The following is a 461,373-nucleotide window of genomic DNA, read 5'->3' as shown; positions in this document are numbered from 1 at the left end:
GGCGAGCGGGTACCGCAGCGACCACGGCTGGACGAGGCGCACGAGGGCGTCATAGATGGGCGCGTCACCGTGCGGGTGATAGTGGCCCATCACCTCGCCGACGACGCGGGCGCACTTCGAGAACGACTTGTCGGGACGGAAGCCGCCGTCGTACATGCCGTAGATGACGCGACGGTGGACCGGCTTGAGGCCGTCCTCGACGCGCGGGAGCGCGCGACCGACGATGACGCTCATCGCGTAGTCGAGGTAGCTGCGCTGCATCTCCGACTGCAGGTCTACCTGGTCGATGTGACCGTGGTTGTGCGCGGGAGCGGCGGGGCGGTCTTCGTCAGTCATTCGTGTGTCTCCGTTGTGCGGTCCTCGACGTCGTCAAGGGCACGCGGCGCTCGATCGCCGGCACGTGCTCGGCGATCGATGTTGTTCAGATGTCGAGGAAGCGGACGTCTTTGGCGTTGCGCTGGATGAACCCGCGGCGGGACTCGACGTCCTCGCCCATCAGGATCGTGAAGATCTCGTCCGCCGCGGCGGCGTCGTCGATCGTCACCTGCTTGAGGGTGCGGGTCTCGGGGTCCATCGTCGTCTCCCAGAGCTCCTTGTCGTTCATCTCGCCGAGACCCTTGTAGCGCTGGATGCCGTTGTCCTTCGGGATCCGCTTGCCGCCGGCTGCGCCATCGGTGAGCAGTGCGTCACGCTCACGGTCGCTGTAGACGTACTCGTGCGGCGCATTCGACCACTTGAGACGGTAGAGCGGCGGCTGCGCGAGGTAGACGAAACCGGCCTCGATGAGACCGCGCATGTAGCGGAACAGCAGGGTGAGCAGCAGGGTCGTGATGTGCTGGCCGTCCACGTCGGCATCGGCCATCAGCACGATCTTGTGGTACCGCGCCTTCTCGATGTCGAAGTCCTCGCCGATACCCGTGCCGAAGGCCTGGATCATCGCCTGGACTTCCTTGTTGCCGAGCGCGCGGTCCAGCCGTGCACGCTCGACGTTGAGGATCTTCCCTCGCAGCGCCAGGATCGCCTGGGTGTGCGGGTCGCGTCCCTGCACGGCCGAGCCGCCGGCCGAGTCTCCCTCGACGAGGAAGATCTCACTGATCGACGGGTCCTTGCTCGTGCAGTCCTTCAGCTTGTCAGGCATCGCGGCCGACTCGAAGACGCTCTTCCGGCGGGCGGTCTCACGCGCCTTGCGGGCGGCGAGACGCGCGGTCGCGGCGTCGATCGCCTTGCGGATCACGTTCTTCGCCTGCACCGGGTTGCGGTCGAACCAGTCGCCGAGCTGATCGCCGACGACCTTCTGCACGAACGCCTTCGCCTCCGTGTTGCCGAGCTTGGTCTTCGTCTGACCCTCGAACTGAGGCTCGGAGAGCTTGACCGACAGCACGGCCGTGAGCCCCTCGCGGATGTCTTCACCCGTCAGGTTGTCGTCCTTCTCCTTGAGCAGGTTGTTCGCGCGCGCGTACTTGTTGACCAGCGTCGTCAGCGCGGCGCGGAAGCCCTCTTCGTGGGTGCCGCCCTCGTGCGTGTTGATCGTGTTCGCGTAGGTGAACACGTTCTCGGTGTAGCTCGTGGTCCACTGCATCGCGAGCTCGAGGGCGATCTTGCGGTCGGTGTCCTCCGACTCGAAGTCGATGATCTCGTCGTTGACGACATCCGCGTGGCGCACCTTGTTGAGGTGCTCGACGTAGTCGACGAGGCCCCGCTCGTAGAGGAAGCTGTCATGCCGCTGCTGCAGGCCCTTGTCGGTCTCGCCGGGCTCGGTCACGTCGACGAGGCCCTCGGGGCGCTCGTCGCGGAGGGTGATCCGCAGCCCCTTGTTGAGGAACGCCATCTGCTGGAAGCGCGTGCGGAGGGTGTCGTAGTCGAAGTCGACGGTGTCGAAGATCGTGGCGTCGGGCCAGAACGTGATCGTCGTTCCGGTCTCGCTGCTCTTCTCGCCCTTCTCGAGCGGGGACACGGGCTGGCCGCCGTCGCGGTACGACTGACGCCACACGTGGTCCTCGCGCTTGACCTCGACCTCGAGGCGGGTCGACAGCGCGTTCACCACCGACGAGCCGACGCCGTGCAGTCCGCCCGAGACCGCATAGCCGCCACCGCCGAACTTTCCGCCGGCGTGGAGCACGGTGAGGACGACCTCGACGGTCGACTTGCCCTCGGTGCGATGCATGCCCACGGGGATGCCGCGGCCGTTGTCGATCACGCGCACACCGCCGTCGACCAGGATCGTCACGTCGATCGTGTCGCAGAACCCCGCCAGCGCCTCGTCGACGGAGTTGTCGACGATCTCCTGCACGAGGTGGTGGAGGCCGCGCGCACCGGTGGAGCCGATGTACATACCGGGTCGCTTGCGCACCGCTTCGAGGCCCTCGAGCACCTGGATGGCGTCGGCCCCGTACTCGTTCGGAACCGTCTCAGCGGATCGTGCGTCGGGTTCTTCGGGAACGCTGTCGGGGTTCACGGACGTCATAAGTCAGGGCGCTCCAGATCGTTCGGTGCGGGCACTGACAGTCTATCAAGTAAAGGCCTCGGTTCAGGGGTTCTGCGCCCCTGTGGCGAACGGAAATCGTTCCGGACGATATCTGACGTGGATCAGCCGTAGGTATCGCGCGGGCCACGCCCTGGAATCGTTCTGGGACCCCATTTCCAGGAGGGGACGTCCGGCCCGATGAAGCGGATCGCGTCGACGCCGGCGTCGGGGAACCGCCGGACGATCTCCGACAGGATGTGCGCGCGCATCAGCTGCAGCTGCTTGGCCCATGCCGTGGAGTCCGCCTGAACGGTCAGCGTGCCCTCCGAGAACGCGACCGGCCGGGTGTGCCCCGCGGTGTCCTCGCCGGCGACGTCGGACCACGCGCGGACGACGTCCTCTCGGGCGAGCTCCTTGTCCCAGCCCGCTTCTCGGGTGAGCGCCGAAAGCACATCGGCGACGCCGCGGGGGTCGCGCCCGGGCGTGAACGGGGCGTTCTCATCGTCGTCGGCGCGTCGGCGGCGCTTGCGATACGACCGCGCGGACGGCTCGAGTCCGCGCAGGCGGAGGTACGTCGCGACGGTCTCCGGGATCGCTTGTGCCGGTACCGACGGAACGGATGCCGCGTCCCCCTGACGCGCGCCGGGATCAGGCATCCTCCGCCTCCACGATCGTGCCGCCCTCGACACGCACGATGCGCGCGCGAAGTGCCGCGGGGACATCCTCCTCCACCGCGGCGGTCACGACCACCTGCTCGTAGCCGCCGGCGAGCTGGGCGAGCCGCGCGCGACGATCGGTGTCGAGTTCGGCGAAGACGTCGTCGAGGATCAGGACGGGGTCGCCGAGGCGGGACTCCGCACGAAGGAGCTCCGCCGAGGCGAGGCGCAGCGCGAGGGCGACCGACCACGATTCGCCGTGCGACGCGTATCCCTTCACGGGAAGGCCCCGGACGCGGAGGACGAGGTCGTCGCGGTGCGGGCCGACCAACGTCAGTCCGCGGTCGAGCTCTGCGCTGCGACGGGCGGCGAGCGCCTGGCGGAAGAGATCCGCGATGCGGGACCCGGATGCCTCGGCCACCGGAGCATCGGTGCCCTCTTCGGGATCGGAGCCCGACACCGACAGTGCCCACTCGGCCTCGGGGCGGTGGTCGGCGCCCGCGATGGCCGTGTACGCCGCCGCCAGGGGTGCCGCCAGATCGGCGGCGAGTCCGAGGCGGGCCTCGATGAGCTCGGTGCCCAGCGCCACGAGCTTGTCGTCCCAGACGTCGAGGGTCGTCAGCGCGTCACCGCGGATTCCGCGCGCCTTCGCCGACTTCAGCAGGGCGGTGCGCTGTCTGAGGACGCGATCGTAATCGGCCAGTACCCCGGCCATCCGAGGGGAACGCTGCACGAGAAGCTGGTCGGCGAACCGTCGACGTGCCGACGGATCGCCGCGGACGATCTGCAGGTCTTCGGGGGCGAACAGCACGACCTGCGCGTAGCGGGGAAGTTCTGCCGGCTTCACGGGTGCGCCGTTGACCCGGGCCTTGTTCGAACCCTGGCGATTGAGTTGGACCTCGAGGAGCACCTGCCGGTCGCCGTGGGCGAGTCTCGCCCGGATGATCGCGGCATCCGCTCCGTCGCGCACCATCGGTGCGTCGTTCGACACGCGATGAGACCCGAGGGTCGCGAAATAGCCGATGGCCTCAGCCAGATTGGTCTTGCCCTGCCCGTTGCGGCCGACGAAGACGTTCGGACCCCGACCCAGCGAGACCTCGGCGACCGCGTAGTTGCGGAAGTCCACGAGACTCAGCTGCTCCACGATCACCGGTCAAGCCTAATGACGGCCGCGGACTCCGGCCGGATCGCCGTCAGCGGAGGAGCAGGTTCGGCTGCAGCAGGTAGCGGAACGAGTCCGCGCCGGCCTTGTCGACCGACGTCTGCGGCGTGATGAGCACGGGGCTCAGCTTGTTCGCGTTGTCGCTCGAGGTGAACGTGATGCGGGCGAACTCGCTCTTGACCGCACTCAGCGACTCGAGCAGGTACTGAGGATTGAGACCCAGCGTGACGTCCTCGCCGACCAGGTTCGAGTCGACCGACTCGGTCGCACGTGCCTGCTCGGTGCCCGAGGCATCCATCGACACGCTGTCGGTCGTGAAGGTGAACCGCAGCGGGGCGGACCGGTCGAGCACGAGAGACACGCGTCGCACCGCTTCGGCCAGCTCGGCGGTGTTGACGACCGCGTGGTGCTCGGTGGCCTCGGGGAACAGCCGCCGCACGGGCGGGAAGTTGCCCTTGATGAGCAGGGAGGTGACCGTCTTGTTGCCCGCGGTGAACGCGATGATCTCGCGGTCTCCCGATCCTGAGAACGCGATCGAGATGTCGCCGCCGTGGGCGAACGTCTTGCCGACCTCGGTGAGCGTGCGGGCCGGGACGAGGGCCGTCGTGGGCTCGTCGGACGAGGTTCCGCCGCCATCCCACGGGATCTCGCGGAGCGCCACACGGTAGCGGTCGGTGGCGACGAGGCTCAGGCCCGTGCCCGACACCTCGAGCTGCACTCCGGTGAGGACGGGGGTCACGTCGTCGCGCGAAGCGGCGAAGGCGACCTGTGCGATCGCCGTCGCGAAGTCTTCCGCCGGCACGAGCCCGGAGTCGCCGGTGACCTCGGGGATGGCGGGGTACTCCTGCACCGGCATCGAGGCGAGTGTGAACCTGGCGGAGCCGCAGGTGAGCAGGATCCCGCCGTCTTCGTCGACCTCGACCTGGATGGGCGCATTGGGCAGGCGGCTCGCGATCTCGGAGAGCAGCCGGCCGTGGACCAGGATCGTGCCCGGCTCGTCGACGGTCGCCTCGATCGTGGTCCGCGCGGACGCCTCGTAGTCGAACGCCGCGAGTGACAGTCCTGCATCGGATGCCTCGATCAGCACCCCCGCCAGGATCGGCTGCGGGTTTCGCTGCGGCAGGAGCTTGACGACGAATGACACGGCTTCGCTGAACACATCGCGATTGACGTGGAACTTCACGAATGCTCCCTCGACTGCGGTTGGGCCTCCCATGCTAGTGGCAGGCCGTGTCGATGCTAGTCCCGATGGGATGCGGCATCCCGTCCACCGGTCTTTCCACCGTCAAGGTGATCGGACGGGGAATCTTCAAATACTTCTTGTCATGGTGTTAACGGCTGTGGAAACTGTGGACAACTCGGCCGATCCCTGTCGGGACACCGGAATCACATCTTTGTGAGTTGTGGAGCAGCTGCGGAACCAGCTCAGGAAGGTGTCGGCGGCGGCGGCCCGTTTTCGACATCCATCCACAGGCTCCGGCTCCGCACCCACAATGTTTCCGCAGGGTCGGAGAGTTATCCACAGGTTTTCCACACTGTGAAGAACGGAAATAATGGCCCCGCCCGGAGCATGTGTCAAGCACTTCTTGCGGCATATGTCCGCACGAGCGGTCAGCGGCCGTTGCGGCCCAGCTGAGTGGTGATCTCGGACACCTGGTTGTAGATGGAGCGACGCTCCTTCATGAGGTCGCTGATCTTCTTGTAGGCGTACATGACCGTGGTGTGGTCGCGGTTGCCGAACAACTGGCCGATCTTCGGGAGCGACAGGCTCGTGCGCTCACGGCACAGGTACATGGCGATCTGGCGGGCGGTCGCCACGGACTGTGAACGGCTGGAGCCGTACAGGTCGTCGACAGTGAGCTTGAAGTAGGCCGCGGTCGCCGTGATGATGTCGGTCGGCGAGATGACGTTGGCGTCGTCCTGATCCACGATGTCACGCAGCACGGTCTGCGCGAGCGACATGTCGAGCGTCGAGCGGTTGAGGCTCGCGAACGCGGAGACGCGGATCAGGGCGCCCTCGAGCTCGCGGATGTTCGACGACACCACGGTGGCGATGTACTCGAGCACCTCGTCGGGAATGTGCAGACGCTCGCTCTGCGCCTTCTTGCGGAGGATCGCGATGCGCGTCTCGAGGTCGGGCGCCTGAACGTCCGTGATGAGGCCCCACTCGAACCGGCTTCGCATGCGGTCCTCGAACCCGGTCAGGTGCTTGGGGGGCACATCGCTGGTGATCACGACCTGCTTGTCGTGGTCGTGCAGCGTATTGAACGTGTGGAAGAAGGCTTCCTGGGTCTCGGCGCGACCCTGCAGGAACTGGATGTCGTCGATCAGGAGGATGTCCACATCGCGGTAGCGCGCCTGGAACGCCGACCCGCGGTTGTTCGCGATCGAGTTGATGAAGTCGTTCGTGAACTCCTCGCTCGACACGTAGCGGACGCGGATGCCGGCGTAGAGGCTGAGCGCGTAGTCGCCGATCGCATGCAGGAGGTGCGTCTTGCCGAGACCGGAGTCGCCGTAGATGAAGAGCGGGTTGTACGCCTTCGCCGGCGCCTCTGCCACGGCGACCGCCGCCGCGTGAGCGAACCGATTCGACTGTCCGATGACGAAGTTGTCGAACGTGTACTTGGGGTTCAGCCGCGTGTCGCTGCGCGAGCCCGACGATGCCGCCTCGGCTGTGTCTTCGCGGGGCTGACGGCTGATCGGGGCGGGCGCGGGCGCCGCGCTCGCCGCGCCCTGGCTCTGGACCGGGATGGGCGCCGTGAGGTGCGCATCGGCGAGATCGGGATTCACGACAACCCGGAACGTGGTGGCGCGGTTCACGTCGTCCTGGGGCACCTGAGCCAGGGCTTCCATGATCGGCGTGCGCATGCGCTTGGTGAACTGCGCTGCGGTGAGGTCGTTCGGAACGTCGAGGTACAGGGTTCCGCCCATGACGCCCTGCGGCACCGCGAGGCTGAGGAACCCGTGGAGCTGCGGGGTGATCCGCTCGTCCCCCACGAGCGCATCGAGCACCGCCGTCCAGACCGGAACATCTGGATTCTCGTGCGGTGACATGGCCCCCCCGGGTTGTTGATGATTCCACCGGAGGCCCCGGAATGAGTGAGCCGGGCCTGTGGATAACTGCCGGAGCCACGCTAGTCAGCGGGCGTCCCGGGAGCAAACTCCACTGTAGATCGGGTGGGTGTGTCGTTGCCAGGATGGATGCCGCGACCCGGGCATAATGCCACGTCCCCGTCGCTCGGTTTGAGTTCTCAGGCGGTCCGGCGTACCCTAAATCGGTTGACTTATGCCCTCGCGGCAGTCCCTTTGTACGTAGCGTCTCCGGTCTCAGACTCCCGGTGACACCCGATCCGGAAGCGATCCCCATGAGCAAGCGCACCTTCCAGCCCAACAACCGCCGTCGCGCCAAGAAGCACGGCTTCCGTGCCCGCATGCGCACCCGCGCCGGCCGCGCCATCCTTTCGGCTCGTCGCGGCAAGGGCCGCACCGAGCTCTCGGCCTGATCCCCGAGCGGTGCTGGCGAGGCCGAACCGACTCACCCGCGGAGCGGAGTACAAGGCCGTCGTCCGTCGGGGTCGTCGGTGCGCCGGTGCGCACACCGTGACTTATGTGAATCCCGCCGTGGCCGATGGCCCGGCGCGGTTCGGTTTCATCGTCAGCCGCCAGGTCGGCGGTGCCGTTGTACGGAACACCGTCCGCCGACGCCTGAAGGCGCTCTGCGCCGAGGTGCTCCCCACCCTTCGTCCCGGGAACGACATCGTGATCCGCGCCCTTCCGAGCGCCGCGACCATCCCGTTCAGCGAACTGCGCGACGAGGTCGCCGGCTGCCTCGCACGGAGGGCGGCGTGAGCGTCCTGCCGGCGTACGCGCTCGGCGACGCGCGGTTCGAGGCATCCGGTTCTCTCCGAGCACTTCCGCTGCTCCCCCGCAATGCCGTCCTCGCCCTCTTGCACGGCTACCGCGCGACGATCTCTCCGACTTACGGGGACGTCTGCAAGTACTACCCGTCGTGTTCGGCATACGCCGTCGGCGCGGTCCAGCAGCACGGCGCCGTCAAGGGAGCCGCTCTCACGGCCGCCCGGCTCGCCCGCTGTCACCCGTGGGCCGTGGGCGGCGTCGACGACGTCCCGGCGCACAAGCACTTCCGGCACGGACTGACCCCGCACGGGTTCGTCGTGCCTGCACCCACTGGAAAGGACTGATCCTCCGCATGGATCTCTTGCTGGCCTCCACCCCCGCCGCGCAGCCGAGCGGCGGGTTCGATCTCATCGGGATCATCCTCTGGCCCCTCAAGTGGGCCGTCGAAGCCGTGCTCGTCGCATGGCACTGGTTCTTCACCGCGATCGGCCTTCCTCCGGGAGACGGCATCACGTGGGTGCTGTCGATCGTCGGCCTCGTGATCGTCGTCCGCTCTGCGCTCATCCCGCTCTTCGTCAAGCAGATCAAGAGCCAGCGCAAGATGATGGAAATTGCTCCTGAACTGCGAAAAGTTCAAGAGAAGTACAAGGGCAAGCGTGATCAGCTCTCTCGCGAGGCGATGAGCCGAGAGACGATGGCCCTGTACAAGAAGCACGGCACCACCCCGGTCTCGAGCTGCCTGCCATTGCTCGTGCAGATGCCGATCTTCTTCGCGCTGTTCAGCGTGCTCAACGACGTGACCAAGCATGCCTCGGCGGGCATCGGCGGTGTGGGACTACTCAACGCGGAGCTCACCCAGGAGTTCTACAACGCGAAGCTCTTCGGTGTCGCGTCGCTGCACGAGACGCTCATCGACGCCGTCAACACCGGCAACACCGCAGCGATCGCGATCCTCGCGACCCTCGTCGTCCTGATGATCGCGTCGCAGTTCTTCACCCAGCTGCAGATCATCTCGAAGAACCTCTCCCCCGAGGCCAAGACCGGCCAGGCGTACCAGATGCAGAAGATCATGCTCTACGTCCTGCCGTTCGCCTTCGTGTTCTCGGGCGTCTTCTTCCCGCTCGGTGTCGTCATCTACTGGTTCGTGTCGAATCTGTGGACGATGGGCCAGCAGTTCCTCGTCATCCGTGAGATGCCCACCCCGGGCTCGGAGGCGGCGAAGGCTCGCGAAGAGCGCCTCGCACGCAAGGGCAAGGCCATCGACTCGTCGGGCAAGGTCGTTCCCATGGAGAAGTACCTCGCCGAGCAGCAGCGCCTGTACGAAGAGGCCGAGAAGGCTCGCGCAGCCACCCCGAAGCGTCAGCAGCCGGTGAACAAGCAGCGCGCCAAGAAGCAGGCGCAGAAGAAGCCCGGTGGCGGTGACCCGTCGGCAGATGCCGCGGGCGCGGCATCCTGACCCCCTCTTCGCCTCCGCCCATGACGACCCGACGCACCCTGAGGACACCATGACGACTACGCCCGACTACGCCCCCACCGATGTGGTGCCCGCCGAGCGCGAGCCCGCGACCGTGGAGCAGCTCGAGCAGGAGGGCGACATCGCCGCCGACTTCCTCGAGGGTCTGCTCGACATCGCCGACATCGACGGGGATCTCGACCTCGATGTCCGTGCCGGCCGCGCTTACGTCTCGGTGGAGGCGCCCGAAGGCGGCTCCGTGTCGCTGATCGCCGACCCCGACACGGTTCAGGCGCTGCAGGAGATCACGCGCATCGCGGTGCAGAACCGCACAGGTCGGTTCTCGCGTCTCATCCTCGACGTCGGCGGCTCGCGCGACACGCGTCAGCGTCAGCTCGCGACCCTCGTGGACCGCGCGATCGACAGGCTCGAAGAGGGCGCATCGCAGGCCTCGCTCCCCGCGATGTCCAGCTACGAGCGCAAGCTCGTGCACGACATCGTGTCGGAGCGCGGGTTCATCTCCGAGTCGTACGGCGAGGGCGCCGACCGCCACACGGTCATTCGTCGTGCGTGACGTGACGTTTCACGTGAAACACCGATGATCGAGATCGAGACCGAGCCCGCTGTCGCCGAAGTGATCTTCGGCGACAGGATCGACCTTGCGCGGCGGTTCACCGATGCGCTTGGGCAGCACGGCGAAGAGCGAGGCCTCATCGGGCCGCTCGAACCCCCGCGGCTCTGGTCGCGTCACATCTTGAACAGCGCGGTCATCGCCCCGCTGTTCTCCCCGGGCCGTGTCGGTGACGTCGGGTCAGGTGCCGGGCTGCCGGGGCTCGTCCTCGCCATTGCCCGTCCGGACGTCGAATGGGTTCTGATCGAGCCGATGGAGCGCCGCGTCACCTGGCTATCCGAGCAGGTCGACGCGTTGGGTCTGTCGAATGTCGAGGTCGTTCGTGCCCGCGCCGAGGACTGGAAAGGCGGTGCCGCGCTGGACGCGGTGACTGCTCGTGCGGTCAGCGCGCTGCGCACGCTCGTGCCGATCACCGCTCCCCTGGTTCGCGACGGCGGTGAGTTGATCCTCCTCAAGGGCGCGAGTGCGTCCAACGAGATCGAGGCCGCCGAGAAGCAGCTCCGCAAGTTCCGTGTGACGAACGCACGCATCGAGATGGTCGGTGAAGGACTGCTTGCGGAGCCCTCCCGCGTGGTGCGCGCGACGGTTCGCTGACTCGGCGCCTCACCCCCGGCCCATGAGCCACGCTCGGCCTCGAGGTCGGGTCGCGCGGGAGTGATGGCGAACGGCCATACCTCCCCGACGATGGCTCCGTACTGATGCGGACGCGTCACCACCGAGATGATCACGATGCGTGGCCAAGTCCGCCACCCTCAGTTCTCCGCACGAGGTGCTCGGCGCTCGCGCCCGGCGTGGGTCACGGCACGCGTGCGATGGCGTGGCTCCGCAGGCACTCGACGATGGTGCGCGCCGAACGCCGGTGAGTGCTGACGATCACCCCACGGGGGAATGCCACGGCACACGGATGCCCGAACCGCTGATGCCTGAGGGCACCCACTGCCGGACGGGCGCAGCTTCGAGCTCTCGTCATCTTCGGGCTGCCACAGGACGAGTCGCCCCCGGGCCGGCGTCGCGCCGAGCTCTATCGCGGCTAACCTCGCGGGTCGGTGGATTCGAGCGCACAGCGAGCCCGAACGGTCGACGGCCGAGGCTTCCTGACGCAGGTTTCGTGACCAGTCGGGCCTTCGTCATGGTGCTGTACTTCCGCGACGAGGACCACGTAGCGATCGAAGACTGGAGCGCTGCAAGGGTGGGCAGGCGGGTGTGTGCGGCGCCCCCGAGCCGTCGGTTCGAATCGGGTGGAGTTCGACCGTCGCGTGGTTGGGCTCGATGAGGGTGTGAGGAACGGGACGCAAGCACGCGCATGTTTCACGTGAAACACTCCGTTTCGGTGCGGCCCCTCCTCCCCAACACGCCACGTGCGCAAGCCCTCCCCGAAAGCACGATGTGTCAGATCGGGCTGATCAGCACGCGACCATGCTGGTCACATGCTGATGATTCTCGCGATTGACGGACTCTGTCGTCTCCTCCGAATCGGAGACGCGCGCACCAGACGTCGCAAGACGAAGGAGCGCGGGGGCTAGCAATTGGACGCGCGCTGGACATGGTTGTGTTCGCGCTGAGCGGTAGTGCATGTCCGCGTGCGGGCCCGACTCGCTGGTCCGCGCGCGCTGCATGTTTCACGTGAAACATCTCGTGATCGTGATCGTGATCGTGATCGTGATCGTGATCGTGGTCGTGGTCGTGGTCGTGGTCGTGGTCGTGGTCGTGGTCGTGCTGCGGCTGCTCGTGCTCGCGTTCGTGCGGGTACTCGTGCTGGTGTTCGTGTGCAGTGCTGCGAAGGCCTGTGAAGTGTCGTGTCCCGACCTGGCGGCATGGATGATCCGTTGCTCCATCGACGGCGGGCGTTCGCGCGGGAGGTGCAGGCGGGTGCGGACGGCGGATTGCGGATCACGTTGCCGCTCGGTCAAGGACAACACCCCAGACGTGGTTACTCCGACGCGCGGTCCCGTGCGTACGGTGGCGACGAGTCCTCCCATCCGCGTGGTCGAGGGGCGTCAGCCCGCCGCGATGCGGGCACGCGGGTGGCCTCTGGCTCGGCGGTTCGGGTGTCGCATGCCCTTCCCCACCCCGATGCGTCGGGGTGAATCCTGGTCGGCGCGGCCGGGTGTCGAAGTGCGTCCAGGTTGAATCACGACCATCCGAGGGAGAGTCGGCGACCTGGGTGGTTCCAGGCTCGGGCGGTCCCTCGCGCCGGAATGCGCGGCGCTCGTGACTGGGACGGCGCTCGCGGGAGAGTTTCACGTGAAACATCACACCGCTGGTGACGAACCGGTCGATGCAGGCGCCAGCGGACAAGCCGATGGTCGCTTGTTCGGGGAGGTCAGATCCACGGGTCATCGCACTGCGCAGATTCGCCACGGCCCGCCCCCATAAGGGGCGCCCGCGAAGCCCGCGCGGGTCACGCGACGATGTGGGTCGAATGATCGCGAGCCTGTTGCGAACGACCGGGCTCTGGCACGACTGGGCAGGGCGCGACAGTGATCCTCTCGCGCGTCAAGGAGACATCTCGACCGAACTCCGTCGGCGGGCTGCAGCTCTACAGAGCGCCCGGAAGATGATGGGCCTCGGTGAGGTGTTCCTATCCTCGGTTGGTGCACCAGTGGACAACCGCGCGGCTACATGGCTGTCCATGGTGTAACCCCCGAGCAGTCGGCGCGCGGGTCACGTTGCCACAAAGTGAGGGTCCTCATGTTTCACGTGAAACGGCCTGTTGTCTCGATTCACGTGTGACGGGCGCTGCCTACCGCGCGACGATGTGGAGTAGGCAAGCTTCGTCTCACGCGGATCAGGCGAGTCGGACCTCCGCGGTGGAGGGTGGCCGCGGCCACGGCGTTCCACCGCCGGGCGCCTGCGCACTACGGGGGTTGCCGGCCGTCGCCCGTCACGACGGCGTGACTGTTCGACGGCTGCCCGTGGTCAGTCCGCGATGCGCAGACGGGCGGCGCACCGCCGGCCGTGAGCGGTCGCCCCGTGGGCTTGGACGCTCGTGGGCGGTCGACCCGTGGGCGCCGCCGCTCGCGCGGGCGGCGGGCGGATTGGCAGCGAACTGCCCGAGCGAGGCACTTCGGACGGGATCGTCGGTGGGGGCGAGATAGAGTGGAGGGCGTTGTGATCGGCTCGCGAAAGGGAGAGTGTTTCACGTGAAACAGCCCGACGAGGCGGCGGCCGCGGCATCCTTCTCGTTCGACGACACCCCTCTCGCGCGTGAACTCGCCGACCTGTCTGCCCGACGCCGCGCTCTCGAGGCCGCTGACGTCCGCCTCACGGGCCGGACTCGCGTGTTGACCGTCTCGAACCAGAAGGGCGGCGTCGGCAAGACGACGACCACGGTGAACATCGCGGCCGCCATGGCCGCGGTCGGTGCTCGCGTTCTGGTCATCGACCTCGACCCGCAGGGGAACGCTTCGACTGCGCTCGGTGTGCCGCACACCGCCGACGTTCCGAGCGTCTACGACGTTCTGATCGACGAGTTCCCGCTTGCCGACATCGTGCAGGTCAGCCCGGAGTCCCCTAACCTGCTGTGCGCGCCGAGCACGATCCACCTCGCGGGCGCGGAGATCGAGCTCGTCTCGCAGGTCGCCCGTGAGCACCGGCTGCGCACCGCACTCGACGAGTACCTCGCGAACCTCGAGGAGCACATCGACTTCGTGCTCATCGACTGCCCGCCGTCGCTCGGGCTCCTCACGATCAACGCGTTCACCGCGGCTGCCGAGCTGCTCATCCCGATCCAGTGCGAGTACTACGCACTCGAGGGCCTCAGTCAGCTCCTCGGCACCGTGCGGATGATCCAGAAGCACCTGAATCCGGCGCTGACCCTCTCCACGATCCTGCTCACGATGTACGACGGGCGTACGCGCCTCGCACAGCAGGTGGCCGAGGAGGTGCGCGAGCACTTCGCGAAGGAAGTGCTCGAAACCGTCATCCCGCGATCCGTCCGCGTCTCAGAAGCCCCGAGCTTCGGGCAGACGGTCATCGCCTACGATGGGCAGTCGGCTGGTGCGATCGCGTATCGCGAGGCAGCCGTCGAGATCATCCGCCGCGACGCCGACCGCGCCGCAGTGAACGTCGAATCGAACATCGAAGGGGGTGCCTGATGGCCAAACGCACAGGATTGGGACGGGGGATCGGGGCGCTCATCCCGACGACGGAGCCCGCCGAGGACCGCCCCTCCGATGTCTTCTTCCCCCGTGTCGTCACGGCGGAGGACATCGCCGTGGCCGAGGCGACGACCGATGAACTCATCCAGGTCCCCGGCGCGCGCCTCGCGCACATCGACCCGCACTCGATCGTTCCGAACCCGCGCCAGCCGCGCACGCACTTCAACCCCGAAGATCTCGCAGAACTGGTTCACAGTGTCCGCGAGTTCGGTGTCCTTCAGCCCGTCGTCGTCCGCGCGAACGAGGACGGCGACTACGAGCTGATCATGGGCGAGCGCCGCACCCGCGCGGCGCGTGAAGCGGGACTCACCTCGATCCCCGCCGTCATCCGTGAGACCGCGGACGAGCACCTTCTCCGCGACGCGCTCCTCGAGAACCTCCACCGTTCCGAGCTCAACCCGCTCGAAGAGGCATCCGCGTACCAGCAGCTCCTCGAGGACTTCGGCATCACGCAGGAGGAGCTGGCCACCCGCATCGGCCGCTCGCGTCCGCAGATCAGCAACACCATTCGTCTGTTGAAGCTCCCGGTTCCGGTGCAGCAGCGCGTCGCCGCCGGCGTGCTCACCGCCGGCCACGCCCGGGCCATTCTCTCGCTCGAGACCCCCGAGGCGATGCAGCGCCTGTCCGACAAGATCGTGAATGAAGACCTCTCGGTGCGTGCAGCCGAGGCTGCCGCGAAGATGCCGGATGCCGGGGGCAATCGCGCTGCGAAGCCGCAGGCCGGCGCCCGTCGTGCACACCTCGACGAGGTGGCCGAGCGCCTGGGAGACCGGCTCAACACACGCGTCCGAATCTCGCTGACAGCAAGAAAAGGCCAGATCAGCATAGATTTCGCCAGCATCCAGGATCTCAATCGCATTCTCGAGGAGCTCGGCGAGTCAGGCTACGGCGCGGCCTGAGACCCGTCTGGCGCGAGCGCCTCGGCACGACGCAGGAGCACGGCGGTCTCGGCCTCGTTTCCGGGCAGCCCCGCGGCGACGGTGAACTCCGCGGCCGCGGCCTCCGTCCGTCCCAGGCGTTCGAGCAGCTCGGCTCGAACCGCGTGCAGCGGCCGAAACCCGGTCAGTTCGGGCTCGAGTGCGTCGACGATCTCCATCGCCCCCTCCGGCCCATCCGACATCGACACGGCCACGGCGCGGTTGAGTCGCACGACCGCGGACGGGGCCAGCGATTCGAGGGCGTCGTACAGGCGCACGATCAGTCTCCAGTCGGTGGACTCGAACGACGGTGCCACCGCGTGGCATTCCGCGATGGCAGCCTGGAGGCCGTAGTACCCCAGGCCGCGGGCTGAGGCATCCGCTCTCCGCATCGCCGCGCGTCCGCGCGCGATGGCGGAGCGATCCCAGCGCTGCCGGTCCTGTTCGGCGAGGGTGAGAGGCAGTCCGTCCGCGTCGATCCGTGCGGCGAAGCGCGACGACTGGAACTCCATGAGCGCGATGAGCGCGTCGACCTCGGGCTCACCGGGCATGAGCGCTCGCAGCTGACGGGCGAGCCGCACGGCCTCGCGCGCGACGTCCGGCCGCACCGGCCGCTCACCCGCAGCTGCGGCGTATCCCTCGGTGAAGAGCAGATAGATCACCTGGAGGACGCTCGCGAGCCGGGCAGGGCGTTCAACGCGGTCGGGCACCTCGAAAGGCACGTGCGCTTCGGTCAGAGAACGCTTCGCGCGCACGATGCGCTGCTGGACGGTGGGCACCGTCATGAGGAGCACCCGGGCGATCTCCTCGGTCGTGAGCCCCGAAACCGTGCGCAGGGTCAAGGCGAGACGGGCCTGTGCCGGCAGCACGGGGTGGCAGGCGACGAACACGAGCCGCAGGACGTCGTCGTCGATGCGGTCGGGATCGCCGAGCTCGGGGACGGCATCGTGCCGCTCGGCCTCCGCGACGTCGGCCACGAACAGCGGCTCACGCTGCGCGAGCCGCTCGCGACGTCGCCATCCGTCGATCGCGCGCCGCTTGGCCACCGCGAGCAGCCAGGCCCCGGGATTGTCGGGGATGCCGCTGCCGGGCCACTTCGCGACGGCCTCGACCAGCGCATCCTGCGCGAGATCCTCCGCCCAGGCGAAGTCGCCCGTCTGGCGGGTCAGTGCGGCGACGATCCGCGCGGATTCCGCGCGCCACACGGCCTCCACCGCGCGAAGCGCATGGGTGTCGGCCGAGGTCATGGAGCCAGCGTAGGCGTGGAGCGCGTCGTCGCGTCGGCGGGGCGTCGTACCCTGGATGGGTGGCGAACGCAGACCAGCTCCCCCGGCGACGGGCCAGCCTCGAGCTTCTGCGTGCCGAGGCATCCGATGAGCTCGCCGTCGTCATCGCGGAGCGCCTGCGCGCCGGAGAAGACCCGTGGGACTTCATGGACGATCTGCCCACCGTCGACGAGCTCGTCGTCTTCACACTGCGGGCTGAGAACATCGAGGAGAACGGCGGTTCGCGTCCGAACGCGGCGCGCCACTACCGCGTGCTGCGCCAGATCGCGCTCGAGTACCCGCCCCTGACGCACGCGGTCTGGCGTCTGCTGGGCGAAGCCAACACGCACCGTCGCTGGGATGCGACGGTGCGTGTGGATGCTGCGTCCTGATGTCACGCGTGAACGCTCAGGCGTTTGCCGCGCGCCACTCCTGCTCCTTCGAGATCCACTCGTTGTCGGGCATGTCGAAGTCGCTCAGCTCGTTGACGCGGCGGACCTCGAGCGCGACCCCCGGCCCGAGCGGGCACTTCTTGGCCCAGTGCTCGGCCTCTTCACGGCTGGCGACCTCGAGGATCCAGTACCCCGTGAACACCTCGCGAGCCTCGGCGAACGGTCCGTCGGTGACCGCCGGGGGCACGGACGTGAAGTCGACCCGGAACCCCTCGCTCGCATCGGAGAGACCCTCGGCCGAGAGGAAGACTCCGGCCTTCTGCAGTTCCTCGTTGTAGGCGCCCATCGCCGCGATGACCTGTTCGATGTCGAGCTCTTCGGCCGCCCGCGCGGCTGCTTCGGGCTCCACCTGCATGATCAGCATGTAACGCATCTTCTGCTCCTTGTCGTTGCGAGCCTCCGGCCCGTGAGAGCCGCTCCGGCCCCTTCACTTCGTGCGTCGAACGACGAAGCCCGCGATCGACATCCTCCCCGAAAAAAGGTCGCCTGAGAATGGATGCCGCGACCGGCATGCAACAGAAAACCCCGCTGGTCAGGGATTTAAGTCCTAGACCAGCGGGGGTTGCGTCCGTGGAGCGCTTACGCGATGTACGCGGCGAGATCCTTCTCGAGGGCGAACTTCGGCTTGGCGCCGATGATCGTCGTCTCGACCTCGCCCTTGTTGAACACCTTCATCGCGGGGATGGAGGTGATCTGGTACTTCATGGCCAGGTCGGGGTTCTCGTCGACGTTGAGCTTGAGGATCGTGATCTTGTCGGGGTGCTCCGACTGGATCTCGTCGAGAACGGGCGAGACCATGCGACACGGGCCGCACCACTCCGCCCAGAAGTCCACGAGCACGGGGCCCTCGGCCTGAAGCACATCCTGCTCGAACGTGGCCGACGTCGTCGCCTTGGCGGTCATCTTGTCTCCTTCGATGGGAAAGTCTGTCGCTGTGTGGAACGCACGGCACCGCCGGAATGTTCCGAGGGCCGCACGAGGGGATCAGGCCGCGTCGGCCTCGGACTCGCCGGTGACCTCGGGCAGTCCTTCGATCTGGTCTCCGACGACGTCGGGCGCGCCCGCCTCGCCGAGCGACGCGAGGTAGTGCTCCACGTCGAGGGCTGCGACGGTGCCGCTGCCGGCCGCGGTCACGGCCTGCCGGTAGGTCGGGTCGATCACGTCACCGGCCGCGAAGACGCCTGCGACCGAAGTCCGCGACGAACGGCCGTCGACCCAGATCGTGCCCTCGGGCGTGAGGTCGAGCTTGTCGTGCACGAGGTGGGTGCGGGGGTCGTTGCCGATCGCGACGAAGAGGCCGTCGAGGGCGAGGTCGCTGCGCGTGCCGTCGACCGTGTTCTCGAGCACGACGCCGGTCACGGCATCCTCTCCGAGAACGTCCACGACCTCGCTGTTCCAGACGAACTCGATCTTCTCGTTCGCGAACGCGCGCTCCTGCATGATCTTGGAGGCGCGCAGCTCGTCGCGGCGGTGGATGACGTAGACCTTCGACGCGAACTTGGTGAGGAAGGTCGCCTCCTCCATCGCGGAGTCGCCGCCGCCGACGACGGCGATCACACGCTCACGGAAGAAGAAGCCGTCGCAGGTGGCGCAGTAGGAGACGCCGCGGCCAGACAGTCGCTCTTCGCCCTCGATGCCGATCTTGCGGTGCGCGGATCCGGTGGCGTACACGATCGAGCGGGCGTCGTACTCCTTGCCGCTGCCGAGCACGATCTTCTTCACGGCACCGTCGAGGTCGAGCGAGACGACGTCGTCGAAGAGCACCTCGGCGCCGAAGCGCTCGGCCTGCTCCTGCATCTTCGTCATGAGATCGGGACCCTGGATGCCCTCGGGGAAGCCCGGGAAGTTCTCGACGTCGGTGGTGGTCATCAGGTCGCCGCCGGCTTCGACCGAGCTCGCCACGACGAGCGGCTCGAGGTTGGCGCGTGCGGCATAGATGGCCGCCGTGTATCCCGCAGGACCCGAACCGATGATGATGACGTGACGCACTGCGACCCCTTCTGTCTCGGGGCCCTCAGCCCCGCATTACTCAACACATGGTAGCCGCGGAGCATTCCTCCGACAGGGTCGGTGTCGGCCCGCCGCAGACCGCCGGTGCTCAGCGTCCGCCGGGCAGGAACCGCTTGACGAGGCCGACCGCCGTCGACAGCTCGGGCGCGCGCAGCAGCGCCAGGAATCCGACATACACGACCAGCACGACCGAGCCGATGACGGCGGCGCCGAGCGCGCCGAGCAGTTTGTCCGACACCGTCCAGCCGTCGACGCCGCCGAGCAGCTGGAACGTGAGCCAGCCGGCGCCGGCCGCGGGGACGGCGGCCAGCGCGAACCGGCCGAGGGCCAGCATCCACGACCCGATCCGCAGGCCGCCCAGCCGGCGCTGGAGCAGCCACGTCGCCACGATCACCTGGATGACGCTCGCGACGGACTGGCCGAGTGCGACGGCGGCGGCCAGCTGGGACAGCGCGATGCTGTCGGCGGCCACCGCCCACGAGGCGAGCAGGGCGGTGAGCACGACGATCGTGCACTGCATCAGGGTGAAGAAGAACGGCGTGCGGGTGTCGTCGTACGCGTAGAACGTGCGCTGGATGACGAACAGCACGGCGAGCGGGATGAGGGCCACGAGATAGCACACGAGCACACCGGCGGCGGCGACGGCGTCGTCCGCGGTGTTGGTGAAGATGCGCGAAGCCGGCACCGCCGCCACGAGCAGGGCGGCGGTGGCGACCACGATGAACAGGCCGAGGATGCGGATGCTGCGGCCGACGTCGCCGCGGACGTCGTCGTCTCGTCCGGCCGCGGCATGCTCACTCAGCTGGGTGAAGTAGGGCGTCCCGATCGACAGCACGATGATCGAGTAGGGGAGCATGAAGATGAGCCATGCGTTCGCCATCACGGTCACCGATGCCCCGTCACCGGACGCCGCCGACACGATCCGCGTCTGCACGAGGCCGGCGAGCTGGCCGGCGACGACCATGAGGAACGTCCACCCGGCGAGGCGGCCGATATGGCTGAGCCCCACTCCCTTCCAGCGGAAATCGGGACGCAGACGGATGCCGGAACGGCGCCAGAACGCGAGAAGGACGATCGACTGCACGACGATCCCGAGGGTGGCAGTGCCGCCGAGCACCGCGATCATCGTCGAGTCCCACTGGTCGACCTTCGTGAGGTCCGATCCGAACAGCGCGATGAAGATGCCGAAGCCGATGATCGAGACGATGTTGTTGACGATCGGCGCCCACGTGTACGGACCGAACACGCGGCGCGCGTTCAGCGTTTCACCGACGAGGGCATAGAGCCCGTAGAAGAACAGCTGAGGCAGGCACCAGTACGCGAACGCCGTCGACAGCGCGAGCTGGTCGGGCGTGAACTTGTCGGCGTAGAGCTGAATGAGCCAGGGGGCGAGCAACATGGCCACCGCGGTCGTGCCGACGAGGATCACCGTGCCGAGCGTGAAGAGCTTGGAGATGAACTGCCGGCCACCGTCGGGGTCCGAGCTCGCCTTGACGATCTGCGGCACGATGACTGCCGTCAGGATGCCGGTCGAGATGATCGCGTAGATGTTGTTCGGCAGCTGGTTGGCGATTGTGAAGGCGTCGGCCGCGCGGCTGCCGACGGAGCCGATGGCGGCGACGAGCACGATCGTGCGGACCAGGCCCGTGACGCGCGAGACGATGGTGCCGGCGCCGATAAGGACGCTCGCCCTGCCGATGCTCACTCGTGATCCTCCGTATCGGTGATGGGCGGCGTCTCGGCGTCGGCTTCGGCGTGGGTCTTCGGCTCCGACGTCGCCTCCGTGGCCGGTTCGGCTGCGGCATCCGCGCCCCGGCGACGCGCGCGGATGCGCAGCACCGTGCGCACGATTCCGAGGAGCAGCAAGCCTCCGACGACGATGGCGAGGGCGGTCAGGCCGAACGTCTCCCATTCGGCGCGGACGTTGACGTCGACCGACTCGGGGTCGCCGATCGCCACGCTCGCGCGGCTGCGCAGCTGCAGGTCGAGCGTGACCTCGCCGTTGCCGACGCGCGCCTGCACGGGCACTTCGACGCGACTGTTGCTGCTCGCCTGTGCCACCACCGGGTTCGCGCGCTGGACGTCGAGCCGGAGATCGTCGGGGGTCACGTACAGCACGAGGTTCACGGGATACGGCAGGTCGTTGCGCACCCAGAACTGCATTCCGGCGTTCGAGCCGTAGAGGTTGACCGTGCTCGAGGGCACGAGGCCCACCGCGTCGAGCGTGGCCCGGGTGCCCGTGCGATGCTCGCCGACCGCGGCCGTCCACGCGGCATCGTCGCCGAGCCAGCCGAGGCCCAGGAGCTGCAGGATCTCGGCGCGCTCGGGTCCGGTGATGAGGCTCGTGTCGTCGAGGATCGTCGCGAAGCGTGCGAGCTCGGCCTCGTCGGTGAAGAGCGCGGATGCCACGTCCGCCCGCGCGGTCTCCTCCGGGGCGTCCTCGATCTCGACGTCGGTGACCGCGGAGTTCGCGAGCCCGCCCAGCGTGAACGGCGTCACGTTCGGAGCGGTCGATGCGGCGCTGACCGTGGTGCCGATGGCCACGCGGGATCGCTCGGGATTGCGGCCGATGCTGACGAGGAGGGGGGCGCCGTCCGTCTCCTGCGTGGCGAAGGCGAGGTAGGCGGTGGCCTCGGCGAGGGCGGCTCCGCGCAGGGAGAGCTCCTCCAGGCTCGACGCGGACTCGAGCGCGGCCGACACGTCGGCGTCGTAGACCAGGAGCTCGGCGTCGCCGGCCCGTCCGTGCGCAGCCACGGTCTCGCCTGCGGCGCCCGCGGCGGTCGATGCCGAGGAGAGAACGGTCAGCGAAGCCTGATCGTCGACGCGGATCGTGCCGAGGTCGTCGAGGACCCCGGGTCCGGCGGTGCCGGCCGCCGGCCAGTACAGTCCGCCGCGCGCGCCGGGCCCGACGTCGAGCAGCTCGGCCGTCGTCGGATACACCGGGACGTCGGGGTCGACGTCGGCGGTGGGCGTCGGGGCGGGCGTGGGGTCGGCGTCGGGCACGAAGTCGACGGGGTCCATGTAGGCGGTGAGCGATGTCGGCGCGAGGGGCCGCGTGGCACCGGCCTCGAGCTGGGCCGCGACATCCGCGTCGCCGAACTGCAGGGCGAAGCGCGAGTTGGGGAGAGCCTCGAGGGCGGCGAGCCACGCGGTCGCCGACTCGGGTGCGGCGGTGCCGAGGACGCGGATGGATGCCGGGATCGCCGGGTCGACCGCGAGGATCGCCGCCGTGCCCGTTACGCCGTCGAGCTGCGCGGTGAGCGCACCGCCGGGGGCGGTCAGCGTCGTCAGTTGGGCGGCGGTGAGAAGGCCCTCGGCGATCGGGCTGGCCGTGATGGGGACGAGCACGCCGATGCCGATGTCGTCGTCGCCGGCCGGTGGGACGATGATCGCACTGGTCGAGGTCACCCTGCCGGTGGTCGACTCGTACGTGGCGCTGAGCGGATAGACGCCGGGTGCGAGCCCGGCGAGGGCGGGATCGGCGGCGTCGACGCGCGCTGACGTCACGGTCTCGGCGCTCGCGGGAACCGATTCCATCGCCGCGGTGGTGACCGCTTCGGTGCGCACACCCGCCGTCTCGCCGTCGAGCCAGGCCGTCAGCGCCGACCGGTCGGCGAGAGGGGTCCGCCCGAGCGACAAGGTCGCGGTCGCGGGCGGGGTCGGGGCATCCGTCTCGTTCTGGAGCGTCAGCGACACAGCCAGGGCCTCACCCGGGCGGACGATGCCGTTCGAGATCGGAGCCAGTGTGAACGCGGTCGTCCCGGCGGGGATCGGAGGCGTGGGCGTGGGCGTGGGCGTCGTCGTGTCGGCGAGCGCCGTCGCGGGGACGACGAGGGCGGCGATCGTCGTCAGGATCGCCACGACAGCCGCGGCGGCGCGTGGGGCGCGGCGACGGGCTGGCCATCCCGAGGGGGTCACGGTCATGCTGTGTGGTTCGCTCCTGTGCGATGTCCGGACCGCACGATCGTGTCAGATTCTACGGTTCGACCCTCCGAGGTCCCGGTACCCGGACGCCGCGCGGCGGCGCAGGGTTGAATGGACGCGTGCTCCCCGAACCCGATGCCGCCCTCTGCCGGGGCCTCGCCGATGATCTGCGCGACGCCGGATACACGCCCGAGGCGCTGCGAAGCGCCTGGGGCGCCGCAGCCGACGACGCCATCGCGCGCGGCCTCCGCGCGCCCGCAGATCGGGCACTGGGCGGTCGAGGCGGCGCACTCGCCGTGCTCGGCCGGCTCTTCATGCTCGGGATGCCTCAGCCCGCGGCATCCGTCGCCCGCGCGCTTCCCCGCACCGCGCCGGACGGACTCGTGCGCCTCGGTCTGGCCGTCGCCGCCGGCGACGACGTGCGTCCCCTCGCAGTGGTGCGGCCCCAGTCGTACGCAGACGCGGGAGCCGCCGACGGCGGGAGCGTGTGGTGGATCGCGAGCGACCTCGACGAGGCCGCGCTCGGCGGACCCCTGCCCGAGGATCACGTGCTCGGGGTGGGCGGGGCATCCCTCACGCTCGCCGCGCTGCAGCTGCCGACGCCGGCGATCCGCGGCCTCGACATCGGCGCGGGTTGCGGCATCCAGGCGCTGCGGGCGCGGCGCAGCGTCGAACGGGTGGTCGCGACCGACATCTCGCAGCGGGCGCTCGGGTTCACTCGCCTCAACGCTCTGCTCAACGGGGTGGACGGCATCGAGGTGCGCCTCGGCAGCCTGTTCGATCCGGTCGCCGGCGAGCGGTTCGATCGCATCGTGTCGAATCCGCCGTTCGTCATCACCCCGCGGGTCGACGACGTGCCGGCGTACGAGTACCGCGACGGCGGGATGGAGGGCGACGACGTCGTCGCGGCGTTCGTGCGCGGCGTGGGCGAGCATCTCGAACCCGGAGGGGTCGCCCAGCTGCTCGGGAACTGGGAGACGCGAGCCGGAACGGCGGGGCTCGACCGTGTCCGCGAGTGGGTGGAGTCGTCATCGGTGCCGCTCGACGCCTGGGTGGTGGAGCGCGAGAGCCTCGACCCGCTGTCGTACGCAGAGCTCTGGGTGCGCGACGGCGGGACCCTTCCCGGGACGCCCGGCTTCGCGCGACTGATCGACGCATGGCTCGACGACTTCACCTCCCGGGACGTGTCGGAGGTGGGCTTCGGCTACCTCCTGCTCCGTCGTCCGGCGAGCGGGGCGCCGACCCTCGCCCGGTACGAGCTGCTGCACCAGGCGCTGCCCGGCGACGGCATCGGCGCGCACCTGGCCGACGCCCTCGCCGCCCACGACCGGCTCGCCGCACTCGACGACGACGGGGTCGCAGCATCCGTGTTCGCCGTCGCGCCCGACGTGACCGAAGCCCGTCACCACGTCCCCGGGCAGGAGGATCCCACCGTGATCGAGCTGCGTCAGGGCGGCGGCTTCGGTCGCGCGCTCGGGGTCGATCCCGGCCTCGCCGCGCTGGTCGGGGCGTGCGACGGCGACCTTCCGGCAGGAGCGCTGATCGATGCGATCGCCCAGCTGCTGGGGGTGGATGCCGCGGCCCTCCGCGCCGACCTCGTGCCGCGGGTGCGCGAACTGGCCTTCACCGGCTTCCTCCGCATCGTCTGACGCCAGACCGCGTCGACGTTCGGAGCAAGGACGGCTCGGTAGGCTCGAAGCATGCTCAACATGGCCGAGGGCATCGCGCGCCTCGGCGCGCTCGCCGAGTCTCCCGTCGTCTCCACGCTCGCCGACGCCTTCGCCGCGGCGGGCCACGACCTCGCGATCGTCGGCGGCCCGGTGCGCGACGCGCTGCTCGGGCGTGCGGTCAACGACCTCGACTTCACCACCGACGCGCTGCCCGACCGGATCCTGCGGATCGTCAAGCCGATCAGCACCGCCCAGTGGGACATCGGACGCGCCTTCGGCACCATCGGGGCGAAGGTCGCCGGCGAGCAGGTCGAGATCACGACCTACCGCGCCGACAGCTACGACGGCGTCACCCGCAAGCCGACGGTCGAGTTCGGCGACACGCTCGAGGGAGACCTCGTGCGGCGCGATTTCACCGTGAACTCGATGGCCCTGCGCGTTCCGGGCCGCACGCTCGTCGACCCGACCGGCGGCGTCGAGGACCTAGTCGCCCAGCGCCTTCGCACCCCCGCCGACCCGTCGGTGAGCTTCGGCGACGATCCGCTCCGGATGCTCCGCGCGGCGCGCTTCTCGTCGCAGCTCGGGTTCGAGGTCGACTTCGCCACGGTCGAGGCGATGGCCTCGCTGCGCGCGACCCTGTCGATCGTCAGCCCCGAGCGCATCCAGGGCGAGCTCGTGCGCCTGCTGCAGACCGACGACCCGGTGCGGGGCATCCGACTCCTCGTCGAGACCGGGCTCATCGACCAGTTCCTCCCCGAGATCCCGGCACTGAAGCTCGAGGTCGACGAGCACCACCACCACAAGGACGTGTACGAGCACTCGCTCACCGTGCTGAAGCAGACGATCGACCTCGAGGCGTCCAGGAATCCGGATGCCGCGCCCGACGTCCCCTTGCGGATCGCCGCCCTTCTCCACGACATCGGCAAGCCCGCGACCCGCAAGCTCGAACCGGGCGGGGGCGTCACCTTCTACCATCACGACATCAAGGGAGCGCGGCTCGCGCGAAAGCGGCTGCAGGCGCTGCGGTTCGACTCCGACACGATGTCGTCGGTGACCCGCCTGATCGAGCTGCACCTGCGCTTCTTCGGCTACTCCGAGGGCGCGTGGACCGACTCGGCCGTGCGACGCTACGTGCGCGACGCCGGTGACGAGCTCGAGCGCCTGCACATCCTCACCCGCGCCGACGTGACGACGCGCAACGCGAAGAAGGCGGGGCGGCTCGCGCGCGCCTACGACGACATCGAGCGCCGGATCGCCGAACTGTCGGCCGACGAGGAGCTCGCCGCCATTCGGCCCGAGCTCGACGGCAACCGGATCCAGGAACTGCTGGGCATCGGTCCCGGCCGGGAGGTCGGCGAGGCGTACCGGTTCCTGCTCGACCTGCGCCTCGACGAGGGGATCGTCGGCGAGGACGAGGCCGCACGACGCCTCGTCGACTGGTGGGCCGCCCGGGCGTGAGGTCCCGCACCTACACTGGACGCACGCTCCACCGACGTCGATCGGAGCCTCCATGTCATCGCCGTGGTCGCAGCGGCGCGAGGTGTCGCCCGAGACCTCCCGCCTGCTGATCGAGCGCGCGCACGAGGAGCTCCTCGCCGGCAACGCGGGGGACGAGCGCCTCGCCGACGTGCGTGCTCTGGTCCGGGAGTCGTGGCGCCGCTCGCTCGAGAGCCTCGTGGGAGCGGAGGCCCTGCCCCCGCTCGACCTCGACGCCGACGCCCTCGACGAGTACCGCCGCCTTCACCCGCTCGCCGGGGTGATCGAGATGGTCCGCGGCCTGCTCCTGCCGGGCGGATCCGACGACTCCGGCGTCGCCGTGGCGGTGGGTGACGCCGCCGGGCGCCTGCTGTGGGTCGAGGGTGATCGGAGGGTGCGCACCCTCACCGGCGACATGGGGTTCGTGGAGGGGGCGAACTGGTCGGAGCGCGCGGTCGGCACGTCGGCGCCCGGGACGGCGATCGCGCTCGACCGATCCGTGCAGATCCGCGGTGCCGAGCACTTCAACCGTCTCGTCCAGCCGTGGTCGTGCACCGCGGCTCCCGTCCACGACCCCGAGACGCGGCGCCTCCTCGGCGTGATCGACGTGACCGGCGGCATCGAGGCGGTCACCCCGCAGGCTCAGCTGCTCGTGGATGCCACGGCCCGCGCCATCGAGGGCGAGCTCCTGGTCGCGCGGCTCCGCGCTCGCGCCGACCCCGCGCCGCCCGCTCGCCGCCGGACGCGCCGCGTGGAGGCGACCCGAGCCACCCTGCGCGTCCTCGGCCGCGACCGCGCGCTGCTCGAGGTCGCGGGCGACGATGCCGAGACCGTATCCGAGCTCGGGCCGCGGCATGCCGAGCTGCTGCTCATGCTCGCCGTCCATCGGCAGGGGCTCTCCGCCGAGAGACTCGGCGAGCTCGTCTACGGCGACGTGGAGGCGACCGTCACGCTCCGCGCCGAGATGGTGCGCCTGCGCAAGGTGCTGGAGCGTGTCGCTCCCGCGCTCGTGCCCGAGTCCCGGCCGTACCGGCTGGGCGTCGAGGTGGAGACCGATGCCCACCAGGTGCTCTCGCTCCTCGACCGCGGGGCGCATCGCGTCGCCCTTGCGGCGTACCGCGGCGACGTGCTGCCCGACTCGGTCGCCCCCGGGATCGAAGCGTTCCGCGACACCGTGCGCACCGCCCTGCGCGAGGCGCTGATGGCCGAGGCATCCGTCGAGGTGCTCCTCGCGTTCGCGGAGACGGATGCCGGATCCGTCGACGTCGACCTGCTGAGGCTCTGCCTGTCGATGCTGCCACCCCGGTCTCCGAAGCGCGCCGGCCTCGTCGCGCGCATCGAGAAGCTCCAGGCCGAGTGAGGCGGTCGAGAGTGCGCGAACGCCCGTTCGCGGCGAAGCGAATGCGTCATTCGTGCGCTCTCGACCGCCGTTGGCTGCGGCGCGCAACATCGTGCAACGTCGAACGGCCTAGCTTCGACGCAACGCGACGACGGATGTCGCGACAGCGTCGAAGGAGACCATCATGACCATCGTCGAAGAGGGCGTCTCGAGCATCTACGCGGCCCCCGGGCAGCGCGGCTCGGTCGCCGACTACCGTCCCCGCTACGGCCACTACATCGGCGGCGAGTTCGTCGAGCCGATCAAGGGGCAGTACTTCGAGAACATCTCGCCGGTCAACGGCAAGCCGTTCACCGAAGTCGGGCGAGGCACGGTGGAGGACATCGACCGCGCGGTGGATGTCGCGTGGCAGGCGTTCGAGTCCTGGAAGCGGACCACACCGGCCGAGCGCTCCGTCATCCTCAACAGGATCGCCGACCGCATCGAGGAGAACCTCGAGAAGATCGCGGTCGCCGAGACCTGGGAGAACGGCAAGCCGGTCCGCGAGACGCTGGCGGCCGACATCCCGCTCGCCGTCGACCACTTCCGCTACTTCGCGGGCGTGCTGCGCGGCCAGGAAGGGTCTCTCAGCCAGATCGACGAAGACACCGTGGCGTACCACTTCCACGAGCCGCTCGGCGTGGTCGGGCAGATCATCCCCTGGAACTTCCCGATCCTGATGGCCACGTGGAAGCTCGCCCCGGCGCTCGCGGCCGGCAACTGCGTCGTGCTGAAGCCGGCCGAGCAGACGCCGGCGTCGATCCTCTTCCTGTTCGAGATCATCGGCGATCTGCTCCCGGCCGGCGTCGTGAACATCGTCAACGGATTCGGCATCGAGGCCGGCGCGCCACTCGCACAGCACAAGCGGATCCGCAAGGTCGCGTTCACGGGCGAAACGACGACCGGGCGCCTGATCATGCAGTACGCGTCGCAGAACCTCATCCCGGTGACACTCGAACTCGGCGGGAAGAGCGCCAACGTCTTCTTCGAGGACGTCGCGCGCGACACCGGCGACGCGTACTACGACAAGGCCCTCGAGGGCTTCACGCTCTTCTCGCTGAACCAGGGCGAGGTGTGCACGTGCCCGTCCCGGGCGCTGATCCAGCGGTCGATCTACGACCGGTTCCTCGGCGACGGCCTCGACCGCGTGGCGAAGATCGTGCAGGGCAACCCGCTCGACCCGGCGACGATGATCGGTGCGCAGGCATCCAACGACCAGCTCGAGAAGATCCTGAGCTACATCGACATCGGGAAGCAGGGCGGCGCGAAGCTGCTCGCCGGCGGTGAGCGCGTCGATCTCGGCGGCGACCTCAGCGAGGGCTACTACGTCGCGCCGACGGTGTTCGAGGGCACCAACGACATGCGGATCTTCCAGGAGGAGATCTTCGGTCCGGTCGTGTCGGTCACGTCGTTCGAGGACTTCGACGACGCGATCTCGACCGCGAACGACACCCTGTACGGGCTCGGCGCCGGCGTGTGGAGCCGCTCCGGCGACATCGCGTACCGCGCGGGCCGTGCCATCGAGGCCGGCCGCGTCTGGACGAACACGTACCACCAGTACCCCGCGCACGCCGCGTTCGGCGGGTACAAGCAGTCCGGCATCGGCCGCGAGAACCACCTCAAGATGCTCGACCACTACCAGCAGACGAAGAACCTCCTCGTCTCGTACGCCGAGGGGGCGATGGGCTTCTTCTGAGCCGACCACGGCCGCGGGTCCCCGGGGGCGGCGCGCGGCATCCCGGACCCGGGCGGAGCTCCCCAGACTCCGCCCGGGTCATCCCCCGTCCACCCCGGGGCGTCGAGCGAGCGGAGCGAGACGAAACGGGCCCGGACCAACGAGAGACGGTGAGGCGATGACCACCACTCAGACACCGCGGCGCGTCGCGGTGACGGATGCCGCGGCATCCCTCCTGCGCGACCTCACCGTGCAGCACGGACCACTGATGTTCCACCAGTCCGGCGGCTGCTGCGACGGCAGCGCGCCCATGTGCTATCCCGTCGGGATGTTCATCACGGGCCCGAGCGACGTGCACCTCGGCGCCGTCGACGTGGGTCTCGACGAGCCGATCGAGGTCTACATCTCGGTGGCGCAATTCGAGTACTGGAAGTACACGCACCTCACCATCGACGTCGTGCCGGGGCGCGGTGCGGGCTTCTCGGTCGATGGCCCGACCGGCAATCGGTTCATCATCCGATCGCGCATGCTCGACGAGGCCGAGCTCGTCCACTTCGGGCTGAAGCCGGCGGGCTGATGCCCTTGCCGGGACGGCGGCGGCGTCAGCGGAAGAACAGGCCGAGAACTCCGGTCTGACTGAGGATCCAGAACAGCGCGACCCCGCCGATCAGGAGGATCGAGACCCACGGCACGCCGCGCCGGAGCCGGCGTCCCTGGGGCGCGACCCCGGGCGGCGGCCGCAGCGGATCGAGGGGTGCGACGAACGGGACAGCGGATGCCTCGCTCCCGGCGCTCGCCGCCGCGACGGCATCGGCCGGGGCCGGGGCATTCGTCATAGCCGCCGCCTGCGCGCGCAACCGGTCATCGCGCCAGCGCGCCCACTGCGCGAACTTGTCGAGCAGGGCGCCGACGACGGAGAACAGCCACGCCCAGGTCGCCGGGTCGAGCGTCGAGAAGTCGCGTTTGGAGTACAGGAACAGCCAGTCGTCCACGATCTCGACGTCGAGCGCGGCCGCGTTGTCGATGAATCGCGCCATGATGTCGGGCGTGAAGAGGTACAGGGCGTCGGGCTCGTAGCCTTCGGGGCAGGAAAGCGAGAAGTACCTGTCGAAGTCGCCTTCGAGCCCGAGGCGCTGGTCCTTGTCGAAGGTCGCCGGCAGGTTCGACCCGAAGAGGCCGTTGTTGCCGGTCGCATCGAGCACGATGTGCGGCAGCGGGGCGTCGAGCCGTACCGCCACGTAGCCCCACGTGTGGGTGGTGCGGTTCTTGCCCGATCCGGTCGTGTACCGGTAGTTGGCGAATTCGACGAAGCGCGGGCGATCGCCGCGCACGAGGTCGGTGGACTGGCGTGCGTCGCCGACGCCGAAGATCATCCCGGGAAGGCCGGGGCTGTCGAGCCGCGGTTCGTAGCTCATCCCGTTCGCGCGGGCGAAGCGGTCGAGCCGGTACATCCGCTGCGCGCTGGCGCGGGTGCCCGCGACGAAGGCCACGGCCACCACCGCCACGACCACCCCGACGATGAGGAGCGGCGCGAGGCCGACCAGCATCCCGAACCCGCCGGCGCCCGCGTCGACCACGCTGAACGCCACCGTCAGGAACACAGACGCGAACATCACCACGGCGATCGCCATCACGACGATGCCGACCACGGTCGAACCGGTGAACCCCGACGGCAGGCGGCCGCCCATCTGCAGCTGGTGGGTGAACGCGCGGGCGGCGGCGGGATCGACGGGCTCGACGAGAGGCCGGGCGTCGAACGGGTACGCGGGCGAAGGCATCCCGCTCATCGGTTGACCTCGTCGGCGTCCCACTGCAGCGAGGCCCCCTCGCGGATCCCGAGCGCCTCGATGCGAGGGTCGGTGCACAGGGCGTGCTGCAGCTCGGACGACCCGGCGACGATCGTGGAGTCCCAGTCGATCTCGCTCACGACCACCCACGCACGGTCGGCGGGCCAGATCAGGCTGGGCGACTCGGCGCTCGGAGCGAAGCCGTGCTCCTCCATCTTCGTGTCGCGCCACGGCGCGCGGAGGATCCAGTCCTCGCGGGCGAGGTCTGCCGCTCCGCCGCGGAACAGGACGTAGTCCCGGTTCGGCAGCTGCAGGCGCGGCCCGCGCGAGATCTCGTCCGACAGGATGCCGGGCTGCCAGGTCGGCGGACGGAAGACGTCGTTGAACACGTCGCGCGTCGAGTGCGCGAGGAACTCGAGGTGCTGGGCGGTCGCGGCATCCGGGGTCTCGTCATCGGTCACGGTGAGAAGCGCGCGCGACGGTCCCCAGCCCATGGCCCCGACGAGGCCGCCCCATCCCTCCCACAGCCCGACGAATCCGTCGGTCGGGGTCGTCGTGTGCGCGGCGGCGATCTCGGCGACGACGCTCAGTTCGGCCGCGTCGAGCTGCCCCTCCGAAGGCGCGTCGAACTGCCAGCCGTCGGGCGACTGCGACTGCCGCCAGGCGTTCGGGTCCCAGTCCGTGCCGCGGGCGCGCACGAGCGCTCCCCACTGCGCACCGGCGTGCATCTCGGTGCCGAAGGCGGCCGCCGCGTCGCCCCACCGTGCCGGGACGGTCTCGACCTCGACCTGCTTCTCGGCGAATGCCTCCCACGCCCGCCGGTTCGGTTCGTACGGCAGGGGTGGCCAGTCCGCGCCGATGGGCTTCGAGCGCGTCGCCGGATGGAAGATGCGCGTGTAGAAGGGGAACCCGCGCGGCACCATGTCGTGGATCGTCCCGAGCCACGGGTCGTCGAGCCGCTCGCGGATCCAGTCCCCGGCACCGACGTCGGCAGTCCACTCCATGCGCCCACGCTACCGGCGCCGCGGGCTCGGGCCGAAGGCGTCCACGATTCAGTCTCGACGTGCAGTGCGCGCACGCCGGCTCGCGGGATTCCGCGGCCCGGCCGCCCGAACCCGCCGTCTCAGGCGGAGTTGTGACACAGGCTCGGGCCGCAATCGGGGCAGAATCGGTCGGGACGGCTCGAACGAAGGAGTGGCCGATGTCGCAGCGGGACCCCGACGACCTCGACGCGCTGCGCGCGGCATCCGACGTCCTCGGCATCGATGGTCTGCTCAGTCCCGAAGAGCGCGCCGTGCGCGACCGCGTGCGCGCCTTCGTCGACTCGGAGATCCGTCCGCACATCGGCGGCTGGTTCGACCGCGCGCACTTCCCCGTCGAGCTCGTGCCGGCGTTCGGTGAGCTCGGCGTTCTCGGCATGACCCTGGAGGGGTATGGATGCCCCGGCCGCACCGCCGTCGAGTACGGGCTCGCGGCGCTCGAACTCGAAGCCGGCGACTCGGGCCTGCGCACGTTCGTCTCCGTGCAGGGGTCCCTCGCCATGGGCTCGATCCACCGGTGGGGCTCCGAGGAGCAGAAGCAGGAGTGGCTCCCGCGCATGGCCACGGGCTCGGCGATCGGATGCTTCGCCCTGACGGAGCCCGGTGCCGGCTCCGACCCCTCGAGCATGACGACGTTCGCCCGACGCGACGGCGGCGACTGGGTGCTGTCGGGCGCGAAGCGCTGGATCGGGCTCGCGACGATCGCGCAGGTCGCCGTGGTCTGGGCGCAGACCGACGACGGGGTGCGGGGATTCGTCGTGCCGACGGATGCATCGGGGTTTCACGCGAGGGTGCTCGAGCCGAAGGGCTCGATGCGGGCCTCGATCCAGACGGAGCTGCACTTCGACGAGGTGCGGCTGCCGGCATCCGCTCTCCTCCCCGACGCCCGGGGCCTGAAGGGTCCGTTCTCGGCGCTGAACGAGGCGCGGTACGGGATCGTCTGGGGCGCGCTCGGCGCCGGACGCGACAGCTACGAGGCGGCACTGCGCCACGCGCTGCGGCGCGAGCAGTTCGGAGTGCCGATCGCGTCGTTCCAGCTGACGCAGCAGAAGCTCGTGAACATGGTGGTCGAGCTTCAGAAGGGCGCGCTGCTCGCCCTCCACCTGGGGCGGGCGAAGGATGCCGGCACCCTCACGCCCACGCAGGTCTCGCTGGGCAAGCTCAACAGCGTGCGGGAGGCGATCGCCATCGCGCGCGAGGCCCGCACCATCCTCGGAGGAGACGGCGTGCTGCTCGAGCACTCGCCGATCCGCCATGCCGCGAACCTCGAGTCGGTCCGCACCTACGAGGGCACCGACGAGGTGCACACTCTGATCCTCGGGCAGCATCTCACCGGCATCGGCGCCTTCCGCTGAGGACGATTAGCCGCGTGACCAGGCATCCGGTACCATTGGAGGGTTGTCCGCATGCGCCCCTGTGCGCGAGAAGCCGGATGACGTGCACCACACCCTCCTGCTGCCGGGAAATGCCCGACAGCCGTTCAAGTCCGAAGGAGGTGGGTTAGTGACGCACCAGTACGAACTCATGGTCATTCTGAACCCTGAGATCGATGAGCGCCAGGTCGCCCCGAATCTCGACAAGTTCCTCAAGGTCATCACCAATGATGGTGGCTCGATTGAGAACATCGACATCTGGGGTCGCCGCCGTCTCGCCTACGAGATCCAGAAGAAGACCGAGGGCATCTACGCCGTCGTCAACTTCACCGCCACGAGCGAGACCACTCAGGAGCTCGATCGCCAGCTGAACCTCAGCGAGCAGATCATGCGCACCAAGGTCCTCCGCGCCGAAGAGGCGATCGCCATGATCGCGTCCGAGAAGCAGCGTGCCGAGGAGAAGGCTGCCCGCAAGGCCGCCCGCCCCGCGAAGCCCGTCAAGCAGGACGCGTAACGACGATGGCCGGCGAGACGATCATCACCGTCGTGGGCAACCTCACGGCTGATCCCGAGCTGCGCTACACGCAGAACGGTCTCCCCGTCGCGAACTTCACGATCGCTTCGACGCCGCGCAACTTCGACCGCGCCGCCAACGAGTGGAAGGACGGCGAAGCGCTGTTCCTCCGCGCGTCGGTGTGGCGCGAGTTCGCCGAGCACGTCGCGGGCTCGCTGACGAAGGGCTCCCGCGTCATCGCGACCGGTCGCCTCAAGCAGCGCTCCTACGAGACGCGCGAGGGCGAGAAGCGCACCGCGATCGAGCTCGAGGTCGACGAGATCGGCCCCTCGCTGCGCTACGCGACCGCTCAGGTCACGCGTGCCGCAGGCGGCGGCGGTCAGTCTCGCGGTGGTCAGGCGCAGGTCGCCGACGAGCCGTGGTCGACCCCCGGTTCGGCGAACGCGGGCGGCAACGCCGGCGGCGCCGACGCGTGGAGCGCGCCCGGCACCTACGGCGACGACACCCCGTTCTAAGACATATCGGATGCCTCGGCATCCGGTGAATCTCACATCTCAGTAAGGAAACACCCATGGCTGGAAAGGCAACCGGCGATCGCCGGAAGCCGCGGAAGGGCGCGAAGAACGCTGCCCCCGCGAAGGCGATCCGTGTCGGTCTCATCGACTACAAGGACGTCGCGACTCTTCGCAAGTTCATCTCGGAGCGTGGCAAGATCCGCGCCCGTCGTATCACCGGTGTCTCGGTGCAGGAGCAGCGTCTGATCGCCAAGGCGATCAAGAACGCGCGCGAAATGGCGCTCCTGCCCTACGCCGGCGCTGGCCGCTAAGGAGCACCCAATGGCAAAGCTGATTCTCACGAATGAGGTCGCCGGGCTCGGAAGCGCCGGAGACGTTGTCGAGGTCAAGAACGGGTTCGCCCGCAACTACCTCATCCCCCAGGGCTTCGCTGTGGCCTGGACCCGCGGTGGCGAGAAGCAGGTGGCGTCGATCCGCGCCGCCCGCGAGTCCCGCGCGATCCACGACCACGAAGAGGCCGTGGCCCTCAAGAACGCGCTCGAGACCAACAAGGTCAAGCTGTCGGTCAAGGCCGGCGCCGAGGGTCGCCTCTTCGGCTCGGTGAAGACCGAGGCCGTCGCAGACGCCGTCAAGGCCGCAGGCCTGGGCGACCTCGACAAGCGCAAGATTCACATCACCTCGCCGATCAAGTCGGTGGGCGAGCACGAGGCGACGGTCCGTCTGCGCGACGACCTCACCGCCGTGATCACCCTTCAGGTGGTCGCCGCCAAGTAAGGCAGCGATTCGAGAACGGATGCCGCGGACCTTCGGGTCCGCGGCATCCGTCGTCTCCGGTGTGCGCAGAAGCATCGCCGGGCAAGCATGAAGACGGATGCCGCGAGCCCCCCGGGTCGCGGCATCCGCCTTGTCTCTGGGCCTCAGGTCACGGGACGGCCGGTCCAGGCACGGCGGCCGTCCCGGGAGCGAGAGGCGAGGGGTGGGGGAAGCGGGAGGGCCGGTGGGGAACGGCCCCCCCGCCACGCTCACGCAGGAGCGCGGTCGGAGGCACTCTGGGGGAACCTCCGACCACGGCTCACGCGGAGCGTCGCCGCGACACGAACGCGAATGCGCCGGCTGCCAGGAGCATGAGCCCCATAAGCAGCGCGGGCATCGCGCCCATCCCTCCCGTCACGGCAAGCACGGTGGCGCCGGCGCCGGCCGGCGAGCCGGTCACGTCGTCACCGTCCGACGACGAGCCCGAACCGCTGGGGTCGGTCGGGTCGGTCGGGTCTGTGGGATCCGTCGGGTCCGTGGGGTCCGTGGGGTCCGTGGGGTCCGTCGGGTCCGTGGGGTCCGTCGGATCGGTGGGGTCGGTCGGGTCCGTGGGATCCGTCGGGTCGGTCGGGTCGACCGGCTCGGTGGGCGCGACCGGCGCCTGCGTCGTGGTGTCGCCGATCACCGAGACGGCGTTGCCGCCGACGGTGAGGGGAAGCTCGATCGGCGCGAGGATCTGGGTCCCCCCGAGGATCGAGTCGGCACCCGACGTGGAACCACCGGCGCCGCCGCTGCCGGCGGGCGCTCCGGCGGTCCCCGTCGACGAGCTGTCGCCGACGACCGAGATCGCGTTGCCGACCGCCGAGACCGGCGCGGTGACCGGGGCGAGCACCTGAGTCCCGCCGGCGATGCCGCCGGCACCGTCGGTCGATCCCGCAAGCACGCCGCCCGAACCGCCGGCGCCGCCGGTGCCGGCATTCTCGCTCGAGCTGTCGCCGACGACCGAGACGGCGTTGCCGCCGGCGGTGATCGGAGCGACGACGGGGGCGAGCACCTGAGTGCCGCCGACGACCGAGTCGGTGCCGTCGGTCTCCCCGCCGGCGCCGCCCGCACCGGCGGTGGAGCCGGTGGCTGCACCTTCGGTCGAGCTGTCGCCGACGACCGAGACGGCGTTGCCGACCGCCGTGACCGGGGCCGTGACCGGAGCCACGACCTGGGTGCCGCCGAGGGTGCCGTCCGTGCCGTCGGTCTCGCCGACGGTGACGCCGGACGTGCCGGTCGAGGGTGCCGCGGTGGCGCCTTCGGTGGTGCTGTCGCCGAGGACCGAGATGGCGTTGCCGGATGCCGTGACCGGGGCCGTGACCGGGGCCACGACCTGGGTGCCGCCGAGGATCGAGTCCTCGCCGTCGGTCGCCGCACCGGATGCCGATCCGGTGTCCGCTTGCGCGGCCGGTGCGGTCGAGGCATCCTCGCTCGCGCTGTCGCCGGCGACGGAGATCGCATTGCCGCTGACCGTGATCGGAACGGCCGCCGACACGAGACCCTGCGTGCCGGACAGCACGCCGTCGTCACCCGAGGTCGATGCCGGGCTCGTCGCCGCGCCGGAGGGCGCGGGGGCCGAGGTGGCGGCATCCGCCGACGAGGAGTCGCCGACGACGGAGATCGAATTGCCCGCTACCGTCACCGGAACGGCTACCGAGACGAGGGCCTGGGTCCCAGACGCAGCCCCGTCCTGGCCGCTCGTGGTCGGAGCCGCGGCCGCCGCAGTCGGGGCCGGGGCCGCGGCCGCCGGAGCGGGCGCCGACGCCCCTTCGCTCGCGGAGTCGCCGATGACCGAGAGCGAGGTTCCGCTGATCGTCACCGGGAGTGTGACGTCGAGGACGGCCTGGGTGCCCGAGAGCAGCCCATCCTCCCCCGTCGTCTCGGCCGCGTTCGCGACCGTCGCGCCGAGCAGCGTGATGCCGCCGGCGAGGAGCGTGCCCAGAAGGGCGCGCTTGACGTAAGTGCGCATGATGTTTTCCCCTTAAGTTGACTGATGTGGCGCAGCGCGTGAGGGTGCGCTGACGCTCTGCTCTGCCGCCTTGAGAAGGCGACGGCGAGCCGATCAGTCAGGGGAGACGTCGGTGGATCCTGCGGGCGCCGGTGGCGCGTGCTCGTCCTCCGGTCCGGCACGACGCACCCAGGCACGGAGAGCGGCGAACGGACCGAGGGCGACGAGCGCCCAGGCGCCGAGACCCGTACCACCGGGTCCCGAGGAAGATGCGGTCGGCGGGCAGAGTCCCCCCGCCGGAGTGAAGGGTCCACGCGCGTCGGACGGCGTGGCGGAGGACACAGCGGAGGCGGAGGGGGCGGAGCCGGGCTCGTACGCACCCTCGAAGACGGGAAGAGCGGATGCCGAGGCCGCTGCCGAGGACGCGACGACGGCCACGCCGTCGGTCGGACCACCGGCCGCGTCGCCGGGCGCGGGGTTCGCCGAACCGGGTGCGCTCTCGGTGCCGGGGATCTCGGCACCGGGAAGGCTCGGGATTCCGGGCAGGACCGGCGGCAGTCCGGGAGTGCCCGTGGAGGGCGCCCCGATCGAGGAGCCGGCGTCGGCCACGGCTCCGGTGAGTCCGCCGAGGGTCTCGTCGACCGTGCCGGCGATGTCGGCGACCGCGTCGTCGGCACCGACGCCGGTGACGATGTCGCCGACGATCGGCACTTGCGTGACGACCTCGACGATCGGCTCGGCGACATTGCCGACCACGCCGTCGTCTGCGGCGTCGGCCACCGGCTCGGTGACTGCGGTGACCGCTTTGCTCACCGTCTTCACGACCTCGCGAACGGGCTCCTGGACGGGGGCGGGGGTGGCGTCGACCACGGTGTTCCCGACATCCGTGACCGACCCCGTCACCGTGGTCACCGTGTCGGTCACGGCGGTGGCCGTGTCGTCGACGACGGAGGTGACGGCACCCAGCAGACCCTTGCTGTCGTCTGCGCCGTCCTCGGCGTGCGCGTGCCCGGAGCCGAGCCCCAGCAGCAGGGAGAGGACGATCCAGGCGAACGCGGTTGCGGCCCCGACAAGGGCCAGTCGCCAGATCCTCGACAACGACTGCGAGGTTGCGATCTCCACGTTCACCTCCCACGACGAACAACGCCACGCAATCCGAACGGATGCGCTGAGGGTGCCTGGACTGACAGGCTAGCGCTCTCCCACGCGGGTGTCCAGACGTCGTGGCGAACCCCCGGGTCTCGAGTCGGTGCCACCGGGGCGCCGCGGAATTGTGCACAGGCACCCTCCGAACACGCAACCTTCAAGCGGGACTTCAACCACATCGCCCTCCACAGGCTGTGGAACCGGTAAAGGCTGATCAAAGGGCAATACTGAAGTCGCACTGAGGGAAACTCACGTAGTTCTCCACAGGTGTTGTTCACAGGTCTGTCGGCGTTTCTCGCAGACTTTCCACATAGTTATCCACAGGCACTGTTGCAGGTGTCGGGGGCCCTGCCTACCGTGGGGTTCGGCCCTTCGAGGGTTGGCATCGAGCGTCTGCGACCAGAAGATGGGCGGATCGGCGCCGCATCGCGTCGGCAGATCGGCGGTCGCCTTCTGTCTTCCCGGCCGAGCCTGTGCAACGTCCTCGGCGAGCCGCCGTGACGCAATCGAACGACGTGGAGGATCCTGCACCTATGTCGATCGCCGACATCTCCGAAGAGCGCATGGGCGGACCGCGCGAGTTCGAACGCACTCCTCCGCATGACCTGCTCGCCGAGCAGAGCGCCCTCGGAGGCATGCTTCTCTCGAAGGATGCCGTCGCCGACGTCATCGAGACGCTCCGGGGTCCCGACTTCTACATCCCCAAGCACGAGCTCATCTTCGAGGCGATCCTCACCCTCTACTCGCACGGCGAGCCGACCGATGTCGTCGCGGTCACCGACGAGCTCATCAAGTCCGGTGAGCTGCAGCGCGCCGGAGGGGCCGACTACCTCCACACCCTCACGTCGATCGTGCCGACAGCGGCCAATGCCGGCTACTACGCGTCGATCGTCTCGGAGCGCGCCCTGCTGCGCCGGCTCGTCGACGCCGGCACACGCATCGTGCAGATGGGCTACTCCGGCCAGGGCGAGGCGCTCGACCTCGTCAACAACGCCCAGGCCGAGATCTACTCGGTCACCGGCGCCGAGGCCGCCGAAGACTACGTTCCGCTCACGATCGCCGTAGACGCCGCCGTGGAGGAGATCGAGGCCGCCCGCGGTCGAGACGGTCAGATGACGGGCATCCCGACCGGGTTCTCCGGTCTCGACCAGCTCACCAACGGTCTGCACCCCGGCCAGATGATCATCATCGCGGCGCGACCCGCGATGGGTAAGTCGACGCTCGCCCTCGACTTCGCACGCGCCGCCGCGATCAAGAACAACATGCCGACCATCGTCTTCTCGCTGGAGATGGGGCGCAGCGAGATCGCGATGCGTCTGATGAGCGCAGAGGGCTCCATTCCTCTGCAGGCCATGCGCAAGGGCACGCTCGACTCGCGTGACTGGACGACGATCGCCGCGACGCGCGGCCGCATCAACGACGCCCCGCTCTACATCGACGACAGCCCGAACATGACACTCGTCGAGATCCGCGCGAAGTGCCGGCGTCTCAAGCAGAAGGTCGGACTGAAGATGGTCGTCATCGACTATCTGCAGCTCATGACGAGCGGCAAGCGCGTCGAGTCGCGCCAGCAGGAGGTCTCGGAGTTCTCGCGTGCCCTCAAGCTCCTCGCGAAGGAGCTCCAGTGCCCGGTCATCGCCCTGTCACAGCTGAACCGCGGCCCTGAGCAGCGTGCCGACAAGAAGCCGGCGCTCTCCGACCTCCGTGAATCCGGCTCGATCGAGCAGGACGCCGACATGGTCGTGCTCCTGCACCGCGAGGCGGCATACGAGAAGGAGAGCCCGCGCGCGGGCGAGGCCGACCTCATCGTCGCCAAGCACCGCAACGGTCCCACCGATACCATCACGGTCGCATTCCAGGGGCACTTCTCGCGCTTCACCGACATGGCCCCCGGCGGCGACTTCCAGTAGTCGTCTCGCTCGGCCTCCCTTCGGCCCCCAACGGCGGCGTCGCGAGACGATGTGCGTCACCCGGACGAAACACCGCGTCCCGCCGAACCGGTCGTGACCGGCTCGACGGGACGCGGTGACCCCGACTAGTCGCGCAGCGCGGCGGGGATGCTCAGCAGCACCGTGCTGGACTCCGCCCCGTTCGCTCCGCCCTCGCCGTAGAGCATCACCTGGTGCTCGTTGTTGATGTCGAAGCTGTAGGTCGGCATGAACCAGCCGCCCTCCTCGATGGGGACCATGCCCGAGACGTCCCAGAGTCGCCCCTGGGGGTCCCACAGCGCCGAGATCGCGTAGTACGGCGCGAGCTCGACCGTGCCGAGCACCCAGCCGTCATCGGACACCTTCTCCGCGGTCGCGTCGTACCCGTAGTCGGCGAGACGCTTCATCCCGCCCGCCTCGGTCCACACGAATCCGTCATGACCGCTCGTGCCGACGACGGTGCCGGACGCATTGACGTCCATGGCCATCGCCCACCCCTGCTCGGGAAGCGTGCCGAGGTCGCGCACCGCGCCGGTGGCGGCATCCCACATCACCGCGTTCGGTACGTGATCGGCGGTGAGCGAGCTTCCGACGATCACCCCCGCGGCGTTGATGGCACGCGGCTGCGTCTCCGACGGGACGTCAGAGAGGTGCTCGAGCGCGCGGAACGCGCCGTCGGGCGTGCGTGCGAACGCGTCGTTGTAGCTGTGCCACGTGCCCTCGGCATCCTTCTCGAGGAGTTCGGCGAACCCGGTGACGATGCCGCCGTCGTTCACCGCGGTCGCGAAACCGCCGGTGTACGGACGCCAGTCCGGCACGCCGATCATCGTGAGAGAGCCGTCGGCCGCCCACATCGACGGGACGAAGTTCCAGTCGGCGTCCGTGACGACCCCGACCGCGGTCCGCTCCTCGTTGACCCCGAGGGCCGAACCCCACTGCTCGCCGTCGACGGCCAGGTTCACGAACCCGCCCTCCTCGGTCCAGGTGGTCGGCGTCATCCGGCTCTCGAACTGCCGGTCGCCCGCCACGAGGCCATCGTCGGTGAGCCCGGCGCCGACGAACGGCGGAGCCCAGGTGACGAGGTCGAGCTGGGGAACGTCGACGGTGGTGATCGCGACGCTCGCAGCGCCGATGATCGTGCCGTGTTCGTTCGCCACCCGCACGCGCCCGACCATCGGCTCGCCCGTCAGCTGGCGGGCGCTGACGGTCAGCGCTCCGTCGACCGGCATGGATTCGCCCGCGGAGAGGTCGTACGTCGCGTCGGACTTGGGCGTGACGGTGCCCTGGCCCTTCGAGAACATCTCCTGGTGGTAGTCGAACGTCACGCCTTCGCCGGCGACACTGACACCGGCGACGACGATGTAGTACGTACCGGGGTCGGGGTTGTCGATGACGATGCGCTCGGCCGAGTCCCCGGTCGTGGCGCTCTGTCCGACGGGCATGCCGTTGAACACGACGTAGAAGTCCAGGTCCGCGGCCTCCCTCGGAGTGAGGCTCACATCGAGCCTCGTGGTGTCGCGCGGGACGTACAGCTGGTTGGCCGTCGTCTCACCCTGGGCGACCGTCGAGAACAGGTTGGCGACCGTTCCGATCTCACCGGTCGCGACGTGGGCGTCTACCGGACCGAAGGTGTTCGTGCCCGCCATGCTGACGTCGGTGGGCTCGTTCATCGTCACCGAATCGAGCGTGGTCGATCCCGGTGCCACCGACATGCCCTGCAGCGAGATCTCCGCCGAGTACCTGTTGGCATCGGTGCCCGAGGTGCGACGCGCCTCGATGACGAACTCCCAGATGCCCGGCTTGGGCCGGTACACCGCCCGTGCGGTGGCATCGCAGCTCGCGGGATCGGCGTAGTCCGTGTAGCAGTGGTTGCTCGCGTTCGAATCCGCGGGCACGCCGTCGGGGTCGATCGGAAGGATTCGCACCTGGCTGCCGTCGACGACGCCCTCGAGCGTCATCTGCAGCGCCTCGACGCCCTCGGGGACCGGGACGAGGAGCGACGTGCTCCCACCGCGCGGAAGCGTGCCCGAGCCCGTCACCGAGTAGTCGGGGCGCGCCAGCGCCTTCGTGGCGAGGACGGTGACCGGAACGAACTGGTCGATGCCTGCCGTGGACGGGTCGTCGATCGTCATGATCGCGCTGTGGATGCCGGACTTCTTCGCCGTCGCGGTGACGGTGATGTCGGTCTCCCTGCCCTTCTGGAGGGGCAGGCTCGAGCGGGCGCTGAAGGTTCCGTCATTGCCGATCCAGCCGACACGGTGGGCGACGCTCTTGCTGCTGCCGCTCGTGCGCGTGATGCCGACCTCGTAGGTCTTCTTGGAACCGGTGACCTGACCGCCCTCGGTCGGGAGGCACCGGTTGTAGACCCCGGCCCCGGCGTGGGGCGTCTCGAGGAGGCCGGAGAGCGAGCTGCACACCGGCGCGGAGACCTCGAGGGTGTTGACCGAGACCTTTCGGGCCAGTTCCTTCCAGGCGGCGACCGTGTCGATCACGCCGGCGCCCTGCGCCGTCGTGGACACGCCGCGGATCAGGTCCGCGGTACCGATCAGGGCCGTCTTCAGCCCTGCTGCGGAGACCGGCACCGACGTCGCCTTGGCGGCGGACAGGAGGAGGGCCGCGGAGCCTGCCACCTGCGGCGCCGCCATGGAGGTGCCGTTGAGCATCCCGTATCCGGCGGGCAGCTGGTAGCCCGTCTCGGGCACCGCCTGTCCGGCCAGCCACATCGGGATCGGCGCGACCGCCGAGCCGGGGGCGGAGATCTGGGGAGCCAGAGCGCCGTTCTCAGCGGGGCCGCGGGAGGAGAACCCGAAGATCCCCAGCTCGGTCGACACCTTCGAGCCGTAGTTCGCCCACCACGTGCGCGAACTGACCGACGCCGCGACGGAGATGGCCTCGCTCGACACAGAGGGCGAGCTGACGGTGTTGCTGCCGAGGCCGTCGTTGCCGGCGGCGACGATGATCTGCACGTCGTACGCGTCGATGAGCTGGTCGTACAGCTGCGCGATCACGTCCGACCCGTCGTTGAGGGCCGGCAGCCCTCCGATCGACAGGTTCACGACGTCGACGTTCCGGTTGACGACCAGATCGATCATGCCCTCGGTCAGCGCTGCCTGCGTGCAGCCCCCTTCGAACGTGCAGGCGCGGGCGGAGACGATCTGCGCACCGGGCGCGGCACCGTGCATCTTGCCGCCGAACATCGAGGTCGCGGCGACGATGCCTGCCACGTGCGTTCCGTGCTCGCCGGCGGGCAGCCCGATGTTGACGAACGTGCCGGTCGAGCCGTCGCCGTAGCCGAGGTCGACGTCCTCGCGGTACTCCACCACGAACGGAATCCGTTCGTTCTCCGGCGTGGCGGCGTCATCGGCGCCGAAGTAGCCCACCTGGCGGTCGACGCCGTAGGGCGCCATCGCCGGCGCGTCGGTGAAGTCCTGGTCGTTGTCGGCATCCACCCACATCTTGTGGGTCGAGGGCTCGTAGAGCACCGCGTAGGTGTCCCAGACGTCGCCGTTGCCGTTCAGATCGCCCGCGAAGTCGCTGTACAGCGTCGCGTACTCGTAGAAGGAGCCGATCAGGAAGTCACCGGCCGGCGCGGTCCAGGTGCGGCCCCCGTAGGTGAACGACGGCCCGGTCCGGGTCGCCGACAGCTCGACCCACGTTCCGTCGCCGTCCTGAACGGGGTCGGTCGCGGTGACCCAGTCGACGATCTTCGGCTTGCCGTCCGTCGTCTTCTGCAGCGCCGGGTGCCCGACGTCGATGCCCGTGTCCAGCACACCGACGACGGTGCCCCGACCGTCCCACTTCGGGTTCTCCTTGACGAACGCGGCGGCGCGGGTCTCGTCGATCGGCATGTACGGGTTCTCGGCGGGGGTCTTCGCGCTCGGCGCGCTCGGCGCGCTCGGGCCGGCGTGACGCGACGACAGCACGGCGGTCTCAGCCGTTCCCACCTCGGGCGCAGGGACGCGGTACGTGCGGTTGAGGTCGATCGCCTTCACGGTCGACATCCCGGCGAGGTCGGCCACGCTGTCGGTGGGCACGGTGGCTCGCACGTAGCCCAGCTTCTCGGTCACCGAGCCGACGGTGCCGCCGGCATCCCGAACCGCGGCGATGACGTCGTCGGCGGCCCCCTTGCCGGCGAGCATCATGACGGTGACGGTGCTCGCCTCCTCGGCTTGGGCCTGCTGGAGCAGCCTGGTGTCGGCCTCGCCGAGCTTGTCGGTGGCATCGTCCGTGGATCCGATCGAGTCCATCGGCTGGAAGCCGTCCTTCGACGCAGGCTCGTACAGCTCCTTCTCGCCCCCCGACCGGGTGGTGGCGGCGGTGAAGGGATCGCGGAGGTCGGCGATCGCCTCCCGCGCCTCGGCGTACGGGCCGTCCGGGTCCGGCGCCGACGAACCCTGTTCGGGCGGCGGCGCGGGCGCCGCGGCTGCGGTGCCGATCGGCGCGATCATCATCGCGGTGGAGATCAGTGCCGCTGACGCGGCGCCGACCAGTTTCGTGCGTGTGCTCATCGTGCTCCTAGACGGGGGGACGTCGGGACGGGCGTCACGGCGACGCCCCTCGAGTGCGGAAAGGGCCTTCCCGAATCTCCGCACTCGCGTCCGAATCTCCCGCGCCGCGCCACGGGGGGTCAATCGACCGGGGCGGCGGATGAGCGACATGGCGTGTAACCGCCTCATCCGGTGCGGCCGTTGACCGGGCTCCGGCATCCCGGAAGGATGTCGGGATGGTCGACCAGCAGCGGATCTGGGATGAGGACGCCGCCCGGCGCTACGACACCCCCGGCGAGGGCATGTTCGCCGAGGAGGTGCTCGGGCCCACCGTCGAGGTGCTCGCCGAGCTCGCCGACGGCGGGCGCGCCGTCGAGTTCGCGATCGGCACCGGTCGCGTCGCGATCCCGCTGGCGGCGACCGGGGTGGATGTCACCGGGATCGAGCTGTCGACCGCGATGATCGCGCGCCTGCGAGAGAAGGCCGACGCGGAGGCGATCCCCGTGATCGAGGGCGACATGGCCCGTGCTGACGCGGGGCGCGGCTTCACGCTCGCCTACCTCGTCTTCAACACCATCTCCAACCTGCTCACACAGGACGAGCAGGTCGCGTGCTTCCGCAATGCCGCGAGGCACCTCGCTCCCGGCGGCCGTTTCGTGATCGAGCTCTGGGTGCCGCAGCTGCGCGCGCTCGCGCCGGGGCATCGGGGCACGGTGGAGGTGAGCGATCCGGGCTACCTTCTGGTCGACACCATCGACACGCTCCAGCAGCTGCTCATCTCGCACCACGTCAGGTTCGATCCCGACGTGACGGGCAGCCGCGAAGCGCAGATCGGGCGCTCGCCGCACCGCTACATCTGGCCGAGCGAGCTCGACCTCATGGCGCGGCTCGCGGGCTTCGAGCTCGAGTCGCGGTGGGCGGGCTGGGACCGCGGTGCCTTCACGGCGGAGTCCACGAGCCATGTGTCGGTGTACCGCCTGGTCGATCCCGCCTGAGCTCGAACGCGTGCCGCTACGCTTCCCCCATGGAGGACTGGGAGGAGGGCGCCGCCGAGGCGCTCGAGCGCATGGGCGGCTTCCCGATGGCCGATGCGCATCGCGGCACGATGAGGATCGTCTCGCTGTCGGAGCCGCGCGGGCGCTCGCGCTACCAGACCTGTGCGATGGAGGTCGTCCTCGAGGCGCCCGACCTGCCGCCCGAGCCCCTGTCGACCGAGGTCGTGCTCGACCGCCGCTACTGGCCGGCCCCGGGAACCGTGCTCCGGGCGAGGATCTCCCGCAGGCGGCCGCGCATGCTCGAGGTCGACTGGGACGCGCTCGCCCGCTGACCCCGTCGGTGCGTCCGCATCGCCAATTCGGTTGATGCGCCCGTCGCGCGCACCGGGTGGACTGTCCTCCCAGGATCGCACGAGCCCACGGGAGGATGATCGGAGGATGCCGCAGCAATCCCCTTCGCTCGAGCCGGCGACCGCCGACCGGGGCGCCGGCGCCGGGGGACGGCGGCCGAGGTCGTGGGCCGGGCTCCTCGGATCGATCCGCATCGGGCAGTCCGTGATCACGGTCGTGCTCGTCGTGGTCGGCGCGATCCGTGCGACCGCCGACGGCACTCCGCTGCCGTGGGCCATCGCCGTGTCGGTGATCTTCGCCGGATGGTACTTCGGCGGCCTGATCCTGAGCGAGCGGTCGTCCGATCGCCGCCTCGCGTCGTGGTGGCTCGTCGGCCTGACGCTCATCTGGTTCGGCGCCGTCGCCGTGTCGCCGGAGTTCGTGTGGCTGGCCTTCCCGCTCTGGCTGCTCGCGGGCTTCGTCCTCCGGATGCGCTGGGCGATCCTCCTCAGCGTGGTGGTGTTCGCGGTCGTGGTGGCCGCGCCGATCCTGCATACCGGGGAGACGACGTATGCGGACGTCATCGGCCCGCTGGTCGGCGGCGTCTTCGCGCTCGGCATCTCGCGCGGCTATCTCGAGCTCGTCCGCGACGGCGAGGAGCGCCGCCGGCTGATCGCCTCGCTCGTCGAGGCGCAGGACGAGATGGCGGCACTCCAGGACGAGCTCGCCCGCACGCAGCGCGAGTCGGGGGCCAGCGCGGAGCGCGCCCGGCTGTCGCGCGACATCCACGACACCGTCGCCCAGAACGTCTCCTCTGTCGGGATGATCGCGCGCGCCGCGCTCGAGAGCGACTCCGACGAGGAGCGCACACGCTCCCTCGAGCAGATCGGCGCGCTGTCCGCCGAGGGCCTGGGCGACATCCGCCGCATCGTGAACGCGCTCATGCCCCTCGAGCTGGAGGGATCGCCGCTGGCCGACGCCATCGGCCGCATGCTCGATCGGCTCGCCGCCGACACCGGCATCGGCACCGAGCTGCACGCGGATGACAGCATCCCTTCTCTGCCGACCCTCGCCGAGGTCGCGCTGCTGCGCACTGCGCAGTCCGCGCTGGCGAACGTGCGCGCGCACGCCGCGGCGAACCGGGTCGTCGTCAACCTCGTCGACGCCGAGGATGCGGTCCGCCTCGACATCGTCGACGACGGCGTCGGCTTCGACGCCGCCCGCTGGGACTCCCCTGCGTCGCGCGCCGACGACAGCGGGTACGGGCTGATCGCGATGCGCGCGCGCCTGCGCGAGCTCGGTGGCGGACTCGAGGTCGAGAGCGCGCCGGGCGACGGCACGGCGCTGTCGGCGTTCGTGCCGCTCGGCGGTCAGGCGGCGAGCGGATGACGGAAGTCACGGTGCTGCTCGTCGACGACCACCCGATCGTCCGGACCGGCCTGCGCTCGCTGCTCGACCGGCGCGACGACGTGTCGGTCGTCGGCGAGGCGTCGTCTGGCGAAGAGGCGGTCGCCATCGCCGCGCACCTGCACCCGGACGTGGTGCTGTGCGACCTGCGGCTCGGCGCCGGGATGAACGGCGTCGAGACCACGGCAGCGCTGCGGGCGCAGCATCCGGCCCCCGCCGTGGTGATCCTCACGACGTTCGACCGTGACGCCGAGATCCTCGGCGCGATCGAGGCGGGAGCCGCCGGCTACCTCGTGAAGGACGTGTCGCCGGACGCGATCGTGCAGGCGATCCGGCAGGCCGCCGACGGGCGGATGGTCCTGTCTCCCGAGCTCTCGGACCGTGTCGTCGCGGGGATGCGCGCACCTCGGGTGCGGCTGACCGCGCGCGAGCTCGACGTGCTGCGGCTCCTCGACACGGGCGCCTCCAACCGCGAGATAGCCAAGACCCTGTTCGTGACCGAGGCGACCGTGAAGACGCACCTCGTGCACGTCTTCGCGAAGCTCGGCGCCGACAGCCGCGCGCGGGCGATCGCCGTCGCGCGCGAGTCAGGGCTGCTGTGACATCTCAACCGTTCGGTTGATCCGCGATCGGCGGAGAGGACGAAGGCTGGAATCAGACTCGAAAGGAATCTGATGCGCAGACTGTTCAACGCCGCGTTCGCCTACATGCTCGCCGGGGTCGCCTCCGGCCTGTTCTACCGGGAGTTCACGAAGCTCAACGACTTCCCCGAAGGGCAGTTCACACAGCTCGGGCTCGCCCACACCCACCTGCTGACCCTGGGCTTCATCATCCTGCTGATCGTGCTCGCGCTCGAGAAGCTGTTCACCCTGTCGAACAGCAGGCTGTTCGGGTGGTTCTTCTGGATCTACAACGCCGGCGTGATCGTCACCTCGGCGATGCTCGTCTGGCACGGCTCGCTCACCGTCCTCGGGGGGGAGTCGTCGAAGATGATCTCGGGCATCGCCGGGACGGGCCACATGCTGCTGACGGCCGGCATGGTGCTGCTGTTCCTGGCGCTGGGCAAGGCGATCAAGAGCGATCGGATGCCGGGGGCCGGGGCATCCGTCACCGCCACGTCGCCGGAGGTCGCCGCGCGCGCCTGACGCGAGGGCGGGCCCGCCGGCCGGGAGGCTTCCCGGCCGGCGGACGTGCGAGGCTGGGGTCGTGCTGACCGACGACGCCCTCGAGTTCCTCCGCGAGTACCACCTCGCGACGCTGTCGACGCTCGGCCGCGGTGGCCGCGTCCACGCCGTCCCCGTCGGGTTCACGTACGAGGCCGGCGTGGTGCGCGTGATCGGCACGCGCGGCTCGCAGAAGTTCCTCAACGCGCAGCGCAGCGGCCGGGCCTCGATCTGCTCGGTCGATCGCGGCCGGTGGATCAGCTTCGAGGGTACGGCGCGCATTCTGGAGGAGCCGGATGCCGTCGCCCACGCCGTCGAGCTGCACGCCGCGCGATACCGCCGGCCCCGGGTCAACCCCGAGCGGGTGGTGCTCGAGATGAGCGTGGAGCGCGTGCTCGGCTCGCCGCAGTTCAGGGGGTGAACGCCCGAGCGGGAGCCGCCCGATGGGCGACCCCCGCTGCGACGACCGGCTCTCCTCAGGAGACGGCGGCCTTCACGAGCTCGGTGAGCTTCTTCTCGGTGATCGGCGTCAGCGCGAGGAGTGCGAACGCGGTCGCCCACATGTCCCCGTCGTCGAGGTGCGCCGGACCCTCGAAGCCGACGGTCGAGTAGCGCGTCTTGAACTTCCCGGCAGGCTGGAGGAACACGACGATCCTGCCGTCGGCGTTCGCATAGCCCGGCATGCCGTAATACGTCTTCGGCACGAGGTCGGGGGCGACATCGGAGACGATCCGGTGCAGACCCTCCGCGAGGGCCTTGTCGTCGTCGCCGAGGGCCGCGATGGCGTCGAGCACGGCCTTCGTGCCGGCCTCGCGGCTCTTGCCCGCCTTCTCCTGCGCCCGCAGCTCCTTGGCGCGCTCCTTGACGGCTGCGCGCTCGTCCGCCGACAGTCCGCTCGACGTGGTCTTCTCTGCCATTGCCTTCTCCTTCACGGTGTGCGGCCGTTGCCTGCCGGCCTGTGATCCACACGCTACGCGGGGCCCTCGGCATCCGCTTCTCCATTCCTGATCGGTTCGCGCGGTCGCCGAGCGAGCCTGTCGGCAACCTCGATGCGACGCCGACGGCGAGTCCCCTGGACGATCGCGTCGCTCCGTCTCGGAGTGACAACGCGCTGTCGCGCATCTACCGTGGGGTGTCACCCGAAACGTGGAGAAGCCATGACCTCGCCAGCCCGCCCCGAGCAGATGCATGCGATCTCGGACGAGACCCGTCACACCGTCGAGGACGTGCTCGAGTACGCCCGCCGCCGCGCGCTGTACGAGGACGTCCCGCTCGACAAGCCGATGCGGCCCAACGACCTCGCACGCCTGGCGTCGGGCTCGATCACCGAGGACGGCATCGGCGCGCGCCGCGCGATCGCCCTCTTCGAGAACGTCCTCGCCCCCGCCTGCATCTCGACGGACCATCCGGGCTACCTCTCCTTCATCCCGTCCGCGCCGAGCAAGGCCTCGCTCGCATTCGACGTCGTGGTCTCGGCATCCGCCATCTACGGCGGATCGTGGATGGAGGGAGCAGGCGCGGTCTTCGCCGAGAACGAGGTGCTCCACTGGCTGGCGAAGGAGTTCGGGCTGCCCGCGACCGCGGGCGGCGTGTTCGTGCAGGGCGGCACGATCGGCAATCTCTCGGCCCTGGTGACGGCCCGGGATGCCGCGCGCCACCGCAATCGCGAGGCCGGGCGCCCCGACCCGGCGCGCTGGATCGTGCTGTGCAGCGCCGAGGCGCACTCGTCCATCGCGTCGGCCGCCGCCGTCATGGACGTCGACGTCGTCACCGCCGCTCCCGACGCCGACGGGCGACTGCACGGCGACGCGGTCGCCCGCGCGCTCGACGAGCACGGCGACGCGGTCTTCGCCGTCGTCGCGACGGGCGGCACCACGAACTTCGGGATCGTCGACGACATCGCCGGTGTCGCCGCCGCCACGAAGGAGCGCGGCGTCTGGCTGCACATCGACGGCGCATACGGCCTCGCCGCGATGCTCGTCGAGGACATGCGCCCGGCGTTCGCAGGCGTCGAGCTCGCCGACTCGGTGATCGTCGACCCGCACAAATGGCTGTTCGCTCCGTTCGACGCGTGTGCGCTGATCTACCGGGAGCCGGCGCTCGCGCTGCGCGCACACACTCAGAAGGCGGAGTACCTCGACACCCTGACGGAGTCGCCCGACTGGAACCCCTCCGACCTGGCGGTGCAGCTCACCCGTCGCTCGCGCGGCCTGCCCCTGTGGTTCTCGCTCGCGACGCACGGCACCGAGCAGTACCGCGCGACCATCGCCCACGGCATCGACCTCGCCCGCCGCATCGCCGACGAGATCAGCCGTCGCGACGGACTCTCGCTCGTGCGCGAGCCGCAGCTGTCGGTGGTCGTCTTCCGCCGCGAGGGCTGGACGATGGCCGATTACCAGGCGTGGTCGGACCGGCTCCTCGACGAGCAGCGCGGGTTCGTCGTCCCCAGCTCGCACGCGGGCGAGGCCGTGCTCCGCTTCGCGATCATCTCGCCCCTGACGACCTACGAGCTGCTGGTCGAGATCCTCGACTCGCTCGGCTGAGCGCCGATGCGGGGCGCGACGGTGCCGCTCAGGCAGCGCAACTAGACTGAGGGCATCCCTTTCGCTTCGCAGGAATCCGCCGTGACCTCAGCTTCTTCCGCTCGCACGTTCGACGTGCGACACGTGCAGCTCGCGCGTGCCGCGTTCGCGGCGCTCGCCGCGGCGATGATCACCTTCTCGCCCGACCACTCCGCGCTCGTGGGGATGTCGGTGTTCAGCGGGTTCGCGATCGCCACCGGGCTCGTTCTGCTCCTGGCCGTGTGGCTCGTGTATCCCGCGGGGCGCCGGTGGCCGGCGGCTACGCTCGGCGGGGTCACCCTCGTCGCCGGCATGGTGAGCGGGCTCGGCCCCGTGCGCACCGTCGCGGGGTTCTTCGCCGTCGTGATCGCGTGGGCGGTCGTCAGCGGACTGCTCGAGCTGATCGCCGGGCTTCGGGGCCTCCGCGGCCCTCGCGCGCGCCGCGAGATCGCGCCCGGAGTCATCGACGCGCGTCCGATCGTCGACCCCGGACCGCGCTCCGACAGCCGCGACGCCGTCGTGATCGGCGCGCTCGGGGTGCTCCTCGGCATCGCGCTGGCCGTCGTCCCCGCCGGGTACTCGCTCCCGTACACGATCGAGGACGCCCACCAGACATTCACCCTGACGGGGATCACCATCGGCGTCGGCGTCTTCGGGGCGTACGCCGCGATCGTGGCCGTCTACCTCGGCATCGCCGGCTTCTCGCCGCGCAAAGATGCCGTGGCGATGACCGAGGCTCCGGCATCCGCCCCCTCCGACCAGAAGGATCCCGCGTGAGCGACGACCGCCCCACCCGCCGCGACCTCATGAAGCCCGTGCAGCTGCTCGGGCTGGCGTTCGGCGCCGCTCTGTTCGCGGGGATCGTGACGCTCGTCTCGATGGGCTTCTTCCAGCAGGGCGGCGCCGAGAAGGCCCAGGCCGCGGTCGTGTTCGCCCTCGTCGTGGCCGGCATCACGTTCATCGCCGTGCTGCTGATCGTCTCGCTGCTGCTGCTCGCCATCGACCCCGCGCAGGTCGCGAAGCCGGTCGACAAGCCCGTGCTGCTCCCCGACGAGCAGGACGGGACGGATGCCGCGGCCGACGGCGACCCGAAGGCCTAGGCCGCCGGCCGCACCCGCGTCGTGCGGGCGCGGCGTCGGGACGGCTCAGCCGAGCTCGTCCACCAGCTTCGACGCAAGGCCGTCGTACGTCGCCGGCGTCAGCGCGAGCAGGCGCTCCTTGGCGGCGTCGCCGATGTCGAGTCCGCGCACGAACTCCGCGAGCTCGGCGGCGCCCACCCGGCGGCCGCGGGTGAGGTCCTTGAGGAGTGCGTAGGGGTCGCTGATCTGCGAGCGGCCCGCGGCGATCTCGGCGCGCACGACGGTCTGGATCGCCTCCGCCAGAACCTCCCAATTGCCGTCGAGGTCGGCCAGGAGCACGTCCTCCGCGAGCGATATCTCGCCGAGGCCGCGCTGCAGGTTGTCGAGCGCGAGCAGCGAGTGGCCGAGGGCGACGCCGATGTTGCGCTGGGTCGTCGAGTCGGTGAGGTCGCGCTGCATGCGGCTGGTGACCAGCGTCTGCGACAGCGTGGCCAGCAGTCCGCCGGCGATCTCGAGGTTGGCCTCGGCGTTCTCGAACCGGATCGGGTTGATCTTGTGCGGCATCGTCGACGAGCCCGTCGCCCCCGCGACCGGGATCTGCGTGAAGTACCCGATCGAGATGTACGTCCAGATGTCGGTGGCGAGATTGTGCAGGACGCCGCCTGCGTGACGGACGCGGTCGTAGAGCTCGACCTGCCAGTCGTGCGACTCGATCTGCGTGGTGAGGACGTTGAAGTCGATGCCGAGACCCTCGATGAAGGAGCGGCTGAGCCCCGGCCAGTCGACGTCGGGCTCGGCCGAGAGATGCGCCGACCAGGTGCCGGTCGCACCCGAGAACTTGGCGAGGTAGTCGCCGCCCTCGATCTGACGGGCGATGCGCTCGAGGCGCCACGCGAACACCGCGAGCTCCTTGCCCATCGTCGACGGAGTCGCGGGCTGTCCGTGCGTGCGCGACAGCATCGAGGCATCCCGGTGCTTCACCGCCAGCCCGCTCAGCGTCGCGATGACCGTCCGGAGCTTCGGGAGCCACACGCGCTCGACGGCGCGCTGCACGGTGAGCGCGTACGACGCCGAGTTGATGTCCTCGCTGGTGCAGGCGAAATGCGTCAGCTCGGCGATCGCGTCGAGGCCGAGCGACGACAGCCGGTCGCGCACCAGGTACTCCACGGCCTTGACGTCGTGGCGGGTCACGGCCTCCTTCTCGGCGAGCCAGTCGATCTCGGCCTGGCCGAACTCGAGGTACAGAGCGCGCAGGCGGGCCTTGTCGTCGTCGGAGAGAGGCGACGTGCCGAACAGCGAGCGGTCGGTGAGGGCGACGAGCCACTCGACCTCCACCTCGACGCGGGCGCGGTTGAGGCCTGCCTCGGACAGGTAGTCGGCGAGGCCGGTCACGGCGGCCTGGTAACGGCCGTCGAGCGGGCTGAGGGGCTGAGGGGGGAGGGTGGTCACGGGGCTCCCGTCGGAACGCAGAGGGCGACGCCGGCGTCAGTTCGCCGGTCGGATCGCGGGTTCGAGCTGCCGGAAGAGCGCCCGGCTCGCACTCTCGATCATACCGAGCACCTCGTCGAACATTCCGGGCCCGGCATAGTACGGGTCGGGGACGTCGAGGGTCGTGGCCGACGGATCGAACGACAGGAGCAGCGCGATCTTGTCGGCGTCGGACTCGTGCCGCGCCCAGCCGCGGAGGATCCGCTCGTGACTGCGGTCGAGCGCGATCACGAGGTCGCTGTGGGCGAAGTCGGCGTGGGTGAACTGCCGCGCGCGATGCTTCGTTCCGTCGTAGCCCGCGCGGTCGAGCGCGTCGATCGTGCGCTGATCCGCACGCTCCCCGACGTGCCAGTCGCCCGTGCCCGCGCTCGTGGAAGCGACTCGCATGCCGAGCCCCGCCGCATCCGCGTATCCACGGAAGACCACGTCCGCCATCGGTGAACGGCAGATGTTGCCCGTGCACACGAACACCACGCGAAAGGGATCGCCGGTGGTCGCCGTCATGCGCTCCATTCTGGCCCGGCGGAGGCGAGCGCCCAAGAGCGCGGAGCCACTGCGCTCCCGCCGCCGTCACCGAAAGTTAATGAACTCTCCTCGATGGGGCCTTCCCCGAGGGGTGCTGCTCGCCTAGCCTGGCGCGGAAGGCCTACCGGCCTTCTTCCATGTCCAGGAGGACCCGTGCGCCGTTCCCACCGAGCAACCGTCGCCGCCGTCGCCGCCGCTGCCATCGCCCTGACCGGGCTGATCGCACCGTCGGCGGTCGCTGCCGAAGCCCCCACTGAGATGTTCCTCAGCGAAGTCGTCGAGGGCTCGGGCAATGACAAGGCGATAGAGATCTACAATCCGACGGGAGCGGCCGTCGACCTGGCCGCCGCCGGGTATGCGATCAAGATGTACTTCAACGGCGGGGCCGCTGTCGGCCTCACGGTGAATCTCACCGGCACGCTGCCCGCGAACGACGCGTACGTCCTGGCCAACGGCGCGGCGACCGCGACGCTCAAGGCCTTCGCCGACCAGATCTCCGACGGCGGCTGGTTCAACGGCGACGACGTGATCGTGCTGACGAAGGGCGACGCGGTCGTCGACTCCTTCGGGCAGATCGCGATCGATCCGGGTACCGAATGGGGCTCCGGCGCCACCGGCGGCGCCGATGCGACACTCCGGCGCCAGGCGGATGTCTGCGTGGGCGACGCCGACGCGACCGACGCGTTCGACCCGGCCGACGAGTGGGACGGCTACCCCATCAACACCTTCGACGGCCTCGGCGCGCACACCGCCGACTGCGGAGACGTCGAGCCCCCTGTCACGAAGGTCGTCATCAACGAGTTCTCGGCGAGCACCGCCGGTGACGACGTGGAGTTCGTCGAGCTGCTCTCGACGCCCACGAGTGACCTCTCGGCCTACCGCGTGCTCGAGATCGAGGGCGACTCCTCGACCACGCCCGCCTTCGGCGTCGTCGACGAGGTCGTGTCGTTCCCGGCCGCCGACGCGTCCGGGCGCGCACTCGCGTCGCTGGCCAACGGTGCGCTCGAGAACGGCACCATGAGCCTGCTGCTCGTGACGGGGACGATCCCCGCGCTGGGCTCCGACATCGACGCGAACGACGACGGCGTGATCGACGACGGTCTCGGGATGACGGTGGTCGACGCCGTCGCCGTGACCGACGGCGGGGCGACCGACCGCGCGTACGGCGGCACGATCCTTGGCGTGAGCTACGACGGTCTTCCGTTCGCGCCGGGAGGGGCATCCCGCATCCCGGACGGCACCGACACCGACACCGCGGCCGACTGGGTGCGCAACGACTTCGACCTCGCGGGCATCACCGGCTTCGCCGGCTCGCTCGTCGCCGGCGAGGCGGCGAACACCCCGGGCAAGGCGAACTCGCTCACCGTTCCCCCGGTCGATCCGCCTGAGGTCGAGGCCGGGTGCGACCTCACGCCGGTGCCGATCGCCTCGGTGCAGGGCTCGGGCGCGGCATCGCCCATGGTGGGCACGGACGTGCTCATCGAGGGCACGGTCGTCGGCGACTTCCAGACGGGCGGCTTCAACGGCTACTTCGTGCAGGATGCCGGTGACGGCGATACCGCGACCTCCGACGGCGTGTTCGTCTATGCGCCGAACGGCGAGGCGGTCTCCGTCGGCGACGTCGTCAGCGTTGCCGGTGAGGTCAAGGAGTTCGAGGGACTCACCGAGATCGCCGCGGCCGACATCGAGGTCTGCGCGACCGGGACGGCACTCCCCGCGCCGATCTCGTTCTCGCTCCCGGCGACGAGCGCTCAGCGCGAAGCGCTCGAGGGCATGTACGTGACGCTGCCGCAGAGCCTCGCCATCCTCGAGTACTTCGACTACGCCCGCTACGGCACGATCGACGTGGGCCTTGACCGCCAGTCCGTCCCCACCGCGACGTACCTGCCGACCGATCCCGCCGCTGCGGCGCTCCGGGCGGCGAACCTCGCGGAGCGCATCGCGATCGACGACGGACGCAGTGCGCAGAACCCCGACCCGGCGATCCACCCGAACGGCGAGGAGTTCACCCTCGAGAACACGTTCCGCGGCGGCGATCTCGTCACGAACGTGACCGGCATCCTCGACGAGCGCTTCGGCACCTACGCGATCCAGCCCACCGAGGGCGCGGACTTCACGGTGGCGAACCCGCGCCCCGAGGTGCCCGAGGTCGGCGGCGACCTCGTGGTGTCGAGCTTCAACGTCCTGAACTACTTCACGACGCTGGACGACCCCGACACGAGCGCCGACGACGACATCGCTCGCGGTGCGAACACCGCCGAGGAGTTCGACCGCCAGGAGGCGAAGATCGTCTCCGCGCTCGCCGAGATCGACGCCGACGTGTTCGGTCTGATCGAGATCGAGAACAACGCCGACTCGCAGGCGCTGGCGACCCTGACCGATGCGCTCAACGACCGCCTCGGCTCCGACGTCTACAGCTACATCGAGACCGGCAAGATCGGCACGGACGTGATCACGACGGCGCTGATGTACAAGCCCGCCTCGGTCACGCCGGTCGGCGACTTCGCCCTGATGAACCAGGAGAAGGATTCCCGCTGGCTCGACAACCGCAACCGCCCGGGTCTCACGCAGACCTTCCGGGACGCGGACGGCGCGACGTTCACCGTCGTCGTCAACCACCTGAAGTCGAAGGGGTCGGCCTGCGCGGGCGAGACGGAGGACCCGCTGCAGGGCAACTGCAACATCGTCCGCACGAACGCCGCGAAGGCTCTGGCCGACTGGCTCGCCACCGACCCGACCGGTCAGGGCACGGTCGGCCGCGAGCTGATCATCGGCGACCTCAACGCCTACGACAAGGAAGACCCGATCGCGGCGCTCCTGGCCGCGGGCTACACGGACCTCAACCTGAAATACCAGGGGGAGGATGCCTACAGCTACGTGTTCGACGGCGAGAACGGATACCTCGACCACGCGCTGGCCGGCCCCGACCTGGTCGCCGACGTGCGGGGTGCGTCGCCGTGGAACATCAACGCCGACGAACCGAGCCTGATCGACTACGACATGTCGTTCAAGCTGCCCGCGCAGGACGCGCTGTTCGCGCCCGACCCGTACCGGTCGAGCGATCACGACCCGGTGCTCGTCGGTCTCGACCTGACGCCGCCCGACACGACGCCTCCGACGATCGAGGCGATCGCGATCCCGTCGTTCATCCTCGTGCCGAACAACAAGGATCGCAGCGTCTGGGTCCATGTCGACGCGGAGGACGAGAGCGGAGACGTGACAGTCGAGCTCACCGACGTGACGAGCAACGGCAAGCCGAAGGCCGCCTGGACCGTCGTGGACGACACCCACCTCAAGGTCAAGGCCGTGAACGGCGCGATCTACACCTTCACCTACACGGCGACGGATGCCGCAGGCAACACCGCGACCGACACCGCCACGGTGATCGTGGGTGTGAGGGGCCTCCTCGAGTTCCTCTGATCCGCGACCGACCGAGAGACGCCGTCCCGTTCGCGGGGCGGCGTCTCCGCGTGCGCGGAGAGCGGATGCCGCGGCATCCGATCTCCTCCTGCACAGGTCCGGCGCGGCCCGGCGTCGTGCACAGCTCGGGCGGGCGCCGTCTGAGCAGGCTCCGCGCGGCGCGAGCATGGGCGCATGATGCACGACTCCATGAGCGCCGCGATGACCGCGTCGCAGCTCGATGTCGTGGCTCGAGAGCTCGCGATCGTCAACGAACGCATTCTCGATGCCGCGTCCCGCGCCCGCTCGCTCGCCGCGGCGACCGACTGGCGCGCCCGCGCCGCCGAGGCCTTCCACGCGCGCGCCGAGGAGTGGGCGCGCGAGATCTCGAGCCTCGTGTGCCTGGCCGAGACCGCTCGCCTCGCCGCCGCCCAGGCGAGAGACGCCGCATACCTCCGCCACGACGGAGGGTTCTGATGGCCGATGACCTCCAGCTGATCGGCGGCGGCGCCGTCGCCGTCGACACCGAGACCCTCCGGCACACCGCCGTCCGCTTCCTGGAGGCCCGTGACGACCTCGAGGCGCTGTCGAGACGAGTCGGATCGCTCCAGCTCATGCTCCTTGTCGAACGGGCCCACGCGTGGCACGCGGCCGGTGCCGCCTCCGTGCTCGGCACGCGCCTGGCCGAGACGCTCGACGGCGCGTCGCGCATCGCCGAAGCGCTCCGCGAGGCAGCCGCCGTCTACGAGCTGGTCGAGCTCGACGCCGCGCATCATGCCGCCGTGCTGTCCGCCGACCGCGTCGCGGCCGAGCGGATCGCCGAAGCGCGCGACGCCCTGATCGCGCGGCATCCCGAGGCGGTCGCGGCCGCTCTCGCCGCCGCGGTGGAGCGCTCCGTCCTGTGGCCGTCCGACCTCGTCCGACAGGCCACCGAGATCGGGGTCGTGGCGGGCAAGGAGATCGGACCGCAGTCGGCGGTCGTCGTCGGCGCGGGCCTCGGGCTGCTGACCCTCGGGCTCGGTGCCACGACGGGCGTCGGAGGGATCGGCCGGCTCCCGGCCGATGCGAGGCTCACCGGTCGCGGCGTTCCGGTCACGCTCGCGGCAGTCGATCCCGTGCGCACGGCGACCCCGGCGCCGACCGGCCTCGCCGGCGTCGCCGATCGCATGCCCGGTGCAGGAGCGTCCCGCGTTCGGGTGGAGCGCTACACGATGCCCGACGGCACGCGCCAGTTCGCGGTGTACGTCGCGGGCATGCAGTCCTTCGCCGTCGGCGGCGACGACCCCTGGGACAACCTGTCGAACGCTCAGCTCTACTCCGGCGCGTCGTCGGCATCGTACGAGGCGACGGAGGCGGCCCTCGCCGCGGCGGGGGCCGAACCGGGCGACGTCGTGCACGCCTTCGGCCATTCCCAGGGAGCGATGATCGCGGCGCACCTGGCCCTCGAGGGCGGTTACGACATGCAGACGCTCGTGTCGTTCGGCTCGCCGGTGGAGGCCGACGTCGGCCCGGCCACGCTCAGCGTCGGCATCCGGCACACCGACGACCCCGTCGCAGCGCTCGCCGGCGGCGGGCACCTCGCCCCGGTCGGCGCTGCGGGGAGCTTCGTCGCCGAGCGCGAGGCCGACCCCGCCGCCGGCATGCACGACGCGGGGGTGCCCGCACACCGGATGAACGCCTACGCCGAGACGGCCGCCCTCGTCGACGCCTCGTCGGATCCGCGCGTCGCCGCGGTGAACGACGTGTTCACCGGGCTCGCCGGCGCCGAGTCGGTCGAGGTCCTCGAGTTCGCCGCCACGCGGGGCGACGGCGGCGTCAGTCCTTCTTCCGCGGGCGGAGGATGATGCCGAAGATCCAGTTGATGAGCGAGATGATGATCGCCGCGACGACACCCCACCAGAAGTCCTCGACCCGCAGGCCCCAGTTCCAGAAGCTCGTGAACCACGCGGTGAGCCAGAGCAGGAACGCGTTGATCAGCAGGCCGATGAGGCCGAGCGTGAGGATGTACAGCGGGAACGCGAGCACCTTGATGACCGTGCCGATGATGGTGTTCACCAGCGCGAAGATCGCCGCGACGAGCAGCAGCGTGAGGACCAGCTGCAGAGTCTCGCCGGGTGGGAAGGGGATGACCTCGACCATGAGCGCCGGGATGAGGGTGACGACCCAGATCGCGAACGCATTGACGACGACGCGGATGAGAAAGCCCATGATCGGGCCAGTCTGCCACGCCGCCCGTCCGGGTGCGAGGACGCCGTGACGTGTGTTCGGACGTCCATGTATCCTCCCGCGGGCATACGGGGCGCTCGTAGACTCGCAGGGTGACCGACGCCTCCGACATCCCCATTCGCGTCCGCCCCGAGATCGCCGCGCTCCCGCCGTACAAGCAGGGCCGGCAGGCGGGTGGCGATGCGTTCAAGCTGTCGAGCAACGAGAATCCGTTCGATCCGCTTCCCGGCGTCGTCGAGGCGATCCGGTCCGCGACCGCCGTCAATCGCTATCCGGATGCCTCGGCCGCCCGTCTTCGCGAGCGCCTGGCCGAGCGGTGGGGGCTCACCGCCGACTCCGTGCACATCGGTGCGGGAAGCGTCTCGATCCTCGCCCAGCTGGTGCTCGCGACGTCCGGTCCGGGTGACGAGGTGATCTACGCGTGGCGCTCCTTCGAGGCCTACCCGTGGCTCGCCGTCGTCGCCGGCGCGACCGCCGTCGAGGTGCCCCTCACCGATGACGCACGCCACGACCTTCCCGCGATGGCGGCCGCGATCACCGCCCGCACCCGCGCGATCATCGTCTGCAGCCCGAACAACCCCACCGGGCCGATCGTCACCCAGTCCGAGTTCGACGCCTTCGTCGAGCAGGTCCCGGCCGACGTCCTCGTCGTCCTCGACGAGGCGTACTCCGAGTTCGTGACCGATCCCGACGCCGTCGCGGGCGAACGCGCGCTCGCCGGCCACCGTCACCCGAACGTCGTCGTGCTCCGCACGTTCTCCAAAGCGTTCGGCCTGGCCGGGCTCCGTGTCGGGTACGCCATCGGCCACCCTCGGATCCTCGACGCGGCGCGGAGCACCAGCATCCCCCTGTCGGTCACTGCGCAGGCCGAGGTCGCGGCTCTCGCGAGTCTCGACGCCGAGGACGAGCTGCTCGATCGGGTCCGTGCGATCGCCGAGCGTCGCGACCGGCTCGTGGCGGCACTTCGAGAGACCGGATGGCGCGTCCCCGACGCCCAGGGCAACTTCGTGTGGCTCCCCGCGGGCGCCGAGACCCTCGCCGCCGCGCAGGCGTTCGACGAGGAGGGGCTCATCGTCCGTCCGTTCGCCGGTGACGGCATCCGCATCTCCGTCGGCGAGGAGGAGTCGGTCGACAGGATCGTGCGGATCGCGGCATCCGTCGCCCGCACCCTTCCCGAGGACCACCTCGGCGCCCGGGCGGGCGCTGAGCGATGAGCACCCTCGAGGGGGCCGTCGCCGCTGTGCTTCCCGACGACCCCGCTCTCGTCCGCTTCCTCGAGGCCGACGGCACGTTCGCTCCGTCGCCGGGGGCCGAGCCGTACCGCGCCCTCGTCGACGGTCTCGCCGACGCCGAGCTCGAGACCTTCTACCGCGACATGGCCGTCATCCGCGCGTTCGACGTGCAGGCGACGAACCTGCAGCGCCAAGGCCAGCTCGCGCTCTGGCCGCCGAGCTTCGGCCAGGAGGCGGCGCAGGTCGGCTCCGCGCGCGCCGCCCGCGCGCAGGACCACCTCTTCCCGTCGTACCGCGAGCACGTCGTCACGCGCATCCGCGGCGTCGACCCGCTCGACATCATCCGGCTCATGCGCGGGCTCACGCACGGCGGGTGGGACCCGACCGACCCGAAGAACGGCAACACGCACATCTACACGCTGGTCCTCGGCGCGCAGACGCTGCACGCGACCGGGTTCGGCATGGGCCTCGCGCTCGACGGCCGCTGCGGATCGGGCGACCCCGAGCGCGACGAGGCCGTCATCGTCTACTACGGCGACGGCGCCTCGAGCCAGGGCGACGTGCACGAGGCGATGGTCTTCGCCGCCAGCTACCTCACTCCCGAGGTCTTCTTCCTGCAGAACAACCAGTGGGCCATCTCGGTGCCCGTGGCCACGCAGTCCCGCGCGCCGCTGTTCAAGCGCGGCGAGGGCTACGGGATGCCGAGCATCCCGATCGACGGCAACGACGTGCTGGCGAGCTGGGCCGTCACCCGCGTGGCGCTCGACGAGGCACGGTCCGGTCTGGGCCCGCGGGCGATCGAGGCCATGACGTACCGCATGGGTGCGCACACCACGAGCGACGACCCGACGAAGTACCGCACCTCCGCCGAAGAGGAGTCGTGGCGACGCCGCGACCCGATCGCACGCATGGAGCGCTTCCTCCGGTCGCGGGGCGCGTCGGACGCGTTCTTCGCCGACGTCGTCGCCGAGTCCGAGGCCGTCGCCGACGACGTGCGCACGCGCACCAACGCGCTCGGCGGGATCGACACCGACATCATGTTCGACCACGTCTACTCCGAGGCCCATCCGCTCGTCGAGGAGCAGAGGCAGTGGCTCGCCGGGTACGAGGCATCCTTCGAGGAGGGCGCATCGTGAGCGACGTGACCACCATGCCCATCAGTCGCGCACTGAATGCAGGACTCCGCGCCGCGCTCGCCGGCAGCGACCGCGTCCTGCTCATGGGCGAGGACATCGGCAAGCTCGGCGGGGTCTTCCGCGTGACCGAGGGGCTTCAGGCCGAGTTCGGCGACCGGCGCGTGCTCGACACCCCGCTCGCGGAGTCCGGCATCGTCGGCACCGCGATCGGTCTGGCGATGGCCGGGTTCCGTCCGGTGTGCGAGATCCAGTTCGACGGGTTCGTCTTCCCCGCCTTCGACCAGATCACCTCGCAGCTCGCGAAGTTCACGAACCGGCACGAGGGCGTGCTGCAGATGCCCGTCGTCATCCGCATCCCTTACGGCGGTCACATCGGCGCCGTCGAGCATCACCAGGAGAGCCCCGAGGCGTACTTCACGCACACTCCGGGGCTCCGCGTGGTCAGCCCGTCGACCGCGAACGACGCGTACTGGATGATCCAGGATGCGATCTCGTCGCCCGATCCGGTGATCTTCCTCGAGCCGAAGAGCAAGTACTGGCAGAAGGGCGAGGTCGACACCGCCTCGCGGGCCCTCCCGCTCCACGCCAGCCGCGTGGTGCGCCGCGGCACCGACGTCACGCTCGTCGGGCACGGGGCGATGGTCACCACACTGCTCCAGGCGGCCGCGCTGGCCGAGTCGGAGGGCACCAGCTGCGAGGTCGTCGACGTGCGCTCGCTGTCGCCGATCGACTACGGCCCGATCCTCGACTCGGTGCGGCGCACCGGTCGGATGGTCTACGCGCAGGAGGCCCCCGGGTTCACGAGCCTCGGCAGCGAGGTCGCCGCGACCGTCATGGAGCGCGCGTTCTATGCGCTGGAGGCGCCCGTGCTTCGCGTGTCCGGCTTCGATGTCCCGTTCCCCCCGGCCAAGCTCGAGGGCACCTACCTCCCCGACGCGGACCGCATCCTCGAGGCCGTCGACCGCGCCCTCGCCTACTGACATGAAGGATCGCGCATGAGCACCCAGACGTTCGTCCTCCCCGATGTCGGCGAAGGACTCACCGAGGCGGAGATCGTGTCGTGGCACGTCGCGCCGGGCGACACCGTCGCCGTCAATGACGTCCTCGTCGAGATCGAGACCGCCAAGTCCCTCGTCGAGCTGCCTTCGCCGTTCGCCGGCACGGTCGGCGAGCTCCTCGTGGGAGAGGGCGACACCGTGAACGTCGGCGCCGCGATCATCACGATCGCCTCGGCAGCGGATGCCTCGGGCCCCGCGACCGTCGGGCAGACCGAGCACGGCGCGCCCGCCGAGGCGGCCGCGTCCGAGGGCGACGGTGCGGTGCTCGTCGGCTACGGCACCGGCGGCCCGGTGCAGTCCCGGCGCCGCAAGCCCGCCGTGACGGCGCAGGAGCGGGTGGAGTCGTCCGTCGGTGTCGTCGCCAAGCCGCCGATCCGCAAGCTCGCGCGCGATCTCGGCGTCGATCTGGCCGCCGTCGTCCCGACGGGTCCGGCCGGGGAGGTCACGCGGGAGGACGTCGTCAAGCAGGCGTCGCAGGCCAGCGTGTTCCGCAACATCGAGACGCCCGAATGGGGCGCCGTGCGTGAAGAGACGATCCCGGTCGCAGCGCCGGCCGCGGCATCCGCTCCTCCCCGTGACCCGGCCCCTCCGGCCGACGACGCGCGCGAGGAGACCATCGCGGTCAAAGGTGTGCGCAAGGCCGTGGCGAGCGGAATGGTCCAGTCGGCCTACACCGCCCCGCACGTCTCGGTCTGGACCGATGTCGATGCGACGCGCACGATGGAACTCGTCAAGCGGCTCAAGGCCTCGCCGGACTTCGCCGACATCAGGATCTCTCCGCTGCTGATCATGGCCCGCGCCGTGATCTGGGCGGTCCGCCGCACGCCGATGGTCAACGCGGCGTGGATCGACGCCGACGGCGGCGCCGAGATCCGGGTTCGGCGCTACGTCAACCTCGGGATCGCCGCGGCCACGCCGCGCGGGCTCCTCGTGCCGAACATCAAGGACGCGCAGGACCTGTCGATGCGCGATCTCGCCAGGTCGCTCGAGAAGCTCACCATCACCGCGCGCGAGGGGAAGACGACCCCGGCCGACCAGCAGCAGGGCACGATCACGATCACCAACATCGGTGTGTTCGGGATGGATGCCGGAACGCCGATCATCAACCCGGGCGAGTCGGGCATCATCGCTCTCGGCACGATCAGGCAGAAGCCCTGGGTCGTCGACGGCGAGGTGCGTCCCCGCTGGGTGACGACCGTCGCAGGCTCGTTCGACCATCGCGTGATCGACGGCGACGGGATGTCGCGGTTCATCGCCGACGTCGCATCGATCCTCGAGGAGCCGGCGCTCCTGCTCGACTGAGGTCGGCCGCGCGTGCGAGGCAGGCGACTCGACCCCCGGCGCCCCACGTGCCGGGGGTCGAGCGCGTCCCCGCACTCTGCGGCCCGTTCGGGCCGGTCCCCTGAGTGCAGCCCCGCCCGGGCGGGGAGCTGGGGTCTCCCACGCGAGCGGGGGCTCGTCATCCGGGCGGGACTGCTGTCTGCCCGGTCCCCCCTGGCAGACCGGCCGCGCGCACTGGGGAGCGCCGCAGCCTGAGGAATCTCTCCCTCTGCGGGGGAAGAGTGCGGATACCCCCGGTCGTTACGCGGGAATCCTCGACTCCAAATTTGAGAACGATTATCAATAACGTTAGAGTGGACTCATGACCTCCGCACGACGCTCCACGACATTTCTCGGCCTGGCCGCGGCATCCACTCTCGCCCTCGCGGGCTGCGCCGGCGGCACGGCCGCGGACCAGGGTGGCGGAGACGTCATCTCGGTCGTCGCGTCGACCAACGTGTACGGGCAGATCGCGGAGGCGATCGGCGGCGACCTCGTCGAGGTCACGTCGATCGTGAGCAACGAGTCGCAGGACCCGCACTCGTTCGAGGCGAGCGCCCGCGACCAGCTCACGGTCGCGGACGCCGATCTCATCATCGAGAACGGCGGCGGCTACGACGCCTTCATCGACGCGCTCATCGACTCCAGCGGCAGTCAGGCGCCGGTCGTCACGGCGGTGGAGCACTCGCACGACTGGCCCGAGAACGATGGCCACGCCGAGGAGTCGGACGATGAGGACGACACCGCCGGCGAGGCGGCCGAGGCCGATGACGCGGCCGACAGTGAATCGGACGACCACGACCACGCCGATCACGAGCACGTCGAAGGCTTCAACGAGCACGTCTGGTACGACCCGCACACCGTCGCGCACCTGGCCGAGGAGATCGCCGAGGAGCTCGCCGAGCTGAGCCCCGAGAACGCGGCCGCGTTCACCGCGAACGCCGACGCCTTCGTCGCCGAGGTCGAGCAGCTGGAAGCGTCGCTCGCCGAGATCGACGCCAACCATGCCGGCGCGCAGGTGTTCCTGACCGAGCCCGTGCCCGCCTACCTCGTCGCCGCGGCAGGGCTGGTGAACGTGACGCCCGACGCCTTCAGCGAGGCCGTCGAAGAGGGGCAGGATGTCGCGCCCGCCACCCTCCTCGAGTCGATCGCGCTCTTCGAGGACGACCAGGTGAGCGTCGTGATCACCAACGCGCAGACCGCCGGCGCCGAGACCGCTCAGATCGTCGGCGAGGCCGACGGCCGCGGCATCCCGAGCATCGCGTTTTCAGAAACCGTCCCCGAGGGCCAGACTTACATCTCGTGGATGCAGGCGAACATCGAGGCGCTGAACGGCGCGCTGACGGAGTGAGCACCGCGCGCCCCGCACTCGAGATCCGGGATGCCTCGCTCCGCCGCGGCGACCGCGAGCTGTGGGCCGGCCTCGATCTGACGGTCCGCCCCGGCGAGCTGATCGCGATCCTCGGGCCGAGCGGCTCGGGCAAGACGACACTGCTGCGGGCGATCCTGGGGCTCGAGCCCCTCAGCGGCGGCGAGATCACCGTGCTCGGCGAACCGGTGCGGGCGCGCGGGAACCGTCATGTCGGGTACCTTCCCCAGTCCCGTCCGCTGCCGCCCGACACCGCGCTGCGCGGACGCGACCTCGTGACGCTCGGAGTCTCGGGGCACCGTTTCGGCCTTCCGTTCCCGCGTCGTGGCGACGCCGCCCGCGTCGACGCGCTCATCGACGCCGTCGGCGCGCGGTCGTTCGCGGACCGCCCGGTGGGCGAGCTCTCCGGCGGCGAGCAGCAGCGGCTCCGCGCGGGGCAGGCGCTCGCGGACGAGCCGGGCCTGCTCCTGTGCGACGAGCCGCTGACGAGCCTCGACCTGGCCAACCAGCAGGCGGTCATCGGTCTCATCGACCGGCATCGCCGGGAGAAGGATGCCGCGGTCCTCCTCGTGACCCACGACATCAATCCGGTCCTCAGCAAGGTCGACCGCATCCTCTACCTCGCCAACGGCCGCTTCACGCTGGGCACGCCCGACGAGGTGCTGAACTCGCGCGTGCTGACCGACCTGTACGGTGCACCGGTGTTCGTCCTGCGCGCGGGCGACCGGCTCGTCGTGGTCGGCGCGCCCGATGCCGAGGCATCCCACCACCATCACGCGGACGAGGACCACGTATGAACTGGGACGACATCGCCGACGCGATGTTCGGCGGGCTGCCCGTGTACGGCCAGATCCTCGGCCTCGTGTCGAACTCGGTGTGGGCGGGCGCCGTGCTCGGTCTCGTCGGCGGTCTCATCGGCGTGCTGGTCATGCAGCGCGACATGGCGTTCGCGGTGCACGGCATCAGCGAGCTGTCGTTCGCGGGTGCGGCGGCGGCCCTGCTCATCGGTGTCGACGTCGTGACCGGCTCGATCGTCGGATCGATCCTCGCCGCCGCGATCATCGGCTGGCTCGGTGCGCGTGCGAGGGACCGCAACTCGATCATCGGCGTGCTGATGCCGTTCGGGCTGGGCCTGGGCATCCTGTTCCTCTCGCTCTACGACGGCCGCAGCGCCAACCGGTTCAGCCTGCTCACGGGCCAGATCGTGTCGGTGCAGTCCGATCAGCTCGGCTGGCTCATCGCGATCAGCATCGTCGTGCTGCTGGGCCTGCTCGCGATCTGGCGTCCGCTGCGCTTCGACTCCCTCGATCCTCAGTCGGCGGCCGCGCGCGGAGTGCCCACGACCGCGGTCTCGCTCGCGTTCATGCTCCTGCTCGGACTCATCGTCGCCGTCGCCGTGCACATCATCGGCGCACTGCTGGTCATGGCGCTCCTGGTCACTCCCGCCGCCGCCGCCATGCGGATCGCGACGGGCCCCCTGTCGGTGCCGGTGCTCGCCGCCGTCTTCGGCTTCGTGTCGGCGGTGGGCGGAATCCTCCTCGCGATCATGGGCACGCTGCCGGTCAGCCCTTACATCACCACGATCTCGTTCGTCATCTACCTCGTCTGCCGCGGCATCGGCTCCCGGCGCGGGCGCGTGACCCGCGAGCCGGTGACCGCGTGACCCGCCCGCCTCGCCGCATTGTGTGCGGGGACGGATGCTTCGACCGCGCCGGGTTGCGCGCCGCGGCACGCGGTCGCGACACTCAGCCGCGGGTGAGTGACAGGACGGATGCCTCATGAGCGCGGCAGCCCCGGGTCGGCGCACAGACCCCGCCGGTAGACTCCCGGGCATGGTCCAGCGCAACACGTGGCAGCGCGAGCGCGTGCGCGAAGCGCTCTCCGACGCCCGCGGATTCGTGAGCGCCCAATCGCTCCACGCCACGCTGCGCGACGAGAACACGGGCATCGGACTGGCGACGGTGTACCGCGCCCTCGCCGGCCTCGCCGCGCAGGGCGACGCCGACTCGCTCCAGAGCCCGGAGGGCGAGGCCCTGTACCGCGCCTGCACGAGCGCCGGTCACCACCACCACCTGATCTGCCGCAGCTGCGGACTGACCGTCGAGATCGAGGCGACGGACGTCGAGCAGTGGGCGAAGCGCACGGCCGAGCGCAACGGCTTCCGCGACGCCGAGCACATCGTCGACATCTTCGGGCTCTGCGCCTCGTGCGCCAAGGCCCAGGACGAGCGTGACGCGGACTGACCTCCGCCCGGCGGCGCCGACGCGCACGGCCCGCACCCTCGTCGCGCTCTCGATCGGCGCGGCGGTGGTCCTCGCCCTGTTCGTCGTCGACTGGCTGGCGCCGACGCTGTTCCCGGCATCCCTCCCCACCCGCGCGCAGGACGGGCTGACTCTCGCGATCAGCGTCCTGATCGAGTCGCTGCCGTTCGTGATGCTCGGCGTGATCCTGTCGATCGCCGTGCAGGTGTGGGTGCCGCCCGGGGTGATCGAGCGGTGGATGCCGCGCCGCGCCTGGGCCCGCAGGGCGGTGCTGTCGCTGCTCGGCATGGTCGTGCCGGTGTGCGAGTGCGGCAACGTGCCGTTCGCCCGCGGCCTCCTCATGCGCGGCTTCAGCGTGCCGGAGACGATGACGTTCCTCATCGCGGCGCCGATCGTGAACCCGATCGTCATCATCACGACCCATCAGGCGTTCGGCTTCAGCGACGGCATCCTCGTCGCTCGTCTCGTCGGCGGGTACCTCATCGCGAACCTCATCGGCTGGCTGTACAGTCGCCATCCGTCACCCGATGCCCTGCTCACCGACCGGTTCCGCGTCACGTGCGAGATCGTCGTCCACGAGCCCGGCGGCAAGGGCCGGCGCAGCCTCGCGCAGTTCGTGATCGAGCTGCGGGCGGTCATGCCGGCGCTCGTGATCGGCTCCGCGCTCGCCGGGGCGGTGCAGGTGCTGATCCCGCGCGAGGCCCTGGTGGCCATCGGGTCCAACCCCGCCCTGTCGATCGTCGCGATGATGGCGCTCGCGATGGTCGTGTCGATCTGCTCGAACGTCGACGCGTTCTTCGCGCTCTCGTTCGCCTCGACGTTCACCCCGGGCGCGATCGTCGCGTTCCTCCTCGTCGGTCCCCTCATCGACGTCAAGATGCTGGCGCTCATGCGCACGACCTTCACGACCCGCACGCTCGCGGGGATCGTCGTGGTGGTGCTGCTGTCGGCCTTCGCGATCGGGACGGTGGTGAACCTCCTTGCGTAGCGCGGAGCGGGTCGGCTGGATCAGCACGCGGTGGCTCGGCGTCGGGCTCGCCGCGATCCTCGCCGTCGTCACGATCGGCCTCGCGGTGACCGGGCGCCTGGGGCTGTACATCAACCCCGATTCGACGTGGTTCGCGGTGTCGATGGCCGTGGTGGCGCTCGTCGGCGCGGTGGCGTCCTTCGCCCTTCCGCTCGGAGCCGAGGCCGACCACGGGCACGACCACGGCTCCGAGCACGGCGCCGAACCCGCCGACCACGACCTCCACCGGCACCCGCTCGGTGCGGCGGCGACGATGGTCGGCGGGGTCACGGCATCCGGCGTCGTCGTCCTCACGCTCGTGCTGCCACCCGCATCGCTGTCGGCCGACCTCGCCATGTCGCGCGACGTCGGCGCGACCCCGCTGTTCGCCGGAGCGGATGCCGTCACCCTCGCGGCGACCGGAGACACGTCAACATTCGGGGTCGGCGAGTGGGCCACCGTCTTCGCGACCGCCACCAACCCCGACGCGTTCGACGGCGACCCGATCGAGCTGACGGGGTTCGTCACCCCCGGTGAGGGCGGGGACTTCGACCTCACGCGGCTCGTGATCACCCACTGCGTGATCGACGCCCAGCCGGCGAGCATCCCGGTGTCGGGTGAGCCGATCCCCGAGACCGGGCAGTGGGTCACGGTGACCGGCACCGTGCGCGCGTCGTCCGGCGGCACGCTCGAGATCGAGGCCGCGTCGATCGAGGAGATCCCCGAGCCGCAGGACCCCTATGAGTACTGAGCCGGCGACGCGACGTGTGCACGGCCGTCGGCGGCGCGGACGCGCCTTCGCGGGAGCCTTCACCATCGTCGTGGCGGTGCTCGCCGCGGTCGGGCTCGCCGGCGCAGCGGCGACCGTCGCCCAGGGACCCCGGGTCACCGACGTGCAGGTCGATCCTGCGGCGGCGGTCGCGGCATCCGGCTCCCGCCTGATCGTCACCACCACGCAGTCGCTCGCCGACGTCGCCTCCGAGCAGGTCACCGTCACACCGGCGACGCCGTTCGCCGTCGACACGGCAGGGCGGAGCGTGGGCATCCGGTTCGCGCTGCCGCTGTGGGACGACACCGAGTACACGGTCGTGATCGACGACGTCGAGCCCGCAGGAGGTGGCCCGGCCTCGACCATCACGGAGACGTTCCGCACCCCGGCGGCCGAGATCGAGCTGCTGCAGCGCGGCGGAGCCGAGGGCGACACGATCTTCCGCACCGACCTCTCCGGCGAGAACGCGCAGCCCGTGTTCACCCACCCGCACATCGAGGACTTCCGGGCCACGACGACGCACCTCGTCGTGTCCGTCCGCACCGACGACGACCGGGCCGGGCTCATCATGACCGACCTGGACGGCTCCGATCCCCGCGAGCTGCGGCTGCCCGGTGACGGCTTCGTCTCGAATCTGCAGAGCGCGGACCGCGGCGACGTGATCGGGTACACGTTCTCGGATGCCGAGCTCACCGCCGACAGTGGCCGCGAGAGCATGCTGTTCACCATGTCGCTGAAGGACCCGGAGGCCGAGCCCACCGCGGTCACGGTCGACGGCGCCGATGCGCGCATCGCGGAGTGGCGCTTCGTGCCCGACACCGACAGCATCCTCCTGCTCTCGTTCGACGGATCGCTGCTGCTCGCCGGGTCCAGCGGCGAGGGGGCGACCGCGCTCGGCACCGCGATGGCGATCGAGGGCATCGCCCGCGGCTCTTCGGAGGCCGTCGTCGAGAGGACCGACGCCATGGTGTCCATCGACCTCACCGATGCGACCGAGGCTCCGCTCGTCACGCCCGACGAGGATCCCGGCCCCGTGAGCACCGTGACCCCGCTCCCCGACGGGTCGACGATCCGCACCGCCGCCGTCCTCGACGCGGACGGCGCGCCGACGGGACGGACGTCCATCACGCTCGTCGCGCTCGACGGCGCGACCCGCCTGCTCACCGAGGTGCCGGAGACGGATGCCGTGCTGCAGGTCTGCGTGTCGCCGAGTGCCCGCTACGCGTCGCTGCTGATCGCACCGGACGCGGTCGTGAACCCGTACGACACGTACCAGCTGCCTCTGCCGGAGCGCACCGAGACGCGCGTGCTCGAACTGGCGGACGGCGCCGAGGCCGTGGCGCTCGCGGGGTCGTCGATCTCGTGGTGTCAGACCCCGCCGGTCTGAGCCCTCTCGTCGTCCCCCGGGCCGTATGCCGCTTCGCCGGCCTCGGCCGGGACGGGGATCGTCGCAGGCAGTCCGCGAGCGAGCACGATCGCGATCAGCGTCAGCGCGAAGACGAGGAACAGGGCCTGGCGCAGGGAGTCGACCTGCGTGTCGGCGTAGACCTGCCCGATCTCGGCGGCGACCTCTTCGCTGCCCCCGGCATCCAGGACGGCCTGCTCCGCCTGCTGCTGAGAGATGATCGGGGCGCCGCTCGCCGTCGCCTCGGCCACCTGCTGCTTGACGTCGTCGGTGAGGGTCGTGCTGCCCTGCACGGCCGCGCCGAACCCGGACGTGAGCAGGAGGATGAACACGGAGCCCACGATCGCCGTGCCGAACGACGAGCCGAGGTTCTGGAAGGTCCCCTGCAGGCCGCCGACCTCGGACGTGTCGTCCTTCGAGACCGCCGACATGTTCACGTTGCCGAGCTGCGACGCGAGCAGGCCGAAGCCTGCGCCGACCACGAACATGCCCGCGGCGAACAGCCAGTCGTTGAGGTCGGGCTGCACTGCGATGAACACGAACAGCAGACCGAGGCCGAGGGTGAACTGCCCGATGCGCGCGATGTTGCGGGCGGAGCGCACCGTCGACAGCCGGGATCCGATGATCGAGAAGATGATGAGCCCCACCGACAGCGGCAGGATCTTCAGGCCGGTCTGGAGGGCGTCGTAGCCGAGGATCGTCTGCAGGTACACCGGCACAACGAAGAAGAGCGCCGCGATCGCGAAGTACTGCGCGAGGAACATCGTCAGGCCGCTGCGGAGGGCCGGGATGCGCAGCATGCTGACCTTGAGGAGCGGCACGCGCCCGATCGCCTCGAGGTGCTGCTGACGCCGGACGAACCACCACAGCACGATGATCGCGATCAGGATCAGGTATGCGACCGGCGAGACGCCGAACGGAGCGATCGTCACGCCGCCGATCTCCGGCGGGTCGAGCGGTACGAGCCAGCCCCAGGTCTTGCTCTGCAGCATCGCGAAGACGAGGATGGCGAGGCCCGCGGCCGAGAGGATGACGCTCAGCAGGTCGATGCGCAGCTTCTTGTCGCCCGGGATGTCCTTGATCCGCCCGGAGAAGATGAGGACGAGCACCATGACGACCGCCTCGCCCACGAAGACGTAGCGCCATGAGGCGTAGGTGGTCATGAGTCCGCCGATGAGGGGGCCGGCAGCGGCGGCGAAGCCCGTGATCGCGCCCAGCGCCGAGAACGCGATGACCCGGTCGCGGCCGGTGTAGTTGATCGCGGCCAGCGCCGCGATCGCCGGGATGACGAGGATCGCACCGAGGCCCTCGACCAGCGACCAGCCGAACAGCAGAACGGTCAGGTTCGGGGCGAGAGCGGTGGTGAGCGATCCGATGCCGTAGACGACGGAGCCGATCCGGAACGCCGCGCTGCGACCCCACTTGTCGCCGAGCTTGCCGCCCGTGAGCATGAACGCCGCCATCGTCAGCGCGTAGAACGTGATCGCCGCCTGCATCCCGCCGATGTCGGTGCCGAGGTCGGCCGCGACGGTGGAGATCGACACGTTCATGACCGTGCTGTCGAGCACCATGACGAACTGCGAGACCCCGAGGATGATCAGGACGAACCAGCGCTTCATGAGCGAAGGCTAGTGCGATCGCGCGCGTCGCGTATCGCCCCGCGTGGGTGACCCGGCCCATGCGTAGACTCCCGGCATGGCCCTTCCCGAGCTGTCACGCGCTCGCCGCGAGGACCTCGCCGGGCTCCCGGCGGACGTCGCCCCGCGCCTCCTCGGCGGACACCTCACCACCGTCGTGGGCGGGGAGACCGTCACCGTCCGGCTGACCGAGGTGGAGGCGTACCACGGCCTCGGCACCGGGCACATCGCCGATCCCGGCTCGCACGCCCGCATGGGTCCGACCGCCCGCAACGCGACGATGTGGGGCGAGCCCGGACATCTGTACGTCTACCTCAGCCACGGCATCCATTCGTGCGTCAACGTCGTGTGCGGCCCGGTCGGCGTCGCGGGCGGAATCCTCCTCCGCGGCGGCGAGGTGATCGAAGGAGCGGATGCCGCGGCCCGGCGCCGGCCCGCGGCGCGCAGCGCCCGAGACCTCGCACGCGGACCGGGCAGGCTCGGCGACGCGGTGGGGCTGCGGCATCCGGTGCACGACGGCATCGACGCCATCGCCGGTGATCCGTGGCATGGCGCGATCGCCCGACTGCGCCTGCTCACGGAGCCGCTCGCCGAGGTGGCCGCCGGTCCCCGCGTGGGGGTGGCCGGCGCCGCGGGGACGGCGGCCTTCCCATGGCGCTTCTGGATCGACGGCGATCCGACGGTCTCGGCCTTCCGGTGGGGGCGCGGCGCCGGGCCACTGGACTGATCCGGGATCAGCGCAGGGAGGTGGCGGGGCGGGGCCGGGGCATCCACCGTGCTAGACTGACTCTTTGTCTGCGCGCACTCCAGCACGCAGTTCGCATCCCAACTCCTCGGCAGACCGGAAACGGTTCGCTGTGGCGTGGGGTGCAGACAAGGGATCTTGGGTGGGGCCGTCCGGCTTCACGGTACTAAGGAGAATTCACTATGGCAGCAGTGTGCCAGGTGACTGGAGCTGTTCCCGGCTTCGGTCACAACATCTCGCACTCGCACCGCCGGACGAAGCGCCGCTTCGACCCGAACGTGCAGAAGAAGACCTACTTCGTTCCGTCGCTGGGTCGCAACATCAAGCTCAACGTCTCGGCCAAGGGCATCAAGGTCATTGATGCACGCGGCATCGAGTCCGTCGTCAAGGACATGCTCGCGAAGGGTGTGAAGCTCTGATGGCCAAGAAGGCTCAGGACGTTCGTCCGATCATCAAGCTGCGTTCGACCGCCGGCACGGGGTACACCTACGTGACGCGCAAGAACCGCCGCAACAACCCCGACCGCATCGTGCTCAAGAAGTACGACCCGGTCATCCGCAAGCACGTCGAATTCCGAGAGGAGCGTTGATCCATGGCTAAGAAGAGCAAGATCGCACGCAACGAGCAGCGCAAGGTGGTCGTCGACCGCTACGCCGCGAAGCGCGCCGAGCTGAAGAAGGCGCTCGTCTCGCCCGAGTCGACCGACGAGCAGCGCGAAGCCGCTCGCGTGGGCCTGCAGAAGCTGCCCCGCAACGCGTCGCCCGCCCGCGTGCGCTCGCGCGACGTCATCGACGGCCGTCCCCGCGGTGTCCTCACGAAGTTCGGCATCTCGCGTGTCCGCTTCCGTGACATGGCGCACCGCGGCGAGCTGCCCGGCGTGACCAAGTCGAGCTGGTAAGCACCACAGCATTTCCGCAAAGGGCGGGGTTCTCCGGAACCCCGCCCTTTGCGCATTCGCCTACACTCGTTCTCCCGGACAGCGAGGAGTGAAGGATGCCCCTGGATCCGTTCTTCGCCGAGCGCCTGCGCGTGCATCGGCGATACCTCCTCGAGAAGAACCTGCGCCAGGTGGGTGCGCGCGTGTCCGCGCTCTGGCCCTTCACGCGGGAGTCGCCGGCGTCGTCGGACTCGGCGGCGGAAGGACCGGGGCGAGAAGACGTGCGGGCCGAGCTCCGCCGCGGACCCGTCACGCACGATGCGCGATCACGCGCGCGGGCCCGCCATCGACGAGCGGCCCTCGCGTGGGACCGCACCGAATTGCGCACGGTGGGCACGCCGGGCCCCGGCATCCGCACCACCGAGCACCGGGTGGACGCGCCCGGACTCCCCGCAGTGCGCGTGCGCGTCTACCACCCCGACGAGACGGGAGCCCCCGTTCCCGCCGTCCTCGCGTTCTTCGGGGGCGCCTTCCGCATCGGGGGCATCGACTATCCCACGACGGATGCCGCGTACCGCCGCCGAGCAGCGGACTCGGGGGTCGCGATCGCGGCCGTCGACTACGCGCTGGCGCCCGAGCATCGGTACCCGGTCGCGGTCGGGCAGGCGACCGCCGCGCTGGACTGGCTCTTCGCCCAGGCGGGCGAGCTGGGCATCGACCCGGAGCGGATCGGCGTCGCCGGGGCGTCGGCGGGGGCGAACATCGCGGCCGCTCTGACCCTCGCCAACCGTGACGGCGCCCGGCACCCGCTCCGGCTCCAGGTGCTCGAAGTCCCGGTGGTCGACCTGACCGGGAAGCACCTCGACCTGCGCGCGACGCGGGCGCTCGGCATCCCGAGCATCATCGCGCTGCGCGAGCTGCGCTCCGTGGCGCGCACCTACCTCGCCCGACCCGCCGATGCGCGCGAGCCGCTCGCCTCTCCGCTGCGGGCGACATCCCACGAAGGACTCCCTCCGGCGGTGATCCTCACGGCGGAGTACGACCCGCTCCGCGGCGACGGCGAGGCCTACGCCGCAGCGCTGCGCAGAGCAGGGGTCGAGGCGAGTGCCGTCCGCTACCTCGGCGTGACCCACGACGCCGCGATCTTCACGGCCGTGCTCCCCGCCGCGCGTCGCTGGCACGCGGACGTGCTGACGGCCCTCCGCCGCCTGCACGACTGACCACCGCAACGCGGGCTCCGGCCGAGAGCGCACGAACGGCTACGCGACCGCTGCTGCCGCCGTGATTTGCGCACTGTCGGCGCCGGGCAGCGGAAGGGCCCGGAGCTCTCGCGAACTCCGGGCCCTGTGTCCCACCACGGACACCGGCCGAGACACCACTCGACCGCCGGGACCCCAGCAGGGCTGGCGTCCCGGCGGCGGAGTGGTTCCCCGTCGGCGCCGGGGGGCATCCGATTACTGTGCCGCCTCGGTCTCGGGGGCGGCCGCCTGCGCCTCGCGCACCTGGTGGGTGGTGGCCCACTCGAGGGCGTAGTCGGCGATCTCCTCCCAGCCGTCCTGGCTGACGAGGCGGTGGGTGCGACCCGGGTACGTCTTGTAGTCGACGATCGCGGGGCTGCCCGACTTCTGGTACTTCTTCACGATGGCCTCGCCGATGGCGGGCGGCACGACGTGGTCGATCTCACCCGTGATGATGAGGAGCGGTGCGCGGTCGGTGCGGCCGTAGTCGACGTGGGTGACGCCGCCCTTCTCGTTGAGCACGGACAGCACGCCCTCGAAGAAGACCCGGTTGTACGAGTTCACCGCGAACTCCTCCCAGAGCTTGTCGGACTCCTCGCGGGGCAGGTCGTTGCCGAAGGTGAAGTGGAAGTGGCGCTTCGACAGCGGCTTCGCGCCGTTCCGACCGAAGGGGTTCGCGAGGATCGGCGTGCCGGTCCACAGCGTCGAGAGCGGGAGCGCGGTGACGCCGGCGGTCTGTCCGGGTGCGACGCCGACGTACGCGACTCCGAGGCCGCGGTCGGCGAGCATCTGGGTGAGGACTCCACCGAACGAGTGGCCGATGATGATCGGCTTCTGCGGCAGCTCGCGGATGATGCGCTCGTAGTTGTCGGCGATCTGCTTCAGGCCGATCCCCTTGAGTGCGGCGGGGTTGCGGCGGATGTCTTCGACGGTGCGGTCGTCGATGCCGGGCCATCCCGGGACGATGACCTGGTGGCCGGCGGCGCGGAAGCGCTCGGCCCAGGTGTCCCAGCTCTTCGGGGTCATCCAGAGGCCATGGATGAGGACGATGGGGGTCTTGGTCGTGGTGTTCATGTCGATCTCCTGTGTGGTGTCGCGGTGGGCTTTGTGTTGAGTTCCAGATTCCGGATCCTGTGCCGTCCGGTTGATGTAATCTGATAGTAGACCGAACGTTCTATCTACACAAGAGTATTCCCAAAGATTCTCAAATCAGTTCGAAGTGGCACGATGGACCCCGGAGGAGAACCATGAGCACCACCCCCGCGCAGGCCGCGAGCACCCGCCCCTCCCCTGCCAGAGGACGGCTCCTGGATGCCGCGACCGACCTCTTCTATCGCGAAGGCATCCACTCGGTCGGCGTCGATCGCATCATCGAAGCGGCCGGCGTGACCCGCGCGACGATGTACAAGCAGTTCGAGGGCAAGGAGGGTCTGGTCCTGGCCTATCTGCGGGGCGAGGACGAGGGCCTTCGCGCACTGTTCGCCCAGGCCGGCGCGGCATCATCCGATCCCGACGTGCTGCTCGAGCTCGTCATCGGCGGCATCGAGCAGGACATCCGCGAGCGCCACACGCGCGGTTGCCCCTTCATCAACGCGGCCGCGGAGTACCCCGACGCCGGTCCGGTGCGCGACCTCATCGACGCTCATCGCGAGTGGTTCCGCTCGACGCTGGAGCAGCTCGCGACCGCCGCAGGCCTCGTCGACCCCGCCGATGTGGCATCCTCCCTCGTGCTGCTGCGCGACGCAGCGCTCGTCGGCGGCTACCTCGACGGTCAGGATCGGGTCGCTCCCGCGTTCGCCCGGACGGCCCGCGGAGTCATCGCCTCGCACCGCCGCTGAGCCCACGTTCCCGTCACGGATCGGGCCTGAAACGGGCGTCACATCGGTCACACAGGCCACTTTGACCCCCGACACGCCGCCCGGAACGGCGGAAAACCCCGGAAATACGCGGATCTGCGCGCGAAGTCAGGTACATTCGAGGCGGTCGATCCGACCAGCCGGGGGGCGAATGCCGTCCGGTCCGAGCAATGAAAAGGACGGCGATTCCGCCGCCTTTTGGAGGACAATCCCCATGGCCGACAAGTCCATCACCAAGACCGAACTCGTCGCGAGCATCGCCAGCGCGACCGGGCAGAGCCAGTCCGCCGTGTCGGGCGTGCTCGACTCCCTCTTCTCCACCGTCTCCGAGGCGGTCGCCAAGGGCAGCAAGGTCTCGATCCCCGGCTGGATCTCGTTCGAGCGCGTCGAGACGTCGGCTCGCACCGGCCGCAACCCCCAGACGGGCGAGGAGATCAAGATCCCCGCCGGCCAGCGTGTGAAGGTCACCGCCGGCTCCAAGCTGAAGGCCGCCGTCAAGTAACGACGACCACACAAGAAGGGGGATGCCGCGGCATCCCCCTTCTGCTTTGCCCGGGGTCGGCGATCAACGCTCCGGCGCACGCCTAGGCTTGAGGTGTGATCCCCACGCCCACTCCACACGGCGCCGGCGCGCCGCGCGGAGCCTCGGGGCGCATGGGTCCAGCACGGGCCCTGCGGGCCGCGGGGCCGGTGATCCTCGTCGTCAGCGCGCTCGTCGTGCTCGTCTGGGCGCTGGCGTACGGCGGGGGGGCCGCGCCGTTGGCGATCGGCGATCCGGGGCCCTTCGCGCGCTGGGGACTCCCCGTCGCCAAGCTCTTCGTGAACCTGTCCGCCGCCGGCATGGTGGGTGCACTCGTCACCGCCCTGTTCGCCCTCAAGGCGGGCGAGCGAGAGTTCGACGTCGCGCTCGATGCGGCATCCATCTCGGCCGCCGTGTTCACGGTCTCCGCCGCCGCAACTGGCTTCCTCACCTTCATCGACGCCTTCAACCCGGCGATCGACGCCGGTCCCGAGTTCGGGGCGCAGCTCGGCCGTTTCCTCATCGAGACGGAAGTCGGACGCACCTGGCTCATCACCACCGTCGCCGGTGCCGGGCTGACCGTCCTGACCTTCGCCGTGCGCTCCTGGACGGCGACGTTCGTCGTGGGGATCCTCGCCGTCGCCGCGCTCGTGCCGATGGGCACCCAGGGGCACTCCGGCGAAGAGGCGTTCCACCACGAGGCCATGACGGCGCTCATCCTCCACATCATCGCCGCAGCCGTGTGGCTCGGCGGGCTGATCCTGATGGTTCTCGTGCGCCCGCTCCTCGGCCGCGACCGCCTCCCGCCGGTGCTCTCGAGGTACTCGAGCATCGCTCTCGCGGCGTTCGTCGTCGTGGCCGTGTCGGGCACCGTGCGTGCGGCGATCGGGCTGCAGAGCTGGGACGCGCTTCTGTCGCCGTACGGCGTCATCCTCGGCGTGAAGATCGTGGCGCTGATCGGGCTCGGCGTCTTCGGCGCCTGGTATCGGCTGCGTCTGATCGGGCGACTCCGGGAGGATGCGGCATCCCGCACGTTCTGGACCCTGATCGTGTTCGAGATCGTGCTGATGGGCGCGGCGAGCGGTGCGGCGGCCGCCCTCGCCCGCACGCCTCCGCCGGTCTCGGCAGGTCTCCCCGCCGTCCGTACCCCCGCGGAGGTGCTGACGGGCGCCCCGCTGCCGGTCGAGCTCACCCCCGACCGCTGGCTCACGGCCTGGAACATCGACCTGCTGTGGGCCGTCGCGGCAGGGTTCGGAGTGTTCTTCTACCTCGTCGGCGTATGGCGCCTGCGTCGCCGCGGCGACGAATGGCCGATCTACCGGACCATCATGTGGGTAGCGGGGCTCGGGCTGCTCGTCTGGGTGACCGGCGGCGTGATCAACGTCTACCAGGACTACCTGTTCAGCATGCACATGGTCGGGCACATGCTCCTCACCATGGCGATCCCGCTGCTGCTCGTCGCCGGCGCCCCGGTCACGCTCGCGGCCCGGGCGATACGCAAGAGGGACGATGGCACGCGCGGTGGGCGCGAATGGATCCTGTGGGCGGTGCACTCGCCCGTCGCCCGCGTGCTGACGAACCCGCTCGTCGCGGCCGGCCTGTTCATCGGCTCGCTGTGGATCTTCTACTACACCGATCTCTTCCGCTGGTCGCTGTACGACCACCTCGGTCACGAGTGGATGACCGCGCACTTCCTCTTCACCGGGTATCTCTTCGTGCTCACGCTCATCGGAATCGATCCGGTGCCGTATCGACTGCCGTACCCGGGGCGCCTCCTGCTGCTCATCGGCATCATGGCGATGCACGCGTTCTTCGGGATCGCGATCATGATGCAGTCGGGCCTGATGGTGGCCGAGTGGTTCGGATCGATGGGGCGCACGTGGGGCGCGACTCCGCTCGACGACCAGTACACCGGCGGCGGCGTCGCCTGGTCGATCGGCGAGATCCCGACGCTCATCCTCGCCATCACGGTGGCGATCCAGTGGAGCCGCAGCGATGCCCGTGACCAGAAGCGCCGGGACCGCCACGCCGACCGCACCGGCGATGCGGAGCTCGAGGAGTACAACGCCCGCCTCGCCGAGCTCGCCGAGCGGGATGCCCGGGCGGGTCGCTGACGCCTACTGCGTGTCAGGGCCCGACACGACGATCGATGCCCGGCCGTCGGGCTGCACCGTGATCTGGCCGGTCACGATGAAGGGGACGTCCTCGCTCACGTGGCTGATGGACCCGTCGTACAGCGACTGGATGTCGACCTCGATGTGCGCGGTCGCATCGGCCGGCTCGATGCGCCAGCCGGCGCCCTCGGGCGTGACCTTCACGCTCGGCTGCTTCACCATCGACCACTTCGGCAGCGAGTCGATGCGATCCTGAACGACGTATCCGAACGGGCACGCAGTGGGCTGCAGCACCTCCTGCGTCGCGCACGCCGTGAGGAACTCCTCCACCTCTCCCTGCACCACCGCGATGAACTCGTCGGTGGCCTCCGCCTGGATCTCGACGGGGATGTCGTGGAATGGGCTGTCGGAGAGGACCGCCACGCCCGGCGTCGCCGAGATGGCCGTGTCGACCGACACGGAGTACAGGCCCGGTGAGAACACCAGGAGCGGGACGGCGGCGAGCGGATCGGCATCCGCTCCGTCCACCGAGACCTGACGCTTGTCGATCTCGAACCCGTTCACCGAGAAGACCATCGACCCCTTCACGACGAGGTCCATCACCGCCAGCGGGCTGGTGGCGAAGCGCCACGTCGGGGCGAGGCCGATCGATCCGTCGCGCGCCACGGCGAACGTGGTCGTGCCGGGATATCCGCCCGCCTCGTACTCGACGCTGACGCGGGTGATCTCGCCGTCGACGGTCTCCGACACGACGCGAGCGTCGGCGAGCGGTGCGAGCGCCGCCTCGCGCAGCAGCGCCTCCGATGCGGTGGCGGGCAGCCCGGCGGCTTCCAGCGCCGCCGAGTCGACGGCGACGCCGGGCACGGTGAGGGCCTCGGCCGCGTCGCCGTCGGCGAGCATCGAGAGGTAGCGCTCGACGAAGGCCGTCGGGCTGTAGAACTCCTTCTGGATCGCGCCCACCGCTGCGGCGGTCGCACCGACGAGGAGCACTCCGACCACGCCGAGCAGCGTGAGGTCGAGCGCGAGGCTGCGCCGACGGCGAGGCTTGCGGGGCGGCTGGATCGGTCCGGGGGTGCCGTCGCCCGGGCTCGCGGAGGGCGCCGGCGGCGCCGACGCGCGACCAGCCGTGGTGTCCACCGCCCCTTGGTCCACCGCTCCAGTCTAGGAAGTCGCCGGCGTTCTCCCCGAACCTCCGTCATACGGAGATGCGCGGTGCGGTCAGGCCGTGGCGGAGGTGAGGTCGCGCACGACCCCCGCGGCCGCCATCTGACCGGCCGCGATCGCCGCGGCGAGCGAGACCATCGGGCCGGCGGCCGCCGCCGTGTGGGCCATGTCGCCCGCGGCGTAGACGCCGGGCACCGAGGTGGCGCCGACCAGATCGACCTCGACGGCGCCGCTCGGCAGCATCCGGCACCCGAGTCGTTCGGCGAAGGGCGCCCGCTGGCTCGGCGTCGGAGCCACGAAGAGGCCGGCCACGGACCGGGCAGTGCCGTCGCGGGTCTCGATGCGAAGACCTTCGGCCTCGGCGACGATGCGTTCGATCGACCCCGGTGGGATCACCACGACCTCCGACGCCAACGGCGCCAGCATCCGCCGGATCATCTCGGCGTGCTCGCCGTCGAGCGCCACCGCGACCGCCCGCCCGGCGAACTCGTGGCCGTGGCAGAAAGGACATTGCGCGACGCGCCGACCCCACTCGGCCGCGAGTCCGGGAATCGGCGGCAGCTCGTCGCGGACCCCGGTCGCGAGCACCACGCGAGCGGCCCGCACGACCTCCCCGTCCGCGAGGGCGATCGTGAACCCGCCGTCGGCGGCGACCACGCTCTCCACCGCGGCATCGCGCACCTCGACCGTCGGGTACGCGACGAGCTCCGTCCGAGCGCGGGCGCGCAGCTCGGCGGGTGCGACGCCGTCGTTCGCCAGCAGATTGTGGGCATGCTCGACGGTGCCGTTGCGGTACTCGCCGGAATCGACGAGCAGCGTTCGCCGATGCATCCGTCCCAGTGTCAGCGCGGCCTGCAGACCCGCGGGTCCGCCCCCGATCACGATCGCTTCGTACACGGCGCGTCCTCCTTCTTGCTTGTGTTCTCCTCGATCCTGTGACTTCATGTCGACATGAAGTCAAGTCGCCTTCCGATCGGGGATGCCGCCAATCGGTTCGGGCTCGCCACGCACGTGCTTCGCCATTGGGAGGACGTCGGTCTGCTGCATCCGGAGCGCGATAGCTCCGGCCGCCGGCTCTTCTCCGACGACGATCTCGTCCGCGTCGGGGTGATCGTGCGGAGCAAGGCGGCGGGGATGAGCCTCGAGCAGATCGGCGTCCTGCTCGACGAGCAGGCGCCCGAGCGTCACCGTGTGCTCGCGGAGCACCTGGCCGACCTCGCCCGGCGGATGGCGGACATGGAGCAGTCGAGACGCATGACCGAGCACGCGCTCCGCTGCCGTTCGCACGACATCACGACGTGCCCGCGCTTCCGCGCCATCATGGACGAGGTCGTCGCCGGCACGGGTCGGTGGCGGGATGCCGAACCGCCTGTGGACGGGGAGGCGTCGTCCACCGATCCGCCCGTCGCCGGCCGGGGTCCGGCATCCGCTGGCTAACATGAATCGGTGACCACGCCGCCGCTGTCCGCCGAGCAGGAGTCCCTGTTCCGGCTCATCGAGGACACGCGGGAGCACGTTTTCGTCACCGGCCGCGCCGGCACGGGCAAATCGACCCTGCTGCAGCACCTCGCCTGGCACACCAGCAAGTCGATCGCGGTGTGCGCTCCCACCGGGGTCGCCGCGCTCAACGTCGAAGGACAGACGATCCACTCGCTGTTCCGTCTGCCGATCGGGCTGATCGCGAACGGCGAGATCGACCAGTCCGATGCCGCGCGCAAGATCCTCAACGCCATCGACACCCTCGTGATCGATGAGATCTCCATGGTCAACGCCGACCTCATGGACGCCATCGACCGGTCGCTCCGGCAGGCGCGCGGTCGCCGCGCCGAGCCGTTCGGCGGGGTCCAGATCGTGATGTTCGGCGATCCGTACCAGCTCGCCCCGGTGCCGCCGCGCGGCGACGAGCTGCGCTACATCCGCGACCACTACCGCTCATTCTGGTTCTTCGACGCGAAGGTGTGGGTCGGCGAGACCGCGAGCGACGGCATCATCGACATCGGCTCCTACGGCGCCGACCTGCACATTCGCGAGCTCGTCGACATCCATCGTCAGTCCGACCCGGCGTTCAAGGCGATGCTCAACGCCGTGCGGTACGGCAGGGTGACGGCCGACATCGCGCAGATCCTCAACGACACCGGTGCGCGCACGCCTCCCGACCCGGCCGACGGCGAGCATCCGATCATCACGCTCGCGACGCGCAACGACATCGTCAACGGCATCAACCGCCGCCATCTCACTGAGCTCATCGGCCGCGAGCAGACCGCGACCGCCGAGATCAACGGCGACTTCGGGCGAGGGGATGCCTCGTACCCCGCCGACGTCGACCTCAAGCTCAAGGTCGGGGCACAGGTCATGTTCCTGCGCAACGACACCCAGTCCTTCGGCGAGCCGCCGCGCTGGGTCAACGGGACGATCGGCACGGTCACGCGCATCGCCGGCGGCACGGTGAGGGTCGACGTCGAGGGCGAGGAGTTCGATGTCGAGCCGGCGGTGTGGGAGAGGTTCCGCTACGCCTACGACGCCGGATCGAAGTCGCTCTCGCGCGAGATCGTGGCCGAGTTCACCCAGTTCCCGCTGCGCCTGGCGTGGGCGGTCACGATCCACAAGTCGCAGGGCAAGACGTACGACAGGGCGATCGTCGACCTCGGGTCGGGCGCGTTCGCACCCGGACAGACGTATGTCGCGCTGTCACGGTTGACGTCGCTCGACGGGCTCTACCTCTCACGGCCGCTCCGGCCGAGCGACATACGCGTCGACCCCGACGTGCAGCGGTTCATGGCCGGGGTGCGCGCGCAGGCGCAGGCGCAGACTCAGGCGACCTGAGCGGCCTTCGCCTGGGCCAGGTCGTCGAACAGCTCCGTGTTGAACCGATACGCGAGCAGCACCTCGTCGATCACCCGCTCCTGCTCCGCGGCATCCCATGGTGCCGCGTCGAGCTGGTCGCGGTAGACGTCCTTGAACGCCCGCGGATCGGCGATGTCCTCGAAGAGGTAGAAGCCGATGCCGTTGGTCTCGAAGCCGAATCGGCGCGCCATGAGCCGGCCGATGAACTGGCCGCCGGACAGGTCTCCGAGGTAGCGGGTGTAGTGATGGGCGACGAATCCGCCCGGCCACGTCGCGCCCACCTCGTTGATGCGGTCGACATACCGCTGCGTGGTCGGCAGCGGTGTGATCGCCGACTTCCAGTCCGGGCCGACGAGGAACTCGAGGTCGGCCTCGAGCGCGGGCAGGCGCGTCAGCTTGTCGCTGATGAAGACCGATGCGACGGGATCGCTGCGCATCTGGCCTGCGGTGCGCTCGAGCGCCTCGTAGATGAACCAGTGCTGGGCGACGAGCGCGACGTAGTCATCGCGCGTGCCCTCCCCCGTCATGAGGTCGGCCATGAAGCCGGCGTGCTCACTGGACGAGTGGGCACGGCTGGATCGCTCCCGCAGGGCGGCGGAGAACGGGATCGGGTCGCTCATGGGCCCATTGTAAGAGATTTAGGGTCGCCTAACCTATCCCCATTTCGAACTAGGCGTGCGGACGCGGTTCGATGCCGAGGCGCCGGCACGCCTCGTCGTAGAGGGCGACGATCTCACGCCGCACCTCCGGGCGCTCGGTGATGGGCCCGCCGGGCCACGCTGCGGCGATGTCCGCGGTCGTGCCGTCGGCGAGAGTCGCCCGCCACGTGCCGCCGTCGCCGTCGAATCCGGTCATGACGGCGTCCACCACGTCGAACCCGACGCCGAATGCCCGGGCGATCAGGACGTTGTCATCCCCGTGGTCGCCGTTCATGTGGCCGAGCACGCCGGCCAGAGCGGAGTCGTCGAAGTGGTGCGTCATCGTTCCAGCCTAGGCAGTGAGGTGGGTCTCCCACGGCCGGGTGTGTTTGAATCTATGGACGATCATCGGGGGGTGAGCATGCGGGCCCAACCCAGGAAGCGGCGAGCCGTCGCTGCGCTGTCGGCCGCCCTGATGTTCGCGCTCGCCGTCACCGGCTGTTCGGCGGAGCGCCAGGTCGATCTCGGGGCATCCCCGCAGGAGGACGTCGCGCTCGCCGACGGCTCGATCGAACAGCTGCAGGATGCCGTGTCCAACGCGATTCGCGCGACGGGCTCGTCCGGCGCCATCGTGGGCGTGTGGGTGCCGTGGGCGGGCAGCTGGGTCGCCGGCATGGGGACGCAGGGTCCCGGCGACGACGCCGAAGTGACCGCGGACATGCAGTTCCCCGCCGGTCGCATCGCCCGCGCGATGACCTGCGACGTCCTCTACGCCGCCGCCGCCGAGGGCAAGGTCAAACTCGACGATGCCGTGACCACCTGGGTGGCGAGCGTTCCGGCCCTCACCGACATCACTCTCGAGCAGCTGTGCGACGGCACATCGGGCATCGGGGCGTACGGTCCGCATCTCACTCCGCTCTTCCTGGCCAACCCGTCCCGCACCTGGACCCCTCGCGAGCTCGCCAGCTTCGGACTGGGTGAGCCGCGAACCACCGAGCCGGGCGCGGCGTACCGCGACTCCGATGCCGGGTATGTGCTGCTCGGCCTCGCGCTCGAGCGCGCGCTGGGCATGTCCGCCGCCGAGCTCATCGACGAATATGTCGCCGGACCGCTCGATCTCGAGTCGACCCGCCTCGGGGCGCCCGCATCCGAGTCCGTCCTGCAGGGGCTCTTCGCACGTCCCGCCAAGGGTGGGAAGCGCGACTGCGTCGATCCCGTCATCGCCACCGATGTCTCACCGAGCGTGGGCTACACCGACAGTGGCGTATCGAGCGACATCGACGACCTGGGCCGCTACGCGCGCGCCCTCGCCACCGGCGCGCTGCAGCCCGAGAACGACGACCGGTTCTCCGATCCCCTCCCCGCGACGGCGAGCGCGCCATCGTGGTACACGACGGCGGGCGGGGCCGTGCTGGCCGGGTCGCTCATCGGACAGTTCGGGACGGCCCCCGGCTACACGAGCGCGGCGTTCTCCGACCCCGAGACCGGATTGACGATCGCCGTCGTGCTCAACAACTCGTCCGGCGGTGCGGGCTTCGGCGCGTATCTCGCGTGGGAGCTTGCGGCGATCGCCTCGAAGGTGCCCGCCTCCGAGGGGAAGACCGCGCCCGAGGCCGGACTGCCGTGGACCGCAGAGCAGTACCACACGGCGATCAGCAACGCGGCTGTCTGCGCGGCGCCGCCGGAGTGAGTTCGTGACGACCCGCGCGGGCACGACGCCGGCGGTGCTGCTCGTCGTGGTCGGCCTCGCGTGCCAGGAAGTGGGCGCCTCGCTGGCCGTCCTGCTCTTCCCCACGGTCGGCCCGCTCGGCATGGTGATGCTGAGGCTGGTGTTCTCGGCCGTGCTGCTGCTGCTCATCGCCCGTCCGGCGATCCGCGGCCACTCGCGCTCGGACTGGACGGGAGTCGTCTGGTTCGGTGTCGTGCTCGCCACGATGAACGCCCTCTTCTACCTGGCCCTCGAGCGCCTTCCGCTCGGGGTCACCGTGACGATCGAGGTCCTGGGGCCCCTGGCGCTGTCGATCGTCGCCGCCCGGCGCGCATCGGCGTGGCTCTGGGCCCTGCTCGCCCTCGTCGGCGTGGTCTCGCTCGGAGGCGGCGGCTGGGACCGGCTCGACCCCCTCGGTGTGGTGTTCGCCCTCGGAGCGGCGGCGAGCTGGGCGTTCTACATCCTCGCCTCGGCCCGCGTGGGGCGCGCGTTCCCCAAGCTCGACGGACTCGCTCTCGCGATGACCGTCGGGGCGGTGATCGCGCTGCCCTTCGGCATCGCCGATGCCGGTACGGCGCTCCTGCGGCTGGAGATCGTGGCGCTGGGCGCGGCGGTGGCGGTCCTGTCATCCACCATCCCGTACGCACTCGAGCTCGTCGCCCTCCGGCGCCTGCCCGCGGCGGTCTTCGCGATCCTCATGAGCCTCGCCCCGGCAACCGCCGCGATCGCCGGATTCGTCTTCCTCGGTCAGCACCTCACGTGGCCGGAGATCGTCGGCATCTGCCTCGTGATCGCCGCGAGCATCGGCGCCGTGCTGTCGTCGGCGCGCGCCGCTCGCGAGGCGGCCGAGCCGCTCGCCTGACCGGGTCGCCGATGTAGCGGCTGGTTGGTACATGTGTGTATCGTCTGAGTGACACAAATGGGAGGCCCGACGATGGTGTGGTTCTACGCTCAGATGTTCGGCTGGCTACTGCTCGGGGTCGTGCTCGGAGTCACCTGGAGGCTCGCGCGTGGCCGGAGGTACGCGTTGGCGGGAGGGGTCGTGGCCGCTTGCACGGGGCTCGCTGTCGTCCCTGTGATCCTGGTCGAGGTGCTCCCGGATCTGTTGCTCATGGCTCCGATCAATCAATCACCGACGGCAGTGGTGTGGTACTTGGATAACCGCTACCTGCTGACGATCCTCGCGGGAATCCTCGGAGTGGCGTTGCTCGCCCTCCCGGTGCGCCGACGCTCAAGCGGAGGATCCGCCGACCTCGCTCCACGGTCGCTCGGAACTTTCACGGACTCACGGCGCTTCATCGCGCCGATCATCTTCATCGCGATCATCCTCATCATCACGCTCACCACCGGCGCGCTCTCCGAGGCCGATCCCCAGACGGGACGCTACGACCAGATCATGGTCGACGGCGGCGTGATGGCGATCGGCACCACGATCTACGGCTGGTTCTACTCGGTCCCCGCGCTGATCGCCCTCTTCGGACTGATCGCGGTCGCCGCCATCGTCCTCAGTCTGATCGCCCGTCCCGCGTTCATGGAGGATCGTGAGACGGACGTGCGCATTCGCTGGATCCGCTCACGAAACGTGGTGACGGCTGTCACGGCGACGCTGGTTCTTCATCTCGGCATGCTGTTCACCTCCCTGTCCGCCACCGCCTCGGTCACCGGGACGTTCGCCACCCCGGATGGGCAGGTCTCGATGTGGAGCCCGATCGCGGCCTTCGGGCCGGTCTTCACCATCGCCGCATACTTCTCCGGGATCGCTGGTGTCGCCCTTTGGACCACCGTCGCGCTCACCGCGATCCCTGCACGCCGACCGGCACTCGTCGCGGTGCCGACATGATCATCCGACTGTCCGGCTCCGCCCCGCCGACGGAACAGATCCGCGATCAGATCCGCGGTCTCATCGCCTCGGGTCACCTCGCCTCCCCGGACAGACTGCCGTCGGTGCGGCAGCTTGCGAGCGACCTCGGTGTCGCCCCGGGAACTGTCGCGAAGGCGTACCGCGCTCTGGAGGCCGACGGCCTGCTGGTCACACGGACAGGTGCCGGGACGCGAGTCAGTCCGGACGCGTCCACCACGCCCCGGAGCGTTCTCGATGCCGCGCGCGCCCTCAGTCGCACGAGCATCGCCGCGAATGTCGACCTCGACGCCGCGATCCAGGTCCTCCGAGCGATCTGGCCCGCAGACGCACGGCAACATGAGGACCCGTCAACCGCAGGGCGCGCGAGCTTGACGAAGGAAGACACCAGAGGGGATGACGGGAATCGAACCCGCGCTATCAGCTTGGGAAGCTGAAGTTCTGCCATTGAACTACATCCCCGGCAGGCCTTTCGGCGTCTGGACAGGATAACAGAGCGGATGCCGCGACCCGAAGCCGCGGCATCCCTCACCGCCGCTAGGCTGGCCTCGTGCTGCTCTCCGACCGCGACATCCGTCAAGAGATCGACGCGGGCAGGATCGGGCTCGATCCGTGGCAGGCCGAGATGGTGCAGCCCTCGAGCGTCGATGTCCGGCTCGACCGCTACTTCCGGCTGTTCGACAACCACAAGTACCCCTTCATCGACCCGGCGCAGGATCAGCCGGAGCTCACGCGTCTGATCGAGGTCGCCCCCGATGAGCCGTTCGTGCTGCACCCGGGCGAGTTCGCGCTCGGATCGACGTTCGAGCTCGTGTCGCTGCCCGACGACGTGGCCGCACGGCTCGAGGGCAAGTCGTCCCTCGGCCGGCTCGGCCTGCTGACCCACTCGACGGCGGGCTTCATCGATCCGGGCTTCTCGGGGCACGTGACCCTCGAGCTGTCGAACGTCGCGACGCTGCCGATCACGCTGTGGCCCGGGATGAAGATCGGACAGCTCTGCTTCTTCCGGCTGTCGTCGCCTGCCGAGAACCCCTACGGCTCGGGGCCCTACGGCAATCGCTACCAGGGGCAGCGGGGGCCGACGGCATCCCGTTCGTTCCAGAACTTCCACCGCACGGATGTCGGATCGTCCGACGCAGGATCGCTCGGCGGCTGAATCGCCGACGGACGCGGGCGCAAGATCGGGGTGGGCCGGCCACGAGTGCCCGGCACCACCCCGATGGCGGCCCCAGCGCCATCGGGCGCGAGTCAACCTTCCGATCGAACCGCCCCAGTACGCGGCCCGTGTCCCCACACGATGCGGCCGCGATCGAACCCGAAGGCTACTGCATTTTGCAGTATAGGGTTCTGAGGCCGCCGCGTCGATGATTTTCTGTCCTCGAGTCGCCCGGCAAGGAGTCCGCCCCGCTGGTGATCACCCTGACGAAGCCGCAGCTGCTCGCGGTGCTCGCCCAGGGACCCGACGCGGTGGAGCATTCGGGCGACGTGAGCCAGTTCACGACGCTGATCGGACTGCTCGACACCGTCGCTCACCGGTTCCCGATCGTCACGCCCTGACTCGGCGGCCGGAGGCGCAGGTTCAGACGCCGATCACAAGAGCGAGCGAGGTGTCGCCGCACGCCAGAACGGCGGCTCCGCTGCGCAGCATCACAGGGCTCTCGCCTGCGTTCCGGACCGCCTCGATGAGCCCCTCCCCTCGCAGGATCGCTCCGGGCTCGCGGCGTGCGTCCGTCGAGGTGACGACGCGGCCGGATGCATTCACGAGAGTCGCCGGCGTCCCGCCGGACCGCATCGCGGGCAGCAGCTCGCGCTCGAGGCGATCGACCAGGGCGTCGGCGCCGACGACACCCACCATGGCGCCCTGGACCATCACGGGAGTGGTGATCGTCACGGTGTAGTCGTCGGTGCACACGTAGTCCACATACGGCCCGGTGAGGTGCCGACTGCCCGTCTGGGCGGGTACGCGCCACCATTCGAGCCCGGTGTAGTCGCGGAACTGCTCGTGCGAGGGATCGTCGATCGTCGCGAGCCGTCGGACGGCGCGTTCGACGCCGGATCCGCCCAGCCACCACGCCAGGTGCCACTCCGCGTCGCGGAGGGTGCCCGGGGTCGCGACGAAGCCCGCGCCGGTGAGCAGCGTGCCACCGGAGACGGCGGGAACGGCGAAGGACTCGACGAGCGGATCGACGGTGGCCGCGGCAAGGGCTCCATCCTGTGACAGGCCGTGTTCGAGCACGGCGCGCCACCCGTCGATCATGGCGAAGATGTCGTCGATCGTCGCCGCGACGTGGCCGGCGACCTCCGTGGGGGGCCGGATGGCGATGCTGCTCATGGGCTTGCCTTCGGTGAAGGGGGCGACTCGTCCTGCGTGAGCGCCTCGGCACGGGATCGCTCATCGACGAGCCATTCGAAAGCGCCGTCCACATGGGCGATCGTCGCGGTGCGAGCGGCGTCGGGGTCGGCGTTCCGGATCGCGTCGATGACCCTCGTGCGTGCGAGGGCGCTGCGGTCACGGTACTCCTGTTCGCGCAGGCACATCCACAGCAGTGGGCCCGCCTCGCTCTGGAGGCGCATCTCCTCACGCACGAGCCGCGGCGACTGACTGATCGCGGCGACCTCGAGCTGGAACCGGCTCACTGCCCGCCGCGAGCCGCCGGCCGACACGAGATCGGCGGCGGCGGAGATGCGCGACAGGCTCTCGATGTCGTCGTCGCTGGCGCGATTCGCCGCGGTCTCGGCGGCCGTTCCCGCGATCGCGGACACGTGGAGTGCGAGGTCCCGCAGTTCGATGCGGCTCGTGTCGCGCAGCCGCCGATCGCCCGCGCGAGCAGCGGATTCTCGATCGAAGACCACGAAGCTGCCGCCGTCGCGTCCGCGCCTCGTGCGGACGAATCCCTTGTCACGCATGCCCTCGAGGGCCTCTCGAGCCGTCACCAGTGCGACGCCGAGGCTGCGGGACAGGTCGGACTCGCTGGGCAGCCGCTCGCCGTCGTGCAGGACGCCGCTGACGATCGCGTCGGTGAGTCGCTGCTCCACCAGCTCGGCTCGACCGGCGCCCTCGAGGGGCGCGAACACGACGGCACGGGCGGCGTCGAGCCGACCTGTCGCATGCGGCATCCGGCGCTCCTTCCCGGCGCGGCGCGCCCGTCCGCGCCGACCGTGACAAGACCGTAACACGAGCCACGATCTTTTGACATATGGATCCATATGATTTAGTTGCATCGACATCGAAGGAGAGGTCAATGACCGAACCGCAGCCGGCTATCCGCCTGACCGGGCTCACCAAGGAGTTCGGGAGCGTGACCGCCGTGGACCACGTGGATCTCGAGATCGCTGCGGGGGAGTTCTTCTCCATGCTCGGCCCGTCGGGGTCGGGGAAGACCACCGTCCTGAGGCTCATCGCGGGGTTCGATCAGCCCACGTCCGGGTCGATCGAGCTGTTCGGCCAGGATGTGACGAAGAAGGCGCCGTTCGACCGCGACGTGAACACCGTCTTCCAGGACTACGCGCTCTTCCCGCACATGAGCGTGCTCGACAACGTCGCATACGGGCTGCGCGTGCGTGGAGTGAGGCGAGCCGAGCGACGGAACCTCGCGATGGACGCCCTCGGATCCGTCAGGCTTCAGCAGATGGCCGACCGCAAGCCCTCGCAGCTGTCGGGCGGCCAGCGGCAGCGCGTCGCCCTCGCACGCGCGACCGTCGTGCAGCCCAAGGTGCTTCTGCTCGATGAGCCGCTCGGAGCGCTCGACCTGAAGCTCCGAGAGCAGATGCAGGTCGAGTTGAAGCAGATCCAGCGTGACCTCGGGATCACGTTCATCTTCGTGACACACGACCAGGAGGAGGCGCTCACGCTCTCCGACCGCGTGGCCGTGTTCCATGACGGTGCGATCGAGCAGCTCGGCACACCGCGCGATCTCTACGAGCGACCCGCCTCACGGTTCGTCGCCGACTTCGTCGGCACGTCCAACCTCTTCGACCTCGAGCGGTCAGCGTCTCTCATCGGCCGTGAAGGCGAGCACTCCATCCGTCCCGAGAAGCTCACGCTGCGCTCCGAGGCTGCCGTCGGCGCCGGCGAACGTTCCGCCCCGGGCACGGTGGTCGAATCCATCTACGTCGGCAGCGGCATCCGACGCGTCATCGATCTCGACGCGGGCATGCGCGTGACGGTCCTCGAGCGCAACGACCGCAGCCGCGCCGGTGACGAGGACCGCGGTGACCGCGTCCACGTCGCGTGGCACGACGAGGACGTCGTCTCGTTGATCCCCCCCGGCACCTGAGCCGGCCGCAGACCTGGGCGCACGCCCCGGAGAACACAGCACCACAGCACCCGAGAGAGGAACACCCATGATGCACACGACACGCGCGGGGCGCATAGCCACCACCGCGCTGGCGATCGGCGCGATCGCCGTCCTGGCAGGCTGCGGCACGTCCAGCGGAGGCGGCGCTGCGCCGTCGGAAGAGGTCGACGAACTCGGCGACTACGAGGGCTCGGTCTCGATTCTGGCTTGGCCCGGCTACGTCGAGGACGGCAGCAACGACCCTGCCGTGGACTGGGTCAGCGGATTCGAGGAGGAGACCGGCTGCGAGGTGACGTCCAAGACCTACGGCACCTCCGACGAGGCCGTCAGCCTCATGAAGACCGGTGACTACGACGTCATCGCTGCGTCGGGTGACGCGACGTTGCGGCTCATCGCCGCCGGCGACGTGGCTCCGGTGAACACCGACCTCATCCCGAGCTACGAGGGGATCTACGACTTCCTCAAGGAGAAGGAGTGGAACTCGGTCGACGGCCAGTCCTACGGCGTCCCCCACGGCTACGGCGCGAACCTGCTGCTGTACAACACGGAGGTCGTCTCGCCGGCACCCACCTCGTGGGACATCGTCTTCGATGAGGCGAGCGCCTACTCAGGCAAGATCACGGCCTACGACTCGCCGATCTACATCGCCGACGCGGCGGTCTATCTCATGACGCATCAGCCCGAACTCGGCATCGAGAACCCGTATGCGCTGGACGAGACGCAGTTCCAGGCCGCAGTCGACCTGCTGAAGGCACAGCGCGAGCACGTGGGCGAATACTGGTCGGACTACCTCAAGGAGATCCAGGCCTTCGAGACGGGCGACTCGGTCGCCGGAACGACGTGGCAGGTCATCCAGAACGTCCTCGCCGGGAGCGACGCGACGACCGAGGTCGTCCTCCCCGAGGAGGGCGCGACGGGATGGTCCGACACCTGGATGATCGCCTCCGAGGCGAAGAGCCCGAACTGCGCGTACGCGTGGCTCGACTGGATTGCCAGCCCTGAGACGAACGCGCAGGCCACCGCCTACTTCGGCGAGGCGCCGTCGAGCCAGGAGGCATGCGACTACCGCGACGACTGCGCGGCGTACCACGCGGGCGATGAGGAGTACGCGTCCCAGATCTGGTACTGGACGACGCCGATCGCGGAGTGCGTCGACGGTCGCACTGACGTCGAATGCGTCGACTACTCGACCTGGACGCAGGCCTGGGCCGAGATCAAGGGCTGACGCGCCCCCCGGGGGCGGCCCCGTGCCGCCCCCGGGATTCCCCGGCGCCACATCGGAGAGAACATGACCGACACCATCCCCGCACAGCGCACACGTGCCGTGCCCGCACCTCGTGCGACGCTCGCGCGGCGTGCTTCGGCGTGGCTCAGCGCGCATCCGAGGTTCCGGCTCGCGTTCCTGCTGTCAGCGCCGCTGTTCTGGCTCGGTGTCGTCTACATCGTGGCCCTCGCCCTCCTGCTGGTGACCGCCTTCTGGAAGGTGGACAGCTTCACCGGCGAGATCATCACGGAGTGGACGCTCGACAACATCGTGACCGTGCTCACGGGCGCGCTGTACCAGACGGTCACCCTGCGCACGCTCGGCGTCGCGATCCTCGTCACGGTCATCGATGTGGCGATAGCCCTGCCCATCGCCTTCTACATGGCCAAGGTCGCCTCGCCACGGGCGCAGCGCATCCTGGTCATCGCCGTCCTCATGCCGCTGTGGGCGAGCTACCTCGTCAAGGCCTATGCGTGGCGGTCGGTTCTGTCGCAGGAGGGGATCCTCGAGTGGATCCTCGCCCCCTTCGGACTGCATACGCCCGGATACGGCCTCACCGCGACCATCATCACACTGTCGTATCTCTGGCTGCCGTATGTGATTCTGCCCATCTACGCGGGCCTGGAGCGCGTGCCCGACTCGCTTCTGGAGGCATCCGCCGACCTCGGCGGCAAGACCTGGCGGACCCTGGGAAGCGTCGTGCTTCCGCTGACGTTCCCGGCGATCATCGCCGGCACGATCTTCGCCTTCTCGCTCTCGCTCGGCGACTACATCACGGTGAACATCGTCGGCGGCGCGAACCAGATGCTCGGGAACCTCGTCTACACGAACGTCGGGGCGGCAAACAACCTGCCGCTCGCGGCAGCCATCGCGCTCATCCCCATCGTGATCATCTTCGGCTACCTCGCGCTCGTGCGTCGCACGGGTGCGCTGAACAACCTCTAGGACGACGGATGCGACTCGGAACCCTCGCGCGGACGACTCTGGCGATCGTCACGGCGATCATTCTGGCGGTGGTGTATCTGCCGCTGTTCGTCGTCTTGGTGAACTCGTTCTCGACCTCGACCTCGCTCACATGGCCACCGCCCGGATTCACGCTCGAGTGGTGGGGCAAGGCATTCCAGAGCGCGGGAGCCCTCGAGGCCGTCGCGACGAGCCTGTTCATCGCTGTTATCGCCACGGTGATCTCGCTCGTCCTCGGCACTCTGATCTCCCTGGCGCTGCAGCGATTCGAGTTCTTCGGACGCGACGCGATCTCGCTGCTGATCATCCTGCCCATCGCGCTCCCCGGCATCATCACCGGCATCGCGCTCAACAACTTCTTCCGCACCATCATGGGCGTCCCGCTGTCGATCTGGACGGTCGTCATCGCCCACGCCACGTTCTGCATCGTCACGGTCTTCAACAATGTCATCGCGCGCCTCCGACGGACGGGGACGAGCCTGGAGGAGGCATCCGCCGATCTCGGAGCGGGGGTATGGACGACGTTCCGGCTGGTCACGTTCCCGCAGCTGCGTTCGGCGCTGCTCGCCGGCGGCCTCCTCGCCTTCGCGTTGAGCTTCGACGAGATCATCGTGACGACCTTCACCGCGGGCTCGGGTGTCACCACGCTGCCGATCTTCATCCTCAACAACATGTTCCGCCCGGCGCAGGCGCCTATCGTCTCGGTGATCGCGGTCGTGCTCGTCATCGTGTCGATCGTGCCGATCTATCTGGCGCAGCGGATGTCGGGGTCCGAGCAGACGCGTCGCTGACGCATGCGGGTCGGCGCCGTCAGTGCGCGGTGCGGACGCCCACGAGGTCGTGCACGAGGACGGCGGCCGAGCGCGCGCCCTGGCCCGCGGCGACGATGAGCTGCTGCGGGCCGGGGGACGCGGCATCCCCCGCGGCGTACAGCCCGGGAACGGACGTGCGCCCCGACCGGTCGACCGCGAGGGTGCCGTCGGGCTCGCGGTCGACGTCGTGCCCCGACAGGAAGTCGAGTGCAGGCTGCCAATGCGGACGCACGAACCCGCCTTCGACCTCGATGCGCGTGCCGTCGACGAGCCGCACGGCGGCCACGGCACCGCGGTCGCCCTCAAGGTCGTCGATCGCCCGCCGTTCGACGACGATCCCGGATGCGGCGAGCTCGGCCTCCTCGACGGTGTCGACGACATCGGCCCCGTTCGTGAAGACCGTCAGGCGATCGGTCCAGCGGGCGATCAGCCGGGCGCGGATCGCGAGGTCGGGCGTCTCGCCGATGAGGGCGAGCGGGCGATCCTGAAGCTCCCACGCATCGCACGCAGCGCAGCTGAAGATCGTCATGCCGTAGAAGGCGCGCAGGCTGGGGATCGCGGGGAGCGTCTCTCGCAGGCCCGTGGCGACGAGCACGGAGCGCGCGGCCACCGCCGGAGGCGTGCGCTCGCGGGTGCCTTTGAGCGCCGCGATGAAGCGCATGCCGTTCGCGGCATCCGTGGGCAGCAGACCCGTGACGACGGCGCGATCGAGGACGTTCACGGCCGGGTAGGCGTCGAGCTCCGCCCGCGCGAGCTTGCGCAGCTCAAGGGGTGACACCCCGTCCCGCGTCAGGAAGCCGTGGGAGCGGAGGGTCGCGGCGTTGCGCGGGCGACCTGCGTCGACCACGACCACCGATGCGCGGGCGCGGCCGAGGTTCAGCGCGGCGGACAGACCCGCCGGACCTCCTCCGACGACCACCACGTCGACCTCGACCGAAGGGCCGACAGGGTTGTATGCCGATTCACTCATGTCCTGCTCCCTCCGGAGGAAGAGCCGCGATGACCGGGTGATCCTTGTGGATCACCCCGATCTTGGCCGCACCGCCGGGCGAGCCGATGTCGTCGAAGAACTCGACGTTGGCCTTGTAGTAGTCCTGCCACTCGTCGGGCAGGTCGTCTTCGTAGTAGATCGCCTCGACCGGGCAGACGGGCTCGCAGGCGCCGCAGTCGACGCACTCGTCCGGATGGATGTACAGCGACCGGTCGCCCTCGTAGATGCAGTCGACCGGGCACTCGTCGATGCAGGCACGGTCCTTGACATCCACGCACGGCAGCGCGATGACGTACGTCACGATCGGATCAGCGCCCCGGACCGCGAGATGTCGACCTGCTCGTCGCGGGGGACGACCTTGACGCGCTCGCGGGTGTGCCGGTGAGTCGCGCCGAGCTCGCGCTCGTGCGCGTCGAGGGCGAGCCATCCGTCCCACGTCGTGTACGCGACCTCGCGCGCGTCGAGGAGCTCGAGCACGTCATCGTCGACCACGGGTGCCGAGAGCCGACCTCCGGCGGCATCGGCCACGAGATGGGCGATCGTCTCCATCGCGTCGGACTTCGTGTGACCGATGAGTCCGACCGGTCCGCGCTTGATCCAGCCGGTCGCATAGAGCCCGGCGACGGGGGAGGAGGCATCCTGCACCCGTCCTTCGATGTTCGGGATGACGCCGCGCGCGTCGTCGAACGGCGCGTCCACCACGGGCGTGCCGTAGTACCCGACCGCGCGGTACACCTGCTGGACGGGCACCTCGCGGATCTCGCCGGTGCCGCGGACGGCGCTGCCCTCGCCGGTGGGCTCGGTGCGCTCGAAGCGGAGACCCTCCACCCGATCGGTGCCCAGCACCTCGAGGGGCGAGTGGTAGAAGTGCAGGTGCAGCCGGCGGCTCGCGCCGGTCGACTCGCGGGCGCGCCAGCTCTCGAGGATGCGCAGCATGACCTTCAGCTGGTTGGTGGCCGGCGTCATGCCCTCGAGGTGCGCGAAGTCCTCGTCGTGGACCACGATGTCGACGTTCGGCACCTCGCCGAGCTCGCGCAGCTCGATCGGGGTGAACTTGATGTCGGCCGGACCGCGCCGTCCGAACACGTGCACGTCGGTGACGACGGATGCCTCGAGTCCGGCCAGCACGTTGTCGGCGATCTCGGTCGAGCGCAGGTCGACCGGGTGCTTGGCGAGGATGCGGGCGACGTCGAGGGCGACGTTGCCGTTGCCGATGACGGCGACCTCGGCGGCGTCGAGCGTCCAGTCGCCCGGAACGTCGGGGTGGCCGTCGAACCACGCGACGAAGTCGGCGGCCCCGTACGAGCCCGGAAGGTCGATGCCGGGGATGTCGAGGGCCGCGTCGCGGATGGCTCCGGTGGCCAGGATGACGGCGTCGTAGCGCTCGTGCAGCTCGTCGAGCGCGATGTCGCGGCCGACCTCGACGTTGCCGACGAAGCGGATCGTGCCGACGTCGAGCATCTCGTGCAGCGACGTCACGATGCCCTTGATGCGCGGGTGATCGGGAGCGACACCGTAGCGGATGAGCCCGTACGGGGCGGGCAGCGACTCGAACAGGTCGATCGCGACCCGGCCGCCGGCATCCTGGACGGAGTTGGCGAGGATGTTGCCGGCGTAGATGCCGGCGGGGCCGGCGCCGACGATCGCGACGCGGAGGTTGTCGAGGGTCGAAGAGGTCACGGGGCGGGGGCCTTTCCGGTGGCGTCCCCGCGTGGTGCGAGGGGGGCGAGGGGGTCGAAAGACGACAGATCGGTCGTGGCGATCTCGTCGGGGGCATAGGGGCTGAGGCGCACGACGTCGCCGACGACGACGACGGCGGGGGAGCGCACGCCGCGGAGCGCGGCCTGCTGTGCGATGGTCGCAAGGGTGCCGACGGTGACCCGCTGGCCGGGGCCGAAGCCGTCCTCGACGATCGCGACGGGGCAGTCGGCGCCGCGATCGCCGCGGGCGAGGATGAGAGCGGAGTTCGCGAGGGTGCCGACTCCCATGAGCAGGACGACGGTGTGGTCGCTACCGCCGCCGAGCTCGCGGATCTGGTCGTGCCCGGTCGCGACGGTGAAGGCGGTCGCGACGCCGCGGTGGGTGAGCGGGATGCCGGCGATCGCGGGCACCGAGATGGCGCTGGTGATCCCCGGCACGACCTCGACCTCGACCCCGGCCTCCTGGCACGCGGCGAGCTCCTCCCCGCCACGGCCGAAGACGTACGGGTCGCCGCCCTTGAGCCGGACGACGGTCTTCCCATCCCGGGCGAGCTGCACGAGGAGGGCGTTGATGGCGTCCTGAGGGACGGCGTGGTGGCCCGGGAGCTTGCCGACGTCGACGACGTCGGCGGTGAGCTCGACGCCGTCGGCTGCCAGCCCGTCGAGCACGCCGCGTGCGCCGAGGCGGTCCGCCACGATGACGTGCGCGCGCTCGAGGGCGCGCAGGCCCTTCACCGTCAGCAGCCCGGCGTCGCCCGGCCCGGCTCCGACGAGCCACACCTTGCCGGCGGCGGTCATCGCGCACCTGCCGTGACGAGGAGGCCTCGGCGGCGCAGCATCCGTCGCTCCAGCGGCCCGAAGAAGACGAGCTCGATGAGGACGCCGATCACCAGGATCACGATGATCGTGCCGAGCACACCGGCCAGGTCGGCGAGCTCACGGGACTGCTGCAGCATCGAGCCGAGGCCGAAGCCGATCGTGCCGCCCGTCGCGATGATCTCAGCCGCCATGAGCGAGCGCCACGAGAAGGCCCAGCCCTGCTTGAGCCCGGCCAGGTAGCCGGGGAGCGCGGCGGGGAGGATCACCACCGTCGCCAGCTGCCAGCGCGATGCACCGAGCACCGTCCCGACGCGGCGCAGCTGCGGCGGCACCTGGTCGACGCCGGCGATGAGACCGTTGACGATCGACGGGATCGCGCCCATCAGGATCACGAAGTAGACCGTGGCATCGGAGAGTCCGAACCAGATGATCGCCGCGGGAACCCACGCGACGGACGGGAGCACCTGGAGTCCCGAGATGATCGGGCCGACCGCGCGGCGGATCGGACGCACCTCGGCGAGCAGCAGGCCGATGGGCGTCCCGACCGCGATGGCGATGAGGAATCCGACGATGCCGCGCTCGAGGCTCGTCGCGACGGCCTCCTGCAGGCGACCCGAGTCCCACGCGGCGCCGAGGGCGTTCGCAACGGCCAGCGGGCTCGGCACCTTGTCGGGGCGCGGCTCGGCGATCACGACGTACAGCTGCCAGACGACGAGCAGAAGGAGCACGAACACGATCGGCGGCACGACACTCTCGGCGAAGCGCCGCCAACGGCTCGGCGCCTGCTCGGCGTCGGTCTGAAGGCGGTCGAGTCCGGCGGCGAGGCTGCGGAGGTCGTCGGAGGCGGATGCCTCGGCCCCGGTGGCGGTGCCCACGAGGGCGGTGGTGTCACGCGGCATTTCGGCGGATCTCCTTCCGCAGCTGGTCGGTGATCTCGACGGAGAGCGCCGCCACCTCGGGCGACTCGATGCGACGCCCGACCGTCTGCGAGATGCGCCATTCGCCGGCCACGCGCCCCGGGCGGCTCGAGAGGAGCACGACGCGCTGGCCGAGTCGCGCCGCCTCCCGGACGTTGTGGGTGACGAACACGATGGTGCGGCCGGTGGCCCGCCAGACCCGCTCGAGCTCCTCGTGGAGCAGGTCGCGGGTGATCGCGTCGAGGGCGGCGAACGGCTCGTCCATGAGGAGGACGGGGCGGTCCTGGGCGAGTGCCCGGGCGAGCGCGACGCGCTGGCGCATGCCGCCCGAGAGCTCGTGCGGGCGTTTCTCCGCGGCATCCGCGAGGTTCACCGTGTCGAGCAGCGCGAGCGCCTTCTCCTTGCGCTGGCCGCGAGGGACGCCGCGCAGGCGCAGCGCCAGCTCGACGTTGCGACGCGCCGTGAGCCAGGGCATGAGCGCCGACTCCTGGAACATGACGGCCGAGCCCGCGGTCGGCGTCTCGATGTGCCCGGCAGTGGGACGGTCGAGACCCGCGATGAGGTTCAGCAGCGTCGACTTGCCGCACCCCGACGCGCCCAGCAGGCACACGAACTCGCCCGGCGCGATGTCGAGCGCGACGTCGTCGAGCACGAGCGGTCCGCCGCCGAACCGCTTGGACACCCCGTCGATCCGCACTGCGGGCGCGGGCGCGGGGGCGGGGGCGGGGACCGGCGCGACCCCGTCGAAGCTCGGCCCGAGGTGGTTGGGCGCGGCGGGGAGCGGTGCCGCGTCGCCGACGGGCGGCGACGTGACACCGGATGCCCTCCGTGCTGCGGTCACGGCGAGTCCTCTCCGAGCCCCGCCGCCGACACCGGCTGCGCACCGGATGCCTCGAGCAGTCCGTTCAGCAAGCGCAGGTCGAACAGCCCGTCGATCGAGCCCTCCTTCTGCGTGCCGGCGTCGAGGCCGTCCGCGACGAGGGTCTCGAAGGTGTCTGCGTGCGGGTCGACCGAGAACGTGACGTGCTGGAGGGCCCGCTCGATCACCGCGTCGCTGAGCGGCTTGCCGGTCTCGGCCTCGATGGCCGCGTTGATGACGCCGGGCGCCTCCGTGGGGTTGTCTTCGATCCACTGGACCGCGGCGGCATGGCCCTCCAGCAGCTGCTCGACGACGTCGGGGTGCTCCTCGAGGAACTCCGCGCGGACGAGGAGCACCGTCGTCGGGAACTCGCCGTCGGGCCACAGGTTCGCCTCGTCGACGAGCACCTCAGCGCCCTCGTCGATGACGAGGCGCGACACCCACGGCTCGGGGAGCCAGGCGCCGTCGACCGCGCCCTGCTGGAAGAGCGTCAGCGTCTGGGCGTTCTCGGTCGGCGTGACCGAGACGTCGCCGCCGCCCGAGGTGTCGGTCTCATACCCCTGATCGGCGAGGTAGACGCGGAGCGCGACATCCTGCGTGTTGCCCAGCTGCGGCGAGGCGAGCGTCGTTCCGGCCAGGTCGTCCGGGCTGTCGATGCCGGGCCGGACCACCAGCGCGGCGCCGCCGGTGGCCGCACCCGCGACGATGCGCGCCGACGCACCGCCGGACTGGATGAACGTGTTGATCGACGGGTTCGGGCCGATGTACGTCGCGTCGATCGCCCCGGCCGTGAGCGCCTCGATCGCGGCCGGACCGGCGTTGAAGACCGACGTGGTCACATCGATGTCGCCGAGCGCGTCCTCGAAGAGGCCTTCCTCCAGTCCCACGAGCGCGGGGGCGTGGGTGACGTTCGCGAAGTAGCCGAGGCGCAGTTCGGTCACCTCTTCGGCCGCGGGGCTGCTGCCCGCCGCGGAGGCGCAGCCGGCCATCATCGCGGCCACAAGCCCAAATGTGGTGAGCGTTGTCGCGGTGCGGATGGTGTTCACGGTTCGCCTCCTTCGTGGCAGTGCGGGATGGGTGATGTGCGCGGTCAGACGCGCGCGATGCCGGCGGCCAGCGTGGCGCCGTCGGACGGGTGGATGACGAGGAACGAGCCCCCGTGCCGGCTCGTGCCGTACGGCTCGAGCGGAAGATCGGCGGCCAGGCGCAGCCGCACGCGGCCGATGTCGTTGGTCTGCAGCGTCTGCGCCGGCTCGTGCGTCAGCGCGTCGAGGTCGTAGCGCGACTCGATCTGCGCGACGACCGCCTGCGTCGTGGTGGTGCCGTGCTTGACGAGCACCCGGACCCCCGGCGTGAGGGGACGCGCGTCGAGCTGGAACAGCTCGGCGTCGACCTCTCGGCGCGCGGCGGGGAGGGTTCCTTCGGCCACCACGAGCGCGCCCCGGGCGGTGTCGAGGTCGTCGGCGAACTCCAGTGACACCGACTCGGGTGCGGCGGCCGCGTCGACCGACGCACCCGCTGAGCGGATGCCGGTGACCGTCGTCGCGATGCCGGACGGGAAGATCTCGACCCGGTCTCCGACCCGGACGGTCCCCGACGAGATGCGTCCGGCGACGGCGCGGTAGTCGCGCAGGCGCTCGGCCGCGGCCGGGTCGGCGGCGACGTCGGGGGCGAGCCCGCCCTGCGGGCGGAGCACGAGCTGGACGGGAAGGCGAAGCGGCTCCAGCGCCAGCTCGAGCTCGTCGGCCGCGGGGAGGGTCTCGAGCAGCTCGAGGAGGGCCGGGCCGTCGTACCAGGGGGTGCGCCCGGACCGCTCGACGATGTTGTCGCCCTCGAGGGCCGACACCGGGAGCACGTGCAGGTCTGCGATTCCGAGGTCGGCGGCGACGGATCGCGCCTGCTCGGCGACGGCGGCGAAGGCATCCTGCGAGAAGCCGACGAGATCGATCTTGTTCACCGCGACGATGACGTGCGGCACGCGCAGCAGCGCCACCACGGCGAGGTGGCGGCGGGTCTGCTCGAGCACGCCCTTTCGGCCGTCGACCAGGACGATCACGGCGTCGGCCGTCGTCGCGCCGGTGACCATGTTGCGCGTGTACTGCACGTGGCCAGGGCAGTCGGCCAGGATGAACGACCGCGAACCCGTCGAGAAGTACCGGTAGGCGACATCGATCGTGATGCCCTGCTCCCGCTCGGCGCGGAGCCCGTCGGTGAGGAGGGCGAAGTCGAACTCGCCGTGTGCGAAGCCGCGCTCGGCGGACGTGCGCGCGACCTGCTCGAGCTGGTCGGCGAGGATCGCCTTCGAGTCGTGCAGCAGCCGGCCGACGAGGGTGGACTTGCCGTCGTCGACGGAGCCCGCGGTGGCGAAGCGGAACAGCGTTCCCTCGGACGTCAGCGTCGCGGTCATCAGAAGTACCCGTCCTTCTTGCGGTCCTCCATGGCGGCCTCGGAGAGGCGGTCGTCGGCGCGCGTGGCGCCGCGCTCGGTGAGCGTGGAGACGGCGACCTCGGCGACGATCGCGGCGAGGTCGGAGGCATCCGAGTCGACTGCTCCGGTGCAGCTCATATCGCCGACCGTGCGGTAGCGCACCGTCCGCACCTCGACGGTCTCGTCCGCGCGGGGCGGGGAGAACTCACCCACCGGACGCCACATGCCGTCGCGGGCATAGACCTCGCGCTCGTGGGCGAAGTACAGCGGCGGGAGGGGAATGCCCTCGCGCTCGATGTAGCGCCAGACGTCGAGCTCGGTCCAGTTCGAGATGGGGAACGCCCGCACATGCTGCCCAGGAGTGTGCCGGCCGTTGTACAGGCTCCACAGCTCGGGGCGCTGGTTGCGCGGATCCCACTGCCCGAACTCGTCGCGCAGCGAGATGATGCGCTCCTTGGCCCGGGCCTTGTCCTCGTCGCGCCGCGCTCCGCCGAAGACGGCGTCGTGCCGGCCGGCGGCGATGGCGTCGAGCAGGGGGAGCGTCTGCAGCGGGTTGCGCGTGCCGTCGGCGCGCTCCTGCAGCCGGCCGTCGTCGATGTAGTCCTGCACCCGGGCGACCTCGAGTCGCACGCCGAGGCGGGCGACCGTCTCGTCGCGGAAGGCCAGCACCTCGGGGAAGTTGTGGCCGGTGTCGACGTGCAGCACCGGGAACGGGACGCGCCCCGGCGCGAACGCCTTGGTGGCGAGGTGCAGCACGACGACGGAGTCCTTGCCGCCGGAGAACAGCAGCACCGGGCGCTCGAACTCGGCGACGACCTCGCGGATCACGTGGATGGCCTCGGCCTCCAGGAGGTCGAGGGTGTCGAGGCGCGTCGCGGGACGCGCGATCGTGTCGGTCATACGTGGAGCCCGCATTCCGTCTTCGAGAGGCCGGCCCAGCGGCCGGACCGGGGGTCTTCGCCGGCGGCGACCGGCTTGGTGCACGGCTCGCAGCCGATCGAGGGGTATCCGTTCGAGACGAGGATGTTCACCGGCACCTGGTGGTCGCCGGCGTAGTCGAGCAGGTCGTCGAACGTCCAGGCCGCGACGGGGTTGACCTTGACCAGGCCGTTGCGCTCGTCCCACTGCACGAGCGGGGTGTTCGCACGCGTGGGTGCCTCCTCGCGGCGCACGCCCGTGAACCACACCTCGTAGCCGCCGAGTGCGTTCTTCAGGGGAGCGACCTTGCGTCTCTCGCAGCAGAGGGCAGGGTCGCGGTCGTGCAGCTTCGCGCCGAACTGGGCGTCCTGCTGGGCGACCGTCTGCTCCGGAAGCACGTCGACGATGCGGACGTCGAGCACCCGCCCGACCTCGTCGCGCGTGAACCGGGTCTCGGCGAAGTGGTAGCCCGTGTCGAGGAACAGCACGTCGACGCCGGGCAGCTGCTCGGCGACGAGGTGGGGGAGCGCGGCGTCGGCCATCGAGCAGGCGACGGCCGCGGCATCCGCTCCGAAGTTGCGTGCGACCCACGCGACGACCTCGGCGGGGGATGCCTCGCCCTCGGCCAGGCTCCGCAGCTCCGCCTCGCCCTGCTCGGCGATGGCACGGAGCTCGTCGTGCGAGCGCTTCACCGCGATGCGCGGCGCGAGGGAGACGGTCATTGCAGGACCTCCTCGTCGGCACGGTGGGCCCATTGGGCGAAAGTCTCGTCGGCGGCGGCGTCCCGGTCCGCGAGGAACCGCTTGACCACGCGGTCGACGTAGTCGGCGATGCCGTCGGCGGCGACCTTCAGTCCCCGCACGGTGCGGCCGAGGCCTGCCTCGTCGCGATCGGCGCCGACGAGTCCGCCGCCGAGGTGCACCTGGTAGCCCGGCACCTGCTCGCCGTCGATCGTGACGAGCTGCCCCTTGAGTCCGATGTCGGCGGTCTGGATGCGCGCGCACGAGTTGGGGCAGCCGTTGACGTGGAGCGAGATCGGATGCGGCAGCTCGAACTGCTCGAGACGCTTCTCGAGGTCGAGCACGGCCGCCGTCGCGTACGCCTTCGTCTCGACGATCGCGAGCTTGCAGAACTCGATTCCGGTGCAGGCGATGGTGCCGCGGCGGATCAGGCTGGGGCGGGCCGACAGGCCGAGCTCGTCGAGCCCCGCGATGAGCGACTCCACCCGGTCCTCCGGGATGTCGAGGATCACGAGCTTCTGGTGCGGCGTCGTGCGCAGGCGCGTCGAGCCGTGCGCCTCGATCAGGTCGGCCAGCTTCGCCAGGGTCGGGCCCGACACGCGGCCGACGATCGGCGTGACGCCGACGTAGAACCGGCCGTCCTTCTGGCGGTGGACGCCGACGTGGTCGCCGTGGGCGAGTGGCTTCGGCGCGGCCGGGCCGTCGGGGAGCGCATAGCCGAGGTACTCGTCCTGGAGCACCTGGCGGAACTTCTCGGTGCCCCACTCGGCGAGCAGGAACTTCAGCCGGGCCTTGTTGCGGAGGCGTCGGTAGCCGTAGTCGCGGAAGATCTGCGCGACGCCGTGCCAGGCATCCGCCACCCGCTCCGGCGAGACGAACACGCCGAGGCGCTCCGCGAGACGCGGCGTGGTGGAGAGGCCGCCGCCGACCCACAGGTCGTAGCCGATGCCGAGCTCCGGGTGGTCGACCGCGACGAAGGCGACGTCGTTGATCTCGTGGACGACGTCCTGGCTGGGGTGCCCCGTGACGGCCGACTTGAACTTGCGCGGGAGGTTCGCGAGCGACTCGTCGCCGATGAAGCGAGACGTGATCTCGTCGATCTGCGGCGTCGGGTCGATGAGCTCGTCGGCGGCGATGCCGGCGACGGGCGAGCCGAGCACCACTCGGGGCACGTCGCCGCACGCCTCCGTGGTGCCGAGCCCGACGGCTTCGAGGCGCCGCCAGATCTCGGGCATCGACTCCACCTCGATCCAGTGCAGCTGGATGTTCTGGCGATCGGTCAGGTCGGCGGTGTCGCGGCCGAACTCCTGCGAGATGCCGGCGACGACGCGCAGCTGCTCCGTCGTGAGCTGGCCCCCGTCGATGCGGACGCGCAGCATGAAGAACGCGTCCTCGAGCTCGTGGGGCTCGAGGGTCGCCGTACGGCCGCCGTCGATGCCGGGCTTGCGCTGCGTGTAGAGGCCCCACACGCGGAAGCGGCCGTGCAGGTCGGTCGGGTCGATCGAGGCGAACCCGCCCTTCGAGTAGATGTTCTCGATGCGCTCGCGGACGGCGAGGCCGTTGTCGACCTGCTTCCACTCCTCGTTGCCGTTCAGGGGAGCGGTGCCGTCGATCTTCCACTGCCCGTTGGGCTTGGTCGACGGGCGCGGCGGACGCGCGCGGGCGCCCTCAGGGCGCGTGTCGGCATGCCGCGGGTTCGGGGTGGAACCCCGGTCGGGCTGCGGCGCGCCTGCGCGCGTGTCGGTGTCGCTGATGCTCACGGTGGCCTCCGGATGACCCCGGGCGTCCCCGGGGCGGACTCTATCGAGCCCATGCCGCGAGAGTAGAAGCGGCTTCAGCGACGACCTATCCGGGCGTCAACCTGCGTCACCGTGCGTAACGGTGCGACACACAGTTGCACCGGCCCGGGTTGTCGGGCCGGGTGCAGGAATCAGCGCGCGTCGCGGTAGCGGTCGACGACGACGTCGACGAGGGATGCCGCGGGCTGGTCGTCGTCGAGCAGCGGACGAGCCACGGGGGAGCCGTCGGCGAGTCGCACCGCGAGGTCATGGAAGTAGCCGGGCGCGAGGAGGTAGTTCGCGACGACGACGCGCGCGGGGGAGGTCGCCCGTGCGGCGGCGACGGCCGCGCCGAGGCGGGGCTCTGCCGCTGCGAGGAATCCGACCGTGACGTCGCGCCCCAGGCGTTCGCCGAGCATCGCGCCGATCGCACGGCAGTCCTCGTTCGCCCGGTCGTCGCTCGACCCCGCCACCGCGAGCACGACCGCGTCGTCGGCGGCGAGTCCCAGAGGAGCCAGGCGCGCCAGCAGGACGTCGACGAGCCGCGGATCGGGACCGAGGGCCGGAGCGATCGACACGTCGTCGCGGCTGGCGGACTGCTGCTTCAGGTCGACGCGCACGTGGTAGCCCGCCGACAGGAGCAGGGGCACGATGACGATCGGCAGCCCCGCGGGGAGGGCGTCGAGGGAAGCCGCGACATCCGGCTGCTGCACGTCGACGTGGCCGAGCCGCACCGTCACATCGGGCAGTCGTGCGGCCACCGCGCCGACGAGCGCCGAGACGGCCGCCTGGCCCTCCGCCGAGGCGGTGCCGTGCGAGATCGCGAGGAGTGCCGGAGTCGTCATCCCGACCATTCTGCTCCGGCCGTGTGGCGGGCGTGTTACGCAGGTCACCCGCCTCCGCGTGGTGCGCGTCACGGATTCAGGAGACACGCCGTTGCCCGGCGGTGTCCGAGCGCGCGCGGACGGCGTGTCTCCTGATTCTTTGACACTCTGCGGGCACGACCCGGCGCGGCCGGGCCGAGACACAGGTCAGACGGCGGATGCCGGTGCCCGCCTCGCGGCGGGCCCCGGCATCGCTGGGGCGGCGCTGTCAGGCGGCGCTGTCACGCCGCGCCGTCAGGCGGCGCTGTCGGCCGCGCCGGCGTCGCCGCCGGCCCGCGCCGCGCCGAATCCGGCCACGAAGCCTCGCTCGTAGGCGGATTCGGCGCCGTGCCCGTTCCCGGAGTCGTGACCGCGGTGGTCACGGCCGTGGCCGTCGCCGTGGCCGTCGTGGCGGAAATGGCCGCCGCGACCGTGGCCTTCGTGGTCGTGCCGGTCGTGGCCGTGGTGTCCGCGCGGGCCGTGCCCGCGGCATCCCTCGTCGTCGTACCGGTGGCCCCAGGGGCCGTCGTGCGACATGCCGTGGCCGAATCCGGCGCCGTGGCCGAATCGGGCGGGCCCGAAGGCGCGAGGTCCGCCGAACCTGCGGCCCCAGCCCCGGCCGCGAGCGGCGGGCGTGCTCTCGTCCCAGCCGAGCTCGCGCGCGATCGCCTCGAGCGAAGCCATGGTCGTCGCATAGTCGTCGGGCGGGACGGCGCCGGCCACGCGGGAGCGGATGCCGCCCACGACGGTGCCGAGGCGCTCCTTGGCCTCCCGGCCGGCGTCGGTGAGGGTCCACGTGCCGTCGCCCTGCTCCTCGGCCCAGCCGAGGTCTTCGAGCCGGCGCAGGCGCTTGCCCTTGTGGGCCAGGCGGTCGGCGAAGCCCGGGGTTTCACTGTCGCCGGAGAGCAGGTTGAGCAGCATCCAGTCGCGTCGCGTGACGCCTTCCTTCTCGAAGGCGGCGGCGAACTCGCCGGTGAGGAGGCTGTCGACCGCGCGGAGCCAGTAACCCAGCGGGCGGCGGTCGGTCGGGGTGGCGGCTGTCTCGCCGTCGGTGTTGTGGTCGTCGATGTCGTGGTCGTCGGTGTTCATGAGAAGTCCTTTCGGGGCGGCATGGGAGCCGCGGAAGATTACATGTCGAAGTGCATGTATATGTAGTGTGACATGCGCTTCGGATCTATGTCAAGTCACATGTAAATTGGTCCCATGCCGAACACCCCCGCAGATCCTGCCGACGTCATCGCCGCAGCACTGGCGCGACTGCGCGGACGACGGATGCCTCGCCCGCCGTGGGATCAGGGCCCGGGTTCGCACGGCCATCCCCTGCACGGGGGAGGCCACGCCCACGGCGACGGCCGCTGGGGGCACGGCGGACCGAACCACGGTCACGGACACGGCGCCCCGCCGTGGGCTGGAGCGGCGCGCATCGGCGGCCCGGCGCGCATGCGCCTCCTCGACGCGCTGGCGGCGGCATCCCACCCCCTGTCGGTGGGCGAGATCGCCGACGCCGTCGGCGTCGATCAGCCGAGGGCGTCGCGCCTCGTTCAGCAGTCCTTCGAGCTCGACCTCGTGCGCCGCGAGGCCGATCCCGACGACGCCCGACGCACCCGGGTGGCGCTGACGGATGCCGGAGCCGCCCTCGTGCGAGGGTTCCGCGGGGAGCGGCGCGAGGCCATCGACACCGCCCTCGCCGGCTTCACCGACGAGGAGCGCGCCGACCTCGCACGCCTGCTCACCAAGCTCGCCGAATCGTGGCCCCGCGGCTGATCGGCGCTGCGCGGGTCAGAAGCTCGTGACGAGATCGCCGAGCACGGCCTCGACCTTGGTCGGGTCGGTCGCGTCGTAGTAGTGGGCGCCGGTCGCCCCCGAGATCGACTGCAGGGTCGCGACATCCGCGTCTGCACCGTAGGCGAGCGTGAACACCAGCACCGGCGTCGTGTGGTGCAGCGCGCGCAGGTTGTCGAGCATCGCCTCCGCCCCGATGGTCGGAGCGTTGGGCGCGTCGTTCTCGCCGTCGCTGAGCAGCACGACGGCGTTGATGCGGTCGGGCGACCATCCCGCGGCCTGCTGGGCGGCGAACGTGTCGACCGCCTGGAAGAGAGGGGTATCGCCCATCGACGACAGGTCGTCGAGCGCCGCGAGCAGTTCCGGCCGCGACGACCCGATGTCGGCGACGGGCGAGACCGTGCCCGGCAGCATCGAGCCGTCCGCGCTCTGCGCGAACGCGGCGAGCCCCACCTCGTCGCCGGCGGTGAAGTGGTCGAGCGCCAGGGCGATGGCGTTCTTGGCCGCGGTGAGCTTGGTCTGCGACCCGGCGATCGGCTCGTCCATCGAGCCCGACACGTCGATCAGGAACAGCACGTTGGTGCGCTTGCGCACGTCGGGGAAGGCTCCGTGCACGGCAGTGACGACGTCGGCGTCGGGCAGGGCGAGGACGCCGGCCGGCGCGGCGGCGGCGACGTGCGCGACCTCGGCGACGCCGTCGTCGAGCACGCCGTTCAGGTCACGGTAGCCGGAAGCGCGAACCGCCGTCTGCCCCTGGGCGGTGCGGGCGAACCGGATGAAGTCGGCGGCCGCCTCCGCCTCGACGGGATCGATCCAGTCGCCCGTCAGCCGCATGGCCGGGTTGTCGGCCGCGTAGTGGCCGTCGGTCGGGTAGATCGGCACCAGCTGCTCCTGCGGTGGGTCCGACTCGACCCGGGTGACGCCGTCACGGCTCGTGATGCCGCGGTTGTAGTCCCACACCGACTTCTCGTCGACGATCACCGCCGACAGGAAGTCCGCAGACGTGCCGCCGTTCTCCTCGGCCTGTCGCGCGTGCCACAGGAAGTGCTCCGGCGTGGCCATGTAGTGGCTCGTGGCCAGCTCGTGCTGACGCACCTCCTCGACGACGGTCGCATCGGCGACCTGCGCGGGCGACAGCTCGGCCACCGATCCGGCCGAGGCGCCGAACGACGCGAACATCGCCGCCTCGCCGGACGTCGCGACGAGCGGGCTGGTCTTGCCGAGCTTGAAGGCGCCCCACTCGGGGTAGCCGAGGCCGCTCCACAGGTCGGCGTCCTCGGCGGCGGCGAAAACGTCGGCCCACGTCGGGGGAGCCGTGTCCCAGCCGACGGCCTGGGCGAGGGGCGCCGGCATCGCGAGCACGACGTTCGACGAGCCGACGCTCGTGCCGTCCGCGCGAAGGGCGGTGGCCCCCTGCGAGCGGGCGACGTCGAGCCAGGTGGAGGCGTCGGGCAGCCACACCGTCGGCTTCGTGTCGGCGGAGTGGGTGGGGAAGTCCTCGGCGACGAGGGATGCCGCGACCCCGGACTTGTCTCTCGTCGTGGTCACCGTCACGCACGATCCGGCGACGTTTCGCGGCTTCTCGTTGTACGCGGCTGCGAGCGCCGCCACCATGTCGGCGTTCTCGAACGACGACATCACCGGAACGGTGACGCACGGCTCCGCGCCGGGCGTCGCGGCCGGCTCGTCCTGCGCGAACTCGATCAGCTCGGCCTGGGGCTCGGGCGCCGGCTGCTCCGCGGTGGACGGCGATTCCTCCGAGGCCAGGGCCGACACGATCAGCGTCGACACGGTGCCGATGGCCGCGACGAGGGCGACGATGCTCACGACGGTCGTCCAGAGGAGGAACTGGCGGCGACGCCGGCGGCGGCGCTGCCGGCGCTCTTCGATCGCAGTCGTCGCCTGGGTGCTCATCGAAGGCGCTCCTGATGTCTCGCGCGCGGCGCGAGGGCAGGACGCGCGCCGCGCAGGACGTCGCGAGATGACTCGGGCATGTCGGGAAACCTCAGGTGGGGGGACCTGAACCGGCTCGGGAGACCGGCATTCCTGGAGCCTAGCCCGTGGGGGTGACGCGCGCGACCCTGGATCTTCATGCCGACGAGGTGTTCAGCATCCCGATGACGACCGCCGTCCACCAGCCTGCCTGCGAGACCGACGCGCTCCACACGCACCAGAACCGGAACCGCTGCGGAAGTCGCGCGAAGGCGACCGAGCCGGGGAGCCGTGCGAGCTCACCGGTGAGGCGTGTCATCGCGACGCCGTTCATCGCCACGATCAGGACGGCCAGCATCTTGATGTCGGTGAGCGGATCGGCGAGGTCCGGCTCGAGGAGCGCGCCGCTCGCGAGAAGACCGGCGATTGCGAGCCAGGCGAGACCCGTGACCGATCGCTCGATGCGACGCAGGTCGTCGAGCGTCGCGCGGCCGCGCGCCCACTGCAGTCCGTAGAACTCGAGCAGCACCGCCGCGCCCAGCCCGACGATGACCGAGGCCAGATGGACGAACAGCGCGCTGTAATGGATCCCGGCCGGCGGCCGCAGGGTGCTGCCGAGGGCGAGCGACGCGTACATCGCGATGAGCACGCACCAGTAGCCGAGCGCTCGGCGGTGTCGGGAACGCCGATGTCGCTCGATGAGGGGGGTCGTCACGGGGGGTCCGGGGGCTTTCCGTTCGGGTACGGGCGCGTGCGATGTACCCCCCACGAGTGAGGCTAGCCGAACTCCGGGGTCGTGCCGAACCGCGGGTCCGGTCTACGGGTTCGCCGCCCGCGGCGGAGCCTTGACGAGGGCGAGGAGGACGAATCCGATCGCGAGGACCAGCGCGATGGCGAGGATGCCGTACAGCGTCTGATGCGCGGCTGCCGCGATGAACGTGCCCCACAGCAGCGGCGCGAGCCAGCTCGCCGCGCGTCCGGTCGTCGCGTAGAGGCCGAAGATCTCGCCCTCCTGCCCGGCGGGGATGACGCGGGCGAGGAAGGATCGCGACGCGGCCTGGGCGGGCCCGACGAACAGCGCCAGGACGATGCCGACGACCCAGAACAGCGCCTGGCCCGTCGCCGCGCCGAGGAACACCGTCAGACAGCACGCGATGATCCCCCCGAGGGCGACGAGGATGACCGGCTTCGGCCCGAAGCGGTCGTCGAGCCGTCCGGCGAAGATCGTCGAGACCCCGGCCACGAGGTTCAGCGCGATGCCGAAGATGACGAGATCCGTGAACCCGAACCCGAAGACGCGGGCCGCGATCACCGAGCCGAAGGTGAAGACGGCGGCGAGGCCGTCGCGGTACACCGCCGACGCCAGCAGGAACCAGAACGTGGGTCGGTGCTCGCGCCAGAGGCGCGCGATGGAGCGGAAGAGCTCGATGTAGCCGCGGAAGAAGTTCACGCGCTTCGCCCCCGAGGCGGGCGGCGGCTCCGGCACGTTCAGGAAGATCGGTATGGCGAACACCAGCGTCCAGACGGTCGCGCCCGCCGCGATGAGCTGGAACGTCAGCGCCTGCGTGCCGTCGAGCACGCCGCCGAGGATGAGCCCGACGACGATCGCGAGGGCGATGATCCCGCCCAGGTAGCCGAACCCCCAGCCGAGCCCCGACACCCTGCCGACGGTGCGCGGGGTCGACACCGATACGAGCAGCGCGTTGTAGTTGGCGCCCGCTATCTCGCCGACGATGCTGCCGAAGGCGATCATCGCGACACCGAACCAGAAGAAGGAGGGGATGCCGGTGACGAAAGCCATGGCGAGCTGGCAGGCGATCAGCAGCCCGGTGAAGATGCCGAGCATGAACTTCTTGCGTCCGGTGGCGTCCGCCCGCTGACCGAGGACGGGCGCGAGGAGTGCGATCAGGATCCCCGCGGCCATGATTCCCCAGCCGAGGTTGGCGTCGAGCACTCCCAGCGCTCGGCAGTACTCCGTGACGGTGTTGGCGGGGGTGTCGCAGTCGATGGTCGCTCCGTCGACGACGCCGAGCTCGGCGACGGCCGGATCGAGGAAGAACGGCGACACGAGGAAGCTGGGCACCCACACGAATGTGAGGAGCACCGTGTTGAACGGCTGGGTGGCCCAGTCCCACAGCGCCCACGAGAAGACGCGCTTGCGGGGGACGACGCGATCGTCGGGCTGCGCGACGACGGCGGCCGTCGAGAACCGCGGGTCCCGGCTCTCGGGACCGGTCGCGGGAGGTTCGGGCGCACTCATGTCGGTCACGCTAGGACCCTTCGGTGAACGGCGGATGGCGCCTGGACGCGCGTCGCCTCATCGCGACGCCCCGCCAGAGTACTCGTCGCGACAGCATGCAGGCGTCTCACCCGGGTGATCCGTGCTGCGCGCTCTGGATGCCGCACCTCTCGTGTGCTTTGCTTCGGGCATGACAGCAGCAGACCCCGCGCCGACGCCCGCGTTCAACGGGCGTCTCGCGATCCTGCTCGCGATGGCGATGTTCGTGCTCGTCGTGGACACGTCGATCATGAACGTCTCGATCTCCGCCGTGGTGACGGAGCTCGGCACGACCGCGAGCGGCGTGCAGGGGGCGATCGCCCTCGAGGCGCTCGTGTCGGCCGCGTTCATCCTCCTCGGCGGCAAGACGGGCGACCTCATCGGCCGCAAGCTGGCATACACGCTCGGCCTGCTCGGCTATGCCGTGGGCGCGGTGGCGATGACGTTCGCGCAGAGCCTGACCGCCGTCATCATCTTCTGGGCGGTGATCGGCGGCATCGGCGCCTCCCTCCTCCTGCCGGCGATGCAGTCGCTCATCCACGGCAACTTCGTCGGCGCGCACCAGAAGCGCGTCTACGCGCTCGTCGGCGCGTCCGCGGCCATCGCGGCCGCAGTGGGCCCGCTGCTCGGTGGCTTCATCACGACCTTCTGGTCGTACCGGGTCGCGTTCGCCCTCGAGGCGGTCATCATCCTCGTGGTGCTCCTCGGCCTCGGTCTCGTGAAGGACGTCAAGTACACCGGCGAGCGGTCGATCGACCTCGTGGGTGCAGGGCTGTCGGTGGTCGGCATGGGCGGCGTCGTGCTCGGCATCCTCGTTTGGCAGGAGGGCGGCGGGTACGTCGGCCTGATCATCGGCCTCGGCGCGGTCGCGCTCGGCGGACTCGCGTGGTGGCTCAACTCGCGCAAGAAGAGGGGGAAGCCGGTCCTGCTCGACCCGGCGCTCTTCTCGTCGAAGCCGTTCCGCACCGGCGTGAGCGGGCAGCTGCTGCAGCAGATCGCCCTGGGCGGCACGATGATCGTGCTTCCGCTCTACCTGCAGATGGTGCTCGAGTACAACGCGCTGCAGGCGGGTCTGTCGATCGCGCCGCTGTCGCTCAGCATGTTCGCCGTGGCGATCTGGGCCGGCCGCCGAGCCAAGGGGCGGCCCGCGAACCTCATCCTGGTCGGATTCTCGCTCGCACTCCTCGGCCTGGTCGCGATCGTGCCTCTCGTGCCGATCGCCGATTCGGGCTGGTACCTCGCCGTCCCGCTCATCATCGCCGGCTCCGGCCTCGGCCTGCTCGTCTCCCAGCTCAACAACTACACACTCTCGCCGATCTCCGACGAGCGGGTCAGCGAGGCCGCGGGCGTCAACTCTGCGGCGGGGTCGTTCGGCCTCTCGTTCGGCCTCGCCTTCGCCGGTGCCATCATGCTCGCGACGCTCGCGACGGCGTTCACCTCGCTCGCGTACTCGAGCACGGTGCTGTCGGCGGATCAGCAGGAGCAGGTCGCCACGGTGCTCGAGGACGATGCGCAGCTGATGTCGAACACGGGACTCGAGGAGCTCCTCGCCGACGAGCCGCCCGCGGCCGCCGCCGAGGTCGTCCGCATCAACACCGAGGCGCGTCATATCGCCCTCCAGGTGGCGCTGCTCATCCCCATCTTCGCCGCGCTGCTCGGCGTGCTGAACGCGTTCCGAATGAGGCGGCTGCCCGACCCGAAGGCATCGTCCTCCGCCGAGGGGAGCCTGCTGGGCTGAGGCGCGGTCAGCCTTCGCCGGTCGGCGCTCGGCCTGCTGGTGGTGCTCCTCCAGACGCTCGCGCACCCCGTCGGACCAAACTTGAGTCGAGTCATATCAAGTTCATTTGACACGCTCAGGGTCGCCGAGTAGCCTTGAGTCATCACGGCTCAACCTCGTCTCCTCGAGGGGATGCCGCGAGCATACTTCCCATCAACCACGGGCCGAGGCATCCGCCCCGCCCATCAGAAGGAGAGATACACATGGCACGTGCTGTCGGAATCGACCTCGGTACGACCAACTCGGTCGTCAGCGTCCTCGAGGGCGGCGAGCCCAAGGTCATCGCCAACGCCGAAGGCTTCCGCACGACCCCGTCGGTCGTCGCGTTCACCAAGGACGGCGAGGTGCTCGTCGGCGAGACCGCCAAGCGCCAGGCCGTCACCAACGTCGACCGCACCGTCTCGTCGGTCAAGCGCCACATGGGCACCGACTGGGGCTTCGACGTCGACGGCAAGAAGTGGACGCCGCAGGAGGTCTCCGCGCGCATCCTCCAGAAGCTGAAGCGCGACGCCGAGCAGTACCTGGGCGACACGGTGACGGATGCCGTCATCACCGTCCCCGCGTACTTCAACGACGCCGAGCGTCAGGCCACGAAGGAGGCCGGCGAGATCGCGGGCCTGAACGTGCTGCGCATCATCAACGAGCCCACCGCGGCCGCCCTCGCCTACGGTCTCGACCGCGGCAAGGAGGACGAGCTCATCCTCGTCTTCGACCTCGGTGGCGGAACCTTCGACGTCTCGCTGCTCGAGGTGGGCAAGGACGACGACTTCTCGACGATCCAGGTCCGCTCGACCGCCGGTGACAACCGTCTTGGCGGCGACGACTGGGACCAGCGTCTCGTCGACTACTTCATCAAGCAGTTCAAGGACACCACCGGCGTCGACGTCTCGGGCGACAAGATCGCCCTGCAGCGGCTCAAGGAGGCTGCCGAGCAGGCGAAGAAGGAGCTGTCCTCGTCGACCTCGACGAGCGTCAACCTCCCCTACCTCTCGCTGACCGACTCGGGGCCCGTCTCGCTGTCCGAGACGATCACCCGCGCGAAGTTCGAGGACCTCACCAAGGACCTCCTCGACCGCACGAAGAAGCCGTTCGAGGACGTCATCCGAGAGGCCGGCATCAAGGTCGCCGACATCGACCACGTCGTGCTCGTCGGCGGTTCGACCCGCATGCCCGCCGTGAGCGAGCTCGTGCAGCGCGAGGCCGGCAAGGAGCCCAACAAGGGCGTGAACCCGGACGAGGTCGTCGCCGTCGGCGCCGCCTTGCAGGCCGGCGTCCTCAAGGGCGAGCGCAAGGACGTCCTCCTCATCGACGTCACCCCTCTGAGCCTCGGCATCGAGACCAAGGGCGGCATCATGACGAAGCTCATCGAGCGCAACACCGCCATCCCGACCAAGCGCAGCGAGACCTTCACCACGGCCGACGACAACCAGCCGTCGGTCGCGATCCAGGTCTTCCAGGGCGAGCGCGAGTTCACCCGCGACAACAAGCCGCTGGGCACGTTCGAGCTCACCGGCATCGCGCCGGCGCCCCGAGGCATCCCGCAGGTCGAGGTCACGTTCGACCTCGACGCCAACGGCATCGTCCACGTGTCCGCCAAGGACAAGGGCACCGGCAAGGAGCAGTCGATGACCATCACCGGCGGCTCGTCGCTGCCCAAGGAGGACATCGAGCGCATGGTGCGCGAGGCCGAGGAGCACGCCGCGGAAGACAAGAAGCGCCGCGAGTCCGCCGAGGTCCGCAACCAGGCCGAGACGCTGTCGTACTCGATCGACAAGCTCATCAAGGAGAACGACGACAAGCTCCCCGAAGACGTCAAGAACGACGTCCAGGCAGATGTCGACGCGCTCAAGACGGCGCTCGCCGGTGACGACGACGACGCGGTGAAGGCTGCGTTCGACAAGCTCAACCAGAGCCAGGGCAAGCTCGGCGAGGCGATCTACGCCTCCAGCCAGGCAGCCCCGCAGGACGCTCCGACCGCCGATCAGCCCGCCGAGGGCGCCGGCTCGGCCGACTCCGATGAGGATGTCGTCGACGCCGAGGTCATCGACGACGAGGACGAGAAGAAGTAACCATGGCCGACAAGGACTTCGAAGAGCCGAACGGCGACGAGGTCCGCCCTGACGAGGAGGGGTCGGAGGCTCGCGCCTCCGGCCCCGTCCCGCAGGACGGACCGGATTCCGACGGTGAAGAGCTCACGGTGGACGACATCCTCGGCGCGGCGCAGAACGCGGATGCCGCGGCCGAGGACGCCGTGATCGCCGACCTCGAGTCGCAGCTGCTTAACGACCTCAAGCGCCTGCAGGCCGAGTACGCGAACTACCGGCGCCGCACCGAGGAGCAGCGCGAGGTCGAGGTGGAGCGCGCCCAGGGCGCGGTCGCCAAGGGTCTGCTGCCGGTGCTCGACGACCTCGACCGCGCCGACAAGCACGGCGACCTCGAGGAGGGCACGCCGTTCGCCGCGATCGCCGTGAAGCTGCGCGGCGTCGCCGAGCGGATGGGCCTGTCGACGTACGGCGAGGCGGGAGAGCTGTTCGACCCGCAGCACCACGAGGCCATCTTCCAGGCCCCGACCCCCGGCGTGGAGGCGGCGACGATCCTCGAGGTCGTCGAGGTCGGCTACCGCCTCGGCTCGGTCGAGCTCCGCCCGGCGAAGGTCGTCGTCGCGGTGCCCGCCGAGTAGGCCGGAGGAGCATCGATGGCCAGTCAGGACTGGTTCGACAAGGACTTCTACACGATCCTCGGCGTCTCGAAGGACGTCAGCGACGCTGATCTCAAGAAGACGTACCGCAAGCTCGCGCGGAAGTACCACCCCGACTCCAACCAGGGCGATGCCGCGGCAGAGGCGAAGTTCAAGGAGGTCAGCGAGGCGTACTCGGTGCTCTCCGACGCGGAGCAGCGCAAGGAGTACGACCAGATCCGGGCCATGGGCTCCGGTGCGCGCTTCACCGCGGGCGGCCAGGGCGGTGCGGGCGGCTTCGAAGACGTCTTCAGCATGTTCAACCAGGGCCGCGGTGGCAGCAGCTACCAGAGCGAGGACTTCGACGACATCTTCTCGATGTTCAACCAGCAGCAGGGCGGCGCCGGCTTCGGCACGGGCCGCTTCGGTCAGTCCACCGGCGGCTATCGCGGCTACGGCGGTCCGACCCGCGGTGCGGATGTCACGGCGCGCACGACGATCGACTTCATCACGGCCACGAAAGGCGAGACGATCACGCTCCAGGGCGAGGACGGTCGCCCGTTCAAGGTGAAGATCCCTGCCGGCGTGTCCGACGGGCAGAAGATCCGCCTCCGGGGCCGCGGGCATCCGTCTCCGGACGGCGGCGAGACCGGCGACGTGGTCGTGCAGGTCGCCGTGCGGCCGCATCCGGTGTTCGCCCGCGACGGCCTCAACCTGCGCGTGACGATCCCGGTGACGTTCACCGAGGCGGCGCTCGGTGCGACGATCGAGGTGCCCACGCTCGGGGGAGACCCCGTCAAGCTGCGGGTGGCGCCGGGAACGCCGTCGGGTCGCGTGCTGCGGGTGAAGGGTCGTGGCGTGCAGACCGCGAAGGGCACCGGAGACCTCCTCGCCGAGGTCCAGGTCGCGGTGCCGTCGCACCTCGACGATGCCGCGCGCGAGGCGCTCGAGCGATACCACGAGCTCGAACCGAAGGAGAATCCGCGTGCCGACCTCATGGCGAAGGCACGCGGCTGACCGCAATGGGAGACTGAAGCGACAGGGAGGCGGGTGACATGGGCGAGCAGCACGACATCGACGACGACGCTCCGATCTTCGCGATCGCCGTAGCCGCCGAGCTGTCGGGCATGCACCCGCAGACCCTCCGCCAGTACGACCGGCTCGGGCTGGTGGTGCCCGCTCGCACGCCGGGCGGCTCCCGCCGCTACTCGCTGCGCCACGTGGCGCAGCTCCGAGAGGTCGCGCGCATGTCGTCCGACGGCATCGGGCTTCCCGCGATCGCGCGCATCCTCGAGCTCGAAGACCGCGTCCGCGAGCTCCACGTGCGCGTGCGCGACCTCGAGGAGCGCGTGCGCACCGAGCTCGAGCGTCGCCCCGGAGCGCGCGTCTTCGCGGCGGGAAGCACCGGGTCGGTGGTCACGCTCCGCCACGGCACCCGCGTGCGTCGCGCCACCGAGCTCGTCGTGTGGCGGCCGCGTCAGCAGCTCGAGCGGGGCGAGGCGGATGCGGGTGCCGCACCCGGCGACGCTCCGCCGCAGGGCTGAGCCGCGGCATCCGCTCGCCCTCCGGCGCGTCGGACGCACGGGCCACGACTCAGGCCTGCCGACCTTCGACGACGTGCGGGCGATCGTGCGGGCGCTGCCCGAGACGCACGAGGGCGTCGACGGCCATCGCGGTGGCGCGATGTGGCGCACGACCCCGACCACCTGTGCGAGGTCGTCATCGACGCGTGGCTGCTGCGGGCGCCCAAGCGGGTCGCGACGGAGTGGCTCGCCGTGAACCCGTCCTGACTGCTGCGCCCGGTGCGCACGCCGCGCGTCAGGCGGCGTCGACGCTCCGGTGCTTCCGGAACAGCTGCCAGTCCGCGCGGGACAGATCGGCGTAGGCGTACGACCACTCCAGGATCGCCTCTCCGGCGACGCGCCCGCCGCCGATGTATCCGGCGACCACGGCGGCGTTGGGGGACTGGCCGTGGGCGCGGGCGAGCGTGGTGGCGCAGGCGTCCGCGTACCACCCGAAGGCGGCGTCCTCGAGGGTGTCGACGTCGAAGCCGCCCTTCTTGTCGTGGAACTGACGCACGTAGAACGAGCGCTCCGGGGCGCCGTCCGGGGGCGAGCCGGTGAGGTGCCCGAGGAAGGGATCCGACACCGCCTGCAGGATCCGCTGCATGGCGACCACCCGGCCGCCCTCGCCGTTGGCCTCGATGAACCGCCCGACGCCGTCGGGCTGCTCGACACCGCCGTACTCGATGAGCACGCTCTGCCCGGCCTCCTTGGCCTGGAGGATCAGCGCGTTGTCGTCGCCGTCGGCGAGCGAGATCAGGTAGCAGCGAGTGCCGACGCTGCCCACGCCGACCACGCGCCGGGCGATGTCGGTCACGTGGTACTTCTGCAGCAGCACGCGGATGTCGATGTTCGCGGACTGCTGGTAGACCTCCACGTACTCGTTGATGCGCAGCTCGATGCGCGGGTCGACGTGCGTCATCGTCGGGGGAAGCTCGATGAACGTGAGCCGGCCGGACTCGTCGCGGGTGGTGAGCTTCTTCACGGCACGGGCGGCTGTGCGCTTCTCGGCGTCCTTCACCGCCTTATGGAGCGCCTCCGCGGACTCGGGGTCGAGGGAGTCTGACCCGGCGGCGGCATCGAAGTGGTCGTAGTACCGCTTGAGCGGGCTGCGCTTCGCGCCGTTGCCGAGGGCCCGCGCGTAGGTGCGCACGGCGCCGAGCGCGGCATCCCGCACCACCTTGTCGTCGCGGGAGGTCGACTGTCCTGCGATGACGATGCTCGTCACGAGACGCTTGACGTCCCACTCCCACGGCGCCCACGCCGACTCGTCGAAGTCGTTCAGGTCGAACACGAGCGTTCGCTGCGGCGAGGCGAAGAGCCCGAAGTTCGAGACGTGCGCGTCGCCGCATGACCCGACGTCGAGGCCGCTGCTGGGCGACCGTGCGAGGTCGGCCGCCATGAGGGCCGCCGTTCCCCGGTAGAACGCGAACGCGCTCTCGGCCATGCGCTGCGTGCGAATGGGCACGAGCTCGGGCACACGCGTCGAGTCCTGGCGATCGAGGATCGCCATCGGATCGCGCTCGCCGCCGGGAAGGATGGCGAGCTCCTCGCGCGGGACGGCGTCGCGCGCCGCTCGTCCTTCCTCCAGGTGCTCCTGCAGGGTGGGCGGAGCAGACCAGGTCTCCGCCAGCGGCCTCACGTCCGTCGTTGACATGGCCCCAGTGTGGCACCGCCCGGCGGCGCGCGGGGGTGAGTTCACGGGTGAAATCCCATCGACGCCGCCGGCCGTCGATACCCTGGCGGCGTGACCCGCGCCGTGACCCCTCCGCCCGCACCGGTGCTCTCGCCGAGCCTGCGCACCCTCCTGGGCCTCGCGGCGGCGGCGGTGGTGCTCGCCGGCGTGTACTTCGCGCGCGACCTGGTGGGGCCTCTCGCCCTCGCCGTCGTGCTCGTCGTCATCTGCGAGCCGGTGCGCCGCCCGCTCGAGCGAAGAGGGTGGCCGCGCTGGACGGGCACGACCTCGGTCATCGTCGTCGCGTACCTCGTGCTCGTGCTCATGGGAGCGCTGCTGTGGCTCGCGGGCACGCAGTTCGCCCGCCTCGTCGCCGACTTCTCCGACGAGCTGCAGGCGAACGTGCAGAGCCTCCTCGCCTGGCTGCGGGCGGCCGGGCTCGACGATCAGGCAGCGGATGCCGCGGCCTCCGTCCTCGATCCCGGAACCCTCGTCAGCCTGGTGTCGAGCCTCGGCAGCACGATCCTGGGCATCGCCACCGCTCTGTTCTTCGTGTTCGCGTACATCATCTTCATGGCCGCCGACGCGGCCCGCTACCGCGAGGCGGGCCGGGTGTTCGGCCCCGCCAAGGCGCCGGTGCTCGGACGCATCCGCCACCTCAACTCGGGCATCCGCCGCTACTACGTCGTCAACGCCAGCTTCGGCGCCGTCGTCGCCGTCATCGACGGACTGGCGCTGTGGTGGCTCGGCGTCCCCGCCCCGCTGGTGTGGGCGATCCTCGCGTTCGTGACGAATTTCGTGCCCAACATCGGATTCGTCCTCGGCCTGATCCCGCCCGCGGTGCTGGCGTTCGTCGTCGGCGGGTGGCCGATGCTCCTCGCCGTGATCGCGATCTACTGCGTCGTCAACGTCGTGCTGCAGGTGCTCGTCCAGCCGAAGTTCGTCAGCGACGCGGTCGACCTGAGCCTCACGCTGAGCTTCTTCTCGGTGATCTTCTGGACGTTCGTCATCGGCCCGCTCGGCGCCATCCTCTCGATCCCGCTGACGCTGTTCGTGCGGACCCTCGTGCTCGAAGGAGATCCGGGCGGGCACTGGCTCCGCTGGCTCTCCGGCGACCGCACCGCGGTGCCGCCCGGAGACCCCGATCCCGCATCGACACAGCCCCGGAGGCGGCCATGACCCAGACCCCACCGACCATCGAGCCCGAGACGAGGCGCGGGCGCGCGGCATCCCGCCTCGTCGACACCTCCAGCGAGCGGTCGCTCGAGTCGCTCGCGATCGGCATCGCGGCGCTCGCCTTCGTGGTCGTCGCGCTCGTCGCGCTGGTGGCGTTCGGGTTCCAGGCGGCGCCGATCGCGGGCCCCGGGTCCGTGGGTCAGTTCGCGGCGATCTCCTCGGCCGTGGTGGCCCTGCTCGCCGTCGTCGTCGGCCGCTATCTCCTCCACGAGCGGGGGCCGCACGGGCGCCTCCACGTCCTGGATCACCTCGACATCTTCGCGCTCGCGATCGCCCACGCCATCATCGCGCTGCTCGGCTGGACCCTGCTCGCCGTCATCCTGGAGCAGGCGTTCATCGGCGCGGAGGTGTTCGCCCTGCCGACGCTCGTCCTCTCCGGCGCCGCGGCGGCGATGACGGCGTACATTGCGTTCTACTCCACCTCGCACATGGACCTCCAGCTGCTCGCGGTCGTGCTCGCCGTCTTCCTCGTGTTCGGCGTGCTCGCGAGCATGCTCACCGCGAGCGACCCGACCTGGTGGAAGGACAACCTGAGCGCGCTCGGCATGACGACGAACGTCTCGGCTCTCGCGTTCAACCTCACCCTGATCGTCGCGGGCTTCCTGGTCACCACGCTCGCGCGCTACGCGACCCGTGGAATCCCCACCGCGAACCCCGTCGGCGTCGGGCGGGTCCGTGTCGCGCTGATCGTGGTGGGTGTCTTCCTCGCCCTGGTCGGCGTGTTCCCCGTGAACCTCTTCTTCGGCATCCACACCGGCGTCGCCTCGGGGATGGTCGTCGCATACGGCGTGCTCGTGATCGGCCTGCCGCGGTGGATCACCGGGATGCCTCGCGCCTTCGTGCTGATCGGCTGGCTGTTCCTCGCCGTCACGCTCGTCCTCGCGCTGCTCTTCGCGATCGGGTACTACACGCTGACGGCAGTCGAGCTCGTGGCGGGCATCCTCGTCTTCACCTGGATCGTGCTGTTCATCCGGAACGCGGCCGCCCTCGAACAGGACGCGCGCCCGGCCTGAGATCCGCGCGCCCTCGCGGCTGCGCCGCCGGCGTGGGGCATGATTCGCCTGTGGACGAGAAGACCTGGCATCGCCGCACGCAGGTGCCGCTCATGCTGGCGTCGCTGCTGTACCTGGTCGCCTACTCGTGGCGCGTGATCGGCGACCTCACAGGGCCTGCCCACCTCGTGATGACGATCATCATCCTGGCGACCTGGGCGCTGTTCATCGTCGACTACCTGGTGCGGCTCTCGCTCGCGAAGAACCGGTCGAAATGGTTCCGCACCCACCTCGGCACCCTCGCGATCGCGCTCATCCCCGTCTTCCGGCTGGTGCTGCTGCTGCAGGCTCTGACCCGCGTGCCGGGCTTGCGCCCCTCGGCGGGCACCCGGCTTCGCACCCAGATCATGGTCTACGGCGCCGGGGCCGGCATCCTCTTCATCTACATCGCCTCCTTGGCCGTGCTCGAGGCGGAGCGCCGCTCGCCCGACTCGAACATCCACACCTTCTTCGAAGCCGTGTGGTGGTCGTGCGTCACGATCACCACGACGGGCTACGGCGACTACTACCCGGTGACCGCCGAGGGGCGCCTCGTCAGCGTCGGCCTGATGTTCGGCGGGATCGCCCTGTCGGGCATCATCACGGCGACCCTGGCGTCGTGGGTGTTGGAGCGCGTGGCGCGCAACCACGACGATGCCGAGCCGGCGACCCGCGGACAGATGCGTCAGCTGATGGCGAAGGTCGAGGCGCTCGCCGCGCCGGATTCCGGCGAAGGAGACGAACGCCGGGAGTGAGGCATCCGCTCCTCCTCACCCTGCGGGGGTGACGTGCGCTCCGCCCGGCGGTCGTACGTTGCGGGGGCCAGAGCAAGAGGAGGACGTCTCATGACCGCCGACCGCCACGCCCGCACGATGCTCCCCATCCCGGATCGCCCGACGCCGTCCCTGACGACGTACGACGCGAAGGACCCCGACACCTCGTACCCGCCGATCACGCCGCTGCTGCCGCCGAAGGGCGCGCCGAACGTGCTCGTGATCCTGCTCGACGACGTCGGGTTCGGTGCGTCGAGCGTGTTCGGCGGCCCGTGCCGAACCCCCGCGGCCGAGAAGCTCGCCGCGGGCGGACTCCGGTACAACCGGTTCCACACGACCGCGCTGTGCGCACCGACCCGGCAGGCTCTGCTGACCGGTCGCAACCACCACTCCGTGGGAATGGGCAGCATCACCGAGACGGCCACGTCGGCGCCCGGCAACAGCTCCCTACGGCCCAACACCAAGGCTCCGCTCGCGATGACCTTGAAGCTCAACGGCTACTCGACCGCGCAGTTCGGCAAGTGCCACGAGGTGCCGGTGTGGCAGTCCTCGCCGATCGGGCCGTTCGACGCGTGGCCATCGGGCGGAGGGGGCTTCGAGACGTTCTACGGATTCATCGGCGGCGAGAACAACCAGTGGGAGCCCGCGCTCTACGACGGCACCACAGCGGTGGAGCCGCCGGCGACGCCCGAGGAGGGCTACCACCTCACCGAGGACCTCGCGGATCGGGCGATCGGATGGATCCGCACGCAGAAGGCGCTCGCGCCGGATCGCCCCTTCTTCGTCTACTTCGCGCCCGGGGCGACCCACGCGCCGCATCACGTGCCCGTCGAGTGGGCCGACAGGTATGCCGGGGAGTTCGCCGACGGCTGGGATGCTCAGCGCGAGAAGACCTTCGCCCGGCAGAAGGAGCTGGGGGTCATCCCCGCCGACGCCGAGCTGACTCCTCGCCACGACGAGATCCCCGCGTGGGACGACATGCCGGATGAGCTCAAGCCGGTGCTCGAGCGCGAGATGGAGGTCTACGCCGGCTTCCTCGAGCACACCGACCACCACGTCGGCAGGGTGCTCGACGCCGTCGAAGACCTCGGCGTCCTCGACGACACGCTGGTCTACTACATCATCGGCGACAACGGCGCCTCGGCCGAGGGCACCGTCAACGGCGCGTTCAACGAGATGGCGAACTTCAACGGCATGGCGGCGCTCGAGACGCCGGAGTTCATGCGCTCCAAGATGGCGGAGTTCGGCACGCCGACCTCGTACAACCACTACGCCGTCGGCTGGGCATGGGCGATGGACACCCCGTTCCAGTGGACCAAGCAGGTGGCGTCCCACTGGGGTGGGACGCGCAACGGCACCGTCGTGCACTGGCCGAACGGCATCGAGGAGAAGGGCGGGCTGCGCTCGCAGTTCACGCACGTCATCGACATCGCCCCGACGATCCTCGAGGCGGCCGGGCTCCCCGAGCCGACGACGGTCAACGGCGTGCAGCAGTCGCCGATGGAAGGCGTCAGCATGCTCTACGCGTTCGGACGGGCGGATGCTCCGGAACGCCACGATCTGCAGTACTTCGAGATGTTCGGCAATCGCGGGATCTACCACAAGGGCTGGAGCGCGGTCACCAAGCACCGGACGCCCTGGGACATGGTGGGAGGAGGCAAGATCGCCTTCGACGACGACGTGTGGGAGCTGTACGACGGTGCCGGCGGTGACTACAGCCAGGCCAGGAACCTCGCCGCCGAGCAGCCGGAGCGCCTCCACGAACTGCAGCGGCTGTGGCTCATCGAGGCGGTCAAGTACAACGTGCTGCCGCTCGACGACCGCACCGCGGATCGCGTGAATCCCGACATCGCGGGCAGGCCGACGCTCATCCACGGCTCCACCCAGCTGTTCTTCCCCGGCATGGGCCGGCTGTCGGAGAACAGCGTGGTCAGCATCAAGAACAAGTCGTTCTCGGTGACGGCGGAGATCGTCGTCCCCGTCGGCGGCGCGAACGGCGTCGTCATCGCCCAGGGCGGCCGATTCGGCGGGTGGAGCCTGTTCCTGCATGAGGGGCGCGCGAAGTTCGTCTACAACGTCCTCGGCATCCATGAGTTCGCCACCGTGTCGGAGGCGCCGTTGGCCGAGGGCACCCACCAGCTCCGCATGGAGTTCGCCTACGACGGCGGGGGGCTCGCGAAGGGGGGCGGGGTCACCCTCTTCTCCGACGGCGAGCCGGTCGGCACCGGCCGGGTCGAGGCGACGCAGGCCATGGTCTTCTCGGCCGATGAGACGACCGACATCGGGTACGAGTCGGGGACGCCGGTGACCGACGACTACACGCCGCAGACGAGCCGGTTCACGGGGAAGATCTCGTGGGTCCAGATCGACCTCGGCGTCGACGACCACGACCACTTCATCGATCCCGACGAGCGGTTCCGGATCGCCATGGCGCGGCAGTAGGGCCGGACGCAGGAAGGCCGCACCCGATCGGGTGCGGCCTTCTCGCGTGACGGTTCGGTCAGGACAGCAGCTTGGCCTTCGCCGCAGCGAACTCCTCGTCCGACAGGATGCCCTGCGAGTGGAGGGTCGCGAGCTGCGTGAGCTGCGCCATCATGTCGTTCGCGGGCGGCGCCGCTGCAGCCGGTGCCGGCGCCTGTGCGGCCTGGGCGTTCGCGACGGCCTGGGCGGCCGCGGCATCCATCGCAGCCTGGTTCTGCTGCGCCTCGTACTGCTGCTGCTCGTACTGCTCGTTGGCCTTGCCCTGCTGGTGCCGGGCGACGCTCCCCGAGACCGCGGTCGCCGTGCCGGCGACGACGGCGGTGCGTGCCGCCATTCCGACGAGGCCGGGACGGCCCATTCTTCGCATCATGTCAGTCTCCTTCAGTCGACGTTCTCGGCGAGGAACGCGTTGACGATCGGTGCCGGGATGCCCTCGCGAGCGATCACCGCGCCACCGGCGTCGTACAGGGCCGCCGCGAACGCCTTCGCCCAGAGGAGCTCGACGACCAGGATGGCCGCGGATGCTCCCGGGGGCACCTGCTCGGCGAGCGCCTCGATGTCTTCGAGCCCTGCCAGGCCCTCGAGGTCGAGTGCGGGCACACCGGCGTCGTCGGTCGTGTCGGAGAGCTCGACGATGGTGAGCTCTCCCTCCGGCGAACGCGTGGCGTAGACCAGGTCGAGCACGTTCACGGTGCCCGCTGCGACCAGGTCGTCGATCGCCTGCAGCACACCCGGACCTGGCCGGTCCCCGTCGAAGCCGATCGCGTAGAACTCGATGGGCCCGTAGTCGAAAGTCGTCATGTCCCTATCCTGTCGCGCGACGGGTCAGCCCGCGAGGGCCTTCGTCTTGAGAGCGTCGAATTCTGCCTGGGTGATGGCGCCCGAGTCGAGGAGCGACTTCGCCTTGGCGATGTCGTCCGTGGCGCTCGCCGATCCGGCCGTGGCCCGGATGTAGGCATCCTGCTGCGAACGCATCTCCTGTGCCTGCTCGATCGCGCGCTTCTGCATGCTGCCGCCGCGAGCGATGAGGTAGATCAGCGCGGTGAGGAAGGGCACGAAGATCAGGAAGATGATCCAGACGGCCTTCCACCAGCCGCTCAGGCTGTGGTCGCGGAACAGGTCGCCCAGGATCGAGAACAGCACCATCAGGTACGCGGTGAACACGAAGACCCAGAAGAACCACCAGAGCAGGTCCATTTGTCGTTGCCAATCTTCAGTGGACGGACCGAACGCCCGTCGCACCTCGAAAGCTACGAGTGCGGAAGGGGTGCGACGTCACCCGCAGTGGGTGAGAATCAGGCGATCGGCCCGACGACCGGATTGACCGAGACGACTTCGATGTGGAGCTCGTCGAACATCTCGAGCAGGCCGATGAGCCGAGCCTGGTCGGGAACCGGTCCTCGGATGCTCGTGCAGCGGTCGGGGGCCGGTTCCACCTCGAACCCGTCGAGCGCCGCGACGAGGTCCGGACCGAGCTTTCCCCGGACCACGATCCGCACGATCTGAGAGCCCATCATGGCGGATCCTCCCGGCGTGGTCGCGACCGGGGCGCGGAGCCCGGCGGTGTCGCGTGACATTGTGTCCGGCGCCTGCTCGCACGGACGTCACCCCTGTGGGATGATTCCCCCGAGCTCGGACCCACCTCGCCAGGGAGGCTCGGCACGTGACAGAGCATCGTCGGATCCCTCCGCACGCGGTCGACAGGCCGCCGCTGCGGCTTCAGCTCGACGCCGGCGTGAGTTCGCCGCTGTCGTTGATCGTCGCGCCCGCCGGAGCGGGCAAGACGGTGCTGCTGTCGCAGTGGGCGCAGTCGCGCGCCGACATGGCGGTGGCGTGGTTCGACATCACGGCCGCCGACGACGCACCGGTGCCGTTCGCACGCCGCCTCGTCGACGGTGTGATCGCCGTGGCCCCGGACTTCCACCCGCCGACCGCGCCGATCGACACGTCGGAGGGCCGACTCGGCGAGGCCTTCCTCGAGGAGTTCGCGAGCTCGCTCGCCGATGCCGGCCCGCTCGTGCTCGTGTTCGACGATCTCGATCGCATCTCGGGCACGTCCGTCCTTCCCGACCTCTGGCGGCTGGTCGATCTGCTGCCCACCAACGCGCACGCCGTGTTCTCGTCGCGGGTCGACCTTCAGCTGGGCTGGAGCCGCCACCGGCTCGAGCACGGGCTGGTCGAGATCCGCCAGCGCGAGCTCGCCTTCGACGATGCGACGACCGCGCGCGTGATCGAGCGGATCGCGGGCAAGCCGATCACCGAGAAGGCGGTCGCCGCCGTCACGGCGCGGACCGAGGGATGGGCCGTCGGCGTGCAGCTGACGGCGCTGACGCTGCGCTTCTCCGACGATCCCGAACGCACGATCGACACCCTCGCCGATACCGATCGGCTCGTCGTCGACTACCTGAGCGAGGAGGTGCTCGATGCGCTCGAGCCCGCTCGCCGCGACGCCATCGTCCGGCTCGCCGTGCTCGACGAGGTGTGTGCGGGGCTCGTGGAGGCAGTGGCCCACGTCGACGGTGCGGCGTTCCTGTCGGGACTCGAGCGCGACTCGATGTTCATCGTGGCCGTCCCGGGCCGACCGGGCTGGTATCGCTTCCACCGGCTCTTCCGCGATCTGCTCCTGTACCGCCTGCGCGCGACCGACCCGAAGGCCGAATCGCGCCTGCTCGAGTCGGCGGCCGACTGGTACCTCGCCGACGGCGACACCGGCGCGTGCGTCGAGTACCTCATCCGTGCCCGCTGCTGGGAGCGCGTGCTGGCGCGCGTGCTCGCCAGCGGCCGCGACGTGTTCGAGGAAGTCCGAACGGCGACGATCGTGAGGTGGCTGCGCCAGGTGCCGCCCGACGTGCGTGCCGGCAGCGTCGACGCCGAGCTGCTCCTCGGGATCGCCGAGGGGATGAGCGGTCACGGCATGATCGCCGTGGACGCGATGCAGGCCCTGCTCTCGGGCGGGTCGCTGTCGATCGGGCAGCGGCAGGTCGCGCTGAGCTACCTGGCGGCCTGCGTGCAGTTCCACCCGCACGCCGAGGCGTTCCAGGGCGCGGCGCGCGACGCGCTCGCCCTGCTCGAGGAGGAGCCCGATGCGGCGCTCCCGGATCTGCTCGGGCTCACGACGCGCCCGCTGCTGCGCTACATGGCGCAGGGGTCGCTCGGTCGGGCCCACCTCTTCCTCGGCGACCTCGTGGGGGCACGGGCGGCGCTCAACGCGGCGGTCGACGGTCAGGGCTTCGCCTACACGCCGTTCCGGGTGCACCTGCTCGGCAGCCTCGCGCTCGTCGACGCACTCTCCGGCCGCCTCGTCGCCGCGAGCGAACGGGCGGACGAAGCGCTCGAGACGGCGCGCGAGGCCGGGCTCCTCGCACATCCCGCCCCCGGCGACGCGTACGTCGCCCGCGCGATCCTCGCGATCCAGCGCGGCGAGCCCGACGCCGGAGCGCTCGCGCTCGCGGAAGGCCTCGTGCGCGCCTCCTCCAACCAGCGGACGCAGCTGATGTGGGTCGCCCATCTCGCGAGCGTGCTCATCGATCCCGACGACGAGCACGTCAAGGCGGAAGAGCCGCCCGGTCCGCCGCCGCCGCTGGTGCGGCAGGCGCTCGTCGCGCTCGGAATGCGCCGGTCGCGCCTGCGCGGCGCGCCGGCCCCGGCCCCGTCGATCGCGTCGTCGTGGTCTCCTGTCGCGTTCGAGGAGATCGCCGGCCTTCTGGTCGAGGGCCGCACGGGGGCCGCGAGACTCCGCTTGGCGCAGGTGCGAGCCGACGGCGATCCCCGCGAGGTGGTGCCCGCGGTCGAGCGCGAGCTGCTGCTTTCGTGGACCGGCGCCGTCGAGGGCCGCCGGTCGCAGGCCCGCGAGCACCTCGAGTCGGCGTTGGCGATCGCCGCGCCGGAGGGTGTCGTCGACCCGTTCGTGAGGCTCGGACCGCCGGCGGCCGACCTGCTCGAAGACCTTCTCGGGACGCGCACCGAGTTCGTGCGCTACATCGTCGGCCGTGTCCGCGCGGCGGTCGCCCCGAACGACGGGAAGCTGATCGACGAGCTCACTCCGCGCGAGCTCGAACTGCTCGCGTTCCTCCCGAGCCGGCTCACGATCGCCGATATCGCGGTGCGCTGCTTCGTCTCCACCAACACGATCAAGACCCACCTCGGGCACATCTACCGCAAGCTCGGCGTCTCGGGTCGGGATGCGGCGATCGAGCGCGCGGTGGAGCTCGGGCTGATCGACGCCCGGGAGATCGCCCGCGTGGGGTGACGTCGCGGCCCATCCGTGCGGCCATCATGACCGCATGGATGAAGCCGACCGCGGGGATGCCTCGGAGCCGAACGTCACCGCTGCCGACGCGATCACTCCGAGCGAACCCGGACACGCGGACTTTCCGATCCCTGCGCCGATCCCACGGCCCGGCCACTTCGCCGGTGTGCTGGCCGTGCTCGACAAGCCGCTCGCCCTCGGCTTCCTGACGACCATCGGCGTGATCGGCGCGCTTCTGCTCGGCAGTGCACTGGGCTCGATCTCGACGATCCTCGTCTACATCGTCCTCGCGATGTTCCTCGCAGTCGGTCTCGACCCGATCGTCCGCAGGCTCGAGCGCCGGCGGATGAAGCGGGGCGCTGCGATCGCCATCGTGTTCGGCGCCTTCGCCCTGCTCTTCGCCGCGTTCCTGATCTGGGTGCTGCCGCCCGTGCTCGCGCAGATCGGCGAGTTCGTCGAGGCGATCCCGGAGACGATCCTCGGCATTCCGTCGACCGAATGGTTCGGCGCGCTCGACGCCGACACGCAGGACGCGATCCTCGTCGGCATGCACCAGCTCGGCGACTGGATCTCGAGCCCTTCGACCATCGCCGCACTGAGCGGCGGGGTGCTGGCGGTCGGCATCGGCATCGTCAGCGCCATCTCGGCGTCGTTCGTCGTCGTCGCCCTGACGCTCTACTTCCTCGCGTCGCTCTCCTCGATCAAGGGCGCCTTCTACGCGCTCGCTCCCGCCCACAGCCGTCCGCGGCTGAGCAACATCACCGAGCGGATCACCGACTCGGTGGGCGGTGCGCTCATCGGGTCGGTCATCCTCGCGGCGCTCAACGCCGGTGTCGTGTTCGTCCTGCACATCGTGATCCGACTGCCCTTCCCGGCGCTCATGGCGGTGGTCGCCTTCGTGATCACGCTCATCCCCCTGTTCGGCTCGGTGATCTTCCTCGTGATCGGCACCGGGGTGGCGCTGTTCACCAGCCCGACGCAGGCGCTCATCTTCGCCGTGTGCTATCTCATCTACATCCAGCTCGAGTCCTACGTGGTCAGCCCGCGCGTGATGAACAAGGCGATCGCGATCCCGGCGGCGCTCGTGCTGATCGGGGCGCTCGTCGGCGGCGCGCTCATGGGCATCATCGGGGTGCTCGTGGCGCTGCCCGTGATGGCGTCGATCCTGCTGATCATCCGCGAGGTGGTCGTGCCGAAGCAGGACCTGAAGGTCTGAGCGCCGCAGCGCGCGGCGTCAGTTCAGGGCGGACGTCAGACGTGCGAGGCCGTCGAGGAACGTGGCCTTGCCCGGCTGGTTGCGCCATTCCTCGAGGGTGAGCTCGCGGCCGGCATCCCGGTACCCCTGCTCGACCTCGCGCATGGCGTCGACGAACGACTTCCCGCGCACGAGCATCGAGACCTCCATGTTGAGGCTGAACGAGCGGATGTCCATGTTCGAGGAGCCGATGACGGCGATGTCGTCGTCGATGGAGAAGTGCTTGGAGTGCAGGATGAACGGCGCCGGGTACAGGAAGATCTTCACGCCGGCCTCGAGCAGGGGCGTGTAGTACGACCGCTGCGCGTGGTAGACGAGTCCCTGGTCGCCGATCTCCGAGACGAACAGCTGCACCTCGAGTCCGCGCTGGCAGGCGGTGGTGATCGCGTAGACCATGGCCTCGTCGGGCACGAAGTACGGCGAGGTGAGGATGACCTTCTCCGTTGCGCCGTAGATCAGGGAGAGGAACAGCCGCAGGTTGTTCTCGGTCGGGTAGCCGGGGCCGCTCGGGACCACCTGGCAGAGCAGCGCGTCGGGTGACGACGAGCGCTCGAGCTGGGTCGCGGGCACGTGCGCCGTCGCCCGGAGGTCCTCGCCCGTCTCGATGAGCCAGTCCGAGAGGAAGACCCCGTTGAGCGATGCCACGACCGGCCCGGTGAGCCGCGTGACGAGCTCCTGCCACTTGAGGCCGCGCTTGATGTTCTTCTCGGAGTCGTAGTCGCGCGAGATGAGGTTCTGCGAGCCCATGAACCCCGCGCGCCCGTCGACCACGACGATCTTGCGGTGGTTGCGCAGGTCGGGGCGCTGGTACTTGCCCTTCAGCGGCATGACGGGCAGCATCCACGCCCACTTCACGCCGATCCGGTCGAGCTCGGCGAGGGTCGCCTTGCAGTTGCCGAGGCGACGGGTGGCGACGTAGTCGGCGAGCAGCCGGACGGTGACGCCGCGAGCGACGGCACGCTCCATGGCGGCGAAGAACTCTCGGGTCGTGTCGTCCCACGCCACGATGAAGAACTCCACGTGTACGAACGTCGTCGCCGTGTCGATCTCGGCGGCCATGGCGTCGATCGACTCCTGGTAGTCGCCGTGGAGGGTTGCCTCGTTCCCGAACGACGCGGGGAGCGCCGTGAGCGCCTCGTTCTGCTGCACGACGCGCTGGAACCAGCGCGGCCAGTCGGACCCGGTGGTGTCGAGATTCTGCGCGGTGACCGCGCCGCGGATCAGCCCGTCGATGCGGGCCTGCTCGTCGCGGCGCTTCTTCGGCAGGTGGAAGCTGCCGATGAGGAGGAACACGACGATGCCGACGAACGGCAGCAGGATGATGAGCAGCAGCCACGCCATCGCGGCGGTCGGCTTCCGCCCTCGCGGGACGAAGATGAGGGCGGCGATGTCGATGGCCACGACCGCCAGGAGCATCAGGGGCCAGAACGGCCCGGACTCGGCGATCGTGAACATGCGGTGCTCCTTCAGGCGGGGGTGACGCGGTTGACGGACACGACCTCGATGTTGAGACCGTCGAAGACCCCGAGCAGACCCCGCAGCTCTGCTTGATCCTCGATGACGCCGGTGACGCTGGAGGTCCCGTCGTCGCGAGTCGTCACATCGTAGCCGTCGAGCGCGACGAGGAGCGAGGGGCCGAGACGGCCGGTGACGACGACTTCGACGAGATGCGCGGACATTGCCGTCCTTCCAGCGCGAGCGGTGAACCGGTTCCTGCCAGCGTGCGGGAAAGAGAGCGCGCATTCTTCACCCGCGAGGGATGATTCGCCTCAGATCTCGCTGTTGACGCGGTCGCGCCACTCGAGGAGCGGGCCGAGGGGGGAGAGGTCGTAGTCGGGTCCGTCGATGGCGGGGATGATGAGACGGAAGCCCAGCTCGTACAGGCGGGCCGGGGCATCCGTCTCGAGAAGCGGTCCGAAGCCGCGGATCGTGTAGCCGGTCGAGAGCTCGATCTCCGCGGGGTCGCGGCCCTCGCGGGCGCACCACTCGTGCAGCACGCCGATCTTGCGGGGCATGTCGTCGAGCTTCGTGAAGGTGTGCCAGATGTCGGCGTGCTGTGCGACGAGCCGCAGCGTCTTGCGCTCGCCCTGCCCGCCGATGAGGATCGGGATACGTCGCGTGGGCGCGGGGTTCAGCCGGTCCCAGCGGGCGCGGATGCGCGGCAGGTCGTCCGCGAGGGCGTCGAGGCGCGACCCGACGGTGCCGAACTCGTAGCCGTACTCGTCGTAGTCGGGCTCGGCCCAGCCCGACCCGGTGCCGAAGATCAGGCGGCCCGTCGCCCCCGCGCGGGCGCTGATGTGGTCGACGGTCCGGGCCATGTCGGCTTGAAGGTCGGGATTGCGGTACGAGCTGCAGTTCACGAGCGGACCGAACTCGACACGCTCGGTCTGCTCGGCCATGGCGGCGAGCACCGTCCACGCCTCGAAGTGCTCGGCCTCGAGCGGTGACGTCAGAGGGAAGAAGTGGTCCCAGTTGAAGACCGCATCCACGCCGAGGTCCTCGGCGCGCAGCACCGCGTCGCGGTACGCGCCGTACGACGCGTGCTGGGGCGCGAGCTGCACCCCGATCCGCAACGGACGGTGGGCGGCAGGATGCCGGGTGTCGGTCACGCGGATGCTCCTCAGCTGCTCGGCTCGATGCGCAGGACGGACGGCGACTCGCCCACCGCGAGGTCGTCGACGATGCGCACCGTGCGGGCGAGATCGTCGACCGAGCCGATGACCGTGCCGAACCGCTCACGGTCGGAGCAGACCGCGGTGACCGTCACGAAGTGCGTGCCGGTGTCCCAGGTGTAGGTCGCGAACGGTGGAGTGCGCGGGTCCGACGGCAGCGCCATCTCGAGCTTCTCGCCGACGCCGAGGTAGGCGCTGCGGAACGACTCGGTGTCGTCGTACTCCATGGGCATCATGGCGCGGGCGGTGCGCAGCTGCGCCGTCGCCTCCTGCACCTGCGCCATGACGACGACGAGCTCGGCATCCGCCTTCCACACCCACACGAGGACGCGTCCGGCGGCGCGGCGCATCAGGAAGGGCGCGGCCTGGCTCATCGCCCACGCGGCGATCCCGCTGCCGGGCCGCTCGGCGGCGCCCATCGCGGTGTTCGCCTGCGAGAGCAGCATCCGGATCGCGGCCTTGCGGTGGCGGCGTCCTCTGAAGCCGATGGATTCGGTCACCGGCACCCAGAGAGTCGGATCGGCGTCGGCCTGCAGTCGGGGCATGCCTCCAGCGTAAAGGGCCTTCGGAACCCCCTCGGGTACAGTGGATGCCGCGCGATCACCTTCTTGTCCGCCGCGCAGCCCCCGCCGCACAGACAGGCCCCCGCATCCCCGTGACCGAGTCCGCGACGCCCGACGACACTCCCGCCGACGCCGTGAGTAAGCGCCCCTTGACGATCCTGATCGGCGCCGACACCTGGCTCCCCCACGTCAACGGAGCGGCCCGCTTCGCGGAGCGCCTCGCGGCGGGTCTCGTCGCGCGCGGCCACGTGGTCCACGTCATGGCCCCGAGCGCGACCCACCGTCAGCACGGCACCTTCACCGAGGTGATCGAGGGCGAGCCCATGACCATGCACCGCCTCCCGGCGTGGCGGTGGTACCCGCACGATTGGCTGACCTTCGTGCTGCCGTTCCGATCGAAGCACTACGCACGCCGCGTGCTCGACGAGGTGAAGCCCGACGTCGTGCACATCCAGTCGCACATCGTGATCGGGCGCGGTCTCACCCGCGAGGCACGCAAGCGGGGCATCCCGATCGTCGCCACCAACCACGTGATGGCCGAGAACGTCCTCGACTTCACCGTGCTCCCGGCGTCGTGGACGAGGTACGCGATCAAGCTCGCGTGGGAAGACGCGGCGCGCACCTTCAGCATGACGCGCGCGGTCACGACCCCGACCCGCAAGGCCGCCGACTTCCTCGAGCAGACGATCGACATCGAGGGCGTCATCCCGATCAGCTGCGGGATCGAGGCCTCGAACTACACCGCCGACCTCACTCCGCGCGACGCGAACCGGCTGGTCTTCGTCGGCCGCCTCACGACCGAGAAGCAGATCGACGTCGTGCTGCGCGCGATGACCAGGCTCGACCCCGCACTGAACGTCACGTTCGACATCGTCGGCAAGGGCGACCAGCGGCGCAACCTCGAAGACCTCTCGCATGAGCTCGGTCTGGCCGACCGCGTCACGTTCCACGGCCACACCACCGACGAGGAGCTCAAGGGGTACCTGACGGGCGCGAGCCTGTTCGTCATCGCGTCGATCGCCGAGCTGCAGTCGATCGCGACGATGGAGGCCATGGCGTCGGGTCTGCCCATCGTCGCCGCCGACGCGGTGGCGCTTCCGCACCTCGTGCACGACGGCGAGAACGGCTACCTGTTCGAGCCCGGCGACGTCGACGACCTGGCCGCCAAGCTCACCGCGGTGCTCACGCTCACGCCCGAAGCCCGCCTGCGCATGCAGCGGGCGTCGCTCGAGGGCGTGAAGGTGCACGACATGAAGCGCACCCTCGAGACGTTCGAAGCCCTCTACCGCGACGAACCCCTCCCCGAGTAGCCGCCGTGCACGTCGTGATGTTCGGCGATCAGCACGTCGAGACGCTCGGCGGGGCTCAGGTGTCGATGCGCCTCCAGCGCCGGTTCCTCGAACTCGCCGGGCACACGGTCACGATCGTGGCGCCCGCCGTCCACGGCCCTCGTGGGCGTGCGATCGCGCCGGATGCCGCGTACCTCGACGTCCCGTCGATTCCGATCACGCTCGATCGCGAGTACTCGATGTCGTGGCCCGGCCGGGGCACGGACCGGTGGGTGGATTCCGCGCTCGACGCGCGTCCGCCAGTCGACGTCGTGCACATCCAGGGCGACTTCTGGGGTGCGTTCATCGGCCATCGCTTCGCCGCCCGGCACGGACTGCCGATCGTGCACACGATGCACAACCGGGTCGACGTCGGCATCGAGGCGACCGCGCCGTTTCCGTCGCTCGTGCTGCGGGTGCTCAACTCCTGGCAGCGCCGGGTCCTCGGCGTGCAGTCCGGCGCCGACGCCGAGGGCGACGACGGCTGGGCGTACCTGGTGCGGTTCGCGACGCGGGCGGATGCCGTGACGGCTCCGTCGACGCACTTCGCGCGCCGGCTCGAGGAGCACGGCGTCGTGCCCACGGGCGACCACGGACGGGCCCGCCGGCTCGATGCGCCGCTGACCGGCATCGGGGTCGACGTGGTCTGGAACGGCATCGACGACGAGATCCTCGATGGCGCGCTCGACGCCGCGTCCGCGGATCGCGCGCCCGGACCTCCGCGGTTCGTGTGGCTCGGCCGCATGAGCCCCGAGAAGCGCCTGCTTCCGTTCCTCACGGCCCTCGCCGAGTCAGGCGTGCGCGCCGACGTCGAGGTGATCGGCGGCGGCGGACAGCTGCGCGCGGCAGAGAGGCTCGTCCACAGACACGGGCTGACGGCATCCGTCTCCTTCGCCGGCCGGCTGCCGTATCACGTGACCCTGAGGCGCATCGCGGCCGCGGACGCCGTCGTGCAGACCTCGATCGGCTTCGAGACGCAGGGCATGACCCCGTTCGAGGCCGCATCGCTCGGAACGCCCTCGATCATCAGCGATCCCGACATCGCCGCCGAGCTGGGCACGGGCTTCTGGCCCGTCGGCGACGGTGCGACGGCGGATGCCTCGACCGCCGCGCTCGCCGCGGCACTGCGCCGCGCGGCCGCCGACATCGAGGCGGGTACCGCGCCGGCGGTCGACCGGTCGATCCGCGAGCGGTTCCGTCAGTCGTCGCGCACCGCCGCGATGGTCGAGGTCTACGCCCGCGTCACGTCCTGACCGCGGGATCCTCCCGCCCCTCTTCCCCCCTCTCGTGCCCCTCGCGTGCCCGGCGGTTTGTGTGGAGAAGGTGCCGCTCGCCTGGCGTGGAAGGCGGCGTGTTCTCCACACAAACCGCCGAGGGCGAGAGGGGCGGGAGGGGGCGGGGGGTCAGGGGTGGGGGAGGCGGGCCGGATCGGTGGGGAGACGGTGGTAGCCGTCGTTGCGGAGTGCCGTGATCGTCGAGGCGACCGCGACAGCGGACAGGGCTGCGAGAAGAATCACCATGAACATGGCAGTAACGCTACGCTTGCGGTTGTACTGCCAACAGTGGCAGGATGGACACACATCGCACGAATACTGCCATGGCGGTTCGACGCAGGAGGTACGACATGAAGACGGTCGCCGTCATCGTCCAGGACGGGTTCGCGCCGTTCGAGTTCGGCGTCGCATGCGAGGCCTTCGGGCTCGACCGATCGGATGACGGCATCCCGAACTTCGACTTCCGCATCGTGACGCCCGAGCCGGGTGTCGTGCAGTCGAAGATGGGCTTCTCGATCAACGTCGACCTCGACCTCGCCTTCGCGTACGAGGCCGACCTCGTCGTGGTCTCGCCCACGCCCCGCCAGTACTGGGCGAACGCCGACGAGCGCGTGCTCGACGCCGTGCGCGCCGCGGTCGCCCGCGACGCCTGGGTGCTGAGCGTGTGCAGCGGATCGTTCATCCTGGGGGCGGCCGGCGTGCTCGACGGGCGCAGGGCCACGACCCACTGGATGTACGCCGACATCATGGCGAAGATGTACCCCGCCGTCGACGTCGACCCCGACGTGCTCTACGTGCAGGACGGGAAGGTCATCACGAGCGCCGGCACGGCCGCCGGGCTCGACGCCTGCCTGCACCTCCTGCGCCAGGAGCTCGGAGCCGAGCTCACCAACAAGATCGCGCGCCGCATGGTGGTCCCGCCGCAGCGCGACGGCGGTCAGGCGCAGTTCATCGATCGGCCGCTGCCCGAGGTGGCGTCGCTGTCGCTCTCGCCGGTGACCGACTGGATGGTCGAGAACCTCCGCCTCGAGCTCACCGTCGATCAGCTGGCCGCGAAGGCCCACATGTCGCCGCGGACGTTCGCGCGGCGATTCAAGTCCGACTACGGCGCGACGCCGGCGGCCTGGCTCGCCCGGCAGCGGATCATCCACGCACAGCGCCTGCTCGAGAAGACCGACCTCGGCCTCGACCGCATCGCATACGAGAGCGGCTTCGGCTCCGCCGCCGTCCTGCGGCAGAACTTCGCACGCGTCCTCGACACGACGCCGACCGCATACCGCGCCCGCTTCTGCTGCACGCGTGAGGCGATGGATGCCGCGGGCCGGCCGGCCTCGTCGATCGGCGAGCGGCGGCGCGACGAGGCCGGCGTCCTCGAACCGGTCGCCTGAACCACCCGCCTCGGGCGACGACCGCACGACCGGCGCTCGCTACGGTGTGACCGTGCGGATCGATCCGAAGCGGTGGTTCTCCCGCAAGACGCTGGGGAAGGATGCTTCCGCGGGCCTCGTGCTGGGCGTGGAGGCGGTGCCCGACGGGCTCGCCGCCGGGCTGCTCGCGGGCGTCAACCCCCTCGCGGGTCTGTACGCGTATCTGTTCGGGATGGTCGGCGCGGCGGTCTTCACCAGCAGTGCGTTCATGGCGGTCCAGGCGACGAGCGCGATGGCTCTCGTCGTCTCCGACGCGGGGCTCGACGCGACGCCCGATCCCGATCGGGCGCTGTTCACGCTCGCGATCCTGACGGGCATCGTGATGGTCGTCGCGGGACTGCTCCGCGCCGGGCGGCTCGTGGCGTTCGTGCCGACGCCGGTGATGACGGGCTTCATCACCGCGATCGGCGTGAACATCATCCTGGGTCAGCTCTCGAACTTCACCGGCTACGCCGCACGCGGCGCCAACCGCCTGACGAAGACGTTCGACGTCCTGCTGCACATCGGGCAGTGGAGCATCGCGTCCATCGTCGTCGGGACGATCACGATCCTGATCATCGTCGTGCTCCGGCCGACCCGCGTAGGGAGTCTCGGGCTGGTGGTCGCCGTCGTGGTCGGCTCGGTGTGCGCCGTGGTGCTCAACATCTGGGTGGGCGACCCCGTCGGGCAGCTGCGTGACATCGTGGACGTGCCGCGCGGGCTGCCGGCGCCCGTGCTGCCGAGCGTCGCGGACATCCCCGCCCTGATCGTGCCGGCGATCTCGCTGGCGTTCATCGGGCTCGTGCAGGGTGCTGCGGTCTCGGCCGGGATCCCGACGGTCGACGGCCGGCCCGCCGATGCCAACCGGGACTTCATCGGCCAGGGCGCGGGGAACCTGGTCGCCGGGCTCTTCCAGGGAATGCCCGTGGGCGGCTCGATGTCGGGATCGTCGATCATCGTCCAGTCGGGGGCGAAGACCCGCCTCGCCCTCTTCATCGCAGGCGCCGTCATGGCGGTCGTGGTGTTCGTCGCCTCCGACCTCGTCGCGTTCGTCGCGATGCCGGCGCTCGCCGGCCTGCTCATGGTCGTCGGGTTCGGTGCGATCAAGCCCAGCCGGGTGTATTCGGTCATCAAGTCCGGGCCGCTGCCGACATCGATCATGGCGGTGACCTTCGGTCTGACACTGATCATCCCGCTGCAGTTCGCGGTGCTCGCCGGGGTCGGCCTGGGGATCATCCTCTACGTCGCACAGCAGTCCAATCACGTGCGCGTGCGGGCCGTCGACATCGCAGCCGACGGCCGGCTGCGCGAGTCGGACCCACCTCCTGTCGTGCGCGGCGGCGAAGTGCTCGTCCTGCAGCCCTACGGCAGTCTCTTCTTCGCGAGTTCGCCGATCTTGGAGAAGCAGCTGCCCGAGGTGAGGCGCGAGTCGCGCAACGCCGTCGTGATCGTGCGGCTGCGGGGCACCGACCAGATCGGGCTGTCGCTCGTCGACGTGCTGCGGCGGTTCGCGCACCGTCTCGCCGACGCGGGCTCGAGCCTCAAGGTCGTCGCGACGGAGGACCGAGTGATCGACCAGCTCGAGGCGGGGGGCCTGCTCGACGACATCGGCGAGCGGAACATCTACAAGGGCACCGAATGGGTCGGCGCGACGCTTCGGCAGGCGTATGCGGAGGCTCGCGACGAGATCGACCGCGGGGCCCGCTGAGACGCCGACGCCGACGACGGATCGATCATCGAATCGTCCATCTATCCCCGCGTTCTCCCCATACTCGGCGCGACGGCATCCGCCTACCGTCGAAGGTGCGCGACATGACCCCCTCGTGTCGCCCTGACTTCAGCTCCCGTCCGATGGAGGACGCCACGCCGTGAGGATGCACCGATGACCGCCGACCCAACGCTGATCGCGGCCGCGCTCGACGCGGCAGCCGGGACGCTCGGCAAGGGCGTCCAAGCCGGCGCCGACGAAGCGGACGGGAAGATCGTGCTGCCCGAGCCGCCCGCGGACGTCCGCACCGCGCTGGACGAAGGTGGCGCCGTCGCGTGGAGCGAACCGCTCACCATCCGGACCTACGAGGCGCAGGATCCGAGCGTCTATCCCATGTATCTCGACCATCGGGTCTACCAGGGGTCGAGCGGAAAGGTGTATCCGATCCCCTTCACCGAGCGCGTTGCCGACGACGCCGCTCCTCGTGCATGGCAGGCGATCCATCTCGAGAACGAGCACGTTCGCCTGGTCGTTCTTCCCGAACTCGGCGGCCGCATCCACATCGGCTACGACAAGACGACGGACTACGACTTCTTCTACCGGAACAACGTGATCAAGCCGGCGCTCGTCGGGCTGGCAGGGCCCTGGATCAGCGGCGGCGTCGAGTTCAACTGGCCGCAGCACCACCGCCCTGCGACGTACCTGCCGGTCGAGACGGCGATCGAGAACGGCGACGACGGGTCGGTGACGGTGTGGTGCCACGACCACGAGCCGTTCAACCGCATGTCGGCGCAGCATGGCGTGAAGCTCAGCCCCGGAAGCTCGGTCGTCGAGCTCGTCGTGCGGCTCCACAACCGTACGAGCGAACGGCAGACCTTCCTCTGGTGGGCGAACGTCGCCGCGCGGGTGAACGACGACTACCAGTCGTTCTTCCCCGAGGACGTCCGGTACGTCGCCGATCACGCCCGGCGCGCGCTGACGGCCTTTCCGGCAGCGGATCGTCCCTACTACAACGTCGACTATCCGGCGCTCGCCGCTGAAGAACCGGGTGCGGACCGCATCGACTTCTACCGGAACATCCCGGTCCCGACCTCGTACATGATCGTCGACTCGCAGGAGGACTTCTTCGGCGGATACGACCACGGTGCCGGAGCGGGGTTCGTCCACTGGGCCGAGCGCCGGCTCTCGCCGGGCAAGAAGCAGTGGACGTGGGGCGATGCGCCTTTCGGTCACGCCTGGGACGACCAGCTGACGGACGGCGACGGGCCATACGTCGAGTTGATGGCCGGCGTCTACACCGACAACCAGCCGGACTTCTCGTGGCTGCTGCCCGGAGAGACGAAGGTCTTCTCGCAGTACTGGTACCCGATCCCCGCGATGGGGCCCGCTCATCAGGCGACCCCGGACGCCGCCGTCAACGTCGACCGTGACGGCGGGATCGCCGCCACCTTCGCCGTCACTTCCGCGCAGCCGGGTGCCGTCCTGCGGATCCTGCGCGATGCCGAGGTGGTTGCATCTGCGACGCACGACCTCGTGCCGGGCATCCCGGAGTCGGTCAGAGCCGGCGGTCTCGTGGCGGACGAGCGCGTCGCGGTCGAACTCGTCGATGCAGCCGGCCGGCTCCTTGTGCGGTGGACGCCGACGGAGTTCTCGGATGAGGAGCCCTGGGTGGCTGACGAGCCTCCCGTCCCCGAAGAGATCGACTCGGTCGAGGAGCTCTACCTCACCGGCCTGCACTTGAGCCAGTACCGGCACCCGACTCGCTCGCCCCTGCCGTATTGGGAAGCTGCCCTCTCCCGTGATCCTTCCGACGTCCGTACCAACCTCGCGTTCGCAGACTTCCACTACCGCTCCGGCCAGTACGTGAGGGCGCTCGACTTCGCCCGCACCGCCGCCGCCCGGCTCACCCGCCGAAACGCCAACCCGCCCGACGCCGAGGTGTTCTACCTCATGGGTCTGATCCTCCATCGGCTCGGTCGTGACGGCGAGGCCGAACAGGCGTTCGGAAAGGCGGGATGGGATGCCTCGTGGGCCCCGGCCGCAGGAGTCGAACTGGCTCGGCTGCTCGCACGTCGTGGCCGCAACCGCGCAGCGCTGCGCGTCCTCGACACGCTCGACGGCGTCGTGAGCCACGACACCCGTCGGACGGCCCTGCGCGCCATGCTCCTGCAGAGGTCGGGTGACCACGCGGCTGCGTCTGCACTGGTGCACCGTGCGCTCGCCGTGGATCCGCTGGATGCCACCCTTCGGTCGCTCGCGGGCAGTCCGATCGACGACGACCCGGGGCTGCTCCTCGACATCGCACTCGACTTCGCCCGCGCGGGGGAGACCGATCCGGCGCTGCGCCTCCTTGAGCGGGCTGCGGACGCGCCGGTCACCGGAGCCGGCAATGTGCGACCCATCGCGCACTACATCGCTGCTGCGATGCTCGACAGGCATGGCAGGAACGACGAGGCAGCGGCCTACCGCGAGAGGGCGCGTCATGCCGACCGCACGTGGGCGTTCCCTCATGGCCTCGATGCATTGGACGCACTCGAATGCGCCGTGCGCGCAGATCCTTCGGATGCCGTCGCGCTCTCGCTGCTGGGCATGCTGCTCTATGCATGCGGGCGACGGCGCACGGCCCTCGCGGCCTGGGAGCGCGCCATCGCGCTCGGCCTCGCGGACCCGGTCCTGTTGCGCAACTCGGCGCTGGCGGCATACAACATCGCTCACGATGACGAGCGGGCGCTGGAGCTCTACGAGCGAGCCATCGACCAGGCACCCGACGATGCGCGGCTGCGATACGAGCACGACCAGCTCGTCATTCGACTCGGCGAGACAACGGCCCGGCGCCTCGAATCGCTGCTTCCCATCCGGGAACTGATCCTCACGAGGGACGACTTCACAATCGAGTTCGTCCGCGCCCTCGTGGCGGAGGGCCGGGCTTCCGATGCACACGAGATCCTCGCGACACGGTCCTTCCATCCGTGGGAGGGCGGCGAGGGGCAGGCGATCGGCGCATGGGACACGACCATCGCCGCACTCGGGCTGCCGCCGACCGAGCCGCCGGCGACGCTCGGGGAGAGGCGGTCGCCGTACACGCCGCCCGCGCCGGTGCGCGACGACGGAGTGACCGAGTACTTCGCGACGAGCCATCCCGAACTGCTGCTCTTCGCTCGGCAAGACACGGATGAGTGACGGTGCCGACACCGGTCTCCGGCACTCAGCACGTTCTCCGCGCGGGAGACCACGTGGCGCACGTCGCCAGCATCGGCGCGTCGCTGCGCGCACTCCGTCGCGGCGACCGCGACCTGATCGCGCCGTTCGGTGCGGATGAGCTGAGGCCTTCGATGCGAGGCGCGCTCCTGGCGCCCTGGCCGAACCGGACGGCGAACGGCGAGTACGAGTTCGGCGGGCGTACACACCGCCTGCCGCTGACTGAACCCGAGCTCATGAACGCGGCGCACGGCCTCGTTGCCTGGCTCGACTTCGTCGCCGTCGCGAAGAGCGCCGACGCACTCACGCTTCGCGCGACCATCGAACCACAGCCCGGGTATCCGTGGCGGGTCCGAGTCGACACGATCTTCCGGCTGAGCGCGGACGGACTCGACCAGGAGGTCGTCGCCCTCAATGAGGCCGATACGGCGGCGCCCTTCGGCATGGGCGGTCATCCGTACCTCGTCGCAGGGCCGGCCCGTCCGCGTGCGATCGACGCGTGGTCGTTGCAGATCCCCGCGACGGAGATGGTTCTCGTCGATCCGGAGCGACTCCTCCCGGTCGGCTCCGTCGATGTCCGCGATGGGGATGCGCGGTTCGACTTCCGCACCTCGCGGACGATCGGCGACACCACGCTCAACCATGCGTTCACCGGGCTCGTGCGCGACCCCGACGGGGCTGCGAGAGTCCGAGTGCTCGATGCGGACGGCGACGGCGCCGAAGTCGTCTGGGACGAACGCTGCCCGTGGGTTCAGATCTACACCGCAGACGGGCCCGGCACCGGCAGCCATCGGCATGCGGTGGCCGTCGAGCCGACGACCTGTCCCCCGGACGCCCTCAACTCCAAGCGCGACCTCGCGACCGTCGAGCCGGGAGCGACCGTCAGCGCAGCGTGGAGCATCCGCGCGGTCGACGGGCAGCGGATGCCGCGCGCCTGAGCATTGCGGTCCTTCCCGGTGGTGTGTCCGGCCGCGCTCCCGGCCATGCCTCTGCGGCTCGCCTCCGGTCCGATCGCCCCCGGACACGGATCAGAGGAACGTCTATGTTCTCCGTTCGATCGTCCTGTGGCTCGAGGGTCTTCGCGCCCTACGGTCGGACCTGTCCGAACCGGACACTCGCCCCGGCATGAGGCCGAAGGATCATCGGCGATGAAGCCCGATCGGCGAGTCCGCTCTCAGTGAAGAGGTGTGTGCATGGTGCGTGGTGTGAATCGATGGGCGAGAAGAGGGCTGGCGCGACGCGGGGTGGCGATGTCTGCAACCGCCGCGCTCGTGTTCGCGGGGCTCGCCGTGGTCACGGCTGCGCCGGCCCTTGCGGCGGGATCCACGACGGCGGCGGATCCTGACGTGATCTCCTCGCCGGACGCCGGCGACGTGGCGAAGTTCTGGATCGGGGACGACTCTCTCCCCCACTACTCCGTCCTGCACGACGGCAATGTCGTCGTGGAGGACTCGCTCCTCGGATTCACGACGACGGCGGCTGACTTCAGCGAAGGCGTGGAACTGCTCGCGACTCCGACGGTCACGACCGTCGATCGAACCTGGGTGGACAATCTCGGTGCACAGAAGGTCGTGCCCGAGAAGCACGCCCAGTACACGGCATCTCTGAAGACGAAGGCGAACGACTTCGCCTTCGACGTGGTCTTCAGGGTCTCCGACGAAGGCGTCGCCTTCAAGTACGTCTTCCCGCAGAAGTCCGGAACGTCGTTCACCATCAGCCAGGAGACCACCCAGTTCAACCTGGTGAACTCGGCGAATGCCTGGGTCCACACGACGTCGCAGCAGACCGCTCCGAAGAAGACGGCCGTCAGCGCGATGACCTCCACTGCGGCCACCTACGCGCGCCCGCTCACGGTGGTCGGAACCGGGTATGCCGCGACGATCACGGAGGCGAACCAGCTCGACTACACCCGGATGTTCCTGAAGCCGACGGGCACCGCCGGAACACTCAAGGCGCATCTCGACGGTGCGACGGGGACCGACAGCACCCTCACCGCCTATCGCCTCACCCCGGCCACGGTCGACGTGAGCGCCTCTGCGTTCTCGACGCCGTGGCGTGTCGTGCTGACCGGCGACGACGAGGGCGAACTGGTCGAGAACGGGCACCTTCTGAAGACCCTCTCGCCGGCGCCCGACCCGGCGATCTTCCCCACCACGTCGTGGATCCAGGCCGGGACCAACGTCCGTCCGATGCAGCTCAACACGGCAGCCGCCCAAGGCGTCGTCGACACCATGGTCGCGCGCAAGATCGACTATCTCGCGGTGGACGCGGGCTGGTACGGGAGCGAGTACGACTACGCCAGCGACCCGTGGACGCCGATCGCCGGTTTCGACCCCGAGGCGATTGCGGACTATGCGGAAGCCCGCGGCAAGAAGGTGATCCTGTACATCAACTGGCGTGCGCTGCTCACGCAGTACAACAACGGCATGCTGGACGATCTCTTCGCGATGTACGCCGACGAATGGGGGATCGACGGGCTCAAGCTGGGATTCGTCCCCGTCGGATCGCAGAAGACCACCAAGATGGTCTACGACTGGGTGAGGCTCGCCGCCCAGCAGCAGCTCGTCATCAACATCCACGACGAGATGCTGACGACGGGTCTCGAGCGCACGTTCCCGAACATCCTCACCATGGAGGGCATCCGCGGGGATGAGGAGGCGCCCACACCCGCCGTCGACATCAAGTCGCTCTTCACGCGGGGCGTGGTCGGCACGGCAGATCACACGTGGAGCGACCGCAACATCACCATCCCGGTCGCGGGCCTGGGCGGCCACTACGAAGAGGGCCCGAATCCTCGATCGTTCCGATTCGCCGCGCCGATCGCGTTCTTCAGCGCGCTCACGACCCTGTACTGGTACGACACCCCGGCGTCGATGAAGGAGTCCCGCGAGCAGTGGGAGGACCTTCCGACGACCTGGGACACGACCGTGGTCCTCGAGTCCAAGATCGAGAGCCACGCGACCGTCGCCCGCAAGTCGGGTGACGAATGGTGGGTCGCGAGTCTCACGAACGGCGCCCGGACGGCGACGATCCCGCTGTCATTCCTGAGCTCAGGTGTCGACTATCGTGCCGCGATCGTCGAGAGCGATCCGACGAACGTGTCCGCCGGGGTCGTTGCGAACGAGGCGATCGTCGACTCCGCCTCGGTGCTGCGCCCGGCACTGCCGGCCGGCACGGGGTACACGGTGCGCCTGACGCCGGTGAAGAGCCTCGCCGAGGGCATCACGCCGACGCAGTCCTCGACCTACAAGACAGGCGCTGCGTCTCGGGCGACGGATGGGAACCCGGACGGGGTATACGCCAACGGGTCGGTGAGCCACACGAACGACACCGCGCAGCCGTGGTGGCAGGTCGATCTCGGCGCGGTGACCCCGGTGACGAACGTCGAGGTGGCCAACCGAACGGACGGCGGATGGGGCACGCGCCTTTCGAACTACTGGGTGTTCGTCTCCGACACGCCGTTCAACACGGCGCAGACGCCCGGCCAGCAGGCGGCGGCGGCGGACTGGTCGACGCATCAGACCGTCGCGGCGGGGTCGCCGTCGAGCTTCTCACTGCCCGCGGGAGTCGCCGGACGCTACGTCATGGTGAGGCTCGATGGGTCCGGCATCCTTTCGCTCGCCGAGGTCTCCGTGCACGGTCCTCGCGCTGTGAACCTCGCCGCCGGAGCCGTTGCGTCCCAATCGACGACGTACAACTCGAACGCCGCCTCCAAGGCGATCGACGGAGACGACAACGGCGACTGGGCAGGCGGGTCGATTTCGCACACCGACCCCAGTGCGACGACGGCACCATGGTGGCGGGCAGACCTCGGGGCCGTGAAGCCGCTGTCGAGCATCGAGCTGTTCAATCGCACGGACGGCGGGTGGGGGTCGCGGCTCTCGGACTACTACGTGTTCGTCTCGGACACGCCGCTTGATGCGAGCGCATCGGCAGCGACCCTCCAAGCCGCCGCCGACTGGTCGACGCATGCGAGCAAGCGGGCGAGCAGTCCGTCGACGTTCACGCTCCCGTCGGGCACGACCGGACGCTACGTGCTGGTCAGGCTCGCATCACCGGGGATCCTGTCGCTCGCCGAGGTGAAGATCTGGGGAGCGCCGCTCAGCATCTGAGCGATGTGCGAAACGCGAAGGGGGCGCGCGAGCGCCCCCTTCTGCGGTTGACGGCCGGCCCGCTCGGATCCTGCACGGCGCTCAGCCCTTGTGCTGAGCGCGGTAGGTCGAGGGGTTGACGCCGTGCAGGCGTCGGAAGTGTCGCGAGAAGTACAGCGGATCCGCGTACCCGATCGCCGTCGCCACCTCGCTGATGGAGAGCGAGGTGGTATCGAGCAGGCTCCGTGCGCGTGCCATCTTCAGCGAAGAGTGGAAGGCCGCCGGTCCTCCGCCGGTCGCCTGACGGAAGAGTGCGCTCAGGTGGGAGGGTGACATTCCGACGATCGCGGCGAGTTCGCCGACCTGGATGTTTCCATCCGGCCGTGCTTCGAGATAACGCATGGCCCTCTCCAGCGGGGATCCCTCGGCGGGCAGCACGCTGTCGGCCGCGATCCGGGTGAGGAGATGCCACGCGATCCCCGACGCTGTCAGCAGCTGGGCCGGCGACAGACGACGCTCGAGGGCGGTCACGAGTTCGTCGAAGAGTGCTGCGACGCGGTCGAGCGAGCGCAATGACGTGACGGGTGATTGCTGTCCGAGCACCGCTCCGGTCAGGTCCGCCACGTCGCTGCCACGGACGTGGAGCCACCAGATGCTCCACGGGTCGTCGAGGGAGGCCTCATACGCGTGGGGGGCGTTCGCGGGGATCGTGATGCACATCGAACGGGTGAGCGAGTACGTCTCGCCCGCGATCGTGACGCTGCCGCGGCCGGTGACGCAGAGCAGCAGGATCGTCTCCGCGGCGCCCTTCGACCGGATCCTCCGGTGGCCCATGGCGGCGGGGAAGTACCCGGCGTCCGTCACCGTGAGCCGCCGGGTGCCCGGGCGGGCGAGCGCCGCGTCGACCTGCGGTCGCGGCACGACGCAGAGGCGCTGATTGGCGAAACCCTCGATGCGATAACTCGGTGCCGACGGCTCCGGCGATTCGTCCATAGCCTCTGCCACGTGGCCCACCCTATCGAGAGCGCGGATCCCGACGATCAGGTGAGATTCGGTGTGAGCGTTAACAGTCGGGCCGACGCCGGGCTGCGGGCAGCCGGGTCAGGCTGCTCTCATCCTGACCGCGCCCCGACGGTGCAGGCGAGATCGCCGTGCTCGCGTAACGATCGGCAGAACGCCGACTCTCCTCCATACGTCGGACGGGCAGATTGCGACGCGAAGTGAGTGTCGTCCTCCGGCTCCAGATGATTGTCCATGTACTCCGTTCGATAGTCCTACGACGAAGGCCATGGGCGGTTCTAGTTTCGAAAATGCCCGAAGTGGACATCCACCCGGCCGGACGGTCGGCAGATCAACGAAGATGAAGGAACGCGGATGAAGAATCAAGAACGTCGCGCACACTGGCGCCGCGCGCTGGCCACCGGTGCAGCGACTCTCAGCCTCGTGGCGCTGACCGCCTGTTCGAGCGGCATGGAGACGTCGAGCGCTCCCGAGGCACAAGGTGCCGACGACGGACAGCTGACGATCGCGTTCCTGCAGAAGCAGGGTGACCAGCAGTACTTCATCGACGAGGCCAACGGTGCCAAGGAAGCCGCCGAGGCAGCCGGCGGTGTGAGCGTCAACGTCGTCGACCTCGGGACGGACTCGAACAAGGCGATCTCCGAGGTCGAGGCCGCCATCGCTCAGAACGTGGACGGCATCATCATCGTCGTGCCCGACCAGCAGATCGGCCCGCAGGTGATCCAGCTGGCCGAGGAGGCCGGTATCCCGATCATGGCCGCCGACGACACCATCGAGGACAGTGACGGCAACGCGGCTCCGTTCACGGGCTTCGACGGCACCTCGATGGGCGAGAAGGTCGGTGGGGAGGCGGCTCGCCTCTACCAGGAGGCCGGCTGGACCGCGGCGGACACCCGCATCCTCTCGGCGTACAAGGAAGACCTTTCGGTCTGCCAGCAGCGCGTGGAGGGAGCAGCCGAGGCCTTCAGCTCCGCCGTCCCCGACGGGCCCGAGGTGATCGACGTCGGAACCGACAACTCCGCCACGGACGCGCAGGACAAGGCGGGCGCCGTCATCACGGCCAATGCGGGTGTCAAGCACTGGATCGTGTGGGGCTGCAACGACGAGAACGAGACCGGCGTCGTCACCGCCCTCCAGAACTCGGGCGTCGCTCCGGCTGACATCATCGGCGTCGGACTCGGCGCCTACCTGACGTGCAAGGACTGGAAGGCCGGGCAGGACACCGGCAACAAGGCCGCGCTCTTCATCTCCGGAGTCGAGGTGGGCAAGGCGGCTGTGAACTCGATGGTGGACCTGCTCAAGAACGACGTCGAACTCCCGCCGCAGACGATCGCCAACACCGAGATCGTCGACGCGACGAACTGGGAAGAGGCCGGAGTGGTCTGCACCTGACCCGCGCCTTCCTGTGGGGCGGCCGCGTGGTCGCCCCACAGGAACACCCATTGCCGTCGACGATGAAAGGCACGAACGTGGTTGTCGAACCGATTGCGCTGCGAGCAGCGGGGATCACCAAGAGCTTCGGCCCGGTGCGCGCGCTTCGCGGCGTGGACCTGGAACTTCGCGCCGGCGAGGTGACGGCCCTCATGGGTGAGAACGGCGCGGGCAAGTCCACTCTCCTCAAGATCCTCAACGGTGACTACCGCCCCGACGACGGCGAGCTCGCCATCGGCGGCGAGCCGGTCGTGTTCGACGACCCCGCGGACGCCCGTCGCGCGGGACTGCGAGTGATCGCCCAGGAGCCGGAGATCCTCGCGGCTGTGTCCGTCGCCGAGAACATCTACGTCGGAAACCTCGGCGGCGTCGTGTACAACAGGCGGGCGCTGCTCGAGAAGACCCGCGCCGAGCTTCGCCGTTGGGGCTTCCATCGCGTGATCCGCGCCGATGCGCTCGGCTCCGAACTGTCGCCGGCTCAGCGCCAGATCGTCGAGATCATGCGGGCGGTGGTCAGCCGCCCGCGCATCATCTGCTTCGACGAGCCGACCTCGTCGCTCGGTGACGAGGAGGTCGACATCCTGTTCGACCTCATCCGCAAGCTCCAGTCGGAGGGCGTCGCGATCGCATACGTCTCCCACCGCATGGCCGAGATCTTCAAGCTCGCCGACCGGATCACGGTCCTGCGAGACGGTGCGTTCGTCGGCACGAAGATCGCGGCTGAGACGAACCACGCGGAACTCGTCCGACTCATGGTCGGCCGCGACCTCACCCAGTTCTTCCACCGCGAGCCCGCGGCCCTCGGGGGTGCGGTTCTCGAACTGCGCGGTGTCGGCAACGAGTTCGTCTCCGACATCGATCTGACCGTGCGAGCGGGCGAGGTCGTCGGCATCGCCGGGCTGGTCGGTGCCGGCCGGAGCGAGCTCATGAAGACGATCGCCGGCGACTACGGCGTGCGATCGGGACAGATCCTCGTCTCGGGTCGCGAGCGCAGGATCCGGCAGCCCGCCGACAGCATCCGCGCCGGCATCGGATTCGCTCCCGAGGAGCGCAAGGCGGAAGCGCTCCTGATGCAGCGATCCGTGCGCGACAACGCCGCGCTCGTCGTGCTCCGGTCGCTCTCGCGGTGGATCTTCGTGAACGACCGCGCGGAGAAGGCGCTCGCATCGGACTACATCTCGCAGCTGCGGATCCGCACCCCGTCCACAGAGCAGCTCGTCGCGAATCTGTCCGGCGGGAACCAGCAGAAGGTCGTGCTGGCCCGCTGGCTCGCGACCAAGCCCAAGATCCTGCTCCTCGACGAGCCGACCCGTGGCATCGACGTGGGTGCGAAGTCGGAGATCTACGCCATCATCGATCGCCTCGCGCACGAGGGCGTCGCCGTGCTCGTCGTGTCCAGCGAACTTCCCGAGGTGCTGGGCATCGCCGATCGGATCTACGTGATGAACAACGGTCGCATCGCCGGGGAGCTGCCTCGCGCCGAGGCGACCGAAGAGAACCTCCTGGCGCTCGCGATGGACGAGGCGGTCCCCGCGTGAACGCCGCCACCCGAAAGGAACACCGAGTGACAACCACAGCCGAACGGCCGCCCGCCGCCGTCGCCAGCGAACCGGAAGCCGAGGCGGTGCCCGCGTTCAAGCGGGTCGTGCGGGCGATCGGCGTGCAGAACATCTCGCTGCTCATCGCGATCGCACTCGTCGTGGCGATCATCGGCCTGCAGAATCCGCTCTTCTTCACCGTCGCCAACCTCAAGGTGATCGGCACGGCCATCGCGATCGTCGGCCTCCTCGCGGTCGTGCAGACGGTCGTGATCATCCTCGGTGCTCTGGACATCTCCGTCGGATCGATCGCGGGACTCACCTCGGTCACGTCGGCGATGATCTTCACCGCGAGCGGCTCGGCGGCCGTCGGTGTCGTGGGTGCCATCGCGATCGGCGTCGCGTGCGGTCTCCTGAACGGCTGCATCATCGTCTTCGGGCGGGTGAACCCGGTGATCGCCACGCTCGCGACCCTCGCCGCGTACAAGGGGATCGCGCAGCTGATCTCGGACGGTCGCGCACAGGGCTACACGGGCGCCGATCCGTTCTTCGTCTTCCTCGCGCGCGGAGCGATCGTCGGCGTTCCGATGCTGATCCTCGTGCTGGTCGTGATCGCCGCCCTGACGCACGTCGTCCTGCGGTACACGTCCATCGGCCGCAACATCTATGCGGTGGGCGGCAACAACATCGCCTCGCGTCTCGCGGGCATCAACATCAACCGCTACATCCTCGGCGTCTACATGATCACGGGCGCCGTCGCGGCGATCGCGGGCATCCTCATCACCGCCCGGACGGGTTCCGGCCAGCCGATCTCCGGCTCAGAGGGCCTCGAGCTGCAGGCCATCACCGCCGCGGCACTCGGCGGCGCGGCGCTGAAGGGCGGCAAGGGTGCGGTCGCCGGAACGATCCTCGCGGTCATCCTCCTGGGCGTCCTCACCAACGGCATGACGCTCGTCGGGGTGAACACCTTCTGGCAGAACGTCGCCCAGGGCACGCTGCTCGTGATCGCGGTGATGATTCAGCAGCTCCGCTCGGGGGAGCGGCGGATCGGCATCCCGGACTGAAGTCCCCGCTTCTGACGAGCGACCGGTCCACCGCCGCGCAGGCATCGCCTGCGCGGCGGTTCCGTTGCCGGCCGCGGATCGGGCGCGGCGAGGCCGCAACGAGCCGCTCAGTCGTCGAGGACGAACGTCACCTCGAGGGCGACCTGGTACGAGGTGATCGCGCCGTCGGTGCACTCGACCTTCTGCTCCTTGACCCAGGCCCCGCTCACGTTGCGCAGGGTCGAGTGGGCGCGCGCGACGCCCTCTCTGACTGCCGCCTCGAAGCTCTCCGGGGACCGGGCGGTGATCGTCGTGATGCGCGCGACCGTCGTATTGCTCATGATGAACTCCTCTGTTCGCCTGTACGTCCACAGTTCTCCCGACCTGCCGGTGAAACAACCCCTGGACAAACGCGCCGTGCCGTTGCTGAGGCATCCGCTCACTGCTAAACTTGAGTCATCACGACTCAACTTTTGACGTGAGCTGATTTCAGGAGACCAATGAACGCCACGCAGCAGCCCGGGCAGGAGGACGCGCAGAGCGCCCTCGAGCAGTTCGGGATCAACCTCACCGACCGCGCCCGCCAGGGCAAGCTCGATCCCGTCATCGGGCGAGACAGCGAGATCCGCCGGGTCAGCCAGGTGCTCACCCGCCGCACCAAGAACAACCCCGTCCTCATCGGCGAGCCCGGCGTCGGCAAGACGGCCGTCGTCGAGGGTCTCGCCCAGCGCATCGTCGCGGGCGATGTCGCCGAGTCGCTGAAGGACAAGGAGCTCGTCACCCTCGACATCTCGGCCCTCGTCGCAGGTGCCATGTACCGCGGGCAGTTCGAGGAGCGCCTCAAGAGCGTCCTCAAGGAGATCACCGAGTCCGACGGACGCGTCATCACGTTCATCGACGAGCTGCACGTGCTCATGGGCGCCGGAGGCGGCGAGGGGTCGGTCGCGGCATCCAACATGCTCAAGCCCATGCTGGCGCGCGGCGAGCTCCGCCTCATCGGCGCGACGACGCTGAACGAGTACCGCGAGTTCATCGAGAAGGATGCCGCGCTCGAGCGCCGCTTCCAGCAGGTCTACGTCGGCGAGCCCTCGGTCGAGGACACCGTCGCGATCCTGCGCGGGCTCAAGGAGCGCTACGAGGCCCACCACAAGGTCGCCATCGCCGACGCCGCGCTCGTGGCCGCGGCATCCCTCAGTCATCGCTACATCCCGAGCCGGCAGCTGCCCGACAAGGCCATCGACCTGATCGACGAGGCCGCGTCGCGCCTGCGCATGGAGATCGACTCCGCCCCGCTCGAGATCGACGAGCTGCGCCGCCACGTCGACCGCCTCAAGCTCGAGGAGCTCGCGCTCAAGAAGGAGAAGGACGACGCCTCGAAGGAACGACTGGCCGCGCTGCGCGAGCAGCTGGGCAAGGAGCAGGCGAGCCTCGACGACCTTCAGGCGCGGTGGGAGCGCGAGCGCGCGTCGCTCAACCGCGTCGGCGACCTGAAGACCAAGCTCGACGCCGCGCGCATGGAGGCCGAGCGAGCGCAGCGCGAGGGCAACCTCGAGAAGGCCTCGCGGCTGCTGTACGCCGAGATCCCCGCGCTCGAACGCCAGCTCATCGACGCCGAGCGCGACGAGCCGGCGGGTGACCGCATGGTCAACGACCAGGTCACCGATGAGGACATCGCCGCCGTCATCGCGGCGTGGACGGGCATCCCGGTGGGGCGCCTGATGCAGGGCGAGACCGAGAAGCTGCTGCACCTCGAGGCCGAGCTGGGCCGGCGTCTCATCGGGCAGAAGGAGGCCGTGAAGGCCGTCTCCGATGCCGTGCGACGCTCGCGCGCGGGCATCAGCGACCCCGACCGGCCGACCGGCTCGTTCCTGTTCCTCGGTCCGACCGGCGTCGGCAAGACCGAGCTCGCCAAGGCGCTCGCCGAGTTCCTCTTCGACGACGAGCACGCCATGGTGCGCATCGACATGTCGGAGTACGGCGAGAAGCACTCGGTCTCGCGCCTCGTCGGCGCCCCTCCCGGCTACATCGGCTACGAGCAGGGCGGGCAGCTCACCGAGGCGGTCCGCCGGCGCCCCTACAGCGTCGTGCTGCTCGACGAGGTCGAGAAGGCGCACCCCGAGGTGTTCGACGTGCTGCTGCAGGTCATGGACGACGGTCGCCTGACCGACGGGCAGGGCCGGACCGTCGACTTCAAGAACGTGATCCTGATCCTCACCTCGAACCTCGGCTCGCCGATCCTCATCGACCCGACTCTGTCGGTCGACCAGAAGCGCGAGCAGGTGCAGGGCCTCGTCCGCCAGGCCTTCAAGCCGGAATTCGTGAACCGTCTCGACGACATCGTGATCTTCCAGGCGCTGACCGAGGACGACCTCGCGCAGATCGTCGAGCTCGCGGTGTTCGCGCTGCAGCGCCGGCTCAAGGACCGCCGGCTCACCCTGGCGGTCACGCCGGACGCCCGCGGCTGGCTCGCCGAGCGCGGGTACGACCCGGTGTTCGGTGCGCGGCCGCTGCGCCGGCTCATCCAGTCCGAGATCCAGGACCGCCTCGCGATGGCGATCCTCGGAGGCGGCGTGCACGACGGCGACGTGGTGCGGGTGGATGTCGCGGCCGACGGCTCTGGACTCACGCTGGTGAGCGACGGCCCGTCGGCGCCCCCGGAGGCCTGACCCCTGCGTCTTCTCGCCGAGCGGGCGCCCTTCGCCCGAGCCGGCGCGGCTTCGCCTCGCGCAACGCGCCCTGCGGGGGTGGACCGTGCCCGCTCGCGCGGGGCCGGGCGTGAGAGCATCTGAGCGTGCGCACCGTCCGGGGTCTGTGGGGATCGTCGCATCCCGGGCCGTCGCTGGTCGTCACGGCACTCGCATTCGCGCTCGGGCTGTCGATCGGCCTCGAGCCGTGGCGGCTCGCCCTTCTCACCGCCGCGGTCTTCTTCGGTCAGCTCTCGGTCGGCATCTCGAACGATGCACTCGACGCCGCCCGCGACCGCGCCGTCGGGAGGAGCGACAAGCCCCTCGCGCGCGGCGACGTCAGCGTGCGCGCGGCGTGGGCGGCGGCATCCGTCTGCCTCGCGCTCGCGCTGGTGCTGTCGACACCCCTCGGATGGCGGATGCTGGCAGCCCACGCGGTCACGCTCGGCTCGGCGTGGGCCTACAACGCGGGCCTGAAGTCCACCGCATCGTCGGTCGTGCCCTTCATCGTGAGCTTCGGGCTCTTCCCCTCGCTGGCGACCCTGTCCGCCTCCGACCCGGCGTTCGCGGCGGGCTGGGCATGGATCGCGGGCGCGGCGCTGGGCGTGGCGGTGCATCTGACGAACGTGCTGCCCGATCTCGACGACGATGCGCGCACCGGCGTCCGCGGCCTGCCGCACCGGCTCGGCGCGCGGGCCTCCGCCGTGATCGCGGCAGGGGCTGTGCTGACCGGGGCCGTCGCGGTGCTGCTCGGCACGTCGGGCGGCGAGCTCGCGTCGGTGTCGATCGTGTCGTGGCTGTTCTTCGGCGCAGTGGTGCTCGTCGCGATCTGGACCATCGTGCAGGCGATCGCGCGCCCCCCGGGTCGCATCCTGTTCCGGCTCGTCATGCTCGCCGCGCTGCTGCTCGCGGCCCAGCTCGTGGCGAGCGGCGCGGCGCTCGCCGGCTGACGCCGGGCTCGGCCGTCGTCCCCGGACCCGGCCCGCCCCACGGCTCACGCGTGCCGGTCGAACCCCATCGAGTACGCGCGGGCGAACACCTGGCCGGTCGGCGGTGCGAGCATGGTGCGCACGAGTGCGCGGCGCGCGGCGTCGGCGGCGCGGGGGAGCGCCCGGCCGAGCGCCGTGTTCGCCGCCGCCATCCGCGCGGCGGTGCGGGCGGAGGCGACCCGGTCGCGCTCCCACCGGCTCAGCTCCGCGTCCGGCGCGATGCCGGTGCGCACCCACTCCGCGAGGAGCGGCGCGAGCGTCGCGGCGTCGAGCAGGCCGAGGTTCATGCCCTGGCCGCCGATCGGGCTGACCTCGTGCGCGGCATCCCCGATCACGATCGCGCGCCCGTTCCGCAGCCGGGGCGCAATGACGCGGCGCACCCCGAACGCCGTCGCCTCGACGATGGCAGCGGATGCCTCGCCCTCGCCGCGCGCGTCGAGGGCGTCGCGCAGCCGGGCGAGGCGCGCGCCGGGATCGGCATCGGCGCCCGGGCGGTCCCAGGCCACGAACCGCCGCCACCCGTTCGGAAGGGGAAAGGATTCGAGCACGCCGCGGGAGTCGAGGTCGACGACGGCGACGTCGTGGTCATCGCGGGGGGCGAGCGGGGCATCGGCCATGAGATATCGGTCGCGATACTCGCGCACGCGCACCGCACGGGGCCGGAAGACGAGGTCGCGGCCGCCTGCCCCGGAGGCCACCACGACGATCGGACTCGTCAGCTCGGTCGGCCGGCCGCCCACGCCGACCCTCACGCGCACGCCGTCGCGGCGGGGAGCGACCGACATCACGGTCGCGCCGCGCGTCGGCTCCGGGGCCTCCGCTGCCAGCACCGCCTCAGTCGCGGCCTGGGGAAGCGTGGCCACGAACGGGAACCGCGTCGTCAGCCGATCGAACCTCACGACGCCGAGCGTGCGCCCGCCGGACCGCGCCTCGCCGCGCGGCACCCGGGCGGCGACCGAGAGCAGACGCTCCGTCACACCGCCGGGCTCGAGCGCGGCGAGCACCGGAGCATGCACGCCGATCGCCCGTGTGCCGCCCCCGGCGGCCGGACGTCGCTCGAACATCTCGACGTCGACGCCGCGTCGGGCGAGCTCGCCGGCCAGGAGCATGCCCACCGGGCCCGCGCCGACGACGACGACGTCAGGCACGCGCCGGACCTCCGCGACCCGGACCCACGGCCAGCAGGCGGAACGGAACCGGCGTCTCCACCGCCCACGCCCCCGGGTCGGCGGAGTCGAGCATTCCGCGCAGCTCCGCCGGGGTGAAGCTCCGCCGGATCGAGCGGAGGCCGTCGGTGCGGAGGAAGGTTCCCGGCGCGAAGGGGGTGATGCCGACGGCGTAGAGCCCGAAGGCGCGGCGGCTGCGGGCGATGTCGCCGTGCAGCACGATGCCGTGCGAGAGGTCTCGCGTTTCCGCGAGGAACGTCGCGGCGTGACTGCCGAGGTGGTGCAGGACGTGGTTCGACAGCACGGCGTCGAACGTCTCGCCCGCGGAGACGAGGGCCGCGGCATCCGCACACCGGAAATCGACGTTCTGCGGCGCTCCGCGCTCCAGGGCGACGGCGTGCGCGCGTTCGTCGGGGTCGATGCCGGTCCAGTGCACGTCGAGCCCGTCCGCGGCGGCGAGCCCGGCGAGGCGCATCACGACGTCGCCGCCGCCCGAACCCAGATCGAGGACGCGGGCGGGTCGTCCGAGCGCGCGCAGGTGCGGCGCCAGCCGGGTGCGGTAGACGGTGCCCCAGCCCGAGACGAGCCGGTTGATCGTGCCGAAGCGGCGGAGGGTCGCGCGCAGGCGCGCGGGGTCGCACGCCGGATCGTCCATGAGCTCCTCGAGCTCGACGTCGCGGACCGCGAGGCTCATGCGCCGGCGGCCGCCCCGACGACCGCATCCACCGACGCTCCGTCCCGCACGGCGGGAGCGGCCGCCACGGCGCGCTTGGTGAGCAGAGCCGACTCGACGGTCAGGCCGGGGCCGAACGCGAGGGCGGCGAGGCGCGTTCCGTCGGCGACGGCGTCGTCGTGCAGCATCCGTCGCAGGATGAACATCACCGTCGCGCTCGACATGTTGCCGTAGTCGCGCAGCACCGCACGCGACGCGTCGAGTGCGGCGGAGTCGAGATCGAGACCGGCCTCGACGCGGTCGAGGACGCTGCGCCCGCCGGGGTGCACCGCCCACGCGTCGGGGGCCGTCTCGCCGGCGAGGAACCGGTCGACGGCGCCGCGGATCTCTCGGCCGACGATGCGCGGCACCTCGGCCGAGAGGATCATCTCGAAGCCGTGGTCGCCGATCGTCCAGACCATGTCCTCCTCGCCCTCGGTCGTCAGGGCGGTGGCGAACCGGTCGATCTCGAGCCCTCCCGCACGTCCGACGCCGGGATCCGCGGTGACGATCGCGGCGGCGCCGCCGTCGGCGAAGACCGACCCCGCCACGATCTGCTGCGGGTCGGCCGACGGCCGGATGTGCAGGGTGCACAGTTCCACGCAGACGACGAGCACCACGGCTTCCGGGTCGGCCGCGGCGATGCGTGTCGCGAGGCGCAGGCCGGGCAGCGCAGCCGCGCATCCGATGAACCCGAGGTGGTAGCGCTCGACGGCCGGATCCAGGCCGATGTCGCGCACGAGGCGGAAGTCGGGACCGGGCGCGAAGAATCCGGTGCACGAGACGGTGACGACGTGAGTGACGGCGGATGCCTCGACCGCGGCATCCCGCAGCGCCGCCCGCGCCGCCTCGGCGTACAGGCCCGGCGCTTCACGGATGTAGACGTCGTTGCGGGTGCCGGTCGTCGGCCGGAGGAGGGTGCCTGCCGCGTCGATGAAGCCGTCGTCGTCGCCGACGGCGGCGCCCGGCTCGGCGAGCTGCGACAGCACGGTGTGCCGATGCTCGATCGCCGCCGCGTCGAACGCGGCGCGGATCAGACGCTGCGTCAGCCGGTCGACCCCGGGCTGCAGCGCGAACAGGTCGCGGGCGTGGTCCTGGCTGACGCGGGTCGCCGGAACCGAGGTTCCGATCGAGACGATGCGCGGGCTCATGATCACACCTAAGCACCCCGACGCCGTTCACGGTGCGGTCTTGTGCGAAGTGACAGGTTCGGGCATGCGGCGGACGATACGGTCGGGGCATGCACATCGAGGGGACCGGCCGCTTCGTCTACTACGCGCAGTGGCCGGTCGCCGTGTTCCTGCCGGTGTTCTTCTTCATCGGGCGCGGGAACGTCGGCGCCGGGGTGGGAAACCTCGGCTTCTTCGGGCTGGTCTACGGGGTGGTCGTCATCGCCCTGCTGCTGGTGCCGCCGCTGCTCACCCTCTTCGACCCGGAGGTGCGACGTGCCCGCGCGACGCGGATGCACTACGACATCGCGAGCGCGGTGCTGTGGCTCGGCTTCCTCCTCGCCGGCGTCACGGTGCCCGATGCCGACGACAGCGGTCAGCTCGACTCGGTGCTCATGGCGTGGTTCGGCATCACGGCGCAGACGTCGGCCGCCCTGTTCGCCGTCTCGGCCGCGCTGATCGGACTCGCGTACCTCGTCGCGCTCGCGTTCGCGATCCGGGGCATCGCCCTCGGGCGCGCGGCGGTGGCGAAGGGCTGAACCCTCGCGTCAGGCGCCGGGGTCGCCGGGGCCTGCCGCTGCGGGCTCGGCGGATGCCGCGTTCGTGTGCTCGTCGGGGAGCTCGCGCATCGTCCAGAACGGCCCGAAGACCACGAAGCCGGCCGACAGCAGCTGTCCGATCGCCCCGATCCACATTGTCGGCACGACGCCGAGCCAGGTGCCGAGGCCGCCCGCGAGGAGCGCGGCGATCGGCATGACGCCCCACACCACGAATCGCACCGAGGCGTTCATCCGGCCGAGGAGCCGCGGGGGTGTGATGCGCTGCCGGAACGTGACCTGGGTGATGTTGTAGAGCAGCACCGTGAAGCTCATCACGAAGAACTGGGCGACCAGGAGCGGGAAGGCGACGCCCGGCACGAGCGCGGCGACGGGCACGCCCAGGCCGACGATGCTGAAGCCCATGGCACTGACGGGGATCGCGCGCGCCTCTCCGATCCAGCGGACGATGTGCGGCGTCGCCATCGCACCCAGCAGTCCGCCCACCGCGCCGAGCGAGAAGATGAGGCCGAGCGATGCCGGCGAGAAGCCGAGCTCGCGCAGGAGGAACAGCGGCAGCAAGGTGGTCGAGACCGTGTTGAAGAAGTTCGACGTCGCGGTCGTGCCCACGATGCGGCGGAGCAGCTTCTCCGTGAAGACGAAGTGGAGCCCCTCCCAGATCTCGCGGAGGATCGGCGCGCGGTCCTCGTGCGCCCGCGGCGGCTCGTGGTCGCGGGTGAGCAGGAGCGCGACAGCCGACACGAGGTACGTTCCGGCCGTGGCGAGCACAGCGAGCGGAGCCGTGATGACGCCGACGAGCCATCCGCCGATGCCCGGGCCGGCGATGTTGGCGAGCTCGTACGTGGACTGCAGCTTGCCGTTCGCCTCGGCGATCTGGTTCGGCCGCACCAGTGACGGCACGATGCTCTGGTATGACACGTCGAAGAACACCGTCGCAACGCCGACGATCGCCGCGATCACGATGAGATGCCAGATCTGCAGCATCCCGAGCATCCACAGCAGCGGCACGCACGCGAGCGCGATGGCCCGCACGACGTCGGCCGCGATCATGACGTGACGCTTGCGCATGCGGTCGATCCAGGCGCCGGCCGGCAGCCCGACGAGCAGGAACGCGGCGACGTTCGCGGCGTTGAGCACGCCGACCTGGAACTCGGTCGCGTTCAGCAGCAGCACAGCGAGCACCGGCACGGCGAGCTCGGTGATCTGCGCGCCGAACTGGCTGAGCGTCTGGCCGCTCCACAGCGTGAGGAAGTTGCGGTCGCGCCACAGCGATCCGCGGGGACCAGGGGCGGCGTCGGCGTCGGCACGGTCGGCTTCGACCCCTGCCCCCTCCTTCGCGGCTGAGGAGGGACCGGATGCCTCGGCCCGCGCCTCCGCCAGGACGGCGTCGTCGATGTCGAGCGCCTCCTCGTGATCACGTGATTGGGACATGTCAATCAGTTTCCGTCACTGATTGAGGAATGTCAATCGGTGCCCTAGCCTGGGGAGGTGTCGAAGAATCGCGAAGCGGGCGTCGAGTCCGCGCCGGACGATCCCGACGCCGAAGCGCGACTGCGCGCACTCAGTTCGCCGCTGCGGCTGCGCGTGCTCCGGCTCTGCGCCTTCGAGCCGCGGACGAACAAGGAGCTCGCCGAACTTCTCGGCCTCAACCCGGGCACGATGCTCCACCACGTCCGCACTCTGGTGCAGACCGGGTTCCTCGCCGCCGAGCCCGCGCGCGCCGGTGCGCAGGGCGCCCGCGAGGTGCCGTACCGTGCGACGGGCGCCTCCTGGCGAGCCCCGCTGCCCGAGCGGAGCCGCGTGCTGGTCGAGGTCTTCCTGCAGCAGATCGAGAGCGTCGATCCGAAGGACCTCCACACGGCATGGCTCGGCCTCAAGCTGACCGACGAGCACCGGGACGAGTTCGAGCGGCGGCTCCACGAGCTGCTGGTGGAGTTCAAAGAGCGGGAGGCGGATGCCGACGGTGAGACGTACTCGGTCTTCACCGCCTTCCACCCCGACCTCAATCCGCCGTCCGGCCGCGACGGCGGCACCTGACGCCCCGGCCGGACGAAGCTTCTCGCGGAGTGAAGAATGCGGCATCCTTCTCACTCGGCCGGAGCCGGATCTGCCCTGACCCGGCATAGCGTGGCGCCATGACGATCGCCACGGCCGACCTGTACGACGAGCGCGGTGACGCGCTCGCCTCCCTCTCGCTGCAGTTCCACGACCTCGGCGGGCACGTCGCGTTCGACGGGCCGGTCCGCACCGTGCGCTGCCACCGCGACAACGCGCTCGTGAAAGCGGTGCTCGCCACACCGGGCAACGGCGCCGTGCTCGTGATCGACGGCGGTGGCTCGCTCGAGTCCGCCCTCGTCGGCGACCTCATCGCCGCGTCGGCCGTCGCGAACGGCTGGGCGGGGCTCATCGTGCACGGCGCGATCCGCGACCGTGCAGCGATCGCCGGGCTGCCGCTGGGCGTCAAGGCGCTCGGGTCGAACCCGCGCAAGAGCGCGAAGGAGGGCGTCGGCGAGGTCGACGTGGCCGTCACCATCGCCGGCGTCGCGTTCGCGCCGGGGAAGCACGTCTGGGCCGACGCCGACGGCGTGCTCGTCGAGCGCTGAGCCCCCGGCGTGGGCCTTCGTCGAAACGGCGATGCAGCTCCGCGTGAGCCGGCGAACTGCGGCGTGAAACGGGCGGGCGATTTTGACCCTCTTCGTGCCGGCGCCGGGCAACACGCCGAAGATCGCCCGCCGCTTTCACGCGCCCGGCCCGCCACCCCGGCCCCGCCCCCGCCCCCGCCCCCGCTCGCCGGTGGCACGATGGAACCGGAGCGATCGAAGGAGACGCGATGACCGAGGCCTACGTGTACGACGCGGTGCGCACGCCCCGCGGACGCGGCAAGTCGACGGGCGCCCTGCACAGCGTCCCGCCGCACGAACTCGTGGTCGGACTCGTCGATGCGCTCCGCGCGCGGCACCCCGGCCTCGACCCCGCCGAGATCGACGACGTCGTGCTCGGATGCGTCACGCCGATCGGCGACCAGGGGTCCGACATCGCCAAGGTGGCGGCGCTCGCGGCGGGGCTTCCCGACTCGGTGCCGGGCGTGCAGCTCAACCGCTTCTGCGGATCAGGACTCGAGGCCGTCAACCAGGCGGCCGCGCGAGTGCGCTCGGGCTGGGAGGACCTCTTCCTCGCCGGCGGCGTCGAGTCGATGAGCCGCGTCCCCATGGGCAGCGACGGCAGCGCCTTCTCGAAGGACTCGGCCGCCGCCGTGACCCCGGACTCGGTGCCGCAGGGCATCAGCGCCGACCTCATCGCGACGCTCGAGGGCTACACGCGGGAGGACGTGGACCGGTTCGCCGCAGTGTCCCACGAGCGCGCCGCTCGAGCGTGGGCAGAGGGCCGGTTCGACCGCTCGGTCATCCCCGTGGCCGGACCCGACGGTGCCGTGCTCCTCGAGCGCGACGAGATCATCCGTCCCGGCACCAGCGTCGACACCCTCGCCGCGCTGCCGCCCGCCTTCGCCGAGATCGGCCGCGCCCGGTTCGACGAGGTCGCGCTGCGGAAGTACCCGCAGGCCGGCGCGATCGACCACGTCCACCACGCCGGCAACTCGTCCGGAATCGTCGACGGCGCCGCGCTCGTCGTCGTCGGCAGCGAACGGGCGGGGGAGCGACACGGGCTCACGCCGCGTGCCCGCATCCGCTCGGCCGCGGTCGTCAGCACCGAGCACACGATCATGCTGACCGGTCCCGGACCCGCATCCCGCCTCGCCCTGGAACGGGCCGGACTCGGCATCCACGACATCGACCTCGTCGAGATCAACGAGGCGTTCGCGTCCGTCGCGCTCAGGCTCATGCGCGACCTCGACGACTTCCCGCATGAGCGCACCAACGTCAACGGCGGCGCGATCGCGATGGGGCATCCACTCGGCGCGACGGGCGCCATGATCCTCGGCACCCTGATCGACGAGCTCGAACGCACCGGTGGGCGCTACGGCCTGGCGACGCTGTGCATCGGCGGCGGAATGGGCGTCGCCACGGTCGTCGAGCTCGTCTGACCCCGCCGTCTGACCGCCGCAGCCCCTCTGGACACGCGCCCCGCGCGGGCGGAGGCTTGCTGCAGCCACGAACGAGCCACGACCCAGGGAGGCACCATGTTCACGCCCGACCGCGCATTCAGCGGCTTCGCCGTCGCCGACATCGATGAGGCCAAGACGTTCTACGGCGACATCCTCGGCATCCCGGTGTCGCTCAACGAGATGGGGATCCTCGAGCTCACTCTCGGCTCGGGGGCGACGGTGATCGTCTATCCCAAGCCCGACCACGAGCCGGCGGGCTTCACGATCCTGAACTTCGACGTCGACGACGTCGAAGCCGCCGTCGACGACCTCAACGCGCGGGGCGTCACGACCAAGATCTACGACGACGCCGACTTCCCCACCGACGAGAAGGGCGTCGCGCGCGGGATGGGGCCCGAGATCGCGTGGTTCCGCGACCCGTCGGGCAACGTCCTCTCCGTTCTCAAGGGCAGCTGACGACGGATGCCCCGCCCCGCGAGGACCGCGGGAACGGGGCATCCGGAATCGTCCTCAGCGCGCCAGCGCCTCCGAGAGCTTCACGCGCCCGCCCATTCGCAGCAGTGAGTTCTCGTAGATGCGGGCCCCGACGAGGATCGCCGCGATGCACGTCGCGATGAGGATCGCGAGCGACAGGAGCGGCTCCCACCACTGCGCCGTCCCGAGGAAGAGCCGCATCGGCATCCCGACCGGCGCCGAGAACGGCACGTACGACATGATGCCGAGCACGAGCGGGTTGTCGAAGAAGAAGATCACCAGGAAGTAGGGCGCCATGACGAGCATCGTCAGCGGCGTCGTGGTCGATCCGATGTCCTCCTGACGCGACACCATCGACGCCGCCGCCGCGAACAGCGACGCGAGGAGGATGAAGCCGAAGAGGAAGAACACCGCGAACCAGGCGATGGGTCCGCCGAGTCCCTGCAGCAGCGCGGTCTGGTCGGTCACGGTGAGGCCGACGATCGCGACGGCCGCGAGGATCAGGATCTGCCCCATCGCGAGGACCGTGTTGCCGATCACCTTGCCGGCGAGCAGCGACCGAACCGGGATCGCCGAGATGAGCAGCTCGACCACGCGGGTCTGCTTCTCCTCGACGACGCTCTGCGCGATCGTCCCGCCGAACATCGACGCGGCGAACAGGAACACGACGCCGAAGCCGATCGCGGCGATGTAGCCGAGCGCCTCGTTGCCCGATTCAGGGTTCAGCAGCTCGACCGGCGGCGTCTGCGCGAGCTGCAGCAGCAGCTGCGACGGAGCGCTCGAATCGGCGATCACGGCGACACCGACCGGCGACTCCGGGTCGGCGACGATCGCGGCGTCGACGTCGCCGCTCTCGACGAGCGCCTCCGCCTCCGCGCGGTCGGCGACCTCGGTCACGTCGAGCCCCTGCGCCTCCGCGACGTAGGAGGCGGCATCCGGGGTCACCGCGACGGGGGTTCCGGCGTTGTTCGCCGCCGCGAAGCCGCCCCAGATGACGAGCACGAGGGCGCCGAGGACGAGGATCGCCGTCGAGATGACGAAGGCCTTGCTGCGCAGCTTCGAGCCGATCTCGCGTTCGGCGACGAGCCAGACGCCCTGCGCGGCGCTGGGTCCGGCGGTGCGGGTTGCGATGCTCACTGGATGACCTCCTTGAAGATCTGGGCGAGGGTGGGATGCTGCGGCGCGAAGCTGGCGACGTCGCCCTGGTCGACGGCCCGGCGGAGCACCCGCTGCGCCGTCTCGTCGCTGTCGGCGTCGAAGACCGCGTAGCCGCCGTCGAAGTCGAGCACATCCACGCCCGGCTCGGAGCGGAGCCACCCGGCGTCGCCGGACGAGACGAGCTCGAACCGGCGCGTGGAGTGCTGGGCGCGCAGTTCGTCGCGAGCACCCGCGGCGCGGATGGTTCCGCCCGCGATGATCACGAGGTCGTCGCAGAGGCGCTCGACGACGTCGAGCTGGTGCGAAGAGAACAGCACGGCGGCGCCGGCGGCGGCCCGCTCCTGCAGAACGCCCGCGACGACGTCGACCGCGAGCGGGTCGAGGCCGGAGAACGGCTCGTCGAGGATGAGCACGCGCGGATCGTGCACGAGCGCGGCGGCGATCTGCGCGCGCTGCTGGTTGCCGAGCGACAGGGTCTCGACGTTGTCGTTCAGCCGCTCGCCGAGCCCGAGGCGCTCGAGGAGAGCGGTGGCGCGGGCTGCGGCATCCGTCTTCGAGAAACCGTGCAGACGGGCGAGGTACACGATGTGCTCGAGCACCTTCATCTTGGGGTAGAGCCCGCGCTCCTCCGGCATGTAGCCGAATCGGCGGCGATCGGATGCCGTGACCTCGGCGCCGTCGAGCGCGACGACGCCGTCGTCCTTGCCGAGCACTCCGAGCACGATCCGCATGGTCGTGGTCTTGCCGGCGCCGTTGCCGCCGACGAACCCGGTGAGGCGTCCCGGCCGCACCTGGAACGACACGTCGTCGAGCACGCGTCGCCCCCCGTAGCTCTTGGTGATCCCCGTCAGCTGCAGCATTCCGCTCCTCCTGTGTCCACGTCCCCCGTGTGGTTCCACGCTAGGGATGCGGGAGCCCCGGGGCATCCCCCCTGAGACGGGTACGCCGGCTCCGTCCGGGGGTGGAAGATGAGGAAGTCTTCATGCACGGGAATAGATCCATCGGCCGTGTCCTTTCACGTGAATGGAACGTCCACGGTGGTCCCCACCGGGGGCGCCTTTCATCTCACGGAGGAACAACCCATGTCCGATCGGACCATCGGCTACATCGTCGGCAGCATCTCTTCGACCTCGATCAACCGCCGCCTCGCCAAGGCGCTCGAGCGCCTCGCCCCCGAGGGCACGACCCTCGTCGAGATCCCGATCACGGACCTCCCCTTCTACGCCCCCGACTTCGACGCCGACTACCCTCAGGTCGCCCGCGACTTCAAGCAGGCCATCGAGGACGTCGACGGCGTCATCATCGTCACCCCCGAGTACAGCCGCTCCATCCCGGGTGTGCTGAAGAACGCGCTCGACTGGGCCGCCCGCCCCTGGGGTCAGGGCTCGTTCAACGGCAAGCCCACCGCCGTGATCGGCACGTCGGGCGGCGGCATCGCCACGGCCGCCGCGCAGCAGCACCTGAAGGCGATCCTCAGCCACTACAACGCGCCGACGCTCGGACAGCCCGAGGGCTACGTGCAGTCGACCCCCGGCCTCTTCACCGATGCCGGCGAAGTCACGAACGACCAGACGGCCGAGTTCCTCGTCGGCTACCTCGAGGCCTTCGGCGCCCTCGTCGACCGCTACGCGCAGGTTCCCGTCGCCGCCTGATCCCCGCGACGAAGGGATGCCCCGGCCACTCCGGCCGGGGCATCCGTCGTCCTCCGTGGGTTCAGGCGAGGCCGTGGCGGTGCGCGTAGACGACCGCGGCGACGCGGTCGCGGGCGCCGAGCTTCTGCAGCACGTTCGACACGTGCGTCTTGACCGTGGCCTCGCCGATGTAGAGCCGCTCGGCGATCTCGGCGTTGCTCATCGCCTGGGCGACGAGCTTCAGCACCTCGTCCTCGCGCTCGGTGAGCTCGGGCATGCCGTCCGGCGTCGCCGTCCGTGCGGGAGCGTATGCCTCGCCCTCGGCGAATCGCGCGATCACGCGTCGCGTCACCTCAGGGGCGAGCAGCGCGTCGCCGGCGGCCGCGACGCGCACCGCGGCGACGAGCTCCTCGGGCCCGGCGTTCTTGAGCAGGAACCCGCTCGCCCCCGCGGAGAGCCCCGAGAACAGGTAGTCGTCGCGGTCGAACGTGGTCACGATCACGACCGCCGCCGAGACGGACGGGTCGCCGACGATGCGACGGGTGGCCTCGAGACCGTCCATGTCGGGCATCTGCACGTCCATGCACACGACGTCGGGGTGCAGAGCGGATGCCGCGGCCACCGCCTCGACGCCGGAGGCCGCCTCGCCGACCACGACGATGTCGTCGGTCGCCTCGAGGATCATGCGGAACCCGGCGCGCATCACGGCGTGGTCGTCGACGAGGAGCACGCGGATCGGCCCGGCGCTCACGCGACGACCCGCTCGCTCAGGGGCACGCGAAGGCGCACGAGGAATCCGCCGCGCGCCCGAGGCGTCGCTTCGAGCGATCCGCCCGACGCGGCCGCGCGCTCGCGCATCCCGACGATGCCCAGCCCGGGGCGGATCGGCGTCGCGGTGCGCCCGGTGTTGACGATCTCGAGCTCGACCGCGTCGTCGCCGTAGCGCAGGCGCACGTCGGCCGCGGCATCCGGTCCGCCATGGCGGCGGGCGTTCGTCAGGGCCTCCTGCGCGACGCGGTAGACGTTGACCTGGACGAGGTCGGGGACGGGGACGGGGTCGCCGATGATCGTCAGGGTCACCGACAGGCCGTTGTCGTTCGCATGGGCGACGAGGTCGGTCAGGCCGGCCAGGCGCACCGTCGAGGCGTTCGGCGCATCGCCGTCGGGCGTGCGCAGGGTCTCGAGGAGATGACGCAGGTCTTCGAGGGCGGACCGGGCGGATGCCTCGACCCCGGCGAGCGCGGCCCGTGCCGCCTCGGGATCGCGGTCCATGACGGCCCGGGCAGCGCCGGCCTGCACACCCATCGCCGACACGTGGTGCGCGACCACGTCGTGGAGCTCGCGGGCGATGCGCACGCGATCGAGTGCCACGGCCTGCGCCGCCGTCACCTCGCGCTCGCTCTCGAGTTCGCGTGTGCGGTCCTCGAGCGCCGCGCGCTCGAGCGCCGACGCGTGCGCGCGATCGCCCATGTAGTACGCACCGCCGAAGAAGGCGGCGTTCACGAGGAACTGGATGAGCATGAACGCGACGAACGGCGAGAAGAGCCCTTCGCGGGAAAGGCCCTCGTCGGTCGGCGCCGTCGCCGACTGGAACGTCGTGACGAGGAGCCACAGAAACATGCCGACGATGATCGCGATCCTCACGTACATCGCCCGGCGGCGGTCGTCGACCCAGGCGCCGACGGTGTACATCGCGATGAACACGGCGATGTTGCCGACGTACAGCTCGGGGATGCGCACCGAGACGCCGACGAAGAAGACGATCGCGATGGCGACCGCGACGATCTCGGGGTAGCGGCGGCGCACGGCCAGGGGCGCGGTGAGGCCGAGGGCGTAGAGCAGCGACCACTGCATGCCCTGTGCGGTCTCGTCGCCGTAGACGCCGGCCACCGAACCGAGTGCGGCGCTCAGCACCGCGCCGAGGAGGAGCGCGAGCGCGAGCCACACGTCGTTGCGCAGCTCTCGCGGCGACGCAGGCCGGCGCCGTCGTGGGGAGGCGATTTCGGACATCCCTCCACGGTACGGGGGAGGGAGGGGCGCGGCATCCCCCGCCAGGCGGATGCTTGCCCTCCTCGCCCCCGCGCGCAAGGGGGTGGCGGTGCGGTCGCCGCGACCGTGGGATGGAGGGACCACGACGACAGGAGCAACCATGCCGCCCTCGAAGGATTCGTACAGCGTCGCCGTCATCGTCGGGAGCGTCTCGCAGCCGTCGCTGAACCGGCGTCTCGCCGGCGCGCTCGCCGTGCTCGCACCCGAGGCGGGTCTCGAGCTGACCGACGTCCCCATCGACGACCTGCCGTTCTTCGGCGCGCACATGGAGTCGAAGGAGGACTACCCCCAGGTCGGGCGGGCGTTCAAACGCGCCGTGGACGACGCCGACGGGCTGCTGATCGTGACCCCTGAGTACAACCGGTCGATCCCGGGGGTGCTCAAGAACGCGATCGACTGGGCCTCGCGCCCCGATGGAGAGAGCTCGTTCCCCGGGCGCCCCACGGCGGTGATCGGCGCGAGCGGCGGCGAGATCTCGACCGCGGTGGCGCAGAACCACCTCAAGGCGATCCTCACCTCGCAGGGCGCCGTCGTGCTCGGCGAGCCCGAGGCGTACATCCACTGCGAGGACGGCCTCATCGACGACCAGGGGCGGGTGACGGATGCCTCGACGAGGACCTTCCTCGCCGGCTTCCTCGCCTCGTTCCGGGACCTCATCGAGCGCTTCTGAGATCCGAGTTACTTGCTATTGACAAGCATGATTGTTTTTTGCAAGGATCGATGCATCGCCGGGGATGAAGCCTCGGGAAGCGACCGGCAAGGAGCAAGGCAATGACGCACATCTTCGTCAACATCCCGACGAACGACCTCGAGAAGGCCAAGTCCTTCTACACGTCGCTCGGCTGCGACATCAACCCGCTGTTCACCGACGAGAACGCCGCCTGCGTCGTGTGGGACGAGAACGTCTTCTTCATGGTGCTCACCAAGGAGTACTTCGCGACCTTCACCGACAAGACGCTCGCCGACCCGAGAACGCACGCGCAGACGCTGATCGCCCTGAGCCGCGGATCCCGCGAGGAGGTCGACCAGATCATCGAGGCCGGCCTCGCGAACGGCGGCGTCGAGCCCAACGAGGCGAAGGACTACGGCTTCATGTACAGCCGCGACCTCGAGGACCCGGACGGGAACGGCATCGAGTTCGTCTACATGGAGCCGCAGGCCGCCGCACAGGGTCCCGACGCCTACATGGCGGAGCAGGCGCAGGCGTAGGGTGGCGTCCCGCAGCTACGGGCAGTACTGCGGGGTCACGACGGCCGTCGAGCTGATCGGGGAGCGATGGGCGCTGCTCATCGTCCGCGATCTGCTCGTCGGGCCACGCCGCTACACCGACCTCAAGCAGGGCCTGCCCAGGATCCCCACCAACATCCTCTCCACGCGGCTGAAAGAGCTGCAGGAGGGCGGCGTCGTGCGCCGTGTGCCGCTGATGAACTGCGGACTCGTGTACGAGCTGACGCCGTACGGCCGGCAGCTCGAACCCATCGTCCTCGCGCTCGGCCGGTGGGGCTTCGTGCAGATGGGCGACCCCGGTCCCGACGACGTCGTGACCGCCGACTCGCTCACGATGGCGCTGCGCACCGCCTTCCGACCGGATGTCGCGGCATCCCTCCCTCCCGCCGACTACGAGGTGCACGTCGCCGACGTCGCACTGCGTGTGCAGGTCGACGGCGAGGAGCTCCGCATCGCCCAGCTCGCGCCGCCGGCCCCACCGGTCGGGGGCGCGCGACCCGCGGGGGAGCCCGAGCTCGTCTTCGCGGCGGGCCCAGGCATCCGCCGGGTGATCTCCGGCGAGCTGACCCCGACCGAGGCGATCGACCAGGAGGCGCTGGCCGTCGTCACGGGCGACGCGATGCTCCTCGAGCGGTTCGCCGCCACGTTCCACATCGACCCGGCGGGCGCGTCCGCGCTCGCCGCCTGAGAGGAGACGGCCATGACCGGTCGCATCCAGATCGACCTGTTCACCACGCTCGACCTCGTCGCCCAGGCGCCGGGCGGCCCGGAGGAGGACCCGAGCAACGGCTTCCCGTTCGGCGGCTGGCAGGCGCCGCTGATGGACGAGACCGTCGGGCGCAACATCGGCGAGGGCATCTCGCGTCTCGACGCCCTCGTGCTCGGCCGGCGCACCTATGACATCTTCGCGTCCTACTGGCCGCAGCACTCCGGCCCCGACAACGAGATCGCCGACGTGTTCAACCGCGTCCCGAAGTACGTCGCATCGCGCGGCACGCCCCCGCTCGACTGGGCGGGGACGACGCAGCTCGGGCCAGACCTCGCGGTGGCCGTGGCCGAACTCCGCACCCGCCACGAGAACATCCACGTCATCGGCAGCGTCGATTTCGTGCAGACGCTCCTTGCCGAGCGGCTGTTCGACGAGCTGGCGCTGTGGGTCTATCCGATCGTCCTCGGACAGGGAAAGAGGGTGTTCCCCGACGGAGCCGTGCCCGCGAACCTCGAGCTGCTCGCGCCGCCCGTCGTCGGCACCAGCGGCGCCGTGCTGCTGCGCTACGGTCCGCTCCCGGGCGTGCCCGCGACCGGCGACATGGGAGCTCCCGACCGCGGCGCCTGACTGCTCTTCCTCGCGCCCGTCCCAGAAGTCGCCGAGAGCGCACAATTGACCACCCGGCGGTGCGCGCCGAGGTCATTCGTGCACTCTCGGGCTTCGCTGGGATCGCGCTGAGCGCCTAGAAGATCATCGGGCGATCATCGTCGTCCGGGCCCTCGAGGTCGAGGTCGACGACGACGGGCACGTGGTCGCTCGGCGCCTCGCCCTTGCGCTCGTTGCGGTGGATCGCGGCGCCGGCGACGGCGTCGGCCACGGCGTGCGAGCCGAGGATGAAGTCGATCCGCATGCCCTCGTTGCGGGGGAAGCGCAGCTGCTTGTAGTCCCAGTACGTGAACCCGGTGGGCACGAGCGGTCGCACGACGTCGTGCAGGCCCGCGGCCTCGAGGGCGGCGAAGGCCTCGCGCTCCGGCGGTGAGACGTGGGTCGCGAAGCCCTGGACCACCGTCGGATCGCCGTTGTCGGCATCCGTCGGTGCGATGTTGAAGTCGCCCACCAGCGCCAGCGCGAGGTCGGGGTTCGCGGTGAGCGACTCGCGGGTGTACTGCTCGAGCGCCGCGAGCCAGTCGAGCTTGTAGAAGTAGTGGGGGTCGCCGAGCGAGCGGCCGTTGGGCACGTACAGGCTCCACACCTCGACCCCGCCGACGGTCGCCCCGAGCGCACGGGCCTCCTGCGGCGCATCCGGCCCCTCGTGGCCCTTGGAGAAGCCCGGCATGCCGGGGAACGCGGTGCGCACGTTCTCGACCGGCTCGCGGCTCGCGATCGCGACGCCGTTCCACTGCGAGAAGCCGTGCGCCTCGACGTGGAATCCCGCCTCTTCGAAGCGGTCGAACGGGAACTGCTCGACCTTGCACTTGATCTCCTGCATCGCGAGCACATCGAGATGCTCGCGCACCGCGAAGTCGACGATGCGGTCGACTCGGGCGCGGATGGAGTTCACATTCCAGGTGGCCAAGCGCATGGGAACCAGCCTAGGACGGGGGAGCGACGCCGCAGCACCGGGCGATCCGCGACGAGTCCTTGTCTTCCGGAACCGCCCCTGCCATGCTCTTCGCAACCCAGGGAGAGGGGTATTCCATGCGCCACAAAGCGCTCGCCGCGGTCGTCGCGGCACTCGCACTCATCGGATTGAGCGCGGCACCGGCCCAGGCCATCACCGACGGCGTCCCGGACGGGGACGGCCATCCCGAAGTCGGACTGATGGTCGCCTTCGTCGACGGCGCGCCTGCGTGGCGCTGCAGCGGCACGCTCATCTCGCCGACCGTGTACCTGACGGCGGGCCACTGCACGTCGGGCGCCGACCACGTCGAACTGTGGTTCGACGACGACGTGCGGGATGCCGCGGCCCACGGCTACCCGTTCACCGGTGAGGTCAGCGGCACCCCGTACGCGCACCCGCAGTACGACGACGCGGCGTTCTACCTGTACGACCTCGGAGTCGTCGTACTCGACGAGGCCGTCGAGCTCGACCGCTACGGCGCGCTCCCGGCACTGAACCAGCTCGACGCGCTGGCCAAGACCGGCAAGAAGGCGGCCACGTTCACCGCCGTCGGCTACGGGCTGCAGAAGAGCTTCCCCGACGCAGCGTCGTGGAAGGACGAGGCCGTCCGCCTGCGCATGGTCTCGACGCCCAAGCTGAACCAGATCAACACCGGCTTCACCGGCGACGGATCGCTGCTGCTGTCCAACAACGCCCACACCGGCGGAACGTGCTCGGGCGACTCGGGCGGTCCGAACTTCCTGGGCTCGACGAACGTGATCGCCGGCGTGACCTCGTTCGGCCTGAACAGCGCGTGCGCCGGCACCGGCGGTGTGTACCGCGTCGACCGCGCCGACGACCTCGACTGGGTCGCGACCTTCCTCGACTGACCGACTGGCGCGGAAGCCGGTGCGACGAATCGTCGCACCGGCTTCTGCGTGCCGGGGGCATCCGTAGAATCATCCCCATGACCGCCGCGTCCACGCCCGAGCTCGAAGCCGACCGCCAGTACCTCATCGCCCTCATCCAGGACGAGGCCGTGTTCCATGGCGACTTCACGCTCTCGAGCGGCAAGAAGGCCACCTACTACGTCGACATGCGCAAGCTCACCCTCGACCACCGCGCGGCGCCGTCGATCGGGCGCATCATGCTCGACCTGATCCGCGACGTCGACGACATCGTCGCGGTCGGCGGCCTCACGCTCGGCGCCGACCCGATCGCGAATGCGGTCATGCACGAATCGGCGCGCACGCACAAACCGCTCGACGCCTTCGTCGTCCGCAAGGAGCCCAAGGACCACGGTCGCGGGCGCCAGGTGGAGGGGGCGGATGTCGCGGGCAAGCGCGTCGTCGTGCTCGAAGACACCTCGACCACGGGTCAGTCCGCGCTGAAGGCCGTCGAGGCGCTCCGACGTGAGGGCGCAGAGCCCGTCGCCGTCGCCGTGATCGTCGACCGCAAGACCGGCGCCCAGGCCGCGGTCGAGGCGGAGGGCCTGCAGTGGCTCGCCGCGATCGACCTGGACGACCTCGGGCTGGCCCCGCAGTAGACCTCGCGCGGGGCCGGGCTCAGCCGTCGTCGCGGCCGCGCCCTCGCATCCACTGCCAGACGAAGACGATCAGCGTTCCTGCCAGGATCACGGCGGTCACGCCGTACAGCAGGTTCTGCTCCAGTTCGGTCATCCCGGCCTCTTCCCGTGCGCGGCATCCGCCACGATCTTCACGACGCGCGCCGCCCGGGTCTCGGGCCGGCGCGCGGCGTCGACGAACGCGATCCCGAACTTGCGCGCCGACGGCGGGAAGGCGTCCCATGCCTCTCTCGCCGCCGCGTCGGCGTCGAGCGCCGCGGCGAGGTCGTCGGGCTCGATGAGGGCCTCGGCATTGTCGAGCACCGTCCACGCCCCGTTCTTCTTCGCGACCTCGACCGCGCGGACACCCGCCTCGGTCATGAGCCCCGACGCCTCGAGCTCGATCAGCCGCGCCTTGTTGGTCGCCGCCCAGCCGCTCGAGGGTCGGCGCGGCGCGAACCACAGTCCGCCGGTGGCTTCGTCGAACGTGCGCACCGGGCCGTCTATCCAGCCGAAGCACAACGCCTGGCGGATCGCATCCTCGTAATCGACGTAGACGAGGCCGGAGTCGCGGCGGGCGCGGACCAGCCACGCGCCCTTCGAGGTGCGGTGGTTGCGTTCGAGCCAGTCACGCCAGGCCCCGGCGTCTGCGGCCTCCACCTTCTCTCCGTCGTCGAGCGCACCCATGCCGCGACCCTATCGGGCACCGGCGACGTCGTGCACGACGCCCGCCAGCCGCGCGACCGCGTCGTCGATGAGCGGATCCGCGAGGTCGCCGTAGCCGAGGACCAGGCGCTCGGCGTTCGGTGAATCGGGTCGAACGCGATAGCGGCGGATGCCGGTCACGCCGACCTCGATCGCGGCTGCGGCGTCGACCACATCGGCCGCGCGGCACCGAGCCGGCAGGGCGAGCACGACGTGCAGCCCCGCCGCGATACCCGAGACCTCGCAGGCCGGGAGGTCTCGAGCCAGAGCCGCGAGCAGAGCCTCGACAGCAGCTGCTCGCGGGCTAGAGGATGTCGGCCTCTTCGCTCTCGATCGGGCCATCGGCGAGAAGGTCGGCGACAGAGTTCAGCACCTCGTCGGGCCGGAACGGGTAGCGCTGGATCTCGGCGGGGTCGCTGATGCCCGTGAGCACGAGCACCGTGTGGAGGCCGGCCTCGATGCCGGCCACCACGTCGGTGTCCATGCGGTCGCCGATCATGCCCGTGTTCTCCGAGTGCGCCCCGATGCGGTTGAGCGCCGAGCGGAACATCATCGGGTTGGGCTTGCCGACGACGTAGGGCTCCATGCCGGTGGCCTTCGTGATGAGCGCGGTGATGGCCCCGGTTGCGGGCAGCACGCCGTCCGTCGACGGGCCGGTCGCGTCGGGGTTGGTCGCGATGAAGCGGGCGCCGGCGCCGATGAAGCGGATGGCCTTCGTGATCGCCTCGAACGAGTAGTTCCGCGTCTCGCCGACGACCACGTAGTCGGGATCGGTCTCGGTCATGATGAACCCGGCCTCGTGGAGCGCGGTGGTCAGCCCCGCCTCGCCGATGACGAAGGCGGTCCCGCCGGGCATCTGGCTGCGCAGGAAGTCCGCCGTCGCGAGCGCCGACGTCCAGATCCGCTCCTCCGGGACGATGAGTCCCGACGCGCGCAGCCGGGCACTCAGATCGCGCGGCGTGAAGATCGAGTTGTTCGTGAGCACGAGGAACGGGGTGCCCGAGTCGCGCCACTGCTCGAGCAGGGCGGATGCCCCGGGGATCGGCGTGTTCTCATGGACGAGGACACCGTCCATGTCGGTCAGCCAGCATTCGATCTCGGCACGGGTCCGCATGGGCCCAGCCTAGGGCCGCGGGGGTTATGGTCGAAGTCGTGCGCACGACGTGGGATCCCCGCAGCCTCCCCGACCTCTCGGGGCGCACCTATCTCGTGACCGGGTCGAACGCGGGGCTCGGATACTTCGCGTCGGAGCAGCTGGTGCGAGCGGGAGCTCGCGTCTACATGACGGGTCGCCACCCGAATCGCCTCGCGGCAGCGCGCGCCGCGGTGCGGCGGCGGGTTCCGGATGCTCCGCACGGCGCCACCGAGACGCTCATGCTCGACACGAGCAATCTCGGGTCGGTGCGCTCGGCCGCGGCGAGCGTCCGAGGCAAGGGCGGCCTCGACGGGGTCCTCCTCAACGCCGGGATCGTGCATCCGCCGAAGGAGCGCGAGACGACCGTCGACGGGCACGAGGTCGTGTTCGCCACCAACGCCCTCGGGCACTTCGCGCTCGCGGGAGAGCTGCTGACCGCGCTGGCGGCGCGGTCGGGTCGGATGGTGTGGGTCGGCAGCATGTCGACGGCGCTCACGCCCTACGACCCGGTCGACCCGCAGCTCGCCGAGGGGTACTCGGCGTGGCGCGCGTACGTGCAGTCGAAGATCGCGACGACGGCCCTCGGATTCGAGGCCGACCGGCGCCTGCGCGCCGCCGCGGTGCCGGTGCGCAGCATCGTCGCCCACCCGGGCTACTCCACGAGCGGCCGCACGCCCGGCATCGCGGGAGTGAACGCCCCGTCGAGGGGAACGCGGTTCGCCGACAACCTGCAGGCCGCGATCACGCAGTCGAAGGAGCACGGCGCCTGGTCGCTCGTGCGGGCGCTGATCGATCCTGGGATCGAGGGCGGCGAGTTCTGGGGGCCCCGCACGGTCGCGCGGGGAGAGCCGAGGCGCCAGCGGGCGGCGAGGATCACGCGAGATGCCGAGGTCGGCGCGCGACTGTGGCGTGCCGCCGAGGACGCGACCGGGGTCCGCTGGCCGTTCGAGCGGGCCGCCCGGGCCGGCGCGGCCTGAGCCGTCCTGAGGACTCCCGCACCACGCAGGGCACTCCGTAACGTCAGGAGGTCAGGGGAACGTCAGGAGGTCAGGCGCTGAGCCAGACCGCCTCGGCGGCGGCGGTGGGCAGCGCGACATCGGCTCCCGCGATGCGGAGGGTGGCTGCATCCCGCACGGTCGCCTCGGCGCCCACGGCGACGCCGGCGGCCTCGACGGCGCGGAGCAGTTCGGGGTCCCGGTCGCTCACGCGCAGCACGCGGCCGATGTGGCCCGCGGCGGCCGTGCCGAGGAGCACGAAAGGCACGCGGTCGACGCGGCCCGAGGCATCCGGGATCGCATCGCCGTGGGGGTCGTAGCGCGGACGCCCGAGCCGCTCGTCGATGCCCTCGAGCAGCCGGTCGCTGATCGCGTGCTCGAGGACTTCCGCCTCGTCGTGGACCTCGTCCCACGCGTAGCCGAACTCGCGGACGAGCCAGGTCTCGATGAGCCGGTGCCGGCGGATGATCGACGCCGCCCTCTGCTCGCCCGCCTCGGTCAGCGCGATCGGTCCGTACGGGCGGTGCGTGACGAGGCCCTGCGCCGCCAGCTTCTGGACCATCTCCGTCACGCTCGACGGGGCGAGGCCGAGCTCGGCGGCGAGCTGCGAGGGCGTGATGCGCTCGGTCTGCCACTCGGTGTGGTGGTAGATCGTCTTGAGGTAGTCGTCGACGGCGGGGGAGGGCACGGCTTCAGGCTACCGGCCCTCCCTCACGAGCCCGTGAGCACCAGCCACAGCAGGATCGCGTTGAGGGCGATGAGGAAGACGGATGCCGCGACCCCCGCGACCGTGGTCATCACGCGGTTGCGGAACCTGCCGAGCACCTCGGTCTTCGCGGTGAGGGCCACGAGCGGGATGAGCGCGAACGGGATGCCGAACGACAGCACGACCTGGCTGAGCACCAGGGCGAGCGTCGGGTCGACGCCCGCCGCGAGGATCACGAGTGCCGGGATGAGCGTCACGAGGCGGCGGGCGAGCAGCGGCACACGGATGTGCAGCAGGCCGTGCATGATCTCGGCGCCGGCGTAGGCGCCCACTGAGGTCGAGGCGAGCCCGCTCGCGAGCAGTCCGACGGCGAACAGCGTCGCGACCGCGGGGCCGAGGCCGGCATCGAGCGCGGCGTACGCGCCCTCGAGGGTGTCGGTCCCCGGGACGCCGGCGAGGTTCGCGGCCGCCAGGAGCAGGATGCAGAGGTTCACGGTTCCGGCGATCAGCATCGCGATGGTGACGTCCCACTTCGTCGCGCGGAGGAGCCGCGCGGTGCCGATGCCTCGGAGCTCGTCGAGGGGCGCCTCGACCCGGGCGCCCGGGGAGACGTCGCCGGCAGGGGCGGGCGCGCCGGTGCCCGGACGCGGCGCGAAGCGGTCCCGCGCGAGCGCGCTGTGCGCGTAGATCGCATGAGGCATGATCGTCGCGCCGAGGATCGAGGCCGCGAGCAGCACCGAGCCGCTGTCCTCGAAGCGCGGCACCAGTCCGGCCGCGATCCCGGAGGGGTCCGGCGGCGCGACGAAGACGCCGTACGTGAAGCCGATCGCGATGATCGCGACCATGCCGATCACGACGAACTCGAACGTGCGCGGGCCGCGCCGGGACTGCACGAGCAGCAGCACGATCGACACCGTGCCCGTGATCACGCCACCCCACAGCAGAGGCACGTCGAAGAGGAGGTTGAGCGCCACCGCACCGCCGATGACCTCGGCGATGTCGGTCGCCATCGCGACGAGCTCGGCCTGCAGCCAGTACGTGCGCCTGCCCCAGCGGTTGCCGATGCGCGCCCCGAGCGTCTCGGGCAGGCTCCGCCCGGTGACGATGCCGAGCTTCGCCGACAGGTACTGGATGAGCCAGGCCATCACGTTGCCGAGCACGACGACCCACACGAGCAGGTAGCCGTAGACGGCTCCGGCGGTCATGTTGCTCGCGACGTTGCCCGGATCGAGATAGGCGACGCCCGCGACGAGGGCCGGGCCGATGAGCCACGCCGCTCGGGGCGTCGTCAGCGAGCGCCGGGGCGCTCTCGGCGCGGCGGCACGCACGCGGTCCTCACCGACCGCACCTGCATTTTTCGGCATACCGAAACCGTACCCGAATTTCGGCGTACCGAAAAGTGGCGCGCGCTCCCGCTCCGGGTAGCCTGAGCCGGTGACTGACGCCCTCGAATCGGACGAGCCGACACTGCCCGTGGGCGTCGGCCCGTGGCCAGGAGGAGCGGATGCCTGGCCCGACGACCCGCGCTACGACCGGAGCCTTCTCGAGCACGGCGACCGGCGCAACGTGGTCGACGCCTACCGGTACTGGACGATGGACGCGATCGTCGCGGATCTCGACGAGCATCGCCACGGTTTCCACGTCGCGATCGAGAACTGGCAGCACGACATGAACATCGGCTCGATCGTGCGCAGCGCCAATGCGTTCCTCGCCGCAGAGGTGCACATCATCGGCCGGCGCCGCTGGAACCGCCGCGGGGCGATGGTCACCGACCGTTACCAGCACGTGCGCCACCACGAGTCCGTCGCGGCGTTCCAGGAATGGGCGGATGCCGCATCCCTCCCCGTCATCGCGATCGACAACGTCGACGGGTCGGTGCCCCTGGCCCGCGCCGACCTGCCCGAGCGCTGCGTGCTGCTGTTCGGGCAGGAGGGCCCCGGGCTCTCGCCCGAGGCGGTGGCCGCGGCATCCGCCGTCGTCGAGATCACCCAGTACGGCTCGACGCGCTCACTCAACGCGAGTGCGGCCGGCGCCGTGGTGATGTACGAGTGGTGCCGGCGCTGGGCGTGAGCCCCGACGTCGTCAGGCTCGCCCGGGGCGCAGCACCGGCCGGGCGTCGCCGGGATGCGCAGCGGCCGCCGGAGTCCTCCGCACGCGCACGAGGTCGGACACCACTCCAGCCGCGCGGCGTCGCTCGGCGTCGATGCGGACGGCGCGTCCGAGGATGATCTGCGCGAGCGGCATCGCCTCGTCCACCGGCGTGCAGGTGGAGTCGCGGTCAACCCCAGGCCTCAGAGACCCGACTCGCGGAACGGGGGCTGCGATACTGAGGACATGAGTTCGGGACGGCGGTTGGCGCTTGGCGCGGTCGCTGCAGTGGCTGCGATTGCAGCCACGTGGGCCGTGCGGCGCGCGTCCCTCCGTTGGGGCGCGAGCGACGGGGAGCTTCGGATGCCGCTGCCGGGCGACGAGTTCCTCCCCGCGCCCGACCTGAAGGCCACCAGGGCGATCACGATCAACGCCCCGATGTCGCAGGTGTGGCCGTGGGTCGCACAGCTCGGCCAGAATCGTGGCGGCTTCTACACGTACGACTGGATGGAGAATCTCGTCGGCATCGACATCCACAGCTCGAATGTCATCGTCCCCGAGCTCCGCATCCGCGCCGTCGGCGACGAGGTCAACCTCGCCCCTCCCGTCGCACTCAGGGTCGTCGCCTTCGAAGAGGGCCACCACCTCGTGCTACGCGGCGCCGTCGGTCCAGACGGCACGGATGCTGGGGCCCCCTACGACTTCACATGGGCCTTCGTGCTCATCGAAGGCGCACCGGGCACCACCCGCCTCATCGTGCGCGAGCGTTACGCGTATCTCGCCGGATGGGCGGCCGCACTCGTCGAGCCTGTCGAGATGGTGAGCTTCCTCATGTCAGAACGGATGCTCCGCGGCATCCGGGAGCGCGCCGAGCGCCCGACGCTGCCCGTGGCCTGAGTGTCGAGCCATGCGCCCACCACGCTGCGCCTGCCGCCCGGTCTGAGGCGGACTACCGCCGACTGGAGCACTCCGCTGACGCCTGCCTGCGCGGTCGTCGTGTTCTTCCTCGCGACGCGGCCGGCAGGTCGCGGTCGTGGTGTGAGAGTGCGCCTGGCCGTCTGGCTTGCCGCGGCATGCGATGGCTCGTTGCCGTCTCCCAAGGCCTGAGCGCGACGGCTCCTGCGCACGGCGAGGAGAAGGTCTAGATTCACACTGTGGCGCACAACGAAGTGACGCAGGATGCGTCCGGCGCGCCGTCGCGAATGCGGAGGCTGGCGCCGCTCTGGGGCGCAGTGGAGGGCGCGCTTGTGGGGGGTGCCGTGGGGGTCGCGACGTACCTCCTCCTGACGCCCGTGCTCGAGGCGAGCACCGGCTTGGTCCGAGAGCTCCAGGGGTTCTCGTGGAACCTGGTCCCCGGCCTCCTGATCGTGGGCGCCCTGCTCGGCGCCGGCATCGGCTTCGCCGCACGGCGGCGGAGGTCACGCGGATCGATCCCGGATGCCGGTACGACGCGCCCTCCCGGCACGCGCTGAGCGATCTCGACGCGGTCTCGACTGAGGTGCGCGATGAGCGCTGTACCGCAATCCAGAAGGGCCCGGCCGTTCAGCGTCTCGGTTCCGCTCATCATCGAGGCGGGAACGCGCACCTGCCATTCATCAACACCAACACCGACCAGACTTCGGGCGGCCGGCCGCGTCTCGTGATACCGCGGCCTGCGGATGCCTCATGCCCCCGCCGTGGTCCACGCGGCACCCCGCACGCGCCAGCCCAGCGTCGCGAGGCGTGCGAGCATGTAGACCCCGAAGAACGCCACCGACAGCCACGCGAGGCCCGCGGCGCCGGTGGGGTGCACCATCGCGACGATGACCAGGGCGGGCACGTACGGCACGAGGTTGAGGCCGCCGGCGATCGCGAGGTACTTCGCGTCGCCCGCGCCGATCAGCACGCCGTCGAGCACGAAGACGACGCCGCAGATCGGCTGGGTGACCGCGAGCACGATGAGGGCAGGCTGGACGAGCGCTGCGATCGCGGGGTCGCCCGTGAACAGCAGCCCGATCACGCCCGAGAGCGCGCCGATCACGACCCCCACGATGACCCCGAACCACGCGCCCCACGCGAGCGTGCGGCCGAGCACGCGCCGCACCAGCGGGGTGTCTTCGGCGCCGAGCCCCTTGCCGATGAGCGCCTGGGCGGCGATCGCGAGGGCGTCGAGGGCGAACGCGGCGGTCGAGAAGATCGTGAAGGCGACCTGCCAGCCGGCGAGCTCCTCGGTGCCGAGCGCGGTCGCGACGGCGACCGTGGCGAGCAGCGCGACGCGCAGCGACACCGTGCGGAGGAACAGCCAACCGCCCGATCGCGCCGATCCGCGCACTCCCTCGCGCTGGGGACGGACGGATGCCTCGTGCCGCCGCGCCAGTCTCCCGACGACGATCGCGTACGCGGCCACCATTCCCCACTGCGCCAGCACCGTGCCGACGGCCGACCCGGCGATGCCCCACCCGAGCCCGTAGATGAACAGCCAGTTCAGGAGCGCGTTCGCGGCGAAGCCGATGCCGGCGATCCACAGGGGCGTCACGGTGTCCTGCATGCCGCGCAGCAGGCCCGTCGCCGCGAAGACGATGAGCATCGCCGGCAGTCCCCACATCGAGATGCCGAGGTAGATCTCGGCCTGGTCGGCGACGAGCGGGGTCGCGCCGAACAGCCCGACGAGGAACGGGGTGGCGATGTAGCCGGCGAGCGCGAGCACCGCGCCGAGGCCGAGGGCGAGCCACATCCCGTCGATGCCGACCGACACAGCCTTCGACGGATCGCCCGCGCCGAAGCGGCGGGCGACGGCGGGCGTGGTCGAGTACGCGAGGAAGACCATCAGCCCGACGATGGTCTGCAGCACCGCCGAGGCGATCCCGAGGCCCGCCAGCGGGGTGACTCCGAGGTGCCCGACGAGGGCGGAGTCGACGATCAGGAACAGAGGCTCGGCGACGAGCGCGCCGAGGGCGGGCACGGCGAGCCGCAGGATGTCGCGGTTCAGCGTGTCGGGCATGCTCGTCACGCTCCGAGCCTAGGCGCGCCCTGCGACGCCCGAGGCTCATCACGATGCGATCACGGCGAGAATTCCCCGGTGGATCGGCGGGTCGAGGGGGTCCGGACGCATATCCTGGAACGCATGACCGACGCCCCCCGTTCCGGTCTCGCGCTCGAGGAGCTCAGCGCCGAGATCCGCCCGCAGGACGACCTCTTCCGCCACGTGAACGGCGCGTGGCTGGAGCGCACCGACATCCCCGAAGACAAGGCCCGCTGGGGGTCGTTCCACCTCATCGCCGAGCAGGCCGAGAAGGATGTCCACGCGATCGTCGAGGAGTCGACGGATGCCGACCCGGGCACCGAGACCCGCAAGATCGGCGACCTCTACACGAGCTTCATGGACACCGCGCGCATCGCCGAGCTCGGCGCCGCGCCGCTCGCCGGTCAGCTCGCGCGAGTCGACGGTATCGACAGCATCCCCTCGTTCCTCCGCACCGTGGGCGAGCTGGAGCGCGACGGCGTCGCCGGACTCGTCCACCTCTACATCGAGCCCGACCCGGGCAACCCCGAGCGCTACGTGGCGTTCATCATCCAGGGCGGCCTGTCGCTCCCGGACGAGAGCTACTACCGCCTCGAGAACTTCGAGGCCACGCGCCTCGCCTTCCGCGCGCACGTGCAGAAGATGCTCGAGCTGGCCGGAGTGGCGGATGCCGCGGCATCCGCTGACCGCATCATCGCGCTCGAGACCGAGCTGGCCACCCACCACTGGGACAACGTCAAGAGCCGCGATGCGGTCGCGACCTACAACCTCAAGCCGTGGGACGACGTGCAGGCGCTCGCCGGCGTCGATCTCGGGCCGTGGGTCGAGGGCGTCGCACCCGCGCACCCCGCTGCGCTCGCCGAGGTCAACGTCTACCAGCCCAGCTTCGTCGAGGGCCTCGGATCCCTCCTGACCGAAGACCGGCTCGACGACTGGAAGGCGTGGCTGCGGTTCTCGATCGTGCACGGCTCGGCCGCGTTCCTGTCGGACGAGTTCGTCGACGAGAACTTCGCGTTCTACGGCACGCAGCTCACCGGCGTGCCCGTCAACCGCGAGCGGTGGAAGCGCGGTGTCGCACTCACCGAGGCGGCCCTGGGAGAGGCGATCGGCCGCGTCTACGTCGAGCGGCACTTCCCGCCGGCGTCGAAGGTCGCGATGGACGAGCTGGTCGCCAACCTCATCGAGGCCTACCGCCGCTCGATCACGGGCCTCGAGTGGATGACGCCCGAGACGCGTCAGCGCGCGCTCGCCAAGCTCGACGCGTTCACGCCCAAGATCGGCTACCCGGTCAAATGGAAGGACTACTCCACGCTCGAGGTCGATGCTGCAGACCTCGTGGGCAACGTGCGCCGCGCGCACGTGTGGGAGCACGACCGTCAGCTCGACAAGATCGGCAAGCCGATCGACCGCGACGAGTGGTACATGACGCCCCAGACGGTCAACGCGTACTACAACCCGCTCATGAACGAGATCGTCTTCCCGGCCGCGATCCTGCAGTACCCGTTCTTCGAGGCCGACCGCGATGCGGCGGCCAACTACGGCGGCATCGGCGCGGTCATCGGCCACGAGATCGGCCACGGCTTCGACGACCAGGGCAGCCGGTTCGACGGCGACGGGTCGCTGCGCGACTGGTGGACCGACGACGATCGTGCGGCGTTCGAGGAGCGCACCAAGAACCTCATCGCGCAGTACGACGCGCTCACGCCCGTGGGACTCGAGGGCGACCACAGTGTCAACGGGGCCCTCACGATCGGCGAGAACATCGGAGACCTCGGCGGTCTCGGCATCGCGCTCAAGGCCTACGAGGTCTCGCTCGACGGCCAGGAGGCGCCGGTCATCGACGGCTTCACCGGTGTGCAGCGCCTGCTCCTCAGCTGGGGTCAGATCTGGCAGCAGAAGGGTCGGGATGCCGAGACCATCCGCCTGCTCACGATCGACCCGCACTCGCCCAACGAGTTCCGCTGCAACCAGATCGTCCGCAACATCGACGCGTACTACGATGCGTTCGGCGTGACGGAGTCCGACGCGCTGTGGCTCGACGAGGACCAGCGCGTCACCATCTGGTGAGTCTGCGGGCGTCGCCCGCAGTCCGTCCTGCGCCCTGGGGGCGCACACCACCCCACTCGAATCCACCGGAAGGAACCCCGCCCGTGGGCACTGAGCCCAGAAGGGATGCCGAGTCGCTACGGGGGTCGCGACGAAGCAGCAGCAGAAGACCGCCGAGGAGGGCGGCGGTCGGACGCCGATCGTTCACGTCGACGCTCAAGTCGCTCGACGACCTCGCCGCGTCCGGCGCGAAGATCTCGGTGCGCATCACCGACCTCGACCGCGGCGGCTCGGTCCTCGCCGGCGACGACTTCGTCACACTCCCCATCGCGGGGCTGGGCGTCGTGCCGCTCCTCATCGAGCTGGCCGCCGCCTTCGAGTCGGGGCGGCTGGATCCGCTGGAGATCATCGACCGGTCGCAGGTCGAGCCGGTCACCGTCGGCGGGGTCTGGCAGCACCTGAAGGCTCCGGCCCTGCCCCTGTCCGACCTCGCGGTGCTGGCCGCCGCGACCGGCGACGCGCTGGCCGCCAACGCCCTGCTGTCCCGCGTCGGACTCCCGGCCGTGCGCGGCCGCATCGAGCAGCTCGGACTCGCCCGGTCGGCCATGCTCGATCGCTTCCGCGACTCCCGCGGGCCCGACGACGCCCCGCACTTCGCACTCGGCTCCGCGCGCGAACTCGCCGAGGTGTTCGCCGCGCTCGTCAACTCGCAGATCGTGTCGGCGAGCGTCAGCGCACAGGTCGCCGAGTGGCTCAGCCTCAACCACGACCTGTCGCTCGTGGCATCCGCCACCGGCCTCGACCCGTTCGCCCACGAGAACGACGAGCACGGCCTGCTCTTCATCAACAAGACAGGCCGGGATGCCGGCATCCGCGTCGAGGCGGGTGTGCTGGCGGGCCCGCGCGCCGGAGTGTCCTACGCGCTGATCGTCTGCTTCGACGATCTGTCGATCATGCACCGCATGCGCGCGCACGAGGCGTTCCGCACGCTCGGCATGGAACTCATGGAGTACGTGTTCTAGCTCCGAAGGACCTGCGCCGGGGCGCAGTGCGGCCTACGCTGGCTGTGTCGCCGACCGAAGGATCCGCCGTGTCCACATCCGATCAGGGCCCCCCTCACCCTCACCCTCACGTTCCCGGCCCCGATGAGCCGACGATCCCCGAGCTGGAAGACGATGAGAACGTTGCTCCGCGCCCCGAGGAGGCGATCGCCGACCTCCTGCGCGCGAAGCCCGACGTCGAGAACCATGGATCGGGAGAGGCGGGCTGATGGCATCCATCGACGGAAGATGGGCGATCGAGATCGCGACACTCGCGGGCTCACGACGTTTCGACCTCACTCTCGCGACGGTCGGCACATCGCTCACCGGCACGGCGGTCGGCGCCACGGGTCCGATCCCGATCCGGAACGGAACGGCGACGGCGGACAGCGCCGAGTTCCGGCTCGACGTCGCTGCACCTGTGCCCTCGACGCTCGTCCTCGCGCTGCGTGTGGACGGCGACCGGCTGACGGGCACCGCGACACCGGGACCGTTCCCTCCGATGAGCGTGGTCGGCGTCCGCACCCGGTGACGACGCCCGAGCGCCGTGCCGGAGGGGGTGGCGGTCGCGCGGCTCAGCCGATCGGGATGAGGAAGGCCACCACGGCGACGACGGCGGCGATGGCGAACGCCAGCACGGTGATGAGCGCCGCCTTGCGCTGGTCCTTCTTCCGGAACTCGGCCTCGTAGACGGCTTCCTCCGTGCCCAGCTCCCCGAAGTTGTAGAGCCCCCGCGACGCGAAGCCCACGCAGAAGTGGAACGCCGCCTGCAGGAAGCCCTGTGCCGCGAGGAACACGGGGAGCGCCACGAGCAGTCTCCACGGCGCTGCCCAGCCGAGCGCGAACGCCAGGACGAGGAAGACGGCGGCCACGACCAGGCCCAGGTATCCCGACAACCGGCGTCTGCGGATCTCCGCCGGGCCGATGTTGCACACGCCCGGCTGGTACACCGCGGTCTTCTCCATGGCGCCATTCTGACGCACCGCGGCCCCATCGGCGCGGAATCGCTCATCGCACCCGGGCGATGCGACGGCGCGGTGGGGTCGGCTCGGCCTAGGCTGTCGGCGTGAGTCGAGCGCTGGACGAAGGGCCGTTCTTACACGGCACGAAAGCCGACCTGCGGGACGGGGATCTGCTGACCGCGGGCCTCCGAGAGCGCCGGCACGTCGGTCGTTCGTAGTTACATGGGTCCCATGCAGAGCACAGACGCCTTCTGGCACGACGCCGAGAGGCACCTCATCCGCTACTCGTCGTCGTTCACGCCGCGCATCATCGAGCGTGCCGAGGGCTCGTACGTGTACGACAGCGACGGCACCGCGATCCTCGACTTCACGTCCGGCCAGATGAGCGCCGTCCTGGGGCACTCGCACCCCGACATCGTGCGTGCGGTGAGCGAGGCGGTCGGCTCGCTCGACCACCTCTTCAGTGGGATGCTGTCGCGCCCGGTGGTGACGTTCGCCCGGCGCCTGTCCGACACGCTGCCCGCGAACCTGACGAAGACGATGCTTCTGACCACCGGCGCCGAGGCGAACGAGGCTGCCCTCAAGATCGCCAAGCTCTACACCGGCAGGCACGAGGTCGTGTCGTTCGACCGCTCGTGGCACGGCATGACGTCGGGCGCCGCGGCGGCGACGTTCTCGGCGGGCCGCCGCGGGTACGGACCGGTCGTGCCGGGCAACTTCGTCCTCCCCACCCCCAACGCCTACCGCTCGCCCTTCCGCCGCGCGGACGGCTCGTACGACTGGGAGTCCGAGCTGGCGTACGGATTCGCGTCGGTCGACGCGCAGTCCACCGGGGCGCTCGCCGCCGTGATCATCGAGCCCATCCTGTCGTCGGGGGGCATCATCGAGCTGCCGCTCGGCTACCTCGCCCGGCTGAAGGAGCTGTGCGAGGCGCGCGGAATGCTGCTGATCCTCGATGAGGCGCAGACCGGGCTCGGACGCACGGGCACGATGTACGCCTTCGAGCGCGACGGCGTGGCTCCCGACATCCTGACTCTGTCGAAGACGCTCGGAGCAGGCCTGCCCGTGGCCGCGGTCGTCACCGGCGACGAGATCGAGCGCGCGTGCGCCGAGCGTGGGTTCCTGTTCTACACGACGCATGTCTCCGACCCGCTCGCCGCCGTCGTCGCGGGCACCGTCCTCGACGTGATCGAGCGCGACGGACTCGTCCAACGGGCGGCGGTGCTCGGCGGCCAGCTCGCGGAGCGCCTCACCGCGATGAAGGAGCGATTCGAGGTCGTCGGCGACGTCCGAGGGCGCGGTCTCATGCAGGGGATCGAGCTCGTGGTCGACAAGGAGTCGAAGGCTCCCGCAGACGCCCTGGGCTCGGCGGTCACGACCGCCTGCCTCGAGCGCGGCCTGCACATGAACATCGTGCAGCTGCCCGGCATGGGCGGCATCTTCCGGGTCGCCCCGCCCCTCACGATCAGCGAGTCCGAGCTGCACACCGGCGTCGACATCCTCGAAGACGCGCTCGCGGCCGTGCTGGCGCAGCGGAGCTGAGCGCTAGAAGACGATCGTGTGGTTGCCGTGGCGGATCACACGGTCCTGCGCGTGCCACAGGACCGCGCGCGAGAGCACCTGGCGTTCGACGTCGGCGCCGCGTCGAGCGAGCTCGGCGACCGAGTCGGCGTGGGTCACCCGGATGGTGTCCTGGTCGATGATCGGCCCCTCGTCGAGGTCGTCGGTCACGTAGTGCGATGTCGCGCCGATGAGCTTCACGCCGCGGTCCTTCGCCTTGCGATAGGGCTCGGCGCCGATGAATGCCGGCAGGAACGAGTGGTGGATGTTGATGACCGGCACGCCGAGCTTCTGCAGGAAGTCCGACGACAGGATCTGCATGTAGCGCGCCAGGACCACGAAGTCGACATTGCCCTCGAGGAGCTTGAGGATCTCGGCCTCGGACGCCGACTTGTCGGGTCCGGGTGCGGACGGCACGTGGAAGAAGGGGACGCCGAACGACCGGACGTCCTCGGCCGCGGTGGTGTGGTTCGAGATCACCATGGGGATCGTCACGGGCAGGTCGCCGCGACGGTGGCGCCACAGCAGGTCGAGCAGGCAGTGGTCCTGCTTCGACGCGAGGATCGCCATGCGCTTCGGGGCGGACTGGTCGGTGATCGTCCACTCGAGGTCGAACCCGTCGCCGAGCGTGCGCGCGAGGTCGGCCTCGATCGCCGGGAGGGCCGCAGCGAGATCGGGCCGGTGGAACACGACGCGCTGGAAGTACGCGCCGCCGGTCGGGTCGTCGGAGTACTGGTCGAACGCGACGATGTTGCCCGCGTTGCGCGTGATGAGGGCCGACACCGCGGCGACGATCCCCGGCCGGTCGCTGCCGTGGACGATCAGGCAGGCGTGGTCGGGCAGAAGGTGCGGGCTGTGGGCGGCCATGGAACGATTCTGCCCTGTCGTGGGCGGGCGGATGCTCCTACGCGGCGCCGGCGGACGCGACGAGGTCGCCGTTGCGGGTGAGTTCGAGATAGCGGGCCACCGCTCCGCGACTCTTCGTGAGGCATGCGATGCGGTCGTCGAGCGTCGAGAGCTCGGTGGCCAGCATCTGCGCGAGGTCGCGGGCGCACGGCGGGGGAGCCTCCAGCTCGCACTGCCGCTCGACGTCCAGCACGACCTTGGCGAGCCGCGTCGACAGACCGGCCTGCACGAGCCCCCGCGCACGGGTGGCCCGGTCGACGTCGCCCTCGGCGTACGCGCGGTAGCCGTTCGCGGACCGCTCCGACGTCAGCAGACCCTGCTGCTCGTAATACCGCAGCATCCGGGTCGGGATGCCGGTGCGCTCCGACAGCTCGCCGATCTTCATGACGGATCTCCCTGCAGCAGAGCTTGACATTGACATTGATGTCAAAGTCTACCGTCGCCTCATGACCACGTCCACGGCATCCGTCGCCCTCTCCACCACCGCCGCGCCGCGCTTCCCGCTCGGAGTCCTGCTCCTTCTCTCCCTCGGCGTCTTCGTCACGGTCACCGCCGAGTCGCTTCCCGCGGGACTCATGCCCGAGATGGCCGCAGACCTCGGTGTCGACCCGCTCCGCATCGGGCTGCTGGTGTCGGTCTGGGCGCTCGTCGTCATCGCGACCAGCCTCCCGCTCACGCGGGCCACGCGCGCGATCGATCGCCGTATCGTCGTGGCCGTCTCCCTCGCGGTCTTCGCGCTCGCGAACGTCGCGACGGCCTTCGCCCCGACATACGAGTTCGCGCTGACCACCCGCGTGGTCGCGGCGATCGCGCACGGCGTCTTCTGGGCGATCGTCATCGTCTACTCCTCGTCGCTCCTGGCCGGTGCCCACCTGGGCCGCGGCCTCGCGCTCGTCACCGGCGGAGGCACGGCCGCAACCGTCCTCGGACTGCCGGCCGCCACCGCGCTGGCACAGCTCACGAGCTGGCGGGTGGCGTTCGCCGCCATGGGGGTGGGGATGCTGCTCCTCGCCGTCGTCGCCCTGCGATGGCTGCCCCACTCGGTCGTGAACCCCGTCCCCGTGGAGGAGCGTGCGCCGCTGCGCCACGATCGGTCGATCCCCCCGCTGCTGGTCTTCGGCGTCGCGGGCCTGCTGCTCGGGCTCGCCCAGTTCATGTCGTTCGTCTACATCCGCCCGTACCTCTCCGACGCCGCCGGCATCCCCGGGGAGTGGGCGAGCGCGCTGCTGTTCGTGTTCGGGGCCACGGGGCTGGCGGGCGTCGCCGTCGCCGGAATGCTCGCAGACCGCTTCCCCCGCGGCGCGCTGACCGCGGCGTTCCTCCTCTACGTCGTCGCGTTCGCCGCGCTCGCCGCGGCACCGGGCAGCCTCGCGGTCGTGATCGCGGCCCTCGCCCTGTGGGGCGCGGCGACGGGCGCCGTGTTCCCGCTGATCCAGACGGCGCTCATGCGCGCGGCATCCGATCGCCTGCGAGACCTCGCGAGCGCCGCGATCATCGTCCTGGTGAACGTCGGGATCGCCGCCGGCTCGTGGATCGGCGGACAGCTGACGGACGCGTTCGGCCCGACCGCGAACATGGCCGTGGCGGCGGGGGCGATGCTGCTCGCTGCGCTCGCGAGCGTGGTCGGCGCCCGGCTCGCCTCGCGCCGTCCTCAGCGCGATCTCGCCCGCGCGCGGGGTGACGAGCACGCGGGATAGACGCTCGATCCGTGACCGTCAACCCCCTCGGGGTCAGGGCCTGGCGATGCCTACGGTGGGTCGACCGCACCAGCCACGGGAGGAATCATGGCCAAGCCGAGCACGATGAGCGCCGAGGTCGACGTCGATGCGCCGATCCGCGCCGTCTACAACCAGTGGACCCAATTCGAGTCGTTCCCGAACTTCCTGCACGCCGTGAAAGAGGTGACGCAGCTCGACGCGACCCGCACGCGGTGGGTCGTGAGCGTCGGCGGCGTCCGCCGCGAATTCGAGGCCGAGATCACCGAGCAGGTGCCCGATCACCTCATCGCCTGGGCGAGCGTCGACGGCAAGACCCACACCGGGCGAGTGGCGTTCGGACCGAACGAGGACGGCGGCACCCACGTCGACCTCGAGATGATCTGGCTGCCCGAGACCGTCGTCGAGAAGGTCGGCGCCGCACTCGACATCGACGTGCGGCAGGCCGAGATGGACCTGCAGCGGTTCAAGGCCTTCATCGAGGAGCGTGGGCGCGAGACCGGAGGCTGGCGTGGCGAGGTCCACGACGGCGTCACGGAACGGGATGCCGGACTCTAGCCGGCGGACACCGCTCGCCGGGGCTCCGCCCCAGACCCCGCGTGCTCGGCGCACATCTCGCCCGATGGGGTCCGCCCGCAAACCACCCGGTGCGTCCTAGCGGACGCCCTTCATCAGGCCCAGAACCGGCTTGACGGAGGCCAGCATCGCGATGCCGAGGAGGATCGCGATCGCGCCGAGGATCGAGAAGTAGGGCACCTCGTCGTCGGGGTCGTAGAACTGTGCGAGCCAGCCCGCGATCGCTGTGCCGAGGGCGACGGACAGGAAGAAGAGCGCGACCATCTGCGTGTGGAAGACGTTCGGCGCGAGCTTTGTCGTGACCGAGAGGCCGACGGGCGAGATCAGCAGCTCTGCGACGGTGAACACGAACAGGATGCCCACGATCGCGAGCAGCGGCGTCGAGTTGGGCCCGCCGTTGGCCCACGGCAGGAACAGCAGGAACGCGATGCCCATGATGATCACGCCGAGTCCGAACTTCACGGGCGTCGACGGCTGGCGCGATCCCAGCTTGGTCCACAGAGCGGCGAAGACGCCCGACAGGATGATGATGAAGATCGGGTTGATCGACTGCACGAACGGGACCGGCATCTCCCACCCGAAGATGTCGCGGTTCAGCTTCTTGTCGGAGTAGATCGTCAGCACCGTGAACTGCTGCTGGTAGAGCGACCAGAAGCCGACACTGACGATGAACAGCGGGATGAACCCGAACACCCGCGACCGCTCGATCGCCGAGATGTGCCGGCTGGCGAGGATCACCGCGAAGTACGCGATCGTGGCTCCCAGGGTGACCAGGATGACGACGCCCGCCAGGTTGTCGGCGCGGATGATGCCCGAGAGCACGAGCACGACGATCACCGCGATCGCCCCGAGGGCGACGCCGATCATCAGACCGCGGCGGTTGGCGGGCAGGGGATTGGGCACCTTCTTCGACTCGGCGGGCAGGTTGCGTCGGCCGAACGAATACTGCGTGAGGCCGATCGCCATCCCGATCGCGGCGAGCAGGAACCCGGCGTGGAAGCCCCAGGCGGCCTGGGCGGCTCCGGTCAGGATCGGGCCGAGCAGGGCGCCGAGGTTGATGCCGAGGTAGAAGAGCGAGAAGCCGGCGTCGCGCCGCGTGTCACCCGGCGAATAGAGCGTGCCCACCACCGACGTCGCATTGGCCTTGAGCCCCCCGGAGCCGACCGCGACGAGGACGAGCCCGACGCCGAGGCCCCAGAAACGGGGGATGAGCGCGAGCCCGACATGCCCCGCCATGATGACGATCGCGCTGAAGAACAGGACCCGCTCCGACCCGAGCAGGCGGTCGGCGACCCAGGCGCCGAGGATCGTCGACAGGTACACCGTGCCGCCGTACGCGCCGACGATTCCGGTGGCGACGGCCTCCGGCATCCCGAGCCCGCCCTCCGCCACGGAGTAGTACATGTAGAGGAGCAGGATGCCCTGCATGCCGTAGAAGCTGAACCGCTCCCACATCTCCACGAAGAAGATGTGCACGAGGTCCCACGGCTGCCCGAAGAAGCGGGTGTCGTTGTTCCCGCGTCCGGTCGTCGCGGCGGCGTCGGTGCCGCTGAGCTCCGCAGCGAGAGCGCCTGTCGCAGTTCCGGATGCCCCGGCCCCTGTCGCACCCTCCGGTGCGCCGACCGGCACCTGATCCGGCTCCCGCTCGTCGCGCTGATCCATGATGGCTCCTGTCGCCGCCCCCCGATGGATGACGTCAGGCTAGCGGGAGGTGCGCTCCCGCGTCAGCACCCGCTTCATTCCGGCAGGGACGGATGCCGCTCCCGCGGTGAGTGGTGCCGAGGGATGAACAGGGCGACGACCAGGGCGACGATCGCGGCCGCGCCGCCGAGGATCAGCGACAGCGTGAAGCCGGTCGTGGTGGGCACCGGGATGCCTTCGAAGTCGATCGCGTAGGTGGCCAGGACGGCGCCGATGACAGCGGCCGCGGTGCTGGTGCCGAGCGATCGGAAGAGCGCATTGAGGCCGTTCGATGCGCCTGTCTCGCTCTGCGGCACCGAGCGCATGATGAGCATCGGCATCGAGGCGTAGCCGAAGCCGATGCCCGCGCCGATGAGGATGTTCGCGACGAGGATGTGCCAGACCTCGGACGAGAAGAGCAGCGTGAAGCCGTACGCGGCGATCAGCGAGACGGCGCCCAGGAGGAGCAGCAGCTTCGGACCCGTCCGGGCGGCGATGCGCCCGGCGACGGGGGAGAGCACCATCATCACGAGCCCCGAGGGCATCACGATGAGGCTTGCGGCGAGGAGCGACAGCCCGAAGCCCGCACCGGTGGCGACCGGCAGCTCGAGCATCTGGGGGTAGACGACGTTCGAGGCGAACAGCGAGAAGCCCATCGCCACCGATGCGATGTTGGTCAGCAAGACGGCGGGACGCGCGGCGACGCGGAGATCGAGGAGCGGCTCGTCGATCCGCAGCTCGTACCATCCCCACACCAGCAGCACCACGAGCCCGCCGAGCCCGAAGGCGAGCACAGGCGGCGACCCCCAGCCCCATTCGTTTCCTCGCGAGATCGCGAGCAGCAGGCCGATCAGGCCCACCGCCAATCCGGCCGCGCCGACGTAGTCGAACCGGCCGGCGGTGCGCAGCACGCTCACCGGCACGATCCACAGGACCAGGCCGAACACGATGACGCCGAGGCCCGCGGCCATCCAGAACAGCACGTGCCAGTCGCTGCGCTCGGTGACGAGGGCGCTGATCGGCAGGCCGAGGGCGCCGCCGACGCCGAGGGTCGCGCTCATGAAGGCGATTGCGGAGTCCACTCGGTCCTCGTGCAGGACGTCGCGCATGATCGAGATGCCGAGGGGCACGACGCCGACGATCGCGCCCTGCAGCGTGCGCCCGACGATGATCCCGATGATCCCCGTCGACAGGGCCGCCACGATCGACCCGGCGATCATGACACCCACGAGCACGAGAAGGATCCGGCGCTTGCCGTACATGTCGCCGAGGCGTCCCGCGATCGGCGTGATCACGGCGGCCGCGAGCAGCGTAGAGGTCACCACCCAGGCGGTGTCCTCGCGGCTCGCGTCGAGGAGCTCGGGCAGCTTCGACTGGATCGGCACCATGAGCGTGAACATGAACGACGAGGCCAGTCCGGCGGTCGCGAGCACCGCCACGATGGCGCCCTGCCGAGGCATCCGGGTGAGTCGTCTTCTCGCGTCCTCATCCTTCGTGCCCATCCGACCAGGCTATCCGCGGTCCGACCGGCCCGGCTCGGGAGTACCGTGATTCGCATGCCCGACACCGCCGCCCCGCCCGGGATCGACATCCGCCCCCTCGACACCGTCGACGACGTCCACACCGCGTCCGAGGTGCTCGCCGAGGTGTGGGGCGGCGACCGGGGCGGAATGCCGCCGAATCTCCTCCGCGCGCTGGGGCACTCCGGCAACTACGCCGTGGGCCTGTACGACGGAGATCGGATGGTCGGGGCATCCGTCGCCTTCTTCGCCGCGCCCGCGGCGCGCTCGATGCACAGCCACATCACCGGCGTGCTGCCGCACCACCAGAGCAAGGGGCTCGGGCGCGTCCTCAAGCAGCACCAGCGGGAATGGGCGCTGGCCCGCGACGTCGGGCACATCACCTGGACGTTCGATCCGCTCGTCGCACGCAACGCCCACTTCAACCTGCGCACGCTCGGCACGCGCGTGACCGAGTACCTCGTGAACCACTACGGCGCGATGGACGACGGCATCAACCGCGGTGACGAGACCGACCGCATCATGGTGTCGTGGGCGCTCGCCGCTCCCCCCGTGCCCACACCCGGAGACGACCGGGTGGTCGCGTCCGTCGCCGTGCCTCACGACATCGAGGCCCTGCGCACGAGCGATCCGGCGGATGCCGCGGCCTGGCGCGCGCGCGTCCGCGACCAGATGGTCGGGCACCTCGCCGACGGCCTCGTGATCGGCGGGTTCGACGACCAGCGCGGGTACCTGCTCGTGCGGCCGGCGTGACGGCGCTGGCCCCCTCCTTCGCGCGGCGGCCAATCGCGGAGGTGCGTGGCTTTCGCGGAGGATTCCTGCCGAAAGCTCCGGCATGCGTGCCATCCTCCGCGCGAGCCGTGGTCGAGGCATCCGCTCGGTTCTAGGCTGACGGCCATGCCCGATTACCGCGCCCACTTCGACTTCGACATCCGCTTCGCCAACGGGGGAGGGCTGTCGGGCGCGGGATTCCGCCTCGATCTGCCGTCGGCGGAGCTGTCCGAGGCGGAGATCGGACGGCTGCTCGTCGCCCACCTCGGCCTCGCGCTCGTCGACGAGGTCGAGCTGCGCGGCGTCCGCGTGATCGAAGAGCCGCACCGCGGCAGCCGCGGTGTGGCGACGGATGCTCCGCCCCTCGTCGCGGGCGCGACCCGCGTCGTCGACCTGAGTCACCCGATCCGCGCCGGTCTCGTGACGTACCCGGGCCTGCCCGCCCCGACGATCACGCCGCATCTCACGCGGGAGGCCTCACGCGCGAAGTACGCGCCGGGCACCGAGTTCGCCATGGACATCCTCACGATGATCGGCAACACGGGCACGTACCTCGACAGCCCCTTCCACCGCTATGCCGCCGGTCCAGACCTCGCCGGGCTCGATCTCTCCACGCTCGTCGGCCTGCGCGCCGAGGTCTTCCACCTCGAGGACGCGTGGACGCCCGACCGCCGAGGCATCCGTCCGGAGACGCTCGCCGACCGCGACGTGCGAGGTTCCGCCGTGCTGCTCCACACGGGATGGGACCGGCTGTTCGGCACGGCCGAGTACGGCCGCGGCGCGCCGTTCCTCACGGGGGAGGGAGCGCAGTGGCTGATCGACGCGGGCGCCGCGCTGGTGGGCATCGACTCGCTCAACATCGACGACACAGAGTCCGGCGGCGAGCGTCCTGCGCATTCGCTCCTCCTCGCAGCGGGCGTGCACGTCGTCGAGCACCTGACGAACCTCGGTGCGCTGCCGCCGCGCGGGGCCCGGTTCACGGCCGCCCCGCCCGCGGTCGAGGGGTTCGGCACGTTCCCCGTACGCGCCTTCGCCGAGATTCCTTCCTGACAGAGGTATCTGGATGCCATGACCGTGCTCCTGGTCTGTGGAAACGCAGGCGAGGAGACGATCATGCGCGAACACATCGAGATCCTGATGGTGGGTCTGGCGGCGTCGCTGCGCCGTGAGAGCCGCCGGGCAGCCGTCCGGCGACTCGGACCCCGCCGCGCGCGGGGGACGTTCGTGCCGATCACTCCTGCCGCACCGGCGCCGATCATGTCGCACTGACCTCGTCGCGCGGGGCGTAGCCTGAGCGCATGCCCATCGCCTCGCCCGCGGCATCCGTCGCCCTCGAGGGGTTCGAGCTGAGGGTGCTGCACCTGCCGCTCGTCTCCCCGTTCACCACCTCGTTCGGCACCGAGACGGTGCGCGAGGTCATCGTCGTGCGGGCGCTCACCGACGGCCCGGATGGCTGGGGCGAGATCGTCACCGGAGCTGCGCCGCTCTACTCGAGCGAGTACACGCAGGGCGCGTGGGACGTCGCACTGCGCTTCCTCGCGCCGGCGCTCCTCGACCGCGGCCGGCTCGCGCCCGAAGAGGTCGCCGATGTGCTCCGGCCGTTCGTCGGGCATCGGATGGTCAAGGCGGGGCTCGAGCTCGCCGTCCTCGACGCCGCTCTGCGCGCAGAGGGACGCGCCCTGGGCGAGTACTTCGGCGCGGTGCACGACCGGGTTCCCAGCGGGGTGTCCGTCGGCATCCAGCGCGATCCCGCCGCGCTCGTCGACGCGGTGGGCGGCTACCTCGACGAGGGATACGTGCGGATCAAGATCAAGATCAAGCCCGGCCGGGATGTCGCCGACACGGCCGCGGTGCGCGATGCGTTCGGAGCGATCCCGCTGCAGGTCGACGCCAACTCCGCGTACACGCTGGCAGACGCCGACACTCTCGCCGAGCTCGACCGCTTCGACCTGCTGCTCATCGAGCAGCCGCTCCAGGAGGACGACCTCGTCGACCACGCGACGCTCGCCCGGCGCCTGCGCACGCCGGTGTGCCTCGACGAGTCGATCGTGTCGGTCAAGGCCGCCGCCGACGCCCTCGCACTGGGCTCGGCATCCATCATCAACATCAAGGCCGGGCGCGTCGGCGGCTACCTCGAGGCGGTCGCGATCCACGATCTGTGCCGGGATGCCGGCATCCCGGTGTGGTGCGGCGGCATGCTCGAGACCGGCATCGGCAGGGCCGCGAACGCGGCGCTCGCCGCGCTGCCGGGATTCACGCTGCCGGGCGACGTGTCGGCGTCGAGCCGCTTCTACACGCGCGACATCGTGACCGAGCCCGCCGTGCTCGAAGACGGGCACGTGCGCGTGCCGACCGGACACGGGCTGGGCGTCGACATCGACCCGATCGCCCTCGACGACGTCACCGTCGTCCGAGAGACGATCACCCGATGACCGTGGCGCGTGCGGGCATGCGTTCGGTCGCGGCGGTGGCCGCAGTGCTGCTCGCGCTGGCGCTCGCGGCGTGCGCCCCCGGCGCCGCGCCCCCTGGTGCGACGGAGGAGCCCGGCGATCTGCCCGCCGGCGTCACCGCCGAGTTCCAGCAGGGCCGGTCGGACGTCGCTGCGCGTCAGGCTCAGGTCGTCGTGACCAACGGCACCGACGAGACGCTCGTCATCGGCGGTGTCGAGGTGGAGGATGCGCGCTTCGACGGCCCCGCGGTCCGCGTCGAGGACCGCGACAGCACGATCGGCGCGGGGCGCACCGTCGGCATCCGCGTGCAGCTCCCCGCGGTCGCGTGCGACGACGACGACCCGCCCGCCGATGGCACGACGCTCACGCTCGAGTACACGCTCGAGGGTGCCTCGTCGTCGGCGACGGTGCCCATCGACGATCCGTTGGGATTCGTGGGTCCGCTGCATGAGCGCGACTGCCGGGCCGAGGCGGTGGCGGATGCGGCCCACGTGTCGTTCACCGACTTCGATCCGTCGCCGCCCGGCGAGCCGGCGGCGCTGATGCTCGGCGTCGCGCCCACCGGCCGCGCGGCGGTCCTGATCGCCGGCATTCAGACCACGAACCTGATCACCTTCGAGGACGGCACCGGTGCGACCATCGAGTCGCACCCGATCGGGCTGCAGGTCGAGGAGGGCGGGAACGGGCTCGTCGAGATCCAGCTCCCGATCGTGCCGCTGCGCTGCGACCCGCACGCCGTGCAGGAGGACAAGCGGGGCACGATCTTCGACGTCGAGGTGGAGATCGACGGCGAGCCGGGTGAGATCGAGCTGGCCGCGTCCGAGGACGTCCGCGGTCAGATCCTCACCTGGGTCGCGGACTGGTGCGGGTTCGGCGACTGACGACGGAAGGCGGACGATTGTCAACCCACTCGACCCCGGCCCCGGATGCCGCGACCCTGAGGACATGACCGGACTCGCAGTCATCCTCCTCATCGTCGGCATCGTGCTCCTGCTTCTCGGAGTGTTCATCGAGGCCGCGAAGTTCCTCCTGTGGATCGGCCTCGTCATCGTGATCATCGCGGTGATCGCCTGGCTGATGCGGTTCATCCGCCGCCAGACCTGACGTCGTCGGGGGGCCGGGGTTAGAGCCCGTGTCGATCGATCAGCCGCAGCAGGGTGGGCAGGCCGCGCGACGTCGCCGGAGTGCCCAGCGCGGCCTCGATGGTGGGCGTGCCGTTGCTCTGCCGATCGGCGTCGTTCTCGACGACCGCCCAGCCCGCTCCGTGCTCCACGACCGCGCAGCGTCGTCGCATCGCCTGCGCGCCGGCCGCGCGGTCGTCGGCGATGAGCGTGTCGACGTCGAAGAGCGTGAGCTCCCGGCGGGTGAAGGACGAGGCATCCGCATGCCGCTCGACCACCTGCGCGACGAACGTCAGCGGGCGCACGAAGACGACGGTGTCGATGCCGCAGTCGAGGGCGAGATGGCCGCGAGCCGATTCGGCGACGGCGTCGGGATCGACCGCGGTGAACAGCACGGTGCCGTTGCTCTGAAAGGGCCGGACGTCGTGCGCTCCCGCACGCTCGAATGCCGCGACGATGTCGTGCGTGGCGGGCTGCCCGCGCTGGCCCTGATTGACGTTCCGCAGAAACGCGACACTGTCCATGGCACGAGTCTGGACCGAAGAGCCGACCCGTCGCGACCGAGCACGTATGGAGAAGCGCGACGCTCCCGCGGCTCGTAGCGTCGACGTCATGCGAACCATCGACTCCGTCACCATCCTGACCGACGATCCGGCGGCTTCCGACCGCTTCCACGAGGCCGCGTTCGGCCTCGGCTCTCGAGTGCGCTCCAGGGAAGCGGATGCCGAGGCCGCCGGATTCCGCGGCTTCACCCTCTCCGCGATCGTCGCCCAGCCGGCCGACGTCCACGCCCTCTACGAGGATGCGCTCGCCGCCGGCGCGACCTCGCTCAAGCCCGTCGAGAAGTCCCTGTGGGGCGTCGGCGGAGTGGTGCAGGCGCCGGACGGCACCATCTGGCAGATAGCCACGTCTGCCAAGCAGGACATCGGGCCCGCCATGAAGTCGATCGAGAGCGTCGTGCTGCTCCTCGGTGTCGACGATGTCGTGGAGAGCCGGAAGTCGTACGTCGAGCGCGGCGCGGTCGTGGCGAAGAGCTTCGGCCGCGCGTACGCCGAGTTCGACATGCCCGGGAGCCCGATCACGCTGGGGCTGAACCGCCGGAAGGCGCTGGCCAAGGTCGCCGGGGTCGCGCCGGAGGGCTCGGGATCGCACCGCGTCGAGATCAACGCCGCGGCGGAGTCGTTCACCGACCGCGACGGCTTCGTGTGGGCGCAGGCCGTGGCCTGACCCCGGGCTGCATCGACCGGCCGACACGAGATCGGGCCGACCCCCGAGGAGGGCGGGTCGGCCCGATCGGCGATCGAGACCTGTCGATCAGGCCCGTCGGCGACGCACCGCGAAGAGCGCCGCGCCTGCGGCGATCAGCAGCGTTCCGAGAAGCGTCGGCAGGAGCGGGGCCGTGCCGCCGGTCGGCGGCAGCCCCGTCCCCGTGTCGACGGTGATCACCACCGGGTCGGACGGGACGCTCACGTTGCCTGCGGGATCGGTCGCCGTCGCGGTGATCTCGTGCTCGCCGTCGGGCAGCGGGGTCGTCGGGGTCAGCGTCCAGTTGCCGTCCGCGTCGGTGGTCGTCGTGCCGATGGGCCGCCCGTCCACGCTCACCTCCACCTCTGATCCCGGCTCCGCCGTTCCCGTGATCGGCGGAGCCGGATCGGTGACGGTCGTCCCGTCCCCGGGGCTCGTGATCACGGGCGGCTGCGGGGCCACCGCGTCGATCGTGAACGCGACCGTGTTGGACTCCAGACTGACGTTGGACGCGGCATCCGTCGCCGTCGCAGTCGCCCGGTGCAGGCCCTCGGAGAGCGGAGTCGTCGGAACCAGCGTCCACGAGCCGATGGCCGCAGCGAAGGTCGTCGGTCCGTCTGCGATCATCGACGCCACCGCCGGACCCGCGATCGTCGTGCCGATGACGACCCCGTCGACCATGACCGTCACGGTCGCGCCGGCCTCGGCGGTGCCGACGATCGGCGGGGTCGTGTCGCTCGTCACCGATCCGTCGGGCGGGCTGGTGATCACGGGCGGGGTGGGCGCCGTGGTGTCGATCGTGAAGACGACCTCCTCGGACGCGGGGCCCACGTTGCCGAGCGCGTCGGTGGCGGTCGCCGTGACGGTGTGCTCCCCCTCGGCGAGCGGAGTCGGGGGCGTGAGCGTCCAGCTGCCTGTGCCGTCGGCGGGCGTCGTGCCCACCACGGCACCGTCGATCGAGACGGTCACGGTCGAGCCGGGCTCGGCGGTGCCGACGATCGGCGGAGTGGTGTCGGCCGTGCTCGAGCCGTCCGCCGGACTCGTGATGACCGGCGCGGCCGGCGCGATCGAGTCGACCGTGAACGCGACGATGTTCGAGACCGGACCGGTGTTGCCGGCGCCGTCGGTCGCGGTGGCGGACGCCGTGTGCGGACCCTGCGCGAGCGGTGTCGGCGGCGTGAACGTCCAGTCGCCCGAGCCGTCGGCATCGGCCGTGCCGACAGGAGCGCCGTCGATGCTCACGTTGACGGTGGCGTTCGCTTCGGCGGTGCCGACGATCGGCGGCGTGGAGTCGTTCGTGGTCGAGCCGTCGGCGGGAGCGGTGATCACCGGGGCCGCGGGCGCGGTGAGATCGATCGTGAAGGTCACGGTGTTGGACTCCGGGCCGGTGCTGCCGGCCGCGTCTGTCGCGGTGGCGGATGCCGTGTGGGCGCCCTCCGCGAGCGGGGCCGTCGGCGTGAGCGTCCACGAGCCCGTGCCGCTCGCCGTCGTCGTGCCGACCGGGGCGCCGTCGATGCTGACGTTGACGGTGGCGTTCGCTTCCGCGGTGCCGACGATGTCGGGCGTGGTGTCGTTCGTCCGCGATCCGTCGGCGGGCGCCGTGATGACCGGCGCGAGCGGAGCGGCCGTGTCGACCGTGAAGGTGACGGGGACGGCGCCGTCGCTGACGTTGCCCGCGGCGTCCTCGGCCGTCGCGGTGACGGTGTGGGCGCCGTCGTCGAGCGGGGTCGACGGGGTGATGCTCCACGCGCCGGCGCCGTCGACCGGCACCGTGCCGACCAGGGCACCGTCGATGTAGACGGTGACCTCCGTGTTCGCTTCGGCGATGCCGACGATGGGCGGGGTCGGGTCGCTGGTCACCTCGTCCTGGACGGGGCTCGTGATGACCGGCGGGGCCGGGGTTGCCGTGTCGACCGTGAACGTCACGGGGGTCGAGTCGAGGCTGGTGTTGCCGGTCTCGTCCGTCGCGGTCGCCAGCGCGGTGTGCGGTCCTTCGGCGAGAGGCGTCGTGAGCGGGAGCGTCCACGCTCCCGCGCCGTCGGCTGCCGTCGTGCCGACCGAGGCGCCGTCGATGAAGACCTCGACCGTGGCGTTCGCCTCGGAGCTGCCGACGATGTCAGGCGTCGCGTCGTCGACCGTCGAGCCATCCGCCGGCGCCGTGATGATCGGGGCCGCCGGCGCCCCGGTGTCGACGGTGAAGGCCACCGTGTTGGAGTTCCCGCTCGTGTTGCCCGCGGCGTCGGTCGCGGTCGCGACGGCGGTGTGCTCACCGTCGCCGAGCGGGGTGGTGGGTGTGAAGGTCCAGGCCCCGGTGCCGTCGGCCGTCGTCGTGCCGACCGACGCGCCGTCGATGAACACCTCGACCGTCGAGTCCGCCTCGGCCGTGCCGACGATGTCGGGTGTGGTGTCGTTCGTCGTCGATCCGTCGGCGGGCGCGGTGATCACCGGAGCCGGGGGCGCGGTCGCGTCGACGACGAAGTTGACGGGGACGGACGGCGCGGACGGCGTGCCTGCCACCGTCTGGATCGCTGTCGCGACGTGAGGACCCTCCGCGAGGGGGACCGACGTGAGGTTCCAGTTGCCGGTGCCGTCCGCTGCCACGCCGCCGACCGAGGCGCCGTCGACCAGCACGGTGACGAACGCGTTCGGGTCGGACGTGCCGGAGATGACCGGCGTGGAGTCCGTCGTGGCGCCCTCGGCCGGGACAAGGATGACGGGCGGCGCCGGCGGGCAGTCGATGCCGCCGGTCGGGGCGGTCGCCGAGGCGCTCAGCGGCAGGACGTCGACCGACACCTCGGCGACGGGAGGCAGCGGGAAGACGCCGAGCACCGACACGTCGATCGTGAGCAGCGACGAGGTCGCCGCCGCCGACGTCGCGGTCGTCGAGACGGTGGGGTCGTTGAGGGTGATCGTGACATCCGCGACGAGCGGGATGCTGACCACGGCGGTGGGGTTTCCCGGGTCGAGGATCACCGGCCCGCCCGGGGTGTTCACCGTCACCGCCGACGGCGCGTAGTCGACGGTGCCGGCGGACGTCCCCGTCGCGGTCGCCGTGAGGGTGGTCTCACCGTCCACATCGACGGTGATGGCGCCGCCGAGGAGGCTCAGGCTCTCGATGGTGCCAGTCGCGACGGACTGCACACCGTGGTTCAGCCCGACGTTCTGCACGAGGCTCGTCTCACCCTGCGACTCGGAGACACCGAGGTCCAGCACGCCCCCGCCGAGCAGGGGCAGCAGCGACAGCCCGGCCGTCTGGGTCGAGGCGAGCGACAGCGCGCCGTCGGTGACGCAGGCGGTGTCGACGTCCCAGTGCGCTTCATTGGTCGTGGTCAGCGCTCCGATGTCGAGGAGACCGGGAGCGCTGAGCGCGGCGAGTGAGCCGGTCTCGGGCCCGCCGGCGTCCGGCGGCGCGGTCTGGTCGTTGCTCGCGACCGTCAGACCGAGGCCGGCGACATCGGCCGAGATGTTGCTCGACACCGAGTTGGCCCGGGGCGTCTGAGCCGACCCTGCGGAGGCGTCGCTGACCGCGACGCCCAGACCGGCGAGCTGGAGACCGACGGCGTCGGTCGTGAGCGAGACGACCTCGCCTCCTGCGGACCCGTCCCACGGGTCGGTCGGCGGCGCGGCCGCCGCCGGGGAGGCCCCCACGGCTCCGATCGCGATGATGAGTGCTGCTGTCGTCGCGACAACGAATGGACGCTTCATTGACTCCCCCTCGGCCATGGCACATGCCACCCCCGGGGGAACGGTATACCCGTTCAGGAGAGCGCTCCATAGGCTCTTCGGGGGACGGCGGGGACTGAGATTCAGCCCCGTCGACGCCCCCGTGTCCACCGTTCGGGGGACACTCGGATCCCGGTGCTCCCGCCGTAGGCTGGCCGCATGACTGAGAGCATCCCGACGCCCCCTCCGGCCGGCGCCGGCGCGTCGCCCCGGGCCTCAGGGCGTGGGGCGCCGGCCGCTCCGCAGGATCCGGCCGCCTCTCGCGGCATCTCGCGGCGCACGCAGTCCGACATCTACCGCGCCGGGATCAGCGGTGCCAAGCCGCGAGTCCCGGTCGATCCCGATCGCCTCGAGAACGCCGCCCGCAGGGCGCTCAGCGCCGAGGCCTTCGCCTACATCGCGGGTGGCGCGGGCGCGGAGCGCACGATGCGCGCGAACACGGAGGCCTTCGCCCGCCATCAGATCTGGCCGCGTCCCCTGCGCGACGTCTCGACGCGCGACCTCTCGATCGACTTCCTCGGCCGGCGCCGCCCGACCCCGCTCCTGCTCGCACCGCTCGGGGTGATGGAGATGGCTCACGACGAGGCCGACCTCGCCGTCGCGCGGGCCGCGGCATCCCTCGGCGTCCCCTACACGCTCAGCAATCAGGCCTCGTTCGCCATGGAGGAGGTGCGGGATGCCGCACCCGACGGCGCGCGGCTCTTCCAGCTGTACTGGTCGGCCGACGACGAGCTCAACGCGTCGCTGCTGCGGCGGGCCGAGGCATCAGGGTGCGAAGCCGTCGTCGTGACGCTGGACACACACCTGCTCGGCTGGCGGACGCGCGATCTCGACCTGGCGTACCTCCCCTTCACGCGCGGCATGGGGATCGCCCAGTACACATCCGATCCCGTCTTCCAGCAGCTCGTCCGCGACCGCGTGCGCAGAGGACCGGATGCCACGGCCCCGCCGGCCGCGCCCGTCAGGCTCACGCCGAAGACCGTCGCCGCAGGCGTGAGGATCGCCCGCAAGGGGGCGCCCCTCACGGGCGCGGGTCTGCGCGAGAACCTGCGCTCGCCGCTGCCCCGAGCCGCGGTCGAGACATTCCTCGACGTCTTCTCGACGCCGGCCCTCACGTGGGGCGATCTCGCGAAGGCGAGGCAGTGGACGAGCCTTCCCCTCCTGCTGAAGGGCATCGTGCACCCGGAGGATGCCTCGCGCGCGCTCGACGCGGGTGCCGACGGCGTGTGGATCTCCAACCACGGCGGGCGCCAGATCGACCAGTCCGTTCCGACGCTCGACGCGCTGCCCGCGGTCGTCGATCGCGTGGACGGGCGGGTGCCGGTGGTCTTCGACTCGGGCGTGCGACAGGGTTCGGATGCCTTCATCGCCCTCGCCCTCGGTGCGACGGCCGTCGCCCTCGGCCGGCCCTACGCGTACGGGCTCGGCATCGCCGGGGAGGCGGGTGTGCGCGAGGTCGTGCGCAACGTCCTGGCCGAGCTCGACATCACTCTCGGGCTGTCCGGCCACACCTCGTTCGCCGAGGTCGGGCGAGACGCGCTGCGAGGCGCCTGAGACCGCCGTTCGGGGGACAGCCCCCGTGCGCCGAGCGGATGCCTCGCCCTAGGCTGATGCGGTGACCACGCCTCCGCCGTACCCGCCGGCCTCCCCGTACGCCGCCGCGCAGCCGATGAACCCGTCCGACGAGAAGATGTGGGCGACGCTCGTCAACGTCGGCGGACTGTTCTTCAACTTCCTCCCCGCCCTGATCGGCTACATCGTTCTGAAGGATCGCGGACCGTTCGTGCGGGCGCACACGGCGACGGCGCTGAACTTCCAGCTCACGCTGCTGATCGCCTACCTGGTGGGCGGCGTCCTCAGCATCGTGTTCATCGGGTTCTTCATCATCTTCGCCGCGTACATCCTCAACATCGTGCTGTGCATCGTCGCGGCCGTGAAGTCGAACCGCGGCGAGTGGTACCAGTACCCGATGGCGATCAGGTTCGTCTCCTGACGGAATCGCCGTGAGCGCACCGGCGGGCCGCCCGGGGACTCGTCCACAAAGTCGCTCCGCCGCACTGCGATGTTGCGGCGGCGAGCCTTAGGCTGGCCCCATGCCAGCCCGACCTCGGCGGGTGCCCGCCGACTCCTCGCCCTTCCTCCCCGTGCGCTCACGGGCGCGTGCCCGGCGCGCCGTCTTCGGTGCGGGCGTCCTCGCCGTCGCCATCGTGCTGAGCGCGTGCACGGGCGACGGCACCGAGGGGGGCGACTTCGGTGACGGCGACTTCGCCGACGACGGCTGCACCAGCGTCGTCGTCGCGACATCCTCCGAGAAGGTCAACATGCTCGACGCGCTGGCGGACGCGTTCAAGGAGTCGCCCGAGCACGACGCGCTCGACGAGTGCGCCACGGTGCGCCCGATCAACGTCTCGTCGGGCGATGCGACGCGGTTCCTCACCTCCGGGCAGGACTGGCCCGACGACGACACGCGCCGCTGGCCGACCATGTGGTCCCCGGCTTCGACGGTGTGGACCGAGCGGGTGGCGGCCGCGGCATTCCCCGCCCTCGTCGGCGAGCCCGAGTCGTTCACCCACACGCCCGTCGTGTTCGGCGTGCCTGAGACGATGGCCAAAGCGCTGGGGTACCCGGGCAGCGAGATCGGCATCACCGACTTCGAGCGTCTGTGCCAGGATCCCGAGGGCTGGGGCAGCGTGGGCAAGGACCTCTGGGGATCGTTCAAGATCTCGAAGACGAACCCCAACACGTCGACCACCGGACTCTCGGCGATCCTGATGCAGTCGTACGAGGCGGCAGGCAAGACAGAGGGCCTCACCGCCGCCGACGTCGCCGCGGCCGCGGACTTCTCGCGTGTGTTCGAGGAGTGCGTCATCCACTACGGCGACACCACGGGCAAGGTGCTGACCACTCTCTACGACGAGACGCAGAACGGTGCGGGCGGGTCGGGATACGTCTCGGCGGTCGCTCTCGAGGAGACCTCGCTCCTCAACTACAACCAGGGCAACCCCGACTCGCACACGGTGCAGCCCGGCGAGACGCTGACGCCCCCGAAGGAGAAGCTCGTCGCGGTGTATCCGGCGGGCGGCTCGATGTGGTCCGACAACCCCATCACCGTCCTCGGCGCCGACTGGGTCACCGACGTGCAGGCCGAGGCGGGCGCCGCGTTCGCGGCTTTCGTGCAGACGGCCGCGGCTCAGGAGATCCTCCCCGAGTACGGCTTCCGGCCGCTCGACGAGTCCGTCCCGCTGGGCGACCTGTTCACGGCCGAGTACGGCGTCGACCCCGCCGGGCCCGCGGTGACGCTGCCCCGCCCCGAGGTCGATGTGGTGTCGGCCGCGATCGACCAGTGGACGCAGATCCGCAAGCCCTCGTCGGTGCTCGAGGTCATCGACATCTCGGGCTCGATGGACGAGCCGATCGGCGACGGCCGGTCGAAGCTCGACGGAGCGATCGAAGGCGCCCAGGCGACGCTCGGCCACTTCCGCTCGACCGACGAGGTCGGGGTGTGGGCTTTCACGACCGGCGTCGAGTCCGAGGCGGGCGAGAACCTCGTCGTGCTGCGCGACGTCACCCCGCTGGCGTCCGACCGCGAGTCCGTGGAGTCCTCGCTCGACGATCTGCGCTTCGCGACCCGTGAAGGCACGCCCCTGTACGACGCGATCGCGGTCGCGTACGACGAGATGACGGCGCGCGCCGAGCCCGGTCGGATCAACGCGATCGTCGTGCTCTCGGACGGGCAGGACACCGACTCGAGCATCTCCCTCGACTCCCTCGTCGCCAAGATCGGCAAGGCATCCCGCGAGGGCGGCGACGACGCTCCCGTGCGGATCTTCCCGATCGCGTACGGCGAGGGCGCCGACACCGGCGCGCTGCAGCGCATCGCCGAGGCCACCGGCGGCCAGTGGTTCGACGCGTCGGATCCCGCGAAGATCGACCTCGTCTTCGCGTCGGTCATCAACAACTTCTAGGCCACGGAACGACGGATGCGCACCGCGATGGACGGACAGAGCTACGTCGACGACGCCGTCGAGGCGCTCGGCACGGACGGCGTGTACGTGTCGTCCGAGGTGCCCGGCGCCGCGGCGCTCCACGACCAGCTCGCCGCCGAGATCGGCGACGCCTCGATCGGCGTGGCGGTGTTCTCCGACAACGCCGGGCTCGAGGCATCCGGATCCGAGATCCTCTCCGAGCTCGCCGGCGCGCACCCGGAGTACGACACGATCGTCATCGCGGTGGGCGACGACCTCTCGGCCGGATCGAACGTGCTCGAGCGGGGCGAGGCGCTGCGGATCGCGAACGAGGCGGAGGCGTCGGCCGCCGACGTCGACGCCGCGCTCACCGAGACGATCCAAGGCGTGATCGCCGTCACGCCCGAGGCGCCCGCACCCAGCTCGGGTGATGCGGGTCCGTTCATCGGCATCGCGCTCGGCGTCGCCGTGCTCGCCGCGGCCGGGGCCGTGGTCTTCGGGGTCGTGCGGTCGCGCCGGCGCTCGCGTCCCGTCGTGGGCCGTCATCAGCTCCCCGACCTCGTGCGCACCCATGTCAACACGCTGCAGGCGCTGGTGCCCGAGTACGACCGCGCGGGTGCCGGGGGGATCGCCGGTGCGAGCGAGTTCGCCCGGCACGTCCAGACGATCGCGAGCAACACCACCGAGCTGTTCGCCCGCCTCGACCGCAAGGGGGAGGAGGGCCAGCGCGCGACCGCCGCCGTCGAGTACGGCGAGACGCTGCGCAAGCTGACGGGCGCGCTCGACCGGGACTACCTGCTCGACATCCTCACCCATCCCGACCTGTGGGACGACCCCGCCGAGCGCGTCGACGAGGTGCGCACCGCCGTGTCGGCGTTCTCCGTCGAGCTGGTCGAGAACATCAAGCAGGTCAACGCCCGCCGGGGGCTGCACTTCCAGGTCTCCCTCGACGGACTCATCGGCCGGCGCAAGGAGCTGCGGGAGTGGGACCGCGAGTTCGACCAGGCGTCGGACGACACCGGTCCTACACCCACCTCCGCGCCGCGCGACTGATCGCGCGGACGAGGCCGGGCGACGTCAGCGCCCGATGACCCCCGAGCGGCGCAGCTCGTCGATCTGCAGCGCCGACCACGGGCTGAAGACCATCGGCGCGGCGGTCGCCGCGGCACAGAAGCGCCTCACAGAGGAGCGGCGGTTCGACCGCCCCCGGCTGGCTAAACTTGACGGATGCCGCGTTCCGCGGCCCCGCGATTCCGCACTTCTCCCTCCCGACCATTGGAGCCACCGTGGCCGAGCAGTCCCGCCTCGACAAAGTCATCGCCCTCGCCCGCCACCGCGGGTTCGTCTTCCAGGCGGGCGAGATCTACGGCGGATCCCGTTCGGCGTGGGACTACGGTCCCCTCGGAACCGAGCTCAAGGAGAACATCCGCCGCCAGTGGTGGCAGACGTTCGTCCGCGGCCGCGGCGACATGGTCGGCCTCGACTCGTCGATCATCCTGCCCAAGCGCGTGTGGGAGGCATCCGGACACGTCGCGACCTTCACCGACCCGCTGGTCGAGTGCCTCCACTGTCACAAGCGCTTCCGCGCCGACAACCTGATCGAGGACTTCGAGGCGCGCAAGGGCCGCCCGGCCGAGAACGGTCTCGCCGACGTTCCCTGTCCCAACTGCGGCAACAAGGGCCAGTACACCGAGCCGAAGGCGTTCTCCGGCCTGGTGAAGACGTATCTCGGCGTCGTCGACGACGAGTCGGGCCTGCACTACCTGCGCCCCGAGACCGCCCAGGGCATCTTCGTGAACTTCTCGAACGTCCTCACCGCGTCGCGCAAGAAGCCGCCGTTCGGCATCGGCCAGGTCGGCAAGGCGTTCCGCAACGAGATCACGCCCGGCAACTTCATCTTCCGCACGCGCGAGTTCGAGCAGATGGAGATCGAGTTCTTCACCCCTCCGGCCGACGCCGACGAGTGGTTCAAGGCGTGGGTCGAGGACTGCTGGAACTGGTTCACCGACCTCGGCATCGACCCCGGCAACATGCGGCGCTACGACGTGCCCGAAGACGACCGCGCGCACTACTCGGCCGGCACGATCGACGTCGAGTACCGCTTCGGCTTCCCGGGCAAGGAGTGGGGCGAGCTCATGGGCGTCGCCAACCGCACCGACTACGACCTCTCCAGTCACACCGGGGCGTCTGGCCAGAGCCTCACCTACTTCGACCAGGCGTCGGGCGAGAAGTACACCCCGTACGTCATCGAGCCGTCTTTCGGTCTCACGCGCGCCATGATGGCGTTCCTCGTCGACGCGTACCACGAGGAGGAGGCGCCGAACGCGAAGGGCGGCACCGACACCCGCACGGTCCTCAAGCTCGACCCGCGTCTGGCGCCGGTCAAGGCGGCGATCCTCCCGCTGTCGCGCAACGAGCAGCTGTCGCCGATCGCCCGCGAGGTGGCCGAAGACCTGCGTGGCGAGTGGAACATCGACTTCGACGACGCCGGCGCCATCGGCCGCCGTTACCGTCGCCAGGACGAGATCGGCACGCCGTTCTGCGTCACGGTCGACTTCGACTCGCTCGACGACCGCGCCGTCACCGTGCGCGACCGCGACACGATGGGCCAGGAGCGCGTGCCGCTCGACGGCCTGCACGCGTATCTGGGGGAGCGTCTCCAGGGCGCCTAGCCCCCCGCGGATCCCGCCGAGCGTCCACGAACGACCGATCGCCCGGGCGCTTGTCGTGATTCGTGCACCCTCGGCGGTCGGTGCGCGGCCGGGCGGGCCTAGCCTGGCTGGATGGCCATGAACTATCGCGGCACGACCGCGCTCATCACCGGTGCGAGCGCCGGGCTCGGCGTCGAGTTCGCGTCGCAGTTCGCCGCGCGGGGGGCCGACGTCGTGCTCGTCGCGCGCCGCGAGGACCGGCTCCGTGACCTCGCCGGGCGCCTCGCCCGCGAGCACAGCGTCACCGCGACGCCGATCCCGCTCGACCTGGCGACGCCGGACGCGGCGACGCGGCTGCGCGAGGAGCTCGAGGGACGGGGCATCCGGATCCAGACGCTGGTCAACAACGCGGGCTTCGGCATGCGTGGTGCGCTCGTCGACGCGGATGCCGCGCGCACGGCCGAGATGGTGCAGGTCAACGTCGCGACGCTGACGGCGCTCACGCGCGAGTTCCTGCCCGACCTCGTCGCCGCCGGCACCGGCGCGCTCGTGGGCGTCGCGAGCACGGCCGCATATCAGCCGTGCCCGAACATGGCCGTCTACGGAGCGACGAAGGCGTTCGTGCTGAGCCTCACCGAGGCGATCGCGTACGAGACACGCGGGTCGGGGCTGCGCGTGCTTGCTGTGAGCCCGGGGGCGACGCGCACCGAGTTCTTCGAGGTGGTCGGCACGTGGGATGCCTCGGTCGGCCGATTCGAGACGTCCGAGCAGGTCGTGACCAGGGCGCTGCGCGAACTCGATCGGCCGAACGGGCGGGCGAGCTTCGTCTCGGGCCGGCTCAACGCGGTGGCGTCGACGCTCGCCCGGCTGATGCCCCGCCGGCTGACGCTCGCGGCGAGCGGACGCGTCCTGCAATAGCCCTGGCGAGAGGTCGCGAACGGCGAGTTCCGCGCCGGCGGCGCGGTGATTCGTGCACGCTCGCCCGACGCTCAGTCGGTGACGGTGTATGTCGCGGTGCCGGTGTCGCCGTCGAGCACGCGCCGGTAGTCCTCGGCGATCATTCCACGGAGCACGTCGGCGTCGACCGCCTCGAGATCCTTGAGGTACAGGCATCCGGCGCCGGTGTCGTGCGGTCCGAGCCGGGCGAGCTCGTCCGCGTGCGCGCCGGTGTCGAGCAGGTAGACCGTGGTCGCCTGGCGGCGAGGGGCGAACGCGGCGATGGGCACGTCGCCCTCGGTTCCGGTCGGGTAGCGGTAATGGCACGAGCCGAAGCCGATGATCGTGCCCCACAGCTCCGGCTCGCGGCCGGTGATCTCCCGCATGAGAGCGACCATGGTCGAGGCATCCCGCTGCCGCTTCGCCGGCGTGACCCCTGCGATGAACGCGGCCACGCTGCCGCCGGTCTTCTGCATCAGACGCCTCCGCCCCCGGACTTCGCCGCGGCCTTCATGGCCCGCTTGTGCTCGCGCACCAGCGTGAGCGACTCCGGCGAGACGATGTCGGCGACGCTGCGGTGCGATCCTTCTTCGCCATAGGGAGCGGATGCCTCGCGCCACCCCGCGCCGTCGTACCCGTACTGCTTGCCGAGGAGCGCGAGGAAGATCTTCGCCTTCTGCTCGCCGAAGCCCGGCAGCGCCTTGAGCCGGGCGAGGACCGTCGGGCCGTCGGGGTCGCCGTCCGTCCAGATCGCCGAGGCGTCGCCGTGCCAGTCCTGCGCGATGCCGGCGCACAGCGACTGCACGCGACCCGCCATCGATCCGGGGAACCGATGCACGGCGGGTGTCGCCTTGAAGAGCTCGGCGAACGCCTCGGGATCGAAGGTCGCGAGCGCGGCGGCGTCGAGGGTGCCGGCGCGCTCCGAGATCTTGAGCGGACCGGCGAACGCCGTCTCCATCGCCACCTGCTGGTCGAGCAGCATGCCGATGAGGAGCGCGAGGGGGTCGTCGGTGAGCAGGCGGTCGGCGGTGTCGTCGCCCGTGATGTGGAGGCTCATGTGGCCAGTCTCGCACCCGCCCGTTTCGCGGCGCGACCCCGGCGGTGATCGCGGCGGATGGGAGGATGGAGCCCATGCCCGAGACGCCCGAACCGTTCGACGAACTCGTCACCCACGCGCACGAGACGAAGGTCGTCGTCATCGGCGGCGGCGTCGCGGGTCTGGTCGCCGCTCTCGAGTGCGCGAAGGTCGGGATGCCCGTCACGGTGCTGGAGGCGACGGGATCGTTCGGCGGCACGGTCGCCGAAGCCGAGGTGGACGGGCTCCGTGTCGGCACCGGGGCGACGTGCTGGTCCACCGCGGGCGGCGCCGTGCGCACGCTCGTGGACGAGCTCGGTCTGAGCGACCTCGTCGTCGCGCCGCGCGACGATCGCACCTGGATCGCCGGACTCGACCGCGGCGCGGCCGCCCCGCTCCCGGGCGAATCCGTTCTCGGCATCCCGGCGAATCCGTGGGCCGAGGATGTCCGCCCGTTCATCGGACTCGGCGGCGCGTGGCGCGCGTACCTCGACCGGCTGCGTCCGCCGCTCACGATCGGCAAGGAGCGCAATCTCGGCAGGCTCGTGCGCACCCGCATGGGCGACGCCGTGCTCGACCGCATCGTCGCGCCCCTCGCCTTCGGCCGCTTCGGAATCGGCCCGGGTCACGTCGACGTCAGCGTCGCCGCGCCGGGCCTTGGCTCGGCGCTCACCCGCACCGGTTCGCTGGGCGGCGCCGTCGCCGACCTGCTCGTCGACCGCCCGACGGGCGCTGCGGTCGAGAGTCTCGAGGGCGGGATGCCGCGCCTCGTCGACGCTCTCGTGCAGCGGCTCGGCGAACTCGGCGCCGACCTCGTCACCGACGCCCGCGCGTCGGCGCTCGAACGCGACGGCGATCGGTGGGCCGTCACGCTCGATCCGACCGGCGACGGCGCTTCGCGGGAGGTCCTCCCGGCCGACGTGGTCTTCGTCGCGACGGACCAGGCCGCCGCACGGACGCTCCTGTCGCCGCTCGTCGCCGATGCCGTGGCCGAGGCGACGGATGCCGCGCCCACCCGCGAGGTCGTCACGCTGGTCGTCGACGCCCCGGCCCTCGACGTCGCCCCACGCGGCGCGGAGGTCTACGCCGTCCCCGGTGCGCTCCGGGCGTCCGGCCTCGTCCATCAGACCGCGCGATGGGAATGGCTCGCCCGCGCTGCCGGCCCCGGCCGGCACGTGCTCAGCGTCGCGTTCGACGGCGCCGACGGCGCGTTGCCGACCACGGGCCTCGGCGACGCCGAGATCGCCGCGATGGCGCGGGCGGAGGCATCCGCGCTCCTCGGCGTCGAGATCCCGGCAGACGCGGTGCGCGGGGTCCACCGGTCGGTCTTCACCCTCGCGCGACCCCCCTCGGCGTGGGGTCACGCCGAGGCCACGGCCGCCGCACGCGCCGCCGTCGCGGCCGAGCGCGGCCTCGCGGCGGTCGGGGCCTGGCTGTCGGGAAGCGGGCTCGCCCGGCTCGTCCCGGATGCTCAGGACGAGGCCGAACGGGTGCGCCGGGGAGTCCTGTGGGGGGCGTCCGACGCGTCGTGAGGGCCGCATGACCGCTCTTGTCAAGGGTGGATGCCGGAATCGGAATACAGGGCTACCCTGGGAGGGTCATCCACCGCACCACCGAGCGTGAGGAGACCCCATGAGGGGCAAAGCAGGACTCGTCGTCGGACTCGCCATCGGGTACGTGCTCGGCACCCGGGCGGGCCGTGAGCGCTACGAGCAGATCAAGACCCAGTGGCTCAAGGTCTGGAATCTCGACCCCGTCCAGCAGCAGGTCGGAAAGGTGAAGGATTTCGCCACGTCCGCCGCCATGGCGCTGCCGACCACCCTCTGGGACTCGGCCGTCAAGGTGACCAAGGCGGCGTCGTCGAAGGGCACGCCTGGGCAGAAGCTCGACGCGGCCATCGACGTGACCAAGGACCAGGCCGATGACGTCGGCCGGGCGGCGAAGACCACCGCGAAGGCCGCGAAGGACGCCGTGGACGACCTCATCGACGACGCCACCGATTCCTCGTCCGCCGGGCGCGGCGGAGCGTGACGTGACGTCGCCGCGCGGATTCCGCGACCGCGCCGATGAGAGCCTGCTGACGCTCCTCGGCGAGGTTCCGGAGCTGATCCGCAACCTCGTCATCGCCGAGATCGAGTCGGCGAAGAAGTGGGCGGCGCGCACCGCCAAGGACGGCGGATGGGGCGCGCTGTGGATGTTCGCCGCGCTCTTCGTGCTCTTCTGGTCGGTCCCCGTGCTCGGCACGTTCGTGATCGCCGGCCTCTCGTCGTGGTGGCCGGTGTGGCTGTCCGCCCTGGTCGTCTTCTTCGCGATGCTCATCGTCACCGCGATCCTGGCGCTGCTCGGCATCCTGCGGTTCCGCAAGATCGGCAAGAGTCAGAACCCGGTCCAATCCATCGCCCAGGACGTGAAGGAGGTGCGCGATGAGCTCTGACGCGCCCGTGCCGATGCCCCGCACCGCTGTGCCGCTCGGGATCGCCGACCCCGTCGAGAAGGCGCGCGCCGAGCTGAAGGCGACGCTCGCCGCGATCGAGGTCAAGGCGAACGTTCCGCGTCGGCTGTCCGTGAAGATCGACGACTCGGTCGAGAAGGCCCGTGCCTTCCAGCGGCGCAGCCCGGCGCTGGCCGCGGCGGCTGTCGTCGCCGGTGCCGCCGTCGTCGGCGCCGTCGTGTGGGGACTCGTCCGCGCCTACACGCGCTGACGCCGCCGTCCACAGCGTCCGGAAACCGACCGGACACACGCCCTGAGCGTGGGGGTATGCTCGGGGAGAGGCAGTGCAATGGTGCGATGCTGCCGAGCGCGCGAGCCCGATTCGCATCGCGCATCGGCCGCTCGAACGTTTGGGGCGGCCGACCGAGCACCACGAGAGTCGACCCCCCATGAACACAGCCTCACAGCACGTACCCGCCAAGCCCCTCGCGGGATGGCGCGTCCTCGTGCCCCGCGGCGGTCCCTGGGGTGATGGTGTCGCGGCGACGCTGCGTCGTCAGGGCGCCACCCCCGTGATCGCGCCGCTCATCAACTTCGCTCCGACCAACGACCAGGCCACGCTCGAGCAGTCGCTCGCCGACCTCGCCGCGGGCTCGTTCGACTGGCTCACGGTCACGAGCGCCACAACCGTCGACGTGCTCTACGCGTATCGCGCGATCGTGCCCCCGACGACCAAGATCGCAGCCGTCGGAGAGACGACCGCGGCGGCGCTCCTCGCGGTCGGGTACCGGGTCGACCTCGTGCCGGAAGAGGACAACTCCGCGGCCGGCATGGCCGAGCAGCTCATCGGTCTCGAGCCCGAGCCGCGCGACATCCTGACCCTGCGCAGCGAGATCGCCAAGCCCGTGCTGACCCGCATGCTCGCCGACGCCGGTCACCGCGTCCGCAGCGTGGTGGCGTACCGCACGGTGGGCGTGCCTGTCACCGATCGCATCGCCGAGGACGTGCGCTCGGGTCGCATCAACGCGATCCTCGTGACCAGCGGGTCGGTGGCCGAACAGGTCCACCTCCAGTTCCCCGCCGTCCCCGAGACGACTCTCATCGCCGCGATCGGTCCGCGCACCGCGAAGGACGCCCGTCGGGCGGGCCTCTCGGTCGACGTCGTCGCCGACGCGCAGACCGTCGACGCGCTGATCGACGCAGTGGCGCGATTCTCTCTCCCTCACGCAGCGGACGAGTTCGCGCCGCGCACCGGTGCTTTCCCGCTTCCGCGCCAGGACTGACCCGAGGTGGGTCCGAGCTCGGCTCCCCGCGTCGTCGTCCTCGCCGGCGGCGTCGGCGGGTCTCGCTTCGTGCTCGGAGTCCGCGCTGCGCTGCGCGATCGTGGCCTCACCGACACGGCCGCGGCGCTGACGGTCGTCGTCAACACCGGAGACGACCTCTGGCTCTCGGGCGTGCGCTTGCAGCCCGACGTCGACTCGATCACCTATGCACTCGCCGGCGTCAACGACACAGAGCGGGGCTGGGGTCGCAACGGCGACAGCGAACGCGTCAACCGCGAGCTGCAGGAGTGGGGAGCGGGCTGGCCCTGGTTCACCCTGGGCGACCTCGACCTCGGCACCCACCTCGCCCGGACCGGATGGCTTCGTGACGGCTCGACCCCGACGCGGGTGCTCGAGCGGATGTCGCACCGCTGGGACCTCGGAGCGCGCCTGCTGCCGATGACCGACGCCGAGGTCGACACCGTCGTGACCGTGCGGGAGGGCGACGGCATCCGCTCGATGCACTTCCAGGAGTGGTGGACCCGGCATCGCGCGACGCTCGAGCCGGTGCGGTTCGACAACCCCGGCATCGAGGAGGCGCGTCCCGCGCCCGGCGTCGTCGATGCGATCGCGCAGGCCGACATCGTGCTGCTCGCGCCGTCGAACCCGGTCGTGTCGATCGGGCCGATCCTTTCGGTGCCCGGGGTCCGCGAGGCGCTGCGGGCCGCCCCCGCACCCGTCGTGGGGGTCTCGCCGATCATCGGCGGACGCGTCGTCCGGGGTATGGCCGACGTGTGCCTCGCGGCGATCGGTGTCGACACCTCCGCGCTCGCGGTGGCCTCACTGTATGGAGCGCGGGCCGGCGACGGCCTGCTCGACGCCTGGCTGATCGCCGAGGAGGACGGGGCGGTCGCCGACGAGGTGGCGGAGCTCGGCATCCGCTCGCTCGTAACGCCGCTGTGGATGACGGATGCCGCGCGCTCGGCCGCGCTCGCCGAGTCGGCGTTGGGCGTCGCAGGAATCTGACGTGCCCGACCTGACGTGGCTCGCGTGGGCGCTACTCGGCCTGGCGGCGCTGATCGTCGGGTTGTCGAAGACCGCGGTGCCCGGCGCCGGCACGGTCGCGGTGGCGATCTTCGCCGCCGTCCTTCCGGCGAAGCAGTCGACGGGGACCCTGCTGCTCCTGCTCATCGTGGCCGACCTGTTCGCCATCACGATGTACCGGCGGCAGGCGAACTGGCGCGCCCTCCTGCGGCTCGCTCCCGCGGTCGTGGTCGGCGTGCTGCTCGGCGTCGGGTTCCTGGCGATCGCCGACGACGCGTGGGTGAAGCGGACGATCGCGGTGATCCTCCTCGCGGTGATCGTGATCACCCTGGTGCGCCGCCGGATCAGTGCGCCGGTCGCCGACGCGGGCCCGCACCGCGTCGCCGCGGTGACCTACGGCACGCTCGGCGGGTTCACCACGATGGTCGCGAACGCCGCCGGACCGGTGATGTCGATGTACTTCCTCGCGGCCAGGTTCCCGGTGAAGGAGTTCCTCGGCACGGCGGCGTGGTTCTTCGCGATCGTCAACGTGTTCAAGGTGCCGTTCTCGATCGGGCTCGGGATCATCACCGGACCGGGTCTCGTGCTGGACGCGGTGCTGCTTCCGATGGTGATCGCGGGCGCGCTCCTCGGTCGGTGGATCGCCGGGCGTCTGCCGCAGCGGGTGTTCGAGCGGCTGGTGATCGGCTTCACGATCGTGGGAGCTGTGTACCTGCTGGTGGGGTGAGGCGGACGGGGCTGGGCTCTGTGGGGCTGCACGAGGCCCGTGATCAGCAGGAGGGGGCCGAGGATGGGGGTGATGTCGGCGAAGGACTGCCACCGCTTCGGCGAGCTCATGCGGCGACGCCGGCAGCGCCTCCGTTCTGCGGTTGGATGTTCTATTCCACAGCTGTGGACAAGGCTGTGGAATCGAAAACAATGTCGGTGGTCAATGCGACCATGAGACATGGCGATCCTCGCGGCCCCCGTTCTCGACGAAGAGTTCGAGGCGTTCCTGTGCCGGGAGCGCGAGCGTGTCGCCGACTCGTGGTGGGAGCCCGACGTCGAGCGGCTGACGATCGCCGACGGCCCGGAGGTCGTTCGCGAGCACCGCTGGGACACCGCGCTCTCCGATCGCGGGAAACTGCTCTACGAGTGGTCGAACACCGCTGTGCAGATCGCGCGGTGGCAGGGCGTCCAGGTTCGGCTTCTTGCGGAGGCGATGCAGCTCGCGCTCGACGACGGCACCCTTCGGTCCGATGCGCAGCTGTCGGTGCGCAGTCTCGCGGCAGAGCTCGCCTGCGCGGTGGGCGTGTCCGACCGTACGATCGAGCAGCGGATGAACGACGCGCTGGGGCTCCGCGACCGGTTTCCCCGATCGATGGCCGCGCTCGCAGAGGGGCGGCTGTCGCTCGCACACGTGGCCGTGGTCGCTGACGAGGGCACACGGCTCGACGACTCCGCCCGGGCCGCGTACGAGGAGCTCGTGCTCGACCGTGCGGCAGGTCTCACGACCGGGCGACTCCGCGTCGTCGCCGCCTCGATCGCCGAGGAGCTCCTGCCGACGATGATCGCCGAGCGCCATCTCGAGGCGCGCGCACATCGTCGCATGACGGTGCGCGACGTGGACGACGGCATGGCCGAGCTCTGGGCACTCCTGCCTGCGGCGCTGGCTCACGGCATCCACGACCGGGTGACGCGGATCGCGCGGGGGGTGAAGGATGCCGCGGCCACGCCCGCGCTCGCTGTGGACGGCTCGGGCGTCTCCGGTGGCTCGGGCGTCTCCGGCGTCGCGGGCGTCGACGCGTCCGACGCGGCCCGGGGGTGCCCTTCGCCCGCCGCGCCTTCACCCCCTCCCGCCGATGACCGGACGATGGATCAGTTGCGAGCCGACGCGCTGTGCGACCTCCTGCTCACCGGGCATCCGACCCTCGCAGCGATCGACCGGGACGGCGGAGACGGTCTCGACGCGTTGCGGGCGATCGTCCAGATCACGGTGCCGTTCCAGACGCTCCTCGGTGACGACGGCCCGCCGCCGTCGCTCGCGGGGCGCGGTCCGATCGACCCTGACACCGCACGGCGACTGCTCGGCGCCGCGACGCTGTGGGACCGCGTGCTCACCGACCCGGTGAGCGGCGACGTCCTCGCCGTCGACCGGCGGTTCCCGACCGAGGCGCAGCGGCGGCACCTGCGCGCGCGCGACGAGCACTGCCGATTCCCGGGTTGCCGCATGGCGGTGTGGCGGTCCGACGTGGACCACACCATCGACCATCAGCACGGCGGCCCGACCGAAGCCGGCAACCTCGCGCACCTGTGCCGAAGACACCACACGCTGAAGCACCACACGGCTTGGCGACTCGAGCAGCATCCGGGCGGAGTCCTCGAGTGGACGAGTCCGCTCGGCCGCTCCTATGTCGATCGTCCGCCTCCCACCCTGCGGTTCGTCGAACATCCCCCGAGCGGGTGACGGCGCGTCGGGTGGATGTCGAGGCGTCGGACATCTGCCGCGTGCGTGACGTGGCCCCATCGTTGTATCCGGCGGGTCAGCCCGGCGCCGGCCCTCCGTTGCGGGCGATCAGCGTGATCCATCGCTCCGCTGACTCCACGCCGGTTGACTCGAAGGCTCGCACGGCAGTCCATCCCACCTGATGCGCGACCGCCGCCAGATCGTCTTCTTGCCAGTATGTGAAGTGGCGCGCGTCCTCCAGCTTCGCGACGGACCAGGCTTCGCCGCGCCCCTTCTTGAAGCTCGCAATGAGAGGCCCACCCGGGCGGCAGGACCGCCGCGCGACCTCGAGCACCACCGCCAGAGCCGGCCTCGGCACGTGCAAGAGCACCGCGTTGGCGAAGATCGCGTCGTACGGGCCGCCGAAGTCGTCGGCGCGGACATCGAGCAGTCGCGCGGTGTGCCCGTCCTCGCGGAGCATGGCGACGAAGCTGGAGGACCCGTCCGTGCGATGCACTCGGACGCCCCCGGATTCGAGCGCTGCGGCATCCCTCCCCGGTCCGCTCCCGAGCTCCAGGACCTCCGCGCCCGGCGCCACCGCGCCGAGAAGATCGTCGACGAGTGCGGACCGCCCCATCGGCGTCAGCGCGGCGTAGCGTTCCGCTCCGCGTTCGTAGGCGGCGAGGGTCAGCGACTGGTCGTCGTCGGCCGTCACGTTCGTCGCCACCGCAGTCGGCCCGGCGCTCAGTCCGCCCAGGGCGACGGGCGGTCGTTGTCGCGCTCGCCGTCGTCGGGGAAGTGGGGGAGCTCGTATCCGCCGGCGCGGATGCACAGCCATCGCAGCTGGTCGCCGGCGTCGGGCCTCGCACGCCACGTGCGCCACACGCCCTGGCCGACGCGCACGACCGAGCCCGGTCCGACCTCGACGACATCGCCGTCGAGCCCCATCTGACCGCGACCGCCGAGGAACACGTAGAGCTCCTCCACCCGCGCGTGCCGGTGCCAGTATCCGGCCTCCTCGCCGGGCTCGAGAGCGTTCGCGGTCATGCCGATGTACTGCATCGTCATGTCGTGGTCGACGACGCGCCTGCCGTCTCGCGAGCTCTCGGGGCGGAACCCACCGAAGTGCTCCCGCCACTCGTCCGGTCCGCCCATCTCCAGCAGTTCGTAGTCGCTCACGTCGTCACCCTAGCCCGAGGATCTCGGCCGTGCGCGTCCCGACGCCGAGCTGCACGGCGGCCTCGAGCTGCTCGGCGGTGTCGACGTCGCGGCGGAGGGAGGAGGCATCCGGGATCTCGAGCGCGACGCACCCCGACGCGGTGTGCCGGGCGAAGGAGCCCTCGCCGAACGACGACGTCCAGGGGGCGCCCGCGCGCGCCGTCACGAGGGTCGAACCCGTGCCTTCGGCGTCGGCGACGACACCCCGGTCGACGGATGCCGCGGCCCGCAGCGCCGTCGCGAGGTCGTCGGGTCGCAGCGCCGGGAGGTCTCCGAGCAGCGCGGCGCGAGGCATCCGCCCGAGGGGGTCCACCGCCGAGATTCCGGTCGCCACCGCTGCGTCGAGTCCCTGCGCCTCGCCCTCCGAGACGAACCGCAGCGCCGGGATCGTCGCGGCCGCGCGCGCGAGCGCGGGGTCGTCCGTCACGACGACGACCTGCAGGACGAGATCGCAGGCGGTCGCGGCCGCGAGCGTGTCGAGAGCGACGGACCGCGCCAGTGCGGCACGGTCGACGCCGGGCACCTCGAGCCGCGACTTGCCGCGAGCCGACGGCTTGACCGGGACCACGACGATCCACCGCGCCGGCTCGGACCCGCGCGAGGAGACCGACGCGCCGGGCTGCCGCATCGGCTCCGGGCCCAGTGTCGGCTTCGGTTCCGGCGCGGGTTTCGGTTCCGGCGACGGAGCAGCAGGCCCGGTGCGTCCCCGCCGCCGGAACAGCGGGCTCACGCGCCGTACTTCGCGCGCAGGCGCGGCAGGATCTCCTCGCCGTACCGGCGCAGGAACGCGGCCTGGTCGTGCCCGGGGTCGTGGAAGACGAGGTGGCGGAAGCCGAGGCCGATGTACCAGCCGATCTTCTCGACATGCTCGTCAGGATCGTCCGACACGATGAAGCGCGACGCGGCGCGCTCGATCGGGAGCGCTTCGCCGAGGCGCTGCATCTCGATCGGGTCGTCGACGCCCATCTTCTCGTCGGGCGTGAGGGCCAGCGGCGCCCAGAAGCGCGTCTTCTCCTGCGCGGCGGCGAGCGACGTGTCGAGCGAGACCTTCACCTCGATGAGCGTGTCGATCGCGTCCGGCGCGCGCCCGGCCTTCGACAGGCCGTCCTCGAGGGCGGGGAGGAGCGTCTCCGTGTAGAGCTCGCGCTTCTTGCCGCTCGTCGTGATGAAGCCGTCGGCGATGCGCCCGGCGAGGCGCGTCGCGGCCGGCCCGGCCGCGCCGATGTAGATCGGCACCGGCTGGTCGAGCTTGTCGTAGATCGTGATGTTGCGGGCCGTGTAGTACGTGCCTTCGAAGTTCACGCGGTCCTCGGACCACAGCCGGCGGATGAGGCCGATCGCCTCCTTCAACCGCTGGAACCGCTCCGGCGGGTCGGGCCACGCGATGCCGAGGTTCGCCTCGTTCAGCGCCTCGCCGGTCCCGACGCCGAGGATCACGCGCCCGGGGTACATCACGCCGAGCGTCGCGAAGTCCTGCGCGACGACGGTGGGGTTGTAGCGGAACGTCGGCGTGAGCACCGACGTGCCGATCAGCACCTTCGAGGTCTTCGCGCCCAGGGCGCCGAGCCACGGGACGGATGCCGGCGCGTGACCGCCCTCGTGCAGCCAGGGCTGCAGGTGGTCCGAGATGAAGACCGAGTCGAACCCGACCTCCTCCGCGAGGATCGCGTAGTCGAGCAGCTCGGTCGGGCCGAACTGCTCGGCCGAGGCCTTGTACCCGAAGCGCAGGGGAACGGTCATGCGAGTCTCCTCTCGAGCGGCGCCGGAAGCGCCGAGAACTCCGAGCCGTCGGCCCGGGCGAGCCGCGCTCGGAACGCGTCGACGGTGCCCGGCCACAGCAGCGTGAGCCGCCCCGAGCGCTCGTCGACGTACCAGTTGCGGCATCCGCCGGTGATCCAGGGCGTGGATGCCGCGGCCGCGGCGATCTCGTCGGTGTACGCGGCTTCAGCCGACGCCTGCACGCGCAGCACGCCGCCGATCGTCTCGCGCAGGTCGAGCGCGCGCACCGCGTAGGCGGCCTGCTCCTCGATCATGAGGACCGACGACGAGTGGCCGAGCGATGCGTTCGGGCCGTTGAGCACGAACAGGTTGGGGAAGCCGGCGACCACCGTCGAGGCGAATGACGTCATGCCCCGCGACCAGTGCCCGTCGAGCGTCGCGCCGCTCTCGCCGCGCACGAGGTCGGCATAGGGCTGCCGCGTCGAGGCGAAGCCGGTTGCGAGCACGATCGCGTCGGCCTCGTGCCGTGTGCCGTCGGCCGCGACGAGCGTCGATCCCTCGACCGAGGCGAGGGCGTCCGGGACCAGGGTCACCGTGTCGGAGGCGACGGCCGGATAGAACTCGTCCGACAGCAGCACGCGCTTGCAGCCGAACGCGTAGTCGGGCGTGAGCGCCGCGCGCAGCGCCGGGTCGGCGACGTGCGCCTCGAGGTGGGCGAGGGCGATCGCGCGCGCGGACGCGGAGGCTGCGGCATCCCCGGACCGTGACGCGAACCGGGCCTCGCCTTCGGCGTAGAGGTCCGCGCGGAGCCCGGCGAGCCCGGCCGGCTCGGCGGCGAAGCCGGCGCGCTCCGCGTCGGTGTAGGCCGTCCCGCCGCGCGGCACGATCCACGCGGGAGTCCGCTGGAACAGCGTCACGTGCGCCGCCGTGCGGGCGAGCTCGGGGACGAGCTGGACCGCGCTGGCGCCCGTGCCGACCACGGCGACGCGGGCCCCGCCCAGCCGGGCGGCGTGATCCCAGCGGGCGGTGTGGAAAAGCGGTCCCGTGAACGTACCGAGGCCCGCGATGTCGGGGATCGACGGCTCGGTCAGGCGCCCGCACGCGAGCACGAGGGCATCGGCGACCACGGTGCCGTCCGACGTCCCGACCCGCCACACCTCGTGCTCGGCATCCCAGTCCGCGGACTGCATCGCCGTGCCCAGCCGCAGCCGGTCACCGAGACCCTCGACGGCGGCGACGCGCTCGAGGTAGGCGTGGATCTCCGACCCCTGCGCGTACGTGCCCGACCAGTCAGGATTCGGGTGCGACGCGAAGCCGTACAGGTGCGAGGGCACGTCGCACGCGACGCCCGGATACGTGTTGTCGCGCCACGTCCCCCCGAGCGAGGCGGCCCGTTCGAGCACGACGAAGTCCTCCCGGCCCGAACGGCGCAGGGCGATCGCCATGCCGAGGCCCGCGAAGCCGGCCCCGACGATCGCGACCTCGACCCGCGTCGTGGAGGGCATCATCGGCCGGACTCCCGTCGCGGCGGCTCGCGGTAGTCGGTCGTGCGCAGGCGGAACGGCCGGAACAGACGTGCGGCGATGGCCGAGGCATCCGCCACCGGCAGCTCGAGGCCGTGCTCGATGCCCGCCGCGGGCTTCACCCGCCCGTCGAGCAGGGTGCCGCCGAGGCCGTCGCCGCCCGACTGGAGGAGGACGGCGGATGCCTCGCGCCCGACGCGCGTCCACGGGATCTGCACGTGGGGGATGCTGCCCGACAGCAGCAGCCGCGACACCGCGACCATCGCCCGGTGCTCGTCGAGGGCGGCGCGCCCCGCGACGAGCGGAACGCCGCCGGCGGGGCCGGGGAGCGGGATGGGCACGAACTCGGTGAATCCGCGGGCTCGGTCCTGGATCGCGCGCAGCGCGCGCAGGTGCGCGACACGCTCGGCCGCGGTCTCGACGTGGCCGTAGAACAGCACCGACGTGGAGCGGAGGCCGGCACGGTGCGCGGCGGTGATGCCCTCGATCCAGAGGTCGATCGCGAGGTCGCCCGGCGCGACGAGCGCGCGCACGCGCTCGCTCAGCACTTTCACGCCCGTGCCGGGGACGGTGTCGACGCCGGCGTCGCGCATGGCCGCGAGAGCGCCGTCGAGACCGAGCCCGCTGCGGTCTGCGAGGTCGCGCACGTCCTGCGGGCGGTATGCGTGGAGGTGGATGCCGGGGGCGGCGTCCTTCACCACGCGGGCGATGTCGAGGTACCCCGACGGGTCCTCGCCGGCCGGGAGCAGACCCTGCACGCAGAGCTCGGTGGCCCCGAGGTCCCACGCGTCGGCGGCGATGGCGGCGACGTCGTCGAGGGTGAAGGTCGAAGGGTCGGCGGTCGCGGTGCGGCGGAGACCCGACGAGGTGAGATTGCGGTTGACGACGAGGCTGACGGCCTCGCCGACGGTGTACCGCCGCACGTCGTCGGCCGTCGAGGTGAGCGCGTCGAGGTCTGCGCCGGTCGCCTCGAGCAGCAGCGCCCACTCGGCGTCGTCGAGCGCCAAGGGGTTGGCGGCGGCGGTCTCGGCGAGGCTCGACACGCTGCGGTCGCGCGTCGGCGCGGCGCGCGTCGGTGTCGGTGTCGGTGGCGGCGGCGGCATCCGTGTCCCGGTTTGTCCCGGTTCGGCGGTGCTGTCGGGTGTGTGTGTCCCGGTTCGTCCCGGGTGGGTGGTGTCGCCGGGTGTGTGTGTCCCGGTTTGTCCCGGTTCGGCGGCGCTGTCGGGTGTGCGTGTCCCGGTTTGTCCCGGGTGGGTGGTGTTGTCGGGTGTGCGTGTCCCAGTTTGTCCCGGGTGGGTGGTGTTGTCGGGTGTGCGTGTCCCGGTTTGTCCCGGTTCGGCGGCGTCAGAACGGGACGAAGTGGGACATGATGCGGGGGAAGTGGGACACGAAACGGAGGAAGCGGGGGAAGCGGGGGAAGCGGGGCGCGTGGTGAGCGCGACGGACGGCACGCCCGTGCCCGCCAGGCCGGTCTCGGGGTCGGCGAGAGCGTCCACGGCCGGCCGGATCGCCGGGTCGATCCAGGTCTGCGCGCCCACCACGAACTCCGGCTGCGCGGTGAGCCGCTCACGCAGCTCGAACCCCAGCTCGGCGGTGCGCAGGGCGAGGTCGTCGAGGTGCGGCCACGGCCGCTCGGGGTTGACGTGGTCGGCCGTGAGGGGCGAGACGCCTCCCCAGTCGTCGGCCCCCGCGCGCACGAGCAGGTCGAACTCCGCCGGGTCGGAGAGGTTCGGCGGCACCTGGATCCGCATCCGCGGGCCCATCACGAGCCTCGCGACGGCGACGGCGGCGACGTACTCGAGCAGCTCGGCGTCGGGCGCGCCCTGCATCGCCGTTCGCGGCTTCGCCCGGAAGTTCTGGACGATGACCTCCTGCACATGGCCCTGACCGTCGACCCGGTGACGTTCGTGCGCGTCGCGGATCGCGACGAGCGACTCCGCCCTGTCCTGCAGCGTCTCGCCGATCCCGACGAGGATCCCCGTCGTGAACGGGATCCGCTCCCGCCCGGCGGCGTCGATCACCGAGAGGCGCAGGGCGGGGTCCTTGTCGGGAGACCCGAAGTGCACCTGCCCCGGCTCCTCGAAGAGACGGCGTGACGTCGTCTCGAGCATCATGCCCATCGAGGGGGCGGTGGGGCGCAGCATCCGCAGCTCGTCCGCGCTCATCACGCCGGGGTTGAGGTGGGCGAGCAGTCCGGTCTCGGCGGTCACGAGCCGGGCGATGTGCCCGACGTATTCGAGCGTGGATGCGAATCCGTGCTCGTCGAGCCACGCGCGGGCCTCGGGCCAGCGGTCCTCGGGGCGGTCGCCGAGGGTCAGCAGCACCTCCTTGCATCCCATCGCCCGACCCTGCCGCACGACGGCGAGCACCTGATCGGGCGACATGAACGCCGGCTTGCGCTTCTTCAGCAGCTGACCGGGGGTGTCGACGAACACGCAGTAGTGGCAGCGGTCGCGGCACAGCGTCGTCAATGGGACGAACACCTTGCGCGAGTAGGTGATCACGCCGGGGCGGCCGGATGCCTCGAGCCCCGCGTCGCGAAGCGCCCCGGCGAGGCCGAGAAGCCGGTCGAGATCCGCCCCGGTCGCCGCCAGGAGGGCGGCGGCATCGGGCGCGTCGAGGCGCTCGCCGGCGGCCGCGCGCTCAAGGGCGCGGGCGGTCTCCGGCGGTGAGACGACGGAGGATGCCACGGAGGTCACCGGTCCAGTCTCGCACCGTGCGCACGGCGCGGCGCCGCCTATCGTTGCCCTCCTGTAAGCAAATGAGCCGGACGGCGAGGGCGGCCGCTGGCAGACTAGACCCATGGTCACGCTGCTGCTCGACTCCACGCAGCTCGAAGTCGTGCTGTCCGGGGCAGAGCGCGCGATGGCATTCCGCAAGGGGAATGTCGTGATCGAGCGTTCCACGATCGCCAAGGTGCAGCTCACCGAAGACGCGTGGACGTGGCTGCGAGGCATCCCGAGCCCCGGTACGCACCTGCGCGGCGTCGTCGCGATGGGCACCTGGAAGTCGGCCGGCGGCGAGGACTTCGCGATCATCCGCCGTCACCGCCCGAGTGTCGTGATCGACCTCGACGGCCATCCGGAGTTCCAGCGGGTCATCCTCACCACCCGTCATGGGCTCGCCCTCGTGCAGGCGCTGCGGGTCGAGGTCGCCGCCGAGGCCGCCGACGTCGTCGAGATCGCGGCAGAGACGGGCACGATCCCGGTCCCGCCCGCGAAGAAGCCGCGTACGCGCAAGGCGCCCGCGGCCGCTCCGGCGGTCTGACCCCGCGCGGGCCCGGCAGTCTGCCGGGTCAGCTGACGTCGCGGCGCCAGCTGAACAGGTGCCCGAGCAGGACGAGCACCACCGCGTAGCCGAGCAGCACGACCCCGCCCGCCCACCACTCCATGGTCCCGGCGTCGCCGGTCGACATGCTCATCGCGAGCACGCTGGCCCCGACGAGCGTGTCGCTCGCGGCGCCCGGGAGGTACTGCGTCACCTCCGGCAGGCCCTCGACGAACGCCGCGGCCAGTCGGGCCACGGGCTCGATGAACTGCGTGAACACCAGGACGCCGACGATCGCGCCCACCTGGTTTCGGACGAGCGCTCCCACGCCGATGCCGATGAGGACCCACAGGACGTAAGCGAGCAGCATCCGACCGAACTGTGCCCAGATGTCGACGGACGTCAGCTCGGCATCGACGCCGAAGCCCGTGAGGAAGCCCACCGAGGCGCCGACGGACACGGCGATCCCGATCACGCCGTACAGCACGCCCAGGAGGACTCCGACGAGGATCTTCGCCCAGAGCACGAGACCGCGCCGCGGCGTCGCGAGGAATGTGGGAGTGAGCGTCTTGTGGCGGAACTCGCCGGTCACCATCAGCGTGCCGATGAGGAGAGGGAAGACGTAGCCGACGGACGTCGCCGTGCTGTAGAGCAGCCCGGCGAGACCGTCCTCCGGCAGCGGGGGCGCGTCGCCGGGGAGCGAGCCGGTCGCCGCGGCCGCGTAGACGAAGCCGAGCGCGGCCGCCGTGGAGCCGACGTACACGGCGAGGACGACCGCGAGGAGCCACCACATCACGGTGGAGAACTGCTTGGTGGTCTCGGAGCGGGTCGCTGCGGTGAGGCTCATCGCTGCTCACCCCCTTCGTCGTCGCGGTGCTCATGGACGTCGTGCTCGACCCAGTCGGGGGAGAGGTCCGCGAGTGCGCCGAGTCCGTCGTCCTCGGTGTCGTGCGAGTGAGCGGATGCCTCGTCCCCGCCGTCGTCCGGCGGGGCAGGCGCGTCGCTGCCCCAGTCGTTCTGCGGATCGTGCACCGCTTCGCCTTCGGCCGGGGACTCGTCGCCCACCCTGCCCTCGACCGCCGGCTCGCCTTCGGGGTGCGGTTCGGTCGCGCGCTGCCCGCCTTCGGGGTGCGGTTCGACCGCCGGCTCGCCTTCGGGGTGCGGTTCGACCGCCGGCCCGCCTTCGGCCTCCGCCGGGGCGTCGCCGCCCGCGCTCTCGGCGACCGCAGCGTCTCCGTCGACGGCGGGTGCGTCGCCGCCGCGTGCGGCGACCTCGGCCTCTGCCTCCGCGGCGGCAGCGGCAGCGGCCGCCTTCTCCGCGTCGAAGGCGGCGAAGAAGCGGTCCGCCTCGAGGTCGGCATCGGTCTTGACGTAGTCCTCCCACGGCCGGTCGTCGCCATCGGACACGAACGTGTCGTCGTCGGAGAGCTCGGCGTCATCGGCATCGGCATCGGCGTCCGCGTCGGCGTCCTCCACCCCGCCGTCGGGTCGCGGCTCGTCAGGGATCTGCTGGCCGGCCTCGGCCTCGGCCTCGCCCGCGTCGTCGCCCTCGACCGGCGCCCCGGTCGGGATGATATCGATCACGCCGGTGCTCGCCACGGCGAAGGCGGCGGGCCGCGCGTCGGGGTCGGGATCATCCAATCCGAACCGCTCCTCGGCCCACACCGCACCGGCGGCGGCTCCGGCCGCGGCAGCCGCGCCGGCGGCCACGCCCTCTCCGTCGAGCTCCGCGGCGACCGACGCCGTGTCCGCGTCGGCGGCATCGGGCAGATCGTCATCGTCCGCCTGGGGAGCCGAAGCCCCCTCGGCGACGCCGCCCCCAGCGACGCCGGCCGCAGCGACGCCGGGCTCGGCGGCGACGGCGGGCTCGGCATCCGGTGCCCGGTCGTCCGGCGTGACGACGGCGATCGCGCCCGACTCGATCGCGGGGATCACGTCGCTCAGCGCGGTCCCCGAGGCGCTCGCGTGCAGTCGAGTGCCGTTCACCAGGTCGAGGAACACCTCTTCCAGTGCCGGACCGCGCTTGTGCAGCGACGAGAGCGGAACACCCGCGGCGGCAGCGGCGAGGCCGACCGCGGCGGGCTCGATTCCCCGCACCGTGAGTCCGGAGCGCAGGACCTCGAACGGCACGTCGGCGGCGCGGAGCGCCGCGGCCAGCGCCGCGCGGTCTGCGGAGTCGACGACGGTCGCCTGCTCCGACGGGTCGACGAGCTCGTCGAGGCCGCCCTGGAACACCAGGCGACCCTGCGCGATGATCAGCAGCGCGTCGACCGTCTGCTGCACCTCGGTCAGCAGGTGCGACGAGACCAGGACCGTCCGTCCCTCGCGGGCGAGCTGACGCAGGAACCCGCGGATCCACTTGATCCCCTCGGGATCGAGTCCGTTCGTCGGCTCGTCGAGCACGAGCACGCCCGGGTCGCCCAGCAGCGCATACGCGAGCCCGAGTCGCTGCCGCATGCCCAGGGAGAACCCGCCGACCTTGCGGCCGGCGGCATCCGCCAGACCCACCAGGCCGAGCACCTCGTCGACGCGCGTCTTCGGGATTCGGGCCGCCTGCGCGTACACCGTGAGGTGCGCGGCCGCGGTGCGCCCGGGATGGAAGCTGGATGCCTCGAGCACCGCGCCGACCGTCTGCAGCGGATGCCGCAGCTTCGCGTAGTGCACGCCGCCGATCGTGGCGTCGCCGGCGGTCGGGCGCACCAGGCCCAGCAGGATGCGCAGCGAGGTCGTCTTGCCCGCACCGTTGGGCCCGAGGAAACCGGTGACCAGCCCCGGTTCGACACGTGCTGTGAAGCCTGAGACAGCAGTGACGGCGCCGAACCGCTTCGTCACTCCTGAGAATTCCAGCACCTGTCCGTGGGGCATGCCGAACCCTCTCGTCGTCGAAAGCATTTCCACCCATCTTTGCGGAAACGGCGGGCCGGTGTGCAGAAATGTGGCCGGGGGTCGAAGCTGCGCGCCGTGGGGCCGCCTCTGCGCTCGGTTCCGCCCCGGTAACGTTGCGACCGTGACCGACGTCTCCGAGCCCACCGTCCTCGTCCGCGCGAGCGGGGGACTCGGGCGCCTCACCCTCAATCGACCGCGCGCGATCAACGCCCTCGATCTCGACATGATCCATCAGCTCCAGGCCGCCCTCGACGACTGGGAGCACGACACCGAGGTGGATGTGGTGCTGCTCGACGGCGCCGGCGAGCGCGGTCTCTGCGCCGGGGGCGACGTGCGGGGGCTCGCCGAACGCGTGACGAGCGGGCGCGCCGAGGACTCGGCGCTGTTCTTCCGCGACGAGTACGCACTCAACGCCCGCATCGCCGAGTACCCCAAGACCTTCGTGGCGCTCGCCGACGGCATCACCATGGGCGGAGGCATCGGCGTCGCCGGTCACGCCGCGATCCGCATCGTCACGGAGCGCTCTCAGCTCGCGATGCCCGAGACCCGCATCGGGTTCACGCCGGATGTGGGCGGCACGTGGCTGCTCGCTCACGCCCCCGGGCGCCTGGGCGAGTACTTTGGGCTGACCGGGGCGGTGATGGATGCCTCGGACGCGATCTACGCCGGGTTCGCCGACCACTTCGTGCCGTCGGCGAACCTCGATGGTCTGCGCGACGCGCTCGAGACCCGCGCAGACCCGTCGAGCCCGACCGAGCTCGTGCTGCTGTTCGATGAGACCCCGCCGCCGTCGAAGCTCGAGCGGGCGCGCGAGTGGATCGACGACGCCTTCGCCGGCGACACCGTCGCCGACATCGTCGAGCGGCTGCGCGCACGGCCCGAGGCCGAGGCATCCGCGACCGCCGACCTGCTCGGAGAGCTCTCGCCGACGGGGCTCGCCGTGACCCTCGCGTCGGTGCGCCGGTCGCGCGAGCTGCCGGGGCTGCGCGACGCGCTCGAGCAGGAGTACGGCCTCGTGATGTGGTTCGCCACCTCGCAGCCAGACCTCGCCGAAGGCATCCGCGCCCAGGTCATCGACAAGGACCGCTCGCCGCGCTGGCAGCCGGCGACCCTCGCCGACCTGCCCCCGGATGCCGCGGCATCCGCTCTGGCCTACCTTCCCGACGTGCCCCTCTGGGCCTCGTCCGTGCCGCGGGGCTGACATGACGACGAGGCGGAGCTACTCGATCGGGATCGCGGTCGACTGGTTCTTCTTCGTCTTCGCGGGACTCGCCGCGATCTGGCTCGCCTACCTGAGCTTCACCGAGACGTTCATGGTCGGCTGGTGGGGCATCCCGTTCGCCATCCTGTTCTGGGTGCTGCTGGCCTACCTCGTACTGCCCCGGCTGCACCGCATCCTCACGACCATCTACGTGCCCGACTACTTCATCGGCCGCACCCGCACGAGCGACGGACTGCTCGGAGACCCGGTGAACCTCGCGTTCCTCGGCGAGGCCGAGCAGATCGAGCAGGCGCTCCGCTCGGCCGGGTGGACCAAGGCCGACCCCGTCACGTTCTCGTCGTCGTGGCGCATCATCACGTCGACCCTCACCCGCCGCAGCTACCACGAGGCGCCCGTCAGCCCGCTGTTCCTGTTCGATCGGGAGCAGGACTTCGCGTACCAGCAGGAGGTCGACGGCAACCCTGCCCAGCGCCATCACGTGCGGTTCTGGCGGTGCCCCGACGGGTGGCTGCTCCCCGGCGGCCGACGGGTCGACTGGCTCGCCGCAGGCACCTTCGACACGAGCGTCGGGCTGTCGCTGTTCACCCTGCAGGTCACCCACCGCATCGACGCCGAGACCGACATCGAGCGCGATCACATCGTCAGGACGGTCCGGGATGCCGATCCCGCGGTCGCCCTCGAGGTCATCGAGGACTTCGCCACGGGGTATCACGCGCGCAACGGCGGCGGGGACAGCATCACGACCGACGGCGACCTGCCGATCGTCGACGTGCGGAACGTGCGGGCGGTGACAAGGTGAGTGCGTCGCAGGATCCGTCCCGTCGGAGCACGGCGCCCGCGCCCAGCAAGCGCCCGGCGTTCGAGCCGGCCGCACGACTGCTGAAGCCGACCGCCTACGACCCGGACATGCGTCGTCCGATCTCGATCGTGGCCGGCACGGCGCTCGTGCTCCTGCGGGTCGTCGCCGGAGTGCTCGTGGTGGTGGGCCTGGCGATCGGCTGGGACGACCTGATGGCCGACCCCGGCACCGTCCTCGAGGGCTTCGCGACGACACCCGAGGGCCAGCAGGCGGCCCTGTGGGTCCTGGTGGGGGTGTACGGCACGATTCTGCTCGCCGACCTGCTGCTCGCCGTGTTCGTCTACCGCGGCCGGAACTGGGCCCGCGTGATCGTGATGCTGTTCACGGTCGTGTCGATCAGCACCACCTTCGTCGCGTGGTGGGCGCAGGGTCAGGAGATCGCGCTCGAGGGCGCGTTCGTGTCGCTGGCGATCGACATCCTCGTCCTGCTCGCGCTGTCGAGCCGCAGCGCCGCCGCGTACGCGCGCCGCAACCAGCGACGCTGAGCCCCGGCCACGGCGACGTGGCATACCCTGAGATCCGCCGCATGGGACGGCGCGAGGGGGAGGGTGCGTGTTCGACAGTCCGCTGTCCGCCTCGGCCTACGAGGTTCTGGAGGTCGACCCGACGGTCGACGAGGAGTCGCTGCGCAGGGCGTACCGTCTTCGGCTGCGCCAGACCCATCCCGACACCGGCGGCGATGCGGCCCTCTTCATCCAGGTGCAGCGGGCGTGGGAGCTCGTGGGCACCGCCGAAGCGCGCGCGGCGTACGACCGCGGCCACGGCTTCGGCGACGCCCCAGCACCCGAGTGGTCGGGCTGGCGCGCACCGGCGGCGCGCACCGACACCCGGCCGCGCGCCCGGTCCTATGGTCATCCCGGCGGCTGGCGGCGCGAACGCTACCTGACGCTGATCCGCGAGTGGGCGGGTCGCGGCGTCACGCTCGCCGATCCCTACGACCCGGCTCTCGTGCGCTCGGCCCCGCAGCAGCTGCGCCGCCTCCTCGCCGACGCGCTCGCCGAAGAGGCCACGGCCCGCATCGTCGCCGACCTGGGCATGGGCTACACGGTCTGGCATGACGTCGCTCCCTCGGGCGCCAACACCGATTCCGACGCCAAGATCGACCACATCGTGCTCGGCCCGAGCGGGCTGTACGGCATCCTCTCGGAGGACTTCGGCGGGCCGGTGCGCCTGCGGCGCGGTGAGCTCATCGGCGACGGGGTCGGCGGAGCGCCGATCGCGTCGCTCGTGGCCCGGATGCGCGGCATCGCCCGGGCGGCGGGCGTGCGATTCAGCGGCGCGATCGTCGTGCTCCCCGATGACGACGTGCTCCAGGTCATCGAGGAGATCGGCAAGGTGCGGGGCACCCCGGTCGCCGTGGTGTCGCGCAGCGCTCTCGCGGCCGTGCTGCGCCGGGGGATCACCGGCGTTCGGGCCATCGGCGGCAACGAGGTCTTCGACGTGCGCACACGCCTGCAGCAGGCCGTGCGCTTCGCCTGACGGCGCTGGGCGGGCTCAGACGTCGGGAGAGGCTTCGGACCACACGGCGAGCTCGTTGCCCGCGGGATCGGCGAAATGGAACCGCCGGCCGCCGGGGAATCCGTAGATCTCATGGATGATCGTTCCGCCGGATGCCTCGACCCTGGCGCGCGCCGCCTCGAGGTCGGTGACGTAGAGCACCGCCATCGGCATCTTCTGCTGCTGTGCGTCGGCGATGCCGTTGAACCCCGCGACGACGCCGCTGTCGGGGGTGTCGAGGTACTCGCCGTAGTCGGTGAAGCTCCAGTCGAAGGCGGCCTCGTAGAAGCCTCGCGCGGCCTTCAGTGTCTCGGCGTCGGCCGCAGGGAACTCGATCAGATCGATGTGGTTGTGCGTGGGCATGCGCCCGGTCTACCACCCGGTGCCGACACGGCGCAGCCTCACCGACGTCAGTCGGTCAGGCCGAAGAGCTCGAGCGGGTGGGTGAGGCGCCACCAGGCACTCGGAGCCGCGACGTCGTCGGCGAGCCGCAGGTCGACGGCGGCCGCATCCAGCGGACCGTCGACGGTGAGGGACCCGACGGTGTCGCCCTCCTCGCGGCTCTCCTCGAGCGCGTACGTCGTCGCGACGGTCCCGGATGCTCCGTTCCAGAGCACGACCGATGCGTCGTCGGCTGTCAGGATGTCGACGTGCTCACCCCACGCCGTGTCGACGGTGCCGGCGAGCGTGCCCGCCGGAACCGAGGGCGTGAGCTGGAGCTCCTGCTCCAGCTGGGTGTACAGCGCCCGCGATGCGGCCAGTCGCGCCTCGTCGTCGGGCTGGCCCAGCACCGACGCGTAGATCCGGACCGGGGTCTCGCCGACGACGATCTCCTTGGCGGACAGCAGGTTCCACGCGTCGAGCGTGCCGGTCTTGATGCCGAGGACGCCGGGATCGGCCAGCAGGCCGTTCGTGTTCTCGACGGCCCCTGCCCCGGGAAGGTCCACCGACTTCTTGGCCACGATCTCGGCGATGACGGGGTTGGCCAGCGCCTTCTGCGCGAGGGTGAGGAGCGCCTCGGGCGTGGCGGTGTTGCGCGGGTCGATCCCGGTCGGCTCGACGACCGTGACGCCGGGCACGCCGTGTGTGGACAGCCACGACGTCGCCGCGTCGGCGAACACCCCGTCCGACGGGAAGAGGTTCGCGGCGAGGCGGTCGGCGTAGTTGTTCGCGGATCCGATGAGCATGCCCTCGAGGAGCTGGTACTGCGTCAGCGTCCCGCCGACGGGGACGTCGAGGGCGGACTCGCCGTTGGCGCGGTACTGCCAGTACGCGAGCGAGTCCCCGTAGTCGAAGCGGTACTCGGGTCCCTGCTCGCCGAGCGCGAGCGGCATCTCGTCGAGCACGACGAGCGCGGTGACGACCTTGGTGATGCTCGCGATCGAGTGCGCGTCGGCCGCGGAGGCCGCCGAGCCCTGGATCCCGCCGACGGACACCGCGGCGCTGCCCGCGGACGGCCACGGGGGCGCCGTCGCGGGGGCTGCGCTCGGCTGCACCGCGACGGCTGTGACGATCGGCGCCACGGCGTGCAGCGGCCACAGGAGCGTGGTCGCGGCGTAGGCGCTCACGAGGCCGGCGATGATGACGGTCGGCACGATGACGCCGGCCCGCAAGGGCGACTGGCGGGGCAGATGGGCCAGCAGGTCGGGCTCGACGGGGACGTAGGCGGTCGCCGCGGTCGAGAGGTCGTCCGGCACGCGGGGGAGACCCACGCTGCGCTCGTCCACCCACGCGAGGGCGAGGGGCCGTCCGTCCTCCGTCGTCGTCGCGGCGCCGTCGTCGTCGGGCGCGTCGAGGGGGCCGAGCGGGTTCATCGTGGCGGAGTCGTCGATGCCGGTCGGGGGTGCGGCGATCGAGCTGGGCTCGAGCGTCGGGGGGACGGACCCGGGCTCGAGCGTGAGCACGCGGTCGGAGGCATCCGATTCGATTCCGACGGTCGGAATCTCGGCCGTCGGCACCCGGCGCGCACCGCGCGACGGGGCTGGGGCGTCATCCGGAGTCACCCGCTCAAGATACCTCCCCGTGCGGCGTATACTCGTCGGCACAACCACGGGAGTCCGGTGAGCCGGGCTGAGAGGAAGCGATCCACGCTTCGACCGTCGAACCTGATCCGGATCATGCCGGCGCAGGGAGGAGCATCAGATGCACGCGTCCACGTCCGTATCCACGTCCACGCAGGCACCCGCGTCGCCACCGGCGAATCCGTACCGCTGGCGCGTCGTCGACATCGTCGTCGCGAGCGTCGTCGGCGTCGCATCGGGCCTCATCTTCCTGCTGTGGAACATCGCCTACCGCGGCCCGAGCGCGCTCCTCGAGCCGCTGCTGCCCGGACTGCAGGGTCTCCTCGACGGTCCGTGGCTGTTCGCGGGAGTCCTGGGCGCCCTCATCATCCGCAAGCCCGGAGCGGCGGTGTTCACGGAGGTCGTCGCGGCGGGCGTCTCGGCGCTCACCCTCATCGGCAACACGTGGGGCGCGTTCCTCACGCTCGAGGCGGGCCTCATCCAGGGCATCGGCGCCGAGCTGATCTTCCTGCTGTTCTTCTACCGCCGCTGGTCGCTCCCGGTGGCCGTCCTCGCGGGCATCGGGGCCGCACTCGCCGGGGGGATCAACAACCTGCTGCTCTGGTACGCCGGAGCCGACCTGTCGTTCGTCGTCGTGTACCTCGTGAGCACGTCGATCTCGGGAGCCGTCATCGCCGGCGCCCTGTCGTGGCTGCTCGCGCGCGGCCTCGCCAAGACCGGCGCGCTCGACCGCTTCGCCTCCGGGCGCGAAGCGCGCGCCCGCGTCTAGGCACGTGTCCGACGCGATTCCCCGTCCCGCCGCCGTCGAGGCCGCGGGGTGGGGCTGGCGTCACGCGTCTCGCCACGCGTGGGCGATCCGGGATGCCTCGCTGCGCATCGAGCCCGGTGAACGGGTGCTGCTGCTCGGGGCGTCGGGATCGGGCAAATCGACACTCCTCCACGGACTCGCCGGCGTGCTCGGCGGCGACGAGGAGGGCGAGCAGGCCGGCGCCCTCCTGATCGACGGCCTGCCCGCGGCTCAGGCGAGGGGTCGTGCCGGACTCGTCCTGCAGGATCCCGACGCGCAGGTCATCCTCGCGCGGGTCGGGGACGACGTCGCGTTCGGGTGCGAGAACCTCGGCATCCCGCGCGAGCGGATCTGGCCGAGGGTCGCGGCGGCGCTCGACGCGGTCGGACTCGACGTTCCGCTCGATCGCCCGACGAAGGCGCTGTCGGGCGGGCAGAAGCAGCGGCTGGCGCTCGCCGGGCTCTTGGCGATGCAGCCGGGTCTCGTGCTGCTCGACGAGCCGACCGCGAACCTCGACCCGTCCGGGGTCGCCGAGGTGCGGGATGCCGTCACCCGGCTGCTCGACGCCCACCCGGCGACCCTGGTCGTCGTCGAGCACCGCGTCGACGTGTGGCTGCCGGTGGTCTCGCGGGTCATCGTGCTCGGCGACGGCGGCGTCGTCGCCGACGGCTCGCCGGCGGACGTCCTCGATCGCGAGGGTGCCGGTCTGGCGGCGCGGGGGGTGTGGGTGCCCGGCATCCCTCCCGCGCGCCCGCCCGCGCCGCGGCGGCCTCCCGGCGAGTCCCTCCTGACGGCGGCGGACCTCGCCGTGCAGCGGGTCGCCGGGCATCCCGTGGCGTCCGGGATCGACGTCGGCGTGCGCGCGGGCGCCGCGCTGGCGATCACCGGTCCCAACGGCGCGGGCAAGTCGACGCTCGGCCTGACGCTCGCGGGACTTCTGGCGCCGGCATCCGGGTCCCTGACCGCCGCCGCCGCGCTCGCCGACGGCGCAGGACCCACGCCGATCCGGTGGGCGTCGCGGCAGCTGCTCACGCGCATCGGCACGGTCTTCCAGGATCCGGAGCACCAGCTCCTCGCGAAGACCGTCAAGGAGGAGCTCGAGGTCGGTCCCCGGGCGCTCGGCCTGCCCGAGGCCGAGACGGCCGGGCGCGTCGACGAGCTCCTCGAGCGACTGCGTCTCGCGCCGCTCGCCCGCGCGAATCCCTACACGCTGTCGGGGGGCGAGAAGCGACGGCTGACCGTGGCCGCGGCTCTGGCCACCGCCCCGCGCGTGCTCGTCCTGGACGAGCCGACGTTCGGTCAGGACGCCCGCACCTGGGCAGAGCTCGTCGCGCTGCTGGCCCGGCTGCGCGACGAGGGCTCCGCGATCGTCGCCATCACCCATGATCTCGACGTGGTGGAGGCGCTCGGCGCCGATCGCCTCGAGCTGGGGGCGGCATGACCCTTCTCGACACCCGCGCTCGGACCGGACGGATGTCGCGGGTCAATCCCGTCGCGAAGCTCGGCGCCGCCGCGTTCATCACCATCCCGCTCGTGCTGACGCTCGACGTTGTGTCGGCGACCGTGGCGCTCGTGCTCGAGCTCCTCCTCCTGCCGCTCGCCGGCCTCGGCGGGCGGGAGTTCTGGGCCCGCACCTGGATCGTGTGGGCGCTCGCACCGCTGACCGGGCTGACGATCGCGCTCTACGGGCGCACGAGCGGCGAGGTGTACGCCCAGTGGCTCTTCGTCACGGTGAGCGAAGGATCTCTCGTCCTCGCGCTGGCCACGACGATCCGCGTCCTCGCGATCGCGCTGCCGTCGGTCGTGCTCTTCGCGACCGTCGATCCCACCGACCTCGCAGACGGGCTCGGTCAGGTCCTGAAGCTCCCCGCGAGATTCGTGCTGGGCGCTCTCGCCGGGCTGCGCATGGTCGGTCTGTTCCTCGACGACTGGCGCGCGCTCGAACTCGCGCGGCGCGCGCGCGGCGTCGCCGATCGCGGCCGGGTGCGGCGGTTCCTCGGCATGGCGTTCGCGCTGCTGGTGCTCTCGATCCGGCGGGGCTCGAAGCTCGCGACCGCGATGGAGGCCCGCGGCTTCGGCGCCCCCGGCGCACGCACCTGGGCTCGCGAGTCGCCGTTCGGCGCCACGGAGTGGACGCTCATGGGCGTCGGCCTCGCGATCGCGCTCCTGGCGACGTTCGCCGCGCTCGCCGCCGGCACGTGGAACTTCATCCTCGGACCCGGGGTGTGAGCCCCGCGCGGGTCAGCCCCCCGCGACCAGCGCCTGATAGGCCGGCTGCATCGCGGGGAAGTACGTGTCCCAGGCGACGGTCGAGGCATCCCGCCCCTTCTGCACCGCCACGAGGCGGTCGAGGTAGTACTCCCAACCGGGCCCGATGGAGCCGACGTCCTCGCCGGGATTGAGGCGCTGTCCGAACACGAGGAGCGTGGCCTCTCCCTTCTCGATGAGCTCGAACCACAGGTGCCACGATCCGGATGCCGCGGAGGTGTCGCCGGCGAAGCGCCGCGGCGGGTCGCACTCGAGGATCGTGTACTCCTCGGGCGGCGCCTCCTCGTCCTCCGCGGTCATGAAGAACGCCACACGGCCGCTCTTCGGATCGCCCTCCCAGCGGCCGATCCACCGCTCGAGCCGCGCGGACTGCGTCAGCTCGCGCCAGACGTCGGCCGGCGGAACGGCGAAGGTGCGCGTGAGCACGAGGTTCGGGTGTCCGTCGATGTCGGTGACGGTGCCGGTGATGTCGGTGCGTTCGGTCATGTCGCGTTCCACAGCTCCCGGTAATAGGACAGACGCGCGCGGTCGGGTTCGACGCCGTACGCCTCGATGAGGGCGTCCTCCCATCCGGGTCCATAGTTCCACTCGGTGCTCATCGACGCTACGGCGATGTCACCCCAGCGATCGCCGAGGCCGAGCAGCCCCAGGTCGACGTGGGCGGCCCAGCGCCCGTCGTCGCCGATCAGCGTGTTGGGGCAGCAGGCATCCGCATGGCACACGACCAGCATGTCGACCGGCGGCGGCTCGCGCAGGGCGTCGGGGACGCGGATGCCCCGCCCCGCCGCGTTCGCGATGCGGGCGGGCACGGTCCAGTCGTAGGGGCACTCGGCGACCGGCAGAGCGTCGTGCAGCGCGCGGAGCCCCTCGCCGACCGCGCGCACCGCCGTCGCCGGGTCGGCGATCCAGCGTGGCGCCACCGCGCTCTCGCCGGGGATCGCCCGCGTCACGAGCCACTCGTGCGTGTCGTCGGCACCGGCTTCGAGCACGTGCGGCACGCGGGCCCACCGCCCGGCCCACTCCAGGCGCTCGGTCTCCTGGGCGAGCGACGACTCGGCGTTGCGCGGACCGAACTTGACGTACCGCTCGTCGTCGGTGCGGAAGGTCACACCCCCGTGGTCGTTGCGCCACACGGGCACGAGGCGGGCGCCGCGCGCGAGCGCACGCACGCGATCCGGCACGGCGATCGGCTCGACGGGGATCGACACGGGGGATCAGGCCTCGAGCACGTCGAGGAGCACCGCGGCGTGGTTGCGCTCGGCATCGTGGACGCTGTACAGGAGGGTGGCGACCGGATGCCGGGAGAGCTCGTCGCGCAGCGCGTCGACGGCGGGATTCGCCGCGAGCTCGACGCGGTAGGCCGAGGCGAAGTCCTCCCAGGGCAGCCCGTCCCGGTGATAGGCGCGGCGCAGCTCCGTCGAGGGCGCGGCATCCTTCGCCCAGTGATCGACGGCAGCCCGCTCCCTGGTGAGCCCGCGTGGCCAGAGCCGGTCCACGAGCACGCGGAACCCGTCATCGGGTGAGGGGGCGTCGTAGACCCGCTTGATCGTCACCGCCATGCGACCATGATGCCCGCCGACTAGCCTGGATGTGGCATCCCGTGCGTTCGTGACACTCAGTCCCGCGTAAGGTGGGATGCAATGTCTCGGCAGTTCGAAGGAGAACGCATGGACCTCACGGGTGCCTCCGCCCTGGTCACCGGCGGTGCGAGCGGGCTCGGCCTCGCGACCGCCCGCCGTCTCGCCGCCGCCGGCGCGACGGTCACGATCGTCGACCTGCCCGGCTCCGCCGGAGCGGATGTCGCGGCCGAGCTGGGCGGATCGTTCGCCCCCGCCGACGTCACCGACCCCGACCAGGTCGCGGCGGCGGTGACGACCGCGGCCGCCGGCGGGCCGCTGCGCGTCGTCGTGAACTGCGCCGGCATCGCCCCGCCAGCCAAGGTGCTCGACCGCGACGGCGAGCCGACGCCGCTGGCCGGCTTCGAGAGGATCATCCGCGTCAACCTCGTCGGCACGTACAACGTGATCTCGCAGGCATCCGCCGTCATGGCCCGCACCGAGCCGACCGCCGACGGCGACCGCGGCGTGATCGTGAACACCGCGAGCGTCGCGGCCTTCGACGGGCAGATCGGCCAGCCCGCCTATGCCGCGAGCAAGGGCGGCGTCCACGCCATGACGCTCCCCGTCGCCCGCGAGCTCGCCCGCTACGGCATCCGCGTGGTCACCATCGCCCCCGGCATCATGGAGACCCCGATGCTGATGGGCCTCCCGCAGGCCGCGCAGGACTCGCTCGGCCAGCAGGTCCCGTACCCGCAGCGCCTCGGAAAGCCCGACGAGTACGCCCGACTGGTGGCGGCGATCGTCGACAACGGCTACCTCAACGGCGAGACGATCCGCCTCGACGGCGCCATCCGCATGGCGCCGAAGTGAGCCTCGAAAGGACACCATGAGCGACTCGATCCTCCTCCACGTCGAGGGCGGCCTGGCCCGCGTGACGTTCAACCGTCCTGCGTTCCTGAACGCGATGGACTTCGAGATGGGCGGCCGCTGGCGCGACATCGCCCGTGAGGTCACGAGCGACCCGTCCGTGGGCGCGGTGATCCTGGATGCCGCAGGCCCGGCGTTCTGCGCGGGTGGCGATGTCGTCGCGATGGCGACGTCGGGTGCGACCGGCGCGGATGTGACGGCTGCGGCGCACGTGATCCACGAAGGCATCCGCACGTTCGTGCTGTCCGACAAGCCCATCGTCGCCGCGGTGCAGGGCGCGGTCGCGGGCGGCGGCCTCGGGCTGATGCTCACCGCCGACTACATCGTGGCCGCCGAGTCCGCGAAGTTCGTCAGCAAGTACGCGAACATCGGCCTGACCCCCGACCTCGGCGTGTCGACGCTGCTTCCGGCCGCGGTCGGTCAGCGACGCGCGCTCCAGCTCGTTCTGCAGGACCGCACCCTCTCGGCTGCCGAGGCGCTCGACTGGGGCCTCGTGGCCGAGGTGCTCCCCGCCGCCGAGGTGCCCGCGCGCGCGGACGAGATCGCGGACTTCTGGCTCTCGAACGCGACGGCCGCGTATGGCCAGGCGAAGCGCCTCGTCCGTCTCGGCGCCGACCGCACGTTCGCAGAGAACCTCGACGACGAGGCTGCGTCCATCGGCGCCCGGTTCGACACCGACGAGGCCAAGGTCCGCGTGGCGGGCTTCGCCGCGGCATCCCGCAAGTCCCGCCCCTGACCCCCTGCCCCACCCCACCGCCCCCACCGCCCCTACTGCCCCCACTGCCCCCACCGCCCCTGACCCCCTGCCCCACCCCACCCTCGCCATGTCCCGATTCGGCCCGGTATCGAGGTCGGAAAGCTAGCGAAATCGGGACACGTAGCGGACAGAGTGGGACAAGAACAAGGAGAAACCGAGTTGAGTGACACCACCCTCGCCGGCAAGACCATCCTGATGTCGGGCGGCAGCCGCGGCATCGGCCTCGCGATCGCGCTGCGCGCCGCCCGTGACGGCGCCAACATCGCGCTCCTCGCGAAGACCGACACGCCCCACCCGAAGCTCGAGGGGACGGTCCATTCCGCCGCCGAGAAGATCCGCGAGGCGGGCGGCCAGGCGCTGCCGATCGTCGGCGACGTGCGCAACGACGACGACGTCACCGAAGCCGTCCTCAAGACGCAGGGGGAGTTCGGCGGCATCGACATCGTCGTCAACAACGCCTCCGTCATCGACCTGTCGCGCTCGCTCGACCTGGCGACGAAGAAGTACGACCTGATGCAGGACGTCAACGTCCGCGGCACGTTCATGCTGAGCCGGGCCGCCGTGCCGATGCTGAAGGATGCCGCGAACCCGCACATCCTCTCGCTGTCACCGCCTCTCAACCTGTCGCCGAAGTGGCTCGGAGCGCACACCGGGTACACGCTCGCGAAGTACGGCATGACGATGGCGACGCTCGGCATGGCGGCGGAGTTCGCGAAGGCCGGCATCGCCGCCAACACGCTCTGGCCGGCCACGACGATCGCGACCGCCGCCGTGCAGTTCGCCCTCGGCGGCGACACGATGATGCGGGTGAGCCGGACTCCCGAGGTGTACGCGGATGCCGCGTACGAGGTGTTCCTCAAGCCGGCCGCGGAGTACACCGGGCAGACCCTCATCGTCGAGGACGTGCTCCGCGACGCAGGCGTCACCGACTTCTCGGGCTACGCGGCGACCCCGGGGACGCCGGACGACCAGCTGTTCCCCGACATCTTCCTCGACTGAGGCCGCCTGCGTAGGGTGGAGGCATGGCGGTGCGGAGCCTGTTCCCGATCCTCCTCTCGCGCGACCTTCCGCGGCTGGTGAGCTTCTACGAGCACGCGCTGCACGGCCGCGTCGACTACCGGTTCGGGAGCGCGGACGCGGACGACTATGTGTCGCTCACGCTCGGCGGGGGATCGCTCGGGATCGGGCGCGATCCGGCCGTCCCGGCCGCGACGGCGGGCGACCGGGTCGCTCTGTGGTTCTACGTCGACGACGTCGACGCCGCCTTCTCGCGGTGGAGGTCGGCGGGCGGCGACGTCGTGCAGCAGCCCGGCGAGACGCCCTGGGGCGAGCGGGTCGCGCAGGTGCGCGACCCCGACGGCAACCTCGTCAACCTCGGCGCCGCGGTCTCCGCGTCACCGGACTGATCCGTCGGACCGGGCGACGCGCACCGACCCTCACTTGATCCCGAAGGCGAAGGTGAACGAGGTGCCGTCGGCGAGGTCGACACGGTAGGTGTACTGCTGGCCGCCCTTGAGCGTCGCGGACCCGATCGATCCGGCCCAGAGCCCGACGAGCGGGATGTAGACGGGCTTGACGGTGGGCAGCAGCAGCGGTCGCTCGTTGACGTTCACGCCCTTGGTCGGCAGTGCGGTCGCCGAGACCTGGGTGATGCCGGTCACCGAGCCTTTGGCGGTGACGAGCCGGCCGAACTCGTCGCAGAGGCGGAAGAGGACGGGTATGGCGGAGATGCGGGGGAACACGCTCGATCCGTCGGGGTTGACGGGTTGCAGGGCGACCCGGCTGCCGGTGCGGCAGGCGGGGGACGGGGCGATCACGGTGTAGGACGCGGTCGCGGCGGCGCTGTTGCCGGCGACGTCGGTCGCGCGGCAGGTGAGCGTCTTCGATCCGGCCGTGGCTGTGTTCGGCGCGTCGCACGACTGCGTGGCGATGCCGGATGCCGCGTCCGTGGCACGGGGAGCGGCCGCCGCCGTCGCACCGAGGGCGACGGGGTTCGGCGTGACGACCGGCGCCAGCCCGGGCGCCGTGCCGTCGACGCGGACGAGGATGCCGTCGGTCGCCGTGGCGCCGAGCACGTCGCGCACCGTCCCCGAGATCTCGACGCCGTCTGCGCTCGTGTCGGCCGACACCGTCACCGCCTCCGGGCATTCGGCGATCGCCTCGTCGCCGGCACTGCACGTGAACGTCACCGTCACCGGCGCCGTGCTCCAGTCGCCCTCGACGTAGTCGCCGGCCGGCGTGTGCGCGGTTGCGACGATGCCGGGCCCGACCGGCGGCCGCGGCTCGGTGAGCACGAGTACCTCGGCGTGCGCGACATGGCCGTCGGTGCGTCCGTCGTTCGGCGTCACCGTGACCTCGACGAGGTCGCCCGGCGAGACCCAGCGGCTGAGCGCGAGGGTGGAGCCGCTCTCGGGGAGGGCGCCGCCGTTGACGTACCAGCGGTAGGTGAGCGACACCGGGTCCTGGTCGGGATCCGCGCCCGCTGCCGTGGCGGTGAGCGTCGAACTCGGCCACACCTCGGCGGTGTCGGCCGACAGCTCGACCGACGCCGACGGCGCGGTGTTCGACACGGCCACCGTCAGCGGGAACGACGAGCGGTCGCACGCGCCGCCGCGGCACACCGCCACGTCGACCGTGAACGTGCCGGCCACGGCGGCGACATGGTCCAGCACCGCCCGCGTCGCTCCGTCGGCTCCGGTCTCGACGGCCATCGGGCCCGAGGCGACGGGAGCTCCGCCCGCGGCGCTCGAGATGGCGAACGAGGCGGTGAGGCGCTCGCCGGCGGTGACCTCGCCGACGGCGAACGGCTGCACGAGCCGCTCACCGACCTTCAGGGCGACCGGCTCGGCGGCGGTGTCGATCGTCGGCGCGGGGGCGGCCGCCGGATCGAGGTGGCCGCGCGTGGACTCCGTCGCGACGTTGCCCGCCGTGTCGGCGACCTGCACGATCCACCGCATCGCGGTGCCGATGCCGGTGTCGACCGCCCAGTACGGGCCGTCCGCATCGGTCCCGGCCGTCATCGGGAAGGACTGCCACTGGGTGCTGCCCTCGGGCTGGGCGAGGAGGAGCACGCGGCCGATGTCGCTGCCCGTGCCGTCGGCGCGCACCCGGAAGGAGGACCTGCCCTCCCGGGGTGCGTCCACCGATCGGATGACCGGGGCCGTCGTCTCGGCAGGCGTGCCGTCCGCCTGCGAGACGGGGGCGTAGATCACCTCGAGATCCATCGCCGTGAAGCGCTCGAGGACGCCCGTGCCCGCGGTCGGGATCTCCACCCTCCCGGGCGTGACCACGAGCAGGTCGACGCGACCGACCGGTGTCTGCTGCGATGTCACGGTGGCGAACGTCGACGGGAATGCGACGCCCGCGCGGGAGGCCGACGGCTCGTCGACGCCGACGCTCGGACGGGTGACGGCGGGCGAGACCGCTTCGCCGCGCTCGGACGTCAGCCCGGTGATGAGGACGCCGCGGGGAGCGGTGCCCTCGGGAGCGGCGTTGAGCTGCGACACCACGCGGGGAAGCACGGGCTGGCCGGCGACGGTGAGCGGCTGCTGTCCGTCCGCGGTGAGGTAGGCGACCTCGCGCCCGTCCTCGTCGATCGCGGTCTCGGTCGTGAAGACCGGGGTGAGAGTCAGGCTCGCGGCCGAGAGCCCGTCGCCCGTCCCCGTCACGGGCGACAGCCCCGTCGGGATGGCCGGGAGCGGAGCGCTCTTCGGGGTCCCGGAGAAGGCGTACATCGGCAGTCCGTAGTACACGGCCTCCATCAGCACCTTCTCGTCGTAGCCCGAGTAGAGGCCGAGACCGCCGAGGTACGACTGCTTGGCGTACGTCAGAGCGCCGGCGGCCGACACGTCGGTGCCGTCGACCTCGGTGCCGATCCAGGCCGCGTACTCGCCGAGGAGGCGCTCCCCGAGCGCCGTGGTCACGTTGTTGGCCAGCCCGAAGCCGGTGTTGCCGATGAAGCCGTCGGCGGCAGCGAAGACGTCGACCCAGTCCGACGCGTCCCCGTAGTACGACGTCGGCAGGTTGCCGCCGGCGTGGCATCCGATCATGAAGACGAGCGAACCCGCGAGCTGCGGCGCCGCCGTGTGCGCGGACGCCGTCAGCAGGTCGGCGTCCGCGAAGCGGCCGCCCTCGGCGCCGGGGATGCCGGGCAGCATCCGCGTCTCGTCCGCATGCGTGTTGATCGAGACGACACGCGGACTCCCGCCGGCGCTCGGGAACAGCGCGCTCTCGACGTCGGTCCTCGTCCACGGCTCGGCGAGAGTGGTGCTCTCCGGAGCACGCCACTCGAGGTTCTCGGTGACCAGCGCGGGAAGCTCGGCCCAGGCTCCGTAGCCGCCGGTGAGCGTCGAGTCGGCGTCGAGCATCCCGTCCTCGGCGATGAACCGCGCGATGGAGGCGGTGATCTGCACGGGCGTCTCGACGAGCCGGCCGACACCGACGGTCGGCACGTAGAGATGCCCGCCGAGCGACTCGTAGGCGTCGGCGAGACCGTACGGATCGTCGGTGAGGATGTGGTTCGTCGCCGCGGCCGCCGACAGCGGCGTCGCACAGGCGTCGAGCGCCCCGTCCGCGACGGTCTCAGGGCAGGCGGTGCCGTCCGGCGCGACCGTCAGGCGGAGGGATGCCGCGTGGCTGGCCTCGTTGAACTGCGCAGTGTGCTGAGCCACCGGGGCGAGGGGCACGATGTCGTCGCCGCCGACGATCACCACCGAGGAGACGTGCGCCTGCTCGGCGCCGAGCTGGGAGGACACGTAGGCGTTGATCGCGCCCACCAGCGCGCGCCGGGCGGACATCGAGCACGGATTGGCGTCGAGCGTCGTCCGGGCCGCCTGCACGCCGAGGTCGGCATCCACCGACAGCACGGCACCGTCGACCGCTCCGTCGCCGACGTGGCCGGTACCGGTGAGCGACGTGAGCGCGGCACGCACCTGCGTCGCCGCGGCGGCGCCGTGGGTGTCGCCGAATCGTCGTGTGTCGACGAGGTAGACGGTGTTCGTCGATGCGGTCACCGCATCGCTGACGCCGACGACGCCCGGATCGGCGGTCTGCGGCGCCACCCACGGCGCGCACCTGCGCTCGAGCGGCTCGTCGACATACCGGGCGCGGAGCGAGTAGAGCGAGGTGCCGGCCTTTCCGTTGCCGCTCGTGACACGCAGGAGCATCTGCTCGCCGGGCGCGGCGGACGTCGAGGCCGCTTCGATCTCCGCGCTGCCGTCACCCCCGACCGCGGCCTGATCGACGAGGGTGTGCCCCGCCAGCGGGGCCGCGGCATCGCCGCCCGCCTCCGCCGGCGCGCCCACGTCGCCGGTCTGCTCGGTGACCGCGGTCCCGGGCGCCGGACCGGCACCGGCCACTCCGAGCTCGGCTGTGGTCGCCGACGGCGAGAACAGCGCGAGGGCGATCTGCCCGTCCGACGCGTTCGTCGAGATGACGAGTCGCCGGCCGGGCGCGGGGGGATCGACGAGGAAGTAGTCCTCGTCGAGAGCGGGACCCTCGATCGTGTTGCCGAGGTCGTCGAGCGTGCGGTACTCGGGTGAGATCCACTCGTAGTAGATCCGTCCCTCCTGCAGCGGCTCGCGCTCCCGCGCCGGGTCCTCCCACACGTCGCCGACCCGGTTGTTCGCGGGGTCGTCGAGGGTGCCGATCTCGAAGAAGGAGTACAGGCGGTCTTCGGCGGAGAGTGCGCCGCTGGTCAGCGCCGCATCCGCGAACGACGTCCCGGGCTGCGAGCTCGCGGTGTACCAGACCTCGAACTCGATCGAGGTGCCGCCCTCCGCGTCCGCGAGCGGCAGGCGGACGAGGTTGCGATCGACCTGGATGGGCCCGCCGTAGACGTGGCGATCCCACGTCAGCGACGGGCCGGAGGCGCTCGCGAAGTACTGGTTCGACGGAGCCGTGCCCGCAGGCAGCGAGATCGACGCCGTCGGGGCGGCGAAGTCCGTGGGCTCGCCCGGTCCGGGGTCGAATGTGAACGAGAACTGTGCGTTCGTGCCGCAGCGCTTGGAGCCGTCGCAGCCGTACCCCGGAGCGTCGCGCACGGACGCGTTCGGGTCGATCGAGGTCGGGGCGATCTGCTCCCAGGGGTAGCTGGCGGCGTCGAGCACGGAGAACAGCAGCGTGCCGAACGTGACCTCGGCGGGCGCGCCCGCGGCGAGGTCGGCCACGGTGGCTTCGGGTCGCAGGGCTCCGGTGTTCGACGCCAGCGTGCCGGCGACGTCGCCGGTGAACAGCGCCGCCCGGGATGCCTCGCTCAGCGCTGCGACGTCGAGGGTGCCGAGGGTGGTGTCCTCGAGGAACAGACGATCCATCGGGAGGTCGTCGAACAGCGTGCTCGCGATCGGCAGGGCGGAGAGCACCGCGCCCTCGATCCCGGACCGGCCGACGTCGAGCCCGGCGGCATCCAGATCGGCGAGGATCGTCTCCTCGTCCACGTCGACGTCCAGCCCCTGAGTGTCGACGACGCCCTGCCACTGCGCCAGCGGCGTCCCCGTGCCCGGCAGCGGGACCTGGGCGAGCCGTGCGCCCCCGAGCACGATCGACGCGAGTGAGAGCGAGTCGATGCCGCTGTCGCTCAGATCGACATCGCTCAGGGTCAGAGACCGGATGCGCTCCGCGGCCGCGCGCTCGGCATCCGTCGCCGTCGAACCGTCCGCCAGCACGTCCTCGGCCCACGCGAGCACGTCGGCGAGGGTCACGCTCTGGACCAGCTCGTCTGCGAAGGGAGTGCCCGTGAGCAGCTCCGGCCAGCCGCCGGGGATGTCGAGCCGGTAGATCGGCAGACGGTAGATCGGGAGCCGGTAGATCGGAGAGTCCTCGATCAGAAGACGGTAGATCGGCAGACGGTAGATCGGCAGCCGGTAGATGGGCAGGCGGTAGATCGGCAGCCGGTAGATCGGGGCGTCGGCGAGCGCCGCGGCGTAGCCCTGCAGGGCCGAGACCGGGATCTTGGCGATGTCGACCGCGGCCATGTACCCCACGTTGGTGAGCTCGCCGAGGGTGCTCGAGACGGCCAGTCCGTCGTGGCGGTGCGTGTCGACGGCGAGCACGGCGGCCGACGCGGAGGGCGCAAGGGCGGACGGACCGCTGAACGCGACGGTGCGGGCGGATGCCGAGAGGCTGGGGGACGAGCCCGTCCCGAGGTCGACGAAGTCGCCCGCCGCGCTGTGACTGCACCTGCCTCCGGTCGCGGCCGCCGCCCAGTCGGGCACCGCTGTGCGCACGACCGGCGCGGGCAGCACCGGTGCGATGCCGGCGAACGAGAAGCGCGGCCGGGTCGTCTCCCACGCGACCCCGCTGCCGTCGGCAGACACCGTGGGCGAGGCGATCGTCCCCCCCGAGCGGAACTCGACGAGATTGGTCGCGAGGGCGACGTAGTAGGTGTCGCCCAGGTCGAACGTGGACGCGATGATCGTGTCGTGCCCGGCGCACGCCGCATCCGCGATGTAGACGATGACCTCGCCGCTGCCGTTCATCGCGGGGTCGTGGGCCCCCGCCGCGACGAGCGCGAAGGTGGCGCCTGCGTCGGCGCGCGCGCCGCGATACAGGTAGCTCGCCGACCCGACGGGATCGGCGGCGGCGAGCGGCTGGCCCGTCGTGAACGCGAGATGGGCGCCGTTGCCGCTGAGCACGAGCTCCGTCACGCCTCCCGCGAGCGATCGGTCCGGCACGATGCGGGTGATGCCGACGTCGCCGTGCACGCCGTTGCCGTCGGCATCGAGGTCGGCGACGAAGCCGTCCGAGACGCCGTTGGTGTCGCCCGCCGTGAGGTTCGGGGCATCGGACACGAACGCGACGTAGCGACCGTCGTCGCTGATGTCGACGCTCGTCGCATCGCCGAGGGGCTCGGCTCCTCCTGCCTCGACCCGGAGTGTGGTGTCGAGGACCGTGTCTCGGACGTACACGCCGGTCCGGGCATCCGGAGCGTGATCGCCGTCGGTGAGGTTCGTCGCCGAGCTCAGAAATGCGACATACCGGCCGTCGGCGCTCGCGACGGGGAGGGTGCTCGGTCCATCGGCGGGCTCCTGGGGCAGGGACGCGTCCGGCCGGCTCACGAGCAGCGGCGACCCGGTGAAGGGGTCGTCGCTTCCCTGGACGGCGGTCGCGAGGAAGACGTCGGATGCCGCGTTGGCATCACCGGTCACCAGATCCGACGCCGTCGACGCGAAGACCGCCCGCTGGCCGTCGGGCGTCAGGTACGGCTGCGCGGATGCCGCGGCGTCGGTCTGCGAGACGAGGAAGGTCTCAGGAACGCCGGGTTCGGCCGCGGCCGCGCGCGGCTCGGTGCCCGGCAGGCTGACGAGCCCTGCGACGAGCAGTCCGGTGACGGTCGTGATGGCGACGGCGGATCGACGCCGCGCGGGCTCGTCTCGAGAGGGTGTGGCGGTGAACATCGGCTCGATTCCGATTCGAAGATGCCGCGCCGCAGCCTTTCGGGTGACAGCCTGGCGAGGACGCCCCAGTGCGCCTCTCCCTGAAATATGGCACCAACGTCCTCACCGCGCCAGAGTGCCGCCGAAACCTCCGCGGCCGGGGCGCCGGCGCCGATCCGCGCGCATCGGCCGTCAGTGGTCTCCGCCGGTGAACAGCAGGATGCCTCCGAGGCCGATCATGAGCCCCCCGCCGGTGGCCGACAGGCGTGCGATGCGCTTCGGCGACTTGCCGAACCACGTGCGGGCCCCGGCCGCGACGAGCGCCCAGATGCCGTCCGAGATCAGCGCGATCACGAAGAAGACGAGCCCGAGCTGGATCATCTGCAACGGCACCGACCCGGCCGACAGGTCGACGAACTGCGGCAGGACCGCGACGAAGAACGCGATCGTCTTCGGGTTGGTGATCCCCACGACGAACCCCTCGCCGAGCTGGCGCCACGCGGAGCGGGGAGCGATCGCGCCGTCGGCCTGCGCTGCCGCCCGGTCGCGGTGGCGGATGGCCTGCACGCCGAGGTAGACCAGGTATGCGGCGCCGGCGACCTTCACGATCGTGAAGAGCACGACGGACTGGGCGACGATGCCGCCGACGCCGAGCGCGACGAGCGCGATCACGGGCAGCAGGCCGAGCGCGTTGCCGAGCACGCTGAGCAGTCCGCCGATCCGGCCGAGCGCGAGCGCGCGACCGATCGTGAACAGCACGCTCGGGCCCGGGATCACGATCAGCACGAGGGCCGCGAGTGTGAAGGCGAGGAGATTCTCGGGAGGGACCACGGGGAAACGATAGTCCCCGTCAACGCGGCGGATCGTCGCCCACGAGGATCGTGACGGCTCCGTCATCGTGCCACCAGAACCCCAGCCGCTCGTTCGGGTCGAGCGCGATGGGGCGCTCGGCGGGGGTCACCATCGTGTACGGGACCGAGACGAGGAGGGCCGCGTTCGCGCGCAGCACGGCCGGCACGCAGCGCCCGTGCTGCACTCCGCCGCTCTCGATCAGCAGGCAGTGCTCGCGCTGCACGACGCCGGCGGCGCCTGCGATCCACAGGCTCCAGCCGTAGTACTCGCCGAGGGGCGACGCCCAGTCCACGACCCCGCTCGTGGGGAACGACGGCACGTAGGCGTCGGACGGAAGGTCGATGTAGTTGCCGAACGGACCGTCGAGAGGTACATGGAGCAGCTCGACGGCGCCGCTGTCACGTGCGAACGAGTAGGCCTCCCTGCCTTCGATCGAAGGGATCGAGGCAGTGGGCGACTGCTCGGCCCGGGGCGGCGCCGCCGGCTCGGCGCCGGCGAGACCCGCGAGCCACACGCCCGCCCCGGCGACGACCGCCAGCCCTCCTGCCACCGCCGCGATCGCCCTGGGCCGCCCGCCGCGCGGAGCATCCGGTTCGGCCGGCTCGGCCACCTGCGATTCGGGTTGCCGCGTCCCCGGTGTCGGTGCGTCTGCGGCCGAAGGGCGGGCCGAGGACGCTCTCACAAGGTGCTCGCTGTGCGACGGCTGCGCGGGCAGGTCGTCGCCCGGCGGCGAAACCTGCCCAGCCGATCGGGCGTGGTCGCTCAGGACGAGATCCTCGAGCTCGATCAGGCGCGCGACGGCGTCGGGATCGCCGTCGATGTCGGGCGACGGACCGTAGGCCCGACGCCGCAGCCGGGCGAGCTCGGTGCGCGTCGCGGCATCCATCACCGCTCCCTCACGCAGGCGCCGCGGCTGCTCGGCGCGCGAGCGAGCAGCCGTCCCGGCAGCCCCAGCCGCCCGGGACGGAGCGACATCGGCGCCGCGCCGTCCACGCGCACCACGCTAGTCCTGGTTGAGGCATCCGTTCAGGTGCGTCCCCTACCCTCGAAGCATGACCACCGAGCCTCCCGTGCGCGCCACCAAGCCCCGCCAGGTGCGACCGGCGACGGAGGGCTGGTCGCAGAAGAAGGACGCCGAGGGGCGTCCGCTTCTCCAGTTCGCGAGCCCGAAGCGCGGCAAGCCCCCCGTGCACCTCGCCGATCTCACCCCCGACGAGCGCGTCGCGAAGGTGAAGGAGCTCGGGCTCCCCGGCTTCCGCGCGAAGCAGCTCGAGAAGCACTACTTCCAGCACTGGACCCACGACCCGGCCGACATGACCGACCTTCCCGCCGAGGGCCGGGAGGAGTTCGTGCACGGGATGCTGCCGCCCCTCCTCACGGAGGTGCGACGCCTCGAGACCGACCGCGGCGACACGATCAAGTTCCTGTGGAAGCTGCACGACGGCGCCCTCGTCGAGTCGGTGCTGATGCGCTACCCCGGACGCATCACCCTCTGCGTGTCGTCCCAGGCCGGGTGCGGCATGAACTGCCCGTTCTGCGCGACCGGCCAGGCAGGCCTCACCCGCAACATGTCGGCGGCCGAGATCGTCGAGCAGATCGTGCGCGCCAACCGCCTCATCGCCGATGGCGGCCTCGGCGGCAAGAAGAAGGACGACCACTCGGCGGAGCGGGTCTCGAACATCGTCTTCATGGGCATGGGCGAGCCGCTCGCCAACTACGCCCGCGTCATGCAGGCGGTCCGAGTCATGACCGACAAAGCCCACGGCCTCGGCATGAGCGCTCGCGGCGTGACGGTCTCGACGGTCGGCCTCGTGCCGGCGATCACCAAGCTCGCCGACGAGGACATCCCCGTCACCTTCGCCCTGTCACTCCACGCGCCCGACGACCGGCTGCGCGACGAGCTGATCCCGGTGAACTCGCGGTGGAAGGTCGACGAGGCGCTCGATGCCGCCCGTGCCTACTTCGACAAGACCGGGCGCCGCGTGTCGATCGAGTACGCGCTCATCAAGGACATGAACGACCACGCGTGGCGCGCGGATCTCCTGGCGGAGAAGCTCAACGCCCGCGGTCGCGGCTGGGTGCACGTCAACCCGATCCCGCTGAACCCGACGCCGGGATCGATCTGGACGGCGTCCGAGGTCCCCGTGCAGAACGAGTTCGTCCGCAGGCTCAACGACGCCGGCATCCCGACGACCCTGCGCGACACCCGTGGCAAGGAGATCGACGGCGCCTGCGGGCAGCTCGTCGCGACGGAGGACGATCAGGCGGTCGCTGCCGTCACTCCGCTCGAGGACTGAACGCGGCGCAGCGCGAACGCGGCGCGCGGCCTCCGGTCACGCGACGAACAGAAATGCGATCGCGACCAGCACCGCGGCGACGCCGGCGAGCACCATCGACCAGCGGATGCACCGGTACTTGCGCTGCACGACGGCGGACAGCACGAACAGCTGCTGATACGTGCGCTCGGGCTCGGGGATGGCATGCTCGCCCATCGCAGACATGAGCGACCGGTGCGACGGGTATCCCTGCACATGGCCCCAGAACGTGATCACGCCGCCGGCCGGCGCCTTGCTGAGTCGTGGCCACACGGCGAGCGACGCCGAGACGACCGACAGGATCGCCGCCAGCGCGCCGCCGACCCAGAGTGCGAGCCCGACGGTCGACAGCGTCTCGGTCGTCCAGTCGCCGCCGAGCAGCCCGCTCAGCACGATAGAGAAGGCGATCCCGAGGCTGCCGATGAGCAGCGACGCCTTCTCGTCGGCGTGCGCGATCTCGGCGGTCACCTCGCCGAGCATGGTCGACGCGAGCGCGTCGGCCGCGGCATCCGTCACCTCGTCGTTCGCGTCCGCCATCACTTGATCCCGAAGGCGAAGGTGAACGAGGTGCCGTCGGCGAGGTCGATCCGGTAGGTGTACTGCTGGCCGCCCTTGAGCGTGGCGGACCCGATCGATCCGGCCCAGAGCCCGACGAGCGGGATGTAGACGGGCTTGACGGTGGGCAGCAGCAGCGGTCGCTCGTTGACGTTCACGCCCTTGGTCGGCAGTGCGGTCGCCGAGACCTGGGTGATGCCGGTCACCGAGCCTTTGGCGGTGACGAGCCGGCCGAACTCGTCGCAGAGGCGGAAGAGGACGGGTATGGCGGAGATGCGGGGGAACACGCTCGATCCGTCGGGGTTGACGGGTTGCAGGGCGACCCTGCTGCCGGTGCGGCAGGCGGGGGACGGGGCGATCACGGTGTAGGACGCGGTCGCGGCGGCGCTGTTGCCGGCGACGTCGGTCGCGCGGCAGGTGAGCGTCTTCGATCCGGCCGTGGCTGTGTTCGGTGCGTCGCACGACTGCGTGGCGATCCCCGAGCCGGTGTCGGTGGCCGCGGCGACGGCGGTCGCGGCCCCGCCGACGGCGACGGGGTTCGGCGTGACGACCGGCGCCAGTCTCGGCAGTGTCGTGTCGCGCGTGACGACGATCCCTGCCTTCGCCTCGCGGCCGAGCTCGTCGGTGATCGTCCGCTCCACGAGCGTGCCCGCGGTATCGGCGGTGACGGTGAAAGGCTCGGGGCACGTCACGCCCGCGCCCGTGCAGGTGAAGGAGACGACGACGTCGGCCGTCGCCCATGTTCCCTCGTCGTAGGCCACGCCGTCCGACGTCGCCCAGACCGCGATCGTGGGGAGCGGGACATCCTCACCGACGGCGATCTCGACGAAGGCCGAGTGCCCGTCCGTCTTGCCGTCGTTCGGGATCGCCTCGACGGTGAACACGTCGCCGGGTGCGGCGATGCCGGTGAGCGCGAGCGACCACGAGACGGCTCCGTCGAGCACGACCCCGTTCCGGTACCAGCGGTAGGCCATGCTCACGACGTCGCCGTCGGGGTCGCTGCCGATCCCGTCCGCGTGCAGCGTCGACGCCGGCGTCGCCTCGTCCTCGAGGAATGCGACGGTGGCTGTCGGTGCGGTGTTCTCCGGCGACACGGTCAGTCCGAAGGCCGACGGCTCGCTGCAGCTCGGCCCGCCGCCGCGGCACACCTTCAGCTCGACGGTGAACTCGCCCGGGGTGTCGACGGTGAGATCGAACACGGCGCGGGTCACCCCGTCCGCCCCGGTCTCGACCGTGAGCGGTCCGAACCGCTCGACGTCGCCACCGGCGCGGAGCAGCCGGTACTGACCGGTCAGCGCATCACCCGGCTCGACGTCGCCGACCACGACGCTGCGCACGACCCGGTCGCCCGAGGTCACCACGAGCTCGTCGCCACCGGCCGCGAGCGTCGGATCGGCCGTGTCCACGGCCGGAAGACGCCCTCGGTCGCTGTCGGTGGTCACGTTGCCCGCGGCATCCACGACCTGCAGGATCCAGCGGAACGGTCCGTCGATCTCTGCGGGTCGCGACGCCCGCCATTCCGATCCCGACGGGGTCAGCTCGACGGGGATCCACTCCTGCGCCTCCCCGTCGGCTGCGCCGTCGGCCAACGGCTGGACGAGCAGCAGCACGCGCGAGATCGGGGTGCCGCCGGGATCGTAGGCGGAGACGGAGAACGGCCATCCGGTGTCACGGCTGACGACCACCGGAGCAGTGACGTCGCCCGACGCGTCGTCGCCGTACAGCACCGAGACATCCATCGAGGTGAACGTCTCGATGCGGCCGACGCCGTTCACCGCTGCCTGCACGCTGGCCGGAGTCACCACCAGGAGCCCCACCGGACCGGCAGGAGTCTCCTGCGACGCGATCCCGGCGAAGGCCGAGGGGAAGGCGACGCCCTGCTTGGTCACCGAACTCGTCTCGACGCCGATGCGCGGGTCGACCACGAGCGGCTGCACGTTCGACGTGAACTCCGAGGTGAGCCCTGTGATCAGTGCTCCCCGGGGGCTCCTGCCCTCGTCGTCGGAGAGCGGCACCTGCATCACCGTCTTCGGCAGGGCGGGCTGCCCGGCCACCGTGAGGGGCGCTTCGTCGCCCACCGTGAGATAGGTCTGCGCCGGTTCGGAGCCGTCGCTGCCGTCGGGGTCGACGCTGCGCGCCGTGAAGGTCGGCGTGAGCGTGAGAGAGGCGCTCGCGAGCCCGTCGCCCTCATCGACGAACGTGAGCCCCTCCGCGACGGCGGGCAGCGGCGGTGCCTTCTTCGCGGGCTGGTCGCTGACGAAGCCGTACATCGGCACGCCGTAGTACACGGCCTGCATGAGCACCTTCTCGTCGTAGCCCGAGTACCTTCCGATCTGGCCGAGGTACGACTGCTTGGCGAACATCAGCGCCTCGCCCGCCGAGACGCTCCGATCGTCGGTCTCCACCCCGATCCAGTCGGCGAACGTGGCGAGCAGCCGCTCGCTGAGCGCGGTCGTGACGTTGTTCGCGAGGCCGAACCCGGTGTTGCCGACGAAGCCGGCGGCGTTCCCGAAGACATCCGCCCAGTCGGTCACGTCGCCGTAGTAGGACGTCGGCAGATTGTTGCCCGCGTGGCAGCCGATCATGAACACCAGCGACTGGTCGAGCCGGGATGCCTCCGTCAAGACCTCGTCCGCGGCGATGAGGTCGGCGCCCTCGGGCGCTCCCTGTGCGGCGTCCTCGACACCCGGCAGGAGGTTCTGCTCGTCGGCATGAGTGTTCAGCGACACGATCCGGGGGGCGTCCTCCGACAGCGGCAGCAGCCGGTCGAGCGCATCCGACTCGGTCCAGGGCTCCAGCAGCGGCGGGCTCTCACCCGAGAGCCGCCACGTCAGGTTGGCGTCGACCTGCTCGGGGAGCTCGGCCCAGGCGCCGTAGCCGCCGGTCAGCGAGGTGTCCGCCTCGAGCAGGCCCGTCAGCGAGTCGCGGTAGCGGTCGAGCTGGGCGACGATCTGCTCCGGGGTGTCGACCAGCCTGCCGAGGGCGACCGTCGGCACGTAGAGGTAGCCGCCGAGCGACTGGTAGGCGTCGGCCAGACCGTACGGGTCGTCGGTGAGGATGTAGTCGCCTGCCGCAGCCGCCGACAGCGGCGTCGCGCACGCATCGGGGCTCCCGGCCGTGACCGCCGGGCACGGAGAGCCGTCGGCGAGCTCGTCCAGCCGCAGGTCCGCGGCATGTCCGCTCTCGTTGAACTGTGCGGTGTTCTGCGCCACAGGAGCGAACGGGATGACGTCGTCGCCGCCCAGCACGACGATGCTGCGCACTTCCGCACCGCTCGACTCGACCACGGACGCGAGGTAGCGGTTGATCGCCGCCGCGAGCGTGCGACGCGCCGACATCGCGCAGGGGTTCTGGTCGACGACCGCGCGAGCTGCCTGGACGGCGGGGTCGGCATCGACCGAGACGAGCGCGCCGTCCACGCCGATGTCGTTCAGCTCGCTCCACGCGTCGACCACGCGAAGAGCGGTCTCGACGTCGTCGGTGGCCGTCTTGCCGTAGAGCTGGCGCATGCGGGTGACGTCGGTCAGGTAGAGCGTGTTCGTCGCCGCGGTGACGCCCGTCACCTCGTCGACGAGCGGCGGCTGCCACGTGGGATCGAGCTCGAAGGCCGGCGTGAACGGAAGGCACGACTGCTCGGCGGCTTCATCTTCGTAGGTCGCGCGCAGCGAATACAGCTGCCTGCCCGCCTCGCCCGTGCCGCTCGTCACGCGGACGAGCCAGCGGCCGTCGCCGTCGACCGAGGCGGACGCGGCTTCGACCGTGGCGGTGCCGTCGCCGCCGACGGACGCCTGGTCGACCAGCACGTGATCGGCCGTCGCGGCGGGGGCGTCGGCGCCCGATTCGGCGGGTGCGGACGCGTCGCGGGAGTCCTGCTCCGCCACGCCCGTGCCGGGCGCCTCGCCCCGCGACTCGACGCCGAGGGGCGTCGTGGTCGGGGTCGGCTTGAACAGCTCGAGCGCGATCTGACCGTCGGAGGCGTTGGTCGAGATCACCAGGCGCTTTCCGGGAGCGGGGGCGTCGACGAGGAACCAGTCCTCGTCGTCGGCGGGACCGAACTCGCGCTCACCGGTGTCCTCGTCGAACATGATGTTGTAGGGCGCGACCCACTCGTAGTAGACGCTCCCCGGACGCAGGACGACGCCGCCGCCGCCCTCTGTGGACGTCACCCATTCGCCCTCGGGCGTGCGGTTGTTCGCCGCCGCGTCGTAGTACGTGTAGTCGTCGGCGAGCGGCATGGAGAGGAACGCCTCGGCGGAGGCATCCCCGCTCGTCAGCGCACCGCGCGAACTCCACGACCCGGGCCGGCGCACCTCCGTGAAGTCGACCGTGAACTCGCGGACGGTGCCCCCCGCGGTGTCGGGCAGGGGGAAGGTCAGCATCGATCCGTCTTCGAGGACCGGGCCGACGTAGGTCTCGGCGTCGGACTGGCCGAAGGACGGGCCGGATCCGCCGCTCCTGATCGCCCGGGGGCGGGCTGCCCCCGGCAGTTCGATCGACGCGGTCGGCGCGGGCAGGGTCGTCGGCTCGCCCGGGCCCGGGTCGAAGGTGAACTGGTACTGCACGAACGAGCCGCACCGATCCCAGCCGTCGCACCAGCGCGGCTCGGACTCCTCCGTCGCGGCGCTCGCGGGGATGACCGTCGGGTCGATCTGCTCCCACGGGTAGTCCGCGCTCTCGAGGAACGACAGCAGGATCGTCCCGAGCGTCACCTCGTCGGGAGCGCCGGCGGCGAGGTCGGCGGCCGTGGCCGTGGGCAGGATCTCCGCGGCGTTGGCCGCGAGGGTGCCCGTGCGCTCCTCCCCGAAGATCGCCCGCTGTGCGTCCGCGGTCAGCTCGGCGACGTCGAGGTCGCCGAGCGGGGTGCCTTCGAACTGCAGGCCGGGTGTTGCGTCCGAGGCGGGTGCCAGCGGGATGCTGTCGAGCAGCGTGTCTCCGACGGGGAGGCTGTTCGCGATCACCGCATCGACGCCGGTGCGGTCGATCGCCAGCCCGGCGGCGTCCAGCTCGGCCAGCGTCGTCTCCTCGTCGAGCGTGACCGAGAGTCCTTGCGAATCGGCCGATGCCTGCCAGCGCTCGAGCGGGGTCCGCTCGTCGTCGCCGGCGACCTCGACGTCGGCGATCTCGACGTCGGCGAGGCGAGCCCCGCCGAGCACCATCGACGCCAGAGAGAGGGAGTCGATGCCCGTGCCCTCGAGCCCGACGTCGCTGAGGGTGAGCGACTGGATGCGCTCGGCGGCGACGCGCTCCGCGGCCGGGCCGCCGGTGCCGGCGAGCAGATCGTTCGCCCACTGGAGCACGTCCGCCAGGAGGACGCTCTGGCTGAGGTCGCCGGCGAACGGGGTGTCGGCGAGCAGCTCGGTCCATCCGCCGGGGATGTCGAGTCGGTAGATCGGCAGTCGGTAGATCGGGAGCCGGTAGATCGGGAGCCGGTAGATGGGCGAATCGGCGACGTCGAGGCGATAGATCGGCGAGTCGCCGATCATGAGTCGGTAGATCGGCAGTCGGTAGATCGGAAGCCGGTAGATCGGCAGCCGGTAGATGGGGAGTCGGTAGATCGGCGCGTTCGCGAGGGCGGCGCCGTAGTCGGCGACCGCGGAGGCGGGGATGTCGGAGACGTCGACGCTCGTGATGAACCCGATCCCCGACAGCTGGCCCATCGTCTCCGACACCGACAACCCGTCGTGGGTGTGGGTGTCGATCGCCAGGACCGAGCGGTCGGCGCCGCTCATGTCGCTCGGACCGCCGAACGCGATCGTGCGTCCGCTGGCTGAAAGGCTCGGAGCGTCGCCGACGCCCATCTCCACCGCGGAGGTGCTTCCGAACTCGCCGACGCAGTCCAGGTCGTCGGCGCGTGCGTCGAGCCAGCCGATCGTCGAGACGCGGATCACCGGCTCGGCCAGTTCGTCGGGATCCGTGCTCAGAGGCTGGACGGGCTGCGTGGTCGCGTAGGCGACGGTAGAGCCGTCCGACGAGATGGCCGGCGCCCACACGTCGCCGACCGTGCGCTTGACGAACGTCGTGCCGAGTCCCGTCAGGTAGACCCGATTGAACGGGTCCAGGGTGCCGGCGACGGCGGCGGGAGCTCCGCCGCAGTCATCGGCGACTCCGGCGAACTCCTTGCCTGTCGCATCGAGGTCGCCGTCGTGACCGCCGACGAGGAGCGTGAGGTAGCGGTGATCGGCGGCCCGCGGGAAGCGGAACAGCCGAGGTGTGTCGGTGGCAGCCGTACTCGACCCCGGGTCCTCGACGAATGCGGTGACCACGATGTACTCGCCGTTGCCGCTGATCGCGGGCTCCGACATCCCGCCGGGGGTGTTCGCGCTTCCCCTCAGCCGGCGCACGGACGGGGTGCCCCGCGAGCCGTCGCCCGCCGGATCGAGATCGGCGACGAATACGTCGGGGGCGGAGTTGGTGTCGCCCGCCCACAGGTTGGTCGCCTCCGACGTGAAGACGACATAGCGGCCGTCATCGGAGATGTCGGGGTCGTACGAGTCGCCGTCGGGCTCCGTCCCTGCGTCGAGACGGACCGTGGTGCCGGCGAGCAGGTCGTGGACGTAGACGCTCGCCCGGCCGGCGGTGGCGCCGCCGGGGACCAGGTTCGTGGCGTGGCTGACGAACGCGACGTAGCGTCCGTCCGCGCTCGCCACGGGGTCGTAGCTCATGTTGTCCGCCGGCTCGTCGGGGAGCGAGACATCGGGGCGGCTGACCAGCTGCGGCGCCGCCGAGAACGGATCGCTCGACCCTTCGAGCGCGGTGGAGAGGAAGACGTTCGGCGTCTCGGGCTGGGTGCCGTCGACGAGGTCCTCGGCGGTGGAGACGTACGCCGCCTTCTGCCCGTCGGGCGTGAGGTACGGCGAGCCCGAGACGCCCTGATCGGTGCGTGAGACGAGGTAGACGTCGGCCTCGGGGGGCAGCGGTTCGATGTCGGCCGCGGCCGGCGCAGCCGGGATGCTCACCAGCCCGGCCGCCACCAGCGTGGCGACCGCGGCGATGCCGATCGATCCGCGCGCAGATCGTCGTCGCGTCGGCAGGGCGTTCATGACGGCTCCGCTTCGGGTGCGGGACGGGGGGCGAGGGATTCGCGGGGTGCGACGAGGCGGGGGATGTCGACGACACCGAGCTCGCTGAGGATCGTATCCGCCTCGGCGCGGAGCAGGGCGCCCTCGGGGCCGCTCATCCGGGCGAGCTCGCCGAGGCTCAGGGCTCGTTCGAACATGACCGATCCTGCCGCGTCGACCGCGGCGCGCGCCAGGTCGCGGGCGGCCTCGTCGTCGCCCTCCGACGCCGCGAGGCGCGCGCGGGCACGGAGCACGAGGCTGGCGGCGGCGCCGGCGGGTGCCAGCGGCTCCAGCTCGGCGATGACGGCGCGCGCCTGCTCGACGTCGCCGGCATCGAGAAGCGCCTCGACCCGCCGCGCGCGGACGTCGAGCACGGCATCCGACTCGTCGAGCGCATCGAAGCCCCGCGCGGCCGTCTCGAAGGCGGATGCCGCGGCATCCGCCTTTCCGGCCCGCAGGTGCGCGCGCCCCTGGAAGCCCGTCACGAACGCCACGAGGTAGGGGTTGTCGGATCCCTCGAACACGCGGCGGGACGCCTTGAGCAGCGGGAGCGCATCGTCGACGCGGCCCTGGTCGATGAGGATCTCGGCGGCGTTGGCGGCCTCGATCGCGGCGCCGACCACGTCGCCGCCGCGCTCGGCGGCATCCTGCGCCTGGGCATAGAGTCCCGCTGCGGTGCTCCATGCACCGCGGTAGTACGCGCGCGCACCGAGGATGTTGAGAACCTTCGAGCGGGACAGCTCGTCGCCGATCTGGTCGTACAGGTCGAGGGCGCGCTGCAGGTGCGTCATCGCGGCGTCGCCGTCGAGCTCGCCGGCGGCGATGTCGTGGTAGCGGAACGCGTCCGCGAGCACGCGGCGGTCGTCGTCGGTCGCCGCGGTGCCGTCCAGCAGGCCGATCGCGTCCTGGGCCAGGAGCTGCGCATCGGTCCACTTCGCCTGTCGCAGCCGCACCCCGGACTCGGTCACCGAGAGACTGGCGAGCAGCGCGCGTCCTTCGTCGCCCGCGCGCGTGGCGGCGCGGCGCGCCGTGCGCAGCGCGGCCGCGGCGTCGGCGGGCCGGCCGAGGACGTTCAGCGCGTACGCGCGGTCCTGGTCGATCCGGCCGCGCTCGAGCGCGTCGCCCGTCAGCGCCCTGGCCCTGTCGAGCGCCTCCAGCCCCTCGCCGGCGCGTCCGCTCGCGACCGCGGTGCGGGCCAGCCCGCGCCACAGACTCGCGAGCTGGGGCGGCTGCGGACGTGTGCGTCCGGCCGCCGCGACGGCGACGCGGTAGGCGGCGACCGCATCCTCGACGGCGAACGCCTCCTCGGCGGCGCGGGCGGTCGCCCCTGCGGCCTGCCAGGTGTGGACGAGGTCGCCCGCGGCCTCGTAGTGCATGGCGAGCATCGGCTCGACCGGCCCGGCCGCGAGCTCGGGCTCTGCCTCGAGCGCCGCGGCGATCGCGCGGTGCAGCTCGCGCCGGGTCTGGAAGTTCAGCTGCTCGTAGGCGACATCGCGGAACAGAGGGCTGCGGAACCGCACCGAGTCCTCGAGGCGTTCGAGGAATCCCGACACGCCCTCCGATTCGGCCAGCTCGAGCGGGCCCACCCAGCGGACGAACAGGCCCACCGGAACGCCCCAGCCGAGCACGGCCGACCGGCGCACGACGGCGCGCTCCTGCTCGGCGAGGGCGTCGATGCGCTCGCCCACGAGATGCTCGATGCCGAGCGTCTCGCTGCCGGAGGCGAACGCGGCGGAGAGCTCCGTGAGGTAGAGGGGGTTGCCGTCGGCGCGCGCCACGATCGGCGCCACGTCGGAGGGCAGAAGCGCATGACCGGCGATCGCCTCGACCAGATCGGATGCCGCATCCTCCGTCAGGCCGCCGAGCTCGATGGTGCGTCCAGGCAGGACCAGCCCGCCCTCGGCCTCGCGGCGTCCGACGAGCACGGCATGCGGCACGTCGCCCGAGAACACGTGAGCGAAGGCCGCGGCGGATGCCTCGTCGACCCAGTGCGCGTCGTCGATGAGGATGCACGTGGGCTGAGGGAGAAAGTCTTCGAGAAGGCGCCCCAGCACGGCGTGGGCGCGCTCCGCGCGGAACGCGTCGTCGAGCGCGTCGACCGCCGGGGTCGACTCCACCTCGGCGCCGACCATCGGCGCGAGCAGCGGCACCCACATCACCAGGGCCGGGCGGGTCCGGGCGACGGCGTCGACGAGCGCGACGCCCGCGGCGTCGGCGGGAGCCTCGGCCGCGATGCCGAGCAGTGGCCGCAGCAGCGACTGGAGAGCGCGGTACGCCGCGCCGGCGAAGCGGTCGCCGTTGACTCGCAGCACCGGCAGCGGACTGTGCTCGACGGCCTCGGCCATGAGGCGGGACTTGCCGACGCCGGCGCCCCCGGAGACCGTGATCGATCCGCCGAAGCCTGTGGCCGCGGCATCCCGGAGCGCGATGAGCTGCCCGAGCTCGGCGTCGCGTCCGAGGAACGGGATGTCGCCGATCACGCCCTCGGGGCGTCGACCTGCCGCCGTGACCACCGCGACGGGGATCTGCTCGGTCTTGCCTTTGACGGTGATCTCGCCGCCGTCCTCGGCGTCGAACACGACCGTGGAGCGATCGAGGGCGGCGCGCGTGACGAGCACGGTGCCGGGGAGAGCGCGCGCGGTCAGCCGCGCGGCCAGATTCGTGGTGTCGCCCATCACGGTGAACGTCTGGCGGTGCATGGCGCCGACGAAGCCCGAGAACACGCGGCCGCTTGCGACGCCCGCGCGCACCGACAGCCCGGTGTCGCTCGCGACGATCCGCTGGACGGCTGTGAGGAGGCGCCCCTCGGGGTCTTCGGTGGTCGTCGGCGACCCCGCCGTGAGGAAGTAGCGGTAGCCGCCGATGGCGGGGTCGACGTCGAGGAGGGTCGCGCCGGTGTCGGCCAGGGCGCCTTCGACCACGGCCGTGAGAGCGTCGATCCGGGCGAGGTCGTCGTCGCCCGGCGCGGGCGGGAGGCCCGTTGCCTGCACGAAGGCGATCGCGGCCCAGCGGTGGTCGGGCTCGGCGGCCAGCAGGTCGGGACGCTGGCGGAACGCCTTCGGAAGGAAGCGGTCGCCGCCCGTCGCCGCGCCCGTATTGAGGGCCAGGAGCGAATGCGCCTGCACCGTCCCGGCACGCAGCAGACGGAACCCCTCGTCGACCCCGTCTTCGGCGGCGGTCTGCTTGGGCGGCAGCAGCGCGGCGGTCTCGGCGCTCACGAGGATGCGGCCCGCCTCGGCGGCGCCTTGCAGTTCGAGAACGCGGTCCGTCGCGGCACCCGCGAGCACCACGCTGACCGAGTCCGTCCCGGTGAGGAGGAGCTCGAACGTGCCGGTGTGGACGCCCACCGACATCCGCAGCCGCGCGCGCGCCGCCGGGAGGTGGATGTCGCCGATCGCGGCGAGCACGCGGTTCATGTTCCACGCGGCGTGGGCGGCATGCTTGGCGTGGTCCTCGCCGCGGAACAGCACGAACAGCGCATCGCCGGCGAACTTGAGGATGTCGCCGCCGTCGTCGGTCGCGGGGAGCAGCACCGTGAAGATGCGCGAGAGGGTCGCGATGAGCTGCTCCGTGCCTTCGCGGCCCGCCGCGGCGAGCTGCTCGGAGAGGGTCGTGAAGCCGGAGATGTCGATCAGTACGGCGGTGCCCTCGACGCGCAGATGACGCCCCGCCGGCCCACCGTGCTCGACGAGCAGGCGGGGGACGAGGTCGGACGCCGCAACGCGAGCTGCCATACGACCCGCTTCCCCAGAACTCCCTTCGACACAAGCCTTCGCGGGGGCCGATGTCGTGATCCTGCTGTCACTATCTCACCGGGGGTGAGGGTTGCGCTACGGTCCCGCGACACCTGTGGACAGCGGCCGTCCCGCCGCGGACGCTTCGCCCGGCCCGAGGGCCGCCCGCGCGCCGCTAGCGTGGAGGGATGGTCAACTATCGGTATCTCGGCAACAGTGGTCTCAAGGTCTCGGAGATCACGTACGGCAACTGGGTGACGCACGGCTCGCAGGTCGACGACAGTGCGGCGATCGCGACCGTGCACGCGGCACTGGATGCCGGCATCACGACGTTCGACACCGCCGACGTGTATGCGAACACCGCGGCCGAGACCGTCCTCGGCAAGGCGCTCGCCGGGCGCCGCCGCGAGTCGCTGGAGATCTTCACCAAGGTCTACTGGCCGACCGGGCCCCGCGGCGCGAACGACACCGGCCTGAGCCGCAAGCACATCATGGAGTCGATCAACGGCTCGCTGCACCGTCTCGGCACCGACTACGTCGACCTCTACCAGGCACACCGCTACGACTACGAGACCCCGATCGAGGAGACGTTCCAGGCGTTCGCCGACATCGTGCGCCAGGGCAAGGCCCTCTACATCGGCGTCTCGGAGTGGACGGCCGAGCAGCTGCGCGAGGGTCACGCCCTCGCCACGTCGTACGGTATCCAGCTGATCTCGAACCAGCCCCAGTACTCGATGCTGTGGCGCGTGATCGAGGGCAAGGTCGTGCCCGCGTCGGAGGAGCTCGGGATCTCGCAGATCGTCTGGTCGCCGATGGCGCAGGGCGTGCTCAGCGGGAAGTACCTTCCGGGTCAGCCGCTCCCCGAGGGCTCGCGTGCGACCGACGAGAAGAGCGGTGCGAACTTCATCAAGAGCTTCCTGCGCGACGAGGTGCTCGAGGCCGTGCAGCGGCTCAAGCCCATCGCGGCCGACGCGGGTCTCACGATGCCGCAGCTCGCGATCGCGTGGGTGCTGCAGAACAAGAACGTCGCGGCGGCGCTGGTGGGGGCATCCCGTCCCGAGCAGCTCGCCGACACCGTGAAGGCCTCCGGAGTCGTGCTCGACGCCGACACCATGGCGGCCATCGACACCGCGCTCGCGGGCGCCGTCTGCGACGACGCCGAGGACACGTACACGGTGTCGCCGAAGACGCGCGTCGTCTAGCCTCTGCCGCATGGCGACCACGAGCGCCGGCATCCTCCTCTACCGGCTCGGCCCCGACCCCGTCGTGCTCATCGCGCACATGGGCGGGCCGTTCTGGGCGGCGAAGGATGCCGGCGCCTGGTCGATCCCGAAGGGCGAGTACGACGAGGGCGACGAGCCGGCGCTCGACGCCGCGCGGCGCGAGTTCCGTGAGGAGCTCGGGATCGACCCGCCCGATGGTCCGTTCGCCGAGCTCGGCACGTTCGCCTATTCGTCGGGCAAGCGCGTCACGGTGTTCGTCGCCGACGGCTCGGGCTTCGCGCTCGACGGCCTCGCGTTCGGCGAGTTCGAGCTGGAATGGCCGCCGAGGTCGGGGAGGACCGCTTCGTTCCCGGAGGTCGACAGAGTCGAGTGGATGCCGCTGCCCGACGCCCGCGAGAAGCTCGTGAAGGGGCAGCGCCCCGCGCTGGACGCGCTCGAGGCGCACCTGGCCGACGCGGGCGCGTGAGCCGGCCGCGCGAGCAGCCCCGTCAGGCGCTCAGCAGCACCTTGCCGACGCGGCCGGGTTCGGCGTTGGCGGCGACGGCGGCCGTGATCTCGCCGAGATCGTAGGTCGCGGCGACCGGCAGGGTGAGCGCGCCCGACGAGATGCGCGTGATCAGCTCGCCGAACAGGCCGGCGCGCTTGTCGGCGGCCATGCGGGCCCCCACCGTGCTCGCCCAGAAGCCGCGCACGGTCAGGTCGCGGAAGATCAGGTCGCCTGACGACATCCGCATGATCGGCGACTCCATCGCCCCGAACACGACGAGCGTGCCGCCGTCGGCGAGGAGCGACAGCAGCTTGCCGCTGGCCGAGCCGCCGACCGAGTCGACGCCGACGCCGAGCGGCGCGCCGCCGGTCAGCGCGCGCACGTCGTCCTGCCATCCGTCGGAGTCCGTCGCCACGATGCCGCCGACGCCCTGCGCCGCGAGCTCCGCCACACCCTCGGCGCGGCGCACGAGGCCCACGACGTTGATCCCACGAGCGGCGGCGAGCTGGGCGACCAGACGGCCGACCGCGCCGTTCGCGGCGTTCTGGACGAGCCAGTCGCCTTCGCCGAGGCCGAGGTCGTCGATCAGGCTGATCGCGCTGAACGGCATCGAGACGAGCTGCGCCGCGACCTCGTCGGGCACTCCCTCCGGCACCGGCACGAGGCCTGCCGCGCGTGCGACGACGTACTCCGCCCAGACTCCGAACGTGCCGCCGGTGGCGACGCGCTGCCCGACGGTGAGCCCGGTCACGCCGTCGCCCAGCGCATCGACGACGCCCACGGCTTCGGTGCCCGCGCGGGCGGGGAGGTCGGGCACGAAGCCGTACGAGCCGCGGGCCGTCCACAGATCATGGTTGTGGATGGGGGAGAGGACGACCTTGAGCCGCACCTGGCCCGGGCCCGGTGCAGGGAGGGGGACCTCCTCGACGCCGAGGACCTCGGCGGGGTCACCGAACCGGTGCTGGACGATGGCGCGCATGATGTCTCCTCGACGATTGGGCGGGGTCCTGCCGGCCGCTCAGCGACCGTTCTTCGGGGCGGCCGACACGTCGATCCTCTCGTGCGAGCCGAGCGACGACCATGCGCTCTCGACGCCCTTCGCGGCGTGCTCCGACGCGCGTACGGCGCGTTCGTCCGCCCACGCGTTGAGCACGTGACCGGAGTGCCCGCGCACATGCTCGAGCACGACGTCGGGGAGCCCCACCGCGCGACGGGCGTCGCGGGCGGCGATGAGCTGCTCGAGGAGGTCGACGTTCTTCGTCGGCGCACCCGTCGAGGTCTTCCAGCCGCGGCGGCGGTGGCCGTCCATCCACTTCGTGTACGTGTCGATCGCGTACTTCGAGTCGGCCTGCACGACGAGGTTCTCGACGTCGGGGTGGTCCTCGATGGCCTTGAGCAGTCCGAGGAGCTCGCCGATGTTGTTCGTGCCGCTGGGCACCGATCCGGCGGCCCAGTGCCCGTCCTCGCCGACCCACGCCCAGCCCGCAGGTCCGGGGTTGCCCTTGCAGGCGCCGTCGGTGGCCACGATGTAGCGGGGGGCGTCACTCACTCGGGCAAGGCTACCCGGGGTCGGGGTGGGACCTTGCCGCGCGGTCGGCCCGCCACTCGTCGGCGAGCCGCGGCATCCGCTCCGCGAGGTAGCGCAGGAAGTCGGCGATCTCGCGTGCGCGGGCGACCGACATCGGGGCGTCGCCGTTCTCGTCGGCGATGCCGTCCATCGCCGAGGCGAGCCCGGAGTACAGGGGTGCGTTGGACGAGATCATGCCCGCCCACGCGTCGTCCACGATGTCGTAGCGGTCGCGGCGGTCGCCAGGGCGGGGGAGGCGCTGGATGAACCGCATCGACACCAGGTAGCGCACGGCGCCCGACACCGCCGCCGCCGAGACGCCGAGGCGCTCGGCGAGCTCGGCCGCGGTGTACCCGTCGTCGGGCGAGCCCACGAGCGCCATCATCACGCGCGCGGGCATGCGCGCCATGCCGGCCGCGGCGAGCATCGCGGCCGCCTGCTCGGCGGGCTCCGCCCCCGGGTGCTCACCCACCGGAGGCCAGCTCTCGGCGGCGCATGAGCGCGAGCGACAGCGCCGCGCCGACCCCGGTGGCGAGCACCAGCCACCAGAGTCCTGCGAGGTCGATGTCGTCGCCCTCGACCTTGGGAGCCACAGCCACGGGCGACAGGTCGGTCAGCCACTCGGGGAAGCCGAACAGCGGCCCGAACAGTCCGAGCATCATGCCGAGCACGACGAACGTCCACCCCAGGGCGATGGTGAGCCGCGGGGCGACCACGAAGACGAGCGCCGTGAGCGCGAGGAAGACGGATGCCGCGACCGCCTGGCCGCCGCCGGTCACGAGCACGTCCTGCATCAGGTCCCACCGCCCGCCCTGCCCGGCGATGCCGAGCGCCGCGCCGCCGATCGCCGCCGACACGACGAGGACGATCGCGAGGAGCGCGATGAGGAGGTAGTCGGCGAGCCAGCGCACCCGAGCGACCGGCGCGGCGAGGACGGGTTCGGCGGTGCCGTGCGCCTCCTCCTGGCGGGCGCGGCAGACGATCTGCACGGCGCAGCACGCCGCGAGCACGCCGAGCATCGTGAAGAAGACCGTCACGGTGGCCTGCTCGACGTCGCCGCTTCCCGCGATCTGCGAGAGGATCTGCTCGACGGACGGATTCTCCGCCCCGACGTCCTTCACCACCGATGCGAGCGACGTCGCGAGCATGCCCGTGATGAGCCCGCCGACCGCCCAGCCGAGCACGGCGCCGCGGGTGAGGCGCCACACCAGGCCGGTGGGGGACGAGAGCGACGCCGGGGCGTCCGCGCGTCCGTGCCGCTCGGCGATGAAGCTCTCGCCGATGTCGCGCACCGCCGCGAGGGCGAGCGCCGCCCACGTGAGACCGAGCCCGACGCCGAGGCACATGAGCATCGGCCACCACAGGTTCTCGTCGAACGCCCGGGTGTTCTCGGCCCAGCCGAAGGGCGAGAGCCACGTGAGCCAGGAGCTCCTCATGCGGGTGAGGTCGTCGCTGGGCGTGCCGAGGGCGTTGCCGAGCCCGGCGACCACGAACGTGCCGACCGTGATCCACACCGCGAGCGAATTGGCTCCGCGTGATGTGCGCATGAGCTGCGCCGCGACGAGCCCGACCCCGAGGAAGGTCACGCCCACTGCGCCGGCGGCCTTGCCGACGAGCAGCGAGCCCTCGAGAGGGAGCCCGACGGCGAGGTAGGCGAGAGTGACGAGGATCGCGAGCACGCCGTTCGCGATGAGACCCTCGACCGCGGTCGCGCCGACGGGGAGGAGGCGGCCGGCGGGGGTGGCCGCGACGAGTTCGGCGCGGCCCGACTCCTCGTCCATGCGCGTATGGCGGACCGCCAGGAAGGTGCTCATGAAGGCGGCGAGGATAGCCAGCCACGGGAAGATGAGGAACACCATGAAGGCGCCCTCGTCCGCGCCGGACGGGAGACCGCGGAACAAGAGGATCACGGGGTTCGCGAGCGCGGCCGCGAGCAGCGACGTGCGGTCCTGCTCGGTGCCGTACGACTCCGCGACACCGACGAACGCGAGGTAGGCGAGGAGCGCGGTGCCGACGGTCCACAGCACGAGCTGCAGCCAGTCGCGGCGGAAGCGCTGGCCGAGCAGCGCCAGGAAGCGGCTCATCGTCCGTTGCCCTCCAGGGCGGCGAGGTCGTCGCCGTAGTGACGGAGGAAGAGCTCCTCGAGCGACGGCGGATTGACCCGCAGCCCCGCCACGTCCCGGCGCGCCAGCTCGGGGAGCATGCCGACGACGGCGTCGCTGTCGACGGTGAACCGCACGCGGCCCTCCTCGGTCGTCACGTCGTGGGCGCCCGGGATGCCGGCGGCGGTCGCGGCATCCGTCCCCTCGAACGAGACCTCCGTGCGCGTGAGGTGACGGAGCTCGGTCAGCGTGCCCGACTCGACGATCCTGCCCGCGCGGATGATCGACACGCGGTCGCAGAGCTGCTCGACCTCGGAGAGGATGTGGCTCGACAGCAGCACGGTCGCGCCGGCCGCGCGGATGCGCGCGATCTCGCGGCGGAACATGACCTCCATGAGCGGGTCGAGGCCGCTCGTCGGCTCGTCGAGGATGTACAGGTCGGCCGGCACCGCGAAGGCGGCGATGAGGGCGACCTTCTGCCTGTTCCCCTTCGAATACGCGCGGCCCTTCTTGCGCGGGTCGAACTGGAACGCCTCGCACAGGCGCTCCCGCTCGGCGCGGTACGCGTGATCCTTGCGCGGGGTGCCGCGCAGTCTCGCCATCAGGTCGATCGCCTCACCGCCCGAGAGGTTGGGCCACACGCTCACATCGCCGGGCACGTACGAGATGCGCCGATGGAGGGCGACGGCGTCGCGCCAGGGATCGGCGCCGAACACGGATGCCTCACCCCCAGTGGCCTTCGCGAGGCCGAGGAGCACGCGGATGGCGGTCGACTTCCCTGCGCCGTTCGGGCCGAGGAATCCGTGGATCTGCCCTTCGGCGACCTCGAGGTCGAGGCCGTCGAGCGCGTGGACGCGCCCGTAGTGCTTGGTGAGTCCGGCGGTGCTGATGACGATGGTCATGCGGGGGAGCGTACGCCCGTTTCACGAATTTGTGAATACTGTGCCGGATGATGCCGGAACCTTCCGCCGATCCTCGGATGGTCTCACCGTATGTATACCAGGTGAGAGATCGGATGCTTCGAATGGCCGCTTGGCCCGCTTTATGTATACAATGGGTCGCGCTACGACGAGGAGGTGGATGCTGTGCGTGCCAGTGACCGGGCGTATACGACCCTTCTCGACGAGATCCAGGAGGGCGCGCTGCCGGCGGGCACCGTTCTCGGCGAGGTGGAACAGGCAGCTCGCCTCGGCGTCAGCCGCACACCGCTCCGCGAAGCCCTCGGGCGCCTCGCCGCCGACGGGCTCGTCGCGCAGCAGTCGCCGCGCGTGACCGTCGTCACCCCGATCGACGCCGACGACATCCGCGAGATCTTCGAGGTGCGCCGCGCGCTGGAGGAATCCGCTGCCCGCCTCGCCGCCGAGCGGGGGGATGCCTCGGCCTTCGCCGTGCTCGCACGGGAGTTCGCCGACGTCGACCTCGACCGCGCCGACGGGCTCGACGCCTATTACGCGCTCATCGCGCGGTTCGACCGGCAGCTCGACGCCTCCGTCTCGAACGACTACCTCACGGCCGCGCTGCGGACCGTCCGCACCCACCTCGTCCGCGTGCGCCGACTCGCCCGCGACAAGCCCGACCGGCTCGCGGCATCCGTCGCCGAGCACCGCCTGATCGCCTCGGCGATCGCCGCGCGCGACGCCGACCTGGCCGCGCACGCCACGCACGTGCATCTGCACAACGCGCTCACGAACATCCTCGAATCACTGAAGTAAGGCAGATCATGACCGTCATCCACCACCTCCGCGTCCACCGCAGCGACGAGAACCTCGCCCGTGAGGGGCAGCTGGCCTGGCACATCGCCGAGGTCGCCGCAGACCCCGTCGAGGTCGAGTCCGACGTCGTCGACATGATCATCAACCGCGTCATCGACAACGCGGCGGTGGCCGCGGCATCCCTCACCCGCGCACCCGTCAGTGCGGCCCGCCAGCAGGCGCTCGACCACGCCGTGTCGGTCGGCGGCAGCGGCGCGACGGTGTTCGGCTGCGCGCTCGACCGCAAGACGAGCCCGGAGTGGGCCGCGTGGGCCAACGGGGTCGCGGTGCGCGAACTCGACTACCACGACACGTTCCTGGCGGCCGACTACTCGCACCCCGGCGACAACATCCCGCCGATCCTCGCGGTCGCGCAGCACGTCGGCGCCGACGGGGCGGCGCTCGTGCGGGGCATCGCGACGGGCTACGAGATCCAGATCGACCTCGTGCGCGCGATCTGCCTGCACAAGCACAAGATCGACCACGTCGCCCACCTCGGCCCGTCGGCGGCCGCCGGCATCGGCACGCTCCTCGGACTCGACGTCGAGACGATCTACCAGGCTGTGGGACAGGCCCTCCACACCACCACCGCGACGCGCCAGTCGCGCAAGGGCGAGATCTCGACGTGGAAGGCGCACGCCCCCGCATTCGCCGGAAAGATGGCCGTCGAGGCCGTCGACCGTGCGATGCGCGGCGAGACCTCGCCAAGCCCGATCTACGAAGGCGAGGACGGCGTCGTCGCGTGGATGCTCGACGGACCGGATGCCTCGTACGACGTCCCGCTCCCCGCCGCCGGCGAGGCCAAGCGCGGCATCCTCGACTCGTACACGAAGGAGCATTCGGCCGAGTACCAGGCGCAGGCCTGGATCGACCTCGCCCGGCGCCTCAACAGCGAGCACCCCGAGCTCGTCGACCCGGAGAACGTCGAGTCGATCGTGCTGCACACGTCGCACCACACGCACTACGTCATCGGATCGGGCGCGAACGACCCGCAGAAGTACGATCCGAAGGCGTCGCGCGAGACGCTCGACCACTCGATCCCGTACATCTTCGCGGTCGCCCTGCAGGACGGCGGGTGGCACCACGTCGAGTCGTACGCCCCGGAGCGCGCCGGCCGCGAGGACACCGTCGCGCTGTGGCACAAGGTCACCACCGCCGAAGACGCGGAGTGGACGCGCCGCTATCACTCCGACGACCCGAACGAGAAGGCCTTCGGCGGACGCGTGGTCATCACGATGACAGACGGCACCGTGATCGAGGACGAGATCGCCGTCGCCGACGCCCACCCGCTCGGCGCACGGCCGTTCGCGCGCGAGGACTACATCCGCAAGTTCCGGATCCTCGCCGAGCCGGTCCTCTCGGCCGAGGAGATCGACCGCTTCCTCGACCTCGCCGAGCGCCTGCCCGAGCTCACCCCCGAGGAGGTGCAGCAGCTCACCATCGTCGCCGAGTTCGGCGTCCTCGCGGCTGCGCCCGCGCCGAAGGGCCTCTTCTGATGCGCGGCGCGACCGTGCGCGGCATCCGCTCCACGGAGAATCACGTGGATCGCGGAGGATCGGCCCTCTGTGCTCCGCGAAAGCCCCGAATCTCCGCGCTTCGGAAGGCGGCCGGCTGATGCTGTACTCGCAGGTGCCGGCCGCCGAGAAGCGGCGGCTCTTCCGCGAGCGGCTCGCGTCGGGCGAGCTGCTCCGGTTCCCCGGAGCGTTCAACCCGCTGACGGCGAGGCTGATCGAGCGCAAGGGCTTCGAAGGCGTCTACATCTCGGGAGCGGTCCTGTCGGCCGACCTCGGACTCCCCGACATCGGCCTGACGACGCTCACCGAGGTCGCCGGGCGGGGTCAGCAGATCGCGCGGATGACCGACCTCCCGGCGATCATCGACGCCGACACCGGCTTCGGCGAGCCGATGAACGTGGCCCGCACGATCCAGACCCTCGAGGACGCCGGCCTCGCCGGGACGCACATCGAGGACCAGATCAACCCGAAGCGCTGCGGACACCTCGACGGCAAGGCCGTCGTCGACGAGGACACCGCGGTCAAGCGCATCCGCGCCGCCGCCGACGCCCGCCGCGATCCGAACTTCCTCATCATGGCCCGTACCGACATCCGGGCGGTCGAGGGCCTGGATGCCGCGATCGACCGGGCGAAGGCGCTGGTGGATGCCGGAGCCGACGCGATCTTCCCCGAGGCGATGCGCGACCTGGCCGAGTTCGAGGCGATGCGCAATGCTCTGGATGTGCCGATCCTCGCCAACATGACCGAGTTCGGGAAGAGCGACCTCTTCTCGACCGATCAGCTGCGCGATGCCGGCGTGAACATCGTGATCTGGCCCGTCTCGCTTCTGCGCATCGCGATGGGCGCGGCATCCCGTGCCCTCGACACGCTGAACGACGAAGGCCACCTGACGTCCAGGCTCGGCGAGATGCAGCACCGCGCCGACCTGTACGACCTCATCGACTACGAGCAGTACAACCACTTCGACCAGGACGTCTTCAACTTCCAGATCGCCCGCTGAATCAGCGCATCATGTCCCCATTCATCCCCAACGTGTCCCACTTCATCCCGTTATGGCAGGGTCATATCGGCACAAAGTGGGACATGCCGCACCTCGAAGGAGCGAAATGACCGGACCCGACATCAAGAAGGGCCTCGCCGGAGTCGTCGTCGACTACACGGCGGTGTCGAAGGTCAACCCGGAGACGAACTCCCTCCTGTACCGGGGCTACCCCGTGCAGGAGCTCGCGGCCACGCAGTCGTTCGAGGCCGTGGCGTATCTGCTGTGGCACGGCGAGCTGCCGACCGAGGTGCAGCTCGCCCAGCTGCGGGCGACCGAGCGGGAGTACCGGTCGCTCCCGGCCGACGTGCGCGCCGCGATCGACCTCGTGCCCCGCGACGCCCATCCCATGGACGAAGTGCGCACGGCGGCCAGCCTCATCGGCGCGCGCGACCTCGCGGGCTCGGGCTCCGTGCTCGATGCGAGCGGCAGCGCCGAGCAGAACCTGGCGCGCAGCGTGCGGCTCTTCGCCGTGCTCCCCGCGATCGTCGCCTACGGCCAGCGCCGCCGCCGCGGCCAGCAGCCGATCGAGCCGCGCAGCGATCTCGACTACGCCGCCAACTTCCTCTGGATGGTGTTCGGAGAAGAGGCCGACGACGTGGTCGTCGATGCGTTCAACCGCTCGATGATCCTCTACGCCGAGCACTCCTTCAACGCCTCGACCTTCACGGCCCGCGTCATCGCCTCGACCCTCAGCGACCTCTACTCGGCCGTCGTCGGTGCGATCGGCGCCCTCAAGGGCCCGCTCCACGGCGGGGCGAACGAGGCCGTCCTGCACATCTTCGACGAGATCGGCACGGCCGAGAACGTCGGCCCCTGGCTCGACGAGGCGCTCGCCGAGAAGCGCAAGATCATGGGCTTCGGTCACCGCGTCTACAAGCGAGGCGACTCGCGCGTGCCGACGATGAAGGCGGCGCTCGACACGCTCGTCGAGCACTACGACCGGCCGGATGTCGCGGCCCTGTACGACACGCTCGAGTCCGAGTTCGTCTCGCGCAAGGGCATCTACCCGAACCTCGACTACCCGTCGGGGCCGGCGTACAACCTGATGGGCTTCGACACCCTGACCTTCACGCCGCTGTTCGTCGCGGCGCGCGTCACGGGGTGGACGGCGCACATCATCGAGCAGCTGGGGTCGAACGCGCTCATCCGGCCGCTGTCGGAGTACAACGGCCCGGACGAGCGGCACATCGAGGGCTACGTCCCCGACGAAGCGGTCGCCGCGGTCGCCGACCGTCCGGAGGAGGCCGCCGAGTGAGCCTGTGGGTCGGCGATGTCGCCGGCATCGACCTCAACGCCATGGCGGGCTCGACGCTCATCGAGACGCTGGGCATCGAGGTCGTCGAGCTGCGCGACGACGCTCTCGTGGGGCGGATGCCGGTGGACCACCGCACCACGCAGCCCGCGGGCGTCCTGCACGGCGGAGCATCCGTCGCGCTCGCCGAGACGCTGGCGTCGTGGGCGGGATACCTGTCGGTCGATCGCGAGAGATTCCACGTCGTGGGGCAGGAGATCAACGCCAACCACATCCGACCGGTCTTCACCGGCTGGGTGACCGCCACGGCGACACCGGCCGCGATCGGCCGACGGTCACAGGTCTGGGAGGTCCGCATCGTCGACGACGCGGGCAAGCTCGCCTGCATCTCGCGGTGCACGCTCGCCGTCATCGAGCAGCGCAGCACGTATGCCACGGCGGAGGCGCGCAGCGCGGAGTGATCGCTCGCGGCGGCGCGATGCAAGCGATTGCCTGACGAGCCCCGAAATCGCGGGACCGGTCGGCGGCCCCTTCCGCGAATGAGCGCATTCTCACGATGTAAGCGCTTGCAGTTTCTGCCCTCATCCTGTTAGCGTCGGCGGCACACTGCACCGCAGGCACGTCGCCGTGCCACACCTCCCCCAGGAGTTCCCCTGTGTCGAAGCCGACATCCGCACGTGTCCGCCGTTCCGCCGCGATCCTCACCGCCGCGGCACTCATCCTCACCGGGGGCCTGGTCGCCGCCGTGCCCGCCGCCGCGGCCGATCGCACCTTCGCGCTGGTCGGCAGCATCCAGAGCGAGCTCGGCTGCCCGGACGACTGGCAGCCGGACTGCAACGCCACCGACCTCATCGCCACCGACACCGCGGATGTCTACGCCGCGCAGTTCGAGGTGCCCGCCGGCACCTACGAGTACAAGGTCGCCGTCAACGACTCGTGGGCCGAGGACTACGGCGCCGACGGGGTGAAGGGCGGGGCGAACATCCCGCTCACGCTCGCCGGCACCTCGACGCTGCGCTTCAGCTTCGACGACACGACCCATCGGATCGGCATCGAGGTCGTGTCGGTCGACGGGGCGTACACCGCGGCCGACGACGCGCTCGTCGCCGAGCCGGTGCGCCAGCCCGGCAGCGCCGAGCAGTTCTACTTCGTCATGACCGACCGCTTCGCGAACGGCGACACGTCGAACGACACCGCGGGCATCCCCGGCGACCGCCTGGCGAACGGGTTCGACCCGACCGACAAGGGCTTCTACCAGGGCGGAGACCTCGCGGGGCTCCGCGAGCAGCTCGATTACATCGAGGGTCTCGGCACGAGCGCGATCTGGCTCACCCCGAGCTTCAAGAACCGGCCCGTTCAGGGCGCCGGCGCCGATGCGAGCGCCGGGTACCACGGCTACTGGATCACCGACTTCACGCAGATCGACCCGCACCTCGGCACCAACGAGGAGCTCGAGGCGCTCATCGCCGATGCGCACAGCCGCGACATCAAGGTCTACTTCGACATCATCACGAACCACACCGCCGATGTGATCTCGTACGCGGAGGGCTCGCAGAGCTACATCACGAAGGAGGCGGAGCCGTACCGCGACGCGGAGGGAACAGCCTTCGACCCGGCGACCTACGCGGCCTCCGACACCTTCCCCGACCTCGACCCCGCGACGAGCTTCCCCTACACGCCGGTCATCGCGGACGCGGACGCCGACGTCAAGGTGCCGGATTGGCTCAACGACCCGACGCTGTACCACAACCGCGGAGACTCGACCTGGGCCGGCGAGTCCGTCACGTTCGGCGACTTCGTCGGACTCGACGACCTCATGACCGAGCACCCGACGGTCGTCGACGGCTTCGTCGACGTCTACCAGGACTGGATCGACCTCGGCATCGACGGCTTCCGCATCGACACCGCCAAGCACGTCAACTTCGAGTTCTGGGAGCAGTGGGCGACCGAGGTGCTCGACTACGCCCACTCCAAGGACAAGCCCGACTTCTTCATGTTCGGCGAGGTGTACGACGCCGACCCGGCCAAGCTGTCGCCGTACGTGCGCAAGACCGACATGAACTCCGTGCTCGACTTCACCTTCCAGAGCGCGGCGACCGCGTACGCGAAGGGAACCGGCGTCACGGCCAAGCCCAGCGGACTGCAGACGCTGTTCGCCGGCGACGACATGTACACCACGCCCGACTCGTCGGCCACGGCCCTCCCGACCTTCCTGGGCAACCACGACATGGGGCGCATCGGGTACTTCCTCGCCGGTGCCGACGCGCTCCAGCGCGACGAGCTCGCCCACGAGCTGATGTACCTCACGCGCGGCCAGCCCGTCGTCTACTACGGCGACGAGCAGGGCTTCGCGGGGACCGGCGGCGACAAGGACGCTCGTCAGACCCTCTTCGCGACGCAGACCACGGACTACGAGAACCAGCCCCTCGTGACGGGGGAGCAGCTCGGCAGCGTCGACCGCTACGACACCGACGCTCCGCTGTACGAGCACATCGCCGCCCTCGCCGAGCTGCGGGCGGCCCACCCGGCCCTCGAGTCGGGCGCGCAGATCGAGCGCTACGTCGACGATGCGGCGGCGGGCGTCTACGCCTTCAGCCGCGTCGACCGCGACGACAAGATCGAGTACCTCGTCGCGACCAACAACGCGACGACGGCCAAGACCGTCTCGATCCCGACGCTGACGACCGATGCCTCGTTCACGGCGCTCTACGGCGGCGGAGCGGCCTTCGCGACCGACGCGGCCGGCGTCGCGTCGGTCACCGTGCCGGCGCTGTCGGCCGTGGTCTACACCGCCGACGGACCGGTCACCGCGCCCGCGCAGGCCGGCGAGATCTCCGTCACCCTCCCCGCGGCCGGGGCCGGCCTCACCGGCGTCTCGCCGGTGGGTGCCGACATCGCCGACGGCGTGTGGGCCGAGACGAGCTTCTCGTGGCGCGTCGTCGGCGACGACGAGTGGCACGCGCTCGGAACCGCTGAGGACACGTCGCCCCGCGTCTTCCACGACGTGGCCGGTCTCGATGCGGGCACGCTGCTCGAGTACCGCGCGGTGTCGACGGATGCCGCCGGCCACCGTGCCGCGGCATCCACCTACGCGTCCGTCGGCAACCGGGTGAACCGCGCCGTCGTGGAGGAGCCCGAGGAGCCGGAGGTGCCGGAGGAGCCCGAGCCCCAGGAGCCGAAGGACTACGGGTTCGTCAGCGTGCCGGGCAGCTTCAACAGCGAGGCCGGCTGCCCCGGTGACTGGCAGCCCGAGTGCGGTGCCGTGCAGATGACCGAGGCCGCCGGCGGCGTCTGGTCGCTCACCGTGGACATCCCCGCCGGGGACTACGCGTACAAGATCGCGACCGAGAAGTCGTGGGGCGAGAACTACGGCGCGGGAAGCGCTCCCGGGGGCTCCGACATCCTGCTCGACCACGACGGCGGCGAGGTGACCTTCTACTTCGACTCTCGCACCAAGAACATCTGGTCGACCGCGGACGGGCCGGTCATCACCCTCCCCGGATCGCTGCAGAGCGAGCTCGGGTGCCCCGGCGACTGGCAGCCGGAGTGCCTCGCGACGATGATGTTCGACCGCAACGCGGACGGCGTCTTCCAGTACACGACCGACGACCTGCCGACCGGCTCGTACGAGGTCAAGGTCGCCCACAACCTGAGCTGGGACGAGAACTACGGCGTGGGCGGTGCGCCCGGCGGCGGCAACATCACGTTCAGCGCGAGCCAGGGCAAGGTCGTCACGTTCCGCTACGACCTCGAGACGCACATCCTGACCGTGAAGGCGAGCGACCCGCCGCTGGCCGGCGTCGGCGAGCTTCGCGCTCACTGGATCGACGCCGAGACCATCGCGTGGCCGGCCGACCTGGGCACGGCGGCGGCGGACGCCTCATGGCAGCTGCACGCGTCGGACGAGGCATCCCTCGCCCTGGCCGACGGTGAGATCACCGGCGGCGACGCGATCGACCTCCCGCGGGTCGACGGCGGGCTGACCGCAGCACAGAAGACGGCCTTCCCCGCGCTGGCGGGCTTCACCGCACTGCACGTCGACGGAGCGGATGCCGCGGCCCTCCTGAAGGGTCAGCTCATGGTGTCGCAGCGCGACGCCGGCGGAGTGGTCAAGGCCTACACGGGCGTTCAGATCCCGGGTGTGCTCGATGACCTCTACGCCGACGCGGTCGCCGACACCGCCCTCGGGGTGACGTTCAAGAGCGGCACGCCGACGTTCCGGCTGTGGGCTCCGACCGCGCAGGCCGCGACGCTCCTCACCTGGGAGGCCGGCGCCGACGGCGACCCGACCCGTCACGAGGCGTCGTGGGACGCGGCATCCGGTGTCTGGTCCGTCAAGGGGGCGAAGTCGCTCAAGGGCGACGAGTACCTGTGGGAGATCGACGTGTACGCGCCGGCCACCGGCGAGATCGAGACGAACGTCGTGACCGACCCGTACTCGCTCGCGCTGACGACGAACTCCGAGCGGTCGGTCGCGATCGACCTGAACGACAAGGCGTGGAAGCCGAAGGCCTGGGAGAAGACGAAGGCGCCGGTGATCGACCGCCCGGTCGATCGTGCGATCTACGAGCTGCACATCCGCGACTTCTCGATCACCGACGAGACGGTCCCCGCGGAGGAGCGCGGCACCTACCGGGCGTTCACGCGCGACAGCGCGGGCACCGCGCAGCTGCGCGAGCTCGCCGACGCCGGCATCAACACCGTCCACCTCCTGCCGTCGTTCGACATCGCGTCGATCGAGGAGGACCGCTCGAAGCAGGCCGTGCCCGACTGCGACCTCGCGTCGTTCGGACCGGCCAGTGAGGAGCAGCAGGCGTGCATCGAAGAGGTCGTCGACGCAGACGGCTTCAACTGGGGCTACGACCCGTACCACTACTCGGCTCCCGAGGGCTCGTACGCCGTCGATCCCGAGGGCGGGGCGCGCGTGCACGAGTTCCGCGAGATGGTCGGGGCTCTTCACGGCATGGACCTGCAGGTCGTGCTCGACGAGGTCTACAACCACACGGCGCAGTCCGGCCAGGACGCCAAGTCCGTGCTCGACAAGGTCGTGCCCGGCTACTACCACCGCCTGAACCTGGCGGGCAACGTCGAGACGTCCACGTGCTGCGAGAACGTCGCGACCGAGCACGAGGTCGCGCAGAAGCTGATGGTCGACTCGGTCGTCACGTGGGCCCGCGACTACAAGGTCGACGGCTTCCGCTTCGACCTGATGGGCCACCACTCGAAGCAGAACATGCTCGAGATCCGCGCCGCGCTCGACGAGCTCACGCTCAAGAAGGACGGCGTCGACGGCAAGGCGATCTACCTCTACGGCGAGGGCTGGAACTTCGGCGAGGTCGCGAACAACGCCCTCTTCGAGCAGGCCACGCAGGGGCAGCTCGGCGGCACCGGGATCGGCACCTTCACCGACCGCCTCCGCGACGCTGTGCACGGCGGCAGCCCCGTCGACGGCGCGTCGATCTTCTACCAGGGCTTCGGCACCGGACTCTCCACCGACCCGAACGGCCGCCCCGGCGTGCCCGGAGACCCGGCAGGCGACCTCGCGCGCAAGACCGACCTGGTCAAGCTCGGCCTTGCGGGCAATCTCCGCGACTTCGAGATGACGGCGTCGGACGGCACCGTGAAGGCGGGCGACCAGTTCCTCTACAACGGCGCGCCCGCCGGTTACGCCGACCAGCCCGACGAGGTCATCACGTACGTCGACGCGCACGACAACGAGACGCTGTACGACCACCAGGTCTTCAAGCTCCCGGTCGACACCTCGATGGCCGACCGTGTGCGGATGAACACGCTCTCGCTCGCGACCACCGCGTTCTCGCAGACCCCGTCGTTCTGGCACGCCGGGACCGAGCTGTTCCGCTCGAAGTCGCTCGACCGCAACAGCTACAACTCGGGAGACTGGTTCAACCGCATCGACTGGACCGGCCAGGAGTCGACGTTCGGCTCGGGCGTGCCGCGCAAGTCCGACAACGAGGACAAGTGGTCGATCATGAAGCCGCTGCTCGAGAACCCGGCCCTCAAGCCGGGAGCCTCGGACATCGCGTCGGCCGAGGCATCCGCTCTCGACCTGCTCCGCATCCGTGAGGAGGTCGGGCTGCTCCGCCTGGGCTCTGCGGACCTGATCCAGCAGAAGGTGTCGTTCCCGAACAGCGGACCGGATGCCACGCCCGGCGTCGTCGTGATGCTCATCGACGACCTGGTCGGCGACGACGTCGACCCCGAGCTCGAGGGTGCCCTCGTGGTGTTCAACGCCTCGCCCGACGCGAGGACGCAGGCGCTGCCCGACCTCGCCGGGCGCGGGTTCGCCCTGACGGCCGCCCAGGCCGGGGGAGCGGACGCCGTCGTGAAGACGACGAAGTGGGATGCCGCGGGCGGCGAGCTCACGGTGCCGGCTCGTTCGGTGGCGGTGCTCGTGGACAAGGCCGACGTGCGCACGGCAGTGCTCGCGGCGCCGGACAGGATCGTCGCCAAGCACGGCACGACAGTGACGGTCACCGGCAAGGTCGTCGCGGCCGACGGGACGGCGCCGGTCGGCACGGTCACCGTCACCGACGGCGGCGTCGTGATCGCGACGGTGGCGCTCACCGCGGCCGACAAGGGCAAGGTCCGAGTGGCTCTGCCGAAGCTCGGCAAGGGGCTGCACCTGCTGCGCACCACGTTCGACGGCGCGGCCGGGTTCAAGGATTCGCGGGCGATCGTGCCGGCGCCGGTGCTGATCTACTGACGTCGCGCGTGAAACGGACGGGACGGATCCCGGTGGTCGGCGCCGACAGCGCCTGATCCGCCCGGAATCCCCCGTCCGTTTCACGTGCTCGCCGCGTCAGCCGCGGGAACCGGCCTTCGCCGCGAACGGCCTTGTGCGCGCCGGTAGGCGGCGGTATAAGAAGGTGTCCGCCCCGGCGGTCAGCGCGGGCGCGCCTCGTCTCTGTGACGCCGTGCGGCGGACACAGGAGGAACCATGCGCGGGAACAAAGACGAGCTCATATCGGCCGCGCTGCGGTCCGGGGTGAGCGATGCGCTCATCGATCAGGTGAACATCGACCTCATCGCCGGGCGCGGCCGACGACGGTTCCTGCCTCGCGGCAACCCGGTCTCCGACGCCATCGGCGAGCGCTTCGTCGACCAGCGCGCGCACGAGCGAGTCGGTCCGGCGACGCGCCGGCCATATCGCGTCGACGTCGACGGATTCGGCGCCGACATCCTCCAGGCGCTGAACGGCCAGTGCGTCGGTTACGTCGTCCGGCTCCAGGAACCCGGCGCTCCGGGGCTCACGTTCCAGAGCGGCCTGGCGCGGGCAGCCGGCGAAGGCGATGCCGGATGGAACCCGGAGGTGCGACAGCACGTCGCGAGCGTGAGCAAGCTCATCACCGCGATGGCCGTCGTGAAGGCGCTCGACGATGCCGGAGTCCGCGGGGACGACTCCATCGCGCCGTATCTGCCGACGTACTGGAAGCAAGGATCCGGGATCGCGGACGTCACGTTCCACCGGCTGTTGACACACACCTCGGGGTTCGCCAATCCGCAGTCGGACGACGCCGTGTTCGGTGAGCTCAAGGCGCAGATCGCCCGCGGGACCTACTTCTCGCCGCCACAGCCCAAGCCTTACCAGAACACGAATTTCGCGATGTTCCGGATCCTCCTCGCCACCTTGACCGGCGCGGTCGCCCCCAGCCTCCAGGTGGCGGGTATGCCGGAAGAGGCCACGGATCGGCTCTGGGATCAGCTGACCATCCGTGCGTACGAGGACTACGTGAAGCAGCACGTCTTCGGTCCGGCCGGCGTCGTGGATCCGACGCTTGCGAGTGCGCCGGGATACGCCCTCGGCTATCGGTTTCCGATGGCGTCGAGCGGGTGGGATGCCGGTGACCTCTCGTCGATGGCCGCGACGATCTCGTGGCATCTCTCGGCCTTCGAGCTCGTGCGGGTGCTCGAGGCGTTCGAGTCGGACGGCTCGATCGTGCCGCCGGCGCGGGCCGAGGAAGCACTCAAGGCCGGGTGGGGGATCGATCAGAGCCGGACCAACCCGGCCGGGCGGTGGTACCTCAAAGGCGGGCGCTGGGAAAGCGGCGCCAATCAGCTGCTCCAGGCGGTCGCCGGCATCCTGCCCGGCCGTCTCCAGCTCGCCGTACTGGTCAACTCCCAGATAGGACCGGCGGACCGCTCACTGATCAACCTCGTGGGCGACACGATCGACGCCAACGTGGTCCCCCTGCTCTGATGAGAGGCAAGGTCATCCCTGAGACGGACGCCTATGGGACTTCCGGCCGACGCGCCGCGCGAGCGCGCTCCGTACCGTCGAAGGCGTGACAGCAACCAGTCCCATCCAGACGACCCGCCGCGGCCTCACGACGACCGGCGCACTCGTGCTCGCGGTGGCCGGCAACATCCTGGTGGTGGCCATCGGCGTGCTCGCCGTGGCCGGAGTCGCCGCCGCCGCGGTCGCGGTGTTCGGCCCCGGCATCCTCGCTGCGTTCTGATCGCCGGCTACGGCGTGGAGCCCGCCGGCCAGGTATCGGGGACGGCGCCCGCGTCTGGTGCAGGGATCACGCCCTGCAGTCCTGTGACGGTCTCGGCCGAAGCGTCGTCCTGCTGGCGGAGAAACAGCATCACCTCGGCTTCGGTGTCGAGCGGATCGCCGTCGGGGTATGGGCTGCCGGTCTCGCAGGTGCGCGGCTGAGAGACGACTTCGATCGTGTCGGCGCCGCTCCCCTCGACCCATTCGGATACCTCGACCGTCCACACGTGCGACGCGTGCCCGTACCGATCGACGGTTCCCGTGGAGCCGACGACCTGGCCGATGACAACGGCGTCCGAGTCCTCGGCAGCGTCGCGCGGCGTCTCGAACCAGACCCAGTCCACGCAGGTCATCGTTTGCATCGGCAACACGCTGCAGCCGCTCAGACAGGCGGCGAAGAGGAGGAGGGCGGCGCCGAGCCGGACGGTACGTCGCATGATCCGAGGATGCCGCACCTCGGTGCTCTCGTTCGGCATCGGAATCCGATCGAAACGAAGTGTCGACATCCTCCGCCGCCAGGCGACGCCCCACATGAGGGTGGTGTCCGGCCACCCCGCCACGGAAGGATCAGACCATGAAGTTCATGATGTTCGTCGTCAGCGACGCCCAGCCCGATCAGCCGTCCGACGAGTCCGACATCGACCTCTGGGTCGACCCGCTCGATGCGAGCGGCAAGCGCGTGATCGGCGAGGTGCTGGCGCCGGTGTCCGACGCGACGGTGGTGCGGGTGCGCGGTGGCAAGGTGCTGACGACGCGCGGGCCGTTCGCGGAGACCAGCGAGGTGATCCTGGGGTTCGACATCCTCGAGGTCGCCGACCTCGACGAGGCGATCGAGATCGCGTCGCGGCATCCGATGGCCCGCAACGGCCAGATCGAGCTCCGCGCCTTCGCGCCCTGGGACGAGTAGACCTGGGCGCGCGAGCGACCCCGAGGCCCCGCGCCCGGGGTCGCTCACCCCGGCCGGTCCGGAATACTCGTGGCTGTGACCTCTCCCCTCGCGGTTCCCGGCCTTCCCTTCCCCCTGCTCCCGTCCGACGAGTCGCGCTGGCGGATGACCGCCGAAGCTGTGGCCGTGACGGCCGCCGCGCACAGCGATCTCTTCGCTGACCCGAGCGGCGACGGCCAGACCGCTGCGGAGTCGCAGCTCAACGCGGCGACACTCCTCGGCGATGGCCCGGTCGGCGACTTCACGTTCTCGGCCCGCGTTCGGGTGGGGTTCGAGGCGACCTTCGACGCCGGCGTGCTGCTGATCTGGGTGGATGAGCGCCACTGGGCGAAGCTCTGCGTCGAGCTGTCGCCGGACCGCGAGCCCATGGTCGTCTCGGTCGTCACCCGCGGCGTGTCCGACGACGCGAACGCGTTCGTGGTCACGGGGCCCGACGTCCGCCTCCGCGTCTCTCGGATCGGGCAGGTCTTCGCCTTCCACGCCTCGACCGACGGCCGGCGCTGGGCATTCGTGCGAGCGTTCTCGCTGCCCGGTGCGGAGACGGCGCGCATCGGCTTCGAGGCGCAGAGCCCGATGGGCGACGGCTGCGAAGTGTCGTTCGCCGACGTGGAGTTCGCGCAGCGCACCCTCGCGGATCTGCGCGACGGGAGTTGATCCTCCGCACAAAACACGGTCTCCCTCGCAGATACATGGAAGTCCATGTAAAATCAGCAACGTGCCAAAGACGGCACGGTGACTTTCATCAGGATGCCCCACGAAGGCGTCACGGTGAGGCTGAAGGAGCAACGATGTCCATGACGATCACCCCGCCGAGCGAATCCCTCTCGGCAGACGAGCGCGCCGCCATCATCGAAGCGGTCCGCGACTTCGCGGAGTCCGAGCTCGCGCCGCACGCGCTCGAGTGGGACGAGAACAAGCACTTCCCCCGCGACACCCTCCACCGCGCCGGCGAGCTCGGGCTCGGGGGCATCTACGTGCGCGAGGACGTCGGGGGCAGTGGCCTGTCCCGTTCCGACGCCGTGGCGATCTTCGAGCAGATCGCTGTGGGCGACCCGTCGATCGCGGCCTACATCTCGATCCACAACATGGTCGCCTGGATGATCGACACCTACGGCTCCGACGTCCAGCGCCAGGAGTGGCTGCCGCTGCTCACCTCGATGCAGGGCTTCGGCAGCTACTGCCTCACCGAACCGGGCGCGGGGTCCGACGCCGCCGCGATCACGACGACCGCGATCCGCGACGGCGACGAGGTCGTGCTGACCGGCGTCAAGCAGTTCATCTCCGGAGCGGGCGAGGCATCCGTCTACATCGTCATGGCTCGCACCGGCGAGCCGGGCGCGCGCGGCATCACCGCGTTCCTGGTGCCCGCCGACACGGCCGGGCTGTCGTTCGGCGCCAACGAGAAGAAGATGGGCTGGAACGCTCAGCCGACCCGCCAGGTGATCCTCGACGAGGTGCGCGTCCCCGCGGCGAACATGCTCGGCAGCGAAGGGCAGGGCTTCAAGATCGCGATGTCGGCGCTCGACGGCGGCCGCATCAACATCGCGGCGTGCTCGCTCGGCGGCGCGCAGTGGGCGCTCGACCAGGCGGTCCGCTACGTGCAGGAGCGCTTCACGTTCGGCGAGGCGCTCGCGGCGAAGCAGTCCGTCGTCTTCACACTCGCCGACATGGCCACCGAGCTGCGCGCGGCGCGGGCATTGGTGCGGGATGCCGCGGCCGCCCTCGACGGCAACGGCACAGGCGTGAAATCCCCCGACGCCTCGATGCAGTGCGCGATGGCCAAGCGCTACGCGACCGACGCCGGCTTCCGCATCGCGAACGAGGCGCTGCAGCTGCACGGCGGCTACGGCTACCTCCACGACTACGGGATCGAGAAGGTGGTGCGCGACCTTCGCGTGCACCAGATCCTCGAGGGCACGAACGAGATCATGCGGGTCATCATCGGCCGCGAACTGCTGGGAGCCTGACCATGCGCATCGCCTTCCTCGGCCTCGGCCACATGGGTCTGCCCATGGCCCGCAATCTCCAGGCCGCCGGGCACGAGGTCGTCGGGTTCGACGTCTTCCAGGGCGCGATGGATGCCGCGGCCGCCGGTGGCCTCGCCGTGGCGGACTCCGGCGCCGCCGCCGTGAGGGCAGCGTCGGCCGAGATCGTCGTGACGATGTTCCAGTCCGGCAAGCAGGTGCTGGATGCCTACAGCGGTGTCGACGGCGGCGCAGGCCTCCTCGACGTCGCGGCACCCGGCACGCTGTTCATCGACTCGTCCACGATCGCCGTCGACGAAGCCCGTGCCGCCCACGCGGTGGCCGAGGCCGCGGGACACCGCTCGCTGGACGCACCCGTGTCGGGAGGAGTCGTCGGGGCGGAGAACGCGACCCTCGCCTTCATGGTCGGCGGGACCGACGACGACTTCGAGGCGGCCCGTCCGGTGCTCGAGGCGATGGGGCGCCGGATCGTCCACTGCGGCGGAGCGGGGCTGGGGCAGGCCGCCAAGGTGTGCAACAACATGATCCTCGCCGTATCGCAGATCGCCGTCGCCGAGGCGTTCGTGCTCGGCGAGCGGCTCGGGCTCTCGCACCAGGCGCTCTTCGACGTCGCGTCGAACGCCTCGGGGCAGTGCTGGGCGCTCACCACGAACTGCCCGGTGCCCGGGCCCGTGCCGACGAGCCCGGCGAACCGCGAGTACCAGCCGGGCTTCGCGGGAGCGCTGATGTCCAAGGACCTCGGCCTGGCGGAGCACGCGATCGTCTCGACGGGGGTCGAGGCGCGGATGGGCATGCTCGCGCGGGAGATCTATCGGGCCTATGCCGAAGGCGCGGGTGCCGGGCAGGACTTCTCGGGGATCATCAACACGATCCGCGACGACAGCCGCTGACGCGGAGACATCTGCGGTTCAGGTGGAGCGCAGGCGGATGCTGCGGAACAGCGCCTCGATCTCGGGTTCGAGGAAGGCGACGGAGCCCAGGTCGTCGTCGATGAGCTCCAGCAGGAGGACGGTGCCGTCGCGCGCGCCGAGGACCCGGGTGACCGCCACCACGGCGTCCGGCAGTTCGAGCAGCAGCGTGACGCGCAGGGCGACGGTGAACGCCGTGTCCTCCAGCACGGTCACGGTCTGGACGAAGCCGCCGATTCCCGTACGCGCGAGTTCGACGAGCTCTTCCGCCGCAGTCTGCTCCGACTCGATCGCATAGAGATGCACGAGCCGGTCGGGAGCGCCGGCGTCGGGTCGTCGCCAGAATCGCTCCAGTGCCTCCGGCAGCGGCGGGGCCATCACCGCCCGTTCGACCGCCGTCGCGGCGAACGCGCTGCGCACCTCGGCCGGCACGCTGCGCTCGGGCAGCAGATCGGCGGTGAGATCGGCCGCCCACGACATGGCGGAGTCGTAGCCGTTCCAGGGGAAATCGAGGGGGACGAAGATCCAGACGTGGGAGTCGACGTCGATCGTGAATTCGAGGGTCATCGCCAGCGGAAGGTCTCCAGGATGGTGTCGCTCGTCTCGGTGAGGAGCTCGAGCGACGAGGGGTCGGAATCGTCGAGATGGGCGATCGATGCGAGGAAGACCATGCCCCGGCGGTCGCCCTCGGCCGGCAGCGGGAACCCGTAGCCGATCTGGCGCGACATCACACCGGCGAAGTCTCCCGAACCCCGCGAGTCCTTCACCCAACGGTGCACGATTCCGATCGGAGTGTCGAACCGCTCGATCGGCGCCCCGGCCGCGAGCGTCGGGAGTGCGTCGGCGAAGACGTGGCCCTCGGCCGCGGCATGCTGCTTCACCGCGATCGACAGCGGAACACCACCGCCGTCCGGATCGCTCGGGAGATAGATGGCGGCGATGCGGTTCACCTTCAGCGTGCGCCAGTAGCTCTCGATCATGGTGCGGGCCTGCGCGTCGAGGTCGGGTCGCGAGAGCTCCCGCATGCGAGCCGAGGCCTGCGCGACCAGAGCGCGCTTCCCCTCGTCGTCGACCATGTAGCGCACCCAGCCGCGGGGCATCATGACGTGGAAGCCCTGCGGCTCGGCGGAGATCACGCGGCGGTCCTCACGAGGGCAGCCTGCCGGTCATCCGGAGGCGGTCGTACTCGCGTCCCTTCGCACCGACGGCGACCAGGAGCACGACGAGCGAGAACGCGCTCGGGATGAGGGCGAGCCAGTGCCAGCCGAGGTACCCGTCCTCGGCCTGCGGCATCGCGATGGGGCCGGCGTCGCTCGGGAACAGGAACATGAACAGCACCGCGGATCCTGCGGCCGCGACGGTCTGCCCGACGGCACCGAGCAGTCGATTCGCCAACCCGGCGGGTGTGCGCACGCACATCGGGATCACGACGATCGCGCCGATCAGCGCCGGCACGACGAGCAGCCATGCCGGTACGGGGAAGGCCGGCCAGCTCCACACCTCGGACCAGTTGGTGCCCTGCTGCTCGGCGATGCGTCCTCCGGTGAAGATCAGCGAGCCCGCGATGAAAGCGATGAGCACTGCCGCCATGAACATCTGACAGGTGCTGTACACGCGCCGCAGCGCCCGCCCTCGGTCGGGCGCTGCATCCGGGGCCGGGGGCGTCATCCGATCCGCACCTCGTTCGCGCCGGGGATCTCGAACGCGAAGCCCGTCACGGGCTCCAGGTTCTGGACGAGGTCGAATCCGAACGACGCACCCCAGACCCCGACGTTGACGCCCTGCTTCCACAGCGCCGGAAGTGCGCCCTGCGTCTGCGTGATGAACTGCTGCACCGGCGCGGCGCTTCCCCAGGGGGACGAGCGCATGGTCCCCAGGAAGTTCTCCACCTGCACCAGGCGTGCGTCGCCGAGGACCATCGTCCGCATCGGGCTGACGAAGGTTCCTGGCGCGGGCAGGCCGGCGCGGGCACGTCCGGGCGCTCCGAGCCAGCGCAGCGGCGCGGACCACGTCGTCGGGCGGAACAGGTTCCAGCGCGGCAGGCCGCCGCGGATCACGCCCGTCACGACGCCGCGACCGTTCTGGATCACGGCGGAGAGCGCGGGCGCGCCCTTCGAGAGGATCTTTCCGATGCCGAAGGGCAGCAGGCCCACCGCGGACAGCAGCAGGTCGCTCAGGGTGCCTTTGCCGGCGAAGAACTTCAGGGCGTTGAGCGCGACGACCAGCAGCGTGAGGCCGAAGATGATCGCGCCGAGGAGCCCGGTCAGCGGTGCGCCGATGATCAGCGCGATGACCGTGAGAGCCAGGATCACCCAGCCGACCACCTCGAGGAAGTTGTCGAGGCCCTCCCAGAATCCGTCGTTGTTGTCGGCGGAGTCCATGGCCTTCTGGATGCCGCCCACGGCGTCCTCGTACGCGGTCTCCCACGTCTCGAAGGTGTGGTCGAACTGACTCCACAGCTCGTCGCGGTGCGCGAGGGCGCTCGTCTCGGCCGTGGCCGCGTCGGCGGCGGCCGACTCGGCCGCGCTCAGCTCGGCGCGGCTCGGCTCGTCCTCCCAGATCCAGACGGTCTCGATCGAGGAGAGGTCGCCGGCAGCGGACTCGCGCGCCTCGCGCGCCGACTCGTAGTCGCGCTCCGCCCGCTCGATCGAGGACTCGTTGCTGCGGATCCACGACTTCGCCGTGCCCAGCGCGTCGGCGTAGGTGCGGATCACGCGGCCGGTGTCCTCGTAGCGGACGGCCGCCCGGGCCAGGTCGTCGGCAGCCTCGCCGGCCATCTCGGCCAGCTTGTCGGTGCCCTTGCTCTTGCAGACGTCCGAGTCGGCGATCTCGCTCAGCGCGGTCGCGGTCCGGTCCATCGTCAGGCCCAGCTTGACCAGGGCGTCGCCCCGGTTCCAGAGGTCTTCGGGACTGCCCTCGAGCTGCCGCAGCTCGTGATTGCCGACGGGAGACCGCATCAGAGCGCCACCTGCGCGTTCACGGTGCCGGTGGCCTCGGCACCGTCGAGCGAGCACGCGGTGTCGCGGTCCCACTCCTCCCAGCCGTCGACGATGCCGCTGAGCTGTTCGAGGATGTTCTCGAGGTTCTCCTTCAGCTTGTCGCGCTTGTCGTTCCAGGCCGACTCGAAGTCGGAGGCCTTGTCGCGCAGCTCGCTGCGATCGTCGGGCTTGCCGATCGACTGCTCGAGACCGTCATTGGTCTTGGCGGCACTCTCGAACTCGGCGACGGTCGCCGCGAGACCGTCCTTGGTCTCGCGCAGCCGCGCGAGGTCCAGCATGATGTCGACCACGGAGTCCTCCTCGCTGCGTCTCGGGGCGACGGTGTGCGCCGCCGCCCGAGAACGCCCTGCGACAGCGTCAGTTGCCGGCGAGTGCCTGGTCGGTGTCCTTGATCGCCTGCTGCATCTTGCGCAGCGACTCGCCCATGTCGGAGATGCCCTCGATGGCCTTCTCCAGACCGGTCGTCAGCTCGGTGTAGCCCTCGCCGAACTTGCCCGACGCGTGCTGCGTCTTGAAGTCGTCGCCCAGCAGACGGTCCACATCGCTCTTCAGACGGCGAAGGACATCGCCGATCTCCTCACGACCGCTGTCGAGCTTGCCCGACATCGCTTCCATCTCGCCGTAAGAAGCCTTGAAGTCCGCCATGGTCATTCCCTTCGTCGGTGGAGCCGGGGAAGTGCCGGCCCGTCGAGGCTAACCGAATCGTCGCACGCTCCCTATGGGGAGGATCACCCATGTGGGGAAGACGCACAGGGCAGCGTCCTGCCGACGCCTACGATCGAAGGTGCCGCGATGACGCCGAAGGGTGGGAGCTCCCGATGACCGAGTACGAGACGATCCTGGTCGAGACGCGCGGACGCGTCGGCTGGATCACGCTGAACCGTCCCGAGGCGCTCAACGCCCTCAACACCCAGACGATGAAGGACGTCGTGGCCGCGGCATCCGCCTTCGACGTCGACGAGGGCATCGGCGCCATCGTGCTCACGGGATCGGAGCGGGCGTTCGCGGCCGGCGCCGACATCAAGGAGATGGAGTCCAAGAACGGGCTCGAGATGCTGATGGCCGACCACTTCGGCGGCTGGACGCAGTTCGCGGCGGTTCGCACGCCCGTCATCGCAGCCGTGTCCGGCTACGCACTCGGCGGCGGCTGCGAGCTGGCCATGATGTGCGACATCATCCTCGCCGCCGACACCGCGAAGTTCGGCCAGCCCGAGATCAATCTCGGCGTCATTCCCGGCATGGGCGGCTCGCAGCGCCTCATCCGCGCGGTCGGCTACTACAAGGCGGCGGAGCTGATCCTCACCGGGCGGATGATGGATGCCGCGGAGGCCGAGCGCTCGGGACTGGTCTCGCGCGTCGTGCCCGCAGCCGACCTGCTCGACGAGGCGGCGAAGACGGCGGAGACCATCGCCGCGAAGTCGCTGCCGTCGCTGTACGCGGCGAAGGCGACGCTGGATGCCGCGATGGAGGTGCCGCTCGCGGAGGGCCTGCGCCTCGAGCGCCACGTGTTCGCGAGCCTGTTCGACACGGCCGACCAGAAAGAGGGCATGGCGGCGTTCCGCGAGAAGCGGTCGCCGGACTTCACGAACCGCTGAGTGATCGGCGGGATCAGAGCGGGTCGGGCTGCGGCCGGGGGTCCGTGAAGTCGCCGGAGTCCTTGCGGAACCGCGCGATGATCCTGACCAGCTCGGCGGTGTCGTCGTCGGTGAGCCCGACGTCCTCGAACACGGCCTCGTTGAGCGCGGCCGTGGCGTCCTCGACCAGATCGCGCCCGGTCGGCGTGATCACGAGCATGGCCGCGCGTCCGTCGATCGGGTGGGGCTCCCGTGACACCAGCCCGTCGCGGGCGAGTCTGTCGACGGTGTTGGTGACGCTGGTCGGGTGCACCTGCAGTCGCGCGATGGCGCTGGCCATCGGCATCCGCCCCGCCCGGGTGAAGGCCAGGAGGCGGAGCATCTCGTAGCGTGCGAACGACAGGCCGAAGGGCTTCAGCGTCGCGTCGATGCGCGCGAACATGAGCTGCTGCGCGCGGATGATCGAGGTGACCGCGGTCATGCCGGCTGCGGCGGGTTCCCACCCGTGGTCGATCCACTGCCGCTTGGCCTCGGCGATCGGGTCGACGGGCAGTCGTCGTGGCGCTGACACGGGGGTACCTCCTCGCTCCCACCGTACCGGCTGAGGGCGTGCGAACCCCGGCTCGCGACCGCGGGATCATGGGGTGGACACACACGCGGGCGCCCAGGCGGCAGCACGGTTGTGGGGCCCCACGGTCGATTGGGCGCATGCCGGACGTCGCCCTAGACTCGTGCGCAGCGTGAGGAGATGGCAATGAAGATCGTCGTCCTGGTCAAGGAAGTCCCGGATACGTACGGGGATCGCAAGCTCAGTCTCGAGACCGGTCTGGCCGACCGTGCCGCGAGCGAGTCGGTGCTCGACGAGATCGGCGAGCGCGCGCTCGAGGTGGCGCTGTCGTACGCCGACAAGAACGCCGGCACCGAGGTCGTGGTCTTGTCGATGTCTCCCGAGTCCGCCGCCGCGACGGTACGCAAGGGACTCGCCATGGGTGCCGCCTCGGCGGTCCAGGTCGTCGATGGGGCACTCCTCGGCGCCGACCTCGGCCTGACTGCGGAGGTGCTGGCGGCGGCGGTCAAGCGCACCGGCTTCGACCTCGTCATCGCCGGCAACCAGTCCACCGACGGATCGGGCGGAGTGATGGCGGCCATGGTCGCCGAGCTCCTCGACGTGCCGGCGGCGACATCCCTCAACTCGGTCGACATCGGCGAGACGGCCGTGTCGGGCGTGCGGGCGAGCGACGGCGCGACCGCGCAGGTCACCGCCGAGCTCCCCGCGGTCATCTCGATCACCGAGGCGCTGCCCGACGCGCGGTTCCCGAACTTCAAGGGCATCATGGCGGCCAAGAAGAAGCCGTACGAGACGCTGTCGCTCGACGACCTCGGCATCGACGCGCATGATCCCCGGGCCTCTCGGTCGATCGTGATCTCGCTGAGCGAGAAGCCGCCGCGCGAAGCCGGCGTCAAGATCGTCGACGAGGGCGACGCGGGCGAGAAGCTCGCCGAGTTCCTCATCCAGAACCGGCTCGCGTAAGGGATGCCTGACATGACTTTCGCCGAAGACTCGATCCTGGTCCTCCTCGACGTCACGCCCTCCGGTGCGCTGGCCAAGTCGTCCGCCGGCCTGCTCGGCGCCGCCGCCCAGGTGGGCACGCCGGTCGCGCTGATCGTCGGCGACGAGAAGCTCGCGTCGGATGCGGCGGCCCTCGGCGCGGCATCCGTCCTCGTCGCCGCGCCCGGCGACGGACTGGTCGTGCCGCTCGTCGACGCCCTGACTGCCGCGGCCGACCTCGTTCGCCCCGATGCCGTGCTGGTGTCGCACTCGGTGGACGGCCGCGAGGTCGCCGGGCGGTTCGCGGCGCGCACCCGGTCGGGCATCGCCGTGGATGCCGTCGGCGTCTCCCGCGATGCCGAGGGCGTTGTCGCGCACCACTCCGTCTACGGCGGTGCGTACAACGTCGAAGCCGCCGTCACATGGGGTGCGCCCGTCATAACGGTGCGACAGGGAGCGGTGGATGCCCGCGCCGAGGCGGTCGCCGCGCCGCCGGTCGAGCAGCTCACGGTCACGCCGTCGGGCCGCAGGGCCGCGACGGTCGCCGTCGTGGAGGAGGCGGTCGTGTCGTCGACCCGCCCCGAGCTGCGCGGAGCCGCCAAGGTCGTCTCGGGCGGTCGCGGCCTCGGGTCCGAGGAGAAGTTCGCGCTCGTCGACCAGCTCGCCGACGTGCTCGGCGCGGCGGTCGGCGCGTCCCGCGCCGCGGTCGACGCCGGATACGTCCCGCAGTCGTACCAGGTCGGCCAGACCGGCGTCTCGGTGGCGCCTCAGCTGTACGTCGCGCTCGGCATCTCGGGCGCCATCCAGCACAAGGCGGGCATGCAGACCGCGAAGACGATCGTCGCGATCAACAAGGACGCGGATGCCCCGATCTTCGAGATCGCCGACTTCGGCGTCGTCGGCGACCTGTTCACGGTCGTGCCGCAGCTGATCGCGGCGCTCGAGGCCAAGAAGGCGTAACCCGGCGTGGCGACCTTCCCAGCGACCATCCGCCGCGGTCTGCCGCGGCGCCCCGGCGGCGAGCCCTGGCCTCCCGCCGGTGAGGCGCCGGTCGGCGTCGCGGCGGCAGCCCTGGGCACGGTCGACGGCGATGGCGCCGGGTCGATCGCGGTGGACCCGGCCCCGGCCGCCGACACCGCCGACACCGGTGCCGCGACCGCCTCGTCGGTCGTGGAGGTCGCTTCCACCGCTGTCGCTGACACCGGTCCCGCCGCCGCGGCCCCCGCAGGTGTGGCGGCAGAGTCCGCGGTCGCGGGCGGCGGTGCCGCCGCCGTATCGCGCCCGATCCGTCGCGGCCTGCCCCGCATCGCCGGTGGCGAGCCGTGGCCGCCGGCCGGAGCCGCTCCGTCCGCATTGCCCGCCGCTGAGGCTGCCGCTGCCGCTGCCGCGGCCGTCCAGCCTGTCGCCGCACCGGCCGCGGCAACCACCGCGACGGCGCCTGCCGACTCTGCTGCGCCGGACGATGTCAACGCCCCCGTCACCGAGGCGGCGGTCGCCGCGGCATCCGTCCTCACCGGGGACCGCCCGCTGCGTCGCGGCCTGCCCCGCACACCCGGCGGCGAGGCCTGGCCGCCGCCCGGCCTGTTCGCCGCCGCCTCTGCCCCCGCCGCCGCCTCTGCCCCCGGTACCGGCCGCACTTCGCCGCAAACGCCGCAGCCGGAAGTGCGTGCGACGTCGCAGACTGCGGCTGTCGTCGACGCGCCGGAGGGTGCGGCATCCGCTGCGTTCGACGTCAGCACCCCGCTGCCGTTCACCCGCACGGTGTGGGCCGGCGCCGCGGCGCGGACCCGTCCGGCGCCGAAGGCCGAGCCGAGGCGGATCGGGCGATTCACGCGGCTCGAGTGGGCAGGGATCGTCATCGTGGGCGGCGGCGGGCTGCTCTACGCCGGGCTCATGGCCGTGTTCGCGGTGCGCTGGCTGCTGAGCACGCAGTGGGGCGTCGACTTCCTCGCCGCATACCCGGGCGAGTACCACCTTCCCGAGGGCGCACCGGTCGGCATCCCGGCCTGGCTGGGCTGGCAGCACTTCTTCAACGTGTTCCTGATGGTCCTCATCATCCGCTCGGGGCTGCAGGTGCGCACCGAGAAGCGCCCGAGCGTGTTCTGGTCGCCGCGCGGCAACGGCAAGCGCAAGATCAGCCTGAACCTGTGGTTCCACCAGTCGCTCGACATCCTGTGGCTCGTCAACGGAGTGATCTTCGTGACTCTGCTGTTCATCACGGGGCAGTGGATGCGGATCGTGCCGACCTCGTGGGAGGTCATCCCCAATGCGATCAGCGCGGGGCTGCAGTACGTGTCGCTCGACTGGCCGACCGAGAACGGGTGGGTGAACTACAACTCGCTGCAGCAGCTCGCGTACTTCGCGACCGTGTTCATCGCCGCGCCCCTCGCGGCGATCACCGGGGTGCGCATGAGCGGCATCTGGCCCAAGAACGCGAAGACGCTCAGCCGTGTCTACCCCGTCGAGTGGGCCCGTGCCGTGCACTTCCCGGTGATGCTCTACTTCGTGCTGTTCATCTTCGTGCACGTCGTGCTCGTGTTCGCGACGGGGGCGCTGCGCAACCTCAACCACATGTACGCCGCGCAGGGCTCCGTCGATCCGGACGCGTACCTGATGAACTGGACCGGGTTCTGGATCTTCGCGGTGTCGATGCTCGTCATCGTCGTCGCCTGGATCGCCGCGCGGCCGCTGGTGCTGGCTCCGATCGCCCGCCTGTTCGGCAAAGTCTCCGGGCGCTGATCCGCCCGGACCCGCCCGGGGCGCGCCGTCGACCGGACACGCCGGGCTTCCCGGCGCGTCGCGCGAGGAGAACGCCCCGAGTCCGCGACGGCGGCGGTCAGGCGGACGGCTGAGCGGATGCCGCGCCCGCGGCGAATCCCTCGGCGTAGGCCTCGTCGGCACCGAGCCGGAACATGTCGCGCTCGAGGGGGCGCACGATCGACCGGGCGCCCGGGAGGTCGAGCGACCCGACGAGGTCGGCACGACCGCGCACCACGGCGACCGGGCGACGGGCGGCCTTGCCCTTGACGAGGTCGGCGGCGGCGGCGAGCTCGTCGGCGACGCACGGCATCGTCACCACGAGGGGGCGCCCCTCGGCATCCGTCCCTCCTCGGAGATCCTCGAAGACGTGCACGCCCCCGGCGCCGATCGCGTGATCGGTCTGCCCGTCGCGCCAGGCGCGGCCCAAGGTGTCCGAGATCAGCACGCCGATCTCGACCCCGAGCCGCTCGCGCAGGCCCGCCGCGATGAGGCGGGCGGAGAGGTCGGGGTCTTCAGGGAGGAGCAGGATGGTGCCCTCGGGAGTGTTCGACGCGTCGACGCCGGCCGCGGCCGACACCATGCCGAGCCGGTTCTGCACGATCCGCGTCGTCCCGCCGTTCGGCGTCGGGCGCGTCGCCACGACCCGGACCGTCTCGGCGGTGATCGCTTCCTCGCGGTCGTCGGCCGCCACGATGCGGCCTTCGGCCTTCGACACGATCTTCGACGTCACCACGACGATGTCGCCGTCGGCGAGGGCGCCGGTCGCGGCATCCATGATCACCGAGACCAGGTCGGCACCAGGGGTGATCTCGGGGATCCCGTCGAGGGCCCAGACCTGCAGCACGTCAGGCGGACTCAGCGGACGAAGCGGACTTCGGTGAGCGTCTCGCCGAGGAACGGCTCGGTGTGCGAGGCGCCGTCGAGCGAGAAGCCGTTGCGCGTGTAGAACCGGTGCGCGCGCGGGTTGTCGTCGGCGACCCAGAGGTACACCTGCTCGTCGGCCTCGATGACCGAGTCGAACAGCTTCTGGCCGATGCCGGTGCCGTGGAATTCGTCGAGCAGGTAGATGAAGTACAGCTCGCGGAACCGCGGGGCGTCCTTGTCGCGAGCGGGGCCGGAGCCCGCGAACCCGACGATCTCGCCGTTCACGAGAGCGGCGAACATCTTGAACTCGGGGCCCTGGACGGCCCAGTGGGTCCAGAGCTCGGCGAGGCGCTTGGGCGAGACCGCTTCGAGGGCGGCCTTGCTGATGAGGTGGTCGTAGGTCTCGTGCCAGCAGGTCGCGTGAACACGGCCCAGGGCCTCTGCGTCCACGTCCCGGACCGGACGGACGACGATGTCGGTCTGGAGTTCGGCTTCCATGGCCAGACTCTACGCTCGCCCTCGCGTGAGGAGAAATCGACCGGACGACGGCTGTGGATCGGGCGTGTCGAGACGAGCGGATGCCGCGCCCCGTCCTGTCGGAACCCGACAACCGAATGTCGGATCCGAGCGCGGATCGCTACCATCGCTCCCCGTGAACGTGATCTGGCGGACCCTGCTCGTGATGCTGACCGCGCGCCGGCGCGTCCGTCGAGAAGGGCGCCTCGGACCCGCCGGTGTCGGACGGATCCGGCTGACCACGCTGCCGACCGACATCGACATCCTGCTGCACATGAACAACGGCCGGTACCTGTCGCTGTTCGATCTCGGCCGCTGGGATCTGCTCGTGCGCACCGGTCTCTGGGACGTCATGAAGAGCCGTGGGTGGTATGCCGTCGTGTCGAGCGAGACGGTGACCTTCCGGAAGTCCCTCGAGCTGTGGCAGCGCTTCGACGTCGAGTCGCGCATGGTCGGGCACGACGACAAGGCCGTGTACCTCGAGCATCGCGCCGTCGTCGGCGGAGAGGTGTACGCCCGGGTGATCGTCCGCGCCCGCATGATGAAGCGCAGCGGTGGCACGCTGTCGCACGAGGAGCTGTTCGGCGCGGTCGGGTATCCGGACGGCATCCCGGAGGTCGATCCGTGGGTGCACGACTGGGCCGCGGCATCCGCTCTGCCTCCGAGCCGCGCGGAGGCTCCGAGCGTCTGGAACTGACCTCCCGCTAGACCCGGCGCCGGCGTCGTGCGCGGATGAGCGTGTCGGCTGCGAGCAGAAGCGACCCTGCGCCGAGGGTGATGCCCGCGATGAGGGGCAGCATGCCGGGATCGCCGCCGCCGGTCGCCGGCAGTCCGCTTCCGACGGTGGACGACGGCGACTGCGGGTCGGTCGGCGATCCGGTGTCGGTGGGCTCCTCCGGCGTCGGCGTGATGAGGGTGGGCGATCCGGTGGGCGTGGGGGTGATCGTCGGGGTCGGTGTCGGTGTGATCGTCGGGGTGATCGTCGGGGTCGGGGTGATCGTCGGCGTCGGAGTCACGTCGCCGTCCTCGATGCACGTGAGCTCGGCCGCGAAGGGGAAGTCGTGGATCTCGCGCGGCGTCCCCACCGGCACGGCCGCAGGCATCCCGTGGATGAGCGAGTTCGCGATGACGTTGCCCTCGACGTTCTGCGTCACCTGCCAGTTGACGAGCGCGCGGGGAGCGTAGATCGTGCCCTCCAGGCTGTCGCCGCCGGTGACGACGACGGAGGTCGCGTCGACGAAGTTCCAGAGGATGAAGGGGGCGGCGCCGCTGCCGATGCCGGCGCTGTTGGGCATCGAGCCCGCGAAGTCGCCGGTGACGTTGACGAGGAGCGGCGTGGCCGCGGTGGGCGCCGTCGTGAAGGTGAGCTCGGCCAGGGACTCGAGATCCGCCGCAGCGATGTTCAGGACGTTCGTCTGACCCGGCACGAGCGTGATGCGTCCGTTGGTTCCCGGCGGGAACGGGCTGGGGATGGCCGCGCCGCCGTCGCGCGGGATCACGTCGATCGTCGGGGTGCAGCTGCCGAGCAGCGCCGACGTGCCGCGGTAGAGCTCGAACGCCGCAGCGATGTCGAGGAGGTCGCTCGGGACCGGCGCCTCGATGGACGCGGCCGACTGCGGGACGGTCCCCTCGATGCGGGGCTGCGTGTCGAAGCCGCCGCCGGGCGGGACGATCCGGAAGCTCTGGCCGTCGGGGACCGGCGCCACGTCGTACGTGCCGGTGTCGGCGATCTTGGCGAAGCCCGTCCCACCGAGGAGCCGAAGGGTCAGGCCGGTGTTGTCGGGCCAGACCATGCCGCCGCCGACGAAGAGGGTGATGTGCGAGGCATCGCCCGGCACGGTGATGGTCGGCCGCGTCCCGATCAGGTTGTACGCGCTGTTGAAGGTGAGGTCACCTCCGAGGGCGAGTGTGCCCTCGGCCTCGTCCGCGTTGAGCTGGACGTCCTCCTCGACGACGACGAGGAACCCGCTGTTGGCCGGGTGCCCGGCGAGCGGCTGGGTGACGGGGTTGATCGGCCCGATGGTGTCGCCCGGCGCGGCGATGGCGGTGTTGACCGCGATCGTCGATGTCACGACCCCGACGACCACGATGCCTCCCGCCAGCGCGGCGATCCCCCCGAAACGTTTCGTCCCCATCCCTCCACCCTCTCCCAGTACCCGCCGTGAGGCAACGATCGCCACGGAAGAGCCCGATCATCCCGCGCTTTTCCCGGGCCGCCGTACCGGACGGCGGCTCCGCACGCAAGGGCTTTGCAGCGAGGCATCCGATCGGGTTTCGTGCAGGAGTGCGCAGGGCACCCCCCCGCCCCGCGCACGGAGGAGGAGACCCCATGGATACCGCTGCCCTGATCTGGATCATCGTCGGCGTCCTCGTCGTCGCGATCATCGTCGTCGTCGCGCTCGCGCTCACCGCGCGCGGCCGCGCGGAGCAGAAGCGTCGCGCCGAGCACGACAAGGCGCAGAAGCTCCGCGCCGAGGCGCGCGAGACCGAACTGGCTGCGCGCGAGAGCGAGGCCCGTGCCGCGCAGACGCGGGCGGATGCCGCATCCGCCGCCGCGGCCGCGCAGCAGGCGCAGGCGCAGGCGGCGCAGGCCGACGTCGACGCGCGCCGCCTCGCCGACAGCGTCGGCGAGCACGAGTCCGAGGCGATGGAGCGTCGGGCCGAGCAGCAGGAGACGCTGCGCAAGGCCGACGAGGTCGACCCGTACGTGACCCCCGCCGCCGCAGACGACCACGCCGTCGCGCACGACGACCGCGTCGCGCACGCCGACGCCGCCCAGCACGCCGACGCAGCCCACCGGGATGAGCGTGCGGCGGGCCGCGATGGAGTCCCGGCGGCGCCCGACGGCGTGCTCGGTCGAGACGCCGCCGACGCCCGTCACGACACCGCGCACCACGAGGAGCCCGCGATCACCCGACCGCCGGCGTGGGCGACCGACGCGAGCGTCGACAGCAGCGTCGACGACGGCGCCGTGCCGCCGGCGACGCGCCGCGACCCGGCCTGATCCGCGCCGACGTCTGCCCGGCGAGACATCCGTGCACAGGCATGGATGTCTCGCCGCGCGCGCGGCTCTAGGCTTGACGGCATGGTGACCGACCCTTATCAGGGGGACACCGACCTCACGGCAGCCGGCGATGATCTCGCTGCGCGCGCCGTGGTGCTGGCGCAGCGGTGGACCACCGAGAGCGCCGAGGTCGACGTGGACCCCGCCGCCGAGCGACTCGCCGGCGTCCTGAAAGACCCCAACGGACTCCCCTTCACGATCGGCTTCGTCGACGGCGTGATGCGGCCCGAGAGCCTGACGGCCGCGGCATCCAATCTGAGCCGTGTCGCCCCGCTCGTGCCGGGGTTCCTGCCCTGGTACCTGCGCGGCGCCGTGCGCGTCGGCGGAGCCGTCGCGCCGGTGCTGCCCTCGCCCGTCGTCCCCATCGCGCGCCGCGTGCTTCGCGAGATGGTCGGCCACCTCGTCGTCGACGCCCGCCCCGACAAGCTCGGCCCGGCGATCGCGGCGATCCGCGAGTCCGGGGCCAAGCTGAACCTCAATCTGCTCGGCGAAGCCGTCCTCGGCGAACAGGAGGCGCTCCGGAGGCTCGAGGGCATCCACGAGCTCATCCGTCGCGACGACGTCGACTACGTCTCGGTGAAGGTCTCGGCGATCGCCAGCCACATCTCGATGTGGGCCTTCGACGAGGTCGTCGCCAAGGTCGTCGAGCGCCTCACGCCGCTCTACCTGACGGCGGCCACCGACGGCACCTTCATCAACCTCGACATGGAGGAGTACCGCGACCTCGACCTGACGATCGCGGTGTTCACGAAGATCCTCGAAGACCCGCGCCTGCGCGGGCTCGAGGCCGGCATCGTGCTCCAGGCGTACCTGCCCGACGCGCTCCCCGCGCTCCAGCAGCTCACCGCGTGGGCGAAGCAGAGGGTGTCGACCGGCGGCGCGCGCATCAAGGTGCGGCTCGTCAAGGGCGCGAACCTCGCCATGGAGCGCGTCGACGCGGTCATGCACGACTGGTCGCTCGCGACCTACGACGCCAAGGTCGACTCCGACGCCAACTACATCCGCTGCCTCGACTTCGCCCTGCGTCTCGAGAACGCCGTCGCCGTGCGCATCGGTGTCGCGGGGCACAACCTGTTCGACATCGCGTACGCCTGGCTGCTCGCGGGTGAGACCGGTGCACGCGAGAACATCGAGTTCGAGATGCTCCTCGGCATGGCGCAGGGCCAGGTCGCCGCGGTCGCCCGCGAGGTCGGCCATGTGCTGCTCTACGTGCCCGTCGTGCGCCCGGACGAGTTCGACGTCGCGATCAGCTACCTCGTCCGCCGGCTCGAGGAGAACGCGTCGAGCGACAACTTCCTCTCCGCGGCGTTCGAGCTCGCCGACGTTCCCGCGATGTTCGACCGTGAGCGCGACCGCTTCCTCGCCTCGCTCGCCCGCGCGGCCGACCCCGCGCTCGCGACGGGACCGAACCGCACGCAGGACCGTGCTGCGGCCCCCATCGAGGCGCCGATGAGCCGCGCCCGTCTCCGGGGGACCGGTCCTGTCGCCGACGATGCCGGCCTCACGCAGGCCGTGATCGGCATCGCCCGCTCCGCAGCGTCCGACCCCGCCGAGACCTCGCCGATCGCCCCGTCGGCCGAGGAGCAGCTCTTCGGAGGCGAGGCCTTCGTCGAGACCGCGGTGTTCGCTCCCCGCGAGGGCGTCGAGCGCGCGCTCGGCGCACCGGGCTTCCGCAACGCGGCCGACACCGACCCCGCGCTGCCCGCGAACCGGGCGTGGGCACGGCGCATCCTCGGGCGCATCCACACGTCGCGCGCCGGCGACGCGACGATCGTCGCCGCGCGCATCGACGACATCGAGTCGCTCGAGGCCGTCGTGCGGACGGTGACGGATGCCGCGACCGGCTGGGGTGCGAAGCCCGCTGCCGAGCGCGGCGCCGTGCTCGCCGCCGCCGCCCGTGCGCTGGAGGCCCGCCGGGGCGAGCTGATCGAGGTCGCCGCGTCCGAGACCGGCAAGATCTTCGCCGAGGCCGACGTCGAGGTCAGCGAGGCCGTCGACTTCGCCAACTACTACGCCGCGACCGCGCGCGAGCTCGATCGCGTGAGCGGGGCGGTGTTCGAGCCTGCGAAGCTGACTGTCGTCACCCCGCCGTGGAACTTCCCGGTGGCCATCCCGGCGGGCGGCGTGCTCGCCGCGCTCGCCGCGGGTTCGGGCGTCGTCTTCAAGCCCGCGCCGCAGGCGCGCCGCTGCGCGGCCGTCGTCGCCGAGGCGCTGTGGGAGGCGGGCATCCCCCGAGAGGTCCTCGCTCTGGTCGACATCGACGAGGGCGGCCTCGGACAGGCGCTCGTCTCGCACCCCTCGGTCGACCGTGTGATCCTCACCGGCTCGTTCGAGACGGCGGCGCTGTTCCGCTCGTGGCGGCCCGAGCTGCCGCTCCTGGCCGAGACCAGCGGCAAGAACGCCATGATCGTCATGCCGTCGGCCGACCTCGACCTTGCGGCATCCGACCTCATCAAGAGCGCATTCGGCCACGCGGGGCAGAAGTGCTCCGCGGCTTCGCTCGCGATCCTGGTCGGCCCGGTCGGACACTCCAAGCGGTTCGCGCGTCAGCTGGTCGACGCCGCCGAGTCGCTCCGCGTCGGATCGCCGACCGACCCGCTGTCCGAGGTCGGCCCGGTCGTCGAGCCGCCGCGCGGCAAGCTCGAGTGGGCCCTCACGACCCTCGACGAGGGCGAGAAGTGGCTCGTCGAGCCGAAGCCGGTCGACGCCGGACCGGAATTCGCCGGCCGAATGTGGCGTCCCGGCATCCGCACCGGTGTCATGCCGGGGTCGCGCTTCCACCACGAGGAGTTCTTCGGACCGGTCCTCGGCGTCATGCACGCCACCTCGCTCGCGCACGCGATCGAACTGCAGAACGCCGTCGCATACGGCCTCACCGCCGGCCTGTACACCCAGAACCCCGACGATCTCGCCGTGTGGCTCGACCGGGTCGAGGCGGGCAACCTCTACGTCAACCGCGGGATCACGGGCGCGATCGTGCAGCGCCAGCCGTTCGGCGGCTGGAAGCGCTCGTCGGTCGGCGCCGGCACCAAGGCGGGCGGGCCGAACTACCTCGTCGGGCTCGGCTCGTGGCGAGCGACCTCGGGCGCGGCCTCGTCGGCCACACTCCACCTCCGCGGACTCGACTCGCGCATCACCTCGGTCATCGAGGCGGCCCAGCCTTCGCTCGACTACGAGTCGTTCGAGTGGCTGCGCCGCGCCGCGCTGTCGGATGCGATCGCGTGGGACCGCGAGTTCGGACAGGTGAAGGATGTCTCGTCCCTCGGCGTCGAGCGCAACCTCTTCCGCTATCGGCCGATCGCCGAGGTCGCGCTCCGCGCCACCGCCGACGCGTCCTGGCAGTCCGTGCTTCGCGTGGCGATCGCCGGCATCCGCGCCGGTTCGGCGCTCACCCTGAGTGCTCCGGTCGGACTCCCGGCGGCCGTGCGGCGCGCGCTCAGCGACCTCGATGTGGCCGTCTACGTCGAGAGCGACGATCAGTGGCTCCAGCGGGTCGCCGCGCCGGCGCCCGATCTCGTGGCCGCGGCGGCGGCCGAGGCATCCGGTGCACGTCCCTCGCGGGTGCGCCTCATCGGCTCGCGCGAGTCGGTGGCGGCGCTGCACCGGGCGCTGTCCGTCGCCGTCGGGGGAGACCCCGACCTCGCGGTCTACGACAACGAGGTGACGACGGCCGGACGCCTCGAACTGCTGCCGTTCCTGCACGAGCAGTCGATCACGATCACCGCGCACCGCTTCGGCAACCCCGACGCGTGGTCGGAGGACGTGATCTGACGACCGCCGCCTAGAGCCCGTCCGCGTCGAGGTGCGTGACGGGCTCGGGCGCCGGAGCGTTCACCTCGGCGCGGTGCGTGCGCAAGGCGTTGAGCACGGCGGCCCGCACGACGAGGTACAGGACGTAGAAGGCGATCGCTCCGATGACGACGGTGGCGAAGAGCGAGGTGAGGGGATCCATGGCGGGAGCCTAGTGCGCGGCGTCCGCGCTACTCGATCGGGTCGGCCGCGAGATCGCGCACGTGGTAGAACTCCTGGTCCCAGAGCAGGTACACCAGCCACGCCGGCAGGTCGTACGCCGACTGCAGATAGTCCTCCTGCGACGCGTGGATCGCCCACCCCTCGTGCTTCTTGCCGGTCTCGGCCGACATCGCGTACTCGGGGTCGGGCTGGTTCTCGACGACCAGCTGCCCCTGCTCGCCTCCGAACAGCGACAGCGCGGTGGTCGGGCTGATCGTGTAGACGAGGTGGTCGGGGCCGTCGTACGCGCCGCCCTCCTCCTTCAGCTGCGCGATGGCCAGCTCGGTGACGCGGCCCATCTCCATGTGGTCCTTGTGGCCGGTGGCGCCGCTCGCCGGCCAGAAGCCGACGACGACGTCGGGTTCGATGCGCTTCATCGCCGCGACGAGCCGGTCGACGAGCTCGTCCTCGTCGACCAGGGGCACTCCGCCGTCGGGGTAGTCCCAGACCTCGTGCTCGTCGACACCGAGGTTGAAGCTGTTCTTGAGCGCCTCGGCCGTGCGGACGATGCCCAGGTCCTCCTGGCGGGCGACGACGGGCACCTGGTGCCCGGCCTCGCCCGCGGTCGCCGTGATCATCGCGGTATAGGCGCCGTCATCCTGCTTCGCCCGCCAGAACAGTCCGTTGACGGTCTGCTCGTCGTCGGGGTGGGCGAAGACGCCGAGCACGCGCTCGCCCCCGATCTCGCCGACGACCGAGTCGACGCCTTTCGCGGTGGGCATGTGGAAGAGGCTGCGCCCCGCCCAGTAGACGCCGACGAGGACGACGACGAGGACGGACGCGACGACGATGAGCGCGATCCAGCGCTTTCGCATGGGGACTCCGGGATGCTGAGGGCCGCCGTCGACGCCGACGGCCTGAGCATCCTAAGCCGAGCCCCGCTCGGAGTTCACCGGCATGTGCACAACTGTGTAAAGAAAACTTGACACTCGCCGCCGCGCGATCTACGCTCGGCATGTCAAATATTCTAGACATCGGAGCGGATCATGGTCTACGAGGAGCGCAACCTCTGGTCGAGCCTCATCGTGAGCGTCATCACGATCGCGGTCTACACGGTCATCATCCTGCAGCAGGCTCAGGGCGGGCCGCTCGCGGACGTCGACTGGGTGCCCATCATGCTGTGGACCATCGGCATCAGCATCGTCGGCGCCATCGTCGTGAGCATCGTGTGGGGGATCATCGCGGGCATGGGCGATCCCGAGGGCGTCGGAAAGTCCGACCAGCGCGACCGCGACATCGCGCACCTGGGCAACCGCGTCGGGCAGGCCTTCATGGTGATCGCCGGACTCGGCGTCATCATCGAGTGCGCGTTCGAGGTCGACTGGTTCTGGATCGCCAACACGATGTTCTACGGCTTCGCCGTCTCGACCATCGTCGGCGGGATCGCGAGCGTCATCGCCTACCGCCGGGGCCTCGTCTGATGGTCAAGCCGACCAGGGTCACCAACTCCATCCGCGCCGTCCGCGAGGCCGCCGGCATCACGCAGGCCGAGCTCGCGAAGCAGATCGGCGTCACCCGGCAGACCCTCATCGCCATCGAGCAGGGCCGGTACTCACCGACCCTCGAGCTCGCCTTCCAGATCTCGCGCGTCTTCGGCGTGGGGCTCGACGACATCTTCCAGTACCCGGAGGCCTGACATGACCGACACCACCCGCGGCGCCGCCTCGTCGGCGCCCCTGTCCACCGACACAATGCCCGCGTGGCGCCAGGCGCGCTACGGCGGCCCCGAGGTCGTCGCGCTCGAGCAGGTCGACGTGCCCGCTCCCCGACGCGGCGAGGTGCTCCTCCGGCTGCGCGCGACCGGGCTGAACAACGGCGACGTGCGGATCCTGCGCGGCGAACCGCTCCTCCTGCGCACCGCGTTCGGCCTGCGCCGTCCGAAGCAGGGGATCCGGGGGATGGATGCCGCCGCCACCGTGGTCGGCCTCGGCGACGGTGTGACGGGCTTCGCACTCGGCGACGAGGTCGTGGGCGAACTCCCCGCCGGCGGCGGCCTCGCCCGCTTCGCGGTCGCGCCGGTCACGCGCCTGGTCCGGCGTCCGGCCGGTCTCACGCCCGTCCTGGCGGCGAGTCTGCCGGTGGCGGCGGGCACGGCATGGCAGGCCCTCGAGCGCGGTGCGGTGTCGACCGGCCAGCGGGTCCTCGTGATCGGGGCTTCGGGCGGTGTGGGCACGTTCGCGGTGCGGCTCGCAGCCCTCCGCGGGGCGGAGGTGACGGCGCTGTGCGGGTCGCGCAGCCAGGAGCTCGTCGAGGGTCTCGGAGCGTCGCGAACCTTCGACTACCGGGTTGTGCAGCCCGGTTCGGCCGAGCTCGGCGAGGGCACGTTCGACGTCGTCATCGACATCGCCGGCACGGCCCCGCTGCGGGCGCTGCAGCGTCTCGTGCGCGATGGCGGCGCCGTGGTGCTCGTGTCGGGCGAGGGCGGGCGCATCCTCGGCCCGATCGGGCGGATCCTGGGCGCGTCGTTCCGGTCGATCGGATCGAAGCGGGCGCTGCGCCCCCTGGCCGCCGTGGCCAAGCCGGACGTCCTCGCCCGGCTGGTCGCGCTCGCCGCGGACGGCGGTCTCGCGCCGGTGATCGAGCGCGAGTACCCGTTCGCCCAGGCGGGCGACGCCCTCGCACACGTCGACGCGGGCCACGCCGTCGGCAAGGTCGTCGTCACCGCGTCCTGACCTTCGCCGCACGCTGCCGAGCGTGCAGGAACGACGGCAGCCGCCCGGGGCGACCGGTCGTTCGTGCACCCTCGACCGTGAGCGAGCCGCGAACGGTCCCAGGCCGTTCCCAGGTCTCGTGAGACAATGGATGCGGCGTGCCCGAGTCGTCGGCTTCCGCAGCTCCGTCGGGCCTCTGGACAGCGTCCGCCGCCCCTTCTCTAGGAGCAAGATGTCCACGCAGAACACCGCGCCCACCACGACCGACACGGCCACCGGGGCCGCGGCATCCGTCACCCGCATCGCGCAGCACCGCAGCTACCTCATGTGCCGCCCCGAGCACTTCACGGTCAGCTACACCATCAACCCCTGGATGGAGCCGGCCAACCCGACCGACACCGCGAGGGCCGTCGCGCAGTGGCAGACGCTCTACGACACCTACATCGCGCTCGGTCACGACGTCCAGCTGATCGACCCCATCGAGGGTCTGCCCGACATGGTCTACACCGCCAACGGCGGGTTCATCATCGACAACGTCGCCTACGGCGCGAAGTTCCGCTTCCAGGAGCGCGTCCCGGAGGGCCCGGCGTTCATGGAGTGGTTCGGCGCCAACGGCTTCGAGGTCGCCTCGCCCGTCGAGGTCAACGAGGGCGAGGGCGACTTCCTGCTCGTGGGCGACACGATCCTGGCCGGCACCGGCTTCCGCTCGACCGGCGACAGCCACCGCGAACTGCGCGACGTCTTCGGCAAGGAGGTCGTGAGCCTCAACCTCGTCGACCCGCGGTTCTACCACCTCGACACGGCGATCTCGGTGCTCGACCCGGTGCAGGGCCCGGGCGGGGTCGAGAAGGCGAACATCGCCTACCTCCCCGGCGCGTTCGACGAAGAGAGCCGCCGCATCCTGGAGGAGCGCTTCCCCGAGGCGATCCTCGTCGCCGACGAGGACGGCGCCGTCTTCGGGCTCAACTCGGCCAGCGACGGCCTCAATGTGATCATCTCGCCGCGCGCGAAGGGCTTCGAGGCCCAGCTGCGCGAGCGCGGCTACAACCCCGTGCTCGTCGACCTCTCCGAGCTGCTGCTCGGCGGCGGCGGCATCAAGTGCTGCACTCTCGAGCTTCGACGCTGAAAGGCACCGAGATGACTTCGATCCAGGCATCCGTCGACTCCGCGATGGCCCGCATCATCGCCGACGAAGACGCGCACGTGGCTCACAACTACCACCCGCTCCCGGTGGTCATCTCCCGTGGCGAGGGAGCATGGGTGACGGATGTCGAGGGCAAGCGCTACCTCGATCTGCTGTCGGCCTACTCGGCCCTCAACTTCGGGCACGGTCATCCCGCGATCCTCGCCGCCGCGCAGGAGCAGCTGAACCGCCTCACGCTCACGAGCCGCGCGTACCACAACGACCGTCTCGGACCCTTCGCGGCGGCGCTCGCCGAGCTGTGCGGCAAGGATCTCGTGCTGCCGATGAACACCGGCGCCGAGGCGGTCGAGACCGGCATCAAGGTCGCGCGCGCGTGGGGCTACCGGGTGAAGGGCATCGAGCCGGATGCCGCGACCATCGTCGTGGCGAAAGGCAACTTCCACGGCCGCACGACCACCATCGTCGGCTTCAGCGACGACGCGCAGGCGCGCGACGGCTTCGGCCCGTTCGCGCCCGGATTCCTCCACGTCCCGTTCGGCGACGCCGCCGCCATCGAGGCAGCGATCACCCCGTCGACGGCGGCGGTGCTGATCGAGCCCATCCAGGGCGAGGCGGGAGTCGTCCTGCCCCCCGAGGGCTACCTGCGGGCCGTCAGGGAGATCTGCACGAAGAACGACGTGCTGTTCATCGCCGACGAGATCCAGTCGGGTCTCGGCCGGGTGGGCGAGACGTTCGCGTGCGACCGCGAGGGCGTCGTCCCCGACGTGTACCTGCTCGGCAAGGCGCTGGGCGGCGGCATCCTTCCGCTCTCCGCCGTCGTCGCCGACCGTGACATCCTGGGCGTCATCCGTCCGGGCGAGCACGGATCGACCTTCGGCGGCAACCCCCTCGCGGCAGCGGTCGGGCTCCGTGTGGTCGAGATGCTGAGCACGGGCGAGTTCCAGACGCGCGCGAAGGCGCTGGGCGGGCACCTCGAGGCCGCACTGACCGGGCTCATCGGCCACGGCGTCACCACGGTGCGCGTGGCGGGCCTGTGGGCCGGTGTCGACATCGACCCCGCCGTCGGCACGGGCCGCGAGGTCGCGGAGCGCCTCATCGCGCGCGGAGTGCTCGTGAAGGACACCCACGGGCAGACCATCCGCATCGCGCCGCCGCTCGTCGTCCGGGCGACCGAGCTCGACTGGGCCGTGGAGCAGCTGCGGGTCGTGCTCGCAGCCTGAGTCGGGTGAGCCCGCGTCCGGACCCGGGCTAGGCCCTCGCGGGATGGACGGCCGCGGCGCCGACGGCGTCTGCTTCGGTGATGCCGAAATGCCGTCGCATCGCGAGCCGAGCGGCCTCGGGGTCATGCTCGACGAGCGCGTCGACGATGTCGGCGTGGGTCCTGTCGAACTCGCCGCTCGCATGCGCGAGGGTCACCGACGCACGCCGGGACCGCATGTCGTCGTCCAGCGCGCGGCGGAGACCCTCCTGGAGGAACAGGAGCACCGGGTTCGCGACGACGTGGAGCAGGCGCCGGTGGAAGTCGGCGTCCGCCACGTGCACGCTGTCGAGGTCGCCGGCGGCGTCGGCCGCCTCCATACGGTCGATCGCCTCGCGCAGCCCGGCGATCTGCTCGTCCGTCGCACGGCGGGCGGCCGCCTCCGCGACCGCCTGCTCCACGAGCACGCGGGCCTCGGCGACGTCCGGCTCGGTGATGTAGCCGAGCGAGCGGGCGATCGTGAAGTAGGTGCGGACGAACCCGTACGACGGGGTGTCCAGATACGTCCCGCGCCCCTGGGTGCGATGGAGGAATCCGAGCCGTTCGAGAACGGCGAGCTGCTCGCGCAGCGCACCGCGGCTCATACCGAGGGCGTCGCCCAACTCGCGCTCGGGCGGAAGCCGGCGCGCACCGGTGTCTTCCTCGATGGTCGCCAGCGCCAGCAGGCGGGCCACGAAGTGGTCGAGGGGCTCGGGCACCGGACCTCCGATGGATTCGGGTATCTCGCGATGATACCGGTCAGATCAATCCGGATAACGTCTCGTCTCACTCGAAGACGGTGATGAACCTCTCGTGCCAGCCCGTCGCGCCGTCCGGGGCCGGGTGCGCGCGGTCGGATGTCTGCACCTCGCCTGTCGTGCTCGTCGCCCGGCACCGGATGAGATGGTCGCCCACGTCGGCCGTCCACGGGAGGCTCCATTGCACCCACGTGTCGTCCGAGATCGCGGTCGCGAGCTCAGCCTGCTGCCACGGGCCTTCGTCGATCTGCACCTCGACGCCCCGGACGCCGACGCGCTGCTGCCACGCGACCCCGGCGATCACCGTCTCGCCGGCCTTGAGCCCCTGCGCCTTGCGGGGCACGTCGATGCGCGACTGCAGCTTGATCGGGCCGCGCTCCGACCACCCGCGATCCGTCCAGTACGCTCGGGCGCTGTCGAACCTCGTGACCTCGAGATCGACCACCCACTTCGTGGCCGACACGTACCCGTAGAGCCCCGGCACCACCATGCGCACCGGGAACCCGTGCTCGGCAGGCAGCGGATCGCCGTTCATGCCGACCGCCAGGATCGCGTTGCGGTCGTCGGTGAGGGCTTCGAGGGGAGTGGATGCCGTGAACCCGTCGATCGACCGGGACAGCACCATGTCGGCGTCCGCCGTCGGGCGCGCGCGGGCGAGGAGTTCGCGCACCGGGTAGCCGAGCCACAGGGCGTTGCCGATGAGGGTGCCGCCGACCTCGTTGGAGACGCACGCGAGGGTGGTGAAGCTCTCCTCGAGCGGGAGGGTGAGCAGCTCCTCCCACGTGAGCGTGACCTCCTCCTCGACGAGCCCGTGCACGCGCAGGCTCCAGTCGGCGGGGTCGATCTGGGGCACGATGAGCGCGGTGTCGATGCGGTAGAAGGAGTCGTTGGGCGTGATGACGCGCGCGAGGCCCGGAATGCCGAGCTCGGCCGATGCCGCGACCGGGGGCGCCGTCGAGGCGGGCGCCGGGAGGACGACGGCCTTGATGGCGGTGAGTGCCGTGCTCCCGGCGCGGATCGCGCTCCCGGCCGCGGCGGCGAGGATGCCGGCGGCTGCAGCGACGCCTGTCCACACGAGGAACGTGCGCCGGTCGGGCTCCCCCGGGGCCCCGCCGGGCGACCCGTGCTCGGGGGCCTCGGCGGGGCGCAGCATCCGGATCAGCCACCACAGCGCGACCGCCCCGATGGCGCCGGCGGCGGCGGACGGAATCCACCAGAGGGGCCCGGCGTCCGGCCGGGTCATGGCGACCACTGCCCCCACGGCTCCGAAGGCGAGCACGACGATCAGCCCCCACGGCGGCCGACGGGCCTCGAGCCACCCTGCGAGGGCCGCGAGTGCGAGCACCACGAGGGCGATGCCGGCGAGGAGGGCGATCTTGTCGGCGGTGCCGAACAGGGCGATCGCGGTGTCCTTGGCCCAAGATGGCGCGAGGTCGATCAGCGTCCCGCCGACGACCACGAACGGGCCTGCGGCCGGCGCGATGATCGCCGCCAGCAGCTCGCCCAGCCCGGCACCCAGCACGACGGCACCCGCTCCAGCCGCCCAAGCCCAGGGCGAAGGGATGCCGCGTTCCCCCCGTGACCTCGCCACGAGGACAGCGTACGACCGTCCCGGGCACACAGGGCCGTTCGGGCGAAACACTGCGGCAACACGGCCACGACTAGGCTCTTCGCATGGGTGATCTCTTCGACGGCTACGGCTCCACTCTGGCGCCGCGCAAGACGGCCTCCGGGGTCCCCGCGTACGACGAGATGTTCGGCAGTCCCGCGCATCCCGGCGATCTCGCCGAGTCTCGCGAGGCCTACAAGGAGCTGTACCAGGCGCTCGCGCAGATGACCCAGGAGGAGCTGCGCGGCCGCACGGACTCGCTCGCCAGCTCGTACCTCGCACAGGGCGTGACCTTCGACTTCGCCGGCGAGGAGCGCCCGTTCCCGCTCGACGCCGTGCCGCGCGTCATCACCTACGAGGAGTGGTCGCGCATCGAGCGCGGCGTCAAGCAGCGCGTCCTCGCGCTGGAGGCGTTCCTCGACGACGCATACGGACGTCAGCACTGCGTGCGCGACGAGGTGCTTCCGGCCGGGCTGATCGCGTCGTCGCAGTACTTCTACCGCCAGGCAGCCGGCATCCAGTCCGCCAATGGGGTGCGCATCCAGGTGTCGGGAATCGACCTGATCCGCGACGAGCACGGCGAGATGCGCGTTCTCGAAGACAACGTGCGCGTCCCGTCGGGCGTCAGCTACGTCATCTCGAACCGTCGCGTGATGGCGCAGACGCTGCCCGAGCTGTTCGTCTCGATGCGCGTGCGCCCCGTCGGCGACTACCCCAACAAGCTGCTCGCGGCGCTCCGCGCCTCCGCCCCGCCCGGGGTCGAAGACCCGAACGTGGTCGTGCTCACACCGGGCGTCTACAACTCGGCGTACTTCGAGCACACGCTTCTCGCGCGCCTCATGGGCGTCGAGCTGGTCGAGGGGCGCGACCTGCTGAGCATCGGCGGCAAGGTGTTCATGCGCACGACCCGTGGCCCGAAGCGCGTCGACGTGATCTACCGCCGGGTCGACGACGAGTTCCTCGATCCGCTGCAGTTCCGAGCGGACTCGATGCTCGGCGCGCCGGGCCTCATGCTCGCCGCGCGCCTCGGCAACGTCACGATCGCCAACGCCGTGGGCAATGGCGTCGCCGACGACAAGCTGCTCTACACGTACGTGCCCGACCTCATCCGGTACTACCTCGCCGAGGAGCCCATCCTCAAGAACGTCGACACCTGGCGGCTCGAAGACCCGGGCGCCCTCGAAGAGGTGCTCGACCGCCTCGACGAGCTCGTGGTCAAGCCGGTCGACGGGTCGGGCGGCAAGGGACTTGTCGTGGGGCCGGATGCCTCGCCCTCCGAGCTCGAGAAGCTCCGCCAGCGTCTCCTCGCCGATCCTCGCGGGTGGATCGCGCAGCCGGTCGTCATGCTGTCGACCATCCCGACGCTCGTCGAGGACGGGATGCGCCCGCGACACGCCGATCTGCGCCCCTTCGCCGTCAACGACGGAGAGGACGTCTGGGTCCTCCCCGGCGGGCTCACGCGCGTCGCGCTGCCCGAGGGTCAGCTCGTCGTCAACTCGAGCCAGGGCGGCGGGTCGAAGGACACCTGGGTCATCGGCGGCGCCGCGCCCTCGCACGTCGAGTACGGCCAGGGCTACGGCGTGTCCGGTCTCGTCGCCGACCAGGCGGCCACCATCACGGCCTCGATCCCGATCATCTACGACGGCCAGCCCGAGCCGACGCACTCGCCGCAGGACCGTCCCCGTACGCGCACCGAGCAGCAGGAGCAGCAGCAGCAGTCGGCCGACGACGACGGCGGTGCGACGTGCTGAGCCGCATCGCCGAGTCGCTCTTCTGGATCGGTCGCTACATCGAGCGCAGCGACGGCACCGCGCGCATCCTCGACGTGCACCTGCAGCTGCTCCTCGAGGACCCGTGGATCGACGAGGACACCGCATGCCGCTCCCTGCTGAGCGTCATGGGCTCCTTCCCGCCCGAGGGGGTCACGCACGTCCGCCGCGAGGACGTCCTCGCACGGCTCGCGGTGGACCGCATGAACCCGTCGAGCATCGCCTACGCCCTCACCGCGTCGCGCGAGAACGCCCGGCGGGCGCGCGAGATCGTGTCGACCGAGCTGTGGGAGACCCTCAACACGACGAACGCCCGGATGCCGCGCCGCCTGCAGACCGACAAGGTGCACGAGTTCTTCCAGTGGGTGCGCGAGCGCGCCGCGCTCGCCGTGGGCATCGTCGACTCGTCGACCAGCCGCGACGAGGCCTGGCAGTTCTTCACCCTCGGCCGGAGCATCGAGCGCACCGACATGACGGCGCGCCTGCTCGCGACGAGGTCGCTGACCGAGGCATCCGGTCCCTCGTGGACAACCATTCTGCGGTCGTGCGGCGCCTACGAGGCGTACCTGCGCACCTACCGCGGAATGCCGAGCGCGCGCAACGCGGCCGAGTTCCTGCTGCTCGACCGCCTGTTCCCGCGGTCGATCATCTACTCCATCCAGCTCGCCGAGGAGTGCATGAGCGCCATCGACCCCCGTGCCGACCGCGTCGGCCACTCGAACACCGTGCTGCGGGCGCTCGGGCAGATCCGCAACGATCTCGAGTACCGTCCGATCGGCGAGATCCTGAGCGAGCTGCCGCAGCACATGCATCGCGTGCAGACGGTCACGCGGGAGGCGTCGGAGGCGATCCGCGGACGCTTCTTCCCGACCCAGGCGGAGCCGAGCTGGATCGGAGAGATCTCGTGAAGCGCCTCCGCATCGAGCACCAGACCGGATTCAGCTACCAGGGCGACGTGTCGGCGTCGTACAACGAGGCGCGCATGCTGCCGGGCTCGACCGACAGCCAGTTCGTGCTGAACTCGTCGCTCGACATCGAGCCCTCGACGTCGGTGAACCAGTACGTCGACTACTTCGGCACGCGTGTCGCCGCGTTCGACGTCCTGTCGCCGCACGCCGCGCTGACGATCACCGCGCGGTCGCTCGTCGAGGTGCGCCCGCGTCCGCTCGAGCACGTCGACGTGACGTGGCACGGCCTCGCACGCGATTCCAACCGATCGATCGAGACCGTCGAGCAGCTCGTGCAGACCGGGCGCACGCGACCTCACCCCGAGGTCGCCGACATGGCCCGCACGATCGCGGCGAAGCACGACCACCCCGGACGGGCCGCGCACGCCATCGCCACGGGCGTCGGCGACGCTGTCGAGTACATGCACGGCATCACCGGCGTGCACTCGACCGCGCACGAGGCCTGGGAGGCCCGCAAGGGCGTCTGTCAGGACATCGCCCACGTCACCCTCGGCGCGCTGCGCGAGGTCGGCATCCCGGCACGCTACGTGTCGGGCTACCTTCACCCGCGCCCTTCCGCCGAGGTGGGGGTGGCGGTGACCGGCGAGTCGCACGCGTGGATCGAGTGGTTCGCCGGCGAATGGCAGGGCTTCGATCCGACCAACAACATCGAGATCGGCGACCGCCATGTGCTCGTCGGCCGAGGCCGCGACTACGGCGATGTGCCGCCCCTTCGCGGTGTCTACGCCGGTCCGTTCAAGAGCCACCTGCACGTGAAGGTGACGATCACCCGCGAGGCGTGAGCCGCGTCGCCCAGGGCGCGGACTTTCCGCCGAGGGTGCAGGCTTCTCGCGCCGGATCCCGCGCCCCGGAGCCCAATTCTGAGCTCTCGCGGAGGGAGCGGGCGGTCAGGCCGGAGGCGCGTCGGGGTCGAGGGTCTTGAGCGTGTCCTCTTCGGCCGGGTTGTCGGCCTCGAGCTGCTCCTCGGTGGTCTCGTCGCCGCCGAGGGGGGCGTCCTGCTCGAGGGGCTCGTTCTCCATGCGGCGTTCGTCGTCCATGGCTCCACGCTAGGCGGCCGACGGCGGCAGGACAGGGGCTTGACGAGCGAAGCGAAGAGGGGGCGGATGCCGCAGCATCCGCCCCCGCCGGTCAGACCCCGCTGATCACGGCGTTGTCGAGCGCGTCGACGTCGACGTCCGGCCGGAGGGCGACGTTGGTCAGCAGCACCCACGCGATCCCGGCGGTGGGATGCACCCAGAACTGCGTCCCGGCCCAGCCCGCGTGCCCGTAGACGTCGCGGTCGATGAGGCCCGGGGCACGCGTGCGGAGATTCCACGTGAACCCGAAGTCCTGGCCGCGCTCGGCGGGGTAGGGCTCGAGGCGCGGGATGTCGCCGGTCAGCGGACGGAGCATCATGGCGTGCGTGGAGGGCTGGACGACCTCGCCGCGATCGCGCAGCAGGGCCGAGCCGAGGGCCAGGAGGTCCGCCGCGCGGCCGAGCGTGCCGGCTCCTGGGTGGCGGAGCCGCACGAACGCCGCCATGTCGAGACCGGCGGCTGCGGCATCCACCACCTCATGCGGGTCGGATGCCTCGTCGAGCGTCAGCCCGTCGGCGCCGATGCCGGCCGCCCAGGTCGTCACTCCGGCGTCCCACGACTCACCGGTGGCGTGCTCGATGAGCGCAGCGACGCCCTCGAAGGCGATCGTGGAATAGCGCGACGCAGTGCCCGCGGCGAAGTCGCGCCCGGGCGCCAGGAGCGCGGGGCGCAGGCCCGCCGCGGTGTCCATCGGCGGCTCGACGATGCCCGACGTATGGCTGACGAGATGCCGGAGCCGGACGAGGTCGTCCCGGTCGGCGCCGAACTCGGGCAGGGCCGTCGACAGCGGGGTGTCGGGTGTCAGCAGCCCGCGCTCGACCGCTCGCGCGGCGACGAGTCCGACGAGCGGCTTCGTGATCGAGAACAGCCGGTAGTGGTCGTCGACGGCGGCTCGCCGCCTGCCCGTCGCCCCGAAAGCGTCGAGAGCGATCACGCCGTCGGCGTTCGCGATGCCGAGCACCGCCGTGGGCAGGCGTCCGTCGTCGACGTGGCGTCGGGTCCAGTCGAATGCCGCGGCGTACGTGGTCATCTCGCTCCTCTCGTGACGGCGATGGGGGCGCCGTCGCCGTCCTATTCTGCGTGAGGCTCGAAACGCTCAGGCGGGAAGGCGGCGACCACGGCGGCGCGGAGGGTCTCGAGCGAGGCATCCGCCCCGAACCAGCCGTGGGCGCGCGCCTGCACGAGCACGTTGCCGAGCGCGGTCGCCTCGACGGGTCCGGCGAGCACGGGCAGGCCGGACCGGTCGGCCGTCGCCTGGCAGAGCAGGCGATTGAGGGCCCCGCCGCCCACGACGTGCACGACGTCTACCTCGCGATCGGTCAGTCGGCCGGCGGTGCGCACGGCCCCCGCGAACGCCTCCGCGATGCTCTCCACGATCGTCCGGGCGAATGCGGCGCGCGAGGCGGGCACGGCGTGTCCGGCCTCGTCGAGCACGGCGGCGATGCGCGCGGGCATGTCGCCCGGAGCCGACAGGCGCGGATCGTTCGCGTCGAAGAGCGGGATGTCGCCGGCGACGGATGCCGCGGCATCCAGCAGTCCCGGAAGGTCGATCGCGGCGCCGTCCTCGGCCTCCCACGCCCGCACCGACTCGCTCAGCAGCCAGAGCCCGGTGACGTTGTGCAGGAACCGGACGCGCCCGTCTACGCCGCCCTCGTTCGTGAAGTTCGCCTCACGTGCGGCGTCGGTCACGACGGGCTCGTCGAGCTCGACGCCGACGAGTCCCCACGTGCCGCACGAGATGTATGCGGCGCTCGGCGTGCTCAGCGGCACCGCGACGATCGCCGAGGCGGTGTCGTGCGAGCCGACCGCGACGACCTCGAGCGGAGCGCCGACGCGCTCGCGCGCCGCGCCCGTGAGCGTGCCGAGGCGAGCGCCGGGGTCGACGAGGGCCGGGAGGACGGATGCCGGGATCCCGAGGCGCTCGGCGAGTTCCAGATCCCACTGCCCGGTGCGGACGTCGACGAGACCCGTGGTCGAGGCATTGGTGCGCTCGGCGACGCGGGCTCCCGTCAGCAGGAACGCGACGAGGTCGGGCACGAGGAGCGCCACGTCGGCGTCGGCGAGACCACGCTCCGTCACGTACTGGTAGAGCGTGTTGAACGCGAGGAACTGCAGGCCGTTGCGTCGGTAGAGCTCGGCGAAGGGGACCACGTCGTGGACCTGCGCGACGCCGCGCAGCGTGCGCTCGTCGCGGTAGTGGAACGGCTCGGCCACGAGCTCGCCGCCTTCGACGAGACCGTAGTCCACCGCCCATGAGTCGATGCCGACGCTCGCGAGACCCGGCTCCCGCTCGACAGCCTCGTGGAGGCCGTCGAGGATGTGCCGGTACAGCGCCGTGAAGTCCCAGTGCAGGCCGTCGGGGCCGGGCACCGGACCGTTCGGGAACCGTGCGACGGACTCGAGCTGAAGCATCCCGTCGCTCACGCGCCCGATCATGACCCGGCCGCTCGTGGCGCCCAGGTCGACCGCCGCGACCGCCCCGCCGGCGGCTTCTCCGGTCATCGCAGGAACGCCGCCGCCACCCCGGAGTCCACCGGGATGTGCAGGCCCGTCGTGCGCGAGAGCTCGGGACCGGTCAGCACGTAGACCGCGTCGGCGACGTTCTCGGGCACGACCTCGCGCTTGAGGATCGTGCGGTTGGCGTAATACTGGCCGAGGTCCTCTTCCTTCACGCCATAGGTCGCGGCGCGATTGGCGCCCCAGCCGGCGGCGAAGATGCCCGAGCCGCGCACGACGCCGTCGGGGTTGATGCCGTTGACGCGCACGCCGTGCTCGCCGAGCTCGACCGCGAGGAGGCGTACCTGGTGGGCCTGGTCGGCCTTGGTCGCCGAGTACGCGATGTTGTTCGGGCCGGCGAAGACGGAGTTCTTCGACGAGATGTAGATCACGTCGCCGCCCATCTTCTGCTCGATGAGCGCCTTCGCCGCTGCCTTCGCGACGAGGAACGAGCCCTTCGCCATGACGTCGTGCTGCAGGTCCCAGTCCTTCTCGGTGGTCTCGAGCAGCGGCTTCGACAGCGACAGGCCGGCGTTGTTGACGACGAGGTCGATGCCGCCGAACGCGAGCACCGTGGCATCGATCGCCGCCTGCACGCCCTCGGCGTCCGCGACGTTCGCGGCGACGCCGATCGCGACATCCGTCCCGCCGAGCTCCGCCGCAGCGGCCTGCGCCTTCTCGAGGTCGAGGTCGGCGACGACGACGCACGCGCCCTCGGCGGCGAGGCGTGTGGCGATGGCCTTGCCGATGCCGGAGGCGGCGCCGGTGACGAACGCGATGCGCCCCTGATGGGTCTTCGGCTTCGGCATCCGCTGCAGCTTGGCCTCCTCGAGCGCCCAGTACTCGATGCGGAACTTCTCCGCGTCGGAGATCGGGCTGTAGGTCGAGATCGACTCGGCGCCGCGCATCACATTGATCGCGTTGACGTAGAACTCGCCGGCGACGCGGGCCGTCTGCTTGTTCGCGCCGAACGAGAACATGCCGACGCCGGGCACGAGCACGATGAGCGGGTCCGCGCCGCGGATCGCGGGCGATTCGGCGGTGGCGTGGGCGTCGTAGTACGACTGGTAGTCCGCGCGGTACGCCTCGTGCAGCTCGCCGAGGCGGGCGAGGGATGCCTCGACCGTCGCGTCCGCCGGCAGGTCGAGCAGCATCGGCTTGACCTTTGTGCGCAGGAAGTGGTCGGGGCAGCTCGTGCCGAGGTCCGCCAGGCGGGGCGCGTTCTCCGCGGCGAGGAAGTCGAGAACCTCGGCGGAGTCCGTGAAGTGGCCGACCATGGGCTTGTCGGTCGACGCGAGTCCGCGGATCGTCGGGGCGAGCGCGGCGGCCTTCGCGCGGCGCGCGGCCTCCGGCAGAGCCTCGAACCCGGCGCGCGCTGGGCCGAACGGCTCCGCCGATCCGTGGGCGTCGAGGTGGGCCTGCGCGGTCTCGATGATCCACAGCGAGTTCGCCTCGGCCTCGTCGGATGTGTCGCCCCATGCCGTGATGCCGTGGCCGCCGAGGATGCAGCCGATGGCGGACGGGTTCTGCGCCTTGATCTCGGCGATGTCGAGTCCGAGCTGGAAGCCCGGGCGACGCCACGGCACCCACACGACCTTCTCGCCGAAGATCGTCGGGGTGAGGGCCTCGCCGTCGGCCGCCGTCGCGATCGCGATGCCCGAGTCGGGATGCAGGTGGTCGACGTGCGCGGCGTCGACGAGGCCGTGCATCGCGGTGTCGATCGACGGCGCCGCCCCGCCCTTGCCGTGCAGGCAGTAGTCGAACGCGGCGACCATCTCGTCCTCGCGCTCGAGACCGGGGTAGACGTCGACGAGCGCGCGCATGCGGTCGAGCCGCAGCACGGCGAGCCCCGACTCGGTCAGCGTGCCGAGGTCGCCGCCGGAGCCCTTGACCCACAGCAGCTCGACGGGCTCGCCGGTCACCGGGTCGGTGTCGGTGCCCTTCGCCGACGTGTTGCCGCCGGCGTAGTTGGTGTTCTTCGGGTCGGCGCCGAGGCGGTTCGACCGTGCGATCAGGTCGGCTGCTGCCTGGTTGGTCATGAGGGGGTTCCTTGCGTCGTGGTGGGGAAGTGGTGTTCGCTCGCGGCGATGTGCGAGTGGAGGGGGCGGGTCCCGGCGTGTTGCCGCGGTCGAACCGGGGGTCCGAGGTCCGGTCCGCCCCGGCGGCTACGCGCCCCAGCCGGCCTGAGTCCCGCCGACGCGGTCGGCGGCGATCTGCTGCTGGTACCCGGAGGCGGCGTAGGCGGCCATGGGGTCGGCCGGAAGACCGCGGGACTCGCGCCACTCGGCGAGGGCAGGACGCACGTCGGTGTAGAAGGCGTCCATGAACACGGCGTTGGCGGCGAGCACGTCGTTCGCACTCTGCGCGGCGTCGAGCGCAGCGGCGTCGACGAGAAGCGCCCGTGCCGTCATCTCCTGGACGTTGAGCACCGACCGGATCTGGCCGGGGACCTTGTCCTCGATGTTGTGGCACTGGTCGAGCATGAACGCGACGTCGGGGTTGTTGAGCCCGCCGCCGCGGATGACCTCGAACAGGATCCGGAACAGCTGGAACGGGTCGGCCGCGCCCACGATGAGGTCGTCGTCGGCGTAGAAGCGCGAGTTGAAGTCGAACGAGCCGAGCTTTCCGAGGCGCAGCAGCTGCATGACGATGAACTCGATGTTCGTGCCGGGTGCGTGGTGACCGGTGTCGAGGCACACCATGGCCCTGTCGCCGAGCGAGGCGACCTGGGCGTACGAGGTTCCCCAGTCGGGAACGTCGGTGTGGTAGAACGACGGCTCGAAGAACTTGTACTCGAGCACGAGCCGCTGGTCGTCGCCGAGGCGGGCGTAGATCTGCTGGAGCGAGTCCTGAAGGCGGTCCTGGCGGGCGCGCATGTCGGCCTGACCCGGGTAGTTCGAGCCCTCCGCGAGCCAGATCTTCAGGTCGCGCGACCCGGTCGCGTGCATGACGTCGATGCACTCGAAGTGGTGGTCGATCGCCTTGCGGCGGATCCGGTCGTCGTGGTGGGTCAGGGCGCCGAACTTGTAGTCCTCGTCCTGGAACGTGTTCGAGTTGATCGTGCCCAGGGCGACGCCGAGGCCCTCGGCGTGGTTGCGCAGATCGTCGTACGAGTCGACCTTGTCCCACGGGATGTGCAGCGCGACACTCGGCGCGAGCGCCGTGAACTCGTTGACCTTCGCCGCGTCGGCGATCTTCTCGTAGGGGTCGCGGGGTGTGCCCTCGGTCGTGAAGACGCGGAACCGGGTCCCGGAGTTGCCGAAGGCCCACGAGGGCAGCTCGATGCCCTGGCCTTCGAGCTGGGCGAGGGTGTCGGGGGAGAGGGTGGTCACGATGCGTCGCTTTCTGCGATGGCGGATGCCTCGGCATCCGCGAGCTGGTCTTCGAGGTGGAAGATCTCGGTGAGGGGCACGGCGGCCTGGTCGGGCCGACCGTCGAGGCCGACGAAGAAGCGGCCCATCTCGGCCTCCCAGCGCGCGGCGACCGCCGACTTCGCGAGGTAGGCCTGCGCGGCGTCGTCGTCGTCGGTCTCGTAGTAGCCGACGAGGCGGCCGCCGTCCGCGAGGAAGAGCGTGTAGTTGCGGCGGCCGGCGGCGGCGATCTCTGCGAGCATCTCCGGCCACACCGGGGAGTGGCGGCGGAGGTACTCGTCGAGCAGCTCTGGCTCGACCTGAAGCTGGAAGGCGATGCGTGGCATGGTTCTCTGGTTCGGAGTCCTCGGCGTCGAGGAGGTTTCGAGGGAATGAATCGTTTCACTTCCTGCGTCCAAGGTAGGCGGAGCACCGTGCGGTTGTCAAGGCGGCGGTCGGCCGGCGACGGCCCGGTCTCGGTCGGCCGGTGTACAGTCGTGCCATTCGCCGCCCTGCGCCGGGCGGTCCGGAAGGGGCTCGCGGTGACGATCAGTGTCAAAGACGTCGCCGCGCTCGCGCAGGTGTCGGTCGGCACCGTCTCGAACGTGCTCAACCGCCCCGACAAGGTCGCGCCCGCGACCGTGGAGCGGGTGCAGGCGGCGATCGACGAGCTGGGGTTCGTGCGCAACGACGCCGCCCGGCAGCTTCGCGCCGGCCGCAGCCGCAGCATCGGCCTGGTCGTGCTCGACGTCCGCAACCCCTTCTTCACCGACGTGGCCCGCGGCGCCGAGCGCGCGGCCGCGGCGAACGATCTGTCGATCCTTCTCGGCAACAGCGACGACGATCCCGCCCGCGAGTCGGGCTACCTCGATCTGTTCGAGCAGCAGCGTGTGCACGGGGTCCTGATCACCCCCGTCGACGACGTCTCGGCGCGGCTCGAGGGGCTCCGTGCGCGAGGCATCCCGGCGGTCCTCGTCGATCGGCCGAGCGACGGCAGCGACTTCTCGTCGGTCTCGGTCGACGACGTGTCAGGCGGCTACCTCGCGGTCAGCCACCTCATCGACACCGGCCGCCGCCGCATCGCGTTCGTCGGGGGTCCGGCTGCGGTGCGCCAGGTCGCGGATCGCCTCGAGGGGGCCCGCCGCGCGGTGGCGGAGCATCCGGATGCCTCGCTCGAAGTGGTCGAGACCACAGCGCTCACCGTCCTCGAGGGTCGCGCCGCCGGCGGGCGCCTGCGCGACCGCGCACCCGGCTCTCGGCCCGACGCCGTGTTCGCCGCCAACGACCTGCTCGCCGTCGGCGTCCTGCAGGCCCTCGTGATGCTCGGGTCGGTCGCCGTGCCCGACGACATCGCGATCATCGGCTACGACGACATCGACTTCTCGGCCGCGGCCGTCGTGCCGCTCTCGTCCATCCGCCAGCCGAGCGAGCTCATCGGACGCCGGGCGGTCGAGCTGCTGCTGGCCGAGGTCGAGAACGCGGCCGAGCGCGAGCAGGTCGTGTTCCAGCCCGAGCTCGTCGTGCGCGACTCCACGAGGCCGCGATGACGCGCAACTGGGCCGGGACCTACGACTACACCGCACCGCGCATCGTGCCGGTGTGGAGCGAGGCCGACGTCGTGCGGGCCATGGCCGGCGACGGACCGGTGCACGCGCTGGGCACACGCCACTCGTTCACCGACCTGCCCGACACCACCGGCACGCTCCTGGATCTGTCCGGTCTCGAGGGAGGCTTCGAACTGCGCGAGGGCGAGGTGCGCGTCGCCGCCGGCACCCGTTACGGCGTGCTGGCCGCGTGGCTCGACGAACGCGGTCTCGCACTGCACAACCTCGGGTCGCTGCCGCACATCTCAGTCGCGGGGGCGACGGCGACCGGCACGCATGGATCGGGCGATGCCCAGGGCGTGCTCACGACGGCGGTGCGCGGCATCCGCTTCGTCGATGCCGGCGCCGAGGTGCGCGAGGTGCGCCGCGGCGACCCGGACTTCGCCGCCCTCGCGGTCGGTCTCGGCGCGTACGGGGTCGTGGTGTCGCTCGACATCGAGACCCGGCCGGCGTACCGCATGCGGCAGGACGTCTACCGGGGAGTGTCGTGGGATGCCGCTCTCACCGACCTCGACGCGGTCACCGGCTCGGGCTACAGCGTCTCGGTGTTCACGCGCTGGGAGGCGTCGTCGGTGGGATGGGTCTGGGTGAAGTCCCGGCTCGACGCGGACGACGACCCCGTGCCGGGCACGCTGCTCGACGGCGTGCTCGACATCGACGCCGAGCCGCTCGGCGGGCTCGCGGACGTCACCGAGCTGCGCGGCGCGCCGGGGCCGTGGATGCTGCGGCTCCCGCATTTCCGGCTGGACGGCACGCCGTCGTTCGGCGACGAGATCCAGAGCGAGTACTTCGTCTCGCGCGAGCACGCCCCCGCCGCGCTGCGGGCGATGCTCGAGCTCGGCGACCTCATCCGTCCGCTGCTGTTCGTCAGCGAGCTGCGCACGGCAGCGGCCGACGACCTGTGGCTGAGCCCCGCCTACGGGCAGGATGTCGTCGCGATCCACTTCACGTGGCGCAACGACCCCGTCGGCGTGGCTGCCGTGCTGCCGCGCGTGGAGAGCGCGCTCGCCCCCTTCGGCGCACGGCCGCACTGGGGCAAGCGACACGGTTTCGAGCGGATGGCCCTCGAGCGGGTCCACCCTCGGCTCGCCCAGGCGCGGGCCGTGTTCGGGCGGCTCGACCCCGACGGGCGATTCGGCAACGCCCACCTCGAGCGGGTCGGCGTGCGCGAGGCCCGCTGAGCCGACTCAGCCCGCGCGGCGCGCGCTGAGCGCGTCCTCTGACGGCACCCTGACCGGCGTCGTCGCCGCGACCTCGTCGCTGAACTCCTCGGGCACCGGCACCACCGACAGCGGTCGGGTCTCGTCGATCGTGAGGAGGAACCGGCGCTCCTCGCTGCGATGCAGTCGGCCCGACACGATCAGCCAGGTCGCGCCGATCGCGAACGCCACGAGCGCTGCGCCGGCACCGAGCAGGATCGCCTGCCGGGGTCCGAATTCGGCGGCGACCCACCCGACGATCGGTGCGCCGATGGGCGTGCCGCCCATGAGGATCGCCATGTAGAGCGCCAGCACGCGGCCGCGCAGGGCCGGGTCGGTGGTCGTCTGGACGTATCCGTTGGCGGTCGTGAGCATCGTCACGACGGCGAAGCCGGTGAACATGAGCGTGACGGCATATGCCCAGTACGTCGGCATGAAGGCGGAGACGGCGGCGGCGCCGGCGAACAGCAGGGTGCCGCCGATCACGACGCGGATCCGGGCGCGATCACGGCGCGCGGCCATGAGCGCGCCGGCGAGAGAGCCGATCGCGAGGATGGAGCTGAGGAGGCCGTAGCCGTCGGCCTCCTGGCCGAACTCCAGAGCCATCGTCGACGCGAAGATCGGGAAGTTCATGCCGAACGCGCCGACGATGAAGACCATCGCGAACGTGACGATGAGGTCGGGCCGTCGGGCGACGTAGCGGAATCCGTCGGCGAGCCGGGACGCGCCCGGCGCCTTGACGCGCGGCACGAGCTCGTCGGTGCGAATGACGAGCAGCGCCACGATCATGCCGAGGAATGTGATCCCGTTCACGAGGAACACCCACCCGGTGCCGACCGCCACGATCACGACGCCGGCGACCGCGGGGCCGATCATGCGGGCGCCGTTGAAGGAGGCGGCGTTGAGGGCGACGGCGTTCGATGCGATCTCGCGCGAGACCAGGTCGGATACGAATGCCTGACGCGCCGGGTTGTCGAACGCGGCGATCACCCCGAGGCCGAGCGCGAACGCGTACATGATCGGCAGCGTCATCACGCCGAGCAGGAGCAGGATGCCGATCACGACCCCGACCACGAGCAGGAGGCTCTGCGTCACCACGAGCAGCTTGCGCCGATCGAACCGGTCGGCCACATAGCCGGTGACGCCGACCAGGAGCAGCGGGGGAGCGAACTGCAGCGCCATGGTGACGCCCATGGCGGCGGCGTCGTTGTCGGTGAGCTCGGTCAGCACCACCCAGCTCAGTGCGGTTGCCTGCATCCAGGCACCCACGTTCGAGACCAGAGCGCCGATGAACCAGACCCGGTAGTTGAAGACGGAGAAGGAGCGGAACATGGGGGTCATCGGGCGACCATCCGCTGCATGAGGTCGGCCGCTTTCGCGAGCGTCGCGCGCTCGTCGTCGGTGAGGTCGGCGAGTGCCGCCTCGACCCAGGCATCGCGGCGTCGCGCGGTCTCGTCGACCACCGCGCGGCCCTCGTCGGTGAGTGAGATCTGCACCTTGCGGCCGTCCGTCTCATCCGCGGCGCGGCTCACGTACCCCGAATCCTGGAGGCAGTTGACGGTGCGGTTCATCGACGGAGCCGATACCCGCTCGCGGTCGGCGAGTTCGCCGAGCGTGTGCGAGCCGTGCACCCACAGCGCCGCGAGGACGGCGAACTGCCCGTCGCTCATCGAGTCGACCGCGCGCTGCGTGCGCATGCGTCGTGCGAGGCGGAAGGTCGAGATGCGCAGCTGCGACGCCGCCTCGGAAAGGTCGTCGAGGTGGTCTGCCGATGTCGTCGTGGGTTTCGTATCGCTGCTCATCCGATTAGTTAGCATAGCTCATTAGTCTTGCTAAAGGAATTCCCGGATGCCGCGGAGCCGGGTCGCGGCATCCCGTGACGCCTAGACTTCTGCGCATGCCCGAGTTCATCGATGCGCACGGCATCGCGATCTTCTACGACGTCCATCCCGCGAAGACCGGGCCTCGGGCGGTCGTCCAGCTGCTGCACGGCGTCGGAGAGCACGCCGGCCGCTACGCGGCACTGATCGACGCGCTCACCGCCGACGGCTACACGGTCTACGCCGACGACCGCCGTGGTCACGGCCGCACCGGGATGGGCCACCACGACGGGGACGCCTCGAGGCTCGGACGCCTCGGCCCGGGCGGGCATCGGGCAGCGGTGGCCGCGGTCTGGCAGTTCACCGAGCTCATCCGCGACGAGAACCCCGGCCTGCCGCTCGTGATCCTCGGACACTCGTGGGGCTCGTTCCTCACGCAGATCCTCGTGAACGATCACCCCGAGGCGTACGACGCCGTCGTGCTCAGCGGGAGCGCGCTGCGCTGGCCAGGCTCCCTCAATTCGGGCGACCTCAACGCCCCGTGGAAGGGCCCCGACGCGAATGGAATGGAGTGGCTCGCGTCGGACCCCGATGTGGGCCGCGCATTCCTCGACGATCCGCTCACGACCTCGGAGCCGCTCGCGAAGCTCTTCGGCCCGATCGACACGGTGCGCCTGGTGGGCAAGCCGCGCAGGAACCTCGGCTTCGACATCCCGGTCCTGCTCATGGTGGGACGCGACGACACCGTCGGCGGCCCCGTCAGCGTGCACAAGCTCGCCGACGCCTACCGCACCCGATCGGGCCTCACCGACGTGACGACGCTGGTGTACCCAGGTGCGCGGCACGAGATCTTCAACGACGTCACACAGCAGGATGTGCGGGGCGACCTGCTCGCCTGGTTGGATCAGCGGTTTCCGGCGCGTGACTGAAGCCGGCTTGCGCCGACGCATCGGCGGCTGAGCGCCCAGGCGGACCGGCCGGCTCTCCCGTCCGGCTGAGGGGCGGATGCCGCGCCCCCCGTTGACGTTCCAATGCTCGGTGCGACATCCTGACACCAGTGACCGTCGTGGGAGCGCTCCCACGACGGTCGGCCCCGGCAACGATGTCGCGGGTACCGGTCGACGAAGACCCGAGGAGAACCCCTTATGTCCCACTCATCCCCCCATTCGTCCCGACGGCGGGTCGTCGCGCTCGGCGCGGTCGCGGCCCTCGCCGCAGGGCTGGCCGTGCCGCTGGCGGCTATGCCTGCGAGCGCCGCGGACGACGGCCTCGCCGGCTCGGACCTCTATCTGAACCCGTGGAGCACGACCCTCGAAGCGGCGCAGTCGCTCAGTGGCCAGGCCCGCGCCGATGCCCAGCTGCTCGGCTCCATTCCCTCCGCCGACTGGTTCACCGAGGGCACGCCCGATGAGGTCGAGGCGGCCGTCGACGCCGTGGTCAGCGCCGCCGACGCCCGCGGTGAGATGCCGGTGCTCGTCGCCTACAACCTCCCGTTCCGCGACTGCGCCCAGTACTCGGCCGGCGGGGCCCTGGACACCGCGGCGTACCAGGCGTGGATCGACGGGTTTGCGGCGGGCATCGGCGACCGTGCCGCCACCGTCATCCTCGAGCCGGACGGTCTCGGGATCATCCCGCACTACACCACCCTCGACGGCAACCTCGAATGGTGCCAGCCCGCGGAGGTGCCGGCGGCGACTGCCGCGAGCGACCGCTACACGCAGCTGAACTATGCGGTCGACGCGCTCGGTGCGCTGGCGACCACCTCGGTGTATCTGGACGGAACCGGCGCGAGCTGGCTCAATGTCGGCGAGATCTCCGACAGGCTCCTCAAGGGCGGCGTGCAGCGCGCCGACGGCTTCTTCCTCAACGCCTCGAACTACCAGTTCACGACGAACTCGACGTACTTCGGCACGTGGGTCTCGTCGTGCATCGCGTACGTCACCGAGGTCGCCCCGGGAGGCTTCGGCGCGTGCGGCAACCAGTACTGGAACGGAGGTCCGGCGACGGATTGGAACGGCACGGCGATGTCGCAGTACGGCGAGTGGAGCCCCGGCAATGCCGACCTCGCGCTGAACACCGACGGGGTCGATTCGAGGTACGCCTCGATCCTGGGCGCCGTCGAGCCGACCACGCGCTTCGTGATCGACACGAGCCGCAACGGGCTCGGGCCCTGGGACTACCCGGACGGCGTCTACTCGGCGCACGAGGACTGGTGCAACCCGCCGGACCGCGGACTGGGGCTGCGTCCTTCCACCGAGACCGGCGCTGCGCTCGTCGACGCGTACCTGTGGATCAAGGTCCCCGGCGAGTCCGACGGCAAGTGCTACCGAGGCACGGCAGGTCCGCTCGACCCCGAGCGGGGTATCGAGGATCCCGCGGCCGGACAGTGGTTCGTCGAGCAGGCGCGCGAGCTGATCGTCCTCGCGAACCCCCCGATCGCCCCTCTCGACTGCCACGTGAAGGTCGTCGGCAAGAAGATCGGCAAGGGCTTCGTCGCCGCGCTGACCGTGCGCAACGACGGCACGACCACCCTGGCCCCGTGGACCCTGTCGTGGACGTTCGACTCGAACCAGAAGGTCGTCAAGGTCGTCGGCGGCTCGGCGGTTCAGGACGGCGCCGACGTCACCGTGACGGCTCCGCGCGTCCACCCCGCGCTCCGCCCGGGCAAGACCGCCGCGCTCGTCCTCACCGGCACAGGAGCGGCCGTCGAACCCTGGCAGTTCCACCTCAACGGGAGGGCCTGCACCTCCTGACGGGCGGCGGCGGCGCCGGGATGCTTCCTCTCGGCGCCGCCGCGTCCGCACCTTCGTCCCGGACGGCTTGCGGCGCCGCGGCAATAGGCTGAACACATGCACGGCGAATACAAGGTGCCCGGAGGAAAGCTGGTCGTCGTCGACCTCGAGGAGCGCGACGGCCGCATCGCGGACTTCCACCTCGCGGGCGACTTCTTCCTCGAGCCCGACTCGGCGCTCGACGACATCGACGCAGCCGTGAACGGCCTGCCGATCGAGGCCGACGTGACGGCCATCGCGACGGCCGTGCGCTCCGCGCTGCCCGACGGCGCACAGCTGCTCGGCTTCACGCCGGAGGCCGTCGGCACGGCGGTCCGGCGCGCCCTCGTCACCGCACCCGGCTGGCGCGACTTCGACTGGGAGATCGTCCACGAGAAGCCGGTCTCGCCGCGCATGAACCTCGCGCTCGACGAGGTCCTCACGGGGAGGGTCGGAGACGGCCGGCGCCGGCCGACGCTGCGGCTCTGGGAGTGGAACGAGTCCGCCGTGGTGATCGGCTCCTTCCAGTCACTGCGCAACGAGGTCGATCCGGACGGCGCCGCCCGGCACGGGTTCGACGTCGTGCGACGCATCTCGGGCGGAGGAGCGATGCTCATGGCCGCGAACTCGATCGTGACGTACTCGCTGTACGTGCCGGCATCCCTCGTCGCGGGTCTCACCTTCGCCGACTCCTACGCGTTCCTCGACGACTGGGTGCTGCAGGCGCTGCGCTCGCTCGGGATCGAGGCGACCTACCAGCCCCTCAACGACATCGCGTCGCCCCAGGGCAAGATCGGCGGAGCCGCGCAGAAGCGGCTCGCGAACGGCGGGGTGCTGCACCACGCGACCCTCAGCTACGACATGGACGGCCAGATGATGACCGAGGTGCTTCGCATCGGTCGCGAGAAGCTCAGCGACAAGGGCACGACGTCGGCCGCCAAGCGCGTCGACCCGCTGCGACGTCAGACCGGACTGCCGCGCGAAGCCGTCATCGACCGGTTCAAGGAGACGTTCGCGAAGCTGTACGGCGCCGTGCCGGGGCATATCACCGAAGAGGAATACGCCGAAGCCGAGGCGCTCGTCGAGTCGAAGTTCGCCACCGACGCATGGCTGCGCCGAGTGCCGTGACGCGCGTTCCCGTGAAGACCGGCCGACGGTGAACCCTCCCCCTGCCGAGGGCGCGGCATCCGGTTCCGTCGAGATCCACAAAGGGGACAACCTCGCGGTGCTCCGCGGATTCGCCGACGCGTCGTTCACCCTCATCTACCTCGACCCGCCGTTCAACACCGGGCGCACCCAGGAACGGGCGCTAGAGACCGCTCGCACGCCCGGTGAAGATCGGGCCGTCGACGCGGTCGTCCGCAAGGGGTTCCACGGCCGCGAGTACGAGCGACTGCGCGGCGACCTCCGGGCGTACGGCGACCGGTTCGACGACTACTGGGGCTTCCTCGAGCCTCGCCTCGTCGAGGCGTGGCGGCTGCTCGCCGACGACGGCACGCTCTACCTGCACCTCGACTACCGCGAGGCGCACTACGCCAAGGTGCTCCTCGACGCGCTCGTCGGCCGCGACCGGTTCCTCAACGAGCTGATCTGGGCCTACGACTACGGCGCCAAGACACGCAAGCGCTGGCCGACGAAGCACGACACGATCCTCGTCTACGTCAAGGACCCGGATCGGTACTGGTTCGACTCCGAGGCCGTCGACCGCGAGCCATACATGGCGCCGGGTCTGGTCACTCCCGAGAAGGCGGCCCGCGGCAAGCTGCCCACCGATGTGTGGTGGCACACCATCGTGCCGACGACCGGCCGGGAGAAGACCGGATACCCGACGCAGAAGCCCGAAGGGATCCTGCGACGCATCGTGCAGGCGTCGAGTCGCCCCGGCGACCGCGTCCTCGACTTCTTCGCCGGCAGCGGCACGACCGGAGCCGTCGCATCGGCGCTCGGACGCGACGCGGTGCTCGTCGACGACAACCCCGCCGCGATCGCGGTCATGCGAGAGCGGATGCCGCATGCCCGCGTCATCGGCCACGACGGCCCGTCGCCCTCGTAGGCTGGGGCGATGCGCTTCGGAACCTTCATCCCCCAGGGCTGGCGATTCGACCTCGTCGGCATCGAGCCCGCCGACCAGTGGCGCGTCATGGCCACGCTCGCCCAGCTCGCCGACGAAGGCCCGTGGGAGTCGCTGTGGGTCTACGACCACTTCCACACCACCCCGGTGGCCTCCGAGGAGGCGACCCACGAGGCCTGGACGCTGATGGCCGCGTTCGCGGCATCCACCGGTCGGATCCGCCTCGGGCAGATGTGCACCTGCATGGCCTACCGCAACCCCGCGTACCTCGCCAAGGTCGCCGCGACCGTCGACGCCGTCTCGGGCGGTCGCACCGAGATGGGCATCGGCGGCGGATGGTACGAGCACGAGTGGCGTGCCTACGGCTACGGATTCCCCGAGGTGCGCGACCGACTCGGGATGCTCCGCGAAGGCGTCGAGATCATGACCCAGGCCTGGACGACCGGCACGGCGACCCTCCACGGGAAGCACTACCAGGTCGACGGCGCGATCGTCCGGCCGCAGCCGCTGCAGGAGGGCGGCATCCCGCTGTGGATCGCCGGCGGCGGCGAGAAGGTCACGCTGAAGATCGCCGCGCAGTACGCCGCATACACGAACTTCAACGGCTCGCTCGAGGTGTGGGACCGCAAGAGCGCGATCCTCCGAGGGCACTGCGACGCCCTCGGCAGGGACTTCGCGACGATCACCAGGTCGGGCAACTTCAACACCATCGTCGGCGAGACCGAGGCCGAGGCATCCGATCGCCTCGCGGCCGTCAAGGCGCGCGTGCTGCCCTTCGTCGGCCAGGAGCGCGCCGACGCCATGGAGCAGGAGTACCTCACCTCTCCCGCATTCGGATCGGTCGAGCAGGTCGCCGAGCGCCTCGCCGAGCGCGAGCGCCACGGCCTGGGCTACGCGATCCACTACTTCCCCGAGGCTGCGTACGACCGCTCGGGCGTGCAGCTCTTCGAGCGCGAGGTCGTCGGCTCGCTCGGCTAGGCACGCCTGGGTCGCCCGAGCAAGCGAGCGGCCGGGTGGCGGGGTGGGGTGGCGGTGGACGGCCCTGCCGTGGCGTGCCGCTGCCGCGCCCGGCGCCCGGGCGGCGCGGTCGCACGGCTCCGTGTGAAACGCGCGGGAGATTCTGCGGGGAGCTGGCTCGAACGGACCGAGATGGCTTGGTTTGTCCCGCCGCCTTCACGGCGATGGGCGCTGTCTCATGAGCTGCTGCTGACGCCTGGACTTCCACGGTCCGCGCGATGCCGTCGCCGCGGCTTGACGCCGGGTGGCGCGCTTGCGCGCAGCTCCGCGTGAAGCGTGCGGGAGATTATGCGGATGACCGCCGCAAGCGAGTCGGGATGGCGTGGTTTGTCCCGCCGCTTTCACGTGGAGGGGCGGTGTCTCCCCAGGCGCCGCTGACGCCTGACTCTCCACCGTCCGCGCGAAGGTGCCGCCGCGACTCTCGACGAGCCGTCACGGTCGACCCATGCTGCTGCCGATGTCGTCCTCCACCGTTACTCGCCATCGGCGGAGGGAACTCCGCGCCCTTGGATGGACCGACCGAGCCCTCGCCGAGGCCGTCGCCGACGGGCGTCTGCTCAAGCCGCGCGCCAATGCGTACGTCACACCGGGCGTGCACCGCGATCTCGTAGACGCGTGTGCGGCCGGCGGCCGGCTCGCCTGCGTCTCGGAACTGGCACGGCTCGGTGTGTTCGTCCTGGAAGGCGACGCTCTCCACGTTCACCTGCATCAGAACCGAGCCCGCTCGCTGAAGACGAACCGACGGTTGCGTCGCCACTGGGGGAGGCTGAGGCGGAGGCCCCACCCGGATTCGGCGGCTGTCGAGGTGTTCGACGCCGTCGTCCAGGCCGTCCGCTGCCAGCCGCCGAGGGCGGCAGTGGCGACGCTCGACTCTGCGCTCCGTCTCGGCCTCCTCCATCCCGACGACCTCGACGCACTGTTCGAATCCCTGCCCGTCCGGCACAGAGTCCTCCGACGACTCATAGACGAGCGTGCAGAGTCCGGGCCGGAGACACTGGTGCGGCTCATCCTGCGGTCGCTCGGCGCGTCGTTCGAGGTGCAGGTCGAGATCGACGGTGTCGGGCGGGTCGACTTCGTCGTCGATGGGTGGCTCATCATCGAGTGCGACAGCCACGCGTTCCACTCCTCGTGGGAGGAGCAACGGCGTGATCGGCGCCGCGACCAGGCCGCCGCCGCACGCGGATTCGCAACCTATCGACCGATCGCCGAAGACATCATGTGGCACGCAGGCGACGTGCGCGCGGCGATCGTCGGCCTGCTGAGGACAGGGCGTCTGCGGCGTGGCGCGTCGGCGGGCTCCGTCTCGCATCCTCCTGTTCCGCGCCGCCCGACCCCGTGAAACGGCGGGGCCGGAGTGACCGGAAGGCGGCGTTTCAGACGCGACAGGGAGCATCCAGCCCGTCCGTATCACGGTGTCGGAGACGCGACCCTCAAGTGGGCTGGAGCAGCGGGCGCACGGACGCGTAGCCGTCGGCGTCGACGTCGGGGCGGGATGCCTCGCCCCCGAACACGCGCGTCGCGCCCGGCTGAATCGCCCACGCCGGCCAGCCCGGGTCGCCGTCGCGGATGAGTCCGACGACGGCGCCGTGCACGGCGGCGGCGAGCCGGCGCGGCGGAGCGTCTCCGGCGATCTCGGGCACGCCCTCCGCGTCGAGGCAGTCGAACCAGAACGGCACGTCGAGGCAGTGCATCGCCCAGCCCTGCTTCGGCGACGACCAGGCGAAGCGGTAGACCCACGTGGTCGCGTCGCCGCGCACCTCGGCGATGCGGACGACGGCCGACCGGAACACCACGTCGGTGACATACCGGCCGAGGACGGCGGCGGTGCCCTTCCTGCGCTGCGCTGCGTTGGCCGCGAGGTAGGCCCGGCGGATCGCCTTCGTCGGCTGCAGCTTCGTCAGTGCCACGCTCGCCGGGACGAAGCGGAGCTTGCCCTTCGCGGAGTCGGTGACCATCGTGAACTCGTCGTCGGTGGCGCCGAGCACGAGCGGCTTGTCCGCCCCGACTCCGGAGCGCAGCGACTCGAGGGTCGGCTGCGCGATCAGGTCGCCGTCGATGGCCGGGCCCAGGGACAGGCCGTCCTGCAGGAGCATGAGGATGCCCGCCAGGGGGTTGGGGTCGTCGGGCGACGAAGCCTGCTCCTGCAGCTCGTGGAGCCGCTCCTCGGGGACGGACGCGAAGCCTTCGCGCGTCGGCGCGACTCCGGCCAGGTTGGCGAGCTTGGCCGACAGCGTGCGGGCGCGCTCGGGGCTGACGTCCGCGATGGCGGAGGAGAGCGCCCACGCGGAGTGGAACAGGTGCTGTGCGGCGGGCATCCCGAGCAGTGTCAGCACCGCGCCGCCGCCGGCGGACTGCCCCGCGATGGTCACGCGGGACGGGTCGCCGCCGAATGCGGCGACGTTCTCCTGGACCCACTCGAGGGCGGCGAGCCAGTCTCGGACGCCGCGGTTCGACGGGGCGCCCGGGATGTGCCCGAACCCGTCGAAGCCGAGTCGGTACGAGAGGGTGACGGTCACGACGCCGTCGCGGTTGAAGGCGCGCCCGTCGTACCAGGGGCTCGCGGGGGAGCCGCTGATGAATCCGCCGCCGTGGATCCACACGAGCACCGGGAGCGCGGCATCCGCCTCTCCCGGCACAGGGGTGAAGACGTTCACATTCAGCGTCGCATCTCCGGGGATGGACGGCTCGGGGATGAGAGTGATGCCCGGGTCTCCGCGCTGCGCCGTCGCGGCGTAGCGGGTGGCGTCGAGCACTCCGGTCCACGGGTCGGGCGGCACGGGCGCGCCGAAGCGCAGCTCGCCCACGGGGGCCTTGGCGAACGGGATGCCGAGGAACGCCGCCGAGGATCCGGGCGCGCCGGGCTCGCCGCGCCAGACACCGCGGACGTCGCCGGGCGCGATCGTGACGATCGGGCTGTCGGGATGCTGCGCCACAGAGGGCCGCCTTTCGTTCGTCCCCGCCGGCGTCGATGCCGGGCGCGATCGGTGTGTCGCCGGCGCCGGGGTCGGCGCAGGGAAGGGAGCGGGGGTGCCGGTCGGCTCACTCATCGGCCGCACCCGACGGCTCGCTGCGGCGCGGGTCGAGGGCTTCGAAGAGGGCGTCGACGGTGGCCGCCATGTCGACGTCGGGTTCGAGCATCCACTGCACCTGGAGGCCGTCCGCGACGGCCTGGAAGATGCGCGCGAGCGTCGTCGGGTCGATCCGGTCGGTGATCTCGCCCGCGGCCTGCCTGGCCGCGAGCGCCTGCGCGAAGACGCCGCGGATGTTCTCGCCGCGCCCGACGAAGAAGTCGTGGGCCGCGTGCTCGGGATCGGCCGCATCGACCGAGAGCCGGGCGAACAGCTGCACCAGGCCGGGGACGTCGGCGTTGTGCCGGATCACTCCGAGGTAGCCGTCGCGGATGCTGCCCATCGCGATCGAGCCGTCCGCCTCGTAGAGCCCGAATCCGACCGAGTCGACCTCGTCGCGCTTGCGCAGGATCGCCGTGAAGAGCTCCTCCTTGCTGTCGAAGTAGTGGAGGAGACCTGCCTGACTGAGGCCGACGGCATCCGCGAGCTCCTTCACCGAGGCGCCTCGGTAGCCCTCTCGCGCGATCACGTCGAGTGCGCGCTCGAGGATCTCCTCGCGCTTCGCGACGCCCTTCGCGTAAGAACCCCTGCGTTCTTTCCCGCTTTCGACCATGGGGACAGTAAACCGAACGATGCTTGATTTCTCAAAACCAAATGACATATGGTTTTGCTGGCGCTCGACGAGGAGCGCTCTCCACCCGAACAGGACCGCACAATGACAACGCCGTCTGACTCCGCTCTCGCCCCCGAGCCCGAGGCGATCTCGAGCGCCCCGATGACCGAGAACACCTTCGTCGCGACCGCCGCCGGGAACGACGACCCGCCCGCCCCGATCCGCGGCCTCCGCCGCCTCCTGTGGTGGATCATCCCCGCCAACCTCGGGATCTTCCTCATCTGGGGAGCCGTGCCCGGCATCCTGCTCCCCGCCCAGGTCACCGAGTTCGATTCGGCGAACAAGTACGTGAACCTTCTGATCATCACGACGATCGGCTCGTTCGCCTCGATCCTCGCCCAGCCGATCGCCGGACAGATCTCCGACCGGACGCGCTCGCGCTTCGGACGCCGCGCCCCCTGGATCATCATCGGCTCCCTCGCCGGCGGCCTCGCCCTGACGGGTCTCGCCTTCGCGGACTCGCTCGTCGGTCTGGTGATCGCCTGGACCCTCGTCCAGATCTGCTACAACTTCGCGCAGGGCCCCCTGAGTGCCGTCATGCCCGACCGTGTGCCCCTCGCGCGCCGAGGAACGTTCGCCGCGCTGTCGGGCATCGGCCTGATGGTCGGCGCCCTCGGCGGCTCGATCGTGGGCTCGATGTTCCTGCACAGCATCGCCGCCGGATACGTCATCTTCGCGGTCATCTCGCTCGTGACGCTGACGCTGTTCGTCATCTTCAACCCGGACTACTCGAGCAGAGAGATCGTGCCGGAGCCCTTCAGGCTCGTCGACTTCCTGCGCACCTTCTGGGTCAACCCCGTCAAGCACCCCGACTTCTTCTGGGCGTTCACCGGCCGGCTGCTCCTCTACACCGGCTACTTCGCCGTCACCGGCTACCAGTTCTTCATCCTCACGGACTACCTGGGCATCGAAGACCCCGCGACGGTCATCCCGATCCTCGGCGTGCTGAGCCTCGTCGGCATCCTCATCTCGACGATCATCTCCGGTCCCCTCTCCGACAGGATCGGCCGTCGCAAGCCGTTCATCTTCGGCTCGTCGGTGTTCGTCGGTCTCGCGATGATCATCCCGATGGTCTCGCCGACCATCGAGGCGTGGATGCTGATGACCTTCATCTCGGGCTTCGGCTTCGGCATGTTCCAGGCCGTCGACACCGCACTGATGAGCCAGGTGCTGCCGTCGGCCAAGTCGTTCGCGAAGGACCTCGGCGTCGTCAACATCGCCGCGACCCTGCCGCAGACGCTCGCCCCGGCCGTCGCAGGCGGGATCGTCCTCTCGGTCGGATTCATCGGGCTCTTCCCCGTCGGCATCGTGCTGAGCATCCTCGGCGCCTTCGCCGTGTGGCCGATCAAGGCGAGCCGCTGATGGCGGCGCGCACCGACACGGTCCAGAGGACGGATGCCGCGGCATCCGCTCTCCGCACCGGGCGCCCGCTCGCGCTGCTGGTGTGGGCGCTCGTGCTGCTGGGCGCATTCGGCCTCATGGGGCTGGTCGTCTCGCTCAATGCGGAGGGTCCGTTCGCACAGCCGATCGACGACTGGTGGCGGCGCCTCGTCGGCGCGGCGCCGGACGGCGGCAGCCACACGTGGTTCCTGCCGATGTTCTTCCAGTATCTGGGCGAGGCGCCGGGCGCGCTGTTCATGGTGATCCTGCTCCCCGTCGGCCTCGCCGTGGTCGGTCGGTGGCGATCTGCTCTGTTCGTCTTCGCGTCGTGCCTCGTCTCGCTCGGCCTGTACTCGCAGGGCATGAAGAACCTGGTCGACCGGCCGCGTCCGGCCGCCGACGATGTGCTGTCGCTCTTCGGCCCGCTGTTCACGGTCGACCACGGATCGTTCCCTTCGGGCCACGCCGTCGCAGCGGGCGCGCTCGTCGCGATCGTCGCCGCGCTCGTTCCGGGCGATCGCCGGACGCTCCGCCTCGCGTGGTGGGTCGTCGGCACCCTGATCGCGGTGGGCATGATGTGGCAGCGAACGCTCATCAACGCCCACTGGCTCTCCGACACGTTCTTCGGCATCGTCGCCGGCGTCGCAGGCGTGCTGCTCATGTGGTGGGCCTTCTGGCCCTGGCTGCAGCGCGACTACGGCCGGCCGGTGTGGTTCCTCCGCTTCGGGCGCCGACCCGCGGCCGACGCCTGACACCCGACCCTTCATCCACGAAAGGATGGTCACCATGACCGACACCACGACCGCAGCCGTACCCTCGGCATCCGTCGCCGACCTCACGCTCGAGGAGAAGGCATCGCTCACGAGCGGCGCGAGCTTCTGGTACACCAAGCCCGTCGAGCGTCTCGGCATCCCGAGCATCATGGTCACGGACGGCCCGCACGGGCTGCGCAAGCAGCGCGAGGGCGGCGACCACCTGGGTCTGGGCGACAGCGTGCCCGCCACGTGCTTCCCGCCCGCGGTCGGCCTCGGCTCGTCCTGGGACGTCGACCTCGTGCGCCGCGTCGGCGAGGCGCTCGGCACCGAGACCGCGATCGAGAACGTCGGCGTGCTGCTCGGCCCCGGCATCAACATCAAGCGCTCGCCGCTGTGCGGCCGCAACTTCGAGTACCTCTCGGAGGACCCGATCGTCTCGGGCGTGCTCGGAGCCGCGATCGTGAACGGCATCCAGTCGAAGGGCGTGGGCACGTCGCTCAAGCACTTCGCCGCGAACAACCAGGAGGACGACCGCATGCGGGCGTCCAGCGACGTCGACCCGCGGCCGCTGCGCGAGATCTACCTGCGCGGCTTCCAGCGCGTGGTCGAGGACGCGCAGCCGTGGACCGTCATGTGCTCGTACAACCGCATCAACGGCGTCTACGCGTCGGAGGACCCGTGGCTGCTCACGAAGGTCCTGCGCGACGAGTGGGGCTTCGAAGGGCTCGTCGTCTCCGACTGGGGCGCCGTGAACGAGCGCGTCCCGGGCCTCGCCGCCGGCATGGACCTCGAGATGCCGACGACGAACGGAGTCACCGACGCGCAGATCGTCGCCGCGGTGCAGGACGGCTCGCTCGACGAGTCGGTGGTGGATGTCGCGGCCGGCCGTGTGCTCGACCTCGTGCGCAAGGTCGAGGCCGGCGCGGGCGCGATCGAGGGCCCGCTCGACGTCGACGCGCACCACGCGCTGGCCCGCGAGGCCGCCGGTCGCTCGATCGTGCTGCTCAAGAACGACGGACTGCTGCCGCTCAAGGCGCAGACCTCGGTCGCGCTCATCGGCGGCTTCATCGACAAGCCCCGCTTCCAGGGCGCCGGGTCGTCGATGATCAATCCGACGCGCGTCGACGACGTCGCCCTCGAGATCGTCTCGCAGGCGACCGAGGACTACGTCTTCCAGGCCCAGGGCTTCACGCTCAACGGCACGGGCGACGCCGCTCAGCTGCGTGCCGACGCCGTCGCGCTGGCGGCGAAGAACGAGGTCGCCGTCGTCTTCCTCGGCCTCCCCGCGGCCGCCGAGTCGGAGGGCTACGACCGCGAGCACATCGACCTGCCGGCCGTGCAGCTCGAGCTGCTCGACGCCGTGCTCGAGGTCAACCCGAACACGGTCGTCGTGCTCTCCAACGGCGGCGTCGTTGCGCTCCCGTTCGCCGATCGCGTGCCGGCGATCCTCGAGGGCTGGCTGCTCGGCCAGGCCGGCGGCGGTGCGATCGCCGACGTGCTGTACGGCGTGGTGAACCCCTCGGCGAAGCTCACCGAGACGATCCCGCTCCGCCTCGAGGACACCCCCGCGTTCCTCGACTTCCCGGGCGAGTTCTCGCACGTCCGCTACGGCGAGGGCCTGTTCGTCGGGTACCGCTGGTACGACTCGCGTCGCATGGGCGTCGCGTTCCCGTTCGGCCACGGTCTGTCGTACACGACCTTCTCCTATGGGGATGCCGCGGCCTCGGTGAATGCCGCCGGCGACATCGACGTGCGGGTCACGGTGACCAACACCGGCGACCGCGACGGCCGCGAGGTCGTGCAGGTCTACACGTCGCTGCCCGGCGGCAAGGTCCAGCGCCCGGTCCGCGAGCTCAAGGCCTTCGCGTCGGTCGCGCTGACGGCGGGCGAGAGCCGCGAGGTCGCACTCACCGTCCGTCGCAAGGACCTCGCGTACTGGGACATCCGGCTCGACGGCTGGGTCGTGGAGGGCGGCGAGTACGCCGTCGACGTCGCCGCGTCGAGCCGCGACATCCGCTCGTCCGTCTCGGTGACCGTCGACGGCGACCCCGTCTCGCTGCCGCTGTCGCGCACGTCGTCGATCGGCGAGGTCATGGCGCATCCCGTCGTCGGCGAGATGGTCCAGGCGGCCATCGCGCAGATGATGGGCGGCATGGAGGGCGTCGAGGCGATCATGCCCGAGGGCGTCGATGCGTCGAAGATGATGGAGTCGTTCCCGATCGGTCGCGCGGGCATGTTCGCCGCGGGCGACTCGAACGGCGCGATCAACCCCGAGATGATCGACGGTCTCATCGCGATGGCGAACGCCCCGCAGCAGGGCTGAGCATCGCGGAGATCGGATGCCCCGGCCCGTCGGCCAGGCTCCGATCGCGTCGCACGACCAGAGGCGAGGGCTCCGCCTGAGTGGCGGGGCCCTCCCGGGCGCCCACCTCGGGGCGCGACGCACCGGGGCCGGACGGCGCCCCTTCCGGCAACCGCGCGACTGCGGAACGGTCATCCGCCGTTCACCTGCTCGTCGCCGGCTGCCAGGACGCTGTGGGGGATCGTCCGCCCCCCACAGCAAGGTGCACACCCGATGCCTTCTCCCTCGCCTGTCCGCGCGCGCCTGCGCGCGCTTCCCGCTGTCCTGGCCGCGCTCGCGGTCGTGGTCGCCCCAGCCCTGGTCGCGGCGCCGGCCAGCGCCGCAGACCCGACCATCGTCATCAACGAGGTCGAAAGCAACGGCGACGACACCGACTGGGTCGAGGTCTACAACGTCGGATCAGCGCCCGTCGACCTCTCGGGCGCGCGGTTCCGTGACAACGACGCGACGCGGGAGCCGTGGACGCTCCCGGCGGGCTCCGTCGTGGCGCCCGGTGGCTTCCTCGTCATCGACCAGGCGAGCGGTTCGAACCCGGTCGGCTTCGACTTCGGCCTGGGCAACGCCGACGAGGTGCACCTGTACCTGCCGGACGGCGTGACCGAGATCGCGACCTACGGCTGGAGCATCCACTCCGCGGTCTCGTACGGCCGCTGCCCCGACGGCACCGGCGACTTCGCGACGACCACCGTCTCGACGAAGGGGGCGGCGAACGACTGCGACCTGCCTGTCGTCCTCAACGAGGTCGAGAGCCAGCCGGAGTCCGGCGAGGACTGGGTCGAGCTCGTCAACGTCGGCAGTGCGGAGGTGGACGCCTCGGGCCTGATGATCCGCGACAGCGAGGACGACCACACCTTCACCGTGCCCGCGGGCACGACGATCGCACCCGGCGCGTACCTCGTCGTTGACACGCTCGGCTACGGCCTCGGGGGTGGCGACTCGGTGCGCCTGTTCGACGGGTCGACTCTCCTCGACGCGTACTCCTGGACCGCGCACGCCGCGCACACCTACGGGCGCTGCCCCGATCCGCGCGGCGACTTCGCCGCGACGACCGGCGCGACCCGGGGTGCGCAGAACCTGTGTGCGGGTGTCGTGATCGACGAGGCCTGGCCGGGCGGTGCCGACGTGCGCGTGCTCGACGCGGAGGACACCTTCGCCGGTGATCTCAGCGGCCTCGACTGGGAGCCTTCCGGCTCGGCGCCGCTCGGCACCCTGTGGGCGGTGCAGAACGGCGACGGACTGCTCTACAGGCTCGTCGCCGGCGCGACGGGCGACTGGGCGCCGGACACCGCCGGCGACTGGGGAGCAGGCAAGACGCTGCGCTACCCGGACGGCGCCGGCGCGGTCGACGCCGAGGGCGTGACGGTGACCGGCGACGACTCGGCGGGCGGCGTCTACGTCTCCACCGAGCGCAACAACGACGCGAGCTCGATCAGCCGGCCCGCGGTGCTGCGCTACGACGTGAGCGCCGCCGGCAGCGAGCTCACCGCGACGCACGAGTGGAACCTCGCGCCCGACTTCCCGGGCCTCGGCGCCAACGCGGGGCTCGAGGGCATCACGTGGGTACCCGACGGGGCCCTGACGGCCGGCGGCTTCCTCGACGGCGTCACCGGCGGCGCGTACGACCCGGCCGACTACCCCGGCCACGGCGGCGGCCTGTTCTTCGTCGGTGTCGAGGGGACGGCATCCGTCTACGCCTACGCGCTGATGGCCGACGGCGCCTTCGCTCGCATCGCGACCATCGCCACCGCCTTCGCGCTCGTCGCCGACGTGCAGTACGACGCCGACCGCGGCGGGCTGTGGGTCGTGTGCGACGAGGCCTGCGACGGACGTATCGCGTTCTCCGAGCTCGATCCCGGGACCGGCGTCTTCGCGTCGACGCACGTCTTCGAGCGTCCGTCTGGCGCGGCGAACTACGCCAACGAGGGATTCGCGGTCGCCGACGACGCCGTGTGCGCCGACGGCGCGAAGCCCACGTTCTACGCGGATGACGCCGACACCGACGGCTTCTCGCTGCGGCAGGGCACGCTGCCGTGCGAGGCGACCGGCGGTCCGGGCGAGCCCACCCCCACGCCGTCCGTCACGCCGACACCCTCGGCGACGCCCTCCGCGTCGCCGAGCGTGACGCCGACCGCCGCGCCGACGTCCTCTCCGACCCCGTCCTCGACCGGGGCTCCCGGCCCGGCGGGCGACGACGAGCTCACCGATGCCACGCGCGGTGCGGTGGACGGTCCGGACTCGGTCGCGGCCGGTCAGACCGTCACCGTCTACGTCGGCACGCAGTACGCCGGCCAGACGGTCTGGGTCTGGCTGCACTCGACGCCGATCCCGCTCGGCGCGCAGCTCGTGGCCGCGGACGGCACCGTCACGGTGACGCTCCCGGCGGGCGTCGAACCCGGCACGCACCGGATCGTCGTGCTGGATGCCGGGGGTGAGGTCATCGGCTGGACCGAGGTCACCGTCACCGACGCGCTCGCCGTGACCGGCGCGGACGGCTCGGCGGTCGCGCTCACGGTCGGCGGCGCGCTCGCGCTGCTCATCGCGGGCGCTGCGCTCCTCTTGCTGCGACGCCGTGCGTCCCGCGTGTAGTCGCGGATGAGCGGATGCCCCGGCACGCGGTGTGCCGGGGCATCCGTCGTCCGTCCCGGAGGCTGCTCGATAGAGTTCGAGACATGACCACGGACGTCACCCTTTACATCGGACTCGCCCCGTACCACGCCAAGTACCGCTTCAGCGATCTGAACGTGTGGGAGGGCGTCCGCGCGCAGATCATCACGGCGATGGATGCCGGCAGGGGAACGATCGAGATCGAGCGCAAGGGCGACCGGACCGTCTACGTGTACAGCCCGTTCCTCCCGGTCAGCTGGGTCGAGGCCGGGGTCTGACGCGCTACGCGCGCTCGACGGGCATCCAGAGCTCGGTGGTCGCGGTGCTGAAGTCGTCGGCACGGTCGAGAACGGCCACGATCGAGGGGCCCGGGCGCAGGCGCCACGGGTTCGAGGGGAACCACTCGGCCGCGGTCGCCGCCCACGTCGACTGGAGCGCCGACGGGTACGGTCCCGAGGTGCGGAACACGGCCCACGCGCCCGCCGGGACGTCGATCACGTCCAGGTCGGCGGGGACCACCGCGGCCGCGTCGAGCGCGACGCCGTGCAGATATGTCAGCTCGCTGCCCTCCGCGTAGTCGGGGTCGATCGCGGCGCTGACCTGCAGGAGCCCGGCGGGCTCCGTGTCGCTGAGCGCCTTCAGGCGCGCGTGCTCGGTGGACGGCAGCCCGGCGATGTGCGCCTGGATGTGCGGATTGACTCCCTCGTGGATGAGCGGCACGCGCGCGGCGTGGCCGACGAGGCGGAAGGCGGGTCGGTCGGTGATGCGAGTGTCCATGGGGACGTTCCCTTCGACGGTCAGGCGGAACCTGAGTTTCGGTTGTGCGCGAAGGGGGCCGCCGTCGCGGCGGACGTCGCCCGGACTGACGCCGTGCACCGCTCGGAACGCCCGGCCGAACGCCTCGGTCGAGCCGTATCCGTAGCGCACCGCGACATCCAGCAGCCGATCGCCGCCGTCGACGACGTCGGCCGCGGCGACGGTCATGCGCCGTCGCCGGGTGTACTCCGACAGCGGCATCCCCGCCAGCGACGAGAACATCCGCCGGAGGTGGTACTCGGTCGTCCCGAGGCGCGTCGCGAGGGCGGCGATGTCGATGTCTTCCGACAGGTGCGCCTCGATGTCGTCCACGAGGCGGTTGAGTTCGGCGATCACGGTCTCCCCCTTCGGATTCCAGCCTGCGCCGTGCGCTGCGTCCGGACCCGACAGTTCCGGTCCGATGCGATCGTCACGGGATCGCGGCGGCCCGCCGGGCGCTCGACGGCGAACCGCAGAGCCACCGGATCGATGAGCAGGTCCACGAGGTCCGTGCGCTGCCGTTGGGCTGCGCAGACGTCACCCGACCATTCTGTCGGCGGCGGCCGCCCGGCTCACGCGCACGACGGAGGTGCCGGCCGCACGCGCACCGGGACCGCCGTGCGCGGCAGGGTCAGGAGGCGAGGAACGCCAGGAGCGCCTCGTTCACCTCGGCACCGTGGGTCCACAGCAGTCCGTGCGGCGCGCCCTCGAGCTCGACGTAGGTTGCGTCGGGAAGCAGCGTGCGGAACCGGCGTGCGGTGGCGTCGATCGGCAGGATGTTGTCGGCGGTGCCGTGGAGGATCAGCGTCGGCACGTCGATCGCGCCGATGTCGCCGCGGAAGTCCGTCGGCCAGGTCAGGGGCGCCGCCGAGATGCCCGCGTTGCTCGCCTGGTTCGCGACCTGCACACTCGCGTCGACGGCCTCCTGCGAGATGCGTGAGCCGAGGGTGTCGTCGAGGTTGTAGAAGTCCTTGAAGAAGCCGGCGATGAACGCGTACCGGTCCTCCCTCACCGTCGCGGCGATGCCGTCGAAGAAGTCCTGGGGTCCGGCGCCCTCGGGGTTGTCCTCGGTCTTCAGCAGGTACGGCTCCAGCGATCCGAGGAACGCCGCCTTCGCGACCCGCGAGCTGCCGTAGCGCGAGAGGTAGCGGGCGATCTCGCCGGTGCCCATCGAGAAGCCGACGAGCACGGCATCCCGCAGATCGAGATCCTCCATGAGCGCATGAAGGTCGGCCGCGAACGTGTCGTAGTCGTATCCCGAGCCGGCCTTCGACGACGCGCCGAAGCCGCGCCTGTCGTACGCGATCACGCGGTAGCCGGCATCCAGGAGAGCGGCCCGCTGCTTGCCCCACGACTCGCCGTTGAGCGGGAAGCCGTGGATCAGCACGACCGGCTGCCCGGCGCCCTGATCGGTGTAGTAGAGCTCGATGTCGGCCGAGTTCTCGGTCCCGACGGTGATGAAAGCCACGTGTCGCTCCTTCCGTGCCGAGGAGAGCGGATGCCTCGGCCCACGTTCGAACGTAGGCCGAGGCATCCCGTCCCGCCAGGGGTTGACGGAGGTCGTCCGGTGAACTCTCGGGTCAGTCGCGCGCGGCGCCGGCCGACGGGGTGACGGTGAAGATCGTGGGGGCGGAGAAGCCGGATGCCGCGAACGCCGCGGTCACGGCAGCCGTCACCGTCTCGACCCGGGCGCGGGCGACGAGGGCGATCGCCGCACCGCCGAAGCCGCCGCCGGTCATGCGGGCGCCGACGGCGCCGGACGCCAGGGCGGCGTCGACCGCTGTGTCGAGCTCGGGGACGGAGATCTCGAAGTCGTCGCGCATCGAGGCGTGGGAGGCGACGAGCAGGTCGCCGATCGCCGCCGGGCCCCGCTCGCGCAGCGTGCGGACGGTATCGAGCACGCGCTGGTTCTCGGTCACGATGTGGCGGACGCGGCGGAACGTGACGTCGTCCATGAGCCCGGCCGCCCGGGGGAGGTCGTCGACGGTCACATCGCGCAGTGCGGGGACGCCCATGATCGAGGCCCCGAGCTCGCACGATGCGCGACGCTCGCCATAGCCGCCGGTGGCGTGCGAATGCGAGACGCCGGTGTCGATCACGAGGAGCTCGAGCCCCGCGCCGTCGAATCCGAGGTCGACGACGTCGGCGTCGAGCGATCGGCAGTCGAGGAAGATCGCGGCATCGGCGCGGCCGAGCATCGACGCCATCTGATCCATGATCCCGGTGGGTGCGCCGACGGCCTCGTTCTCGGCACGGCGACCGGCCTGCGCGAGCGCGACGCGGTCGAGGTCGAGCGCCCACACCTCGGCGAGGGCGGACGCGGTCGCTCCCTCGATGGCGGCGGAGGACGACAAGCCCGCCCCGACCGGGACGTCGGAGGCGAACGCCAGGTCGACGCCGGTGAGATCGACGGCGTTCCGGCCGGAGGCGGCGAGCAGCGCCCAGGCGACACCGAGCGGGTAGCGCGCCCACTCCACGACCTCGTCGCGGCGGTCGGGGAAGAGGGCGTCCAGGTCGGCGAGCGGCACCTCGACCGCGTCGCCGTCGAACGTCGAGACGACGCGGACGACGGCGTCGGCGCGCGTCCCCAGCGCCACGTGGGTGCGGTGCTGGATCGCGAACGGGAGGACGAAGCCGTCGTTGTAGTCGGTGTGCTCGCCGATGAGGTTGGCGCGGCCCGGGGCCGACCAGGTTCCGGCGGGCTCGGTGCCGAAGCGGTCGGCGAACAGGCTCCGGGCGTCTGCCGCCGTGTCGGAGGTGGTCGTGGTCACGGGGTCTCCTCGGGGATGGATGCGACGGCCTCGCGCAGGCGCGCGGCGGCGGTCTCGGGGGGCACATCGCCGATCCAGGCGCCCATGGCGGCCTCGGATCCGGCCAGGAACTTGAGCTTGTCGGCGGCGCGGCGCGGCGACGTGAGCTGCAGGTGCAGCCGGACGGTGTCGCGGCCGCGGCTCACGGGCGCCTGATGCCACGCCGCGATGTACGGGGTGGGGCTGTCGTACAGCGCGTCGACGCCGCGCAGCAGGCGCAGGTAGAGCGGTGCGAGCTCGTCGCGCTCGGCATCCGTCGTCTCGGCGAAGTCGGCAACGTGACGGTGGGGGAGCACGTGCACCTCGAGCGGCCACCGTGCGGCGAACGGCACGAACGCCGTCCAGTGCTCGCCCGCGAAGATGACGCGCTCGGAGGCGCGCTCGAACGCGAGGATGCGGTCGAACAGGTCCGACCCCTCCCGCTCGATCGACGCGAGGAGACTCGATGTGCGCGGCGTCACGTAGGGGTACGCGTAGATCTGTCCGTGCGGGTGGGGGAGCGTGACGCCGATGGCCTCGCCGCGGTTCTCGAACGGGAACACCTGCTCCACGCCGGGGAGCGCGGACAGCGCGGCGGTGCGGTCGGCCCACGCCTCGATCACGGTGCGTGCGCGCGTCACGGTCTGCGTGCCGAACGAGCCGGCGTGCTCGGGGCTGAAGCACACGACCTCGCAGCGCCCGACCGAGGTGCGGGTGCGACCGAGCCCGGGAGCTTCGAGGTCGGCGAGGTCGCGGGGCGCGTCCGCTCCGGCCGGCGCGTCGCCGTGGGCAACGGAGAGGGCCGGGCCGAAGGAGGGCGACTTGTTCTCGAACACCGCGACGTCGTACAGCGACGGGATCTCGGACGGGTTCGCCGGGGTCTGGGGGGCGAGCGGGTCGAGCTCGGCGGGCGGCAGGAACGCCCGGTTCTGCCGCGCGGCGGCGACCGAGACCCAGTCGCCCGTGAGGACGTCGCGGCGCATCGTCGCGGTGTCGGGGCGCGGAGCGGCATCGCGGGCGTCGACGGCCCGCTCGTCGCCCAGGCGGCTGCCGGGGTCGTCGTAGTAGATCAGCTCTCGCCCGTCGGCGAGGCGAGTGGACCGCTTCACGACGCCGGCGCCGAGTTCGGTGGTGTGCAACTCCGCTGTGTTCACGTCAACACGGTAGCAAGCGGACCATGATAACGTCAACACGGATCGAGACGGCGGCGTCTCGGCGCGAAGGAGAGTCGTGGAGCGACGGGTGTCGATGGCGGACGTGGCCGCACGGGCCGGCGTCTCGGGTCAGACCGTCTCCCGCGTCGTCAACGACAGTCCGCGCGTCGACCCCGGCACCCGTGCCCGCGTCGAGGAGGCGATGTCGCAGCTGGGCTATCGCCCGCACCGCGCGGCCCGGGCGCTGCGCACCGGCCGCACCCAGACCATCGGGCTCCTGGTGTCGACGCTCGCGACCGTCGGCAACTCCCGCATGCTGCAGGCGGTGGCGGATGCCGCGGCCGCCCGCGGCTACGCGCTCACGGTCGTGACGCTCGGCGCCCACCCCGACGTGGCGGCCGCCTTCGAACGGCTGAGCGACCAGGGTGTCGACGGGGTCGTCGTGCTGAACGAGGTCACCGCCGCCGCGACGGAGACCCCGGCCCCGCGCGGACTCGGGCTCGTCGTGGTCGATGCGCCGCCCGATGCCGAGTCGCGCCGGAGGTTCGGGATCGTGCAGTCCGACCACGCGGGGGGAGCCCGCGCCGCGACGACGCACCTGCTCTCGCTCGGGCACGGCACCGTGCACCACGTCGCAGGACCGGCGGGGTCGTTCGCCGCCTCCGAGCGCGAACGGGGCTGGCGTGAGGCGCTCGCCGCAGCCGGGGCCGAGCAGCCTCCGCTCGTGCGCGGCGACTGGACGGCGGCGTCCGCCTACGCCGTCACGGCGCCTCTCGTCGCGGACCCCGGTGTCACCGCGGTGTTCGCGGCCAACGACCAGACCGCGCTCGGCGTGATCCGGGCCTTCGCCGACGCCGGACGCGACGTGCCGGATTCGGTCAGCGTCGTCGGCTTCGACGACGTCGCCGACGCCGCGGACTACCGCCCGCCGCTGACCACCGTGCGGCAGGACTTCGACCGGCTCGGCGAGCTCGCCGTCGCAGCGCTCGTCGCCGGCATCGAGGACGGCGAGCCGGGGTTCGAGATCGTGCCCACCGAGCTCCGGGTGCGTGCGAGCACCGCCCCGCCCTCCTGAGCCCGGCGACCGGGCCCGGTACGCGCGCGGCCCGGACCGTCCGGACTCAGGCTCCGAGCCGGCCAGGCTCGGGTCGGCCCGCCCACCGTGCCGCGCGGGCGACGAGCGTGCGCAGCTCGGGGCTGTCGTAGGCGCGGGGCTCGTGGCCGAGCGCGCACACCACGGCTCGCGCCGGCCGCTCTCGCACCCACACCAGCGGGTGCGCGACGCCGTCGAGGTCGTGCGCCGCCAGCACGCGCACATCGGAGTCCACCTCCAGGGCCGTGTAGCGCTCGTCGAAGAGCGTGAAGTCGCCGATGCCCTCGGTGATCGCGTGGCCGCGGTCGACGATGCGAACCGATGCCTCGCCGATCTCGGGATGCCACGACCTTCCCTGCTGCCACGATCCGCCGATCGCCGCGCGCCAACTCGGATGGTCGCGCAGCGTCGACAGTGCGCTGTGGATCGCGAGTACGCCGATCCCCCGCGCGAGTGCAGCGGCGAGCCCCGCCGCCGCGTCCGGCTCGACGAGGCGATCGGCGCCGTCCTCGCCCCATGGGTCGCCGGCGTTCACCACGAGGAGCCGGGCGCCGTCGAGCCGGGTGAGCGCGATCGCCGGGTCGTCGACGAGGTCGACCTCCCAGCCTGCCTCGCGCAGCACCGACGCGACCCGCGCGGACGTCTCGGCGAACGGATGCCACGGATCGGCGTATCTGCCGGCGCCGCTGGCGAGCACGGCGCGGGGCCGCAGGCCGGGGTCGCTCGCGGAGGGATCGTCCATCGCTACCATGGTCTCGCAGGACAACGCTTTCCCGCGCGGATCGCCCCGAACGAGGAGAATGGCCCCATGCACACCGTGGTGATCGCCCCAGACTCGTTCAAGGGGACCATCGGAGCGGCCGACGTCGCGGCCGCGATCGGCGAGGGCTGGCACCGCGCGCGACCGCATGACGAGATCCGGCTGCTGCCGATGGCGGACGGCGGCGAGGGCACGCTCGAGGCGTTCGCGACGGCGGTGCCGCAGGCGCGGCGGATGCCGATCAGCGTCACCGGTCCCGCGGGCGACGCGGTCGACGCATCCTGGCTCCTTCTCCCCGCGACCGCCGACGCCCCGGACGGGATCGGCGTGGTCGAGCTCGCCGGCACGAGCGGCATCGAGCTGCTCGGCACGCCGGCGCGGCTGCGGCCCCTCGACGCCGGCACGCGCGGCTTCGGCGAGGCGATCGCCGCGGCCCTCGCGCACGGCGTCTCGCAACTCGTGCTGGGGATCGGCTCGAGCGCGTCGACCGACGGCGGGACCGGCATGCTCACCGCCCTGGGCGCGAGATTCACGGATGCCGCGGGCCAGCCGATCGCCGAGGGCGGGCGGGGGCTCGCCCACATCGCGACCGCCGACCTGTCGGGACTCCCGCCGCTTCCGCGCGGCGGCGCGGTCGTGCTCAGCGACGTGACCAACCCGCTGCTCGGCGCGTGGGGCGCGGCCGCCGTGTTCGGCCCGCAGAAGGGGACATCGCCGGAGCAGGTCCTCGTGCTCGACGCCGGCCTCGGACGCCTCGCCGACCTGCTCCCCGCCGACCCGGCCACCCCGGGCGCCGGCGCTGCGGGAGGCGCGGGCTTCGGACTCCTGGCGTGGGGGGCGACGCTGGTGCCGGGCTCTGTCGCCGTGGCCGACCTCGTGGGTCTCGCCGGCGCGGTGAGCGGAGCATCCGTCGTCGTCACCGGCGAGGGCTCCTACGACGGCCAGTCTGCCGCCGGCAAGGTGCCGGCGCACGTCGGCGCCGTCGCCGCTGCGGCCGAGGTCGCCGTCGCCCTCGTGGCCGGGCGGATCACGGGCGACGCCGACGTCTCGCGATTCGCTGCGACGGCGTCGCTGACGGAGCTCGCCGGGTCGGCGGACGCCGCGATGGCCGACCCCGCCCGCTGGCTCGTCGAGGCCGGCGCCGGCATCGCCGCCGCGCTCGGCTGACCGCGCTAGGGAACCCGCAGTACGCCGTTGCGGCGGTGAGGCAGCGTTGCGAGGGCGTCGTCGTGCAGGTGTGGAGGAAGCAGGTGCTGCGGGGCATCCTGGAACACGAGCGGCCGCAGGAACCGTCGGATCGCGGTCGCGCCGACCGACGTGTGCAGTGATGTGGTGGCGGGCCACGGTCCCCCATGCTGCTGCGACCACGTCACCGCGACACCGGTCGGCCATCCGGCGAAGAGCACCCGGCCGGCCTTGCGCTGGAGCACCTCGAGCACGTCGGCGACCTCGTCGCCGGGCTCGCTGTGGAGCGTGGCGGTGAGCGATCCCGGTACGGCCTCGAGTGCCGCGAGCAGCTCGGTGTCGGACGAGTACCGCACGAGGAGGGTGACCGGGCCGAAGCACTCCTCGAGGAGGGTCTCGGGGCGCGCGGCGACGGCCGCGGCATCCGTCGACAGCACCACCGGGCGGGCGGAATCGGATGCCCCGTCCTGCCCGTGCGCGACGACGGTCACCGACGGATCGGCTTCGAGGTGGGCGATGCCCTCGGGGAACGCGGCCGTGATGCGGTCGGTGAGGAGCGGCCCGCCCGAGGCGCCGGCCACGTGGGCGGCCACGAGCTCCTCGAAGCCGCCGTCCGCGGGGACGAACACGACGCCGGGCTTGGTGCAGAACTGGCCGGCGCCGAGCGTGAACGATCCGACAAGACCCTGCGCGAGGGCCTCGCCGCGCACGGTCAGCGCCGACGGCGAGATCACGACGGGGTTGACCGAGCCGAGCTCGCCGTAGAACGGGATCGGGTCGGGTCGTCCCGACGCGAGGTCGAAGAGGGCGCGGCCGCCGCCGAGCGATCCCGTGAAGCCGGCCGCCTGGATCACCGGATGCCGCACCAGCGCGTTGCCGGCCTCGCGGCCCTCGACGAGCGAGAGCGAGCCCTGCGGGGCGCCCGCGTCGACGAGGGCGGCCGCGACGATCTCCGCGGTGCGCTCCGACAGCCGCGGGTGCCCGGAATGCGCCTTCACGATCACGGGGTTGCCGGCGGCCAGAGCCGACGCCGTGTCGCCGCCGGCGACCGAGAACGCGAAGGGGAAGTTCGAGGCCGAGAACACGGCGACCGGTCCGACTCCCGTGAGCGTGCGACGCAGCTCGGGCCGCGGCGGGGTCGCGGATGCGTCGGCGTCGTCGACCGTCAGCTCGAGGTAGGAGCCCTCCTCGACCACGGTCGCGAACAGGCGCAGCTGGCCGGTGGTGCGCCCGACCTCGCCGCGCAGTCGGGTCTCGCCCAGGCGCGTCTCCTCGTCGGCGATCGCGACGAGCTCGTCGATGCGGCCGTCGAGGGCGTCGGCGGCGGCCCGGAGCCATGCGGCCCGATCGGCCGCGGAAGACGCACGCCACACGGGGGCGGCGGCGGCCGCGGCGGCGGCGAGGACGTCGAGCTCTGCGGTGGTGGTGGTCATGGGGTGTCCTTTCACGCGAAGCGGATGCCGAGACCGACGTGCGGGGTCTCGGTGAGCGATCCGTCCGACAGGGCGACGGGCGACGGGTCTGCGAGCGCGCCGAGCGCGCCGAAGCCGGCGTCCTCGACGTCCTCGGCCATGGGCTCCGCCGCACCCGGGGCCGTGGCGAGCGTGAGGGCGAGCTGGCCGGAGAGCTCGGGAAGAAGGTGCGGGTGCAGCGTCGCGCCGTGGTCGACGGCAACCTGGGCGATGCGGAGGAACGGAGTGACGCCGCCGACCCGCACGACGTTGGGCTGCACGATCTGCACGGCCCCCGCTCGCAGGAACTCGGCGAACCGGTACACCGTGTGCAGGTTCTCGCCGAGGGCGATCGGTGTCGCGATGCGACGCGCGAGCTCGGCGTGCCCGGTGAGGTCGTCGGCGCGCAGCGGCTCTTCGATCCAGGCGGGGTCGAACGCCGCGAGCACCTCCATCGACGAGGTCGCCCGATCGAGGTCCCACCGCTGGTTCGCGTCGATCATGAGCGCGCGGTCGGGGCCGAGCACATCCCGCACGGCCGCCACGCGGTCGGCGTCCTCGCGCATGTCGGGCTTGCCGACCTTGATCTTCACCGCGTCGAAGCCGGCGTCCACCCAGCGCCGGACCTGGGCGATGAGCTCGTCGAGGGGGTAGTGCAGGTTCACGCCGCTGCCGTACGCGCGCACGGATTCGCGGCGCCGCCCGATGAGGGCAGACACCGGCAGATCGCGGGCGCGGGCCGCGGCATCCCACAGTGCGAGGTCGAGTCCGGCGAGCGCGATCGTCGTGATCCCGCCGCCTCCGGCCTCGTGCAGGTGCTGCCACAGCGGCCGCCACGTCGTCGCGGCGTCGGCGTCACGCCCGAGCGCGGCCGGGGCGATGTCGTGCTCGATGAGCGCGAGGACCGCCTCGGCGCCGATCTGGGGCGTCCACGAGAAGCCCCAGCCCTCCGACCCGTCGGAGCGCACGACGTGCGTCGCGATCACTCCGACCGACGTGACGTCGGCCGCCCACGGGCGCGTCAGCGGCACGCGCAGCAGGCGCGCGCCGAGCGAGGCGATCGTGGTCACCGCAGAGCTCGTCCGGCCTCGAGGATCTCGGCGAGGCGCTCCTCCTGCGCAGGCGTCGGGTCGACGAGCGGCGCCCGCACCGAGCCGACAGGCAGCCCGCCGAGCCGGAGGCCGGCCTTGATCAGCGAGACGCCGAAGCCGGGCGTCTCGTCGCGCAGCCTCACGAGGGGCGAGTAGAAGCCGTCGAGCAGGGCGTTGCGTCGAACCTCGTCGCCGTCGACATAGGCGCGGTAGTAGGCGTTCGCGACCTCGGGGACCATCGCGAAGGCGGCGGAGGAGTACAGCGGGATGCCGATGCCCCGGTACGCGCCCTGGGTGAGCTCGGCGGTGAGCAGGCCGTTGAAGAACGCGAAGTCGTCGCGCCCGGTCTCGGCGACCGCGCGAACGATCTGCTGGGCGAGTCCGACGTCGCCGACGCCGTCCTTGAAGCCGACGACCTTCGGGTTCGACGCGAGGCGCCTCACGGTGTCGACGGAGTACTGCGCGGTGCCGCGGTGGTAGATGACGACGGGGAGGGGGGATGCCTCTGCCACCGCTTCGACATAGGCGGCGAGCCCTGCCTGGGGGCCGCCCACGAGGTAGGGCGGGAGGACGAGCAGGGCGTCGGCCCCGGCATCCGCCGCCGCGCGTGCCAGCGCCGTCGCGTGGCCGAGCGGGCCGCCGGTGCCCGCGACGACCGGGACGCGGCCCGCCACGATCTCGGTGGCGACGGTCACGACGTGCGCGGCCTCCTCGGCCGAGAGGGCGTGGAACTCGCCGGTGCCGCACGCGGGGAAGACGCCGCCGGGGGCGTGCGCGAGGGTCGTGGAGACGTGCTCGCGCAGGAGGTCGTCGTCGACCCGCCCGTCCGAGTCGAACGGCGTCACCGGGAAGAAGAGGATGCCGTCGAAGTTCACGCCAGCACGTCCTTTCGGGGGTCGGGGGAGTCTGCGGCGGCGAGGTCCTCTCGCCACGAGTGGTCGGGACGCCATCCCAGCACGCGGCGGGCCTTGGCGTTGGAGAAGGCGGGGGCGGTGCCGGTCAGCGCGGCGGCGAGCTCGCCGGAGCCCGGCACGAACCGGGGGAGCAGCTCGGCGAGGGGCTCGCGGGCGAGGGCGTCGTCGGCGCCGACGAAGAACACCTCGGCGTTCGGGATCGCCGGGAGCGCGTCCAGCAGCACGTCGACGAAGGTCGCGACATCCCGCGCGTCGACGTAGTTGAACAGCGACGGCGCCGCGAGAGCCGGATCGTCGAGCCGCTCGCGCACGGTGTGGCCCTGCTGCGTCGGGGCGCCCGCCCACTCCTCAGGGGCGATCACGAAGCACGGACGGAACGCGGCGAAGCGCGTCGAGTCTCCCGTCTGGCGCGCGAGCATCGCGATCGTCTGCTCTGCGAGGTGCTTCGAGAGCCCGTACGCGTTCCACGGTCGCGGAGCCGTCTCCTCGTCGAGCGGGAAGCGGTCGGGCAGCCACCCGGCCGGAGCGCCGTAGCCGATCACGGTCGGGCTCGACGCGGTCACGATCTTCGGGATGCCGGCCGCGACGCCCGCCGACAGCACGTTGAGGGCGAGGCCGGCATTGGTGCGGAGGATGACGTCCTCGGGCGCGCTGAAAGGCACGGCGATCGCCGCGAGGTGCACCAGCGCGTCGGCTCGCGCATCCGCGATCGCGCGGGCCGCGGCATCCGCGTCGGTCAGGTCCGCGGTGATCTGTGCGACCCCGGCCAGCTCCGCCGCGTCGGAGGCGGCGCGGTCGATCGAGATCAGCTCGTGCCCGCGGGCGGCGAGTCCTGCGACCAGGCTGCGCCCGAGGCGCCCCGCACCGCCGGTGACGGCGATCCGGGTCATGACCGGTTCGCGACGTACGCGCCCGACTCGAGGAACCGGATGCCGAGCTCGTCGATCCGCACCGGCATGCCCGTCTCGAGCGATCGGTTGCCCGCGATGCCCACCGCGATCGAGCGCACCCCGTCGCGCCAGTCCGCGGGGCGGCCGAGCGGGTCCTCGCCCGGTCCTTCGAACACGTCGGCGAGCAGGAGCGCGTCGCCTCCGCCGTGGCCGCCCTCGCCGTTCACGATCGGCACCTCGGAGGGCGCCTCCCAGTGCTTCTGGACGATCAGGCGCTCGCCTTCCGGACGCAGCGATCCCGACGCCCCCGCGTCGACCGCGCTCGGGTCGAGCACGGCGTGGAGACCTCCGGACGCGAGCACGGCACCGCGCTCGACGACCTCGAGCTCGGCACGCCCGAGGGTGCCGTTGACGGCGACGCGGTAGCCCTCCCAGGGGGAATGGGCGTTGAGCGAGTAGGACAGCGTCGCTCCCGAGGCGTAGTCCACGATCAGGGCGAGGTTGTCCTCGATCGTGATGCCCTCGCTGAAGACGTCGCGATCGCGCTGGTAGCCGTCGTGCCGCTCGGCCTCGAGGTACAGCGCCGCGAGGCGCTCGTCCTCGCGCAGGTCGAGCTCGAAGGCGTCGGCGCCGTCGTGCGTGCCGCGGGCAGGACGGCCTTGGATGCCCCGGGCCGCCGCGTTCTCGGCGCCGTAGAAGCGCAGCCCGCCCGAGGCGAACACGCGCTGCGGGCTGGAGCGGATCCACCAGTTGACGAGATCGAAGTGGTGGCTCGCCTTGTGCACGAGCAGACCGCCCGAGTGCTCCTTCTCGCGGTGCCAGCGGCGGAAGTAGTCCGCCCCGTGCTTGGTGTCGAGCACCCACGAGAAGTCGATGGACGTGATCTCGCCGATCGTTCCGTCCTGCAGGAGCTGTCGCAGCGCGGTGTTGCGCGGCGAGTAGCGGTAGTTGAAGGTGATCACGACCTCACGGCCGGTGCGCTCGATGGCGTCCTCGATGGCGGCTGCGGAAGGGCCGTCGATCGTGAGGGGCTTCTCGACGACGACGTCGGCACCGGCATCCAGCGAACGGACGATGAGCTCGGCGTGCAGGTCGTCGCGCGCGACCACGATCACGCGGTCGACCCGCTCCGCGCGGATCATCGCCTCGAGATCGTCGGGTCCGTAGACGGCGGGCGCGGCCGCGCCGGACGCCACGACGCGGTCGACGTAGAACTGCGCGCGGACGGGGTTGGGCTCGCAGATCGCAACGAGCAGCGCGCGGTCGGCGTACGTGCCGGTGATCGCATCGATGTACATCTGCGATCGGTGGCCCGCTCCGACGACGGCGTACCGGCGGTGACTCATCTCACTCCTTCAGGAAACGTTTTCTCAGATTACCACGGGCAGCGAGAAAACGTTCCCTCGAGTCAGGCGGCCGGCGCGGGACCCGTGCTGCCGCGCACCGCGAGCGAAGGACGGAGCGACACCGGATCGCTCGGCTCCTCGCCGTCCAGCAGCAGCCGCATCTGCGCCCATGCCCTGGCCCCGAGCTCGGCCGCGGGGACGGCGGCGGTCGTCAGCGGCGGAGTGGTGTGGCGGGCGAACGGGATGTCGTCGAACCCGACGATCGACAGGTCGTCGGGGACGCGGCATCCGCTCGCCTGCACCGCGCTCTGCAGCCCCATCGCGACGAGGTCGTTGAAGGCGAGGACGGCTGTCGCCCCGGAGCCGAGGACCGCGGGCGCGGCGGCAGCACCGGCGTCGAAGTCGACCCCTCCGGCGAGCTCGACGACCTCGGCGTCGGAACGGGCGGCGACGAACTCGGCGATGGCGTCGAGGCGTGCGGCGTTGGCGACGCTGCGCTCGGAGCCCGCCAGGTAGACGAGGCGCCGATGGCCGAGTCCGTAGAGGTGGGCCAGCTCGTCGCCGAGGGCGGCGCGATAGTCGGCCCCCACCGACGGGACGCCGCCGGCGGAGCGGTTCACGAGCACGACGGGACCGAGGCCGGCGACGAGCCGGTCGAGCTCGTCCTGGGGGAGGCGCGGAGCGCACAGGATCACCCCGTCGGTGCGACGGCGCGTCTCGATCGCGAGCACGCGCTCCTCGTCGACGGACTCCGCCGAGTCGGCGATGAGCACGTGGTAGTCGTGGGCGGCCGCCGCGCGGCTGAGACCGCGCAGCACCTCCTGGAACGTGGGGTTGCCGAGGTCGGGCACGACGACGGCGACGGTCTGGGTGCGTCCCAGCACGAGGCTCCGCGCGAGCGGACTGGCGCGGTAGTCCAGCGATGCCGCCGCCTCCCTCACCCGCTCCGCGAGCACCGGGTCGACCGTCGGGTTGTCGTTGAGCGCGCGCGACACCGTCGACAGCGAGACGCCCGCCTTGGCGGCGACGTCCGCGATGGTCACACCCTTCGCCGGTCGCGGCATCCGCTTCTCCTCACATCCGGCGTCAGCCTAGCGCGCCAGGAAACGCTTCCTCGTCGTCGGGGGCCGGGGTAGGTCGCGGGTCCCGTCGACCGGCGGGGAGAAACGCGGCCCCGGACCGGTGACACGCCGTCGCCGAGCTCGCTCGTCCCGTCGCTTTCACAGGCGGCCGGGATCGGGGCCCGGGCGGTGCATCGGCGGCCGGGTCGGTCGGCGGAACGACCCGGAGGCCGGGCCTGGCGACCGGGGCGCGGTGCGGAGCCCGTTCCCGGAGCTGGACCGGGGACCGCGACGCCTCAGGCGCGGGGCGGGGTGCTGCCGCGCACGACGACCTCGAGCGGCAGCGGCGGCTCGGCCGCCGGGTCCCAGTCCGCCTCGATCGCCGCGTGCAGCGCGCGGTAGCCGAGGTCTTCGAGGGGCACGCGCACCGTGGTGAGCCCGGGGCGGATGTCGCGACCCGTCGCGATGTCGTCGAAGCCCGCGACGGCGATGTCGTCGCCGACCCGCAGCCCGGCGTCGCGCAGGGCCGACATGATGCCGATCGCGACCACGTCGCTGATCCCGAACACGACCGTGCCCGGTGCGAGACCGTCGGCGATGAGCTCCTGCGCGGTGGCGTAGCCGGCGTCGCGTGTGAAGCCGCCGCGGCGCACCTCGCGGACCGTGCCGCCGCCGTCCGAGAAGCCCGAGGTGAACCCGGCGACGCGGTCGTCCGACGTCCGGATGCCCTCGGCGGCCGCGATCACGACCGCGTCGCGGTAGCCGAGGCCGGCGAGCCGGGCGCCGAGCGCCACGGCGCCGCCGTGGTTGTCGAGGCCGACCGAGCGCTGCCCGGCAGCGCCCTGGCCGAGCACGACCACGCGGCCGCCCATGCCGGAGAATGCTTCGAGCTCGGACTCCAGTCCTGCGGCGTCGGGGCCTTCGGTGCGGGATGCCGCGAGGATCAGCCCGCGCGGACGCTGGCCGCGCAGAGCCCGGACCAGCTTCACCTCGCGCTGCGGGTCGCGCTCGGTGATCGCGATCGTCACGACGAGCCCGGCCTCGTCCGCGCCGCGGGCGACTCCCGAGGCGAGCTGGCCGAAGTACGGGTCGGCGATGTCGGCCACCAGAAGCGCGACGATCGCGGAGGTTCCGCGCGCCGTCGCCTGGGCCGACAGGTTGGCGGTGTAGCCGAGCTTCTCGGCGGCGGCCTCGACGCGCTCGCGGTAGCTCTCGGCCACCTTGCGCGTCGATCCGTTGAGCACGCGAGAAGCGGTCGCCAGCGACACGCCGGCCTCGCGGGCGACGTCATGCAGTGTTGCGGCGCCTCGGGCAGGCGCGTGCATCTCGCTCATCAGGCTGAGTCTAGGGCCTGTGTCCGGTTCCAGGCCTGACCAGGCAATCGTCTTCCCGAGGTGCGCGTCGCCCGCGCCGACCGCCGCGGAACCGGGCGGCCGAGATCGGATGCCACGGTCAGCCTGCGACCGGAACGCGCAGGTAGGGCGACACCGCGGCCTGGAACCCGGCGGCCGTCCGCTGCACCGCGACGCGCGGGTCGGTCGCCCAGACGTCGGCGTTGAAGATCTCGACCTCGACGTCGCCCGCATAGCCGGTCGCCTCGACGGCGCGGGTGAGCGAAGCGAAGTCGATCACTCCGTCGCCGGGGTAGTGCCGGCTCAGCAGGACGTCTGCGGCGAGCGGAGTCTTCCAGTCGCACACCTGGTACGTCGCGATGCGCCCCTCGCGACCGGCCCGCTCGATCTGGTCCAGCACCTGCGGGTCCCAGAACACGTGGAACGTGTCGACGGTCGCGCCGACGACCGAGGCGTCGAAGTCGGCGGCGATGTCGAGCGCCTGCCCGAGCGTCGACACCACGGCGCGGTCGCTCACGTACATCGGATGAAGCGGCTCGATCGCGAGCGTCACTCCGGCGGCCGCGGCATCCGGAGCCAGCTCGCCGAGCGCGTCGCGGACCCGTCCACGCGCACCCGCCAGATCGCGCGACCCGTCGGGCAGGCCGCCGGCGACGAGCACGAGGATGGCCTTCGAGCCGGGTGCGCCTGCGGCCGCGAGCGTCGCGGTCTCCTCGATCGCGCGCCGGTTGTCGTCGATGGCAGCGCGGCGGACCGGGCCCTCGGGGACCGTGAAGAACCCGCCGCGACAGTAGGTCGAGAAGCGCAGCCCCGAGTCGGCGAGCATGCTCGCCGCGACGTCGAGGCCGACCTCGTTCACCGGCTCGCGCCACAGGCCGATCGCCGGCACTCCCGCCTCGGCGGTGACGCGCAGGGCGGTGGCGAGGTCCGCGTGCTTGATGGTGGCCTGGTTGATCGACAGGCGCGGGTCGATGGCGTTCATGCGTCCACTCCGGTCTTCGTGTCCCACTTCGTTCGGTTCATGTCCCGGTTCGGCTTGCTCTGCAGAACGCATAGCGGGAAGAACTGGGACACGGATGCGGGGGAGGTGGGGAAGGATGCCGGGGTCATGCGTCCACTCCGTTCAGGCGGAGCATCCCGTGCCACCGTTCGGCGGCGAGCCCGGGCTGCTCGAGGGCGAGCGACGCGTTGGCGAGCTCGACGATGCGCGACAGGTGGGGCAGGCTCCGCGCCGAGTGCAGGCCGCCCACCATCTGGAACGCGGACTGATGGCCGTTCAGCCACGACAGGAACGCGACGCCGGTCTTGTAGTAGAACGTCGGCGCGGCGAAGACCTGGCGGCTGAGCTCCTCGGTCGGCCCCAGGATCTCGAGGTACAGTGCCGGATCGCCGGCGTCGAGCGCCTGGATCGCCGCCGACGCGACCGGGGTGATCGCGGCGAACGCGCCGAGCAGGGCGTCGGAGTGCTGTCGGGGGCTCGCCGGATCACGAGAGGGCTGCGCCGCGTCGGGGACGTCGGCGCCTCCGATGAGCCCGACGTAGTTGAAGTCGTCGCCGGTGAACATGCGCACGCCCTCGGGGAGGCGCTCGCGCACCGAGACCTCGGACGCGGCATCCAGCAGGCTCATCTTGACGCCGGCGATCTTGTCGACGTTCTCCTCGATGATCTCGAGGAGGACGGCGGATGCCTCGCGCCAGTCGCCCGAGCCGAAATAGCCCTCCAGCGACGGGTCGAAGGCCGTGCCGAGCCAGTGGAGAACGACCGGGGTCGTGGCCGACGCGAGCACCTCGCGGTACACGCGGCGGTAGTCGTCTGCGGATGCCGCGGCCCGCGCGAGATGGCGGGAGGCCATGAGCACCGGACCGGCACCCTGCTCCTCGGTGAAGTGCAGCTGCTCCTTGTAGGCGTCGATCACCTGATCGACCGCGATGCGCTCGGCGTCGACGTGGTCGGTGTTGACGCCGACGACGACCGACCCGCCCTCCTCGCGGGCGACCTCGGCCGAGCGCGCGATGAGCTCGCGGGTGGCCGCCGCGTCGAGGCCCATGTTGCGCTGCGCGGTGTCCATGGCGTCGGCGACGCCGAGTCCCCACGAGTACACCGAACGGCGGAAGTCGAGCGTCGCGTCCCAGTCCACTTCGGCAGGCTGCCCGGGGGTGTTGTCGGCGGCGGTCTTCGGCACCACGTGCGCGGCGGCGTAGGCCACGCGGCTGCGGAGAGGCCCGGTCGGCTTGGCGTAGCCGGGCGTCTCGTTCAGCGCGGCGGCGGTCGTCGTGCCGTCGGCCGCGAGCAGGGTCAGGTCGGTCATCGCGCTCAGTCCAGCGAGAGGGCGGGCAGCTCGACCTTGCGGCCCTCGCGGCTCGACTGCAGGCCGGCCTCGGCGAGGAGCACGCCGCGCGCGCCCGACAGCAGGTCGAACTCGTACTCGGTGCCTTCGGCGTACGAGACGAGGAACTCCTCCCACTGCTGGCGGAAGCCGTTCTGGAACACGTCGTTCGTGGGAACCTCGGCCCAGTCGGCGTCGTAGTCGTGGTCGTCGGCGAGGTCGGGGTTCCACACCGGCTTCGGGGTGGAGTTGCGGTGCTGGATCTTCGCTCCGAAGAGCCCCACGACGGCCGAGCCGTGCGTGCCGTCGACGTGGAACTCGACGAGCTCGTCGCGGTTCACGCGCACGGTCCACGACGAGTTGATCTGCGCGACGATGTCGCCCTCGAGCTCGAAGATGCCGTAGGCGGCGTCTTCTGCAGTGGCGGTGTAGTGCTCGCCCTTCTCGTCCCAGCGGTCGGCGATGTGGATCGAGGCCTGTGCGTAGACCGACTTGACCTCGCCGAACAGGTTCTCGAGCACGTAGTTCCAGTGCGGGAACATGTCGACGATGATCCCGCCGCCGTCCTCGGCGCGGTAGTTCCAGCTGGGCCGCTGGGCGGGCTGCCAGTCGCCCTCGAAGACCCAGTAGCCGAACTCGCCGCGCACCGACAGGATGCGGCCGAAGAAGCCGGAGTCGATGAGGCGCTTGAGCTTCTGCAGGCCCGGCAGGTAGAGCTTGTCGTGCACGACGCCCGTCTTGACGCCGGCCGCCTGTGCGAGCCTGGCGAGCTCGAGGGCCTCGTCGACGGTCTCGGCGGTGGGCTTCTCGGTGTAGATCGTCTTGCCCGCGGCGATCGCCTTGCGCAGAGCGGATGCCCGGGCCTTCGTCACGAGGAAGTCGGCGTAGATCTCCCATCGCGGGTCGGCGAGGGCGGCATCGAGGTCGGTCGTGTAGTCCTCGATGCCGTGCGTGGCGGCGAGGTCGGCGAGCTTGGCCTCGCTGCGGCCGACGAGGAGCGGCTTGACGGTCAGCTTCGACCCGTCGGGAAGCTCGATCCCGCCCTGGTCGCGGATGGCGAGGATCGAGCGGACCAGGTGCTGGCGGTAGCCCATGCGCCCCGAGACGCCGTTCATGATGATCCCGACCTCGCGCACGGCGGGACGAGGGGACGGTGCCGCGGCGGCGGCCGGGGCGAGAGTCGTGTCAGTCATTCGGGGCTGCTTTCCTCAGATGGTTCGAGTGGCGCGGCCGACGGCTACATCGGCTGGTAAACGCTTTCCAACAGTCTGCCACGGGATGGAATGACGCGCAAGCGCTTTCCCGGCCGGACTCGGCGGCGCTGTGTGGGGGAAGGCCCGCGTCGGCCGGCATGACGCCGTGCCTTCGCCCACACGAACGGAGAGGGAAGGGCGGTGACTCAGGCGAGACGGATCGCGGTCCATGACACGGGCGGAAGGTCGGCGGCGAGGACGGATGCCTCGACCTCCACGCCGTCCAGCGGTCGGACGCCCACGCGCTCAGGGTCGGCGAGCGTGTTCGCGGCGTAGAGGTCGTCCTCGTGGAGAAGGTGCGACTCGACCACGGTCAGGTCGCGGCCGAGGGCGGCGACCAGCGGGGTGAGGTCGAGCCGGAGGGATGCGGCATCCGTCGTCGATCTGTTCGCGACGAACACACTCGCCCCGGCGTCGTCGATCGTCGCCACGGCGTTCAGCGCCGGCACGGTGCCGAACCGCTCGCTCTCGAACGTCGCGGACACGACGGGCAGGCGTACGGCGCGTCCTCGCGCGAGCCGCGAGGTCAGCGAGAAGGGGTGGAACGTCGTCTGCCGCCAAGCCGGGCCCCCCGGTTCGGTCATGATCGGCGCGATGACGTTCACGAGCTGCGCGAGCGACGCCGACCGGACGCGGTCGGCGTGCTGCAGGAGTGTGATGAGCAGGTCGCCGAAGACGACCGCGTCGAGGGCGTGGTACTGGTCCTCGAGCTGACGGGGAGCGATGGGCCACTCATCCGGCCGGTACGTCTCCTCCTCGTCCTTGAAGCGGGAGAGGTACCACACGTTCCACTCGTCGAATGAGATCATGATGCGCTTGTCGCTCTTCTTCACCGCGGCGACGTGGTCGGCGGTGGCGACGACGGACTCGATGAACAGCGCCATGTCGACGCCCGACGCGAGGAATTCCTGGGCGTCGCCGTCCTTCTCCTCGTAGTACGCGTGGCAGGAGATGAAGTCGACGTCGTCGAACGTGTGCTCGAGCACTTCGCGCTCCCACGCGCCGAAGGTCGGCATCGTCCGGCTGGACGATCCGCACACGACGAGCTGGATCGACGGGTCGAGCTGGCGCATCCCCTTCGCCGTGCGCGACGCGAGCTTGCCGTAGTCGTCGGCGTTGCGGTGGCCGAGCTGCCACGGTCCGTCCATCTCGTTGCCGAGGCACCACATCTTCACGGCGAACGGCGTCTCGCGGCCGTTGGCGGCGCGCTCTCGCGTGCGCGTCGTCTCGACCGAGGTGTTGGCGTACTCGAGCAGGTCGAGCGCCTCCTCGGTGCCGCGCGTGCCGAGGTTGACCGCGAGCATGAGGTCGGAGCCGACCTTGTCGAGCCAGTCCTGGAACTCGTGCAGGCCGACCTGGTTCGTCTCGGTCGCGTGCCACGCGAGGTCGAGACGGCGCGGTCGGCCGTCGACCGGTCCGATGCCGTCCTCCCACCGGTACCCCGACACGAAGTTGCCGCCCGGGTAGCGGATGGTCGAGACGCCGAGCTCCTTGACGAGATCGACCACGTCGCCGCGGAAGCCGTCGGCGTCGGCGGACGGATGCCCCGGCTCGAAGATGCCGTCGTAGATGTGTCGGCCGAGATGCTCGACGAAGCCGCCGAAGATCCGGCGGTCGATGTCGGCGATGACGCGGGCGGGGTCGAGGCGGGCGGAGGCGTCGGTCATGGGTTCCTCAGGGTCTTCAGGCGGGGGTCGCGACGGAGTCGTCGACGGATGTCGGCATGGGCGAGGGTCCGGAGTCGATCGGAGCCCACGCGAACAGTACGCCCTGTGCGGGGAGAGTCGTGCGACCGAGCGGTGCGCCGGTCTCGGCATCCGTCCCCGCGAGGGTCACCACGACCTCGTCGTCACCGTGGTTGATCACCGTCACGAGGTCGCCGCGCCGCGCCGCCTCGACGCCGGCGGGCAGGTTCGCGACGACGGGGCGGACGCCGGATGCCTCGACCACCGCGCCGACGATCGCGTCGAGCCCCACGGGGTCGGGCATCGTCGCGACGTACCAGCCCTCGCCCGCGCCGAAGGCGTGTCGCGTGACGGCCGGACTTCCGGCGGCGCGACCGTCGGTGAACGACGCGACGACGTCCGCCTCGACCGGGTGGACGAGCTCCGCCACGAGGGACCCCGTGGCTTCGACGTGTCCGAGGCGGAACGGGGCGCGGTCTCCGTCCGCCGACGCGCGGGCGGCCTGGGCGCCGACGCCGGTGCCACCGGTCGTCGGGCCGCCGAGGGCGCCGAAGTCCTCGAACCTCACGCCGAGCACGGGCCCGAGCTGCGTGAGGAATCCCCCGGACCGGAACTGGTCGTGACCGTCGACGATGTCGGTGAAAGGCCCGGCGAGCAGCGTGCCGCCGTCGCCGACGAACCGGGTGAGGGATGCCGCGCCTTCGTCGCGCAGCAGGTACAGCGCGGGTGCGATCGCGAGGTCGTAGCCGTCGTCGACCTTCTCGGGAGGCACGATGTCGACCATGAGCCCCCGGGAGTGCAGGGCGCCGTACCACTCCAGGCAGAGTGCGAGGTAGTCGATCTCGACCGGGTGGTCGCGCTCTTCGACCGCCCACCAGTTCTCCCAGTCGAAGACGAGGGCCACCCGAGCGTCGCGCCCCGGCGGCGGCAGCTCGGGCAGTGCGCCGAGGCGCTCGCCGAGGTCGGTGACGCTCCGCCACGTCGCTGTGCCGGTGCCGGCGTGGGGGAGCATCGCGGAGTGGAACTTCTCGCTGCCGGCGCGGGACTGCCGCCACTGGAAGAACATGATGCCGTCGGCGCCCCGGCCGACCGACTGCGCGGTCTCGGCGGCGAGGACGCCCGGGCGCTTGCCCGGGTTCCACGGTCGCCAGTTGACGGCATCCGTCGCCTGCTCCATGAGGATCCAGGGGACCCCGGGCTTGAGCGAGCGCACCAGGTCGCGCTGGAACGCGGCGTCGCGGATGCGGTGCGGGTTCGTCGGGTCGGGGTAGCAGTCGTCGGCGATGACGTCCATGTGCGGCGCCCACGCGGCGTAGTCGGCGGGCTTGAACGGGCCCATGAAGTTCGTCGTGATCGGCTGCGTCGCGCCGGCGGCGAGAAGGATCTCGCGCTCCATCAGGTAGCACTCGAGGAGCATGTCCGACGTGAACCGGCGCCAGTCGAGCATCGACGACGGATTGTGGCTGTACGGGGCGAGGCGCGGCGGGAAGATCTCGTCGAAGCGGGCGTAGCGCTGCGACCAGAAGCTGGTTCCCCACGCCGCGTTCAGTGCCTCGACGGTGCCGTAGCGCCGGCCGAGCCAGTCTCGGTAGGCGTCGCGGGCGGCATCCGAGAAGTCCATCCACAGGTGGCAGCCGAACTCGTTGCCGACATGCCACATCGCGACCGCCGGGTGGTCGACGTAGCGCTCGGCCAGACGCCGCACGAGCTCGCCCGCGAGGCGCCGGTAGGTCGGCGACGAGGGGGCGAAGTGCTGCCGGCTGCCGGGCCAGTAGGACGCGCCGCTCTCGTCGGCGGGGAGCGTCTCGGGGTACTGCGCGCTCACCCACGGCGGTGGCGAGGCCGTCGCGGTGGCGAGGTTCACCCGGATGCCGCCCGCGTGGAGCTTGCCGATCACCGTGTCGAGCCACGCGAAGTCCCACACGCCCTCGGCCGGCTGGATGCGCGACCACGCGAAGATGCCGAGGCTGACGACGTTGACGCCGGCCTCGCGCATGAGGCGCACATCTTCGTCCCACACCTCCTCCGGCCACTGGTCGGGGTTGTAGTCGGCGCCGTACAGCAACGGTGTTCGCTCCTCGGTGGTGACGTGATTGGGCGGGTTCAGCGGCCGCGGCGCGTGGGGATCGCGACGACCGCGAGAGCCGCGCAGCCGAGGGCCGGGATGATCATGGGGACGAGCATCCAGGTCGCGATGCCGACGAAGGCGGCGGTCGCGGCGAGGTAGAACGCCCCGCGGGGGTCGGCGGTGACGGATGCCGGCACCGACCGCACCGCGGCGCGCCACCCGAGGTCGGGCGCCCACGACCCGGCCGCGGCGAGGAGCGCGACGGCGCCTGCGACGAGCCCTGCCCAGCCGATGACCGAGACGGCCGCTCCGCCGGGGAGGGCGCCGGAGTTCGCCAGGCCGATGTCGAGCACGAGCACCGCCGCGATCACCACGCCCGCCACGCCCACGACGATCCCGCCGGGCAGTGCCCGGCGGAAGTCCTGCCAGAAGGTCCGCGCGTGCGACGCCTCGGCGTTCAGGTAGCGACGCAGATGACGGATGCCCGCGGCCAGCGCCGCGGGGAGCGTGATGACCGCGAGCCCGGCGACCGTCACGAGCACGCCGACCAGGAGCACCTCGCCGAACAGCGCGAACGCGCCGGTCGCGCCGGGGTATCGGGCCGGGGGGCGCTCCTCGAGCGTCGGGCCGCTGCCCGAGGCATCCGCTCGCCGTGCCGCCCGGTACGCGCGCTTCGTCGTGATCTCGGCCATGTCCTCAGCCCTTCAGGCCCTGGGTGGCGACGCCGTCGACGAGGAACCGCTGGAACACGAGGAAGAACAGCAGGACGGGGAGGAGGGCGATGAAGGAGGCGGTGACCGTGGCGCCGTAGTCGCTCGTGGAGGACTGGTCGTTGTACAGCCGCAGCGCGATCGGGAGCGGGTAGTTCTCGGGACTGGTCAGGTAGAGCAGGGGCCCGAGGAAGTCGTTCCACGACCAGATGAACGCGAAGATCGCGCACGTGATGAGGGCGGGTTTGATGAGGGGAAGGATGATCGACCAGAAGATCCTGAGGTGCCCGGCCCCGTCGATGCGGGCCGCTTCGTCCATGTCGCGGGGCATCTGGCGGATGAACTGCACGAGCAGGAACACGAAGAACGCCTCGGTGGCGAGGAACTTCGGCAGCAGCAGCGGAATGAAGGTGTCGATCATGTCGAGCCGCTGGAACAGGATGTACTGCGGGATGATCAGCACGTGGAACGGCAGCAGCAGCGTGCCGATCATCGCGGCGAACAGCACGCCGAGGCCCCTGAACTGGATGCGGGCGAACGCGTAGGCGGCCAGCGCCGACGAGAGCACCGTTCCGATCACCGAGCCGATCGCGATGATGAGCGAGTTCGCGAAGAACCGCCACATCGGCACGCCCGCGATCCCCTCGCCGACCTTGGCGTAGTTGTCGAGCGTCGGGTTCTGCGGGATGAGACCGGGGTTCTGGCCGAACTCGGAGTTCGGCTTGAAGGTCGACAGGAACAGCCACACCAGCGGGTAGAGCACGACGGCGGTGATGGCGAGCAGCACGACGAGCCAGATGACGGTCTGCCAGGTCTTGCGCGCGACCTTGCGGCGCGGGGTCTGCGGGGTCGCGTCGACCTGGTTCTCGAGGGTGGCGATGGCGGGTTCGCCGAAGGATGTGGTGCTCATCGGTTGTCTCCCGAGTAGTGCACCCACGACCTCTGGGTGCGGAACAGGATGAAGGCGATCACGGCGACGACGACGAGCAGCACCCAGGCGATGGCGGCGGCGTAGCCCATCTGCCCGTCCGAGAAGCCCCGCTTGTAGAGGTACAGGGTGATGAAGTTCGTCATCCCGGCGGGACCGCCGGAGCCGTTGGAGATGATGTACGCCGAGGCGAACACCTGGAAGGCGCCGATCAGGCCGAGCAGCAGGTTGAAGAAGATGACCGGAGAGAGCATCGGGATCGTGACGGCGCGGAAGCGGCGGTAGGCATTGGCGCCGTCGACCTCGGCGGCTTCGTAGAGCTCCTTGGGGATCTGCTTGAGCCCGGCGAGGAAGATGACCATGGTGGCGCCGAACTGCCAGATCGACAGCAGGATCATCATCGGCAGCACGAGATCGGGGTTGCCGACCCAGCCGCCCAGATCGATGCCGATCGAAGACAGGATGCTGTTGACGGGGCCGTCCTCGTTGAACATCGCCTTCCACACGATGGCGACCGAGACCGATCCGCCGATCAGCGACGGGGCGTAGAAGGAGGAGCGGAAGAACCCGGCCGCCTTGTCGCGGTAGTTCAGCAGCATCGCCACGCCGAGCGCGGCGGCGAGGGTGATCGGGGTGCCGACGAGCACGTAGACCAGCGTGATCTGTGCCGACTGCACGAACGCCGGGTCGCTGGTGAACAGCCGGATGTAGTTGTCGAGGCCGATCCACTGCGGAGCGGTGAAGATGTTGTACTTCGTGAACGACAGGTACAGCGAGTACGCCATCGGGATCAGCGTCAGGCCGAAGAACCCGATCAGCCAGGGGATGAGGAACCCGTACCCGGCGAGGGTCTCCTTGCGGGCGCGGCGGCGCGCTCCCGATCGCTCCAGGTGCTCCGGGCTGCTCCGGCGGAACAGGGAACGCCGTGAGGACTTCTGTCCGGTCACGATGACTCTCGTCGCTGTGGTGCTCACGTCGACCTCTCGCGGGTTGGTCTGGAAGGTGGTGTCCGGGGGCCGGTCGCAGTGCGGCCGGCCCCCGGAAGCGGACTACTGGTTGAGGACCACGTCCATCTCGCCGAAGAACTGGCTCACGGCCTCGTCGACCGTGACGGTGCCGAAGTTGAGCTCGGCGCCGAGCTGGCGGAACTTCTCCTCCAGCGTGCCGTAGCCCACGATCGGCACGGGCGGGGCGTCGCCGAGGCGGTCGGCGATCGACTCCTCGTACTCCTTCACCTGCGCGCTCAGCGGGTCGAGCTCGGCAGCGGCGAGGGCCGTCTCCGAAGCCGGGAGGCCGCGGTTGGTGCCGAAGATCTCACCCGACTGCGGCGAGTTGATGAGGAAGTTGACCAGGGTGGCCGCCGCCTCGGGGTGCTCCGTGCCGGCCGAGATCGTGTGCAGCATCGACGGCTTCAGGTACAGGTCCTTCGCGCCCTCCTCCGTGATGGGGGGAGCGACCAGGCCGAGCTCGGTGTAGCTCTCGCCGAGGTTGCCGAGGTAGCCCGAGCCGAAGTTGTCCCACGTGAGCTCGCTGGCCGTGTTGGCGGTGTCGAAGGGGCCGAGCGGGACGACCTCCTCGACGCGCTGCTGAGGCACTCCGATGCCGTCGCGGATCGCCGCGCCCTGCTCCCAGAACTCGGTGAGGCGCTCCTCGTCGAAGCCTGCCGTGCCGTCTTCGTTGAAGAGGTTGCCGCCTTCGGCGCGGAGCTGCAGCTCGAAGTTCTGGATGCGGCCGGTGTAGTCGCTGCCGCCCCAGAACTCGCCGCCGGCGCCCTCGGTGACTTCGCCCATCCAGTCCGTGTAGTCCTCCCACGAGCCGCCGGCGAAGTTCCCGACGCCCGCCTGCTCGAGCAGGACCGGGTTGGTGAACAGACCCCATGCGTTGGTGGAGGTCGGGATGCCGGTCGTCACGCCGTCGACCACGCCGATGTCGAGGATGTTCTGCGGCAGCGGGTCGGTCTCGATGATGTTGCCGAGGTACGGGTCGAGGTCGAGCAGGAGCCCGTTCTGCGAGTACTGACGCAGGTACGAGTAGTCGAACTGCATGACGTCGGGAAGGCCGCCGCCGGCTGCTTCGGTCTGGCGCTTCTCCCAGAACTCGGGGAAGCCCAGGAACGACGAGTTCACCGTGATGTTCGGGTACTCCTCGTTGAACGCGGCGATCACCTCGTTGTAGAGCTCGGCGCGCACGTCGTTGCCCCAGAAGGCGAGGTCGAGGGTGACCTTCTCGTCGGGGTCGTAGGTCGCGGCGGGCTCGGAGCCTCCACCGGCGCAGCCTGCCAGGGCCAGGGCGGCGCCGGTCGCGAGGGCGACTCCGGCGAATGCCCGCTTCTTGCTGAACATCTTTGTCCTCTCTTGAACGTCTGCGTTCGAAGTGCCGCCGAGACGTTCGTTGTCCGTTGACGCGGTGTCGGCGCATCCCTGGGTGCTGGGTGCTTGGTGCTGCGGAAAGCGCTTGCCCGTTACGGTACCCCAGCAAAAAACGTTTCGCAAGAGGGGTTGCGGAGAAATTAGAACGATTCAGTAACGGGTCAGCGCTCGCAGCGGAGGACGCCGTCCTCGACGCGCAGCCGCGCGACGTGCACGGCGCTGCGGCGGTGTGCACGCTCGTCGGAATCGGCGAGGTCGCTCCCGTTCCACCACGGATGCGTGAAGCAGTAGAGCCGCGCTGTGTCCCCGCAGACGACGACCGAGCCGCGCCGCCCGATCTGCACGCCCTCGCGCGGCGGTCCGCTCTCGCCGAGGATGACGGCATCCGCTCCGCCCTGGCGTTGCCACGAGACGGCGTCGTCCGAGCGGTGGACGGCCATGCCGCGCCACTCGTCGGTCAGCATCCACCAGGAGCCGCCGAGTTCGAACGCGAAGGGTCCCTCGTGCGGGCGGCCGCCGATCGCGACTCCGTCGGCGCGCCACGTTCCGAGGTCGTCCGACACCGCGACGGCCGTGACCGAGTCGGCGGCCTCGTCCTTGCACCAGAGGCGCCAGCGGCCGTCGGGGCAGCGGGCGACGGCGGCGTCGATGACGCGGTCGCTCGACAGGGCGAGCGCGCCGCGGCGGGCCCAGGTGCTCAGGTCGTCCGAGACGTACTCGACGATGCGTCGAGGGTGGCCCTCCCAGCGGGTGGGGATGCCGTCGATCACGGTGAGGTACATCCGCCACCGCGTGCCGTCGTGGATCACCTCCGGCGCCCAGTGGGTGGCGTCGACCACGCCAGGCGGGCCGGAGGCGTCGAGGGCCAGTCCGTGCCCGGTGGGTTCGAGCGTGCCGGCGTATGTCCAGCGCAGGCCGTCGTCGCCGCGCGCGACGCCGATGCGGCTGCCGTGCACCCAGGCCACGTCAGGGCCGGGATCAGGATGCGTCGCACGGCGCTGCGTGTAGAACATCCACCAGCCGCCTTCGGCATCGCGCACCACGGTCGGGTCGGTCGCGCCGTCGTACACCGGATCGCGGTAGAGCTCTCGCGGAGCCGCGGCGTCGGGGTCGATCCCGGAAGTCGTCCCGGTCATCGCGGAGCGACGGTGCCCGCCGCGTCTGCACCGCCGGAGACGGCGTCGCCCGATGCGGCGCGATCGGCAGCGTCGCGCTCCGGCGCACCGGCGCGTCGGAGGTCGGTGACGGGGCTCGCGAAGCCGCGGCGGTGCGTCGGATGGGCCACGAGGTCGGCGGGGGTGATCACCGCGCCGTCCGCGGCGGCGGACGCGTAGATCGCGGCGACGAGCTCGAATGTGCGGGCAGGGGCGTCGGCGGTCGGCGGCAGCGGCGTGCCGTCGAGGAGCGCGTCGAACACATCGCGCAGGAGCGGGGCGTGGTCGCTGCGCTCCTCTACGGCGGGAAGCTCCCACAACGCGGCCTCCTGCGCGCTGATGTGAGGTGCCGGCGTGATCCGCCAGTTCTCGTGCCCGTGGCCGTACAGGTGGTCGACGGTGATCGTGGCCTTCTGGGTGTCGATGCGGATCGAGCTCGTCTCCCGCGGCGACACCGTGCTCGACACGACCTGTGCGACCACGCCGCTCTCGAAGACGACGGTCGCCGTCGAGACGTCCTCGGTCTCGGTCTCGCGGTCGAGTCGCCAGAGCCGTCCCTCGACGCGCGACCAGTCGCCGAGGAGGAAGGTCAGAAGATCCAGCTGATGGATGCCGTGGCCCAGCGTGGTGCCTCCGCCCTCGGTCTCCCATCGCCCCCGCCAGGGAACCTCGAAGTAGGCGGCGTCCCGGAACCACAGCGTCTGGCACTGCGCCAGCAGCGGGCGTCCGAACGCGCCGTCCTGGAGGAGACGCCGGACGTGTGCGGGCGCGGTCCCGGTGCGCTGCTGGAACACGACGGCGAGTTCGCGCCCGGCCGTGCGGGCGGCGGCGCGCATGTCGTCGAGCTCGTCGAGGGACGGGGCGGGGGGCTTCTCGACCACCACGTGCGCGCCGGCGGCGAACGCGGCGATCGTCTGCTCGCGGTGGGCGCCGGGCGGCGTGCAGATGAGCACGACGTCGGGCTCCTCCGCGGCGAGCATGGAGTCGAGATCGTCGTAGACGGAGGGGACTCCGAAGAGCTCGGCGAACGCGTCGGCGCTGCCGCGCGATCGGTCCATCGCCGCCACGATGGCGGCGCGAGGATGAGCGGCCACCGCGCGGGCGTGCGAACTCGCGATGGCCCCCGTTCCGACGAGCACGCAGCGCAGCGTGCGGGGCGCGGTCACGAGGACTGCCCGGTGGAGTGCGGACCGACGGGCGGAGCCGTCTCGGGCGGTGCGGCAGCCGCCTCCGCCTGTATCGCTGCGACCAGGTTGGCGCCCGCGATCGCGGCGTGGGACGCGGCATCCGGTCCGCCGATGAGGACGACCGCGCCGAGGTGCAGCGTCGCGCCGGGGTCGAGCACGGTGTCCTCGTAGAAGAACGGCGCAGGGCAGAGCCCGGCGTACTCGGCGCTGCGGGCGAACCACGGCGATCCGTCCGGGCCGGCGTCGAGCACCACGACGCCGGCTTGGCCGTCCGGCGAGATGCACGCGAGCCACGGGCCGTCGGTGCCGCGCGCGGCGTCGCCCGCTTCGCCCTCGGGTCCGACGATCGCGCCGCCGGTGAACTCGGTGGGGCCCCGCCAGAAGATCCCGGCGTAGCCGGCATCCGGCCGTCCGTGGGAGGTGGGCGATCCGAACGCGAGCGACTCGCCCGAGACGTTGCGCAGACGGGAGCTCCAGGTGAGCGCCCACGTGTCGTCGTCGACCGCGGTCGCGGTGAGGGCGCGCTCCTCCGTGAGCACGGTGCGGCCGTCCTGGGTCACCCAGTCCAGGCGCTCGGCGACGCGGGCGAGGTGCGCGACGGCGTCGGCGACGGGCGTTTCGGATGCCGCGAACCCGCGATGCACCTGAGCGCCGTTGTTGGGCTGCTGCACGTACCCCTGGCCCGTGACGTAGGTGGGCCCGCCCCAGAAGTTGTGCGGACCGACGTGGGGGAGCGCGAGCGACAGGCCCTTGTGCCACACGTGGTCGTCCGGACGGTACGCCGTGACCTCGCGTCCGGCGCGGGTGCGCAGAAGGGCGTACGGCCGCGGCGACTCGAGCTGCGCGTCTTCGGGCTCGTAGACGTATTCCGCCAGCACGGCGTCCTCGTCGCGCAGGATGAGCCGACCGGGCGTCTCGTCGTCGAACCGCATGCAGACCTCCGTGTGGTGAACTCCTCCAGCGTAAAACGTTTCGCCGGAAAGCGCTATCCGACCTGCGCACGACATCGACACGCCCCTCCCGGAAAGGGCGAGCGGATGCTTCGGCTCAGGGCTTCCCCGACTGTGTCGCGTGGAGGTGGGCGTAGCGGCCGGAGCGCGAGAGGAGCTCGTCGTGCGCGCCCTGCTCGACGACACGACCGTGCTCGAGCACCACGATGCGGTCGGCCTGACGGATCGTCGACAGACGGTGCGCGACGACCAGCGTCGTGCGCCCGCGCATCAGGCGTCCGAGCGCCTCCTTCACCAGCTCCTCGGATTCGGGGTCGAGCGCCGAGGTGGCCTCGTCGAGCAGCAGGATCCGGGGATCGCGCACGAGCGCCCGGGCGATCGCGAGCCGCTGCCGCTGACCGCCGGACAGGCGTGCCCCGCGCTCTCCGACGACGGTGTCCCACCCCTGCGGCTGGGCCGCGACGAACTCGAGGGCGTTGGCGTCGCGCAGGGCGGCGACGATCCGGTCGTCGTCGAGGTGAGGCATCCCGTAGGAGACGTTCTCGCGGATCGTGCCCTCGAACAGCACCGACTCCTGCGGCACGACCGAGACGTGTCGCCGCACCGTACGCAGGTCCATCGCCTGCATGTCGGCGTCATCGAGCAGGATGCGCCCCGACGTGGGCCGCACGAAGCCGAGCACCAGGTTGAGCAGCGTCGATTTGCCGGAGCCGGACGACCCGACGAATGCGACGGTCTCTCCGGCGGCGACCTCGAGGTCGACCTGATGGACCGCGTCGTCGTCGGCGCCGGGGTAGCGGTGGCTCACCCGGTCGAGTCGAAGGCGTCCGGTCACCGCGTCCACGGAGCGCTTGCCCTCGTTCTGCTCGAGGTCGGGCTCCTGGATGACCTCGGCGATCGACCGAACCGACTCGAGTCCGCGCGCGCCGACCGGGATGAGCATGAGCAGCTGCGTGAGGCCCTGAGTGAGCAGTGCGAAGTAGGTCGACAGCAGCACGACCTCGCCGGGAGTGATCGGCAGGATGCCCGTCAGGGAGAAGATCGCCGCGAGGACGAGGCATCCCACCCCCAGCAGCTGCATCGCGACCCACGAGATCGACGCGACGTGGCCGTTGAGCATGTCGAGGTGCAGACCCGCGCGCCGGACGCCCTCGGCGCCGTGTGCGACGCGGGTGACCGCGGTGTCTTCGAGACCGTGTGCGCGGGTGACGGGGATGAGCGAGGCCATCTCGCCGACGCGTGCGGCGAAGCCCTCCATCTCGCGGCGGAACGTCTCGTTGCGCACCCGAGAGCGTCGGCTGAGAGCCCAGCGCAGCACGAGCGCGATCGGCACCGTGAGCGCATAGACCGGGAGGAACTGCGGCACCATGATCGCCGTCATCACGATGGCCCCGATGAGCACCATGACCGACGACAGCAGCGGGTGGGTGACCTGCTGCAGCATGAGCTCGACGTTCTCGACGTCGCGCACGACCTTCGTCTGCACGATCGACGAGCTGACCCGCGTGTGGTAGCCGATCGACAGGCTCTGCAGTCGTGCCGCGAGGGCGTTGCGCAGGTCGGCGCCGGTGTCGCGGACGACGGTCATGAACTGCCGGGTGTACAGGATGTGGTTCGGGTAGTTCTGCACCAGCAGCACGACCGCGAGCGCGAACCACCACAGCACCGTGGTGACCTCGCCCCCGCCGGCGACGATGTCGATGATCGCCGCCGTGACGACCGGCAGGAACCACAACGGGATCTCCTTGAGGGAGAAGCCGAGGAGTGCGAGCGAGAGGCGTCCCGGCCGGCGCGCCAGCAGGCGCAGCACCGAGCGCCCGGGGTGGGCGCCGTCGATGAGCTCGGGAACGCGGGTAAACGCTTTCTGAGTCATGGGGCCATGATACCGACGGATGCCGCAGCCGAGGCCGGGATGACGGAACCGGGCCGCGGAGCACGAGGCTGGCGCAGGCGGGCTCAGGCTCCGAGGACGCTCGACGCCCGCACGATGAGCTCGGGCTCGAACATCACCGATCCGAGCGGCTCCGACGCCTCGCCGCCGAGCTGGTGCAGCAGGAGCTCGCCGGCGTGGCGGCCCATGGCCCGGGCGGGCTGGCGCACCGAGGTGAGCGGCACCGCGGCGACGGACGCGAACTCGATGTCGTCGTAGCCGATGACCGCGACGTCCTGGGGGACGCGGATGCCGTTGCTGATCAGCCCGTAGACCACGCCGCACGCGAGGTGGTCGTTCGTCGCGACGATGCCGTCGGGGCGCGCCTCGGGCGGAGCAGCGGCGATCTCTGCGCCGAGCATGCGGCCGAGCTGCGCCGTGGTGCGTGCGGACCAGACGACCTCGAGGGTTGCGTCCGGATGCGCGCCGACGGCGAGGCGTGCGCCCTGCAGCCGTTCGCGCACCTGCCGGACCTCCTCCCGCGCGCCCAGGAACGCGAGGCGCCGGCGTCCGGTCTGCAGCAGGTGCTCGGCGGCCATCCGGCCGCCGGCGACGTCGTCGAACGATACGGACGGCACGGCCCCGGCGTCGTCGACCGCATCGACGAGCACCACCGGGATGCCGCGTGCCCGCAGCTGCGCGATCGGCGCCGCGGCCTCGCCGAACGGCGAGACCAGCACCCCTTCGACCTGCACGCGCTCGAAGAGCTCGAGGTGGCCGGCCTCTTTGTGCACGTCGTCGTCGCTGTTGCCGACGAGGATGCGATAGCCGGCCGCCGTCGCGGCTTCCTCCGCCCCGCTGACCAGCTCGGCGAAGAACGGGTTGGCGATGTTGATCACGGTCATCCCGAGGAGCCCGCTCCGCCCCACGCGCAGCTGGCGCGCCGCCTGGAGGGGGACGTAGCCGAGATCGTCGGCGGCCTTGCGGACGCGTTGGGCGAGCTGCTCGCTCACCGTGCCCGGGCGATTGAGAGCGTTGGAGACCGTGCTGATCGAGACGCCCGCGCGCTGCGCGACGTCGCGTATCCCGGCTCGTTTCATGCTTCCTCCGTGACCGCCGCCCAGCAAGCGATTACCCGTAGACAGTGTGACACGCCGAGCACAACGCGCCCTTCGCCGAGAGTGCGCAACTCGCCGCCCCGCCTCGCGGCGGGTGGTGGAACACGCACTCTCGGCCGTGGCGGCACGTCGAGAGGGGGGTAGACGGTGCCACGGGTGGCCCATAGCATCGGGGCCGTCTCGCACAGTGCCGTTCGAGGAGGATGTCGTGGCCCCTGCCGTCCCTACCCGTCCGTCCCGCCTGCCGCGCCTCCGGCGCGCTGCGATCGCGATCGCAGCGGCGTTCGCGATGATCGCGATCCCGCTGACGGCCGCCCAGGCCGCGCCCGCGCCGGCGAGCGACCTCGACGGCACCTGCGCGGTGCTGCGTGTCGGCAGCGGAACCTCGAACTACGTCACGAGGGGCTCGGTCGGCTACGGCACCAAGGGCTCGTCGTCGTCGGCGGTGCCCATCCGCTTCGAGGCCACCGACCTCGGGCGCTATCGGCTCATCGACGCGAAGGGCTCGGTCCTCTACCTCAGCGTGCTGGGCACCGTCATGCCCGGATCGAGCTACGGCGACCGCGCCGACTGGACGGTCACGCGCGACGGCTCGACCTACCGGATCGCGGCCACGCTCAACGGCAAGGCGATCGGCGGAATCCTCGGGTCGCTCGTCACGACGAGCGGGGCGTTCACGCTCCAGACGGCGACGGGCTGCGCGAGCGCGGCGGATGTCGCCACCGCCGTCACCGGGACACCCCAGCCCGGGGTGAATCCGGACGGCACGCTCAACGGCTTCATCGACGCCCACGCGCACATCACGGCCGCCGTCGCGTTCGGCGGGAAGCTGCGCTGCGGGACCCCCTTCGCCGAGGGCGGAGTCGAGGTCGCGCTCAAGGGATGCTGGTCGCATTCGGCGCTCGGGCTCGGCGGCTACGCCGGAGCGCTCATCGCCGGCACCGATCCGTTCATGGACCCGAAGGGCTGGCCGACGTTCGAGGACTGGCCGACTCCGACGACGCTGCTCCACGAGCAGGCGTACTTCCGCGGCATCCAGCGTGCGTGGGAATCGGGGGAGCGCGTGCACAACGCGCTCCTCGTCGCCAACCGCGTGATCTGCGAGGTGTACCCGGAACGGGTCTCGAGCTGTGACGAGATGGAGCAGCTGCGACTGCAGGCGCAGTACCTCCGCGACATGCAGGACTACATCGACGCCCAGTCCGGCGGCGAGGGCAAGGGCTGGTTCCGCATCGCCTCGACACCCGAGCAGGTGCGCCAGATCGCGGCGCAGGGAAAGCTCGCGGTGATCGTCGGCGTCGAGAACTCCGAGCTCTTCGGCTGCCGCCAGATCCTCGACGTGCCCCAGTGCGACCGTGCCGACATCGACGCGGGCCTCGACGAGCTGCAGTCGTGGGGTGTGAGCGGGGTGTACCCGGTGCACAAGTTCGACAACGCGTTCGGCGGCACGAGGTTCGACTCGGGAACGCAGGGTGCCGCGGTCAACATCGGCAACAAGGTGTCGACCGGCAGCTTCTGGCAGGTCGAGGAGTGCACGGGAGCCACCGACAACGAGCAGCCGCTGCGCAGCGACGAGATCGCCGCTCTGCTGAAGACGGTGACCGGGCTCCCGCACGGCACCGTCGCGCCGGTCTATCCGCAGGGCGGCGTCTGCAACATCCGCGGTCTCACCGACCTCGGTCGCCACCTCGTGGGCGAGCTGATGGAACGGGGGATGGTGATCAACGTCGACCACATGAGCCTGAAGACCGCCGACGCGGTGCTCGACATCGCCGAGGCCGAGGGCTACCCCGGCGTCGCCACGACGCACACGTGGGCAGACCGCACGATGATCGCGCGCATCGCCGACGTCGGCGGCTTCGTCGGCTCCTACGCGAACGCCGCGCACACCCAGGACGGACGCCCGGGCTTCCTCGACGAGTGGCAGGCGAACCGGGATGCCGCGGCCCCCGGCTCCATCTCCGCCTACGGCTTCGGCACCGACGTCAACGGCCTCGGCGACCAGGCCTACGCCCGCGCCGACGCGGCGGCGAGCCCGCTCGCCTACCCGTTCACGGCGCTCAACGGCACGACCGTCGACCGCTTCACGATGGGGCAGCGCACCTTCGACCTGAACACCGACGGCATGGCGACGTACGGGCTGCTGGCCGATTGGACCGCGGATGTCGTCGCCCAGGCCGGGGCCGACGGCCCGCTGCTGCGCCGGCAGCTGATGTCCGGAGCCGAGGACTGGACGCGCATGTGGGAGGCCTCCCTCGCCCGGTAGCCCGGGGTCAGGCGCCGCCGAGGGCCTCGGTCACGACGGCCCGCGCCTCCTCCTGCACCTCGGCGAGGTGCTCGGGGCCGCGGAGGCTCTCGGCATAGAGCTTGTAGACGTCCTCGGTGCCCGACGGGCGCGCGGCGAACCAGGCGTGCTCGGTCTGCACCTTCAGCCCGCCGATCGCGGCCCCGTTGCCCGGCGCGTGCGAGAGCTTCGCGGTGATCGGCTCGCCGGCGAGCTCGGTCGCAGTGACCGCCTCGGGCGCGAGCTTGCCGAGCGCAGCCTTCTGGGCGGGGGTCGCCGGCGCGTCGACGCGCTGGTACGCGGACGCCCCGAACTCCGCCTCGAGCTCGGCGTAGCGCTGCGACGGCGTCTTGCCCGTCACGGCGAGGATCTCGGCCGCGAGCAGGCACAGCAGGATGCCGTCCTTGTCGGTGGTCCACACGGTGCCGTCCTTGCGAAGGAACGACGCGCCCGCCGACTCCTCGCCGCCGAACGCGACCGAGCCGTCGAGAAGACCGGGGACGAACCACTTGAACCCGACCGGCACCTCGAGGAGGGTGCGCCCGAGCGACTCGGCCACCCGGTCGATGATCATCGACGAGACGAGGGTCTTGCCGATCGCGGCATCCGACGGCCAATCCGGCCGGTGCGAGTACAGGTAGTCGATCGCGACCGCGAGGTAGTGGTTCGGGTTCATGAGCCCGGCGTCGGGCGTGACGATGCCGTGCCGGTCGGCGTCGGCGTCGTTGCCCGTGAGGATGTCGTACTCGTCGCGCCGTGCGACCAGCGCCGCCATCGCGGACGGCGACGACGGATCCATGCGGATCTTCTCGTCCCAGTCGAGCGTCATGAAGCGCCATGTCGGGTCGACGTCGGGGTTCACGACGGTGAGGTCCAGGCCGTGCACCTCCGCGATGAGCGCCCAGTACTCGACGGATGCCCCGCCGAGCGGGTCGGCGCCGATGCGGACTCCGGCGCCGCGGATCGCGTCGATGTCGATGATGCCGGCGAGGTCGCGCACGTAGGCGTCGCGGAAGTCGTAGTCGCCGATCGCGTCACCGTCGAGGTCCTTGAACGCCGTCCGGTGCACGCCGGCCAACCCGGTCGCGATGAGGTCGTTCGCGCGCTCGGCGATCCAGCCCGTGGCGTCGGTGTCGGCGGGCCCGCCGTTCGGGGGGTTGTACTTGAAGCCGCCGTCGCGCGGCGGGTTGTGGCTGGGCGTGACGACGATGCCGTCGGCGCGGCCCGGGTCGGCGGCATCCCGGCCCTTGTTGTACGCGAGGATCGCGTGGCTCAGCGCGGGCGTCGGAACCCACGAGTCTCGGGAGTCGACGCGCACGTCGACGCCGTTCGCCACGAGCACCTCGATCGCGCTGCGCTCGGCCGGCAGCGACAGGCCGTGCGTGTCGCGTCCCAGGAAGAGCGGACCGGCGATGCCCTGCGCGACGCGGTAGTCCACGATCGCCTGGGTGGTCGCAAGGATGTGCACTTCGTTGAAGCTCGCCGACAGCGACGAGCCGCGGTGGCCGCTCGTTCCGAACGCGACGCGCTGCTCGGGCACCGCGGGGTCGGGCTTGATGTCGTAATACGCATTGATGAGTTCATCGATGTCGATGAGGTCGGATGCTTCGGCCGGCTGTCCTGCGCGAGTCATGGGTCCAGTCTGCCCGTCTCCGCGGTGGGGCGCATCGTTTCGACCTGTGCGAACGTCATGAACGGACGATCGGCCGGTCCGCTCGTCATGACCGCGGATAGGCTGGCACCCGTGACCCCCGACGACGCTCCGACCCGACGCACGTACAGCTATCTCGGGCCGGCGGGGACGTTCACCGAGGCGGCTCTCGCCCAGGTCCCCGAGGCCCGCGCGCAGGAGTGGCGGCCGGTCCGAAACGTCGGCGAAGCGCTCGCCGACGTGACCGAGGGGCGCTCGGACGCGGCGATGATCGCGATCGAGAACTCGGTCGACGGCGGCGTGTCGACGGCGCAGGATGCCTTGGCCACGGTCCCCGGGCTCCGCATCGTGGGCGAGTACCTCGTGCCGGTCGAGTTCGTGCTCGTCGGACGGCCCGGGGCGACGCTCGACGACGTGTCGCTCGTCGCCGCGCACCCCGTCGCGTACGCGCAGTGCCTGCAGTGGCTCTCCCGCACGCTCCCGGCCCACGCCCACATCCCTGCGGCGAGCAACGTCGCCAGCGCGATGAGCCTCATCGACGGGTCGAGCGATGCGGATGCCGCGATCGCACCGCCGGGGATCCTCGAGCATCACGAGCTCGAGCTGCTGGCATCCGCGATCGGCGACAACCCGAACGCCGTCACACGTTTCGTGCTGGTCAGCAGGACCGTGGCCCCACCGCCGCCCACCGGCGCCGACAAGACCTCGCTCATCGCAGAGCTGCCCGACGACCACCCCGGTGCGCTGCTCGAGATGCTCGAGCAGTTCGCGACCCGTGGCATCAACCTCTCGCTTCTCGCGTCGAGGCCGATCGGCGACGCGCTCGGCCGGTACCGGTTCGTCATCGACGCCGACGGACACATCGAGGACGAGCGGATGGCCGATGCCCTGCTCGGCCTCCGCCGCTTCAGCCCGAAGGTCGTCTTCCTCGGCTCGTACCCGCGCGCCGACCGCGCCGTGGTGCACTACCCCGATCGCTATTCCGACGACGTGTTCGTCGAGGCCCGCGACTGGCTGCGGGGTCTCCTCAGCGGCGAGCCGGAGGAGGCGTGAGCGGCGCGGCAGGCGCGTTCGAGTTCGACGCGGCGAACGAGGTCCACGCGCGCACCCTTGCGCGCCTCGAGAGCGAGCAGGTCGCGTGGTTCGGCACGATCGGACGCGACGGGTTCCCGCACGCGGTGCCGATCTGGTTCCTGTGGCACGACGGCCGCGCCCTCATCATGAGCGAGCCCGCGACCGCGAAGGTCCGCAACGTCCGCGCGAACGACCGTGTGCTCCTCCACCTCGAGGCGGGCCACGACGGCGAGCAGCTGTCGGTGCTCCGCGGGACGGCGGAGATCTCGCCGGAGCCGTCGTCGGCGTGGGTGGAGCGGATCGGCGACGCGTACACCGCGAAGTACGACGCCTGGCTGCAGCGGCTGAACCTGACGACCGAGACGATGGCCGAGCGATACTCGGCCCTGATCGTGGTCACCCCGCACAAGCTCATCGCCTGGTAGGGCGAGGGCTGCCGATCTCCTCGCCGGTCAGGCGAGGCCGAGTTCGGCGGCGAGCAGCTCGAGCGTCTGCGCGCGACCGGGTGAGGCATCCATCGGCTCACCCTCGTACGAGCCGGCGATGGGCGAGATCATGATCTCGCCCACGCCGTGCTTCGTCGCGAACGCCGTGAGGCCGGCGGCGACGGCGCCGGGCGTGCCGACGAACCAGTTCGCACGCGCCGAGTCCATGAACGACGTGCCGAGTCCGTCGAAGTCGGCGGCTCCGGCGACCGCCTGCTCGACGGTCTCGAGCGCCACGAGCGGCATGTTGGTGCGCAGACGCGCGGTCATCCGCAGGTTGGGGAGCGCGCGCGCCTCGGCCTCGTCGGCCGTGGGCGCGGCCAGCACGTTCGCGGTGAGGAACGTCCGCGGCTCGGGGTGCGCCTCGCTCGGCTGGTATGCCGTGCGGTAGAGGTCGAGCGCCCGCTCGAGACCCTGTCCCGAGAAGTGGTTCGCGAAGACGTACGGGAGTCCCACGGCCGCCGCGAGCTGGGCGGAGTAGTCGCTCGAACCGAGCAGCCACACCTCGGGCACGCTCGTCGCCGCCGGAGTGGCGTGCACGTCGTACGTGCCGCCGGAGGTGAAGCGCACGCTCGCCCCGTCGGGGGACACCAGCGACACGATGTCGCGCACGTGGTCGGGGAAGCGCTCGACGTCGCTCGTGGTCCCGCTCTGACGCAGCAGCTGCGTGATCACCGGGTCGGAGCCCGGGGCACGGCCGAGTCCGAGGTCGATGCGGCCCGGAGCGAGGGCTTCGAGAGCGGCGAACTGCTCGGCCACGACGAGCGGGGAGTGGTTGGGAAGCATGACGCCGCCCGACCCGAGTCGGATGCGCGCGGTGCGCGCGGCGGCCGCCGCGGCGAGCACCGGCGGCGTGGTCGAGGCGACCGCGGGCATGTTGTGGTGCTCGGCGAACCAGTACCGGCGGAACCCGAGCTCGTCGGCGAGGGCGACGAGGGCGAGGGATGCCGCCACCGCCTGGGCGCTCGTCTGCCCCGCGCGCACCGGCACGAGGTCGAGGACGGACAGGGCGGGTGCGGGTGCGGGTGCGGAGCTCATCGTGAGGCACAACCGCCCGCCGTGCGGGTCGTATTCCTTCGGAACCTCGCCGCCTGCGCGTGGGCCGTCGTGCACAACTCCTCCAGGACGAGCGACGTCGCGAGCTGGGCCCGCGCAATTCCGCGCAGCGCGGTGGACCGGCCCGTCGGTTTGGAGGAGTTGTGCGCGCCGCGCCCCGGCGGGCCCGCCGAATAGGGCGGGGTCAGGCCGAGGCGCGCCAGACGACGGGGCACTCGAGGACGCGCCCGCTCGAGTCGGGGTCCTCGCCCCGCAGCTGGCGCAGCACCGATTCCGCGGCGGCGCGGCCGAGTTCGGTGGCGGGCTGGTGCACCGTAGACAGCGGCGGGTCGCAGCGCAGCGCCCAGGAGCTGTCGTCGAAGCCGACGATTCCGACGTCGCGGGGGATGACGCGTCCCGCCGCCTGCAGCACGTCCATCGCACCCGCGGCCACCGCATCGCTCGAGGCGAAGACGCCGTCGATGTCGGGAGCCCGGTCGAGGAGGGCGCGCATGCCGGCCTGGCCGTCGGAGTACGAGTACAGCGGGACCCGCTCGACGAGCTGAGGGTCGAACCGGTTGCCGAGGGCGTCGACGAAGCCGGCCAGGCGGTCGGAGCCGGAGTCGCGGTCGAGCGCGGACGCGATCATGCCGATGCGCTTCCGGCCGGTGTCGGCGAGACGCGCCGTGATCTCGCGCGCCGCACCGCGATTGTCGATCGCGACGTAGGCGGCGTCGCCGATGTCGCGCGGGTGGCCCACGAATGCGGCGGGGAGGTCGAGGTTCGCGACGGCGCGGGTGATCGGATCGCCGACGCGGGCGGAGACGATGATGACGCCGTCGATGAGGCCGCCGCTCAGGTAGCGGGCGAGGCGGTCGATGTCGCGGGAGGTGTCGGCGATCAGGAACGACAGCTGGTAGTCGGCCTCCGAGAGCGCGGCGTTCGCGCCGAGCAGGATCGAGCCGATGTTCGGGTCTTCGACGAACAGCGAGTGGGGCTCGTGGACGATGAGCCCGATGGCCTGCGAGTTCTGCATGACGAGGCTGCGGGCGGCGCGGTTCGGGATGAATCCGACCTTCTCGATCGCCGCGTCGATCGCGGCTCTGGCTTCGTCCGACACGTACGGCTGCCCGTTCAGCACCCGGCTCACCGTGCCGCGCGAGACACCGGCCTCAGTGGCCACGTCCTTGACGGTTGCGCGACGTCGACGTCCGTTGGTCTCCACGAGGCCATCGTATGTGCACGAGCACAATCGGGACACAAGATATTGACAGGCAGAAAGGGCGTGCTTAGTCTGTACACGTTCACAGAACTCAGCGCCGAGTACTCACGCTCAGATCTGTGCACGTTCACAGATCTGAGGAGAACATGACGGCCCCTGCCCGCCCCTTCGAGCACGACGGCATCGCGTTCGGTTGCGACTACAACCCCGAACAGTGGACCACCGACGTGTGGGACGAGGACATCCGCCTCATGGGCGAGGCCGGCGTCGACCTCGTGGCGGTCAACATCTTCGGGTGGTCCCACATCGAGCCGCGCGAGGGCGAGTACGACTTCCGGGCCCTCGACGACATCATCGGCCGGCTGCACGCCGCCGGGATCCGTGTCAACCTCGGCACGGGCACCGCCTCGCCGCCGGCGTGGCTGGCGCGGAGGCATCCCGAGATCCTCCCCATGGCCGAAGACGGCACGCGCCGCTTCCCCGGCGGTCGTCAGGCATGGTGCCCGAGCTCGCCCGTGTTCCGCGCCGCGGCGCTCCGGCTCGTCGAGGCCGTCGCCGGCCGGTACGGCGACCACCCGGCCGTCGCGCTCTGGCACGTCTCGAACGAGCTCGGCTGTCACAACGCCCTCTGCCACTGCGACGAGAGCGCCGCCGCCTTCCGCCGCTGGCTCGAGGCCCGGTATGTGACGCTCGACGCGCTCAACGCCGCGTGGGGGACGGCGTTCTGGAGCCAGACCTACGGCGAGTGGGACGAGATCCTCCCGCCCCGCGCGACGATCTCGACGCGCAACCCCGGTCAGATGCTCGACTTCCACCGCTTCAGCTCGGATGAGCTGCTCGCGTACTACCGCGCCGAGGCCGACGCGATCCGCCCGCTCAGCACGGTGCCGATCACGACGAACTTCATGGTCACGGCGCACATCGAGAACCTCGACTACTGGTCGTGGGCGGGCGACATGGACATCGTCGCGAACGACCACTACCTCGACCACCGCCTGGCCGACCCGAACGCCGAGCTCGCCTTCGCGGCCGATCTCTCGCGAGGCCTCGGGGGCGGAGCGCCCTGGATCCTCATGGAGCACTCCACCGGCGCGGTCAACTGGCAGCCGCTCAACAAGCCGAAGACGCCGGGCGAGATCATCCGCAACTCGCTGACGCACGTCGCGCGCGGCGCCGACGGCGTGTGCTTCTTCCAGTGGCGCGCCTCGGTGCAGGGCAGCGAGAAGTTCCACTCCGCAATGCTTCCGCACGCGGGCACCGACTCCGCCGTCTGGCGCGAGGTCGTCGAGCTCGGCGGCATCATCGGACGCATCGGCGAACTCGCGGGCAGCCGCGTCGAGGCCCAGGTCGCCCTGGTCTTCTCGTGGGAGTCGTGGTGGGCGACTCAGACCGAGTCGCGACCGAGCCAGTCGCTCGGCTACCTCGATCAGGTGCATGCGGCGTACGGGGCGCTGCACGCGCTCGGCCTGACCGTCGACGTCGTCGCCCCCGGCGCAGACCTCTCCGTCTACTCGCTGGTCGTCGTCCCGGGCCTCCACCTGATCCGCCAGTCCGAGGCGACCGTCCTCACCGACTGGATCGCCGCAGGCGGCTCCGCGGTCGTCACGTTCTACAGCGGCATCGTCGACCAGGACGACCGCGTGTGGACGGGGGGCTACACCGGGCCCCTGCGCGACGCCCTCGGCGTCCGCGTCGAGGAGTTCGCGCCGGTCGCCGCCGGCGAGACGCTCCGCCTCAGCGACGGCGCGACCTCGACCCTGTGGTCGGAGCGGTCGCACGTCACCACCGCCGTCGCCGAGGCATCCTTCGTCGACGGACCCTCGGCAGGCAGCCCGGCGATCACCCGCAACGCGTGGGGCCGGGGAACGGCCTGGTATGTCGCGACGCTGCTCGAGGCGGACGCCTTGCGCGCGCTGCTCGGCCGCGTCGCCGCGGAAGCGGGCGTCCGGCCCCCGGCGGCGGTGCGCGGCGGCGACGGCGCCCTCGAGATCGTGCGCCGACGGGGAGCGGATGCCTCGTACCTGTTCGTCGTGAACCACGGCGACGCCGCCGCGGTGGCCGAGGCATCCGGATTCGAGCTCATCACCGGGATGCCGGTCGCCGGGGACGTCGATGTCCCCGGGGGCGCCGTGCGCATCATCAGAGAGGAGGCGGCCGCATGACCGCCACAGAGGTCCTCGTGACGCGAGGGGGCCGGGCCGGACGCCCGGCGAAGCCCGCTCGGCGTCACACACCGCACAAGGGCGCGATCGCGATCTTCGCGGGTCCGTTCGGAGTGCTGTTCCTGCTCTTCTACCTGATCCCCATCGGCTACGCCGTGTGGCAGTCGCTGCTGGTCGTCCAGCGCGACGGCACGTACGGCGCACCGGAGGAGGTGTTCGGCGGCCCGGCGCAGTACGCGCTCGTGTTCCAGAACGCCCCGTTCTGGGAGTCGGTGGGCCGGGTGCTGCTGTTCGGCGTCGTGCAGGTGCCGATCATGCTCGGGCTCGCGCTGCTGTTCGCACTGCTCCTCGACTCGCCGGTGCTCAAGGGCAAGAAGTTCTTCCGTCTCGCATTCTTCGCCCCGTACGCGGTGCCGGGCGTGATCGCGGCGATCATGTGGGGCTTCCTCTACTCGCCCAACCTCTCGCCGTTCACCGACGTGACCCAGACCATCGACTTCCTCTCGCCCGAGCTCGTGCTGTGGTCGATCGCGAACGTCGTGACCTGGGTGTTCGTCGGCTACAACATGCTGATCATCTATTCGGCGCTCCTCGCGATCCCGTCCGAGGTGTACGAGGCCGCGCGCCTCGACGGCGCCGGCCAGGTGCGCATCGCGTGGTCGATCAAGATCCCGATGGTCGCCCCGGCGCTCATCCTCACCGCGGTGTTCTCGATCATCGGCACCCTCCAGCTCCTCGCCGAGCCGCAGGTGTTCCGCTCGTTCAGCGCGGCCGTGTCGAGCACGTACACCCCGAACATGACGATCTACGCGACGAGCTCGATCCCCAACACGCACCTGGCTGCGGCCTTCTCGGTCGTGCTGGCGCTCGCGACCTTCGTGCTGTCGTTCACGTTCTTGAAGATCACCCAGCGGAAGGCCGAGCGATGAGTCTGCTCACCCGCACCGACGGTGCACTGGCCGACGACCTGAAGCCGTCGCGGGGCCCTCGCGAGAGCATCCTGTCGCGCGGCGCAGCCCTGGTCGTCATGGGCGTGTTCACGCTCTACTTCCTCGTCCCGATCTGGTGGCTGTTCATCGCCTCCACGAAGGACCGCGGCGACCTCCTCACCACGAACGCGCTGTGGTTCTCGGACTGGAACTTCTTCGCGAACGTCGGCGACCTGTTCGCGTACAACGACGGCATCTACCTGCGCTGGCTCGTGAACAGCCTGGGCTACGCCGGCATCGGCGCCCTGCTGGCGACGGTCGTGGCGGGCATGTGCGGCTACGCCCTGGCGAAGTACCGGTTCCGCGGGCGCGAGGTCTTCTTCAACGTCGTGCTCGGCGGCGTGCTCGTACCCGCCACCGCGCTCGCGCTGCCGCTGTTCCTGCTGTTCAGCCAGGTGAACCTGACGAACACGTTCTGGGCGGTTCTCCTGCCGAGCATCGTCAGCCCGTTCGGCGTGTACCTCAGCCGCATCTACGCGACGGCGAGCGTGCCCGACGAGCTCATCGAGGCCGGCCGCATCGACGGCGCGGGCGAGGTGCGCACGTTCTTCACGATCTCGATGCGGCTGATGACCCCCGCACTGGTCACCGTGTTCCTCTTCCAGTTCGTGTCGATCTGGAACAACTTCTTCCTGCCGCTCATCATGCTGCGCAGCCAGGAGCTGTTCCCCGTCACCTTCGGTCTCTACTCGTGGAACACGCAGCTCAACCAGATCCCCGAGCTGCGCACCTACGTCCTCGTCGGCTCGTTCCTCTCGATCGTGCCGCTCATCGTCGCCTTCCTCTTGCTTCAGCGCTTCTGGCGCAACGGCCTCGGCACCGGGTCCGTGAAGTGAGCTCCCGCCGACGGGTCTCCTGCCCGGCGGCATCCCTGTAAATCCCGCATCACCCGATCAGTAAGGAAGATCATGCAGCACACCAAGAGGGCAGTCGTCACAGGCGTCGCACTGCTCAGCGCGCTCGCGCTCGCCGGATGCGCCGGCGGCGGCGGAAGCACCGACGGCGGCGCGGATGCCGCAGCCTGCGCCCCGTCCGACGGAGACGTCACGCTCGAGTTCACGTCGTGGATCCCGGGCATCGAGGACGTCGTCGCCATGTGGAACGAGGAGAACCCCGACATCCAGGTCGAGGTCCAGACCGGGCCGAACGGCAACGGCGGAACCTACAAGAGCTTCTTCAGCCAGCTCGAGGCCGGCAACGCGCCCGACCTCGGCCAGATCGAGTACGACGCGCTGTCGAGCTTCCGCGTGCAGGACGGCCTCGAGAACCTCGCCGCGTGCGAGGACGTCGTCGCCGCCGAGGACGAGTTCATCCCGTGGACCTGGGGCCAGGTCACCCTGGGCACCGAGGACGGCGTCTACGGCGTGCCGCAGGACTCGGGTCCGATGGCGCTCTTCTACCGTTCCGACCTGTTCGAGCAGAACGGCATCGACGTCCCCACGACGTGGGAGGAGTACAAGGCGGCCGCCGTCAAGGTGCGCGAGGCCGGCGGGTACATCACCAACTTCTCCACCGCCGACATCAACCAGTTCGCGGGCTTCGTGTGGCAGGGCAACGGCGACTGGTTCACCAACGACGGCGACGAGTGGACCGTCGACCTGACCGGCGAGCAGTCGACCACGGTCGCCGAGTACTGGCAGGAGCTCCTCGACGAGGACCTCGTCGCCACCTACCCGGCATGGACCGAGGAATGGAACAACGCCTACAACTCGGGTGAGGTCTGGACCTGGAACTCCGCCGTGTGGGGCGCCAACTCGATCTCGTCGGGCGCGCCCGACACCGCCGGCAACTGGTCCGTCGCACCGTCCCCGCAGTGGGCGGCCGGCGATGCCAGCTCCGGCAACTGGGGCGGCTCGTCCATCGCCGTGTTCAAGGGCACGGAGCACCTGTACGAGGCGACCAAGTTCGCGCTGTGGCTGAACACCTCCGACGAGGCGCTGACCGCGCTCAACGAGTCGGCGAACATCTACCCCGCGACGACCGCCGGTCTCGACCTGCCGTCGCTGCAGGAGGGCGTCGAGTTCTACGGCGGCCAGAAGATCTACGACGTGTTCGCCGAGGCCGCCGGCCAGGTCAACCCCGACTTCGTGTGGGGCCCGACCATGACGCAGACCTACGCGGACGTCTCGGACGGCTTCCAGAAGGCCGTCACCGGTCAGGGCACGCTGATCGAGGCCCTCGAGGCCGCGCAGGAGTCGACCATCGCCACCCTCAAGGCGCAGTCGATCCCGGTTGCGGAGTAGAGTCCCCGCGTGATTCATCACCTCCGCGCCGCGAGAGTCGGCCTCGTGCTCGACTCCCGCGGCGCGGGCGTTCCCGTCGTGGTCCACTGGGGCCGCGACCTGGGCGCTCTCGACTCCGCCGACCTGTCGGCCCTCGCAGATGCGATCGTCCCCGCCGTCGGCCCCAGTTCGATCGACGTGCCGCTGCGGTTCTCGCTGCTGCCGACCCTCGCGGACGGATGGTCGGGGCATCCGGCCGTCACGGTCGCCGGGGTGCGCGAGCGCGCCACGCAGCTCGACACAGCGCGCGACGGCGACGTGGTCACCACGGTGAACGCGATCCGGGATGCCGTCATCACGACCCGCCTCGAGCTCACGGCGCAGGGCGTGCTCCTGGTCTCGCACGTCGTCCGCAACGACGGTGAGGCGCCGGTCGAGCTGACCGGCGTCGGGGTCGCACTGCCGGTTCCCGAACGCGCGCGGGAGGTGCTCGACTTCTCGGGGCGCTGGGCGGCCGAGCGCCGTCCGCAGCGCGCGCGGCCCGGTCATGGCGTGTGGCTGCGCGAGACGCGTCACGGCCGCGGGGGGCACGACGACCCCTTCCTGATGGTCGCCGGCACCGACGGATTCGGCTTCGGATCCGGCGAGGTCTGGGCCACCCACGTCGCCTGGAGCGGCGACACGCGCCAGTGGTTCGAGCGCTCCGACCTCGGGCCGAGCGTGCTCGGAGCAGGCGAGCGCCTCGCGCCGACGACGCTGGCTCCGGGAGAGGAGTACGCGTCGCCGGTCGTCATCGCGACGTGGTCGGGCGCCGGCCTCGACGGGCTGTCCGGCCGGCTGCATCCCTGGATCCGGTCGTGGTCGACGATCGACCGGCCGCGCCCCGTGACGCTCAACACGTGGGAGGCCGTGTACTTCGACCACTCGCTCGAACGGCTCGAACCCCTCGTCGAACGCGCCGCCGAGGTCGGTGTGGAGCGATTCGTGCTCGATGACGGCTGGTTCCTCGGCCGAACCGACGACCGGCGCGCCCTCGGCGACTGGACGGTCGACCCCGAGCGCTGGCCCGACGGCCTGGGCCCGCTCGCGGAGCGCGTGAACGCCGCGGGAATGGAGTTCGGGCTCTGGGTGGAGCCCGAGATGGTGAGCCTCGACTCCGACCTCGCGCGGCAGCATCCCGAGTGGCTCCTCACCCCACCCGATTCGGTGACCTGGCGCTGGCAGCACGTGCTCGACCTCTCGCTGCCGGAGGTCGCTCAGCACCTGTTCGAGCGTCTCGACGCCCTGCTGTCCGAGTACCCGATCGCGTACCTCAAGTGGGATCACAACCGCGACCTGCTGGTCGAGGCATCCCGTCCGCAGGTCCTCGGTCTCTACCGCCTGCTCGACCGGCTGCGCGGGGCGCACCCCGGCGTCGAGATCGAGTCGTGCGCGTCGGGCGGAGGACGCATCGACCTCGAGATCCTGCGACGAGTCGATCGCGTGTGGACCAGCGACACCAACGATCCGCTGGTGCGCCAGGCGATCCAGCGCTGGACGGGGATCGTGATCCCGCCCGAGTACCTCGGCTCGCATGTCGGCGACGCGCACGCCCACACGACGGGCCGCGTCTCAGGACTCGGCTTCCGGCTCGCGACCGCGCTGTTCGGCCATGCGGGCATCGAGTCCGACCTCACGCGGGTGTCCGCCGACGACCTCGACGCGCTGCGCGCCTGGATCTCCGTGCACCGCGAGCACCGCGCGCTTCTGCACTCCGGCCGAGTCGTGCGGGTCGATGCCGCCGACGACGCCGTGCTCGTCCACGGCGTGGTCGCGCCCGACCTCTCGCGGGCGCTCTTCTCGTACGCGGTCGTGGGCGAGACGGATGCTGCGCTCCCCGCGCCGCTGCGCCTGACCGGCCTGGATCCCGCCCGACGCTACCGGGTGTCGATGCTCGACGTCGGGGCTCCGCCGTCCGTGCTGCAGGATGCTCCGCCCCCGTGGCTCGACGCCGGGGTCGTGCTCACCGGCTCGGCTCTCATCGGCGTCGGGCTGCCGATGCCGCTCCTCACCCCCGGCAACGCTCTCGTCCTCCGCGTCGAAGCCGCCCCCGCCTGACCCCCCCGTTCGCCGGCAGGGCCCGGTTCGCCCGGCACGGCGTGGTTGCCGGCACGACGTGATCTTCCCGAGCGGGCGTCGTTTCCTCGAAGGGGCATGTTCCGCACGGGCGGAGAAATGCGCTCTGGTGCGAACCATGCCCGCTCGCGACGGGGCGCGGCGGGCGCGGACGTCTCACCGCCTCGCGGCGGTCTTCACCTGCTCGTAGGCGGACAGCGCGGCGGTGCGGGTCTCGCGCAGGTCGACGATCGGCTCGGGAGGCTCGTCGGCGAGGTGCTCGGGCGCCCACTGCCGCACGTAGTGGCCGTCCGGATCGAACTTCTTCGCCTGCAGCTCGGGGTTGAAGATCCGGAAGTACGGTGCCGCGTCGGCGCCCGATCCGGCGACCCATTGCCAGTTGAACGGGTTGTTCGCGGCATCCGCGTCGACCAGCGTGTCCCAGAACCACTCCTCGCCGCGCCGCCAGTCGATGAGCAGGTTCTTGACGAGGAAGGATGCCGCCACCATCCGCACGCGGTTGTGCATGTAGCCCGTCGCCCACAGCTCGCGCATGCCGGCATCGACGAGGGGCACGCCGGTGCGACCACGCTGCCAGGCCTCGAGGTGCGCAGGCCTCAGGCGCGGCCAGGGGAACGCGTCGAACTCCGCCCGAAGGTTCTCCGACGCGAGCGCGGGGGAGTGGAACAGCGTATGCCACGCGAACTCGCGCCACCCGAGCTCGGACAGGAACCGGCCGGCGCCTCCCGCCTCGACGGCCTCGTGCCACACCGTGAACGGACTCACTTCGCCCCATCGGAGGCGCGGTGACAGGAGCGACGTCGCTCCGGTGGCCGGCTCGTCGCGCGCCCGGTCGTATCGGCCGAGGTCGTCCCGCAGGAACTGCCGCACCCGTCGCCGGGCGGCCGGCTCGCCGGGCTCCCAGGTCTCGCGGAGGCCTCCCGCCCAGTCCGGGGAGTGCGGCAGGAGGTGCCAGTCGTCGAGGTCATCGGAGGCGAGCCGCGTCATGCCCGCGACCTCGACGGGCTCGGGCAGCGGCGCCCGCGGCGCGGGGAGTGCGAGACACGCGCGCCAGAACGGCGTGAAGACCGAGAAGTGGGTGCCGGCGCCGGTGGTCACGGTCCAGGGCTCGAACAGCAGCGAGCCGGCGAACGAGGCGACATCGACCCCGTCGGCACGGAGGGACTGCTTCAGCGCCGAATCGACCTCCCGTTCGGGCCCGCCGTAGCGTCGGTTCCAGAACACGGCGCCGGCCGCGGCATCCGCCACCGCTTCGCGGACCACCCGTGCCGCCGCGCCCCGCCGGAGCACCAGCCTGCCGCCGCGCTCGGCGAGGCGCTCGGCCAGCGATGACAGCGAGCCGTGCAGCCACCATCGCGCCGCCCCGCCCAGGTCGCGGATGCCCGGCGACTCCTCGTCGAGGACGTAGAGGCCGATGACCGGCTCGTCCCGATCGATCGCCGCGCGAAGGGCCGGGTTGTCGGCCAGACGGAGGTCGTCGCGGAACCACACGATGGACGGACTCGGCATGGTTCCCATCCTGACGTGCGATCGGTGCCGGCGGCCGGGGGTTGACAGCGCCGGGCGGTGAATCCGAGGGGAGGAATCCTCCTTCTGACCCGTTGCGGGGAGCTCGACGGCGGATTCCTCCCGTCCGTTTCACCGCCGCCGGGCCCGACCCCGCTTCGGCCAGGGCCATGTCGCGTGCCTCGGCCGGGGCCCCGAGAACAGTCATCCGCCCAATCTCCGCCGCCCGGATCTGAGTTGGCACGCCAGGGCACCCGACCGGCTTGCAGGGGCTTGCGCGATCCTGCAAGTTCTTGCGTACACTGAGCGCATGTCGAAGCGTCTCGCCGAAGTGGCGCGCAAGGTCGGGGTCAGCGAAGCGACCGTCAGCCGCGTTCTCAACGACAAGCCCGGGGTGTCCGATGCGACGCGCCAGGCGGTGCTCACCGCGCTCGACGTGCTCGGCTACGAGAGGCCGACGAAGCTGCGAGGCGAACGCGCCCGGCTCGTGGGGCTCGTGCTGCCCGAGCTGCAGAACCCGATCTTCCCGGCGCTCGCCGAGATCATCGGCGGCGGGCTCACCCAGAACGGCTACACGCCCCTGCTGTGCACGCAGAACTCGGGCGGGATCACCGAGTCGGACTACATCGACCTCCTCCTGCAGCAGCAGGTCTCCGGGGTGATCTTCCTGGGCGGCAACTACAGCCAGGCGGATGCCGCGCACGAGCACTACGAGCGGCTGCGGCAGGTGAACCTTCCCACGGTGCTCGTGAACGCCCGCATCGCGTCGCTCGACTTCGCAACCGTGTCGACGGATGACGCGGCAGCCGCGGAGCAGGCGATCCAGCACCTCCACCAGCTGGGTCATCGGCGTATCGGGATGCTGCTCGGGCCGCTCGACCACATTCCGTCGCAGCGCAAGCTCGCCGCGGCCCGCCCGCTCCTCGAGCGGCTGGGCGCACCGCTCGACGATGCCCTCGTGGTGCGCGGGCTGTACTCGCTGGAATCGGGGCAGGCCGGTGCCACCCGCCTCTTCGCGGCCGGTGCCACGGCCATCGTGTGCGCGAGCGACCCGCTCGCCCTCGGTGCGGTGCGGGCGGCCAGAAGGGCCGGTCTGCGCGTGCCCGAGGATGTGAGCGTCGTGGGTTTCGACGACTCGGCGCTGATGAGCTGCACGGAGCCGCCACTGACGACCGTCCGTCAGCCGATCGAGTCGATGGGTCGCACCGTGATCGAGCTCCTCTTGTCGCAGATCGCCGGCACGACGGAAGCCGGCGACGAGCTCCTGTTCGAGCCGGAGCTCGTCCTGCGTGCGTCGACCGGCCCGGCCGCGGCCTGAGTCTCGTCGGGCCGAGTCCGCGCGCGCAAGGTTAATCCGGCCTCATCTTGCCGGCGCGACGGTCGGCGCACTCCCGCGGGGATGTTCGACCGAATTCGGGTCGGACAGCGCGCTGATCGCGCGTCGCGCATCATGGGGAGCGACTCCGGCGCCGAGTTCGAACGTGCCGACGGGGGATGGCCGCCGCATCCGGTCGCGCCCGCCGGAACCGCCAGGCAAAAGGTGCGTCCACCGGTGCCGGGAGTGTCTCGCCCGATCGTTGACACCTGCGTGGAGCCCGCCTATCGTCGGCGAGGAGATATGTCGGCGACAGCAACATATTCCGGTCGTCGATGACCGCAGGTCCACTCGAAGGGGAGAAACGACCGAATGAACAGACACATCCGCACCGGCGTCACCGCCGTGGCAGCCCTCGGCCTCACGCTGAGCGTGGGGATCGCCGCAGCCCCGGCGTTCGCCGACGACGAGTACAAGGTGCTGGTCGTCGGGCAGACGCTCGGCTTCCGCCACTCGCACATCGACGACACCACCAATGCCGTCATCCAGCTCGGCGAGGACAACGGGTTCACGGTCGACGTGTGGGACAGCCGCCAGCCGGCCCTGACGCTCCCGAGCTCTCCCTTCACGTCGGGCGAGGACCTCTCGAAGTACGCGACGATCATCTTCGCGTCGCCCGTGGATGCCACCAACAACCTCGACCCCACCCGTCCGCGGCTTCTGAACGACTCCGAGCTCGCCGCGTTCCAGTCGTACATCCGGTCCGGCGGCGGCTACGTCGGGCTCCACGCTGCGACGGACTCGATGCACACCGTGCCCTGGTACAGCGAGCTGACCGGAGGGAGTGCGCGCTTCCGCAACCACCCCGCGCAGCAGACCGCGACCATGCGCGTCGAGAGCCCCGGACACCCGTCGACGACGATGCTGCCGACGGAGTGGGTCCGGTTCGACGAGTGGTACAACTTCACCGTCAACCCGCGTGAAGACGTGCACGTGCTCATCACCCTCGACGAGTCGACGTACAACCCGGGCAGCGGCGCGATGGGCGCGGACCACCCGATCGCCTGGTGCCACAACTTCGAGGGCGGCCGTTCCTGGTACGAGGCCGCGGGTCACACCGACGTGTCATGGAGCGATCCGCTGTTCCTCGAGCACATCCTGGGCGGCATCGAGTGGACCGCGGGCCTCGTCGCCGGCGGCGGCGACTGCGTCACCTTCGGGGAGGTCGGCGGCATCGTCGAGGGACTCTCGACCGGATCGGTGCGCGCCGAGAAGCTCTCGGCCGACATCGCCGCCTCCCTCGAGGCGGCCGAGGTCGCGGCCGACGCCGGTGAGCACGACTCCGCCATCAGCACGCTGAAGCGGGCGTCGCGCAAGGCTCACGGCCTCCAGGATGCCGTCCTGGTCGAGAAGATCGCCGACCTCATCGAGTGGCAGGAGGCCCTCCTGCCGTAACTCCGCGCGGCTCCGCCCGCGTCCATCCGAATCGGCCGCGTCCCCTGAGGGCGCGGCCGATTCGCGTCCGGTCGGCTCCGGATGCCCCGTCGGCGCCCGCAAGCGAGCGGAGCGGGATGTCCCGTCGGCCGAGCTGGCATCGGGCTTGGCGGGAGGCGAGCGAAGCCCGCCAGGGGAATGTCTCGGCCGACGGGGCATCCCGCGCAGTGGTGGGGCATGCCGCGCAGCCGGGGGAATGTCTCGGCCGACGGGGCATGCCGCGCAGCGGTGGGGCATGCCGCACAACACCCAAGCGCTCCGTGACCTCCTCGATCTCGTTGCATAATCGTGATCTTGCGTGATTCTGTACAAGACTTGCGTAATCGACATGTCGCGAATACATTCATCGCATCGAGTCTTTCTATCGACGATGAGGAGTTCCGTGGACAGCGACGTCCTCACCCGAGCGGGTCACGCCGACGCGGCCCGCACGCCCTCAGTCGCCGACCCGCTGTGGTGGCGCTCCGCCGTTATCTACCAGGTCTACGTGCGCAGCTTCGCTGACGGCAACGGCGACGGCACGGGCGACCTCGCTGGAGTGCGGGCCCACCTCGGGTATCTGAAGGACCTCGGCGTCGACGCGATCTGGTTCAACCCCTGGTACCCGAGCCCGCTCGCCGACGGGGGGTACGACGTGCAGGACTACCGCGACATCGACCCGCGGTTCGGCACCCTCGCCGAGGCCGAGGCGCTCATCGCGGAGGCGCTGGCACTCGGCATCCGCACCATCATCGACGTCGTTCCGAACCACGTCTCCGATCAGCACCCGTGGTTCCAGGCGGCGCTCGCCGCCGGCCCGGGCAGCCCCGAGCGGGAGCGCTTCTGGTTCCACCCCGGCAAGGGCGAGGACGGATCCGAGATTCCGACGCACTGGGTGTCGAGCTTCCAGGGCGAGACGTGGACGCGCACGACGAACCCCGACGGAACGCCGGGGGAGTGGTACCTCCACATGTTCACGCCCGAGCAGCCCGACCTGAACTGGAACCACCCCGATGTGCGCCGCGAGCACGAGGACATCCTCGCCTTCTGGTTCGACCGCGGCGTCGCGGGGGTGCGCATCGACTCGGCGGCCCTGCTGATCAAGGATCCCGACCTGCCCGAGGTCGGTGAGAAGCAGGGTCCCGGCGAGCACCCCACCGAGGACCGCGACGAGCTGCACGAGGTGTACCGCTCATGGCGGGCGGTCGCCGACTCGTACCCCGGCACGCGCGTGCTCGTCGGTGAGATCTGGGTGCCCGACATCGACCGGTTCACCGCGTACCTGCGCCCCGACGAGATGCACACCGCGTTCAACTTCGACTTCCTCGCGCGGCCGTGGGGGGCGGCATCCTTCCGCGAATCGATCTCGGCCACCCTCGCCGCGCATGCCCCTGTCGGCGCCCCGAGCACCTGGGTGCTGTCGAACCACGACGTCACGCGACCGGTCACGCGCTACGGTCGCGACGACACCGGATTCGCGTTCCTCAGGAAGCGGTTCGGCGTTCCGACCGATCCGCAGCTCGGCCTGCACCGGGCGCGGGCGGCGGCGCTGCTCGTCGCGGCGCTTCCGGGCAGCCTCTACATCTACCAGGGCGACGAACTCGGCCTGCCCGAGGTCGAGGATCTCCCGCTCGAGCTCATCGAGGATCCGATGCACTTCCGCTCGGGAGGCACCGATCCGGGTCGGGACGGATGCCGCGTTCCGCTGCCGTGGTCGGGGGGCGCGAGCCCCTTCGGCTTCGGTCCCGAGGGCTCGGCGCCGTGGCTGCCGCAGCCCGCGACGTGGGAGGGGCTGAGCATCGAGGCGCAGCAGGCCGACCCCGCGTCGACGCTGAACCTGTACCGCGACGCCCTGCGCCTGCGGCGCGAGCTGCCCGAGCTCGGCGACGGCCCGCTCGACTGGTGGGACGACGTCGTGGCCGGCCATGCCGACGTGCTCGCCTTCCGCCGCGGACCCGGGTTCGCGTGCGTCGTGAACACCGGCGACGATCCCGTGGCCCTTCCGACGGACGCGGGCCTCCTTCTCTCGAGCTCGCCGCTCGAGCACGGCGCCCTCCCGGGCAACGCCACCGCATGGCTGCGCACCGACGCAGCGACGGACACCACCCCCCGCACCAACACCCACACCACGGCGGGCTCCGCGCCGAGAGGCTGACGCGGATACCGCCACCACGAAAGGAAATGACGATGAAGTCACCAGCAAGGGTCCTGCTCGCCGGTGTCGCCACGTTGGCGACCGTCGGCGCGCTCGTCGGCTGTGCGGCCGGCGGAGGCGAGGATGCCGGCGGAAAGACCGAACTGCGCGTCGCGACGTTCCCCCCGGGCGCCGACGCCGCGGCGTACGAGGCGTTCGCCGCGCAGGAGGAGCAGTTCGAGGAGGAGCACCCCGACATCGACATCATCGGTGTCGAGTACGAGTGGGAGGGGCCGACGTTCGCGGTCCAGCTCGCCGGCGGCAGCCTGCCCGACGTGTTCACGGTCCCGTTCACCGACGCGAAGACGCTCCTCGAGAACGACCAGCTCATGGACGTCACCGAGGAGATGGACGAGCTCGGCTACACCGACAGCTTCAACCCGATCATCCTCGACGGCGTCACCGGGTCGGACGGCCGGATCTACGGCTTCCCGCGCCAGGCGTACGCCAACGCGCTCTCCTACAACCGCGAGCTGTTCGAGGCCGCCGGCCTCGATCCCGACAGCCCGCCCACGACGTGGGACGAGGTGCGCGAGTACGCCAAGCAGATCACCGACGCGACCGGCAAGGCCGGCTACTCGCAGATGGCGATCAACAACACCGGCGGCTGGCAGCTGACGGTGGGCACGGTCGCCCGCGGCGGTCGTACGCAGACCGACAACGGCGACGGCACCGCCGAGTCGACGATCGACAACGACGCCACGCGGGGGGTCCTGGAGTTCCTGCACGCGCTGAAGTGGGAGGACGGCTCGTTCGGCTCGAAGGTCGACCTCGACTGGGGCACGATCAACCAGGAGTTCGCCGCCGGCAACATCGGCATGTACACGACCGGATCCGACATCTACACGGCGCTCGTGCGCGACTTCGGGCTCGACTCGGAGGTCTACGGCCTCACCGTCATCCCGCTCGAGGGCGAGGACCCGGGCACGCTCGGCGGCGGCGACATCGCCGTGATGAGCCCGACCATCGACGACGAGACGAAGGCCGCCGGCGTCGAGTGGATCGACTGGTACTACATGCAGAAGCTCCTCGACGAGGACGCCGCCAAGCTCGACGCGAAGACGCTCAACGAGTCGGGTCAGGCCGTCGGCACCCCGCTCCTCCCGGTGCTGAGCCGCGAGCTGTACGAGGAGTCGCTCGTCTGGATCGACGAGTACATCAACGTGCCGCGGGAGCAGATGGCGCCGTTCACCGACGCCATCTGGGACCAGGCCCCGGTCGGCGAGGCGAAGGTGAAGACCCAGGAGGTCTATGCACTGCTCGACAAGGTCGTCCAGACGGTCCTCACCGATGAGAACGCCGACATCGACGCACTCCTCGCGCAGGCCCAGACCGACGCGCAGGCGCTGCTCGACTCGTAACGACGAAGCGGATGCCGCGCCCCGGCGCTCGCCCGCCGGGGCGCGGCATCCCGTCCGACGCATTTCGTCTCGTCGCCTCGATCCTCGCTCGATGACCGGTGCTCCTGGTCGTCGAGCGGGCGAAGCGAGACGAAACGCCCCGAACGCACGATGAACTCCAGCAAAGGCACCCGATGACGATGACCACCGAGGAGCGGCCGGCCGCGGCATCCGCACCTCCTGCACCGCCCGCCCGCCGGAGGACCAGGCGCTCGCCGCTCACCTGGTACCGCGGCGGGGGGCTCGCGAACCTCGTGTTCGTGCTGCCCATGCTGTTCGTGTTCGTCTTCTTCTCGTGGTCGCCGATCGTGCAGTCGGTGGTCATGAGCCTCCAGAAGACGAACATGATCGTCTCGGAGTGGGTGGGCTTCGACAACTACGTCGCCGTGCTCACCGACCCCGAACTCGGCCGAGCGGTGATCAACACGATCTACTTCGCGCTGCTGGCGCTGCTGTTCGGCTTCCCGATCCCGCTGTTCGTCGCGGTGCTCATGAGCGAGGTGCGCCGCGGCAAGGGGCTGTACTCGGCACTCGCCTACCTCCCTGTCGTGATCCCGCCCGTGGTCGCCGTGCTGCTGTGGAAGTTCTTCTACAGCGCCGATCCGTCGGGCGTCTTCAACACGGTGCTCGGCTGGGTCGGCATAGCGCCGCAGCCATGGCTCTCGTCGGCAGCCCAGGCGATGCCGGCGCTGGTGCTCGAGGCGACGTGGGCCGCGGCCGGCGGGTCGATCATCATCTACCTCGCCGCGCTGCTCTCGGTGCCGCCGGAGCTCTACGACGCCGCCGAGGTCGACGGCGCGGGCATCTGGCGGAAGGTCTGGCACGTCACGCTGCCGCAGCTGCGCGGCATCCTCTTCATCATGTTCATCCTGCAGATCATCGCGACCGCGCAGGTGTTCCTCGAGCCGTTCCTGTTCACCGGCGGCGGCCCGGCCGGCGCGACGAAGACGATCCTGCTCTATATCTACGACAAGGCGTTCCGCAACAGCCTCGGCGGCGACTACGGCGAGGCGACGGCGGTGTCGGTGCTGCTTGCGATCGTCCTGGCGATCCTGTCCTGGCTGTACTTCAGGCTCACGAACCGCTGGAGCACCTCATGACCACTTCGATCAGCAACGCAGAGGGTCGCGAGGGACTGCGCGGGTGGATGTCGCGGCGCGGCACCGGCGGCGGCCGCAAGCGCGAGTCGCTCGACGATCTGGCCGACCGCACGATCGTCTCGGACTCCGAGCGTCGCCGGCCCGGCACGAGGTTCGGGATGTCGCTGACCCACGTCTTCCTCGCCGTCACGCTCGTCATCGCCGGCCTCGGGCCGATCCTGTGGCTCGCGAAGTCGGCGATCACGCCCACGCAGGACACCATTCAGCAGCCGTTCGCGCTCTGGCCGAACGGGATGGACTGGGCCAACCTGTCGACGGCGTGGAACGACATCCACATCGACCTCTACTTCTGGAACACGATCGTCATCGCCCTCGGCGCCTGGGTCGTGCAGCTGTTCATCGCGACGACCGCCGGGTACGCGCTCTCGGTGCTGCGGCCGAAGTACGCACCGGTGCTGAGCGCGCTGGTGCTCGCGACGCTCTTCATCCCCGGGATCGTCCTTCTCGTGCCGCTGTACCTGACGATCGTCAACCCGCCCCTCCTGGGCGACGTCAGCCTTCTCAACAACTACCTCGCCGTCTGGCTGCCGATGGGAGCGAACGCGTTCAACATCCTTCTGGTGAAGCGCTTCTTCGACAATCTGCCGCGCGAGGTCTTCGAGGCTGCTCGCACGGACGGGGCCGGCCCGTTCCGCCTGTTCTGGTCGATCGTGCTCCCGATGTCGAAGCCGATCCTCGGCGTCGTCTCGGTGTTCGCGATCATCGCGGCCTGGAAGGACTACCTCTGGCCGATGCTGGTGCTCCCCGATCCGGCGGTGCAGCCGCTGTCGGTGCGCCTCCCGGCCGTTCAGTCCCAGACCGAGCTCGACGTGTTCCTGGCGGCGCTCGCGATCGCGACCCTGATCCCGATCGCGATGTTCCTGATCTTCCAGTCCGTCTTCCTCCGCTCCGCCGGCCTCGGCGGCGCCGTGAAGGGCTGACCCCCCTCTCCCCTCCCCGCCCGTGTGCCGTTTGTGTGGAGATGATGCCGTTCCATGCACGCGGAAACGCCACCTTCTTCACACAAACGGGCGGTGAGCGCGGGCTTGCAGCGCGCGACGTACGCGGGCCGCGATGCCGCGCGGATGAGTCAGGTGCTGCTTCAGGACGTGGATCACCACCCATCCCTCGGCGAGGATGCGGTCCAGCTGCTCCTTGTCGAGGCGGTACTGCGCCTCGTCGAGTCGATGGATCTCGCCGTCATACTCGATCAGCACGCGGTGGTCGGGGTAGGCCAGATCGCCGTGCCTGATCAGGCGGTCCCACTGGTCGCGGATCGGATGATTCACGACCGGCTCGGGAAGGCCATGATCGAGGAGGATCATCCGAAGCTCGGTCTCCTTCGGAGAGTCGGTGCGAGGGCGCACGAGTTCGACAGCGGCCCGCAGCCGCTTGATTCCGTGCCGCCCGGCCGACCTCTCGACGGCGCGGCGGAGATCGGCCACCGTCGCGTCCGGCGCCCGACGACGAACGAGGTGGTCTCCGACGACGATCAGCTCCCGCACCGTCAGCACGCTCGCCAGCGCCACCCACGTCGATACCGGCGGCGTCACGCGCAGGTCGCCGACACGGGCCACGGTCCGCACGTCGCGTGGCGACAGGTGTGAGTCGATCCCGTCGATGCGTGGCCGATCCTCCTGGCGCGCGACCGAGACGTGGAGCGTCGTCGACAGCGCGAGGCGCGGGGGAAGCGGCATCCCGTGCAGATGCGCCGCGGTCGCATGGCTGAACACTGCGGCCGGCGTCATCCCCTTCGCGACGGCCTGCGCCTTGGCGGTGACGATGGCGTGGACGTAATCCCAGTCAGACTCGCCCGGGACCGATGCCGTGCGTACGGCATCCGACCCCGCGAAGACACGAACGCCGCGCATCGGAGCGCGAAGATCGCTCCGGCGAGTCCGAGCGGGTGTGGCCCCGGCAGCGACGGCGTCGCGGACGAGAAAGGATGTCGCGTCGAGTCCGGGAGGCAGAGGTCGTGGCCGTCGCACTGGTTCATGCTCGCGCTGTCGTCGTCCGCCGACCCGGTCAGCGCCCACTCCCGTGCAATCCCCGTGCCCGCGCGCCCCTGTGCAGGAGCCTCGCCCCCTCACGCCCCCGCCCCACGCCCCCGCCCCACGCCCCCGCCCCACGCCCCGCCCCCCGCCCCGCCCCACACCCCCGCCCCACGCCCCCGCCCCGCCTCTCCCGCGGGTGTGGAGTAGTTGCCGATACGGGCTCCGCAAACAGAGCTCTACTCCACACAAACCGACGTACGTGCGGGACGCGAACCGCCGTACGTGCGGGACGCGAACCGACGTACTGGCGGGACGCGAACCGACGTACGCGCGGGACGCGAACCGCCGTACGTGCGGGACGCGACGCCGCACGTGCGGGTCGCGACGACGTACGTGCGGGACGCGAACCGACGCACGTGGGGGACGCGACGACGTACGTGCGGGACGCGACCACTTACGTGCGGGACGCGACGCCGCGCGTGCGGGCGAACGGGGCAGACGCGGGTCAGAGACCGTGGGTCGGGTGCGACTTCGGGATCACGATGAGCAGAGCGCCGGGGTCGACGCGGGTGCGGACCGCCACGGCCTCCCCGAACTCGTCGCCGTCGAGCTGCACCGGCTTGGGCTCGTGGGTGGCGATCTCGATCCCGCTGCCCCGGGAGTACCGCACCGAGTTGTCCTTCGTGCGCAGCGCGATCACGCGCCGCCCGGCGCGGAAGCGACGGAGGACGCTGTTGTCCCACGCGACCCGGCGCCAGACGAAGATCCAGCCCAGCGGGCCCTTGGGCTGGAAGATCACGATGTCGAGCGCGCCGTCCGCGACGGACGCGTCGGGGATGAGTTCGAGGCCGGCGGGCAGCGAGCCGCAGTTCGCGAACAGGATGCTCTGCACCCGCGCCGAGTGCAGTCGCGCCTCGGGCAGCTGGTACATCACTCGGAACGGTTTCGCGCTGGGCAGCGACCTCGCCGCGCCGTCGACGTACGCCACCCATCCCACGGTCTTCTTCAGCTGCGGGCTGGTGTTGGCGATCATGGCCGCGTCGAGCCCGATCCCGCCCATGACGACGAACGCGTGCTCCTCGTGCGTCCCGTCGGGACGCTGGAGCCGCGACCATCCGACGTCCATCGGAAGGGTGTCGCCGTCGAACACGGCGCGCATCATCGCCTCGGGCTCGGCCAGGGGCAGCTTCAGGTTGCGGGCGAGCAGGTTGCCGGTGCCGCTCGGGACGATCGCCAGGCGTACGCCGGATCCGCTCATCGCCTCGGACACGGCGCGCACGGTCCCGTCGCCGCCGGCGACCAGCACGGCATCGGCTCCGGCGTCGAGTGCCTGGCGCGTCACGTCGTCGCCCAGGTCGTCGACCGTGGTCTCGAAGAAGAGGGGCTCCGCCCAGCCGGCCCGGGCGGAGAGGCGCGTGAGCGCCGCCCGCAGGGCGGCGCCGTCTGCCTTGATCGGGTTGTAGATCAGAGCCGCTGTCGGGCTCCGATGCTCTGCTCCGCCGTCGATCGCGACAGTCTGGCCTTCCTGATCGACCTGCCGCTCTTCGCCGCCGCCCTGAGAGGGGGATCGCCCCGCACTCTCGTCGTCGGGTGCGGTGGCGGCCATGCCTACAGATTATGGCCAGGTGAGGGGCAGGATGCCGCGTCCCGCCCGCCGACTAAGGTTGAAGGGTGATCGATCCTGTCCTTCTTCGCGAGAATCCCGTGCTGGTCAAGCGGTCGCAGGAGGCCCGCGGAGAGTCTCCTGACACCGTCGACGCCGCTCTGGAGGCCGACCGCGATCGCCGTGCCGCGATCACCGCCTTCGAGGAGCTCCGGGCGGCGCAGAACGTCCACGGCAAGAAGGTCGCTCAGGCGCCGAAGGACGAGAAGGCGGCGCTCGTCGCCGAGGCGAAGGAGCTCAGCGAGCGGGTCAAGCAGGCTCAGCACGCCGTGACGGCGGCGGAGGAGGCATCCGCTCTCGCCCTCGCCAAGATCGAGAACATCGTGATCGACGGCGTCCCGGCGGGCGGCGAGGAGGACTTCGTCACGCTCCGCACGCACGGCGAGGTCCCGGCTTTCGGCTTCGAGCCGCGCGACCACCTCGAGCTGGGTGAGAAGCTCGACGCGATCGACATGGAGCGCGGCACGAAGGTGTCGGGCAGCCGGTTCTACTTCCTCAAGGGCATCGGCGCGCGACTCGAGATCGCGCTCATGAACCTGGCGCTCGACCGCGCGCTGCAGGCCGGTTTCATCCCGCTCATCCCGCCGACGCTGGTGCGGCCCGAGATCATGCGCGGCACCGGGTTCCTCGGCCAGCACGCGGCCGAGGTCTACCACCTCGAAGACGACGACATGTACCTCGTCGGCACCAGCGAGGTGCCGCTGGCCGGCTACCACATGGACGAGATCCTCGATCTGGGCAAGGGCGCGAAGCGCTACGCCGGCTGGTCGACGTGCTATCGCCGCGAGGCCGGGTCGTACGGCAAGGACACCCGCGGCATCATCCGCGTGCACCAGTTCAACAAGCTCGAGATGTTCGTCTACACGACCGCCGAGGATGCCGAGGCCGAGCACCTCCGGCTCGTGGCGCTGCAGGAGGCGCTGCTGCAGGACCTCGGCCTCAGCTACCGCGTCATCGACGTCGCCGCAGGCGACCTCGGCTCGAGCGCGGCGCGCAAGTACGACGTGGAGGCGTGGGTGCCGACGCAGAACGCCTACCGCGAGCTGACCTCGACGTCGAACTGCACGACGTACCAGGCGCGCCGGCTCGACATCCGCCACCGCCTCCCCGCCGAACCGGGCAAGGGGAGCGGCAAGACCGAGCACGTCGCGACGCTCAACGGCACGCTGGCCACGACCCGGTGGATCGTCGCGATCCTCGAGACGCACCAGCGCGAAGACGGCTCCGTCGTCGTGCCCGAGGTGCTCCGCCCGTATCTGGGCGGCCTCGAGGTCATGGAGCCGATCGCGTGACCGAGGCCCACTTGCCCGCGACCGGCTCCATCAAGGTCGTCAAGCCGAAGAAGGCCGCCAAGCTCGTCGAGCGGGTCGCCCGCGACACCGAGGACCCGTCCGTCGCGACCGACCGCCTCCTCATCGTGCTCGACATCGACGGCACGGTGATCCTCGAGGACGAGTCGCTCAGCCCGGGCGTCGTCGAAGCGGTCGAGCACGCCCAGCGCGCCGGCCACGAGGTCATGATCGCGACCGGACGCAGCTGGGAGGGCACGCGCGGCATCCTGCGCGTCCTCGGCATCGCGCCAGAGTACGTCGTGTGCTCCAACGGCGCGGTCGTGCTGAAGCGCATCGAGGCGGACGACCTGCAGTACGAGCGGGTGCACGTCGAGACCTTCGACCCCGAGGAGGTGCTCACGCTGCTCCGCGAGCACCTCCCCGACGCGCGCTACCTGGTCGAGCTCCCCGACGGGCAGCGGCTCTACACCGAGTACCTCGAGGACTGGAACCTCGTGCACGCGCGCCGCGTCGCCTTCGAGGAGCTCGCGGCGCAGCGGGTCTGCCGCATCGTCGTCGTGGCGCCCGAGCAGGGCGAGAAGGACTTCGTCGAGCTGGTCGCCCGCATCGGGCTCAACCAGGTGTCGTACGCCGTCGGCTGGACCGCGTGGCTCGACATCGCGCCCCAGGGCGTCGACAAGAGCACCGGCCTCGAGCGCGTGCGCACGGCGCTCGGCTTCGACCCCGCCCACGTGCTCGTCATCGGCGACGGCCGCAACGACGTCGGCATGTTCCGCTGGGCGCTGGAGAACGGCGGCCGCGCGGTGGCGATGGAGCAGGGCCCGCAGGAGGTGCGGGATGCCGCGGGCGAGACCACGACCTCGGTCGAGGCCGGCGGCGTGGCCGCGGTCCTCCGCACTCTCTAGCGCGCCGGGTCGCGGCATCCGGAGCGCCTTTCAGAGCTTCCACAGGCGCTCCTGGAAGAATCGCCGACAGTGCTGTCGGTTAGACTCGACGACTGTCGACGGATGCCTCCCGCAAGGGTGAGATCGGTCGGGAGGGTTGTCCGAGCGGCCGATGGACCTGGTCTTGAAAACCAGTGGGCAGCAATGTCCCGTGGGTTCGAATCCCACACCCTCCGCAGAGATGGTCAGCCGGGGGGCGAACCGAGAGTCAGCACCCCGAGAGGACGCGAGTGACCGAGAGGACCAAGCCGGCGCGGCGCGGCCGTCGCACGGTCGCGCGGCACGGTGAGCTGACGTCGCCGCACCCGCTCTCGCTGATCCTCAAGATCGTCGGCGTGGTGGTGGCGGTCGTCCTGGTATCGGGCGCCGGCGTCGCCGCGTACGCGGCGTACGACTTCACCGCGAGCATCGCCGACAAGTCGGTCGCACTCGAGGGGCAGGGCGAGGTCCCGCCCGACATCGGCGCGATCGAGGGCGGGGTGAACCTGCTCCTCGTCGGCACAGACGAGTGCGAGCCGAAGTTCAAGCAGTACTTCGGCGACCGCTGCACCGGCGCCGATGCCGGCGGACAGCTCAACGACGTGAACATGCTGGTGCACATCTCCGACAGCCCGCGCCGTGTGACGGTGGTGTCGTTTCCTCGCGACCTCATGATCCCGCTGCCCTCGTGCACCGCGGAGGACGGCTCGGTCAACGGCGAGACCTCCAAGACACAGATCAACGAGGCCTGGGCCCACGGCGGCCTGTCGTGCGTGACCAAGACCGTCTCCGAGATCAGCGGGCAGAACATCCCCTTCGCGGCCAAGGTGAGCTTCGGCAACGTCATCAACATCACCGACGCGATCGGCGGTGTCGATGTGTGCATCGGCAACGGCGGCATCAAGGACCCGTACACCGGCATCGACTGGCCGGCCGGTCCGCGCAACGTCCAGGGCATCGAGGCGCTCCAGTTCCTTCGCACGCGGTACGGACTGGAGAACGGCAGCGACCTCGCGCGCATCAGCAACCAGCAGCAGTACATGTCGAGCCTCGCCCGCCGGCTCGTGAGCGAAGAGGTGCTGTCCGACCCCGCGACGCTCTACAAGCTCGCGACGACGGCCGTCGACAACATCACCCCGAGCGAGTCGCTCGCGAACCCGATGACGATGGTCCAGATCGCCCTGGCCGTCAAGAACGTCCCGTTCGAGGAGATCGTCTTCGTGCAGTACCCGGTCGATCAAGACCCCTACGACGACAACCGCGTCGTGCCCAATCACGAGGCCGCCGATGCCCTGTGGGCGGCGCTCGCCGCGAACGAGCCGATCCAGGTGACCAACGACGCCAACCTGGGCGGCGGCGTGATCACAGCTGAGCCGGACCCTGCCGCGACCTCCACCCCCGTCGCGACGCCGACGCCGGGGTCGACCGAGACGCCTGCTCCGACCGAGGAAGCGGTGGAGCTCCCCGACTCGATCCCGGGGACGTCGGCGGCCGATCGCACCTGCTCGGCCGGAAACGTGAGGGCCGACGGCTGATGGCGGCCGGCACGAGCCCCCGGGCAGGGGGGCAGGCACCACTCGCGCGCCACGCGGCGCGGCGCGATCGGCATCCGATCATGGCCCTGCTCGCGATGTTCGCGGTCGCGGTCGCCGTCGTCGGCGTCAGCGCGGCGGGCCTGACCGTCTTCAGCGTGTGGGACGCCGCGAACTCGCTCAACGCGAACGCGGTCGTCCTCGACGAGGACGAGGAGATCCCGCCGTCACTGGGGGCGATCGAGGGCGGGGTCAACCTCCTCATGGTGGGCACGGATTCGTGCGACGGGCAGAACGCGGCGCTCTCGTCGGCGTGCCAGAACGGCGACACCGAGGGGGAGCGCAACGACGTCACGATGCTCGTGCACATCTCGGACGAGCCGCGCCGCGTCACGGTGGTGTCCTTCCCCCGCGACATGATCGTGCCGATCCCCGCGTGCCCGAACCCCGACGGGGGCGAGTACTCGGCCATGAGCGCGCAGAAGATCAACGCGTCGTACTCGTACGGCGGGCTGGCGTGCACGGCGAGGACCGTCGAGGCGCTCATCGGCGACAAGATCGATTTCGCGGCCGCGATCCGCTGGACCGGCGTCATCAACATGTCCGACGCCATCGGCGGCGTCGAGGTCTGCGTCGCCGGCGATATCAAGGATGAGCACACCGGGCTCTCCCTGACCGCGGGCACCCACACTCTCCAGGGCGTGCAGGCGCTCCAGTTCCTGCGCGTCCGCCATGGCATCGGCGACGGGTCCGACCTGGGGCGCATCTCCAACCAGCAGCAGTTCATGTCGTCCTTGGTGCGCACGCTCCAGTCCGACGCCGTGCTCGCCAACCCGAGCGTTCTGCTCAAACTGGCGACGACGGCGGTCAGCCAGGTGCAGCAGGAGCAGCTCGTGCTGAGCCAGTCCCTCGCCAATCCGACGCTGATGGTCCAGATCGCGATGGCCGTGAAGGACGTGCCGTACGAGGACATCGTGTTCGTGCAGTACCCCACGTATTACGAGTCGAGCTACGAAGGCGAATTGCTGCTTCCGGTGACTCAGGCCGCGGACGTCCTGTTCACCGCTCTCCGCGAGAACCAGCCGATCACGCTCACGGGCGAGGCGAGCCAGGGCTTCGGGGTCGAGGTCACCGGCGAGGCTGCCCAGCCGACGGCCACGCCGTCGCCGACCCCGGATGCCTCGGCGGAGGGCGGCTCGGCCGACGAGACGCCCGCAGCGACGACTCCGGAGACCCGCGTGGACCTTCCGTCCGACATCGCTGGCCAGACGGCTGCCCAGACCACCTGCACCGTTCCGGAGTAGCGCTCCCGGCCACGATGCCGCCGGTGCAGAACCGGTGGAGGGGCGAGCGGTTTCGAAAACTTCGAAAACGGTTGCGGTCCCGTCGCTGTTACCGATAACGTCCACCTCACGTGTGACATCGCTCGCGGACGAGCGGTGCGTGAGAGGACAGGCGACGTGGACTGGACCAACACCCGAACCCGAACACGGGCGACCGTGGCAGCCGTGGGAGCTGCCGCCGTCATCGGCAGCTCGCTGCTCGTGACGACCCCGGCGTATGCCGACAACGCCGACATCGGCTACCCGACGTTCACCGGCAGTGCGACACCGGTGCCGAGCACCGGCGTGACGTACACGCCGGGAAACCAGCTGCAGAAGATCTACGACGCCGACATCGCGGGCGGCGCCGGCGTGAGCCCTGCGAAGGACTTCTGGATCGACGGGATGCTCGCACGCACGGGCACCGCCGGAAGCTTCGACGACACCAACCAGTGGCTCTTCTCGCGCGGCCGGGCCGCGTTCATGAAGACCCACACGCCCGGCACCCTCGGCTTCCAGGGCCAGCTCGCCTACTGGGAGTCGATCGACAACCGCGGCGGGTACACGATCACGGCCCAGGTCGGCGGCTCCACCGTCGCCCTCACCGAGGACACCGCGCAGCGCAAGCAGACGCCGAGCTACTGGCGGAGCGTCCACCGCAACGCCGCGAGCGGCCTCGAGATCGTGCAGACGAAGTTCATCACCGACGCCAACGTGCTCGTGACGAACCTCGAGGTCAAGGCGACCGGGGCGGCGCAGACCGTGACGCTGCGCGCCGCCTCGCCCTATGCGACGACCGTCGCCGGCACCGAGCTCACCGGCACCGTCTCGGCGCTCAACAACCTCACCACCCTGTTCCCGCGCTTCTCCGGCGACGGCTTCACCCCCGACGCCGGATCCCTCGCGCGCACGGTCAGCGTGCCCGCCGGCGGCAGCGTCACGGCCAAGGTGCAGCTCGGTCTCGTCACCACCGAGATCCCGGCATCCCGCACCGAGTACGACGCGTACCGTGCGGCCACCCCCGGCGCGGCGTACGCGACCCACGTCGCCGCGTACAACCAGTGGTGGGCCGACAACGTGCCCTACCTCGACACCCCCGAGGACAACATCGACAAGACGCTGTTCTACCGCTGGTGGCTCATGCGTTTCAACTACCTCGACGCCGACATCCCGGGCAACGACTACCAGTTCCCGACGTCGATGGAGGGCGTGCTCGGCTACAACAACGCCATCGTCCTGACGACCGGCATGTTCATCGACGACCTCAAGTACTTCCGTGACCCGATCTACTCGTACGGCCCGTGGGTGTCGGCGGGCGAGACGTCGAAGAGCTACAAGTTCACCGACAACCCCGGCGATCCGGCGAACTGGTCGAACAGCTATACGCAGTACATCTCGGAGGCCGCGTGGCGGTCGTACCAGCTGCACGGCGGACCGACGGCGATCGCCGAGAACCTCGCCGAGTACGCCGAGTTCGACGTCGAGGGCCTCGTCGACGCGTACGACTTCAACGACAACGGCCTCATCGAGTACAGCTGGGGCGCGATGACCGGCAACGACGCCGACGCGGTGTCGTTCGACTGGCGCGCGGGCAACATGGACCGGGCCGAGAACGCCTACCTCTACTCCAACGCGAAGGCGTCCGCGGAGGCGTACCGCGTGGCGGGCAACGAGGCGAAGGCCGACGAGATGGATGCGTTCGCGCAGAACATCAAGGAGCAGGTCGTCGATGTGCTCTGGAACGCCGACGACAACCTCCTCGAGCACGCGATGGCCGACAACGGCGAGCACGTGCCGTGGAAGGAGATCAACAACTACTACCCGTACACGGTCGGCCTGATGCCGAAGCCGGGCGACGCGGACTACGACGACGACTACGTCGACGCGCTGCGCCTCTGGGCCGACGACAAGGAGTACCCGATCTTCCCCTTCTACACCGCGAACCAGGCCGACAAGGCCGAGGCCGCGGCCGAGGGCGACCCAGGCAGCAACAACTTCTCGATCATCAACTCGACGGTGACGTTCCGCATGCTCTCGAGCGTGCTGCGCGACTACCCGACCGACGCGATCGACGAGGAATGGTACAAGAAGCTCCTCTATTGGAACGCGTGGGCGCACTACCAGAACGGCGGCGACAACCGCCTGCCCGACCAGAACGAGTTCTGGTCGGACGGCTCGGCCGACCCGCAGCGGATCGGCTACCGGTCGTGGATCCACCACACGATCCTCGGGGCGACGAACTTCACCATGATCGAGGACGCGATGGGCCTGCGCCCGCGCAGCGATGCGAAGATCGAGCTCGACCCGATCGACATCGACTGGGACCACTTCACCGCGAACAACATCCGCTACCGCGACAAGGACCTGACGGTCACATGGGATGAGCCGGGCGGCGAGCGCCACTACGGCGACGATGTGCCCGAGGGCTACTCGGTCTTCCTCGACGGTGAGCTGGCGTTCACGGTCGACGGCCTCGGCAAGGTCGTCTACGACCCCGCGACGGGCGAGGTGGAGACCGAGGACAGCCTGACCGTCACCACCGCCACGACCGCATCGGTGCAGGCGCCGCAGGACGTGCGCTTCGGCAACGACGCGCCGGTCGTCGACCTGTTCGCCAAGGCGGGGGCGGATGTCGCGGACCAGAGCACCGGCAGCGCGAACCTCGCCGCGGGCAAGGCCGTGACGGCCACGCACTCGGCGAGCGGCCGCGCCCCCGCGGCCGCCGTCAACGGCAACACGATCAACGAGCCCTTCTGGGGGACCGCGGGATCGCCGAACGCCAAGGACTCGCTCACGATCGACCTCGGCGGCGAGCAGACCTTCGACGACGTGCGGGCGTTCTTCTACAAGACGTCGTCGTCGGCGACCGTGGCCGGCTATGCCGAGCCGTCGATGTACGCCGTCGAGTACCGCTCGGGCGGGCAGTGGCATCCGGTGCCCTCGCAGGCACGGACGCCGGTGTACCCGCGCGGCAACCTCAACCACATCCAGTTCCCCGAGGTCACCGGCGACGCCGTGCGGCTCACGGTGACCCACGCCGCCGGGTTCAAGACCGGCGTCAAGGAGGTGCAGGTCTTCCGCACGGGCGTCGAGGCGCCGGCGAGCACGAACCAGGCGCCGCAGGTCGACGCGTGGCTGAAGCCCGGTGTCGCGATCCCCGGCCAGGCCGACCTCGTCGGCACGGCCAAGGACGACGGCCTCCCCGCCGGAACCCTCGCGTCGGAGTGGAGCGTCGTGTCGGCACCGGCCGGCGGGCTGGCGCTGTTCGACGCCCCGACGTCGCCGTCGACCGTCGCCCGGTTCACGGCTGCGGGGCAGTACGTGCTGCGCCTGACCTCGACCGACGGCGAGCTCACCAGCTCGAAGGACGTCACGGTCTCCGGCTCGGTCGCGACCCAGGGCACCAACGTCGCCTCGGGGGCCACGCCCACCGCCGAGTACACGGCCGGCTGGAACAACGTCAACGCCGTCAACGACGGTCGCGTGCTGCACTCGGGCGGTCAGCAGACCGACCTGTGGGGAACGTGGTCGGGCTCGCGTCCGGCGACCCGGTGGATCCAGTACCAGTGGCCGACGCCCGTGCGGGTGGACAGCACCGAGGTCGCGTTCTGGGCCGACCAGACCAGCGCCACCTCCGGCGCGGGCGTGAACATCCCCACGTCGTGGAAGGCGCAGTACTGGAACGGCACGACGTGGGTCGACGTGACCGGCGCCGACCAGTACGGCGTCGCGCGCGACGCGACGAACGTCACGTCGTTCGACCCGGTGACCACGACGCGTCTGCGCCTCGTGCTCAGCGCGGCGGGCCCCGGCACGGGCGCCGAGCCGTACGCCGGCGTGGCCGTGAGCGAGTGGCGCGTGTTCGCCGAGGCTCCGACCGGCATCGAGCCCATCGACTTGCGGACCGGAGTCGGGGTCGTCCCGACGCTGCCTGAGCGGGTCGACGCGATCTTCGCGGACGGCAGCCGCTCGTCCGAGCTCGTCGCGTGGGGCCCGATCGACGGGGAGCAGGTGGCCACGGAAGGCACCTTCGACGTCGTGGGCATCGTCGCGGGCTCTCCCGTGCCGGCTCGGGCATCGGTGTGGGTGCGTGCCACGGCACCCGGCCAGATCAACTCGGTCGACGCGGTCGGGGCGAAGACCCCGACGGGTGTCGCCCCTCAGCTGCCCGACACGGTCGGCGTGCTCTACAACGACGGCTCGCGTGAGGACCTGCCGGTGGAGTGGGAGGCGGTGGATGCCGCGGACTACGCCACCGACGGCGAGTTCACCGTCGCCGGCACCGTGCAGAGCGCGATCGCGGGCACCAAGGCCGCGACGGCGACCGTCACGGTCGGCGAGGGGGGCGGGGGAGGACCGGACACGACCGCACCGGTCGCGAACCTCTCGTTCGCCCCGGCGGCCCCGGCGAGCGGCTGGCACACGGCAGCCGTGCAGGTCAGCGCCACGGCGACCGACAACCGCGACACGTCGCCGTCGATCGAGCTCTCGGTCGACGGAGGCGCGTGGACGGCGTACACCGCCGCGGTCGCCGTGACGGCCGACGGCGCGCACACGGTGCGGGCGCGGGCGACGGATGACGCGGGCAACGTGTCCCCCGTGGTCGAGACGGCGTTCAAGATCGATGCCACCGCTCCGACGCTCGCGCCGGTGTCCGACCCCGTCGCGCGCACGGTCAAGGCGACCGCCGCCGACGCAGGGTCGGGGGTGGACGGCCTCGAATACCGGGTCGACGACGCCGAGGAGTGGACCGCGTACAGCGGCACCATCCTCGTCGGGCTCGAGGAGACCACGGTCCACCTCCGCGCGACCGACGACGCGGGCAACGTGTCCGCCGTCGAGAGCGTCGAGGTGCCCGCGTCGAACGGCGAGCACCGTCGCAACGTCGCCCTCCTCGCGACGCCGACCGCGTCGGTGACCGCCGGATGGAACTCCGTCGACGGACTCAACGACGACGTCGCCCCGACCTCGTCGGGAGACGTCAACCCGAACGACAACGTCAACGTCTGGGGCGCTTGGCCGCAGGTCACCGATCAGTGGGTCCAGTACGACTGGACCGAGCCGGTGACGATCGACGAGCTCGGCGCGTACTTCATCCACAACCTCGACGCCGGCGGTGTGGGCATCGCGGTGCCGCACGACTGGACGGCCCAGTACCGCGACGAGACCGGCGAATGGGTCGACGTCGTCGCCACTTCCGAGTACGGCGTCGAGCTCGACGAGTTCAACATCGTCGCCTTCGAGCCCGTGACCACGTCCGGCCTGCGCCTTCAGCTCGAGCCGCAGGGCACCGTCGAGGGCCAGGGCAGCGTCGGCATCAAGGAGTGGCAGGTGTTCGAGGTCGCCGGCGCTCCCGACTCGTTCGATGTCGAGGTGACGATCGCGAACCGCTGCATCGCCGGCAAGTCGACGCTGGTCGCCACGGTGGCCAACGACGGCGACGAGCCGGTGCGCGTCGGACTGGAGTCGGCCTACGGGTCGAAGACGTTCGCGACGATCCCGGCCGGGGCGAAGGTCTCGCAGGCCTTCTCCACCCGCGTGAAGGTCGTGCCGGCGGGCGCCTTCGAGGTCACCGTGAGCGGAGACGTCGACGGCGAGACCGTGACCGAGGAGTGGGCCGTCGCCCACGACGCGTTCACCTGCTGATCCGTGGGGGCACCGGCCGCGTGCCGGCGCCCCCGCATCCCGTCTCCGATGAAGAGGAGCTGACATGACCAGGGCCCGCATCGCGCGGCGTTCGGCGCTGATGGCCTCGGCGGCGCTCGCCGCTGCGCTCGTCATCGCGCCGGCCGCCGCATCCACGGCGCACGCGCAGTCGCCGGCATCCGCGCCGTCGATCGCACGAGCAGCGGATGCCGCTGCCCAGCCGACCCTGCACGTCGGGGTGCGGCAGGCCGCCGTGGGCGACCCGATCCCCGTGACGATCGTCGGCGCCGAGCCGGGGACGGTCTGGGAGATCGCGCTCGCCGCACCGGAGACCGTCGTGGGCACCGTCACCGTCGGCGACGACGGCACCGGGACCACGCTCGTGGCCCTGCCGGTCTCGGTCGAGGCGGGCGCCCTCGAACTCACGGCCGCGATGGACGGGGCGGAGATCTCGACGTCGCTCAGCAGCGCGGGCGACACCTCGGTGCCGGCGGAGGCGGCGGATGCCGCGGCCGGCGCGATCGCGGACGCTCCGGCGTCCGCGATCGCATCCCCGCTGCTCCTCGGCGCGGCGGCCACAGGGCTGATCGCGGGCGCGGCGACCGCGATCGTCGTGACGGTGCCGCGCCGACGTCGGGCGTCGGCATGAGCCCCACCCGAGGAACCTCCGCCGCGCCGACCCGGGCGGCGGCACCTCCGTACGACGAAGATCGGCGAGAGGCATCCGCTCCTCGCCCGCAGCACGCACCGCATCGCCGCGCGCGGCGATGCCCCGAGAAATGAGGACGACGTGGTCTTGAGATCGAAGAGGGCGGCCGCCACGCTGGCGGCCGTCGCCGTGGGAGCGCTGATCGTGACGCTCTCGCCGCTGTCACCGGCGGTGGCGGCGACGGAGAACCCGATCATCGGCGACGGCTCGGTGTACTCCGCCGACCCGAGCCTGCTCGCCGACGGCGACACGCTGTACATCCACGCGGGCCGCGACCAGGCCGGCACCACCACCAACGACTTCATCATGAACGAGTGGCAGGCGTTCTCGACGGGCGACGTCGACAGCGGCGAGTGGGAGCATCACCCGGCGCTCATGCGGCCGGAGACCGTGTTCGACTGGGCGACGTCGGGCCGCGCGTACGCCGGTCAGGTCGTGAAGGGCGTCGACGGTCGCTTCTACTGGTATGTGCCGGTGAACGAGGCGGCGAGCACCGCCCCCGACAAGTTCGGCATCGGCGTCGCGGTCTCCGACACCCCGCTCGGGCCGTGGACCGACCACGCCGGCGGCCCGATCGTCTCGCAGACGATCCTGGGCAACGATGCCCACAACATCGACCCGACGGTTCTCGTCGACAACGGCCGCGTATGGATGTACTGGGGCAGCTTCGGCCGGCTGATGGCCACCGAGCTCCAGTCCGACATGAAGACGCGCATCGGCACGCCCACGACGATCACCTCCGGGGTGACGGGCTTCTTCGAGGCCGCGTGGCTGTTCGAGCGCAACGACACGTACTACCTCGCGTACGCCGCGAACAACGCCGGACCGACGAGCTCGTGCACGCCGGCGAACTACCACGCCTGCATCGCCTACTCGACGGCGTCGAGCGCGCTCGGGCCGTGGACGTTCCGCGGACGCATCCTCGCGCCCGTGTCGTCCACCACGAGCCACCCGGCGATCGCCGAGTTCCAGGGCGAGTGGTACATGGCGTACCACACGGCCGACGCCGTCGGGGGGAACCACTTCCGCCGCTCGGTCGCCATCGACAAGGTCGAGTGGGACGACACCCAGACCCCCGCGCGCATCCTCCCCGTCGTGACGACCCCTGAGCGCGGGGCGAACCTCACGCCGCGGTCGAACGTCGCACCGTGGGCCACGTCGTCGGCGTCCAACGAGCCGATCCCGACGCAGTACTGGATCACGTCGCTCAACGACGAGATCATCCGCCCCAACCCGCTGCCGCCGGACATGTGGGGCAGCTGGACCGGCACGCGGCCGGCGCAGCAGTGGATCCAGTACGACTGGGACACCCCGGTCCGCGTCGACCGCGCACGCATCAAGTTCTGGCGCGACGCCGCGCCGGGAACCGGCAACGGCGTCTCCGACCCGTCGTCGTGGGTGCTCCAGTACTGGGATGCGGGGGAGTGGAGGAACGTCCCGAACCCGAGCGGGTATCCGACGACGACCACGGCCGTGCACCAGGTGACGTTCGACGCGGTCACCACGACGCGTCTGCGCGCGGTGCTCAACGCCTCGCCGAACTCGGCGAACCCGCCGCAGTACTCGGCGCTCGCCGTCGAGGAGTGGGAGGTGCACGCGGCACAGCCCGCCGGCATCGCACCCGTCGCCGTCGAGACGGTCGTGGGTTCGGCGCCCGAGCTGCCCGAGACGGTCTCGCTGCAGTACGGCGCCGACACCCTCGCGGCTCCGGTCCGGTGGGATGACGTCGATCCCGCCGACTTCGCCGCCGCCGGCGAGTTCACCGTCGGCGGCTTCGTCGAGGGCTACGCAGCCGGACGCGTGACGGCGACCGTCACCGTGCTCGGCGAGGACCCGTGGCGCACGAACCTCGCGTCGACCGGCACCCCGGCCGCCGAGGCGACCGCGGCCGGCTCGACCGTCGACGCGCTGAACGACACCGAGATCGCCTACACCGGCGACGCGCACCCGGTGTGGACCTCTCCCGCCGAGGACGCCGACACCCGGTGGGCCGGCTACACGTGGGCCGACCCCGTTCGCGTGGACGGCGTGACCGCGCACTTCTGGAGCGACCGGGCGGGCCCGGACGCCGGTGACGGCGTCGCGGTGCCCGAGTCCTGGAAGGCCCAGGTCCTCGTCGACGGCGAGTGGGTGGATGTCGAGGGAGCCGGCTCGTACGGCACCGAGCGCGAGGCGCCGAACGCGGTGTCGTTCGACGAGGTCGTCACGACCGGTGTCCGCGTCGTGCTCACGGCGCAGTCCGACAGCGACAGCACGGCCGCCGTGGGCCTCACCGAGCTCGAAGTCGGCGGAGAGACCCTCGACGCCGAGGCCCCCGAAGTGACGCTCACCGCGTCGGGCGTCACGGGTGCGAACGGCTGGTTCCTCTCGCCGGTGACCGTCCGGGCGACCGCGACCGACGACCGCGACGTGCGCACACGCATCGAGGTCGCCGTCGACGAGGGCGCCTGGCAGGCGACCGACAACGTCCGGTTCGCCGAGGCGACCGTGTCGGCCGACGGTCAGCACACGGTGAAGGCCAAGGCGACGGATGCCGGCGGCAACACGTCGGACGAGGCATCCCTCGCCGTCCGCATCGACGCGACCCGGCCCACCGTCACGGGCACGCTCGACATCGTGTCGCGCACGGTGAGCGCCACCGCAGCGGACGCCGGTTCGGGCGTCTCGGGCATCGAGTACGCGATCGACGCGCCGACGGGCTGGCAGTCGTACGGCGCCGCGGTGCCCGTGGACGACGAGCGTCACGTCGTCTACCTGCGGTCGAAGGATGCCGCGGGCAACGTGTCGGCGCAGGCCACGGTCACCGTGCCGCTGTCGCCGAACGCGCCCCTCGAGGGCAACATCGCCCCGATCGCGACGCCCACCGCGTCGTACACGTCGGGGTGGAACTCGGTCCCGGCCGTCAACGACGGCGCGCTCACCGGAGCCTCGTGGGGCACGTGGCCCAACGTCGGCGAGCAGTGGGTGCAGCTCGAGTGGGACCGCGTCGTCACGGTCGACAAGGCCGGGGTGCTGTTCTTCCGCGACTCGGCCGACACGGCCAACGCCGGCATGATCCCGCCGCGCGAGTGGAAGCTCCAGTACGTCGACCTCGCGACCGGCGAGTGGAAGGATGTCGCGGCCGATGCCGCGTACGGACGCTCGTCGACCGCGATCAACGAGGTCACGTTCGCTCCGGTCACCACGACGAAGCTCCGCGCGCTGATGCAGGCGTGGGGAACGGCGAGTGCGGGCGGGTCGAGCGGCATCCTCGAGTTCGAGGCCTGGGCGGCCGAGGTCGCCGCGCCGTCCCTCGAGGTCGATGTGACCGTCGTCGGCCGGTGCACGGCGGGCAAGGGCACGTTGGCGGTTTCGGCCGCGAACGGTGGCGAGGTCCCCGTGACGGTCGCGCTCGAGACGGCATACGGCTCGAAGACGGTCGCCGACCTGGCGCCCGGCAGGCGCAGCACGCAGTCGTTCTCGACGCGTCAGGCGTCGGTGCCGGCCGGAGAGGTGAGCGCCGTCGTGACCGGAGTGGTGGACGGCCAAGCCGTGACCCAGGAGGAGAGCGTCGCGTATGACGCGCTGACCTGCTGAGGTCATCGGATCGGAATCGTGCCCGGGGCGGATGGCCGCCCCGGGCACGATTCGTGTGGGCGGGGGCGGGGAGGTGAGGGGTCTTGCGAGCGCGGCATCCGGAGCGGTACTCTCTTGTTCGCGGTAACTGTTTGCGTAAACATGCCGCACTCCGCGACGACGCGCCTCCCCAGAACGGAACGACGATGAAGTCAGCCCCCCGAATCCTCACCGCCACCGCCGTGTTCGCCCTCGCCGGGTCGGCGCTCGCGGCGTTCTCCGCGCCGGCCCAGGCCGCCGGCATCCCGGTGCGGATCACACCCAATCCTGCGTACGCCTCGGAGCCCTTCGAGGGATGGGGGACGAGCCTCGTGTGGTTCGCGAACGCGACGGGCGGCTACCCCGACGACGTGCGGCAGGCGCTGTTCGACAAGGTGTTCGGCGACGAGGGGCTGAACCTCAACATCGCGCGCTACAACATCGGCGGCGGCAATGCGACGGACGTGCCGTCGTACCTGCGACCGGGCGGCGCCGTCGAGGGATGGTGGAACCCCGACCTCGGAGTCTCCGACGCGGAGGGGGTCGTGACCTCCGAGTACGCCGACCGGGCCCGATACGAGGCGGCGTGGGACGGTGACGACCCTGCGCACTACGACTTCGACGCCGACGCGACGCAGCGCTGGTGGATCGACGCCCTCAAGGACAAGGTCACGAAGTGGGAGGCGTTCAGCAACTCGCCGCCGTACTTCCTCACCGAGAGCGGCTACGTGTCGGGCGGGATCGACAACGGCAGCACCGAGCAGCTCGCCGCCGACGACATGGACGACTTCGCCGACTACCTCGTGACCGTCGTCGAGGAGCTCGAGGCCGAGCACGGCATCGAGTTCGACACTCTCGACCCGTTCAACGAGCCCAACACGTCGTACTGGTCCACGCGGATCGGCACCGACGGGTGGCCGACGACCGCGAGCCGTCAGGAGGGCGCTCACATCGGACCGCAGCGCCAGGACCTGATGATCAAGGCGCTCGAATCCCGATTGAGCGAGCCGGATGCCGCGACCGACGTCGCGATCTCGGCCATGGACGAGACGAACCCGAGCATCTTCACGCAGAACTGGAACGCGTGGACCCAGGAGTCGAAGGACATCGTCGACCAGCTCAACGTCCACACCTACGGCACCGGCGACCGTCTCGTCGCCCGCGACATCGCCAAGGCGTCGGACAAGCCCCTGTGGATGAGCGAGGTCGAAGGCGACTGGGACGGCACCGGGTTCAACCTCACCAACATCGAGAACGGCCTCGGCATGGCCGGCCGCATCGTCGACGACCTGCGCGAGCTCGAGCCGAGCGCGTGGGTGTTCTGGCAGCCGGTCGAGGACCTCTACAACATGGAGAAGGTCGAGGACCTCAACTGGGGCAGCGTCTTCATCGACTTCGACTGCGACGAGAACGGCGACTCGGTGCGGCGCATCGCCGACGGCGAGGCCGACCCGTCGTGCCGGGTGCAGACGAACGCGAAGTACAACACGGTCCGCAACTTCACGCACTACATCCGTCCCGGCGACGCGCTCATCCCCACCGACAACGCCCAGACCACCGCTGCGCTCCAGGAGGACCGCGACGGCCTGACCCTCGTCCACGTGAACACCGAGTCGACCGCGCGTGACATCACGCTGGACCTGTCGGGCTTCGGCGAGATCGCGCCCGGTGCGACGGTCACTCCCGTCGTGACGACGCAGTCCCCGGCCGACGACGTCACGGCGAACGCGCTCGTCGAGGGCGAGTCGGTGATGGTGGATGCCGCGACCCGCACCGCCGTCGTGAGCGTGCCCGCGAAGTCGGTGACGACGCTCGTGGTCGAGGGCGTCTCCGGTGTCTCGGCCGAGGCGCCGGCTCTCGAGGACGGCAAGACGTATCAGCTGTTCGGCGTGCAGAGCGGCAAGGCGCTGACCGCCGACCCGGCCGGGCTCGCGATCCGCGCCGGCGGCACCACCGCCGCGACCGCGCGTCCGCAGGGCTGGACCGTGCACACGCTGTCCGGCGGGGGCACCGATCGGCACCGCTTCGCGCTGGAGAACGGCGACGGGCGCCTGCTCGGCGTGTCGGGCACGAGCACTGTCCTCGTCGACCGCGACCCGGCGGCCGCGGCATCCGACGAGTCCCTCCAGTGGGTGCTGTCGACGACCGACGGCAAGACGTTCTCGCTCCTGAGCGCGGCCGCCGAGCGGGTGCTCGACGTGAACGGTCAGAGCTCCGCCGACGGCGCGGGCGTCGGCACGTGGACCTCCAACAACGGCGGCAACCAGAGGTGGACGATCGCCGGCACCGGCATCCGGGACGTGACGGTCGTCGAGGCGGCGACCCGCGTCGGCGTCGCGCCTGCGCTTCCCGGCCAGGTCACCGTCGTCTACGACGGCGGCGTCGAGCGGGCTGCATCGGTGGCATGGGACACGTCCGGCGCCGACTGGAGCACGGCGGGCACGGTGACCGTCCCGGGTTCGGGCGTGGACGTCTTCGGAGCCCCGTTCGAGGCCGAGGCCGTCGTCGTCGTGGGCTCGTTCGCGGCCACAGATCCGGTCTCCGTCACCACGTTCGCGGGAGCGAGCCTGGCGCGCGTGCAGGCGTCGGCTCCGGCATCCGTCCCCGGACAGGTCGGGACCGCGCCGCAGCGGTTCGCCCTCGACGTCGAGTGGGACTGGTCGGGCGTGACCGACGCGTCATTCGCCGCGACCGGCGTCGTGACGGTGCAGGGCACGGCGTCGGACGGCTCGGGCGGTTCGCTGCCCGCCCGCCTGGCGGTGATCGTGACGGAGGCCGATGAGGGAAATGTCGCTGCGCAGAGCGCCGCGTCGGCGACCTTCACGGAGAGCGCGTCGTACTCTGTCGATCGCACGAAGAACGGCCTGCGCACCGACAAGGGCTGGTCGAACTGGCGGTCGGGCACGAAGAACCTGCAGGACACGCTGACGTACGACCTCGCCCAGCGCGAGACCGTGTCGCACGTGACCGCGTACTTCTACAAGGACGGCTCGAGCAACAGCTGGCCGCAGTCGATGCGCGTCGAGACGCGGGTGGGAGCGGGCGCGTGGGCGGCCGGTGCCACCGTTCCCGTGCCGGTGCCCGCCGACGGCACCGCGCCGATCGTCGACGTGCCGCTCGGGGGAGTGGCGGCCGACGACGTGCGACTGGTCCTCACCGCGCGCGACGCGACGCACATGATCGTGTCGGAGGTCGAGATCTTCGCCGCCGCGGCGTCGACCTCGGGTGTGGCCGACCTCGCCCGGGTGACCCTGGACGGCGTCGACCTCGCCGGCTTCGCTCCCGGGACGACCTCGTACGAGGTGCCGTGGCGGGGGGATGCCGCGCCCGTCGTCGCGGCGGTGCCGGTCGATCGCGATGCCTCGGTCGAGACCGTCCAGCCTGAGGGGCCGGAGGGTGAGGCATCCGTCACCGTCACGGCCGTGGACGGGACGGAGAGGGAGTACACGTTCGACTTCGTGGCGGAGGTCGCGCCGGCCCTCGACGTGACCGCCGCCGCGACGACGCGCTGCGTCGCGGGCAAGGTCGTGATCGCGGTTGCCGTGACGAACGGGCACGATGCGCCCGTTCGCCTCTCGCTGACCGGCGCCTACGGATCCAGCACCGTCGCCTCCGTCGCGGCGGGGAAGAAGGCGACGTCGGTGTTCACCACCCGAGCGGTCGGGGTGGCCGCCGGCGAGGTCACCGTGGTGGCCGGCGTCGTCGGATCGCCGGACGTGACCGCGACGGTCGTCGCGCCGTACGGTGCGGCATCGTGCGGGTGATCCGCGCGTGACGCTGCCGCAGTCCGGACGGACGGAGAGCCCGTCCGGACTGCGGTGTCAGGCAGCGGCTGCTGAGCGCGCGATCTCGGTCTCGATGAGGCGGGCCACGACGGCAGCACCGTCCTCGAGGGCGTAGGCCTGCTGCACTTCCGCGGCAGCGGTCCGCATTCCGGGATCCGTGAGCGCGCGCTGCACCGCGTCGACGAACTCCGGTTTCGACACGTGCTTGGGGGAGACGGCGATCGCATTTCCGCGGCGCTCGCATGCACGCACGTGCCAGGTCTGCTCGGGTTGCAGTCCCATGCCCACGAAGGGCACTCCCGTCGCGCACGCCGTCTGGACCGTGCCCTGCCCGCCGTGAAGGATCGCGGCGTCCACGAGCCCGCCCAGCTTGTGTGCCGGGAGCAGGTCGGTCACGTGGACGTTGTCGGGCACGGAATCGCCCGGCTGGAGGTAGTGGCGGATGGGTGCCACGACGTTGACGGGCAGTGAGCCCAGCGCCCGTGCGGCATCGAGGGCGAGGGCCCGGCTCGCCGACGAGCCGAGCCCCAGGTAGACGAGCGGCTCCGATGCGGCCGCGAGCTCTGCGACGACCGGCGGGATCGGGGCGTCGACGTGGGCGAAGATCGGCCCGACCCGCTCGAACCCCGGAGGAAGGCGGAAGCCGTCCAGCTCCCACGCCATCTCGGTGAGCAGGTTCCGATCCGCGGTGAGCAGCGACGCGACGGTGCGCAGCGGTGGCACGCCGTTGGCCTTCGCGACCTTCGCGAACGCTCGGGGAGCGAGCGGCGCGCGCGTGTAGATCCAGCGGAAGGCGGATGTCGCGACCCGGTCGGCGGTGCGGGCGGCCCATCCGCTGCCGCGCACGAACTCCATGCGCCGGGTCTGCTCCACCTGCGCCAGGGTGAGTGCGAAGGGGACGGGATAGAACAGCGGCGCCTTCTCCGCCCGGGCAGAGATGTACGAGGTGAGATTCGATCCCGTCACCACGACCGGGGCGCGCAGTTCACGGATCATCCGTCGCTCGACGTCGACACGGGCGGCAACGAGTCGGTTCGTGAAGGGAGTGCGCACGGCTCTGCCCTGATCGAAGGCGATCGCCTGGTCCCGCTCGGCCTGGGACCAGGACGGCGAGCATGCCCGGTACTCGAAACCGGCGTCGACGATGAGCGAGAGGTACTCGTCCTCGTAGCCCATGAACACAGGGCGATGGCTCGGGTGCAGGGCACGCGCGACCTGGATCATCCGGGTCGTCTCCGCCAGGTTGAAGGTGACGGGACAGAACAGGACGTTCGCCATGTCGCCGATCCTCTCCGCAACCGCCCCCGCGGTGGCACGGGGAGACTACCGCGCACGGGGCGGATGTGGTCGCAAAAGGCAAGTCGTGGTCGGCGGTTGCCATGACGTGACCTTGGTTGCCGTGACGAACGGGTGACGCGGTCCGACGTGGCGTGGTCGGGGGCTTCTCCCCACGGTGAACGCCGTGTGTCAGGGCGGCCTCAGACACCACCTAGAGTTCAGAGGTGGAACCGTCGACCGCCCCCAGCCCGGACGACCTCGAGGCCGCGGACGATCCGACGCCCGAGGCCGAGCAGGAACCGTTCGCCGACGATGCGGCTCCGCGAGGTCGCACGTCCCGCCGCGCCGTGCTGGCGTGGACCATCGGCGCGGCGAGTGCCGTAGCCGTCATCGCCGGCGCGGTGTACGTGCATGTCGAGGCCGTGAACTCGTTCGAGGCGTCGAGCACGAGCATGGCGGCCGCGGTCGAGGCCGCCACGGACTCCTGGTGGTCGCTGGACGCGACCCGCAGCGCCGTTGCCGCGTCCGTCGTCTCGGCCGAGCAGATCGTCGCGGATGCGGCGGACCCGCTCGTGGACGCGACGACCCGGGACGCGCTCGATGCGGCCGCGTCCGCTGCATCCGACTCCGTCGACGCCGCGGCGGCGCTCGTCGACGCAGGTTACGACGAGGGCGACATCGACGACCCGTTCTGGACCTGGCAGATGTGGGAGGCGACCGCGGAGCTCGAACAGCGCGGTGAGGCCGCCGCAGCTCTCGTCGACGAGATGGCTGTCGCGGAGGCGGCGGTCGAGTCTGCGGACACGGTCCTGCTGGAGTCCGCGCTCGCACTGTACGGGTCGGTGGAGAAGGCGGCGCGATCGATAGAGCAGCGGAACGTCTCGGCACGCAGCACAGCCGTCCTCGACTTCCGTGACGCGGCGAGCGAAGTCGTCACGCAGACCGACGTCGGATCGCAGGCTGCGCTCGCCGTTTCGACCTACGCTCACCGGCTCCGGCAGCTGACGGAGTCGAACGCCGCCGAGCTCGCCGAGAAGGCGGGGCCGCTGTCGGCGACGAGGCTCGAGATCGAGGCATTCGCGCGGTCGATCTCAGGGGGTGTGGTGCTGGACTTCGACTGGGCGCCCGTGGTCAACGGTATGGGCGGCGCCGCGGGCATCGGCGGACTCGCGAGCTGGGACACCGCGCGCGGGGGCTTCTCGACGATCACCCTGTCGAACTCGGTGGCGGAATGGTGGCCCGCCGCCGACGCCCGGGCACTCGTGGCGCACGAAGTCGGACACGCCATCACCGCGAAGTGCCACACCAAGTTCGACTGGGAGAGCGCGGACGCCAACGAGGAGTGGGCGACGGCGTGGGCGATCAGCATGGGCCACACCGCCGTCGGCAACGGCGTGCAGGCATACGGGTACCCCTCGCAGGGCATGATCGACAAGGCGGCGACGTGCCGGTGACGCCCGGCGCCTTCCACAGCCGGTGCGTGAGGTGGCCGGCGTCCGGGTTATGATTGCCGGGTGCATTCGCGCGTTTCGCGAGCGGATGCCTGGAGACGTCGCATAGTTCGGCCTAGTGCACCACCCTGCTAAGGTGGAGTCCCCTCACGGGGACCGAGGGTTCAAATCCCTCCGTCTCCGCAGTAAAAAGCCCTGATAGACGGCATTTTCTGGTTGCGCTCTGCCCACGAATGCCCACATTTCTTACGCTTCCTCGTTGAAAGCCGCGGCAGTCCCACGATGAGCGGTGAACATATTGCTGCACTCGTTCGGTATACAGGTACGCATTTGATCGACGAGTGTCGCTCGGGGCGGCGTCCGCGCAGTTCGACCGTGCTTCGCTGAGTGGAGACGGAGGGGTACTAAACCTTGATTCCGTCGCCCACATCGGGCGCGAGTTTTTCGGCCGTGCCATGGACGTGTTGGTGCCCGCTCCGTCCTGAAACCGCGAGGCGAGCATTGATTCGCGGGAGGGTCCGCTGACGGGCCTCTGCTTGGGCAGGTGGGCGCCCGCCTCGCGTGTGAAGGCCGCGAATCGTTAGGTTGTCTCCCGGATTACGAGCACGGCGTCGGATTCCGGTCCGGCCGCCGGTGCGGCCGAGCCGGTGGCGGCGCTGAGCGCGAGCTGCGCCATGTACCTGCCGAGACCGGCGCTGTCGATACGCACGCTTGAGAGGGACGGCACGAAGAGCTTCGCTATCGGGGTGTCATCGTGTCCCACGATCGCCAGGGTGTCGGGAACGCGGACGCCGGCACGAAGAGCCGCACCCGTGACGAGCGCCGCAATGTCGTCGTTGTACGCCACCACTCCATCGATCCCGGCGTCGACCCAGTCAGAGATCGTTCGGGCGACGGACGTTTCTGTCACGTCCTCGTCAGCACGCAGTGGTGCGCCGGCGAGGTCGATTGCACTCTCCCGTGCGAGCGCGCGTCGCTGCTGGACGAGATCGGCGATGCGGTGATCAGGTGATCCAGCGAAGGCGAGGCGACGGCGACCTCGATCGACGAGGTGCGCGACCTGCAGGCGCGGCCCCCCAGCAAACCCGAGCTGCTCCTCGCGTGAGACCTCTTCTGCGCTGGCGTCGGGGATGATGTGTGCGACCCCGCTGGCCCGAATGCGCTCGAGCTGCTCGGCGGAGAACGGCATCATGCCCATCACGACGTCTGGTCGGAGGGTTTCCCAGAGGGGGAGAGCATGTCCGCCAGGGTGAGGAGTCATGGTGACGAGTGAGTAGCCGGCTTCGTCGAGGGCGAGCGACGCTTCGTCGAGATGCGCTCGCATGCTGAAGTCAAGGGGCCATTCCGGCAGCACCAGGAGGATGATCCGGCTGTGCCCGCTCGCCAGAGCGCGCGCGGCGCTATTCGGCCGATAGCCCAGGCGCTTGGCCTCCGCGAGCACGCGGTCTCGGGTGGCTGCAGAGATGGTCTGACCCGGCGTCTCGTTCAACACGAAGCCGACGGTCGCCCTCGATATGCCGAGTGAGCGAGCGATGTCAGCCGCCGTCACGCGTCTTGCTGATGCGTCCTGCAGAGTCACGGAGGTCCTTTCGCTTGCGCGCGCTAGTCCCAGTATGTACTATCGCTCTAGCTAGCGCGTGCTAGTACCACCTTGACGATGGAGTCCTGCTGTGACCACCCCGAGCCACGACGAGCCGATCGTTGTCCCCATGCCCGCGACCATCCCCGTGCCCCCGGTCGATCCGGCCGTGCTCGTCGCGGAATCCGCGCCCGCTGAGGATCTGCCGCCCGTCAACGCCCGGTACATCTGGTTCATGGTGCTGGCGCAGTTCGGCGTCTTCACGGCGTTCATCACCCCCATCGCCATCTCCCTCGCGGTCCGGCTCGGAGAACTGGCACCCGCAAATGAGGAGTACCTCGGTTACATCACCGGTGCCGGGGCCCTCTGGGTGATGCTGACCGCCCCATTCATGGGGATCTGGAGCGACCGCACCCGCAGCCGGCTCGGCCGCCGGCGGCCCTTCATGATCGGCGGCATGATCGTCGGCGTCCTCTCGCTGATCGTCATGGCAGTAGCGCCGTCGGTGCTACTGCTCGGAGTGGGCTGGATCCTCGCGCAGTGGGGCTGGGGGACCGTTCTCGGCAACCTGCAGAACTCGACCGCCGACCGTCTCCCGGAAGCCCAGCGCGGCAAGGTCGCGGGCCTGACCGGGTTCGCGACGCAGGTCGCCCCGGTGATCGGCGTCATCGCAACGATGGGCCTCACCGGCAACGCCCTGCTCCTCTTCCTCGTCCCGGGCCTGGTCGGTGTCGTGCTCGTCACCCTGTTCGTGACCCTCGTACATGAGGATGACAGTCGCGGCCTTGCGCTGGAGCGCATCGGCGCCGCGGGGGTGCTTCGCAAGTACGTCTACAACCCTCGCAAGTACCCCGACTTCTCCTGGAACTGGCTCGGCCGGTTCTTCTTCTACTTCGGTCTGACGCTGAACACGACCTTCACGGCGTTCTTCTTCGCCGACCGACTCGGCATCTCCATCACCGAGGTCTCCGCCGTGATCGGCACGCTCGGCGGCATCGGCGTGCTCGCCACCACGGCGGGCGCGCTCGGCGGCGGATTCATGTCCGACCGCTTCCGTCGCCGCAAGGTCTTCCTCGTCATCGGCGGCGCCATCATGGCCGTCGGCATGGTGACGATGGCTCTGTCGTCCGACCTGCCGTTCCTCTTCGCAGGTTCACTGATCGTCTCGCTCGGGATCGGCCTGTTCGCCGCCGTGGACATGGCCCTCCTGCTCGACGTGCTGCCCGAGAAGCAGACGGATGCCGGACGTTTCATGGGCATCACGGGATTCGCGACATCCATCCCGCAGGCAGCCGCCCCGTTCATCGCCTCCGGCATCCTCCTCATCGGAGTCACCGGCGCAGACAAGAACTACTCGCTGCTGTTCATCATCGCCGCCGCCTTCGTGCTCCTCGGCGGGCTCGTCATCCTCCGCATCCGCTCCGTCCGCTGACCCACCCCAGCCCGCCAGGAGAAGCTTCATGTCACAACGTCCTACCGGCCGTTTCATCACACCGACAACGGCTACCGGTGCCGAGAACGAGCCGGCCGCGTACGTGCGGCGGGAGTTCCGGCTGGATCGTCTGCCGACGTGCGCAACCCTCCGCGTCACGGCGCTCGGTGTTGTCGAAGCCCACCTGAACGGCGCTGTCATCGGCGACGAGGTACTCAGCCCTGGGTGGACGTCGTATCGGCATCGCCTCGTGGTCTCAGAACACGACGTGACCGACAACCTGGTCGTCGGAGGCAATGTGCTCGGCGCGATCGTGGGTGAAGGATGGGCGCTGGGCCGGCTGGGGTGGGAGAACAAGCGCAACCACTACGCGGACCGTCCCGCGCTGTTCGCCGAGCTGGTCCTCGAATATCCGGACCACACGCAGATCATCGCAAGCGACACCGACTTCCGCGCCGCAAGCGGCGGCGTCCGAAGCAACAGCATCTACGACGGCGAGACCTACGACGCCCGCCTCGAGCCGGACGGCTGGGATGCTGCCGGTTTCGATGACTCCGAATGGGGCGCCGTCGAGATCGTCGACTGGCCCCTCGATACGCTCACCGATACTCCCGCCGAGCCGATCCGTAGGGTGCAGGAGCTCGCTCCAGTGGAGGTCATCACCACACCGACCGGCAAGACGGTGGTGGACTTCGGGCAGAACATCTCCGGCCGGGTGCGTTTCACCGTGACCGCCGATGCGGGAACAATCATCACCCTGCGGCACGCGGAAGTGATGACCGGCGGCGAGATCGACGTGGAGACGATCCGCACCGCGAAAGCCACCGATCAATACATCGCCCGCGGCGACGGTGCTGAGACGTGGGAGCCGCGGTTCACGTTCCACGGCTTCCGGTACGTGGAGGTCGACGGGTGGCCCGGTGAACTCGATCCCAGCCAGATCCGCGCGGTCGTGACCCATTCCGATATGCGACGTACCGGGTGGCTGGAAACGTCCAACCCGCTGCTGAACCAGCTGCACTCCAACGCCGTGTGGTCGATGCGCGACAACTTCGTCGGCGTTCCCACCGACTGCCCACAACGCGATGAGCGCCTCGGGTGGACGGGCGACATCAACGCGTTCGCGCCCACCGCCGCATTCCTATACGACGTCCGCGGTGTCCTCGGTTCCTGGCTTCAAGACCTGGCGGTCGAGCAGAAGGCGACGGGATTCGTGCCCTGGGTCGTCCCGGACGTGCTGTCCACTCCTTCGTCGCCGACCGCGCTGTGGAGCGACGTCGCGGTCAGCCTCCCGTGGGCGCTGTACCGCGAATACGGGGATCCGAAGATCCTCGCCGATGCCTACGAGTCGATGGCGATGTTCATCCGCCAGGTCGCGGCTCTTCTGGACCGTGATGGGCTGTGGAGCGCGGGCTTCCAGTACGGGGACTGGCTCGACCCGGACGCGCCGATCGACAACCCCGCCGGCGGCAAGACCGACCGCCACCTCGTCGCCTCGGCGTACCTCTGTAAGACCACGCAGGAGATGGCAGCGACGGCGCGTATCCTCGGCCACGAGGATGACGCGGCCGAGTTCGCTGCCGTCGCCGAGCGGGTCCGGGCGGCGTTTTGTGCGGAGTACGTGACGGAGAAGGGTCGTGTCGCGGGGGAAACGGTCACCGGCTACGCCCTGGCCATCGCATTTGACATCCTCGACGAACGGCAGCGCGAGCACGCCGGCGACTTGCTGGCGCGTCTTGTGGCGAAGGCCGGGTACCGGATTTCCACCGGGTTCGCCGGCACACCGCTGGTCACCGACGCGCTTTCGCGCACCGGACACCTGGACGAGGCGTACTTGCTGCTGCTGGAGACGGGATGCCCGTCGTTCCTGTATCCGGTCACCATGGGGGCGACCACTATCTGGGAGCGGTGGGATTCGATCCGCCCGGATGGGACGATCAACCCGTCCGGGATGACCTCTCTGAATCACTACGCCCTCGGCGCGGTCGTGGACTGGATGCACCGCACCATCGGCGGGCTTACTGCTGTCGAACCGGGGTACAAGCGGATGCGGATCGCCCCCGCTCCCGGCGGGAACCTGACCTCCTCACAACTGCGTCACATCACCACGCACGGTGACGTGATGATCTCTTGGTCGCTGACCGAGCAGACCATGACGGTGCGAGTGACCATCCCTGAGGGCACCACGGCCGAAGTTGCTCTGCCGCTGCACCCCGAGGGCGAGGTGAACGAGATCGCCGCCGGCACGCACGAATGGACCTACCACGTTTCCGCTGCGGGTGGTGCTCGGAGCTTCACACTCGACTCCACCCTCAAGGAGCTGTCCGACGACGCGGCCGCCTGGAGGGCGTTCACCGATGCCTTTGCTCGCCATTTCCCCGGTGTCCCGCTGGACGGGTCTGCCCCGGAGGCCGCGTTCATGTCGGTGAACACCATGCTCGAATACGTCCCCGGCGCGTCCGACGAACTCCGCGATGACCTCGCTTCTGCACTCGCCGGCCTCTCCGAAGGAGTCACCGCATGACCACCGACATCTCTCACCTGACCCTCGAGCAGAAGGCGTCGCTGCTGTCCGGGCGGGACTTCTGGTCCACCAAGTCGCTGGAGGAGGCCGGAATCCCGTCGCTCGTCCTCACCGATGGTCCGCACGGAATCCGTCGCCAGGCAGGTGACGCCGACCACCTCGGGATCGACGACAGCCTCCCCTCGACCTGCTTTCCTCCGGCAGTCGCGGTCGGCTCCAGCTGGGACCCCGACATGGCCGCACGGGTGGGCACCGCCGTCGGTGAGGAGGGTGTCGCCTTCGGTGTCGCCGTCGTCCTCGGACCCGGGGTGAACATCAAGCGATCCCCGCTGTGCGGCCGAAACTTCGAGTACTACTCCGAAGACCCCTACCTCTCCGGCGTCCTCGGCGCAGCCCACGTCAACGCACTGCAGGCAGCGGGCCCGGGCGCGTCAGTGAAGCACTTCGCCGCCAACAACCAGGAGACCGAGCGGATGCGCGTCAGCGCAGACGTGGACGAGCGCACGTTGCGCGAAATCTATCTGCCCGCCTTCGAACGCGTCGTCACCGAGGCGGGTCCCGCCACGGTGATGTGCTCGTACAACAAGGTCAACGGGGTCTACGCGTCACGCAACCGCTGGCTCCTCACCGACGTCCTGCGCGGCGACTGGGGATTCACCGGCGCCGTCGTCTCCGACTGGGGTGCCGTCAGCAACCGAGTGGACAGCGTACGGGCCGGCATGGACCTGGAGATGCCGGGCAGCAACGGCACCACCGACGCAGAAATCGTCGACGCGGTGCACAACGGTCAGTTGGATGAGTCGATCGTCGACGAGTCCGTCCGGCGGGTCCTCGCCCTGACCGAACTGCCTCACGCTGCCACCGACGACCTCGACACCGATGCACACCACCGGGTGGCCCGCGATGTCGCCGCCGACTCCGTCGTCCTGCTGAAGAACAGAGGCATCCTTCCGCTTTCTTCAGGGTCGTCGATCGCGGTGATCGGCGCGTTCGCCACCCAGCCCCGATTCCAGGGCGGCGGCAGTTCACACATCAACCCGACTCGCACGGACGTGACGCTCGATGAGATCCGCACCCTCGCCGCGGACCAGGGTTCCACCGTGGTGTCGGCGCAGGGATACGCGCTGGACGACACGGACCCTTCGAGCGGTCAGAACGCGTCTCTGCGTGCCGAAGCTGTCGCGGCGGCGCTGACCGCCGACGTCGCCATCGTCTTCGCCGGCCTCAGCGACCGTGAGGAGTCCGAGGGCTTCGACCGCACCAGCCTGCAGTTGCCCGACGAGCAAGTCGAGCTGATCCACGCTGTCGCAGCCAGCGGCACCCCCACCGTAGTAGTGCTTTCCAACGGCGGAGTTGTCACGCTCGAGGGGTGGCACGACAACGTCGACGCCATCGTGGAGGGGTGGCTTCTCGGCCAGGCCGGTGGCGGTGCGATCGCGGACGTCCTGTTCGGAGTCGTCAACCCATCCGGCCATCTCGCAGAGACCATCCCGCTGCGCCTGGAAGACAACCCCAGCTGGCTGAACTTCCCCGGCGAGCAAGGTCACGTGCGTTACAGCGAAGGCATCTTCGTCGGCTACCGGTACTACACCACCGCCGGTGTCCCGGTCCGATACCCCTTCGGACACGGCCTGTCCTATACGACATTCGAGACCACGGACGTACTGAGCACTGTCACCGGTTCCGACAGTGTGCGCGCCCGAGTCACCGTCACCAATAGTGGCGACCGTGCGGGAAAGCACGTTGTGCAGATCTACGTGGCGACCACCACCGGTCCCGTCCGCCGTCCCCAGCGGGAACTTCGCGCCTTCGCGAAGGTGACTCTGCAGCCAGGCGAGAGCCGGCAGGTGGAATTCGACCTGGACCGTCGCGCGTTCGCCTACTGGGACATCGAGTTGGGCCGCTTTGTCGTCCCTGCCGGTGAGTACACAGTGCAAGTGTGCGCCGACGCCTCCACGGTGCTCGAGGAGCAGACTGTCACCCTTGCCGGCGACGCGGTCATCCGTGAACTGACAATGGACTCCACCGTGGGTGACTGGTTCAGCCACCCGGTCGTCGGCCCAGCGCTCATGGCGGGCCTTCAAGCGTCGATGACGCCGGAGCAGGCGGAGCAAGCAGCGCAGAACCCGGACGCGCTGAAAATGGTCGAGTCGATGCCGATGCAGCAGTTCCTCGTCTTCACCAACGGAGCCCTCCCTGTCGACTCCCTGGAGCAGCTCATCGAACTCAGCAAGGCGCCGGCGCCGGCGCCGTGATCGACACCTGACCACGGACGCCGCCTCGCGCTGCCGCGTTGTGAGGGTGATGGCTCAGTCGAGGATCTCGATCGTGACGGCACCCTCGAGGAGCGCGAGCTGGTCTGGGGTGGCGTTGTTCGTCCCGATGTGGATGGTGTCGTCGGAGAAGCCGATGCCGTCGGCGTTGCAGTAGAAGCCGAGGTTGCCCCACGGCGAGAAGTAGATGAGGTCGCCGTTCTCCGGGTCGGATCCGGGTGAACCCGCGGTCTCCAGCTGGCGGGCGGGGTAGGCGATCTTCTCTCGTCCGTTGAACTCCTCGATAGACACTTCCATCGGCAGCAGCGAAAGGAGGTCGCGCACCGTCGGGTTGTCCTCTCCGATGGTGACGTCCACGCTCGTGCGTTGCGAGGTGAAGCGAAGGACGGTTCCGACGATCTGCTCCCCCGCGGGAGCTGTCGTCGAAGACGCGGTGGGCGCTGGCTCCGCCGGCGTGCTCGTGGCCGATCGGGCCGGAACCACGGCAGGAGTCGCACAGCTGGCGAGAGCAATCAGCAGGATTGCCGTGCCCAGCGTCGGAAGGGCGCGTCGTGGCATGGAAGACCTCCGGCGCATCAAAGGGTGAGCAGCACTTTGGTGGCCCGGCGCTTATCCATCGCCTTGTAGCCTTCCGCGGCATCCTCGAGCGGGAGGGTGAGATCGAACACCACGCCGGGGTCGATCTTGCGGTCCCAGATGAGCTGGATCAGCTCGGGCAGGAACCGGCGTACCGGAGCCGGGCCGCCGTGCAGCTGCACCCCGGAGAAGAACAGCTCCAGTCCGTCGAGGCTGACGTCGTGGGCGACGCCGACGTAGCCGATGTGGCCGCCCGGACGGGTGGCGCGGATCGCCTGCTCCATCGATTCCTGCGTGCCGACGGCCTCGATCACGGAGTGCGCGCCGAGCCCGTTGGTCAGCTCCTTGATCCTCGCCACGCCTTCGTCGCCGCGCTCCTCGACGATCTCGGTCGCGCCGAACTCCCGAGCGAGAGCCTGCCGGTCGGCGTGCCGGGACATCGCGATGATCCGCTCCGCGCCGAGCTCCCGTGCGGCGAGGATGCCGAGGAGGCCGACAGCGCCATCGCCGACGACGGCGACCGTCTTGCCTGGGCCGGCCTCGGCGGCGACGGCCGCGAACCAGCCGGTGCCCAGAACATCGGATGCCGCGAGCAGCGAGGGGATCAGCTCAGGGTCCGGCTGACCGGGCGTGGTGACCAGAGTCCCGTCGGCCAGGGGGATGCGCGCGAACTCGGACTGGGTGCCGATCGCGCCCATCATCACGTTGTGCACGCACCGGGACTGGTACCCGGCCTGGCAGATCTCGCAGGTGTTGTCGGACGCGACGAACGACCCGACGACGAAGTCGCCGACACCGACGTTCTTCACGTCGGCACCGATCTCGGTGACGACGCCGACGTACTCGTGACCCATCGGCTGCGGGGTTGCGAACAGCGGCTCTGCACCGCGGTAGGGCCAGAGGTCGGACCCGCAGATGCACGAAGCCGTGAGGCGGATGATCGCATCAGTCGGTTCGAGGATCACCGGATCGTCGCGGTGCTCCACTCGGACGTCGCCGGGGGCGTACATGTTGACTCCACGCATCGTGGTGCCCTTTCTTGTCGAGGCTCATCGGGTGTGTGCAGGGAGGGCGAGGCAGCGACGGCGGCCGCGGCATCCGTTCCCCTGCGTCGGATGAAAATCAAGCAGGATGCCGCGGCCAGCAGCACCGAGATGGTCGTGGTCACGCCGAGGGGGAGGATGCTGAGCGCACCGGCGACACCGACGAAGGGCGCGGCGATTCCACCGAAGCCGAACCGGACCATTCCCAGCAGTGAGGAGGCGGTGCCCGCCATCTGCGGATAGTCACGCATCGCGAGGGTCGTGGCCGGAGGCGCGCTCATCGCGACCCCACTGGATAAGGCGAAGAGGGCCACGATCACGACCCACAACGGCATGGGCGTGATGCCGGCGATGAGGAGGCCGATCGCGCCGAGCCCTGTCACGACGACCCCGATCGCGAGAGTGCCGCGGATGCTCCACCCTTCGGCGCTGCGACCGGCGAGGTACCCGAAGACCATGTGGCCGGCCGAGTTGAGTCCGAAGGCGGCGGCGTACCACTGCGGCGAAAGGCCATAGATGTCCTGCAGCACGAAGGTCGACCCTGCGAGATAGGCGAACAGCGCCGCGTAGAGGAATCCCTGGTTCAGGACGGTTCCGAGGAAGATCCGATCGGAGAGGAGCGTGCGGTAGTCGCGGAGAGTCTGTCCGAACCCGCCGATGGTCCGTCGATCGGCCGGGAGCGTCTCCCCGAAGACGCGGAGTGTCACGAGGAGGATCGCAACGCCGATCACTGCGAGGAAGACGAACAGTCCGCGCCAATCCGTGAAGGTCGTGAGCAGACCGCCGAGCAGCGGACCCACGATCGCAGCGAAACCGCCGATCAGCGTGAGACGCCCATAGAAGCGGATGAGCGCCCTGCCCGAGAACACGTCGCGTCCGGCTGCGGTGGCGATCACGATGCCGACGCCACCGGCGAGGCCCTGAACGAGTCGCGCCAGAATGAGCAGCTCGACCGACGGGCTGAGCGCGCAGAGCGTGGACGTGACGATGTAGGCGACGATTCCGACGATCAGGATGCCGCGCCGCCCGAATCTGTCGGACAGCGGTCCGGCGATCAGCTGTCCGGCGGCGAGTCCGATGAGGCACGCGGTGACCGTCAGCTGCGCGACCGATGTGGTCGCGGTCAGTTCCACGGTGAGGGCAGGAAGGGCCGGCAGGTAGAGATCCATCGAGATCGGTCCGAACACGGTCAGCAGCAGGAGAAGCGCCGGCAGCATCGGACGGATGAGGCGTCCGTCAGGTGGCATGGTCGCGGGCATGCACTCAGTCTTCGCGCCAGTCTCGGTGCGCGGGAGTCTCTGACGAGGGGCGTACTCGCAGGGCACCCTTCCGGGGGTCTGCCCGTGGCGTGTCGGGAATAGCCTGTGGACATGGACAACCGAGCAGAGGTGCGCGAGTTCCTGATGACTCGCCGAGCGCGGCTCACTCCGGATGCCGCAGGCATCGCTGCGGGACCGAATCGACGTGTCGCGGGACTTCGCCGCAGCGAGGTCGCGATGCTCGCCGGGGTCAGCGTGGAGTACTACGCGAAGCTCGAGCGCGGTTCAATCGCGGGAGCGTCGGCATCCGTCCTCGACGCGATCTCAAGGGCGCTTCAACTGAACGACGCGGAACACGCCCACCTGCTCGACCTCGCCCGCGGCGCCGACGGGATCCCCTCGTCGGGCCGGAATCGTCGCCGAACCGCCAGGCCCGGACCCCCTCGACCGAGCCTGCAGTGGGCGCTCTCGGCGATGACCGACGCCATCGCCGTCGTCCGTGATCAGCGACAGGATCTCGTCGGGTTCAACGAGCTCGGCCGGGCCTTCTACTCCCCGCTGATCGGCGAGGGCGGACGGGTCCCGAACTTCGCCCGGTTCCAGTTCCTCGATCCCGCTGCCCACGACTTCTACCCCGACTGGGACCTGTTCGCTGAGATGTGCGTCGCGGTCATCCGTGCCGAAGCCGGCCGCGACCCCCACGACAAAGGGATCCAAGACCTCGTCGGGGAGCTGTCCACCCAGAGCGACCTCTTCCGCACGCTGTGGGCCGCGCACAACGTGCGTACTCACGGCACCGGCACGAAACGATTCCATCACCCCGTCGTCGGTGACCTGACGCTCGCGTATGAGGAACTGGCCATTACCGCCGAACCTGGACAGGTGCTCCTGATTTACACGGCAGAACCTGGCTCGCCGTCCGCGGAGCGTCTGCGGCTGCTCGCCTCGTGGGCAGCGAACCCGGCGGCGTCAGCGCCCGGCGCGACGCCCTGAGGGGGCAGGGTCTACTCACGCTGTCCGAGAGTGGTGGGTTCAACCTCACCGTCACCCGCGACCCATTTGGCGTGGCGAGGGAGTCTCGTCGCAGCGGTGGCGTGTGCCCAGATTTTGCCCACAAGCTGTGGGCAGACAGGTCAAACCAGGTACACACACGCACAACGAAGGCCGACCACGCGCAGCCCGTATCGATCGATGACGGGAGGACGAGAGGGTCAGAAATTCCGCATGTTTCTGCGGAAAATCGCACGGGAGCGTCGCATGATGCCGCCTGACGCGCGTCGTCTGTCAGCCAGACGGCCAGTTGGAAAGTGAGGGTTCAAATCCCTCCGTGTCCGCAGTTTTCAAGGTGTTTCGCGGTCGTGCAGAGCCGCTTGAGATGCTCCGGGTCGATGCAGCCCTGTCACGTCAGTTCGCGGCGGTTGGGTCCTTTCTCAAATCTTTCCCAGATCAGAAGCCGCTTCCTGATCGGCGCTTTGAAGCGTCAGCGAAGTGAGGGTTGCTGGCGGACCGCGCCTAGCAATCTGCTCATCGATGACGGAGATTCGCAGCCGCGGGGTGGATTGAGAAAGATCTGAGAAAGAAGAGACGGAGGGCAGTTACCCTCGGTCTCGTCAGCCACAGCTCGGCCTCTCGTTTTGGCCGGAGTCCGCGCTTGCCCGCCGTCGCCGTCGGCGCCCAGGCTGCCGGAGCTGCCGCCCAGCGAGTACGGGTTCAGATCTCAAGGTGGGCCCTTCCGTTTCCTCGCGTTGATTCCGCTTCGGCCTCAGTGAGCGGAAAACATTGACAGGCGGGCCGGGAGTTGATCTACTTTGGGATAGGAAACTTTACTAACTTGGAGGAGCCCATGCGCTTCAACTCTCATCGCGCGTCCGGTGCAATGCTCGTGGCTGTGGCCATCGCCGGCACGACAACTCTCGCCGGCTGCTCAGCCAGCAGCGACCCGGATGCCGTGACGATCAGGGTCGCCATGGGTTCCTCGGGGGATGCTGTCGACCAGGGCTTCGAGGTGCTCAAGGAAGAGTACGAAGCGAAGTACCCCGGACGAACGGTGGAGATCATCATCCAGGAGGATGACGTCTACCAGACCACCGGCCTCGCGACTCTGCTCTCGAGCAGAGAGGCTCCGGACGCCTACTTCGAGTGGTCCGGCCCCCGCATGCGCGGGCACGTCAGCGATGGCGACGGTGCCGACCTCAGCGAAGCGCTCGAGGGCGACCTGTTCGCGGGACGCTTCGATGCCAACGCGTTCAACAACATGGATGTCGACGGATCGGGCATCTACATGGTGCCGTGGACCGGTGACGTCACCAACGTCATCTGGTACGACGCCGATGTCTTCGATGATCTCGGCCTCAGCGTCCCGACGACGTGGGATGAGTACCTCGACGCCAACCAGGCCATGCTCGACGAGGGCCTTCTGCCCTTGGTCGAGGGGAACAAGGACCAGTGGCCGGTGGGCAGCGTCGCCTCGCATATCGTGTCGCGGATGGTCGGCGAGGAGCAGTACTCCGCGGTCATGGACGGCGAGGCGCCGATGAACTCGCCTGAGATGGTCGAGGCCTTCGAGAAGCTCGCCGAGCTCGCCCCGTTCGTCAACCCGAGCATCAACGCGCTCGCGGACGACGAGGCCATGACGCAGTTCTTCCTGCAGAAGGCTGCGACGCACCAGATCGGCAGCTGGCTGATGGCGGATGCTGCCGAGAATGCCGGAGACCTCAACTTCGACTACTTCAACCTCCCGGCCTTCTCCGATGGCGCCGGCGACCAGGACAGTGTGCTGGGCATCTCGACCGGGTTCATGGTGAACGAGAAGTCGGCGCACCAGGAGGAGACGCTGGAGTTCCTCGCGATGCTGGCCGATGAGGACGGCACGAAGATGTGGGCCGAGGCAGGTCTCGCCCCCATGACGATCGACCCGTTCAAGGGCGTCGACGCCGACCCGCGCACGGTCGCCCTCGCCGAGATGATGGGCACCGCGAGCGCACTCGTGGCACCGGCGGACAGCGGCCACGACATCGAGATCGCTGCCGCGTTCTACGACGCCGCGGCGTCGGTGATCGGAGGCACGGCGACACCGCAGGAAGCCGCCGACACCGCGCAGTCGCGGATCGACGCCGCCAACTGATCAGGGGTGCGGGACGGGACGGGTGACATCCCGTCGCGTCCCGCACTGTTTCGAGGAGTCCTGCTGTGAAACCCACCCGCGCCTGGTCGCCGTACCTGTTCGTGGCGCCCGCGATACTCGTGTTCGCGTTCGTCGTGCTCATCCCCGCCCTCGCGAACACGGCGCTGAGCTTCGCCAACTGGTCGGGCACTGACGCCATCCAGTTCGTCGGTCTCGACAACTACTTCCGCGCCTTCCGGGACGAGATCTACCTGGTCGCCTACCGGAACACCTTCGTCTACATCCTGCTGACACTCGCGCTCGAGGTCGTCGTCGGGCTGCTGCTGGCGGGCCTCGTGACGATGCAAGGGCGGCGGACCACGTTCTACCGCGTCGCGTTCTTCGTGCCGGTCACCCTGCCGATGATCGTGATCGCGATCCTGTGGAGCTTCGTCTACAGCGATGACATCGGGCTCATCAACTCCGGGTTGCGCGCATCCGGGCTCGACGGACTGACCCGGGTGTGGCTGGGAGATCCCGACACAGCCCTGCTCGCCATCTCCGTCGTCTCGGGCTGGATCTACGCCGGCTTCTACATGGCGATCTTCTACGCCGCGCTGCAGCGCATCCCGAAGCATCTCCTTGAGGCCGCGACGCTGGATGGAGCCAGCCAGTGGCGGGTGTTCTGGAGCGTCAAAGTGCCGCTGATCCGGCCGATGATCGAGGTCGCCGTGCTGCTGTGCATCACCGGCGCGTTCCAGAGCTTCGATCTGTTCTACGTGATGACCAACGGCGGGCCCGACCACTCGACGGAGATCATCACCACGTATCTCGTGGAGGTCGTGTTCCGGTATCGCGACCTCGGCTACGGTGCCGCGCTGTCGACGATCATGACGGTCGTCGTGGTGGGCATCGCGCTCATTCTCGTCAGGATGCGCACGAAGGGTGGAAGCAATGACATTGAGTACTGAACGTCCCGCGCCTCCCCTCGCGCAGCAGCGCCCCTTGCAGCGCCGCCGCGCGAGGCGGACGATCGCCGTCGCGGGCAGCAGGACGCTGTACCACACCGTGATGATCGTGCTGTCGCTGATCTACATCGTCCCGCTCGGCTGGATGGTGATGTCGTCGTTCAAGAGCAAGCGCGAGATATTCGATGCGCCGTTCTCACCGCCGGCCGTCCCGGACTTCAGCACGTGGGCGGAGGCATGGGAGCGCGGCAACCTCGGCGGCTACGTCCTCAACAGCGTCATCGTCACCGCCTCGGCCGTGACGATCATCCTGCTGTGCGCGCTCGCCGCGGCCTACGCATTCAGCCGGTTCGAGTTCCGCGGCAAGACGCTCCTGCTCGCTCCGTTCATCCTGGGTCTGCTGCTCCCCGTGCAGTCCTACATCACCGCGCAGTCGCGGATCTTCGACTCGGTGTACCTTCTCAACACGCGGTGGGTGCTGATGGTCGCGTACGCGGGCCTCGGGCTCTCGCTCGCGGTGTTCTTGCTGAAGGCATACCTCGATTCGATGCCGAAGGAGATCTTCGAGGCGGCGCGCGTCGACGGGGCCGGCGACTTCCGCACGCTCGTTCAGATCGTCCTGCCGCTGATGGCTCCCGGCATCTCGACGGTCGCCGTGTTCTCGATACTCTCAGCGTGGAACGAGTTCCTCCTCGCGATGCTCTACGTGCAGGACGATGACCTGCGCACCATCCCTGCCGGGCTGCTCGCCTTCACGGGACGTCACGCCACCGACTATCCGATGCTGTTCGCCGCGCTCTCGATGATCACGCTGCCGGTGATCGTCGTCTACACGATCTTCCACAAGCAGGTCATCGCCGGCGTCACCGAGGGCTCGGTGCAGTGATCCTCCCGGCTCGTGGCTCGTGCGGGTCACAACGCGCGGATCATGATGAGCTCATCAGCGCTCGAGGCGGAGGGCTCCGCCTCGAACCGGAAATGCTCGTAGAAGCCGATGGCGCGGAGGTTCGCGGGCGAGACCCCGAGATGGACGCCGGGCGACCCGGCATCGGCGAGGGCGTCCAGCAGGGTGCCCAGCATCCTGCCGCCTCGGCCGCCCCCCTGCACATCGGGGAGCATGTCGATGTGCAGGTGCGAGGGGTAGGCCTCCAGAAGCGAGGCGGGCCGCCGCTGCGGGTGGTGGAGGTACTCGACTATCTCCCGATCGTGCGGATTCGCCGTCTCAGGCACGAGAGGATGCCGCGCCCGCAGCACCGGCCACCATGCGGTGGCCAGCACGTTCTCGAACGAAGTCGTGTCGAGGACGCCGAGTACGTACCCTCGTGCGCGGTCGTCCGCGTCGGCGTACGCCCAGGCGAAGTCGGGGGAGTGGCGCAGGTAGGGGCCGACGAACACCTCTCCGAGCAGGCGGGGATCGTCGTAGAGATCGCTCGCGTCAGTCCCATCGGCGCCGGTGCCCAGGCACACGGCGTAGAGGTCGTCGGTGTCGGCCTTGCGCGCCCGGCGGATTCCCATCGGCCCTCATCCCATCTCGTCGATGCGCTCTCCACAGTAGTGAGAGCGGCATGACGGCCGCGGTGGATGTCGCCGTCGACGGCGGTCAGACGGGGATCCGGGTGCGCGTCACCGGAGCTGCGGAACCCGTCGTCGTGGAGGGCCTGGGGCGACTCGAGGGCGACCTCGGAGAGGGCCTGATCGACCGCATCCGCCGCTGCCTCACCCACCTCCCCGGCGGTATCCCGGCGATCCGCCACATGGTGCTCGGCCTGACGACCCTGCCGGCTTCTTCGAGCGAGCGCGAAGAGCTGGCCGCTCGCGTCGGCCTTGCGCTCGGCGCCGAGCGGGTGTCGGTTGCCGCGGACGCCTTGACGGCGCACGCGGGCGCCTTCTCCGGCGCTGCCGGTGTGGTTCTCACCGTCGGAACGGGCATCGCCTGCATCGGCTTCGATCCCGGCGTCGACGGGTTCCGCCTCGTGGATGGCGACGGATTCCTCCTCGGGGATGCCGGCAGCGGCTTCTGGATCGGGAGCCGCGGAGTGGAGGCGGCCCTGCGGGCAGCGGACGGCAGGTCGGGACCGACCTCGCTCTCCGAGGCCTGCAGGGCGCGGTTCGGCGTCGAGGCCGGACTGGCTGCGCGCCTGCATTCGCTTCCGCGCCCTGTGGCCTCGATTGCAGCGTTCGCCGTCGACGTGCTGGATGCCGCGCGCGGCGGCGATGCCGTCGCCCTGGCCATCGTGGACGAGGCCGCGGACGAGCTTGCTCGCACGGCGCGCGCCGCTTCTGCAGTGGTGTCGACCCGGCCGGTGCGGATCGCGATGAGCGGCAGGCTGGTGGCGCCGGGCACGCCGCTGCGCGCGCAGCTGGAGGCGCGGTTCGCGCACGATGGTGAGCGTGAGATCGCCCCTGCCGCGGGCGATCCCCTCGACGGCGCGTGGGCGCTCGTGACCGAGACGCTGGGGGACGCCTACGATCACCACATGACCGGATGGAGAGCCCCATGATCGATCAGAACGCCGAGGCGCTCTCGGCGCCGGCTGCGAGCTATCTCGCCCACGCCGCATCGCTCCTCGCGCGACTGGCGGACGAGCAGCACGAGTCTCTGGCCGTGGCTGGTCGTGCGGTCGCGCGCACCCTTATGCGTGACGGGCTCGTGCACATCTTCGGGTCGGGGCATTCGCACATGCTGGCGCTGGAGGCCTTCTACCGTGCCGGCGGCCTGGCCGCTGTCGACCCGGTGCTCGTCGAATCGCTGATGCTGCACGGGAACGCCGTCCTGTCCACCGCGCTGGAGCGGACTGCCGGGATCGGCGACGCCGTCTTCGCCGACATCGATCCCGGGCCCGATGACACGTTCATCCTCGTCTCCAACTCGAGCCGCAATCAGGTCGCGATCGAACTGGCGCGCGCCGCGCAGGCTCGGGGGCTGACCGTCATCGGCATCCTCAGTCGCGCTCACGCGGAGTCCACGGCCGCCGTGGCACACTCGCCGGGTCTGCTCGAGCTCGCCGACATCGTCATCGACAACCTCGGGACGGCGGGCGACGCCGCCACGGCGGTGCCCAGCATCCCAGCGCCGATGGGGCCGACCTCGACCGTCACGGGGGCCGCGATCCTCCACGCGATCGCCATCGAAGCGTCTGCCATCGCGGTGGCCTCGGGCAGCGTCCCCGCCGTGTTCACCTCGAGCAACATCCCCGGCGGCGACGCGCTCAACGTCGAGGCCGTCGCCCGCTATCGCTCCCGGGTGCGATCGCTGTGAGCGGGATCGAGACCAAGGGCATCGTCGAAGGCTTCTATGGCCGTCCGTGGACCACCGACCAGCGCCTGGACATGGTCGATTTCATCGCCGAGATCGGCATGAACACCTATGTGTACTCGCCGAAGGACGATCCCTTCACACGTCGTCGCTGGCGCGAGCCCTATGACCGCGCGGCGGCCGACGAACTGCAGATCCTCACCGATCGCGCGCGGGCGGCAGAGATCTCCCTCTCCTACGGGCTGTCCCCGGGCCTGTCGATGCGGTACGCAGAGCCGGACGATACCGCGGCGGTCCACGCGAAGCTCGACTCCGTCCGCGAACTCGGCATCACCGATGTCGCGCTGTTCCTCGACGACATCCCCTGGCGCCTCCAGCACCCCGGCGACGTGGCGGCTTTCCCCGACCTCGTGGCGGCTCAGCTCTCCCTGGTCCGCTCGCTCGAGCGCGCGCTCGACAGCGCCGGCGGAAGCAGGCTGACGGTCTGCCCGACGCTGTACTGCGGCCGCGGGGACGAGCCGTACATCGCGGCGCTGGGTTCGGGCCTGCACCCGCACACGCGCCTGTTCTGGACGGGCCGTGCGATCTGCTCGCCGGAGCTGGATGCCGCCGACGCCGACGTCTTCGCCCGCGCGACCGGTCGCCGACCCCTCTATTGGGACAACTTCCCGGTGAACGATGTGGCGATGACCGGCGAACTCCACATCGGGCCCTATCTCGGGCGGGATCCTCGCCTCAGCGAGGCTGCGGCCGGAATCATCGCCAACCCCATGCCGCTCGCCGAGGCGTCCAAGATCGCGCTCGCCGGCGTCGCCGACTTCTGCCGAGACCCGGAGGGCTTCGATCCCGAGAAGAGCTGGGATGCCGCGCTCGGTCGAGTCAGCGGCGCCCGGGATGCGGCGGACTTCCGCGAGTTCGCGGATGCCTTCCGCGGGTCGGCGCTGTGCACGGACGACGCACCACGGCTGGGCGACACGCTCGACCGCTTCGCGTTCCGGTACGAATTCGACGACCGGGCAGCCGCCGTCTCCGAGCTGCGAGCGGAGCTTCAGCGGCTGGCCGGTGTGGCGGACCGGATGAGGCGGCTCGACAACGCGGCGCTCGGCGCGGAGATCGCGCCCTGGATCGAGCAGTACACGCGGGGGATCGACGCCCTCATCGTTGCCGTCGACAGTCTCGATGCTTCCGGCTCGGGCGGGCCGCCCGAGGTGATCGGCGCCGAGCGGGACGCCGTCTTCGCACGGCTGCAGGGACTGCGGTCGACGGGTCTTCGCGCCTTCGGCGATCGGGTCGACATGTTCCTCTCCGACATCGTCGGCGAGTTCAGCTCCCGCTGATCGGCACCCTCACGCGCTCTCGCCACGAGCGGGTGGCCGCCTCGAGGACGACCGCCTGGTGGATCGCATCGTCGATGGGGAACAGCAGCTCGCCGTCGCCACGCACCGCGGCGTCGAAGCACGCGACCTGGAGGGCGTAGTGATCGGCCGGCGGCACCGCGATCACCCGTGAGTCGTCCCCTTCGCCCAGGACGATGCCGGCGTCATCCGTGGCAGAGCAGAGGAACGCGCGGGGGATCTCGATCCAGCCTCGGGACCCGATGACGGTGACCGTGTCACGATCGCCATTCCACATTCCCAGCTGCGCGGTTGCGCCGACGCCGCCGGGAAACTCGAGGAGCAGCGAGGTGCTCATGTCGATGTCGCCATGGACGGCGGAGCTCATCGCATGGGCGGTGACTGCCTCCGGCTCGGCGCCGATCAGGGTACGGGCCACGTGCACTGCGTAGCATCCGACGTCGTAGATCGCCCCGCTGCCAGGAGCTCCCTGGAATCCGGAGTGGCCGAGCTCGCCGGACGCATCGAAGGTGAACGTCACGTGGATCGAGCGGATGTCGCCGATGGTGCCGTCCGCGATCAGGCGCCGGACGAGGTGGTAGCGCGGATGATGCGCGTACATGAACGCCTCGGCGAGGTGCACACCGGCCGCGGCCGCGGCATCCGCCATCTCCCTGGCCTCGCTCGCGGTGACGGCGAGGGGCTTCTCGCACAGGACGTGCTTGCCCGCGGCGACGGCCCGCAGCGTCCACAGAGCGTGCTGTGCGTTCGGAGTGGGCAGGTAGACGGCGTCGACCTTGGGGTCCGTCAGCAGAGCGTCGTACCCGACGTACGGGTCGAGGCGCTCGGTCGCGGCGACGTCTCGAGCCCGCCCCTCGTTGCGACTGGCGACGCCCAGAAGCTCTGCGCCAGGGCAAGCGCGGATCGCCGGAACCATGGCTGCGTTGATGCCCGCCACGCCCAGCACACCCCATCGAATGACGTCGGTCATCTCCGGTCTCCCCAATCGATGAGCACCCCGAGGTGGGCGGTGCGGTCGCGCTCTAGCGCCCGATACAGCTCGGGTGCGCCCTCCAGCGTCACGCGGTGGGTCGTGAGCGCGGACAGATCCATCCGCCTGTCCACGACGTACTGGAAGAAGACCGCGAGCATCGCGGCCGTGCTCCAGGGATCGGCGGGTGTCGGCATCTCCGCCGCGGTCCCGGCGTGCACGCCGATGATCGAGATGCCGTCGGCGACGATGCGTGGGCCGAGGTGCTGCAGGCTCGGACGCGGAGCGTCGCCCACGAGCACCAGCCTGCCCAGCGGCCGCACCAGCTCGGATGCGCCGGCCAAGGCAGCGGGGTGCCCCGTCACATCGAGCACGACGTCGAAGGAGCCTCGGAGGGTTTCGACGGCGTCGGCTACGGTCATCGACAGGACTTCATCGGCGCCCCCGGCGACCGCGAGAGCTAGCCGGTCGGCGTCGGTGTCGATCGCGACGATCCGGCGGGCGCCGGCGATGCGCAGATAGCGCACGAGCAGCTGCCCGAGCAGGCCGAGGCCGATGACCGCCGCCGTCTCGCCGAAGGCGAAGCCCGCGCGCCGCAGGGCCCACTGCGTCGTGACAGCGAGCGATGCCCACGCCGCATGGTCATCCGGGACGCCGTCGGGTATCGGGACCACGTCACGCGCGGCAGTGAGGAACGCCTCCGCGTGCGGCGTGAAGGAGAACACACGGTCTCCGGGGCGGAAGGCCGTCACCTCCGGCCCGACCGACTCGACACGCGAGACCATCGAGTAGCCGGGAGCGAACGGATACTGCACCCATTCCTCCCAGAACGTCCGCGGATCGAACTGCCCGCGCAGGCAGGTCAGCTCCGTGCCGACGCTCACGAGCGAGACCTCCGCGGCGCAGCGGAGCTGGCCGGAACCGGGCGGGTCGACCTCCGCGGCGAGGATCTCGATCTCGCCCGGCGCAGGGAAGCTCAGGCTGCGTGCGTGCATCAGAACACTCCCGTCAGCTGCGCCTCGGCGTCGGCGAGGACGCGGACGACGTCGCGTCCGAACCGCACATCGCATTCGTGCGAGCGATCTCCGGACTCGATCAGGCGGCCCAGGTCTTCGTACGCAGTCACAAAGGCGGCGACGGGGTCTACATCGTCGACCGTCACCGACGCACGGCCGGCCGTGCCCCACAGCAGCGTCGAGAAGCCGTCGGCGGCGTCGGGCGCCCGGAGCGTCATCGTCACCGTCGAGGTGCGCCCGTCGTCGTGCGAGAGGATCAGGTGCACCAGATCGCCCTCGCCGGCCTCGGCGCGGACCGCGCTGATGGGACCGATCGTCTTCCACAGCACCGAGATGGCGTGCGGTCCGAGGTCCCAGAGGCCGCCCTTGTCGTGGCGCCACGGCGTGTTGAAGGGGTTCTCGTCATTGAGGGCCGACCCGAGCCACAGCCCGGCGCCGCCCGTCCATCGCCGTCCGACGCGCACCTCATCGATGAGCCGCCGCACTCGCGGGTCGTAGAGCATCGTGAACATCACGATCGTCGCGACGCCGTGAGCGTCCGCCGACGCCACCAGGCGATCGGCGTCCCCCAGGCTCGTCGCGATCGGCTTCTCGAGCGCGACATGCTTGCCGGCCCGGATGGCGCGCACGGCGAGCTCTGACTGCAGCTGCGGCGGAACGGCGAAGGTGACGGCATCCACCTGCGCGAGGAAGGCGTCGAAGTCGGTGCCCGCATGCGGGGCGCCGTGGCGCTCAGCGAGAGCGGCCGCCCGTCCGGCGTCGCGACCCCACACCGCCGCCAGGTCCCAGGAGGGGGCGGCGGCGGCGGCTGTGGCGTGCGTCACGTCGGCCCAGTACCCGGTGCCGACAAGACCCAGCCGGAGCGATGCGGTCACACCCGCGCTTCCTGTCGCGTGGCGAGGCTGACGCGCAGGTTCCGGCGCCGCTCGGCGACATCGCCCGGGCGTCCGGTGAGGGCGTCCAGGTGGTCGAGCCCGAGCAGCGCGGAGCCGAGCACGGGCTCCGCGTCCACGATCTCGACGGAGGCGCGGGGAGCGGCGGTGGTGATGGTCGCGATCACCGGGCCGAGGAGAGCGGGATGCCGGCTGGTCAGCATGCCGCCGCCCAGGACGACGTCCACCGGCTCGTCGCCCAGATCGAGGCGGGTGAGCGTGGTGGTCACGAGGAGGCTGATCTCGTCTGCCTGCTGGCGAGCGATCGCCTCGGCGATCGCATCGCCCGCGTCGACGGCCTGGAAGAGAAGGGGGACCACCTCGTGCAGACGGTCGCGATCCACCGTTCCGAGATGCATGCCGGTCGCAACGCCGACTGCGGTGTCCCGCTCGAAGTGGCGGGCGACCAGAGCAGCCAGTCCCGTCGCGGGACCGCGCCCGTCCTCGGCGCGCGTCGCGTGCCAGAGAACCTCTTTGCCGATGCCGAACCCGCCGCCCCAGTCGCCGGTGATCCTGCCCAGAGCCGGGTAGCGCACGTCGGCGCGGCCCGGCGCTCTGCCGACGCAGTTGATCCCGGCGCCGCACACCACGGCGACGGCGGTTGCGGCATCCGTACCGGCCCGCAGCATGGCGAGGGTGTCGTTGCCCACGACGACGTGATCAGCCCAGCCATGCGCAGCGATCGCTTCGGCGATCGCCTCCTCCTCCTCGGGGAGATCCGCGTTGGCGAGGTAGCCCGCGACGACCGACGCGCGCCCGCCCGGCACCGACGCGAGCACCTCGGTCACGGCACCGGCCAGCGAGGCGACGGCGGCCGGGGCTCCGACGATGTGCGGCACGAAGGCGCCCGCTCGCGCGCGGGTGATGACGGTACCGTCCTCGGCGACGAGGAGGACGTCGGTCTTGCTGTTGCCGCCGTCCAGGGCGAGCAGGCAAGGTTCGTTCAGCGGGCCCACGGCAGCCACTCCAGGTTCTCGGTGATGAGCGTGTCGGCGAGCGCCTGAGCGGTCTCGTACTGCCCGATGAGCGGGTGTGCCAGCAGGGCGCGCACGACGCGGTCACGGCCGCCCTGGATCGCTGCATCGACGCCGAGCTCCTCGTAGCGGGCGACGTGCGCGATCAGCCCGGAGGCGAGCGCCGGGACCGGGGGTGCGGCGCGCACGCGCAGCGTGCCGGGCCCCACCTCCACCCTCGTCTCGATGATCGCGTCGGCGTCCAGGAACGGAAGCGTTCCCCGATTGCGCACATTCACGATGTGGTCGCAGACCGCTCCCGTGCCCAGAAGGCTCGAGAGGAGCCCGATCGCGGCTTCGGAGTAATACGCACCACCCCGCTGAGCCAGCTGCGCCGGCTTCTCGGCGAGTTCGGGATCCGCATAGCGGGCCAGCAGCTCACTCTCGATCGCGGCCACCTCCAGGGCGCGCGACGGCGCGGTGCGCGCGTGCTCGACGAGCGCGTCGTGCGCAAGGTAGTACCGCAGGTAATAGGAGGGAATGAAGCGCTCGGTCCTGAGGAGGTCGAGCGGGAGTTCGGTCTCGCGGACGAGAGCCGCGCCATGCTCGTCGAGGAGACGATCGAGGACCTCGGTCGCAGTGCCGTCCTCATGGCGCACTCGCGCGCCCAACTCCCAGCTGAGGTGGTTGAGTCCAACGTGGTCGAGTTCAACGGCCTCGGGCGCAACCCCGAGCTCGGCCGCGAACAGTCGCTCGAAGCCGATCGCGACGTTGCACAGTCCGACCGCGCGGTGCCCGGCATCCAGCAGTGCACGGGTCACCATGCCGACCGGGTTGGTGAAGTTCACGATCCAGGCGTCAGGGTTGACATCGCGAACCCGCGCGGCGATGTCGAGCACGACGGGGATGGTGCGCAGCGCCTTCGCGAGGCCACCTGCCCCTGTCGTCTCCTGGCCGATGCAGCCGCACTCCAAGGGCCACGCCTCGTCTCGGGCGCGCGCCGTCTGACCGCCGACGCGCAGCTGCAGGAGCACCGCGTCGGCGCCCACCGCGGCATCTTCGAGGCTCGTGGTGGCTTCGACGGTGCAGTCACTGCCCGCAGCGGCGAGGATGCGCGCAGACAGGCCGGCGACCACGCGTGCCCGCGCGAGGTCGGGGTCCACGAGGATCAGCTCCTTGACAGGGAGGGACTCTCGGAGCCGAGCGATCCCGTCCGCGAGTTCGGGCGTGTAGGTGGATCCGCCGCCCACGACCACGATCCGCAGGGCGCGCAGTGTCGCGTTGCTCATGTGGTGAACACCGATTCCCTCGCGAGGTCGAGACTCAACAGCATCGCGCCTTCGAGGATCGGCGCGTCTGCGACGGCGGCCAGGCCCAGCGGAGGGGCGCTGATGACCAGCCGGTCCAGGTGCGCCGCCACGGCGTCACGCAGTCGGCTGCCGCCGATACGGGCCACTTCGCCCGCAAGGATGAGGCGTGAGGGGTCGACGAGCGCGATGACTGATGCGAGGCCGAACGCGTAGCGCTGGGCGATCTCCTGGATCGTCTCGGCCGCACCGGCATCTGCGAGCAGGGCGGCGATGGCATCAGCAGTGGAGCCCACGGGGTGGCCGGCATCGGCGGCGAACTCGCGCAAGGCGTCCGAGCCGACGAGACCCTCGAACGCGCCCTTTGACCGATGCTCGCCATCGAGGCGCGAGCCAGGGGGGAGCAGGAACGCCGCTTCGCCCGCGGCGCCTCGGCTGCCGCGGAACAGCGAGCCGTCCATCATGAGCGCGCCGCCGATGCCTTCATCGAGCCACAGGAGGAAGAAGCTCTCTCCAGCGACGTCGGAGGCTCGGTGCTCGGCGAGCGCGACCAGGTTCACGTCGTTTTCGAGAGACACCGCGGCCTTCCCGAGATGGCGACGCAGTTCCTCGCCGATGCCGGGCTGCTGCCAGCCGGGGAGATGCTCCGCGTAGCGGAGCAGATCCTCTGCGACATCGTACGAGCCAGGGACCGCCACCACGATGGCGTCGAGCTCATCGACGGCGATCCCCGCGATGCCGCAGGCGCCGGCGAGGACCTGTGCGACGTTCTCGGGTCCGCGTGGGTCGGGGAGCTGCGTGATCTCGAATTCCGCGACCACGACGCCACTGATGTCGGCGATGCGCGCCGAGATCGACTCGGGACGAACATCCACGGCGGCGGCGTGCCCGGCGCCCGGATTGATCGCGTAGAGCTGCGGCGCCCGGCCGCCGGGGCCGGTCTCGCCGTAGCCGCTCGGAAGGACCAGCCCGCTTTCCTCGAGACGGGTGAGCAGCTGTGACGCGGTCGGCTTCGACAGTCCAGTGAGGTCGCGTACGTCGCCGCGGCTCAGGGTGCCGCGTTCTATGAGAAGGTCGAGGACGACCCGGTTGTTCATGCTGCGAAGCAGTCCGGGTTGAGCCGGAGCTGGGGCTCGGCTGTCACCCCGTGAGCTGAAAGTCACAACGCCTCCGCGTGGTTAGGAAACTTTACTATCTCACGTTAGCGGCGAGTTGCGGCCACTGTCAATGCGCCGGGCCGAGCCGCGCACGGATGCTCCTCTGGCCGCGCGGTGCTCCTCGATCCGGGGCATCTCGGCCGTCATCCACATGGAGGATAGCGGGGGCGTCACCACGTGCCCGTACTGAGACCGAGCATGACGCGCTGACAATCTTGGGGAGCGCGCGAGCAGCGCGGCAAGCGGATGACAAAGGCCGGGATCGACGCTGGTGGCGTCGGGTTCAGGACCCGTTCTCGTCGAGATCCGCAATCCCGGCGACGACTCGATGGCGACCGTCTCGCTCACTGCGCGCCGCGAACGCCGGCCGCCACCGCGGGCCCTGTTGGCGCGGAGCCGACCGTTGACACCGCGATCCGCGGCGGCTAACTTCCAGATAGTAAAGTTTCCTAACTTGACGGAGGGTCGCAGTGCAGCGGACTGACGAAAGCTCGAAGTGAACGTCGAATCGAATACGGCGTCATTGCAACATCACAACCAGGAAGGAAAAGACATGCGCATCAAATGGAAACCAGCGATTCTCATCCTCGCCCTACTCGCCTGCCTCATGGGAGCGTCGCCCGTCTTCGCCGCCCCGCCCGCGCACGCAGGGAAGGCGACAGTTCTCTACACCTACGATGAGGCGCTGAGCAAGCTCGGTTCATCCGATGCGGAGGCCTCCGTGAAGGAGTACATCGGCTTTGTTCGGGATGCGACGTATCATCCCGCGACCGCGAACCCGGGCGTCGATATGCCCGCAGACCTCTCCAACGCCGGCACCTTCGTCAACCACGAATTTGATGTCAAGCCGTCGCTTTTCCCAGCGCTTCGCGGTGTGAACACCTCGGTTCTCGACCACAACCGCAAGCACCTGTGGATCGGCACCGATGACGGCGTTACGAAGATCAACCTGAAAAGCAACAAGATGACGGAGTACCAGGCAGACGACAACCAACTCGTCGACGACAAAGTGCTACTGCTCATCTCCGATGGCGGCAAGGGCGTGTTCGCGATTACGGAATCCGGCGTTGCCCGGATTTCCCAGTGAGGAAGGAGAGCGACTCCATGTCAATCATGAACAAGAAGCTCAAAACGCTGATCGGCAGTGCTACAGCCGCCGCTCTGCTGCTCTCGTTGCCTGCAATGCCGGCGCTGGCGGCCAAGCCGCAGACATCCTCGTTCTCTGCGGTCAAGCTGGAACCCGCTCGCACGAAAGAGGTCACCTACTACGGGCCCGGGACGACAACGCCACAGATACGGTGGGTAACCGACGGGACGGCGCCGAAGTTCCTGCCGATCGCAGTGACTGATGACGTCACGAGTGTGGTGAAGGACGCAGAGGGCGTCTACTGGATCGGAACCGAGAACGGACTGCAGCGCGTCAACTTCGAAGAAGAGGATGAGCGTGACATCGTGCAGTATTTTGCTGGACCGCGCTACATGTTCGACGGTGACGATCATGTGACTGCGCTGGCCAGCGACGGGCAAGGCGGCGTTTGGGTTCAGAATGCGCGAGGTATTACGCATATTGCGATGCCGTTCAAGACGCTGCAGGAGAAAGCCGCCGCCTATGAAGATATCATTCAGGCGGTTCATGATCGCCGAGGGATGACCTCGGATGCGCGGTTCACCTTCACCCCCACCGACGCGACTCGCGGGATCAACTACAACGACGGCGCGTTCGAATCGCTTGCAGAAACGTCCGACAACGACGGACTGTGGACGGCGATGTACGCCATCGGTGAGATCTACCGTTACAGGACGTTGCTCGAGCAAGGCGGTTCGCGAGCGGAAATCGCTGCGGCGAAGAGTGCCGCGCTTCGCGCCACGAAAGCGGTGCTGCTGCTCGACTACGTGTCCGGCCGTGGCAATGGCTTTCCGGCACGCTCGTACATGCTGACGAGCGAAGCGGGAGCGCAGACATCTGACGGCACGGACTTTGGCTACCAGAGCCAGAACGGATTCTGGTTCCATCCTGTGATGGACGGCTCGCCGAATCCGAATGGCGTCATTCCGAGCATGGAGCGTTTCGATGAGGACAACAACCCCATCGAGCCGATCGGCTACTCGATCGCCCGTGTGACCAAAGATGCGATGACCAAGATCGGCGGCAAGCTGTTCCCTTCAGGGGGAGAAGGCGAGATGAACTACAACGGCCTTACGCTGACGGCGGATGCGGTAGCGAAGCTGAACGCTTCACGACCTGCCGAAGCACAACTGGGCACTGACATCTATGTGGAAGTGAACGATTCGGTGCAGCAGGTGCTTCCTGTCATCACCTCGGCCACCAATACCAAGCTGAAGCCGAGTGCTGACACTTCGACGAGCGCCACGAACCCGCCCCTGTTCCAGCTCACAGTGCCCGTTTACGAGCAGATCCCGACGTTCTTCAACGACTTGTTCCCAGAGTCGGCGATCAAGAACGGCAACATTGACATGAGCAAGATCGTCTATAAGGCAGACACGTCGTCTGACGAAGTCATCGGACATTATGCTCTGTTCTTTGCAGCCAACGAGTACCTGGTGGGCGATAGTCACGATCCGGAAATGCTCGCGCTCAAGGGCGTCATCGAGCAGTCGACCGAACGTATGACTGACCTGGTCTTGAAAGACGACCACTTCTACATCGAAGACGCGACCGGCAAATCGACGCTGTGGTCCAAGTGGTTCGCGAAGTATTTCAACGACACGACCGGTGCGATGGAGCAGCGTCCGGAATGGGCCTCCAACGTCGGCGTCGACGCGGACGGCGAAGATTCGCTTTCATACGGCTTCGAGGATGCGCCCCTGAATGCGCTGGAAGTGATGTCCATCCTCAAGACAGCCGGCAACATCATCGGCAAGCAGGAATACAAGGACGCCTATGATCTGCTGTTCGACGCTTCGGGATACAGCAAGGAAGAGCCGTACATCAACGGCAAGGGCTATATCGGCATGGCGAACGAATATATTGACCGCCGTCTCGTGAGGCAAGCGACGAATGCGTACGGGATCAACAATAATGAATTGGTGACCCGAGACAATTATGAAGCTGCGTATGCCGAAGCCGGTGACGACATCCAGGCTCGTTCCAACATCAACGCCACCTTGCATAATGATTGGACACAGTACATCAACTACTCCGACGAGGAGTTGGCTTGGTTCGCGCTGTATCCGCTCATCTTGCAGGAGAACGATCCGACCAAGCGCCCGCAGATCGTCACGGCATTCGATCAGTGGTACGTGAATGAGGTGCGCGAGCAGAATCCGTACTATACGTTCCTGTACCAGCTGGCACACCCGGAACGAAAGGACATCGATCTGCAGTCGGCCGTTCGATACTTGTCGCGGCAGTACGAGTATCAGATCGAATTCCCGATGCAGATGAACCGCCAGGATGTCTTCTATATCGAACCGGGCGATCGCGACGATTACAAGCAGACGAACTACGTTCTGCCGCCTGACGAGCGACCTGCAATGAAGAACAACGGGAATCCATTCGAAGCCGAGAACTCGACCACGGGGGTTTATCCCAATTACGACTACAATAGCGGGGAGTTTGTCGTCGGATTTACGTTCACATTGCCCTACTGGATGGGCCGTTACCACGGCATCATCAAGGAGTAGCGCGACGCGAGCCGCATGAGAAGACCACCACACTGGCGTGTGACAACGTCGTGTGGTGGTCTTCTCAGTCATATAGGAAGAGCGCGAATCTGCTCGATCAGCAAACAGGTCCTGAGAGAACTCGCGTCGGAACCGCCTCATCAGATCACCGACGACGCGTGAACCCTTGAACCCCGAGTAGGTCCACCGCCATCCCACGAGTTCCCGCGCGCGACGGCTATCCGAACTCCGGTAGCCGTGAGACGCGAACTGCAGCGGGCGCGGGCGTTGACACGTTCACCCCGGCCACTAAGGTCGAGATAGTAAAGTTTCCTAACCTCCGGGAGGATCGCGATGAACGCATCGGTACCAGGCGACAGCCGCGGCCCGGCACCCGCACAGCCAAGCCTGCTACGCAATCTGAATGGCCGTGTCGTGCTCGACCTTCTGATCGAGCACGACACGTTGAGCCGCAGTGACGTGCGCACGCTCACAGGGCTCTCGACGCCCAGCGGGTCGTTGCTGCTCCAGCGGCTGGAAGAGAGAGCGGTCTCGGGGGCCCGAGCGGGTTCGGCGATACTGGTCCGGAGGCCGTGCACCGCAGCGCTTCGACGGCGGCATCACTCAGGGAGCGCTGAAGTAGCGTGATGAGGGTTCATCTCACCACAACGGCGCAGGACCTTGGCGCCCTCTCGGCCGAACTCGTCCGGAGAGTTTCGGGCTTGCGTGTGCTCGGCGTGGCGACCGGGTCCTCCCCGGCGCCGCTCTGGGCGGCCCTCGCCGCGGATAGCGGAGGACTCGCCCCCCGCGCCGTGTTCGCCCTGGATGAGTACGTCGGACTTCCGCCAGGGCACCCAGCGGGCTATCGCGCAGTAGTCGATGCGACCGTGACCATTCCTCTGGGTCTCGATCCTGCACGCGTGCACGTCCCGGACGGGAATGCACCGGACCTAGAGCTCGCAGCCGCGGAGTTCGAGACGGCCATCGGTCGCGCCGGGGGAGTCGACCTGCAGGTGCTGGGAATTGGCCGAAATGGACACATCGGATTCAACGAACCCGGGTCAAGCGTCGACTCCCGGACTCGCGTGGTGGAACTGGCCGACCAGACGCGGCACGACAACGCGAGGTTCTTCTCGTCGGCCGATGCTGTCCCCACGCTCGCCGTGACTCAGGGGATCGCAACGATCATGTCCGCGCGACGAATACTGCTCATCGCACGCGGAGAGTCCAAAGCCGACGCCGTCGAGAGACTCCTGTCCGGTGGCACCGACCCTTCGTTCCCGGCGTCGATCCTGCACGAGCACGACGAGGTCACAGTGCTCCTCGATGCATCGGCTGCTCGGCAAACCTTGCCCGATATTCCGTCCCGTCGGTTTGCCTCTGCCGGCGAGACGGAACCGCACCCCTCGGCACGGTCGTGAGGCATAGCCCGTTCAGGGAGCGATCGGGATCGTCTGCCGAGACCGCATGGCACGCGTCCATTCCGCCGCGTGGGTGCGCTCGGTCTCGAAGATCACCTGCACGTTCGTACGACCGCCGTCCGCTGCCCGAAGCCCCGCACGCACAGAGAGTTCAGGACCTCGACGCGATCCTCACGGACTCGCCGTTCAGTTCGTGTCGCTCCCCACTCCCCTGTCGACGCATGCATCGTTCGGAAAACGCGCACTCTGCGCTGGCATGAACGTGCTGGTCGAAGAGCGCATCGCGACGACCAAGAGATCTGCCCGCGCCGGCGCCGACCGCCCTGCTGATGGTCGGGAAATTCCTGCGCTTCGACCCCGCGCGTGCCCTGGTGGAACGACGAGCGAATTTCAGGCCCCATTGTCGTCGTCGCGACCCATCTTCGACCAGATCCCACAGTGCGCGGAATCAGCAGACCGGACCCTGCCCGTGAGGAAGAACGAATCGCGTTCGCGGTAGAGGCAAGTAGAGGCCGAGAACTCGGTCCCGCGGAAAGTCGCGGTTTCGAGACCGAATGCAGTCGAGTGCAGGCGTGGTGATCTCACTGAGTACGGGTTCAACTCCCACTGTCGATGTCACGCGATGTGCGGGGAAGCAGAGTCAGAGAACGGCCCAGGCGGCTCAGACGAGCCCCAGCGAGCGTGAGAAAAGATTCGAGAAAGCCTCGGTGAACGGTGACGCCCCTGAGCTCGCTTCCGTCACCACGCGAAGCGCGGGAATCCGCATGAATCGCCCTCATCTCTCGCGGGTGGCGACTGCCCCAGCGGAGTTCACATCCCTCCGTCTCCGCCACAAGAAGGCCCGCAATCCCTTGAGAACACTGGGGTCGCGGGGCCTTCAGCATTGCGAGCACGAAAAAGGGAAAGCCGGCCGTCGCATCTGCGATCCGCGGCTACCCGTCCGAGGGCGCCGCGCCGTTGTCACCGGGGAGTCGCAGCTCCGATCACCGTAGGTGTTCCAAGGGAGCGGGGAGGGCGCACAGCGACGAGTCGCAGGTGGGCGTCGCCGGAGCTGCTGGGCCGAGGCCAGCACTCTGCGCACGACGGAGCCTCCCGGATGCGGCATCCGGGAGGCTCCGTCGTCGGGCGTTCGTCAGCCGGCGAGGAACAGTGTCGCGAACAGCCGGATCGACAGCGCGAGCACGGCGGCGAGGCCGACGATGCCCAGGAGGTTCTGCCACCAGCGGTTCTTCATGTCGCCCATCAGCGATGACCGGTTGGCCATGATGATGATCAGCGCGGCGAGCACCGGGGCGATGAAGATGGTCAGCGCCTGAGCGATGACGATCAGTTCGACGGGCGATGCCTGGAAGATCAGCGTGATCACGATGCCGAAGGCGAGGATCGTGGCGCTGACGATCTTGGCCGTGAGTGAGCTGGACGAGGCGCCGCGGCCGAGCCCGTCCGAGAGCATCGCGCCTCCGGCGGTGGCGTTGGCGATCATCGACGAGAATGCGGCACCGAAGAATCCGAGAGCGAAGACCGTGGATCCGATCGGCCCGGCGAGGGGCTCGAAGATCCCCGCGAGAGCGACGATGGTCGGTGCGGCTTCGCCGGTCTTGCCGAGGACCGCTGCGGCGACAACGATCACGAGCGCGGTCATGATGCCGGGGGCGACGATGCCGGGCACGGTGTCGACGATCGTGACGTCGCGGTAGTCAGCCTCGGTGCGGCCGCGCTCCTTGGTTCCGTACGACGTGTAGAACGCGGCGTTGATCGAGAAGTTGGTCCCGACCAACGCCACGATCAGCAGCCAGGAGCCGTCGGGGACGGTCGGGACGAGACCGGATGCCGCGG

At 70.5% G+C, this 461,373-nt stretch carries 400 protein-coding genes, 3 tRNA genes, 1 pseudogene and 1 riboswitch (2 of these 405 cut by a window edge); of the genes and pseudogenes, 227 read left to right on the top strand and 177 right to left on the bottom strand.

What is annotated here, in order from left to right:
- The 6 genes from gyrA to dnaA form a co-directional block, all read right to left on the bottom strand.
- Positions 1-336, bottom strand: partial view of a DNA gyrase subunit A gene (gene gyrA / locus EER34_RS06095; protein WP_127473621.1) — the start only. 2,265 nt of this gene lie to the left of the window's left edge; the window shows 336 of its 2,601 coding nt (coding positions 1-336); its start codon is at positions 334-336; the stop codon falls past the left edge of the window.
- Between the two features lie 85 nt (positions 337-421).
- Entirely contained in the window at positions 422-2,464 is a 2,043-nt protein-coding gene (gene gyrB, locus EER34_RS06090) for a DNA topoisomerase (ATP-hydrolyzing) subunit B (protein WP_127473620.1), read from the bottom strand.
- A gap of 122 nt (positions 2,465-2,586) precedes the next feature.
- A complete protein-coding gene (locus EER34_RS06085) occupies positions 2,587-3,120 on the bottom strand; it encodes a DciA family protein (RefSeq protein ID WP_127473619.1) in 534 nt (177 codons plus the stop codon).
- Complete coding sequence (recF, locus tag EER34_RS06080; protein WP_127473618.1) at positions 3,113-4,270, bottom strand: DNA replication/repair protein RecF; 1,158 nt, start codon at positions 4,268-4,270, stop codon at positions 3,113-3,115. The genes EER34_RS06085 and recF overlap by 8 nt, the downstream gene beginning before the upstream one ends.
- Positions 4,271-4,313: 43 nt before the next feature.
- Complete coding sequence (gene dnaN, locus EER34_RS06075) at positions 4,314-5,465, bottom strand: DNA polymerase III subunit beta (RefSeq protein WP_127473617.1); 1,152 nt, start codon at positions 5,463-5,465, stop codon at positions 4,314-4,316.
- Between the two features lie 428 nt (positions 5,466-5,893).
- A complete protein-coding gene (gene dnaA, locus EER34_RS06070; protein WP_127473616.1) occupies positions 5,894-7,336 on the bottom strand; it encodes a chromosomal replication initiator protein DnaA in 1,443 nt (480 codons plus the stop codon).
- Between the two features lie 311 nt (positions 7,337-7,647).
- On the opposite strand from dnaA, the gene rpmH reads away from it, so the two are divergent.
- From rpmH to EER34_RS06025, 9 genes are all read left to right on the top strand, one after another.
- Complete coding sequence (gene rpmH / locus EER34_RS06065; RefSeq protein ID WP_036304730.1) at positions 7,648-7,785, top strand: 50S ribosomal protein L34; 138 nt, start codon at positions 7,648-7,650, stop codon at positions 7,783-7,785.
- A 10-nt stretch (positions 7,786-7,795) separates the two neighbouring features.
- Positions 7,796-8,131, top strand: coding sequence for a ribonuclease P protein component (rnpA, locus tag EER34_RS06060; protein ID WP_127473615.1), 336 nt, complete (start codon positions 7,796-7,798; stop codon positions 8,129-8,131).
- Positions 8,128-8,484 (top strand): membrane protein insertion efficiency factor YidD, encoded by a 357-nt coding sequence (gene yidD, locus EER34_RS06055; protein ID WP_127473614.1) that lies wholly within the window; start codon positions 8,128-8,130, stop codon positions 8,482-8,484. The genes rnpA and yidD overlap by 4 nt, the downstream gene beginning before the upstream one ends.
- A gap of 8 nt (positions 8,485-8,492) precedes the next feature.
- Entirely contained in the window at positions 8,493-9,596 is a 1,104-nt protein-coding gene (gene yidC, locus EER34_RS06050; RefSeq protein WP_127473613.1) for a membrane protein insertase YidC, read from the top strand.
- A 49-nt stretch (positions 9,597-9,645) separates the two neighbouring features.
- A complete protein-coding gene (locus EER34_RS06045) occupies positions 9,646-10,167 on the top strand; it encodes a Jag family protein (protein ID WP_127473612.1) in 522 nt (173 codons plus the stop codon).
- A gap of 24 nt (positions 10,168-10,191) precedes the next feature.
- The gene (gene rsmG, locus EER34_RS06040; RefSeq protein ID WP_127473611.1) at positions 10,192-10,818 is read left to right on the top strand and encodes a 16S rRNA (guanine(527)-N(7))-methyltransferase RsmG; all 627 of its coding nucleotides are present in this window, start codon (positions 10,192-10,194) and stop codon (positions 10,816-10,818) included.
- Between the two features lie 1,041 nt (positions 10,819-11,859).
- Complete coding sequence (locus tag EER34_RS06035; RefSeq protein ID WP_127473610.1) at positions 11,860-12,354, top strand: hypothetical protein; 495 nt, start codon at positions 11,860-11,862, stop codon at positions 12,352-12,354.
- A 1,004-nt stretch (positions 12,355-13,358) separates the two neighbouring features.
- Positions 13,359-14,321 (top strand): ParA family protein, encoded by a 963-nt coding sequence (locus EER34_RS06030; RefSeq protein WP_420845961.1) that lies wholly within the window; start codon positions 13,359-13,361, stop codon positions 14,319-14,321.
- Positions 14,321-15,283, top strand: coding sequence for a ParB/RepB/Spo0J family partition protein (locus EER34_RS06025; protein WP_127473608.1), 963 nt, complete (start codon positions 14,321-14,323; stop codon positions 15,281-15,283). Before EER34_RS06030 ends, EER34_RS06025 begins: the two co-directional genes overlap by 1 nt.
- Here EER34_RS06025 and EER34_RS06020 read toward each other — a convergent pair.
- A complete protein-coding gene (locus EER34_RS06020; protein ID WP_127473607.1) occupies positions 15,268-16,548 on the bottom strand; it encodes an RNA polymerase sigma factor in 1,281 nt (426 codons plus the stop codon). The genes EER34_RS06025 and EER34_RS06020 overlap by 16 nt on opposite strands.
- Positions 16,549-16,607: 59 nt before the next feature.
- Between EER34_RS06020 and EER34_RS06015 the strand changes: the two genes are divergently transcribed.
- Positions 16,608-16,958: a tryptophan synthase subunit alpha gene (locus tag EER34_RS06015; protein ID WP_127473606.1), complete on the top strand. Its 351-nt coding sequence runs from the start codon at positions 16,608-16,610 to the stop codon at positions 16,956-16,958.
- A gap of 16 nt (positions 16,959-16,974) precedes the next feature.
- On the opposite strand, the gene EER34_RS06010 is transcribed toward EER34_RS06015, so the two are convergent.
- From EER34_RS06010 to EER34_RS05990, 5 genes are all read right to left on the bottom strand, one after another.
- Positions 16,975-17,391: a YciI family protein gene (locus EER34_RS06010; RefSeq protein ID WP_127473605.1), complete on the bottom strand. Its 417-nt coding sequence runs from the start codon at positions 17,389-17,391 to the stop codon at positions 16,975-16,977.
- Between the two features lie 206 nt (positions 17,392-17,597).
- Positions 17,598-17,921 (bottom strand): thioredoxin, encoded by a 324-nt coding sequence (gene trxA, locus EER34_RS06005; RefSeq protein ID WP_127473604.1) that lies wholly within the window; start codon positions 17,919-17,921, stop codon positions 17,598-17,600.
- An 81-nt stretch (positions 17,922-18,002) separates the two neighbouring features.
- Positions 18,003-19,007 carry a thioredoxin-disulfide reductase gene (gene trxB / locus EER34_RS06000; protein WP_127473603.1) on the bottom strand — a complete coding sequence of 335 codons (1,005 nt, stop codon included), beginning with the start codon at positions 19,005-19,007 and terminating at the stop codon, positions 18,003-18,005.
- Between the two features lie 109 nt (positions 19,008-19,116).
- Positions 19,117-20,733 (bottom strand): murein biosynthesis integral membrane protein MurJ, encoded by a 1,617-nt coding sequence (gene murJ, locus EER34_RS05995; RefSeq protein WP_127473602.1) that lies wholly within the window; start codon positions 20,731-20,733, stop codon positions 19,117-19,119.
- Positions 20,730-22,952 carry a DUF6049 family protein gene (locus tag EER34_RS05990; RefSeq protein ID WP_127473601.1) on the bottom strand — a complete coding sequence of 741 codons (2,223 nt, stop codon included), beginning with the start codon at positions 22,950-22,952 and terminating at the stop codon, positions 20,730-20,732. Before EER34_RS05990 ends, murJ begins: the two co-directional genes overlap by 4 nt.
- A 119-nt stretch (positions 22,953-23,071) precedes the next feature.
- On the opposite strand from EER34_RS05990, the gene EER34_RS05985 reads away from it, so the two are divergent.
- The 5 genes from EER34_RS05985 to EER34_RS05965 all read left to right on the top strand — a co-directional run bounded on the left by EER34_RS05985 (position 23,072) and on the right by EER34_RS05965 (position 29,728).
- Positions 23,072-24,601, top strand: a complete 1,530-nt coding sequence (locus EER34_RS05985; RefSeq protein WP_240642149.1) for a DUF7059 domain-containing protein — start codon at positions 23,072-23,074, stop codon at positions 24,599-24,601.
- A gap of 51 nt (positions 24,602-24,652) precedes the next feature.
- Complete coding sequence (locus tag EER34_RS05980; protein WP_127473599.1) at positions 24,653-26,080, top strand: CCA tRNA nucleotidyltransferase; 1,428 nt, start codon at positions 24,653-24,655, stop codon at positions 26,078-26,080.
- Between the two features lie 52 nt (positions 26,081-26,132).
- A complete protein-coding gene (locus EER34_RS05975; RefSeq protein WP_127473598.1) occupies positions 26,133-27,458 on the top strand; it encodes a sigma-54-dependent transcriptional regulator family protein in 1,326 nt (441 codons plus the stop codon).
- A 163-nt stretch (positions 27,459-27,621) separates the two neighbouring features.
- A complete protein-coding gene (gene exaC, locus EER34_RS05970) occupies positions 27,622-29,172 on the top strand; it encodes an acetaldehyde dehydrogenase ExaC (RefSeq protein WP_127473597.1) in 1,551 nt (516 codons plus the stop codon).
- 157 nt (positions 29,173-29,329) lie between these two features.
- On the top strand, positions 29,330-29,728 hold the full coding sequence (locus tag EER34_RS05965) for a DUF779 domain-containing protein (protein WP_127473596.1): 399 nt from the start codon (positions 29,330-29,332) through the stop codon (positions 29,726-29,728).
- A 25-nt stretch (positions 29,729-29,753) separates the two neighbouring features.
- Here the strand turns inward: EER34_RS05965 and EER34_RS05960 are convergent, their stop codons facing one another.
- Together EER34_RS05960 and EER34_RS05955 are read right to left on the bottom strand one after the other, a co-directional pair.
- On the bottom strand, positions 29,754-30,929 hold the full coding sequence (locus EER34_RS05960; RefSeq protein WP_127473595.1) for a hypothetical protein: 1,176 nt from the start codon (positions 30,927-30,929) through the stop codon (positions 29,754-29,756).
- 5 nt (positions 30,930-30,934) lie between these two features.
- Positions 30,935-31,942 carry a hypothetical protein gene (locus EER34_RS05955; protein WP_127473594.1) on the bottom strand — a complete coding sequence of 336 codons (1,008 nt, stop codon included), beginning with the start codon at positions 31,940-31,942 and terminating at the stop codon, positions 30,935-30,937.
- Between the two features lie 197 nt (positions 31,943-32,139).
- On the opposite strand from EER34_RS05955, the gene EER34_RS05950 reads away from it, so the two are divergent.
- The 5 genes from EER34_RS05950 (at position 32,140) to rplI (ending at position 35,154) form a co-directional block, all read left to right on the top strand.
- Positions 32,140-33,333: an acyl-CoA dehydrogenase family protein gene (locus EER34_RS05950; protein ID WP_127473593.1), complete on the top strand. Its 1,194-nt coding sequence runs from the start codon at positions 32,140-32,142 to the stop codon at positions 33,331-33,333.
- Positions 33,334-33,481: 148 nt separating this feature from the next.
- Positions 33,482-33,865 carry a 30S ribosomal protein S6 gene (rpsF, locus tag EER34_RS05945; RefSeq protein ID WP_127473592.1) on the top strand — a complete coding sequence of 128 codons (384 nt, stop codon included), beginning with the start codon at positions 33,482-33,484 and terminating at the stop codon, positions 33,863-33,865.
- 5 nt (positions 33,866-33,870) lie between these two features.
- Positions 33,871-34,380 carry a single-stranded DNA-binding protein gene (locus EER34_RS05940; RefSeq protein ID WP_127473591.1) on the top strand — a complete coding sequence of 170 codons (510 nt, stop codon included), beginning with the start codon at positions 33,871-33,873 and terminating at the stop codon, positions 34,378-34,380.
- A gap of 56 nt (positions 34,381-34,436) precedes the next feature.
- Positions 34,437-34,691: a 30S ribosomal protein S18 gene (rpsR, locus tag EER34_RS05935; protein ID WP_045301896.1), complete on the top strand. Its 255-nt coding sequence runs from the start codon at positions 34,437-34,439 to the stop codon at positions 34,689-34,691.
- Between the two features lie 10 nt (positions 34,692-34,701).
- Positions 34,702-35,154, top strand: a complete 453-nt coding sequence (gene rplI, locus EER34_RS05930) for a 50S ribosomal protein L9 (RefSeq protein WP_127473590.1) — start codon at positions 34,702-34,704, stop codon at positions 35,152-35,154.
- A 298-nt stretch (positions 35,155-35,452) separates the two neighbouring features.
- Here rplI and EER34_RS17720 read toward each other — a convergent pair whose 3' ends face one another.
- The gene (locus tag EER34_RS17720; RefSeq protein WP_127473589.1) at positions 35,453-37,144 is read right to left on the bottom strand and encodes a hypothetical protein; all 1,692 of its coding nucleotides are present in this window, start codon (positions 37,142-37,144) and stop codon (positions 35,453-35,455) included.
- A 93-nt stretch (positions 37,145-37,237) separates the two neighbouring features.
- Complete coding sequence (locus tag EER34_RS05920) at positions 37,238-38,245, bottom strand: hypothetical protein (protein ID WP_240642148.1); 1,008 nt, start codon at positions 38,243-38,245, stop codon at positions 37,238-37,240.
- 557 nt (positions 38,246-38,802) lie between these two features.
- Here EER34_RS05920 and dnaB point away from each other — a divergent pair.
- Complete coding sequence (gene dnaB / locus EER34_RS05915; protein ID WP_127473588.1) at positions 38,803-40,179, top strand: replicative DNA helicase; 1,377 nt, start codon at positions 38,803-38,805, stop codon at positions 40,177-40,179.
- A gap of 125 nt (positions 40,180-40,304) precedes the next feature.
- On the opposite strand, the gene EER34_RS05910 is transcribed toward dnaB, so the two are convergent.
- Positions 40,305-44,705 (bottom strand): S8 family serine peptidase, encoded by a 4,401-nt coding sequence (locus EER34_RS05910; protein ID WP_127473587.1) that lies wholly within the window; start codon positions 44,703-44,705, stop codon positions 40,305-40,307.
- Positions 44,706-44,920: 215 nt separating this feature from the next.
- On the opposite strand from EER34_RS05910, the gene EER34_RS05905 reads away from it, so the two are divergent.
- The 6 genes from EER34_RS05905 to EER34_RS05880 all read left to right on the top strand — a co-directional run bounded on the left by EER34_RS05905 (position 44,921) and on the right by EER34_RS05880 (position 49,000).
- Positions 44,921-45,679: a class I SAM-dependent methyltransferase gene (locus tag EER34_RS05905; protein WP_127473586.1), complete on the top strand. Its 759-nt coding sequence runs from the start codon at positions 44,921-44,923 to the stop codon at positions 45,677-45,679.
- 29 nt (positions 45,680-45,708) lie between these two features.
- Positions 45,709-46,011: a hypothetical protein gene (locus EER34_RS05900; protein WP_127473585.1), complete on the top strand. Its 303-nt coding sequence runs from the start codon at positions 45,709-45,711 to the stop codon at positions 46,009-46,011.
- Between the two features lie 106 nt (positions 46,012-46,117).
- Complete coding sequence (locus EER34_RS05895) at positions 46,118-47,398, top strand: sensor histidine kinase (RefSeq protein ID WP_127473584.1); 1,281 nt, start codon at positions 46,118-46,120, stop codon at positions 47,396-47,398.
- Positions 47,395-48,018 carry a response regulator gene (locus tag EER34_RS05890; protein WP_127473583.1) on the top strand — a complete coding sequence of 208 codons (624 nt, stop codon included), beginning with the start codon at positions 47,395-47,397 and terminating at the stop codon, positions 48,016-48,018. The genes EER34_RS05895 and EER34_RS05890 overlap by 4 nt, the downstream gene beginning before the upstream one ends.
- A 72-nt stretch (positions 48,019-48,090) precedes the next feature.
- Entirely contained in the window at positions 48,091-48,561 is a 471-nt protein-coding gene (locus tag EER34_RS05885; RefSeq protein ID WP_127473582.1) for a DUF2871 domain-containing protein, read from the top strand.
- Positions 48,562-48,622: 61 nt separating this feature from the next.
- A complete protein-coding gene (locus EER34_RS05880) occupies positions 48,623-49,000 on the top strand; it encodes a PPOX class F420-dependent oxidoreductase (protein ID WP_127473581.1) in 378 nt (125 codons plus the stop codon).
- A 55-nt stretch (positions 49,001-49,055) separates the two neighbouring features.
- Here EER34_RS05880 and EER34_RS05875 read toward each other — a convergent pair whose 3' ends face one another.
- Positions 49,056-49,496, bottom strand: coding sequence for an iron chaperone (locus EER34_RS05875; RefSeq protein ID WP_127473580.1), 441 nt, complete (start codon positions 49,494-49,496; stop codon positions 49,056-49,058).
- 240 nt (positions 49,497-49,736) lie between these two features.
- Between EER34_RS05875 and EER34_RS05870 the strand changes: the two genes are divergently transcribed.
- From EER34_RS05870 to EER34_RS05860, 3 genes are all read left to right on the top strand, one after another.
- On the top strand, positions 49,737-51,122 hold the full coding sequence (locus EER34_RS05870; protein WP_127473579.1) for a pyridoxal phosphate-dependent decarboxylase family protein: 1,386 nt from the start codon (positions 49,737-49,739) through the stop codon (positions 51,120-51,122).
- Between the two features lie 81 nt (positions 51,123-51,203).
- Positions 51,204-51,917 carry an acyl-CoA synthetase gene (locus EER34_RS05865; protein WP_127473578.1) on the top strand — a complete coding sequence of 238 codons (714 nt, stop codon included), beginning with the start codon at positions 51,204-51,206 and terminating at the stop codon, positions 51,915-51,917.
- The gene (locus EER34_RS05860; RefSeq protein ID WP_127473577.1) at positions 51,914-52,240 is read left to right on the top strand and encodes an amino acid transporter; all 327 of its coding nucleotides are present in this window, start codon (positions 51,914-51,916) and stop codon (positions 52,238-52,240) included. Before EER34_RS05865 ends, EER34_RS05860 begins: the two co-directional genes overlap by 4 nt.
- Before the next feature lie 45 nt (positions 52,241-52,285).
- Here the strand turns inward: EER34_RS05860 and purB are convergent, their stop codons facing one another.
- Both purB and EER34_RS05850 read right to left on the bottom strand, forming a co-directional pair.
- Complete coding sequence (gene purB / locus EER34_RS05855; protein WP_127473576.1) at positions 52,286-53,668, bottom strand: adenylosuccinate lyase; 1,383 nt, start codon at positions 53,666-53,668, stop codon at positions 52,286-52,288.
- Between the two features lie 36 nt (positions 53,669-53,704).
- A complete protein-coding gene (locus EER34_RS05850; RefSeq protein ID WP_205791391.1) occupies positions 53,705-54,211 on the bottom strand; it encodes a low molecular weight protein-tyrosine-phosphatase in 507 nt (168 codons plus the stop codon).
- A gap of 174 nt (positions 54,212-54,385) precedes the next feature.
- Between EER34_RS05850 and EER34_RS05845 the strand changes: the two genes are divergently transcribed.
- The 3 genes from EER34_RS05845 to EER34_RS05835 all read left to right on the top strand — a co-directional run bounded on the left by EER34_RS05845 (position 54,386) and on the right by EER34_RS05835 (position 59,475).
- Positions 54,386-57,652 carry an ExeM/NucH family extracellular endonuclease gene (locus EER34_RS05845; protein WP_164743461.1) on the top strand — a complete coding sequence of 1,089 codons (3,267 nt, stop codon included), beginning with the start codon at positions 54,386-54,388 and terminating at the stop codon, positions 57,650-57,652.
- Positions 57,653-57,826: 174 nt separating this feature from the next.
- Positions 57,827-58,108: a hypothetical protein gene (locus EER34_RS05840; RefSeq protein ID WP_240642147.1), complete on the top strand. Its 282-nt coding sequence runs from the start codon at positions 57,827-57,829 to the stop codon at positions 58,106-58,108.
- Positions 58,108-59,475 (top strand): hypothetical protein, encoded by a 1,368-nt coding sequence (locus tag EER34_RS05835; protein ID WP_127473574.1) that lies wholly within the window; start codon positions 58,108-58,110, stop codon positions 59,473-59,475. Before EER34_RS05840 ends, EER34_RS05835 begins: the two co-directional genes overlap by 1 nt.
- On the opposite strand, the gene EER34_RS05830 is transcribed toward EER34_RS05835, so the two are convergent.
- Positions 59,447-59,839, bottom strand: coding sequence for a phage holin family protein (locus EER34_RS05830; protein WP_127473573.1), 393 nt, complete (start codon positions 59,837-59,839; stop codon positions 59,447-59,449). The genes EER34_RS05835 and EER34_RS05830 overlap by 29 nt on opposite strands.
- 110 nt (positions 59,840-59,949) lie before the next feature.
- On the opposite strand from EER34_RS05830, the gene hisC reads away from it, so the two are divergent.
- From hisC to EER34_RS05775, 11 genes are all read left to right on the top strand, one after another.
- Positions 59,950-61,071, top strand: coding sequence for a histidinol-phosphate transaminase (gene hisC, locus EER34_RS05825; protein ID WP_127473572.1), 1,122 nt, complete (start codon positions 59,950-59,952; stop codon positions 61,069-61,071).
- Positions 61,068-62,225: a thiamine pyrophosphate-dependent enzyme gene (locus tag EER34_RS05820; protein ID WP_127473571.1), complete on the top strand. Its 1,158-nt coding sequence runs from the start codon at positions 61,068-61,070 to the stop codon at positions 62,223-62,225. Before hisC ends, EER34_RS05820 begins: the two co-directional genes overlap by 4 nt.
- 14 nt (positions 62,226-62,239) lie before the next feature.
- Positions 62,240-63,205 carry an alpha-ketoacid dehydrogenase subunit beta gene (locus EER34_RS05815; RefSeq protein WP_127474312.1) on the top strand — a complete coding sequence of 322 codons (966 nt, stop codon included), beginning with the start codon at positions 62,240-62,242 and terminating at the stop codon, positions 63,203-63,205.
- A gap of 15 nt (positions 63,206-63,220) precedes the next feature.
- The gene (locus tag EER34_RS05810; RefSeq protein ID WP_127473570.1) at positions 63,221-64,585 is read left to right on the top strand and encodes a dihydrolipoamide acetyltransferase family protein; all 1,365 of its coding nucleotides are present in this window, start codon (positions 63,221-63,223) and stop codon (positions 64,583-64,585) included.
- 340 nt (positions 64,586-64,925) lie between these two features.
- Positions 64,926-65,954, top strand: a complete 1,029-nt coding sequence (locus tag EER34_RS05805; protein ID WP_127473569.1) for a metal ABC transporter solute-binding protein, Zn/Mn family — start codon at positions 64,926-64,928, stop codon at positions 65,952-65,954.
- On the top strand, positions 65,951-66,769 hold the full coding sequence (locus EER34_RS05800; RefSeq protein WP_127473568.1) for a metal ABC transporter ATP-binding protein: 819 nt from the start codon (positions 65,951-65,953) through the stop codon (positions 66,767-66,769). The genes EER34_RS05805 and EER34_RS05800 overlap by 4 nt, the downstream gene beginning before the upstream one ends.
- Positions 66,766-67,635 (top strand): metal ABC transporter permease, encoded by an 870-nt coding sequence (locus EER34_RS05795; protein WP_127473567.1) that lies wholly within the window; start codon positions 66,766-66,768, stop codon positions 67,633-67,635. Before EER34_RS05800 ends, EER34_RS05795 begins: the two co-directional genes overlap by 4 nt.
- A 169-nt stretch (positions 67,636-67,804) precedes the next feature.
- Positions 67,805-68,215 (top strand): Fur family transcriptional regulator, encoded by a 411-nt coding sequence (locus EER34_RS05790; RefSeq protein ID WP_127473566.1) that lies wholly within the window; start codon positions 67,805-67,807, stop codon positions 68,213-68,215.
- Positions 68,202-69,221: a permease gene (locus EER34_RS05785; RefSeq protein WP_127473565.1), complete on the top strand. Its 1,020-nt coding sequence runs from the start codon at positions 68,202-68,204 to the stop codon at positions 69,219-69,221. Before EER34_RS05790 ends, EER34_RS05785 begins: the two co-directional genes overlap by 14 nt.
- Complete coding sequence (locus tag EER34_RS05780) at positions 69,214-69,990, top strand: TIGR03943 family putative permease subunit (protein WP_240642146.1); 777 nt, start codon at positions 69,214-69,216, stop codon at positions 69,988-69,990. Before EER34_RS05785 ends, EER34_RS05780 begins: the two co-directional genes overlap by 8 nt.
- Positions 69,980-71,395: a hypothetical protein gene (locus tag EER34_RS05775; RefSeq protein ID WP_127473564.1), complete on the top strand. Its 1,416-nt coding sequence runs from the start codon at positions 69,980-69,982 to the stop codon at positions 71,393-71,395. The genes EER34_RS05780 and EER34_RS05775 overlap by 11 nt, the downstream gene beginning before the upstream one ends.
- Here EER34_RS05775 and EER34_RS05770 read toward each other — a convergent pair.
- Positions 71,377-73,032, bottom strand: coding sequence for an MFS transporter (locus EER34_RS05770; protein WP_127473563.1), 1,656 nt, complete (start codon positions 73,030-73,032; stop codon positions 71,377-71,379). The two genes, EER34_RS05775 and EER34_RS05770, sit on opposite strands and share 19 nt — an antisense overlap.
- A gap of 76 nt (positions 73,033-73,108) precedes the next feature.
- Between EER34_RS05770 and EER34_RS05765 the strand changes: the two genes are divergently transcribed.
- The 5 genes from EER34_RS05765 to EER34_RS05745 all read left to right on the top strand — a co-directional run bounded on the left by EER34_RS05765 (position 73,109) and on the right by EER34_RS05745 (position 75,892).
- Positions 73,109-73,777, top strand: a complete 669-nt coding sequence (locus EER34_RS05765; RefSeq protein WP_127473562.1) for a DNA-3-methyladenine glycosylase — start codon at positions 73,109-73,111, stop codon at positions 73,775-73,777.
- Positions 73,778-73,977: 200 nt separating this feature from the next.
- The gene (gene rpmB / locus EER34_RS05760) at positions 73,978-74,214 is read left to right on the top strand and encodes a 50S ribosomal protein L28 (protein WP_127473561.1); all 237 of its coding nucleotides are present in this window, start codon (positions 73,978-73,980) and stop codon (positions 74,212-74,214) included.
- Entirely contained in the window at positions 74,214-74,384 is a 171-nt protein-coding gene (gene rpmG, locus EER34_RS05755) for a 50S ribosomal protein L33 (protein WP_005051772.1), read from the top strand. Before rpmB ends, rpmG begins: the two co-directional genes overlap by 1 nt.
- 3 nt (positions 74,385-74,387) lie before the next feature.
- Positions 74,388-74,693, top strand: a complete 306-nt coding sequence (gene rpsN / locus EER34_RS05750) for a 30S ribosomal protein S14 (protein ID WP_055961646.1) — start codon at positions 74,388-74,390, stop codon at positions 74,691-74,693.
- A gap of 95 nt (positions 74,694-74,788) precedes the next feature.
- Positions 74,789-75,892, top strand: coding sequence for an alpha/beta hydrolase fold domain-containing protein (locus EER34_RS05745; protein ID WP_127473560.1), 1,104 nt, complete (start codon positions 74,789-74,791; stop codon positions 75,890-75,892).
- Positions 75,893-76,126: 234 nt separating this feature from the next.
- On the opposite strand, the gene EER34_RS05740 is transcribed toward EER34_RS05745, so the two are convergent.
- A complete protein-coding gene (locus EER34_RS05740; protein ID WP_127473559.1) occupies positions 76,127-76,984 on the bottom strand; it encodes an alpha/beta hydrolase in 858 nt (285 codons plus the stop codon).
- Between the two features lie 173 nt (positions 76,985-77,157).
- Here EER34_RS05740 and EER34_RS05735 point away from each other — a divergent pair, with 173 nt between their 5' ends.
- From EER34_RS05735 to EER34_RS05725, 3 genes are all read left to right on the top strand, one after another.
- The gene (locus EER34_RS05735; RefSeq protein WP_127473558.1) at positions 77,158-77,748 is read left to right on the top strand and encodes a TetR/AcrR family transcriptional regulator; all 591 of its coding nucleotides are present in this window, start codon (positions 77,158-77,160) and stop codon (positions 77,746-77,748) included.
- Between the two features lie 232 nt (positions 77,749-77,980).
- A complete protein-coding gene (locus EER34_RS05730; protein WP_127473557.1) occupies positions 77,981-78,268 on the top strand; it encodes an HU family DNA-binding protein in 288 nt (95 codons plus the stop codon).
- Between the two features lie 152 nt (positions 78,269-78,420).
- Entirely contained in the window at positions 78,421-80,400 is a 1,980-nt protein-coding gene (locus tag EER34_RS05725; RefSeq protein WP_127473556.1) for a bifunctional copper resistance protein CopD/cytochrome c oxidase assembly protein, read from the top strand.
- Positions 80,401-80,403: 3 nt separating this feature from the next.
- Here EER34_RS05725 and EER34_RS05720 read toward each other — a convergent pair whose 3' ends face one another.
- Positions 80,404-81,537: a hypothetical protein gene (locus EER34_RS05720; protein ID WP_420845960.1), complete on the bottom strand. Its 1,134-nt coding sequence runs from the start codon at positions 81,535-81,537 to the stop codon at positions 80,404-80,406.
- Positions 81,538-81,618: 81 nt separating this feature from the next.
- Positions 81,619-82,461, bottom strand: coding sequence for an NAD(P)/FAD-dependent oxidoreductase (locus EER34_RS05715; protein ID WP_127473554.1), 843 nt, complete (start codon positions 82,459-82,461; stop codon positions 81,619-81,621).
- A gap of 54 nt (positions 82,462-82,515) precedes the next feature.
- Here EER34_RS05715 and EER34_RS05710 point away from each other — a divergent pair, with 54 nt between their 5' ends.
- On the top strand, positions 82,516-83,001 hold the full coding sequence (locus tag EER34_RS05710; RefSeq protein WP_127473553.1) for a MerR family transcriptional regulator: 486 nt from the start codon (positions 82,516-82,518) through the stop codon (positions 82,999-83,001).
- 9 nt (positions 83,002-83,010) lie between these two features.
- Positions 83,011-84,387, top strand: coding sequence for an ATP-dependent DNA helicase (locus EER34_RS05705; protein WP_127473552.1), 1,377 nt, complete (start codon positions 83,011-83,013; stop codon positions 84,385-84,387).
- On the opposite strand, the gene EER34_RS05700 is transcribed toward EER34_RS05705, so the two are convergent.
- A complete protein-coding gene (locus tag EER34_RS05700; RefSeq protein ID WP_127473551.1) occupies positions 84,375-85,028 on the bottom strand; it encodes a biliverdin-producing heme oxygenase in 654 nt (217 codons plus the stop codon). The two genes, EER34_RS05705 and EER34_RS05700, sit on opposite strands and share 13 nt — an antisense overlap.
- Positions 85,029-85,077: 49 nt before the next feature.
- A complete protein-coding gene (locus EER34_RS05695) occupies positions 85,078-85,389 on the bottom strand; it encodes a DUF2470 domain-containing protein (protein WP_127473550.1) in 312 nt (103 codons plus the stop codon).
- A gap of 78 nt (positions 85,390-85,467) precedes the next feature.
- On the opposite strand from EER34_RS05695, the gene EER34_RS05690 reads away from it, so the two are divergent.
- The 4 genes from EER34_RS05690 to EER34_RS05675 all read left to right on the top strand — a co-directional run bounded on the left by EER34_RS05690 (position 85,468) and on the right by EER34_RS05675 (position 89,049).
- On the top strand, positions 85,468-86,736 hold the full coding sequence (locus EER34_RS05690; protein ID WP_127474310.1) for a serine hydrolase domain-containing protein: 1,269 nt from the start codon (positions 85,468-85,470) through the stop codon (positions 86,734-86,736).
- A 4-nt stretch (positions 86,737-86,740) separates the two neighbouring features.
- The gene (locus tag EER34_RS05685; protein WP_127473549.1) at positions 86,741-87,616 is read left to right on the top strand and encodes an EamA family transporter; all 876 of its coding nucleotides are present in this window, start codon (positions 86,741-86,743) and stop codon (positions 87,614-87,616) included.
- A 72-nt stretch (positions 87,617-87,688) separates the two neighbouring features.
- A complete protein-coding gene (locus EER34_RS05680; RefSeq protein WP_127473548.1) occupies positions 87,689-88,594 on the top strand; it encodes a hypothetical protein in 906 nt (301 codons plus the stop codon).
- Positions 88,591-89,049, top strand: coding sequence for a GntR family transcriptional regulator (locus EER34_RS05675; protein ID WP_127474309.1), 459 nt, complete (start codon positions 88,591-88,593; stop codon positions 89,047-89,049). The genes EER34_RS05680 and EER34_RS05675 overlap by 4 nt, the downstream gene beginning before the upstream one ends.
- Here the strand turns inward: EER34_RS05675 and EER34_RS05670 are convergent.
- Positions 89,004-89,074 (bottom strand) — tRNA-Gly (locus EER34_RS05670). The two genes, EER34_RS05675 and EER34_RS05670, sit on opposite strands and share 46 nt — an antisense overlap.
- 88 nt (positions 89,075-89,162) lie before the next feature.
- Here EER34_RS05670 and dcd point away from each other — a divergent pair.
- Positions 89,163-89,768: a dCTP deaminase gene (gene dcd / locus EER34_RS05665; protein WP_127473547.1), complete on the top strand. Its 606-nt coding sequence runs from the start codon at positions 89,163-89,165 to the stop codon at positions 89,766-89,768.
- A 248-nt stretch (positions 89,769-90,016) separates the two neighbouring features.
- Positions 90,017-90,169, top strand: a pseudogene (locus EER34_RS05660) (alkyl sulfatase C-terminal domain-containing protein); the annotation flags it as partial.
- A gap of 22 nt (positions 90,170-90,191) precedes the next feature.
- Here EER34_RS05660 and EER34_RS05655 read toward each other — a convergent pair.
- Positions 90,192-90,944, bottom strand: coding sequence for a cache domain-containing protein (locus EER34_RS05655; protein ID WP_127473545.1), 753 nt, complete (start codon positions 90,942-90,944; stop codon positions 90,192-90,194).
- Positions 90,941-91,729, bottom strand: coding sequence for a FadR/GntR family transcriptional regulator (locus EER34_RS05650; RefSeq protein ID WP_164743460.1), 789 nt, complete (start codon positions 91,727-91,729; stop codon positions 90,941-90,943). Before EER34_RS05650 ends, EER34_RS05655 begins: the two co-directional genes overlap by 4 nt.
- A 125-nt stretch (positions 91,730-91,854) precedes the next feature.
- On the opposite strand from EER34_RS05650, the gene EER34_RS05645 reads away from it, so the two are divergent.
- The 4 genes from EER34_RS05645 to EER34_RS05630 all read left to right on the top strand — a co-directional run bounded on the left by EER34_RS05645 (position 91,855) and on the right by EER34_RS05630 (position 95,928).
- The gene (locus EER34_RS05645) at positions 91,855-92,889 is read left to right on the top strand and encodes an ABC transporter ATP-binding protein (protein WP_127473543.1); all 1,035 of its coding nucleotides are present in this window, start codon (positions 91,855-91,857) and stop codon (positions 92,887-92,889) included.
- Positions 92,890-92,956: 67 nt separating this feature from the next.
- The gene (locus EER34_RS05640; RefSeq protein ID WP_127473542.1) at positions 92,957-94,135 is read left to right on the top strand and encodes an ABC transporter substrate-binding protein; all 1,179 of its coding nucleotides are present in this window, start codon (positions 92,957-92,959) and stop codon (positions 94,133-94,135) included.
- A gap of 63 nt (positions 94,136-94,198) precedes the next feature.
- Positions 94,199-95,119, top strand: coding sequence for an ABC transporter permease (locus EER34_RS05635; RefSeq protein ID WP_127473541.1), 921 nt, complete (start codon positions 94,199-94,201; stop codon positions 95,117-95,119).
- A gap of 8 nt (positions 95,120-95,127) precedes the next feature.
- Positions 95,128-95,928, top strand: a complete 801-nt coding sequence (locus tag EER34_RS05630) for an ABC transporter permease (protein WP_127473540.1) — start codon at positions 95,128-95,130, stop codon at positions 95,926-95,928.
- 19 nt (positions 95,929-95,947) lie between these two features.
- On the opposite strand, the gene EER34_RS05625 is transcribed toward EER34_RS05630, so the two are convergent.
- From EER34_RS05625 to EER34_RS05565, 13 genes are all read right to left on the bottom strand, one after another.
- Entirely contained in the window at positions 95,948-96,919 is a 972-nt protein-coding gene (locus EER34_RS05625) for an NAD(P)/FAD-dependent oxidoreductase (RefSeq protein WP_127473539.1), read from the bottom strand.
- Positions 96,912-97,241 (bottom strand): ferredoxin, encoded by a 330-nt coding sequence (fdxA, locus tag EER34_RS05620; RefSeq protein WP_127473538.1) that lies wholly within the window; start codon positions 97,239-97,241, stop codon positions 96,912-96,914. The genes EER34_RS05625 and fdxA overlap by 8 nt, the downstream gene beginning before the upstream one ends.
- Complete coding sequence (locus EER34_RS05615) at positions 97,238-98,620, bottom strand: FAD-dependent oxidoreductase (RefSeq protein ID WP_127473537.1); 1,383 nt, start codon at positions 98,618-98,620, stop codon at positions 97,238-97,240. The genes fdxA and EER34_RS05615 overlap by 4 nt, the downstream gene beginning before the upstream one ends.
- On the bottom strand, positions 98,617-99,438 hold the full coding sequence (gene cobA, locus EER34_RS05610) for a uroporphyrinogen-III C-methyltransferase (protein ID WP_127473536.1): 822 nt from the start codon (positions 99,436-99,438) through the stop codon (positions 98,617-98,619). Before cobA ends, EER34_RS05615 begins: the two co-directional genes overlap by 4 nt.
- Positions 99,435-100,358, bottom strand: coding sequence for an ABC transporter permease (locus EER34_RS05605; protein ID WP_127473535.1), 924 nt, complete (start codon positions 100,356-100,358; stop codon positions 99,435-99,437). The genes cobA and EER34_RS05605 overlap by 4 nt, the downstream gene beginning before the upstream one ends.
- The gene (locus EER34_RS05600) at positions 100,348-101,073 is read right to left on the bottom strand and encodes an ABC transporter ATP-binding protein (protein WP_205791520.1); all 726 of its coding nucleotides are present in this window, start codon (positions 101,071-101,073) and stop codon (positions 100,348-100,350) included. The genes EER34_RS05605 and EER34_RS05600 overlap by 11 nt, the downstream gene beginning before the upstream one ends.
- A 140-nt stretch (positions 101,074-101,213) precedes the next feature.
- Entirely contained in the window at positions 101,214-102,281 is a 1,068-nt protein-coding gene (locus tag EER34_RS05595) for an ABC transporter substrate-binding protein (protein WP_127473533.1), read from the bottom strand.
- Between the two features lie 44 nt (positions 102,282-102,325).
- Positions 102,326-103,642, bottom strand: a complete 1,317-nt coding sequence (locus EER34_RS05590) for a sulfate adenylyltransferase subunit 1 (protein WP_127473532.1) — start codon at positions 103,640-103,642, stop codon at positions 102,326-102,328.
- Positions 103,642-104,562, bottom strand: a complete 921-nt coding sequence (gene cysD, locus EER34_RS05585; RefSeq protein ID WP_240642145.1) for a sulfate adenylyltransferase subunit CysD — start codon at positions 104,560-104,562, stop codon at positions 103,642-103,644. Before cysD ends, EER34_RS05590 begins: the two co-directional genes overlap by 1 nt.
- Positions 104,559-105,302, bottom strand: coding sequence for a phosphoadenylyl-sulfate reductase (locus tag EER34_RS05580; protein ID WP_127473530.1), 744 nt, complete (start codon positions 105,300-105,302; stop codon positions 104,559-104,561). Before EER34_RS05580 ends, cysD begins: the two co-directional genes overlap by 4 nt.
- Complete coding sequence (locus EER34_RS05575) at positions 105,299-107,080, bottom strand: nitrite/sulfite reductase (RefSeq protein WP_240642144.1); 1,782 nt, start codon at positions 107,078-107,080, stop codon at positions 105,299-105,301. The genes EER34_RS05580 and EER34_RS05575 overlap by 4 nt, the downstream gene beginning before the upstream one ends.
- 170 nt (positions 107,081-107,250) lie before the next feature.
- The gene (locus EER34_RS05570; protein WP_127473529.1) at positions 107,251-107,943 is read right to left on the bottom strand and encodes a sirohydrochlorin chelatase; all 693 of its coding nucleotides are present in this window, start codon (positions 107,941-107,943) and stop codon (positions 107,251-107,253) included.
- Between the two features lie 273 nt (positions 107,944-108,216).
- Positions 108,217-109,050, bottom strand: a complete 834-nt coding sequence (locus EER34_RS05565) for a MarR family winged helix-turn-helix transcriptional regulator (RefSeq protein ID WP_127473528.1) — start codon at positions 109,048-109,050, stop codon at positions 108,217-108,219.
- 114 nt (positions 109,051-109,164) lie between these two features.
- Here EER34_RS05565 and EER34_RS17715 point away from each other — a divergent pair, with 114 nt between their 5' ends.
- A complete protein-coding gene (locus EER34_RS17715) occupies positions 109,165-109,725 on the top strand; it encodes a MarR family winged helix-turn-helix transcriptional regulator (RefSeq protein ID WP_240642143.1) in 561 nt (186 codons plus the stop codon).
- Between the two features lie 15 nt (positions 109,726-109,740).
- Here EER34_RS17715 and EER34_RS05555 read toward each other — a convergent pair whose 3' ends face one another.
- From EER34_RS05555 to EER34_RS05545, 3 genes are all read right to left on the bottom strand, one after another.
- Positions 109,741-111,657 carry a vWA domain-containing protein gene (locus EER34_RS05555; RefSeq protein WP_127473527.1) on the bottom strand — a complete coding sequence of 639 codons (1,917 nt, stop codon included), beginning with the start codon at positions 111,655-111,657 and terminating at the stop codon, positions 109,741-109,743.
- A 175-nt stretch (positions 111,658-111,832) separates the two neighbouring features.
- A complete protein-coding gene (locus tag EER34_RS05550; protein ID WP_127473526.1) occupies positions 111,833-112,390 on the bottom strand; it encodes a hypothetical protein in 558 nt (185 codons plus the stop codon).
- Positions 112,391-112,492: 102 nt separating this feature from the next.
- Positions 112,493-113,935, bottom strand: a complete 1,443-nt coding sequence (locus tag EER34_RS05545) for an MFS transporter (RefSeq protein ID WP_127474307.1) — start codon at positions 113,933-113,935, stop codon at positions 112,493-112,495.
- A 169-nt stretch (positions 113,936-114,104) separates the two neighbouring features.
- Between EER34_RS05545 and EER34_RS05540 the strand changes: the two genes are divergently transcribed.
- The 5 genes from EER34_RS05540 (at position 114,105) to EER34_RS05520 (ending at position 119,951) form a co-directional block, all read left to right on the top strand.
- Entirely contained in the window at positions 114,105-115,691 is a 1,587-nt protein-coding gene (locus EER34_RS05540; protein ID WP_127473525.1) for an MFS transporter, read from the top strand.
- Between the two features lie 242 nt (positions 115,692-115,933).
- Positions 115,934-117,799, top strand: a complete 1,866-nt coding sequence (gene dnaK / locus EER34_RS05535) for a molecular chaperone DnaK (protein ID WP_127473524.1) — start codon at positions 115,934-115,936, stop codon at positions 117,797-117,799.
- 2 nt (positions 117,800-117,801) lie between these two features.
- Positions 117,802-118,410, top strand: coding sequence for a nucleotide exchange factor GrpE (locus tag EER34_RS05530; RefSeq protein WP_127473523.1), 609 nt, complete (start codon positions 117,802-117,804; stop codon positions 118,408-118,410).
- A 15-nt stretch (positions 118,411-118,425) separates the two neighbouring features.
- The gene (locus tag EER34_RS05525; RefSeq protein WP_127473522.1) at positions 118,426-119,424 is read left to right on the top strand and encodes a DnaJ C-terminal domain-containing protein; all 999 of its coding nucleotides are present in this window, start codon (positions 118,426-118,428) and stop codon (positions 119,422-119,424) included.
- Between the two features lie 38 nt (positions 119,425-119,462).
- Complete coding sequence (locus EER34_RS05520) at positions 119,463-119,951, top strand: heat shock protein transcriptional repressor HspR (RefSeq protein WP_127473521.1); 489 nt, start codon at positions 119,463-119,465, stop codon at positions 119,949-119,951.
- A gap of 274 nt (positions 119,952-120,225) precedes the next feature.
- On the opposite strand, the gene EER34_RS05510 is transcribed toward EER34_RS05520, so the two are convergent.
- Positions 120,226-121,626, bottom strand: coding sequence for a DUF2252 domain-containing protein (locus EER34_RS05510; RefSeq protein WP_127473520.1), 1,401 nt, complete (start codon positions 121,624-121,626; stop codon positions 120,226-120,228).
- Positions 121,627-121,716: 90 nt separating this feature from the next.
- Here EER34_RS05510 and EER34_RS05505 point away from each other — a divergent pair, with 90 nt between their 5' ends.
- The 4 genes from EER34_RS05505 (at position 121,717) to EER34_RS05490 (ending at position 127,126) form a co-directional block, all read left to right on the top strand.
- Positions 121,717-122,823, top strand: coding sequence for an AI-2E family transporter (locus EER34_RS05505; RefSeq protein WP_127473519.1), 1,107 nt, complete (start codon positions 121,717-121,719; stop codon positions 122,821-122,823).
- The gene (locus tag EER34_RS05500; protein ID WP_127473518.1) at positions 122,820-123,893 is read left to right on the top strand and encodes a DUF998 domain-containing protein; all 1,074 of its coding nucleotides are present in this window, start codon (positions 122,820-122,822) and stop codon (positions 123,891-123,893) included. Before EER34_RS05505 ends, EER34_RS05500 begins: the two co-directional genes overlap by 4 nt.
- A 50-nt stretch (positions 123,894-123,943) precedes the next feature.
- The gene (locus EER34_RS05495) at positions 123,944-124,666 is read left to right on the top strand and encodes a potassium channel family protein (protein ID WP_127473517.1); all 723 of its coding nucleotides are present in this window, start codon (positions 123,944-123,946) and stop codon (positions 124,664-124,666) included.
- A 90-nt stretch (positions 124,667-124,756) separates the two neighbouring features.
- Complete coding sequence (locus tag EER34_RS05490; RefSeq protein ID WP_127473516.1) at positions 124,757-127,126, top strand: arylsulfatase; 2,370 nt, start codon at positions 124,757-124,759, stop codon at positions 127,124-127,126.
- Between the two features lie 58 nt (positions 127,127-127,184).
- Here the strand turns inward: EER34_RS05490 and EER34_RS05485 are convergent, their stop codons facing one another.
- The 4 genes from EER34_RS05485 to EER34_RS05470 form a co-directional block, all read right to left on the bottom strand.
- Positions 127,185-127,523: an SHOCT domain-containing protein gene (locus tag EER34_RS05485; RefSeq protein ID WP_127474306.1), complete on the bottom strand. Its 339-nt coding sequence runs from the start codon at positions 127,521-127,523 to the stop codon at positions 127,185-127,187.
- 23 nt (positions 127,524-127,546) lie between these two features.
- Positions 127,547-127,966, bottom strand: a complete 420-nt coding sequence (locus EER34_RS05480; protein ID WP_127473515.1) for a DUF6325 family protein — start codon at positions 127,964-127,966, stop codon at positions 127,547-127,549.
- A gap of 24 nt (positions 127,967-127,990) precedes the next feature.
- Positions 127,991-128,362, bottom strand: coding sequence for an SHOCT domain-containing protein (locus EER34_RS05475; protein ID WP_127473514.1), 372 nt, complete (start codon positions 128,360-128,362; stop codon positions 127,991-127,993).
- A 98-nt stretch (positions 128,363-128,460) separates the two neighbouring features.
- Positions 128,461-128,682, bottom strand: a complete 222-nt coding sequence (locus EER34_RS05470) for a hypothetical protein (protein ID WP_127473513.1) — start codon at positions 128,680-128,682, stop codon at positions 128,461-128,463.
- Positions 128,683-128,828: 146 nt separating this feature from the next.
- Here EER34_RS05470 and EER34_RS05465 point away from each other — a divergent pair, with 146 nt between their 5' ends.
- Together EER34_RS05465 and EER34_RS05460 are read left to right on the top strand one after the other, a co-directional pair.
- Positions 128,829-131,414: a winged helix-turn-helix domain-containing protein gene (locus EER34_RS05465; protein WP_127473512.1), complete on the top strand. Its 2,586-nt coding sequence runs from the start codon at positions 128,829-128,831 to the stop codon at positions 131,412-131,414.
- 34 nt (positions 131,415-131,448) lie between these two features.
- Positions 131,449-132,630 (top strand): AI-2E family transporter, encoded by a 1,182-nt coding sequence (locus tag EER34_RS05460; RefSeq protein WP_127473511.1) that lies wholly within the window; start codon positions 131,449-131,451, stop codon positions 132,628-132,630.
- Between the two features lie 18 nt (positions 132,631-132,648).
- Here EER34_RS05460 and cls read toward each other — a convergent pair whose 3' ends face one another.
- The 4 genes from cls to EER34_RS05440 form a co-directional block, all read right to left on the bottom strand.
- Positions 132,649-134,124, bottom strand: a complete 1,476-nt coding sequence (gene cls, locus EER34_RS05455; RefSeq protein WP_127473510.1) for a cardiolipin synthase — start codon at positions 134,122-134,124, stop codon at positions 132,649-132,651.
- An 11-nt stretch (positions 134,125-134,135) separates the two neighbouring features.
- Complete coding sequence (locus tag EER34_RS05450; RefSeq protein ID WP_127473509.1) at positions 134,136-134,348, bottom strand: hypothetical protein; 213 nt, start codon at positions 134,346-134,348, stop codon at positions 134,136-134,138.
- Between the two features lie 90 nt (positions 134,349-134,438).
- Positions 134,439-135,284, bottom strand: coding sequence for an LLM class F420-dependent oxidoreductase (locus EER34_RS05445; RefSeq protein ID WP_476738921.1), 846 nt, complete (start codon positions 135,282-135,284; stop codon positions 134,439-134,441).
- A 5-nt stretch (positions 135,285-135,289) separates the two neighbouring features.
- Entirely contained in the window at positions 135,290-135,886 is a 597-nt protein-coding gene (locus EER34_RS05440; RefSeq protein ID WP_127473507.1) for a hypothetical protein, read from the bottom strand.
- Positions 135,887-135,996: 110 nt separating this feature from the next.
- Between EER34_RS05440 and EER34_RS05435 the strand changes: the two genes are divergently transcribed.
- Positions 135,997-137,214: a glycosyltransferase gene (locus EER34_RS05435; RefSeq protein ID WP_240642238.1), complete on the top strand. Its 1,218-nt coding sequence runs from the start codon at positions 135,997-135,999 to the stop codon at positions 137,212-137,214.
- A gap of 5 nt (positions 137,215-137,219) precedes the next feature.
- Positions 137,220-138,485 carry a glycosyltransferase gene (locus EER34_RS05430; RefSeq protein WP_127473505.1) on the top strand — a complete coding sequence of 422 codons (1,266 nt, stop codon included), beginning with the start codon at positions 137,220-137,222 and terminating at the stop codon, positions 138,483-138,485.
- A gap of 150 nt (positions 138,486-138,635) precedes the next feature.
- Here EER34_RS05430 and EER34_RS17830 read toward each other — a convergent pair whose 3' ends face one another.
- Positions 138,636-138,758 (bottom strand): hypothetical protein, encoded by a 123-nt coding sequence (locus EER34_RS17830; RefSeq protein WP_276317243.1) that lies wholly within the window; start codon positions 138,756-138,758, stop codon positions 138,636-138,638.
- Positions 138,759-138,856: 98 nt separating this feature from the next.
- Between EER34_RS17830 and EER34_RS05425 the strand changes: the two genes are divergently transcribed.
- The 5 genes from EER34_RS05425 (at position 138,857) to EER34_RS05405 (ending at position 148,930) form a co-directional block, all read left to right on the top strand.
- Positions 138,857-139,894: a GlxA family transcriptional regulator gene (locus EER34_RS05425; RefSeq protein WP_127473504.1), complete on the top strand. Its 1,038-nt coding sequence runs from the start codon at positions 138,857-138,859 to the stop codon at positions 139,892-139,894.
- Between the two features lie 52 nt (positions 139,895-139,946).
- Positions 139,947-141,620: a SulP family inorganic anion transporter gene (locus tag EER34_RS05420; RefSeq protein WP_240642141.1), complete on the top strand. Its 1,674-nt coding sequence runs from the start codon at positions 139,947-139,949 to the stop codon at positions 141,618-141,620.
- A gap of 174 nt (positions 141,621-141,794) precedes the next feature.
- On the top strand, positions 141,795-144,800 hold the full coding sequence (locus EER34_RS05415; protein ID WP_127473502.1) for a tetratricopeptide repeat protein: 3,006 nt from the start codon (positions 141,795-141,797) through the stop codon (positions 144,798-144,800).
- A complete protein-coding gene (locus tag EER34_RS05410) occupies positions 144,797-145,756 on the top strand; it encodes an aldose 1-epimerase family protein (protein WP_338067928.1) in 960 nt (319 codons plus the stop codon). Before EER34_RS05415 ends, EER34_RS05410 begins: the two co-directional genes overlap by 4 nt.
- Positions 145,757-146,068: 312 nt before the next feature.
- Positions 146,069-148,930 carry a glycoside hydrolase family 97 N-terminal domain-containing protein gene (locus EER34_RS05405; protein WP_164743457.1) on the top strand — a complete coding sequence of 954 codons (2,862 nt, stop codon included), beginning with the start codon at positions 146,069-146,071 and terminating at the stop codon, positions 148,928-148,930.
- 81 nt (positions 148,931-149,011) lie between these two features.
- On the opposite strand, the gene EER34_RS05400 is transcribed toward EER34_RS05405, so the two are convergent.
- On the bottom strand, positions 149,012-149,914 hold the full coding sequence (locus EER34_RS05400) for an AraC family transcriptional regulator (RefSeq protein ID WP_240642139.1): 903 nt from the start codon (positions 149,912-149,914) through the stop codon (positions 149,012-149,014).
- Between the two features lie 369 nt (positions 149,915-150,283).
- On the opposite strand from EER34_RS05400, the gene EER34_RS05395 reads away from it, so the two are divergent.
- From EER34_RS05395 to EER34_RS05385, 3 genes are all read left to right on the top strand, one after another.
- A complete protein-coding gene (locus EER34_RS05395) occupies positions 150,284-151,321 on the top strand; it encodes a substrate-binding domain-containing protein (protein ID WP_127473500.1) in 1,038 nt (345 codons plus the stop codon).
- 77 nt (positions 151,322-151,398) lie between these two features.
- Positions 151,399-152,898: a sugar ABC transporter ATP-binding protein gene (locus EER34_RS05390; protein WP_205791385.1), complete on the top strand. Its 1,500-nt coding sequence runs from the start codon at positions 151,399-151,401 to the stop codon at positions 152,896-152,898.
- 26 nt (positions 152,899-152,924) lie between these two features.
- Complete coding sequence (locus tag EER34_RS05385; protein WP_205791383.1) at positions 152,925-153,962, top strand: ABC transporter permease; 1,038 nt, start codon at positions 152,925-152,927, stop codon at positions 153,960-153,962.
- Between the two features lie 107 nt (positions 153,963-154,069).
- Here EER34_RS05385 and EER34_RS05380 read toward each other — a convergent pair whose 3' ends face one another.
- Positions 154,070-154,282: a dodecin family protein gene (locus tag EER34_RS05380; protein ID WP_127473498.1), complete on the bottom strand. Its 213-nt coding sequence runs from the start codon at positions 154,280-154,282 to the stop codon at positions 154,070-154,072.
- Positions 154,283-154,441: 159 nt separating this feature from the next.
- Here EER34_RS05380 and EER34_RS05375 point away from each other — a divergent pair, with 159 nt between their 5' ends.
- Together EER34_RS05375 and EER34_RS05370 are read left to right on the top strand one after the other, a co-directional pair.
- Positions 154,442-156,607 (top strand): ATP-dependent Clp protease ATP-binding subunit, encoded by a 2,166-nt coding sequence (locus EER34_RS05375; RefSeq protein ID WP_127473497.1) that lies wholly within the window; start codon positions 154,442-154,444, stop codon positions 156,605-156,607.
- A gap of 125 nt (positions 156,608-156,732) precedes the next feature.
- Entirely contained in the window at positions 156,733-157,575 is an 843-nt protein-coding gene (locus tag EER34_RS05370) for a UbiA family prenyltransferase (RefSeq protein ID WP_127473496.1), read from the top strand.
- 44 nt (positions 157,576-157,619) lie between these two features.
- Here the strand turns inward: EER34_RS05370 and EER34_RS05365 are convergent, their stop codons facing one another.
- The 3 genes from EER34_RS05365 to EER34_RS05355 are packed head-to-tail and all read right to left on the bottom strand — an operon-like array spanning position 157,620 to position 160,643.
- Positions 157,620-158,762, bottom strand: a complete 1,143-nt coding sequence (locus EER34_RS05365) for an FAD-dependent oxidoreductase (RefSeq protein ID WP_127473495.1) — start codon at positions 158,760-158,762, stop codon at positions 157,620-157,622.
- Positions 158,755-159,474 (bottom strand): methyltransferase domain-containing protein, encoded by a 720-nt coding sequence (locus EER34_RS05360; protein ID WP_127473494.1) that lies wholly within the window; start codon positions 159,472-159,474, stop codon positions 158,755-158,757. Before EER34_RS05360 ends, EER34_RS05365 begins: the two co-directional genes overlap by 8 nt.
- Complete coding sequence (locus tag EER34_RS05355) at positions 159,471-160,643, bottom strand: type III polyketide synthase (protein WP_127473493.1); 1,173 nt, start codon at positions 160,641-160,643, stop codon at positions 159,471-159,473. Before EER34_RS05355 ends, EER34_RS05360 begins: the two co-directional genes overlap by 4 nt.
- Positions 160,644-160,732: 89 nt before the next feature.
- Between EER34_RS05355 and EER34_RS05350 the strand changes: the two genes are divergently transcribed.
- The gene (locus tag EER34_RS05350) at positions 160,733-161,200 is read left to right on the top strand and encodes a hypothetical protein (protein WP_127473492.1); all 468 of its coding nucleotides are present in this window, start codon (positions 160,733-160,735) and stop codon (positions 161,198-161,200) included.
- 9 nt (positions 161,201-161,209) lie between these two features.
- Here EER34_RS05350 and EER34_RS05345 read toward each other — a convergent pair whose 3' ends face one another.
- On the bottom strand, positions 161,210-162,649 hold the full coding sequence (locus tag EER34_RS05345; RefSeq protein WP_127473491.1) for an MFS transporter: 1,440 nt from the start codon (positions 162,647-162,649) through the stop codon (positions 161,210-161,212).
- A 57-nt stretch (positions 162,650-162,706) separates the two neighbouring features.
- On the opposite strand from EER34_RS05345, the gene EER34_RS05340 reads away from it, so the two are divergent.
- From EER34_RS05340 to EER34_RS05325, 4 genes are all read left to right on the top strand, one after another.
- A complete protein-coding gene (locus EER34_RS05340; protein WP_127473490.1) occupies positions 162,707-163,255 on the top strand; it encodes an ArsR/SmtB family transcription factor in 549 nt (182 codons plus the stop codon).
- 98 nt (positions 163,256-163,353) lie between these two features.
- Positions 163,354-163,821 (top strand): ribonuclease E activity regulator RraA, encoded by a 468-nt coding sequence (gene rraA, locus EER34_RS05335; RefSeq protein ID WP_127473489.1) that lies wholly within the window; start codon positions 163,354-163,356, stop codon positions 163,819-163,821.
- Positions 163,822-164,048: 227 nt separating this feature from the next.
- Complete coding sequence (locus EER34_RS05330; RefSeq protein WP_127473488.1) at positions 164,049-165,260, top strand: acetyl-CoA C-acetyltransferase; 1,212 nt, start codon at positions 164,049-164,051, stop codon at positions 165,258-165,260.
- Between the two features lie 96 nt (positions 165,261-165,356).
- Entirely contained in the window at positions 165,357-165,737 is a 381-nt protein-coding gene (locus tag EER34_RS05325; protein ID WP_127473487.1) for a VOC family protein, read from the top strand.
- Positions 165,738-165,791: 54 nt separating this feature from the next.
- Here the strand turns inward: EER34_RS05325 and EER34_RS05320 are convergent, their stop codons facing one another.
- Together EER34_RS05320 and EER34_RS05315 are read right to left on the bottom strand one after the other, a co-directional pair.
- The gene (locus tag EER34_RS05320) at positions 165,792-166,892 is read right to left on the bottom strand and encodes an ABC transporter permease (RefSeq protein ID WP_205791382.1); all 1,101 of its coding nucleotides are present in this window, start codon (positions 166,890-166,892) and stop codon (positions 165,792-165,794) included.
- Positions 166,889-167,773, bottom strand: a complete 885-nt coding sequence (locus EER34_RS05315) for an ABC transporter ATP-binding protein (RefSeq protein ID WP_127473486.1) — start codon at positions 167,771-167,773, stop codon at positions 166,889-166,891. The genes EER34_RS05320 and EER34_RS05315 overlap by 4 nt, the downstream gene beginning before the upstream one ends.
- A 222-nt stretch (positions 167,774-167,995) precedes the next feature.
- Here EER34_RS05315 and EER34_RS05310 point away from each other — a divergent pair, with 222 nt between their 5' ends.
- Complete coding sequence (locus EER34_RS05310) at positions 167,996-168,565, top strand: NADPH-dependent FMN reductase (RefSeq protein ID WP_127473485.1); 570 nt, start codon at positions 167,996-167,998, stop codon at positions 168,563-168,565.
- 61 nt (positions 168,566-168,626) lie between these two features.
- On the opposite strand, the gene EER34_RS05305 is transcribed toward EER34_RS05310, so the two are convergent.
- A complete protein-coding gene (locus EER34_RS05305; protein ID WP_240642235.1) occupies positions 168,627-169,247 on the bottom strand; it encodes a response regulator in 621 nt (206 codons plus the stop codon).
- Between the two features lie 44 nt (positions 169,248-169,291).
- Entirely contained in the window at positions 169,292-170,554 is a 1,263-nt protein-coding gene (locus tag EER34_RS05300; protein ID WP_127473483.1) for a sensor histidine kinase, read from the bottom strand.
- Positions 170,555-170,693: 139 nt separating this feature from the next.
- On the opposite strand from EER34_RS05300, the gene EER34_RS05295 reads away from it, so the two are divergent.
- The 4 genes from EER34_RS05295 to EER34_RS05280 all read left to right on the top strand — a co-directional run bounded on the left by EER34_RS05295 (position 170,694) and on the right by EER34_RS05280 (position 173,156).
- Complete coding sequence (locus EER34_RS05295) at positions 170,694-171,263, top strand: NADPH-dependent FMN reductase (RefSeq protein ID WP_127473482.1); 570 nt, start codon at positions 170,694-170,696, stop codon at positions 171,261-171,263.
- A 101-nt stretch (positions 171,264-171,364) separates the two neighbouring features.
- Positions 171,365-171,802, top strand: coding sequence for a VOC family protein (locus tag EER34_RS05290; RefSeq protein ID WP_127473481.1), 438 nt, complete (start codon positions 171,365-171,367; stop codon positions 171,800-171,802).
- Between the two features lies 1 nt (position 171,803).
- A complete protein-coding gene (locus EER34_RS05285; RefSeq protein ID WP_127473480.1) occupies positions 171,804-172,508 on the top strand; it encodes a winged helix-turn-helix transcriptional regulator in 705 nt (234 codons plus the stop codon).
- Positions 172,509-172,520: 12 nt separating this feature from the next.
- Positions 172,521-173,156, top strand: coding sequence for a dihydrofolate reductase family protein (locus EER34_RS05280; protein WP_127473479.1), 636 nt, complete (start codon positions 172,521-172,523; stop codon positions 173,154-173,156).
- Between the two features lie 115 nt (positions 173,157-173,271).
- Here the strand turns inward: EER34_RS05280 and EER34_RS05275 are convergent, their stop codons facing one another.
- Positions 173,272-174,111 carry an exodeoxyribonuclease III gene (locus tag EER34_RS05275; protein WP_127473478.1) on the bottom strand — a complete coding sequence of 280 codons (840 nt, stop codon included), beginning with the start codon at positions 174,109-174,111 and terminating at the stop codon, positions 173,272-173,274.
- A gap of 116 nt (positions 174,112-174,227) precedes the next feature.
- Between EER34_RS05275 and EER34_RS05270 the strand changes: the two genes are divergently transcribed.
- Both EER34_RS05270 and pyrE read left to right on the top strand, forming a co-directional pair.
- Positions 174,228-175,019, top strand: coding sequence for a S1 family peptidase (locus EER34_RS05270; protein ID WP_127473477.1), 792 nt, complete (start codon positions 174,228-174,230; stop codon positions 175,017-175,019).
- A 77-nt stretch (positions 175,020-175,096) separates the two neighbouring features.
- Positions 175,097-175,675 (top strand): orotate phosphoribosyltransferase, encoded by a 579-nt coding sequence (gene pyrE, locus EER34_RS05265; protein ID WP_127473476.1) that lies wholly within the window; start codon positions 175,097-175,099, stop codon positions 175,673-175,675.
- Positions 175,676-175,804: 129 nt separating this feature from the next.
- Here pyrE and EER34_RS05260 read toward each other — a convergent pair whose 3' ends face one another.
- The 3 genes from EER34_RS05260 to EER34_RS05250 all read right to left on the bottom strand — a co-directional run bounded on the left by EER34_RS05260 (position 175,805) and on the right by EER34_RS05250 (position 177,512).
- Positions 175,805-176,380 (bottom strand): YdeI/OmpD-associated family protein, encoded by a 576-nt coding sequence (locus EER34_RS05260; RefSeq protein WP_127473475.1) that lies wholly within the window; start codon positions 176,378-176,380, stop codon positions 175,805-175,807.
- Positions 176,381-176,389: 9 nt separating this feature from the next.
- Complete coding sequence (locus tag EER34_RS05255; protein ID WP_205791380.1) at positions 176,390-176,608, bottom strand: hypothetical protein; 219 nt, start codon at positions 176,606-176,608, stop codon at positions 176,390-176,392.
- A 94-nt stretch (positions 176,609-176,702) separates the two neighbouring features.
- The gene (locus tag EER34_RS05250; protein ID WP_127473474.1) at positions 176,703-177,512 is read right to left on the bottom strand and encodes an HAD-IIA family hydrolase; all 810 of its coding nucleotides are present in this window, start codon (positions 177,510-177,512) and stop codon (positions 176,703-176,705) included.
- A gap of 26 nt (positions 177,513-177,538) precedes the next feature.
- Between EER34_RS05250 and EER34_RS05245 the strand changes: the two genes are divergently transcribed.
- On the top strand, positions 177,539-178,510 hold the full coding sequence (locus EER34_RS05245; protein ID WP_127473473.1) for an SDR family NAD(P)-dependent oxidoreductase: 972 nt from the start codon (positions 177,539-177,541) through the stop codon (positions 178,508-178,510).
- Positions 178,511-178,580: 70 nt separating this feature from the next.
- Here the strand turns inward: EER34_RS05245 and EER34_RS05240 are convergent, their stop codons facing one another.
- On the bottom strand, positions 178,581-179,216 hold the full coding sequence (locus EER34_RS05240; protein ID WP_127473472.1) for a metal-dependent transcriptional regulator: 636 nt from the start codon (positions 179,214-179,216) through the stop codon (positions 178,581-178,583).
- Between the two features lie 23 nt (positions 179,217-179,239).
- Entirely contained in the window at positions 179,240-180,598 is a 1,359-nt protein-coding gene (locus EER34_RS05235; RefSeq protein WP_127473471.1) for an Nramp family divalent metal transporter, read from the bottom strand.
- Positions 180,599-180,668: 70 nt separating this feature from the next.
- Between EER34_RS05235 and EER34_RS05230 the strand changes: the two genes are divergently transcribed.
- Positions 180,669-181,304, top strand: a complete 636-nt coding sequence (locus tag EER34_RS05230) for a TrmH family RNA methyltransferase (RefSeq protein ID WP_127473470.1) — start codon at positions 180,669-180,671, stop codon at positions 181,302-181,304.
- 12 nt (positions 181,305-181,316) lie between these two features.
- On the opposite strand, the gene EER34_RS17430 is transcribed toward EER34_RS05230, so the two are convergent.
- The gene (locus EER34_RS17430) at positions 181,317-181,478 is read right to left on the bottom strand and encodes a hypothetical protein (RefSeq protein WP_164743456.1); all 162 of its coding nucleotides are present in this window, start codon (positions 181,476-181,478) and stop codon (positions 181,317-181,319) included.
- Positions 181,479-181,685: 207 nt separating this feature from the next.
- Here EER34_RS17430 and EER34_RS05225 point away from each other — a divergent pair, with 207 nt between their 5' ends.
- The gene (locus EER34_RS05225) at positions 181,686-182,219 is read left to right on the top strand and encodes an SRPBCC family protein (RefSeq protein ID WP_240642135.1); all 534 of its coding nucleotides are present in this window, start codon (positions 181,686-181,688) and stop codon (positions 182,217-182,219) included.
- Between the two features lie 257 nt (positions 182,220-182,476).
- Positions 182,477-182,794 carry a hypothetical protein gene (locus tag EER34_RS05220; RefSeq protein ID WP_127473468.1) on the top strand — a complete coding sequence of 106 codons (318 nt, stop codon included), beginning with the start codon at positions 182,477-182,479 and terminating at the stop codon, positions 182,792-182,794.
- A gap of 191 nt (positions 182,795-182,985) precedes the next feature.
- Here the strand turns inward: EER34_RS05220 and EER34_RS05215 are convergent, their stop codons facing one another.
- Entirely contained in the window at positions 182,986-184,302 is a 1,317-nt protein-coding gene (locus EER34_RS05215) for an MATE family efflux transporter (RefSeq protein ID WP_127474301.1), read from the bottom strand.
- 123 nt (positions 184,303-184,425) lie between these two features.
- Between EER34_RS05215 and EER34_RS05210 the strand changes: the two genes are divergently transcribed.
- The 4 genes from EER34_RS05210 (at position 184,426) to EER34_RS05195 (ending at position 187,941) form a co-directional block, all read left to right on the top strand.
- Positions 184,426-186,390 (top strand): M13 family metallopeptidase, encoded by a 1,965-nt coding sequence (locus tag EER34_RS05210; protein ID WP_127473467.1) that lies wholly within the window; start codon positions 184,426-184,428, stop codon positions 186,388-186,390.
- An 83-nt stretch (positions 186,391-186,473) separates the two neighbouring features.
- Positions 186,474-187,391 carry a serine hydrolase gene (locus EER34_RS05205; protein WP_127473466.1) on the top strand — a complete coding sequence of 306 codons (918 nt, stop codon included), beginning with the start codon at positions 186,474-186,476 and terminating at the stop codon, positions 187,389-187,391.
- Between the two features lie 68 nt (positions 187,392-187,459).
- Positions 187,460-187,639, top strand: a complete 180-nt coding sequence (locus tag EER34_RS05200) for a hypothetical protein (protein WP_127473465.1) — start codon at positions 187,460-187,462, stop codon at positions 187,637-187,639.
- Positions 187,639-187,941, top strand: coding sequence for a hypothetical protein (locus EER34_RS05195; RefSeq protein ID WP_127473464.1), 303 nt, complete (start codon positions 187,639-187,641; stop codon positions 187,939-187,941). The genes EER34_RS05200 and EER34_RS05195 overlap by 1 nt, the downstream gene beginning before the upstream one ends.
- Positions 187,942-187,984: 43 nt before the next feature.
- Here the strand turns inward: EER34_RS05195 and EER34_RS05190 are convergent, their stop codons facing one another.
- A complete protein-coding gene (locus EER34_RS05190) occupies positions 187,985-188,374 on the bottom strand; it encodes a hypothetical protein (protein WP_127473463.1) in 390 nt (129 codons plus the stop codon).
- A 228-nt stretch (positions 188,375-188,602) separates the two neighbouring features.
- On the opposite strand from EER34_RS05190, the gene EER34_RS05180 reads away from it, so the two are divergent.
- The gene (locus EER34_RS05180; RefSeq protein WP_127473462.1) at positions 188,603-189,913 is read left to right on the top strand and encodes an aspartate aminotransferase family protein; all 1,311 of its coding nucleotides are present in this window, start codon (positions 188,603-188,605) and stop codon (positions 189,911-189,913) included.
- Between the two features lie 3 nt (positions 189,914-189,916).
- Here EER34_RS05180 and purU read toward each other — a convergent pair whose 3' ends face one another.
- Both purU and EER34_RS05170 read right to left on the bottom strand, forming a co-directional pair.
- Positions 189,917-190,798, bottom strand: coding sequence for a formyltetrahydrofolate deformylase (purU, locus tag EER34_RS05175; RefSeq protein ID WP_127473461.1), 882 nt, complete (start codon positions 190,796-190,798; stop codon positions 189,917-189,919).
- A gap of 37 nt (positions 190,799-190,835) precedes the next feature.
- Positions 190,836-191,222 carry a MerR family DNA-binding transcriptional regulator gene (locus EER34_RS05170; protein ID WP_127473460.1) on the bottom strand — a complete coding sequence of 129 codons (387 nt, stop codon included), beginning with the start codon at positions 191,220-191,222 and terminating at the stop codon, positions 190,836-190,838.
- A 61-nt stretch (positions 191,223-191,283) separates the two neighbouring features.
- Here EER34_RS05170 and EER34_RS05165 point away from each other — a divergent pair, with 61 nt between their 5' ends.
- Both EER34_RS05165 and EER34_RS05160 read left to right on the top strand, forming a co-directional pair.
- Positions 191,284-192,534, top strand: a complete 1,251-nt coding sequence (locus EER34_RS05165; RefSeq protein WP_164743455.1) for an MFS transporter — start codon at positions 191,284-191,286, stop codon at positions 192,532-192,534.
- An 87-nt stretch (positions 192,535-192,621) separates the two neighbouring features.
- Positions 192,622-193,110: an SRPBCC family protein gene (locus tag EER34_RS05160; protein ID WP_127473458.1), complete on the top strand. Its 489-nt coding sequence runs from the start codon at positions 192,622-192,624 to the stop codon at positions 193,108-193,110.
- A gap of 96 nt (positions 193,111-193,206) precedes the next feature.
- On the opposite strand, the gene EER34_RS05155 is transcribed toward EER34_RS05160, so the two are convergent.
- On the bottom strand, positions 193,207-194,790 hold the full coding sequence (locus tag EER34_RS05155) for a peptide MFS transporter (RefSeq protein ID WP_127473457.1): 1,584 nt from the start codon (positions 194,788-194,790) through the stop codon (positions 193,207-193,209).
- A gap of 74 nt (positions 194,791-194,864) precedes the next feature.
- A complete protein-coding gene (locus tag EER34_RS05150) occupies positions 194,865-196,268 on the bottom strand; it encodes an MFS transporter (protein WP_127474300.1) in 1,404 nt (467 codons plus the stop codon).
- Positions 196,269-196,364: 96 nt separating this feature from the next.
- On the opposite strand from EER34_RS05150, the gene EER34_RS05145 reads away from it, so the two are divergent.
- The 6 genes from EER34_RS05145 to EER34_RS17420 all read left to right on the top strand — a co-directional run bounded on the left by EER34_RS05145 (position 196,365) and on the right by EER34_RS17420 (position 200,653).
- Positions 196,365-197,081: a GNAT family N-acetyltransferase gene (locus EER34_RS05145; RefSeq protein ID WP_127473456.1), complete on the top strand. Its 717-nt coding sequence runs from the start codon at positions 196,365-196,367 to the stop codon at positions 197,079-197,081.
- Between the two features lie 144 nt (positions 197,082-197,225).
- Positions 197,226-198,149, top strand: a complete 924-nt coding sequence (locus tag EER34_RS05140; protein ID WP_127473455.1) for a cyclase family protein — start codon at positions 197,226-197,228, stop codon at positions 198,147-198,149.
- Positions 198,150-198,212: 63 nt separating this feature from the next.
- A complete protein-coding gene (locus EER34_RS17425; protein WP_164743454.1) occupies positions 198,213-198,368 on the top strand; it encodes a hypothetical protein in 156 nt (51 codons plus the stop codon).
- 29 nt (positions 198,369-198,397) lie between these two features.
- Positions 198,398-199,531, top strand: coding sequence for an o-succinylbenzoate synthase (menC, locus tag EER34_RS05135; RefSeq protein WP_127473454.1), 1,134 nt, complete (start codon positions 198,398-198,400; stop codon positions 199,529-199,531).
- The gene (locus EER34_RS05130; protein ID WP_240642133.1) at positions 199,528-200,430 is read left to right on the top strand and encodes a hypothetical protein; all 903 of its coding nucleotides are present in this window, start codon (positions 199,528-199,530) and stop codon (positions 200,428-200,430) included. Before menC ends, EER34_RS05130 begins: the two co-directional genes overlap by 4 nt.
- 64 nt (positions 200,431-200,494) lie before the next feature.
- Positions 200,495-200,653, top strand: coding sequence for a hypothetical protein (locus tag EER34_RS17420; protein ID WP_164743453.1), 159 nt, complete (start codon positions 200,495-200,497; stop codon positions 200,651-200,653).
- A 19-nt stretch (positions 200,654-200,672) separates the two neighbouring features.
- Here the strand turns inward: EER34_RS17420 and EER34_RS05125 are convergent, their stop codons facing one another.
- Positions 200,673-201,194 (bottom strand): DUF1697 domain-containing protein, encoded by a 522-nt coding sequence (locus EER34_RS05125; RefSeq protein WP_164743452.1) that lies wholly within the window; start codon positions 201,192-201,194, stop codon positions 200,673-200,675.
- An 88-nt stretch (positions 201,195-201,282) separates the two neighbouring features.
- On the opposite strand from EER34_RS05125, the gene EER34_RS05120 reads away from it, so the two are divergent.
- Positions 201,283-201,897 (top strand): VOC family protein, encoded by a 615-nt coding sequence (locus EER34_RS05120; RefSeq protein WP_127473452.1) that lies wholly within the window; start codon positions 201,283-201,285, stop codon positions 201,895-201,897.
- Between the two features lie 87 nt (positions 201,898-201,984).
- Here the strand turns inward: EER34_RS05120 and EER34_RS05115 are convergent, their stop codons facing one another.
- A complete protein-coding gene (locus EER34_RS05115) occupies positions 201,985-205,620 on the bottom strand; it encodes an Ig-like domain-containing protein (protein ID WP_127473451.1) in 3,636 nt (1,211 codons plus the stop codon).
- A 177-nt stretch (positions 205,621-205,797) separates the two neighbouring features.
- On the opposite strand from EER34_RS05115, the gene EER34_RS05110 reads away from it, so the two are divergent.
- The 6 genes from EER34_RS05110 to EER34_RS05085 all read left to right on the top strand — a co-directional run bounded on the left by EER34_RS05110 (position 205,798) and on the right by EER34_RS05085 (position 213,172).
- Complete coding sequence (locus EER34_RS05110; protein WP_127473450.1) at positions 205,798-207,192, top strand: alpha-hydroxy-acid oxidizing protein; 1,395 nt, start codon at positions 205,798-205,800, stop codon at positions 207,190-207,192.
- Positions 207,193-207,307: 115 nt separating this feature from the next.
- Positions 207,308-207,631 (top strand): DUF4870 domain-containing protein, encoded by a 324-nt coding sequence (locus EER34_RS05105; RefSeq protein WP_127474298.1) that lies wholly within the window; start codon positions 207,308-207,310, stop codon positions 207,629-207,631.
- Between the two features lie 100 nt (positions 207,632-207,731).
- On the top strand, positions 207,732-209,603 hold the full coding sequence (locus EER34_RS05100) for a vWA domain-containing protein (RefSeq protein ID WP_240642131.1): 1,872 nt from the start codon (positions 207,732-207,734) through the stop codon (positions 209,601-209,603).
- 15 nt (positions 209,604-209,618) lie between these two features.
- Entirely contained in the window at positions 209,619-210,656 is a 1,038-nt protein-coding gene (locus EER34_RS05095; protein ID WP_127473449.1) for a hypothetical protein, read from the top strand.
- A gap of 233 nt (positions 210,657-210,889) precedes the next feature.
- Positions 210,890-212,275 (top strand): glycine--tRNA ligase, encoded by a 1,386-nt coding sequence (locus EER34_RS05090; RefSeq protein WP_127473448.1) that lies wholly within the window; start codon positions 210,890-210,892, stop codon positions 212,273-212,275.
- 111 nt (positions 212,276-212,386) lie between these two features.
- A complete protein-coding gene (locus EER34_RS05085) occupies positions 212,387-213,172 on the top strand; it encodes an SDR family NAD(P)-dependent oxidoreductase (RefSeq protein ID WP_127473447.1) in 786 nt (261 codons plus the stop codon).
- A 71-nt stretch (positions 213,173-213,243) separates the two neighbouring features.
- On the opposite strand, the gene EER34_RS05080 is transcribed toward EER34_RS05085, so the two are convergent.
- Entirely contained in the window at positions 213,244-213,666 is a 423-nt protein-coding gene (locus tag EER34_RS05080) for a DUF1801 domain-containing protein (RefSeq protein ID WP_127473446.1), read from the bottom strand.
- Positions 213,666-214,247: an HhH-GPD-type base excision DNA repair protein gene (locus EER34_RS05075; protein WP_127473445.1), complete on the bottom strand. Its 582-nt coding sequence runs from the start codon at positions 214,245-214,247 to the stop codon at positions 213,666-213,668. Before EER34_RS05075 ends, EER34_RS05080 begins: the two co-directional genes overlap by 1 nt.
- Positions 214,248-214,321: 74 nt before the next feature.
- Here EER34_RS05075 and EER34_RS05070 point away from each other — a divergent pair, with 74 nt between their 5' ends.
- The 8 genes from EER34_RS05070 (at position 214,322) to EER34_RS05035 (ending at position 221,448) form a co-directional block, all read left to right on the top strand.
- The gene (locus EER34_RS05070) at positions 214,322-215,797 is read left to right on the top strand and encodes a protoporphyrinogen/coproporphyrinogen oxidase (protein WP_240642129.1); all 1,476 of its coding nucleotides are present in this window, start codon (positions 214,322-214,324) and stop codon (positions 215,795-215,797) included.
- Between the two features lie 100 nt (positions 215,798-215,897).
- Positions 215,898-216,296: a hypothetical protein gene (locus tag EER34_RS05065; protein ID WP_127473443.1), complete on the top strand. Its 399-nt coding sequence runs from the start codon at positions 215,898-215,900 to the stop codon at positions 216,294-216,296.
- Between the two features lies 1 nt (position 216,297).
- Positions 216,298-216,699 (top strand): phage holin family protein, encoded by a 402-nt coding sequence (locus tag EER34_RS05060; protein ID WP_127473442.1) that lies wholly within the window; start codon positions 216,298-216,300, stop codon positions 216,697-216,699.
- Positions 216,689-216,967 (top strand): hypothetical protein, encoded by a 279-nt coding sequence (locus EER34_RS05055; RefSeq protein ID WP_127473441.1) that lies wholly within the window; start codon positions 216,689-216,691, stop codon positions 216,965-216,967. Before EER34_RS05060 ends, EER34_RS05055 begins: the two co-directional genes overlap by 11 nt.
- 178 nt (positions 216,968-217,145) lie before the next feature.
- The gene (locus EER34_RS05050; protein ID WP_127473440.1) at positions 217,146-217,979 is read left to right on the top strand and encodes a uroporphyrinogen-III synthase; all 834 of its coding nucleotides are present in this window, start codon (positions 217,146-217,148) and stop codon (positions 217,977-217,979) included.
- Between the two features lie 6 nt (positions 217,980-217,985).
- A complete protein-coding gene (gene cofD, locus EER34_RS05045; RefSeq protein ID WP_127473439.1) occupies positions 217,986-218,984 on the top strand; it encodes a 2-phospho-L-lactate transferase in 999 nt (332 codons plus the stop codon).
- Position 218,985: 1 nt separating this feature from the next.
- The gene (locus EER34_RS05040; protein ID WP_240642127.1) at positions 218,986-219,729 is read left to right on the top strand and encodes a sulfite exporter TauE/SafE family protein; all 744 of its coding nucleotides are present in this window, start codon (positions 218,986-218,988) and stop codon (positions 219,727-219,729) included.
- A 219-nt stretch (positions 219,730-219,948) separates the two neighbouring features.
- Positions 219,949-221,448 (top strand): HNH endonuclease signature motif containing protein, encoded by a 1,500-nt coding sequence (locus tag EER34_RS05035; protein ID WP_127473437.1) that lies wholly within the window; start codon positions 219,949-219,951, stop codon positions 221,446-221,448.
- Between the two features lie 76 nt (positions 221,449-221,524).
- On the opposite strand, the gene EER34_RS05030 is transcribed toward EER34_RS05035, so the two are convergent.
- The 6 genes from EER34_RS05030 to cofG all read right to left on the bottom strand — a co-directional run bounded on the left by EER34_RS05030 (position 221,525) and on the right by cofG (position 228,577).
- Entirely contained in the window at positions 221,525-222,142 is a 618-nt protein-coding gene (locus tag EER34_RS05030) for a class I SAM-dependent methyltransferase (protein WP_164743451.1), read from the bottom strand.
- A gap of 29 nt (positions 222,143-222,171) precedes the next feature.
- On the bottom strand, positions 222,172-222,606 hold the full coding sequence (locus EER34_RS05025; RefSeq protein WP_127473435.1) for a cupin domain-containing protein: 435 nt from the start codon (positions 222,604-222,606) through the stop codon (positions 222,172-222,174).
- A gap of 4 nt (positions 222,607-222,610) precedes the next feature.
- Complete coding sequence (gene cofC, locus EER34_RS05020) at positions 222,611-223,273, bottom strand: 2-phospho-L-lactate guanylyltransferase (protein WP_127473434.1); 663 nt, start codon at positions 223,271-223,273, stop codon at positions 222,611-222,613.
- Between the two features lie 98 nt (positions 223,274-223,371).
- Complete coding sequence (fgd, locus tag EER34_RS05015) at positions 223,372-224,385, bottom strand: glucose-6-phosphate dehydrogenase (coenzyme-F420) (RefSeq protein ID WP_127473433.1); 1,014 nt, start codon at positions 224,383-224,385, stop codon at positions 223,372-223,374.
- Positions 224,382-225,872, bottom strand: a complete 1,491-nt coding sequence (locus tag EER34_RS05010; protein WP_240642125.1) for a flavin-containing monooxygenase — start codon at positions 225,870-225,872, stop codon at positions 224,382-224,384. The genes fgd and EER34_RS05010 overlap by 4 nt, the downstream gene beginning before the upstream one ends.
- Positions 225,869-228,577, bottom strand: coding sequence for a 7,8-didemethyl-8-hydroxy-5-deazariboflavin synthase CofG (cofG, locus tag EER34_RS17710; protein WP_240642231.1), 2,709 nt, complete (start codon positions 228,575-228,577; stop codon positions 225,869-225,871). Before cofG ends, EER34_RS05010 begins: the two co-directional genes overlap by 4 nt.
- Before the next feature lie 112 nt (positions 228,578-228,689).
- On the opposite strand from cofG, the gene EER34_RS04995 reads away from it, so the two are divergent.
- Positions 228,690-229,154, top strand: a complete 465-nt coding sequence (locus EER34_RS04995) for a hypothetical protein (RefSeq protein WP_127473432.1) — start codon at positions 228,690-228,692, stop codon at positions 229,152-229,154.
- Positions 229,155-229,182: 28 nt separating this feature from the next.
- Here EER34_RS04995 and EER34_RS04990 read toward each other — a convergent pair whose 3' ends face one another.
- Both EER34_RS04990 and EER34_RS04985 read right to left on the bottom strand, forming a co-directional pair.
- Complete coding sequence (locus EER34_RS04990; RefSeq protein WP_127473431.1) at positions 229,183-230,001, bottom strand: ABC-2 transporter permease; 819 nt, start codon at positions 229,999-230,001, stop codon at positions 229,183-229,185.
- Positions 229,998-232,019: an ATP-binding cassette domain-containing protein gene (locus EER34_RS04985; protein ID WP_127473430.1), complete on the bottom strand. Its 2,022-nt coding sequence runs from the start codon at positions 232,017-232,019 to the stop codon at positions 229,998-230,000. Before EER34_RS04985 ends, EER34_RS04990 begins: the two co-directional genes overlap by 4 nt.
- 142 nt (positions 232,020-232,161) lie before the next feature.
- Here EER34_RS04985 and EER34_RS04980 point away from each other — a divergent pair, with 142 nt between their 5' ends.
- The 4 genes from EER34_RS04980 (at position 232,162) to EER34_RS04965 (ending at position 235,600) form a co-directional block, all read left to right on the top strand.
- The gene (locus tag EER34_RS04980; RefSeq protein WP_205791378.1) at positions 232,162-233,241 is read left to right on the top strand and encodes an enoyl-CoA hydratase/isomerase family protein; all 1,080 of its coding nucleotides are present in this window, start codon (positions 232,162-232,164) and stop codon (positions 233,239-233,241) included.
- 1 nt (position 233,242) lies between these two features.
- Positions 233,243-234,061 (top strand): LssY C-terminal domain-containing protein, encoded by an 819-nt coding sequence (locus EER34_RS04975; protein ID WP_127473428.1) that lies wholly within the window; start codon positions 233,243-233,245, stop codon positions 234,059-234,061.
- Positions 234,058-234,606, top strand: coding sequence for a hypothetical protein (locus tag EER34_RS04970; protein WP_127473427.1), 549 nt, complete (start codon positions 234,058-234,060; stop codon positions 234,604-234,606). Before EER34_RS04975 ends, EER34_RS04970 begins: the two co-directional genes overlap by 4 nt.
- Before the next feature lie 67 nt (positions 234,607-234,673).
- Complete coding sequence (locus tag EER34_RS04965) at positions 234,674-235,600, top strand: DnaJ domain-containing protein (protein WP_127473426.1); 927 nt, start codon at positions 234,674-234,676, stop codon at positions 235,598-235,600.
- A gap of 15 nt (positions 235,601-235,615) precedes the next feature.
- Here EER34_RS04965 and EER34_RS04960 read toward each other — a convergent pair whose 3' ends face one another.
- Positions 235,616-235,981 (bottom strand): VOC family protein, encoded by a 366-nt coding sequence (locus tag EER34_RS04960; protein WP_127473425.1) that lies wholly within the window; start codon positions 235,979-235,981, stop codon positions 235,616-235,618.
- 47 nt (positions 235,982-236,028) lie between these two features.
- On the bottom strand, positions 236,029-237,621 hold the full coding sequence (locus EER34_RS04955) for a D-alanyl-D-alanine carboxypeptidase family protein (RefSeq protein WP_127473424.1): 1,593 nt from the start codon (positions 237,619-237,621) through the stop codon (positions 236,029-236,031).
- Positions 237,622-237,657: 36 nt separating this feature from the next.
- A riboswitch (TPP riboswitch) is annotated at positions 237,658-237,767 on the top strand.
- Here EER34_RS04955 and EER34_RS04950 point away from each other — a divergent pair.
- The 3 genes from EER34_RS04950 to EER34_RS04940 all read left to right on the top strand — a co-directional run bounded on the left by EER34_RS04950 (position 237,761) and on the right by EER34_RS04940 (position 240,655).
- The gene (locus EER34_RS04950) at positions 237,761-238,408 is read left to right on the top strand and encodes an ECF transporter S component (RefSeq protein ID WP_127473423.1); all 648 of its coding nucleotides are present in this window, start codon (positions 237,761-237,763) and stop codon (positions 238,406-238,408) included. (Overlaps the previous riboswitch by 7 nt.)
- 4 nt (positions 238,409-238,412) lie before the next feature.
- On the top strand, positions 238,413-239,867 hold the full coding sequence (locus EER34_RS04945) for an ABC transporter ATP-binding protein (protein WP_240642124.1): 1,455 nt from the start codon (positions 238,413-238,415) through the stop codon (positions 239,865-239,867).
- Complete coding sequence (locus tag EER34_RS04940; RefSeq protein WP_127473422.1) at positions 239,864-240,655, top strand: energy-coupling factor transporter transmembrane component T family protein; 792 nt, start codon at positions 239,864-239,866, stop codon at positions 240,653-240,655. Before EER34_RS04945 ends, EER34_RS04940 begins: the two co-directional genes overlap by 4 nt.
- Before the next feature lie 12 nt (positions 240,656-240,667).
- On the opposite strand, the gene EER34_RS04935 is transcribed toward EER34_RS04940, so the two are convergent.
- From EER34_RS04935 to EER34_RS04925, 3 genes are read right to left on the bottom strand one after another with little or no spacing between them, the layout of a single operon-like run.
- A complete protein-coding gene (locus tag EER34_RS04935) occupies positions 240,668-241,180 on the bottom strand; it encodes an SRPBCC domain-containing protein (protein ID WP_127473421.1) in 513 nt (170 codons plus the stop codon).
- Positions 241,177-241,902 carry an aminoglycoside 3'-phosphotransferase gene (locus tag EER34_RS04930; protein WP_127473420.1) on the bottom strand — a complete coding sequence of 242 codons (726 nt, stop codon included), beginning with the start codon at positions 241,900-241,902 and terminating at the stop codon, positions 241,177-241,179. The genes EER34_RS04935 and EER34_RS04930 overlap by 4 nt, the downstream gene beginning before the upstream one ends.
- A 6-nt stretch (positions 241,903-241,908) precedes the next feature.
- Complete coding sequence (locus EER34_RS04925; protein ID WP_127473419.1) at positions 241,909-242,253, bottom strand: DUF488 domain-containing protein; 345 nt, start codon at positions 242,251-242,253, stop codon at positions 241,909-241,911.
- A gap of 108 nt (positions 242,254-242,361) precedes the next feature.
- On the opposite strand from EER34_RS04925, the gene EER34_RS04920 reads away from it, so the two are divergent.
- The 4 genes from EER34_RS04920 to EER34_RS04905 all read left to right on the top strand — a co-directional run bounded on the left by EER34_RS04920 (position 242,362) and on the right by EER34_RS04905 (position 245,343).
- On the top strand, positions 242,362-243,123 hold the full coding sequence (locus tag EER34_RS04920; protein ID WP_127473418.1) for an SDR family NAD(P)-dependent oxidoreductase: 762 nt from the start codon (positions 242,362-242,364) through the stop codon (positions 243,121-243,123).
- Between the two features lie 16 nt (positions 243,124-243,139).
- The gene (locus tag EER34_RS04915; protein WP_127473417.1) at positions 243,140-243,916 is read left to right on the top strand and encodes an enoyl-CoA hydratase/isomerase family protein; all 777 of its coding nucleotides are present in this window, start codon (positions 243,140-243,142) and stop codon (positions 243,914-243,916) included.
- Positions 243,917-244,096: 180 nt separating this feature from the next.
- Entirely contained in the window at positions 244,097-244,936 is an 840-nt protein-coding gene (locus tag EER34_RS04910) for an SDR family oxidoreductase (RefSeq protein WP_127473416.1), read from the top strand.
- A gap of 23 nt (positions 244,937-244,959) precedes the next feature.
- Positions 244,960-245,343, top strand: coding sequence for a VOC family protein (locus EER34_RS04905; protein ID WP_127473415.1), 384 nt, complete (start codon positions 244,960-244,962; stop codon positions 245,341-245,343).
- 30 nt (positions 245,344-245,373) lie between these two features.
- Here the strand turns inward: EER34_RS04905 and EER34_RS04900 are convergent, their stop codons facing one another.
- From EER34_RS04900 to EER34_RS17615, 3 genes are all read right to left on the bottom strand, one after another.
- Complete coding sequence (locus tag EER34_RS04900; protein WP_127473414.1) at positions 245,374-252,330, bottom strand: hypothetical protein; 6,957 nt, start codon at positions 252,328-252,330, stop codon at positions 245,374-245,376.
- Positions 252,331-252,501: 171 nt separating this feature from the next.
- Entirely contained in the window at positions 252,502-253,140 is a 639-nt protein-coding gene (locus EER34_RS04895; protein WP_127473413.1) for a LysE family translocator, read from the bottom strand.
- A gap of 19 nt (positions 253,141-253,159) precedes the next feature.
- Positions 253,160-254,047 (bottom strand): hypothetical protein, encoded by an 888-nt coding sequence (locus EER34_RS17615; protein ID WP_205791376.1) that lies wholly within the window; start codon positions 254,045-254,047, stop codon positions 253,160-253,162.
- A gap of 166 nt (positions 254,048-254,213) precedes the next feature.
- On the opposite strand from EER34_RS17615, the gene rlmN reads away from it, so the two are divergent.
- The gene (gene rlmN / locus EER34_RS04885) at positions 254,214-255,458 is read left to right on the top strand and encodes a dual-specificity RNA methyltransferase RlmN (RefSeq protein WP_127473412.1); all 1,245 of its coding nucleotides are present in this window, start codon (positions 254,214-254,216) and stop codon (positions 255,456-255,458) included.
- 36 nt (positions 255,459-255,494) lie between these two features.
- Here rlmN and EER34_RS04880 read toward each other — a convergent pair whose 3' ends face one another.
- The 3 genes from EER34_RS04880 to EER34_RS04870 are packed head-to-tail and all read right to left on the bottom strand — an operon-like array spanning position 255,495 to position 266,823.
- On the bottom strand, positions 255,495-256,013 hold the full coding sequence (locus EER34_RS04880; RefSeq protein WP_127473411.1) for a Pycsar system effector family protein: 519 nt from the start codon (positions 256,011-256,013) through the stop codon (positions 255,495-255,497).
- Positions 256,013-263,071, bottom strand: coding sequence for a TolB-like translocation protein (locus EER34_RS04875; RefSeq protein WP_127473410.1), 7,059 nt, complete (start codon positions 263,069-263,071; stop codon positions 256,013-256,015). The genes EER34_RS04880 and EER34_RS04875 overlap by 1 nt, the downstream gene beginning before the upstream one ends.
- Positions 263,068-266,823, bottom strand: coding sequence for an AAA and adenylate/guanylate cyclase domain-containing protein (locus EER34_RS04870; protein WP_127473409.1), 3,756 nt, complete (start codon positions 266,821-266,823; stop codon positions 263,068-263,070). The genes EER34_RS04875 and EER34_RS04870 overlap by 4 nt, the downstream gene beginning before the upstream one ends.
- A 188-nt stretch (positions 266,824-267,011) precedes the next feature.
- Between EER34_RS04870 and EER34_RS04865 the strand changes: the two genes are divergently transcribed.
- Positions 267,012-268,025, top strand: a complete 1,014-nt coding sequence (locus tag EER34_RS04865; protein ID WP_127473408.1) for an aldo/keto reductase family protein — start codon at positions 267,012-267,014, stop codon at positions 268,023-268,025.
- Between the two features lie 10 nt (positions 268,026-268,035).
- Positions 268,036-268,512: an NUDIX hydrolase gene (locus tag EER34_RS04860; protein WP_127473407.1), complete on the top strand. Its 477-nt coding sequence runs from the start codon at positions 268,036-268,038 to the stop codon at positions 268,510-268,512.
- Positions 268,513-268,534: 22 nt separating this feature from the next.
- Here the strand turns inward: EER34_RS04860 and EER34_RS04855 are convergent, their stop codons facing one another.
- Genes EER34_RS04855 through EER34_RS04835 form a run of 5 tightly spaced genes read right to left on the bottom strand, consistent with a single transcriptional unit; the run spans position 268,535 to position 273,104 of the window.
- Positions 268,535-269,512, bottom strand: a complete 978-nt coding sequence (locus EER34_RS04855; protein ID WP_127473406.1) for a zinc-binding dehydrogenase — start codon at positions 269,510-269,512, stop codon at positions 268,535-268,537.
- A gap of 39 nt (positions 269,513-269,551) precedes the next feature.
- The gene (locus EER34_RS04850) at positions 269,552-270,082 is read right to left on the bottom strand and encodes a ribonuclease H family protein (RefSeq protein WP_127473405.1); all 531 of its coding nucleotides are present in this window, start codon (positions 270,080-270,082) and stop codon (positions 269,552-269,554) included.
- A gap of 10 nt (positions 270,083-270,092) precedes the next feature.
- Positions 270,093-270,572, bottom strand: coding sequence for a GbsR/MarR family transcriptional regulator (locus EER34_RS04845; protein ID WP_240642123.1), 480 nt, complete (start codon positions 270,570-270,572; stop codon positions 270,093-270,095).
- Entirely contained in the window at positions 270,565-272,184 is a 1,620-nt protein-coding gene (locus tag EER34_RS04840; protein ID WP_127473404.1) for an ABC transporter permease, read from the bottom strand. The genes EER34_RS04845 and EER34_RS04840 overlap by 8 nt, the downstream gene beginning before the upstream one ends.
- Positions 272,181-273,104, bottom strand: a complete 924-nt coding sequence (locus EER34_RS04835) for an ABC transporter ATP-binding protein (protein WP_127473403.1) — start codon at positions 273,102-273,104, stop codon at positions 272,181-272,183. The genes EER34_RS04840 and EER34_RS04835 overlap by 4 nt, the downstream gene beginning before the upstream one ends.
- Before the next feature lie 183 nt (positions 273,105-273,287).
- Between EER34_RS04835 and EER34_RS04830 the strand changes: the two genes are divergently transcribed.
- The 8 genes from EER34_RS04830 to EER34_RS17415 all read left to right on the top strand — a co-directional run bounded on the left by EER34_RS04830 (position 273,288) and on the right by EER34_RS17415 (position 286,238).
- Positions 273,288-273,914 (top strand): GntR family transcriptional regulator, encoded by a 627-nt coding sequence (locus EER34_RS04830; protein WP_127473402.1) that lies wholly within the window; start codon positions 273,288-273,290, stop codon positions 273,912-273,914.
- An 8-nt stretch (positions 273,915-273,922) separates the two neighbouring features.
- Positions 273,923-275,449 carry an MmgE/PrpD family protein gene (locus EER34_RS04825; protein WP_127473401.1) on the top strand — a complete coding sequence of 509 codons (1,527 nt, stop codon included), beginning with the start codon at positions 273,923-273,925 and terminating at the stop codon, positions 275,447-275,449.
- A gap of 118 nt (positions 275,450-275,567) precedes the next feature.
- Positions 275,568-276,467, top strand: a complete 900-nt coding sequence (prpB, locus tag EER34_RS04820; RefSeq protein WP_127473400.1) for a methylisocitrate lyase — start codon at positions 275,568-275,570, stop codon at positions 276,465-276,467.
- Between the two features lie 106 nt (positions 276,468-276,573).
- The gene (locus EER34_RS04815) at positions 276,574-277,764 is read left to right on the top strand and encodes a bifunctional 2-methylcitrate synthase/citrate synthase (protein WP_127473399.1); all 1,191 of its coding nucleotides are present in this window, start codon (positions 276,574-276,576) and stop codon (positions 277,762-277,764) included.
- A complete protein-coding gene (locus EER34_RS04810; RefSeq protein WP_127473398.1) occupies positions 277,761-278,222 on the top strand; it encodes a hotdog fold thioesterase in 462 nt (153 codons plus the stop codon). Before EER34_RS04815 ends, EER34_RS04810 begins: the two co-directional genes overlap by 4 nt.
- 194 nt (positions 278,223-278,416) lie before the next feature.
- Positions 278,417-284,485 (top strand): pullulanase-type alpha-1,6-glucosidase, encoded by a 6,069-nt coding sequence (gene pulA, locus EER34_RS04805; RefSeq protein WP_127473397.1) that lies wholly within the window; start codon positions 278,417-278,419, stop codon positions 284,483-284,485.
- 234 nt (positions 284,486-284,719) lie between these two features.
- The gene (locus EER34_RS04800; RefSeq protein ID WP_127473396.1) at positions 284,720-285,979 is read left to right on the top strand and encodes a serine hydrolase domain-containing protein; all 1,260 of its coding nucleotides are present in this window, start codon (positions 284,720-284,722) and stop codon (positions 285,977-285,979) included.
- Between the two features lie 85 nt (positions 285,980-286,064).
- Positions 286,065-286,238 (top strand): hypothetical protein, encoded by a 174-nt coding sequence (locus EER34_RS17415; RefSeq protein ID WP_164743450.1) that lies wholly within the window; start codon positions 286,065-286,067, stop codon positions 286,236-286,238.
- A 7-nt stretch (positions 286,239-286,245) separates the two neighbouring features.
- Here EER34_RS17415 and EER34_RS04795 read toward each other — a convergent pair whose 3' ends face one another.
- On the bottom strand, positions 286,246-286,713 hold the full coding sequence (locus EER34_RS04795) for a hypothetical protein (protein WP_127473395.1): 468 nt from the start codon (positions 286,711-286,713) through the stop codon (positions 286,246-286,248).
- 137 nt (positions 286,714-286,850) lie between these two features.
- Between EER34_RS04795 and EER34_RS04790 the strand changes: the two genes are divergently transcribed.
- From EER34_RS04790 to mmsB, 4 genes are all read left to right on the top strand, one after another.
- The gene (locus tag EER34_RS04790; RefSeq protein ID WP_127473394.1) at positions 286,851-287,183 is read left to right on the top strand and encodes a YciI family protein; all 333 of its coding nucleotides are present in this window, start codon (positions 286,851-286,853) and stop codon (positions 287,181-287,183) included.
- 75 nt (positions 287,184-287,258) lie between these two features.
- Complete coding sequence (locus tag EER34_RS04785) at positions 287,259-287,876, top strand: DUF1349 domain-containing protein (RefSeq protein WP_240642122.1); 618 nt, start codon at positions 287,259-287,261, stop codon at positions 287,874-287,876.
- 134 nt (positions 287,877-288,010) lie between these two features.
- Positions 288,011-289,189: an acyl-CoA dehydrogenase family protein gene (locus EER34_RS04780; RefSeq protein ID WP_127473393.1), complete on the top strand. Its 1,179-nt coding sequence runs from the start codon at positions 288,011-288,013 to the stop codon at positions 289,187-289,189.
- 2 nt (positions 289,190-289,191) lie between these two features.
- Positions 289,192-290,097, top strand: a complete 906-nt coding sequence (gene mmsB, locus EER34_RS04775; RefSeq protein ID WP_127473392.1) for a 3-hydroxyisobutyrate dehydrogenase — start codon at positions 289,192-289,194, stop codon at positions 290,095-290,097.
- A gap of 18 nt (positions 290,098-290,115) precedes the next feature.
- On the opposite strand, the gene EER34_RS04770 is transcribed toward mmsB, so the two are convergent.
- The 6 genes from EER34_RS04770 to EER34_RS04745 all read right to left on the bottom strand — a co-directional run bounded on the left by EER34_RS04770 (position 290,116) and on the right by EER34_RS04745 (position 293,759).
- On the bottom strand, positions 290,116-290,682 hold the full coding sequence (locus EER34_RS04770; protein ID WP_127473391.1) for a hypothetical protein: 567 nt from the start codon (positions 290,680-290,682) through the stop codon (positions 290,116-290,118).
- On the bottom strand, positions 290,679-291,251 hold the full coding sequence (locus tag EER34_RS04765) for a hypothetical protein (protein ID WP_127473390.1): 573 nt from the start codon (positions 291,249-291,251) through the stop codon (positions 290,679-290,681). Before EER34_RS04765 ends, EER34_RS04770 begins: the two co-directional genes overlap by 4 nt.
- Positions 291,252-291,261: 10 nt before the next feature.
- Positions 291,262-291,783 (bottom strand): hypothetical protein, encoded by a 522-nt coding sequence (locus EER34_RS04760; RefSeq protein WP_127473389.1) that lies wholly within the window; start codon positions 291,781-291,783, stop codon positions 291,262-291,264.
- Entirely contained in the window at positions 291,780-293,072 is a 1,293-nt protein-coding gene (locus EER34_RS04755) for a hypothetical protein (protein ID WP_127473388.1), read from the bottom strand. The genes EER34_RS04760 and EER34_RS04755 overlap by 4 nt, the downstream gene beginning before the upstream one ends.
- Complete coding sequence (locus tag EER34_RS04750) at positions 293,072-293,404, bottom strand: BAR domain-containing protein (RefSeq protein ID WP_127473387.1); 333 nt, start codon at positions 293,402-293,404, stop codon at positions 293,072-293,074. The genes EER34_RS04755 and EER34_RS04750 overlap by 1 nt, the downstream gene beginning before the upstream one ends.
- Before the next feature lie 67 nt (positions 293,405-293,471).
- Positions 293,472-293,759, bottom strand: a complete 288-nt coding sequence (locus EER34_RS04745; RefSeq protein ID WP_127473386.1) for a WXG100 family type VII secretion target — start codon at positions 293,757-293,759, stop codon at positions 293,472-293,474.
- A gap of 173 nt (positions 293,760-293,932) precedes the next feature.
- Here EER34_RS04745 and EER34_RS04740 point away from each other — a divergent pair, with 173 nt between their 5' ends.
- Positions 293,933-294,709 carry an enoyl-CoA hydratase gene (locus tag EER34_RS04740; RefSeq protein WP_127473385.1) on the top strand — a complete coding sequence of 259 codons (777 nt, stop codon included), beginning with the start codon at positions 293,933-293,935 and terminating at the stop codon, positions 294,707-294,709.
- A 13-nt stretch (positions 294,710-294,722) separates the two neighbouring features.
- Here the strand turns inward: EER34_RS04740 and EER34_RS04735 are convergent, their stop codons facing one another.
- Positions 294,723-295,259 (bottom strand): MarR family winged helix-turn-helix transcriptional regulator, encoded by a 537-nt coding sequence (locus EER34_RS04735; protein ID WP_127473384.1) that lies wholly within the window; start codon positions 295,257-295,259, stop codon positions 294,723-294,725.
- A gap of 183 nt (positions 295,260-295,442) precedes the next feature.
- On the opposite strand from EER34_RS04735, the gene EER34_RS04730 reads away from it, so the two are divergent.
- The 3 genes from EER34_RS04730 to EER34_RS04720 are packed head-to-tail and all read left to right on the top strand — an operon-like array spanning position 295,443 to position 298,976.
- Entirely contained in the window at positions 295,443-296,219 is a 777-nt protein-coding gene (locus EER34_RS04730; RefSeq protein WP_127473383.1) for an electron transfer flavoprotein subunit beta/FixA family protein, read from the top strand.
- 12 nt (positions 296,220-296,231) lie between these two features.
- A complete protein-coding gene (locus EER34_RS04725; RefSeq protein ID WP_127473382.1) occupies positions 296,232-297,197 on the top strand; it encodes an electron transfer flavoprotein subunit alpha/FixB family protein in 966 nt (321 codons plus the stop codon).
- Positions 297,198-297,203: 6 nt separating this feature from the next.
- Positions 297,204-298,976, top strand: a complete 1,773-nt coding sequence (locus EER34_RS04720; protein WP_127473381.1) for a cytochrome b/b6 domain-containing protein — start codon at positions 297,204-297,206, stop codon at positions 298,974-298,976.
- A 97-nt stretch (positions 298,977-299,073) separates the two neighbouring features.
- Here the strand turns inward: EER34_RS04720 and cofE are convergent, their stop codons facing one another.
- Positions 299,074-299,841 (bottom strand): coenzyme F420-0:L-glutamate ligase, encoded by a 768-nt coding sequence (cofE, locus tag EER34_RS04715; protein ID WP_127473380.1) that lies wholly within the window; start codon positions 299,839-299,841, stop codon positions 299,074-299,076.
- 11 nt (positions 299,842-299,852) lie between these two features.
- Positions 299,853-300,359, bottom strand: a complete 507-nt coding sequence (locus tag EER34_RS04710) for a GNAT family N-acetyltransferase (protein WP_127473379.1) — start codon at positions 300,357-300,359, stop codon at positions 299,853-299,855.
- A gap of 154 nt (positions 300,360-300,513) precedes the next feature.
- On the opposite strand from EER34_RS04710, the gene EER34_RS04705 reads away from it, so the two are divergent.
- Positions 300,514-301,074, top strand: a complete 561-nt coding sequence (locus EER34_RS04705; RefSeq protein WP_127473378.1) for a thioesterase family protein — start codon at positions 300,514-300,516, stop codon at positions 301,072-301,074.
- A gap of 7 nt (positions 301,075-301,081) precedes the next feature.
- Here the strand turns inward: EER34_RS04705 and EER34_RS04700 are convergent, their stop codons facing one another.
- The gene (locus EER34_RS04700; protein WP_127473377.1) at positions 301,082-302,512 is read right to left on the bottom strand and encodes a collagen-binding domain-containing protein; all 1,431 of its coding nucleotides are present in this window, start codon (positions 302,510-302,512) and stop codon (positions 301,082-301,084) included.
- Positions 302,513-302,706: 194 nt separating this feature from the next.
- Between EER34_RS04700 and EER34_RS04695 the strand changes: the two genes are divergently transcribed.
- Together EER34_RS04695 and EER34_RS04690 are read left to right on the top strand one after the other, a co-directional pair.
- On the top strand, positions 302,707-303,381 hold the full coding sequence (locus tag EER34_RS04695) for a hypothetical protein (protein ID WP_127473376.1): 675 nt from the start codon (positions 302,707-302,709) through the stop codon (positions 303,379-303,381).
- Between the two features lie 81 nt (positions 303,382-303,462).
- Entirely contained in the window at positions 303,463-307,212 is a 3,750-nt protein-coding gene (locus EER34_RS04690; RefSeq protein ID WP_127473375.1) for a proline dehydrogenase family protein, read from the top strand.
- A gap of 10 nt (positions 307,213-307,222) precedes the next feature.
- Here EER34_RS04690 and EER34_RS17410 read toward each other — a convergent pair whose 3' ends face one another.
- Entirely contained in the window at positions 307,223-307,393 is a 171-nt protein-coding gene (locus EER34_RS17410; protein WP_164743449.1) for a hypothetical protein, read from the bottom strand.
- Between the two features lie 28 nt (positions 307,394-307,421).
- On the bottom strand, positions 307,422-308,267 hold the full coding sequence (locus EER34_RS04685) for a PIG-L deacetylase family protein (RefSeq protein ID WP_127473374.1): 846 nt from the start codon (positions 308,265-308,267) through the stop codon (positions 307,422-307,424).
- A gap of 171 nt (positions 308,268-308,438) precedes the next feature.
- On the opposite strand from EER34_RS04685, the gene EER34_RS04680 reads away from it, so the two are divergent.
- The 5 genes from EER34_RS04680 (at position 308,439) to rocD (ending at position 312,467) form a co-directional block, all read left to right on the top strand.
- Entirely contained in the window at positions 308,439-308,873 is a 435-nt protein-coding gene (locus tag EER34_RS04680; RefSeq protein WP_127473373.1) for a hypothetical protein, read from the top strand.
- The gene (locus EER34_RS04675; RefSeq protein ID WP_127473372.1) at positions 308,873-309,088 is read left to right on the top strand and encodes a helix-turn-helix transcriptional regulator; all 216 of its coding nucleotides are present in this window, start codon (positions 308,873-308,875) and stop codon (positions 309,086-309,088) included. Before EER34_RS04680 ends, EER34_RS04675 begins: the two co-directional genes overlap by 1 nt.
- 1 nt (position 309,089) lies before the next feature.
- On the top strand, positions 309,090-310,124 hold the full coding sequence (locus tag EER34_RS04670; RefSeq protein WP_127473371.1) for an NAD(P)-dependent alcohol dehydrogenase: 1,035 nt from the start codon (positions 309,090-309,092) through the stop codon (positions 310,122-310,124).
- Positions 310,125-310,335: 211 nt separating this feature from the next.
- The gene (gene ddaH / locus EER34_RS04665; protein WP_205791374.1) at positions 310,336-311,229 is read left to right on the top strand and encodes a dimethylargininase; all 894 of its coding nucleotides are present in this window, start codon (positions 310,336-310,338) and stop codon (positions 311,227-311,229) included.
- An 11-nt stretch (positions 311,230-311,240) separates the two neighbouring features.
- Positions 311,241-312,467, top strand: a complete 1,227-nt coding sequence (gene rocD / locus EER34_RS04660; RefSeq protein ID WP_127473370.1) for an ornithine--oxo-acid transaminase — start codon at positions 311,241-311,243, stop codon at positions 312,465-312,467.
- A gap of 28 nt (positions 312,468-312,495) precedes the next feature.
- On the opposite strand, the gene EER34_RS04655 is transcribed toward rocD, so the two are convergent.
- Both EER34_RS04655 and EER34_RS04650 read right to left on the bottom strand, forming a co-directional pair.
- Positions 312,496-313,203, bottom strand: coding sequence for a FadR/GntR family transcriptional regulator (locus tag EER34_RS04655; RefSeq protein WP_127473369.1), 708 nt, complete (start codon positions 313,201-313,203; stop codon positions 312,496-312,498).
- A gap of 67 nt (positions 313,204-313,270) precedes the next feature.
- The gene (locus tag EER34_RS04650; RefSeq protein ID WP_240642121.1) at positions 313,271-314,833 is read right to left on the bottom strand and encodes a molybdopterin-dependent oxidoreductase; all 1,563 of its coding nucleotides are present in this window, start codon (positions 314,831-314,833) and stop codon (positions 313,271-313,273) included.
- 83 nt (positions 314,834-314,916) lie between these two features.
- Here EER34_RS04650 and EER34_RS04645 point away from each other — a divergent pair, with 83 nt between their 5' ends.
- From EER34_RS04645 to EER34_RS04635, 3 genes are read left to right on the top strand one after another with little or no spacing between them, the layout of a single operon-like run.
- Entirely contained in the window at positions 314,917-316,602 is a 1,686-nt protein-coding gene (locus EER34_RS04645; RefSeq protein WP_127473368.1) for a circularly permuted type 2 ATP-grasp protein, read from the top strand.
- A complete protein-coding gene (locus tag EER34_RS04640) occupies positions 316,596-317,528 on the top strand; it encodes an alpha-E domain-containing protein (RefSeq protein WP_127473367.1) in 933 nt (310 codons plus the stop codon). The genes EER34_RS04645 and EER34_RS04640 overlap by 7 nt, the downstream gene beginning before the upstream one ends.
- Positions 317,525-318,370 carry a transglutaminase family protein gene (locus tag EER34_RS04635; RefSeq protein ID WP_127473366.1) on the top strand — a complete coding sequence of 282 codons (846 nt, stop codon included), beginning with the start codon at positions 317,525-317,527 and terminating at the stop codon, positions 318,368-318,370. Before EER34_RS04640 ends, EER34_RS04635 begins: the two co-directional genes overlap by 4 nt.
- 105 nt (positions 318,371-318,475) lie before the next feature.
- On the opposite strand, the gene EER34_RS17405 is transcribed toward EER34_RS04635, so the two are convergent.
- The 6 genes from EER34_RS17405 to EER34_RS04610 form a co-directional block, all read right to left on the bottom strand.
- The gene (locus EER34_RS17405; RefSeq protein WP_164743405.1) at positions 318,476-318,625 is read right to left on the bottom strand and encodes a hypothetical protein; all 150 of its coding nucleotides are present in this window, start codon (positions 318,623-318,625) and stop codon (positions 318,476-318,478) included.
- 91 nt (positions 318,626-318,716) lie between these two features.
- Positions 318,717-319,694 (bottom strand): serine hydrolase domain-containing protein, encoded by a 978-nt coding sequence (locus tag EER34_RS04630; protein ID WP_127473365.1) that lies wholly within the window; start codon positions 319,692-319,694, stop codon positions 318,717-318,719.
- A 41-nt stretch (positions 319,695-319,735) separates the two neighbouring features.
- The gene (locus EER34_RS04625; RefSeq protein ID WP_127473364.1) at positions 319,736-321,166 is read right to left on the bottom strand and encodes a rhamnulokinase; all 1,431 of its coding nucleotides are present in this window, start codon (positions 321,164-321,166) and stop codon (positions 319,736-319,738) included.
- Entirely contained in the window at positions 321,163-323,199 is a 2,037-nt protein-coding gene (locus EER34_RS04620; protein WP_127473363.1) for a bifunctional aldolase/short-chain dehydrogenase, read from the bottom strand. Before EER34_RS04620 ends, EER34_RS04625 begins: the two co-directional genes overlap by 4 nt.
- 126 nt (positions 323,200-323,325) lie before the next feature.
- Complete coding sequence (gene rhaI / locus EER34_RS04615) at positions 323,326-324,492, bottom strand: L-rhamnose isomerase (RefSeq protein WP_127473362.1); 1,167 nt, start codon at positions 324,490-324,492, stop codon at positions 323,326-323,328.
- Positions 324,489-324,857, bottom strand: a complete 369-nt coding sequence (locus EER34_RS04610; protein WP_127473361.1) for an L-rhamnose mutarotase — start codon at positions 324,855-324,857, stop codon at positions 324,489-324,491. Before EER34_RS04610 ends, rhaI begins: the two co-directional genes overlap by 4 nt.
- A 195-nt stretch (positions 324,858-325,052) precedes the next feature.
- Here EER34_RS04610 and EER34_RS04605 point away from each other — a divergent pair, with 195 nt between their 5' ends.
- On the top strand, positions 325,053-326,057 hold the full coding sequence (locus EER34_RS04605; protein ID WP_127473360.1) for a LacI family DNA-binding transcriptional regulator: 1,005 nt from the start codon (positions 325,053-325,055) through the stop codon (positions 326,055-326,057).
- Positions 326,054-327,295: a D-arabinono-1,4-lactone oxidase gene (locus EER34_RS04600; RefSeq protein ID WP_127473359.1), complete on the top strand. Its 1,242-nt coding sequence runs from the start codon at positions 326,054-326,056 to the stop codon at positions 327,293-327,295. The genes EER34_RS04605 and EER34_RS04600 overlap by 4 nt, the downstream gene beginning before the upstream one ends.
- Positions 327,296-327,301: 6 nt before the next feature.
- Here EER34_RS04600 and EER34_RS04595 read toward each other — a convergent pair whose 3' ends face one another.
- Together EER34_RS04595 and EER34_RS04590 are read right to left on the bottom strand one after the other, a co-directional pair.
- Positions 327,302-328,645, bottom strand: coding sequence for an MFS transporter (locus tag EER34_RS04595; RefSeq protein WP_164743526.1), 1,344 nt, complete (start codon positions 328,643-328,645; stop codon positions 327,302-327,304).
- Positions 328,646-328,650: 5 nt separating this feature from the next.
- The gene (locus EER34_RS04590) at positions 328,651-329,115 is read right to left on the bottom strand and encodes a MarR family winged helix-turn-helix transcriptional regulator (protein WP_127473357.1); all 465 of its coding nucleotides are present in this window, start codon (positions 329,113-329,115) and stop codon (positions 328,651-328,653) included.
- Between the two features lie 95 nt (positions 329,116-329,210).
- On the opposite strand from EER34_RS04590, the gene EER34_RS04585 reads away from it, so the two are divergent.
- The 6 genes from EER34_RS04585 to EER34_RS04560 all read left to right on the top strand — a co-directional run bounded on the left by EER34_RS04585 (position 329,211) and on the right by EER34_RS04560 (position 336,331).
- Positions 329,211-330,062 (top strand): alpha/beta fold hydrolase, encoded by an 852-nt coding sequence (locus EER34_RS04585; RefSeq protein ID WP_127473356.1) that lies wholly within the window; start codon positions 329,211-329,213, stop codon positions 330,060-330,062.
- A gap of 216 nt (positions 330,063-330,278) precedes the next feature.
- Positions 330,279-331,886 carry a glycoside hydrolase family 6 protein gene (locus EER34_RS04580; protein ID WP_205791370.1) on the top strand — a complete coding sequence of 536 codons (1,608 nt, stop codon included), beginning with the start codon at positions 330,279-330,281 and terminating at the stop codon, positions 331,884-331,886.
- Positions 331,887-331,982: 96 nt separating this feature from the next.
- Entirely contained in the window at positions 331,983-333,032 is a 1,050-nt protein-coding gene (locus EER34_RS04575; RefSeq protein ID WP_127473355.1) for a lipoate-protein ligase LplAB, read from the top strand.
- Between the two features lie 28 nt (positions 333,033-333,060).
- Positions 333,061-333,957, top strand: a complete 897-nt coding sequence (locus EER34_RS04570; protein ID WP_240642120.1) for a DNA-methyltransferase — start codon at positions 333,061-333,063, stop codon at positions 333,955-333,957.
- 9 nt (positions 333,958-333,966) lie between these two features.
- Positions 333,967-334,953: an LLM class F420-dependent oxidoreductase gene (locus tag EER34_RS04565; protein ID WP_127473354.1), complete on the top strand. Its 987-nt coding sequence runs from the start codon at positions 333,967-333,969 to the stop codon at positions 334,951-334,953.
- 484 nt (positions 334,954-335,437) lie between these two features.
- The gene (locus tag EER34_RS04560; protein ID WP_205791368.1) at positions 335,438-336,331 is read left to right on the top strand and encodes a hypothetical protein; all 894 of its coding nucleotides are present in this window, start codon (positions 335,438-335,440) and stop codon (positions 336,329-336,331) included.
- Between the two features lie 91 nt (positions 336,332-336,422).
- Here the strand turns inward: EER34_RS04560 and EER34_RS04555 are convergent, their stop codons facing one another.
- Together EER34_RS04555 and EER34_RS04550 are read right to left on the bottom strand one after the other, a co-directional pair.
- A complete protein-coding gene (locus tag EER34_RS04555) occupies positions 336,423-337,925 on the bottom strand; it encodes a carboxylesterase/lipase family protein (protein ID WP_240642119.1) in 1,503 nt (500 codons plus the stop codon).
- A 106-nt stretch (positions 337,926-338,031) separates the two neighbouring features.
- A complete protein-coding gene (locus tag EER34_RS04550) occupies positions 338,032-338,673 on the bottom strand; it encodes a TetR/AcrR family transcriptional regulator (RefSeq protein WP_127473352.1) in 642 nt (213 codons plus the stop codon).
- Between the two features lie 102 nt (positions 338,674-338,775).
- Between EER34_RS04550 and EER34_RS04545 the strand changes: the two genes are divergently transcribed.
- The 5 genes from EER34_RS04545 (at position 338,776) to EER34_RS04525 (ending at position 346,112) form a co-directional block, all read left to right on the top strand.
- Complete coding sequence (locus EER34_RS04545; protein ID WP_127473351.1) at positions 338,776-340,095, top strand: MFS transporter; 1,320 nt, start codon at positions 338,776-338,778, stop codon at positions 340,093-340,095.
- Positions 340,095-340,865 (top strand): phosphatase PAP2 family protein, encoded by a 771-nt coding sequence (locus EER34_RS04540; protein WP_127473350.1) that lies wholly within the window; start codon positions 340,095-340,097, stop codon positions 340,863-340,865. The genes EER34_RS04545 and EER34_RS04540 overlap by 1 nt, the downstream gene beginning before the upstream one ends.
- Before the next feature lie 34 nt (positions 340,866-340,899).
- Entirely contained in the window at positions 340,900-343,191 is a 2,292-nt protein-coding gene (locus EER34_RS04535; protein ID WP_127473349.1) for a glycoside hydrolase family 3 C-terminal domain-containing protein, read from the top strand.
- 252 nt (positions 343,192-343,443) lie between these two features.
- Positions 343,444-345,816, top strand: coding sequence for a lamin tail domain-containing protein (locus tag EER34_RS04530; RefSeq protein ID WP_127473348.1), 2,373 nt, complete (start codon positions 343,444-343,446; stop codon positions 345,814-345,816).
- A gap of 83 nt (positions 345,817-345,899) precedes the next feature.
- Complete coding sequence (locus EER34_RS04525) at positions 345,900-346,112, top strand: hypothetical protein (RefSeq protein WP_127473347.1); 213 nt, start codon at positions 345,900-345,902, stop codon at positions 346,110-346,112.
- Between the two features lie 4 nt (positions 346,113-346,116).
- Here EER34_RS04525 and EER34_RS04520 read toward each other — a convergent pair whose 3' ends face one another.
- From EER34_RS04520 to galT, 4 genes are all read right to left on the bottom strand, one after another.
- Complete coding sequence (locus EER34_RS04520) at positions 346,117-346,986, bottom strand: AraC family transcriptional regulator (protein ID WP_127473346.1); 870 nt, start codon at positions 346,984-346,986, stop codon at positions 346,117-346,119.
- A 274-nt stretch (positions 346,987-347,260) separates the two neighbouring features.
- Positions 347,261-348,097: an alpha/beta fold hydrolase gene (locus tag EER34_RS04515; protein ID WP_127473345.1), complete on the bottom strand. Its 837-nt coding sequence runs from the start codon at positions 348,095-348,097 to the stop codon at positions 347,261-347,263.
- A 112-nt stretch (positions 348,098-348,209) separates the two neighbouring features.
- Positions 348,210-349,400 carry a galactokinase gene (gene galK / locus EER34_RS04510; protein ID WP_127473344.1) on the bottom strand — a complete coding sequence of 397 codons (1,191 nt, stop codon included), beginning with the start codon at positions 349,398-349,400 and terminating at the stop codon, positions 348,210-348,212.
- Positions 349,397-350,572, bottom strand: a complete 1,176-nt coding sequence (gene galT / locus EER34_RS04505; protein ID WP_240642118.1) for a galactose-1-phosphate uridylyltransferase — start codon at positions 350,570-350,572, stop codon at positions 349,397-349,399. Before galT ends, galK begins: the two co-directional genes overlap by 4 nt.
- A gap of 94 nt (positions 350,573-350,666) precedes the next feature.
- Here galT and EER34_RS04500 point away from each other — a divergent pair, with 94 nt between their 5' ends.
- Positions 350,667-351,647 (top strand): LacI family DNA-binding transcriptional regulator, encoded by a 981-nt coding sequence (locus tag EER34_RS04500; protein WP_127474288.1) that lies wholly within the window; start codon positions 350,667-350,669, stop codon positions 351,645-351,647.
- 46 nt (positions 351,648-351,693) lie between these two features.
- On the opposite strand, the gene EER34_RS04495 is transcribed toward EER34_RS04500, so the two are convergent.
- On the bottom strand, positions 351,694-352,407 hold the full coding sequence (locus tag EER34_RS04495) for a ThuA domain-containing protein (protein WP_240642116.1): 714 nt from the start codon (positions 352,405-352,407) through the stop codon (positions 351,694-351,696).
- Positions 352,408-352,473: 66 nt separating this feature from the next.
- Between EER34_RS04495 and EER34_RS04490 the strand changes: the two genes are divergently transcribed.
- Positions 352,474-353,592: a glycerate kinase gene (locus tag EER34_RS04490; RefSeq protein WP_127473342.1), complete on the top strand. Its 1,119-nt coding sequence runs from the start codon at positions 352,474-352,476 to the stop codon at positions 353,590-353,592.
- 5 nt (positions 353,593-353,597) lie between these two features.
- Here the strand turns inward: EER34_RS04490 and EER34_RS04485 are convergent, their stop codons facing one another.
- From EER34_RS04485 to EER34_RS04385, 21 genes are all read right to left on the bottom strand, one after another.
- Positions 353,598-355,043, bottom strand: coding sequence for an aldehyde dehydrogenase (NADP(+)) (locus EER34_RS04485; RefSeq protein WP_127473341.1), 1,446 nt, complete (start codon positions 355,041-355,043; stop codon positions 353,598-353,600).
- 11 nt (positions 355,044-355,054) lie between these two features.
- Positions 355,055-356,131: a mandelate racemase/muconate lactonizing enzyme family protein gene (locus tag EER34_RS04480; RefSeq protein WP_127473340.1), complete on the bottom strand. Its 1,077-nt coding sequence runs from the start codon at positions 356,129-356,131 to the stop codon at positions 355,055-355,057.
- Complete coding sequence (locus tag EER34_RS04475) at positions 356,128-357,027, bottom strand: 5-dehydro-4-deoxyglucarate dehydratase (RefSeq protein WP_127473339.1); 900 nt, start codon at positions 357,025-357,027, stop codon at positions 356,128-356,130. Before EER34_RS04475 ends, EER34_RS04480 begins: the two co-directional genes overlap by 4 nt.
- Positions 357,024-357,956, bottom strand: a complete 933-nt coding sequence (locus EER34_RS04470; RefSeq protein ID WP_127473338.1) for an NAD-dependent epimerase/dehydratase family protein — start codon at positions 357,954-357,956, stop codon at positions 357,024-357,026. The genes EER34_RS04475 and EER34_RS04470 overlap by 4 nt, the downstream gene beginning before the upstream one ends.
- Positions 357,953-359,302 (bottom strand): Gfo/Idh/MocA family protein, encoded by a 1,350-nt coding sequence (locus EER34_RS04465; protein WP_127473337.1) that lies wholly within the window; start codon positions 359,300-359,302, stop codon positions 357,953-357,955. The genes EER34_RS04470 and EER34_RS04465 overlap by 4 nt, the downstream gene beginning before the upstream one ends.
- A gap of 62 nt (positions 359,303-359,364) precedes the next feature.
- The gene (locus tag EER34_RS04460) at positions 359,365-360,366 is read right to left on the bottom strand and encodes a LacI family DNA-binding transcriptional regulator (protein WP_127473336.1); all 1,002 of its coding nucleotides are present in this window, start codon (positions 360,364-360,366) and stop codon (positions 359,365-359,367) included.
- A 293-nt stretch (positions 360,367-360,659) separates the two neighbouring features.
- A complete protein-coding gene (locus EER34_RS04455) occupies positions 360,660-361,697 on the bottom strand; it encodes a LacI family DNA-binding transcriptional regulator (protein WP_127473335.1) in 1,038 nt (345 codons plus the stop codon).
- Between the two features lie 118 nt (positions 361,698-361,815).
- Positions 361,816-362,697, bottom strand: coding sequence for a sugar phosphate isomerase/epimerase family protein (locus EER34_RS04450; protein WP_127473334.1), 882 nt, complete (start codon positions 362,695-362,697; stop codon positions 361,816-361,818).
- A 124-nt stretch (positions 362,698-362,821) separates the two neighbouring features.
- Positions 362,822-364,024 (bottom strand): dihydrodipicolinate synthase family protein, encoded by a 1,203-nt coding sequence (locus tag EER34_RS04445; protein WP_127473333.1) that lies wholly within the window; start codon positions 364,022-364,024, stop codon positions 362,822-362,824.
- A gap of 5 nt (positions 364,025-364,029) precedes the next feature.
- Complete coding sequence (locus tag EER34_RS04440; protein WP_205791367.1) at positions 364,030-365,235, bottom strand: Gfo/Idh/MocA family protein; 1,206 nt, start codon at positions 365,233-365,235, stop codon at positions 364,030-364,032.
- Between the two features lie 206 nt (positions 365,236-365,441).
- A complete protein-coding gene (gene arfA, locus EER34_RS04435; protein ID WP_127473332.1) occupies positions 365,442-366,962 on the bottom strand; it encodes an arabinosylfuranosidase ArfA in 1,521 nt (506 codons plus the stop codon).
- A 16-nt stretch (positions 366,963-366,978) separates the two neighbouring features.
- Positions 366,979-369,045, bottom strand: a complete 2,067-nt coding sequence (locus EER34_RS04430) for a beta-galactosidase (protein WP_127473331.1) — start codon at positions 369,043-369,045, stop codon at positions 366,979-366,981.
- Between the two features lie 38 nt (positions 369,046-369,083).
- Positions 369,084-369,740, bottom strand: a complete 657-nt coding sequence (locus EER34_RS04425) for a DUF624 domain-containing protein (RefSeq protein ID WP_127473330.1) — start codon at positions 369,738-369,740, stop codon at positions 369,084-369,086.
- Positions 369,741-369,744: 4 nt separating this feature from the next.
- Positions 369,745-370,668 carry a carbohydrate ABC transporter permease gene (locus EER34_RS04420; protein ID WP_127473329.1) on the bottom strand — a complete coding sequence of 308 codons (924 nt, stop codon included), beginning with the start codon at positions 370,666-370,668 and terminating at the stop codon, positions 369,745-369,747.
- A complete protein-coding gene (locus EER34_RS04415) occupies positions 370,665-371,660 on the bottom strand; it encodes a carbohydrate ABC transporter permease (RefSeq protein ID WP_127473328.1) in 996 nt (331 codons plus the stop codon). The genes EER34_RS04420 and EER34_RS04415 overlap by 4 nt, the downstream gene beginning before the upstream one ends.
- A 75-nt stretch (positions 371,661-371,735) precedes the next feature.
- The gene (locus tag EER34_RS04410; protein WP_127473327.1) at positions 371,736-373,028 is read right to left on the bottom strand and encodes an ABC transporter substrate-binding protein; all 1,293 of its coding nucleotides are present in this window, start codon (positions 373,026-373,028) and stop codon (positions 371,736-371,738) included.
- 188 nt (positions 373,029-373,216) lie between these two features.
- Positions 373,217-374,191 (bottom strand): glycoside hydrolase family protein, encoded by a 975-nt coding sequence (locus tag EER34_RS04405; RefSeq protein WP_127473326.1) that lies wholly within the window; start codon positions 374,189-374,191, stop codon positions 373,217-373,219.
- The gene (locus EER34_RS04400; RefSeq protein ID WP_127473325.1) at positions 374,188-375,375 is read right to left on the bottom strand and encodes a Gfo/Idh/MocA family protein; all 1,188 of its coding nucleotides are present in this window, start codon (positions 375,373-375,375) and stop codon (positions 374,188-374,190) included. The genes EER34_RS04405 and EER34_RS04400 overlap by 4 nt, the downstream gene beginning before the upstream one ends.
- Entirely contained in the window at positions 375,372-376,328 is a 957-nt protein-coding gene (locus tag EER34_RS04395; RefSeq protein WP_164743447.1) for a DUF6807 domain-containing protein, read from the bottom strand. The genes EER34_RS04400 and EER34_RS04395 overlap by 4 nt, the downstream gene beginning before the upstream one ends.
- A gap of 115 nt (positions 376,329-376,443) precedes the next feature.
- Positions 376,444-378,219, bottom strand: coding sequence for an ABC transporter ATP-binding protein (locus EER34_RS04390; RefSeq protein ID WP_127473323.1), 1,776 nt, complete (start codon positions 378,217-378,219; stop codon positions 376,444-376,446).
- 83 nt (positions 378,220-378,302) lie between these two features.
- Entirely contained in the window at positions 378,303-379,316 is a 1,014-nt protein-coding gene (locus EER34_RS04385) for a LacI family DNA-binding transcriptional regulator (protein WP_127473322.1), read from the bottom strand.
- 226 nt (positions 379,317-379,542) lie between these two features.
- Between EER34_RS04385 and EER34_RS04380 the strand changes: the two genes are divergently transcribed.
- Positions 379,543-381,600, top strand: coding sequence for a membrane dipeptidase (locus tag EER34_RS04380; protein WP_205791365.1), 2,058 nt, complete (start codon positions 379,543-379,545; stop codon positions 381,598-381,600).
- Positions 381,601-381,607: 7 nt separating this feature from the next.
- Here the strand turns inward: EER34_RS04380 and pgm are convergent, their stop codons facing one another.
- Complete coding sequence (pgm, locus tag EER34_RS04375) at positions 381,608-383,251, bottom strand: phosphoglucomutase (alpha-D-glucose-1,6-bisphosphate-dependent) (RefSeq protein ID WP_127473321.1); 1,644 nt, start codon at positions 383,249-383,251, stop codon at positions 381,608-381,610.
- An 87-nt stretch (positions 383,252-383,338) separates the two neighbouring features.
- Between pgm and pheA the strand changes: the two genes are divergently transcribed.
- Together pheA and EER34_RS04365 are read left to right on the top strand one after the other, a co-directional pair.
- The gene (gene pheA, locus EER34_RS04370; RefSeq protein ID WP_127473320.1) at positions 383,339-384,322 is read left to right on the top strand and encodes a prephenate dehydratase; all 984 of its coding nucleotides are present in this window, start codon (positions 383,339-383,341) and stop codon (positions 384,320-384,322) included.
- The gene (locus EER34_RS04365) at positions 384,319-384,768 is read left to right on the top strand and encodes a pyridoxamine 5'-phosphate oxidase family protein (protein WP_164743446.1); all 450 of its coding nucleotides are present in this window, start codon (positions 384,319-384,321) and stop codon (positions 384,766-384,768) included. The genes pheA and EER34_RS04365 overlap by 4 nt, the downstream gene beginning before the upstream one ends.
- Positions 384,769-384,795: 27 nt before the next feature.
- Here the strand turns inward: EER34_RS04365 and EER34_RS04360 are convergent, their stop codons facing one another.
- Both EER34_RS04360 and EER34_RS04355 read right to left on the bottom strand, forming a co-directional pair.
- Positions 384,796-385,866, bottom strand: coding sequence for an MsnO8 family LLM class oxidoreductase (locus EER34_RS04360; protein WP_127473319.1), 1,071 nt, complete (start codon positions 385,864-385,866; stop codon positions 384,796-384,798).
- Positions 385,867-386,068: 202 nt separating this feature from the next.
- Complete coding sequence (locus EER34_RS04355) at positions 386,069-387,088, bottom strand: LacI family DNA-binding transcriptional regulator (protein ID WP_127473318.1); 1,020 nt, start codon at positions 387,086-387,088, stop codon at positions 386,069-386,071.
- A gap of 143 nt (positions 387,089-387,231) precedes the next feature.
- Between EER34_RS04355 and EER34_RS04350 the strand changes: the two genes are divergently transcribed.
- From EER34_RS04350 to EER34_RS04330, 5 genes are all read left to right on the top strand, one after another.
- Complete coding sequence (locus EER34_RS04350) at positions 387,232-389,247, top strand: beta-galactosidase (RefSeq protein WP_127473317.1); 2,016 nt, start codon at positions 387,232-387,234, stop codon at positions 389,245-389,247.
- Positions 389,244-390,176: a carbohydrate ABC transporter permease gene (locus EER34_RS04345; RefSeq protein ID WP_127473316.1), complete on the top strand. Its 933-nt coding sequence runs from the start codon at positions 389,244-389,246 to the stop codon at positions 390,174-390,176. Before EER34_RS04350 ends, EER34_RS04345 begins: the two co-directional genes overlap by 4 nt.
- The gene (locus EER34_RS04340) at positions 390,173-391,072 is read left to right on the top strand and encodes a carbohydrate ABC transporter permease (protein WP_127473315.1); all 900 of its coding nucleotides are present in this window, start codon (positions 390,173-390,175) and stop codon (positions 391,070-391,072) included. Before EER34_RS04345 ends, EER34_RS04340 begins: the two co-directional genes overlap by 4 nt.
- Positions 391,073-391,144: 72 nt before the next feature.
- A complete protein-coding gene (locus EER34_RS04335; protein ID WP_127473314.1) occupies positions 391,145-392,479 on the top strand; it encodes an ABC transporter substrate-binding protein in 1,335 nt (444 codons plus the stop codon).
- 9 nt (positions 392,480-392,488) lie between these two features.
- A complete protein-coding gene (locus EER34_RS04330) occupies positions 392,489-394,555 on the top strand; it encodes an alpha-galactosidase (RefSeq protein ID WP_127473313.1) in 2,067 nt (688 codons plus the stop codon).
- A gap of 174 nt (positions 394,556-394,729) precedes the next feature.
- Here the strand turns inward: EER34_RS04330 and EER34_RS04325 are convergent, their stop codons facing one another.
- Entirely contained in the window at positions 394,730-396,082 is a 1,353-nt protein-coding gene (locus EER34_RS04325) for a cryptochrome/photolyase family protein (RefSeq protein ID WP_127473312.1), read from the bottom strand.
- Between the two features lie 307 nt (positions 396,083-396,389).
- Between EER34_RS04325 and EER34_RS04320 the strand changes: the two genes are divergently transcribed.
- From EER34_RS04320 to EER34_RS04295, 6 genes are all read left to right on the top strand, one after another.
- Entirely contained in the window at positions 396,390-397,397 is a 1,008-nt protein-coding gene (locus EER34_RS04320) for a LacI family DNA-binding transcriptional regulator (protein ID WP_127473311.1), read from the top strand.
- Positions 397,398-397,766: 369 nt separating this feature from the next.
- Entirely contained in the window at positions 397,767-398,849 is a 1,083-nt protein-coding gene (locus EER34_RS04315) for a ThuA domain-containing protein (protein WP_127473310.1), read from the top strand.
- Positions 398,850-399,270: 421 nt separating this feature from the next.
- Entirely contained in the window at positions 399,271-401,022 is a 1,752-nt protein-coding gene (locus EER34_RS04310; RefSeq protein WP_420845959.1) for a glycoside hydrolase family 13 protein, read from the top strand.
- Between the two features lie 32 nt (positions 401,023-401,054).
- Entirely contained in the window at positions 401,055-402,422 is a 1,368-nt protein-coding gene (locus tag EER34_RS04305) for an extracellular solute-binding protein (protein WP_127473308.1), read from the top strand.
- 173 nt (positions 402,423-402,595) lie between these two features.
- Complete coding sequence (locus EER34_RS04300; RefSeq protein ID WP_127473307.1) at positions 402,596-403,561, top strand: carbohydrate ABC transporter permease; 966 nt, start codon at positions 402,596-402,598, stop codon at positions 403,559-403,561.
- Positions 403,562-403,608: 47 nt separating this feature from the next.
- Positions 403,609-404,541: a carbohydrate ABC transporter permease gene (locus EER34_RS04295; protein WP_164743524.1), complete on the top strand. Its 933-nt coding sequence runs from the start codon at positions 403,609-403,611 to the stop codon at positions 404,539-404,541.
- A 78-nt stretch (positions 404,542-404,619) separates the two neighbouring features.
- On the opposite strand, the gene EER34_RS04290 is transcribed toward EER34_RS04295, so the two are convergent.
- Together EER34_RS04290 and EER34_RS04285 are read right to left on the bottom strand one after the other, a co-directional pair.
- The gene (locus EER34_RS04290; RefSeq protein ID WP_127473305.1) at positions 404,620-405,471 is read right to left on the bottom strand and encodes a hypothetical protein; all 852 of its coding nucleotides are present in this window, start codon (positions 405,469-405,471) and stop codon (positions 404,620-404,622) included.
- Positions 405,472-406,099: 628 nt separating this feature from the next.
- Complete coding sequence (locus EER34_RS04285) at positions 406,100-407,200, bottom strand: diacylglycerol/lipid kinase family protein (RefSeq protein ID WP_127473304.1); 1,101 nt, start codon at positions 407,198-407,200, stop codon at positions 406,100-406,102.
- Positions 407,201-407,265: 65 nt separating this feature from the next.
- Here EER34_RS04285 and serS point away from each other — a divergent pair, with 65 nt between their 5' ends.
- The 9 genes from serS (at position 407,266) to EER34_RS04240 (ending at position 426,039) form a co-directional block, all read left to right on the top strand.
- Entirely contained in the window at positions 407,266-408,549 is a 1,284-nt protein-coding gene (serS, locus tag EER34_RS04280) for a serine--tRNA ligase (protein ID WP_127473303.1), read from the top strand.
- The gene (locus tag EER34_RS04275) at positions 408,546-409,454 is read left to right on the top strand and encodes an HAD family hydrolase (RefSeq protein WP_127473302.1); all 909 of its coding nucleotides are present in this window, start codon (positions 408,546-408,548) and stop codon (positions 409,452-409,454) included. The genes serS and EER34_RS04275 overlap by 4 nt, the downstream gene beginning before the upstream one ends.
- Positions 409,455-409,584: 130 nt before the next feature.
- Positions 409,585-409,669, top strand: a tRNA-Ser gene (locus tag EER34_RS04270).
- Positions 409,670-409,723: 54 nt separating this feature from the next.
- Positions 409,724-411,007, top strand: a complete 1,284-nt coding sequence (locus tag EER34_RS04265) for an LCP family protein (protein WP_127473301.1) — start codon at positions 409,724-409,726, stop codon at positions 411,005-411,007.
- Between the two features lie 80 nt (positions 411,008-411,087).
- Complete coding sequence (locus EER34_RS04260) at positions 411,088-412,308, top strand: LCP family protein (RefSeq protein WP_240642114.1); 1,221 nt, start codon at positions 411,088-411,090, stop codon at positions 412,306-412,308.
- 195 nt (positions 412,309-412,503) lie between these two features.
- The gene (locus EER34_RS04255) at positions 412,504-417,972 is read left to right on the top strand and encodes an OmpL47-type beta-barrel domain-containing protein (protein WP_240642112.1); all 5,469 of its coding nucleotides are present in this window, start codon (positions 412,504-412,506) and stop codon (positions 417,970-417,972) included.
- Positions 417,973-418,036: 64 nt separating this feature from the next.
- Positions 418,037-418,621, top strand: coding sequence for a hypothetical protein (locus tag EER34_RS04250; protein ID WP_127473298.1), 585 nt, complete (start codon positions 418,037-418,039; stop codon positions 418,619-418,621).
- Between the two features lie 141 nt (positions 418,622-418,762).
- Positions 418,763-422,257 (top strand): family 43 glycosylhydrolase, encoded by a 3,495-nt coding sequence (locus EER34_RS17610; RefSeq protein ID WP_240642111.1) that lies wholly within the window; start codon positions 418,763-418,765, stop codon positions 422,255-422,257.
- A gap of 185 nt (positions 422,258-422,442) precedes the next feature.
- On the top strand, positions 422,443-426,039 hold the full coding sequence (locus EER34_RS04240) for a glycoside hydrolase (protein WP_127473297.1): 3,597 nt from the start codon (positions 422,443-422,445) through the stop codon (positions 426,037-426,039).
- A gap of 57 nt (positions 426,040-426,096) precedes the next feature.
- Here EER34_RS04240 and EER34_RS04235 read toward each other — a convergent pair whose 3' ends face one another.
- Positions 426,097-427,338, bottom strand: a complete 1,242-nt coding sequence (locus EER34_RS04235; RefSeq protein WP_127473296.1) for a glycosyltransferase — start codon at positions 427,336-427,338, stop codon at positions 426,097-426,099.
- Between the two features lie 224 nt (positions 427,339-427,562).
- Here EER34_RS04235 and EER34_RS04230 point away from each other — a divergent pair, with 224 nt between their 5' ends.
- Positions 427,563-428,792 carry a hypothetical protein gene (locus EER34_RS04230; protein WP_127473295.1) on the top strand — a complete coding sequence of 410 codons (1,230 nt, stop codon included), beginning with the start codon at positions 427,563-427,565 and terminating at the stop codon, positions 428,790-428,792.
- 91 nt (positions 428,793-428,883) lie between these two features.
- A tRNA-Ser gene (locus EER34_RS04225) sits at positions 428,884-428,972 on the top strand.
- A gap of 397 nt (positions 428,973-429,369) precedes the next feature.
- Here the strand turns inward: EER34_RS04225 and EER34_RS04220 are convergent.
- Positions 429,370-430,281, bottom strand: coding sequence for a LacI family DNA-binding transcriptional regulator (locus tag EER34_RS04220; protein WP_240642110.1), 912 nt, complete (start codon positions 430,279-430,281; stop codon positions 429,370-429,372).
- 217 nt (positions 430,282-430,498) lie between these two features.
- On the opposite strand from EER34_RS04220, the gene EER34_RS04215 reads away from it, so the two are divergent.
- Genes EER34_RS04215 through EER34_RS04205 form a run of 3 tightly spaced genes read left to right on the top strand, consistent with a single transcriptional unit; the run spans position 430,499 to position 436,579 of the window.
- Positions 430,499-431,800 (top strand): MFS transporter, encoded by a 1,302-nt coding sequence (locus tag EER34_RS04215; protein ID WP_127473293.1) that lies wholly within the window; start codon positions 430,499-430,501, stop codon positions 431,798-431,800.
- 28 nt (positions 431,801-431,828) lie between these two features.
- Positions 431,829-434,324: an alpha-L-rhamnosidase gene (locus tag EER34_RS04210; protein ID WP_127473292.1), complete on the top strand. Its 2,496-nt coding sequence runs from the start codon at positions 431,829-431,831 to the stop codon at positions 434,322-434,324.
- A complete protein-coding gene (locus EER34_RS04205) occupies positions 434,321-436,579 on the top strand; it encodes a glycoside hydrolase family 3 C-terminal domain-containing protein (RefSeq protein WP_127473291.1) in 2,259 nt (752 codons plus the stop codon). The genes EER34_RS04210 and EER34_RS04205 overlap by 4 nt, the downstream gene beginning before the upstream one ends.
- A 54-nt stretch (positions 436,580-436,633) precedes the next feature.
- Here the strand turns inward: EER34_RS04205 and EER34_RS17910 are convergent, their stop codons facing one another.
- The 3 genes from EER34_RS17910 to EER34_RS04190 are packed head-to-tail and all read right to left on the bottom strand — an operon-like array spanning position 436,634 to position 439,475.
- The gene (locus EER34_RS17910) at positions 436,634-437,155 is read right to left on the bottom strand and encodes a cyclophilin-like fold protein (protein WP_276317242.1); all 522 of its coding nucleotides are present in this window, start codon (positions 437,153-437,155) and stop codon (positions 436,634-436,636) included.
- Positions 437,156-437,172: 17 nt separating this feature from the next.
- The gene (locus EER34_RS04195; protein ID WP_127473289.1) at positions 437,173-438,198 is read right to left on the bottom strand and encodes a zinc-dependent alcohol dehydrogenase family protein; all 1,026 of its coding nucleotides are present in this window, start codon (positions 438,196-438,198) and stop codon (positions 437,173-437,175) included.
- The gene (locus EER34_RS04190) at positions 438,135-439,475 is read right to left on the bottom strand and encodes a multidrug effflux MFS transporter (protein ID WP_127473288.1); all 1,341 of its coding nucleotides are present in this window, start codon (positions 439,473-439,475) and stop codon (positions 438,135-438,137) included. The genes EER34_RS04195 and EER34_RS04190 overlap by 64 nt, the downstream gene beginning before the upstream one ends.
- Before the next feature lie 111 nt (positions 439,476-439,586).
- On the opposite strand from EER34_RS04190, the gene EER34_RS04185 reads away from it, so the two are divergent.
- From EER34_RS04185 to EER34_RS04170, 4 genes are all read left to right on the top strand, one after another.
- Positions 439,587-440,468, top strand: coding sequence for a helix-turn-helix domain-containing protein (locus EER34_RS04185; protein WP_127473287.1), 882 nt, complete (start codon positions 439,587-439,589; stop codon positions 440,466-440,468).
- An 850-nt stretch (positions 440,469-441,318) separates the two neighbouring features.
- Positions 441,319-442,599, top strand: a complete 1,281-nt coding sequence (locus EER34_RS04180; RefSeq protein WP_127473286.1) for an ABC transporter substrate-binding protein — start codon at positions 441,319-441,321, stop codon at positions 442,597-442,599.
- A 65-nt stretch (positions 442,600-442,664) separates the two neighbouring features.
- A complete protein-coding gene (locus tag EER34_RS04175; protein WP_205791360.1) occupies positions 442,665-443,549 on the top strand; it encodes a carbohydrate ABC transporter permease in 885 nt (294 codons plus the stop codon).
- Entirely contained in the window at positions 443,533-444,432 is a 900-nt protein-coding gene (locus tag EER34_RS04170; RefSeq protein ID WP_127473285.1) for a carbohydrate ABC transporter permease, read from the top strand. The genes EER34_RS04175 and EER34_RS04170 overlap by 17 nt, the downstream gene beginning before the upstream one ends.
- A 26-nt stretch (positions 444,433-444,458) precedes the next feature.
- On the opposite strand, the gene EER34_RS04165 is transcribed toward EER34_RS04170, so the two are convergent.
- Positions 444,459-445,061 (bottom strand): GNAT family N-acetyltransferase, encoded by a 603-nt coding sequence (locus tag EER34_RS04165; protein WP_127473284.1) that lies wholly within the window; start codon positions 445,059-445,061, stop codon positions 444,459-444,461.
- 50 nt (positions 445,062-445,111) lie between these two features.
- On the opposite strand from EER34_RS04165, the gene EER34_RS04160 reads away from it, so the two are divergent.
- Genes EER34_RS04160 through EER34_RS04150 form a run of 3 tightly spaced genes read left to right on the top strand, consistent with a single transcriptional unit; the run spans position 445,112 to position 448,139 of the window.
- On the top strand, positions 445,112-446,047 hold the full coding sequence (locus EER34_RS04160) for an N-acetylglucosamine kinase (RefSeq protein WP_164743445.1): 936 nt from the start codon (positions 445,112-445,114) through the stop codon (positions 446,045-446,047).
- A complete protein-coding gene (locus EER34_RS04155) occupies positions 446,044-446,805 on the top strand; it encodes a sugar isomerase domain-containing protein (protein ID WP_164743444.1) in 762 nt (253 codons plus the stop codon). Before EER34_RS04160 ends, EER34_RS04155 begins: the two co-directional genes overlap by 4 nt.
- Positions 446,802-448,139 (top strand): protein O-GlcNAcase, encoded by a 1,338-nt coding sequence (locus EER34_RS04150; RefSeq protein WP_164743443.1) that lies wholly within the window; start codon positions 446,802-446,804, stop codon positions 448,137-448,139. Before EER34_RS04155 ends, EER34_RS04150 begins: the two co-directional genes overlap by 4 nt.
- On the opposite strand, the gene EER34_RS04145 is transcribed toward EER34_RS04150, so the two are convergent.
- From EER34_RS04145 to EER34_RS04120, 6 genes are read right to left on the bottom strand one after another with little or no spacing between them, the layout of a single operon-like run.
- On the bottom strand, positions 448,126-449,127 hold the full coding sequence (locus EER34_RS04145) for a Gfo/Idh/MocA family protein (RefSeq protein ID WP_127473281.1): 1,002 nt from the start codon (positions 449,125-449,127) through the stop codon (positions 448,126-448,128). The genes EER34_RS04150 and EER34_RS04145 overlap by 14 nt on opposite strands.
- Positions 449,124-450,122, bottom strand: coding sequence for a zinc-dependent alcohol dehydrogenase (locus tag EER34_RS04140; RefSeq protein WP_164743442.1), 999 nt, complete (start codon positions 450,120-450,122; stop codon positions 449,124-449,126). The genes EER34_RS04145 and EER34_RS04140 overlap by 4 nt, the downstream gene beginning before the upstream one ends.
- Positions 450,122-451,018, bottom strand: coding sequence for a Gfo/Idh/MocA family protein (locus tag EER34_RS04135; RefSeq protein WP_127473279.1), 897 nt, complete (start codon positions 451,016-451,018; stop codon positions 450,122-450,124). The genes EER34_RS04140 and EER34_RS04135 overlap by 1 nt, the downstream gene beginning before the upstream one ends.
- Positions 451,015-452,040 (bottom strand): N-acetylglucosamine kinase, encoded by a 1,026-nt coding sequence (locus EER34_RS04130; protein WP_205791358.1) that lies wholly within the window; start codon positions 452,038-452,040, stop codon positions 451,015-451,017. The genes EER34_RS04135 and EER34_RS04130 overlap by 4 nt, the downstream gene beginning before the upstream one ends.
- Positions 452,019-453,317 carry a family 4 glycosyl hydrolase gene (locus EER34_RS04125; RefSeq protein ID WP_240642108.1) on the bottom strand — a complete coding sequence of 433 codons (1,299 nt, stop codon included), beginning with the start codon at positions 453,315-453,317 and terminating at the stop codon, positions 452,019-452,021. Before EER34_RS04125 ends, EER34_RS04130 begins: the two co-directional genes overlap by 22 nt.
- Positions 453,314-454,432 (bottom strand): ROK family transcriptional regulator, encoded by a 1,119-nt coding sequence (locus EER34_RS04120; RefSeq protein WP_127473278.1) that lies wholly within the window; start codon positions 454,430-454,432, stop codon positions 453,314-453,316. Before EER34_RS04120 ends, EER34_RS04125 begins: the two co-directional genes overlap by 4 nt.
- A 613-nt stretch (positions 454,433-455,045) precedes the next feature.
- Here EER34_RS04120 and EER34_RS04115 point away from each other — a divergent pair.
- From EER34_RS04115 to EER34_RS04105, 3 genes are all read left to right on the top strand, one after another.
- Entirely contained in the window at positions 455,046-455,579 is a 534-nt protein-coding gene (locus EER34_RS04115; protein ID WP_127473277.1) for a hypothetical protein, read from the top strand.
- A gap of 17 nt (positions 455,580-455,596) precedes the next feature.
- A complete protein-coding gene (locus EER34_RS04110) occupies positions 455,597-458,137 on the top strand; it encodes a hypothetical protein (RefSeq protein ID WP_127473276.1) in 2,541 nt (846 codons plus the stop codon).
- Positions 458,138-458,763: 626 nt separating this feature from the next.
- Positions 458,764-459,537: a glucosamine-6-phosphate deaminase gene (locus EER34_RS04105; RefSeq protein WP_127473275.1), complete on the top strand. Its 774-nt coding sequence runs from the start codon at positions 458,764-458,766 to the stop codon at positions 459,535-459,537.
- Positions 459,538-460,669: 1,132 nt separating this feature from the next.
- Here EER34_RS04105 and EER34_RS04100 read toward each other — a convergent pair.
- Positions 460,670-461,373, bottom strand: partial view of an Nramp family divalent metal transporter gene (locus EER34_RS04100; protein ID WP_127473274.1) — the 3' portion only. Its footprint extends 610 nt past the window's final position; only the last 704 of its 1,314 coding nucleotides appear in the window; its start codon lies off the right edge, out of view; it ends in the stop codon at positions 460,670-460,672.

The organism is Microbacterium sulfonylureivorans (assembly GCF_003999995.1).
Taxonomy (GTDB): Bacteria; Actinomycetota; Actinomycetes; order Actinomycetales; family Microbacteriaceae; genus Microbacterium; species Microbacterium sulfonylureivorans.
The sequence above is the reverse complement of the archived record's forward strand: the minus strand, read 5'-3'. Positions and strand labels throughout refer to the sequence as shown.

Excerpts from the sequence above, each read along its gene's own strand:
- gyrB (WP_127473620.1), bottom strand. The coding sequence starts at position 2,464 with ATGACGTCCGTGAACCCCGACAGCGTTCCCGAAGAACCCGACGCACGA.
- EER34_RS06085 (WP_127473619.1), bottom strand. The coding sequence starts at position 3,120 with ATGCCTGATCCCGGCGCGCGTCAGGGGGACGCGGCATCCGTTCCGTCG.
- dnaA (WP_127473616.1), bottom strand. The coding sequence starts at position 7,336 with ATGTCACCGCACGAGAATCCAGATGTTCCGGTCTGGACGGCGGTGCTC.
- rpmH (WP_036304730.1), top strand. The coding sequence starts at position 7,648 with ATGAGCAAGCGCACCTTCCAGCCCAACAACCGCCGTCGCGCCAAGAAG.
- yidC (WP_127473613.1), top strand. The coding sequence starts at position 8,493 with ATGGATCTCTTGCTGGCCTCCACCCCCGCCGCGCAGCCGAGCGGCGGG.
- EER34_RS06045 (WP_127473612.1), top strand. The coding sequence starts at position 9,646 with ATGACGACTACGCCCGACTACGCCCCCACCGATGTGGTGCCCGCCGAG.
- rsmG (WP_127473611.1), top strand. The coding sequence starts at position 10,192 with ATGATCGAGATCGAGACCGAGCCCGCTGTCGCCGAAGTGATCTTCGGC.
- EER34_RS06025 (WP_127473608.1), top strand. The coding sequence starts at position 14,321 with ATGGCCAAACGCACAGGATTGGGACGGGGGATCGGGGCGCTCATCCCG.
- EER34_RS06020 (WP_127473607.1), bottom strand. The coding sequence starts at position 16,548 with ATGACCTCGGCCGACACCCATGCGCTTCGCGCGGTGGAGGCCGTGTGG.
- EER34_RS06010 (WP_127473605.1), bottom strand. The coding sequence starts at position 17,391 with ATGCGTTACATGCTGATCATGCAGGTGGAGCCCGAAGCAGCCGCGCGG.
- trxA (WP_127473604.1), bottom strand. The coding sequence starts at position 17,921 with ATGACCGCCAAGGCGACGACGTCGGCCACGTTCGAGCAGGATGTGCTT.
- EER34_RS05990 (WP_127473601.1), bottom strand. The coding sequence starts at position 22,952 with ATGACCGTGACCCCCTCGGGATGGCCAGCCCGTCGCCGCGCCCCACGC.
- EER34_RS05980 (WP_127473599.1), top strand. The coding sequence starts at position 24,653 with ATGCTCAACATGGCCGAGGGCATCGCGCGCCTCGGCGCGCTCGCCGAG.
- EER34_RS05975 (WP_127473598.1), top strand. The coding sequence starts at position 26,133 with ATGTCATCGCCGTGGTCGCAGCGGCGCGAGGTGTCGCCCGAGACCTCC.
- exaC (WP_127473597.1), top strand. The coding sequence starts at position 27,622 with ATGACCATCGTCGAAGAGGGCGTCTCGAGCATCTACGCGGCCCCCGGG.
- EER34_RS05965 (WP_127473596.1), top strand. The coding sequence starts at position 29,330 with ATGACCACCACTCAGACACCGCGGCGCGTCGCGGTGACGGATGCCGCG.
- EER34_RS05960 (WP_127473595.1), bottom strand. The coding sequence starts at position 30,929 with ATGCCTTCGCCCGCGTACCCGTTCGACGCCCGGCCTCTCGTCGAGCCC.
- EER34_RS05955 (WP_127473594.1), bottom strand. The coding sequence starts at position 31,942 with ATGGAGTGGACTGCCGACGTCGGTGCCGGGGACTGGATCCGCGAGCGG.
- EER34_RS05950 (WP_127473593.1), top strand. The coding sequence starts at position 32,140 with ATGTCGCAGCGGGACCCCGACGACCTCGACGCGCTGCGCGCGGCATCC.
- EER34_RS05940 (WP_127473591.1), top strand. The coding sequence starts at position 33,871 with ATGGCCGGCGAGACGATCATCACCGTCGTGGGCAACCTCACGGCTGAT.
- rpsR (WP_045301896.1), top strand. The coding sequence starts at position 34,437 with ATGGCTGGAAAGGCAACCGGCGATCGCCGGAAGCCGCGGAAGGGCGCG.
- rplI (WP_127473590.1), top strand. The coding sequence starts at position 34,702 with ATGGCAAAGCTGATTCTCACGAATGAGGTCGCCGGGCTCGGAAGCGCC.
- EER34_RS17720 (WP_127473589.1), bottom strand. The coding sequence starts at position 37,144 with ATGCGCACTTACGTCAAGCGCGCCCTTCTGGGCACGCTCCTCGCCGGC.
- dnaB (WP_127473588.1), top strand. The coding sequence starts at position 38,803 with ATGTCGATCGCCGACATCTCCGAAGAGCGCATGGGCGGACCGCGCGAG.
- EER34_RS05910 (WP_127473587.1), bottom strand. The coding sequence starts at position 44,705 with ATGAGCACACGCACGAAACTGGTCGGCGCCGCGTCAGCGGCACTGATC.
- EER34_RS05905 (WP_127473586.1), top strand. The coding sequence starts at position 44,921 with ATGGTCGACCAGCAGCGGATCTGGGATGAGGACGCCGCCCGGCGCTAC.
- EER34_RS05900 (WP_127473585.1), top strand. The coding sequence starts at position 45,709 with ATGGAGGACTGGGAGGAGGGCGCCGCCGAGGCGCTCGAGCGCATGGGC.
- EER34_RS05895 (WP_127473584.1), top strand. The coding sequence starts at position 46,118 with ATGCCGCAGCAATCCCCTTCGCTCGAGCCGGCGACCGCCGACCGGGGC.
- EER34_RS05890 (WP_127473583.1), top strand. The coding sequence starts at position 47,395 with ATGACGGAAGTCACGGTGCTGCTCGTCGACGACCACCCGATCGTCCGG.
- EER34_RS05885 (WP_127473582.1), top strand. The coding sequence starts at position 48,091 with ATGCGCAGACTGTTCAACGCCGCGTTCGCCTACATGCTCGCCGGGGTC.
- EER34_RS05875 (WP_127473580.1), bottom strand. The coding sequence starts at position 49,496 with ATGGCAGAGAAGACCACGTCGAGCGGACTGTCGGCGGACGAGCGCGCA.
- EER34_RS05870 (WP_127473579.1), top strand. The coding sequence starts at position 49,737 with ATGACCTCGCCAGCCCGCCCCGAGCAGATGCATGCGATCTCGGACGAG.
- EER34_RS05850 (WP_205791391.1), bottom strand. The coding sequence starts at position 54,211 with ATGACGGCGACCACCGGCGATCCCTTTCGCGTGGTGTTCGTGTGCACG.
- EER34_RS05840 (WP_240642147.1), top strand. The coding sequence starts at position 57,827 with ATGATGCACGACTCCATGAGCGCCGCGATGACCGCGTCGCAGCTCGAT.
- EER34_RS05835 (WP_127473574.1), top strand. The coding sequence starts at position 58,108 with ATGGCCGATGACCTCCAGCTGATCGGCGGCGGCGCCGTCGCCGTCGAC.
- EER34_RS05830 (WP_127473573.1), bottom strand. The coding sequence starts at position 59,839 with ATGGGCTTTCTCATCCGCGTCGTCGTCAATGCGTTCGCGATCTGGGTC.
- EER34_RS05820 (WP_127473571.1), top strand. The coding sequence starts at position 61,068 with ATGAGCACCCTCGAGGGGGCCGTCGCCGCTGTGCTTCCCGACGACCCC.
- EER34_RS05815 (WP_127474312.1), top strand. The coding sequence starts at position 62,240 with ATGCCCATCAGTCGCGCACTGAATGCAGGACTCCGCGCCGCGCTCGCC.
- EER34_RS05810 (WP_127473570.1), top strand. The coding sequence starts at position 63,221 with ATGAGCACCCAGACGTTCGTCCTCCCCGATGTCGGCGAAGGACTCACC.
- EER34_RS05805 (WP_127473569.1), top strand. The coding sequence starts at position 64,926 with ATGACCTCCGCACGACGCTCCACGACATTTCTCGGCCTGGCCGCGGCA.
- EER34_RS05795 (WP_127473567.1), top strand. The coding sequence starts at position 66,766 with ATGAACTGGGACGACATCGCCGACGCGATGTTCGGCGGGCTGCCCGTG.
- EER34_RS05790 (WP_127473566.1), top strand. The coding sequence starts at position 67,805 with ATGGTCCAGCGCAACACGTGGCAGCGCGAGCGCGTGCGCGAAGCGCTC.
- EER34_RS05775 (WP_127473564.1), top strand. The coding sequence starts at position 69,980 with ATGAGTACTGAGCCGGCGACGCGACGTGTGCACGGCCGTCGGCGGCGC.
- EER34_RS05770 (WP_127473563.1), bottom strand. The coding sequence starts at position 73,032 with ATGAAGCGCTGGTTCGTCCTGATCATCCTCGGGGTCTCGCAGTTCGTC.
- EER34_RS05765 (WP_127473562.1), top strand. The coding sequence starts at position 73,109 with ATGGCCCTTCCCGAGCTGTCACGCGCTCGCCGCGAGGACCTCGCCGGG.
- rpmB (WP_127473561.1), top strand. The coding sequence starts at position 73,978 with ATGGCAGCAGTGTGCCAGGTGACTGGAGCTGTTCCCGGCTTCGGTCAC.
- rpmG (WP_005051772.1), top strand. The coding sequence starts at position 74,214 with ATGGCCAAGAAGGCTCAGGACGTTCGTCCGATCATCAAGCTGCGTTCG.
- rpsN (WP_055961646.1), top strand. The coding sequence starts at position 74,388 with ATGGCTAAGAAGAGCAAGATCGCACGCAACGAGCAGCGCAAGGTGGTC.
- EER34_RS05745 (WP_127473560.1), top strand. The coding sequence starts at position 74,789 with ATGCCCCTGGATCCGTTCTTCGCCGAGCGCCTGCGCGTGCATCGGCGA.
- EER34_RS05740 (WP_127473559.1), bottom strand. The coding sequence starts at position 76,984 with ATGAACACCACGACCAAGACCCCCATCGTCCTCATCCATGGCCTCTGG.
- EER34_RS05735 (WP_127473558.1), top strand. The coding sequence starts at position 77,158 with ATGAGCACCACCCCCGCGCAGGCCGCGAGCACCCGCCCCTCCCCTGCC.
- EER34_RS05730 (WP_127473557.1), top strand. The coding sequence starts at position 77,981 with ATGGCCGACAAGTCCATCACCAAGACCGAACTCGTCGCGAGCATCGCC.
- EER34_RS05725 (WP_127473556.1), top strand. The coding sequence starts at position 78,421 with ATGGGTCCAGCACGGGCCCTGCGGGCCGCGGGGCCGGTGATCCTCGTC.
- EER34_RS05710 (WP_127473553.1), top strand. The coding sequence starts at position 82,516 with ATGAAGTCAAGTCGCCTTCCGATCGGGGATGCCGCCAATCGGTTCGGG.
- EER34_RS05700 (WP_127473551.1), bottom strand. The coding sequence starts at position 85,028 with ATGAGCGACCCGATCCCGTTCTCCGCCGCCCTGCGGGAGCGATCCAGC.
- EER34_RS05695 (WP_127473550.1), bottom strand. The coding sequence starts at position 85,389 with ATGACGCACCACTTCGACGACTCCGCTCTGGCCGGCGTGCTCGGCCAC.
- EER34_RS05690 (WP_127474310.1), top strand. The coding sequence starts at position 85,468 with ATGCGGGCCCAACCCAGGAAGCGGCGAGCCGTCGCTGCGCTGTCGGCC.
- EER34_RS05680 (WP_127473548.1), top strand. The coding sequence starts at position 87,689 with ATGGTGTGGTTCTACGCTCAGATGTTCGGCTGGCTACTGCTCGGGGTC.
- EER34_RS05675 (WP_127474309.1), top strand. The coding sequence starts at position 88,591 with ATGATCATCCGACTGTCCGGCTCCGCCCCGCCGACGGAACAGATCCGC.
- EER34_RS05655 (WP_127473545.1), bottom strand. The coding sequence starts at position 90,944 with ATGAGCAGCATCGCCATCCGGCCCCCCACGGAGGTCGCCGGCCACGTC.
- EER34_RS05650 (WP_164743460.1), bottom strand. The coding sequence starts at position 91,729 with ATGCCGCATGCGACAGGTCGGCTCGACGCCGCCCGTGCCGTCGTGTTC.
- EER34_RS05645 (WP_127473543.1), top strand. The coding sequence starts at position 91,855 with ATGACCGAACCGCAGCCGGCTATCCGCCTGACCGGGCTCACCAAGGAG.
- EER34_RS05640 (WP_127473542.1), top strand. The coding sequence starts at position 92,957 with ATGATGCACACGACACGCGCGGGGCGCATAGCCACCACCGCGCTGGCG.
- EER34_RS05635 (WP_127473541.1), top strand. The coding sequence starts at position 94,199 with ATGACCGACACCATCCCCGCACAGCGCACACGTGCCGTGCCCGCACCT.
- EER34_RS05630 (WP_127473540.1), top strand. The coding sequence starts at position 95,128 with ATGCGACTCGGAACCCTCGCGCGGACGACTCTGGCGATCGTCACGGCG.
- EER34_RS05625 (WP_127473539.1), bottom strand. The coding sequence starts at position 96,919 with ATGAGTGAATCGGCATACAACCCTGTCGGCCCTTCGGTCGAGGTCGAC.
- cobA (WP_127473536.1), bottom strand. The coding sequence starts at position 99,438 with ATGACCGCCGCCGGCAAGGTGTGGCTCGTCGGAGCCGGGCCGGGCGAC.
- EER34_RS05605 (WP_127473535.1), bottom strand. The coding sequence starts at position 100,358 with ATGCCGCGTGACACCACCGCCCTCGTGGGCACCGCCACCGGGGCCGAG.
- EER34_RS05590 (WP_127473532.1), bottom strand. The coding sequence starts at position 103,642 with ATGACCGCGACGCTGACGTCCGAGGGAACGCTGTTCCGCTTCGCCACC.
- cysD (WP_240642145.1), bottom strand. The coding sequence starts at position 104,562 with ATGACCGACACGATCGCGCGTCCCGCGACGCGCCTCGACACCCTCGAC.
- EER34_RS05580 (WP_127473530.1), bottom strand. The coding sequence starts at position 105,302 with ATGACCGTCTCCCTCGCGCCGCGCATCGCGGTGAAGCGCTCGCACGAC.
- EER34_RS05570 (WP_127473529.1), bottom strand. The coding sequence starts at position 107,943 with ATGACGACTCCGGCACTCCTCGCGATCTCGCACGGCACCGCCTCGGCG.
- EER34_RS05565 (WP_127473528.1), bottom strand. The coding sequence starts at position 109,050 with ATGAACACCGACGACCACGACATCGACGACCACAACACCGACGGCGAG.
- EER34_RS17715 (WP_240642143.1), top strand. The coding sequence starts at position 109,165 with ATGCCGAACACCCCCGCAGATCCTGCCGACGTCATCGCCGCAGCACTG.
- EER34_RS05555 (WP_127473527.1), bottom strand. The coding sequence starts at position 111,657 with ATGAGCACCCAGGCGACGACTGCGATCGAAGAGCGCCGGCAGCGCCGC.
- EER34_RS05545 (WP_127474307.1), bottom strand. The coding sequence starts at position 113,935 with ATGAGTGCGCCCGAACCTCCCGCGACCGGTCCCGAGAGCCGGGACCCG.
- EER34_RS05540 (WP_127473525.1), top strand. The coding sequence starts at position 114,105 with ATGACAGCAGCAGACCCCGCGCCGACGCCCGCGTTCAACGGGCGTCTC.
- dnaK (WP_127473524.1), top strand. The coding sequence starts at position 115,934 with ATGGCACGTGCTGTCGGAATCGACCTCGGTACGACCAACTCGGTCGTC.
- EER34_RS05530 (WP_127473523.1), top strand. The coding sequence starts at position 117,802 with ATGGCCGACAAGGACTTCGAAGAGCCGAACGGCGACGAGGTCCGCCCT.
- EER34_RS05525 (WP_127473522.1), top strand. The coding sequence starts at position 118,426 with ATGGCCAGTCAGGACTGGTTCGACAAGGACTTCTACACGATCCTCGGC.
- EER34_RS05520 (WP_127473521.1), top strand. The coding sequence starts at position 119,463 with ATGGGCGAGCAGCACGACATCGACGACGACGCTCCGATCTTCGCGATC.
- EER34_RS05510 (WP_127473520.1), bottom strand. The coding sequence starts at position 121,626 with ATGTCAACGACGGACGTGAGGCCGCTGGCGGAGACCTGGTCTGCTCCG.
- EER34_RS05500 (WP_127473518.1), top strand. The coding sequence starts at position 122,820 with ATGACCCAGACCCCACCGACCATCGAGCCCGAGACGAGGCGCGGGCGC.
- EER34_RS05490 (WP_127473516.1), top strand. The coding sequence starts at position 124,757 with ATGACCGCCGACCGCCACGCCCGCACGATGCTCCCCATCCCGGATCGC.
- EER34_RS05485 (WP_127474306.1), bottom strand. The coding sequence starts at position 127,523 with ATGGGCCGTCCCGGCCTCGTCGGAATGGCGGCACGCACCGCCGTCGTC.
- EER34_RS05480 (WP_127473515.1), bottom strand. The coding sequence starts at position 127,966 with ATGACGACTTTCGACTACGGGCCCATCGAGTTCTACGCGATCGGCTTC.
- EER34_RS05475 (WP_127473514.1), bottom strand. The coding sequence starts at position 128,362 with ATGGACCTGCTCTGGTGGTTCTTCTGGGTCTTCGTGTTCACCGCGTAC.
- EER34_RS05470 (WP_127473513.1), bottom strand. The coding sequence starts at position 128,682 with ATGATGGGCTCTCAGATCGTGCGGATCGTGGTCCGGGGAAAGCTCGGT.
- EER34_RS05460 (WP_127473511.1), top strand. The coding sequence starts at position 131,449 with ATGGATGAAGCCGACCGCGGGGATGCCTCGGAGCCGAACGTCACCGCT.
- cls (WP_127473510.1), bottom strand. The coding sequence starts at position 134,124 with ATGTTCACGATCGCCGAGTCCGGGCCGTTCTGGCCCCTGATGCTCCTG.
- EER34_RS05450 (WP_127473509.1), bottom strand. The coding sequence starts at position 134,348 with ATGTCCGCGCATCTCGTCGAAGTCGTCGTCACCGGCCGTCTCGGCCCC.
- EER34_RS05440 (WP_127473507.1), bottom strand. The coding sequence starts at position 135,886 with ATGCCCCGACTGCAGGCCGACGCCGATCCGACTCTCTGGGTGCCGGTG.
- EER34_RS17830 (WP_276317243.1), bottom strand. The coding sequence starts at position 138,758 with ATGTTCATGGTGATTCTTCTCGCAGCCCTGTCCGCTGTCGCGGTCGCC.
- EER34_RS05425 (WP_127473504.1), top strand. The coding sequence starts at position 138,857 with ATGAAGACGGTCGCCGTCATCGTCCAGGACGGGTTCGCGCCGTTCGAG.
- EER34_RS05415 (WP_127473502.1), top strand. The coding sequence starts at position 141,795 with ATGACCGCCGACCCAACGCTGATCGCGGCCGCGCTCGACGCGGCAGCC.
- EER34_RS05405 (WP_164743457.1), top strand. The coding sequence starts at position 146,069 with ATGTCTGCAACCGCCGCGCTCGTGTTCGCGGGGCTCGCCGTGGTCACG.
- EER34_RS05395 (WP_127473500.1), top strand. The coding sequence starts at position 150,284 with ATGAAGAATCAAGAACGTCGCGCACACTGGCGCCGCGCGCTGGCCACC.
- EER34_RS05380 (WP_127473498.1), bottom strand. The coding sequence starts at position 154,282 with ATGAGCAATACGACGGTCGCGCGCATCACGACGATCACCGCCCGGTCC.
- EER34_RS05375 (WP_127473497.1), top strand. The coding sequence starts at position 154,442 with ATGAACGCCACGCAGCAGCCCGGGCAGGAGGACGCGCAGAGCGCCCTC.
- EER34_RS05360 (WP_127473494.1), bottom strand. The coding sequence starts at position 159,474 with ATGAGCCTCGCGGTCCGCGACGTCGAGCTCGAGGAGCTCATGGACGAT.
- EER34_RS05355 (WP_127473493.1), bottom strand. The coding sequence starts at position 160,643 with ATGAGCCCGCGCATCGTCTCGATCGGAACCTCGGTTCCGGCGACCCGC.
- EER34_RS05350 (WP_127473492.1), top strand. The coding sequence starts at position 160,733 with ATGCACATCGAGGGGACCGGCCGCTTCGTCTACTACGCGCAGTGGCCG.
- EER34_RS05345 (WP_127473491.1), bottom strand. The coding sequence starts at position 162,649 with ATGTCCCAATCACGTGATCACGAGGAGGCGCTCGACATCGACGACGCC.
- rraA (WP_127473489.1), top strand. The coding sequence starts at position 163,354 with ATGACGATCGCCACGGCCGACCTGTACGACGAGCGCGGTGACGCGCTC.
- EER34_RS05330 (WP_127473488.1), top strand. The coding sequence starts at position 164,049 with ATGACCGAGGCCTACGTGTACGACGCGGTGCGCACGCCCCGCGGACGC.
- EER34_RS05325 (WP_127473487.1), top strand. The coding sequence starts at position 165,357 with ATGTTCACGCCCGACCGCGCATTCAGCGGCTTCGCCGTCGCCGACATC.
- EER34_RS05315 (WP_127473486.1), bottom strand. The coding sequence starts at position 167,773 with ATGCTGCAGCTGACGGGGATCACCAAGAGCTACGGGGGGCGACGCGTG.
- EER34_RS05310 (WP_127473485.1), top strand. The coding sequence starts at position 167,996 with ATGTCCGATCGGACCATCGGCTACATCGTCGGCAGCATCTCTTCGACC.
- EER34_RS05305 (WP_240642235.1), bottom strand. The coding sequence starts at position 169,247 with ATGCGCGCCGGGTTCCGCATGATCCTCGAGGCGACCGACGACATCGTC.
- EER34_RS05300 (WP_127473483.1), bottom strand. The coding sequence starts at position 170,554 with ATGTCCGAAATCGCCTCCCCACGACGGCGCCGGCCTGCGTCGCCGCGA.
- EER34_RS05295 (WP_127473482.1), top strand. The coding sequence starts at position 170,694 with ATGCCGCCCTCGAAGGATTCGTACAGCGTCGCCGTCATCGTCGGGAGC.
- EER34_RS05290 (WP_127473481.1), top strand. The coding sequence starts at position 171,365 with ATGACGCACATCTTCGTCAACATCCCGACGAACGACCTCGAGAAGGCC.
- EER34_RS05280 (WP_127473479.1), top strand. The coding sequence starts at position 172,521 with ATGACCGGTCGCATCCAGATCGACCTGTTCACCACGCTCGACCTCGTC.
- EER34_RS05275 (WP_127473478.1), bottom strand. The coding sequence starts at position 174,111 with ATGCGCTTGGCCACCTGGAATGTGAACTCCATCCGCGCCCGAGTCGAC.
- EER34_RS05270 (WP_127473477.1), top strand. The coding sequence starts at position 174,228 with ATGCGCCACAAAGCGCTCGCCGCGGTCGTCGCGGCACTCGCACTCATC.
- pyrE (WP_127473476.1), top strand. The coding sequence starts at position 175,097 with ATGACCGCCGCGTCCACGCCCGAGCTCGAAGCCGACCGCCAGTACCTC.
- EER34_RS05260 (WP_127473475.1), bottom strand. The coding sequence starts at position 176,380 with ATGGGTGCGCTCGACGACGGAGAGAAGGTGGAGGCCGCAGACGCCGGG.
- EER34_RS05250 (WP_127473474.1), bottom strand. The coding sequence starts at position 177,512 with ATGCGGACCCGTGCCGAGATCGAATGCTGGCTGACCGACATGGACGGT.
- EER34_RS05245 (WP_127473473.1), top strand. The coding sequence starts at position 177,539 with ATGGTCGAAGTCGTGCGCACGACGTGGGATCCCCGCAGCCTCCCCGAC.
- EER34_RS05235 (WP_127473471.1), bottom strand. The coding sequence starts at position 180,598 with ATGCCGAAAAATGCAGGTGCGGTCGGTGAGGACCGCGTGCGTGCCGCC.
- EER34_RS17430 (WP_164743456.1), bottom strand. The coding sequence starts at position 181,478 with ATGCCGCTCGCGCAGATCATCCTCGGACGCGCCGTCCGCATCGACGCC.
- EER34_RS05225 (WP_240642135.1), top strand. The coding sequence starts at position 181,686 with ATGCCGCTGCCGGGCGACGAGTTCCTCCCCGCGCCCGACCTGAAGGCC.
- EER34_RS05215 (WP_127474301.1), bottom strand. The coding sequence starts at position 184,302 with ATGCCCGACACGCTGAACCGCGACATCCTGCGGCTCGCCGTGCCCGCC.
- EER34_RS05210 (WP_127473467.1), top strand. The coding sequence starts at position 184,426 with ATGACCGACGCCCCCCGTTCCGGTCTCGCGCTCGAGGAGCTCAGCGCC.
- EER34_RS05195 (WP_127473464.1), top strand. The coding sequence starts at position 187,639 with ATGGCATCCATCGACGGAAGATGGGCGATCGAGATCGCGACACTCGCG.
- EER34_RS05190 (WP_127473463.1), bottom strand. The coding sequence starts at position 188,374 with ATGGAGAAGACCGCGGTGTACCAGCCGGGCGTGTGCAACATCGGCCCG.
- EER34_RS05180 (WP_127473462.1), top strand. The coding sequence starts at position 188,603 with ATGCAGAGCACAGACGCCTTCTGGCACGACGCCGAGAGGCACCTCATC.
- purU (WP_127473461.1), bottom strand. The coding sequence starts at position 190,798 with ATGGCCGCCCACAGCCCGCACCTTCTGCCCGACCACGCCTGCCTGATC.
- EER34_RS05170 (WP_127473460.1), bottom strand. The coding sequence starts at position 191,222 with ATGAAGATCGGCGAGCTGTCGGAGCGCACCGGCATCCCGACCCGGATG.
- EER34_RS05165 (WP_164743455.1), top strand. The coding sequence starts at position 191,284 with ATGACCACGTCCACGGCATCCGTCGCCCTCTCCACCACCGCCGCGCCG.
- EER34_RS05160 (WP_127473458.1), top strand. The coding sequence starts at position 192,622 with ATGGCCAAGCCGAGCACGATGAGCGCCGAGGTCGACGTCGATGCGCCG.
- EER34_RS05155 (WP_127473457.1), bottom strand. The coding sequence starts at position 194,790 with ATGGATCAGCGCGACGAGCGGGAGCCGGATCAGGTGCCGGTCGGCGCA.
- EER34_RS05150 (WP_127474300.1), bottom strand. The coding sequence starts at position 196,268 with ATGCCTCGGCAGGGCGCCATCGTGGCGGTGCTCGCGACCGCCGGACTG.
- EER34_RS05145 (WP_127473456.1), top strand. The coding sequence starts at position 196,365 with ATGCCCGACACCGCCGCCCCGCCCGGGATCGACATCCGCCCCCTCGAC.
- EER34_RS05140 (WP_127473455.1), top strand. The coding sequence starts at position 197,226 with ATGCCCGATTACCGCGCCCACTTCGACTTCGACATCCGCTTCGCCAAC.
- EER34_RS17425 (WP_164743454.1), top strand. The coding sequence starts at position 198,213 with ATGCGCGAACACATCGAGATCCTGATGGTGGGTCTGGCGGCGTCGCTG.
- menC (WP_127473454.1), top strand. The coding sequence starts at position 198,398 with ATGCCCATCGCCTCGCCCGCGGCATCCGTCGCCCTCGAGGGGTTCGAG.
- EER34_RS05130 (WP_240642133.1), top strand. The coding sequence starts at position 199,528 with ATGACCGTGGCGCGTGCGGGCATGCGTTCGGTCGCGGCGGTGGCCGCA.
- EER34_RS17420 (WP_164743453.1), top strand. The coding sequence starts at position 200,495 with ATGACCGGACTCGCAGTCATCCTCCTCATCGTCGGCATCGTGCTCCTG.
- EER34_RS05125 (WP_164743452.1), bottom strand. The coding sequence starts at position 201,194 with ATGGACAGTGTCGCGTTTCTGCGGAACGTCAATCAGGGCCAGCGCGGG.
- EER34_RS05120 (WP_127473452.1), top strand. The coding sequence starts at position 201,283 with ATGCGAACCATCGACTCCGTCACCATCCTGACCGACGATCCGGCGGCT.
- EER34_RS05115 (WP_127473451.1), bottom strand. The coding sequence starts at position 205,620 with ATGAAGCGTCCATTCGTTGTCGCGACGACAGCAGCACTCATCATCGCG.
- EER34_RS05110 (WP_127473450.1), top strand. The coding sequence starts at position 205,798 with ATGACTGAGAGCATCCCGACGCCCCCTCCGGCCGGCGCCGGCGCGTCG.
- EER34_RS05105 (WP_127474298.1), top strand. The coding sequence starts at position 207,308 with ATGAACCCGTCCGACGAGAAGATGTGGGCGACGCTCGTCAACGTCGGC.
- EER34_RS05100 (WP_240642131.1), top strand. The coding sequence starts at position 207,732 with ATGCCAGCCCGACCTCGGCGGGTGCCCGCCGACTCCTCGCCCTTCCTC.
- EER34_RS05095 (WP_127473449.1), top strand. The coding sequence starts at position 209,619 with ATGCGCACCGCGATGGACGGACAGAGCTACGTCGACGACGCCGTCGAG.
- EER34_RS05085 (WP_127473447.1), top strand. The coding sequence starts at position 212,387 with ATGGCCATGAACTATCGCGGCACGACCGCGCTCATCACCGGTGCGAGC.
- EER34_RS05080 (WP_127473446.1), bottom strand. The coding sequence starts at position 213,666 with ATGCAGAAGACCGGCGGCAGCGTGGCCGCGTTCATCGCAGGGGTCACG.
- EER34_RS05075 (WP_127473445.1), bottom strand. The coding sequence starts at position 214,247 with ATGAGCCTCCACATCACGGGCGACGACACCGCCGACCGCCTGCTCACC.
- EER34_RS05070 (WP_240642129.1), top strand. The coding sequence starts at position 214,322 with ATGCCCGAGACGCCCGAACCGTTCGACGAACTCGTCACCCACGCGCAC.
- EER34_RS05065 (WP_127473443.1), top strand. The coding sequence starts at position 215,898 with ATGAGGGGCAAAGCAGGACTCGTCGTCGGACTCGCCATCGGGTACGTG.
- EER34_RS05055 (WP_127473441.1), top strand. The coding sequence starts at position 216,689 with ATGAGCTCTGACGCGCCCGTGCCGATGCCCCGCACCGCTGTGCCGCTC.
- EER34_RS05050 (WP_127473440.1), top strand. The coding sequence starts at position 217,146 with ATGAACACAGCCTCACAGCACGTACCCGCCAAGCCCCTCGCGGGATGG.
- EER34_RS05035 (WP_127473437.1), top strand. The coding sequence starts at position 219,949 with ATGGCGATCCTCGCGGCCCCCGTTCTCGACGAAGAGTTCGAGGCGTTC.
- cofC (WP_127473434.1), bottom strand. The coding sequence starts at position 223,273 with ATGCGGCAGCCCGGCGCGTCGGTCTCCTCGCGCGGGTCCGAGCCGGCG.
- fgd (WP_127473433.1), bottom strand. The coding sequence starts at position 224,385 with ATGACCGTTCCCCTGCGCTTCGGGTACAAGGCCTCGGCCGAGCAGTTC.
- EER34_RS05010 (WP_240642125.1), bottom strand. The coding sequence starts at position 225,872 with ATGATGCCCTCCACGACGCGGGTCGAGGTCGCGATCGTCGGGGCCGGC.
- EER34_RS04995 (WP_127473432.1), top strand. The coding sequence starts at position 228,690 with ATGGTCACGCTGCTGCTCGACTCCACGCAGCTCGAAGTCGTGCTGTCC.
- EER34_RS04990 (WP_127473431.1), bottom strand. The coding sequence starts at position 230,001 with ATGAGCCTCACCGCAGCGACCCGCTCCGAGACCACCAAGCAGTTCTCC.
- EER34_RS04985 (WP_127473430.1), bottom strand. The coding sequence starts at position 232,019 with ATGCCCCACGGACAGGTGCTGGAATTCTCAGGAGTGACGAAGCGGTTC.
- EER34_RS04975 (WP_127473428.1), top strand. The coding sequence starts at position 233,243 with ATGACGACGAGGCGGAGCTACTCGATCGGGATCGCGGTCGACTGGTTC.
- EER34_RS04960 (WP_127473425.1), bottom strand. The coding sequence starts at position 235,981 with ATGCCCACGCACAACCACATCGATCTGATCGAGTTCCCTGCGGCCGAC.
- EER34_RS04950 (WP_127473423.1), top strand. The coding sequence starts at position 237,761 with ATGCACGCGTCCACGTCCGTATCCACGTCCACGCAGGCACCCGCGTCG.
- EER34_RS04940 (WP_127473422.1), top strand. The coding sequence starts at position 239,864 with ATGACCCTTCTCGACACCCGCGCTCGGACCGGACGGATGTCGCGGGTC.
- EER34_RS04935 (WP_127473421.1), bottom strand. The coding sequence starts at position 241,180 with ATGACCGAACGCACCGACATCACCGGCACCGTCACCGACATCGACGGA.
- EER34_RS04925 (WP_127473419.1), bottom strand. The coding sequence starts at position 242,253 with ATGGCGGTGACGATCAAGCGGGTCTACGACGCCCCCTCACCCGATGAC.
- EER34_RS04920 (WP_127473418.1), top strand. The coding sequence starts at position 242,362 with ATGGACCTCACGGGTGCCTCCGCCCTGGTCACCGGCGGTGCGAGCGGG.
- EER34_RS04915 (WP_127473417.1), top strand. The coding sequence starts at position 243,140 with ATGAGCGACTCGATCCTCCTCCACGTCGAGGGCGGCCTGGCCCGCGTG.
- EER34_RS04905 (WP_127473415.1), top strand. The coding sequence starts at position 244,960 with ATGGCGGTGCGGAGCCTGTTCCCGATCCTCCTCTCGCGCGACCTTCCG.
- EER34_RS04900 (WP_127473414.1), bottom strand. The coding sequence starts at position 252,330 with ATGTTCACCGCCACACCCTCTCGAGACGAGCCCGCGCGGCGTCGATCC.
- EER34_RS17615 (WP_205791376.1), bottom strand. The coding sequence starts at position 254,047 with ATGGATGCCGCGACGCGCACCGAGCTCGCCCGGCTGCGGCGTCGGGCC.
- rlmN (WP_127473412.1), top strand. The coding sequence starts at position 254,214 with ATGACCACCGAGCCTCCCGTGCGCGCCACCAAGCCCCGCCAGGTGCGA.
- EER34_RS04880 (WP_127473411.1), bottom strand. The coding sequence starts at position 256,013 with ATGGCGGACGCGAACGACGAGGTGACGGATGCCGCGGCCGACGCGCTC.
- EER34_RS04875 (WP_127473410.1), bottom strand. The coding sequence starts at position 263,071 with ATGAACGCCCTGCCGACGCGACGACGATCTGCGCGCGGATCGATCGGC.
- EER34_RS04870 (WP_127473409.1), bottom strand. The coding sequence starts at position 266,823 with ATGGCAGCTCGCGTTGCGGCGTCCGACCTCGTCCCCCGCCTGCTCGTC.
- EER34_RS04865 (WP_127473408.1), top strand. The coding sequence starts at position 267,012 with ATGGTCAACTATCGGTATCTCGGCAACAGTGGTCTCAAGGTCTCGGAG.
- EER34_RS04860 (WP_127473407.1), top strand. The coding sequence starts at position 268,036 with ATGGCGACCACGAGCGCCGGCATCCTCCTCTACCGGCTCGGCCCCGAC.
- EER34_RS04855 (WP_127473406.1), bottom strand. The coding sequence starts at position 269,512 with ATGCGCGCCATCGTCCAGCACCGGTTCGGTGACCCCGCCGAGGTCCTC.
- EER34_RS04840 (WP_127473404.1), bottom strand. The coding sequence starts at position 272,184 with ATGAGCCGCTTCCTGGCGCTGCTCGGCCAGCGCTTCCGCCGCGACTGG.
- EER34_RS04835 (WP_127473403.1), bottom strand. The coding sequence starts at position 273,104 with ATGACCATCGTCATCAGCACCGCCGGACTCACCAAGCACTACGGGCGC.
- EER34_RS04825 (WP_127473401.1), top strand. The coding sequence starts at position 273,923 with ATGACCGTCATCCACCACCTCCGCGTCCACCGCAGCGACGAGAACCTC.
- prpB (WP_127473400.1), top strand. The coding sequence starts at position 275,568 with ATGCTGTACTCGCAGGTGCCGGCCGCCGAGAAGCGGCGGCTCTTCCGC.
- EER34_RS04815 (WP_127473399.1), top strand. The coding sequence starts at position 276,574 with ATGACCGGACCCGACATCAAGAAGGGCCTCGCCGGAGTCGTCGTCGAC.
- EER34_RS04800 (WP_127473396.1), top strand. The coding sequence starts at position 284,720 with ATGCGCGGGAACAAAGACGAGCTCATATCGGCCGCGCTGCGGTCCGGG.
- EER34_RS04795 (WP_127473395.1), bottom strand. The coding sequence starts at position 286,713 with ATGCGACGTACCGTCCGGCTCGGCGCCGCCCTCCTCCTCTTCGCCGCC.
- EER34_RS04790 (WP_127473394.1), top strand. The coding sequence starts at position 286,851 with ATGAAGTTCATGATGTTCGTCGTCAGCGACGCCCAGCCCGATCAGCCG.
- EER34_RS04780 (WP_127473393.1), top strand. The coding sequence starts at position 288,011 with ATGTCCATGACGATCACCCCGCCGAGCGAATCCCTCTCGGCAGACGAG.
- mmsB (WP_127473392.1), top strand. The coding sequence starts at position 289,192 with ATGCGCATCGCCTTCCTCGGCCTCGGCCACATGGGTCTGCCCATGGCC.
- EER34_RS04770 (WP_127473391.1), bottom strand. The coding sequence starts at position 290,682 with ATGACCCTCGAATTCACGATCGACGTCGACTCCCACGTCTGGATCTTC.
- EER34_RS04760 (WP_127473389.1), bottom strand. The coding sequence starts at position 291,783 with ATGACGCCCCCGGCCCCGGATGCAGCGCCCGACCGAGGGCGGGCGCTG.
- EER34_RS04755 (WP_127473388.1), bottom strand. The coding sequence starts at position 293,072 with ATGCGGTCTCCCGTCGGCAATCACGAGCTGCGGCAGCTCGAGGGCAGT.
- EER34_RS04745 (WP_127473386.1), bottom strand. The coding sequence starts at position 293,759 with ATGGCGGACTTCAAGGCTTCTTACGGCGAGATGGAAGCGATGTCGGGC.
- EER34_RS04740 (WP_127473385.1), top strand. The coding sequence starts at position 293,933 with ATGACCGAGTACGAGACGATCCTGGTCGAGACGCGCGGACGCGTCGGC.
- EER34_RS04730 (WP_127473383.1), top strand. The coding sequence starts at position 295,443 with ATGAAGATCGTCGTCCTGGTCAAGGAAGTCCCGGATACGTACGGGGAT.
- EER34_RS04725 (WP_127473382.1), top strand. The coding sequence starts at position 296,232 with ATGACTTTCGCCGAAGACTCGATCCTGGTCCTCCTCGACGTCACGCCC.
- EER34_RS04710 (WP_127473379.1), bottom strand. The coding sequence starts at position 300,359 with ATGGAAGCCGAACTCCAGACCGACATCGTCGTCCGTCCGGTCCGGGAC.
- EER34_RS04700 (WP_127473377.1), bottom strand. The coding sequence starts at position 302,512 with ATGGGGACGAAACGTTTCGGGGGGATCGCCGCGCTGGCGGGAGGCATC.
- EER34_RS04695 (WP_127473376.1), top strand. The coding sequence starts at position 302,707 with ATGGATACCGCTGCCCTGATCTGGATCATCGTCGGCGTCCTCGTCGTC.
- EER34_RS04690 (WP_127473375.1), top strand. The coding sequence starts at position 303,463 with ATGGTGACCGACCCTTATCAGGGGGACACCGACCTCACGGCAGCCGGC.
- EER34_RS17410 (WP_164743449.1), bottom strand. The coding sequence starts at position 307,393 with ATGGATCCCCTCACCTCGCTCTTCGCCACCGTCGTCATCGGAGCGATC.
- EER34_RS04685 (WP_127473374.1), bottom strand. The coding sequence starts at position 308,267 with ATGCGAAAGCGCTGGATCGCGCTCATCGTCGTCGCGTCCGTCCTCGTC.
- EER34_RS04680 (WP_127473373.1), top strand. The coding sequence starts at position 308,439 with ATGGTCTACGAGGAGCGCAACCTCTGGTCGAGCCTCATCGTGAGCGTC.
- EER34_RS04675 (WP_127473372.1), top strand. The coding sequence starts at position 308,873 with ATGGTCAAGCCGACCAGGGTCACCAACTCCATCCGCGCCGTCCGCGAG.
- EER34_RS04670 (WP_127473371.1), top strand. The coding sequence starts at position 309,090 with ATGACCGACACCACCCGCGGCGCCGCCTCGTCGGCGCCCCTGTCCACC.
- ddaH (WP_205791374.1), top strand. The coding sequence starts at position 310,336 with ATGTCCACGCAGAACACCGCGCCCACCACGACCGACACGGCCACCGGG.
- rocD (WP_127473370.1), top strand. The coding sequence starts at position 311,241 with ATGACTTCGATCCAGGCATCCGTCGACTCCGCGATGGCCCGCATCATC.
- EER34_RS04645 (WP_127473368.1), top strand. The coding sequence starts at position 314,917 with ATGGGTGATCTCTTCGACGGCTACGGCTCCACTCTGGCGCCGCGCAAG.
- EER34_RS17405 (WP_164743405.1), bottom strand. The coding sequence starts at position 318,625 with ATGGACGACGAACGCCGCATGGAGAACGAGCCCCTCGAGCAGGACGCC.
- EER34_RS04630 (WP_127473365.1), bottom strand. The coding sequence starts at position 319,694 with ATGACCACGTACGCCGCGGCATTCGACTGGACCCGACGCCACGTCGAC.
- EER34_RS04625 (WP_127473364.1), bottom strand. The coding sequence starts at position 321,166 with ATGACCGGAGAAGCCGCCGGCGGGGCGGTCGCGGCGGTCGACCTGGGC.
- EER34_RS04620 (WP_127473363.1), bottom strand. The coding sequence starts at position 323,199 with ATGACCAACCAGGCAGCAGCCGACCTGATCGCACGGTCGAACCGCCTC.
- EER34_RS04610 (WP_127473361.1), bottom strand. The coding sequence starts at position 324,857 with ATGCCACGCATCGCCTTCCAGCTTCAGGTCGAGCCAGAGCTGCTCGAC.
- EER34_RS04600 (WP_127473359.1), top strand. The coding sequence starts at position 326,054 with ATGACGCGCAACTGGGCCGGGACCTACGACTACACCGCACCGCGCATC.
- EER34_RS04595 (WP_164743526.1), bottom strand. The coding sequence starts at position 328,645 with ATGTTCCGCTCCTTCTCCGTCTTCAACTACCGGGTCTGGTTCATCGGC.
- EER34_RS04590 (WP_127473357.1), bottom strand. The coding sequence starts at position 329,115 with ATGAGCAGCGATACGAAACCCACGACGACATCGGCAGACCACCTCGAC.
- EER34_RS04585 (WP_127473356.1), top strand. The coding sequence starts at position 329,211 with ATGCCCGAGTTCATCGATGCGCACGGCATCGCGATCTTCTACGACGTC.
- EER34_RS04580 (WP_205791370.1), top strand. The coding sequence starts at position 330,279 with ATGTCCCACTCATCCCCCCATTCGTCCCGACGGCGGGTCGTCGCGCTC.
- EER34_RS04575 (WP_127473355.1), top strand. The coding sequence starts at position 331,983 with ATGCACGGCGAATACAAGGTGCCCGGAGGAAAGCTGGTCGTCGTCGAC.
- EER34_RS04565 (WP_127473354.1), top strand. The coding sequence starts at position 333,967 with ATGCGCTTCGGAACCTTCATCCCCCAGGGCTGGCGATTCGACCTCGTC.
- EER34_RS04560 (WP_205791368.1), top strand. The coding sequence starts at position 335,438 with ATGCTGCTGCCGATGTCGTCCTCCACCGTTACTCGCCATCGGCGGAGG.
- EER34_RS04550 (WP_127473352.1), bottom strand. The coding sequence starts at position 338,673 with ATGGTCGAAAGCGGGAAAGAACGCAGGGGTTCTTACGCGAAGGGCGTC.
- EER34_RS04545 (WP_127473351.1), top strand. The coding sequence starts at position 338,776 with ATGACAACGCCGTCTGACTCCGCTCTCGCCCCCGAGCCCGAGGCGATC.
- EER34_RS04540 (WP_127473350.1), top strand. The coding sequence starts at position 340,095 with ATGGCGGCGCGCACCGACACGGTCCAGAGGACGGATGCCGCGGCATCC.
- EER34_RS04535 (WP_127473349.1), top strand. The coding sequence starts at position 340,900 with ATGACCGACACCACGACCGCAGCCGTACCCTCGGCATCCGTCGCCGAC.
- EER34_RS04530 (WP_127473348.1), top strand. The coding sequence starts at position 343,444 with ATGCCTTCTCCCTCGCCTGTCCGCGCGCGCCTGCGCGCGCTTCCCGCT.
- EER34_RS04525 (WP_127473347.1), top strand. The coding sequence starts at position 345,900 with ATGACCACGGACGTCACCCTTTACATCGGACTCGCCCCGTACCACGCC.
- EER34_RS04500 (WP_127474288.1), top strand. The coding sequence starts at position 350,667 with ATGGCGGACGTGGCCGCACGGGCCGGCGTCTCGGGTCAGACCGTCTCC.
- EER34_RS04495 (WP_240642116.1), bottom strand. The coding sequence starts at position 352,407 with ATGGACGATCCCTCCGCGAGCGACCCCGGCCTGCGGCCCCGCGCCGTG.
- EER34_RS04490 (WP_127473342.1), top strand. The coding sequence starts at position 352,474 with ATGCACACCGTGGTGATCGCCCCAGACTCGTTCAAGGGGACCATCGGA.
- EER34_RS04485 (WP_127473341.1), bottom strand. The coding sequence starts at position 355,043 with ATGACCACCACCACCGCAGAGCTCGACGTCCTCGCCGCCGCCGCGGCC.
- EER34_RS04470 (WP_127473338.1), bottom strand. The coding sequence starts at position 357,956 with ATGACCCGGATCGCCGTCACCGGCGGTGCGGGGCGCCTCGGGCGCAGC.
- EER34_RS04465 (WP_127473337.1), bottom strand. The coding sequence starts at position 359,302 with ATGAGTCACCGCCGGTACGCCGTCGTCGGAGCGGGCCACCGATCGCAG.
- EER34_RS04460 (WP_127473336.1), bottom strand. The coding sequence starts at position 360,366 with ATGCCGCGACCGGCGAAGGGTGTGACCATCGCGGACGTCGCCGCCAAG.
- EER34_RS04455 (WP_127473335.1), bottom strand. The coding sequence starts at position 361,697 with ATGAGCGAGATGCACGCGCCTGCCCGAGGCGCCGCAACACTGCATGAC.
- EER34_RS04450 (WP_127473334.1), bottom strand. The coding sequence starts at position 362,697 with ATGAACGCCATCGACCCGCGCCTGTCGATCAACCAGGCCACCATCAAG.
- EER34_RS04445 (WP_127473333.1), bottom strand. The coding sequence starts at position 364,024 with ATGACCGACCTGACCCTGCTCGCGGCCGACGGCACGACGACCGCCGCC.
- EER34_RS04440 (WP_205791367.1), bottom strand. The coding sequence starts at position 365,235 with ATGACTGACACGACTCTCGCCCCGGCCGCCGCCGCGGCACCGTCCCCT.
- arfA (WP_127473332.1), bottom strand. The coding sequence starts at position 366,962 with ATGACCGACGCCTCCGCCCGCCTCGACCCCGCCCGCGTCATCGCCGAC.
- EER34_RS04425 (WP_127473330.1), bottom strand. The coding sequence starts at position 369,740 with ATGGCCGAGATCACGACGAAGCGCGCGTACCGGGCGGCACGGCGAGCG.
- EER34_RS04420 (WP_127473329.1), bottom strand. The coding sequence starts at position 370,668 with ATGAGCACCACATCCTTCGGCGAACCCGCCATCGCCACCCTCGAGAAC.
- EER34_RS04410 (WP_127473327.1), bottom strand. The coding sequence starts at position 373,028 with ATGTTCAGCAAGAAGCGGGCATTCGCCGGAGTCGCCCTCGCGACCGGC.
- EER34_RS04405 (WP_127473326.1), bottom strand. The coding sequence starts at position 374,191 with ATGACCGGGACGACTTCCGGGATCGACCCCGACGCCGCGGCTCCGCGA.
- EER34_RS04395 (WP_164743447.1), bottom strand. The coding sequence starts at position 376,328 with ATGCGGTTCGACGACGAGACGCCCGGTCGGCTCATCCTGCGCGACGAG.
- EER34_RS04390 (WP_127473323.1), bottom strand. The coding sequence starts at position 378,219 with ATGACTCAGAAAGCGTTTACCCGCGTTCCCGAGCTCATCGACGGCGCC.
- EER34_RS04385 (WP_127473322.1), bottom strand. The coding sequence starts at position 379,316 with ATGAAACGAGCCGGGATACGCGACGTCGCGCAGCGCGCGGGCGTCTCG.
- pgm (WP_127473321.1), bottom strand. The coding sequence starts at position 383,251 with ATGACTCGCGCAGGACAGCCGGCCGAAGCATCCGACCTCATCGACATC.
- pheA (WP_127473320.1), top strand. The coding sequence starts at position 383,339 with ATGACCGCGGATAGGCTGGCACCCGTGACCCCCGACGACGCTCCGACC.
- EER34_RS04360 (WP_127473319.1), bottom strand. The coding sequence starts at position 385,866 with ATGAGCTCCGCACCCGCACCCGCACCCGCCCTGTCCGTCCTCGACCTC.
- EER34_RS04350 (WP_127473317.1), top strand. The coding sequence starts at position 387,232 with ATGACGGCCCCTGCCCGCCCCTTCGAGCACGACGGCATCGCGTTCGGT.
- EER34_RS04345 (WP_127473316.1), top strand. The coding sequence starts at position 389,244 with ATGACCGCCACAGAGGTCCTCGTGACGCGAGGGGGCCGGGCCGGACGC.
- EER34_RS04340 (WP_127473315.1), top strand. The coding sequence starts at position 390,173 with ATGAGTCTGCTCACCCGCACCGACGGTGCACTGGCCGACGACCTGAAG.
- EER34_RS04335 (WP_127473314.1), top strand. The coding sequence starts at position 391,145 with ATGCAGCACACCAAGAGGGCAGTCGTCACAGGCGTCGCACTGCTCAGC.
- EER34_RS04325 (WP_127473312.1), bottom strand. The coding sequence starts at position 396,082 with ATGCCGAGTCCGTCCATCGTGTGGTTCCGCGACGACCTCCGTCTGGCC.
- EER34_RS04320 (WP_127473311.1), top strand. The coding sequence starts at position 396,390 with ATGTCGAAGCGTCTCGCCGAAGTGGCGCGCAAGGTCGGGGTCAGCGAA.
- EER34_RS04315 (WP_127473310.1), top strand. The coding sequence starts at position 397,767 with ATGAACAGACACATCCGCACCGGCGTCACCGCCGTGGCAGCCCTCGGC.
- EER34_RS04305 (WP_127473308.1), top strand. The coding sequence starts at position 401,055 with ATGAAGTCACCAGCAAGGGTCCTGCTCGCCGGTGTCGCCACGTTGGCG.
- EER34_RS04300 (WP_127473307.1), top strand. The coding sequence starts at position 402,596 with ATGACGATGACCACCGAGGAGCGGCCGGCCGCGGCATCCGCACCTCCT.
- EER34_RS04295 (WP_164743524.1), top strand. The coding sequence starts at position 403,609 with ATGTCGCGGCGCGGCACCGGCGGCGGCCGCAAGCGCGAGTCGCTCGAC.
- EER34_RS04290 (WP_127473305.1), bottom strand. The coding sequence starts at position 405,471 with ATGCGCGGCGTTCGTGTCTTCGCGGGGTCGGATGCCGTACGCACGGCA.
- EER34_RS04285 (WP_127473304.1), bottom strand. The coding sequence starts at position 407,200 with ATGGCCGCCACCGCACCCGACGACGAGAGTGCGGGGCGATCCCCCTCT.
- EER34_RS04260 (WP_240642114.1), top strand. The coding sequence starts at position 411,088 with ATGGCCCTGCTCGCGATGTTCGCGGTCGCGGTCGCCGTCGTCGGCGTC.
- EER34_RS04250 (WP_127473298.1), top strand. The coding sequence starts at position 418,037 with ATGACCAGGGCCCGCATCGCGCGGCGTTCGGCGCTGATGGCCTCGGCG.
- EER34_RS04240 (WP_127473297.1), top strand. The coding sequence starts at position 422,443 with ATGAAGTCAGCCCCCCGAATCCTCACCGCCACCGCCGTGTTCGCCCTC.
- EER34_RS04235 (WP_127473296.1), bottom strand. The coding sequence starts at position 427,338 with ATGGCGAACGTCCTGTTCTGTCCCGTCACCTTCAACCTGGCGGAGACG.
- EER34_RS04215 (WP_127473293.1), top strand. The coding sequence starts at position 430,499 with ATGCCCGCGACCATCCCCGTGCCCCCGGTCGATCCGGCCGTGCTCGTC.
- EER34_RS04210 (WP_127473292.1), top strand. The coding sequence starts at position 431,829 with ATGTCACAACGTCCTACCGGCCGTTTCATCACACCGACAACGGCTACC.
- EER34_RS04205 (WP_127473291.1), top strand. The coding sequence starts at position 434,321 with ATGACCACCGACATCTCTCACCTGACCCTCGAGCAGAAGGCGTCGCTG.
- EER34_RS17910 (WP_276317242.1), bottom strand. The coding sequence starts at position 437,155 with ATGCCACGACGCGCCCTTCCGACGCTGGGCACGGCAATCCTGCTGATT.
- EER34_RS04195 (WP_127473289.1), bottom strand. The coding sequence starts at position 438,198 with ATGCGTGGAGTCAACATGTACGCCCCCGGCGACGTCCGAGTGGAGCAC.
- EER34_RS04190 (WP_127473288.1), bottom strand. The coding sequence starts at position 439,475 with ATGCCCGCGACCATGCCACCTGACGGACGCCTCATCCGTCCGATGCTG.
- EER34_RS04185 (WP_127473287.1), top strand. The coding sequence starts at position 439,587 with ATGGACAACCGAGCAGAGGTGCGCGAGTTCCTGATGACTCGCCGAGCG.
- EER34_RS04180 (WP_127473286.1), top strand. The coding sequence starts at position 441,319 with ATGCGCTTCAACTCTCATCGCGCGTCCGGTGCAATGCTCGTGGCTGTG.
- EER34_RS04170 (WP_127473285.1), top strand. The coding sequence starts at position 443,533 with ATGACATTGAGTACTGAACGTCCCGCGCCTCCCCTCGCGCAGCAGCGC.
- EER34_RS04165 (WP_127473284.1), bottom strand. The coding sequence starts at position 445,061 with ATGGGAATCCGCCGGGCGCGCAAGGCCGACACCGACGACCTCTACGCC.
- EER34_RS04160 (WP_164743445.1), top strand. The coding sequence starts at position 445,112 with ATGACGGCCGCGGTGGATGTCGCCGTCGACGGCGGTCAGACGGGGATC.
- EER34_RS04155 (WP_164743444.1), top strand. The coding sequence starts at position 446,044 with ATGATCGATCAGAACGCCGAGGCGCTCTCGGCGCCGGCTGCGAGCTAT.
- EER34_RS04145 (WP_127473281.1), bottom strand. The coding sequence starts at position 449,127 with ATGACCGACGTCATTCGATGGGGTGTGCTGGGCGTGGCGGGCATCAAC.
- EER34_RS04140 (WP_164743442.1), bottom strand. The coding sequence starts at position 450,122 with ATGCACGCACGCAGCCTGAGCTTCCCTGCGCCGGGCGAGATCGAGATC.
- EER34_RS04125 (WP_240642108.1), bottom strand. The coding sequence starts at position 453,317 with ATGAGCAACGCGACACTGCGCGCCCTGCGGATCGTGGTCGTGGGCGGC.
- EER34_RS04120 (WP_127473278.1), bottom strand. The coding sequence starts at position 454,432 with ATGAACAACCGGGTCGTCCTCGACCTTCTCATAGAACGCGGCACCCTG.
- EER34_RS04115 (WP_127473277.1), top strand. The coding sequence starts at position 455,046 with ATGCGCATCAAATGGAAACCAGCGATTCTCATCCTCGCCCTACTCGCC.
- EER34_RS04110 (WP_127473276.1), top strand. The coding sequence starts at position 455,597 with ATGTCAATCATGAACAAGAAGCTCAAAACGCTGATCGGCAGTGCTACA.
- EER34_RS04105 (WP_127473275.1), top strand. The coding sequence starts at position 458,764 with ATGAGGGTTCATCTCACCACAACGGCGCAGGACCTTGGCGCCCTCTCG.